Source organism: Glycomyces tarimensis (assembly GCF_054776215.1).
In genome coordinates this window covers 1-333,154 of sequence record NZ_BAAHCB010000020.1, presented here as the reverse complement: position 1 = coordinate 333,154, position 333,154 = coordinate 1, and the positions used below count along the sequence as shown (strand labels likewise).

General features: G+C 68.9%; 344 protein-coding genes, 6 tRNA genes and 5 pseudogenes. 200 read left to right on the top strand and 155 right to left on the bottom strand.

Annotated elements, in window-relative coordinates; genetic code table 11:
• Window positions 1-240: 240 nt before the first annotated feature.
• Complete coding sequence (locus ACYVK3_RS16465; RefSeq protein WP_460498425.1) at window positions 241-3,681, top strand: FG-GAP repeat domain-containing protein; 3,441 nt, start codon at window positions 241-243, stop codon at window positions 3,679-3,681.
• A 72-nt stretch (window positions 3,682-3,753) separates the two neighbouring features.
• On the opposite strand, the gene ACYVK3_RS16460 is transcribed toward ACYVK3_RS16465, so the two are convergent.
• Window positions 3,754-4,890 (bottom strand): winged helix DNA-binding domain-containing protein, encoded by a 1,137-nt coding sequence (locus ACYVK3_RS16460; RefSeq protein ID WP_460498424.1) that lies wholly within the window; start codon window positions 4,888-4,890, stop codon window positions 3,754-3,756.
• Between the two features lie 779 nt (window positions 4,891-5,669).
• Window positions 5,670-6,482: pseudogene (locus ACYVK3_RS16455) on the bottom strand (TrmH family RNA methyltransferase); the annotation flags it as partial.
• A gap of 164 nt (window positions 6,483-6,646) precedes the next feature.
• Between ACYVK3_RS16455 and ACYVK3_RS16450 the strand changes: the two are divergent.
• Window positions 6,647-6,722, top strand: a tRNA-Arg gene (locus ACYVK3_RS16450).
• 87 nt (window positions 6,723-6,809) lie between these two features.
• On the opposite strand, the gene ACYVK3_RS16445 is transcribed toward ACYVK3_RS16450, so the two are convergent.
• The 3 genes from ACYVK3_RS16445 to ACYVK3_RS16435 form a co-directional block, all read right to left on the bottom strand.
• Entirely contained in the window at window positions 6,810-8,297 is a 1,488-nt protein-coding gene (locus ACYVK3_RS16445) for a tyrosine-type recombinase/integrase (RefSeq protein ID WP_460498423.1), read from the bottom strand.
• On the bottom strand, window positions 8,297-8,884 hold the full coding sequence (locus ACYVK3_RS16440; RefSeq protein ID WP_460498422.1) for a hypothetical protein: 588 nt from the start codon (window positions 8,882-8,884) through the stop codon (window positions 8,297-8,299). Before ACYVK3_RS16440 ends, ACYVK3_RS16445 begins: the two co-directional genes overlap by 1 nt.
• A gap of 170 nt (window positions 8,885-9,054) precedes the next feature.
• The gene (locus ACYVK3_RS16435) at window positions 9,055-9,597 is read right to left on the bottom strand and encodes a hypothetical protein (RefSeq protein WP_460498421.1); all 543 of its coding nucleotides are present in this window, start codon (window positions 9,595-9,597) and stop codon (window positions 9,055-9,057) included.
• Between the two features lie 282 nt (window positions 9,598-9,879).
• Here ACYVK3_RS16435 and ACYVK3_RS16430 point away from each other — a divergent pair, with 282 nt between their 5' ends.
• The 43 genes from ACYVK3_RS16430 (at window position 9,880) to ACYVK3_RS16220 (ending at window position 36,246) form a co-directional block, all read left to right on the top strand.
• Window positions 9,880-10,215 carry a helix-turn-helix domain-containing protein gene (locus ACYVK3_RS16430; RefSeq protein WP_460498420.1) on the top strand — a complete coding sequence of 112 codons (336 nt, stop codon included), beginning with the start codon at window positions 9,880-9,882 and terminating at the stop codon, window positions 10,213-10,215.
• A gap of 90 nt (window positions 10,216-10,305) precedes the next feature.
• Window positions 10,306-10,379, top strand: a tRNA-Met gene (locus ACYVK3_RS16425).
• 78 nt (window positions 10,380-10,457) lie between these two features.
• A complete protein-coding gene (locus ACYVK3_RS16420; RefSeq protein ID WP_460498419.1) occupies window positions 10,458-11,747 on the top strand; it encodes a hypothetical protein in 1,290 nt (429 codons plus the stop codon).
• Window positions 11,744-11,974, top strand: a complete 231-nt coding sequence (locus ACYVK3_RS16415; protein ID WP_460498418.1) for a hypothetical protein — start codon at window positions 11,744-11,746, stop codon at window positions 11,972-11,974. The genes ACYVK3_RS16420 and ACYVK3_RS16415 overlap by 4 nt, the downstream gene beginning before the upstream one ends.
• Complete coding sequence (locus tag ACYVK3_RS16410; protein WP_460498417.1) at window positions 11,971-12,324, top strand: hypothetical protein; 354 nt, start codon at window positions 11,971-11,973, stop codon at window positions 12,322-12,324. The genes ACYVK3_RS16415 and ACYVK3_RS16410 overlap by 4 nt, the downstream gene beginning before the upstream one ends.
• Entirely contained in the window at window positions 12,321-12,737 is a 417-nt protein-coding gene (locus ACYVK3_RS16405) for a hypothetical protein (RefSeq protein ID WP_460498416.1), read from the top strand. Before ACYVK3_RS16410 ends, ACYVK3_RS16405 begins: the two co-directional genes overlap by 4 nt.
• Window positions 12,719-12,955: a hypothetical protein gene (locus tag ACYVK3_RS16400; protein WP_460498415.1), complete on the top strand. Its 237-nt coding sequence runs from the start codon at window positions 12,719-12,721 to the stop codon at window positions 12,953-12,955. Before ACYVK3_RS16405 ends, ACYVK3_RS16400 begins: the two co-directional genes overlap by 19 nt.
• The gene (locus ACYVK3_RS16395) at window positions 12,952-13,197 is read left to right on the top strand and encodes a hypothetical protein (RefSeq protein ID WP_460498414.1); all 246 of its coding nucleotides are present in this window, start codon (window positions 12,952-12,954) and stop codon (window positions 13,195-13,197) included. The genes ACYVK3_RS16400 and ACYVK3_RS16395 overlap by 4 nt, the downstream gene beginning before the upstream one ends.
• 57 nt (window positions 13,198-13,254) lie before the next feature.
• Window positions 13,255-13,893: a hypothetical protein gene (locus ACYVK3_RS16390; RefSeq protein ID WP_460498413.1), complete on the top strand. Its 639-nt coding sequence runs from the start codon at window positions 13,255-13,257 to the stop codon at window positions 13,891-13,893.
• A 2-nt stretch (window positions 13,894-13,895) separates the two neighbouring features.
• On the top strand, window positions 13,896-14,324 hold the full coding sequence (locus ACYVK3_RS16385) for a hypothetical protein (RefSeq protein ID WP_460498412.1): 429 nt from the start codon (window positions 13,896-13,898) through the stop codon (window positions 14,322-14,324).
• Between the two features lie 2 nt (window positions 14,325-14,326).
• Window positions 14,327-14,875 carry a hypothetical protein gene (locus ACYVK3_RS16380; RefSeq protein WP_460498411.1) on the top strand — a complete coding sequence of 183 codons (549 nt, stop codon included), beginning with the start codon at window positions 14,327-14,329 and terminating at the stop codon, window positions 14,873-14,875.
• Window positions 14,872-15,336, top strand: coding sequence for a hypothetical protein (locus ACYVK3_RS16375; RefSeq protein WP_460498410.1), 465 nt, complete (start codon window positions 14,872-14,874; stop codon window positions 15,334-15,336). The genes ACYVK3_RS16380 and ACYVK3_RS16375 overlap by 4 nt, the downstream gene beginning before the upstream one ends.
• The gene (locus tag ACYVK3_RS16370; RefSeq protein ID WP_460498409.1) at window positions 15,333-15,764 is read left to right on the top strand and encodes a WhiB family transcriptional regulator; all 432 of its coding nucleotides are present in this window, start codon (window positions 15,333-15,335) and stop codon (window positions 15,762-15,764) included. The genes ACYVK3_RS16375 and ACYVK3_RS16370 overlap by 4 nt, the downstream gene beginning before the upstream one ends.
• Window positions 15,757-16,191: a DUF4326 domain-containing protein gene (locus ACYVK3_RS16365; RefSeq protein ID WP_460498408.1), complete on the top strand. Its 435-nt coding sequence runs from the start codon at window positions 15,757-15,759 to the stop codon at window positions 16,189-16,191. The genes ACYVK3_RS16370 and ACYVK3_RS16365 overlap by 8 nt, the downstream gene beginning before the upstream one ends.
• Entirely contained in the window at window positions 16,188-16,421 is a 234-nt protein-coding gene (locus ACYVK3_RS16360; protein ID WP_460498407.1) for a hypothetical protein, read from the top strand. Before ACYVK3_RS16365 ends, ACYVK3_RS16360 begins: the two co-directional genes overlap by 4 nt.
• Before the next feature lie 186 nt (window positions 16,422-16,607).
• The gene (locus tag ACYVK3_RS16355) at window positions 16,608-16,922 is read left to right on the top strand and encodes a RusA family crossover junction endodeoxyribonuclease (RefSeq protein WP_460498406.1); all 315 of its coding nucleotides are present in this window, start codon (window positions 16,608-16,610) and stop codon (window positions 16,920-16,922) included.
• Window positions 16,922-17,962: a hypothetical protein gene (locus tag ACYVK3_RS16350; RefSeq protein ID WP_460498405.1), complete on the top strand. Its 1,041-nt coding sequence runs from the start codon at window positions 16,922-16,924 to the stop codon at window positions 17,960-17,962. The genes ACYVK3_RS16355 and ACYVK3_RS16350 overlap by 1 nt, the downstream gene beginning before the upstream one ends.
• Complete coding sequence (locus tag ACYVK3_RS16345) at window positions 17,959-18,642, top strand: P-loop NTPase family protein (RefSeq protein ID WP_460498404.1); 684 nt, start codon at window positions 17,959-17,961, stop codon at window positions 18,640-18,642. Before ACYVK3_RS16350 ends, ACYVK3_RS16345 begins: the two co-directional genes overlap by 4 nt.
• Window positions 18,639-18,827 (top strand): hypothetical protein, encoded by a 189-nt coding sequence (locus tag ACYVK3_RS16340; RefSeq protein WP_460498402.1) that lies wholly within the window; start codon window positions 18,639-18,641, stop codon window positions 18,825-18,827. Before ACYVK3_RS16345 ends, ACYVK3_RS16340 begins: the two co-directional genes overlap by 4 nt.
• Window positions 18,827-19,093: a hypothetical protein gene (locus ACYVK3_RS16335; RefSeq protein ID WP_460498401.1), complete on the top strand. Its 267-nt coding sequence runs from the start codon at window positions 18,827-18,829 to the stop codon at window positions 19,091-19,093. The genes ACYVK3_RS16340 and ACYVK3_RS16335 overlap by 1 nt, the downstream gene beginning before the upstream one ends.
• Window positions 19,093-20,250: a WDGH domain-containing protein gene (locus ACYVK3_RS16330; protein WP_460498400.1), complete on the top strand. Its 1,158-nt coding sequence runs from the start codon at window positions 19,093-19,095 to the stop codon at window positions 20,248-20,250. Before ACYVK3_RS16335 ends, ACYVK3_RS16330 begins: the two co-directional genes overlap by 1 nt.
• Window positions 20,240-20,620, top strand: a complete 381-nt coding sequence (locus ACYVK3_RS16325) for a hypothetical protein (protein ID WP_460498399.1) — start codon at window positions 20,240-20,242, stop codon at window positions 20,618-20,620. Before ACYVK3_RS16330 ends, ACYVK3_RS16325 begins: the two co-directional genes overlap by 11 nt.
• Window positions 20,610-20,861 carry a hypothetical protein gene (locus ACYVK3_RS16320; RefSeq protein WP_460498398.1) on the top strand — a complete coding sequence of 84 codons (252 nt, stop codon included), beginning with the start codon at window positions 20,610-20,612 and terminating at the stop codon, window positions 20,859-20,861. Before ACYVK3_RS16325 ends, ACYVK3_RS16320 begins: the two co-directional genes overlap by 11 nt.
• Window positions 20,858-21,682, top strand: a complete 825-nt coding sequence (locus ACYVK3_RS16315; protein ID WP_460498397.1) for a DNA adenine methylase — start codon at window positions 20,858-20,860, stop codon at window positions 21,680-21,682. The genes ACYVK3_RS16320 and ACYVK3_RS16315 overlap by 4 nt, the downstream gene beginning before the upstream one ends.
• 10 nt (window positions 21,683-21,692) lie before the next feature.
• A complete protein-coding gene (locus ACYVK3_RS16310; protein ID WP_460498396.1) occupies window positions 21,693-22,862 on the top strand; it encodes an RtcB family protein in 1,170 nt (389 codons plus the stop codon).
• A 2-nt stretch (window positions 22,863-22,864) separates the two neighbouring features.
• On the top strand, window positions 22,865-23,050 hold the full coding sequence (locus ACYVK3_RS16305) for a hypothetical protein (protein ID WP_460498395.1): 186 nt from the start codon (window positions 22,865-22,867) through the stop codon (window positions 23,048-23,050).
• On the top strand, window positions 23,029-24,216 hold the full coding sequence (locus ACYVK3_RS16300) for a phage tail tube protein (RefSeq protein WP_460498394.1): 1,188 nt from the start codon (window positions 23,029-23,031) through the stop codon (window positions 24,214-24,216). Before ACYVK3_RS16305 ends, ACYVK3_RS16300 begins: the two co-directional genes overlap by 22 nt.
• A gap of 85 nt (window positions 24,217-24,301) precedes the next feature.
• Complete coding sequence (locus ACYVK3_RS16295; RefSeq protein ID WP_460498393.1) at window positions 24,302-24,550, top strand: hypothetical protein; 249 nt, start codon at window positions 24,302-24,304, stop codon at window positions 24,548-24,550.
• The gene (locus tag ACYVK3_RS16290) at window positions 24,537-25,328 is read left to right on the top strand and encodes a hypothetical protein (protein ID WP_460498392.1); all 792 of its coding nucleotides are present in this window, start codon (window positions 24,537-24,539) and stop codon (window positions 25,326-25,328) included. Before ACYVK3_RS16295 ends, ACYVK3_RS16290 begins: the two co-directional genes overlap by 14 nt.
• Before the next feature lie 18 nt (window positions 25,329-25,346).
• Complete coding sequence (locus ACYVK3_RS16285; protein WP_460498391.1) at window positions 25,347-25,910, top strand: hypothetical protein; 564 nt, start codon at window positions 25,347-25,349, stop codon at window positions 25,908-25,910.
• A gap of 153 nt (window positions 25,911-26,063) precedes the next feature.
• On the top strand, window positions 26,064-26,387 hold the full coding sequence (locus ACYVK3_RS16280; RefSeq protein WP_460498390.1) for a hypothetical protein: 324 nt from the start codon (window positions 26,064-26,066) through the stop codon (window positions 26,385-26,387).
• A gap of 625 nt (window positions 26,388-27,012) precedes the next feature.
• Window positions 27,013-27,486 (top strand): hypothetical protein, encoded by a 474-nt coding sequence (locus ACYVK3_RS16275; RefSeq protein WP_460498389.1) that lies wholly within the window; start codon window positions 27,013-27,015, stop codon window positions 27,484-27,486.
• Window positions 27,464-29,092, top strand: coding sequence for a hypothetical protein (locus ACYVK3_RS16270; protein WP_460498388.1), 1,629 nt, complete (start codon window positions 27,464-27,466; stop codon window positions 29,090-29,092). The genes ACYVK3_RS16275 and ACYVK3_RS16270 overlap by 23 nt, the downstream gene beginning before the upstream one ends.
• 11 nt (window positions 29,093-29,103) lie before the next feature.
• Window positions 29,104-30,579 (top strand): phage portal protein, encoded by a 1,476-nt coding sequence (locus ACYVK3_RS16265; protein WP_460498387.1) that lies wholly within the window; start codon window positions 29,104-29,106, stop codon window positions 30,577-30,579.
• A 115-nt stretch (window positions 30,580-30,694) separates the two neighbouring features.
• Window positions 30,695-31,546, top strand: a complete 852-nt coding sequence (locus ACYVK3_RS16260) for a hypothetical protein (protein WP_460498386.1) — start codon at window positions 30,695-30,697, stop codon at window positions 31,544-31,546.
• 50 nt (window positions 31,547-31,596) lie between these two features.
• Window positions 31,597-32,247, top strand: coding sequence for a hypothetical protein (locus ACYVK3_RS16255; RefSeq protein WP_460498385.1), 651 nt, complete (start codon window positions 31,597-31,599; stop codon window positions 32,245-32,247).
• Window positions 32,248-32,288: 41 nt separating this feature from the next.
• Window positions 32,289-33,272, top strand: coding sequence for an SU10 major capsid protein (locus ACYVK3_RS16250; RefSeq protein WP_460498384.1), 984 nt, complete (start codon window positions 32,289-32,291; stop codon window positions 33,270-33,272).
• 12 nt (window positions 33,273-33,284) lie between these two features.
• Entirely contained in the window at window positions 33,285-33,515 is a 231-nt protein-coding gene (locus tag ACYVK3_RS16245; protein WP_460498383.1) for a hypothetical protein, read from the top strand.
• 9 nt (window positions 33,516-33,524) lie between these two features.
• Complete coding sequence (locus tag ACYVK3_RS16240) at window positions 33,525-34,223, top strand: hypothetical protein (protein ID WP_460498382.1); 699 nt, start codon at window positions 33,525-33,527, stop codon at window positions 34,221-34,223.
• Window positions 34,220-35,071: a hypothetical protein gene (locus tag ACYVK3_RS16235; RefSeq protein ID WP_460498381.1), complete on the top strand. Its 852-nt coding sequence runs from the start codon at window positions 34,220-34,222 to the stop codon at window positions 35,069-35,071. Before ACYVK3_RS16240 ends, ACYVK3_RS16235 begins: the two co-directional genes overlap by 4 nt.
• Window positions 35,068-35,466 (top strand): DUF6093 family protein, encoded by a 399-nt coding sequence (locus tag ACYVK3_RS16230; protein WP_460498380.1) that lies wholly within the window; start codon window positions 35,068-35,070, stop codon window positions 35,464-35,466. The genes ACYVK3_RS16235 and ACYVK3_RS16230 overlap by 4 nt, the downstream gene beginning before the upstream one ends.
• Window positions 35,466-35,849: a hypothetical protein gene (locus tag ACYVK3_RS16225; RefSeq protein ID WP_460498379.1), complete on the top strand. Its 384-nt coding sequence runs from the start codon at window positions 35,466-35,468 to the stop codon at window positions 35,847-35,849. Before ACYVK3_RS16230 ends, ACYVK3_RS16225 begins: the two co-directional genes overlap by 1 nt.
• Window positions 35,839-36,246 carry a hypothetical protein gene (locus ACYVK3_RS16220; protein ID WP_460498378.1) on the top strand — a complete coding sequence of 136 codons (408 nt, stop codon included), beginning with the start codon at window positions 35,839-35,841 and terminating at the stop codon, window positions 36,244-36,246. Before ACYVK3_RS16225 ends, ACYVK3_RS16220 begins: the two co-directional genes overlap by 11 nt.
• Here the strand turns inward: ACYVK3_RS16220 and ACYVK3_RS16215 are convergent.
• Window positions 36,243-36,458: a hypothetical protein gene (locus ACYVK3_RS16215; protein ID WP_460498377.1), complete on the bottom strand. Its 216-nt coding sequence runs from the start codon at window positions 36,456-36,458 to the stop codon at window positions 36,243-36,245. The two genes, ACYVK3_RS16220 and ACYVK3_RS16215, sit on opposite strands and share 4 nt — an antisense overlap.
• An 82-nt stretch (window positions 36,459-36,540) precedes the next feature.
• Between ACYVK3_RS16215 and ACYVK3_RS16210 the strand changes: the two genes are divergently transcribed.
• The 15 genes from ACYVK3_RS16210 to ACYVK3_RS16140 all read left to right on the top strand — a co-directional run bounded on the left by ACYVK3_RS16210 (window position 36,541) and on the right by ACYVK3_RS16140 (window position 49,129).
• Window positions 36,541-36,687 carry a hypothetical protein gene (locus tag ACYVK3_RS16210; protein WP_460498376.1) on the top strand — a complete coding sequence of 49 codons (147 nt, stop codon included), beginning with the start codon at window positions 36,541-36,543 and terminating at the stop codon, window positions 36,685-36,687.
• A gap of 3 nt (window positions 36,688-36,690) precedes the next feature.
• The gene (locus ACYVK3_RS16205; RefSeq protein WP_460498375.1) at window positions 36,691-37,182 is read left to right on the top strand and encodes a phage tail tube protein; all 492 of its coding nucleotides are present in this window, start codon (window positions 36,691-36,693) and stop codon (window positions 37,180-37,182) included.
• On the top strand, window positions 37,182-37,637 hold the full coding sequence (locus ACYVK3_RS16200; RefSeq protein WP_460498374.1) for a hypothetical protein: 456 nt from the start codon (window positions 37,182-37,184) through the stop codon (window positions 37,635-37,637). Before ACYVK3_RS16205 ends, ACYVK3_RS16200 begins: the two co-directional genes overlap by 1 nt.
• The gene (locus ACYVK3_RS16195) at window positions 37,574-38,056 is read left to right on the top strand and encodes a hypothetical protein (RefSeq protein WP_460498373.1); all 483 of its coding nucleotides are present in this window, start codon (window positions 37,574-37,576) and stop codon (window positions 38,054-38,056) included. Before ACYVK3_RS16200 ends, ACYVK3_RS16195 begins: the two co-directional genes overlap by 64 nt.
• Before the next feature lie 34 nt (window positions 38,057-38,090).
• Window positions 38,091-40,814 carry a phage tail tape measure protein gene (locus ACYVK3_RS16190; RefSeq protein ID WP_460498372.1) on the top strand — a complete coding sequence of 908 codons (2,724 nt, stop codon included), beginning with the start codon at window positions 38,091-38,093 and terminating at the stop codon, window positions 40,812-40,814.
• Window positions 40,814-44,152 (top strand): hypothetical protein, encoded by a 3,339-nt coding sequence (locus ACYVK3_RS16185; protein WP_460498371.1) that lies wholly within the window; start codon window positions 40,814-40,816, stop codon window positions 44,150-44,152. Before ACYVK3_RS16190 ends, ACYVK3_RS16185 begins: the two co-directional genes overlap by 1 nt.
• Entirely contained in the window at window positions 44,149-44,709 is a 561-nt protein-coding gene (locus tag ACYVK3_RS16180; RefSeq protein WP_460498370.1) for a hypothetical protein, read from the top strand. Before ACYVK3_RS16185 ends, ACYVK3_RS16180 begins: the two co-directional genes overlap by 4 nt.
• Complete coding sequence (locus ACYVK3_RS16175) at window positions 44,706-45,215, top strand: hypothetical protein (protein ID WP_460498369.1); 510 nt, start codon at window positions 44,706-44,708, stop codon at window positions 45,213-45,215. Before ACYVK3_RS16180 ends, ACYVK3_RS16175 begins: the two co-directional genes overlap by 4 nt.
• 1 nt (window position 45,216) lies before the next feature.
• Window positions 45,217-45,741: a hypothetical protein gene (locus ACYVK3_RS16170; RefSeq protein ID WP_460498368.1), complete on the top strand. Its 525-nt coding sequence runs from the start codon at window positions 45,217-45,219 to the stop codon at window positions 45,739-45,741.
• A 9-nt stretch (window positions 45,742-45,750) separates the two neighbouring features.
• Window positions 45,751-46,179, top strand: a complete 429-nt coding sequence (locus ACYVK3_RS16165) for a hypothetical protein (RefSeq protein ID WP_460498367.1) — start codon at window positions 45,751-45,753, stop codon at window positions 46,177-46,179.
• 64 nt (window positions 46,180-46,243) lie between these two features.
• Complete coding sequence (locus ACYVK3_RS16160; RefSeq protein WP_460498366.1) at window positions 46,244-47,101, top strand: N-acetylmuramoyl-L-alanine amidase; 858 nt, start codon at window positions 46,244-46,246, stop codon at window positions 47,099-47,101.
• The gene (locus ACYVK3_RS16155) at window positions 47,101-47,463 is read left to right on the top strand and encodes a hypothetical protein (RefSeq protein ID WP_460498365.1); all 363 of its coding nucleotides are present in this window, start codon (window positions 47,101-47,103) and stop codon (window positions 47,461-47,463) included. The genes ACYVK3_RS16160 and ACYVK3_RS16155 overlap by 1 nt, the downstream gene beginning before the upstream one ends.
• A 281-nt stretch (window positions 47,464-47,744) precedes the next feature.
• Entirely contained in the window at window positions 47,745-47,969 is a 225-nt protein-coding gene (locus tag ACYVK3_RS16150; protein WP_460498364.1) for an Acb2/Tad1 domain-containing protein, read from the top strand.
• A 1-nt stretch (window position 47,970) separates the two neighbouring features.
• Complete coding sequence (locus ACYVK3_RS16145) at window positions 47,971-48,312, top strand: hypothetical protein (RefSeq protein WP_460498363.1); 342 nt, start codon at window positions 47,971-47,973, stop codon at window positions 48,310-48,312.
• A gap of 307 nt (window positions 48,313-48,619) precedes the next feature.
• On the top strand, window positions 48,620-49,129 hold the full coding sequence (locus tag ACYVK3_RS16140; RefSeq protein WP_460498362.1) for a terminase gpP N-terminus-related DNA-binding protein: 510 nt from the start codon (window positions 48,620-48,622) through the stop codon (window positions 49,127-49,129).
• A 6-nt stretch (window positions 49,130-49,135) separates the two neighbouring features.
• Here ACYVK3_RS16140 and ACYVK3_RS16135 read toward each other — a convergent pair whose 3' ends face one another.
• Together ACYVK3_RS16135 and ACYVK3_RS16130 are read right to left on the bottom strand one after the other, a co-directional pair.
• The gene (locus ACYVK3_RS16135) at window positions 49,136-49,621 is read right to left on the bottom strand and encodes a hypothetical protein (protein WP_460498361.1); all 486 of its coding nucleotides are present in this window, start codon (window positions 49,619-49,621) and stop codon (window positions 49,136-49,138) included.
• Between the two features lie 8 nt (window positions 49,622-49,629).
• The gene (locus ACYVK3_RS16130) at window positions 49,630-50,826 is read right to left on the bottom strand and encodes a helix-turn-helix domain-containing protein (protein WP_460498360.1); all 1,197 of its coding nucleotides are present in this window, start codon (window positions 50,824-50,826) and stop codon (window positions 49,630-49,632) included.
• Window positions 50,827-51,026: 200 nt separating this feature from the next.
• On the opposite strand from ACYVK3_RS16130, the gene ACYVK3_RS16125 reads away from it, so the two are divergent.
• The 3 genes from ACYVK3_RS16125 (at window position 51,027) to ACYVK3_RS16115 (ending at window position 51,834) form a co-directional block, all read left to right on the top strand.
• Window positions 51,027-51,311, top strand: coding sequence for a hypothetical protein (locus ACYVK3_RS16125; RefSeq protein WP_460498359.1), 285 nt, complete (start codon window positions 51,027-51,029; stop codon window positions 51,309-51,311).
• Entirely contained in the window at window positions 51,308-51,463 is a 156-nt protein-coding gene (locus ACYVK3_RS16120; protein ID WP_460498358.1) for a hypothetical protein, read from the top strand. Before ACYVK3_RS16125 ends, ACYVK3_RS16120 begins: the two co-directional genes overlap by 4 nt.
• 197 nt (window positions 51,464-51,660) lie before the next feature.
• A complete protein-coding gene (locus ACYVK3_RS16115; RefSeq protein WP_460498357.1) occupies window positions 51,661-51,834 on the top strand; it encodes a hypothetical protein in 174 nt (57 codons plus the stop codon).
• A gap of 837 nt (window positions 51,835-52,671) precedes the next feature.
• Here ACYVK3_RS16115 and ACYVK3_RS16110 read toward each other — a convergent pair.
• Complete coding sequence (locus ACYVK3_RS16110; protein ID WP_460498356.1) at window positions 52,672-53,598, bottom strand: nuclease-related domain-containing protein; 927 nt, start codon at window positions 53,596-53,598, stop codon at window positions 52,672-52,674.
• Between the two features lie 159 nt (window positions 53,599-53,757).
• Between ACYVK3_RS16110 and ACYVK3_RS16105 the strand changes: the two genes are divergently transcribed.
• Genes ACYVK3_RS16105 through ACYVK3_RS16095 form a run of 3 tightly spaced genes read left to right on the top strand, consistent with a single transcriptional unit; the run spans window position 53,758 to window position 55,720 of the window.
• Window positions 53,758-54,096, top strand: a complete 339-nt coding sequence (locus ACYVK3_RS16105) for a hypothetical protein (protein WP_460498355.1) — start codon at window positions 53,758-53,760, stop codon at window positions 54,094-54,096.
• Between the two features lie 57 nt (window positions 54,097-54,153).
• Window positions 54,154-55,056 carry an acyltransferase family protein gene (locus ACYVK3_RS16100; RefSeq protein ID WP_460498354.1) on the top strand — a complete coding sequence of 301 codons (903 nt, stop codon included), beginning with the start codon at window positions 54,154-54,156 and terminating at the stop codon, window positions 55,054-55,056.
• Window positions 55,043-55,720 carry an SGNH hydrolase domain-containing protein gene (locus ACYVK3_RS16095; protein ID WP_460498353.1) on the top strand — a complete coding sequence of 226 codons (678 nt, stop codon included), beginning with the start codon at window positions 55,043-55,045 and terminating at the stop codon, window positions 55,718-55,720. The genes ACYVK3_RS16100 and ACYVK3_RS16095 overlap by 14 nt, the downstream gene beginning before the upstream one ends.
• A 37-nt stretch (window positions 55,721-55,757) precedes the next feature.
• On the opposite strand, the gene ACYVK3_RS16090 is transcribed toward ACYVK3_RS16095, so the two are convergent.
• Entirely contained in the window at window positions 55,758-56,132 is a 375-nt protein-coding gene (locus ACYVK3_RS16090) for an Rv3235 family protein (protein WP_460498352.1), read from the bottom strand.
• A gap of 247 nt (window positions 56,133-56,379) precedes the next feature.
• Window positions 56,380-57,018 carry a hypothetical protein gene (locus tag ACYVK3_RS16085; protein ID WP_460498351.1) on the bottom strand — a complete coding sequence of 213 codons (639 nt, stop codon included), beginning with the start codon at window positions 57,016-57,018 and terminating at the stop codon, window positions 56,380-56,382.
• Between the two features lie 70 nt (window positions 57,019-57,088).
• On the opposite strand from ACYVK3_RS16085, the pseudogene ACYVK3_RS16080 reads away from it, so the two are divergent.
• Both ACYVK3_RS16080 and ACYVK3_RS16075 read left to right on the top strand, forming a co-directional pair.
• A pseudogene (locus ACYVK3_RS16080) lies at window positions 57,089-57,652 on the top strand (NADAR family protein); the annotation flags it as partial.
• 75 nt (window positions 57,653-57,727) lie between these two features.
• Window positions 57,728-58,093, top strand: coding sequence for a GNAT family N-acetyltransferase (locus ACYVK3_RS16075; protein WP_460498510.1), 366 nt, complete (start codon window positions 57,728-57,730; stop codon window positions 58,091-58,093).
• Window positions 58,094-58,360: 267 nt separating this feature from the next.
• Here the strand turns inward: ACYVK3_RS16075 and ACYVK3_RS16070 are convergent, their stop codons facing one another.
• The 4 genes from ACYVK3_RS16070 to ACYVK3_RS16055 all read right to left on the bottom strand — a co-directional run bounded on the left by ACYVK3_RS16070 (window position 58,361) and on the right by ACYVK3_RS16055 (window position 61,918).
• A complete protein-coding gene (locus ACYVK3_RS16070) occupies window positions 58,361-58,834 on the bottom strand; it encodes a GNAT family N-acetyltransferase (protein ID WP_460498350.1) in 474 nt (157 codons plus the stop codon).
• A gap of 211 nt (window positions 58,835-59,045) precedes the next feature.
• Window positions 59,046-60,059, bottom strand: coding sequence for a hypothetical protein (locus ACYVK3_RS16065; RefSeq protein WP_460498349.1), 1,014 nt, complete (start codon window positions 60,057-60,059; stop codon window positions 59,046-59,048).
• Window positions 60,060-60,068: 9 nt separating this feature from the next.
• Complete coding sequence (locus ACYVK3_RS16060; RefSeq protein WP_460498348.1) at window positions 60,069-60,851, bottom strand: hypothetical protein; 783 nt, start codon at window positions 60,849-60,851, stop codon at window positions 60,069-60,071.
• Window positions 60,852-60,859: 8 nt separating this feature from the next.
• Window positions 60,860-61,918, bottom strand: a complete 1,059-nt coding sequence (locus tag ACYVK3_RS16055) for a hypothetical protein (protein WP_460498347.1) — start codon at window positions 61,916-61,918, stop codon at window positions 60,860-60,862.
• A gap of 209 nt (window positions 61,919-62,127) precedes the next feature.
• On the opposite strand from ACYVK3_RS16055, the gene ACYVK3_RS16050 reads away from it, so the two are divergent.
• The 6 genes from ACYVK3_RS16050 (at window position 62,128) to ACYVK3_RS16025 (ending at window position 65,181) form a co-directional block, all read left to right on the top strand.
• On the top strand, window positions 62,128-62,553 hold the full coding sequence (locus ACYVK3_RS16050; protein WP_460498346.1) for a YbaB/EbfC family nucleoid-associated protein: 426 nt from the start codon (window positions 62,128-62,130) through the stop codon (window positions 62,551-62,553).
• Complete coding sequence (locus tag ACYVK3_RS16045) at window positions 62,553-62,873, top strand: type VII secretion target (protein ID WP_460498345.1); 321 nt, start codon at window positions 62,553-62,555, stop codon at window positions 62,871-62,873. The genes ACYVK3_RS16050 and ACYVK3_RS16045 overlap by 1 nt, the downstream gene beginning before the upstream one ends.
• Window positions 62,874-62,882: 9 nt before the next feature.
• Window positions 62,883-63,584 (top strand): WXG100 family type VII secretion target, encoded by a 702-nt coding sequence (locus ACYVK3_RS16040; RefSeq protein ID WP_460498344.1) that lies wholly within the window; start codon window positions 62,883-62,885, stop codon window positions 63,582-63,584.
• Between the two features lie 10 nt (window positions 63,585-63,594).
• Entirely contained in the window at window positions 63,595-64,368 is a 774-nt protein-coding gene (locus ACYVK3_RS16035) for a hypothetical protein (protein ID WP_460498343.1), read from the top strand.
• The gene (locus tag ACYVK3_RS16030) at window positions 64,369-64,602 is read left to right on the top strand and encodes a hypothetical protein (RefSeq protein WP_460498342.1); all 234 of its coding nucleotides are present in this window, start codon (window positions 64,369-64,371) and stop codon (window positions 64,600-64,602) included.
• 168 nt (window positions 64,603-64,770) lie between these two features.
• Window positions 64,771-65,181 carry a hypothetical protein gene (locus ACYVK3_RS16025; protein WP_460498341.1) on the top strand — a complete coding sequence of 137 codons (411 nt, stop codon included), beginning with the start codon at window positions 64,771-64,773 and terminating at the stop codon, window positions 65,179-65,181.
• On the opposite strand, the gene ACYVK3_RS16020 is transcribed toward ACYVK3_RS16025, so the two are convergent.
• Complete coding sequence (locus tag ACYVK3_RS16020; protein WP_460498340.1) at window positions 65,169-66,530, bottom strand: MFS transporter; 1,362 nt, start codon at window positions 66,528-66,530, stop codon at window positions 65,169-65,171. The genes ACYVK3_RS16025 and ACYVK3_RS16020 overlap by 13 nt on opposite strands.
• A gap of 119 nt (window positions 66,531-66,649) precedes the next feature.
• On the opposite strand from ACYVK3_RS16020, the gene ACYVK3_RS16015 reads away from it, so the two are divergent.
• On the top strand, window positions 66,650-67,102 hold the full coding sequence (locus ACYVK3_RS16015) for a winged helix-turn-helix transcriptional regulator (RefSeq protein ID WP_460498339.1): 453 nt from the start codon (window positions 66,650-66,652) through the stop codon (window positions 67,100-67,102).
• Window positions 67,103-67,180: 78 nt separating this feature from the next.
• Here the strand turns inward: ACYVK3_RS16015 and ACYVK3_RS16010 are convergent, their stop codons facing one another.
• Both ACYVK3_RS16010 and ACYVK3_RS16005 read right to left on the bottom strand, forming a co-directional pair.
• Window positions 67,181-67,351 carry a hypothetical protein gene (locus tag ACYVK3_RS16010; protein WP_460498338.1) on the bottom strand — a complete coding sequence of 57 codons (171 nt, stop codon included), beginning with the start codon at window positions 67,349-67,351 and terminating at the stop codon, window positions 67,181-67,183.
• 15 nt (window positions 67,352-67,366) lie between these two features.
• Complete coding sequence (locus ACYVK3_RS16005; protein ID WP_460498337.1) at window positions 67,367-68,407, bottom strand: protein kinase family protein; 1,041 nt, start codon at window positions 68,405-68,407, stop codon at window positions 67,367-67,369.
• A 75-nt stretch (window positions 68,408-68,482) separates the two neighbouring features.
• Between ACYVK3_RS16005 and ACYVK3_RS16000 the strand changes: the two are divergent.
• Window positions 68,483-68,848: pseudogene (locus tag ACYVK3_RS16000) on the top strand (VOC family protein); the annotation flags it as partial.
• A 145-nt stretch (window positions 68,849-68,993) separates the two neighbouring features.
• Here the strand turns inward: ACYVK3_RS16000 and ACYVK3_RS15995 are convergent.
• The 12 genes from ACYVK3_RS15995 to ACYVK3_RS15940 form a co-directional block, all read right to left on the bottom strand.
• On the bottom strand, window positions 68,994-69,200 hold the full coding sequence (locus tag ACYVK3_RS15995; RefSeq protein ID WP_460498519.1) for a hypothetical protein: 207 nt from the start codon (window positions 69,198-69,200) through the stop codon (window positions 68,994-68,996).
• 602 nt (window positions 69,201-69,802) lie between these two features.
• A complete protein-coding gene (locus tag ACYVK3_RS15990; protein ID WP_460498336.1) occupies window positions 69,803-70,336 on the bottom strand; it encodes a hypothetical protein in 534 nt (177 codons plus the stop codon).
• Window positions 70,337-70,529: 193 nt separating this feature from the next.
• Window positions 70,530-73,133 (bottom strand): ATP-dependent Clp protease ATP-binding subunit, encoded by a 2,604-nt coding sequence (gene clpB, locus ACYVK3_RS15985; RefSeq protein ID WP_460498335.1) that lies wholly within the window; start codon window positions 73,131-73,133, stop codon window positions 70,530-70,532.
• A 190-nt stretch (window positions 73,134-73,323) separates the two neighbouring features.
• Window positions 73,324-73,971, bottom strand: coding sequence for a hypothetical protein (locus tag ACYVK3_RS15980; protein WP_460498334.1), 648 nt, complete (start codon window positions 73,969-73,971; stop codon window positions 73,324-73,326).
• A 124-nt stretch (window positions 73,972-74,095) separates the two neighbouring features.
• A complete protein-coding gene (locus ACYVK3_RS15975; protein WP_460498333.1) occupies window positions 74,096-78,994 on the bottom strand; it encodes a DNA repair ATPase in 4,899 nt (1,632 codons plus the stop codon).
• 62 nt (window positions 78,995-79,056) lie between these two features.
• The gene (locus ACYVK3_RS15970; protein ID WP_460498332.1) at window positions 79,057-81,123 is read right to left on the bottom strand and encodes an SPFH domain-containing protein; all 2,067 of its coding nucleotides are present in this window, start codon (window positions 81,121-81,123) and stop codon (window positions 79,057-79,059) included.
• Between the two features lie 116 nt (window positions 81,124-81,239).
• The gene (locus ACYVK3_RS15965; protein WP_460498331.1) at window positions 81,240-81,800 is read right to left on the bottom strand and encodes a hypothetical protein; all 561 of its coding nucleotides are present in this window, start codon (window positions 81,798-81,800) and stop codon (window positions 81,240-81,242) included.
• Window positions 81,800-81,955 (bottom strand): hypothetical protein, encoded by a 156-nt coding sequence (locus ACYVK3_RS15960; RefSeq protein WP_460498330.1) that lies wholly within the window; start codon window positions 81,953-81,955, stop codon window positions 81,800-81,802. Before ACYVK3_RS15960 ends, ACYVK3_RS15965 begins: the two co-directional genes overlap by 1 nt.
• Window positions 81,956-81,978: 23 nt before the next feature.
• Window positions 81,979-83,094, bottom strand: coding sequence for a WXG100 family type VII secretion target (locus ACYVK3_RS15955; protein ID WP_460498329.1), 1,116 nt, complete (start codon window positions 83,092-83,094; stop codon window positions 81,979-81,981).
• Window positions 83,091-83,417 carry a hypothetical protein gene (locus ACYVK3_RS15950; protein ID WP_460498328.1) on the bottom strand — a complete coding sequence of 109 codons (327 nt, stop codon included), beginning with the start codon at window positions 83,415-83,417 and terminating at the stop codon, window positions 83,091-83,093. Before ACYVK3_RS15950 ends, ACYVK3_RS15955 begins: the two co-directional genes overlap by 4 nt.
• 2 nt (window positions 83,418-83,419) lie before the next feature.
• Window positions 83,420-83,821, bottom strand: coding sequence for a YbaB/EbfC family nucleoid-associated protein (locus ACYVK3_RS15945; protein ID WP_460498327.1), 402 nt, complete (start codon window positions 83,819-83,821; stop codon window positions 83,420-83,422).
• A gap of 70 nt (window positions 83,822-83,891) precedes the next feature.
• The gene (locus ACYVK3_RS15940; RefSeq protein WP_460498326.1) at window positions 83,892-84,560 is read right to left on the bottom strand and encodes a hypothetical protein; all 669 of its coding nucleotides are present in this window, start codon (window positions 84,558-84,560) and stop codon (window positions 83,892-83,894) included.
• 205 nt (window positions 84,561-84,765) lie between these two features.
• Here ACYVK3_RS15940 and ACYVK3_RS15935 point away from each other — a divergent pair, with 205 nt between their 5' ends.
• Together ACYVK3_RS15935 and ACYVK3_RS15930 are read left to right on the top strand one after the other, a co-directional pair.
• Complete coding sequence (locus tag ACYVK3_RS15935) at window positions 84,766-87,144, top strand: FtsK/SpoIIIE domain-containing protein (RefSeq protein WP_460498325.1); 2,379 nt, start codon at window positions 84,766-84,768, stop codon at window positions 87,142-87,144.
• Window positions 87,141-87,767, top strand: coding sequence for a hypothetical protein (locus ACYVK3_RS15930; protein WP_460498324.1), 627 nt, complete (start codon window positions 87,141-87,143; stop codon window positions 87,765-87,767). Before ACYVK3_RS15935 ends, ACYVK3_RS15930 begins: the two co-directional genes overlap by 4 nt.
• On the opposite strand, the gene ACYVK3_RS15925 is transcribed toward ACYVK3_RS15930, so the two are convergent.
• Both ACYVK3_RS15925 and ACYVK3_RS15920 read right to left on the bottom strand, forming a co-directional pair.
• Complete coding sequence (locus tag ACYVK3_RS15925) at window positions 87,760-88,167, bottom strand: hypothetical protein (protein WP_460498323.1); 408 nt, start codon at window positions 88,165-88,167, stop codon at window positions 87,760-87,762. The two genes, ACYVK3_RS15930 and ACYVK3_RS15925, sit on opposite strands and share 8 nt — an antisense overlap.
• The gene (locus ACYVK3_RS15920; RefSeq protein ID WP_460498322.1) at window positions 88,154-88,525 is read right to left on the bottom strand and encodes a hypothetical protein; all 372 of its coding nucleotides are present in this window, start codon (window positions 88,523-88,525) and stop codon (window positions 88,154-88,156) included. Before ACYVK3_RS15920 ends, ACYVK3_RS15925 begins: the two co-directional genes overlap by 14 nt.
• Window positions 88,526-88,577: 52 nt before the next feature.
• On the opposite strand from ACYVK3_RS15920, the gene moaC reads away from it, so the two are divergent.
• The 4 genes from moaC to ACYVK3_RS15900 are packed head-to-tail and all read left to right on the top strand — an operon-like array spanning window position 88,578 to window position 91,188.
• Entirely contained in the window at window positions 88,578-89,120 is a 543-nt protein-coding gene (moaC, locus tag ACYVK3_RS15915; RefSeq protein WP_460498321.1) for a cyclic pyranopterin monophosphate synthase, read from the top strand.
• Window positions 89,108-89,599: a MogA/MoaB family molybdenum cofactor biosynthesis protein gene (locus ACYVK3_RS15910; RefSeq protein ID WP_460498320.1), complete on the top strand. Its 492-nt coding sequence runs from the start codon at window positions 89,108-89,110 to the stop codon at window positions 89,597-89,599. Before moaC ends, ACYVK3_RS15910 begins: the two co-directional genes overlap by 13 nt.
• Entirely contained in the window at window positions 89,600-90,778 is a 1,179-nt protein-coding gene (locus ACYVK3_RS15905) for a molybdopterin molybdotransferase MoeA (protein ID WP_460498319.1), read from the top strand.
• Window positions 90,775-91,188, top strand: coding sequence for a molybdenum cofactor biosynthesis protein MoaE (locus tag ACYVK3_RS15900; protein ID WP_460498318.1), 414 nt, complete (start codon window positions 90,775-90,777; stop codon window positions 91,186-91,188). Before ACYVK3_RS15905 ends, ACYVK3_RS15900 begins: the two co-directional genes overlap by 4 nt.
• On the opposite strand, the gene ACYVK3_RS15895 is transcribed toward ACYVK3_RS15900, so the two are convergent.
• Window positions 91,175-91,792 carry a copper resistance CopC family protein gene (locus tag ACYVK3_RS15895; RefSeq protein WP_460498317.1) on the bottom strand — a complete coding sequence of 206 codons (618 nt, stop codon included), beginning with the start codon at window positions 91,790-91,792 and terminating at the stop codon, window positions 91,175-91,177. The two genes, ACYVK3_RS15900 and ACYVK3_RS15895, sit on opposite strands and share 14 nt — an antisense overlap.
• A 181-nt stretch (window positions 91,793-91,973) precedes the next feature.
• On the opposite strand from ACYVK3_RS15895, the gene ACYVK3_RS15890 reads away from it, so the two are divergent.
• On the top strand, window positions 91,974-92,966 hold the full coding sequence (locus ACYVK3_RS15890; RefSeq protein ID WP_460498316.1) for a Gfo/Idh/MocA family protein: 993 nt from the start codon (window positions 91,974-91,976) through the stop codon (window positions 92,964-92,966).
• 270 nt (window positions 92,967-93,236) lie between these two features.
• Here ACYVK3_RS15890 and ACYVK3_RS15885 read toward each other — a convergent pair whose 3' ends face one another.
• Window positions 93,237-94,460, bottom strand: coding sequence for an MFS transporter (locus ACYVK3_RS15885; protein ID WP_460498315.1), 1,224 nt, complete (start codon window positions 94,458-94,460; stop codon window positions 93,237-93,239).
• A 65-nt stretch (window positions 94,461-94,525) separates the two neighbouring features.
• Between ACYVK3_RS15885 and ACYVK3_RS15880 the strand changes: the two genes are divergently transcribed.
• Entirely contained in the window at window positions 94,526-94,930 is a 405-nt protein-coding gene (locus ACYVK3_RS15880) for a MerR family transcriptional regulator (RefSeq protein WP_460498314.1), read from the top strand.
• A gap of 326 nt (window positions 94,931-95,256) precedes the next feature.
• Here the strand turns inward: ACYVK3_RS15880 and ACYVK3_RS15875 are convergent, their stop codons facing one another.
• From ACYVK3_RS15875 to ACYVK3_RS15845, 7 genes are all read right to left on the bottom strand, one after another.
• Window positions 95,257-95,955, bottom strand: coding sequence for a hypothetical protein (locus tag ACYVK3_RS15875; protein WP_460498313.1), 699 nt, complete (start codon window positions 95,953-95,955; stop codon window positions 95,257-95,259).
• A gap of 275 nt (window positions 95,956-96,230) precedes the next feature.
• Window positions 96,231-96,635 (bottom strand): YbaB/EbfC family nucleoid-associated protein, encoded by a 405-nt coding sequence (locus ACYVK3_RS15870; protein WP_460498312.1) that lies wholly within the window; start codon window positions 96,633-96,635, stop codon window positions 96,231-96,233.
• Window positions 96,632-96,943: a YbaB/EbfC family nucleoid-associated protein gene (locus ACYVK3_RS15865; RefSeq protein WP_460498311.1), complete on the bottom strand. Its 312-nt coding sequence runs from the start codon at window positions 96,941-96,943 to the stop codon at window positions 96,632-96,634. Before ACYVK3_RS15865 ends, ACYVK3_RS15870 begins: the two co-directional genes overlap by 4 nt.
• A gap of 33 nt (window positions 96,944-96,976) precedes the next feature.
• The gene (locus ACYVK3_RS15860; RefSeq protein ID WP_460498310.1) at window positions 96,977-97,255 is read right to left on the bottom strand and encodes a hypothetical protein; all 279 of its coding nucleotides are present in this window, start codon (window positions 97,253-97,255) and stop codon (window positions 96,977-96,979) included.
• Between the two features lie 76 nt (window positions 97,256-97,331).
• Window positions 97,332-99,026: a hypothetical protein gene (locus ACYVK3_RS15855; RefSeq protein ID WP_460498309.1), complete on the bottom strand. Its 1,695-nt coding sequence runs from the start codon at window positions 99,024-99,026 to the stop codon at window positions 97,332-97,334.
• Between the two features lie 5 nt (window positions 99,027-99,031).
• On the bottom strand, window positions 99,032-99,772 hold the full coding sequence (locus tag ACYVK3_RS15850) for a hypothetical protein (protein ID WP_460498308.1): 741 nt from the start codon (window positions 99,770-99,772) through the stop codon (window positions 99,032-99,034).
• An 11-nt stretch (window positions 99,773-99,783) separates the two neighbouring features.
• Entirely contained in the window at window positions 99,784-100,143 is a 360-nt protein-coding gene (locus ACYVK3_RS15845; protein WP_460498307.1) for a hypothetical protein, read from the bottom strand.
• 536 nt (window positions 100,144-100,679) lie between these two features.
• On the opposite strand from ACYVK3_RS15845, the gene ACYVK3_RS15840 reads away from it, so the two are divergent.
• Window positions 100,680-101,873, top strand: coding sequence for a hypothetical protein (locus tag ACYVK3_RS15840; RefSeq protein ID WP_460498306.1), 1,194 nt, complete (start codon window positions 100,680-100,682; stop codon window positions 101,871-101,873).
• On the opposite strand, the gene ACYVK3_RS15835 is transcribed toward ACYVK3_RS15840, so the two are convergent.
• Genes ACYVK3_RS15835 through ACYVK3_RS15820 form a run of 4 tightly spaced genes read right to left on the bottom strand, consistent with a single transcriptional unit; the run spans window position 101,864 to window position 104,932 of the window.
• Window positions 101,864-102,208 carry a hypothetical protein gene (locus tag ACYVK3_RS15835; protein ID WP_460498305.1) on the bottom strand — a complete coding sequence of 115 codons (345 nt, stop codon included), beginning with the start codon at window positions 102,206-102,208 and terminating at the stop codon, window positions 101,864-101,866. The genes ACYVK3_RS15840 and ACYVK3_RS15835 overlap by 10 nt on opposite strands.
• A gap of 15 nt (window positions 102,209-102,223) precedes the next feature.
• The gene (locus ACYVK3_RS15830; RefSeq protein WP_460498304.1) at window positions 102,224-103,762 is read right to left on the bottom strand and encodes a hypothetical protein; all 1,539 of its coding nucleotides are present in this window, start codon (window positions 103,760-103,762) and stop codon (window positions 102,224-102,226) included.
• A complete protein-coding gene (locus ACYVK3_RS15825) occupies window positions 103,755-104,069 on the bottom strand; it encodes a hypothetical protein (RefSeq protein ID WP_460498303.1) in 315 nt (104 codons plus the stop codon). The genes ACYVK3_RS15830 and ACYVK3_RS15825 overlap by 8 nt, the downstream gene beginning before the upstream one ends.
• Window positions 104,054-104,932, bottom strand: a complete 879-nt coding sequence (locus ACYVK3_RS15820; RefSeq protein ID WP_460498302.1) for a hypothetical protein — start codon at window positions 104,930-104,932, stop codon at window positions 104,054-104,056. Before ACYVK3_RS15820 ends, ACYVK3_RS15825 begins: the two co-directional genes overlap by 16 nt.
• A gap of 164 nt (window positions 104,933-105,096) precedes the next feature.
• Here ACYVK3_RS15820 and ACYVK3_RS15815 point away from each other — a divergent pair, with 164 nt between their 5' ends.
• Genes ACYVK3_RS15815 through ACYVK3_RS15800 form a run of 4 tightly spaced genes read left to right on the top strand, consistent with a single transcriptional unit; the run spans window position 105,097 to window position 108,321 of the window.
• Window positions 105,097-105,630, top strand: coding sequence for a hypothetical protein (locus tag ACYVK3_RS15815; RefSeq protein WP_460498301.1), 534 nt, complete (start codon window positions 105,097-105,099; stop codon window positions 105,628-105,630).
• Window positions 105,627-105,953, top strand: coding sequence for a hypothetical protein (locus tag ACYVK3_RS15810; protein WP_460498300.1), 327 nt, complete (start codon window positions 105,627-105,629; stop codon window positions 105,951-105,953). Before ACYVK3_RS15815 ends, ACYVK3_RS15810 begins: the two co-directional genes overlap by 4 nt.
• Window positions 105,950-107,089: a hypothetical protein gene (locus ACYVK3_RS15805; RefSeq protein ID WP_460498299.1), complete on the top strand. Its 1,140-nt coding sequence runs from the start codon at window positions 105,950-105,952 to the stop codon at window positions 107,087-107,089. Before ACYVK3_RS15810 ends, ACYVK3_RS15805 begins: the two co-directional genes overlap by 4 nt.
• Window positions 107,086-108,321 carry a hypothetical protein gene (locus ACYVK3_RS15800; protein ID WP_460498298.1) on the top strand — a complete coding sequence of 412 codons (1,236 nt, stop codon included), beginning with the start codon at window positions 107,086-107,088 and terminating at the stop codon, window positions 108,319-108,321. The genes ACYVK3_RS15805 and ACYVK3_RS15800 overlap by 4 nt, the downstream gene beginning before the upstream one ends.
• A 16-nt stretch (window positions 108,322-108,337) precedes the next feature.
• Here ACYVK3_RS15800 and ACYVK3_RS15795 read toward each other — a convergent pair whose 3' ends face one another.
• Window positions 108,338-109,141, bottom strand: a complete 804-nt coding sequence (locus ACYVK3_RS15795) for a hypothetical protein (protein WP_460498297.1) — start codon at window positions 109,139-109,141, stop codon at window positions 108,338-108,340.
• A 400-nt stretch (window positions 109,142-109,541) separates the two neighbouring features.
• Between ACYVK3_RS15795 and ACYVK3_RS15790 the strand changes: the two genes are divergently transcribed.
• From ACYVK3_RS15790 to ACYVK3_RS15765, 6 genes and pseudogenes are all read left to right on the top strand, one after another.
• Window positions 109,542-109,823: a hypothetical protein gene (locus ACYVK3_RS15790; RefSeq protein WP_460498296.1), complete on the top strand. Its 282-nt coding sequence runs from the start codon at window positions 109,542-109,544 to the stop codon at window positions 109,821-109,823.
• 42 nt (window positions 109,824-109,865) lie between these two features.
• The gene (locus ACYVK3_RS15785; protein ID WP_460498295.1) at window positions 109,866-110,255 is read left to right on the top strand and encodes a hypothetical protein; all 390 of its coding nucleotides are present in this window, start codon (window positions 109,866-109,868) and stop codon (window positions 110,253-110,255) included.
• Entirely contained in the window at window positions 110,252-113,353 is a 3,102-nt protein-coding gene (locus tag ACYVK3_RS15780; protein ID WP_460498294.1) for an ATP-binding protein, read from the top strand. The genes ACYVK3_RS15785 and ACYVK3_RS15780 overlap by 4 nt, the downstream gene beginning before the upstream one ends.
• Window positions 113,353-115,272 (top strand): MFS transporter, encoded by a 1,920-nt coding sequence (locus ACYVK3_RS15775; RefSeq protein WP_460498293.1) that lies wholly within the window; start codon window positions 113,353-113,355, stop codon window positions 115,270-115,272. The genes ACYVK3_RS15780 and ACYVK3_RS15775 overlap by 1 nt, the downstream gene beginning before the upstream one ends.
• Window positions 115,273-115,274: 2 nt before the next feature.
• A complete protein-coding gene (locus tag ACYVK3_RS15770; protein ID WP_460498292.1) occupies window positions 115,275-115,844 on the top strand; it encodes a hypothetical protein in 570 nt (189 codons plus the stop codon).
• A gap of 44 nt (window positions 115,845-115,888) precedes the next feature.
• A pseudogene (locus ACYVK3_RS15765) lies at window positions 115,889-116,968 on the top strand (M23 family metallopeptidase); the annotation flags it as partial.
• Window positions 116,969-117,141: 173 nt separating this feature from the next.
• Here ACYVK3_RS15765 and ACYVK3_RS15760 read toward each other — a convergent pair.
• The 3 genes from ACYVK3_RS15760 to ACYVK3_RS15750 all read right to left on the bottom strand — a co-directional run bounded on the left by ACYVK3_RS15760 (window position 117,142) and on the right by ACYVK3_RS15750 (window position 118,848).
• Window positions 117,142-117,348 (bottom strand): NUDIX hydrolase, encoded by a 207-nt coding sequence (locus tag ACYVK3_RS15760; protein WP_460498291.1) that lies wholly within the window; start codon window positions 117,346-117,348, stop codon window positions 117,142-117,144.
• 41 nt (window positions 117,349-117,389) lie between these two features.
• Window positions 117,390-117,566 (bottom strand): NUDIX hydrolase, encoded by a 177-nt coding sequence (locus ACYVK3_RS15755; RefSeq protein WP_460498290.1) that lies wholly within the window; start codon window positions 117,564-117,566, stop codon window positions 117,390-117,392.
• Between the two features lie 265 nt (window positions 117,567-117,831).
• Complete coding sequence (locus tag ACYVK3_RS15750; RefSeq protein WP_460498289.1) at window positions 117,832-118,848, bottom strand: hypothetical protein; 1,017 nt, start codon at window positions 118,846-118,848, stop codon at window positions 117,832-117,834.
• On the opposite strand from ACYVK3_RS15750, the gene ACYVK3_RS15745 reads away from it, so the two are divergent.
• Both ACYVK3_RS15745 and ACYVK3_RS15740 read left to right on the top strand, forming a co-directional pair.
• Window positions 118,847-119,425: a hypothetical protein gene (locus ACYVK3_RS15745; RefSeq protein ID WP_460498288.1), complete on the top strand. Its 579-nt coding sequence runs from the start codon at window positions 118,847-118,849 to the stop codon at window positions 119,423-119,425. The genes ACYVK3_RS15750 and ACYVK3_RS15745 overlap by 2 nt on opposite strands.
• Before the next feature lie 521 nt (window positions 119,426-119,946).
• Entirely contained in the window at window positions 119,947-120,216 is a 270-nt protein-coding gene (locus ACYVK3_RS15740; RefSeq protein WP_460498287.1) for a dihydrofolate reductase family protein, read from the top strand.
• A 35-nt stretch (window positions 120,217-120,251) separates the two neighbouring features.
• Here ACYVK3_RS15740 and ACYVK3_RS15735 read toward each other — a convergent pair whose 3' ends face one another.
• Both ACYVK3_RS15735 and ACYVK3_RS15730 read right to left on the bottom strand, forming a co-directional pair.
• Window positions 120,252-121,016 (bottom strand): NAD(P)-binding domain-containing protein, encoded by a 765-nt coding sequence (locus tag ACYVK3_RS15735; RefSeq protein ID WP_460498286.1) that lies wholly within the window; start codon window positions 121,014-121,016, stop codon window positions 120,252-120,254.
• Between the two features lie 289 nt (window positions 121,017-121,305).
• A complete protein-coding gene (locus ACYVK3_RS15730; protein ID WP_460498285.1) occupies window positions 121,306-121,671 on the bottom strand; it encodes a nuclear transport factor 2 family protein in 366 nt (121 codons plus the stop codon).
• A gap of 127 nt (window positions 121,672-121,798) precedes the next feature.
• Between ACYVK3_RS15730 and ACYVK3_RS15725 the strand changes: the two genes are divergently transcribed.
• Window positions 121,799-122,584, top strand: coding sequence for a helix-turn-helix domain-containing protein (locus ACYVK3_RS15725; RefSeq protein WP_460498284.1), 786 nt, complete (start codon window positions 121,799-121,801; stop codon window positions 122,582-122,584).
• A 707-nt stretch (window positions 122,585-123,291) separates the two neighbouring features.
• Window positions 123,292-123,555, top strand: coding sequence for a hypothetical protein (locus ACYVK3_RS15720; RefSeq protein ID WP_460498283.1), 264 nt, complete (start codon window positions 123,292-123,294; stop codon window positions 123,553-123,555).
• 48 nt (window positions 123,556-123,603) lie between these two features.
• Here ACYVK3_RS15720 and ACYVK3_RS15715 read toward each other — a convergent pair whose 3' ends face one another.
• Window positions 123,604-123,996, bottom strand: a complete 393-nt coding sequence (locus ACYVK3_RS15715; RefSeq protein WP_460498282.1) for a hypothetical protein — start codon at window positions 123,994-123,996, stop codon at window positions 123,604-123,606.
• Between the two features lie 9 nt (window positions 123,997-124,005).
• Window positions 124,006-124,167 carry a hypothetical protein gene (locus ACYVK3_RS15710; RefSeq protein WP_460498281.1) on the bottom strand — a complete coding sequence of 54 codons (162 nt, stop codon included), beginning with the start codon at window positions 124,165-124,167 and terminating at the stop codon, window positions 124,006-124,008.
• A gap of 132 nt (window positions 124,168-124,299) precedes the next feature.
• On the opposite strand from ACYVK3_RS15710, the gene ACYVK3_RS15705 reads away from it, so the two are divergent.
• Entirely contained in the window at window positions 124,300-125,025 is a 726-nt protein-coding gene (locus ACYVK3_RS15705; protein WP_460498280.1) for a sensor domain-containing protein, read from the top strand.
• Window positions 125,026-125,060: 35 nt separating this feature from the next.
• Here the strand turns inward: ACYVK3_RS15705 and ACYVK3_RS15700 are convergent, their stop codons facing one another.
• Entirely contained in the window at window positions 125,061-126,365 is a 1,305-nt protein-coding gene (locus ACYVK3_RS15700; protein ID WP_460498279.1) for a hypothetical protein, read from the bottom strand.
• Between the two features lie 167 nt (window positions 126,366-126,532).
• Here ACYVK3_RS15700 and ACYVK3_RS15695 point away from each other — a divergent pair, with 167 nt between their 5' ends.
• The 8 genes from ACYVK3_RS15695 to ACYVK3_RS15660 all read left to right on the top strand — a co-directional run bounded on the left by ACYVK3_RS15695 (window position 126,533) and on the right by ACYVK3_RS15660 (window position 137,523).
• Window positions 126,533-127,588, top strand: coding sequence for a class I SAM-dependent methyltransferase (locus tag ACYVK3_RS15695; protein ID WP_460498278.1), 1,056 nt, complete (start codon window positions 126,533-126,535; stop codon window positions 127,586-127,588).
• 1,227 nt (window positions 127,589-128,815) lie between these two features.
• Window positions 128,816-129,718 carry a hypothetical protein gene (locus ACYVK3_RS15690; RefSeq protein ID WP_460498277.1) on the top strand — a complete coding sequence of 301 codons (903 nt, stop codon included), beginning with the start codon at window positions 128,816-128,818 and terminating at the stop codon, window positions 129,716-129,718.
• A gap of 116 nt (window positions 129,719-129,834) precedes the next feature.
• Complete coding sequence (locus tag ACYVK3_RS15685; RefSeq protein WP_460498276.1) at window positions 129,835-130,656, top strand: hypothetical protein; 822 nt, start codon at window positions 129,835-129,837, stop codon at window positions 130,654-130,656.
• A gap of 81 nt (window positions 130,657-130,737) precedes the next feature.
• Entirely contained in the window at window positions 130,738-131,175 is a 438-nt protein-coding gene (locus tag ACYVK3_RS15680; protein ID WP_460498275.1) for a hypothetical protein, read from the top strand.
• 5 nt (window positions 131,176-131,180) lie between these two features.
• Window positions 131,181-131,786 (top strand): DUF1707 SHOCT-like domain-containing protein, encoded by a 606-nt coding sequence (locus tag ACYVK3_RS15675; protein ID WP_460498274.1) that lies wholly within the window; start codon window positions 131,181-131,183, stop codon window positions 131,784-131,786.
• A gap of 281 nt (window positions 131,787-132,067) precedes the next feature.
• Entirely contained in the window at window positions 132,068-135,052 is a 2,985-nt protein-coding gene (locus ACYVK3_RS15670) for a S8 family peptidase (protein ID WP_460498273.1), read from the top strand.
• 99 nt (window positions 135,053-135,151) lie between these two features.
• Window positions 135,152-135,901, top strand: a complete 750-nt coding sequence (locus ACYVK3_RS15665) for an SGNH/GDSL hydrolase family protein (protein WP_460498271.1) — start codon at window positions 135,152-135,154, stop codon at window positions 135,899-135,901.
• A 143-nt stretch (window positions 135,902-136,044) separates the two neighbouring features.
• Window positions 136,045-137,523, top strand: a complete 1,479-nt coding sequence (locus ACYVK3_RS15660) for a family 43 glycosylhydrolase (protein ID WP_460498270.1) — start codon at window positions 136,045-136,047, stop codon at window positions 137,521-137,523.
• 60 nt (window positions 137,524-137,583) lie between these two features.
• Here ACYVK3_RS15660 and ACYVK3_RS15655 read toward each other — a convergent pair whose 3' ends face one another.
• Window positions 137,584-138,306, bottom strand: a complete 723-nt coding sequence (locus tag ACYVK3_RS15655; protein ID WP_460498269.1) for a winged helix-turn-helix domain-containing protein — start codon at window positions 138,304-138,306, stop codon at window positions 137,584-137,586.
• A 260-nt stretch (window positions 138,307-138,566) separates the two neighbouring features.
• On the opposite strand from ACYVK3_RS15655, the gene ACYVK3_RS15650 reads away from it, so the two are divergent.
• The 4 genes from ACYVK3_RS15650 (at window position 138,567) to ACYVK3_RS15635 (ending at window position 141,981) form a co-directional block, all read left to right on the top strand.
• Entirely contained in the window at window positions 138,567-139,613 is a 1,047-nt protein-coding gene (locus ACYVK3_RS15650; protein WP_460498268.1) for a hypothetical protein, read from the top strand.
• Window positions 139,614-139,627: 14 nt separating this feature from the next.
• Complete coding sequence (locus tag ACYVK3_RS15645; protein WP_460498267.1) at window positions 139,628-140,368, top strand: LmeA family phospholipid-binding protein; 741 nt, start codon at window positions 139,628-139,630, stop codon at window positions 140,366-140,368.
• Between the two features lie 391 nt (window positions 140,369-140,759).
• The gene (locus tag ACYVK3_RS15640; protein WP_460498266.1) at window positions 140,760-141,611 is read left to right on the top strand and encodes a sulfurtransferase; all 852 of its coding nucleotides are present in this window, start codon (window positions 140,760-140,762) and stop codon (window positions 141,609-141,611) included.
• A gap of 28 nt (window positions 141,612-141,639) precedes the next feature.
• Window positions 141,640-141,981, top strand: coding sequence for a peptidase associated/transthyretin-like domain-containing protein (locus tag ACYVK3_RS15635; RefSeq protein WP_460498265.1), 342 nt, complete (start codon window positions 141,640-141,642; stop codon window positions 141,979-141,981).
• An 83-nt stretch (window positions 141,982-142,064) separates the two neighbouring features.
• Here the strand turns inward: ACYVK3_RS15635 and ACYVK3_RS15630 are convergent, their stop codons facing one another.
• Together ACYVK3_RS15630 and sigJ are read right to left on the bottom strand one after the other, a co-directional pair.
• The gene (locus ACYVK3_RS15630; protein ID WP_460498264.1) at window positions 142,065-142,544 is read right to left on the bottom strand and encodes a carboxymuconolactone decarboxylase family protein; all 480 of its coding nucleotides are present in this window, start codon (window positions 142,542-142,544) and stop codon (window positions 142,065-142,067) included.
• On the bottom strand, window positions 142,541-143,479 hold the full coding sequence (gene sigJ / locus ACYVK3_RS15625; RefSeq protein ID WP_460498263.1) for an RNA polymerase sigma factor SigJ: 939 nt from the start codon (window positions 143,477-143,479) through the stop codon (window positions 142,541-142,543). The genes ACYVK3_RS15630 and sigJ overlap by 4 nt, the downstream gene beginning before the upstream one ends.
• A 90-nt stretch (window positions 143,480-143,569) precedes the next feature.
• Here sigJ and ACYVK3_RS15620 point away from each other — a divergent pair, with 90 nt between their 5' ends.
• Complete coding sequence (locus ACYVK3_RS15620) at window positions 143,570-144,193, top strand: hypothetical protein (RefSeq protein ID WP_460498262.1); 624 nt, start codon at window positions 143,570-143,572, stop codon at window positions 144,191-144,193.
• A gap of 5 nt (window positions 144,194-144,198) precedes the next feature.
• Here the strand turns inward: ACYVK3_RS15620 and ACYVK3_RS15615 are convergent, their stop codons facing one another.
• The gene (locus ACYVK3_RS15615; protein ID WP_460498261.1) at window positions 144,199-145,350 is read right to left on the bottom strand and encodes an NADH-quinone oxidoreductase subunit D; all 1,152 of its coding nucleotides are present in this window, start codon (window positions 145,348-145,350) and stop codon (window positions 144,199-144,201) included.
• A 95-nt stretch (window positions 145,351-145,445) separates the two neighbouring features.
• On the opposite strand from ACYVK3_RS15615, the gene ACYVK3_RS15610 reads away from it, so the two are divergent.
• From ACYVK3_RS15610 to ACYVK3_RS15595, 4 genes are all read left to right on the top strand, one after another.
• Window positions 145,446-145,889, top strand: coding sequence for a DUF1707 SHOCT-like domain-containing protein (locus ACYVK3_RS15610; RefSeq protein ID WP_460498260.1), 444 nt, complete (start codon window positions 145,446-145,448; stop codon window positions 145,887-145,889).
• A 212-nt stretch (window positions 145,890-146,101) separates the two neighbouring features.
• Entirely contained in the window at window positions 146,102-146,845 is a 744-nt protein-coding gene (locus ACYVK3_RS15605) for a LamB/YcsF family protein (protein WP_460498259.1), read from the top strand.
• The gene (locus ACYVK3_RS15600; protein WP_460498258.1) at window positions 146,842-147,501 is read left to right on the top strand and encodes a 5-oxoprolinase subunit B family protein; all 660 of its coding nucleotides are present in this window, start codon (window positions 146,842-146,844) and stop codon (window positions 147,499-147,501) included. Before ACYVK3_RS15605 ends, ACYVK3_RS15600 begins: the two co-directional genes overlap by 4 nt.
• Complete coding sequence (locus ACYVK3_RS15595; protein ID WP_460498257.1) at window positions 147,498-148,388, top strand: 5-oxoprolinase subunit C family protein; 891 nt, start codon at window positions 147,498-147,500, stop codon at window positions 148,386-148,388. The genes ACYVK3_RS15600 and ACYVK3_RS15595 overlap by 4 nt, the downstream gene beginning before the upstream one ends.
• Here the strand turns inward: ACYVK3_RS15595 and ACYVK3_RS15590 are convergent.
• The 3 genes from ACYVK3_RS15590 to ACYVK3_RS15580 all read right to left on the bottom strand — a co-directional run bounded on the left by ACYVK3_RS15590 (window position 148,385) and on the right by ACYVK3_RS15580 (window position 151,826).
• Window positions 148,385-149,167 carry a class I SAM-dependent methyltransferase gene (locus ACYVK3_RS15590; RefSeq protein ID WP_460498256.1) on the bottom strand — a complete coding sequence of 261 codons (783 nt, stop codon included), beginning with the start codon at window positions 149,165-149,167 and terminating at the stop codon, window positions 148,385-148,387. The two genes, ACYVK3_RS15595 and ACYVK3_RS15590, sit on opposite strands and share 4 nt — an antisense overlap.
• Before the next feature lie 188 nt (window positions 149,168-149,355).
• A complete protein-coding gene (locus ACYVK3_RS15585) occupies window positions 149,356-149,772 on the bottom strand; it encodes a YkvA family protein (protein ID WP_460498255.1) in 417 nt (138 codons plus the stop codon).
• Complete coding sequence (locus ACYVK3_RS15580; protein ID WP_460498254.1) at window positions 149,772-151,826, bottom strand: cytochrome c oxidase assembly protein; 2,055 nt, start codon at window positions 151,824-151,826, stop codon at window positions 149,772-149,774. Before ACYVK3_RS15580 ends, ACYVK3_RS15585 begins: the two co-directional genes overlap by 1 nt.
• Window positions 151,827-151,954: 128 nt before the next feature.
• On the opposite strand from ACYVK3_RS15580, the gene ACYVK3_RS15575 reads away from it, so the two are divergent.
• Window positions 151,955-153,100 carry a DUF5925 domain-containing protein gene (locus ACYVK3_RS15575; protein ID WP_460498253.1) on the top strand — a complete coding sequence of 382 codons (1,146 nt, stop codon included), beginning with the start codon at window positions 151,955-151,957 and terminating at the stop codon, window positions 153,098-153,100.
• 123 nt (window positions 153,101-153,223) lie between these two features.
• Here ACYVK3_RS15575 and ACYVK3_RS15570 read toward each other — a convergent pair whose 3' ends face one another.
• Window positions 153,224-154,447 carry an MFS transporter gene (locus ACYVK3_RS15570; protein WP_460498252.1) on the bottom strand — a complete coding sequence of 408 codons (1,224 nt, stop codon included), beginning with the start codon at window positions 154,445-154,447 and terminating at the stop codon, window positions 153,224-153,226.
• Window positions 154,448-154,520: 73 nt separating this feature from the next.
• On the opposite strand from ACYVK3_RS15570, the gene ACYVK3_RS15565 reads away from it, so the two are divergent.
• Complete coding sequence (locus ACYVK3_RS15565; RefSeq protein ID WP_460498251.1) at window positions 154,521-155,342, top strand: TetR/AcrR family transcriptional regulator; 822 nt, start codon at window positions 154,521-154,523, stop codon at window positions 155,340-155,342.
• A gap of 492 nt (window positions 155,343-155,834) precedes the next feature.
• Window positions 155,835-156,497, top strand: coding sequence for a pentapeptide repeat-containing protein (locus ACYVK3_RS15560; RefSeq protein ID WP_460498250.1), 663 nt, complete (start codon window positions 155,835-155,837; stop codon window positions 156,495-156,497).
• Window positions 156,498-156,504: 7 nt separating this feature from the next.
• Here the strand turns inward: ACYVK3_RS15560 and ACYVK3_RS15555 are convergent, their stop codons facing one another.
• From ACYVK3_RS15555 to ACYVK3_RS15540, 4 genes are all read right to left on the bottom strand, one after another.
• The gene (locus ACYVK3_RS15555) at window positions 156,505-158,127 is read right to left on the bottom strand and encodes a hypothetical protein (protein ID WP_460498249.1); all 1,623 of its coding nucleotides are present in this window, start codon (window positions 158,125-158,127) and stop codon (window positions 156,505-156,507) included.
• A gap of 77 nt (window positions 158,128-158,204) precedes the next feature.
• Window positions 158,205-159,452 carry an RNA polymerase sigma factor gene (locus tag ACYVK3_RS15550; RefSeq protein ID WP_460498248.1) on the bottom strand — a complete coding sequence of 416 codons (1,248 nt, stop codon included), beginning with the start codon at window positions 159,450-159,452 and terminating at the stop codon, window positions 158,205-158,207.
• Complete coding sequence (locus ACYVK3_RS15545) at window positions 159,443-159,751, bottom strand: YciI family protein (protein WP_460498247.1); 309 nt, start codon at window positions 159,749-159,751, stop codon at window positions 159,443-159,445. Before ACYVK3_RS15545 ends, ACYVK3_RS15550 begins: the two co-directional genes overlap by 10 nt.
• Window positions 159,752-159,760: 9 nt before the next feature.
• A complete protein-coding gene (locus ACYVK3_RS15540; RefSeq protein WP_460498246.1) occupies window positions 159,761-160,087 on the bottom strand; it encodes a YciI family protein in 327 nt (108 codons plus the stop codon).
• A 190-nt stretch (window positions 160,088-160,277) separates the two neighbouring features.
• On the opposite strand from ACYVK3_RS15540, the gene ACYVK3_RS15535 reads away from it, so the two are divergent.
• Complete coding sequence (locus ACYVK3_RS15535; RefSeq protein ID WP_460498245.1) at window positions 160,278-160,601, top strand: DUF3817 domain-containing protein; 324 nt, start codon at window positions 160,278-160,280, stop codon at window positions 160,599-160,601.
• Between the two features lie 21 nt (window positions 160,602-160,622).
• Here the strand turns inward: ACYVK3_RS15535 and ACYVK3_RS15530 are convergent, their stop codons facing one another.
• Together ACYVK3_RS15530 and ACYVK3_RS15525 are read right to left on the bottom strand one after the other, a co-directional pair.
• Window positions 160,623-161,285, bottom strand: a complete 663-nt coding sequence (locus ACYVK3_RS15530) for a DUF4386 domain-containing protein (protein WP_460498244.1) — start codon at window positions 161,283-161,285, stop codon at window positions 160,623-160,625.
• 115 nt (window positions 161,286-161,400) lie between these two features.
• On the bottom strand, window positions 161,401-161,727 hold the full coding sequence (locus tag ACYVK3_RS15525) for a MoaF-related domain-containing protein (protein WP_460498243.1): 327 nt from the start codon (window positions 161,725-161,727) through the stop codon (window positions 161,401-161,403).
• 479 nt (window positions 161,728-162,206) lie between these two features.
• Between ACYVK3_RS15525 and ACYVK3_RS15520 the strand changes: the two genes are divergently transcribed.
• A complete protein-coding gene (locus tag ACYVK3_RS15520) occupies window positions 162,207-163,124 on the top strand; it encodes a cyclase family protein (protein WP_460498242.1) in 918 nt (305 codons plus the stop codon).
• On the opposite strand, the gene ACYVK3_RS15515 is transcribed toward ACYVK3_RS15520, so the two are convergent.
• From ACYVK3_RS15515 to ACYVK3_RS15505, 3 genes are all read right to left on the bottom strand, one after another.
• The gene (locus ACYVK3_RS15515) at window positions 163,125-163,655 is read right to left on the bottom strand and encodes a hypothetical protein (protein WP_460498241.1); all 531 of its coding nucleotides are present in this window, start codon (window positions 163,653-163,655) and stop codon (window positions 163,125-163,127) included.
• A gap of 68 nt (window positions 163,656-163,723) precedes the next feature.
• A complete protein-coding gene (locus ACYVK3_RS15510) occupies window positions 163,724-164,941 on the bottom strand; it encodes an NADH:flavin oxidoreductase/NADH oxidase family protein (protein ID WP_460498240.1) in 1,218 nt (405 codons plus the stop codon).
• A 51-nt stretch (window positions 164,942-164,992) separates the two neighbouring features.
• Window positions 164,993-165,424 carry a MarR family winged helix-turn-helix transcriptional regulator gene (locus ACYVK3_RS15505; protein ID WP_460498239.1) on the bottom strand — a complete coding sequence of 144 codons (432 nt, stop codon included), beginning with the start codon at window positions 165,422-165,424 and terminating at the stop codon, window positions 164,993-164,995.
• Window positions 165,425-165,600: 176 nt separating this feature from the next.
• Between ACYVK3_RS15505 and ACYVK3_RS15500 the strand changes: the two genes are divergently transcribed.
• Window positions 165,601-166,068, top strand: coding sequence for a very short patch repair endonuclease (locus ACYVK3_RS15500; RefSeq protein WP_460498238.1), 468 nt, complete (start codon window positions 165,601-165,603; stop codon window positions 166,066-166,068).
• 20 nt (window positions 166,069-166,088) lie between these two features.
• On the opposite strand, the gene ACYVK3_RS15495 is transcribed toward ACYVK3_RS15500, so the two are convergent.
• From ACYVK3_RS15495 to ACYVK3_RS15485, 3 genes are read right to left on the bottom strand one after another with little or no spacing between them, the layout of a single operon-like run.
• Window positions 166,089-166,949 carry a protein NO VEIN domain-containing protein gene (locus ACYVK3_RS15495; protein ID WP_460498237.1) on the bottom strand — a complete coding sequence of 287 codons (861 nt, stop codon included), beginning with the start codon at window positions 166,947-166,949 and terminating at the stop codon, window positions 166,089-166,091.
• Window positions 166,933-168,753 carry a DEAD/DEAH box helicase gene (locus ACYVK3_RS15490; RefSeq protein ID WP_460498236.1) on the bottom strand — a complete coding sequence of 607 codons (1,821 nt, stop codon included), beginning with the start codon at window positions 168,751-168,753 and terminating at the stop codon, window positions 166,933-166,935. The genes ACYVK3_RS15495 and ACYVK3_RS15490 overlap by 17 nt, the downstream gene beginning before the upstream one ends.
• Before the next feature lie 10 nt (window positions 168,754-168,763).
• On the bottom strand, window positions 168,764-170,173 hold the full coding sequence (locus ACYVK3_RS15485; protein ID WP_460498235.1) for a ParB N-terminal domain-containing protein: 1,410 nt from the start codon (window positions 170,171-170,173) through the stop codon (window positions 168,764-168,766).
• A gap of 103 nt (window positions 170,174-170,276) precedes the next feature.
• Here ACYVK3_RS15485 and ACYVK3_RS15480 point away from each other — a divergent pair, with 103 nt between their 5' ends.
• On the top strand, window positions 170,277-170,975 hold the full coding sequence (locus ACYVK3_RS15480; protein ID WP_460498234.1) for a hypothetical protein: 699 nt from the start codon (window positions 170,277-170,279) through the stop codon (window positions 170,973-170,975).
• Window positions 170,976-171,190: 215 nt separating this feature from the next.
• On the top strand, window positions 171,191-172,498 hold the full coding sequence (locus ACYVK3_RS15475) for a DNA cytosine methyltransferase (protein WP_460498233.1): 1,308 nt from the start codon (window positions 171,191-171,193) through the stop codon (window positions 172,496-172,498).
• 709 nt (window positions 172,499-173,207) lie between these two features.
• On the opposite strand, the gene ACYVK3_RS15470 is transcribed toward ACYVK3_RS15475, so the two are convergent.
• Both ACYVK3_RS15470 and ACYVK3_RS15465 read right to left on the bottom strand, forming a co-directional pair.
• Window positions 173,208-174,362: a hypothetical protein gene (locus tag ACYVK3_RS15470; protein ID WP_460498232.1), complete on the bottom strand. Its 1,155-nt coding sequence runs from the start codon at window positions 174,360-174,362 to the stop codon at window positions 173,208-173,210.
• The gene (locus tag ACYVK3_RS15465) at window positions 174,359-175,000 is read right to left on the bottom strand and encodes a DUF4365 domain-containing protein (protein WP_460498231.1); all 642 of its coding nucleotides are present in this window, start codon (window positions 174,998-175,000) and stop codon (window positions 174,359-174,361) included. Before ACYVK3_RS15465 ends, ACYVK3_RS15470 begins: the two co-directional genes overlap by 4 nt.
• Window positions 175,001-175,093: 93 nt before the next feature.
• Between ACYVK3_RS15465 and ACYVK3_RS15460 the strand changes: the two genes are divergently transcribed.
• A complete protein-coding gene (locus ACYVK3_RS15460; RefSeq protein WP_460498230.1) occupies window positions 175,094-175,270 on the top strand; it encodes a hypothetical protein in 177 nt (58 codons plus the stop codon).
• 451 nt (window positions 175,271-175,721) lie between these two features.
• Here the strand turns inward: ACYVK3_RS15460 and ACYVK3_RS15455 are convergent, their stop codons facing one another.
• Complete coding sequence (locus tag ACYVK3_RS15455) at window positions 175,722-177,011, bottom strand: PIN domain-containing protein (protein ID WP_460498229.1); 1,290 nt, start codon at window positions 177,009-177,011, stop codon at window positions 175,722-175,724.
• A gap of 165 nt (window positions 177,012-177,176) precedes the next feature.
• Here ACYVK3_RS15455 and ACYVK3_RS15450 point away from each other — a divergent pair, with 165 nt between their 5' ends.
• Together ACYVK3_RS15450 and ACYVK3_RS15445 are read left to right on the top strand one after the other, a co-directional pair.
• Window positions 177,177-177,800 (top strand): hypothetical protein, encoded by a 624-nt coding sequence (locus tag ACYVK3_RS15450; protein ID WP_460498228.1) that lies wholly within the window; start codon window positions 177,177-177,179, stop codon window positions 177,798-177,800.
• A gap of 2 nt (window positions 177,801-177,802) precedes the next feature.
• A pseudogene (locus tag ACYVK3_RS15445) lies at window positions 177,803-178,816 on the top strand (helix-turn-helix domain-containing protein); the annotation flags it as partial.
• A 373-nt stretch (window positions 178,817-179,189) separates the two neighbouring features.
• On the opposite strand, the gene ACYVK3_RS15440 reads toward ACYVK3_RS15445, so the two are convergent.
• On the bottom strand, window positions 179,190-179,660 hold the full coding sequence (locus tag ACYVK3_RS15440) for an NUDIX hydrolase (protein ID WP_460498227.1): 471 nt from the start codon (window positions 179,658-179,660) through the stop codon (window positions 179,190-179,192).
• 18 nt (window positions 179,661-179,678) lie between these two features.
• Entirely contained in the window at window positions 179,679-180,566 is an 888-nt protein-coding gene (locus ACYVK3_RS15435; RefSeq protein ID WP_460498226.1) for a helix-turn-helix domain-containing protein, read from the bottom strand.
• A gap of 217 nt (window positions 180,567-180,783) precedes the next feature.
• Here ACYVK3_RS15435 and ACYVK3_RS15430 point away from each other — a divergent pair, with 217 nt between their 5' ends.
• The 12 genes from ACYVK3_RS15430 (at window position 180,784) to ACYVK3_RS15375 (ending at window position 189,069) form a co-directional block, all read left to right on the top strand.
• Entirely contained in the window at window positions 180,784-181,065 is a 282-nt protein-coding gene (locus tag ACYVK3_RS15430; RefSeq protein WP_460498225.1) for a hypothetical protein, read from the top strand.
• A 44-nt stretch (window positions 181,066-181,109) separates the two neighbouring features.
• Entirely contained in the window at window positions 181,110-181,418 is a 309-nt protein-coding gene (locus tag ACYVK3_RS15425; protein WP_460498224.1) for a hypothetical protein, read from the top strand.
• Between the two features lie 103 nt (window positions 181,419-181,521).
• Window positions 181,522-182,523: a hypothetical protein gene (locus tag ACYVK3_RS15420; protein ID WP_460498223.1), complete on the top strand. Its 1,002-nt coding sequence runs from the start codon at window positions 181,522-181,524 to the stop codon at window positions 182,521-182,523.
• 112 nt (window positions 182,524-182,635) lie between these two features.
• Window positions 182,636-183,439 carry an FtsK/SpoIIIE domain-containing protein gene (locus ACYVK3_RS15415; protein ID WP_460498222.1) on the top strand — a complete coding sequence of 268 codons (804 nt, stop codon included), beginning with the start codon at window positions 182,636-182,638 and terminating at the stop codon, window positions 183,437-183,439.
• 510 nt (window positions 183,440-183,949) lie between these two features.
• A complete protein-coding gene (locus ACYVK3_RS15410; RefSeq protein ID WP_460498221.1) occupies window positions 183,950-184,324 on the top strand; it encodes a hypothetical protein in 375 nt (124 codons plus the stop codon).
• Between the two features lie 96 nt (window positions 184,325-184,420).
• Window positions 184,421-184,804, top strand: coding sequence for an RRQRL motif-containing zinc-binding protein (locus tag ACYVK3_RS15405; RefSeq protein ID WP_460498220.1), 384 nt, complete (start codon window positions 184,421-184,423; stop codon window positions 184,802-184,804).
• Window positions 184,801-185,124: a hypothetical protein gene (locus ACYVK3_RS15400; RefSeq protein WP_460498219.1), complete on the top strand. Its 324-nt coding sequence runs from the start codon at window positions 184,801-184,803 to the stop codon at window positions 185,122-185,124. Before ACYVK3_RS15405 ends, ACYVK3_RS15400 begins: the two co-directional genes overlap by 4 nt.
• Entirely contained in the window at window positions 185,121-185,858 is a 738-nt protein-coding gene (locus ACYVK3_RS15395) for a DUF2637 domain-containing protein (RefSeq protein WP_460498218.1), read from the top strand. The genes ACYVK3_RS15400 and ACYVK3_RS15395 overlap by 4 nt, the downstream gene beginning before the upstream one ends.
• A gap of 5 nt (window positions 185,859-185,863) precedes the next feature.
• Window positions 185,864-186,142 (top strand): hypothetical protein, encoded by a 279-nt coding sequence (locus tag ACYVK3_RS15390; protein WP_460498509.1) that lies wholly within the window; start codon window positions 185,864-185,866, stop codon window positions 186,140-186,142.
• 78 nt (window positions 186,143-186,220) lie between these two features.
• Complete coding sequence (locus ACYVK3_RS15385; RefSeq protein WP_460498217.1) at window positions 186,221-187,633, top strand: replication initiator; 1,413 nt, start codon at window positions 186,221-186,223, stop codon at window positions 187,631-187,633.
• Window positions 187,634-187,645: 12 nt separating this feature from the next.
• Window positions 187,646-187,861: a helix-turn-helix domain-containing protein gene (locus ACYVK3_RS15380; protein WP_460498216.1), complete on the top strand. Its 216-nt coding sequence runs from the start codon at window positions 187,646-187,648 to the stop codon at window positions 187,859-187,861.
• Window positions 187,858-189,069, top strand: coding sequence for a tyrosine-type recombinase/integrase (locus ACYVK3_RS15375; RefSeq protein ID WP_460498215.1), 1,212 nt, complete (start codon window positions 187,858-187,860; stop codon window positions 189,067-189,069). The genes ACYVK3_RS15380 and ACYVK3_RS15375 overlap by 4 nt, the downstream gene beginning before the upstream one ends.
• Window positions 189,070-189,148: 79 nt before the next feature.
• Here ACYVK3_RS15375 and ACYVK3_RS15370 read toward each other — a convergent pair.
• Both ACYVK3_RS15370 and ACYVK3_RS15365 read right to left on the bottom strand, forming a co-directional pair.
• A tRNA-Pro gene (locus tag ACYVK3_RS15370) sits at window positions 189,149-189,225 on the bottom strand.
• 116 nt (window positions 189,226-189,341) lie between these two features.
• Window positions 189,342-190,238, bottom strand: coding sequence for a metallophosphoesterase (locus ACYVK3_RS15365; protein WP_460498214.1), 897 nt, complete (start codon window positions 190,236-190,238; stop codon window positions 189,342-189,344).
• Between the two features lie 24 nt (window positions 190,239-190,262).
• Between ACYVK3_RS15365 and ACYVK3_RS15360 the strand changes: the two genes are divergently transcribed.
• From ACYVK3_RS15360 to ACYVK3_RS15345, 4 genes are all read left to right on the top strand, one after another.
• Window positions 190,263-190,718 (top strand): GatB/YqeY domain-containing protein, encoded by a 456-nt coding sequence (locus tag ACYVK3_RS15360; protein WP_460498213.1) that lies wholly within the window; start codon window positions 190,263-190,265, stop codon window positions 190,716-190,718.
• Between the two features lie 153 nt (window positions 190,719-190,871).
• Window positions 190,872-192,476, top strand: coding sequence for a peptide chain release factor 3 (locus tag ACYVK3_RS15355; protein WP_460498212.1), 1,605 nt, complete (start codon window positions 190,872-190,874; stop codon window positions 192,474-192,476).
• Between the two features lies 1 nt (window position 192,477).
• Complete coding sequence (gene rsmA / locus ACYVK3_RS15350) at window positions 192,478-193,329, top strand: ribosomal RNA small subunit methyltransferase A (RefSeq protein WP_460498211.1); 852 nt, start codon at window positions 192,478-192,480, stop codon at window positions 193,327-193,329.
• Window positions 193,322-194,266: a 4-(cytidine 5'-diphospho)-2-C-methyl-D-erythritol kinase gene (locus ACYVK3_RS15345; RefSeq protein ID WP_460498210.1), complete on the top strand. Its 945-nt coding sequence runs from the start codon at window positions 193,322-193,324 to the stop codon at window positions 194,264-194,266. Before rsmA ends, ACYVK3_RS15345 begins: the two co-directional genes overlap by 8 nt.
• Here ACYVK3_RS15345 and ACYVK3_RS15340 read toward each other — a convergent pair.
• Genes ACYVK3_RS15340 through ACYVK3_RS15310 form a run of 7 tightly spaced genes read right to left on the bottom strand, consistent with a single transcriptional unit; the run spans window position 194,263 to window position 201,234 of the window.
• Window positions 194,263-195,024, bottom strand: a complete 762-nt coding sequence (locus ACYVK3_RS15340; RefSeq protein WP_460498209.1) for a type III pantothenate kinase — start codon at window positions 195,022-195,024, stop codon at window positions 194,263-194,265. The genes ACYVK3_RS15345 and ACYVK3_RS15340 overlap by 4 nt on opposite strands.
• Before the next feature lie 3 nt (window positions 195,025-195,027).
• The gene (nadC, locus tag ACYVK3_RS15335) at window positions 195,028-195,909 is read right to left on the bottom strand and encodes a nicotinate-nucleotide diphosphorylase (RefSeq protein ID WP_460498208.1); all 882 of its coding nucleotides are present in this window, start codon (window positions 195,907-195,909) and stop codon (window positions 195,028-195,030) included.
• The gene (locus ACYVK3_RS15330) at window positions 195,906-197,561 is read right to left on the bottom strand and encodes an L-aspartate oxidase (protein WP_460498207.1); all 1,656 of its coding nucleotides are present in this window, start codon (window positions 197,559-197,561) and stop codon (window positions 195,906-195,908) included. Before ACYVK3_RS15330 ends, nadC begins: the two co-directional genes overlap by 4 nt.
• A 29-nt stretch (window positions 197,562-197,590) precedes the next feature.
• On the bottom strand, window positions 197,591-199,060 hold the full coding sequence (locus tag ACYVK3_RS15325; protein ID WP_460498206.1) for a S10 family peptidase: 1,470 nt from the start codon (window positions 199,058-199,060) through the stop codon (window positions 197,591-197,593).
• Between the two features lie 11 nt (window positions 199,061-199,071).
• Window positions 199,072-199,494, bottom strand: coding sequence for an aspartate 1-decarboxylase (gene panD, locus ACYVK3_RS15320; RefSeq protein ID WP_460498205.1), 423 nt, complete (start codon window positions 199,492-199,494; stop codon window positions 199,072-199,074).
• A complete protein-coding gene (gene panC, locus ACYVK3_RS15315) occupies window positions 199,487-200,317 on the bottom strand; it encodes a 4-phosphopantoate--beta-alanine ligase (RefSeq protein ID WP_460498204.1) in 831 nt (276 codons plus the stop codon). Before panC ends, panD begins: the two co-directional genes overlap by 8 nt.
• Window positions 200,314-201,234 (bottom strand): Rossmann-like and DUF2520 domain-containing protein, encoded by a 921-nt coding sequence (locus ACYVK3_RS15310; protein WP_460498203.1) that lies wholly within the window; start codon window positions 201,232-201,234, stop codon window positions 200,314-200,316. Before ACYVK3_RS15310 ends, panC begins: the two co-directional genes overlap by 4 nt.
• Window positions 201,235-201,358: 124 nt before the next feature.
• Here ACYVK3_RS15310 and ACYVK3_RS15305 point away from each other — a divergent pair, with 124 nt between their 5' ends.
• Window positions 201,359-202,318 carry an SAM-dependent methyltransferase gene (locus tag ACYVK3_RS15305; protein ID WP_460498202.1) on the top strand — a complete coding sequence of 320 codons (960 nt, stop codon included), beginning with the start codon at window positions 201,359-201,361 and terminating at the stop codon, window positions 202,316-202,318.
• 12 nt (window positions 202,319-202,330) lie between these two features.
• On the opposite strand, the gene ACYVK3_RS15300 is transcribed toward ACYVK3_RS15305, so the two are convergent.
• Complete coding sequence (locus ACYVK3_RS15300) at window positions 202,331-203,302, bottom strand: AraC family transcriptional regulator (RefSeq protein ID WP_460498201.1); 972 nt, start codon at window positions 203,300-203,302, stop codon at window positions 202,331-202,333.
• Between the two features lie 81 nt (window positions 203,303-203,383).
• Between ACYVK3_RS15300 and ACYVK3_RS15295 the strand changes: the two genes are divergently transcribed.
• Together ACYVK3_RS15295 and ACYVK3_RS15290 are read left to right on the top strand one after the other, a co-directional pair.
• Window positions 203,384-204,067: an NAD(P)H oxidoreductase gene (locus ACYVK3_RS15295; protein WP_460498200.1), complete on the top strand. Its 684-nt coding sequence runs from the start codon at window positions 203,384-203,386 to the stop codon at window positions 204,065-204,067.
• Between the two features lie 133 nt (window positions 204,068-204,200).
• Window positions 204,201-204,386 carry a transposase gene (locus tag ACYVK3_RS15290; RefSeq protein ID WP_460498199.1) on the top strand — a complete coding sequence of 62 codons (186 nt, stop codon included), beginning with the start codon at window positions 204,201-204,203 and terminating at the stop codon, window positions 204,384-204,386.
• A gap of 211 nt (window positions 204,387-204,597) precedes the next feature.
• Here the strand turns inward: ACYVK3_RS15290 and ACYVK3_RS15285 are convergent, their stop codons facing one another.
• Window positions 204,598-205,068, bottom strand: a complete 471-nt coding sequence (locus tag ACYVK3_RS15285; RefSeq protein ID WP_460498198.1) for a MarR family winged helix-turn-helix transcriptional regulator — start codon at window positions 205,066-205,068, stop codon at window positions 204,598-204,600.
• Window positions 205,069-205,281: 213 nt separating this feature from the next.
• Between ACYVK3_RS15285 and ACYVK3_RS15280 the strand changes: the two genes are divergently transcribed.
• Window positions 205,282-206,466: an MFS transporter gene (locus ACYVK3_RS15280; RefSeq protein ID WP_460498197.1), complete on the top strand. Its 1,185-nt coding sequence runs from the start codon at window positions 205,282-205,284 to the stop codon at window positions 206,464-206,466.
• A 61-nt stretch (window positions 206,467-206,527) separates the two neighbouring features.
• Here ACYVK3_RS15280 and ACYVK3_RS15275 read toward each other — a convergent pair whose 3' ends face one another.
• The 9 genes from ACYVK3_RS15275 to ACYVK3_RS15235 form a co-directional block, all read right to left on the bottom strand.
• Window positions 206,528-206,977 (bottom strand): hypothetical protein, encoded by a 450-nt coding sequence (locus ACYVK3_RS15275; protein ID WP_460498196.1) that lies wholly within the window; start codon window positions 206,975-206,977, stop codon window positions 206,528-206,530.
• Window positions 206,974-207,477: a hypothetical protein gene (locus ACYVK3_RS15270; RefSeq protein WP_460498195.1), complete on the bottom strand. Its 504-nt coding sequence runs from the start codon at window positions 207,475-207,477 to the stop codon at window positions 206,974-206,976. Before ACYVK3_RS15270 ends, ACYVK3_RS15275 begins: the two co-directional genes overlap by 4 nt.
• Complete coding sequence (locus ACYVK3_RS15265) at window positions 207,465-207,833, bottom strand: hypothetical protein (RefSeq protein ID WP_460498194.1); 369 nt, start codon at window positions 207,831-207,833, stop codon at window positions 207,465-207,467. The genes ACYVK3_RS15270 and ACYVK3_RS15265 overlap by 13 nt, the downstream gene beginning before the upstream one ends.
• Entirely contained in the window at window positions 207,830-208,639 is an 810-nt protein-coding gene (locus ACYVK3_RS15260) for a hypothetical protein (RefSeq protein ID WP_460498193.1), read from the bottom strand. Before ACYVK3_RS15260 ends, ACYVK3_RS15265 begins: the two co-directional genes overlap by 4 nt.
• Before the next feature lie 310 nt (window positions 208,640-208,949).
• Window positions 208,950-209,393, bottom strand: coding sequence for a hypothetical protein (locus ACYVK3_RS15255; RefSeq protein ID WP_460498192.1), 444 nt, complete (start codon window positions 209,391-209,393; stop codon window positions 208,950-208,952).
• Window positions 209,390-210,118, bottom strand: coding sequence for a hypothetical protein (locus tag ACYVK3_RS15250; protein WP_460498191.1), 729 nt, complete (start codon window positions 210,116-210,118; stop codon window positions 209,390-209,392). Before ACYVK3_RS15250 ends, ACYVK3_RS15255 begins: the two co-directional genes overlap by 4 nt.
• A complete protein-coding gene (locus ACYVK3_RS15245) occupies window positions 210,115-210,384 on the bottom strand; it encodes a hypothetical protein (protein WP_460498190.1) in 270 nt (89 codons plus the stop codon). The genes ACYVK3_RS15250 and ACYVK3_RS15245 overlap by 4 nt, the downstream gene beginning before the upstream one ends.
• Window positions 210,385-210,471: 87 nt before the next feature.
• Window positions 210,472-211,986 carry a hypothetical protein gene (locus ACYVK3_RS15240; RefSeq protein WP_460498189.1) on the bottom strand — a complete coding sequence of 505 codons (1,515 nt, stop codon included), beginning with the start codon at window positions 211,984-211,986 and terminating at the stop codon, window positions 210,472-210,474.
• 129 nt (window positions 211,987-212,115) lie between these two features.
• A complete protein-coding gene (locus tag ACYVK3_RS15235) occupies window positions 212,116-212,262 on the bottom strand; it encodes a hypothetical protein (RefSeq protein ID WP_460498188.1) in 147 nt (48 codons plus the stop codon).
• An 84-nt stretch (window positions 212,263-212,346) separates the two neighbouring features.
• Here ACYVK3_RS15235 and ACYVK3_RS15230 point away from each other — a divergent pair, with 84 nt between their 5' ends.
• On the top strand, window positions 212,347-213,993 hold the full coding sequence (locus ACYVK3_RS15230) for an ABC-F family ATP-binding cassette domain-containing protein (protein ID WP_460498187.1): 1,647 nt from the start codon (window positions 212,347-212,349) through the stop codon (window positions 213,991-213,993).
• A gap of 10 nt (window positions 213,994-214,003) precedes the next feature.
• On the opposite strand, the gene ACYVK3_RS15225 is transcribed toward ACYVK3_RS15230, so the two are convergent.
• Entirely contained in the window at window positions 214,004-214,504 is a 501-nt protein-coding gene (locus tag ACYVK3_RS15225) for a DUF4395 domain-containing protein (protein ID WP_460498186.1), read from the bottom strand.
• 58 nt (window positions 214,505-214,562) lie between these two features.
• Window positions 214,563-215,834 (bottom strand): outer membrane protein assembly factor BamB family protein, encoded by a 1,272-nt coding sequence (locus ACYVK3_RS15220; RefSeq protein WP_460498185.1) that lies wholly within the window; start codon window positions 215,832-215,834, stop codon window positions 214,563-214,565.
• Window positions 215,835-216,229: 395 nt separating this feature from the next.
• Here ACYVK3_RS15220 and ACYVK3_RS15215 point away from each other — a divergent pair, with 395 nt between their 5' ends.
• Complete coding sequence (locus ACYVK3_RS15215) at window positions 216,230-216,565, top strand: hypothetical protein (RefSeq protein ID WP_460498184.1); 336 nt, start codon at window positions 216,230-216,232, stop codon at window positions 216,563-216,565.
• A 144-nt stretch (window positions 216,566-216,709) separates the two neighbouring features.
• Here ACYVK3_RS15215 and ACYVK3_RS15210 read toward each other — a convergent pair whose 3' ends face one another.
• Both ACYVK3_RS15210 and ACYVK3_RS15205 read right to left on the bottom strand, forming a co-directional pair.
• Window positions 216,710-217,537: an HAD family hydrolase gene (locus tag ACYVK3_RS15210; protein ID WP_460498183.1), complete on the bottom strand. Its 828-nt coding sequence runs from the start codon at window positions 217,535-217,537 to the stop codon at window positions 216,710-216,712.
• A 60-nt stretch (window positions 217,538-217,597) separates the two neighbouring features.
• Window positions 217,598-218,446 carry an HAD family hydrolase gene (locus tag ACYVK3_RS15205; protein ID WP_460498182.1) on the bottom strand — a complete coding sequence of 283 codons (849 nt, stop codon included), beginning with the start codon at window positions 218,444-218,446 and terminating at the stop codon, window positions 217,598-217,600.
• A 115-nt stretch (window positions 218,447-218,561) separates the two neighbouring features.
• On the opposite strand from ACYVK3_RS15205, the gene ACYVK3_RS15200 reads away from it, so the two are divergent.
• Window positions 218,562-218,930, top strand: a complete 369-nt coding sequence (locus tag ACYVK3_RS15200; protein WP_460498181.1) for a DUF488 domain-containing protein — start codon at window positions 218,562-218,564, stop codon at window positions 218,928-218,930.
• Between the two features lie 9 nt (window positions 218,931-218,939).
• Here ACYVK3_RS15200 and serS read toward each other — a convergent pair whose 3' ends face one another.
• Window positions 218,940-220,196 carry a serine--tRNA ligase gene (gene serS / locus ACYVK3_RS15195; RefSeq protein WP_460498180.1) on the bottom strand — a complete coding sequence of 419 codons (1,257 nt, stop codon included), beginning with the start codon at window positions 220,194-220,196 and terminating at the stop codon, window positions 218,940-218,942.
• 111 nt (window positions 220,197-220,307) lie between these two features.
• Between serS and ACYVK3_RS15190 the strand changes: the two genes are divergently transcribed.
• From ACYVK3_RS15190 to ACYVK3_RS15165, 6 genes are all read left to right on the top strand, one after another.
• Window positions 220,308-220,655 carry a toxin-antitoxin system YwqK family antitoxin gene (locus ACYVK3_RS15190; protein ID WP_460498179.1) on the top strand — a complete coding sequence of 116 codons (348 nt, stop codon included), beginning with the start codon at window positions 220,308-220,310 and terminating at the stop codon, window positions 220,653-220,655.
• Between the two features lie 44 nt (window positions 220,656-220,699).
• The gene (locus ACYVK3_RS15185) at window positions 220,700-221,041 is read left to right on the top strand and encodes a metallopeptidase family protein (protein WP_460498178.1); all 342 of its coding nucleotides are present in this window, start codon (window positions 220,700-220,702) and stop codon (window positions 221,039-221,041) included.
• A gap of 63 nt (window positions 221,042-221,104) precedes the next feature.
• Window positions 221,105-221,527: a TOBE domain-containing protein gene (locus tag ACYVK3_RS15180; RefSeq protein ID WP_460498177.1), complete on the top strand. Its 423-nt coding sequence runs from the start codon at window positions 221,105-221,107 to the stop codon at window positions 221,525-221,527.
• Complete coding sequence (gene modA, locus ACYVK3_RS15175) at window positions 221,524-222,282, top strand: type 2 periplasmic-binding domain-containing protein (protein WP_460498176.1); 759 nt, start codon at window positions 221,524-221,526, stop codon at window positions 222,280-222,282. The genes ACYVK3_RS15180 and modA overlap by 4 nt, the downstream gene beginning before the upstream one ends.
• Before the next feature lie 7 nt (window positions 222,283-222,289).
• Window positions 222,290-223,090: a molybdate ABC transporter permease subunit gene (locus ACYVK3_RS15170; protein ID WP_460498175.1), complete on the top strand. Its 801-nt coding sequence runs from the start codon at window positions 222,290-222,292 to the stop codon at window positions 223,088-223,090.
• Complete coding sequence (locus ACYVK3_RS15165; RefSeq protein ID WP_460498508.1) at window positions 223,087-224,145, top strand: ABC transporter ATP-binding protein; 1,059 nt, start codon at window positions 223,087-223,089, stop codon at window positions 224,143-224,145. Before ACYVK3_RS15170 ends, ACYVK3_RS15165 begins: the two co-directional genes overlap by 4 nt.
• An 8-nt stretch (window positions 224,146-224,153) precedes the next feature.
• On the opposite strand, the gene ACYVK3_RS15160 is transcribed toward ACYVK3_RS15165, so the two are convergent.
• The 4 genes from ACYVK3_RS15160 to pheA all read right to left on the bottom strand — a co-directional run bounded on the left by ACYVK3_RS15160 (window position 224,154) and on the right by pheA (window position 227,935).
• Window positions 224,154-225,413 carry an MFS transporter gene (locus tag ACYVK3_RS15160; protein WP_460498173.1) on the bottom strand — a complete coding sequence of 420 codons (1,260 nt, stop codon included), beginning with the start codon at window positions 225,411-225,413 and terminating at the stop codon, window positions 224,154-224,156.
• 67 nt (window positions 225,414-225,480) lie between these two features.
• Window positions 225,481-226,272: an ArsR/SmtB family transcription factor gene (locus tag ACYVK3_RS15155; protein ID WP_460498172.1), complete on the bottom strand. Its 792-nt coding sequence runs from the start codon at window positions 226,270-226,272 to the stop codon at window positions 225,481-225,483.
• A gap of 45 nt (window positions 226,273-226,317) precedes the next feature.
• Entirely contained in the window at window positions 226,318-226,977 is a 660-nt protein-coding gene (locus ACYVK3_RS15150; RefSeq protein WP_460498171.1) for a GOLPH3/VPS74 family protein, read from the bottom strand.
• 37 nt (window positions 226,978-227,014) lie between these two features.
• On the bottom strand, window positions 227,015-227,935 hold the full coding sequence (pheA, locus tag ACYVK3_RS15145; protein ID WP_460498170.1) for a prephenate dehydratase: 921 nt from the start codon (window positions 227,933-227,935) through the stop codon (window positions 227,015-227,017).
• Window positions 227,936-228,123: 188 nt separating this feature from the next.
• Here pheA and ACYVK3_RS15140 point away from each other — a divergent pair.
• Both ACYVK3_RS15140 and ACYVK3_RS15135 read left to right on the top strand, forming a co-directional pair.
• A tRNA-Glu gene (locus ACYVK3_RS15140) sits at window positions 228,124-228,196 on the top strand.
• Between the two features lie 86 nt (window positions 228,197-228,282).
• A tRNA-Asp gene (locus ACYVK3_RS15135) sits at window positions 228,283-228,357 on the top strand.
• A 145-nt stretch (window positions 228,358-228,502) separates the two neighbouring features.
• Here the strand turns inward: ACYVK3_RS15135 and ACYVK3_RS15130 are convergent.
• Complete coding sequence (locus ACYVK3_RS15130; protein ID WP_460498168.1) at window positions 228,503-229,519, bottom strand: MDR/zinc-dependent alcohol dehydrogenase-like family protein; 1,017 nt, start codon at window positions 229,517-229,519, stop codon at window positions 228,503-228,505.
• 171 nt (window positions 229,520-229,690) lie between these two features.
• On the opposite strand from ACYVK3_RS15130, the gene ACYVK3_RS15125 reads away from it, so the two are divergent.
• Window positions 229,691-230,581, top strand: coding sequence for a helix-turn-helix domain-containing protein (locus tag ACYVK3_RS15125; protein WP_460498167.1), 891 nt, complete (start codon window positions 229,691-229,693; stop codon window positions 230,579-230,581).
• A 16-nt stretch (window positions 230,582-230,597) separates the two neighbouring features.
• Here the strand turns inward: ACYVK3_RS15125 and ACYVK3_RS15120 are convergent, their stop codons facing one another.
• The 3 genes from ACYVK3_RS15120 to ACYVK3_RS15110 all read right to left on the bottom strand — a co-directional run bounded on the left by ACYVK3_RS15120 (window position 230,598) and on the right by ACYVK3_RS15110 (window position 232,115).
• Window positions 230,598-231,026 (bottom strand): hypothetical protein, encoded by a 429-nt coding sequence (locus tag ACYVK3_RS15120; RefSeq protein ID WP_460498166.1) that lies wholly within the window; start codon window positions 231,024-231,026, stop codon window positions 230,598-230,600.
• Window positions 231,023-231,577 carry a hypothetical protein gene (locus ACYVK3_RS15115; RefSeq protein ID WP_460498165.1) on the bottom strand — a complete coding sequence of 185 codons (555 nt, stop codon included), beginning with the start codon at window positions 231,575-231,577 and terminating at the stop codon, window positions 231,023-231,025. The genes ACYVK3_RS15120 and ACYVK3_RS15115 overlap by 4 nt, the downstream gene beginning before the upstream one ends.
• 70 nt (window positions 231,578-231,647) lie before the next feature.
• Complete coding sequence (locus ACYVK3_RS15110; RefSeq protein ID WP_460498164.1) at window positions 231,648-232,115, bottom strand: hypothetical protein; 468 nt, start codon at window positions 232,113-232,115, stop codon at window positions 231,648-231,650.
• An 88-nt stretch (window positions 232,116-232,203) separates the two neighbouring features.
• On the opposite strand from ACYVK3_RS15110, the gene ACYVK3_RS15105 reads away from it, so the two are divergent.
• The 4 genes from ACYVK3_RS15105 to ACYVK3_RS15090 all read left to right on the top strand — a co-directional run bounded on the left by ACYVK3_RS15105 (window position 232,204) and on the right by ACYVK3_RS15090 (window position 236,320).
• Window positions 232,204-232,728 (top strand): DinB family protein, encoded by a 525-nt coding sequence (locus tag ACYVK3_RS15105; protein ID WP_460498163.1) that lies wholly within the window; start codon window positions 232,204-232,206, stop codon window positions 232,726-232,728.
• Between the two features lie 27 nt (window positions 232,729-232,755).
• On the top strand, window positions 232,756-233,274 hold the full coding sequence (locus tag ACYVK3_RS15100) for a DinB family protein (protein WP_460498162.1): 519 nt from the start codon (window positions 232,756-232,758) through the stop codon (window positions 233,272-233,274).
• 119 nt (window positions 233,275-233,393) lie between these two features.
• Window positions 233,394-235,442: an RNA degradosome polyphosphate kinase gene (locus ACYVK3_RS15095; protein WP_460498161.1), complete on the top strand. Its 2,049-nt coding sequence runs from the start codon at window positions 233,394-233,396 to the stop codon at window positions 235,440-235,442.
• Window positions 235,439-236,320, top strand: coding sequence for an NUDIX hydrolase (locus tag ACYVK3_RS15090; protein WP_460498160.1), 882 nt, complete (start codon window positions 235,439-235,441; stop codon window positions 236,318-236,320). Before ACYVK3_RS15095 ends, ACYVK3_RS15090 begins: the two co-directional genes overlap by 4 nt.
• Before the next feature lie 6 nt (window positions 236,321-236,326).
• Here the strand turns inward: ACYVK3_RS15090 and ACYVK3_RS15085 are convergent, their stop codons facing one another.
• The 5 genes from ACYVK3_RS15085 to ACYVK3_RS15065 form a co-directional block, all read right to left on the bottom strand.
• Window positions 236,327-236,977, bottom strand: coding sequence for a transcriptional regulator (locus ACYVK3_RS15085; RefSeq protein ID WP_460498159.1), 651 nt, complete (start codon window positions 236,975-236,977; stop codon window positions 236,327-236,329).
• Window positions 236,967-238,235, bottom strand: coding sequence for a sensor histidine kinase (locus ACYVK3_RS15080; protein ID WP_460498158.1), 1,269 nt, complete (start codon window positions 238,233-238,235; stop codon window positions 236,967-236,969). The genes ACYVK3_RS15085 and ACYVK3_RS15080 overlap by 11 nt, the downstream gene beginning before the upstream one ends.
• A gap of 5 nt (window positions 238,236-238,240) precedes the next feature.
• Window positions 238,241-238,975 (bottom strand): ABC transporter permease, encoded by a 735-nt coding sequence (locus ACYVK3_RS15075; RefSeq protein WP_460498157.1) that lies wholly within the window; start codon window positions 238,973-238,975, stop codon window positions 238,241-238,243.
• 24 nt (window positions 238,976-238,999) lie between these two features.
• Window positions 239,000-239,908, bottom strand: coding sequence for an ABC transporter ATP-binding protein (locus tag ACYVK3_RS15070; protein WP_460498156.1), 909 nt, complete (start codon window positions 239,906-239,908; stop codon window positions 239,000-239,002).
• Window positions 239,909-240,082: 174 nt separating this feature from the next.
• On the bottom strand, window positions 240,083-243,169 hold the full coding sequence (locus ACYVK3_RS15065) for a glycoside hydrolase family 3 C-terminal domain-containing protein (protein ID WP_460498155.1): 3,087 nt from the start codon (window positions 243,167-243,169) through the stop codon (window positions 240,083-240,085).
• A gap of 102 nt (window positions 243,170-243,271) precedes the next feature.
• Between ACYVK3_RS15065 and ACYVK3_RS15060 the strand changes: the two genes are divergently transcribed.
• Both ACYVK3_RS15060 and ACYVK3_RS15055 read left to right on the top strand, forming a co-directional pair.
• A complete protein-coding gene (locus ACYVK3_RS15060) occupies window positions 243,272-245,653 on the top strand; it encodes an Hsp70 family protein (RefSeq protein WP_460498154.1) in 2,382 nt (793 codons plus the stop codon).
• 21 nt (window positions 245,654-245,674) lie between these two features.
• On the top strand, window positions 245,675-246,181 hold the full coding sequence (locus tag ACYVK3_RS15055; protein ID WP_460498153.1) for an SRPBCC family protein: 507 nt from the start codon (window positions 245,675-245,677) through the stop codon (window positions 246,179-246,181).
• A 72-nt stretch (window positions 246,182-246,253) separates the two neighbouring features.
• Here the strand turns inward: ACYVK3_RS15055 and ACYVK3_RS15050 are convergent, their stop codons facing one another.
• The 3 genes from ACYVK3_RS15050 to ACYVK3_RS15040 form a co-directional block, all read right to left on the bottom strand.
• Window positions 246,254-247,216 carry a chaplin family protein gene (locus ACYVK3_RS15050; protein WP_460498152.1) on the bottom strand — a complete coding sequence of 321 codons (963 nt, stop codon included), beginning with the start codon at window positions 247,214-247,216 and terminating at the stop codon, window positions 246,254-246,256.
• 340 nt (window positions 247,217-247,556) lie between these two features.
• Window positions 247,557-247,949: a hypothetical protein gene (locus ACYVK3_RS15045; RefSeq protein WP_460498151.1), complete on the bottom strand. Its 393-nt coding sequence runs from the start codon at window positions 247,947-247,949 to the stop codon at window positions 247,557-247,559.
• A 339-nt stretch (window positions 247,950-248,288) separates the two neighbouring features.
• Window positions 248,289-249,266: a DUF368 domain-containing protein gene (locus ACYVK3_RS15040; protein WP_460498150.1), complete on the bottom strand. Its 978-nt coding sequence runs from the start codon at window positions 249,264-249,266 to the stop codon at window positions 248,289-248,291.
• Window positions 249,267-249,489: 223 nt separating this feature from the next.
• On the opposite strand from ACYVK3_RS15040, the gene ACYVK3_RS15035 reads away from it, so the two are divergent.
• Window positions 249,490-250,626: a hypothetical protein gene (locus ACYVK3_RS15035; protein WP_460498149.1), complete on the top strand. Its 1,137-nt coding sequence runs from the start codon at window positions 249,490-249,492 to the stop codon at window positions 250,624-250,626.
• A 951-nt stretch (window positions 250,627-251,577) separates the two neighbouring features.
• Here ACYVK3_RS15035 and ACYVK3_RS15030 read toward each other — a convergent pair.
• From ACYVK3_RS15030 to ACYVK3_RS15020, 3 genes are all read right to left on the bottom strand, one after another.
• A complete protein-coding gene (locus ACYVK3_RS15030) occupies window positions 251,578-251,934 on the bottom strand; it encodes an ArsR/SmtB family transcription factor (protein WP_460498148.1) in 357 nt (118 codons plus the stop codon).
• Window positions 251,935-252,528: 594 nt separating this feature from the next.
• Window positions 252,529-253,551 (bottom strand): LacI family DNA-binding transcriptional regulator, encoded by a 1,023-nt coding sequence (locus tag ACYVK3_RS15025; RefSeq protein ID WP_460498147.1) that lies wholly within the window; start codon window positions 253,549-253,551, stop codon window positions 252,529-252,531.
• A gap of 34 nt (window positions 253,552-253,585) precedes the next feature.
• Window positions 253,586-254,446: an HAD family hydrolase gene (locus ACYVK3_RS15020; RefSeq protein WP_460498146.1), complete on the bottom strand. Its 861-nt coding sequence runs from the start codon at window positions 254,444-254,446 to the stop codon at window positions 253,586-253,588.
• A gap of 72 nt (window positions 254,447-254,518) precedes the next feature.
• On the opposite strand from ACYVK3_RS15020, the gene radA reads away from it, so the two are divergent.
• Window positions 254,519-255,922 (top strand): DNA repair protein RadA, encoded by a 1,404-nt coding sequence (gene radA / locus ACYVK3_RS15015; RefSeq protein WP_460498145.1) that lies wholly within the window; start codon window positions 254,519-254,521, stop codon window positions 255,920-255,922.
• Here the strand turns inward: radA and ACYVK3_RS15010 are convergent.
• The 3 genes from ACYVK3_RS15010 to ACYVK3_RS15000 form a co-directional block, all read right to left on the bottom strand.
• Entirely contained in the window at window positions 255,897-259,001 is a 3,105-nt protein-coding gene (locus ACYVK3_RS15010) for an AfsR/SARP family transcriptional regulator (RefSeq protein WP_460498144.1), read from the bottom strand. The genes radA and ACYVK3_RS15010 overlap by 26 nt on opposite strands.
• 520 nt (window positions 259,002-259,521) lie before the next feature.
• Entirely contained in the window at window positions 259,522-262,245 is a 2,724-nt protein-coding gene (locus ACYVK3_RS15005; RefSeq protein ID WP_460498143.1) for an ATP-binding protein, read from the bottom strand.
• Window positions 262,246-262,297: 52 nt separating this feature from the next.
• Window positions 262,298-262,888 (bottom strand): NADPH-dependent FMN reductase, encoded by a 591-nt coding sequence (locus tag ACYVK3_RS15000; RefSeq protein WP_460498142.1) that lies wholly within the window; start codon window positions 262,886-262,888, stop codon window positions 262,298-262,300.
• Window positions 262,889-263,045: 157 nt separating this feature from the next.
• Between ACYVK3_RS15000 and ACYVK3_RS14995 the strand changes: the two genes are divergently transcribed.
• Window positions 263,046-264,422: an MFS transporter gene (locus ACYVK3_RS14995; protein ID WP_460498141.1), complete on the top strand. Its 1,377-nt coding sequence runs from the start codon at window positions 263,046-263,048 to the stop codon at window positions 264,420-264,422.
• A 374-nt stretch (window positions 264,423-264,796) separates the two neighbouring features.
• Here ACYVK3_RS14995 and ACYVK3_RS14990 read toward each other — a convergent pair whose 3' ends face one another.
• Window positions 264,797-267,631, bottom strand: coding sequence for a helix-turn-helix transcriptional regulator (locus tag ACYVK3_RS14990; RefSeq protein ID WP_460498140.1), 2,835 nt, complete (start codon window positions 267,629-267,631; stop codon window positions 264,797-264,799).
• Window positions 267,632-267,822: 191 nt separating this feature from the next.
• On the opposite strand from ACYVK3_RS14990, the gene ACYVK3_RS14985 reads away from it, so the two are divergent.
• Entirely contained in the window at window positions 267,823-268,404 is a 582-nt protein-coding gene (locus tag ACYVK3_RS14985) for a hypothetical protein (protein ID WP_460498139.1), read from the top strand.
• Window positions 268,405-268,514: 110 nt separating this feature from the next.
• Here the strand turns inward: ACYVK3_RS14985 and ACYVK3_RS14980 are convergent, their stop codons facing one another.
• The 6 genes from ACYVK3_RS14980 to ACYVK3_RS14955 all read right to left on the bottom strand — a co-directional run bounded on the left by ACYVK3_RS14980 (window position 268,515) and on the right by ACYVK3_RS14955 (window position 275,074).
• On the bottom strand, window positions 268,515-269,426 hold the full coding sequence (locus tag ACYVK3_RS14980; RefSeq protein WP_460498138.1) for a hydroxymethylglutaryl-CoA lyase: 912 nt from the start codon (window positions 269,424-269,426) through the stop codon (window positions 268,515-268,517).
• A gap of 23 nt (window positions 269,427-269,449) precedes the next feature.
• Entirely contained in the window at window positions 269,450-270,034 is a 585-nt protein-coding gene (locus tag ACYVK3_RS14975) for a TetR/AcrR family transcriptional regulator (RefSeq protein WP_460498507.1), read from the bottom strand.
• A 68-nt stretch (window positions 270,035-270,102) separates the two neighbouring features.
• Window positions 270,103-271,272, bottom strand: coding sequence for a mechanosensitive ion channel family protein (locus ACYVK3_RS14970; protein WP_460498137.1), 1,170 nt, complete (start codon window positions 271,270-271,272; stop codon window positions 270,103-270,105).
• A gap of 139 nt (window positions 271,273-271,411) precedes the next feature.
• A complete protein-coding gene (locus ACYVK3_RS14965; RefSeq protein ID WP_460498136.1) occupies window positions 271,412-272,245 on the bottom strand; it encodes a mechanosensitive ion channel family protein in 834 nt (277 codons plus the stop codon).
• Between the two features lie 108 nt (window positions 272,246-272,353).
• A complete protein-coding gene (gene dcd / locus ACYVK3_RS14960; protein ID WP_460498135.1) occupies window positions 272,354-272,929 on the bottom strand; it encodes a dCTP deaminase in 576 nt (191 codons plus the stop codon).
• 9 nt (window positions 272,930-272,938) lie between these two features.
• A complete protein-coding gene (locus ACYVK3_RS14955) occupies window positions 272,939-275,074 on the bottom strand; it encodes a hypothetical protein (protein ID WP_460498134.1) in 2,136 nt (711 codons plus the stop codon).
• A 90-nt stretch (window positions 275,075-275,164) separates the two neighbouring features.
• Here ACYVK3_RS14955 and ACYVK3_RS14950 point away from each other — a divergent pair, with 90 nt between their 5' ends.
• Window positions 275,165-275,872 (top strand): glycosyltransferase family 2 protein, encoded by a 708-nt coding sequence (locus ACYVK3_RS14950; protein WP_460498133.1) that lies wholly within the window; start codon window positions 275,165-275,167, stop codon window positions 275,870-275,872.
• 18 nt (window positions 275,873-275,890) lie between these two features.
• Here the strand turns inward: ACYVK3_RS14950 and ACYVK3_RS14945 are convergent, their stop codons facing one another.
• The 4 genes from ACYVK3_RS14945 to ACYVK3_RS14930 are packed head-to-tail and all read right to left on the bottom strand — an operon-like array spanning window position 275,891 to window position 279,349.
• Window positions 275,891-276,502: a LutC/YkgG family protein gene (locus tag ACYVK3_RS14945; RefSeq protein WP_460498131.1), complete on the bottom strand. Its 612-nt coding sequence runs from the start codon at window positions 276,500-276,502 to the stop codon at window positions 275,891-275,893.
• A complete protein-coding gene (locus tag ACYVK3_RS14940) occupies window positions 276,499-277,914 on the bottom strand; it encodes a lactate utilization protein B (protein WP_460498130.1) in 1,416 nt (471 codons plus the stop codon). Before ACYVK3_RS14940 ends, ACYVK3_RS14945 begins: the two co-directional genes overlap by 4 nt.
• A complete protein-coding gene (locus ACYVK3_RS14935; protein ID WP_460498129.1) occupies window positions 277,911-278,642 on the bottom strand; it encodes a (Fe-S)-binding protein in 732 nt (243 codons plus the stop codon). Before ACYVK3_RS14935 ends, ACYVK3_RS14940 begins: the two co-directional genes overlap by 4 nt.
• Window positions 278,639-279,349, bottom strand: a complete 711-nt coding sequence (locus tag ACYVK3_RS14930; protein WP_460498127.1) for a GntR family transcriptional regulator — start codon at window positions 279,347-279,349, stop codon at window positions 278,639-278,641. The genes ACYVK3_RS14935 and ACYVK3_RS14930 overlap by 4 nt, the downstream gene beginning before the upstream one ends.
• 84 nt (window positions 279,350-279,433) lie before the next feature.
• On the opposite strand from ACYVK3_RS14930, the gene ACYVK3_RS14925 reads away from it, so the two are divergent.
• The 5 genes from ACYVK3_RS14925 to ACYVK3_RS14905 are packed head-to-tail and all read left to right on the top strand — an operon-like array spanning window position 279,434 to window position 284,156.
• Complete coding sequence (locus tag ACYVK3_RS14925; protein ID WP_460498126.1) at window positions 279,434-280,420, top strand: aldo/keto reductase; 987 nt, start codon at window positions 279,434-279,436, stop codon at window positions 280,418-280,420.
• Window positions 280,417-281,271, top strand: a complete 855-nt coding sequence (locus tag ACYVK3_RS14920; protein ID WP_460498125.1) for an amidohydrolase family protein — start codon at window positions 280,417-280,419, stop codon at window positions 281,269-281,271. The genes ACYVK3_RS14925 and ACYVK3_RS14920 overlap by 4 nt, the downstream gene beginning before the upstream one ends.
• Entirely contained in the window at window positions 281,268-282,098 is an 831-nt protein-coding gene (locus tag ACYVK3_RS14915) for a fumarylacetoacetate hydrolase family protein (protein WP_460498124.1), read from the top strand. Before ACYVK3_RS14920 ends, ACYVK3_RS14915 begins: the two co-directional genes overlap by 4 nt.
• Before the next feature lie 43 nt (window positions 282,099-282,141).
• Entirely contained in the window at window positions 282,142-283,422 is a 1,281-nt protein-coding gene (locus tag ACYVK3_RS14910) for an enolase-like domain-containing protein (RefSeq protein ID WP_460498123.1), read from the top strand.
• On the top strand, window positions 283,419-284,156 hold the full coding sequence (locus ACYVK3_RS14905) for an SDR family NAD(P)-dependent oxidoreductase (RefSeq protein ID WP_460498121.1): 738 nt from the start codon (window positions 283,419-283,421) through the stop codon (window positions 284,154-284,156). Before ACYVK3_RS14910 ends, ACYVK3_RS14905 begins: the two co-directional genes overlap by 4 nt.
• Here ACYVK3_RS14905 and ACYVK3_RS14900 read toward each other — a convergent pair.
• Entirely contained in the window at window positions 284,153-285,139 is a 987-nt protein-coding gene (locus ACYVK3_RS14900; RefSeq protein ID WP_460498120.1) for a hypothetical protein, read from the bottom strand. The genes ACYVK3_RS14905 and ACYVK3_RS14900 overlap by 4 nt on opposite strands.
• Before the next feature lie 329 nt (window positions 285,140-285,468).
• Here ACYVK3_RS14900 and ACYVK3_RS14895 point away from each other — a divergent pair, with 329 nt between their 5' ends.
• Window positions 285,469-286,467: a phosphatase PAP2 family protein gene (locus ACYVK3_RS14895; protein ID WP_460498119.1), complete on the top strand. Its 999-nt coding sequence runs from the start codon at window positions 285,469-285,471 to the stop codon at window positions 286,465-286,467.
• On the opposite strand, the gene purM is transcribed toward ACYVK3_RS14895, so the two are convergent.
• From purM to ACYVK3_RS14880, 3 genes are all read right to left on the bottom strand, one after another.
• The gene (purM, locus tag ACYVK3_RS14890; protein ID WP_460498506.1) at window positions 286,439-287,560 is read right to left on the bottom strand and encodes a phosphoribosylformylglycinamidine cyclo-ligase; all 1,122 of its coding nucleotides are present in this window, start codon (window positions 287,558-287,560) and stop codon (window positions 286,439-286,441) included. The two genes, ACYVK3_RS14895 and purM, sit on opposite strands and share 29 nt — an antisense overlap.
• Window positions 287,512-289,017, bottom strand: coding sequence for an amidophosphoribosyltransferase (gene purF, locus ACYVK3_RS14885; protein WP_460498118.1), 1,506 nt, complete (start codon window positions 289,015-289,017; stop codon window positions 287,512-287,514). Before purF ends, purM begins: the two co-directional genes overlap by 49 nt.
• A gap of 237 nt (window positions 289,018-289,254) precedes the next feature.
• Complete coding sequence (locus ACYVK3_RS14880; RefSeq protein WP_460498117.1) at window positions 289,255-291,162, bottom strand: carboxypeptidase-like regulatory domain-containing protein; 1,908 nt, start codon at window positions 291,160-291,162, stop codon at window positions 289,255-289,257.
• 212 nt (window positions 291,163-291,374) lie between these two features.
• Here ACYVK3_RS14880 and ACYVK3_RS14875 point away from each other — a divergent pair, with 212 nt between their 5' ends.
• Window positions 291,375-291,716: a sterol carrier family protein gene (locus tag ACYVK3_RS14875; RefSeq protein WP_460498116.1), complete on the top strand. Its 342-nt coding sequence runs from the start codon at window positions 291,375-291,377 to the stop codon at window positions 291,714-291,716.
• 48 nt (window positions 291,717-291,764) lie between these two features.
• On the opposite strand, the gene purL is transcribed toward ACYVK3_RS14875, so the two are convergent.
• The 4 genes from purL to purB form a co-directional block, all read right to left on the bottom strand.
• On the bottom strand, window positions 291,765-294,044 hold the full coding sequence (gene purL / locus ACYVK3_RS14870; protein ID WP_460498115.1) for a phosphoribosylformylglycinamidine synthase subunit PurL: 2,280 nt from the start codon (window positions 294,042-294,044) through the stop codon (window positions 291,765-291,767).
• The gene (purQ, locus tag ACYVK3_RS14865) at window positions 294,041-294,724 is read right to left on the bottom strand and encodes a phosphoribosylformylglycinamidine synthase subunit PurQ (RefSeq protein ID WP_460498114.1); all 684 of its coding nucleotides are present in this window, start codon (window positions 294,722-294,724) and stop codon (window positions 294,041-294,043) included. Before purQ ends, purL begins: the two co-directional genes overlap by 4 nt.
• Window positions 294,721-294,981: a phosphoribosylformylglycinamidine synthase subunit PurS gene (purS, locus tag ACYVK3_RS14860; protein ID WP_460498113.1), complete on the bottom strand. Its 261-nt coding sequence runs from the start codon at window positions 294,979-294,981 to the stop codon at window positions 294,721-294,723. The genes purQ and purS overlap by 4 nt, the downstream gene beginning before the upstream one ends.
• Window positions 294,982-295,087: 106 nt before the next feature.
• Complete coding sequence (purB, locus tag ACYVK3_RS14855; protein WP_460498112.1) at window positions 295,088-296,506, bottom strand: lyase family protein; 1,419 nt, start codon at window positions 296,504-296,506, stop codon at window positions 295,088-295,090.
• A gap of 89 nt (window positions 296,507-296,595) precedes the next feature.
• Between purB and purD the strand changes: the two genes are divergently transcribed.
• Window positions 296,596-297,816, top strand: a complete 1,221-nt coding sequence (gene purD, locus ACYVK3_RS14850; protein ID WP_460498111.1) for a phosphoribosylamine--glycine ligase — start codon at window positions 296,596-296,598, stop codon at window positions 297,814-297,816.
• Window positions 297,817-297,861: 45 nt separating this feature from the next.
• Here purD and ACYVK3_RS14845 read toward each other — a convergent pair whose 3' ends face one another.
• Complete coding sequence (locus tag ACYVK3_RS14845) at window positions 297,862-299,076, bottom strand: arginine deiminase (protein WP_460498110.1); 1,215 nt, start codon at window positions 299,074-299,076, stop codon at window positions 297,862-297,864.
• A gap of 238 nt (window positions 299,077-299,314) precedes the next feature.
• Here ACYVK3_RS14845 and ACYVK3_RS14840 point away from each other — a divergent pair, with 238 nt between their 5' ends.
• Window positions 299,315-299,629 (top strand): hypothetical protein, encoded by a 315-nt coding sequence (locus ACYVK3_RS14840; protein ID WP_460498109.1) that lies wholly within the window; start codon window positions 299,315-299,317, stop codon window positions 299,627-299,629.
• Here the strand turns inward: ACYVK3_RS14840 and ACYVK3_RS14835 are convergent.
• Entirely contained in the window at window positions 299,626-301,602 is a 1,977-nt protein-coding gene (locus tag ACYVK3_RS14835; RefSeq protein ID WP_460498108.1) for a hypothetical protein, read from the bottom strand. The genes ACYVK3_RS14840 and ACYVK3_RS14835 overlap by 4 nt on opposite strands.
• A gap of 176 nt (window positions 301,603-301,778) precedes the next feature.
• Between ACYVK3_RS14835 and ACYVK3_RS14830 the strand changes: the two genes are divergently transcribed.
• The 3 genes from ACYVK3_RS14830 to ACYVK3_RS14820 all read left to right on the top strand — a co-directional run bounded on the left by ACYVK3_RS14830 (window position 301,779) and on the right by ACYVK3_RS14820 (window position 305,527).
• Window positions 301,779-302,774 (top strand): hypothetical protein, encoded by a 996-nt coding sequence (locus ACYVK3_RS14830; protein ID WP_460498107.1) that lies wholly within the window; start codon window positions 301,779-301,781, stop codon window positions 302,772-302,774.
• A gap of 383 nt (window positions 302,775-303,157) precedes the next feature.
• Window positions 303,158-304,129, top strand: a complete 972-nt coding sequence (locus tag ACYVK3_RS14825; protein WP_460498106.1) for a serine hydrolase — start codon at window positions 303,158-303,160, stop codon at window positions 304,127-304,129.
• Between the two features lie 36 nt (window positions 304,130-304,165).
• Window positions 304,166-305,527: an FAD-binding oxidoreductase gene (locus tag ACYVK3_RS14820; protein ID WP_460498105.1), complete on the top strand. Its 1,362-nt coding sequence runs from the start codon at window positions 304,166-304,168 to the stop codon at window positions 305,525-305,527.
• Between the two features lie 316 nt (window positions 305,528-305,843).
• On the opposite strand, the gene ACYVK3_RS14815 is transcribed toward ACYVK3_RS14820, so the two are convergent.
• The gene (locus ACYVK3_RS14815) at window positions 305,844-306,602 is read right to left on the bottom strand and encodes an aminotransferase class IV (protein WP_460498104.1); all 759 of its coding nucleotides are present in this window, start codon (window positions 306,600-306,602) and stop codon (window positions 305,844-305,846) included.
• Between the two features lie 184 nt (window positions 306,603-306,786).
• Here ACYVK3_RS14815 and ACYVK3_RS14810 point away from each other — a divergent pair, with 184 nt between their 5' ends.
• The 6 genes from ACYVK3_RS14810 to ACYVK3_RS14785 all read left to right on the top strand — a co-directional run bounded on the left by ACYVK3_RS14810 (window position 306,787) and on the right by ACYVK3_RS14785 (window position 311,320).
• Window positions 306,787-307,224 (top strand): Fur family transcriptional regulator, encoded by a 438-nt coding sequence (locus ACYVK3_RS14810; protein ID WP_460498103.1) that lies wholly within the window; start codon window positions 306,787-306,789, stop codon window positions 307,222-307,224.
• Window positions 307,225-307,244: 20 nt separating this feature from the next.
• Window positions 307,245-308,276 (top strand): CAF17-like 4Fe-4S cluster assembly/insertion protein YgfZ, encoded by a 1,032-nt coding sequence (gene ygfZ / locus ACYVK3_RS14805; RefSeq protein ID WP_460498505.1) that lies wholly within the window; start codon window positions 307,245-307,247, stop codon window positions 308,274-308,276.
• A gap of 22 nt (window positions 308,277-308,298) precedes the next feature.
• Window positions 308,299-309,276, top strand: a complete 978-nt coding sequence (locus tag ACYVK3_RS14800) for an asparaginase (protein WP_460498102.1) — start codon at window positions 308,299-308,301, stop codon at window positions 309,274-309,276.
• Between the two features lie 87 nt (window positions 309,277-309,363).
• Window positions 309,364-309,446: transfer RNA gene (locus ACYVK3_RS14795), tRNA-Leu, on the top strand.
• Window positions 309,447-309,859: 413 nt separating this feature from the next.
• Window positions 309,860-310,486 carry a bacterial proteasome activator family protein gene (locus ACYVK3_RS14790; RefSeq protein WP_460498101.1) on the top strand — a complete coding sequence of 209 codons (627 nt, stop codon included), beginning with the start codon at window positions 309,860-309,862 and terminating at the stop codon, window positions 310,484-310,486.
• A gap of 117 nt (window positions 310,487-310,603) precedes the next feature.
• Window positions 310,604-311,320 carry a lysophospholipid acyltransferase family protein gene (locus ACYVK3_RS14785; protein ID WP_460498100.1) on the top strand — a complete coding sequence of 239 codons (717 nt, stop codon included), beginning with the start codon at window positions 310,604-310,606 and terminating at the stop codon, window positions 311,318-311,320.
• Here ACYVK3_RS14785 and ACYVK3_RS14780 read toward each other — a convergent pair.
• The 4 genes from ACYVK3_RS14780 to ACYVK3_RS14765 form a co-directional block, all read right to left on the bottom strand.
• A complete protein-coding gene (locus tag ACYVK3_RS14780) occupies window positions 311,317-312,240 on the bottom strand; it encodes a peptidylprolyl isomerase (RefSeq protein ID WP_460498099.1) in 924 nt (307 codons plus the stop codon). The two genes, ACYVK3_RS14785 and ACYVK3_RS14780, sit on opposite strands and share 4 nt — an antisense overlap.
• Window positions 312,195-313,544, bottom strand: coding sequence for an MFS transporter (locus tag ACYVK3_RS14775; RefSeq protein WP_460498098.1), 1,350 nt, complete (start codon window positions 313,542-313,544; stop codon window positions 312,195-312,197). The genes ACYVK3_RS14780 and ACYVK3_RS14775 overlap by 46 nt, the downstream gene beginning before the upstream one ends.
• Window positions 313,545-313,655: 111 nt before the next feature.
• The gene (locus ACYVK3_RS14770; protein ID WP_460498097.1) at window positions 313,656-314,726 is read right to left on the bottom strand and encodes an inositol-3-phosphate synthase; all 1,071 of its coding nucleotides are present in this window, start codon (window positions 314,724-314,726) and stop codon (window positions 313,656-313,658) included.
• Window positions 314,719-315,378, bottom strand: a complete 660-nt coding sequence (locus ACYVK3_RS14765; RefSeq protein WP_460498096.1) for a PadR family transcriptional regulator — start codon at window positions 315,376-315,378, stop codon at window positions 314,719-314,721. Before ACYVK3_RS14765 ends, ACYVK3_RS14770 begins: the two co-directional genes overlap by 8 nt.
• A 458-nt stretch (window positions 315,379-315,836) precedes the next feature.
• Here ACYVK3_RS14765 and ACYVK3_RS14760 point away from each other — a divergent pair, with 458 nt between their 5' ends.
• A complete protein-coding gene (locus ACYVK3_RS14760) occupies window positions 315,837-319,139 on the top strand; it encodes a transglycosylase domain-containing protein (protein WP_460498095.1) in 3,303 nt (1,100 codons plus the stop codon).
• Between the two features lie 57 nt (window positions 319,140-319,196).
• Complete coding sequence (locus ACYVK3_RS14755) at window positions 319,197-320,690, top strand: glycosyltransferase family 87 protein (RefSeq protein ID WP_460498094.1); 1,494 nt, start codon at window positions 319,197-319,199, stop codon at window positions 320,688-320,690.
• Here ACYVK3_RS14755 and ACYVK3_RS14750 read toward each other — a convergent pair.
• Window positions 320,590-322,047, bottom strand: a complete 1,458-nt coding sequence (locus ACYVK3_RS14750) for a CCA tRNA nucleotidyltransferase (protein WP_460498093.1) — start codon at window positions 322,045-322,047, stop codon at window positions 320,590-320,592. The genes ACYVK3_RS14755 and ACYVK3_RS14750 overlap by 101 nt on opposite strands.
• Window positions 322,048-322,209: 162 nt before the next feature.
• Between ACYVK3_RS14750 and murJ the strand changes: the two genes are divergently transcribed.
• The 6 genes from murJ to trxA all read left to right on the top strand — a co-directional run bounded on the left by murJ (window position 322,210) and on the right by trxA (window position 328,355).
• Window positions 322,210-323,865 carry a murein biosynthesis integral membrane protein MurJ gene (gene murJ, locus ACYVK3_RS14745; protein WP_460498092.1) on the top strand — a complete coding sequence of 552 codons (1,656 nt, stop codon included), beginning with the start codon at window positions 322,210-322,212 and terminating at the stop codon, window positions 323,863-323,865.
• Between the two features lie 85 nt (window positions 323,866-323,950).
• Window positions 323,951-325,426, top strand: a complete 1,476-nt coding sequence (locus ACYVK3_RS14740) for a protein kinase family protein (protein ID WP_460498091.1) — start codon at window positions 323,951-323,953, stop codon at window positions 325,424-325,426.
• Window positions 325,427-325,432: 6 nt separating this feature from the next.
• Complete coding sequence (sigM, locus tag ACYVK3_RS14735) at window positions 325,433-326,110, top strand: RNA polymerase sigma factor SigM (protein WP_460498090.1); 678 nt, start codon at window positions 325,433-325,435, stop codon at window positions 326,108-326,110.
• Complete coding sequence (locus tag ACYVK3_RS14730) at window positions 326,107-326,859, top strand: hypothetical protein (protein WP_460498089.1); 753 nt, start codon at window positions 326,107-326,109, stop codon at window positions 326,857-326,859. The genes sigM and ACYVK3_RS14730 overlap by 4 nt, the downstream gene beginning before the upstream one ends.
• Window positions 326,860-327,068: 209 nt before the next feature.
• The gene (trxB, locus tag ACYVK3_RS14725) at window positions 327,069-328,001 is read left to right on the top strand and encodes an NAD(P)/FAD-dependent oxidoreductase (RefSeq protein WP_460498088.1); all 933 of its coding nucleotides are present in this window, start codon (window positions 327,069-327,071) and stop codon (window positions 327,999-328,001) included.
• A gap of 39 nt (window positions 328,002-328,040) precedes the next feature.
• Window positions 328,041-328,355: a thioredoxin family protein gene (gene trxA / locus ACYVK3_RS14720; RefSeq protein ID WP_460498087.1), complete on the top strand. Its 315-nt coding sequence runs from the start codon at window positions 328,041-328,043 to the stop codon at window positions 328,353-328,355.
• A gap of 71 nt (window positions 328,356-328,426) precedes the next feature.
• Here trxA and ACYVK3_RS14715 read toward each other — a convergent pair whose 3' ends face one another.
• A complete protein-coding gene (locus ACYVK3_RS14715) occupies window positions 328,427-329,134 on the bottom strand; it encodes a GNAT family N-acetyltransferase (protein ID WP_460498086.1) in 708 nt (235 codons plus the stop codon).
• 239 nt (window positions 329,135-329,373) lie between these two features.
• Here ACYVK3_RS14715 and ACYVK3_RS14710 point away from each other — a divergent pair, with 239 nt between their 5' ends.
• On the top strand, window positions 329,374-330,621 hold the full coding sequence (locus ACYVK3_RS14710; RefSeq protein WP_460498085.1) for an aminotransferase-like domain-containing protein: 1,248 nt from the start codon (window positions 329,374-329,376) through the stop codon (window positions 330,619-330,621).
• Complete coding sequence (locus tag ACYVK3_RS14705) at window positions 330,618-331,583, top strand: D-alanine--D-alanine ligase family protein (RefSeq protein WP_460498084.1); 966 nt, start codon at window positions 330,618-330,620, stop codon at window positions 331,581-331,583. The genes ACYVK3_RS14710 and ACYVK3_RS14705 overlap by 4 nt, the downstream gene beginning before the upstream one ends.
• Window positions 331,584-331,635: 52 nt before the next feature.
• On the opposite strand, the gene ACYVK3_RS14700 is transcribed toward ACYVK3_RS14705, so the two are convergent.
• Window positions 331,636-332,109 (bottom strand): hypothetical protein, encoded by a 474-nt coding sequence (locus ACYVK3_RS14700; RefSeq protein ID WP_460498083.1) that lies wholly within the window; start codon window positions 332,107-332,109, stop codon window positions 331,636-331,638.
• A gap of 370 nt (window positions 332,110-332,479) precedes the next feature.
• Between ACYVK3_RS14700 and ACYVK3_RS14695 the strand changes: the two genes are divergently transcribed.
• Window positions 332,480-333,055 (top strand): GNAT family N-acetyltransferase, encoded by a 576-nt coding sequence (locus ACYVK3_RS14695; protein WP_460498082.1) that lies wholly within the window; start codon window positions 332,480-332,482, stop codon window positions 333,053-333,055.
• Window positions 333,056-333,154 lie beyond the last annotated feature (99 nt).

The window sequence follows — 333,154 nt, the reverse complement described above, 5'->3', positions numbered from 1 at the left end:
CTCACTTCGGCCACGGGGGTCCCGGTACGGCTGAAGTTCGCCTAGAATGGACAGCGCCTTGTCCCGAATACCCCCGAGGTACCTCAATTGAAGAACGCACCCCGAACAAGACGCGGCCGCTCGATCGCGTCCGGAATCGCCGCGATCACCATCAGCGCGGTCAGTGCCACCCTACTGACGACGCCCGGAACCGCCGCTGCACAGGACGACGTCGACTGCGTCTCTCTAGACGACAATCCGATGGCACCCACCGACCAGGCCTTCGAGATCGCTTCGGCTTGCGAGCGTGAAGTCCGCATCGACATCCGCTCTTGGCCCCACCTGACGGTCACCGCGACTCCCGATGGACTCCTCCACGTCGTCAGTGCAGTGGGCGGCACCGGACAGCATCGGAACGACGGAGCTTTCGACGCGACCATCGCGGAACGGGACGGACGTCTCGTGCAGTCCGCGACGAAATGGGAATTCAGGCTCCGCCACACCGGCGAGGACGTCCCGCTGATCGACGTCGCGGGCGTGACGCTTGACTGGACCGGTGAGGCCCCCGTACCGAGCTATTCCGGCGCCACAGCCGTATACGACGACCTCACCGCCGGCCTCGATCTCAGGGTCGACCTCGACATCTCTTCCGCGGGACTCGCGTTCACCGCAGAGGACCCCGAAGCGTGGGATGCCCTGACCTCAGGTCTGACGGCGCAGGGCGGCAGCGGAACGCTCCGGGCCCTCGACGGAGCCCTCAGGTACAACGGCAAGACCGCGGACCCCCTGTGGATTCCGGTGAGGACGACGCCCTTCACCGTGCGGGACGCCGAGGGCGCGATCAGCCCGGTGGGTCTCGCGCTCGATGAGGCCGGTTCGCTCAGCGTGGACACTCCCGCCGAGGTGCTCGACACCGCCGCCTTCCCACTGACGCTCTCGACGCAGTGGACCTACCTCGACCCGATGATCGGACACTGGGGGTCGGTCACCTCCGCCGCACCCGATCTGGCGCTCTACCGTGGTCAAGCCGGCATGGAGTCGGCCTACTTCGAGGTCGCGGGCGAAGGGGCCGACGCGGTCGTGGGCACCTATTGCGACGCCGTGGTCGCGCCCGACTGCCCTGAGACCGCCGCCGCAACCTACTGGAAGCTCCCAGGTCCGGACCTCCCGCGCTACGTGGTGCCAGACGGGATCGAAACTGAGCTGCGGGTCGTCGAGGCCGAGTTCAAAGTCGACGCCGCAGACGGCGCGACGTGTGCGGCACCCGAACTGCACTTGACAGACGGATACGAACCCGACACCGTCTGGTCCGCGCTGCCCACCGCGACCGGCGCCTCGGTCGCCGGGGCCTGCCTGGACGGCAGCGCGGTGTACGACGTCAGCGACATCGTCGGCGGCGAATGGTCCGGCGGCGGTCTCCAGAACGACCTCACGTTCGGCATGACCGAAAGCGCCGACACCGCCCGCTTCCGCGGCGGCTCGGGCAGACTCGACGTGTACTTCGACCCCTACGGTGTCGACTTCGATGCCCCCGAGCTATGCGGGTGGAGTCCCGATCACCCCGACTACACCAATTCGACGTCGCTCGAATACGGAGGCTTCCGGTTCGAGACATGGCCTCCGGCGACCGCCGAGATCCCATACACCTGGACCGCGACGTTCTCCGACGCCGCGACGGGAGCAACGCTGTTCACCACCGAGGAGCGCGAGGTTCTTCGCGGAGACAACCCGATCTACCGGCTTTCAGGGTCCGATGCGCTCGGCGACGGCCGGTATCTGATCCAGTACGAGTTCGCCTCTGCCGAGTCCGACAGCGGCTATGAGCCGGACGCCTGCTCGATCGTCAAAGACTCCGCCGACCCCGAGATCGTCGACATCTCCGTGAGCCCGAGCCCGATCTTCGAAGGCGACTCCTACAACCTCGAGGTCTCGGTCGCGGACGACGGCTTCCCCAGCGGATCGGGGACCCTGCAGGTGCGGTGCATCGGTAGCGTGTGCCCGGACCGCCAGTACGCTTCGCTGACCGATGGCACCACCGCCTCGTTCGATGCCGTGGCTGGCGGAGGCTCCGACTGGTTCAACGTCCTCGTCACCGACGAGGCGGGCAACCAGACGGACCGATTCGGGACGGTATGGACCTCGCAGGGAGACTATGACAGCGACGGCCACGAAGACCTGTACACGATCCGCAGGTCCGACGGGCGCCTCGTATTCCATGCGGGGCGGGGCGACGGCACCTTCGCGAGCCCGGAGGTGCTCGGGACCGGCTGGGGCAAGATGGACATCACCCTCGCCGGGGACGTGACCGGCGACGACATCCCGGACGTGGTGGCGAAGAACCGGCGCGACGGCTTGCTCTACACCTATCCCGGTGACGGCACCGGAGGATTCCAGAGCCGCCTCCAGATCGACAGCGGAGGGGAGTCCATGCGGACCTTCACCGCCGACGGCGACTTCGACGGAGACGGCCACCTCGACCTCCTCGCGATCGAGGAGGGCTACGGCACTCTCTACCTGTACAGGGGAAACAGCGACGGCACCTTCGAGGAAGGCCGCGTATTCGGTTCAGGATGGGGCGCGGTGGACACGTTGACCACTGTCGGCGACGTGAACTTCGACGGTTTCTTCGACCTGCTGGCGAGAGACGCCCGGACCGGGGAGTACTTCTTCTGCCTCGGTGACGGGGATCGCGACTTCGACGAAAGGGTCACCCTCCCCGCCTCCTTGTCCGACAGCTCCTCCTCGAGGAGATACAGCGAGATCGCTGCGGCCGGAGACCTCGACGGCGACGGCTACCCCGACGTGGCGGCGCTTGACCCGCAGACGGGAGAGCTCAGCCTCCACTCCTTCGACTCAAACGGTGACCTGGTGCTCGGCAGCCGTCTCGTCGGTGATGGGTGGGAGGGCGACCGACTCCCTTCGCCGCGAGACGACCGCACCTACGACTTCGACAACGACGACGCTTCGGACATCCTCGCCCGGAGAGCCTCGGACGGAACCCTCTTCCTGTACCCCGGGAACGGAGACGGAAGCCTCGAGCCGCGTGAGAGCTGGGGTTCGAGCTGGGAGTCGGTGGATCTGATCGAGACGGCCGGGGACTTCAACGGCGACGGCGCCTCCGATGTTCTCGCGCGCGATGCGGATTCGACCCGGATGTACGTCTACCTCGGCGACGGCAACGGAGGCTACTCCGGGACTAGGATCGCTTGGGGTACCTGGAGTTCGATGAGCACCATCGTCAGCGGTCACGACTACAACGGCGACGGCATCAACGACGTCATCGCCGTACACAAGTCCACCGGCTACCTCTGGCTCTACCCGGGCACCGGCGACGGCTACCTCGAATCCAGAATCCAGATCGGCTCGGGCTGGAACGCCATGCGCGAGCTCACCGCCGTCGGCGACCTCAACGCCGACGGCAACGCCGACCTGATCGCCGTCAGAGCCTCCGACGGCTGCATGTTCTACTACGCCGGCCACGGCGACACCACCTTCGACTCACGAGTCCAAATCGGCTGCGGCTGGAACAACTACGACCAAGTCACCGGCATCGGCGACTTCAACAGCGACGGCCACACCGACTGGATCGCCCGACGCCAAACCGACGGCAACCTCTACCTCTACCTCGGCAACGGCGCCGGACGCACCCAAGGCCGCGAACACATCGGCCACGACTGGAACTCCATGGACATCATCGCCTGAACCAAGCAACAACAAAGCGGGCCGCGACCGAAGGAACGATCGCGGCCCGCTACGTCTCGTCGTCGCTCAGAATCAGGCGTGGTCGAGGCCGAGCTCCATCTCGTCGCGGCCGTACCAGGCCCGGAGACGGTCGGCGCCGCGGCGCATCGCGGCGATCTCGGCGGCCGTGAAGCCGCGGTGACGGTAGGACTCGATGACGACCCTGTCCGACTTCACCGTCGCCTTCCAATGGCCGATGAGCTGGCCGTCCAGCAGGATCACCGAGTTGAAGCGCGGCCGCTCACCGGCCTTCGCGAGCGGCAGCGTGTGGTGCAGCACCCAGTCCTTGGTGTCGGTGTAGGAGCACAGCATCTCGTCGAAGCCCTGCACGAAGTCCACCACCGGGCCGCTCTCGCGCGGCTCGGGCGGCTCGGCCTCGAAGTAGCAGGTGCGCCCGCCCAGGTCGATCGACTTGAGGCCGAGGTCGGCGATCGCCGCCTTCGCGTCGGCGACCTTGAGGCTCGACCACCGCGTGAAGTCCTTGAGCGTCGCCGGGCCCCGCGAGGTGTAGAAACGCCGGGCCAATTCGCGGATAGCGGTCTCGCGGTCGATCGCGCCGGCCGGGACGCGCTCGTCGAAATTGGCGTAAGTCTGCTTCTTGCCCTTCGGGGAGCCCGAGCAGATCGCCTCGGTCAACTCGGCGTGCATGAGGAGGTGAATGAGACGCTGCCCGGTCGGGTCGCTGATCCCGGCCTCGGCCAGCGCCTCGGAGGCCTCCTCGCGCGTCAGGTGGCGTCCCCCGCCGGTGGCGTCGGCGAGGATCTCGTCGCAGCGCACCAGTGTGGCCTCGTCGAGGCCCAGCGTGCGCGCCATCGAGGCGTGGACCTGGAGGACCCGGTCGGCGGTGGCGGCGAGCATCATGCGCAGGTCGACGGCGGGCACGGTGTGCCAGGTCGTTCGGAGGACGTGGGTGCGCAGCACCGTGCCGTCCTCGATCAAGGCGTCGACCGCCTTGAGCGGGGCATAGGGCACGGCGGGGTCGGAGGAGACGGTGCGCATCGCCGGGGTGAGCTTGTAGGCGGCGATCTCCTGTGATTGGACGGCCCCGAGGTGCGCGAACGCGTCCAGCGGCGTGGAGTGCCGCTCACCCCACAGCCGTTGGGCGTGGGCACGCCAGGCGGCTACTGCTCCGGGCTTGGGGTCGCGGGTGCGGCTGGTGGATGGCTCCATCCGCACATGCTATACACGCCAGGCGACATGAGGCCTCCGCAGAAACGCTCGGCTCCGGTGGACAAATGTTGCAAAGAACGGCCACACTTATTGGCATGTCGCTTCCCCAATCGGTCCTCAGACTGTCGACCGACGTGCTCGCCGAAATGAACGACGATGACCGGTTGGCCTTCGCGTACGCGCACGGACCAGCGCTATCGGGCTTCGGCGACGACGCCCACCTGGTGTGCGTGTGGGAGGGCGAGGCGGTCCCCGACGAGGTCAACAACGAGGCGGTGCATCTGACCGTCGCCGAATTCGAGGGCTTTATGGACCAGCTCATGCTCGGAGAGGGCTGGCAGCACCCGGGCGATGAAGCACTGCGCGTGATCGGCCTGTTCGCCGACGGCACGCTGCTGGCCGACGACTCGGAGCTGGGGTCGCGGGCTCGGGTGGATGTGACCGAATTCCCACAGGCACTCGCCGACGCCTCCAGGGCCGCCCTGGAGAAAGAGGCCGACGAGATCGCGAAGCGCCTGGGCGACGCCGAAGACCCGTGGGAGCTGGCCGAGGCGCTCACGTGCGGGCTGCACCGGGCGTACGTGGCGTTGTTCGCCGCGAGCGGGCACTTCTTCCCAGGGCGCGAGCACCGCAAGGAATTCGTCGAGCGTTATCTGCTCGGTGACGAGGTGCTGGAGGCGGAGGCGGCCGTGTGGGCGGCGGCGGAGGCGCCCCCGACCGAGCGGGCCGAGGCATTGCCGCTGGCGTGGCGGGCAATGGCCCGCACGGTGCTGGACAACTGCTAACCGGCGCTGCCTGGTGGCCTCGTAGAGGGCGATCGAGCCGGCCGCCGCGGCGTTGAGCGACGAGGCGCCGCCGCCGATGGGGATGCGCACGGTGACGTCCACCGTCTCTTTCCAGGCGCGCGACATGCCGTCGGCCTCGCGGCCGATGACCAGCAGCGTGGGGAGCGTCAAGTCGAAGTCGGCGAGGTCCGACGCGGCGTCTTCGTCGGTGCCGACCATGCGGACCGGACCGCCGGCCTGATGGGCGAGCCAGGCGGTGACGTCCTGGGGCCGGTCGACGTGGGCGACGCGGGTCGAGAACAGCGAGCCGGTGGAGGCCCGCACGGCCCGGGGATCGAACGGGTCGGCGCCGTGGCCGCTCGTGACGAGGACATGCGCCCCGAAGGCATCGGCGGACCGAATCAGCGAGCCCAGATTCCCAGGGCTGCCCGGCCGGTCGAAGACGATCCCCAGGAAATCCGGCCCGGCCTTGACCTGATCCAACGTCGTGTCCGGCAGCGAGACCACGGCCAGCAGCTCCGGTGCGTCGGCGTCCTTCTCGCCGAGCTCGGCCATGAGTTCGCGCGACACGGCGTAGCCGTCACCGCCGCAGGTCTCGAGGACCCGCTCGGCCCAATCGGACAGCCGCCGGTCGGCGTCGTAGAGCACCTCCTGGAACTCCCACCCGTGCTCCAGCGCCAGGTCGATGGGGCGCACGCCCTGCACGAGGAACGCACCGAGCTGGTTGCGCTTCTTCCGGTTGGTGAGCAGCGCCTCCCACTGCTGGTAGCGCGCGTTCTTGGTGGTCACCCGCAACTGCTTGCCCATATGTCCCGTTCCCCTCGTAACGCCGAACGCCCATTCTACGAAGCGGCCCTCCTCGCACCCCTGGAGCGACCGCCCATGACCTAGCGCACAACCCCGTACCCGCTTGCAGGCCGAACCGGGGTCCGGGTAAGCTGGTGCGCGGCCTGGTCATACGGGCCGGGCATGCGCCCCTAGCTCAACGGATAGAGCATCTGACTACGGATCAGAAGGTTGGGGGTTCGAATCCCTCGGGGCGCGCCAAACATAAAGGTCAGGGCCGGGAGCAATCCCGGCCCTGACCTTTTCCCATCCCCGCAGAACGGATCCAGAACGGACGGGAACGGACGCCTACCCGGCCCCGGCGAGTACCGCCTCGCGCCCAATGTCCACATTGGATACAACGTCACGCAGGAACTCGTCGATCGCGCCCCGCCCGGACTCGAGCTGCTCGAGCTCCCGGTGCAGCGCCTCGCTCCCCTCGTATGACTCCAGCCGCTCCAGCCGCGAGCGGACGTCGGCGAGCTGGCCGGCGAGATCGGCCACAACCGCCGCGAGTTCCTCCATCGCCGACATCGTCACCAGCGCGCGCTGGCGCTCCCGGTCGAGGGTCTCGGCGACCGCCCAGATCTCCGAGTCCCACAGGTGGGCGTACGTGTTCAGCGTCTCCGACGCACTGGCATGCCCCAACAGCTTCTGCACCGACAGCGGCGTGGCCTTCGCGCGGATCGCCAGGCTCGCCGCAGTGTGGCGGAGCTTGTGCGGCGTGAGCCCGGCGGGGAGACCGATCGCGTCGCGAGCGGCGTAGAACTCACGCGGCCGCCAGTTCCGCAGCCGGACCGGGCCACCCTTGATCGCGAACAGGTAGTCGTCGTCGCCCTTGCCCGCGCACAGCCGCTCGATGTCGGGCAGCAGCGACAGCGGGAGCGGCACGGTGCGGGCCTCGTGGTCCTTCGGGACGTCCTCGTAGATCTCCGCTGTGGACCCGTCCTCGATGAGCGTCCGCCGCACGGCCAGCGTCGGCCGCCGCGCATCGCGGTCGACCAGGCCGACCCGCATTGCCAGCGCCTCGCCGGGGCGCATCCCGGTGTAGGCGAGTGTACGGATGAGCGTGCCGTTGACGCCCGCTTCGGCGCCGGCCTTGAGGCGGCCGTAGGCGCCGACGAGGCCGTCGGCGGCATCGGCGAGCGCTTCGACCTCGAGGTAATCGAGGTAGCAGTGGTCGTGGATGCGCTTCGGCTTCGGCCGCTTGATCTTCTTGCGGTCCCGCATGGGGTTCGACGGCAGGAACTCCGGTGTCGCCCAGTCCAGGATCGCGTTCATCACCGTGAACACCATGCGCTTCTGGGAGGCGCCGAGCTTCTCGGCCTCTATGGTGGTCTCGCCGCCGCCCTTCTTCAAGCGCGCGAGCCACGGCGCGATGACCATCGCGGACATCAGCCGGACCGGAACAGGGGCCCATCTCGGTCGTATATGCGTCTTGATCACCTGGTCATACTTCTGGAGCGACGACCGCTTGACCTCGTCGCACGATGCCTGCCACGAGTCGATGAGCACACCGAACGGCGTGTCTCCGGCGTTCGGGTCGATGTAGATCGAACCCATGTCGCCGTTGAGTTCGCGCTCCAGTTTGCGCTTGAACCCGTTCGCAGTGTCGACGCGGCCGCCAGCGGCATCGCCCAGAACTTGGAAGGTCTTATTGCGCTCCTTGCCATCCGGGTCGATCCAGTGGACCCGCCAGCGACCCGGCGGTGTCCGCTTCGACACCTTCGCCTTCTTGACCGCGTCCTTGTAGGACTGGTGCTTGCTGCGGTCAGCGATCCAGACTCGCTTGTCCATTAGTCCGCCTCGCCATTGCGGGGCAGGTGACGCGGCACCCGAGTCGGTTTGCGGATTCCGCCGGCGGGCGTCGGCGACGACATCGAGTACAGCTGCACGGGCGGCGGGGTCGGCGAGGGCATCTCATCGAGGTTCTCGGCGATGAGCGCCCGGGCTCGCCGCACCTGCTCGTCGCGCTGGCGGTCTTCGACTTTGGACGCGAAGTCGCTGAGAGCGCTCTCGATGAGCTCGGCGACTTGCCCCAGGATCTGCTGGTGCTGGACGCGCTCGGCGTCGACACTGGCCTGGATGTCGCGGGCGGCCTCGAGCAGTGCGAGGTGCTGGAGTTCGAGGTGGTGATGCTCGTGGCGCGAGCTGCACCGCTGAGTCCAGGCAATGGCGATCCCCGCGCAGATGATGGCGAGGGCGAGGAGAACGCCGCCTGCGTCGGGGCGGTGGGCGACGTACATGCCGAGGGCCGCCAGGGCAAGGGCGGCTACGGCGATGCCTAGTCCAATCCGAGCGGCGATGCGGCGGCGTTCCCGGTCAGAGAGTTCAGAGAGTTCAGAGGACTCGAGGTTGGTTCCGATGGTCGGAAAGTCGATCATGAGGGCTCACCTGTGTCGTTGTGCTGACAATCCGTATGGTCCCACCCATCACAAAACCGTATCCGGCCCGTAGCTCTCGGTTTAGGGACTGATCGGATCTGAATATTCGTCCGATCAACCGACGTGACTTTCGGTGCCGGAAGTGATAATGGTCACTCGTTGGGACAGGTTCAGGCGGATGCTGCGCCCTGGCCGCCGGTGCCTTCTTGTTGCTCCTGCTGCTCGCGTTCACGCTGCTCGATCTTGAGCCGCAACTCGGCGGTGAGCGCGCGAATCAGGCTGAGGTACACGTCGACCTCGTCGGATCGGACGTGCTCGTTCTTGAGGATGCGGTCAGCGTCCCGCAGCTCGGCGCGGATCTCCTGCTCGCTCATCGCGCGGATAGGCGCCGGCGACGGGCGGCCGAACCCGAGCACACTCCACGGGACGGCAGGATCCACGTCGAGGAAGTCGCAGAACTCATTCAGCGTGCCGGGCTTCGGGTACGCCCCTTTCGGACCGGGATCGGCCCATCTGAAGTAGGTGCTCTGGTGGATCGGCGACGCATCGATCAAGTCGGTCACGGTCGAGTACCCGAGCCGTGCTTTCGCGTGGTCGACGGCGCCAAGCAGCCACTTGATCCAGTCGTTCCGGCGTGTGCGTTCCCGATCTTCCGGGCTGGCGTCCGCTCCCCCAGGCTCGATTTCAGGCTCCTCGTCTCGCGACCGCGACATCCTCTCAATGTAGGCCCACGGTTGACGTCGTGCCTGGTAGGTGCTGATTTTGTCGCGCGAGTGCGAGTATCTTGGTGGCCTGGTCGGCGGGGGATGCACGGTGCGGGCCGCAAGGAACTCGAGGTTCCGCAGGTTACGGCGGGAAACTCTGGGAAGCATTTCTTCATAGTATGTCGCATTGACGCGAGTGTACTCATACTTTCGGTCAGCTCGGGACACTGAAAGTACGATCAGGAACTCGCGCTATTGCGAGTCGCGCGAGTGCGAGTTGGGCTGACTCGCATGAACGCGAGTGAACTGGCTTCCTCGACTCGCACGAGAGCGAGTCGGGCCGCCCACGACGGCGACCGGCCGGGCGGGGCTACGCCGCCGCCCAAACCGCGCCCCAACCCGCGGCCGCCGAACCAGTCGGGGAGCGCCAAACCGCTGCTGACGGCTGCCGAGTTCGAGGCCGAATACGGGATCCCGAGGAAGACGCTCGCGAACTGGCGCTCCCTGGGCACCGGGCCGCAGTACACGAAATCGACTCCCGGACGCGGCGGCCGCATCCGCTACCGCCGCATCGACATCGAGGCGTGGCTCGACGAGATCACCGTCGCGCCGGCGAGCGTGACGTAGAGGCCTTACCAGGCGGCGCCATCCCACACGGCGCCGCACCGGGGCCCGCCCGCGAGGGGGGCGGGCGGGCCCCGGCAATAACCCCCTCGGCGCGACGTAGAGCAGCTCGGCAGCTCGCCGGCCTCATTGGCCGGAGGTCACCGGTTCAAATCCGGTCGTCGCCACGGAAAAGAGAAATGCCCCGGCCGCTGAACCCGGCTCGGGGCCGATCTCCAGGACACATAGCGAGAAAGGCAGTCCTGATGACCACGGAACAGACTACCGGCTGGGAAGACCAGCAGCAACGCGTTGAGACGAGCGCCGCCGACCGCGCGAAGCTCGCCGAGCGCTTGAGGGACATGGCCGACGCCATCGCCGACGGCGCACTCCCGATGGACGAGTACACGTACGCGGCTATCCAGTACAACCTCCGCGTCCGCGACTTCGCCGACCGTGAGGACGCGCTGGCCGAGCTCCAGGCGATCGCGACTCGGCTCGGCGTCGACGTGTTGCACTCGGACGACCGCCACCAGGTGACACGCATCTGGGGCAGCTCCCTCGGCGTTCGGGCCGAGTACAAGGCGATCCTCTGGGAGGACTCCGACGAGGCCACCGGCGCGAATGCCGACCACGACGAGCTGCCCATCGAGGAGCCGGCCTCCATCGAAGGTCGCAAGCTCGAGGTCGCCTACCTCGTCCGCCACGACAACGGCCCGCGGCTCCAGCGCATCTACGACGCGCTCACCGCCGAAGACCTGCACGTGTACCTCCACGACGTCGACGACCCCGACGCGACCGTCACCATGAACGGCGACGAGCACGACCCGTCCGCCAAGGTGCGCGTGGACACCGGCGATGCCCGGCACCTCCCGACGCTCAGCGCTTTCGGCGACATCGGAACCTACGCCAAGTGCATCGCGGGCATCGTCCGCGGCAAAGGCCTCGGCTACATCCTCTGCGCCGCGGACGCCTGCATCAACCCCGTCGCGGTCGACCGCGCCTGGTGCTCGACCCGATGCGCCCCCGACGACGCGACCACGGTGACCTACAACGTCGACCACGACGACCCAACCATCGCACACGCGGTGCTGACGCGCCTGACCTACCAAGTCGGGATCGCGCTCGTCGCCTCCGGCGAGCCCGACGTCGACGTCACCGCCGTCGACGGCATGGTCCTGGTCGACGACGGTGACTCGCCCTCGGTCATGCTACTGCCGCTCGAGCAGCACACCACGCTCGACCAGTACGTCGTCGCGCTGGTCCACGCGATCAAGGGCGAGGACTCGACCGACCACGACGAGCCCGTGCGGTGCTCCGAGCCGGCCGAGGTGGCGCTGCGCGGCGTCCACGCCGACGGGCGCGTGCTCACCGCGTTCGCCTCCCGGAGGCACGCCGACTCCGAGCGGGTCGTTCTCGAAGCCGAAGGGTTCGCGGTCGTCCAGCTCGACACCCCGCCCGGCATCGTCCCCTCCACCACCTGCGGACACCGCAGCCAGCTCGCCGGAGGCCAGCTCGCCCTCGACAGCATGCCCTGGACGGCGGTGCAGCTGTGAACGTTCTGAATCTGTCCGGAGCCCCGACCTACACGGTCGATATCGCCGACATGGCCGACTGCGACGAGACCGCCACGGTCTCCCTCGGTGACGCCTGGGCGTGCGAGATCCACCGCTGGGAGCTCCTCGCCGCCGACGAAGGCATGAACCTCATGCTCCCCCTGGCCGGTGCTGGCCGCAAGTGCGGCGAGCACCTCCGCGGCCCCGGAACGGCGGTGACCACATGAGCACGGACCCGTACCGCTACGAAGGCCGCGGCTTCGTCGTCGGACCCGACCTGGTCGAGGAGGACACCACCGAGCTGCGGATCGTCCGCGCCGCGGCGCCGGCGCAACTCGCCGAGACCTCGCACGACGCCGACCGCGCCGCGCTCCTGGACACGCTCGACCAGCACACCACCCGGATCCGCGAACTCGCCGCCACCAACGACACCGACGGCACCCGCGAGCGCATCCACGGCGCGATCGCCGCGCTCCAGCAGCTCGACGCGAACGTCGCCGAAGCCAACCGCGCGAAGCGCGACAAGGAAACCGCGAAGGCGTTCAACGACTGGGCGACGGGCGGTGAGCAGCGATGACCGACCACGACCACCGCCTGTTCGCGGCCATGACCGTCATCCTCGTCGGCTTCTCCACATTCTGCGCGCTGGCCGCCGCCCAGCTGGACACGCTCGGTGCCTCCACCATCGCCTCACTCGTCCTGGCGGGCATCGCCGTCGCCGTCGGCGCTGGCGCGGTCGCGCTGGCCTGCTGGTGGCGCGCCGAGTCCGCCGCCGGGGACGAGTCGGATGCCCGCTGCGAGCGACGCGGGCAGAGCCGCCGCGCCACGACCGTCACGTTCCCTGAGCCGATGGACGCCTGGGCGCCGCCGACGCCGCCGATGCGCCCCGAGCCGCTGTTCCGCGCGGCCTCCGCCGGGGAGCGGATGTGGTCGGTCACCGGCCAGTTCGCACGGGCGGGAGGTGAGCGGTCATGGCCGGCCTCGTACTGACGCACCTGCTCGCCCTCCTCGCCGGAGGCGGGATCGGTGCTGGCGTCGTGCTGGTGATCCTCCAGCCGCGCCTGGCCGACGCCGCCCGCGACCTCAAGTCCGTGCAGCAGCGCCTCGCGCTGGCGACGCGCCGGATCTACCGGCTCACCGGGCACTGGCCCGAGGCCACCAACACCGTCGATGACCCCGAGAACCTGCGAGGAGTGAGGCAACCGTGAAACCGTTCTGGCTGCCCAATTGGGACCGCCGTGACGAGCCCGAGCCGATCGAGCTGACTGCCGAGGAGCAAGCCGCCGTCGACCAGCTCAAGGGCATGCGCGCGATGGACTTCGCCGCCCCCGGCATCGACACCAACTCGGCCCGCCGCGATCGCGAGGTCCACGGCGCGACCGCCTCGGACCTCGGCGACCTCGACCGGCACTTCGACGAGATCACCGCCGCCCTCTGGCCCGACCACTAGCCACCTTCGGCGGGCCCCGTCCCCAGGCCGGGCCCGCCACCACCCGAAAGGCACGACATGACGACCGAAACCAGCGGCACGGCGACCAAGCCGAAGGACCGCGTCCAAGAGATGGCCGAGCGGTTCGCGCGCGAGACCTCCGACCACGAGTTGACCATCGCCCTCGACGACGGCATGTACCGGCACCTCCGGTTCCGCAAGCCGGGCACGGGCCTCTACTGGTTCGACCTGGTCACCTGGCCCGGCATTCTGGTCATCAATGGCGACTGCGGCACCTACGTGTTCTCCCGCATCGACGACATGTTCGAGTTCTTCCGCCGCGCCGACGGCAGCATCAACCCGCAGTACTGGGCTGAGAAGCTCTCCGACGCCGGTCGCAGCGCCAAGGCGTACAGCGAGCAGGTCTTCCGTGCCCGGCTCGAGGAGGCGCTGGCCGACTACGAGTGCGAGTACCCCGTGCAGACCGAGGACGTCGACAAGGCCCGCACCGTCATCGCCGAGCACGAGGAGCTCGCCGACCTCGGCTACGAGGACAACGCCCGCGACCTCCTGAACGAACTGGAGCGGCACACCGTCGTCGTCGGCGACCTCACCTGGGAATGGGACCTGTCCGATTGGGACTGGCAATACCTCTGGTGCTGTCACGCGATCGTGTGGGGCATCGCCCAGTACGACGCCGCCAAGGCGGGGGCGTAGCCATGGCCGAGCCGACGATCCCGGAGCGGCTGCGCCGCCTCCACCACCTGTACTCCGCCCGCGCCGCCGCGTTCGCCGCGATCGACGCCACCGGCTCCGATCGTTTCCGCCGCATCCTGGACCGCCGCATCGACACCGAATGCGAGGCGATCCTTGCCGCCGCCGACGAGCGCGGCTGCACGGCCGAGGAGCGGCAGCGCCTCGGCTCCGCATTCGGCGACCTCTCCGGCGCCGCCTACGAGCAGGCCCGGCAGCGCCTGATGCAGGATGCCTACCGCGCTGGCGAGAAATCGGGCGCGTTCGAGCCGAAATCGCAGCTAGTCGAGGAGCGCCGTCACCACCGCCAACGCGCTCTCGGCGCCGAGCAGACCGCGCACGCAGCCATCCGGGACGCCCTGGCCGCACTCCAGATCGCCGAGACGAACGGATAGCCATGACCGACACGATCCCCGCGTCCGCGCCGCCGCTACCCACGTGCGACGACGACGGCGACCACATCCTCACCTTCGCCTTCGGGCGGACGTACTGCGAGTGCAACCACGCCGCCGTCATCAACTTCCACAACGTGCGGGCGGCGGGCGTCAAGCTCGACGAGGAGCGGGTGCCGCTGTGGTGGCTGGACGCGCTCCGCCCCGTGCCGCTCGCCGTCGACTTCGGCGACCTGACGCTCGGGGCCCTGTGGACGCGGCTGTGCGACCTCGCCGAGGCCATCGCCGCCGGCCAACACACCTGGGAGACCTGGGGCGACTTCTGCGCCTCCTGGGTCGGCATGCCCGGCGCCCAGGCCGAGCGGTTCCTCGACCTTCTCAAAGAGGTCGGGATCGCTGAGGTCGTCATCTCCCCTTGGAACCACTCCGACTACGCCGGCCGCTGGCACAACGGCGCCGAGTGCGGCTGCACCAGCGTCGACCTGATCCTGCGCCCGAACCGAGACAACACCATCGCCGCCGCTGCGGCAACAACTGGAAAGGACGCCACGTGACCAACGGTGTGCAGCACCTCCCCGAGCAGCTCCTGCAGGACATCGTCGAGCGCGACGACTTCTCGTGCGTCCCGTGCGGCAACGCCCTGTGGGGGCCTGTGGACGAGCGGTGGACGCTCCACCGCCGCATCCCCGAGAACCCGGTCGCGGACCCCGCCGACGCCCGCGACCTGTGGGGCCCGGCCAACCTGATCTCGGCCTGCATCCTGTGCGCGGACCTGCTCGACTCCACCGCCCCCGAGATCCGGCGCACCGCCCGCGCCCGCGGCCTGGTGGTGTGGCGCTCCGAGGACCCGACCTTCGTGCCCGTGTACGTGGCCACGGGCATCAACCAGCCGAAGGCCGCGCTGACGGGGACGGTCGCGGCCCGCGCGTGGCTGCTCGACGGGCACGGCCGCCGCCGCCCCGCCCCCGGCCCGGCGCCGGCGGGCCCAGTGTTCTCCGGGAGGAGGCCAGCGTGAGCAACCCGACCGACTTCCTGGAGAGCCTCGACAGCCCGGACTGGTTCGCCGACGCCCGCTGCACGGACCCGCGCATCAACCCCGACGTGTTCTTCCCCGTGCCGGGCCAGACCGTGCGGGCCGCGAAAGCGATCTGCGCCGTCTGCCCCGTCAAGCGGCGATGCCTCGAGTACGCGCTGGGCGACACCAGCCTGCGAGGCGTCTGGGGCGGCATGAGCGAACGCGAACGCCGCGCCGAGCGCCGCTGGCGCGGCGTCCGCGCGCCCCACAAGCGGTTCTGCGCCAACCGGCACCCGCTCGCCGATGACTCCAGCTTCTACGTCCGGCCGGACGGCCGCCGGGAATGCCTCAAATGCCACGTCGCCCGCGGCAAGGAGCGCACCGAGCAGCGCCGCTTCGAACGATCGACGGCGGTGGCCAGTGCCTAAGCGAATCCAGCGCAAGCGCGTCAAAGGCTGGCGGATGCCTGCAGGCGCGATCTACGTCGGCCGCGGGTCGAAGTGGGGCAACCCGTTCCGTGTCTACCGCTGCGACTGCTGCGGCCACTGGGACGTGGTCGACGACAACGGCGTGCAGCACCACATTGACCACGCCGTCGCGCGGGGCGAGGCATCGCCCATGGGCATCGTTCTCGACCCAACCTCCACGCCTTCGAGCGAGGGGCAGCGCCGAGAGGCGGTCTCCCACGCAGTCGAGCTGTTCCAGCAGGACATCGAATGGGGCTCGGCGGCGTTCACCGCCGACCAGGCTCGCGCCGAACTGGCCGGCCGGGACCTCATGTGCTGGTGCCCGCTTGACCAGGCGTGCCACGCCGACGTCCTGCTCGAACTCGCGAACGGCGGTGGACCGCAGTGAACGAGCCGACTCAAGCTCTGGCCGCCGCGGTCGCCGAGCGGGAGAGCGAGGCAGACGACGACCTCATGCACATCGTGTGCGAACACGACGAGGACACCGCCCTGTGCGGCACCGACCTCGCCGGCGCCGAATGGGGTGAGGGACTCAGCTGCGTCGTCTGCGAAGACCTCGACGACTACTACGACGAGCTCGGCATCTGCTGCCCCAAGGGCGGGAGTGACCAGCCGTGACGAAGCCGTACACGGAGTGGCTCGCCGAACGAGCTCACAAGGACAAGAAGCCCTACCCGAACCGGAAGCGCGCCAAGCAGGGCGCTCGACGGCAGGCGCTCCGCTGCGGCGAAAAACTGTCGGCCTGGTGCGCGTACCGGTGCCCGGTCTGCCCGGCCTGGCACATCGGCCACAAGGCGGTAACTCGTGCCTGATGCATTCCACCGGCCGATCGCCGCACAGTTCAAGGTCGACGTCGCCCAACCGAAGCAGCGGCCGCGCGTCACTGCGAACGGCACGTACACGCCCCAGCAGACCCTCGACGCCGAGGAAGCGATCGGTTGGGCATTCAAGACGGCCGCCATGAAGAACCGAGACGAGCGCGGGCGCTACCCGAACGGCGGTCGCTTCGGCGTCGCCTGGACCGATGACAACCAGGTCGACGAGCTCCGCATCCGCCGCCTCCCCGGCGGCGCTGGCCCGCGCACCGAGGTCACCGTCTACCGCATCGAGGAGGCCTGATGGCACGTACCGAAGCCCGGACACCAACGAGCCGCTGGAAAGACCCCGAATGGCTCGCGCTGGCCCCCTTTGAGAAGGCGATCTATCAGATGCTCGAGACGCAGCCAGACGTCGCCCACAACGGCCTCATGGCCTACCGGCCGGGCCGCTGGGCCACGGCGTACGGCGTGAGCGTCGACCAGTTGAAGACTGCGTTGCGCGGCCTGGAGGCTGCCGAGTTCGTGACCGTCGATGAGGACTTCGCCGAGCTGCTGCTGCACCGGCACCTCGTCGACGACAACGTCATCAAGCAGCCGAACATCCTCCGCTCGGCTCGCAGGAGCATCGGCGAGATCGCATCGGAGCGGATCCGTGCCGCGCTCGCCGCGGTCGTGAAATGGGTCCGCGAGGCCTTCGCCGAGGCCATGCCTGAGAAGTCGAGAGGGGTTCTCGACGGCATGGCCGAAGACCTCGCGAAGGGTATGACGAGCCCTTCGCGAGGGGTTCCCGGAAGGGTTCGCGAGGGGTTCCCGGAAGGGTTCGGCGAACCCATCCCGGAGGGCTCGGGGGTGGGGGTAGGGGTAGGGGAAGACCTTCCTGACCGTAGAACTCAAGGTTCAACCTCTTCTCGTCCCGACATCGCCTCCGGCGACGTCGACGACCAGGAGACCGCCGAGACCGAGACGCCGAAGCCGTCGAAGAAGCCCAAGGTCCCCAAAGCCGACCAGGCGCCGCGGCCCGACGTCGACCAGCTGTGCCAGGCGCTCGTCGCCCACCGGGTACGGCTCGGCTGCAAACGCCCGACCATCACCCAGGACTGGCGCACCGAGGCCCGCAGGATGCTCGACCTCGACGAACGCGACCTCGACGACGCCCTCGACCTCCTCGACTGGTGCCAGAACGACTCGTTCTGGTCGCCGAACATCGAGAGCATCCCGAAGTTCCGGCAGCAGTTCGACCAACTGCGGCTCAAACGCGGCAACCAGCGCGCCCCCGCCGGCGGCCACACGCCCTACCGCGACCCAGCCGACCCCAACGCCTACTTCGAGGACATCAAATGACCAGCGACGACACCGCCAAATGCGACATTCACCGCGGCTCACCCGCAGTCGGCTGCGGCTACTGTCTGACCGACGCCAAAGTCGACGGCGACAAGGACGCCATCGCCCGCTGGCACGCCGCCGTCGGCCGTCTCGAATGCGACCAGCGGTTCCCGTCCCACTTCCGGTACGCCACCGCCGACCACCCCGCCGTCCTCGCCTGGGCCCGCCAGTGGACCCCGACAACCGCACCCGAGCGGTCGCTCATCCTCGCCGGCTCGGTCGGCACCGGCAAAACCCACCAGGGCCTCGGCGCGCTCCGCCTCGCCGCCGAGTCCGGCCGCGCACTCCGCTTCGAAGTCGGCACCGCGAGCGACTTCTACGCCTCGCTCCGGCCCCGCGACAAGCACGACACCGAAGCCGTCATGGCGCGTTGGCGCACCGCCGATGTGGTCATGCTGGACGACCTCGGCGCCGCGAAGCTCACCGAATGGGCCGAAGAGCAGACCTACCGGCTCATCAACCACCGATACGAGACCGACGCGCCCTCGATCATCACCACCAACGTCACGCCAGCGCGGTTCTCCGAAGTCCTCGGCGACCGCATCGCCTCCCGCCTCGCCGAGGCCGCCGCTGGCCACCTCGTCGCCCTCGTCGGCGATGACCGACGCCGCACCCCCAAGAAAGGAACCAACCAGTGAGCACCAAGACCGTCTGCGACGACTGCGGCAAGACCATCGCGCCAGCCGCCGTCTCCTACACGATCGAATGCCACGGCCCCATCACCATGGCCACTCACACCTACGCCCGCCTCCACCTCTGCGAGACCTGCGCCGGCGAAGTCCTCGGACCCATCCAAGCCAAGACCACTCCGAGGGAGGGCTGATGAGCCGCCCCATGCCTCCGCCGCATGTCCTCGCCGCGATAGACCGGGAGTACGCGCAAGCCCGTCAAGCTCTCGACACTGCGATCGACCAAGTCCGAGCGAACCTCCAGAGCATCACCGGGCCGGCGCCGCTCCCCAGCGAGATCTACGGGGCCGCGGCGCACCAGCTGGCGGCATCCCACATCAGTCACGCCCAGCTCGTCGCGCTCGCCTCCGTCGCCATGACCCGCATCCTCACCGAGCCCACCACGAAGGAGACCTCCTGATGTCCGCTGACAAGCCGATGACCGACGCCAAGCTGGACGAGGCCCGCGCCTTCGCGAATGGCGAGGTGCCCGCTTCTCCGGAGGCTGTCGCGAAAGGCCGCATGATCGCGAAGCGCCTCCTCGCCGAGGTCGACCGGCTCCGCGCCGAGACCCGCGAGCTAACCGAGGCGTTTGCGGCGATCACGGCCGAGAGTGCCGAGCTGCAACTCGAACGGATCCAGCTCGACCGGTCCTCTCATTGTGGGAGCTGTCGCCAGCATGAGTCGGTAGATCGGTACCGCGCCCGGTGGCAGGCTGTCGCGACCACGTCACGGCGGTACAAGCGCGAGCGTGACGCCCTGACCGCCAAGCTGGCCGAGACCGAGCAGGGCCGGGACCGAGCGGTCCGCCTCGCGAACGACAACGCGCAGGCCTATGAGGAGGTGAAGACGGAGCTGGGACGCGCCAAAGCCGCCCGCGACGGCCTCCGCGCCGAGCTCGACAGCATCAACGGGACCGTCATCCAGACCGGCACGGCACACGGGCTGAACGGCCTCGCCGCCGTCCGCCAGCTTGGTACGCGTTACCAAGAGGAGAAGGACAAAGCCGAGCGGCTCTCCAAGGCGTGCGACGCCGCCCGCGCCGAGCTGGCCGAGACGAAGGCCGAAGGCTCGCGCCTGTACCGATCGCTCCAGGAGACCGCGCGCCTTGTGGAGGCCGACCGGGATGCGCTGGCCGCCGCTGTCGCCGCCGGCGAGGCCTCGGACGGCCACCACACGCACCGCGAGCTCTACGACTACCGGATGCTCTACAACGCGCACGCCGCCCACGGCTGGCTCCGCGCCGGAATCCCGGTCTGCAAGTCCTGGCGGCACGCCGACGGCGAGCCGTGCTTCGGCGGCGGCTGGTTCGTTGTGGTCGCCGAGCTGCCGACCGGCCAGGTCTCCAACCACTACCGGACCGAGCATTGGGACCTCTTCAACGTGCCTGAAGCGCTGCCACCCGACTGGGACGGGCACACGCCCGCCGAAGCCGCCGACCGGCTGCGCGCCGCGCTCGACCGCGTCACGGCATGCACCGGCTGCGGCAAGTGCAGCTCCTGCCGAGGGCGCGCCGAGCAGCGCTGGAATGCCACCACGATGCCGCCGCCCGCCCAGGAGGCCCACGATGAGCGCTGACACCACCACACCCGTCCAGCCCGATCTGTTCGGCGAGTACGACGCACAGCAGGAGCACGACCGGCTCTCAGCGCAGCCGGCCACCTGCCCCCGCTGCGGCACCACCGAGCCCAACGGGCACCTGCTGGAGATGAACCACGGCGCCGTGCCCGGCGAGGACACGATCCACGGGGCAGCGCGAGGAGAGCACCTGATCTTCGGCGACTACTGCACGGCGCAGTACCTCGTGAGCAACCACATCCATTTCGATGTCGTCCACGGCAACGACACCGAGCTGGCGCGAGACGTCGCCCGCGGCCGCCAGCTCGGACTCGACACTGACGCGATCATCGCGCAGGCACGACAGGACGGGGCCCCCGATGAGCACTGAGCTGACCGGGCCCGCGCTCACCGTCGCGCGCATCCTCGAACGCTCCGACTGGCACAACGGCCGCCGCGAGCTCGTGGCCGGGATCGCCACCGAGATCGTCACCGCGCTCGGCCTCGCCGCCTGCGACCGCTGCGACGGCACCGGCACCGCCCACGTCCGCATCTACGGCTACGGCGTCTACGACGTGGACTGCGGCGCTTGCCGCGGCACCGGCATCGCAACCATCGAGGAGGGCCAGTGATCGCCGCGCGCCCCCCGATCGCCTACTACGGCGGCAAGATGACGATCGCCGAGCAGATTGTCGCTGTTCTGCCGCCGCATGAGCACTACGTCGAGCCGTACTGCGGGTCCTGCGCGGTGCTGCTCGCCAAGCCGCGCAGCCGCATGGAGACCGTCAACGACCTCGACCGGCGGCTCATGGCGTTCTGGCGCATCCTGCGAGACCGCCCCGACGAGCTCGCCCACGCGATCGAACTGACCCCGCATGGCCGAGCCGAGCTCACCGCGGCCCGCGAGATCGCCGCCGACGAGCTCGAGGACGCCCGCCGCGTCTGGGTCCTGCTCACCCAGACCCGCACCGGCACCATGCGCCCGTCCGGCTGGCGCCACTACGTCAACCCGGCCGGCTCCACCTTCGGCATGCCCGCATACCTCGAGGCCTACCGCGATCGCCTCCCCGGTGCCGTCCGCCGCATGCAGGGCGTAAGCCTCGAGAACCTGCCCGCGCTCGACGTCATCACCAAGTACGGCGTCCACGCCGGCGTCCTGCTGTACGTCGACCCGCCCTACCTCGGCTCCACCCGGGCCCGCGGCTACAAGCACGAGATGCAGACCGATGCCGACCACGAAGCGCTCGCCGATGCCCTTCACGACTGCGCCGCCTCCGTCGTCCTCTCTGGCTACCCGTCCGAGCTGTATGACCGGCTCTATGCCGACTGGGACCGCATCGAAATCGCCACCGGCACCGGCCAGTCCGGCACTTGGAAGCAGCGCACCGAGGTCCTGTGGTGCAACCGGTCCGTCGCTCAGCAGGACGCCCTCTTCCATATCGCAACCCACTAAGGAGACCACAATGGAACAAATCTCGCAGCGCCTCATGAACTGGGCGTCAATCCTCGAACCCAACACCCGCGCACAGGCCGAGACCACCGCGTCCATGCCGTTCATCCACCCGCACGTCGCGCTCATGCCCGATGCGCACCTCGGCAAAGGCTCCACGGTCGGCTCCGTGATCCCCACCGACCGGGCCATCATCCCCGCCGCGATCGGCGTCGACATCGGCTGCGGCATGGACGCCGTCCGCACCCAGTACACCCTCGACGACATCGCAGGCCTCGACCGCACCAGCCTGCGCGAAGGGATCGAGCAGGACATTCCGCTCTCGGCCGGCCAGTACAACACCGAACTCACCTACCACGCCGAGAAAGCCTGCGATCAGCTCGAGCGCCTGGCCGACGCGGACGACTTCAACCCGGACATCATCGCGCCGAACTGGCGGCTCCAGCTCGGCTCCCTCGGGTCCGGCAACCACTTCATCGAGGTCTGCGCCGACGAGGAGAACCGGATCTGGCTGTTCCTCCACTCCGGCAGCCGCGGCGTCGGCAACCGGATCGCGCAGCACCACATCAAGATCGCCAGGCAGCAGTGCGAACGCCGCTGGATCACGCTCCCCGACCCGGACCTGGCCTACCTCGTCGAAGGCGAGCCCGAGTTCTGGTCGTACATGAACGAGATGCGGTGGGCGCAGCGGTTCGCCCGCGAGAACCGCGCCGAGATGATGCGCCGCGTCCGCGCCCGCTTCGAGCACTGGGTCGGCGGCGAGATCGACGCCTCCGAGGAAATCTCCTGCCACCACAACTACACGACGAAGGAACGGCACTGGGGCCGCGACGTGTGGATCTCCCGCAAGGGCGCCATCGACGCCCACGACGGCGTCCCCGGCCTCATCCCCGGCTCCATGGGCACCGCCTCCTACGTCGTCCGCGGCAAGGGCAACCCGCTGTCCCTGTGCACCGCCCCGCACGGCGCCGGCCGCAACTACTCCCGCTCGAAGGCGAAGAAGACCTTCACCGTCGAGCAGCTGCGCGAGCGCATGGCCGGCATCGAATGGCGCGACTCCGAAGCGTTCCTCGATGAGATCCCCGACGCGTACAAGGACATCGACCAGGTGATGGCCGACGCCGCCGACCTCGTCGACGTCGTCCACACCCTCCGCCAGATCGTCAACGTGAAAGGCGAATAGCCGTGCGCTACTTCGACGTTGAGATCGTCTTCAACGACGGCACCGAGCAGACCGTGGAGTGCGCTGACCGGCTCCACACGCACGACAACGTGCTCCACATCCGCCGAGACGGGAACTACGGCCTCAACGACGACCTCGGCTCGTTCCCGCTCGTGAACATCCGCTCATGGAAGAAGGTCCAGCGGTGAACCCCGAAGAGGCCGCGCGAGTGCTCGCCGCGATCGACGCCGAGACCGCGAAATGCATTTGCGGCAGCCCGATCCGCGCGGACGGCGAGAGCCTCGACTACTGCTCGGCCGCCTGCCAGACCCGCTACACGCACCTCGGCTACGACGGCCCCCACGAGCTCGACCAGACCTCGGACCGCTGGCCTGTCAAGCCCCAGCTCACCTCCTGGTCCGCTGTGGCCCTCGAAAGCCTCGGCATCGAACCAGCGCCACCCGACGCCGACCACATCCTCGAAACCAGCAACCCCACAGGCTCCAGGGCCCCCTACCTGCTCGCTCGCGACCGCCTGATGGCCGTCCCCGAGGAGGGCCCGCGCCTGTACTGGGTGCCGGAAATCGCCGACCCGGCCGCGCCGACCGCGGCCGAACTCGACGCAGGCATCGAAATCGACACCACCAGCGCTGGCGAGACCATCACCATCCGCCCCGACACCTCCGACGACCGGCCCGTGGTCGTCGGCTTCGACGGAAGCGGCCGCGCCGCCACCGTCACCTACGACTCCGCCACCGGCTACATCATCATCGACGAGGCCCGCCACTACACCAGTGGGGATCTCCAGGCGTTCGCCGACCGCATCGACGCCGACGCCCGCGCCTTCGCCAATGCCGACCCCGAAGAACTCCACCGCGACTACTTGATCGAGACGCTCACCGCCAACCAATACCCGACCATCCGCGAAGGACTCGAAGCCTACGAGGCGCCCGTCGCCCGCGAGGCCGCCCGCCGTACCGCCGCCTTCGCCGACGCATTGACCGAGGCGTTCCGGTTGATCGAGGACACGATGAGAGCCAGCGCCGACGGCTTCACCGCTCTCGGTCGCGCCGCCACCGCACCCACAGCGCTCGACTCCAATGAAGCCCATCATGCCCAGCGCGTCTACCAGCTCCTCGAGGAGACCCATCTCCGCTGCGACTGCGGCGCCCCACTCGGCGACTTCGGGCCAGGCGCCACCGACACCGAGCTCGACGAAGCCTTCGCCGAACACATCCTGGAGCAGACCGGGATGGACGTCACCGCCTACTTCCGCCAGCGCGCGTTGGAATCCCGGCAGAACCGCAACACTGGCCCCGCCCCGAAACGACACCGGCGCCCACGCGACCACGGCAACTGGAGGAACCACCGATGAACGACCTGACCACCGACCTCGAAACGGCGCTCCGCGCTGGCCGCCGGCCCGAGACCACGCCCGAGCTCACCGAAGGAACCGCCGAATGACGACCGTCCTCGCCGCCAGCGCCATCGCCTACCTCACCACGGCGCTGGCGGCGTGGCCGCTCACCTGGCGCTACTGCGACCGGCACCCGTGGGCCGACATCCGCACCGCGCCCGCCGGCGCCAAGGCCACCGTGGCCACATTCCTCGCCGCAGCCTGGCCCCTCACCGTGTACCTGACCATCAGCGACCGAACCGGCCAGCGCCAAGCGAGCGGCCAGAAGGGAGACGACCGTGCCGACATGTGAATGCGGGAAGCCGATCCACGACACCGGCGTCATCTGCTGGGACTGCACCCATGCACTCCGCGACAAGACCCTCGCGCAGATCATCGAGCTCGGGCCCGAGCTCGAGGTCACGCTCGCCCGCATCGACCGCATCGGCGAGACCGAAGGCAGCCGCAGCACCGAGACCCCGGTCCCTTTCAACACCGGCGCCTCCACCGCCGCCCACGAGGTCCACGGCACGCTCTCGACGTGGGCGACCTTCATCGCCGCCAAGCGCGGCGGCCACCGGACCGCGCCAGGCCATAGCACCATCGCCGGCCACGCCCGGTTCATCACCAGCCAGCTCGCATGGCTCCGTTGCCACCCAGCCGCCCCCAAAGCGAAGCGAGAGCTCACTGCCGCCAAGAACCAGCTCGCTCGCGCCTGCGACGCCCGGGCCGAACTCATCGCCCTCGGCCCCTGCATCGCCGTCGGCTGTCCCGGCCAGCTCTCCGCCCCACACGGCAAAGCCACCACCCGCTGCCCCGACTGCGGCCGCATCTACAACACCGACGACCGCACCAAGCAGCTGCTCACACTCGGCGCCGACCGACTGTTCACCGCCCGCCAGACCCACCACATCCTCAACGCCATGCTCCGACGACGCTTCCCAGAAAGCACCCTCAACTCCTGGATCACCCGCGGCCGACTCGCCCAACACGGCACCGACCAGAACGGCCACGGGCTCTACCGCCTCGGCGACGCCGTCGAACTACTCCTCGACCAAGACCAACCCGCGCCAGCAACAACGTCCGCCTAAACGGTGGGAGGATGAACCATGGCCACCATGTACGCCGTCAAGGTCGACCAGACCAGCCCGTACTTCGACGACCCCGACGCGGTCCAGTACCTCGCCGACCACACTGACCCCGCGATCCCCTACCGGAAACTCCGAAGCTTCCCCGCGGGTGACAATGTGGCTCTCGTCAAGCGCGAAGGCGCTGGCGACTGGGAGCCGGTCAACGGCCTCGACCTCCAGTGCATCGGGATGCGCGCCAAGCACGACATCATCAAGAAGCGGGCCATGGTCGACGGGTTCGGCTGGGCACGGTGCACGTGCGGCTGGAAGTCCGTGGACAACTACCGAACCGGCCTGGCCCACGACCACTTCCACGCGGACGCCGAGCGGCACATGGCCGACGTCGACGCCCACATCAAACGGTTCCGGGACCTGCTCGGGTGCGTCCCTCACACCCCGGAGCAGGAAACGTGCCCGCACGCAAACGACGAGACCCGCGAGGACTACACCAACCCCGCCCACAAGGAATGGCGCTGCCACGACTGCGGGCTCTACATCAAGTACGACATCGCGCTCACAACGCCGAGGACATGGCAGCTATGACTGCTCCGCCTGAAGAGGCCAAACGCGCTGGCCGCAATTGCCTGGGGCGCTTGACAACGCCGTGACCTGCATGCAAGACTCTCATTGTCAGGCTCGTGAACTGTGTTCGCGGGCCATTCTTATGCCCCGAGTGCGGTCATAAGGGAGGCAGGCATGGACCAGCAGCCCACATCAGCTCGCCGGGCCCGCGCTGACCAGCGCCCCCCGACTTGCCCATCAGACCGGCTCCCCAGGCCGCTCCGCATCCTCGACGACATCGCCGCGATCGCCCTCTCGCACATCGCGCGCACGATCGACGGCATCCGGTACCGGCACGCAGTGCAGCTGATACCGCCCGACGAACTGGACTACCACCAGGACGAGCACTGCCTGTGCGGACCACTGGTCGAACCCCTACCTGGACCGGTAGGCCAGGCACGGTGGCTAGTGCGGCACTACCTCCTCCTACCCCAAGGCTCCGACGACGAGGGCGAGTAGTCAGTGCCCCGTGCCAGACGCCCCTGCTCGGTACCCGGGTGCCCCGAGGTAGCCACTACCGGTACCTCACGGTGCCCGACCCACAAGCGCAAGGCCGAGCAACAGCGAGGCACAGCAGCGCAGCGAGGCTACGGCCACCGACACCGCACCCGCTTCCGCCCTGCGGTACTGCACCGGGACCCGGTATGCACATGCCCACCCGACCACCCAGCACACCAGGGCCGCCCCTGCACCGCGTGGTCCACAGTGGCAGACCACTACCCCAAGGCTCGCCGTGACCTGGTCGCCCTAGGCCTGGACCCCGACGATCCGAGGTACGGACGCGGACTCTGCGCGCCTTGCCACAACCACAGAACGAGCGAGAACCAACCTTCAGGTTGGCTCGCCGACCACGACGAGCGCTGACGTTCACGCAACTCAACGACCAAGCTTCAACTACCCAGAGTGACGAACGGGTGGGGGGAAACCCTTTGCCGGGTAGGCAGCTGGACCGCCGGGGAGGGCTCCGAGGTGTCCGGCGGGTTCAAAAACCGAGATTCGTCACTCAGAGTGACCACCATTCGGGGCGGCGCGATGCCCCCCGACGACGCTGAGCGCCGCGCGACGCGGCCGCGAGGAGACCAATATGGCCAGTGGAGGCGCACGCAACCGTTCGGGCCCGCCAAAAGACCAAAACTCGCTCCGCAGCGCCGACGGGACCCCGCTGCGGGTGCTCCCGGCGACGCCGTTCAACCGCGCGTTCCCCGAGTTCCCGCTGCCGAACGCCACCGTCCGAGAGGACACGCTCTGGCGGCAGGCATGGCAAGCGCCGCAGGCGTGGGCGTGGATTGAGCAGCCATGGCGGTGGCAGACCATCGCGTTGTGGGTCCGACGGACCGCGATGGCCGAGTCGGACGAGGCGAAGGCCAACGACATCAACGCCATGATCCGCCTGGCCGACCAGATCGGCATGACTCCGGCCGGCCTCAAGGAGAACGGCTGGACCATCGGCGCCGAAAAGCAGTCCAGCTCCGACTCCTCCGACAACCAGCCGGGCTCGGAGCGGACTCCGGCGAAGAACCGGTTCAAGGTCGTCCGTGACGACGGCGAAGCGGCCTGAGTATGTCGTCGACTTCCCGACGCTGTGGATCGTCCCGGACTGGATAGAGCACCACTGCACCATCCCGGACGGTTTCCAGCGCGGGAAGCCGTTCGAACTCTACGACTGGCAGCTCTGGGCGACGGTCAACCACTACCGGGTCAAGCCGAAGACCATATGGCGGCCCGAGCGGCCGATCCTCGCGCCGGCGTTCCACAACCGCCGCTCCCAGGTCGTCGCGCCCCAGAAATCGGGCAAAGGCCCGTGGTCAGCGTCGATCGTCGCCGTCGAGGCCGCCGGGCCCGTCGTGTTCGCCGGCTGGGCGACCGGCGGCGAGATCTACGACTGCGAGGACCACGGCTGCGGCTGCGGGTGGGTCTACGAGTACGACCCCGGCGAACCGATGGGCATGCGCTGGCCCAAGCCCATGATCCAGCTGATGGCCACCGCTGAGGACCAGGTCGACAACGTCTTCGGTCCGCTGCAGGAGATGATCCGCTCCGGCCCGCTCGGCGAGCAGATGCGCGTCGGCGAGGAGTTCATCCGGATCTTCAACGGTGGCGAGATCGCCGTGGTCACCTCGTCGGCCTCGGCCCGGCTCGGGAACCCGATCCACTTCGCCATGCAGGACGAGACCGGGCTCTACAACGACACCAACAAGCTCCGCAAGGTCGCCGAGACCATGCGCCGCGGCCTCGCCGGCATGGGCGGCCGCTCGATGGAGACCACGAACCCGTGGGACCCGTCCGAAGACTCAGTCGCCCAGCGGACCTATGAGTCCAAGGTGAAGGACGTCTTCAAGCTCTACGAGCCACCGCCGCGGCAGTGGAGCTTCAAGAAGAAGGCCGAGCGACGGAAGATCCTCGCCTACGTCTACGCCGGCTGCACCCACGTCGACATCAACGGCATCGAGGCCGAAGCCCTCGAGCTGATGGAAGAAGACCCCGGCCAGGCGGAGCGCTTCTACGGCAACAGGATCGTCTACGGTCACGGCGCGTGGCTCGAAGGCACCGAGTGGGAAGCCCGCAAGGCGACCCGCGTCGTCGAGGACGGGACCGCGATCGTCCTCGGCTTCGACGGCTCCGACACCGGGGACTGGACCGCGATCCGCGCCGAGACGCAGGACGGCTACCAGTTCACGCCGACCTACGGCGACGGCATCCCGACGATCTGGAACCCCGTCGACCACGGCGGCCAGATCCCGCGCCTCGAAGTCGCGGCCGCGGTCGACGAGCTCTTCGAGCGGTACACGATCGTGCGGATGTACTGCGACCCCTGGTGGTGGTCCACCGAGATCGACAACTGGTCGGCCACCTACGGCGACGACATCGTCTTCCGCTGGGCCACCGGCCGCATCACGCAGATGCACGCCGCCGCCGAACGCCTCCACGTCGACGTCACCAAGGACCAAGCGACCTGGACGCACGACGGCTGTGAGACCACCGCTACCCACGTCGACAACGCCCGCAAGGCACCGCGCACCAACAAACGCTACGTGCTGGAGAAGGCGTCGCCGACACAGAAGATCGACGCGGCGGTCACCTCGATCATCTGCCACGAAGCCGCATGCGACGCCACCGCCGGCGAGCTGTGGCCCGAAGACGACCAATACGTTCTCGTCATGTGAGGGAGGTGCCCGTGCCCTACCCCACGAAGCCCGAGGACTGGGTGCAATACCTCTCGCAGCGGCACGACGCCGAGATCCCTCAGCTCGAAACGCTCGACGCCTACTACGAGGGCGAGCAGCCGCTCACCTACATGCACCCCGAGATTCTCGCCGAGGTCGAGCAGCGGCTCAAGCCGGTCATCATCGGCTGGCCGCAGCTCGTCGTCGACGCCCTCGAAGAGCGCCTCGACATCACCGGATTCCGGCTCCCCGGCGCCAAAAGCGCCGACAAGGAACTGTGGAAGGTCTGGCAGTACAACAACCTCGACGAGCAGGCCCCGCAGGCGCACACCGACGCCCTCGCACTATCGCGCTCCTACGTCGCCGTCGGCACCAACGAGAAGAACGAGGACATCCCCCTCGTCACCGCCGAGTCGCCGCTTGAGCTGTACGCCGCGATCGACCCCCGAGACCGCACTGTCCTGGCCGCGCTCCGCCGCGTCCAGGAACCCGAAGACCTCGTCAAGTCCAGCGAGCGCACCGCGACGCTGTACCTGCCGGACATGACCATCTGGTACGACTGGTCCGCCGGCGGCTGGAAAGAGAACCACCGCGACGAGCACGGACTCGGCGAAGTTCCCGTCACGCCGATCGTGAACCGGCCGCGGCTGCGCCAGACGCGCCGCACCCGTACCAACGCACAGCTCCTGCGGTACGGCCGGTCAGAGCTCGCCGCTGTACTGCCGCTCTCCGACGCCGCCAACAAGCTCGCCACCGACATGATGGTCGCCGCCGAGTTCGTCGCCATCCCGCAGCGCGGATTCCTCGGCGTCGGACCCGACAAGTTCCGCGACCGCGACGGCAACCAGCTCTCGCCCACGCAGGTCGCCATGGGCCAGATCCTGGCCATCCCACATGCGAAGCCCGGCGACGCCAAGACGTTCGAGTTCTCCTCGGCGGACCTTTCCAAGTTCATCGGGAGCATCAACGCGCTCGCGCACGTCGTCGCCGCGCTCGCCGGCCTGCCGCCGCAGTATCTCGGGTACGCCACCGACCAGCCGGCCTCAGCCGACGCGATCCGGTCCTCCGAATCGCGGCTGATCAAGCGCGCCGAGCGGAAGCAGACCGCGTTCGGCGGCAGCTGGGAACGCGTCATGCGGCTCGTGCGGCGCTTCCAAGACCCTGCATCGGTCAACGACACCGACCTGCACCGCATGGAGACCATGTGGCGCAACGCCGCCACGCCGACCATCGCTCAAGCCGCCGACCGCGCCATCAAGCTCTACGCAGCGCCTGCCGGGCAGGAGCCGATCGTGCCACTCCGCCAGACCCGCGAGGACCTCGGCTACACCGACGTCCAGATCACGCGCATGGAGACGGAAGACGAGAAGCGCCGCCAGCGTGACCCGGTCGCGATGCTCGGCCAGCAGATCGACATGAACACCACGACCGGCGCTGGAGACGACAATGGCCGACCCGGCGCAGGCGTTCCAGGCAGCGAGGAGTAGGCAGCGGCTCCTACGGGCCACAGTCGCTGCGGCCACGTCGGAGGCGACGCGGCTGTGGCGACGCGTTGAGGTCGGAGCGATCCGCCCATCCTGGCGCCACCAGGTGCCGAGACTGATGACGGTGATCATGGGCGGCCAGCTCCTCGCCGGACAGACCGCCGACGAGTACATCGCCACTGCCCTCGACTCGCAGGACCTCGACTACGGCCAAGAAGGGCGCATCAACCCGGCAGGGCTCGTCGGCGTCGCTTCCGACGGGCGCCCACTCGACACCCTGCTCGAACAGCCCGCCTCGACCGCCGTCGCGAACCTCGCCGAAGGCGAGACGCTCCAAACGGCTATGAGCCACGGCCTGTCCTCGCTGCTCATGATCGTGGCCACGCAGCTCGAGGACGCGTTCCGCGTCGCCGGGACGGTCGCGGGCACCACCAGGCGCACGCAGTTGTACGCCCGCGCGCTCAGCCCGCCATCGTGTTCGAGGTGCGTGGTCCTCCTCGGCGAAGTGTCGACGTGGAAGACCGCATTCAAACGGCACCCGCGATGCGACTGCATCCAGGTCCCGGTCGGCAGCCGCGACGACGTCGCCGAGCACACCGACCCTCGCGCGTACTTCGACAGTTTGAGCCGCGCTGAGCAGGAACGGATCTTCACCGTCGCCGGGGCGCAGGCGATCCGTGACGGAGCCGATCTGCGCCGCGTCGTCAACGTCCGACGCCGTGCCGCCGGCCTCTCCGTCGCCAGCAGCACCCCCGGCGGCCGCAGGACCCTGCAGCGCGTCGACATCGGCGGGAACCTCCTGCCGGTCACCTACTCCGGCCGCGGGCGGAACCGGCAAGCCCAGCTCATGCCGGAGGCGATCTACGAGATCGCGCGCGACCGCGAGCACGCGCTACAGCTGCTCGCAGCCAACGGCTACATCGAAGAGGACTGGCGCGCCCGCCTGATGCGGGTGCGCGGCTTCGTATGAGCCACAACCACTGCTCGGCGCGACGCCGGGCCTGATCTGGAGAGACCGCGATGGGCGACCAGACGACGAACACCAACCCGACGCCGACGGCTCCGGCCGGCGGAATCCCGACCACTCCGCCGGCGGGCGACCCGCCGGCCCCGACGCCGCCAGCGGGCGAACCGCAGACGCCGTCCACCACCGACGAACCGCTCGGCGAAGCCGGCCTGCGGGCGCTGCAGTCCGAGCGGCAGCGGGTCAAGGACCTCGAGGACAAGCTCAAGGGCCTGGAGCCGCTCAACAACCTCGTCGAGGCCATCCGAGGGGGCCAGCATGTCCCCGACGACGACAAGACCGAGGTGGAGAAGCTCGCCGCGCAGATCGAGCAGCTCCAGCAGACCGCCGAGTCCGAGCGTCTCGCGCGGCTCCGTATCGAAGTCGCAACCGCCGCCGGGCTGACGCCGCAGCAGGCCGCGCGTCTGCAGGGCAACAACGCCGAGGAGCTCGCGGCCGACGCCGCAGCACTGAAGGAGCTGTTCGGCGTCGCACCGGAGGACCCGGCGGCTCCCGCCGCCCAGGGCGGGCCGCGACGGCCCGCACCGGACCCCACGCAGGGCGCCCGCGGACCGGTCGACCTCTCCGCACAGATCAAGGCGGCCGAGGAGAAGGGCGATCTCACCGAGGTCATCCGGCTCAAGACGCAGCAACTCACTTCCCAGTAAACCGGGCACAACAGTGCCCATAGTCCAGTTAGGAGGCCAGCATGGCTGGCATCACCGGGCAGGGCACTACGTTCAACCTGCCCAACTTCGTCGGCGAACTCTTCGCCGTCTCCCGCGAGGACACGCCGTTCCTCTCCGCGATCGGCGGCCTCACCGGCGGCCGACCGGCCGACGCGACGCTCTTCCAGTGGTCCACCTACGACCTCCGCGCGCCCGCCGACGACCGGCAACGCCTGGAGGGCGCGAACGCGCCGACCGCCGAAGAGCGCGTGCGCGGAAACGTCTTCAACGTGGTGGAGATCCACCAGGAGACCATCGAGGTCTCCTACTCCAAGCTGGCCGCCACCGGCCAGTTCAACTCCACCGGCTCCGCGCACCCCGGCTCTGTCGGCATCGCCGGCACCAACGCCGTGGGCGACGAGATGGCGTGGCAGATCACGCAGGCGCTCAAGCAGATCGCCCGAGACGTCAACCAGGGCTTCCTCACCGGCACGTTCGCGAACCCGGCCACCAACGCCACCGCCCGCGCCACCCGCGGCATCCTCGAGGCCATCACGACCAACGTGCTCGACGGCCTCGGCACCGCCGACATCGCCGACCCCGCTGGCGACCTCATGGGGGACCTCATGCAGGACGTCTGGGACAACGGCGGCATCCGAGAGTCCGAAACCCGCACTCTGATGTGCAACTCCACCCAGAAGCGGAAGCTCACCCAGCGGTACATCACCGAGGCGAACTACCGGGAGACCTCCCGCAACGTCGGCGGTGTCAACGTGACGGTCCTGGAGACCGACTTCGGGTCGCTGAACATCATGCTCGAACCGGGCATGCCGCAGGACGAGATCGCCGTGGTCTCCCTCGGCGAATGCGCGCCGCGGTTCCTGCCCCACCCGGGCAAAGGCTTCCTGTTCGTGGAGCCGCTGGCGAAGACCGGTGCTGCCGAGCGGTCTCAGATCTACGGCGAGGTCGGCCTCGAGTACGGCGTCGAGCAGCACCACGGCAAGTACATCGGCCTGGCCGTCTAAGGAGAATCAGCAATGAAGTTCACGAGCACGCGGTATCCGCAGCTGAAGGTCCGCCGCAAGAACGGCAAGTACCTCCAGGCCGTCGACGGCGTCTTCGACGTCAAGTCCAAGGCCGACCAGGAGATGCTCAACGCGCTCCCGGCCGACCGCGGCGTCCGGCCCATGGCCGAAGCGCCCGCGCCGGCTCCCGTCGACAACGACGGCGGCCCCAGCGGCACCGGCGACGACACGAAGACCGAGTAAGGGGGCGGCATGGTCGCTGTAGGCGTCGTCGGAGGCGATCCGGCCAAGCTGGATCGCCACATGATCGCGACTGAGGCGGGCCCGGTGCTCCACGTGGAGCTCACCCACCCCGACGCGGTCGCGGTCCAGATCGACGCCCCGAACGACCATGCCGCCGACGTCCTCGTCGCCAACTGGGTCAACAACTCCGGCCAGCAGGTCCGGACCGGCTACCTCAACGAGAAGGGCGAGCTTCGGTCCCGGCCAGGCTCGCCCGCGACGGTCCCGTCACGCATCCAGCAGCGCGACGGCGCCCAGACCGGCGATCTGCAGCAGTGGACCGACGCGGGCAACACTCCGCTGTCCCGCATCGACGCCCAGGGCTTCGCGGCGCTCCGCGTCGGCGAATGGACCGATCTGATCCTGGCTGACGGCATCGAGCACGGCACCGTGCGCGCACAGGTCCGGCTCGAATCGGCCTACGGCGTCGTACGCATGCGCGGCATCATCAACGGCCTCGACGGCTTCGCGTTCTCAGCCGGCGCGACGCTCGCTACGGTCCCGGCCGGCTACGAGCCCACGGTCGAGGTCTCCCAGATCGCCCGCCAGGGCACGGCCGGCGTGACCCTCACCGTCACCACCGGCGGTGCCCTCAGCACCAGCAGCTCGATCGGCAGCGGGCCTGGCCCGGAGATCCGCCTCGACGGCTTCTCCTGGGAGGCAGCGTGACCACGACCATCCGGCTCGGCCAGACGATAACCCTGGTCGCCACCTGGACCGAATACGCCGGCGGCCCCGGCCTCGACCTCGACACCGAGCCGTCGATCACGATCACGACTGCCGCCGGTGCCACCATCGTCGCCGAGACCGTCGACGGAGTCGCGCACGCCGGCCTTGGCACCTACACCTACAGCTGGACCGTCGACGGCGCGCTCGCCACCGGCGACTACCTGGCCCAGTGGGCCGGCACCGCATCCGGCCAGCCCGTGCAGGCCTCCGAACTGATCACCGTGCTCTCCGCAGGCGAACCGCTGGTAACGGAAGCGGAACTCGAGGAACTGACTGGGCAGACGATCAGCGAGAGCAAGGCCACGCTACTGCTGAACACGGCCAGCGGCGTCGTCCGCAACGCGGTCCGCCAGCACCTCACCGAGGTGATCGACGACGTCGTCACCATCATGGGCACGACGTCGTTCTGGCTGGACCTCCCCGAGCGCCCCGTCACCGCCGTCACCCGCGTGGCCATCGACGGCGACGAGCTGACCGCCGGCACCGACTACAAGCGCGTCGGGAACAAGTTGTGGCGCCGCGGCGGCTGGCGAGCCTGCCCCTCGGAGCCCAGCGAGATCGAGGTGACCTACACCCACGGGTGGCCGACCGGCGACTGGCGCCTGGAGACGGCACGGTCGATGGTCATGACACTCGCGGCCAACAAACTCGAGAACATCCTCGGCGCCGTGAGCGAGTCGATCGACGACTACCGCGTCCGCTATGCGGTCACCGCCGAAGACCTGCCCGAGCACGCCCGCGCCAACCTCGTCGACGCCTACGCCGGCGAAGCGGGGAACGTACCGTGAGCGCCGCGCTCGTCCTCGCCCGTGGCCGCGCCGCCGCCGAGCGGCTCATGGTCGACCGTTGCACCATTCGGCGCCGTACCGGCGAGACCACCGACCGGACCACCGGCGCCGTCGTGCCCACGTACTCGACGTTGTACGCCGACCAGAAGTGCCGGGTGCAGACCCGCGGGTACTGGGGCGAGGCGCGCGACATCGGCGAGGCCGCCCTGGTGCTGCTCTCGGTCGAAGTGCAGCTGCCAATGGCCGTCACCGGTCTCCAGGTCCGCGACGAGATCGTCCTGGTCTCCTCGGAGCACGACCCCGACCTCGTCGGGATCCTCTTCCGGCTCAAAGACCTGAACCACAAATCGCACGCGACGATGCGGCGAGTGCTGTGCACGGAGGTGACCGGGTAATGGACATCGACGACTCCGAAGTGCGCGCCTACATCACCGACCTCGGCCACACCCCCGCCCGCCTCGCCAAGGAAGTCCAGCAGGTCGGCGAGAAGGCCGCACTCAACATCAAGCGCGACTGGACCCGGGCATGGTCCGGCCACCGGTACATTCAGCCGCTCTCCCGCACCATCAGCTACGACCGGCGCATCAGCGGCGGCGCGATGGAGTGGGAGATCGGCCCCGACAAGGGCCAGGCACAGGGGCCTCTCGGCAACGTCATCGAGTTCGGCACCGTCAACAACCCGCCCATCCCCGGCGGCCTACCAGCACTGGACCGAGAGATCCCGCGCATCGAGCGGTACACCGGCGACGCCGCAGAGCAGGCCCTCGGTGGCAGTTGACCCGTTCGACCAGGCCGCGGCCGAAGCGTTCCTGGCCCGGCTCGGCACGAACCCGGCACTGACCGTCCACGACGGCGACGTCCCCACCGGTGCCAGGCCGCCATACGTCCTCGTGTACTTCGCCGGCGGCAACGATCCCGACTCCAATCTCCGGGCCGGATCGACCGAGGCGACCATGCGCGCCTACTGCCACTGCGTCGCCGAATCCGCCGCCGGCGCCCGCATCATCGCCGGGCAGGTTGCCACGACCGTCGCCGCCGAGCGGCTCACCGTCCCCGGCTGGGGATCCGGGCCGGTCAAGCGCGAGCTGACGATCCCGGCCAAGCGCGACGAAGCCGAAGGCGTCCCGGTCATGGACCAGGTCGTCGTCTACCTGTGGCGGGCCACCGCCGCTTAAGCGGCGTCCTGGTGGAGGCGCTGGCGCTTCCTGCGGACGACCGCGATTCGCATGCGCACCACCACGAGCGCGACCGCGACTCCAACGATCGCGGCGAGGAACAAGCCGAGCGATACCAACAGCATCGGCGGCCAGATCAGGGACAGCGCGCCCGTCGCGACGATCGCGATCACCGCGATCGCGGAGCTGAGCCGCACAGGGGATTGGTCCATAGCTCCAGCGTACGGACTCGCTCCTGCCTCCACATCGACCGAACGTGCCAAAACCGTAACCACTTCACCACCAGGAGCACCAGTGAAAACCCATGTGAAGCTGCGCCACCCCAAGACGGGCGGCGAGTGGCTCTGCCCTGCCGGCGCCGTCGAGGCGTGGCTGGCGAAGGGCTGGAAGAAAGCCGACGCGGCCACCGCCAACGCGAAGACCACCGGGAAGGACAAGTAAACGATGAACGACATCATCGTCGACGGCACCGTCAAGGTCGCCTTCGTGCCGACGGTCGCGGACCTCTCCGCGCCGACCACCACCGAGATCGCCGCTGGCGTGGACGACCTCGACCTCTACATCACCGCCGACGGCCTCGTCGGCTTCGAGCCCGACACCGCCGAGGTCGACACGACCGCGCTCCGAAGCAAGTTCGACAACAAGCGCCCCGGCCGCGCGAGCTTCTCCGGCACGATGCTGCGGATCAAGAAGCAGACCGACACTGACACGCCCTTCACGACCCTGACCCGCAACACCGAAGGCGTCCTGGTCATCCGGCGCTACACGGACGCCGAACCCGACTTCGCCGCAGCCGACGCGGTCGCGTGCTACCCGATCCAGTGCGGCACCCGCCGCGACCTCGGCCCGGAGGCGAACACCACCGCCCGCTACGAGGTCCCGACCATGATCACCGCCGACCCCGTGCTCGACGCGGTCGTGGGAGCTGGCGCCTGATGGCGATTGAAGCGCTCAAGCACGCCAAGCTGCCCGAAGCCGACCTCGCGATATGCCTCGACGCCTCGGCGATCGAGGCGTATCGCGCGGCCGAGCGCGACGCGGCCGCGAAGACCGCCGGCAGCCTCCGCAGCAAGAAGCCCACGGTCGACGACGAGCTGCGGGACGCGGTCGACCGGGCGACGCTGCGGCTCAAGCTCCGCGGCCTGCCCCGCCGGCACTGGACCGACTTGGTCAAGGACCACCCGCCTCGCAAGGACAACCGGGAGGACCGGCAGGTCGGCTACAACGAGTCGACGTTCTACGTCGCGATGGTCCGCGCCTGCATCGTCGACCCCGTCGTCACCGATGAGGACTGGGACGAGATCGACGCCGTCTTGACCGAGGGCGAGTGGATCCGGCTGGTCACCACCGTGCAGGGCCTCAACCTCCGGAACTCCCAACTCCCTTTCTAGTCGAGCGGATCCACGAGTCCGCCGAGCTGCGCGCCAAGGCCGAGACTGCACGGGCCCTCGGCATCAGCATCAAGCGCCTCGACGGCTGGGAGCCGCAAACGGTCTCGTGGCGGGAGAAGCGCGACGGCCGCATGGTGACCATCACCGAACGCGAAACCGAGTGGGACCAAGAGCAGCAGGAATGGATGCTCGCCCTCGCGCTGGCTGAGGCCGACGAGTGCCCTGGCTGCCACGGCCGCCTCTCCGAGACGACCGCGCCCGAGGCCGACGGCGTCTACGTCCCCGCGGAACCGACCCGCTGCCATCGCTGCACCGCTCTCGGCATCGCCGCCGACCAGGCCCGCGACAAGAAGACCACTCAGCCGCAGGCGCTGTTCTTCAACGTCGACCGGATCGAACCGCGCAAGCCGAGGGGGTGACATGGCCGACCGGACAGTAACCGTAGGCATTCGCATGCAGATGTCCGGCGCCATCGCCGCCGTCCGCAACTACCGGCAAGCCTGGGTCGACGCCTCGGCCGAGCTGAAGAAGAACGCGCTCGCTCACCGCGAATCCACCAGAGAGCTCTCCACCACGGCCGCGGTCATGGGCGGCGCGCTCGTGGTGGCCGCCGGCTACGCCATTGCCAAGTTCGCCGAGTTCGACCACCAGATGAGCGCCGTCCAGGCCGCGTTGCGCGAGACCGACGAGAACATGGACCTCCTGCGCGCGGCCGCGATCGAAGCAGGCAAGGCCACCGCGTTCAGCGCGACCGAGGCGGGCCAGGCGATCGAGGAACTCGGCAAAGCCGGTGTGTCCACTAAGGATATTCTGAACGGTGGTCTCCAGGGCGCGCTGTCGCTCGCCTCGGCGGGCGCTCTCGGCGTCGCCGAGGCTGCCGAGATCGCCGCCATGGCCATGCAGCAGTTCAAGCTCTCCGGCGAGCAAGTCCCGCACATCGCCGACCTCCTCGCTGCCGCCGCCGGCAAGAGCCTTGGCTCGGTCGCGGACCTCGGCATGGCCCTCGAGCAGTCCGGCCTCGTGCTCAACCAGTTCGGCGTCGACATCGAAGAGGGCACCGGCGCGCTCGCCGCGTTCGCGTCGGCCGGCCTCATCGGCTCCGACGCCGGCACCTCCCTGAAGACCATGCTGCTGGCGCTCGCCGCGCCGTCCAGCGAGGCCGCTGGCATCATGGACGACCTCGGCATCGCCGCCTACGACGCCTCCGGCCAGTTCGTCGGCCTCAAGGATCTCGCCGGACAGCTCCAAACGTCCATGCAGGGCCTCACGCAGGCCGAGCGCGACCACGCGCTCGCCACCATCTTCGGCACCGACGCGGTCCGAGCCGCGAACGTCCTCTACTCCGAGGGCTCGGCCGGTATCGCGACGTGGACGCGGAAGGTCGATGACGCCGGCTACGCCTCCGAGGTCGCGGCAGAGCGGCTCAACAACCTCAAGGGCGACCTGACGATCCTGCAGTCCTCGCTCGACACCGCGCTCATCCAAACCGGCTCCGGCGCCAACGACGCCATGCGGTTCATGGCGCAGACCGCGACCGAGCTCGTCAACGCGTTCGCCAGCCTCCCCGGGCCAGTCCAGACCGCCGGACTCGCCATCGTCGGCATCGGCGGCGCCGGCCTCCTCGCCGTCGGCGGGCTCGGCAACCTCGTCGTCAAAGCCGCCGAGACCCGCGAAGCCCTCGCGGAACTGCGTGCCTCCAGCAGCCGCACCAACCGAGTGATGGGCCGCATGGCCAAGGGCGTCGGCATCGCCGGCGCCGCCATGGCCACGTTCGCCGCCGTCAACGCCGTCGCCGGCCGCCAGGTCACCTACGATCTCGACCTGCTGGCCAAGCGCCTCGGCGACTTCGCCTCTTCCGGCAACGCGACCGGCGAGATGGCGCGGCTCTGGGGCAACGATCTCGACCTCCTCGCCAACGACGTCAACGTCCTCGAACGGTCCTGGCACGACCTGACCGGCACCACCATCGCCGCCGCCGTCGAGTGGGCGACGTTCGCCGACGTCTGGAGCGACACCACCGTCGAGTCCTCGAAGGAACGCATCGAAGCGCTCGACGCCGCGCTGGCGCAGATGGTCGCCAGCGGCCACGCCGAGAACGCCGCGGACGCATTCCGACGCGTCGCTGATGCCGCCGCGGCCGAGGACGTGACGATCGATGAGCTGCGAGAAGGCCTACCGCAGTACCAGGCTGCCATCGAAGCGTCGGCGGGCGCTACGGACGCCGCCGCTCAGGAGCAGCGTGTTTTCGAGGACTCGCTGTCCATCACCGTCGGGACGATGGAGGCGGCGATCGAGGCCGCCGGCGGCCTGCGTGAGGCGCTCGACATCCTCAACGGCGCGGCGATCAGCACCGACGAGGCGATCATCCGCACTGAGTCGTCCCTGGACTCGCTCAGCGACGCGATCGACGAGAACCGTGAGGCCTTCGTTGAGGACGGCGGCGCTGCGGACGAGTTCACGCTGGCGCTGGACTACAACACGGAGGCCGGCCGCGAGAACATGACCGCGATCCTCGACGTCGCCCAGGCCGCGATGGACGCCGCCGATGCGGTCTACCAGGAGACCGGGTCCGTGGAGTCGGCGACCGAGACCTACAACCGGTATCGCGAGGAGCTCGGCCGCGTCCTCAGTCAGGCGGGGCTCACTGACGACAAGGTCGAGGACCTCATCAACACCTACATGGGCCTGCCCGGGTCGGCCTATACCGACATCGATTCGGATGCGAAAAAGGAGGAGAAAAGCATCGCGGAACTCATCGACGAGATCCACGACATTCCCTCATACAAACACATCAATATCCACACGCAATACTCGACGTCCGGGACCCAGCAGGGCACCAGGCCGTACCAGTACTACTCGCGCGGCGGCGTGGCGACCCGGCCGACGCTCGCGATGGTCGCCGAGGCCGGCCACCCCGAATCGATCATCTCCCACGACCCGAAGCACCGGGCGCGGTCGCTCGGCCTGTGGCGCGACCTCGGCCGCAAGCTCGGCGTCCGCCCGAACGCTCCGGCATCCGCGACTGCGTCCGCAGGCTCGCACACCACGGTCGAGAGCACGGTGCGTCTGATCCTCGACTCGCAGGGCGCCGGCCGCGAGCTCGACCGGTTCATGCAGAAGCTCATCCGCGTCAAGGCCAACGGCAACGTGCAGAAGGCGATCGGGGGGAGGCGCTAGTGGAGATCGACTCCGTCCTCGAGATCGCGCCCGGCGGCGACCCGGCCGACCCGAACACCTGGTCGTGGGTCGACATCTCCGACTACATGCGGGGAACGACCGCGATCAAACGCGGCCGCGCCGACGAGGACTCGCGACCGGCCCCATCAACGATGACGGTCCGCCTGGACAACCTCGACGGCAGGTTCTCCCGACTCAACCCGTCCAGCCCGTACTACCCGGGCCTCGAGCTGAACACGCCGATCAGGTTCTGTCTCCGCCGCGCCGTCGACGACTTCGACCGGACCATCGCGGACGGCTGGGGCACCACCCCAACAGGGCAGGCGTGGGAGTCGCAGGGCGGCGTTCCGGCCGACTACTCCGTCACCGCCGGCGTGGCCGCCGTCGTCGTGGACGCCACGTTGTCCAACCGGATCAGCACCCTCGCCGATCTCGACCTCGGCGAGACCGAAATGACAGCACGCGTGCGTCTCCCGGGCGGGACACCGACCTCCACCGTCGAGACCGACCTCATCGTCCGCCATGCGCCCGGCGCCACCGCAGCCGACGACACGCAATACCAAGCCGCCCTGATCTGGACCTCGACTGGTGACGTGCAGCTGCACATCGGCCGTATCGCCGACACCACATTCACGAACCTGACGGGGAACGTCGCTGTCGGGGTCGCGAGTCCGGGGCAGTGGTGGCATGTCCGTTTCGCCGCGGTCCGCTCGCTCCTGCGCGCGAAGGCCTGGCCCGACGGGACCGACGAGCCTGCGGCGTGGAACATCGAAGCGACCGACGGCGTCCTCAAGCGCGGCCGCGTCGGATGCAAGATCCGCGCTGGCGCGGGCACTACTGTGCCGCTGACCGCCGAGTTCGCTGACATCGAGGTCCGGGCGCCTCGCTACTGCGGGTACGTCTCGGAATGGCCCCCGCATGTCGGGCACGAGAACGAAGCCGAAGTCGATATCACGGCGAACGGCGTACTCCGCAGAACGCAACGCGGCAAGCCCAAATCGGTGGCCCGCCGGACCATCGAATCCCTGAACCCGCACGCGTACTGGCCGATGGAGGACCCGTCTGGTTCCGAGGTGTTCGCATCGGCGATCGCGGGCCAGCCTGACGCGACGATCGCGCGGCAGCCCAATGCCGGCTTCGACTCGGTGGTCCGCTTCGCCTCCGACCCGGGAGCTGCCGGTTCTGCTCCACTGCCGGCCTTCACACCGGTCACAGGCGCGCATTTCCCCGCTGTCGGCGCGTACACAGGACAATGGACACTCGCCTACGCGCTCCACCTCGATTCCAATACCGACGCCGTCCCCTCATGGGAGCTGCAATCACTGCGGATTTTCGCGGGCGACTCCAACTCGAACATCCGGTGGGGGACGTCCCGGATCGGCACGACTGGCACCACCAGCATCGAGTACGTGTGGGACGACTCGTTCACCCCGGACATGAGCCAGTGGCACACGGTCGTCCTGCAAATCGATACCCCTGCTGTCGGGGTCGGAGCGTGGACGATGACGATCTACGTCGACGGGACCAGCCTCGTGTCGGGGTCGGTCAACACGTCCCCGCCCCAGCTGGGGCGCCTGTCGCACTTCGTAATGCCGTGGGGCACCAGCGAAAGCATAGACTCCTCATACGGGCATTTCGCCCTGTGGGAGGGCCACCCCGACATCGCCGAGACGTATCACCGGGCAGTCGTCGAGGGGTACGCAGGCGAGACCGCTGAGGAGCGCCTTGCACGGCTCGGAGCCCCCGGCGACGTCGTCACCGCCATCGCCACACCAACCCACTCCGAAGCCACCGACTCGATGGGGCCGCAGCAGGTCGGCGCCGTCCCCGACATCCTCGACGAGATCGAGCAAACCAACCGGGGATTGGCGTATGAAACCCTCGACGGCGGCCTGTCGATGATCACCCGCGCCGACCTCTACGACACGGCCATCGCTGACCCAATCGTCCTCGACGCCTCCTCCGGCGTCCGCACCGACCTCGAAATCCAGGACGACGACCAGCGCATCGTCAACAACGCGACTGCACAGAACTGGAACGGCGCCGTGGCGCACGTCCGCGACCAGGCATCGATCGACCGGATCGGCCTGTACTCCGACACGGTCGACGTCAACACCGGCGCCGACGAGAACCACCTCCGGTCCTACGCCGGCTGGGAAGTCGCTCGATCCGATGCCGCGCTGGCCCACGAGCGGTACCCGTCGGTGCCGCTCAACGTGATGAATCTCCCCGAGCTCCTCGAAGAGTGGGCCGCTGCCGACCCAATCGGGCGGCCGCTGGCCATCACCGGCCTCGAGGGGGTCTCCCCGGGCACCATCGAGCAGCTCATCGAGGGCTACGACGAAACCTGGACCGCAACCGAGGCCACCGCGGTCGCCTACGGTTCACCACTGGCGGCGTGGCGGATCACCACGCTCGGCGATGACGAGACTGGCCGGCTCGACACCGCCGGGTCCGGCCTCCCTATCGCGGGCATGCACCTGCCCGGCGCGGCAGAATCCTACGCGTCGACACCGAGCCACCCCTCACTCCAGATCACCGGGAATATCCAGGTACGGGCGCGGCTGTCCCCCGTCTCGTGGACGAATGGCGTGCAAGCGATCGCGTCGATATACAGCACCAGCACTGACCAGCGTTCGTGGCAGTGGGTTATCCAAGCCGACGGGCTGCTGCGGATCAACGCATCGACGGACGGACTCTCGGCATTCAGCGACCCCGCCACCGCGACGGTGACCGGCAACGACGTGTACGCCGGATTCACGTTGCTCCTCGACAACGGCCTCGGAGAACACGAAACCAAGTTCGAAATCGCGCCGTCGTGGACTGGCCCGTGGACCCAGCTCGGGGCGACAATTACCGGGCCGAGCCTCGCGTCACTGTTCACCAGCACAGAACCACTGGTCGTTGGCGCAACCGACGGCGGCAACATGAACCCATTCCAAGGTGTGATCCATGAGCTCCGCGTGTGGGACGGCATCGACGGGACGCTCACTACGGACCCCGATTTCACCGGTCATCCACAAGGCACCCCGAGCTTCCAGGACTCGACCGGGAAAACGTGGACGGTCCACGGAACAGCGGTTCTCGGCGGGACCATCACCGACGCCGACACCTCGATCCTGGTGTCGTCCGACACCGGCAACGCACTGTGGACGACCGAGCCCTCGGACTTCCCGTTCAACGTCGTAATCGGAGGCGAGGTCATGACCGTCACCGCTATCACGGGGCACACGAGCCCGCAGACGTTCACCGTCGCGCGCAGTGTCAACGGCGTCACCAAAACCCATCAAGCCGGATCCGATGTGCGCCTGGCCACCCCGCCGAGGGTGGGGCTGTGAGCACGCACGCGCCCTGGTGGGTCGCCGGAGACCGTCTGACTACCGCCGCCCCCGCGGCCCGCCAGGCCCGGTTCGCGTACAAGCCGGCGGCAACGACGCGCACGTCTGCCACCGCCACCGACGACCCGGACCTGCTGCTGAGCCTCCCAGCGGGCATGTGGCAGCTCTCGGCGCGGCTGTTCTACGGCGCCACCACAGGATCAAAGGGCATCAAGGTCGGGTGGGGGTTCACTGTCCCCCCGACCGGCGTCCAGCCGGAGCGGATCGGCTTCGGTCCCACCTCCACCTCCACGAACCGGATCAACACGAACGTGCAGACGCGCGGCACCGCGGTCACGTCCACAGCGATCGCTTCCCCCACACCGGCACGCCTGTACGGCAACGACGACGGTCTGACCTCTTACGCCGTGATCATCGAGGACGGCCTGTTCTCGCTGGCGTTGGAAACCACGTGGTCGATCACGTGGGCCGAGCACACCGTACACGCGGACGGCACGCAGCTGGGCGCCGGCTCGTGGATCAAAGCAAGACCAATCGTGCTGCTGGAGGCGACGTGAGCTGGCGTGCAGGCCAACGGATCGACGACGCCGCGCTGAACCTGCGCGGCACGCAGTACGTCATCAAACCGTCGAGCACCGACCGTTCCTCGACCGTCACGCCCACGAATGACCCGGACCTATCCCTCAGCCTCGACCCTGGCCTGTGGGAGATCGAGATCGGCATCTACTACTCCTCGGCCACTGCAGCAGCCGGCATCCGCACGATCTGGACGACCCCTGCCGACGCGAGCTTGGTGAGCCTCCGCGCCTGCTCTGGCCCCGGGTCGGTATCCACCGATCGCTTGTCGACGCAGGCGCGACTCATCGGCCAGGTCGCCTCCGGTGAGGTGACGTACGGGCACGGGAACGGGCTCGGCAATGCCGCCGGCGCGACCGAGTCCGCGCTGGTCCGCATCGTCACCGCTGGGTCGGTGGCCTTGGCGTGGGCGCAGCGGACCTCCGACGTGGGGGCGACCCGGTTGCACGCGGGCGCGTGGATGCGCGCGGAGTGGATCGAGGAGTGACGTGACTAGCCACTGGGCTCCCGAGCAGTACCTCACCGCCCGGCAGTTGAACGCGTTCTTGCCCCGTGCGGTGATCAAGCAGATCCGCGAACCGCGGGATTCCACTACGACGATGGTCCCGGACGGGGAACTGCGCGTGACCCTCCCCACGGGGCAGTGGGCGATCACGATCTACATCGTCATCGAGCGGCCCACGGGCGCCGGGACGGGGATCCGCACGAGGTGGTTTTTCCCATCCGGAGTCACGACGACGACGCTCCGGTACGCACGCGGCACGGTCTCAGCCCAATCAGACCCTGACGACACGTTGGCGCGCATGGGCGCCCACTTTTTGACGACCGCTGTCCAGTACGGGTCCGAGGTATTCACGAACCAGGTGTGGACCGCGGTCATGGAGCACTCGATCGTGACCCTCCCCGCCGGCGGCGAGATCGGGCTGGCCTGGGCCCAGCAGACGTTCAGCTCAGACGAGAACTACGTCGCGCCCGGGAGCTACCTGATCGCCGAACCAGTCGACCTGTTCTAGGAGGACCACATGCCGCTGCCTGCGACCATCGCGACGAGGACCATCCACTGCGACATCCGTGACGCCACCGGCGACCCCGCGAGCGCCGGGGCTGTCACGTTCACCAACCACTGGGCGCTGTACGACGAGCAATCCCACCTCATCCTCTCGCCTGGCTCATACTCGGCCGACCTCGTGAACGGTAAAGCAACGGTGGTAGTGCCGGCGACGGACGCCGCGGGGATCACGCCATCGGGCCGGACCCTCACAGTCACGGTCGCGACCCCCACATGGTCCGACACCTATGACGTCCACGTCCCCTCGGGCGCGTCCGAGCTGCAGCTGTCGTGGCTGCCTCCAGCGATCAGTCCGCCCCCGCTGGCCACCTACGCAACGCTGGGCGCGCTCGAGGCACTCAAGGCCCGCGTTGCCCAGCTCGAAACGCAGATCGGCGGCTAGACCCGCCCCACCATCCATCACCGGCCCGGCCGGCGTCTCGCCGTGCCCCCGAAAGGAGCTCATCATGCAGATCATCTCGCGCTCACAGTGGCGCGCCCGCTCTCCGAAGTCCACCGTCCACCAGACGAACTGGGGACGACGCACTGGCTTCGTCGCCCACCACTCCGGCGCCGACGACGACCAGACCGTCAAGGAGATCCAGCGATACCACATGGACTCCAACGGCTGGTCCGATGTGGGCTACAACTTCCTCGTCGACAAGCACGGGAAGATCTACGAGGGGCGCGGCTGGCTCGGCATCGGCGCGCACGCCCACGGCCACAACACCGCCACGATCGGCGTCTGCGTCATCGGCGACTACCGCTCCCGCCGTCCGACAAAGGCCGCGCTCAACGCGGTCGCCTGGCTCTACCAGGAAGCGAAGCGCCGCAAGGGCCGGTCACTGTCGATCTTCGGCCACCGCGATCTCGGCTCGACCGCGTGCCCCGGCGGCGACCTGTACGACTGGGTGAAGTCGGACCTGGCCGGCCACAAGCCGTCGAAGCCCTCCACTCCCTCGAAGCCGACGCCGTCGAAGGGGAAGCGGGCCGCTCCCGGCCCGCACTACGACTACCCGCTCCCGACCGGGCACTACTTCGGGCCCCGCAACGGCCCGAACACGAGCGTCTCGGGCTACTACGGCCGCCGCTTCAAGGGAAAGACCGACTCCGAGTGGCTCAAGCTGTTCGGTGAGCAGCTGCGCAAGCGCGGCTGGGACGTCCGCAAGGGCGGTCGGTACCTGACGAAGTACGGCAACGACGGCAAGTTCGGCCCCGAGTACGAGCAGCTCACCCGCGCGTTCCAGGCCGACCAGGGACTGGCCGTGGACGGCCGACCGGGCCCCGTCACGTGGCGCGCCGCATTCGAGAACCCGGTCACGTAGTGGATGCCGCGGAGCTGATTCTCGCGGTCGCGGGCTCCTCGGTGCTGTCGGGCGCGGGCGCGTCCGTCGTGACCGCGATTGTGGGCCGCCGCATGCGGAAAGCGCAAGTAGGGCAGATCACCGCGGAGGCACACAAACAGATTTACGGCGCGTACGGCGAACTGCTGGACGAGCTGCGGGCCGAGCTCACCGCCGCACGTGGTGAGGTGTCGCGGCTCCGCTCCGAGCTGGCCGAGTCGCGCGCTCGCGGTGAACAGGTCGCCGCCGAGATGAGCCAGATGCGCCACCGCCTCGACGCCGCAGAGCAACGCGAAGCGGCACTCACCGCCGAGGTGACCCGCCTTGGCGGCACCCTCCCGTAAGGGGCCGCTGGCCGCCCGGTGCGGGCTCGCCCGGAACTCGCCGAGGCCCTCCAGGAGCCGCTCGACGGCCGCGATCGCGTCCTCTTCCGACTCGCACAGCTCCTCGGCGTCGCTGTACTCGCCTTCGAGACCGACCCGGCGTGCCCGCCATGTCCCGTCCGCGAGCCGCTCGGTCGCGCCGAGCGCCGGCGGATGGTCCGGGCTCACCGCGAGCCAGTGCCGGCGGCGAGGCGACGGCCGACCCTCCGATTCCATCCACCGAACCTACAAGGAGCAACCTCATGGCGTCACCCGCCGACATCGAACACCGCTTCGCCTTCCACCCGGCCACGACCGAGGAGAAGCGCGACGCGCACACCAGCGTCCGGCAGCACTGCCGCGACCTGGCCGACTTCCTCAACGAGAAGCTTCCCGAGGGCCGCGAGAAGTCCCTCGCTCTCACCGCCTGCGAGGAGGCGATGCTCTGGGGCAACGCCTCGCTCGCCCGAGCTGGAGAGGATTCCTGACATGACCGAGCTCGAACCGCGCGGCCTGGGCAACCGGGCCATCGCCTCCATCCGCACCAACGTCCCGCTCGCCATCGGCGCCGTCCTCACTTGGCTCGGCACCCGCTACGGGCTCCACCTCGACGCCGAGATCGAGACCGGGATTGCCTCGCTCGCGACCGCGATCGTCGCGGCCCTCTACTACTGGGGCGTCCGCAAGATCGCGGAGCGCTGGCCGCAGGCGGAGAAGATGCTCGGCTCCGGCAAGGTGCCGCTCTACAGCGAGGCCGAACCGCGCGCGATGATCGACCCGGACACCGGCCAACTGGTCGAGGTCTACGTCGTCACCGACCTACGGAAATGACACCCGCCGACGCCAGCACCGAATAGGTGTTGACCGGTCTGAACTCACGCCCGTACTCTGAATTGGACGGCGTAGCCGGTTCGATTCCGGCGTCACCTAGGCGGTGTGTAGGCCGAGCGGAGTGCCCGTGACGACGGGCTCGACCTCGGCTGTGAAAAGGGCGACGGCCCGCGCCAGACACAGCAAAGGCCTCGTCTCCTCCGGGAGGCGGGGCCTTTCGTCGTGTCCGGTCACCCATTCGGGTGATGGATCTTCGTGTGAAGTGTCGGCGACACTGGGTTCATGCCCGAGCTTCCCGGAGGTTGATGTGCGATCTAAGACCGCGGCCGAGAATGCCCACGCGATCAAGCTCGCTAGCGAGGGCCGTAAACCCGCCGATATCGCTGCGTCCCTCGGCGTCACGGTCGACACGTTGTACCAACGCGGCCGCCGTGACCCTGAACTCGGGGAGGCCCTCGCGCTGGTGAAGCGGAAGCGGCGGACACCGGAACTCGAGAGGCGCCTCCGGGAAATGTGGCCGTTGACGGACCGATACAGAGTGGTCGACATCGCCGAGGCGCTGGGTATCTCGCGCGCCACTGTGCATGAGTGGGCGAATGACTTGGGACTGAAACGTGGGCTCCGGCGCTGCGGCCAGCGTCCGTTGGAGCACGGCCTGCGTGGCGTTCGGAAATCGAATCGGAACCCGAAGAAGTCGCCGACACCGCGCGTAAAGCATGTGCCCCGTACGCCGGCGGCCATCGCCCGGAAGCTCGGCATCAGCGTCGAAGCGGCCGAACGTCTCTTGGAAGCAGTCGGCCCGCAGGATCAGCCGTGAGCGGGCTCAGCTGCGCTCGGCGCCTTCGGGCCAGATGATCGTCACCGTCACCCCGCGGTCGATCGCTTCCGCGACGGCGTCGGCGGTGCCGCCGGTTTTCCATTCCGGCGACGGCTGGCCGTCCCACACCGCGATCATGCGGTCCACCGACTCGAGCATCTCGGCGTTGGCCTGGTCGTATGCCTGCATCGAGGACGCCTCGGCGACATAGCGGGTGGTATGCGCCTGCTCGACGAGCGCATCGAACACCGGCAGATGCGCCTCGGAGACGCGCGTGTCGCGGTAGTCCGGCGCGGGCAGGAGCGCTTCGAGTCGCCCGCCGGCGTCGAGGACGGCCTGGGCAAAGATCGAGTCGGCGCCCTCGGCGAGGCAGGAGACGCCCACAAGCCGCTCCGGGGCGTACGTCTCGAGCTCGCGCTTCAGCGACTCGCGCACGAGTTCCACGGTCGCGGGTGTGAGGTTCATGTGTCCGGTGATCCCGATCCTGGGCACAGCTGCTCCTATCTCGATGCGAGTGCGTCGTGGAGCTCGGCGACCGCTTCGACCGAGCGGTACGGCGCGGCGGCGACCTCCAGGCGCATCATGTACTCCTCGACCCTGGCCGACTGCACCAGGGCCGCCGACTCCAGGGCACGGCCAGCGTATGCGGCGGCCTCCTCGGGGCGCCCGGCAGCGAACATGACCAGCGCGGTATGACCCAAGTTCAAGACGTTGCCCCTGGGGAGCGGGCGGGCGTTCGCGGCGGTCTGCTCGGCGGCGGCAGCAGCGTTCGGGCGGTCGCCGACAAGGTGGAGGCATTGGGCGATCCGGCCGTCGAGCCAGGCGTGGCCGACATGCTGAATCCATTCGGGGCCGTCGGGGCGGTCGGCGCGGTCCAGGTCCTGTTGCGCCTGGGTGATGAGCCGTGCGACGACGGTCGCGTCACCGGTGAGCGCCTGGCCGTGGGCGAGCGCCATGCGGGCCTCGCCGATGAGCGCGTGGTCACCGATCTCCGTGGCGGCGGCGAGCGCGGCCTCACCGGATTCGACCGCGGCCGTGGCATCACCGATGATCGCGGACTGGTTCGAGGTAGCAATGATGGTCTCGCACGCCAGGGGCGCGTTCGCGGCGTCGTTGGCGAGCTCCAGGGCCTGGCCGAAGTACGCGCGCGCGGAGCCTTGGACTCCAGCGTCGAACGCGGACCAGCCGGCCAGGAGCGCGAGCTCGGCGACCGAGGAGAGCAGGCCGGCGCGGACGCGGGTGTGGAGCGGCTGGTTGAGCATCGGGAGCGCAACGTTCTGGAGGTAGGCGACGATCGAGTGGTTGGCGTGCGCGCCGCCGTGGCTACTGTCGAGTCCGCGCAGTGCCGTGGTCATCGACCGGACGACTTCGAGTTGAGGGGACCCGAGCGTGCCGGAGGCGGTCGCGTCGTCGGGTATGGACGCGCCCATGAGCGCGAGGGATTGCAGGATGATTCGTCGGCGCACGCCGTTCTCTCCACATGTCGCGAGGTCACCGAGGAGCCCGTGCGTCCCGAGCTGTTGCTCGAGGTCGCGCAGGAGCACCGTCCCCGGCGACTTGTGGCCGTTCTCGATGTTCCGCAGGTGCGACTCGGCGGTGTTGCAGGCGCGGGCGAATTCGGGGCGGGTCCGCCCGGCGCGCTCGCGTAGCGACCGGACGACGCGGCCAAAGGTACGGCGATCGTCGGCGCTCGTCATCGGTCCACTCCCGACGGGATCAAACGGGATCACTCCAGATGTAGAGATCGTGGCGTGCTCCGTCCCACACTACAGAGGTAAGCGCCGGAAGCACACCGCCGACCTGCTGACCCACTCGGTGGTGTCTCGGGCAGACGAACGACGGGCCGCCAGCTCGGTTCGAGTGGCGGCCCGTTCAGCCAACAGAGATTGGGGCTCTGATGACCACACCAAGCGTAGAGGCCGACGCTCCATCGGGGCAACTCATCGAGTCCTGGGTTCAGGGGTGGATGCGCCTGGAGGATCTCGGCGACGGCCAGGCGATCGTGGTGATCGTGCGTCGCAGTGGACGCCTCCACGTCGCCGATGTCGAGTACGGGGACGGCACCCCGAGCCTGCCCTGCTGGAACAGCGACGGCATGGACGCGATCGAGCAGTACAAGCGCAACTTCTGGGACTCGAAGATCATCAGCGCGATCACACGGTGGCTCAAGGAACAGCCATGACCGACCTCCTCTTTCCCAACGCCGGGACGTGGGACGTCGATCCGCCTCCGGAGTACCCACGTCGGCCGCTCGGCTGGTACGCCTGCCGTGCTCTCGCCCGCCAGACCGAATGCCTCCGCCCGCCTCGTCGGCGGCGGACCCGGGAGGGCTGACCCACGGGCCGCGCTCGCTGGCTGGCGCTGCGGCGGCCCACACGTCCGGCCCCGTGGTGGGGACGGGGCCGGACCCCCAAAATGCCCGCGCGATCCCGCGGGGCTGCCCGCTTCGGTAACGGGCGGCTGGCCCGGCCGGTTGCACCATCACCACCATGACCGGCCTGGCCACACGAATTCCTCAACGGAAAGCGCTCATGATCCAAGTCCACACCAACCCGGCATCGTTCCTCGCCGCCGCCATCGTCGTCATCCTGCTGTTGCTGTTCTACACCATCACCGGCCGATTCCTACTCCGGAAGATCGTGCTCGCGCTGGCCATCGTCGCCGGCGCCGCCATCGTCGCGTTCGACGGTCACTCGCCGCTCTAATGGGTCACTCGATCGTGTCGTTACTGGCAGCGATCCCATGGATACATCGATATCCGTGCAATAAACTCCGGCGCTACGGCGTCGGAGGGCCCCGGCCGCAACGGTCCCACCCGAGCGGCCGGGTGCTTCCAAGCCCGGTGCGATTCTCACCGGGGAGGCCTGCCTCGGAAGTCCCGGCGGGCCTCAGCTCGGGCGGTGCTGACGCGGCACCGCCCGAGCCTCGTTCAGGCCCGCCCCTCCCCCCGCATACGTCCATAGTGGCCGCACTGGCAGAACGGATCCAGAACGGATGAGCCCAAGAAAGCGCGGGAATACGCGGGAAAGTGCGGGAATAAATTCCCAGGTCAGATGGCCATAGCGAGGAGTCTCCACAGGTGCCGGAGACGCCCTTCCAGATCAGAAGGTTGGGGGTTCGAATCCCTCGGGGCGCGCCACCAGTTCGTCATTCGAACACGCAGCGTTGGAAGACGTTGCCGAAGCCAGCGGGTAGACCTCCCGCTGGCTTTTCTCATAATCCCCTGACCAACGGCGCGAACAGGCGGCGTTCCTCAGCACCTCCGAACGCGATCTCGCCGACCACCCGTTCAGCGACTGGAGAGACGCCTTGCGCTTCCTGTGCACCTGGACCATGACCGCCGCCGACATCTTCACCACGCGGACCGGGCAGCCAGAATGAGCGTGAAATCCACATACTGAAGTCTCGGTACTTCAGAGGAGGACATCAAAGGATGTTCGGAGGGTTGCACGGTTCAATGCGCGGCCCCTGCCTTTCGATGGCTGCCGCAGGTGTTGAGCGCGCGAACCGAGACGTGCACTTCCCTGCTCGCGGACTCGCGCTCATGAGGCCTTCCCCGGGCTTCTCCGCCGCCTCGGGCGGCGTTCGGAACGGCGATCCCGGTGATGCCGGTGGTCCCTCTGAACGAGCTTCGCGATCGCGTCTCGGTCGGACTCGGACAGAGCGGGGCCGGCGAAGCGTTTGCTGTGCACCATCGCAAACGGATCGCAAGTGATGAGATCGACCTGCTGATTTCGGATCTGGCCCAGGCTCGCCCGAGGGTTGGTCAGGACGACGGCGGTGCGGATCTGGAGACGGAACCCGTTGCGGTCGAGCCATGACTCGAGCCTGCCGGCCGGCTCGGAGGCCTGCCGGCCCCAGTTGCGCCCCGAACCGTCGACCGCACGCTTCGTCTCCACCACGTTGCCGTACCGGTCGTACTTCTCGAACCACCATTCGTCGCCGTTCACGTGCAGGTGCGCGCGGTGGGACTTCACCTCGACCGCCCAGACGCTCCGCGGGCCGATGAGGATCGCGTCGCTCTCCCCGGCACCGTTCTTGTATCCCGCCAGGTAGGTCCATTCGTCGCTCAACCGCGACAGCCTCGACCGGAGGGCGTCTTCTCCCCTCAGTCCCCCCGCGGTCCGCAAACGGCGCTGTTCAAGGTCCTGGTGGCGTTGACGGGATTGGGCGATCGAGTGGCGAACGTCCTCGACGGCCCTCTGCGCCTCGCGCTCTTCGGCGGTACGGATGCGGAAGATCCGCTTCAGCAGTCCCTTGCGCCGCCGAGTCGCCCGAAGCTCACGTGTGGCTTGCTTGAGCCCCTCGTGGTGCTGCGCGAGCCGCGCGGTGTTGTCGGCGATCTCCCGGGCGAGCCGCGCATGCTGCTCGCCGACATGGTCGGAAAGCACTTCGATTCTCATTTCCAGACTCCAACCTCGGAGAACGCCCCCGGCGTTCAGGGTAAAGCCGAAGGGCCGAATCGGCATCCTCCAAGTCGCGCCGTCGGTGTCCCGCTCGTGCGAGGCGGGTTCATCGCCGGTTCATGCGGCAGTCACGTTCAGGCAAGTGCGCGTTCGGGGCGTGTGCGGAATGCTCACTAACGATGCGCAGATGCCCCTGCCGTCCGTCCCCAAGCGGCTTCGTCCATGTCAATAGGCGACACTTCCAGCGCCGTGCGGCCCACCGCTTCCTCCGCCAGGGTCTCGGACTTCCGTCCCGAGGTCGAAGGCCTGCGCGCGGTGGCGGTGCTCTTGGCGGCCGTGTACCACATCTGGTTCAACCGCGTCTCCGGCGGCGTGGACGTGTTCTTGTTCCTGGCCGGCTTCTTCATCACCATGTCGCTCACTCGGTCGATCGAACGGCACGGGAGCGTGCGCCCCACGCACTTCCTGTCGCGTCTGGCGCGGCGGCTCCTGCCGAGCGCCGCCGTGACGATGGCCGGCATCCTCGCCGCCTCGTACCTGTGGCTGCCCCCGTCGCGGTGACCCGCCGTCTTCAATGAGACGGTCTCCTCGCTGCTCTACTTCGAGAACTGGGCGCTCGTGGCCAAGTCGGTCGACTATCTGACGCGCCATGAGGCACCGAGCGCGCTCCAGCATTTCTGGTCGCTGTCGATCCGGGGCCAGTTCTACCTGGTGTGGCCGGCGTTGGTGGCGTTCGCCGCGCTGCTGGCCCGCAGCAGGGCGATCCGGCTCCGGGAGTCGGTGTTCCTCTGCTGCGCGATGGTCTTCGCAGTCTCGCTGACCTATTCGATCGTCACGACCGAGCACCGCCAGATCTGGGCCTATTTCGACACCGGCGCCCGCCTTTGGGAGCTCGCGCTCGGCGGCATGTTCGCGCTCGCCCTGCCCCACTTGCGGCTGCCGAAGGCCGTGCGGGTGCCGCTGGGCTGGTTCGGTCTCGCCGCACTGTTCGGCTGCGGCGCGCTGCTCGACGTCTCGACGTCTCGACGTCTCGACGATGTTCCCCGGCTACATCGCGCTGTGGCCCTTGGGCGCCGCGATGTGCGTGATCCTGGCCGGCACCACCGGCAGCCGGTTCGCCGTCGACCGCCTGCTGAGGTGGAAACCGGTGATGCGGCTCGGCAAATGGTCGTACGCGCTCTACCTGTGGCACTGGCCGGTGCTGGTCTGCTATCTCCAGGTCTCTGGGCACGACACCGCGACGCTGCGCGGCGGTTGCTACGTCCTGGCCGCCTCGCTCGCGCTCGCCGCGGTCACGACGTGGGCGGTCGAGGACCGGGTCGCGGCGCTGTCGCGCCTGCGGGCCGGTCGACGGTGGCGACGGCGGCGGCCTTCGCGGTGACGTTCGCCACGCAGCACATGAACCTCCAACGGCAGGAGGCGCTGGCCTCGGAGCTCGCCGAGGCCGGCGCCGACCCCGAGTCCTATCCCGGCGCCGGACCTGTACGCCGACGGTTGCGATGCCGGCATGGACGGCAGTGAGGCGACCACGTGCGTCTACGGCGACGAGGACGCCGAGCGCACGGTCGCCTTGGTCGGCGGCTCGCGCATCGCGCATTGGTTCCCTGCCTTCCACGGAGCGGCGGAGTCGGCCGGGTGGCGGCTGGTCTCGATCACCAAATCCGCCTGCCAGTTCAGCACGGACACGCCGCGCACGAGTGAGGGAGAGCTGAACCAGTCGTGCATCGACTGGAACGAGGACGTGGTCGAGATCCTCGACCAGATCCGCCCGGATCTGGTGGTCACGCTCGCCTCGCGCGCCTTCAAAGAGGGCGAGCGGATCTACGAGGGCTTCGCCGACCGTTGGCGGACGCTCGAGGCCTGGGGCGTCCAGGTCATGGCGCTGCGCGACCTGCCAAGGCTGGGCGGGAGTCTTCCCGAATGCGTTGAGCGGCATGGGGTCGAGGCGTGCTCCACGCCGGTGAGCGTGAGCCGGTCGCCCGACGATCCGACCTCGGGGTACGCCGACCTGCCGTCGAACGTACGCTTCGCGGACCTCGTCGAGTACGTCTGTCCCGGCGGTGTGTGCCCGGCCGTCATCGGCAATATTCTGACGTTCCGCGACAACTCCCACATGACCGCCACCTACGCGGCCACCCTCGCGCCGTACGTCGAGCAGGAGGTCAGGGAGCTGGCAGCCTGGTGAGTGAGCCGGGGACGGCCAGCGTCCCCGGCTCGGCCCCTCACGCGCCGGTCCTCGCCCGGCGTGGCCGCGCGGCGTCGAGGACGGCGCAGTCGTCAAGGCGCCAGCCCTCCGACAGCAGTCGGAACGTGAGCGTCATGGCTCGACGTGTCCGCCCGTCGCTGATCATGACGACGAATTCGGCGATGCGCTCGGTCGGGCAGGACATGCGACGGATCCTCGTCTCGTGGAGCCTCGTCGGGACCTGCCGGCGCACCCGGCAGAACGCGGCCCAGCCCTGCGGCGTGGCGTAGCGCTCGACTTGGTAGGCGGGGCTGCGCCCGGCCAGGACGTTCAGGAAGTAACAGGAGAACCCCGCCGCCTGACGCGGGGAGATGCGCGGAGCTGTTGCCTCGTTCTGTTTCGGACACTTCACAGCCGACTCCTCTGACTACTGATTGGACGGGCGGCGCGATCCGCCCTACGATCGAGTAACTTACTGATGACTATCAGTAGCGTCAATCACACCGCTACATGGAGGGCGCCTGTCGACGTCCGACAACTGTAGACATTGGAACGTCGCGGCACAGGCTCCGCCGACCGTATGGAACATGTGCTCGGGCGTTAGTCGGGGCCGCTGACGAATCCCTACAAAAATCAGAAAAACCACAAGGCGCGTCGCTTCAACGCTTGCGGAAGTCGATGCGGGAGCCGTCCGGGAAGACGACGCGGCGGTAGTAGCCGACGTGCTTCCGACGGCCCGTGATGCGACGCTTCCGGGTGCGCTCGATGCGTGGCTCGAATACGAACTGCTCGGCCGGGATCTCGACGAGGACCGCCGCTTCGACCGATGGGTACCGCTCGGCGGAGGCGTTCTTCCCCGGCTCGCTGCTGATCCACTCGCCCCAGACCCGTCCGCGGACCTCCACGAACGCGAGACGCCGGTCGGTGAGCACCCAGACGCCCTTGCGGCGCAATGCCGGAGCGATGGCTCGAGCGACCTGCGAACGTTCGCCCTGGCCCCGGGCCACGATCGACGGACTCCTGCCCACGCCGCTGCCGACATCGCCGCTCTCCGCCATGAAGACGACGATGATGACGACGACGATGCCCACCGTCCGCATCAGAAGGCGGCCGATGGCGCGCGGGAGGGCCGCCGCAGCCTCGCTGACGGTGCGGCGTGGTTTCGGTATGCCCTCGAGTACCGGCAGCCGATGCCATACCGGGACCCACTCGTAGAGCCGCTCGCCGTGCTCCAAGAACTCACGCTCCAGCATCGACCTGGAGTCCTTCTTCAGGTCGAACCTGCTCGTGTCCGCCATGAGCTGCACAGTAGGCCACCCGTACCAATCGGCGTTGTGGTGTGCGATCGGGCTGTGCCAGGCTGAAGCGGTGACCGATCCGATTCGCCTTCCCCGCACGCTGGACGAGGCCCTTGCCGCCGAGAGCGCGGGCCGCCCGCTCCGATTCCTCCACTTCTGGGGTGAGGAGCCGGACAGCGACGGTCTGGGGCCCGGTTGCCTCAGCCAGTGGTGGATATCGGACTTCAGCGACGACGGCCGCCTCTTCGCCTCAGCGGAGCACTACATGATGGCGCACAAGGCATGGCTGTTCGGGGACAGCGCCACTGCCGAGAGGATCTTGCAGGTGAGCCACCCCGGCGAGGCGAAACGCCTCGGACGCCAGGTCCGCGGCTTCGACGAGGCGGCCTGGAAGGAGCACCGCTTCGACATCGTCGTGCGCGGCAATGTGGCCAAATTCGGACAGTGGCCCGATTTGAAGGCGTATCTGCTCGCGACGGGGGACCGCGTGCTGGTCGAGGCCAGCCCGGTCGACCGGATCTGGGGCATCGGTCTGCGCAAGGACGATTACCGCGTCGATTCGCCGGCCTCGTGGCGCGGGCTGAACCTGCTCGGCTTCGCGCTCATGACCGCCCGCGACCTGCTGTCGGGGGGCGCGCCGACGCTCCGGCGCGCCGTTGGCGGCGACGCGGCGAGGATCGGTGAGGTCTTCTTGGCAGCCAGGGCCACGATGGCGTACCTGCCGCGTTTGCACTCCGACGAGCAGACCCGCGCCTGGATCGAGCACGTGGTGCTCGCCGAGCACGAGGTCTGGGTCGCCGAGTTGGACGGCGAGGTCGTCGGCTTCGCGGCACTGCGCGATTCGTGGCTCGACCACCTCTACGTCGATCCGACGCATCAGGGCGCGGGCATCGGTTCCGCGCTGCTGCACCGGTCGATGCAGCAGCGCCCCGAAGAGCTGCATCTGCGGGTGTTCGAGCAGAACGAGGCCGCCAAGCGCTTCTACGAGCGGCACCGGTTCTCGGTGGTCGGGCGGGGCGACGGCGGTGACAACGAAGAGCACCTGCCCGACGTTCACTTCCGCTGGAGCGCCTGAGGAGCCGGCGAACGCGGCCTTCGGGACGGCGGCGCCGTGGCCGGTGGGCCGGCGGCGCCGCCTTGGGCACTCCTCCACATCTTCGGGCATTCGGGCACGATGCTCCTGATCGACACGCTTGCCATCGCCGTGTCTTTCGGTCGCCTCCGCGGTGGTCCGCGTATCGCAATACCTGACCGGTTCTCGGCCATATCGAGCAGCGGCCCTAGGCCCCGGAAGTTGGTCTTGGGTGAACCAGGTCGGCGTGATCGAAGGTCGATCAGTCGTTCAACCGTGTATCGGATCAGGATGAGGAGGCGTGGTGGACATCCTGATCTTGATGTCGTTCTCGCCGTGACGTGCGACTTCGTGCAGGCCCAGTCGACGGTAGAGGGCCTGGGCCCGCTGGTTGACGACGAGGACGTCCAAGACGAGGTCGCGGCCTTGTTCGCGGGCTTGGCGCATGAGGTCGGCGATGAGCCGGCTGCCGATGCCGCGCCCCTGGTAGTCGGGGTGGATTGAGATCCGACCCAGGTAGATCTCCGTGTCCCGGTGCTCGACAGCGAGCATGCCGGCGTTCATGCCGTCGACGGTGATGATCTGCCATCGACCCGGGGTGAACGCGCGGGCATGGTAGTCGCGCTGGAGTTCCTCGTCCCAGCCCCAGATGGCCGTGACGTATGCGCCCATGGCGGCTTTGTGCAGCTCGAAGCAGTAGTCGCCGTCTGCGGAGGTGGCCGGCCGCAGGCCGATGGCCGTCATGCCGCTCGCTCCGCGAGGCGTTCGATCAATCGGCCGCCTTCGAAGCGCGATCCGCCACCGAAGAAGGCGACGAGACACCGTGGGTTCATGGTTGCCTCCGGGGGTTCGTGGCCGACCCTATCGAACAGGCGATGATCAGCGCCAATCACTTTCCGGGACAACCGTCAGGCGGCGAGGACCCGCGAGCCATCGCGGATCGCGGGTCCTCGGCTCACGGCGCCTCGGCGAAGTAGAACAGGTTCGGCGCGTTCGCGAGCTCCGTCGGCAGCTCCGCCGTCCACCGGGATTCGCCGTCGTAATCGAGGAACTCGACCGCCGTGTCGTCTCGCGACAGGTACCCGTCCACCGCCATGGAGTCGCAACCCGCGCCGTCCGCACCGACCGATTCGCCGGTGTCCAGATCGAGCACCTTGGTCCCCGACTGCGGGCGGATCGTGAAGCCGCCCTCGTAGGTCTCGTGCTCCGCGTAGCCGTCGGCCAGGCACACGTACCTCCCGGTCGGGTCGACGTCGACCAGACCGGTGACCTGGGGGTCGATACCGCTGAGGCCGTCGAGTCCGATCGTCTCGATCCGTTCGCCGGTCTCGTCCACCCGGTACAGCTCGCTCACCGCGAGGTCGTGATAGATCCCCTCGGTCTCACCGTCGGCGGCATACCAGCGCAGGCGGCAGCCCTCGCCGAGATCGATCTGGGTCCGCCGCCGCTCGCCGTCGGGCGAGTACCACTCGGTCGGCCCCCACGCCTCGGCGAACGTGGGCATCGCGTCGCCTTGTCTCTCGCCGCCCCAGATGTCGGCGCGGTGCACGGACAGCGAAGCCCCGTCAGGAGCCCAGGCGGGATCGAGGCAGGCGTGATCCACCGGGTACGGGACGGTGCCGCTCACCTCCCCCGATGCGAGCTCGCCGATCTGGAGTTCGGCCTCGGGGCCGCCTCCGGCGATCCAGGCGGCGTGGCTCTGGTCCGGGGCGATGCTCAGCGACGCGGTCAGCACCGTGCCGACGTCACCCTCGTGCTCCCAGACGCCGCTCAGGTCGAACACCGGTTCGGCCTCGTCGGCGCCGGTCTCCCAGCGCCACAACCGGTGGTCGTCGCCGACGCCGTAGAGCACGCCCTGCTGCTCCTCGTCGGTCGCGTTGTTCGCCACCTCCGCGCCGCAGGCGGTCATGCCGGCGGCCAACGCCAGCCCGCCCGCGGCGATGCGGATGCCGCGTCTGCGATCGGCCATGTCGTCTCCTCAATCAACTGTGAACGTGCCGGCGTCCTTGTCGGCCATGCAGTGCCTGCCTATGAGATCCAGCCAGACGCGGCCCTGGACGGCCGAGGCCGTCGGGATGACGTCGCCGGCCTTGAACTTCGCGCGGAGCCGCTCGAAGCCCTCCTTGGTCTGCGGCCCCCAGTCGCCGTCGACGGCCATCTCGGTCATTCCGGCGAGATCCCGGGCGGCCCACTGGATGATGGTGACGTCGGTGCCGTAGTCCCAGTCGAAGGCGACCGCCTGGCGGCCGCGGTCGGCGTGGATGTGGTTCCAGTGGCTGCCGTCGGGATCGTTGTGCACGTGGAGGACGGTGCCGAAGTATTTGCGGCACATCGCGACGGCCGCGAGGTAGCGGCGGCGCATTCGGCGCCGGGAGTCCTTGCCGTGCACGGCAAGGTCCACGAACTGACCGGGGCCCCAGTTGAACTTCGTGAAGTCGATCGCGGCGCCGTAGCGGTGGTAGCCGGCCTTGCAGACCTTCGCTCCGGCCACGCCGGTCCAACGATAGGACCACGGCTCATCGTCGTCGGGCGGATAGGACTGGCCGAGTTCATCCAGCGCCCGTGCGAGCTTCCCGGCCTGGGTGTGAATCTCCTCGTGCATCGTGAAGGACGTGACCGACGGGTGGACGCCGTATCCGTCCTTGTTGAGCTTGACGCGATACCGCATCTTCCAGTCCCTGCTGGACAGATAGTCACGGGTGATGTCGGCCATAGCGCACTTCGATGAGGCGAACGCCTTGCTGGCGCTGGGGAATGCCATCGCTCCTCCTAACTGACTCCTCGTGCCCGGACCGCGTCGCCGTCGGCTTCGAGCCAGGCGCCGGCGCGCCCTTGGACGGCGATGACCTCGCCGGCGCAGCCGCAGGCGGTGCCCGCGGACTCGAGGGCGCGGCCGTCGGCGGTGAATCGGGACTCGCTCACCTGGCCGTCGACGTCGCTGTAGACGCTGACGTCGCCTTCGGTGGTGGGGATCGCGGCCATGGGACGTCCGGCGCCGCTGCGGGCGGCGACGAGTTCGGGCGTGGTGCCGGGCCGGGTGCTGTGGAGGGTCTGGTTGCCGTCGGCGTCGCCGGTCACGGCGAGGAGGCGACCGCCCGCGGCGGTGAGGACGGTCCCGTAGCCCTCGCCGAGGGCCTCGGCGACCGGGTGGTCCCGCCAGGTGCGGCCGTCGTCGGAGCTGAGCAGGAGGTGGCTGCGGTTGACGATCGCGAATTCGGGGTCGGAGGAGCCTTCCACCGCGACGGCGATGCCGCGCTCGCCGTGCAGGGCTATTCCGGAGGCGACACCGGACTGAACGAGCTCGGGAACCGGCAGTTCCGCATAGCTCGACCGGCCGCCCGAGATGCGCAGGAGCGCCGGCCTGGCTCGGTGGATCTCGATGTCCACGAGATCGTCGGGCAGGGCGGGGTCGGCGTCGTCGGGGTCCACCAGGGCCCGGAGGCGATCGGGCAGGGCATCGAGGCGATTGTCGACGGTGACGGTCTTGACGAGTTCGTCGACCGCGCCGGTGACCCAGAGCGTCTCGCCGCGTGCCGCCATCGAATGCGGGTGGAAGCCGACGGGCAGGCCGATACCGGCGCGCTCACCGAGGACGGCCCGCTGGTCGTCTCCGACGTTCAGGTGCCGGATGTCGTAGAAGCCATCCGGCTCCTCGTCGGCGGTGAGCGCCAGGAGTTCGCCTCCTCGGGAGGCGGCGGAGCGGATCGTCGAGGCGCGACCGTGCGCGCGGGGCCGCGGCGGAGCGGCGGTGATCCCGGCGGCGAGCACAGCCGCCGCGCCGGTCAGCACCGTCCGTCGCGTCAGGTGCGAGGACTCTGGTACGGCCATGCATGCACTATGGCCAGACGTCAACCCTCAAGTGTGCAGAATCCCCAACTTTCACTCTTCGGGTGTCATGTAACGGGATATCGCACCGAGAGCAGCTGCCCTGTAACATGACTGCACCTCACACTTTCGGCAGTGTCGCCGATCCACCCCACTGAGGAGATCCGCCAGATCGGAGCACCTGCCTCCCGCTGCGATCGCGGATGGCCACGATGACGAGCAAGACTTTGGAGCGTCTGATGGATTTCCCGGCGATCGATCCCGCTTCCGCGCGAGCGCGGCTCGCGAACTGGAAGGATCGCACCGACAAGATGGCGGCCGACACCCAGTCGCTCGCCGCGCAGGTGCAGACCCTGCGGGCCACCGCCACCGACCCCGAGGAGCTCGCCGAAGCGACCGTGGACCACACGGGAAGCCTCGTGGACCTCGTCTTCAGCACGAGGGTCAGGCGGGTGCCCGAGGAGGAGTCGGCCCGAGCGGTGCTGCTGGCGATCCAGGCCGCGAAGGTGAAACTCGCCGAGCGTTCGCGGGAGGTCGTGGAGGCGACGGTCGGCGAGGAGTCACCGGCCGGCCAGGCATTGATGCGAGGCCTGAAGCGGCAGTTCGGCCCGGACCCGGAGCAGGGGGACGGGCGCTGATGGCGGGCGGGTACATCGTCGATCCCGAGCAGTTGCGGGCCCACGCGAGCAATCTGGAGCAGTTCCGGGCACGGTTCGAGGCGATCAGGAGCGCCAGTTCGCACATCATGCAGGACGACGAGGCGTACGGCCAGCTCTGCGGCTGGATCGCCGGAATCCTGGAGGAGCGGCACGTGCGCCAGGACGGACTGGTCGACTTCGTCGAGGAGAACATCGCCCTCGCCGCCGAGAGCATCCGCGCCGCGGCCGACGCCTACGAAGCGTCCGACAACGACTCGGCGCTGGAATTCGACGACTTCACCTCCCGACTCGACGGATAGGCGGCGGCAATGTCTGACAGTTCTCTGGTCGCCGATGTGGAGTCGACCCGGCGGCCGTGGACCGGCGCCGGGCTCGCGGACGGCATTGAGGGCCTGGTCATGGCCATTGACAGCGGCAGCTGGGTCCAGGGCACGCTGGCCGGTGTCGGGCTCGGGCTCGAGGTCGTCGGCAGCGCCATGGACCCGTTCTCGGCGCTGCTCGCCAACGGGCTCGGTTGGGCCATGGAGTACTTCGAGCCGCTGCGCGAGATGCTCGACTGGCTGACCGGCAAACCGGACGTGGTGATGTCGCACGCCCAGACCTGGTTCAACATGGCCGACGAGCTGTTCGCGATGTCCACCGACCTTGGGACGATGGTCAACGGCGATATCGACGAATGGTCCGGCGCGGCCTCGGACGCGTACTACAACATGATGGGGCACAACGTCGAGGGCATCGGCGGTCTCGGCGCGGTGGCGTCGGCGATCGGGGCGGCCACCGAAGGCGCCGGGGCGCTGGTGCAGATGACCCGCGACCTCGTGCGCGACCTGATCGCCGATCTCGTGGCGCACGTGGTGGTGTGGGCCGTCGAGGCGATCTTCGTGGTGACGATCCCGGCGATCGCCGCGCAGATCGTCGGCGCGGTGGTCAAGTGGTCCGGCATCATCTTGCAGCTCGTCACCTCCCTGCTCACGAGCATCGAAGCGCTCAGCAAGCTTCTCAACGACTAAGGCCGCCAGCATGAGACGAACCTTGAAACTCTTCCTCGTCCTCGGCGTCGCGTTCGCCCTGCGCCGATCCGGCGGCGGCAGTGGCGGCGGCGACGGCCCGAGCAACCGCCCCCGCGACGGAGGCGACGGAGGCGACGGCACCGGCTCGGGCCGGCCGTCGCAAAGCCACGGCAACATCAACGCCGGCCAGGGCACCGGAAGCGCCCAGGAAGCGGTCCAAGCCGAATTCGACCAAGGGCGCGCGACGAGCAGCTCCGAGAACTCGAACCCCGACAATCCCGATACCGCATATACTGGCGGCACTACGAGACCCCGTTCTGAGACGCAAGATTGGGAGTGGGCGGAGGACGCCTACGACCACTGGCGAAACAATGGCGATGAAGACGTGGACCTCATTGCGCTGAACTTGGCCGACACTCCGAGGCAGGACGGTACCACAGGATTCAGTCCTGAGGAAATTGCGCTCATGAAGGACAATGTCATGCGCAATGAGCATCCGATTGACGATAAGTACGATGAAGGACAGGTAGATTTCAAGCGATTCGACGCGGATCCCGAAATTGCGGCTGCATGGATTCGCATGCAAGAAAATAGGCCGACCGAATCTGACATCGCGCTTCTCGAACATGAAATTGCCGAAGCCAAATACTGGCAGAACAATCCCGACGCCGTATACTCAGAAGCCCACGACGCTGCCAACGAAGTGTCAAACTGGGAGGCGACCTTCGACAGGGATAGCGCTCCATACGAACCCCTTGACTACACGAATCCAAGGAGACCCTAGATGGCACGGACGTCATTTCTCATCGTGAAACTGGCCGAGACGGAAAGTACGATCACTTACGGGTACGGCGAAGATCGTGAGCATATTGAGGGAACTGTCGATTTCGATCGCGACTCCGGGGAGGCTGTGAACAAGTCCGACGACTCTGATCGCGCACGAATCGTAGCCGGATTCGTACCGTTCAAGATGCGAAGAACCGGTACTTGGCCTCATCACTACACCTATGCTGCGTGAACCTGGGTTGCGAACGCAGGGCCTCGGCAAGGTAGCCTTTGGTACTTGTTCAGGCCGCCGAGAGTATCCGAGCCGCGGTCGAAGCCTACGAGGAGTCCGACAACGACTCGCCGTGTCCTTTAGAGACTTCACCTCCCAGCTCGACGAATAGACGGCGCTAATATGCAAGTGGCGGATTACAAAGTGCAGGTGCGTCGGCTGGTTGGCGGCACGGACCCATACCGTGGTGACCCGCGAGGTGGGGAGGAAGGCGACCTCGATGGCGCGGACCGCCGAACCGGCGTGTCCGCATTCCGCCGTGGCATTGAGAAGCGACCGGTTCAGCACTCATTCGTTATCCTGCCCGATATGGCGATTCAACTTTTCATCAAGAAGCTCTCCGAAGAGGCGGACACGGTGACCTACGGCTACGGTTCCGGACCGGACGAGCTGGAAGGCCAGATCACGTTGCGGAAGGATACCGGTAAGTCCGCCGATGGAACCGAGCCCTCCGGAATCGAACTGCGCGCATTCCACGTGGTGCACCGAGCAAGACGCCGTTCAGGACGGTGGCCTGAGCATTACAACTATGTAGCCTGATCGCACTCGAATGGCGTGGCCGTGCTTCCTGGTTCAGGCCTTTCGCATGCGGGTCGCTGAGTACGACACGTACGTGTCGAAGCTGGCTGAAAAGTATGGCGATCACATTGGGCTCTCGGCGGCAAGGCCTCTTCAGAACATGGTCTTGACTGACTCGTGTGCCCTAGCGTCCCACGACCTGGCATTGGCATCCACTGCCTTGGAAGCGCCCTGTTTCGAGCGGCAAAGCGGTTCGTCACGATGGCGGTGAGGAGCCCGGTCGCGGCGTAGGCCAGGCCGAGCAGGCTCACGCCCGGCCATCCCGCGGTGCTGTAGGCCCAGGCGGTGGTGATCGCGCCGAGCGCGGAGCCCAGGGAGTAGTAGGCCATGTAGGCGCCGATGACGCTACTGCTCTGGTCGGGGTGGGCGGTGGTGAGCAGGTGCTGGTTGCTGACATGAACGGCTTGCACGGCGAAGTCCAGGGCGATGATGCCGACGACCAGCAGCCACAGCGAGGATTCGACTTGAGCGATGAGCAGCCAAGAAGCCGTGAGCAGCGCCAGCGACCAGACGGTGACCGAGAGCGCCAGGCCCCGATCGGCCCAGCGGCCGGCCCGCCCCGCTCCGAGCGCCCCGGCCAGACCGGCGAGTCCGAACAGGCCGATTTGACCGGTGTCGAGGTGCCACGGCGCCCCGGTGAGCGGGAGAGCCAGGCCGCTCCAGAGCGTGCCGAAGGAGGCGAAGACGAAGAACGCGACCACTCCGCGGCTGAGCAAGAGCCGGTCGCCGGCGACAAGGCGACCCAGGGACACCACCAGCTGTCCGTATCGAACTCGGGTTCGGTCGCGGTCGGCTCCGAAGAGGAACCACACCGCGAGCGCGAGTGCCATGCAGAGGCCGGTGAGCAGGAGGTAGATCGCGCGCCAGTCGCTCAGTTCGGCAAGTGCGCCCGCGACGACCCGGACGCCGAGGATCCCGATGACCACGCCCGAGGTGACCGCTCCGATGTTGCGGCCCCGCTCCTCGGGCGGGGAGGCGGCGGCGACGTAGGCGACCGTGATCTGAACGACCACGGCGAACAGCCCGGCCAGGGCCAGTCCCGTGATCGCGACGCCGCTATTGGGCGCGAGGGCGGTCACCACCGTCCCGAGCGCTACGAGCAGCAGGTGCGCCGTGATGAGCCGGGGCCTGCTGAACATGTCACCGAGCGGGACGAGCAGCACCAGCCCGGCGAGATATCCGATCTGTCCGGCGGCGACCAGCCACCCCAGCGTGCTCGCGCCCATTCCCAGTGCGTCGCCGGCGCCTTCGAGGATCGGCTGGATCGCGTAGATCGCCGACACTGCCACCGCGCAGACGAATGCCAACACCAACCGTTGCCTACCGCTCAATCCCGAGTCCACATCACCCTCCAGCTGGTTTCAAAATGCAACTCATCTGAGCATAAGGCATAATGGTTTCAGATTGAAACTCAACTTGGGGAGGGCCAGTGGACGTCACACTCACCGCCGGAAGCGCCTGGACCGATCCTGCATGCCCGGTCGCACGGACCGTCGACCTCATCGGAGACCGGTGGAGCCTGCTGATCATCCGCGACGCGATGGACGGGGCGACGACCTTCACCGACTTCCGGCAGCGGCTGGGGATCGCCCGCAACATCCTCACCGACCGGCTCCGGAAACTCGTTGAGCACGGCATCCTCGACAAAAGCGCCGCCGCCGACGGTCGGAGCCGCGCCTACCGGCTCACCGAAGCCGGGCAGGACCTCTTCACCGCAGTCGTCGCCCTCCGCCAATGGGGTGAGCGGCATGCCTTCGCCCCCGACGAGGCACACTCCACGCTCGTCGACGGCCAAGGACGGGAACTACCAGAACTCCGCCCCCTCGGCCAGGACGGCCGACCGCTGACAGCCGCGGCATTCCACGTTCGAAAAGTCGACTGAACAAGACCGCGCCCGAAGCCACCCCTTCGCCCCTGCACAACCATCACCGACGGCGGCAGGCAACGTGCTGGGAATGACTCATTGGGCCTGGTCGAGCCGGGCGGCCTGTTTGGGCAGATGGGTCCGTTCGGCCGTGCTGAGTGCGGTCCGGGCCGCGGCCGCGTTCAGGCGTGCCGCCTCGGTGCGGTTCCCGGCGCGCTCGTGCAGGTGGGCGGCCACGGCCTCCCGACGCGAGAGGTCCGGGGCCACCAGCGCCTCGACCGCCTAGCAGGGCGTCGCGAACGTCGCTTCCACGGCTTCCCGATTCGCCGTCCACCAGGTGACCATGCGTTCGTCGCTGAAGAAGAGGTCGTCGCAGGAGCGGTCGCCGCGGTCGTAGTGGAAGTCCAAGTGCCAGCAGTGGGACAGCATCTTCCACCAGCGGCGGCGTGCGGCATCGGCCAGCGCCTCGCGGTCGATCCGGCACACCGAGCGATACCCGGACAGCAACGCCGCGACCCTGGTGAGGTCGATACGGCCGTCTGGCCCATAGAACTGCCAGGTCGCGGCCCGTACCAGCTCTTCGGCGTACGGACGGACACGAACGCGGTCCCAGTCGATCACCGCACCGATGCGGCCATCCGTCCAGATCAGATTCCAGTCTTGGCAGTCGCCGTGCGTCCACCCTTGCGGCCCTGCGACGACGGACGTCTCGGGGCGGAGGTGCGCATGGGCGGTGATGAGGCCGAGACGGCGGCGCAGGACCGGGACGGCGGCGCGGTCGAAGTCATCGGTTTCGGGGCGGCCAGCGGCGAGCTGGAGGAACCGCTCGGTCTCCGCCAGCGCGGCATCAGGGTGGGTGACGTCGGCGGTCCTGGGCTGGGGTACGGGGAGGCCGAGGGCGGGATCGGCGAGGGCCCGGTGGACGTGGCCGATCACGGCGCCCATGTGCGCTGCCTGCGCGAGTGTCATCTCCGGCCCGAGGTGGCTGCCGTCGACCCATTCGCACAGGTAGTAGTGGCGGCCGCCGACCTCGGGAAGCAGCTCGCCAGTGGTGGCGGCGACGGGGCCGGCAATCGGTACACCGGCGGCGGCAATGCGATCGAGCAGTCCGAGGTTGCGGCGTACCAGGACCGTGTCCTGATCGGTGAGATGCTTCAGCGCGAAGTGACCGCGGGTGCAGTCGATGCGCCAGTTCCGGTTCATTCTGCCGTCGGGCAGGTAGCGGATCTCGTGGATGTCGCCGAGCTGGTAGAGGCCGGTCAGCGCATCGAGATCTGCTGGCGCGGCGGAGTGCGGGAGCTCGGCTTCGGGCGTCTGCGTCACCCGCCGAAGCTAACCGGAGACGTGTCCGTGCGCAACCGGGTTGCGGCGGGTCGGGCGCGGCCGTAGGGTCCGCTCATGGCTCGCTTGCGTGACATCGTCGTCGACTGTCGGCACCCCGCTTCACTGGCGCGTTTCTGGGCAGCGGTTTTGGACGGCTATGCCGTTGCGCCGTACGACCAGGAGGAGCTGGATCGGCTCCGCGCTCAGGGGGTGTTCGATCCCGAGGACGATCCGGCGGTGCTGGTCGAAGGGCCCCACGGGGCGCCCTCCATATTCTTCCAACTCGTGCCCGAACCGAAGGTCACGAAGAACCGCATGCACCTGGATGTCGTCGCGGGCGAAGGCGAATTGGAGCGCCTGCTGTCACTGGGCGCTTCAGTGGTGGGGCGAGAGCCCGAGTGGGTCGTGATGGCCGACCCCGAGGGCAACGAGTTCTGCCTGATGGACTCCTTACGCCCGCTCGTACGCGAACAGTCCGGCAGACCTGCCTGCGCGACGGCTCTGGTCGGACATTGCGACGCCCGGCGCTTCGGTGGTCAGGACCCGCACAGGTCGAGTGAGGCTCATCGGCTGCGGTGCCGTCCGGTCACTCGACTTCCTCGGCCTCGACGTCGACGATTCCCTCGTCGTTCGCGCCCCGCGACTGTTCTTCGTCTCGCGCTTCGATGGCGCGCTGTATGGCGTCTTCCCGAGTGGGGAACTGCTCGGCTTCTTGGGGTAGTTCGACGATGTCGCCGGCGGGGCCGACGTACATACGACGGTCGCCCCTGACCAGAACCGGTGTCCAGCTCATACTGCCCTCCATGCTCGTTGTTCCCGTTCTCGCGCCATTGTCACCCGAAGGCCGCCCTCCTGTCAGCCGGAGCGCGGTGTTCACAGCGGGCGCTCTCGGCCGTTACAGGCGAGGGAACGCGGACACCGACATCGTCCAGATGCTCGTGCACTGAGTCCAAGAAGACCAGTTCGGCGAGGCTGTGTTCACGGGGACGGAACCGCGGCCGGTGGATGCGGAGCGCAAATCGGTTTCCGCCGGCGGTCACGGCAAAGACGGCATTATTGAGCAGCCGGATCGGCTGGACCGAGACGGGACCAGGGAGGTCGTAGCGAGCCACGGCTGCATGCGCGGCCTCACGGACGACGTCAGCGTACGGGGGGTCGTCAGGAGGCAAGGCGGCTCCTTCCAGGACGCACCGACGCGTACCGGTGCACTCGCCATCAGAGCAGGCTTCCGCCGGGTCCGCAACCAGGTATCGATCCCTTCCCGGTCACCGACGACACCGGCGCGCTCCTTGCCTTCACCACCGCCGTGTTCAGCGGCCGCGCCGAAGTGAAAGCGAGCCGGCCCGTCGACGGCGGTCTAGGGCTGACGGACCTCCCTGGCACAGAGGGCCTCGGTCACCGTTCCAGATGATCGGCCGTGCACCACACCTCGGCATCGGCGATGAACGCGCTCGACCTGGGTTTCGCCGGGTCGACCCGTGGCGAACCGGCCAGGCGCGTGCCGCCGACCGAAATGGAGCCTTCCCTGCACGGAATCCATACCGTCGAAAGGATGTTCGGTGTGCCGCCGAGGTCGTACGCCTCGTTGCGGGTCAGATGGCGCTCGATCGGGCCGCTGATCTCCACGGCCACGTCGTCGCCCGTGGCGCTGAGCCCCTTGGCGTGATCGAGTTGGAACTCCACCGGCGCTTCCGTGAGCTCCGGATCGGGCCAGCCGATGCCGTCGGTCACGTCGTCGAAATACTGATTGAACTCGGTCCCGAGCCAGGCTCCCAGGTCGGTGTCCGATGCGATGATCCGGATCCGCTCGGGTGTGCCGAGCACGAGCGCACGCCCACTGCCGCGCTGCGACCAGTCCACTCGCCAAACCGAGGCGAACGCGGTCGCTCGGTCGCCGTCGTACAGGGTCACGCAGGGGTTGGCGCCCATGAGTCGAAGTGTCATGCCAGCAGTCTAGGCAACTGCTTCCAAACGGTCGCGGGTGTCGACCGGGCGCCGGGCCCGCCAGGAGACCATGAGCGCCCCGGTGACGACCTCCTCGCCACCGAGAGCGCCACGTCAGCCTACGTCCCCCGAGCGCGGAACCCACCAGGCGATGTTTGCTCACCTGGTGGGTCGGTGCTCAGCCCCGCTCGACGGTGAGCTTGTCGCCGATCTCGCTGGTGCTGATCTGGACGGTGTCGCCGTCGATGATCTTGCCTTCGAGGAGCTGCCGCGAGAGCGGGTCGCCGATCGAGGACTGGATGAGCCGGCGCAGCGGCCTGGCACCGTAGACCGGGTCGAAGCCCCGATCGGCCAGCCACGACTTCGCCGAGTCGTCCACGGCGAGCTTGAGCCGCCGCGTGTCCATGCGCCGCTGGAGACCGCGCAGCTGCACGTCCACGATCGACTTGAGGTCGTCGTGCTCCAGGGCGTGGAAGATGACGATGTCGTCGAGCCGGTTCAGGAACTCGGGCTTGAAGTGGCCGCGGATCGCGCCCATCACCGACTCCTTCTTCGCCTCCCCTTCAAGGGTGGGGTCGATCAGCGCCTGCGAGCCAAGGTTCGAGGTCATGATGAGGATGACGTTGCGGAAGTCGACCGTGCGGCCCTGGCCGTCGGTCAGGCGTCCGTCGTCCAGCACCTGGAGCAGCGTGTCGAAGACCCGCTGGTGCGCCTTCTCCACCTCGTCGAGCAGTACCACGGAGTACGGACGGCGCCGCACCGGCTCGGTGAGCTGGCCGCCCTCCTCGTAACCGACGTATCCGGGCGGGGCGCCGATGAGGCGCGCCACCGAGTGCTGCTCGGTGTACTCGCCCATGTCGATGCGGATCATCGCCCGGTCGTCGTCGAACATGAACTCCGCCAGCGCCTTCGCCAGCTCGGTCTTGCCGACGCCCGTCGGCCCGGCGAAGATGAACGAGCCGGTGGGCCGGTTGGGGTCCGACAGGCCGGCGCGGGCGCGCCGCAGCGCGTCGGCGACGACGGTGACGGCCTCCTCCTGGCCGACGACGCGCCGGCCGAGGGCGTCCTCGGCGTGCAGGAGCTTCTGGCTCTCCGATTCCTGCAGGCGCCCTGCGGGAATGCCGGTCCAGGCGGCAACGACGTCGGCGATCTCGTCGGCGTCGATCTCCTCTTTCAGCATCGGGGCCTTGGCGTCGGGTTCGTCGCTGCGTTCGAGTTCGGCCTCGGCGACGGTGAGCCGCTGTTCGAGCTCGGGGATCTTGCCGTAGCGCAACTGCGCGGCCTTCTCCAGGTCGTATTCGCGCTCGGCGCGCTCGGCCTGTGTGCGCAGGTCGTCGAGCTGCTCCTTGAGGTCGGAGACCTTGGAGATGCGGTCCTTCTCGAACTCCCACTGGCGCGAGAGCACCGAGAGGCGCTCGCGGGCGTCGGCGAGTTCGCGCTGGAGGGCGGAGAGCCGCTCGGCCGAGGCCGGGTCGTCGGTCTCGTTCTGCAGCGCGGTCTCCTCGATCTCGAGGCGCCTGACGGCCCGCTCGACCTCGTCGATCTCCTCGGGGCGCGAGTCGATCTCGATGCGCAGGCGCGAGGCGGCCTCGTCGATCAGGTCGATGGCCTTGTCGGGCAGTTGGCGGTCGGGGATGTAGCGGTCCGACAACTGCGACGCCGCCACCAGGGCGGAGTCGGTGATGCGCACGCCGTGGTGGACCTCGTAGCGTTCCTTGAGGCCGCGCAGGATCGCGACAGTGTCCTCTACGGACGGTTCGCCGACGTACACCTGCTGGAAGCGGCGCTCCAGAGCGGCGTCCTTCTCGATGTGCTCGCGGTACTCGTTCAGCGTGGTCGCGCCGATCATGTGGAGCTCGCCGCGCGCCAGGGCCGGCTTGAGCATGTTCCCGGCGTCCATGGAGCCCTCGGTCTTGCCGGCGCCGACCATGGTGTGGAGCTCGTCCATGAACGGGATGATCTCGCCGTCGGAGGACTTGATCTCGTCGAGCACGGACTTGAACCGCTCCTCGAACTGTCCCCGGTACTGGGCGCCGGCGATCATGCTGGCGAGGTCGAGGAGGATGACGCGCCGGTCGCGCAGCGATTCGGGGACGTCCCCGGCGACGATGCGCTGGGCCAGGCCCTCGACGATGGCGGTCTTGCCGACGCCGGGCTCGCCGATGAGCACCGGGTTGTTCTTGGTGCGGCGGGACAGGACCTGGATGACCCGGCGGATCTCGGTGTCGCGGCCGATGACCGGGTCGACCTTGCCGGAGCGGGCGTTCTCGGTCAGGTCGACGCCGTACTTCTCCAGGGCCTTGTAGCCCTGCTCGGGGTCGGCGCTGGAGATCTTGCGGTCGCCCCCGCGCAGCGTGGGGAAGGCGCCGAGCAGTTTCTTCTCGGTGGCGCCCTGGTCGGCGAGGTAGGTGCCGACGTCGCCGCCGGCCTGCACGAGGCCGGTGAGGAGGTGCTCGGTGGAGACGTATTCGTCGCCGTAGTCGGTGGCGATCTTGTCGGCGGCGTTGATGGCGCGCAGCGACTCCCGGGCCATCGAGGGCTCGGAGACGGACGGACCGGAGGCGGAGGGCATGTCGTCGAGGCGGCGCTCGGTCTCGGCCGAGACCGTGCCCGGTGTGACGCCGACGAGTTGGAGCAGCCCCGGGGCGGTGGAGCCGTCGACGGTGAGCAGCGCGTCCAGCAGGTGCCAGGGGTCGACGGTCGCGTTCCCGTTGGCGGCGGCGGAGCGCGCGGCTTGGGAGATGACTTCGCGGCTCTTGGTGGTCAAGCGATTGACGTCCACAGGTCTGTCTGCCTTCCTCTCGGCGAAGTGAGCGAGCCGTATTCCGGGTACAGCGCGATAGCGAACATGACGGCCGCAATTACCGCAGAGTTGAGTCTAGCGGACTCAGGTTTTTGGATCCACTCGACAGTTATGCCCACAGCGTAAAGCCCCGGGCCGCCGCGGCCCGGGGCTTTTGGACGGAGTGGCGCTACTTGCGGGCGCCGGTCACACCGAAGATGGACTTCAGCTTGGCCACCAGTCCCGGCTTCGGGGACGTCGATGCGGTCTCGTCGGCCTTGACCTGCTCGGCCTCCTCCTCGGCGGGCTCCTCGATCCGGTCGATCTCGGTCTTGCTCTCGACCTTCGGGGCCTCCGCCTGGGCGGGGACGGACTGCTCGGCCTCGGCCTTCGCTGCCTCCGACTCGGTCTCGGGCTCGGGCTCGGTCTCGGTCTCGGCCACGGGCTCCTCGACGACCTCGGGTTCGGGCGCCGGCTCAGGTTCGGGCTCGGCCTCGGCGACCGGCTCGGGCTCCGGCTCGCTTGCAACGGCGGCTTCGGGAGCGGCCTCGGCGACCGGCTCGGGCTCCTCGGCGGCGGCCTCGGGCTCCTCGGCGGCGACGAGCAGTGCCTTGAGCTCAGCGAGCGACAGCACGGGCACGCCGGACTCCTCGGCCTTCTTCACTCGAGCCTCGGACGACTTGACCGTGTCGTCGATGACCAGGTGCGTCACCGTCTTCGTGAACTTGGCGGCGATCGCGACATCTGCGTCGGCCGCGGCGATCTCGCGGGCCTCTTCGGCTTCTGGGCCTGTGCCCAGGACAATGATCCGGATCTTCGCTCCCGTCTTCGTCGGCACGGGGACCTCCCTTATTCGATGGTTTGCGGCTTCAGGGGCACAACGGGTTTTCGTGTCACGCTCCTGAAAGCGTACCGGGTGGTCAGACAGAGATTGTCGAGCGTAGAGGGGTGGATCGCGGCTTCTACCTGTTCCTTTGTTGCAGGGCCGTTTCAATGCCGCCGACGCGATCGGACAGCAAGGTGATCGCCCCGACCGCCCTCGACATTGGATCGTCGTCGCCGCCGCCGAGCGTCTGCTCCCGGCGGAACGCCTCCTTGACGGCCTCCCAGCGGATCCGCTGCTCCTCCGTCAGCCGGCCCCGGAGCTCGGCGAGCTTGAGCAGGTTCGCCTCGGCGCCGGAGGCGAGCGTCTGCGCCTCGCCGGCGTAGTGGTCGTCGATGACCGCCTCCAGCTCCTCGTCGTTCATGACCGGAACCACCCGTTCGGTGAGTCGGTTCATGTTTCGGTAGGAGCCTTGCAGCAGGAACGGCGGCTCGGTCCGTGCGGCGTCGTCGGTCGCCGCGGAGGAGATGTACGCGAGGTTGTTGCGCAGCACGGTCTTCTGGACATGGATCAACTTGCGCAGCACCGACAGGGTCTGGTCGAGCTCCCCGGCCGAGTAGGAGTGGGCGAGGTCGTCCGGATTCGCCGTCGGGTCCTCGGCGGCGAGGCGGATGAGCAGGTGGACGTCCGAGCGCTCGCGCCCGGCCAGCGGGGCGAGCACCGCGTTCGAGGTGAGCGCGTTCTCGATGTAGGACTGGGCGAAGACCTCGTCGCGGCCCGAGAGGACGTCGCCGAGATTCCACACGTCGGCGCGGTTGGCGAGCATGTCGGGAATGCGGAACCGCTGCCCCGCCTCGGTGTACGGGTTGCCGGCCATGCAGACGGCGAACCGCTTCCCGCGCAGGTCGTAGGTGCGGGTGCGGCCGTTCCAGACGCCCTCCATCTTGCGCTGGGCGTCGCACAGCGAGATGAACTTCTGGAGCAGCTCGGGGTTGGTGTGCTGGATGTCGTCGAGATAAAGCAGTACGTTGTTGCCGCATTCGAGCGCGAAGTTGATCTTCTCGACCTCCTGGCGCGCGGTCGCGTTCGGCGCGTCCTCGGGATCGACCGACACGGTGTCGTGGCCGAGCGCCGGCCCGTTCACCTTCACCAGCAGCATCCCGAGCCGGTCGGCGACGTACTCCATGAGCGTGGTCTTGCCGTAGCCGGGCGGGGAGATGAGCATGAGCATGCCGGATTGGTCGGTGCGGCGGGCGTCGCCGGTGCCCGCGCCGATCTGCTTGGCGAGGTTGGAGCCGATGAGCGGCAGGTAGACCTCGTCGATGAGCTGGTTGCGCACGAAGCCGGACATCACCTTCGGCTTGAACTCGTCGACGCGCAGCTTCCGGCGGTGCGCCTCGATGATCTCGCCCCTCCGGGCCTGGTAGGCGCGGTAGCCGGGGAGGGTGACGCGCCGGAACCGGCTGGTGCGGGCCAGGAACTCGTCGAGGCGCAGGCGCAGGACGCGGTGCTCGATGCGGGGGTGGGTGCCGAGCAGGCCGGTCACCTCGGCCGTGAGCTCGGCGGCGACGTCGTAGGTGTCGGCCTCGGCCAGGACCATCGCGAGCGCCTCGGGCAGGTCGGCGGCGTCGAACCGCTCGTCGTCGGACCCGCGCAGGAAGGCGTCGAGCCAGTTCCAGGCGAGGCCCCACTGCGAGTACAGCTCGCCCTCGAGCGACCGCAGGTCGTCGGCGAACGCGCCCTTCGCGGCCGGGCCGATCTGGCGTTCGAACGCGGCCAGCAGCTCGCGGGCGCGGGCGGAGGCGGCGAACGCGCCGGAGTCGGCGAGTTCTTCGGCGAGGTACTCGGCGGCGAGCTCGGTGGGCGGTTCGAGCTTGAAGCCGAAGTGGAGCGAGAGCCGCGACTCGTCCAGGAACGACGACAGCTCGCTCTCGAGCTCGGAGACGAGGCCGGCCATGGCGTCGGGACTGCCGAAGGTCTCCCGGACGCGCGCCAGGGAACGGGCCTGGGCGGCGAATCGCTCCTGCTCGTCCTTGGCGACGCCGTGCACCCAGAACAGGCGGGCGGCGGCCCGGCAGGCGGGCGTGTAGCGCAGATTCCCCGCGGCGGCGTGGAGGCGCAGGACCTCGGTGAGGATCGCGGCGGCGTCGGCGTCGTGGACGCCGCGCTCGTAGCCCTCGTCGTAGCGTTCGGCGGCGGCGGCCGAGACGAAGCGCGGCAGGTCCTCGGTGAAGAGCGTCGCCGAACCGTGCTCGGCCAGCAGCGAGGCGGCCAGGTGCTCGGCCCGGTAGACCTCGGGGTTCTCCGAGGCGAGGAACTGGCTCCAATACGGCTTGGTGTCGGCGAAGCCCGGGTCGTCGACGATCTGCCGGTAGTCGGTGCCGGTGAGCGAGAACGCGAGCGAGCCGCCGGAGGGCACGAGCGTCAGATCCAGCGGCTGCGTGTTCACCGGGATGCGGTGCTCGCCGAAGCGGATCGCGTCGCCGTCGAACAGGTCGAGCTGGTCCCGCAGGGCCCTGCCGGCCTCGCTCCGGGCGGCCTGGATGCGGCCCTCGATCTCCTCGGCGCGGACGGTGTCGTCGAGCTCGCGCAGCTCGGCCACGACGCGGCGGAGCCGCTCCACCATCGGGTCGGTCGCGAAGTAGGTGTTGACCTCGTCCAGTGAGGACAGCGAGGTGCCGCGGCGGGCGACCGCCTCGAGGATGCGGTCGGCGGAGGCGACCAGCCGCTCGGCTCGGCGGGCGGCCTCGTCGAGCAGGTTCTGCTTGCGTGAGGAGAACGCCTCGTAGACGTCGGTGCGCTTGTCGGCGAGCTGGGCGAGGAAGTCGTCGAACTCGGCGAAGCGGGTCTCGAGGTTCTCGACGGTGAGCAGCAGCCGGCCGAGCTGCTCGTCGCAGGCGGCCGGGGTGCTCGCGGCGGCGAGCGCGGCGGTTACGGCCTGCCCGAGCAGGGCGTACTCGGCGGCGAACTCGGCGCGGCCCTCGCCGACGGACAGCTCGCGGCGGCGCGCGGCGAGCGTGGCGCGGGTGCGGTTGACGGCGGCGAGGACCTCGGAGACGCGGCCGAGGATCGCGGTGCGGACCGTCGCGTCGCCGATCTCCAGGGTGGAGACGACCTCGGTGAGGGTCTCGAGGCCGTGCTGGCGGGCGTCGAGGTCCTCGACCAGCGGCTTCGACTCGGCGACGGTCTCGATGCGCTCGGCCTTGTGCTCGAGCCCCTCGATCTCGGCGAAGTACGGGGCGAAGGAGTCCTCGCGTTCGAGGAAGGCGACGGCGCGTCGGCCGGTCTGGTCGAGGCACTCGGTCAATTCGGCCTCGATCGCGGCGATGCGATCGAGGTCGATGTAGCGGACATCGCGGAGGGTGACCAGATGTCCTTGCGCGCCGCGCAGCTCGGTCAGCAGCGTGACCCAGTCCTCGGCGGATTTGGGGGCCTCGCCGCGTGCGCGGCGCAGCAGCTTGAGCGTGTCGGCGTCGGCCCGCTCCAGGGCCTTGCCGGCCTCGGCGGTCAGCTCGGCGACCGTGGCGTACTCGTCGAGGACGGACTCGGCGGTGTCGCGGACGCTGCGCAGCGTGTCGTCGAGGCCGAACAGGCCCTCGTCGCCGAGCCACGGATAGTCGTCGAGGCAGCGCGTGGCCGTGGCGATGAGCGCCTCGAACACGGCGAGGCCGGGCTTCATCTCGCGGACCATGCGGGCCACGGTGAGCGCGTCGGAGACGGCGCGGACGGCCTCGGCGTTGCCGATGCGGTGGATCGGGGTGTCACCGGACTCGTGCGCGGCGGCGTGCGCCTCGGAGACGAACGGGGTGGCCCACACCTGCACCGGGTGGACGCGACTGGCCTCGTCGCCGGTGAAGCGGAAGGCCACCAGGGTGCCGTCGTCGAAGATCGAGTAGCCGTGGACGCTCATCGGCGCCGCGACTTCCTTCTGGATGACGTTGTACGGCAACAGCAGCGAGCGTCCCTCGGCCTCGTGGTAGAAGATGAAGAAGACGTCCTCGCCGTTGGGCGAGCGGATGACGCGCTTGAAGCGCAGCTCCGCGGTGTCGTGGTCGAAGGTCTTGAGCTTGCCCTCGTTGAGGTAGTAGCCGCCTGGGAAGATGATGCCGTGGTCCTCGGGCAGGCGGCGGCAGGCCGCGCCGATCGCGTCGGCGCGCTGGACGTCGCCGGTGCGGGTGTTGTAGATGAGGTGACGGGTGACGGTCTCGTTGTACGGCAGGATCTTGAGCAGGAGCAGCGGCCCGACCCGGGCGTAGGCGATCGAGGCGTCCGCGAGCGACTGGAGCGGCTCGGCCACCGGCTCGGAGAAGACGCCTTCGCCGGAGTCGGTGTTGTCCTCGACCTTGATCGTGAGCGTGCCGCCCAGGCACTCGACGAAGATCTCGTCCTCGATGGACACATGCGGGTGGCGGCCGGTGACGTGGTCGTTCCTGGTCGTCTCGATCCACTCGAAGTCGTGCGGCTCGGGCCAGACGTTGTCGCCGTCGCCGCGGGCGTCCATGTACTCGGCCGAGCCGTCCGGACCCAGCTGCCATCGCAGGACCCGCTGGTCGGCGAGGTTCTCGCCGATCCGGAAGACCGCGAGCAGCCGCGTCTCGACCTGGCGCACCTGGAGCAGCTCGGTCGAGCGGTAGTAGCGGTACATCTCGGTGAAGTCGGCGACGAAGCGCGGATCGTCCAGGACGTGGCCGGCCCGGTCGACCTCGGTGAAGGAGAACTTGCCGTCCTGGCGCACGAAGTCGTGCAGGGCGAAGACGTCGCCCACGTCCGTGTGCGACTTGAGCCCCATGTGGACGTTGTAGCCGAAGAGGAGGTGCCCGCCGACCTGCACCATGTCGCGCGGCACGCAGTTGTTGGCCGTGCGGATGCGGCTGGTGCCCAGCAGGCGCAGCTCACTGCCGCCGAACGCGTCGGTGCGGGCCGCGTTGAGCGACTCGGCCCGGTCGCTCAGCTCGGTGGCGAAGTCCGCGAGGCGCTTGGACAGGACTTCGTACGTGCCGGCGTCGAGCGCGGCGGCGGCATGCTTCTCTTCGGCCATGGGGTTCCCTCACGAGCAGACAAGGACCGTGGGGCGGCGGTCCGCCGCCCCACGGGGAAGGACTATTTGGCGGTCATCTCCACGGCGGGCCGCTCGGCGACGCCGAGCTCCTTGGCCTTGGAGAGCAGGCCGCCCAGCATGTCGCGGTCGCCGCCGCCCTGGATGAGCTTGAGCAGTGCGGCCGAGACGGTGAGGTTCTTGACCTCCTCGGAACCGACCGTGGCCAGGACGCTCTTGAGGTCCTCGGAGAACGAGGTGCTCCCGTTCGACCACGACGCGGCGAGGCCGGCGGCGACGTCCGAGTGCTCCATGAACCCGTCGACGGCCTTGCCGTAGCCGATCGCGCCGACGACCCGGTCGAAGAACTGGGTGTCGCCGCCGACGAGCGAGATGTCGGCCTTCGACAGCCCGGCGGCGATGATCGACGCCTGCTGCTCGGCGATCGAGCGACGTGCCTCGATCTCGGCGCCGCGCAGCTCCTTCTCCATCTCCAGGCGCAGGCGGTACTCCTCGTGCGCCTGCGAAGCGGTGGACAGGGCGTCCATCGCGGCGGCCTTCTCGGTGAGCCCGGCGGACTCGGCGAGGAGCCGCTCGCGCAGGGCGTCGGCTTCGGCCGTGCCCTTCGCGGCGGTGGCGGTCGCGGCGGCCTTGCCGATCGCGGCGGAGGCCTCGGCTTCGGCTCGGCCCTTCGCCTCGGCGGCCTTGGCCTCGGCCAGTCCGCCCTTCTCGATGGCGTCGGCCTCGGCCTCGCGAACCTGCACCTCGGCCAGGCCCGGCGCGGCGGCGAGCGCCTGCTCGCCCTCGGCCAGACGCATCTTGGCGCGCGACTCCATCTCGGCGGCCTGCTGGGCGGCCTCGGCCTCCGTCAGGCGCTGGCGGGCCAGGTGCTTGGAGGCCTGCTCGGCGGCCTCGGCGGCCTTGATGTCCTTGACCAGGCCCTCCTGGGCCTCGGCCTCGGCGAGGATGATGACCTTCTGGCGCTCGCGCTCGGCCTCTTCGGTGGCGCGCAGGCGCTTGATGCCCTCTTCCTGCTCGGCGACGGTCTTCTCGACGGCGATGCGCTCGCGGATGACGTCGGCGATGTCGCGCTTCTGCGCCTCGAGCTCCTTGTTGGCGGCGATGCGCGCCAGTTCCTCTTCGCGCTCGCGTGCGACGACTTCGAGGATGCGGTCCTTCTCGATGCGCTCGGTCTCGACGGCGATGACGCGTTCGCGGTTCTTCTCGGCGACGGCGATCTCGCGCAGGCGGTTCTCGTGCTGGATGCCGGTGGCCTCTTCGGTGCGGATGCGCGCGGTCTCGGACTTGAGACGCTCCTCCGACTGGACCTTCTGGACCTCGGCGTTCTCGCGGGCACGCAGGGTCTCGATCTCGCGCTGCTGGCGGATCTCGGCCTCTTCTTGGCGGCGCTCGAGCTCGAGCACCGTCTCGCGGGCGTCGACGTCCTGGCGCTTGATCTCCTTCTCTTCGTGGCGCCGGTGCTCGTTGGTGGTGATCGCCTCTTTGGCGGTCAGCTCGGTGATCTTGCGGATGCCCTGGGCGTCCAGGATGTTCTGCGGGTCGAGCGACGACATCGGCGTCTGCTCGAGATAGTCGATCGCGGCGTCCTCGAGGCTGTAGCCGTTGAGGTCGGTGCCGATGACGTGGATGATCCGGTCGCGGAACTCGTCGCGGTTGGTGTACAGGTCGGTGAATTCGAGCTGCTTGCCGACAGTCTTGAGCGCCTCGGAGAACTTGGCGTTGAACAGCTCCTGGAGCGTGTCCTGGTCGGAGGCGCGCTTGGTGCCGATCGAGTTGGCGACGTTGCGGACGTCGTCGGCCGTGGCGTTGACGCGCACGAAGAACGTGATGGAGATGTCGGCGCGGATGTTGTCCTGGCAGATCAGGCCGTCCTTGCCGGCGCGGTTGATCTCGATCGTCTTGACCGAGATGTCCATGTACTCGGCCTTGTGGATGATCGGGAGGACCAGCGCCGAGGTGAAGGACACCTTGCGGGCGCGCAGTTTGGTGACGACCAGGGCCTGACCGGGGGCGACCTTCCGGTAGAGCCGGACGATCATGAGCAGCAGGCCCAGGAAGATGGCCGCGACGACCACGATGGTGACCAGTGCCGTCGAGTTGGCAGCGTCCATGACGGTTCCTTATTGAGACTTCGGGGGGACTTGGTACGGGCGTGACCACACCTTACTCAGGCGCGTCAAACAATGGGGTACAGCGAGCGCGGGCGTGCTCGGTGATCACCATGATCTCAGTACCGGTCCGAGCGCCGCCGGGAGGCGGAGCGGCGGAGGCCATCGAGTCGCGACCGGTGACCGCGGTGGCGCTTGGCGCGGCGGCGCTCGGCTTCGAGGTCCTTCTTCCATTGCGGCCAGCGCTCGTAGGCGCGCCGGTAGCCCGCGGCGGCGATGAGTCCGGCGATCAGGGCGGGAATCCACGGGAGCCACAGCGGCCGCAGCAGGACGGACACCGGCACGGGACCGCCGCCCGCGTCGGCGTGGTCGAGCACGGCCGACCACGCCCCGAAGCACATGAACAGCACGAAGACGATGCCGAAGGTGGGGAACACCAGGTGGGTGCTGTCGATGGACTCGCGGCCGCTGCGACGTTCGAGCTGGCGCATCCGCTCCTCGTGGGCCTCGCGCCGCCGATGCTCGTCCTCGGCGCGCTCGATCCGGTCCTCGACGGGGACGTCGGGCTCGGGATTGATCCTGGCCGCGATGGCGGCGGCTGCGAGGACCGCGGCGGTGACGACGAAGACCGATCCGGCCACCAGTGCCAGGCCGGCCAGCAGCGCGGTTGCCGGGGACATCACGGCCGCCCGGTGCCGGACGGCCCCTTGCGCTTGGCCCTGCCGCGCAGCGACATCGCGGTCGCGACCGCGATGACGAGCACGCCGACACCGGCCGACAGCGCCCAGGCGGCGAACACCACGCCCCAGCCCGGGATCGCGAACAGCTCGGACATGCCCGTCCTCCTCTATGCGGCGCCTACGCTTCGGGCGTGGTCGAGTTCTCTTCTTCCTTCACACCGGCCATGTAGCCGCGCAGACCGGTCGCCGGGTAGCCCCCGGCGGTGTCGGCGATGTTCCTCAGGCCGGTCGTCGCTCCGGTGAGGGGGTCCTTGCCCCAGTCGGCCATGTCGTCGTAGCTGCTCTTGAAGTTGTCGAAGGCATCGCGCGCGCTGTGCCTGGACTCGCGGCCGGGCGCCAGATTGTCGATGCCCCAGCCCTTGATGTCCATGCGGGAGCCCTTGCCCCAGGCCGCGAGATCCAGGCGGCCGGACTTGCCCCACATCTTGATGGCGGCCTCGTCGAGCTTGGAGGCGAACGTGCCGAACGCGGAGCCGGCGTCGCCGAACTTGCGGACGAACGTGGCGGCGCTCTGCAGCAGTTCGGACAGCTTCTTGCCGATCCTGGCGGCGACCGCGCCCGCGTCGGCCACTACGGTGCCGATCGCGGCGACGACCGAGCCGCCGAAGGTGAACCAGGAGCTGGCGAGCGCCGAGAGCAGATACATGATGACGCGCGCGGTGAAGTCGCAGAGCAGTTCCAGCACCAGCGCCTTGACGGTGGCCACGAGGACGCCGGCGTAGGCGATGCCCTGCGAGGTCCCCTGAGCGGCGGCGGCCGCGCCGCCGAGGGCCTGGCTGAAGTCACCGGCGACCGAGCGGTAGGCGTCGGCGGCGTCGCCCTCCCAGTCGGCGGTCCCCTCGAGTTCCGACTGGAACTGCCCTGCCGCGTCGTTGATCTCCTGGGCGATGTTCGCCCAGGTCTTGGAGAGGGCGCTGATCTCGGCGGGGTCGCCGGTGAGGTCCTCGAGCGGCTCGCGCAGCCAGTCGACGTGTTCGATGATGAACCCGACGCCGGCCATGAGGAATTCCTTGAACGGGTTGGCGACGAACGCGAGCATGTCGAGCCCGGCGGTGAGGCCGTCCATGCCCAGCGCGGTGGCGCTGAATTCGTCCGAGCCGATGGCGGCGAGGTCGTTGCCGACGGCGGTGAAGCTGTCGAGCGCGCGGGCGCCGGCGGTGGAAGAGGGATCGCCGGCCTGCGCGATCAAGGTCGAGCCCGGAGCGGGCGCGCTGAACTGGGTTCCGTCGCTCATGCCTCCATCGCCTCCGCCATTTTCTCCAACTCGGCGGCCGCTTCCGCGTCGGCCGCGTAGTAGTCCATCGCGGTGCCGGTCAGCGCTCCTTCGATGGCCTCGCCGAATGCCACGGTCTTCTCGATCGCGGTGCCGGCGTCTTCGAGGAACAGCCGGAGCGTCGGAGGGATGACGTGGCTGAGGAACATGCCGTACGCCTCGTCGCCGATGCCGACCTGTTCGGCGGCGGCCATGGCGTTCTCGAGCTTGGCGAACACGCCGGCACGCAGATCGCCGGCGTGCTGGACGACCTGATCGGGGTCGACACCGAATCCGGTTCCCATGATCACTCCTCCCTGGGCAGACGCTGCTCGACGGACTGCCTGACGAATCTGGCGGTCTCCGAGTCGGAGCCGAACAGGTCGGACATCGCCTCCACGGCCTTCTCCGACGCCTCGGCCGCGGCTCGTCGGTAGGTCTCCATGACCATCTCGGCGAGGGTGGGGCCGGATATATGGCGCGCGGAGGGCGCGAACTCGATGCCCGCGAGCGCGCCACCGACGTTCACGGTGACGGCGACTTCGCCCTCGTCGGATTCGGCGCGAGCGGTGGCCTCGGCCATCCGCTCCCGCATCTGGTCGGCCTGGCCGCTCATGGCGGCCATGCGCTGCCGGAAATCGCGCATGTAGCCCTCGGGATCGGTCAGGATCGAGGGCCGGCCGGGCTGGCGCTGTTGCTCGTGGTCCATTTTCGCTCCAGTGTGGGGACGCGCGGACACGGTCAGTGTATCGTCGGCGCGCAAGCGCGGACATGCTCGCCTAGGCCTCGGAGACCATGACGTCCGGCGGCAGCGCCACCGGGACGACGAGGAAGACCCTGGAGTTCTCGTCGTAGTCGAAGATGACCACCTTCGCATGGCGCGCGAACAGTTCGTCGTCGATGCCCTCGGGCTCGTGCTGCGATCGGCGCACATTGATGAGGTGGACCGTGCCGTCGTCTTCGGCCAGTTCGGCCTGGCCCGATTCGGTCGTCACGGTGCCCGTCCTGACCACGCACATCTTCCCGATCAGGTCGCGGTGCGCGGTGGAGGGGGCGTCGGCGAAGACCTTCGACAGGGGTTTGGCCAGGAGCTTGGCGCCGAGCATGCCGACGCCGATCCCGGCGATGAGCGTGGCGAGGCCGGAGACCGCCGCGGGGATCACCATCTCCTGGGTGCTGCGCAACCACGTGGTGCCGAGGACGGTCACGATCCAGCCGAGCGTGATCCACAGCGAGAGCACCACAGTGAGCGGAACGGCGCCGAATCCGAAGGCCGACCAGAAGGATCCGCCGGCCTCGACCTCGACGTCCGCATCGGTGCCGAAATCGACGATGTCGACGTCGAGCGCGCCGACGATGACGGTGATCCAGTACAGCACGACCAGGACGAGACCGAAGGTGAACAAGATCGGGGGGAACGACAGGGCTATGTCCAGGAACTCGGTCATGGGTCTTCGGGTCCTTGTCTACCGCTCGCGCGGGCGCGTTTGCGAGCGGTGTGCGACGGGCGGGCGGCACATCCGGGCCAACAAGTTTCGGGTCTGCACCCAGATTAATGCACGCGGGCGGGCGGCGGTAGGTCGCTCGCCCCGGACTATCCTGTGACCGGTTGAACAGCCTTCGCAAGCCGGAGGCGATCCAAGAGGAGGTCCGGTGCCCGGTTTCCGCTCCACGCTGGCGAAAGCGGCCGCTGGCTGCGACATCGCCGCGGCCCGGCTCGACGCGGCACGGCGGCAGCTCGGCGAGGCCGCCTTCCAGACCCCAGTGGACCCCGCGCTGGTGGAGGCCGAACGTCAGATATCCGACGCGGCCGCCGCCTCCGCCGCGCACTTGCGCACCGATCCCGAGCTCCTGCACGCCGGTCGGGTGATGCTCCACGAAGGACGGCACCTCCCGCTGCTGGTGCCGTTCGGCGAGCGCGGGCACCTGGCGACCAGCGTCGACGCCCGCGTCGACGGCGTCGCGGCCCTGGTCCGGACCGCCGTCCTGCACACGCTCGCGCACCACGACCCCGGCAAGCTCCGGGTGGTCGGCATCGACACCGCCACGCTCGGCGCGACCTTCGCGCCGCTGCGGCCCCTGGCCGACGCCGGGGTCATCGAGACGGTCGCCACGGACGCCCGCGCCGCGGCCGCGGCCGTCGCGATGGCCGAGTCACAAGTCTCCGAGAGCATCGCGGGCCGCCGCACCGACCGGCTCCTGCTCGCGATCGCCTCGCTCGGCGAGGCGCCGAGGACGCTGATCGAGCGTATCTACGCGCTGGCCCGCTCGGGGCTCGCGCACGGCGTCACCGTGCTCGGCTGCGGTCTGTCCGAACTGCCGCAGGCGACGGTGCTGCATCAGGAGGACGGCCATGTCGAGGTCGCCAATCCGCCGGCGGCGCCGATCTCGCGCGGCGAACGCCTGGCCGCGCCCGTGGCCTGGCCCGAGAGCGCCGACCCCACGTTCCTCGCGGGGGAGGCGGCGCGCTTGGCCGAGCGGGCGAGGGCCGCGGCGACACTGACGTTCGACGACCTCATCCCCGACGCGCCGCTCAGCGGCGACCCCGCGACCGGCCTCGAGGTGCTCATCGGGCGCGACGCCGCCGGGGAGGTGCGGATGCGCTTCGACGACGCGACGCCGCACTGGCTCGTCGGCGGGCGCACCGGCGGGGGCAAGACCGTGTTCCTGCTCGACGTGCTCTACGGGCTGGCCTCGCGCTACTCCCCTTCGGACCTGGCGCTGTTCCTGCTCGACTTCAAGGAGGGCGTCTCCTTCACCGAGTTCATCCCGACCGACCGGGACGACACCTTCATCCCCCACGCGCGCGCCGTCGGCGTCGAATCCGACCGCGAGTACGGCCTGGCCGTGCTGCGCGCCTTGAACGAGGAGATGACGAACCGGTCGACGGTGATGAAGCGCCACGGCGTGGCCTCGTTCGCCGCGCTGCGCCGACACGAGTCGTATCCGCGGATCGTGTGCGTCGCCGACGAGTTCCAGGTGTTGCTGGCCGGGAACGACCGGGTCGCCACCGAGGCCGTGGCGCTGCTGGAGAACCTCGCGCGCAAGGGCCGGTCGTACGGCGTCCACCTCGTGCTGGCGTCGCAGACCATCTCGGGCATCGAGGCGCTCTGGGCCAAGAAGGACTCGATCTTCGGGCAGTTCCCGATGCGGGTGGCGCTGCCGGGGGCGCGGTCGATCCTGGAGCCGAACAACGACGCGGCCTCGCGGATCTCCCTGGGGCAGGTCGTGGTCAACACGGAGGGCGGCGCCGCCGGAGCCGACCGGGTGGCGCGCTTCCCCGACACCGACGCCGAGGTGATGCTGCGGCTGCGTGAGCAGCTGCGCGCCGCGCACGCCGAGCACGGGGCGCCGCGCGTGTTCTTCGGCTACCGGCCCGTCCACTTCGCCGAGACGATGCCCGGCGAGCGCAAGCCCGGCCGGGTGCTGCTCGGCCGCGAGGTCTCGCTGCGGCTCGACGCCGTCGGCGTCGACCTCGATCAGCGGCCCGGTCGCCACCTCGCGATCCTCGGCTCCGACCCGGTCGGCGGGGAGGTGCTGGAGGCGGCGGCCGAGAATCTGGCGTACCACGCGCCGCCGAAGCGGCAGCTGTGGGCCGTGGACTACACGGGATCGTACAACGTACAAAGTACGGCGTACCGTATACCGCCTACGGCGTTCGCGGCGAAGCTCGGCGAGGTCCCCGACAACACGGTCATCCTCGCCTGGGGCCTCGAAGCGGCGGCGCTCGACTTGAAGGGCCAGCAGTCCCTGCGCAGCCTGCTGCGCACCGGCCCGGCCCGCGGCGTCCACCTCCTGGCGTGGTGGCGCACCTACCGCAGGTTCCTCGACGACATCGGCGGCAGCGCCGGACGCGAGGACATCGCGTGCTCGCTCATCCTCAACCTCCCCGGCACCGAGATCCTCGGCCACTTCGGGCAGCAGTTCCAGCATTGGAACCCGCGCCCCGGCCGCGCGCTGCTCATCGACCGCCACGCCGACACCGCCTCGGGGCGCCTGCTCGTGCCCTTCAGTAGAAAGGAGCACGCGTGAGCGCCTTCGACGACTACCTCGCGCAGCTGCGCCGCCTCGACGAGGTGCGCCGGGGCGCCGACGAGGCCGCCGCGCGCACCGCCTCCAGAACCGAGTCGCTGGGGCAGAAGACCGCCCGGCTCGCCGAGCAGGCCGCCGCCCAGCGCAGCGCCGTCGACGAGCTCGCGCGAGCCGCCCGCGTCGAGGCGCCGCCGCGCGTCGCGGCCCAGCCGCTCGGGGGCGACGCCGCCGTCGAGATCGGGGCCGCCGAGGCCGATATCCAAACCGCCGCAGTGGAACTCGAAGAGGCGCGATACCTGGCCCACCGGCCACCGTGGCTGCCGCGCTGGCGCACCGACGAACGCAACGGGCTGATCTACGGCCTGTTCGCGCTCGCCTCGCTGCTCGTGCAGCTGCTGGTCCTGCGCCTGGTGGGCGCCGACGACCTGACCGGGGCGATCGTCCTCGCGGCGTTGATCGTCGCCTGCCCGCTCGTGGCATTCTCGCTGGGCTGGTTGACGATCGGCGTCGCCGCGCGCCCGCGCATCACCGACGAGGAGAAGAAGCTCGAACGCAATTTCCGCCTCGGCCTCGTGCTGTGCGGGTCGACCCTCGTGGTGTCGTGCTTCGGCTTCTTCAGCTGACCCGGCGCCGCAGCAGGTAGACCAGCCCGGCGATCGGCAAGACGAGCGGCACGAAACCGTAGCCCGAGCCGAAGTGCGACCACACCGACGCCTCGGGGAACCAGTCCGGCACTACGAAGCTCAAGGCGCCCACGCCCACGACCCCGAGCAGCTCCACGCCGACGGCCGCCAGCGCGAGCCCGGACGCGCCGCGCACGATCGCGATCGCGGCCACCAGGTAGATGATCGCGGCGATCGCGCTGAGCGAGTAGCTGAGCGGCGCCCGGTCGAATTTCGTCGCCACCTGGTAGGCGGCCCTGACCCCCGCCGAGAGCGCGAAGACGACGTAGACGAGGACGACGAGCCGGCCGAAGCCGGCGGACAGGGCCCGGTTCGCGGGCGGGGCCTCAGGCGACGACATCGATCTGGAACTCCCAAATCTGGTGGATCCGCAGCATGAGCGCGGCGACGATGAGGCACGAGACGGCGACCGTGCCCATGCCCCAGCGGCTGCGGTCGATCGCGCCCCACAACAGGGCGGCGACCGGTACGAGCATCGTGGTGACGAGGTAGGAGAAGAACAGCGCCTTCCCCTCGCCCGCCGCGCCCGGGACCAGGACGATCGAGGCGATCAGCTGCGCGAGCAGCAGCACCTCGAGCACGCCGATGCCCACGACGTTCACGAGTCCGAGCCGCTTGGACCGCGCGGTGTCGACGAAGAACCACGCGGCCAGCGCCAGCGCGGCGGCCTGCACCGCGAGGTAGAGCCATTCGATCACGCTCCAAACGCTAACCCAGGCTTCATCGGCCCTCGCGGCTAGACTTCGGGGCATGGCTGACCTCACGCACGTCGACTCCACGGGCGCGGCCCGCATGGTCGACGTCTCGGACAAGGACGTCTCCGCTCGCATCGCATGGGCCACGGGCCGACTGCGCACCACGCCGGCAGTAGTGGCGGCGCTGCGCGAGAACTCCCTGGCGAAGGGCGACGCGCTGGCGACGGCCCGGATCGCGGGGATCATGGCGGCGAAACGCACCTCGGAGCTGGTGCCGCTGTGCCACCCGATCGCCATCACCGGCGTGAAGGTCGAGCTGTCCGTGACCGACGACGGCGTCGACATCGCCGCGCGGGTCAAGACCGCGGACCGCACCGGGGTCGAGATGGAGGCCCTCACGGCGGTGTCGGTGGCCGGTCTTACCTTGGTGGACATGGTCAAGGCACTGGACCCCGCCGCTCAGATCACCGATGTCCGGGTAGCAGAGAAGGTCGGAGGGAAGACAGGCGAATGGCGGCGCGAAGCGCCACCTGATCGGGGAAGCGAGCGCAGCGAGCGGCTGGGCGGGGAGACGGGTGAGGGTCAATGGCATCGATAAGCGCTGTCGTCGTGGTGGCCTCGAACAGGGCCGCCGACGGCGTCTACGAAGACACTTCCGGGCCGGTCCTGGTCGAGGAACTGGCCCAACGCGGCTTCAACGTGGCCGGGCCGGTCGTCGTCCATGACGGCGACGAGGTCGAGCAGGCCCTGCGCGACGCGGTCGACGACGGGTACGACCTGGTCATCACCTCCGGCGGCACGGGACTGACCTCGAACGACCTCACGCCGGAGATGACCGACCGCGTCATCGACTTCGAAGTGCCCGGCATCGCCGAGGCCCTCCGCGCCGCCGGGCGCGCCAAGACCCCGCACGCGGCCCTGTCGCGCGGCATCTGCGGTGTCGCGGGCAAGACGCTCATCGTCAACATCGCCGGTTCGTCCGGCGCCGCCAAGGACGCACTCGAGGTGCTCAGCACGCAGCTGCTCGAACACGCGGTGTCGCAACTGCACGGCGGCGACCACGACAGGAGCGAGTGAATGGACGGCCCTTCGAAGCCCATGGACTGGGCCGAGGCGCGCGAGGCCGCCTGGCGGGCCGGCTATGAGTCCCGCAGGCCCGCGGCGGTGCTGCCGTTCGGCGAATCGATCGGCTCGGCGCTGGCGGCCCCGCTGACGGCCGCCTCCGAGCTGCCGGCGTTCCCCACCTCCGCGGTGGACGCGTGGGCGGTCGCGGGCGATGGCCCCTGGCGCATCACCGGCGCCGAGGTGCTGGCCGGGTCGGTCCCTGGCCCCATTCAGCCGGGCGATGCCGTCAAGATCGCCACGGGCGCGCAGGTTCCCGCGGGCGCCGACGGCCTGATCAGGATCGAGAACGCCGAGGTCACGGGCGACACCGTCGCCGGTTCGCCGTCGCGCGAATGGCGCGAGACCGGTGAGGAGGCCAAGGGCGGGGAGGTGCTGCTGCCGGTCGGCACGCGCATCACGCCGCCGGTCCTCGGGCTCGCGGCCGCCGCCGGGCACATCGGTCTGCCGGCGCATCAGCGCCCCATCGCGCACATGGTGGTCTTCGGCGACGAGCTGCTCACCAGCGGCGCCTCACGCGCGGGCCGCGTGCGCGACTCGCTCGGCCCGATGATCCCCCACATGCTCGACGCCGCGGGCGCGGGTGTCGGCGGGCCCGCGATCGGTCCGGTCGCCGACACGCTCGACGACCACGTGGCGGCCCTCCGCGCCGCCACCGCCGAAGCCGACCTCGTCTGCACCACCGGCGGGACGATGGTCGGCCCGGTCGACCACCTCCACGCCGCGCTGCGGGAGGTGGGCGCGAGCTATGTGATCAACACCGTCGCCGTCCGCCCGGGCTTTCCGATGCTGCTGGCCCGCACCGAAGAGGGCAAATTCATCGCCGGACTGCCCGGGAATCCGCAGTCGGCGGTCATCGCGGTGGTGACGCTCGTGGCCCCGCTCGTGGCGGGCCTGCGCGGGCTGCCGCTGCCCGAGCTGCGCTCGATCACGCTCGCCGAGGACCTCCCCGGCCGCGGGGAGTCGACGCACCTGGCGCTGGTCGACCGGGTGGGGAACCGCCTGGGCCACCACGGCTCGGCGATGCTGCGCGGCCTGGCGAACGCCGCCGGCTTCGCGGTCGTCCCGCCGGCGGGCGAGGCCGAGGCCGGTCAGACCGTGCCCCTCGCCACGGTCCCGGGGGTGTCGGCATGATCCGCGCGCAGATCTCGTCGTCCAAGCTCGATGTGGCCGAGCATGAACGGGCCGTCTCACAGGACGTCACCGGCGCGGTCGTGACCTTCTCGGGGAACGTCAGGGACCACGACCACGGCCGCGGTGTCAAGGCCCTGAGCTACGAGGGCCACCCGTCGGCGGAGCCGATCCTGAGCGAGATCGCCGAGGAGATCGCGGGCCGGCCGGGCGTGCACGGCGTCGCCGTGTCGCACCGGATCGGGGACCTGGCCATCGGGGACGCGGCCCTGGTCGCGGCCGTCTCGGCCGAGCACCGCGGGGAGGCCTTCGCGGCCTGTGCGGACCTGGTCGACGAAGTGAAGGCGCGGCTGCCGATCTGGAAGCACCAGTTCTTCACCGACGGCGGCGACGAATGGGTCAATCTTCCTTAGTGGACTTTCGACCGACGAACTTCACCAGGAGGACGCCGCCGACCACGACTACCAGGGCGCCGAGCAGGATCATCGCCAGCGCCGCGCCGGTGTTCGACTCCTCGGCTTCGCCCGCGGCCTCGTCTTGCGTGGGCGCGTCGGTGTGCTCGGCGGCGGATTCGCTCGGGGCCGCTTCGCCGGTCGCCTCGGGGACGGCGTCCTCGACGAGCAGTTCGTCGGGGATCGTCTCGACGGTGAAGGTCAGCGCGTCGTCGACGCGGTGGCCGTCCTCGGAGATCACGCGGAACGCGACGGTGTAATCGCCGGGGATGGTGTAGCGCATCGGCTGGGTGAAGGTGTCGCCGTCGAAGCTCGGCTCGTCGACATCGAGCATCTCGCCGGTCGGGTCGGTGACGGCGACGACCGTGGAGGGGCCGTCGAGGGGCTCGGAGAACGTGGCGGAGACCGAGTCCGGGGCGGTCTCCAGGGACGCGCCGTCTTCGGGGTCGGCACCGACCAGGGCGGCGTGCGCCGAGGCGGCCGAGGCGTTCGCGACGGCGAGGATCGCGCCGCAGCCGGCGGCGAGGAGGACCTTCACGGCGAGTTTGAGAGAACCTTGCGACATCGGGCCATAGTGCCACAGTCGTCACGGTTCCCGACTGCGCGACGAGTCACATGCCGTCGCAGGTCACAGCCATCCGGTTACCATGCGTGCACGAAACCTGTCTTGAATTGCGCGCTTGGTGCGGATAGTCCGCGTAACCCGCGTGTTGACGATCGCCGGAAGTTGTGGTGTGCTTACGTCCATGGTTGAACCGATCCGATGGGGAATCCTGGCGACCGGCAACATTGCATCGACCTATGTAGAAGATCTTGCCCTGCTCGACGACTGCCAAGTCACCGCCGTGGCCTCGAGGTCGTCGGATCGTGCAGCCGCGTTTGCCAAGAAGTACGACATTCCCCACGCTTGGGATTCCGTCCAAGCGCTTGCCAAAGACCCCGATGTGGACATCGTCTACGTCGCCACTCCTCATTCCCACCACTACATTCCGACCATCCAATTGCTCGAGGCCGGCAAGCACGTGCTGTGCGAGAAAGCGTTCGCCTACAACGCCGGCCAGGCGAAGACCATGTTCAACGTCGCCCGCGAGCACCAGCGGTTCCTCATGGAGGCCATGTGGACCCGCTGCAATCCGGCGATCCGGGAGATGCGCCGCGCCATCAAGGACGGCATGATCGGCGAGGTCATCGCCGTGCACGCCAACTTCGCGATCACCGGCGACATCCCGCCGACACACCGCCTGCGCAACCCGGACCTGGCCGGGGGCGCGCTGCTCGACCTCGGCGTCTACCCGATCACTCTGGCGCACTTGGTGCTCGGCGTTCCCGACACGGTCCGAGCCGAATCCATCATGACGCCCGAGGGCGTGGATTCGTACACGGCGATGACCTTGCGGTACCCGAACGCGATCGCCCAGCTGTCGTGCTCGTTCATCGGCGGGGCGTCGAACGCCGTCACCATCTCCGGTTCCGAGGGGCGCATCGAGCTGTACGACTACGCCTACCGGCCCAGCGGCTACACGCTGATCCGCTACGGCGAGGCGCCACGGGTCTTCGAGGCGCCGTACGTCGGGCACGGATACGTCCACGAGGCGCTCGAGGTGCACAGAGCACTGCGGCAGGGCCGGCTCGAGTCCATGTTGGTCCCCCCGACGAGCACCATCGAGGTCATGGAGATCATGGACGAGGTGCGCAAGCAGATCGGACTGCACTACCCGGGCGAGACCCGCCCGCTCTAGCTTGGTCGTCAAGCCTTTGTACTGGTGAGGGGCTGCTTGCGTTGCTCGCGGTGTGGCCGCGCACATGACCGTCCACGTGGCAGTACAGGCGCGCCCTGGCAAGCCGCTCCGGTGCCGGCTTCAGGAGCCATAAACGAGCGAAGCCCTTGCTGTTCGAGATTCTCTTTGTGTAGCAATGAGAATCTCAAGCAGGGGCTTCGCTCGTGTGCGTTCGGGGTCGCCTCACCAGCACCGAGGCTTGAAAATCAAGCTAGGGCCGATGAGAACCACTCAATCGGCCGGGCGCGAAGCGGGAAACGCGTGTCGGCGAGCGGCGATCACCGCCAACAGCACCGGAACCCCGAGCACGACGACGCTCCACGGCAGCGAGAGCGGCCCGAACCACACCAACAGCAGGCCGCCGACCGCACCGCCGACCGCAGTGGCCGCGTTCCACAGCGTCACGATCAGCGCCTGCACCGTGTCCGCCGCTTTCGCACCGGCCTGACCCGCCGCCGTCTGCAGCAGCGTCGGCACACCTCCGTGGCCCAGGCCCCACAACGCCACGGCGACATAGACCAGCGCGGGGTTCTCGGCCAGGACCGCCAGCCCCGCGGCGGCCAACGCGGTCGCCGCCATGGCCCACACCGTCAGCGCCCGCAGGCGCCGGTCGATGTGCGCGCCCACGATCCAGATGCCCGCGATGGAGGCGATGCCGAACACCAGCAGGACCGTGTCGATCGCCTCGCCCATGCCGAATCGTTCAAGGTAGATCGCGATATAGGTGTAGAGCACGTTGTAGGCCACCACGTACGCCGCGGTGATCGCCAGGATCGCCGGAATGCCGGGAATGACGACCGCCCGCAGGACCGGGACGCGGTGCTCCGCGCGCTGACCCGGGAAGTTCGGAACGATGGCGACGATCCACACGATCGCCGCGACCGCAAGGGCCGACATGACGCCGAACGCTTCGCGCCAGCCGAGCGTGCCGCCGATGAAGGTCCCGACCGGGACGCCGAGTGCGAGTGCGAGCGGGATGCCCGCCATGACGATCGCGATGGCCTTGCCTTGGAGACCGGGCGGGGCCATGCGGCGGGCGTAGCCGACCATGAGCGCCCACGACAGGCCCGCGGCCATGCCGGCCACGAATCGGGCGCCCATCGTCAGCACGTAGTCGGAGGAGACGGCGGTGACGGTGTTCGCGGCGACGAACCCGGCCATCGCGGCCAGCAGCACCGGCTTGCGTCCCCATCCGGAGGTGACGGTCGACAGCGGGATCACCGTGAGGGCGGTGCCGATGGCGTAGACCGTGACCGCCTGGCCCATGGCCGACTCGCTGACGCCGAGGTCGGCGCGCATGCCCGGCAGCAGTCCGGCGGGCAGGGCCTCGGTGATGACGGTGATGAACACGGCGGTGGACAGGGCGAGCAGCCCGAAGACGGGAAGCCGCTCAGCGGTGCGGGCCGATGGACCGTCGGCCGGTTCCGAGGCGGTCGGAATGATCGTTTCGCTCATGGAGTGTAGTGTCGAACGTTGACGCTAATGTCAAGGTCTACTGGATATGGTATGAGGTGGCGCACATGAGAATCGGGGAGCTGGCGCAGCGCACCGGGACATCGACGCGGGTCTTGCGCTACTACGAGCAGCACGGTCTGATCGCCGCCGAGCGCCTGCCCAACGGCTACCGGGACTTCGGCGAACACAACGTCGATCGAGTCGGCCAGATCCGCGGGCTCATCGACGCCGGTATCCCGGTCAAGATCATCGAGCAGATCTTGCCCTGCCTGGGCGGACCGCACGACATCTACTTCCCCGATCCCGAGCCGGAGATGCTCGCCCTGCTCGAAGAGCAGTTGGAGCGCATGACCCGCAAGGCCGAATGCATCTTGGGCAACCGCGACGCGATCGCCGACTACCTCGACCGCGTCCGGAGCGGTCAGGCCGGCGAACCGACGCGGGACGTCGAGCAGCAGCAGGCGAGCTGACGCGCATCGCCCGCCGGCGCCACGGTGCCGGGCCCCATCGGATCCGGGCGGCACACCGACCGCTTACGGTTTCGCGCTGTCATCAGGCTTGCTCCGTGCGCGCGCTCAGCATCGGGTGTGGGACTCGGGCACGAGGCGCGCACACGTCTTGCGGGCACATCGTCTCCCACACCGCATGGTCGCACTCCGCATGGCCGCTGATTCTATTATGGACATGTAGGGCAGGACGGTCGCACGGCCGTGATGCCACCTGCCTTTTGCTCGCGCTGACGCTGTCCGGCTGCGGACACGCCATACGTCCGACGCTATTCCCCTGAACATCGCACCTAACAGTCGATCTGCGTGCGAGCCCGTTCCCGCCGAGCGAGGATCGCGGCCCGCTTCTCACGGAGCCAGACCGCGCGCTTCTCGGCGCTCTCGAACGTGGCCTGCTCGGCCTCCTCCACGGTGACGCCGTGGCGGGCGGCCTCGCTGCGGAACAGCTCGTCCAGGCCCGGCACGAGCGCCATGCACGGCCCGGTGAAGAAGCCGGTCTGCGCTTCCTTGGTGCGGACCCAGCCCTTGTACTCGATCTCGCACACGTACTGGCGCCGGCCGGCCTCCGGGTCGCGCAGCGCCAGTTCGGAGGCCATCGCGTACAGCGTGAAGACGACGGCGGCGGCCTTCTCGCCGACCCAGCCGGAACCCGGGACCGGCGGCAGGAAGTTGCCGATGGTCTCGGAGACGGTGTCGGTGGCGAGCATCTCGATGATGCCGTCGAGGGTGCGGGTGCGGATCGTCCGCACCTTGGGCCACTTCGCGGTGGCGTCGTCGAAACCGACTTCTTCGGGACCGATGTCGATGGCGCCGAGGCGGTCGAGCTGACTGATCAGCAGGCCGGTGCCCTTCGGCGGCTTCTCGCCGGAGGTGATGATCGTGGAGAGGCTGAACCGCCACGGCTCCTGGACCGGCGCGGGCGGGACGGGCAGCCGCGCGATGAATCTCGCGATGTCGTCCTCGTCGAACCCCGACGTCAGGCTTCCCACCAGGTCGACGGCCTTGCCCTTGGTGGCCGAGGCGCGGTCGACGACGGCGCCGGTCTTGACCGCGGCGGCGTCCTTCGCGGCGTTGACCCGTGCCTGCGCGGCGGCGGTCGCCTCGTCTTTGACCCCGACGGCCTCCTACTTGACCTGGGTGCCGACGTCCTTGGCCTGCTGAGCGACTCGCTCGAACCGATCCTTCAAACTCATGCGGGCAATCTACAGAACCCCCGCAACGGGCCGCTCACGTCCCGTCCACTGAGGCCGGCGTGCCGCCGATGTCAGCGCTGGTCGAGGTTGCGCCGGGCACGGTCGCGCATCTGGGGAGGCATGTAGCTGTCGAGCATCGCGGAGAAGTCGAACTTGTCGCCGACGAACTGCTGGGCCATCTCGGCGGACTGGATCGCGTACCCAGCGAGGGCCTCGTCGACGGTCGACCGGATGGTGCCGCTGAGGGTCTGGTGGCGGCGCATGGCCATCTCGTCGATGCCGATCTCGGCGACGCGGCCGTCGGCGTCGAGCTTGACTCGGACGAGGCCGTCCTCGGAGAACGCTTCGACGGCGTTCGCGTCCAGTTCGGCGCGCATCTCCTCGTATTTACGGAGAGTCTGCTCGGCGTCGCGCTGCATCGCCTCGAGTTTGGCGAGCATCGCTTCGGGATCGGGGCGCGGGTCGCGGTCACTCATCGCTGGGGCTCCTCGTCTCCGGTCGGGTTCGTCAGGCCGGCGCCGAGGATGCCGCTGATCGTGGCCGTCAGTTCGGTCTCGAGCTTGTGGTTGGCGGTTCTGATCGTCTCGACGATCATCTCGCCGAGCTCGACGCCGCTCATCTGGAACGCGCTCTGGCGCAGGTCCAGTTCCTTGATGCGGCCTCCGGGGCTGGCGACGACGAGGACCTCGCCGTGCTCGCTGACCGCCTCCGCCTGGGCCTCGGTGGCGATCCGCTGCACCTCCATGGCCCTTCGCCGCATGTCGTCGGTCTCGTCCGCGGGCATGGGCCCCCCTTTCTGTGGACGCGGCCGTTCGGGCTAGCCGCTGCTCCCTGCGATGCTATAGGCGCGGTGCTCGCGCTCCTCACCGTCCGGGCGCCGCAGCGGACGCGCCGATGGGTAGGGACGCGGCTGCGGCGATCGCCAGGTGGCCTCGGCGCTGACGCGGCGGTGGGTCATCGCGGCGGGGAAGACCGGGCTCGCGTGCCCGGCGGCCGCGAGCAGGACGAGGGGCAGCCGTTCGCCGGGGCGCGATTCGACGCTCACACGTCCGCATTCGCTGACGGCGACCTTCGGTTCAGGTTCTCGGTCATCCATGTTTCATGGTTCTCGACGGTGGAGGCAGGGGTCCAGGGCAGGCGAGTGTTCGCACTGCCCCGGAACCCCAGGAGGTCTACGCGTACGGGTCTTCTTCCGCGTTGCCGATGCCCCACACATCGTCTTCCTCGACGAGCCAGGTGTCCTTGCCGTCTTCGTTCTCTCCCGCGCCACCCATGCCGCGGCCGCCGCCGCCCATCATGCCGCCCATGCCGCCGCCGCGACCGCCGCCGGCGCCGGCGCCGGAGCCCTTGCCAGCACCCGCGCCCATGCCGCCGCCTTTCATGCCGCCCCTGCCACCGCCGGCACCGCCACCGGCGCCGCGGCCCATGCCGCCGCCACTGGCCACCATGCCGCCGGGCATGCCGCCGCCCGCACCACCGCCGACACCGCCGCCCAGACCGCCACCGGCACCGCCACCGAGGCCCCCGCCGCCGACGCCACCGCCGATGCCGCCGCCCAGACCGCCACCGCCGCCGGCCAGACCACCGGAGATGTCGTCAGGATCGGTAAGCCCAGAACTCCACGGGTTGTCGTCGCCAAGGCCGCCGCCTCCTTCGTAGTCTCCGAGGCCACCGCCGCCGCCCGTGCCGCCCCCGAGGCCGCCGCCGCCACTGCCACCGCCGAGGCTTGAGAGCTCACTGGGCTTTTGCATGTCGCCGAGACCACCGCCACCGGCACCGCCGCCCATGCCCGGCATGCCACCGCCACCACCACCGGTGTCGAGACCACCGCTTCCCGGCTTGTCGGTTTGACCGTCGTTGAAGGCGGTCTTCTCACCGGGTTCGTGGTCGGGCTCGATCTCGGTCACCTGCATATCGGCAGTGCTGTGCCGGTCGGTGACCTCTTCGTTGACTTCGGCCGCCTCGGCCTGGAGTATTTCCTGGCCGTCGTTGCCCATGGCTTCTAGCCGCTCGTCCGCGAGCTGATCTGCCTTGTATTGGGCGAGGTCGTGGCCCTTGCGTCCGTCTTCTTCATAGTCCGGATTGTTGTTGAGGTATTCCATCCAGCGGTTGTATTCCGCTTCGCGCTCCTCATGGACCTCATCGACAATGCCGGGATCGAATCCCGCGAGTTCAACGGCTTCCTTGGTCTCCTCGTCCGCCTTGATCTCGCAGGTTTGGTAGAACGGGGGACGGATGTGGATGGCCTGAGACCCGCATCCGGTGTTCTCCAGGAAGAACTTCGGGGCCGGATACACGATTGCCGTGCCCCCCTGCTGGTCGAAGATCTCACTCTGCTTGTCGTCAAGGATTTTGACGATGCCACCGTTGCCGTCTTCGCCGGCGATGTCTTTCATGATGGTCTTGCAGTTCCTGACGACGATCTGCGCCTGCTCTTCGAAGCCGTCGTAGTCGTCGCCCTTCCAACCGTCGGCGAGAGTGCTCAGGCTCGTTTCAAGGATCCCGGGGATACTCTCGAACAGACCGTAGAATTCCGTCCACTTGTCCCGGATCGTATCGAGGGCATAATCGGCTTCCGGTTGGGGCCTGAGCGACGCGACCATGCTCTGGATCGTCTCTCCAGGGGGGAGGAGCATCGTCCCCTCACGGGCAGCGCGGATCGACGTGATCTGGTTCGCCTGAGGAACCGCCGACATGAGCCTGATCCATGCCTCTTCGGCAGGGTCTTCCGCATCGTTGGTGCATTCGCCCGTACCGCAGTAGGGGTTGACCCTCAGGTCATTCTCGGCGTTCTGGAACTCCGAGCCGCTCTGGCCCCCTTGAACCTCTTCGTATGGGGTGCGCTCGAATTCGTCTTCTTCAGCCATTCTCGCTACTCGCTCTCGATCTTCTCGAGGATGTCAGCCTGAGTTTGGGGCATGTACTCATTGGCGATCCAGTCGAGGATCTCCTCTTCGGTGAAGGGGTAGACCGGGTCCGCACCATCGCGGACGGCCGGATCATGCAGGAAATCTACGGAGATGTAGAGAATCCATGAACCATATCGGCCGTATGCGTTGATGTAGTAGCGGTTACTCCCGCCATCCGCACCAATGTAGTAGCTCTCATCCCACTCACCACCGAGCTCGCCTTCCTGCTCGTTGCTGTAGCCGATACCCGACAGGTTCTCTTCGCGGTCGGCCAGACGGTCCTGGAAGTTCTGGGACGCATCTTCCTCTGTCGACCAAGGGACTACACCGGCCATGATCGAAGCGTCGCCGGTGATCGCCGAATCGACCGAACCCACGGATTTCGAATACGTCGCCAGGTCGAACAGGCCCGAGCACGTTGCGGCTTCGGCATCCAGCCCTTCTCCGATGGCAGCGTTTATCAGCTCGCTGTCGAGTGCGGTGACTCCCATGTATTCCCGGACGGGGTTGAGGTCGTCGAGCGCGTCGCAGCCTTTCCAGTCCATCATCTTGGCTGTGGAGAGGTCCGCGGAATCTCCACCGTCGCTGTCGCCCGTCGCGCCGTCGGGCGGCAGGTCGGAACCGCTCCCGCCGCAGCCGGCCAGCAGCATACCGGCGATCCCCAGAGTTGAAACGGTCTTGACGACGGTCGCCTTCCGAATCATGATCCGTACCCTCAATTCTCTTGCTGGTCGGCACCGCTGGTGTCGCCGAGCAGATCGTCATAGTTGGCCTGCATATCTTCAGAAGCGGCCACATCAGATTCCTCGGACAGTTCGGCCGACTCGTTGAGCGTCCTGATCATGCCGTACATCGCTTCACGAAGGTCCTGCAGATTGTTCCAGGTCGTCTCATGGAACTGCGTGTAGTTATCCCTGGCGGTGTCCGACCCTTGCATTTGCCCAAAGGCCGGCATCCGCCCGAGGGGCTCTCCGTTCTGGAGTACAGGAATGATGGACTCCAAGTGCTCCAGCTGAGCACGAACGATGTTCCGATAATCTTCGAGGGCTTGAGCGTCGACTACTCTCTCAGCCATGGAGTTCCCTATCTGTGAGCCTGATAAGAACCGTCTGCTCCCACGACGTCCGCGAGCGCCTCCACTGCAGCAGAGTGCCGCAATGCCGCCGAGGGACGCTGCCGAGCGCCGCAAAGGGCTCGCGATCGAACTCACGATCGGGCATGAAGTCCTCCGGGGAATACGGCTGGTCTGGGTGGGTGCATACCGGATTCGAGGCTAGCAGGAGCATGCAACCCGTGTCGGACAGCGACCGCCCCCTGACAGGCGTCCCGACCGCCGGACGGTGCTGTTCCAGACAGATTGTCGAGGTGTTCTCCTCATAGGAGCGCGGGGACGGCCGCAATCACTGTCACCAATCGATATCGTATCGTTATATTCATCAAAGACGCAGCTAGTAGCGGCCCTCAACGTTCGCGGGCTTCCCAGACAGGGCCGCCATTTATGACGGAATCTGCCCGACGCGATCCGGCGGGCATGGCTGGAATGGTTGGGGTTCTGCGACAACGGTTCGTTCTGCGGGTGTCGGTGCCGTCGCGTGCGGGTATGTGGTCTAGATGTCGCCACACGGGATTTCACGATTCGGGTTCGCTTCCGCCGAGGACGTCGACCTGGAGCCGAAGTCGGCCTACCGGGACGAGGACGGGCAGCGGTATCTCGGCACGGGTCCGTTCCCGGTGCACTTCGATGCAGCGGAGGCGTTCCGGCTCGGTGAGTCGGTGCGGGTGAATCCCGGCGAAGGGCTTGGCGTGCTCGATGTCTTCGTGTGCACCAACGTTTCCGCCAGTGCCACCGGCGTGCTGTTGATCGACGGGCAGGTCATCGGCGCCGGCGACGGCCGCTACCAGGTGCAACTGCCGCCCGGGACGCATCAGGTGGAGGTGCAGGGAGCCGAGGGCGCGAGCTGGGAGTTCTCGGTCGCCGCGGGCGAGCGGGTGTGCTTCACCAGCGGGCACGGCGTCGCCCACTACCAGCGGCCCGGCTACCGCACGTGGCTGTACCGAGTGAAGGACGAGTCGCGTTTCTATCCGCTGGTGAACCGGTCCGCGGCCATGAGCGCCAGCTTCGGGTGCCTGTTGACTGTGATCGGGCTCCTCGTCGTCATCGGCGCTGCCACCTGGGCCGCCGTGGGCGGAGGCAGGATCGCTGAGACCGTCGCCGCGATAGCGGTCCTCGTGGCCGCGGGCGGGCTGGTCGCGGGCGTCGTCATGGGCGCCACGACCGCGCAGCGGGTGCGGCGGCAGATCGCCGCCGCACGCATCGACACTCGGCGGCATGCCCGCACGCGGCCCAGCTGCCTCGCCGGGGAGGCCGTCGCCTTCCCCTCGACGCAGGACCTGCACCGGTGGTGGGGCGGGACGACGGGTGTCGCCGTGGCGTTCGACCTGCTCTTGTACCGGGTCACCCGGGAGGAGGACGGGTCGGTCTCGTATTCGGGGACCGGTGAGCGGCTCGCGCTCGCCCATGCGGACCGGGTGCGGCTCTGGATCGACGGCGTCGAAGTACCCGCCGATTGGTCCACCTGGTTCTATCCGCTGGCTCCGGGGCCGCACGAGTTCGGCATCGAGTACGGCCCCGATGCCGAGGGGGATTCGGCCGTTCACGACTTCGAGTTCGCGGTCGCCGACGTCGCCGAGATCCACGTCCCGGTACGGGTCTTCCGCGTATGGGACCCATCGGACGGGCGGTTCTCGCCGCTCCCGCCGCAGGTCTCACATCGCGTTGCCCGAACGCGCCGGTCTCAGGTGTAGATCTCGTCGCCGGGCAGCTTCGGCATGTGCGCGACGACCCAGTCGTCCACGGCCCCACCGTTCTCGATCGCGGTCTGGAGCCCGGAGATCATGCCATGCAGCGTGCCGCGGAGGTATTGGAGGTTGCGCCACGTGGTGGCGTGGAACTCGGCGTACTGCACCGCCGCGTTCTCGTGCGCCCCGGGCGCCGAGCCGAAGGCGGGCGCCTTGTTCAGGGTGCCGTCGCGCAGGGACGGGATGATCTCGTTCTCGAGCTCGTCGAGCAGCTCGCCCAGGAACTGCTGGTAGCGCTCCAGTGCGGCCGGGTCGAACGTGCGCGTCCGCTGCGTCGCCATCTCGCGTTCCTCCTTCTAGGCGTACGGGTCGTCGTCTTCGTTGACGAAGCCCCACATGTTCTCGTGCTCGACGAGGTCGACGTCGGGGTCGCGTTCCTGGTCGTCCATGGGCATGCTGCGGCCGCCCCCGGCGCCGCCCATCATGCCGGTCATGCCGCCCTTGGCCGCTCCGGCCGCAGTCGCGGCGCCGCCGGCGCCCGCGGTGTTTCCGGCGCTGAGCGAGCCCGTCGACGGGTTCGCCCCGGCGGTCGTGACCGCGGCGCCCGCTCCCGAGCCGAGCGGGGAGCCGCCGAACGCGCCGCCGCCACCACCGCCGGCCAGGCCGCCGGTGCTCGCTTCGTCTTCGTCGTCCGCTTCGGGCTCCTGCCACGGCCGGTCCTGGCCGGGCGGCTCCCCCGAGGGCGGCTCGAGCGACGGGTCCTGCGTCGTCTCGGGCGAGGCGGTGCCGCTCGGCTGCTGCATCGACGGGGGTTCGAGGTCCATGTACGCGGTGTCAGCGGCGGTCGGGTACGGCTTGTCGCTGGAGGTGGTCCGCATCGACTGCTGCTCGGCGTCGTTGTCGGCGCTGCGCTGGTTGATGTCATCGTCGACGCCCGCGTGCCGCGAGTCGTAGTCCGACCAGTGCTGCTCGACGACGGCCCCGTATGACTCCACCGCATCGGCCACCGCGAGCTCCTTGGCCTCGTCGACGGTGATCCCCTTGGGGTCGAGGCCGTCGCGCTCGATGTTGACCGGGCTCTCGTAGTACTCGATGTAGTGCTCGACCTTCTCGTCGATGAAGTCGATGATCTCGGTGGCGAGCTCGGGGTCGGCTCCCGCGAGGGCGAGCACCTGCTCGGCGTCCTGGCAGGTGTGCCGGATGCAGTCGCCGTGCCACCAAGCGGGTCGGATGTGGACGGACACCCAGCTGTGCCAGTCGCCCTCGATCCAGAACTGCGGCGCCGGGTAGGGGATCTCGCCCGAGTCACCGCCTTGGAGCGTGTAGATCTGCTCCTCGGTAGCCTGGAGCTGGGCGACGGTGGTGTCGACGTCGTCGAGGATGTCGTCGACGAGCTCGCGCGTCTCGGTGCAGACCCGCTCGAACGCTTCGAAGTCGGTACCGGACCAGCCCTCGGACAGGCCGGTGAGGTTGCCCCTGATGCGCTCGGACCAGTCGGCGAGCTTCCCGGCGACCTCCTCGGTCCAGCCGTTCCGCAGCCGCGCCAGCGAGTGCTCGTCGGCGTGCTCGGGCCGCACCGCCGCCACGGCCGCCCGGAAGTCCTCTTCGGTCGGATAGGACATGCCCTCGACGCGCGGCCGCAGCCGGTAGAGCTGGTCCTCGACGGGCACGGCCGAGACGAGCTGCTGCCAGGGAACCTCGGCCGGGTGTGCGGTGGGGTTGCCGCATTCGGCGGTCGAGCAGGCTCGCATCGCCGGTGGCGCGAAACCGATGTCGTCGGGGAGTTCGGCGGTGTCCGGCTGGGTGGTGACGTCGCCGAACGCCGGGGCGGCGGCCGAGGGCGACGCGGCGACGAGCCCCTCGTACTGATCCGACTGGGTCTGGTCGTCACTCATGGGTGCGCTCACCTCGACGGGGCTGGGGGCTGTCTTCCCGTACACGGTAGCAACCCTGGTCCAGCCCCGCCTCGGATCCGGTGACCGACGCCTCCTCGATGACGCACCGCCAGGCGTGCAGGCACCGATCGGTCGGGTCGGGCGCGGCGTAGACGTCGACCCTGAAGGCCAGCGCGGTCCTGCGCCCATGCTGCACGCTGAAGGCGGTCCGCCTCGTTTCGGCCGGGGCCTCGTCGGCGACGGGCATCGGCGAGTGCGGTGCGGTCACCTCAATGACGTGGTCGCCGGGGCTCAGCTCCGTCCACATGCGCGTCCAAGCCGCGGCGATGTGTCGATCGCGATCCGCGGAGCGGGCACGGCGAAGCGATGCCGGATCGGGGCGATCTCGCCGGTGTCGGCAAGGTTCCGGTCGTGCGGGGCGCCGAGGCTTCGGACGCCGCCTGCCTTTCGTCGCAGTGATGCGGAGATGCGGACGACCTCGTCGATCATCCGGCCGGTGGTCTGGCCGGCCTTCTCGCCCTCCTCCGGCGCGCTGTCCATGGTCGCGACCACATCCTCGGGCAGATCTTGGCGGAGCTGCTCGGTGGACTGCTCCCGCAGTGTATTGCGGGCCTGCGAGACCAGGGCCGTCAAAGCCTCGCCGAGGCCTTCGACGCCGCGGGCGCGGGCGTCCGGCCCGATCCGGACTTCGGCGATGGTCCGCTCCGAACTGGTGACGACCCCGACGTCCCCCTCTTCGGTGACGGCCTCGGCGGTGAACACCTCGGTCGGTTCGGGCTGCTCGGGCGAGGCGGCCCCGCGCATGTGGTCGAGGACGCCGCCGAGATGGGCGGCGAGCGCCTGGTCGCGTTCGGGGCTGCGGCCGAGGGTGGCCGCGGGGCCTTCGATGCCGAGGCGGCGGATCATGTCGGCGAAGGGCTCGTAACCGCCGGCGACCATGGCCTGCTGAAGCTGCCCGATCGCGTCGATGCTCGATTCGAGCGCACGCCTGCCGTCCTCGGTCGGGTGCGGGAGGCGTTCGCCGATCTCGACGACGATGCGGGCGAGCTCGTTCGGCGGCAGTCGGCACCCGGCGCTCGAGACCTCGACGGTCACGGACCCGTCGCCGGCGAGCCGGAGAGTCACGTACTCGTCGATGTCGGTCAGGCTTTGCTCGGAGGTCCGGTCCACCGCTGCTCCTCCGCGTAGTCGGACAGTGCATTCGACCATAGCCGAGCCGCGGAGACGCACGTGGTGAGTGGTGTGTCCGGCGGTTACGCTGATCGCGGCCGGGACGGTCGGCGCCGGGAGGATCATTGCCGCAGGAGAGCAGCACGGCGACACTCCGAGTGAGGGTGGAGCTCGAACACGAGTCGCTCGAACCGGAGGCGCCGGTGTCGAGTCCGGGTCGCGTGCCGGTCGGCGCGCGGCCGCTTCCCGGCTCGGGCGAGCGGAGCTTCGCTGAGGAACTGGAGGGCTTCGCGCGCTGGCTGCGCTGGGAATGGGGCGCCATGCTGCGCGCCTTGGGTCGCGCCCCCAAAGCCGAACCGCGCCGCGAGCGGCGACCGTGGATCGCCCCGCCCCGCGTCACGCTCGAGGACCGTGAGCTGCCCGCGGCATGGGGCCTCAACGAGTTCCGGCTCCCGGCCGGGTCGGGACTGGTCGAGATCGCCGTGCCGGCCCCGGCGGGACTCGTGGACGCGGGCACGGCCGTGGAGTTGCGCGGCGACGCTACGCTCCTATACGAGCTCGATCTGCAACCCGGCACCGCCACCACGATCGAGGCGCGTGCCCGAGTCACGACGCGAATGAACGAGGACGGCACTGCTCTGGCCGAGTACCGCGGCCGGATCGAGGCCGTCCGCGGACCCTGGAGCGATGTTCAATGACCTGGATAGACGTCGACGCCGAGAAGCTGCGCGCAGCGGCTTCGACCCTCCGAGCGACCAAAGGCGAGGTGCAGCAGCTCGCCGACTACGCCCACGAGTCAGATCCGGACTGGTGGATGTGGGGCCTGGGCGGCATCCCGTTCGCCGCCCTGTACTTCGGGGTCACCGAGGGCTTCTTCCACCCGGCGCTCGAGGACGCCCAGGAGGCGGTCGAGGGCCTGTGCGGCAGGCTCGAGGCCTGCGCCGACGACCACGAGGGCAACGACGCGGAGATCGCCAAGTCGCTCGACAAGCTCGCCGGCGAACTCGACGGGGGCGAATGATGTCCGACACGGTCGAAGAGCCGACCTGGAACGACGGCAAGCTCCCCGAGCAGGCCCCGTCGGTCGGCGAGGACGGTGCCTGGTCCTCGAATGCGCAGAACGCCTATGACGCGCTGCGCGGCAAGGGTTCCCGCGGCACCGCCTACGAGGGCGGGCACTCGGGGCTGCACGACTGGGCGCAGTCGCGGCTGAACGACGAGGACCATCAGACCGGCGTGCGCGTCAGCGGGACCGATGCCGACGGCAACCCCGCCTACAACGCCCGCGCGAGCAACTCCAACAGCGGCATGAACATGCTGCACAGCGCCACCGCGCCGGTCACCGCCGGCGTCAACACCTACCAGAACTTCAGCAAGATCGAGGGCCTCAGCGACTGGGACGGCATCGCGCACGCGGTGACCGGCCTGGCCGGGGACGTCGCGGCCGTCCATGGCATGGTCGAGGAGTACTGGAACTTCGTCGAAGGCATCACCGACCCCAAGTTCGACCCGGTGCAGTGGCTCGCGGGCACGCTCATCGACTTCCTCATTCAGCTGTTCCAGCCCTTGGAGGACCTGGTCGGCCTGGTGTCGGGCAACGAGTCGCGCATGCGCAAGTCGGCCGACATGTGGGTGAAGGTCTCCGAGGGCGCGCAGCAGGTCGGCGAGTTCATCACGGCGACCGGCGAGGAGGCGCTCGCGGACTGGGTGGGCCAGGACGGCGACGCCGCGCGGGCCCGCGTCGGCGAGGCCGGCCAGGCGGTGTCCACGATGGGCTTCCTCGCGATCGGCATGAACGCGCTCCTGCTGCGCATGGCCGACCTCGCGAAGCTGCTGCGCCAGGACATCGTCGACCTGATCGCCAAGGGCGTCTCGTGGCTGCTCACGCGCGTGCTCCCGCAGGTGGCGGCGAGCGTCGCGACCTTCGGCGCGACGGCGGCCACGGCGGTCGCCAGCGGCATCGCGAAGGTCGCGTCCCTGGTCATGAAGGCTCTCGACTCGGTCGCGAAGGTCTTGAAGATCTCCGAGCAGGCCGCGAAGGTCGTCTCGACGATCAGCGAGATCATCACGAAGATCAAGCCGGTGCTGGAGTTCCTGCGCGATCACAAGACCGCGATCACCAACACCGCGAGAGTGGCGCAACAGGTCGTCCAGTGAACCTCAGGTGGATCCGAGCGCTCGGAGACGAGAACGCCGCGCCGTATGAGCTGGCGGCGCATCCGCTCGGGCGGCTCCCGGTGTCCGCGCACGAGCTGTACTCGGTGCGCGTCCGCCGCTCGGCCGCCGAGCGGGGCCTGCCGTCCGCCGGCAAGGGCGTCCTGGTGCTCGAATCCGATCTGCGCGGCGGTATCGCCGAGATCGACGACGCCCGCCCGTTCACGCCGGTGGTGCTCATCGACGGCGAGCCGGTGGCGACCGGCTTCGGGCGGGCGGACATCGAGCTCGAACCGGGCCGACACCTCGTGGAGGTCCAGAGCGGCGCCTCGGGTGCCTACGCTCCGGTCGACATCGAGGCCGGGGCGTCCGCGAGGCTCTCGTCGTTCGTGCCGCAGCGGCTCGGCACCGGCGCGGCGCGCCTGCGCCGCTTCGCGCTGGTCCCGACGCGGATCGTGCCGCCGCGGCCGGGCCGGTGGTTCGCGATGGCGATGCCGTGCGTCGGTGCGGCGGTGGGGCTGTTCTCCACCGCGGTGTTCGACGAGGACGGCATCGGCAAGGTGCTCGGCCTGCTGATCGCGGCGGCGATGATGACCGCCGGCGGGGTGCTGTTCTATTGGCTCGCGCGGCTCATCGAGTCCGCGGCCTCGGCGCTGGCCGAACTGCGGCTCTCGGGCAGCCTTCCGGTGGCGCGGCATCGACCTGCGCCGATCCGGGGTGGCACGTGGCGTCCGGTCGATCCGCGCGACGGCGCCGAACCCGAGGCCGAGCGCGGAACCGGAGTGCTGCGGCTGACGCTGACGTACGAGCAGGCGCCCGTTCCCGCCGCCGAGGTCGGCGAGGTGCTCGACGAGCGGGCGGTGCGCGCGGCGTCGAGGCGGCACCGCCGGTTCGGCGAGGACTATCCGCCGCAGGCGCGGCCGTGGGTGGAACCGCCGCTGGTCACGGTGGACGACGAGCCGGCCCCGGCGATCTGGGGCGTCAACGAATACCGGCTCGCCGCCGGCCGCCACCGGCTCCGCGTCGAGGTGCCGCCGCCGCCGGAGGTGCTCGTCGGCGAGGCGACCCGGATAACGATGTCCACCGAGGCCGGTCGACATCACGAGGTGGTGCTCGATACGTCGTCGACGGTAGCGCTCGAGGCGGCGGCGGTGATCGAGATGGCCCCCGGCCACGACGGCTGGGAGCTCGAACGCTATGCGGGGTCCTTCAAGGATCAGAGCGGTTCGGCGTAGCGCTCGGAGCCGCGCTTCAGCCCGATGATTCGGCGCCGGTCTCGGCTTTCCCGTTCTCGCCGCTCTCGAGCGGCCACACGGTGGCCTCCACGGAACCGACGAGTTCGAGGGGGCCCACCAGGGAGGCCGTCCGGGCGACGGTGAAGTCGTCGAGGGCGAGCAGGCTGATGCCTCCTCGGCTCTGGGCCACGGCCGCGTAATACGCGCCGGTGCCGCGGTCCTGGAAGACCCAGCCGGGCCGGGTGTCGGTGGGGATGGTCGGGACGCCGGAGCGCTGGGTGCCGCGCAGGTTCGCGGTGGCGGCGGTGTCGGGTGCGAACGGCGGTATCGGACGCCTCGGTTCGGGCGCGTGGAGGGCGCCGCCCGGATCGGCGGGAACCTCGGTGACGTCCGGGACCTGGTAGCGGGTGGGGTCGCCGGAGACCGGGATCGGCGGGGGCGTCACGGGCTGTTCGGGGACGGCGATGAGCGCGCGCACCTCGACTTCGCCGGCGAGGCGGTTGACGCCGACGACGCCGATGGCCAGGGCGAGCAGGTCGACGCCGACGGCGAGCAGCACCCGGACGTTCGGGCCGAGGTCGGTGCCGATGCGCACCAGCGAGAACAGCCCGGCGGCGAGGGCGAAGACGACGAGGCCGAGCATGGCGCCGGCCAGGGCCACGGGCCGGTTCACTCGGGGCCGGGGTGCCGAGGGCCACTTCTCCGCGGCCCGCACGCCCCCCAGGGCCACCGCCGACAGCGCGGCCAGAGCGAGGCCCGCTACAGCGAAGGCGATCGCCGCGGCGGTGAGCCGTCCGGCGATGTCATCGAGGTTGTCCATGGTGGCTACTCCGTGCCTCGGCGTGACTGAATACGGGTGTTGGTCGGTATGATCGGTCATGACGCAGCGTAGGCGCCGCCTCCTCACCAGCGATGAACTTGCGGCTCTATTCTGCGGTTCCTCGTCGGTATTGAGCGTAGGACACCGAGGAGGCCCAGTTTAGTGTCGGATTACCGACACTGAGTGATCGGACCCGGAGCGTTGAAACAAATGCGCGATCGCGGTTCACTTGGGGTGTCACGTTCAGCGGTTGCGCATCGAGCCGACGACGGTGCGCTCTGTCAGCTGCCCGGCATATGATGAAGGCAGACCCCATGACGGGTTGGGAGACAAGATACATGAGGGAATTTTGCGTAACTTGAGGTCAGTGTGACCTCTGGGACGAGATGGGATTGACGAGATGCTTCGAGAGACACTCTGGACAGTAGCAGCGCAGGTCCAGGCGCAGGATGCCGAGATCAACACTCAGGGCATCATCAGCTTCTTCCTGAGCCGGATCGCCCCCATCCTGCTCGCCATCCTCGGCCTCATCTTCATCGCCCGCGCCAACAAGGGCGAAGTCAGCCGCGTGCTGACCTCGTCCACCATCGCGATCCTCGGGATCGCCTTCATCGCCGGAGCCGTCGTCCTCGTCGCCGTCGGCGGCGGACTCGTCGACGTGCTCTTCAGCGAAGGCGAGTGACCGACTCCCCCGCAATCGAGCCAGCCCGGATGGAGGACGCCCATGCGCTTGCGCACTGACGACGACATCTACCGTGCCCGGCTGCTCTACCTCGGCCCGCCCGGGTACACGCTGCCCATCCACCTGCCGTACGCGCAGTACGGCGCATTCGCCGCGCTCCTCGCGCTGTTCATGTTCATCCACTGGCTCTTCACGCGCGAGGTCGAGCTCTTCCCCTCGATCGAGATCTCCCTCGCCCTCGTCGCCACCTCGCTGATCTTCCGCTACGTCGACGCCGACCGCCCCGCCACGTCCGTGGTCCGCACGCTGCTCACCGACTGGAAGCACACCCGGGACGCCGGCGCCGAGAAGCAGATCCCGGCGTTCACGACCCGATCGATCAGGCTGCGTCCCACACTCGTGGAGACCGTCCGACAAGAGGAGCGCCTATGAGCGGCGAGGATCGCCGACAGCCCGTCGCCAAGTTCTCCGCCCCACGCCCACCCGCCCCGGTGCGCGACCGCGAACGCGCGGGAGACCTCGACGACGACGCGACCGCTCTAGCCGATGCGGTCTTCCGGGCCGAGCCCGCCAAGGAGCACCGGCAGTCGGAGCCGGCCCACCGGCCCGGCCCGCCCACCGAGCCCACGCCTCCCCAAGCGGCCCGACACGCGTCACCACCTGCGCCGACTGCGCCGCCGTCCACAAGTTCTCCACAGGGTTATCCACAGGAACGGCCGAGTTATCCACAGGCTCGTCCACAGCGCTACCCACAGCCTCCGACCAGCGGGAATCCACAGAGTCATCCACAGCAAGCAGCGGGTTATCCACAGAACGCCCAGAGTTATCCACAGGGCACTGACCAGCGGCGCGGAGGCGTTTCCACAGGTCAATCGCGAGCGCCCAAACAGGGCTATCCGGACGGGCGGCGCGCGCCCTCGCAGGACCTCGTCCCCATCCGCCAGGCGAGCGCCGAGGCCGTCGTCAAGACGACCGAGGACAAGCCCACCCGCGTCCCCAGGCCGGCCAAGCAGGAGAAGGAACGCCAGCCGCTCCGCGAGCTCGCGCTGACCGAGATCGCCGGCCACGTCACCTTCACGCCCACCATGGTCACCGCCTGGTACGCGCTCCCGGGCGTGCGCTGGTCCTTCCGCCCCGACCTCGAGCGCGAGGCGCTCATCACCGCCATCGCCGAGCAGTTCGCCGGCCTGGCCGGGATGCGCCTCCACCTGCGGCGCACCACCAAGCCGTTCCCGGCCGACCAGTGGGCGCGCGCGGTCGACCAGAACACCGCGCACCCGCTGCGCACCGTCCCGGGCGGCACCAGCTGGGCCGAGCATCTCGTGGCCGCCCAGCGCCACCTGCACTCGCTCTCCCACGCCGAGGGCGAGACCTACCTCGGCATCACCTTCGCGCGCCGCTCCCTCTTCGACAACCTGGGCGAACGCGTCGGGCGCGTGTTCGGGCGCGGCACGAAACTGTCCGAGCGCGAACGCATCGAGAAGCGCAGCCTCCAATTCGACGAGGTCCTCGGCTCCTTCGGCGTCAGAGCCCGCCGCGCCACGACCCCCGAGCTCGAATGGCTCGTCTACCGTTCCGTGGCGCTCGGCATGGAGCCGCCGCGCCTGCTGTCGGGCTCGAACGGCGAATGGGACTCCGGCGACATCCTGGCGCTCTCCGAATCGATCGAGCGCTACCGGAGCCCGTACGGGTCCACCGTCAAGCTCGTCAACCGGCTCACCGGCGAGGAGAAGCACACGGCGGTGCTCACCGTCGGACGCATGGAGGAACTCGAGATCCCCCAGCGCCACGAGCCGTGGCTGCACTTCCACGAGCGCTGCCCCTGGCCGCTGGAGATCTCCAGCCGCGTCGACATCCTCGGCGCCGGCGAGGCGTTCCGCGACCTCGACCACCGGCTGCGGATGATCCGCAGCCAGCAGCGCGACTACGACGAGCACGCCATGGACGCCCCGCCCGAGCTCCAGCGCCTCGCCGAGCGGGCGCTCAACGTCGGCGACGAGATGACCACCGGCCTGCCGATCGACGCCGCGCGCGCCCACGGCTGGCACCGGATCGCGGTCACCGCCGACACCAAGGAGGAGTGCCTCGAGCGGGCCCGCGTGCTCATGCAGATGTACCAGCGCGAGATGCGCATCAGCCTGCAGCACCCGAAGAACCAGGACTGGCTCGCGCGCGAGTTCGTCCCCGGCGAGCCCGTGGCCTCCACCGGCTACGTGCGCCGGATGCCCGTCAAGCTCTTCGCGGCGGCGCTGCCGCAGGCGGCCTCGACCGTCGGCGACCGGCGCGGCGACCTCATCGGACGCACCGCGGGCACCTGCCGCAGGCCGGTCTTCCTCGACCTGCACTTCGCCACCGAGGTGCGGGAGCGCTCGGGCCTGAGCGTGTTCGTCGCCGAACCCGGCGGCGGCAAGTCCACGCTCATGGGCGCCCTCGGCTACCTGGCGGCCAGGCGCGGCGTCCAGGTGACGCTGCTCGACCCGTCCGGTCCCCTGGCGCGGCTGTGCGAGATGCCGGAGCTCAAGCCGTTCTCGCGCGTGCTCAACCTGACCGGCTCCGAGTACGGCACGCTCGCGCCCTACGCGCTGATCCCCTCGCCGCGGCGCGAGCATTACGACGACACCCCCGAGGGCCAGCGCGAGTACGACATCGCCGTCTCGAACGCGCGCTCGGAGCGGCGCATGCTCGTGCAGGACATCTGCGCGATGCTGCTGCCCCCGCAGGTCCAGCGCGAGGCCTCGTCCGCACGCCTGCTGCGCCACGCGGCACGCCACGTCCCCGCCGAGGAGGACGCGGCCCTGGAGGACATCATCGAGAGCCTCCAGGACGCCGAGGACCACGTCTCCGGCGACGGCGCCGAACTGGCCGCGCTGCTGCTGGACGCGGCGGAGATGCCGCTGGCGAAGCTGTTCTTCGGCAACGCCGACAAGGGCGTGCTCGAAGACGACACCGCGCTGACGGTGATCACCATGTCCGGACTGCGGCTGCCCGATTTGAGCATCGAGCGCGAATACTGGAGCGCCGAGGAGGCCTTGGCGCTGCCGATGCTGCACACCGCGCACCGCCTCGCCGTCCGGCGCGCCTACGGCGGGGACATGAACCGCCGCAAGCTCGTCGGCCTGGACGAGGCCCACTTCATGGAGGGCTGGAAGTCCGGCCGCAGCTTCCTGGTGCGCCTCGCCCGCGACTCCCGCAAGTGGAACCTCGCGGCCCTCGTGGCCAGCCAGAACCCCAAGGACATCCTCGGACTCGATGTCCAGAACCTGGTCAGCACCGTCTTCGTCGGCCGCATCGCCGAGGACACCGACGTGGCCTCCGACGCCCTCAAGCTGCTGGGCGTGCCCACCGACGTCGGCTACGAAGGCGTGCTCGCCTCACTGAGCGCAGTGGACGCGGCGGAGACGACGCGGCTGCCGTACCGCGAGTTCGTGATGCGCGACGTCGACGGACGCGTGCAGCGCATCCGGGCCGACTTCGGCTGGGTGCGCGGCCTGCTCGACTACCTGAACACCACGCCAGGGGAGGACAAATAGTGACCGACCCCTCGAGCACCGCCTCTCCTCGGGCGGGACGCCCTCAGCTGCGGCCGATCGCGGGTCGCTTCGCCCGGTTCCTCCTGGTCTTGGTGGCGGCTTGCGGCGCGTTGGTGCTCTCTCCGGGCGGCGCGAGCGCGCAGGACAGCAGCGGATGCTCGGATTGGGAGTGGCACAACGAGTGGGAGAGGTGCCTCGACGAGGTCGCCGACTCCCCCGAGGTCGAGTGCGCCGAGGCGCCGACCCCGTCGAGCCCGGACTCGGGCATGGCCGGCTGGTTCGCCGAGCCGAGCAGGCCTGACAAAGGGGAGGGCATCGGCCAGTACACCAGATACGGCTACGCCGGATACCAGCTGCCGATGTACGCCTCGAAGGAGTTGAGCGTCGGCGGCCAATGCATCGACTCGTTGAGTCTGCCCGATGGGGCCGACACGGCGAATGCGCTGGCCAACATGGAGTTCAACACGTCCACGGCCATCATCGGCGCCTCGAACTCGATGCGCCAGGCGGCGTGGGATCCGCAGCGGTTGTGGGGCTGGTCGAACGAGTTCATGGAGACCGGCAGCCAGGCCGTCTACAGCCAGGTCTTCACGATCTTCGGCGCGGTGACGGTCGGTGTGGTCGGCCTGTACCTGCTGTGGCGCAGCCGCCAAGCGGACATGAACAACGCCGTCACCACAACGGCGTGGGCGGTGCTGATCCTGGTGCTGGTGACGGCGGTGGCGCGCTGGCCCGTTCAGGCGGCGAGCTGGGCCGACGAGGGCATGTCGGCGGGCCTGAATCTGAGTCAGGGCCTGATCGAAGACGAAGCCGCTAACGGTTGCGAAAGCATGCCGGGCATCAGCAACGCCGAGTATGAGCGCATCAAAGACGCGACCCGAGGACAAGCCTGCATCGATACGCGGAGCGCGGCGGTCAAGGCTTCGGACATGTCCACTGGTGACGTGCTGTACCAGAACTGGCTGCGCGCGATGCTGGGGCAGGGAGAAGAGGCCACCTTCACCGAGGTCGACGGCGAGCCCGTGGAGGACTCGGAGGGGAACCCAGAGGTTCGAGGAGCCAACACCGCTTACAAATACGGCCCAGCGTTGTATGCGGCACAGGCAATGTCTTGGACGGAGAACGACCAATCCGAGGAATCCACCGGCGAGCGGGCCGACATCATCGAAGAAAAGCAGGAGAACTGGCGCAAACTCGCGACCTTGATCCAGCAGGAAGACCCTGAGGCCTACGAGCATTTGACAGGTGGTCGCGCTTGGGAGCGCACCGGCTCCGGCCTCCTTGCTCTGCTGACTGCGCTGTTCTTCTCTCTCTTCGACCTCACCGCATCGGTCCTGATCATCCTGGGGTTCATGATTGTTCGGTTCGCGGTCATCGCCCTTCCGATCATTGGCACGGTGGCGATCCTTCGGCCGGCAGGCGGACCTTTCAAACGCCTGGTCAATATCGTGCTCGCGGCGGTCATCAACGTCATCGTGTTCGCTGTCGCAGCCGTGATCTATCTGTTTGCCGCAGATCGAATACTCGGAGCGGACCTTCCGAGCTGGATGCAGGTCATGCTCATCGGTCTGGTTGGTGTGGCCGCGTGGCTGCTGCTCCGTCCGTTCAGGCGCCTGGCGAGCTTCCAAGGAGCGGGCGGTCCAACCGATGCGCTCTTCGGTCGCACCATCGACAAGGAGCGGCACAAGGAGACCGAAATCGAGCGGCGTCGCGAGACGACGCGACAGGGCGAGGCCCGGCCCGAGTCGCGGTCGGATGCAGGCTTGGGGCGCCAGCCTGAGCGCACGGAGGGTCGTGCGGCTCCGCCCGAACAGCAGCCGGGCCAGCAAACGACCAGCGGCAGCCGCACGACAGCCCCGACACCCTCGAGCAGCGGCACTTCAAACGGAGGCGTCTACACCCCGCCCAGGAAGGACTAACTATGCGCACGGCGTTGCGGATCATCTTCTCCCGTTACGGCTTCGTCGTGATCATCGTGCTGCTCGTCGTCGGCGTGATCGCATTGGCCCAAGGACGCGAGGATTTCCCGTTGAGCTCCGGAGACTCAGCGGATGAAGAGACAGCGACCACCGAATCCTCTCCAGAGATCACCGGTGACGACGGCATCGCAAGTCCGGAATGCGACAGTGAGGGGTGCGACGAAGACGACTCTCCCCTCCACGACCCGTACGAGGAGTCGGATCTTCCTGAGGAAGCCACGGACGAGGCGTTGGAGTTTGCCGAGGCGTGGATCGATGTGACCGGCAAGGACTCCGATTCCTGGTTCCAAGGCATTGAGCCTTACATGACCGAAGAATCAGCAGACCTAATGCGCGGCGTGGATCCGGCGTCGGTTCCGGCTTCTGCGATCACCGGAGAGGCTGAAATCGACGGCGGAGAGGTCCGTATTCCGATGGACACTGGCGTCTTGGTGCTCACGATGCTCGAGGCCGACAACGGCTCGGCTGAGCAAGGATGGCTGGTGTCGGCCATTGATTGGGAGCCGGCATGACAACGCTTGACACGCCCAGGCATCCCAGCTGGTGGCGACGATGGATGTGGGGCATTGCCCTGGTTGCAGTGTGTTGCTTTGGCTCTGTGGCGGTCGTGGTTCAGTTGCTCGTAGACCAATCTGACGATGACGAGGACGGCAATCAGATGTTGCTCGCGGGATGCGGCAACAGCTTGACCGTTGATCCCGACTCGGAGCTGCCGTCTGTCGGGCCATGGAGCGGCGATCAGATCTACAACGCCGCGATCATCATCTCGGTCGGCCAAGAGCTCGAGATGCCGCCGCGAGCTTGGATCGTTGCTGTGGCCACAGCCATGCAAGAGTCGCGACTCACGAACCTCGGTCACCTCGGCGACAGCAATGACCACGATTCACTTGGACTGTTCCAGCAACGACCCTCCTCCGGATGGGGCACACCCGAGCAAATTCAGGATCCCGTATACGCGTCGACGAAGTTCTACGAGAAGCTCAATACCATCGACGGTTGGGAATCGATGTCGCTCACTGAAGCGGCACAGCGAGTTCAGATCTCGGCGTACCCGTTCGCCTATGCGAAGCACGAGCCGGATGCGACCGACATCGTGAACGCACTGACCGGTGGTGGGGGCAGGACGTCCGCAGTGAATGTGAGTATGGGCGAGTGTGCAGCTCCTGGCGAACTTTCGGCTTCCGGCTGGATCGCGCCGTCCGAAGGCCCGGTCTGGTCGGGATTCAGGACCGCAGAGCGCCCCACACACCAGGGCGTTGACATTGGCTCTCCGAGAGGGGCGGCCATCGTCGCGGCCGCCAGTGGAACCGTCATCACCTCGGAATGCAACGCCTTCACGGCTGACGGCAGTCCGTATTCATGCGACATCGACGGGTCTCCATCGACGCCTGGCTGCGGCTGGTATGTCAATATCCTTCACGCCAACGACATTCTGACCCGCTACTGCCATATGGTGTCACAGCCTCTCGTGAGCGTGGGAGACGTGGTGACCGCAGGGCAGACAATCGGGTACGTCGGTTCGTCTGGGCACTCCTCCGGCCCGCACCTCCACTACGAAGTTCATTTGAACGGGGATCGATCGGCGGAGGGGGCCGTGGATCCTGTCGCCTTCATGAACAGTGTCGGAGCGCCGCTTGAGTTACCAGGAGCATCAGCTGCTCGACGACTTGAGTCGACCGGAGGTCCATGCGCTGCTCGACCGATACGCCCAGATGGCCCGCATCGACAAACCCACCCGCCGCAAGCGCCGCCAACCAAGTTCCGAGAGGCCGCCTCGCGTGACTTAACCTGGGAATCAGCGACAGTCTCTCACTCAGGCTGTCGGAACGGCTGATACACGGTCTTCCCCGACTGCCGCGCCTCGTAAGCCAAGCCGATGCGCTCCCGGTTGAACTCCCCCGAGCGCGACACTGCCTCGTCAGGCGGGAAGAACCCAAACTCGGCGATCTCCGCGGGCTGCAATCGACTCAGGTCTGGATCCTCGACCACACCGGCGTCGAAGAGATAGAACGTCAATGGCTCACCCACATACTCCGTCCCCGGAAGCCAGTCGAGCACTAGCAGACCCCCCACCGGAAGTCGAGCCCGATCTCCTCCATGATCCCACGGGCGCAACCCTCATGAGGCGTCTCGCCCCGGTCGACCCAACCACCGACGAACCCCCACTCGTCCCGAGAGATCGCCCTGACAAGCAGAACTCGCCCTTCAACGTCGGTGATGAACGCGCCTGCCACAGTTCCGGAGACCGCGATCCTGTCGATGAAGACCCGGCTCGGGGATCAGCATCTACCACAGGGCAAACCCTATCCAACCTCGCCTGGGCCACGACCGGCTCCTGCCCCTGGGGGCCAGAACTGAACACCAGCGAAATCAACTATCACTGCCGGACATCGGATTACCACCTCGGCAGACAAGGGATATTCCGAGAAAGGGTGATTCCAGACAACCAACTCTAAGCGATTGTCCGAGAGATTCGTTCGTTGTCCGCGCCGTGCAGCTTCAGTCCCCTGCGTAAGCGAGCAGATCCTCGCCACCCGAAACTTCGAGCACGCATTCTCCTGAGATCGTGACCTCGAAGTTGAACGTCTGGTCAGTGCCCTCGCCGTCCATCACTACCTCGTACGGAAAAGTCGTGACCGCATTCGGCGTGGCCCGGGCTTCGGACCCGATTGGAACGGCATAGCTGGTGCCCTCTCCATTGGCGGACTCCCACGCTTCCACGGCATCCAGCAGTTTTTGTGCGGATGGGCCGGTGTAATCAGAACACTGGGTCGCGGTAGCTGCATCCGGGTCCCGATCCCAGACGATGAAGCGCAAAATATCCAAGTCGAGTTCGCCCGGGCCTCCGCTCGGGTCATCCTCAATGTGTCGGACCGCCTCCGCCACGCAATAATCTCCCCCGTTCAACAGGATCGTGACCGTGAAGGACTCCTCGCGAATACCGTCTCCGGAAATGTAAGAGACAGTCGCGTCGACTTCATATCCATCCGGCGAAGCGATCGGAGTCTGCGTGTCCACCTCGACCTCCGGATACGTTCCCAGTTCCCCTTCATAGGATTCTCGAAGATCGACCAAATCAGAAGCGCCAGTTTCAGGCGCTGCACCATCGCAGAGGACCGCTTCGACCCGCTCGGTGTCGCCGTCGCTGCCGAATCGCAGGTAGCGCGAAGCGGCGTTGATTTCGTCAGTGGCGGGTTGATCGCGGGCGTCGGTGTCTCCTTCGTTGCCTCCGGAAGCGAAGCTCGGGGCCATCCAGGCTCCGGCGAGCAGCACTATGGCCCAGACGCCGGCCATTGAGGCCACCCGGCCCCAGTTCCTTGGCGGGTCGCCGAAGGCCGGCTCGTCGCCGTCAACCGGAACGACCTTGTACGCACGCTTCGAACCCTTGCCCACGATGACTACCGTACCGAAGCCCGGCACCACGCGTTCGGCTCGACCGCCTGTACCGCGCCGGGTGCGCTGGTTCCTTATGCTGATGACGCCCGCCTCGAACCGCTTGCAGGAGCAGCCGCTCATGACCGATACCCCGGGTTCAAGCTCGGCCCCGGACCCCGATCCCGATGGTCAGCCCTATCAGCCGTACATACCGCCACCGCCGCAGTACCAGTACCAGCCCGCTTCCGGGTTCTCCGCCATGCCAGGTGGAGGCAAGGGTGCTGTGGTGCTCCTGTGGATCCTGTTCGGATTCGGCATCTGCGCCGGGCTGATCGCCATCGTCGCGCTCGTCGGCATCTTCACCGTGCTCAGCTCCTCCTCGAATGCGCTCGGCGTCGTCCAGTCGGAATATCCGTTGTTGCTGCCCGTATTCGTTGTCATGGTGCTCCAGGTCGTGGCCTGGACGATCCTCCGCGGAGTATTTGCCGTGAGGATTATTCGGCGCAGCAGTTCGGCCAGGTCGGGCGCCGTCGCGTTGGAGGTCATCGGGATCGCGCTGACGATCGTCTCGACGCTGGTGCTCATGAGTATGGAGATCGACGGTGAGCCTCTGAGCGGGACCGGCGACCTCGGTGGGACATGCATCGGCCTGATTCTCTCCGGGATCGTCATTGGCCTGCTCTCCACCACCGACATGCGCGAATGGTGTGACCGGTGAGCCTTCGCCTCAAGGTCCGCGAGGCGTAAGCGGTTCAACCGGGGCTGTGTTCGCGGTCTTGAGGATCGCGACTCTCGATCCGGGAAAGCGCTTCTGGGGCCAGATCGAACGATCTCTTTGGGGGATGCTGTCGAATCCGACGCCGGTCCTTCGACGAAAGGACAGGAGGCGCGGCGACCGAGCCGCGCCGTCGAAGACGAGGAGCTGGCTCACGGCCTCTTCGGTGCTTTACATGTCCGTGTCGCTCGACGGGTATATCGCGGGCCCCAACGACCGGGTGGGCAACCCCGGCGGCGACGGCGGCGCGGTCGAACGGCTACACGCGTGGACCTACACCCAGGTGGGAAAGTGCGATCGTCCGCGCGGGTCCAGGCGCTCGTCGATGAGATGAACGCGACCGGCACTGTCCTGGCGGGCCGACGCACGGCCGAGCAGGTCGATCACTGGGGCGCCACCACGGAGTCCCGGTCTTCGTGCCCAGCCATTGGCCGCCGGGACCTTCGGCGGCGAACTTTCCACACGTGACGTATGTTGCCGACGGGATCGAGCATGCGATGGCGCTGGCGAAGTCCGCCGCCGGCGACCGGGACGTGCTGGTGCACGGCGCCTACACGGCGCAGCGCGCGCTTGAGGCCGGGGTACTGGACGAGTTGCAGATCCATCAGGTCCCTGTGCTGCTCGGCGCTGGTCGGCGGTTGTTCGACCTTTTGCCCCGGCGGATCGAATTGGCGATAGTCCGGGTGGTCGACACCCCCGAGGCCACCCATGTCCGCTATCGCGTCCAGCGCTGAACCGGCCGGACTACCGGCTGTGCGACCATCCGGGACTATTGCAGATCGGCGAGGAGGTCGTCGAGGGCTTGGTTAAGGGCTTCGGCGTTGGCCGGCCCGAACCAGGTGGTGCGGATGCGTTCGTTGTTGCCATTCGGAGTCTCGTGGTCGGCGGCGAACCGGTGCAGGGAGCGGGTCTCCTCGCCCAGGGAACGGCCGACGCCTTGGAAGAGGCTGCGGACATAGCGGTCGGCGTCGTCGGAGGCGATGCCGTGTTCCACAGCCCACGACGCGAGCGTGGCGAGATAGTGGTAGTGGGTGGCGAACGTCCCCGTCAGCGTGGAGAAGATATTGAAGTCGGACTCGTCCGCGGCCGGGAGGGTCCCGCCCAAATGCTCGAAGAACGCCTCCGCCGCCGGGTGGGGCGGAAACGTCACCGTGACGGAGCGGCGTTCACGGACGGTGGGCAAAGGGATGGCCCGTACCAGCGCGGCGTCGGTGTCCAGCATCTGGCGCAGCTCGTCGTTGCCGACGCCGGCCATGACGTTGACCACCGTCTTGTCCTCATCCACGCTCAGGCCGGCGAGCGCTTCATGCCGGTCCTGGCGGCGTACGGCGATGATGACCAACTCGGAGCGGTCCACCACTGCTTGGTTGTCGGCGCAGACCTGCACGCTCGCGTAGCGCTTGGACAACTCGTTGGCCGTGCGGGCTCCCCGGGGAGAGAGGAACACCGACGGCGCGTCGGCGATGCCCTCGCACAGGCCTTCTACGAGGGCTCGGCCGATCTCGCCCGCCCCGATGATGCCAATAGGCTCCACTGCGTCTACCTCCGAAGTGCGCGGCGTTCGTGCCCAGATGTTATTCCGGGTCGGTGACTGGACCCCGTAGCGCCCCTGGGTGCCTCAGTGAACCTTCGACTTGCGTGAGTCCTTTTGCAGGACGAGGCCCTCTGGCAGAACAGCCGCTGTCCATCTCCGTCTTCTCCCATGAGCTGTGCTGTTCTGCCAAGCCGACTGTTCGTCTTGATGGACAAGGGCTACGGCGAGTGCCCCCTGCCTTGGTGGTCACTGCCTCCAAGGTTTTCGGGGTCAAGTCCCGGTCCCCGGTTCAGATGGTCGGCACCTGGTCGAGGAAGCCATGGACGGCAGCGATCTTGCCGCTCTCGTCCAGGTTGATCACGTCGAAGCCGATCACCGGCGACTCCTCGCCCTCGGGGCCGAGACCCCATTTGAATCGGGCCTGATTGTGATGACCGTCGACATCACCGGCGAGAGTGAATCTCCAGCCGGGGAACTGAGCCTGAGCTCCAGCGATGAATGCCGACACTCCCTCGTGGCCGGAGACTTCTGCCATCGGGTCCACATAGGTGACGTCGTCAGTGAAGAGCGAGGCTACGAGTTCGGTACGACGCTGCGGGTCAGTGGCGTTGAAGGCGTTGAGATAGCTGGTGGCGATGACATCGAAGTCGCGCATGTCCATTCCTTCAGTGTGTCGGCCTCGCCGTGTTGCGAGGACGAGACCAGCATGTCGTCCGGGGCGCCGTCCGTCGATTACCTCGGAGGTAATCAGACTCGTTACCTGTGGTTCTAGGATTGGGTGCGTGGCGACGGAACTGTCGGAGTGCACGACCGGCGGCCTGCTCCGGCATTGGCGCAATCAGCGGCACCTGACTCAGCAGGAACTCGCGTTGGCGTGCAATGTCTCGGCACGGCACCTCAGCTTCATTGAGACCGGAAGATCGAGGCCGACCTCGGACATGATCATCAAGCTGTGCGAGCAGCTCGATGTGCCGCTGCGGCACCGCAACGACATGCTCCTCGCCGCCGGGCACGCCCCGGCATACGGCGAGACGTCCCTGGATCAGCCGCCGATGAAGGCCGTCAGTGCCGCACTGATTCAGATCCTGGACGGGCACCTGCCGTTCCCCGCCCTGGTAGTCGATCGGCAATGGAATATGGTGGACGCCAATGCCGCGGTCGATCTGCTGATCTCGGGTTGTGCCGCCGAATTGCTGGATCCGCCTGTGAACGTGCTGCGGTTGAGCCTGCATCCGGAAGGGCTAGCCCCGCGAATCAGGAACCTGCCGCAGTGGCGCGGCCATGTGCTTTCGAGGCTGGATCACCAGATTTGGGTCACCGGTGACACCGAACTCGGCCGATTGCGGGCGGAACTGGCCGGATATCCCGGCGGCACCGATCACGCGCCGAAGCATGAACCGGTCGTCCCGCTGCGAGTGGACGCCGATGCGGGGGCGTTGTCGCTCATCAGCACGACGACGGTGTTCGGCACCCCGATGGATGTCACCGTGGCCGACCTCGCGATCGAGTCTTTCTTCCCCGCGGACGCCCGAACCGCCGAGTTCTTCAAGGCCCGAACAGATCTCTGACTTCGCTCGGAGGCGGCGCGTCGCTGCCTGAGCGCACTCGTACGAATGTGTAACGATTTTCGGCGCGCGCAGTGCGCGTACTTCCCGATCAATCGAATACGGAAGCGGCGGGCCGCCTCTCAAACGCCAATCTGACCGGCGGCCCGCCTTCCCAAACCATCGGAAGGAAACCTCCATGGTCAGTGTCAGCGTACGCCAAAAACCGCTCGTCGCGGCAGAGCGAAACTCGTACGAGTACCCGCATCCCGACAATCCCGGCCTGAGCGAAGTCCCTGGTGACGGCTTCTACGACTGGGCAGGACGCCGCCTGTTCCTGCCGAACGGATCACCCGATCCGGCTACACCCGGCGCCTACCGCTACCAGACCCGGCCCGACTTGTGCGATGTCGGAGCGCCGGACTCCGATCCGGCCAGTCCGCGCTACGAGCCATCGCACCTGCGTCACCGACCGGGCGACACGTTCGAGATCGGCGGCAAGCCCCACGACCCGGAGGACCCCGGCACGTACGGCACTCGGGGCTGGCGGCCCGACAAGCGCACCGGCCGTCATCGTCGCGGCGAGTTGTCCGACCCGATCCCGCCGTGGGAAGAGTCTCCCGACCGTGATCCGGTCGCCGACGGCCGTCCCAGTCCGATCCCGCGCCGCCGAAGGCTCTGTACCGAACCCGACTCCGAGCCCGAGGAGCCGTTCCGGTTCTCGAAGCTCCGTGAGGACGCCGGTCCTCGCCGTCGAGACGGTCGTCGGCCGACGGCTTCGGTTCGCGGTCCTCGTCGGTCAACCTCGTCTGCGCGCGACCTTCCTCTACCGCGATCCGCCGGTCCTCGGATCGGTCATCGGCCTCGACGGAGATCGCCCCCAGCTGCGGGTGTCCACTCCGATCCACATGGAATGGGCCGCGACGCACGCGAAGGCGATCGTCGACTTCGCTACGCGGACTTGGACCGCTATCGAGCGCGATCGCGACCACTGAAAGCCCGTCCTGGGCGTGCCCTCGGGCACGGCCACGGTCACGCGCCGCTCAGCGACTGCACCAGGCTCGCACTTCGGGGCGCCTGAGCAGGATCATCGCGGCGACGCAGACGCCCACCACGAGGAGTTCTCCTGGGGCGAATATCAGCAGTCGTATGCCCGAGGATCCCGACACCGCCAGAAGGGAGACGAGCCAGACGGCGGCTGCGGGGATGATGGTCGCTTCGAGGGCGATCACCCCTTGCCGCGCCCTGTCGCGCCCACGCGCGATCCGGATCGCGAAGACGGCGGACAGGGCGAGGACGAGCAGCATCACCAGGTTCGAGGCGACCAGCCTGGCGGTGAACGCCAAGTCGCCCGTGAAGGCCTTGAGCAGCGGAGTGCCGGTCTCTGCCGCCGCACTCGCCGTGAGCATGAGCGCCCTGGCCCCGAACAGCAGCACAGCGCAGGGCTACATGCCCATTTGGATCCACAGGAGCGCCACCGCGGCGGTCGCGGCACCGGGCATACGACTTCTCGGCGGCGCGGGGTCGCCCAGAGGGACCGGCGGGAGGTGCCCGAGGTCGACGTGGGCCTCGAACGTCGGGCGGCTCGGTCCGGTCGACAGGGTCATGCGGCGCTCCAGTGACTGGTGTCGGATCGCGACCATCTTAGATCAGACGTACGACGGAGTAAGGCCTGCCCTACCTATAAGACGCCTGGTCACAGGCTCGTCCGGGGGCTTCGTGCTCTCTAGATTTGAAGTATGCTCAAGACATTCAAGCAGGTCGGCATCGACACGGCCTACCTTCTCTCGTCGTTCCCCATCGCCCTGCCGGGGTTCGTCATCGCCGTCGCCGGCTTCTCCGCCGGGATCGGCACCGCCGTCGTGTGGGTCGGCGTCCCGATCCTCGCGGCGACCCTGTGGGCCCTGCGCGGCGTCGCCGCCGCCGGGCGCGCGCCGCTCCCGGCCGTGCTCGGCCAAGCGATCGCGACGCCGCGGCACAAGAAGGCGCCCGCGAACGCCTCGGTCCTGCGCCGCTTCCTCACCGCCGTGACGGACGGCCAGTCCTGGCTCAACCTGCTGTGGTCCGTGGTGAACTTCCCGGTCGCCATCGTCGGCTTCGTGGTGGCGCTGTCGTGGTGGGCCGCCACGGTCACCTCGCTCCTCTACCCGCTGTACGGCTGGATCATCCGCCGCGCGGCCGGTGAGGGCGACGGCCTGGAGTACGCCACGCGCTGGCTCGGCTGGGGCGACTCGTACGGCGCGATCTCGATCCTCGCGTTCATCGGCGGCGCCGTGATGGCCCTGCTCCTGCCGCTGGTCCTGCGCGGTTGCGCCCTCATGCAGGCCTCCATCGGCCGCGCCCTGCTCGCCTCGCTCCCGGAGACCGAGGACGTCCCGGCCGACCTCGAGCGCCGCATCGGCACCCTGGACGCCGAGCTCACCCGCGTGCGCTCGCAGCTCACCACCGCTTCCGAAGTGCGCTGAGCCGCTGCATTCCCGGGCGCGTCAGCGTCCGGGAATCACCGGAGCCGGGCGCGGAATTCGGACAAGTGCGGGCCTTCGCGGTCGGGGACGGCCTTCACCTCGGCGGTCAGCGTCATCTCCGTGGTCTCCCCGGGAGGCAGCGTCATGCTCCGGCGCCATTCGGCCTGGGTCAGGTCGAGCCTGGTCGACGGGCCGAGCTGGGTGCGGGGAGCCGGGATGCTCACGGTGAGGTCGTGCGGCCCCGGGGGCAGTTGGAGCCACATCCTCGTCCACGACGCCTTGATCGGCCTGCCGTCGACGGAGACCTCCGGGGCCGGGACCCAGGGACGGCACGCGGGCGCCTCGGGCTCGCCGATGCGGACCGCCCGCCAGCGCTGGAGGAGCGAGGGCTTCCGGCCTCCCGCGAGCGCGGCGAGCGTGGCCTGGTCGTGCTCCTCGAGCATGTAGCGCAGGTGCAGGCTCAGGGCCGCCCATCCGGGCGCGGGCGCGAGACGCTCGGGTTCGTCGTCGTCGAGGATGCGCACCTCGTTGTCGGAGCCGTGGGCGGGAGCGTGGGCCACGGTGGTCGGCTTGCGCCGGAACTGCTTGACCAGGGACACGCCGATGACGCCCAGGCCTACTGCGACGCCGACGCCCATCGCCCCGAAGGCGAGGGCGCTGCCGAGCGCCTCCGAGTCGAGGGCATCGGTCGTCGTCGCCAGGATGGTGAGGAGTGCCGCCAGGGCGAAGATGCCGAAGACGAGGATGACGTACCAGTTCGCCCGCCCCAGACCGCTCCGGTGCCCGCCGAAGGACACGCCTTCCCACAGTTCGTTGTCCGCCTGGTGGTAGCGGTGCGCCTGGGCGCCGATGACGCTGCAGTAGTCGAGGTCCCTGCGCTCGCCTCTGGCGAGGTCGACCACCTCGTACGAGCGGGTGTGGCTGCTGGTGACCGCGATGAGGTGCCGGCCGGGGGGCAGCGTCAGTTTCGTCGTGCCCCAGCCCCACGAGGCGGGCATGCCGTCGACGCTGACCACGGGGACGAGGGGCCTGGCGACACGGAAGTCGGGGCTCCATTGGCGCGAGGGGTATCTGCCGTACGCGGTGCGGACCACGACGGTCGCGTTCGCCGCGTCCGTGTCGTCGCGAGGTCCCATGTGGAGTCTGCGCCCCGCCTGGACGCCGACGGCGGCGTCGGGGTGCGGTCGGGCCGCCCAGTCGCGGAACGGCGGGAACGCCTTGAACGAGCCGAGTCGTTTCAGGCCCGGCAGCACCGGCCAGGCGACCAGCGCCACCAGCATGAGGGCCGCCAAGGTGATGCTGAAGATCTCCTCGGCGTCGAGCCCGTCCGAGCCACCCACTGTTCGCCGCCTCCTGGTCGCTGTAGTTGTGCAGAGCCGCTACAGCATAAACACGCCTCGCATTCGACGGCACCGGGCATGGTCAAGGCGCTCCGGCGTTCGGAGCTGCGGAGACGCCTGACTCGTCATTGCCCGGAACGGGTCTGGCGAATGGTAGGTTCGGCCTCATGGCATACGCTTCGTCCCCTGATCACCAGGCCTCGATCGATTTCGGGGAGGAGGTCGACCGCTTCCGCCGGCACGCCGCCGCCCATGTCGACGAGGACCGGCGCACGGCCGAGCGGATCTCGCGGCCCGAGGACGCGGTCATGGTCGATGTCGGCTGCGGCGCGGCCGGTGTGGCGCTGGCGCTCGCCGAGGCCCACCCAGTGGCGCGGGTGGTCGCCGTCGACGCCGAGGCATCGGTGGTCGACCTGGCGCGTGAGCGTTCCGAGCAGACCGGTATCGCGATCGAGACGGCAGTGGCCGATGTCGGCGAGCCGGAGCGCCTGGCGGCCGTCGTCGGTGCGTCCGCCGATGTCGTCTGGGCGGGGCACGTCCTCCATCACACCGCTGATCAGCAGGGCGCCGTCGACGCCTTGGCCCGTCTGCTCGCGCCTGGCGGGCGCCTGGCCATCGGCGAGGGCGGACTCAGCGCCCAGTTTCTGCCGTGGGACGTCGGCGTGGGCCGTCCCGGCCTCGAGGCGCGCCTGGCCGAGGCCCGTTCGCGGCGCATGGAGGCCGAGCACTTGGAGCACGGCGCCAAGCCGCTGCCGTACGGCTGGAACCTCGCTTTGGAGCACGCCGGCCTGAGCGAGGTACGGACGTTCCACGACGTCACCACCGTGCCGGCGCCGCTCGAAGGAGCCGAGCTGCGCCTGGCGCTTGAGCGCCTGGCGGCCTGGGTCGGCTGGTTCGAGGACTTCATGGACGCCGAGGACCAGGCGGCCTGGGAGGCTCTGCTCGACGCCGACAGTCCGCACTGGCTCGGCGAACGCCGCGATCTCCACCATCTCGAGATCCAGACGACCTATATGGGCGCCAAGCGCTTATCGGCGGCGGCGCGACGCCGGAGCCGGCAGGCGGGTATTCAGTCGTCGGGGTCGAGTGTGCCGGTCTCGACCTCGAGCTGGAAGAGCCGGTCGAGTGCCGCCAGGCCGTGCACGTCGTCGAGGCCCTCGGCGCTCGCGAAGTCGCTGAGGAGATCGAAGCCGTCGCTGACGCCGAGCTTCCCGAGCCGGTAGGCCGCCTCGATGCGCCCGTACCACGGGAAGTTCGCGTCCACGGCGAGCGCCGAGTACGCCTCGATGCCGCTGTCGCGGCGGATCCCGTGGAGCGTCTCGGCCGCGTCGAGGCCGAGATTGTAGTCCATCGTGGACTCGATGCCCTTGATCAGTCGCCACAGCGCCCGCTCCGCCTCGGCGGGGTTGTCGTCGGCGAGCTGTTCGGCGCAGATGATCCGCAGGCGCGAGGTGATGTGCGGTGCGGTCGCCAGGTGCCGGAACGCCGTCGAGGCCGAGGATCGGTCGACCAGGCGCAGCATGTTGGCCGCGCCGTGGCGCACGTACTCGGAGACGCGGTTGTCGGCGACCAGCTGCATGAGCGCGATCTCGGCGGCCCCCGCGGCGCAGTCGACGAGGGCGCTGGCGGCGTCGAGTCGGTACCGGTCGTCCACTGACGCATCGGTCGCGATCAATTCAAGGGCGCGCATGCCTTGATCGGCGCTGAACCGGCCCATGTGCTCGGCCGCCTCCAACCGCACCTCGATGTCCACATCGGATGCGGTGACGACGGTCGTCAGCCGCATCGCCATGTCCTTGCCGCCGAGGTCGACGAGGTCCTGGATCAACTGGATGCGCAGGTCGGCCTCGATGCCCTCGTTCCGGATGCTGCCCATGAGGTTGCGCATCGCACGCTCGCGCCGCTCGGGTGAACGCACCGCCTCGGCGTCGCGGGCGACGTCGATGGTCTCGGAGATCTCGCCCATCGCCTGCTCGCGCCAGAACGGGCTCGGTGTCGGTTCGGCGTACTGCCGGTGCCGCTGCCACCGCCAGGCCGCCGCCCACGTCGCGACCAGCGCCAGGCACAGTAGGCCGTAGCCCCAGAAGCGGTTGACGGCCGACACCTCGACCACGGGAACCAGGGCGAGCAGGCCGGAGAACCGGAGCGTCCACCACCCCACTGACTGGACAGTCGCCATACGTTGAACCTCGGGTAGAAGCTGGTCTCGTCGCTGCCTGTTCGGGGAGGTGAGGGGCCGGGGCCATAGAGCTTAGATCCCGGACGCGAACGGCCATCGCACAGGGCGTGCGACCGACGGTCATCCGTGCGGGTGAATCGGTCCCGAGTGCCTGCGGAGAGCGGCCGATCGGTGCTCGGTCGCCACCGCCCGGAGCGTGACACTGATGCTGAGCGGTGCGCGGACCGCTATCTGCGCGAGACTCGGACCCGGATGAACCGCTGTAGGATCGATGCACCCCGGTGAAGGCGTTCACCACCACGCAGAGCCCACCAGAGCAGACGAGGCCGAGAGAGCGATGACCTACCCGCCGCCCCCCGGAGGCTACGACCCGCAGCAGTACCACGTGTCGAGCCAGCCGCCCCAGCAGCCCAGCGACCCTTACGCTCAGGGCTACAACGCTCCGCCGCCTCCGAACTACGGCCCGGGCCCCGGCCAGTACCAGCAGCCGCCGAACATGACGCCGCCCATCGGCGTCCAGCCCGGTTACCCGCCCGGCGCGCCCTCGCCGCTGCCGCCGCAGGTCCCGCCGCCCCAGCAGGGCGGCAACCTCGGGATCATCCTCGGCGTCATCGTCGGTCTCGTCGTGCTCCTCGGTGTGGCCGCGATCCTCATCGTCCCCGGGATGCTCGAGGACGACGGGCCCACCACCGCGGGCGAGGAGACCACCTCCGATGCCGAGGAGCGGTCTTCCGAGGACGAGGCGACCGCGGAGGAGGAAGAGAGCCCCGCCGCCGAGGAGGAGTCCGGCTCGGGCGACTTCGGCGACTGGGGCACCGCGATCAGCTCCGACGACTTCGAGGAGAACTCCCCGGAGGGCGCCGCGATCCGCTGGGAGATCGCCGTTGACGACGGCGATCTGGAGTCCCTGGCCGCGCTCATGTGTTCGAGTCCGAGCGAGGGTCTCCAGCGGGAATACGACTACGAGGCCGAATACGGCCAGGCGTGGAACTACGACTTCATCATCTGGGCGATCGCCAAAGAGCCGGCGAACGGCCAAGTCGAGCTCTGGGCCGGTTGGACCTGGGACGACACTGCACCGGCGAGCCAGGAGGACCTGGACTCCGGCGGCGGCAATTACTACACCGCCGTGGAAGAGGACGGCACCTGGAAGATCTGCGACATCGCCTACTGACGACGCCCAGCTCCTCTACAGGGGATTATGTCGGGCCGATGCCGTTTCGCCGGAAGTTATCCACAGGGCGAAACACAGTCCTTGACGGAGTGTGCCCGTTCGGTGACGCTTGAGTCATGCTGCAGATACCCGCATACCGCACCCGGGCCCAGGCCGGACCCGCATCGCCGGGCTCCGGCCTGCGCGAGCGTTTCCAGGCCGTGTCCGAATCGGACGCCACTGTCGTCGCGACCGGCCGCACCGCCGCCTGGATCCACGGCTTCGACGTGCTGCCGCCGGGCGTCGGCGAACACGAGTGGCCGCTCGAATGCGCCGCTCGGGTGCCCGGGATCGACACCACCGTCGTCGACGGGCTCCCGGTCACCCGGCGCGCCCGCACGCTCGTGGACTGCGCCGCCGACCTGCCGCGACTCGAGGCGGTCGCGGCGGCCGAGTTCCTGAAGGCCGGGGTCGACACGCGCGGTCTGGCGGCGGTCCTCGAACGGCTGCACGGCGACCGCCTGCGCCGGGCGAACGCGACACTGCTCGCCGCCGATCCGAGGGCCGAGTCGCCCATGGAGTCGTGGACCCGCTGCCTCATCGGTGACGCCGGCCTGCCCGCGCCCACCCCGCAGCTGCGCGTCAGGATCCCCGGCGGGCGGTCGGCGTTCCTCGACCTCGGCTGGGAGCGGTGGCGGCTCGCCGTGGAGTACGACGGTGTGGCCGCCCAGATCGGAACGGCGGGCGAGTCGAGCGACCGCCGGTGCCACCGCGCGCTGCGGAGCCTCGGCTGGGAAGTGCTCGTGCTCACGGCCGCGGACGTGACGGAGGACCCTCGCGGCTGGCTCGTCGGCCTGCGAGAGGCGCTCCTCGAACGCGGATGGGGCCCTGATCTGCCGGTTCTTCACGATGTCGGCGCTCGCATCGAGGCCGTGGGCGACGCTATGGGGCGCGCATGAGCGCGACGATCTCGGCGCCGTCACGCTACGATCGGGGCGAGCAATGTTCGAGTCCCGCGTGGCAGGTCGTCAGGAGTACGTGTGTCGGAAGCGTCCTTCACCGGATTCGCGCACCCCGCGCTCCCCACCGTCGACGAGATCAGGGCGTGGGCGCTCGACCCGCTCTCGGTCGCGCCCGAGGGCCGCCAGTGGGATCTCACGCTCGCCACCGACGAGCTGGTCGACACCTGGCTCGAACTCGCCGCCGACGCCACCTGCCCGAAACGCTCGTTCGCGCTGCACGTCCTCTACATCTACGCCGGCGACGCCGTGCGCACGAGGTTCCGCGTCCACTCGCGCAAGCGCGTCGACAAGCTCCTCGACAAGGCGCATGAGACGCGGGACCAGTATGTTGGACTGTGGGCCGCCAACACCAAGGCGCTCATCCGCCAGCCGGACCTGTTCGACTACGACGAATGGTGCAACGGCGGACTCGTGCGCCGGCCGCGGCGGCTGGCTCCCGGTCCGACCAGAAGGTAACGCACATGTCAACGCCCGATCCGAACATGCGCGTCTCGAATGCCGAGCGCGAAGCGATCATCGCCCGTCTCCACGCCGCCACCGAAGAGGGGCGGCTCGAACTCGACGAGTTCGCCGAGCGCTCCCGCAACGCCTACGCCGCGAAGACGTACGGCGAGCTCCAAGGGCTCCTGGACGACCTGCCCGACCCCGGCGGCACCCTCGCCGTGCCCAAGAACGCCGCTCCGCTGTCGCGGCGCGCCGCGAGCGCCCCGGCCGAACTCCGGCTGAACCCCAAGGCCTCCTCCGTCGAGCGCAAGGGTGAGTGGATCGTCCCCTCGAGCATCACGGTCAACGCCAAGGCCAGCAGCGTGAAGCTCGACTTCCGCCACGCGGTCATCCGCGACGCCGAGGTCGAGATCGACGGTGACCTCATCGCCTCCTCGTTGGAGCTGGTGCTGCCCGCGGGCGGCTACGCGGTGGACGAGCACTTCGACGTGATGGCCAGTAGCGTGGCAAATAGATGCCCCTACAAAGGACAGAACGGCGTGCGGTTCATCGTGCGAGGACGCGCCAAGGCCAGTTCGGTGTCGGTCCGGTATGAGCGCCGCTTCCTTTGGTGGCGTTGGTAGGCGAATCGGTACCGCGCGAAGCCGCTCCGGCCGCCACCTGCGGCGGGATCCGGCGATGCTCCAACGTCACGGAGACGTAACAGTATCGGGCGCCCATCGAAATATCCTCATATGAGGGTTTACAGCGAGTCGCACTCACAATAGGCTCGCTTGCGTGCGCTGCTTTCTACCCTGCGCAGCGCTCGTCCCCTTTGAGAGGAGCTCATCGAATGGGATCTTCGTCCCCCCATCTCTCCGGAAGACGCGCAAAGACGCGCGCCAGGTCCGGAGCCAGGATCACGTTGGCGGCAGCGACCGTCCCGATGGTGATCGCTGGACTCACCACCGTGGCCGGACCGGCCTCGGCCGAGCCCGCCGCGCTCCCCGAGGTCTCCCCCGAATACCACAAGGAGGCCCCGACCCAGGACGTCGAGTACACCGACGGCTTCTACGTGGTCCAGCTCGCCGACGACCCCATCGCCACCTATGAGGGCGGCGAGGCCGGCATCGAGGCCACCGCGCCCGCCGAGGGCGAGACCATCGACTTCGATTCACCCGAGGTCGAGGAATACCGAGAGCACCTCGCCGACGAGCGTGAAGCGGTCATCGACGAGCACGACATCGAACCGGTCGCCGAGTACGACACCGTGTTCGCCGGATTCGCCGCCCAGCTGACGGCCGCCGAAGCCGAGCAGCTCGCCCAGAGCGACAAGGTCGTGTCCGTCGCCCCCGACGAGATCCGCCACCTCACCACCTCCACCACGCCGGAGTTCCTCGACCTCACCGGCAGGAAGGGCGCCTGGAACCGGTACTTCGGCGACCCCGAGAAGGCCGGAGAGGGCGTCATCGTCGGCGTCATCGACTCGGGCATCTGGCCCGAGAACCCGTCCTTCGCCCCGCTGCCCGAACCCCGCCCCGACCAGGACGTCATCGACGCCAAGTGGCAGGGCGAGTGCGAAGAGGGCACCGACGAGGACCCCGACGCCAACATCACCTGCAACAACAAGTTGATCGGCGCCCGCTGGTTCGACTCTCGCGGCGTCTCGGTGAACGGCTACGCCTCCCCCCGCGACCAAGACGGGCACGGCACCCACACCGCCTCCACCGCCGCCGGCAACCACGAGGCCGAAGTCATCATGGACGGCGAGGAGTTCGGCACGGTCTCCGGCATGGCCCCGGCCGCCCGCATCGCCGCCTACAAGGCCTGCTGGGACGGTTGCAACACCGCCGACCTCGTCGCCGCGGTCGAGGCCGCGGTCGCCGACGGCGTCGACGTCATCAACTACTCCATCAGCGGCACGACCACGCCCGAGTTCCTCGACCCGGTCGCCATCGCGTTCTTCAACGCCGCCGCCTCGGGCGTGTTCGTCTCGGCCAGCGCCGGCAACAACGGGCCGGTCACCGTCGCCCACCAGGAGCCGTGGACGACCACCGTCGCGGCCTCCACTCACGACATGACCTCCCGTTCGGAACTCACGTTCGGCGACACCACCACCAAGGTCGGCGCGATCAACGGCGCCGCCGAATGGCCGATCAAGCTCGGCGTCGACGCCGCCCTCGACGGGACCGACCCCGAGGCCGCGGCCGGCTGCGACCCGGGCACGCTCGACCCTGCCAAGACCGAGGGCTTCGCGGTCCTGTGCGAGCGGGGCAACCTGTTCACCGACATGGCGAACGAGGTCGCCAGAGCCGGAGGCCTGGCGCTCCTCGTGCGCGACGTCCAGGACCTCGGACCGGCCACGGTCGTCACCTCTCAGGCGGTGCCGACCCTCCACGTCGACTACTCCTCCGGCCTGGAGCTGGCCGAGTGGGTCGCCGCGACCGAGGACCCGGTCGTCTCGGTCACCACCTCGGAGCGCGAGAAGCAGACCGCTCCTTCGATGGCCGCGTTCTCCTCCTCCGGTCCGGCACAGGCGGCCGGGCAGAACCTGCTCAAGCCCGACATCACCGCTCCCGGCGTCGAGATCCTCGCGGGTCTGACCCCGGAGCACAACCGCGGCAACGACTACGGCGCCTCGCAGGGCACCTCGATGTCGAGCCCGCACATCGCCGGCCTGGCCGCGCTGCTCGTCTCGGAGAACCCCGACTGGACGCCGATGGCGGTCAAGTCGGCCATGATGACCACGGCGTACCAGACCGACAACTCCGGCGATCCGATCCAGCGCGGCGGCGAGGACGCCACGCCGTTCGACTTCGGCGCCGGCCACGTCGACGGCAAGGCCATGTTCGACCCGGGCCTGGTCTACGAGTCGAACGCCACCGACTGGATCCAGTACATCTGCGGCACCTCGGAGGCGGCCAAGATCGCGGCCACCTGCGAGAGCGTCGGCTCGATCGACCCCTCGCAGCTGAACTACCCGTCGATCGCGGTCGGCGAGCTCGCCGGCGCAGAGACGATCACCCGCACCGTCACCAACGTCTCGGACCGCGGCGGCCTCTACAAGGCCAAGATCGACGCGCCCGACGGCGTGAAGGTCTCGGTCGACCAGCGCTGGCTGTACGTCAGGCCGGGCGCATCGGCGACGTTCACCATCACGATCGAGCGCACCGACGGCGCGTTCGGCGAGTGGGCCTTCGGCGACATCACCTGGAAGGAGATCGGCTGGAAGGGCCACGAGGTCCGCTCCCCGATCGTCGTCAAGCCGGCGTATCTGAGCGTCGAGGACGAGATCAGCCTCTCCGGCGCCTCCGGCGAGACGACGCTGGCGGGCACGTCGGGCTTCGACGGCACGCTCGGCACCTCGGTCTCGGGCCTGGTGCCCTCCGATGTCTCGACCGCGACGCTGACCGACCCGGACAGTTCCTCGTTCCCGACCGACGACCCGGTCGAGAGCTCGCACACCGAGTCGTTCGAGTTCACCGCGCCGGCCGACTCGGCGGTGGTGCGCTTCGCGACCTTCGGCTCCGAGCACCCGGACGGCACCGACCTCGACCTGTTCGTCTACGAGAAGGCCGACGACGGTTCGCTGACCCTGGTCGACTACTCGGCCTCCGGCGGGACGGACGAGACGGTGACGCTGCCGGGCGGACACACCTTCGTGGTGTTCGTCGACCTGTGGGACGGCCCCGACAGCCTCGACGCGGCGCTGCACGCCTGGATCGTGCCGAGTTCGGACGAGGGCAACCTGACGGTCTCCCCGAGCGAGCAGACCGTCGCGCTGGCCGAGCCGTTCGAGCTGTCTCTGGCGTGGTCCGGCCTCGCGGCCGAGTCCCGCTACATGGGCACGCTCGACTTCATCGCCGACGGCGAGTCGGTCGACTCCACGATCGTGAACGTCGTGACCTGATCCGTCCGACCGATCGATGAAGGCGCTCGCCGCGGATCTTGCGGCGGGCGCCTTCTGCCTCTACGTTTGGCGGTAGCCCGATGACTCCCTGGAGGAGCTGTGCCACGTCGCCTGGTCTCGCTCTCGCTGCTCGCCCTCGCCGTGGTCGTCGCAGCCGTCCTCGGCCTCTCCACATGGCGCCCGGACGGGGGCCGGACGCAGACGCCGGCCGACGCCGCCGAGGTCGAACAGGACGGTCCGGTGCGCGTCATGCCGCTGGGCGACTCGATCACCGGCAGCCCCGGCTGCTGGCGCGGCAAGCTGTGGGACCTGCTCACCGATGCCGGACACGAGATCGCCTACGTCGGCTCGCAGGCGCGGGAATGCCCGCCGAGCGAAGCCGCCCCGTTCCACGAGGGGCACGGCGGGGTCCGCGTCACCGAGGCGGTCGCCGGCGGCGACGCCAGGCGGTGGCTGGAGATGAACACCCCGGACGTGCTGCTCATGCACTTCGGCACCAACGACCTCTGGCGGTCGGTCCCGCAGGACCGCGTCCTGGAGGCGTACACCGCGGTCGTGGAGGACCTGCGCGAGCTCAATCCGGAGGCGGTCGTCCTCGTCGCCCAGATCATTCCGCTGCACCCGATGTCCGGCTGCGGTGACTGCCCCGAGCGGGCGATCGACCTCAACGCCGCGATCCCGCGGTGGGCGGCGGCCCTGAGCACCGAGGCGTCGCCGATCACGGTGGTGGACCAGCACACCGGGTTCGATCCCGTCGGCGACACCACCGACGGCGTCCACCCGAACGAGCAGGGCTCGGTCAAGATCGCCGAGAACTGGTTCGACGCGCTCGACCCGATCCTGGACTGACGCGGGATGCTTCATTCTTTCGCCGCCCGCGATTGATCGCGATGGATGTTTGCGATAACATCGATGTACCTCGATTCCCTCTCAGGACGCCTCCACCGGCAACCGAGGCGTCCCCTTACCCGGCAAGCCATTGGAGCCCAAGCATGTTCCGACCGACTCTCAGACGCGGGCGCACCCTGGTCGCGCTCGCCCTCACCGCGGCCCTGGCCGCCTTCGGCCTCGTCGCCGCCTCCCAGGCGCCGGCGCAGGCCGCCATCACGCCCGGGACCTGGTACATCATCACCAGCGCCCACTCCGGGCTCGCCCTCGACATTCAAGACGCCTCCACCGAACCCGGGGCCATTCTGACGCAGTGGAACCGCACCGAGGCGACCAACCAGCAGTTCCGCTTCATCGACGCCGGCGACGGCTACTACCGCATCCAGGCCCGCCACTCGGGCCTCGTCCTCGACGTCTACGAATGGAACCCCGACGACGGGGCCACCATCTCCCAATGGACCGATCTGAACGGCACCAACCAGCAGTGGTCGGTCACCGAGCACGACGACGGCAGCTACAGCTTCATCAACCGCTTCTCCGACAAGGCCCTGGACCTGTGGGACTTCTCGACCGAGCCGGGCGCCCGCATCTCCCAGCACACTTACAGCGGCCAGGCCGTCCAGCAGTGGCGGCTCGAGGACGTCGGGGGCGGCTCGCAGGACGAGCTGACCAACCCGATCCGCGACAACGGCGCCGACCCGTGGATCGAGTACTGGGACGGGTATTACTACCTGTCCACCACCACCTGGGACTCCACGGTCATCATGCGCCGCGCCACCACCCTCGCCGGCCTCAAGACCGCGACCGACACCGTCGTCTGGAACGACGCGAACACCCCCAGCCGCTGCTGCTCGCACTGGGCGCCGGAGTTCCACCGCATCGACGGCACCTGGTACCTCATGTACACCTCGGGCAATTCCCAGACCAACCTCGACGGCCAGAAGCTCCACGTGCTGCGCTCGACGAGCTCGACTCCCATGGGACCGTACGAGTTCATGTCCACGCCGCTGCCGAACCAGTGGAACATCGACGGCTCCTACCTCGAACTCAACGGGCAGCTCTACCTGCTCTGGAGCGAATGGGTCGGCTCCGACCAGTCGATCCGCATCGCGCGCATGTCGAACCCGTGGACCGTGACCGGCTCCCACGCGACGATCTCGCGGCCCACCTACAGTTGGGAGACCGTCGGCTCGCGTGTCAACGAGGCCGCGGCCGTATTGCAGCACGACGGGCAGACGTTCATCACCTACTCGGCCTCCTCGTGCAACACGCCGGACTACAAGCTGGGCCTGCTGACCTACACCGGAGGCGATCCGCTCCAGGCCTCGTCCTGGTCGAAGAAGTCCACGCCGGTCTTCCAGCAGGGCAACGGGGTCTACGGCCCCGCCCACAACGGCTTCTTCACCTCGCCGGACGGCACCGAGCACTGGCTGGTCTACCACGGCAACACCTCGCCGGACCAGGGCTGCGGCAGCACCCGCCAGACCAGGGTGCAGCCGTTCACCTTCAACGCCGACGGCACGCCGAACTTCGGCTCGCCGATCGCGAACGGGGTGACGCTCCCGGCGCCCTCGGGAGAGTGACCGCCGGATGAAACGAGCCGGGGCCGCGATCCGTTCGGAGCGCGGCCCCGTTCGGTGTCGCTAGGCGTCCACCCGTCCGGGCTGCGGCTCGTGTTCGCGGAGGTTCTCCGGCGGCGGGGCGACGAACTTGTAGCCGACCTGGCGGACGGTGCCGATCATCGACTCGTACTCGCTGCCGAGCTTCGCGCGCAGGCGTCGCACGTGGACGTCGACGGTGCGGGTGCCACCGAAATAGTCGTAGCCCCACACCTCCCGCAGCAGCTGCTCGCGGGTGAAGACCCGGCCGGGGTGCTGAGCGAGGAAGCGGAGCAGCTCGAACTCCTTGTAAGTGAGGTCGAGCGGTCGGCCCTTGAGCTTCGCGGCGTACGTGTCGGGGTCGACGGTGAGGTCGCCGGCGCGGATGACCGCGGGCCCGGCGGTGGCGGCGGCGCTCGGTTTGCCGGTGGCCAGTCGCAGCCGGGCCTCGACCTCGGCGGGGCCGGAACCGGCGAGCAGGAAGTCGTCGACGCCCCAGTCGGCCTGGAGCGCGGCCAGGCCGGCCTCGGTGACGATGCCGAACAGGGGGACGGTGAGGCCGGTGGCCTGGAGGACCCGGCACGTGGCCCGGGCGTCGGCCAGGTCGGCGCGGGCGTCGACCATCACCGCGTCGGGACTGGGGCCGCTCAGCAGCGCGCGGACGTCGCGCCCGGCGTACCGTGCGCGGTGGGGCAGCAGTTCGAGCGAGGGCAGGATCGACTCTGGAGACTCCGGAACCGGGTTTGAAGTGAGGATCAGTATTTCCACAGCAGTCCTCCGCTGTTCTTGAGCACACGCGACCTACGCATCCCGACTTCTGCGGCGGGCGGCTTGACAGACGGTAGGTGGAGTCTGGCGTAAGTGTAAACGGTCACCAGCCAGAAGACCAGCTTCACCTTCCCGAAACCTCACCATGCGGGAATGCCGTCGGCGAAGTGCCCGACACGCGGACTTCGTCATGCCGACACCGTCCGCTCACCGGCACGAAGGTGAACGGTTCACGGACGCCTTGCCGTAGGCTGTCCATCGTGTCGTACAACCGACCCGACGAGACCTGGGGCTACGAGCCGCGCGAGGCCGCCCAGCCCTCCGAGGGCCCCGCTTGGGGCGGGGACCAGCCGTCCGCCGAGCCGCCCCGGCCCGCGCGCCGTCGCGGCATGCGCTTCCGTCGGTCGGCAGGTGAGGAACCGTCCAGCGCGGCGCCCGAGCCCCTCGCTCAGACCGGCGCGCATGACGCGGCCCGAGACCACACCATGCCCCCGCCGAGCCCGCACCTGCTGCACCGCCTTCCGCCCCTGGCGGCCACCTTCGTCATCAGCGCCGGTCTCATCCTCGGCGCGCAGTTCGAGCGCCCCGCCTACGCCGCGGGGGTCATGGTCCTGCAGCTCGCGATGCTGCTGGCGGTCGTCTGGACGCGGCGCGTCGACGGCGCCTGGGTCGCCCTCGCGGTCGGCGCGGTCCTCGCCCTCGCCGCCGACTGGGCCGCCGTCGCCTGGACGCCGGTCTCGCTCATGCCGATCACCGTCCTGCTGGCCGGGGCCTTCGTGGCCGCCGCGGGCGGGCAGCTCGTGCGCCGCGAGCACACGGGTGTCACCGAGAGCTTCGGCTTCACGATGATCCTGTGCATCGCCGTGTGCGGCTACACCTGTTATATAGCCCTGTCGCGCCTCGGCTCGGCCCCGCCGGCCATGTACTCGGCGATCGTCGCCGCCGGGACCGCCATCCTCGCCGCACGGGCCGTGGACCTGGTCATGCCCGACCCGCGCATCAACCGGCAGGTCACGCGCGGCGCGTTCGGCGTCGTCATCGGCACCATGTGCGGCACCGCCGCGGCCGCGTACGCCGGCCTGGTCATCGAGGGGCCCGAGCCGCGCCAGGCCGCGATCGGCGGCCTCCTCGTCGCGCTCACCGCCGTCCTGGTGGACCTCGCCTGCGGCTACATGTCGGCCGCGCGCCGCATCGACGGCGAGGGCACCGCCCCGGAGCCCGTGATCAACGTTGCGGGACCGCTCCTCGCGTTCGCGGTCACCGGACCGGTCGTGTATCTCTTGAGTGCTTACTACATCATCGACTGAGTGGAGACCACCCCGTGGGCAAGATCCTCCGCCGAACCCTCGTCACCCTGGTCATCGTCGTCGCCGTCGTGGCCCTCGGGGACCGGGTGGCGAATGCCCTCGCCGAGCGGCGGGTGGCGACCGAGGTCGCGGACACCGCCGCCGAGCACGGGGCCTACTCGAACCAGCGTCCCGACGTCACGATCCACGGCTGGCCGTTCCTCACCCAGGCCTGGTCCGGCGAGTTCGAGCAGATCGACATCGAGATGCGCGACGTCGGCGCCACCGTCGAGGACGCGGGGCTGACCTTCCCGACGCTCGACCTGGTCGCCCACGACGTCACCGCCGACTGGCGCGACTTCTCCGACGGCAACTCGCAGATCACCGCCGAGCAGGTGGACGTCTCCGGCTCCATCTCGATCGAGTCACTCGAAGCGCTGCTGCGCGAGAGCACCGGCTACGACATGACCCTCAACGACGACGGCACCGCCTCCGTCTCGGCCGTCGTCGAGGCCGCCGGGTTCGAGGTCGAGGTCGTCGGCACCGGCGCGATCGAGCTGGGCGGCGGCGAGCTGCGCTTCACCCCCGACGTCGTCGAGGCCGTCACCGAACAGCTCCCGCCCGAGGCGGACCAGTACATCGAGCGGGTCCGCGAGGAGATGACCACCATCGTCTCGCTGCCGGAGCTGCCGTGGGGCGTCGAACTGACCGAGATCGCCATCCGGGGCGGCGACGTCGAGATCTCGGGTTCGGCCACCGGAGTGACCCTCACCTGAGGGCACCGAGCGGTTCCCCGCAGTCCGCATGCCGAGAAGGGGTGTGGTCAGTGGGCGGGAAGTCTGCTAGCGTTCTGCCCATGCGCAAGCCGATGCTCACCAAGCGGCGTGCGATCGACTTCTGCACGATCGCGACCACGCTCTGTCGAATGCCCTAGGCGGCTCGTCTCCAAGACGGTCGCCGCTATGCGGCCCAGCGTGCGCAAGTACAGAGCAAGGTTCGAGCAAGGCTTCAGTCGCCTTCGCGACATCACAACGGCTTCATCCAGGGCGGGTTCCGCCTGGAGGAGACCGGCTCCATGATCTCCGCACATGCCCGCCGGGCACGCTCCCGAACTCAGTCAGATCGAAGTGCAACCACATTTACTTAACGTTCAGGAGAGAACACATCATGGCTCGTGAAGACGTGCTGGTAACCGCCGATTGGGCGGAAGAGAACCTCGACACCCCGGGCGTGGTGTTCGTCGAAGTCGACGAGGACACCTCCGCCTACGACACCGGCCACATCAAGGGCGCGGTGAAGATCGACTGGAAGGACGACCTCCAGGACCCGATCCGCCGCGACTTCGTCAACCAGGAGCAGTTCTCAAAGCTGCTGTCCGAGCGCGGCATCTCCAATGACGACACCGTCGTCCTCTACGGCGGCAACAACAACTGGTTCGCGGCCTACGCGTACTGGTACTTCAAGCTGTACGGCCACCAGTCCGTCAAGCTCCTCGACGGCGGCCGCAAGAAGTGGGAGCTCGACGCCCGCCCGGTCACCACCGAGGTCGTCAAGCGCGAGCCCACGGTCTACGTGGCCAAGCCGCAGGACGCCTCCATCCGCGCGCTGCGCGACGAGGTCACCGCCGCGATCGGCACCAAGAACCTCATCGACGTCCGCTCCCCCGACGAGTACGCCGGGCGCCTGCTCGCCCCGGCCCACCTGCCGCAGGAGCAGAGCCAGCGCGGCGGCCACGTCCCGACCGCGCTGAGCGTGCCGTGGAGCAAGGCGGCCAACGAGGACGGCACCTTCAAGTCCAACGACGAGCTGCGCGAGATCTACGTCAGCGAAGCCGGCCTGGACGAGGACCGGCCGACGATCGCCTACTGCCGCATCGGCGAGCGCTCCAGCCACACCTGGTTCGCGCTCCGCGAGCTCCTCGGCTACGAGGACGTCAAGAACTACGACGGTTCGTGGACCGAGTACGGCTCGCTCGTGGGCGTGCCGATCGCGCTCGGCGACGAGCCGGGCACGAAGTAATCCGGCGACGGGGAGGAAAGGAACACCAATGGCTGCAGACGGCACTGCTTCCCTGACCGGCTCCGCCGGTTGCGGCGCGCCCGCTCAGGACACGGCCCTTCCGGCGTCGGTCGACATCGAGAAGGAGACCGTGCTGACCGGCACGGTCGTCAACGGCGAGGGCGACCTCGTGCAGGGCGCTTACGTGCGCCTGCTCGACGGCTCCGGCGAGTTCACCGCCGAGGTGGTGACGGGCGAGGGCGGCCAGTTCCGCTTCTTCGCCGCGCCGGGCAAGTGGACGCTGCGGGCGCTCTCGCGTTACGGCGACGCCACCGGCGAACTCGAGGCCGCCCAGGGCCTCAACGAGACTCGGCTGGCCGTGAGCCGCTGAGAGACCGACAGGGACGGTTCAGCTCCGACCCGGTCACACGCGAAGGGGCCCGACCGCGTTCGCGGTCGGGCCCCTTCGTGGCGCTAAGCCCATTGGCCGGGGGCGTAGTTTCCGGCCGGGTTCTGGAGGATCACGTTGAAGCGGTTCCAGGCGTTGATCATCGCGATCTGCCCGACCAGGACCGCGGCCTGCTCCTCGTCGTAGTGCTTGCGCACCTCGGCCCACACCTCGTCCGAGACGCCGGTGTCGCCGTCGGCGATGCGGGTGGCCTCCTCGGTCAGCAGGAGCGCGGCGCGCTCGGCCTCGGTGTAGTACGGGGCCTCCCGCCAGGCGGCGACGAGCGCGATGCGCTCGGGCTTCTCGCCGGCGTGCGCCATGTCGAGCGTGTGCATGTCGGTGCAGTAGCCGCAGCCGTTGATCTGGCTGGCGCGCAGGTTGACCAGCTCCAGGGTCGATTTCGGCACGATGTCCTGGGAGCGCATCGGCTTGGCGGCGGCCGAGAAGGCCTTCCAGATGTTCGGCAGGGTCTTGACTTCGGAGGGGTCGAGTCGGATGGTGCTCATGGTGTCTCCTTCTTTCCGGTGGTGCGGGTCTCCTCGATCGCGGCCCCGCTCACCGAGCGCAGGCCGTGAAACTTGGCGGGGTTGCGGACGTAGTCGACGGTCGTGACGAGGCCGTCGGCGATGCTGAGGGCGATGACGCCCCGGAAGCGCCCGTCGCCGAAGACGAGCAGCGCGGGGTTGCCGCTGACGACGGTGGCGCGCATCTCCAGCGGCGCGCTCTTGGGGATGACGCTCGCGAGGAAGCGGGCGATCCGTTCGCCGCTGTGGATCGGCTGCAGTGCGGCGCGGACGACGCCGCCGCCGTCGGCGGTGAGCACCGCATCGGGGTCGAGCACCCGCAGCAGTGCCTCGAAGTCTCCCGAGCTCGCCGCCCGGGCGAAGGCGTCGACGACCTCGCGGTGGGCTTCGGCGTCGACGTCGAAGCGCGGCTTGCGTGCCTCGACGTGTTCGCGGGCCCGGCTGGCGAGCTTGCGGCAGGCGGCCGGGTTGCGGCCCAGGACCTCGCCGATCTCGGTGAACGGGAGCCCGAAGACGTCGTGGAGGACGAACGCGGCCCGTTCGGCCGGTCCGAGGGTCTCCAGGACGACCAGCATCGCCCAGGACATCGAGTCGGCGAGGCTGACCGAGTCGGCCGGGTCGGGCGCGGTCTCGACCGGCTCGGGGAGCCAGGGGCCGACGTAGGCCTCGCGGCGGACGCGGGCCGACCGCAGGACGTCGAGCGCGATCCGGGAGGTGGTGGTGACGAGCCAGCCGGTGAGGTCCTCGATCGCGCCGAGGTCGCTCTGCTGGAGCCGGATCCACGCCTCCTGGACCGCGTCCTCGGCCTCGGCGACGGTGCCGAGGAGGCCGTAGGCGACGCCGACGAGGCGGGGCCTGAGCTCCTCGAAGACCGCTGCCGCCGCTTCGGCTCGGGGCTGCGCGTTCGGTTCGTTCATGTCGGGAGGACGAGACATGGGATCGAAGTGTGACAGCATCGGGCCGATTGTGGTCGGCGTCTCAGGAATCGATGGGGCAGACTGTGTGACGTGTTCTCGAACGTGTCCCCGAAATGGCGCACCCGCCTGCGCGTCGCCGTCGTGGCGTGGGCGCTGCTGCTGGTGGCGGCCGCGTTCGCGGGCTCGGGCGTGTCGGTGCGCGAGCAGGTGGGCGCCCATGACGCCCGCGCGGACATGGACGCCGTCCTCGGCGAGGCCGCTGGGTATCTGAGCGGCGAGGTCCACGTCCTCAGCGCCGGGCCGCTGGAGGTCGACCCGTGCGACATCACGCCGGTGCGACCGGGCGTGGCCTTGGCGCGGACGCTCATGGTCGAGCGCAGCCGGGAGGACACGCTCGAAGGGCTCGCCGAGCGGTTCGCGCTCGAACGCGATGCCGATGCCGAGCGGCCGACGTGGTTCGGCGTCACCGACGGGTACGTGGAAGTGCGGCTCGCCGAGGTCGACACCGGTGTCGCGCGGCTGCGGGCGAGCACCGGCTGCCGGCCCGCCGACGAGGCGCTCGGCGTCGTGCGCCCCGTCCCGCCGGCGGAGGCCGAATCATCGTGGAACTTCGGCGTCGTGGACTGCCCCGGGGGCGGGCGATTGGAGAGCTGGACGACCCCGTCGGTGGATCGGCCGCTCACCGTGGAGGAGTCGACCGGCGGCTGCGCCTGAGCGCGCTACTTGTCGACGTCGCCGACCACGAAGAACATCGAGCCGAGGATGGCGATCATGTCGGGGATGAGGCAGCCGTCCATGAGCGTGCTGAGCGCCTGCACGTTCGAGTACGACGCCGAGCGGAGCTTGAGCCGGTACGGGGTCTTGTCCCCGGTGCTCACCAGGTAGTAGCCGTTGGCGCCCAAGGGGTTCTCGGTCCACAGGTAGGTCTCGCCGACCGGCGGCTTGAAGATCTTGGGCAGCTTGACGTTCACGGGCCCGTCGAGGGTCGCCACCCGGTCGAGGCAGGCGCGGGCGAGGTCGATCGAGACCTGTACCTGGTCGAGCAGCACCATGAAGCGGGCGTAGCAGTCGCCTTCCCGGTGCAGCACGACCGGCACGTCGAGTTCCGGATAGGCCAGGTACGGCTCGTCGCGGCGCAGATCGAAGTCGAGGCCGGAGCCTCGCGCGACCGGCCCGGAGACGCCGTAGGCCGCGGCGGTGGCGGGGTCGAGCACGCCGACGCCCTTGGTGCGGGCGGCGAAGATCTCGTTGTGGCGCAAGAGCTTGTCGAGCCGGACCATGCCGTGCTCGACCTCGTCGAGCGCGGTCCGCGCCCGGTCCTCCCAGCCCGAGGGGACGTCGGCCTTGAGGCCGCCGACGCAGTTGTACATGTAGTGGATGCGTCCGCCGCTGGCCTCCTCGAACACCGCCTGGAGGCGCTCGCGTTCGGTGAAGGCGTAGAACATCGGCGTGATCGCGCCGATCTCCAGCGGGTAGGACCCGAGGAACATGAGGTGGTTGAGCACGCGGTTCATCTCGGCGAGCGCGGTGCGCAGCCAGACCGCCCACTCGGGCACCTCGATCTCGGCCAGGCGCTCGGCCGCCAGTGCGACGCCGAGCTCCGATGCGAACGCCGACAGCCAGTCGTGGCGGTTGGCCAGCAGCAGGATCTGCCGGTAGTCGCGCACTTCGTAGAGCTTCTCGGCGCCGCGGTGCATGTAGCCGATGATGGGCTCGCACTCGGTGACGCGTTCGCCGTCGAGGCGCAGCCGCAGGCGGAGCACGCCGTGGGTGGAGGGGTGCTGGGGGCCGATGTTGAGCACCATGTCGGTGGTCTCGGTGCCGGCCCCGACGCCGACGACGACTTCCTCTCGCGCATCCATGGGCATCATCGTCGCAGCTTCGCGCCTTGGAAGGAAGTCCTTGGCCGCATGTTGCTTCTTGCTGGCATCCTTGACGTTGCAGACGACCTTGGAGGTGTGGCCAGATGGACCGCGATCAGATGCGTGCGTCGGAGTCCGACCGGCAGCTGGTGCTGGACCAGCTGCGGCAGGCCGTCGAAGACGGAAGGCTCGACGTGACCGAGTTCCAGCAGCGCGTCGACGCCGCCATGAGCGCGAAGGTCTATTCGGAGCTCGATGTGCTGGTCGCCGACCTCCAGCGCCTGGCCCCTCCCGGTTTCCACGACTCGCAGCTGACGCCGCCCACCATGCCGCTGCGGCCGAGCCTGTCGAAGGCGAACGAGCGACTGCGCGAGGATCTGGAGCGGCGCAGCAGGAAATGGCGGGTGGCCGGCGTGGTGGCGGTCATCGCCACGGCGATCTCCGTGGTCCTCATCGTGGTCTTCCCCGAGCTGCTGCTGTACATCGCCATCACGGTGCTGGTGGTGCTGGTCCTGTTCGTGCTCGCGGGCGTGCTCGGCCTCTTCTAGCGCCCGCGGGAGTGCAGCCCCGCGGGTTCTCCGCGGGGCTTTCGCTCTGCCCGAAACCATTGTGGCACTTGCGGTCTCGGCTCCGCGCACAGCCCTGGGCGAGCGCTCGGGAGCCGCGCGGGCGCCGCCGGCCACGCATCGGGCGCATTCGGGAGATTTCGCCCAGTGTTCCTGAAGGGCCCGAATTTTTTGCGTTCCGGTAACGTGAAGACATGGACCTCAACGCGGACCTCGGGGAGGGTTTCGGACGCTGGGAGCTCACCGACGACGCGGCGCTGCTGCGCGTGATCACGAGCGCCAATGTCGCGTGCGGCTTCCACGCCGGGGACCCGCTGATCATGCGGCGCGTCTGCGAGTCGGCGGCAGCCGCCGGCGTCCGGATCGGAGCCCAGGTGTCGTATCGCGACCTGGCCGGCTTCGGCCGCCGCGAGATGGACGTGCCCGCGGCGGAACTGGCCGCCGAGATCGCCTACCAGATCGGCGCCCTGCAGGTCTTCGCCCGCGCCGCCGGAACCGAGGTCCGGTATGTCAAACCCCATGGAGCCCTTTATCATCGTGCTGGACGCGACCCCGTGCAAGCGGGTGCCGTCGTCGAGGGGATGCGGACCGCCGGAGTGAACGTGGTGCTGTGCCGGCTCGGCTCCGAGCTGGAGCGCGCCGCGAGGGGGGCCGGTATGCGGGTCGTCGGCGAGTGCTTCGCCGACCGGGCCTACCGATCGGACGGACGCCTCGTGGAGAGGGGTCTCCCCGGCGCGCTGCTCGATCGGGCCTCGGCGCTCGCCCAAGCGGTCGACCTGGCCGCGAACGGCGAGGTCACGGCCGTCGACGGCACGCGGATCCGGGTGGAGGCGGACTCGATCTGCGTCCACGGCGACGGCACCGAAGCCGTCGCGACATGCGAAGCGATTCGCTCCGCATTGGACAACAAAGGCATCAAAGTGGAGGCCTTCAGGTGACTGTCCCGAGAACTGTCAAGAGCCGAGGCGGACGGCTCAAGCCGCTGCCGTCGGGGCCGCGTGGCGTCCTCATCGACTGCGGCACCGGCGAGGTCGCCAGGGCCTGCTACCGGGCCCTCCAGGCCCGGCGCGTCAACGGCTCGCTCGACGCCACCGACCTGGTGCCGGGCGCGACCACCGTCCTGGTGGACGGCGTCGAGGAGCCGGAGCTGCTGGCCGCGGAGATCCCCGACTGGGTGCTCACCGACGACACCGAGCACGGAGGCGAGGCCATCGAGATCCCCGTCTGCTACGACGGGCCCGATCTCGAGGCCGTCGCCCGAACGTGGGGCGTGGCCCCCGAGCAGGTGGCCGGCATCCACACCTCGTTCGAGTACGAGGCCGCCTTCTGCGGCTTCACGCCCGGCTTCGCCTACCTCGAAGGGCTGCCCGAGCGCTATCACGCGCCGCGCCTGGAAGAGCCGCGCACAGCCGTGCCGGCCGGCTCGGTGGCCGTGGGCGGGCCCTACACCGGCGTCTACCCGCGCTCCAGCCCCGGCGGGTGGCAGCTGATCGCGACCATGACCAACCCCGGGCGGCTGTGGAACGAGCACCGCGAGCCCGCGGCCCTGCTCGTGCCCGGCACGCGCGTCAAATTCGTGGCGGTGAACGTATGAGCCACATCGAGATCGTTCGCTCAGGCGTCCTCACGACCTGCCAGGACGCGGGCCGTCCCGGCTGGGCGCACCTGGCGGTGCCGCCCTCCGGAGCGGCCGACCGGCCTTCGTGGCGGCTGGCGAACCAACTGGCGGGCAACGCGACCGGCGCCTGCGCGCTCGAGACCACGCTGACCGGCTGCACGGTCCGCGCCCGCCGGAACGTCACCGTCGTGGTCGGCGGCGCGCCGTGCGCGGTGACCGTGGACGGGCGCCCCGAAGCCTGGGGCCAGCCGGTGAAGCTCGAGGCCGGCTCGGTGCTGGACGCCGGTCCGGCCGAGGTCGGCGTCCGCTCGTATCTGGCGTTCTCCGGTGGGCTGCACCCGAAGGCGAGCTTGGGCTCGCACTCGACGGACCTGCTGTCGGGCCTGGGCCCGGCACCGGTCAAGGACGGCGACACGATCCCGCTCGGGCCGAGCCCCGCGCACCCGCCGCTGCCGACGCAGTGGCCCGCGCCGTGGGCCGGGGTGAGCGACGAACTGGTCATGAAGCTGCACCTGGGGCCGAGATCCGACTGGTTCGCGCCCGAAGCGGCGAATGAGCTCGCCAAGGGCGTCTGGACGGTCTCGGAGCACTCGAACCGGATCGGCCTGCGACTGCTCGGACCGTCCCTGCGGCACAAGGATGCCCGCAAGGAGCTGCCGAGCGAGGGCATCGTCGCCGGGAGCCTCCAGGTGCCGCCGAACGGACAGCCGATCCTGTTCGGCGCCGACCACCCCACGACCGGCGGTTACCCGGTGATCGGCGTGGTGGGGCCGGCGGCGCTGGCCGCCGCCGCGCAGGCCAGGCCTGGCACACGGATCCGATTCGCGCTGATCCCGGTGCCGCACTGGGACGCGCGAGGCTAGTTCCCCTGGCCGTCCACGGCCCGCCGCAGCAGGAAGGTCCCCCGCGAGTGACCGAGCCGCTCGCCTTGGAACCGCGGGAACCGCTCGGTCCAGCGGCGGGCGATGGCGCGCTCGTCCGGGCGGTCCGCGTCGTCGAGCACGACCAGAGCGTGCTCGGCGAGCCGGTCGGCGAGCACGGGGAGCGCCGGATAGCGCGCCAGGGGGCCGGTGGCGCCGGGCGGCCCGTCGACCACCAGCAGGTCGAGCTCGCCCGCGTGGATCACCAAGGGGTCGTACCAGCGCCACACCTCGCCGTCGATCTCCACATCGGATAGCGGGGCGTCGACGACCTCGCCCCATTCGGCCAGGCCGCGCTCGGTCAGCTCCAGGCGAGCGAGGTCGGCGTAGTGGGGGTCGTGCTCGAGGGCGGTGACCTTGCCGAAGCCGAGGCTCCGCATCGCGTAGGCCATGATCACGGTCGTGGTGCCGGAGCCGCATTCGAGGACGCGGGCGCGCTTGTGATCGAGGATCTCCTCGTAGAGGAAGCGGAGCAGCTCGGGACCGGCGGCCCAGCCTCGCATGCGCGGCAGCGAGCCGGCGGCGTCGATGTCACGGTAGAGGGCGGTCATGTCCTCGATCTGCGCGTAGGCGCTGCGCGCCTGCCGTTCGGCCCGCTTCTCGACGGCTTCGAGGCGCTCGTGCATGGCGTCCTGAGACGCCCGCAGCTCCCCGATGGTCGCGGCCATCTCCCTCAAGCTGTTCTGGAGCTCGATCAGCAGCGTTCGGTCGGATTTGCGCACACAGCCTCCTTCACGGCGACGACCGCCCGTTGGGGACGGCATATGACGAACCGGTCGTCTCTGAGGGCCACCCTAGTCAGATCGCGCCGTTCCCGTGCCTTCCGGGTCGAAAGGTCCGGGCGGCGCTCAGCCCGGCGGCGTCCGGCTGACGTTCGGGCGCCGCACCGTGCCGAACGGCGATGTGTCCGTCACTGCCGCCGGCTCGCGCGCGGGCTCCCGAGCAGGCGGTCGATGACGCGCCGCTCGCCCGGCCAGGCGTCCAAGAGCAGCTCGCGGGGGACGCTGCGGGCGGCGTAGCGCAGCGCCAGGGCGACCACGAGGACGTCGTCGAGCGGCCCGACGACGGGCAGGAACTCGGGGATGAGGTCGATCGGACTGGCGAGGTAGACGGCGGCGAAGAGGACGGCGGCCTTGGCGCGCCTGGGCACCGCCGGGTGGCGCCTGATGCGCCTGGCGGTGGTGACGCAGTCGGGGATGAACGCGGCCAGGTCCCGCAGCAGGCCCGGCGGGAGCCGGCGTGCCATCAGCGCCAGGAGCGCCCAGCTCGCGACGACGAGGCCGGCGAGCGCCGCCAGGCCGATGAGCCACGTCCGCCAAGCGTCCACTAGCGGCGTTCTTGGTCGAGGCTCGCGAGGTAGGCGTTGTAGACCTCGTGCGGGTCGTCCTCGGGGTGGCCGTTCTCGGTGGCGCGCTCGGCCATCCGGTCGAGGCGCCGCCCCTCGCGCTCGTCGGAGCGGGCCCACTGCGCGATGAGCGTGGCGATGATGATCAGGCTGGGGATCTCGCCGAACGCCCAGGCGATGCCGCCGCCCGCGCGCTGGTCGGCGAGCAGGTCGTCGACCCACGGCAGGGCCAGGCCGGTGTACCAGTCGGCGGCGATCACCTCGGTGCCCATCATGAGCGTGAGCCCGAAGATGGCGTGGAAGACGATCGACACGAAGTACAGCAGCACCTTGGCCGGGTAGGTGAGCTGCCGCGGCTTGGGGTCGGGCCCGATGACCACCCAGAAGAACAGGCATCCGGCCGCGAGGAAGTGCAGGGTCATGAACAGGTGCCCGAAGTGCGAGCCCAGCGCCCATTCGAACATGCCGGTGAAGTACATGATGTACAGGCTGGTCAGGTAGATCAGCAGCGTCATGAGCGGCTGCGAGACGAACTTCGAGAAGCCGCTGTGGACGAACGCGAGGAGCCATTCGCGAGGACCTCCGGCGCGATTCGTCGCCATCGCGCGCAGCGCGAGCGTCATCGGCGCGGCGAGCACCAGCAGGATCGGAGCGAGCATGTTGAGCGCCATGTGCTGCACCATGTGCGCGCTGAACAGCACCATGCCGTACTTGCCCAGGCCGGTGGAGGTGGCGAGGACGACGACGCCCCAGCCGCCGATCCACAGCGCCGTCCGGTACCACGGCCAGGCGTCCCCGCGGCGGCGCAGCCGCACCACCCCGGCGATGTAGAAGCCGACGCCGGCCAGCGCGGCGGTGCAGAACAGCACCGAGGGGTACCAGTCGAGGGCGACCGAGGAGAAGGTGAGCGGGCCCGGCGTCTGGAAGCCGAGCACGGCCGTGTTCGGGTCGGGCAGCTCCTCGGCGGGCGGCGGCGTGACCGACAGCGAGGAGGCGAGCCCGAAGGCGACGCCCATGAGCGCCAGTTCGACGGCGGCGAGGCGCCAGAACGCGCCGCGCTTCCCGGCTTCGACCGCGGGGAGCGTGCGGCGCCGGTGCGCCCAGCCGATCACACCGCCCACGGCGAGGACGCCGAGCTTGGCGAGGGCGATGCGGCCGTAGCCGCTCTCCCACAGGTCGGGGAGGGAGACGTTCGCGACGAAGACGATGAGCCCGGACGCGGCGATGGCCGGATAGGCGAGGCCGGCGGCGTTCGAGTAGCGGCGCGCGGCGGGCACGGGGTGGGCCCGGGCGATGAACAGCGCGAACAGGCCGCCGACCCAGAAGGCGGCGGCGATGACGTGGATGATGAGCGCGTCGACGGCGATCTGGTGGTTGCCGTTGGCCGAGGAGTGCCCGGTGAAGATCGTCGGGAGCGTCGCCGCGAGCGCGAACGCGGCGGCGACGGCGGCGCCGAAGACCCTGAACGAGCGCGCCGCCGCGACCGCCGCGAGGGCTGCCAGCAGCGCGGCCAGGGCGAGGCTGTTGCCCTGCTCGGACTGCGTCGCGTACGACCAGGCGCCGGCCAGGCCGACGTCGGCGAGCGGCAGCGCGAAGGAGTCGGCGTATGCGATCGGGAGGCGCGCGAGCGCGATCAGGGCCCACAGGCCCGAGGCCGCCGCGCCGACGCGCAGCCACCGCCACGACTGGGCGGCGAGCCGCGCCCGGTCGCCCTCGCGCCCGGGCAGGAAGCACGCGGCGGCGACGGTGCAGCCGACCGCGGCGAGCATCGCCAGGTCGTAGGCGTACTTGAGCATGCCCGAGGCCCAGGTGACGGCCGGGTCGGCCGCCGTGAGCCCGGGCAGGTCCGGGACGTCGACCGCGCCGCCGAGCCGGAGGGCCAGGATCGACGCGACCGCGCCGAGAACGGCGGCCGCGGACACGGCGAGCGCCCGCCGTCCGCGGTGCGCCGACGGCCTCGGGCCGCCGCGCTCCCGCGTACCGCCGCCGGGTATGGTGTCGGCGGTGTTTTCGCTGGTCTCGGTCGACGTGGTCACGTAACCCATCCTGACGGAATGTTCCAGCTCACGCCCCACCGGGTAGGCCGGTCGTCTCGGAGAACGCTTCGGCGAGCCGCTGTGACCGGCACCCGCGATGTCGGGGCCATAAGGCATCCTGGATCGCAATGGGAATCATTGAACAACGCGGCGACATTATGAACCTGCTGCATGGAACTGGCGGTGTCCTCGGCAATATGCACTTCACTCTCGACGGGTCGGACGACCCTTCGAACGTGCTCAATCTCATGAGCCTGGACGCCTACGTCTCCGGTACGCAGCCGCACGCGGTGGTGCGCGCGCTCGAGTCGGTCGGCGACGACATGGACCTGATTCCCGAGGGCGGCGAGCTGATCCGCTCGATCTCCGGCACCGCCTACCTCCAGCTCGTGCGCGGCGAGGACTGGACGCTGCGCACCCAGCGCTGGCGCGACGGCTCGGGCCAGGCCGTGGTCACGGCCGAGACGAGGGAGCGGGCCGAGGAGATCGCCTCGTTCGTCGCCGACCAGGCCGGTTCGCCCGAGGAGCTCGGCGACGACAAGGTCGACATGGGCTTTTGGTACCGCTCGGCGCGCGGTCCGTTCCGCTCCACGCGGTCGATCGCGGCGCCGCGGTGGCCCGAGATCGAGCAGAACTACTCCTCGGGCGCGGTCTCGGCGCTGGGGAAGCTGATGTCCACGCAGCCGTCGGATGTGGCCGGCCGGCTGGTGCTGCTGCACGGCCCGCCCGGCACCGGCAAGACCACGGCGCTGCGGGCGCTGGCGCGGGAGTGGGCCGAGTGGTGCCAGGTGGACACGGTGCTCGACCCCGAGGCGTTCTTCGCCGACCCGTCCTATCTCATGGAGGTCATCATCGGCTCGGAGATGGACCTGCACTTGGGCGAGGACGAGCCGAAGGGCGAGGGCTGGCGGCTGATGGTGCTGGAGGACTGCGACGAGCTGATCCGCGGCGAGGCGAAGGAGGCCTCGGGCCAGTCGCTGGCGCGGCTGCTGAACCTGACGGACGGCCTGCTCGGGCAGGGCCGCGAGATCATGGTCGCGATCACCACGAACGAGCGCCTGGACCGCCTGCACCCGGCGGTGGTGCGCCCGGGCAGGTGCCTGGCGCAGATCGAGGTCGGGGAGCTGTCCCCCGCGGAGTCGAGCGATTGGCTGGGCGGCGAGTCGGTGAAGACGCCGATGACGTTGGCCGAGTTGTACGCGAGGCGCGGTGGCACGGACCCGACGATGTCGGAGTCGTCGATCCCGCACCAGCAGGTCGGCCAGTATCTCTAGGCCGTCGTTCCCGCAGACCGACGTCTCCGGAGAGACCGAGGGGTCGTTCGCGGGGCGGTGCCGGACCGAGAGCGGCAGCACCGTCCCCACGCGGCTCCCGGGGGCGGTTCGCGTTCACCGCGTTCAGCGGCTCGCGGCCTGCAGTCGCCTGCCCCACAGCGCGAGGGCCATCGCCGCGAGCAGCATCGCCGCGATCGTCCACGCCAGGGCGACGAAGCCACTCCGCGCGGCGGCCGCGGCCACGATCGGACCGATCGTCGCGCCGACGTAGAAGCTGAACATCGCCACCGACGAGGCGCTGGCGCGGTGCTCGCCGCCCAGCTCGCCGGCGCTCTGGAGGGTCGCCGGTCCGACGATGCCGAGGCCGCCGACGAGGACGGCCAGCAGGACCGCGAGCGCGACGACGTGCTCGCCGGTGAACGCGGCGGCCACCATCGCCGCCGCCGCCACGCCGACGCCCAGCGTTATCTGGCCGGGCCTCGACAGGCGGGCGAGCGGGATCGCCAGCAGCGGCAGGGCGATCATGACCGGCAGGGCGCTCGCGCGCAGCGCCAGCAGCTCGCCCGCTCCGGAGACCAGGCCGGTCAGCTCGATGCCGGTGTAGACGGCGACCATGGCCCCCATCGCGAGGGCGCCCGCGCCGAGCAGCGGCAGGAGCGCGCCGATGCGGAGCACGCCGGGGACGGCGGCGTAGCTCTGGCGCAGCGTCGCGCCGGTGGCGGGTTTGTCGGCGAGCATGACGCGGCGCACGGCCAGCGCCAGGACGGCGAAGACGGCGGCGGAGCCGATGAAGACCCAGCGCCAGTCCGCGAAGCCGGCCACGGTCTGCGAGGCGATCTGGCCGATGACGGTGGCGGCGAGGAATGAGGTGGCCACGGCGGTGATCGCGATGGCCCGGCGCCGGGGCGTGACTCGGGTGGTGATGTAGGCGGTCATCGCGGGCGGCAGCGAACCGACGACCAGGCCTTGGAGGACGCGGAGGACGACGGCGCTCTCTATCGTCGGCGCCAGGCCGGTCAATAATGTGACCACTGCCGCGGCGGTGATGCCGACGGTGAGGACGCGGCGGTGCCCGAAGCGGTCGGCCATGGGTCCGAAGAGGATGAAGCCGCCGGCGTAGCCGAACGCGAAGGCGCTGATGACCCACGTCATCGAGCTCGCGGCGACGCTCCAATCGGCTTCCATGGCCGTGAACAGCGGGATCGGCGTGTACATCTGCCCGGTGGCGAGCAGTGCGGTGAGGACGAAGACGGGAATCATGCGGCCGAGCGGTGCGTAGACCGTTGGGATGGGGATCGGCATCTGCGCCGGGACGTCGCGCCCGACAGCTTGGGTCATGGTTGCCATGCGTTTGACGATACGGTGGCCTCGGCTCCTCGTCAACTAAATAGTTGGTTTATCTTCTGGTAACCTGGTGATCATGCCACCGCAAGCGACCAAGATCGAGGGCAAGCGCAGCGACGCCACCCGCCGGGCCCTCACGCACGCCGCCCGCGACGAGTTCGCCGAGCACGGCCTGGCAGGGGCGCGCGTCGACCGCATCGCCGACGCCGCCGGGGTGAACAAGGAGCGCATCTACGGACTCTTCGGCAGCAAGGACAAGCTCTTCGACGCCGTGCTCATCGACGCCATGCGGGAGTTCATCGAGGTCGTCGACCCCCTGAGCATCTGGCCCGACAGCGGCCGGTTCGTCGCGGGCCTCTACGACTACCACCGCGAACACCCCCAGCTACTGCGCCTGATGGTCTGGGAGGCGCTCGAGCGCGGCACGGACGTCGCCGACATCGACGGATGGCGCCGCCGCCACTACGACGACAAACTCGAGCGAGCCCAGGTCGCCTTCGGCACCGACAAGTTCAGCGCGGGCCTGGTCACGCTCGCGCTGTGCGGCATCGCCAACTGGGTCAACCTCGCGCCGCAGGCCAGACGTCTGCTCCTCGGCGACAGGGCCGACGACGCGGAGGCCATCCGGGACTTCATGGCCGCGTTCGCCAAAGGGGCTTTCGCCGCGTTCGACAGCGGCTTCGTACCGGTCAATGATTTGACCGACGAGGCGGACGATCCGGTCGAGCGGGCGGCGGCGCGGTTGCGTCGAGCCCAGACCGAGGCCGAGTCGGCGCGTGCCGAGCTGGCTGAGGCGCTGCGTCGGGCCAACGCCGAAGGCGTCAGTGCCAACGCCCTGGCCAGGCGCGTATCAGGCACGCTCTCCCGGCCGGTGGTGCTCAAGCTCCTCGCCGATTGATTGAGGCACGCCCCTCACCGTGCGGCAACCCGTGGAGTCCGTGGACTCCTCACCGATCGACTTCGCCTTGGCCTTCGCCGCCATGCGGGCCGACTCGGCCCTCTCGGGCGGCTGCGCCGACTCGGTGACGCCGATCGGCCGGCACGCCGATCGCGAAAGGCGAGGTCCACCAACCGGGCGAGCGAGTCCGCACCGCGCTGCCCGAGGGCGGGACCAACGTCCTCGAACTCACCGGAGAGGACCTGGACAACATGTCCGATCCGACGTTCGCGAACGCTCCCTCCGCGACGACACATCACTGCTGATCAACGTCGACACTTCGGACACCGGCGACGTCTTCCTCCGAGACCGTTCGTCGCGCCCGCGATCGTCCTGATCACCGAAGGCACCGCCGCGGCACTCGCGAGTCGCATACGCCGTGCGCTCCGCCGACCGGAATGTCATGGGGCTCCCGTAGCCTGCCGAAAAGACGCAGACTTCGACGGGAGCCCTATGAAGTTCAGGAAGATCGACGACGACCGTTCGATGCGGCGGCCCGTCGTCGAGACCGAGACGATCGTCGAGCTGACCGACGACCTCGACCTCGACTTCGAGTACCGCGATCGCCTCCTCAAGGGCGCCGACTGGTCGGAGCAGAGCGGCGACGGGGTCTTCGAGTCGAGCGCGATCAGGGACACCGATCTGTCCGGGTCGGTGCTCGCTCCTCTGGAGATCGTCGATGTCACCGTCGACCATTCGGTCCTCTCGAACGGGCGCTGGGAGCGGATGACGGCGCGGCGCGTCGAGATCACCGAATCCCAGCTCGTCGGCTGGCAGGCCCAGTTCTCACTCGCCTCCGACGTCTACATCGCCGACTGCCGCGCCGACTTCGCCGGGATCTCCATCGGCACGGCGAAGGGGCCGATCGTGTTCGAGCGGTGCCGGTTCATGAACGCGAACTTCCTCGGCGACCTCTCGAAGGCGGTGTTCCTCGACTGCACGTTCCCCGGCGCCGACTTCGCGCGCGTCTCGAACGCGCGCGGGTGCGACATGCGCCGGTCCGACCTGAGCGGCGTGAACGGCCTGATGAGCCTGAAGGGCTCGCTCATCACCGCTGATCAGGCCGTCGCGATCGCCGGTGAGCTGGCGGTCGCGGCCGGTTTCAAGCTCGCGTGAGGGCGGCTCAGCGTCCGATGCGGATGCCGACGCGCGGGAGGTAGAACACGCTCGCGGCCACCATCGCAGCCGCGAACAGGGCCAGCAGCAGCGGCGGGTAGGCCACGCCGACGGCGATGTTCTCGGTGTCGAGGGTCATCATCTGCCGGGAGAGGGCGGCGACCGCGGTCGGGCGGTCGGGGTCGGTGAAAACCCACTGCCACACCACGTCCTGCGCGTTCGCGAGCCAGACGAACATGGTGACGAGGCACGCCATCGGCCACGCTGCCGCGGCGAACGCGCCGTTAGCCCTCGCTCGGGGCGCTCCTTCGGCGACCATCGCCCGGCGGCGGTCCTCGAGCCCCCAGAACAGGGCCGTGAACACGAACAGCGCCGGGACGGCGATCCAGGCGTGCGGCGTCGCCGAGAAGAACCCGCCGAGCCGATCGGCCTCGGCCAGTGCCTCGTAGTGGGCGATCGCCAGCGGCCCGGAGCCGACGAACAGCCACGGCGCGAACACCAGCAGCAGCCAACGGGTGCCGTCGCCGAACGGGCGCAGCGCACCGATCGCGAACCCGCCCGCGAGCGCGGCCACCACGGCCACCAGCGTCGTCGTCAGCGCGGGAGCCCAGGAGTTGAGCACCACCTCGGCGGCGTCGATCCCCTCGCCGGTGGGATCGCCCAGGCGCGACAGCCACGGCCAGAGCGTCAGCAGCGTCCCGATGCCGAGGGCCACCAGCAGGAGGATGCCGGCGATGCCGGGGCCCGGGCGGAACGGTCGCGGCTCGCCCGGTCCGGGGGTGACGTCGATCCGGACGCGGGCGAGGGCGAACAGGAGTGCCGCACCGATGCCCAGCGCGGCCAGGATCGCGAGCAGCACCGTGGACACCGCACCGGCGATCCCGAAGTCGGCGATCTGGAGCCCGCTGCGGAGCGCTTGGACGAGGGGGACGGTGCTCGGGCTGGGCGAACCGATGAGGAGCGGGAAGGTGAATGTCTGGAGCGAGGCGGCGAAGAGCGCGAACGCGGTCAGGGCCGCGGCCGTCACCAAGGTCGGCCCGCGCTTGCCCGTGTCGGTGCCGCCGCGGAATGCGGCGAGCGCGACGAAGAGGCCCGCGCCGAGGACGACGCCGGTGAGGAACGCCATCCAGTCGAGCGGACCGGCGTCGATGCCGTCGCCGTCGGCGACGCGCGTCATCAGCCACGCGACGGTCATCGCGATCGGGGCGAAGGCGATGACGGCGAAGCTCCAGACGATCCTGGCCGCCATGCGGACCGCGGCGCCCGCCTGGTGGAGGCACCAGGCGACGAGCGGTGCGATGACCGCTCCGGCGAGGACGGTGCCGAGTCCGGTGACGCCGACGGCCGCGAAGCCGTCGAAGAACGTGGAGTCGCCGAAGAGGCGGTCGTAGTTGGCCATGCCGACCGGCTCGGTGCCGCCGAAGAACTGGCTGCCCTCCTCGGTGCTCATCCGGATGGTGCGGAGGGTGGGCAGGACGTAGGCGATCACGGTCGCGATCACGGGCACGGCCAGGAGCGGCAGCCCGAGGCCGAGGCGGAGCCCGCTGCTCGGGCTCGTCGAGATCGCGGGTTGGCCGGGCGGGTACTCGGATTGAGGGATCGGTCCGTTCGGGTGAGGCGCGTAGGTCATGGGCGAGCTCCTCTGTACGAGTCGGGCGTTCCCCACTGTATTGGGATCGCGCCAGAACCGGCCTTCGGGCGCACGGGCTAGGACCGGCATGCGGCGAGCCGCCGCTCGAGGTGGCGGCGCTCGGCCTCGTTGGTCACCTGCTCCAGCGCCCGCAGGTAGGCCGCTTCGGCTTCCGCACGGCGTCCGAGGCGGTGCAGCAGTTCGGCGCGCGTCGCCGCGAGCCGGTGGTATCCGGCCAGCCGGCCGTCGGCCTCGAGCTCGGCGAGGAGCGCGAGCCCGGTCTGGGGGCCGTCCGCCATGCCGACCGCGACGGCACGGTTGAGCGCGACCACCGGGGAGGGCGCGATCCGGGCCAGCTCGCCGTAGAGCGCGGCGATCTGGGGCCAGTCGGTGGCGTCCCAGTCGGGGGCGGTCGCGTGGCAGGCGGCTATGGTCGCCTGCACCTGGTACGGGCCGGGGATGCCGCGGCGCAGCGCGGTCTCGAGCATCCCCGTCGCCTGCTCGATCGCCGCCATGTCCCATTCGGCTCGGTCCTGGTGCTCCAATGTGATCAGATCACCGGCCTCGTCGACCCTCGTGGACCGCCTCGCCTCGTGCAATCGCAGCAGGGAGAGCAGGCCGACGGCCTCGGGTTCGTCGGGCATGAGCTCGGCGAGCACGCGGGCGAGGCGGACGGCCTCGGCGCAGAGGTTCCGGCGAACCAGCTCGTCGCCCTCGCTGGCGGCGTAGCCCTCGTTGAACAGCAGGTAGATGACGCCGAGGACGCCGGTGGTGCGCTCGGGGAGCAGGTGCGCGGGAGGGATGCGGAAGGGGATGGCGGCGTGGCGGATCTTGCGTTTGGCGCGGACGAGCCGCTGCGCCATCGTCGGCTCGGGGACGAGGAAGGCGCGGGCGATCTCGCCGGTGGTCAGCCCCGCGAGGGTGCGCAGAGTGAGGGCCACTCGCGCCTCCAGGGCGAGCGCGGGGTGGCAGCAGGTGAAGACGAGCCGCAGCAGGTCGTCCTCGACGCCGCTCTCGTCGGCGAAGTCGGGCTCGGGCGGGCCGTCGGTGCGTCGCATGACGACGACCTCCTTGAGTTTCGCGGCACCGACCGCGTCGCGGCGCAGCCGGTCCAGGGCGCGGTTGCGGGCGGTCATGGTGAGCCAGGCGCCGGGGCGGCGCGGGACGCCTTCGCGTCGCCAGTGCTCGAGCGCTTTCGCGAAGGCGTCCTGCGTGCATTCCTCGGCGAGGTCCCAGTCGCCGGTGAGCCGGATCAGGGTGGCGACGACCTGGGACCGCTGGTCTCGGAATGCGGCGGCGACGGCCGCTTCAACGTCTACGTCCACACCGGCCGCACTTCGATCGCACCACCGTCGAGGACGGCGGGGTGGGCAGCGGCGAGGGCGATGGCCTCGTCGAGGTCGTCGGCCTCGACGAGATCGACGCCCGCAATGGCCCCGGTCGATTCGGCCGCGGGGCCGTCGGTGAGCGTCACCTCGTCACCGCGCAGCCGAACGGTGGTGGCGTCGGTGGCGGGCCGGAGCCGGATCGACTCCGCGACGGCCGCGCGGTCTTCTGCGGACACCGCACCGCCGCCCGAGTCGACCGCGCCGCCGGGGCCGCAGATGAACATCGCGTACTGCACGGCCGGGCCTCAGCTGTCGCCGAGGAACTGGCGGATCTCGAGGAGACCGAACTTGGCGACCGGGTGCTTGGAGGCGATGTCGATCGCCTCCTCCATGCTCTGGCATTCGAGGATGTCGAAACCGGCGATGACCTCCTTGGTCTCCGCGAACGGGCCGTCGGTGACCAGCACCTCACCGTCGCGGACCCGGACGGTCGCGGCTTCGGCTAGCGGGCGCAGGGCGTCACCGAGGACGCGGGTGCCTCGCGCGTCGTTCTCCTCCACCCACGGTTCGACGGGCTCGGGCTCGGCGACCTCGACGTTCGGGTCCACGCAGACCAGCATCATGTACTTCATGGTTCCTCCTTGAAATGATCGTTCACCCCACCGACGAACGGGTCCAGCGAAATCGACACCCGATCCCCGAAGAATTTCCGCGCGGCCCGTGACGGCCGACATCACGGACGCCCGCGGCGCGGAGCACGGCGAAACGGGGCGCTTACGATGCGCTTCAGACCCGCCGCGACCACCCGATGCGAGGACCGCCATGATCGCCAATCCCGTCTTCCGCTACCGCATGCTGACCTTGGCCGAAGGCTGGTCCTTCGTGCTGCTGCTGGTCTTCGGCTCCCTGCTCAGCCGCGTCTCGGAGATCGACCTGGTGATGCCGCTGGGCATGCTCCACGGCGCGCTGTTCACGCTGCTGGTGCTGGCGACCTTGCTGATCCACCGCCGCCTCGGGTGGGGCATCGGAACGATCCTGCTCGCGCTGGTGGCGGCGGTGGTGCCGTTGGCGCCGTTCGTCTTCCACCGCTGGAAGCGCGAGCAGCTCCTCGAGGCCGAGAAAGCGGCCGAGCCGGCGAACGCCTGAACTCGGCCGCGTCCCTCGAGGTCAGGCCTCGATGGTGGTGCGCGTGCCCTTGATCAGGAGCCAGAGCATGAGCGCCAGCTCGCCGAAGAAGGTGTACAGCGCCAGGTCGAGTGAGTAGTCGCGGACCGCGATCGTGCCGATGCCGTCGACGAAGTAGCCGACGCCCGCGATGGCGAGCAGGACGCCGAAGATCTTCGCGATGAAGTCGGCCCGGTAGGCGAGCCAGCCGATCAGCAGCAGGTGGACGCCGAAGATGCCGAGGCCGATGTTCCAGACCGCGCCGAACTCGTCGATCGCGGCCATGACGGCCTCGGGCGTCTCCAACCGGTCGGCCGCCAGGGCGAGCTGGGCGATGCCCACCAGGAAGACCGCCGCGTAGGCGACCCTGAACCAGGCGGCCGTCATCGAGACGGTCCGGTCCACCGTCGCGAACAGCGAGTACAGCGCCGCCGCGACGATGACGTCCAGGATGACCACCAGGACCAGACAGGCGACGCCCCATCGGAACAGGCGCTCCGATGCGGCGATGTCGGCGGCGGTCCGCGCCGCGTCGCCCGGTGTGACCACGGATTCGACGGCCACGAAGTTGCCGAAGAACGCCAGGACGATCATCAGGAGCAGGGAAAGGCCCGCCGTGAGGCTGGCCGGGCGTAGGGAGCGGGCGGGGGAGTCGATGGCGGTCATCGGCGAACTCATTTCACACGAGAGGAAGGGTGACCTCTCGAATGTAAAACAACATTGACGTCATGTCAAATATCGTTGACTTACCGCGTAAGACCTCGCCCACCGCTTCGGTGCCTCAGTCGACCTCGGCGATGGTGCCCGTTCGGATCTCGGTGCGGCGCTCACCGCCCGCCTCATGCGTCGAGAAGACGTGCACGGTATTCGCCTTGAGGTTGACCGCCTGCGTGACGGACACGCCGCTGATCTCGTTCCAGGCCACCAGCCAGACGTCCGACGCCACTTCGGCCGTGTGCAGCCGGACGTCCTCCGAGCCCTGCTCCATCGGTCCGGCGATGGTCTCGTAATGCAGCGTCTTGCCGTCGGGCGAGTACGTGTGATGGAAGACCACCCCGTTGTCCATCTTGAGCTCATAGGTCTTGCCTGCAAGGGCGAGGCCGCTCATGTCGGACTCCTTTCCTCTACGCGCCACGCGTCCGTCACGCGCTGGCCGATACACCTCCAAGCTATGAGTTCCGTGCGTCGAGGACCTGGAAGTCCGAATACTCGCGATGGTCGAAATACGACTCGGGGGCTCCCGTCGTATTCGGCCACCACCTCCGTCCTCTCGGACGCGGCCGATCTGCGCGTGATCCGGGCTCGCAGATAGGGAGGCGTCCCCGTCGAAACGGAGCAGCCACTTCATCGCCTCGAAGGCCAGATCCCTCGCGAGGTGTTCGGCGGCCGAAGGCACTCCGCGGCGTCCTTGGTCTCGTGAGCTGTCGGTCGGTCTAGGCGCGTCCATCGCACCGTCCGTTCGCTCGGTCGCGCATCGACTACGCAGAGTCGTTCACTGACCTCATCGAAGCTACGGACGGGACCGACAATTCCTTCGCCGCAAGCCATGCTGGACCGCGACGGTGCTCAAAGCTAGAGTTGCGAGCGATGACTGAGTACCGAGTTTCCTTCGACGCCGCGATCGGCTTCCGCAACGGCGGCGGCATGACCACCGAGGGCTTCCGTCTGGACGTGCCCGGACCGAATCCGAGCGAGTCCGAGGTCGCCGACCTGCTCGTCCGCCATCTCGGACTGCTCATGGTCGAGCGCGTGGAGGTTCGGAACCTCGAGGTCTTCACCGAGGCGCACAAGGGTTCGCGCGGCGGCCCGTCCGACCCAGAACGGGCGCCCGTGTCCACCGAGCGCCGCCTCGTGGAGCTGAGCCACGTCATCACTCCCGGAATGACGACCTATCCCGGTCTGCCCGGACCCGAGATCACGCCGCACCTGACCCGCGAGGACTCCAGGGGCCACTACGCGCCCGGCACCGAGTTCGCCATCGACCGCATCAGCATGGTGGGCAATACCGGCACCTACCTGGACAGCCCGTTCCACCGCTACGCCGACGGCACCGACCTCGCCGGCCTCGATCTGTCCAAAGTCGCTGATCTCGCGGTCACGCTGATCGATCTGACCGGCAGCCGCTCGCGGGCGATCACCGCCGAGGCCGTGGCCGCCTACGACATCGAGGGCAGGGCGGTCCTCCTGTACACCGGCTGGGACCGGCACTGGGGTACGGAGCGGTATCTGAGCAACGAGGCCCCGTACCTCGACGAGCCAGGGGCCCGGCGGCTCGTCGAGGCCGGCGCGGCACTGGTCGGCATCGACAGCGTCAACATCGACGACACCTCCGGCACCGCCCGGCCGGCGCACTCGCTCCTGCTCGAGGCCGAGATCCCGGTGCTGGAGCACCTGACCGGGCTCGACCAGCTCCCCCTCACGGGCGCCCGGCTCCATGCCGCGCCGCCGCTGGTGCGCGACTTCGGCACCTTCCCGGTCCGCGCCTACGCCGTCATCGGCGAGTGATCACGAGGGAGTGTCCGCCCCGCCGGGCGGCTCGATCCAGTCGTCCTCGTCGGGGTCCTCGAAGCAGTCGGTGCTGACGGTGATGACGATCGTGGACCAGTCGGGCTGCCGCGCGGCACTGAACTGCGCCTCGTCGCTCTCGGCGCGGCTCACGGCGTAACCGCTCTGACCCCAGAAGATCCCGTCGTCGATATCGACGTAGCCCAGATCCTCGGTCCACAGCTCGTGGATGCGCATCAGCGCCGCGGTGGTCTCGTTCGTATCGAGCACGATCTGGTATCGCGCCACCGCGCGGTACTGGACCAGCTCCTCGTCATGGCAGGGGTGGTCGACCGTCTCGATGAACTCCGGCTCGGGAAGACCGGCGTTCGAGAACGCCGCTGAGGCCTCGGCCCCGAGCATCAGCACCTGGTCGAAGGCCTCCGCCTTCGGCTTCGTCGCCGCCACGCAACCAGCCAGCGTCACCGCGGCCAGGACGGCGACCGCCGAGATCCGCAGGGAAGACAAGCGAGAGACGTCGGAGTGGTCCATAGGCCGCAGCTTACGGAGCCCGCCCCGATCGATGATGAACCCTCAGGACCGACTGTGACCGGCGGCGTTCACAATGCCGAGTGCTCGCGTCGATACCTGGCCAGGTGGCGTGAGCGCCGGTAGCGGTCGACCAGGAGCGCGATGGCGGGTGGGCGGGGACGGGTGTCCTTCCCGCATCCGATGGCTTGCAGGCGTCCGGTGATCGCGGCCTGGATCGCTGCCGCGCGCAGGGCTTTCGACCGGATCATGGACCGTGGCGGCAGGACCGGCGCGTCCTCGCCGGCGAGCCAGCGCCTCGCGGCCTCGGGCTCCTGCGCCAGGGCGGTCGCGGCGCCGACGAGGGCGAATCCGCGTTCGACGACATGCTCCGCGACTCCGCCGCGACGGACGCCGCCGGTGAGCATCAGCGGCACCGAGACCTGGTCGACCAGGCGGCCGGCGAGGTCGAGGAAGTACGCCTCGCGGGCGAGCGTGCGGTGATCGGCGGGGTGGCCCGCCGTCGCCAGGGACTCGATGCTGCCGCCGGAGAGCTCCACGAAGTCGACCGAGCCGCCGAGCCATGCGATGACCTGCCGGGCGTCGTCGATGTCGAAGCCTCCGCGTTGGAAGTCGGCGGAGTTGAGTTTGACGGCGATGCCGAAGCTCGGGGAGACGCGCTCGCGCACGGCCTCGACGATCCGCAGCAGCAGGCGGGCCCGGTTCGGCAGCGGCCCGCCCCATTCGTCGTCGCGGCGGTTGACGAGGGGCGACAGGAACTGGGAGATGAGATAGCCGTGGGCCGCGTGGATCTCGACTCCGCCGAACCCGGCCTCCTCGGCGAGGAGGGCCGTCGTCGCGAACCGGTCGATCACGGTGTGGATGTCCGTGCTCGTCATCGGCGTCGGTGTGGGGTAAAGGGTGGAGAACGATCCGATTTGGATGTTCACCTCGGAGGGGGCGAGCGCGACGGAGCCCGTGTCGCGTTGGACGACGCGACCGGGATGGTTGATCTGCATCCAGACCGGGGTGTCGCCCGAGGCCGACGCCCATCGCCTGAACGAATCCAGGTCGCTCGCGGTGTCGAGCACGATATCGCCCGGTTGCGCCATCGCGCGGCGGTCGACCATCACGTGGCCGGTGATGATGAGGCCGGTCCCTCCCTCGCCCCATCGGCGATAGAGCTCGACGATGCGCCCGTCGGGCCGCTGGCCCGCGCCCGCGAGCTGCTCTTCCATGGCGGCCTTGACGGTACGGTTCCGCAGTGTGGTTCCGCTGCGCAAGGTGAGCGGACTGTCGAGCGTCGACATGCAGACTCCTTCAAGTGTTGAACTACTTGAGAGAGTACTGCAATACTTGAACTATTTCGCTCGGTCCCCGTCACCGACCTCCACGAGCCGCGAGAGAGTGTCGGCGAGCGCGCGCAGGTCCGCGGGCGACAGCGCGGCGAACGGCGTCTGGGCCAGGGCGGCATCGACCACCTGGGCGCGCGCCCGTTCGCCGTCCGCCGTCAAGGCGAGCACGTGCGATCGGCCGTCCCGCGGGTCCCGCCGCCGCTTCGCGTAGCCGCGGTCCTCAAGCTGCTTCGCGATGAACGTCAGGTTGGAGGCGTTGCAGTGCAGGCGCTGCGCCACCGCGCCCATCGGCGGAGCCGGCTGGTCCGGGTCGATCGCCCAGAGCGCTTGCGCGGTCTGATGGGTGAGCCTGAGCCGGCTCAGCACCGGCTCCACCCTCGTGTTCGTGATCATCGAGATCTCGTGAACAGCGCGCACCACGCTCAACAGATCGTCCATGCGTCCCATTGTCGATCACGGCCGAGCCCGGCGGCGGCCACCGGCACCCCGACCTCGCGGATCGTTCCGCATCGGCCTCAACCGGTGATGGGCGCCCCGAGGTGGCGGGTTGACGGGCCGCACTCCTGAGAACGGCTCGATCCGCCAGGTCCGAGGGAAGCTCGTACACTGCACTCGTGGGGAGTGATTCGACGGAGCAGAGGCCCTGGACTGCACCGCACGGCTCGTGGGCGTCGTCTCCCGGGAACCGGAAGAGCATGTTGGGCAACCGCAACCGGGATACACGCCCTGAGCTCGCGATCAGGCGCCTCGTGCACGCCTCAGGCCTGCGGTACCGAGTTGCGGCGAAGCCGCTTCCGGGAATGAGGCGAACTGCCGATCTGGTGTTTCGACCGACCAAGGTGGCTGTCTTCATCGACGGCTGCTTCTGGCACGGCTGCCCCGAGCACTTCCGCCCTCCGAAGACGAACCCGGAGTACTGGCGGGAGAAGATATCGCGGAACAAGCGCCGCGATCTCGAAACTGACGAGCGTCTTTCTGCGGAGGGCTGGCTCGTGATGCGTTTCTGGGAGCATGAACATGCGGAGCATTGCGCCGGAGCCATCAGCGAGGCTGTGGCGGCCAGGCGATCCGCTCCTGGCTAGACCAATGGCAGGAAGGCGCGCTAGCCGCTCCATGGGACTTCGCCAGTGACTATTGGGTCGCCGGGGTCGGACACTAGCTCGCCGGCAAGGGACGGCATTCCGGGATCGAGTTCGCTCGGCGGCACTTCCAAGCGGAAGGACTCCCACCGCCCGTGTGCGCCTACATCTGCGGGCGCGTTGCGTGACAACCAGGTCCTCGGAACAGTACCGACCGCAAGGACCTGCAGCTGCTCGCCCAGTCGGACTGCCACTAGCTGCCAGTCCCGGTCCCGCTTCATCGTCTCGAATTCATGGCGGGAGAGGTAGACAGTGACCCTGTTACTTCTCGTTGTCGACTTGACCTCGATATGGGACTGCGAAGACCTGCACTTGACGAGCAGGTCGAATCCGAGTCCATCACTGTATGCCGCGACGTGGTCGACGTCCGCCGTCGTCGCCGTCTCGATGAGTTTCGCCAGTCCGAGTTCCCCGGCGTCACCGATCCGTTTTCGTTCGGCAGTATCGACTTTCGCCCAAGTCGCCGCCACACAGGCGTAGGCCTCGCTGAAACCCAGGCCCAGTGCGTCCGCAGCTCTGATCGCGTCCGCAGGCAGCTCATCGGGTCCCCGAACAAGAAGGTCCGCATCCCTGAACCAAGTAGGGGCGTCATATAGAAGCGAGCGTTCGAGCACGGAGTATCGCGCATCGGCTCCATTCAACTGGCCTCTTAGCATCCCTGATTTTTCGAGCCAGTCGAAGGCGGTCTCATACTGTGTGGGCGTTATGTCGCTGAAGTCACTATGCGAAGTCAGGATCGCCCTGGACCTCGCCGCACCACTCGATGGCAGTAGTTCCAGCCAGCGAGTGGCAGCTCGAAGGATCGGCTCAGGCGGAATTGCCACGGAGGTGTCCCATCAGCGCCTGTATGTCCTTCGAATCGAGCCCTCCGCTCACTGGTTCGTCCTCTCCGAGGTCGCCGAGTTCACGTAGCGAGGGGTCGTCAAGGATTCCGCCCATGAATCGCAGCTTGTCGTCCAGGCGCTGCGCGACGACCTCGTCTATCGTTCCTTCTGAAGCGAGGACGGTGACATTCAACTGCGTTTCTGGAGGCAGCCCCAATCGGTGGATCCTGTCGAGGCTCTGCAGGAAGCGGCCGGCGGCGAAATCCCTGTCGATATAGACGGCGTCATGGCAGTCATGGTGGAGGCTTATGCCCTCCCCGAGCGTGGCGGGGTTCGAAAGGAGGACCTTGCAGTCGTCGTCGTGCCGGAACCTCTTGATCTGCTCCTCCCTGTCTTCGGTCCCCCCGTGCACGACCGCAGGAGAGAACCTTGCCATCATCCGCTCGAGGGTGTTCAAGCTCCTGATAAAGGTGGACCAGACTAGAGTCTTCCGGCCCTTCTCGGCATTGCTCGCGACGATATGGAGCGCTTCCGTGTATTTCGGTGACATCTCGTAGCTGGGGAGATCGCCCATCAATTGGAACAACGACGATTCGTCCGGCACCTCGAGCGGCGGCACCCGGTACTCGAGCGGCTCATACCTGGTGCTCCCGACCGACAGGAGCGCTGGGCTCGTCGCCGCCATCAGCAGGTAGACGATCGTCCGCCCCAGGCTCTGGAAATCAGATTCGTATCCTGCTGCGCGCGCGGAGAACTGCCCTGTCAGCGCGTCGTAGACCTCGCGATGCCTCGGAGGCATCGAAACCCATCGCACCTTGGGCTCCATCTGCGGGAGCTGAAGCTCCTTCTTCGTTGTCCGGGTGAACAGGGGCCTGAGCACCCTGCTCGCTTTCGCCAGGTCGCCGCCAGCGACAGCCTGGACGACAGTCCTGCGTCCGTAGCCAGGCCAGACGAACCCGAAGAGACTCTCAAGGTCGCGTGCGCCGTTCGGTGCAGGGGTGCCGGTGAGGATCAGTCTGCGGCGGGCGAGGGGACCCAACGCGAGGCAAGCGGCACCGTAGATCCCGTCCGCGCCGCGCTTCATCCGATGGGCCTCGTCCAGCAGCAGCATCGACGGAGTCTCGGCCAGCCACTGCCCGAGTTCGTTCACCGACCTGCTGAGCCGCTCGTAGTTGACGATGAGTGCCTCTGCGGCCGCGCCCGGGCGCCCGTCGAGCACCTCCATCCGAAGCGGCTCGGCAAGGCATTCCTCGTTCTCCTCGAACCAAGCCTCATACGAGGACTTGGGCCCTACCACGAGCAGGCGCTCAACGGCCCCCTGCCGACGGAGCGCCTGGAACACCGCGAGGCCCACCCGGGTCTTACCTGCTCCGGGGACCGAGAAGTTTGCGCCGTGGCGGAGCGACAGGAGCTTGGCGATGTCCCTTCGCTGGAACGGCGTCAGCGCACCTGTCCACTCTGGCCCCAGCAAGTGGGAGACTTCCGCTGGGTCGATCGAGTCGACCTCGTCGGAAGCGGAGTCAAGCCGTTTGGACACGCGCTGCGCATCAGACGTGGAGTCCGTGACGAGCGCCTTGAGCGCTGGAGCCCATTCGACCTCGGACTTGTCAGGCCAACTCGCGAGCGCCGCCAGATTTGCGAGCAGATCATCGAGCTCCACCTCGAGGGTGGTGGCCGACCGCTGAACGGAGCTGCTGAAGCGCAGCGCCAGGCGACGCAGGTCGTCCTCGCGGCCAGGGCGGGCCCGCAGCACCACGTGGGCCGTGTCATCACCGAACCCGAGTCGAAGGCTGTGCTCTGCCATCCCCGCCGCCCTAAACGTTGCGGGCCGAGTCCAGCAGCCACTCGACGCCGTCACCAGGCGTGTCGAAGGCTCTCGCTGCGTGCTTGGCAAGACGCGAGAGTTGGTCCCTAAGCACAATCAGCGCGTCGTCGAATGCGTCCTCGTCAAGGACGCCTTTCGCCTTCGCCTCTGCGAATTCTGCTTCGCATTGGCGGATGTAGTCGGCAGCGTCCGCGATTCGGTCGGGCACTGCAACCTGGCGTTTCCTGAGCTGTTCATTCTGCCCCGCCAGCTTGGCGGCCGTGGCGAAGACTTCGTTGGCCTTGGCCATCCGCTCGCGCGCACCGTTCACGGCCCCCGGCTCAGCGCCGGGGGACTTGGTGGCGGCAAGGTCTCGCAAGACCTGATCGGTCAGGCTTCGCACCTTCTTGACTTGCGAAGAGTCTCCCAGCACCTGGACCCCGTCAAGTCCCGGAATTGCGACGCCCTCGGCAGGCTCGTCGGCTGGCCTGAGATCTTCGGGAAGGCTGTGGGCGAGGTAGCGGTCGTAGAAGTCCGGCTCGACCAGCCGCATGGAGGTCTTGGGGAAACTCAGGAAGAGCGCTGCGAGCCGGGACTCCTTCAACTGCTCTGCCTCGTCGGGATTGCTCTTGGCGAGTTTGCTGTAATCGCGCTGGAGTTCTCTGAGTTTCTCCTGGTGGTCCTCGAAGTCGATCAGGCGGAGGCTCCCGCCGTCCGGGGTCTCGCTCCGCTCGATCACGTCGACGATCATCTTGTACACCTGGCGGTCGAGTTGGAGGGTCTTCACCTTGATGTTGAAGTCCTTCGCGACGTCGTCCTCCTTCCGCCCTTTCTTGAGCTCGTCCTCGATGGCCATGAGCTGGTTGATGTACGAGTACTCCCGGCGCTTGTCGCGGCGGAGCTGGATCCTCAGCTCGACGTTGTTGACGTCGTCGTGAGAGGTGTCCTCTGGGAGGACTCCGACGCGGATGTATTCCTTCCCCAGGTCCTTCAGCGCTGCGCAGCGGGTGTTCCCGTCGACGAGGACGCCATCGGGCGTGATGATGCCCGGCTCTCGCTGGTCGAAGGCTTCAAGCTCCTCCTTGAGCGCCAGGTAGTCGGGGTCGACCTTGTCCGGGTCGGAGGGCTTGCACCGGAGCAGGTGGTGGAGGTAGTCCTGCGCCTCCTCGCCCCACGGGTCCGCGTCCAGGACGGCGTCCCTCTTCGGATCGAGCGTGCGCTGCGCACGTACTCGGTGTGTGTCGGGATTGAAGTACAGAAGGTTGACCGGCACTGCGATCACATAGAGGTGCTTCTCCTCGCCACCGCGCCACGGGACCGTAATCTTGGCGCCGTCCTCTTGTTTGGCCTGCTTCTGGCGTTCTTCGGCGATCGCACGGATCTTGTCGCCCTGCGCCGGCCGCCCCAGCTCTGCTCGCATGACCCCTCCATGGGACACGGAATTCCTTCTGCTTCATGACATCATGTCAGGTGATGGCGACAGCCCGCCGAACACCTCGCCCCCGGATGAAACGGAGCAGCGTATGTCAGAACCGGCCTGGAACGACCCAGAGCTCAAATCCAATGCCGGCACTATGGTGCGCTGCGCACTGTGGCTCAAGCAGGTCATCGGCGAAGGCAATACCTTCACCAAGCAGCAGGTCCAGAGCGCATTCCCAGGCGTCACCCAAGCGGACCGGCGAGTCCGAGACCTCAGGAGCTACGGGTGGGTGATACACACCAACACTCAGGACGCGACACTCTCGATGGAGGAGCAGCGCCTCGTGCGCATCGGCGTCCCCGTCTGGGATAAGAAAGCCAGGACCGCCGCCTCGAAAACGAAGGCGCTCAGCGAAAAGGTTCGTCAGGAGACACTCGCCAACGACGGGTACATGTGCAGGGCCTGCGGGATCACAGGCGGAGAGTCCTACCCTGACGATCCTGTGCGCAGTGCCGTACTCTCGGTTGCGAACCGGGAAGTCGCACAGAGCGACGGGACTGTCGCCACCATGCCCGTCACGCTCTGCAAACGCTGCCTGACCGGGGCTAGGGGAAGCCGTGTGCGCATGGACAAGGCCTTGGAGATTGTCGACCGCCTTGACTCGGCCCAAAGGTCCGAGCTCGCCGAGTGGATCCGCATGGACCGTCGCCGCTGGACAGACCTCGAGCGGGTATGGAGCGCTTACTGCGCGCTCCCCTCAGAGGCCAGGGCGGTCGTCGAATCGAAGATCGAGCAGCCGTAGAATCCGGCAGTAGCAGACCGCCTTCAATCGCGGATGGTGATGTCACAGGGGTAGCCGCTCCGCAAAGGTTGTCGGCTGTTCCGACTACACTGCAGCAGACCCGTCCACGCCAGGAAGACGGGCATAAACACGCAAACTAGGCACTGATTACGTGCCGGACATGCTCCGACGGACGCGGGAAGGCGTTAGCGCCCGTGGGTCTAGAGAGGTTGCCCATGCCAGCATCAGGATCGAGACGGCGACTCGAGGTCGTCGAGATCTGCGCTGGAGCCGGCGGGCAGTCGCTCGGGCTCGAAAAGGCCGGGTTCAACCACCGGCTGGCCATCGAGCTCGACTCCAACGCGGCCACGACGCTCCGGCAGAATCTTCCGAACGGCGACGAAGTAGTCCGCGTCGGCGATGTCGCTGCTGCTGAGACCTGGAGACCCGAGGACTACGAGGGGATCGATTTGCTCGCTGGCGGGGTCCCTTGTCCGCCGTTCAGCATCGCAGGCAAGCAGCTGGGCGCGCACGACGAGCGCGACCTCTTCGCATGGGCGGTCGAGCTTTCGGACCGTGTCAAGCCCAGAGCCCTTATGCTCGAGAACGTCAGAGGGCTGAGCGGGAACCGGTTCTCGGCCTATCGGCAGCACGTCCTCGACAGGCTCCACGACTACGGATACATAGCCGAGTGGCGACTGCTCCACGCCAGCGACTACGGGGTCTCCCAGTTGAGGCCGCGGTTTGTGCTGGTCGCGCTCCAAGAGGAGTACGCACCGTACTTCACCTGGCCCAAACCGCTCTCGAAGGAGCCGCCGACTGTAGGCGAACTCCTCAAAGAGCTCATGGCCGCGAACGGCTGGGAGCTTGAACGCGTGGAGAAATGGGCAACCGCCGCGAACAGCATCGCGCCGACGATCGTCGGCGGTTCGAAACGGCACGGCGGAGCAGACCTTGGCCCGACAAGAGCTAAGCAGGCGTGGTCGCTTCTGGGAGTTGACGCCATGGGCGTCGCGGACGCGGCTCCGGGCCCCGGATGGGAGGCGCCCGAGGGCGCGCCGGGGCCACGCTTGACCAATGCGATGGTCGCGCGGATCCAGGGGTGGATCGGGGAGTTCTCCAGATGGGAGTTCCACGGCAAAAAAACCTCTGTGTACCGCCAGATAGGCAACGCCTTCCCGCCACCGGTCGCGAAGGCCCTCGGAACGGCGATCCGAAAGGCACTGGCGAAGACCGGTCAGCCGAAGGAGCTAATCGAGTCGACCGACACCGTCCACGACCCTGTGTACCGAATTCTCCGAACTGCGAACAGGGCGCTGACACCTCTCCAGATCGAGGAGCGTCTGCGACGGATAGGCGCGCACCTGGACCTCGCCGAGATCGAGAGGCATATCAACCATCTGGGCCGCGACTTCAAGGTGGAGATGGAGCAGCGATCGAGCGGGGCGTGGGCCTACAAGCTCGAAGGGTTCGAAGCGTTCATCGGGCAGCTGGACCACCAGCGCCACGGCAGGTTCGCAGAGCACCAGTCCCGGATCAGCTGAACCGAGAGGCTGACCCGGCTATATGGCCCTTGTGCTCCGCATGGAGGGCTGAATCGGGTTGACCATGGCCGTCGCCGATCCCCAGCCGGGTCTGTCATCCAGGAACCGGAGATCAGTCCGGGCCACCTCCTCCGGACCTCCTTCCAGGGCACGTCTGGGGCTCGAATCTGCGCGGCATCCTCACCCGAACCGACCGGGACCGGATTGGAATCCCCGTATGCGAACGCACGGCATACGTCTTCGAAGTCTGCGGCTCGCCCGGCTTCAATCCGAAGACTGGCCGCCGCCGTTGTCCCAACTGCCATTAGTTGTGGTCATTCGAGATTCACGGCAACCGCTTCGTCCAACGACTGGCACGACTGATCGCGCTCGATCCCGACTTCCACCGCATCCAGCACATCGGCCTCGCCGACTCAACGACAAGATGCACCTGTCCGCAGCAAACTCAGAGAAGTGAACGGTTGGAACCACGAACAGGTGCAGTCAGCTTTGAAACAACGCCGGTGAGATCTACCACCGACGAGCGGCTTTCAGTGGGACCTCGATCTGTTACTGCTCCAAGCCAAGTTCCAAATCGACGACTTCCGAAGGCTACTCATTCCCGCTGCGGCGCGGGACAGGCTGGAGAACTCCTTCCACCATCGCTGGCCTCATCTGCAGACGAAGGGCGGGCTGCTATCACGGCTCGTCCTTCCGGTTCGCCAGGACGTCAGGATTGAGAACTGTTCCGCAGAATTTCGAGATCGTTAATCCCGAGCCTCAATTCCATGCGGCGTTTCATCCATGTCAGCTCGCCGCTTGCGCGAACTTGCAAACCCTGTCGCTGAGCTTCGTAGGCACGGTGATAGTCCGCATCATCCACAATCACCCAGAGAGCACCGCGCCTTCGCGATCCTTTAAGGAGACGGTCACCAACAATCTTAACCCGTGGGTATTCACCAGGCCGTCGTTCAAGGGATTCAACCTTACCTTCAATTGTGGCGCTGCCCGTGCGAGCCAATTCCTCAAGCTCACCCCTGAACTTGTAGACCTCCCCGACTATCGCCGCAGTAAAGGAAACCTCGGTATCAGGTTTCGAAATTCGACTTGCAAACCCTGACACAAACTCAATTTCGAACGGGCGATCATGATCGGGTCCACCAAGGTCCGCCAGGGCCTTGCAAGCATTCACTGAGACGCGCAGCTCAGTAGGGTCAGCTATGTCGCCACCCTCCAATCGCTCCCGAGCTATCTTATTTACCGCCACGATCTCTCTACGAAGTTCCTGAGCGGCAAGGAGGTTCGAAATATCTGCAATCTCTTCACTTGATTCACGATCAGATGGTTGAGGAGATTGACTCGAAATTTCATGGAGCAGATTCATACGGGTCATGAAAACATAGCTTCCGGGTTTCGTCGGCAAGAGCTCAACATCCTCCAAGAAGCGACTCACCACTTTAGGACGGGCCCCCTGATACTGTAGCTGATCTCCCTCAGCAACTCTCCTACCCGCATTCTTGATGAGATCGTGAATTGCTTGCAGCGATTTGAAACCGCCGTCGAGAGAGATGATCCCCGGTTCAGAAGGTGGGTGAGTCCTGAAAATCTGCATATCTGTGCTGGGATTAGCGAGTTCATCCAGCACTTCCGATACATCCCGCTCCTCCCACTTGGCGAGCTTGTGTATCGCTTCTACGACAAGTTCATCGTCGTCACTGAATACCCTCGCCGGAGGGACCAGCAATCGCATCGCAGTGTCAGATTTCCCAGAACCTGCGGCCTGCCAAATGATAGCGCCGCGCCGTGTTCCTTGCCGTGACCAGTTCCGACGCTCAAGATACGAGTTAAGGGTCTCAGGTTCGATGGAGGCAAGCTCATCGCTCATACGATCTCCTCCTGAGCCAAACCACGTGCGCATAGCCCCCGCATAGCAGCCGGGGTCAACAGGTTACACTTTGGGACCGACACAGTCCGCTTGGTTTTGGGATCAACACCAGTCACTGGCGCCAGATCCTCGAATGAGGCCCAGTACGCTTCAATTTCTGCAACTTGGATGCCGGCAGCCTCCCTGACGTACGCCCCCGGGTTCTCAGGTGCTATCACCAGTGCCAGATACCTTGGGACGCGGTGCGGCCCCACGAGATGATTTATGTCCCTCACCTCTAGGCGGTATCGCAAATCCCCGTTCTTCTCAGCTACCACACGGGTGGCCTTGGTCTTGAACCTGGCTTCAGGGATGTCTCCTTCAAGGTCGTTAACACCGGCCACCTGAAGATCCCACCCGACATCCATCTCGGGCTTGGTCCCGGTCAAGCCTGCCGAGGCTACGATGAACTTCACCACTGCCTCGCCGTAATTCCCCTGCCAGTTGTTGTGGGGCAAGGTCCAAGAGAGGTCAAGCGGTGAACCGCTTGCCGGAGGGAAGCTCAGAGCAACATCCTTCCCATCGTTGTAGTCTCCACGGAGCCAACGAAGTCTGAAAATTCCTATCAGAACAATATCCTGCATGCCCAGAGTGAGCACACAGGCATACTGTCACTCGTCTGGATGTATTCCCGTGGCCGGACGAGCGGGTAGGCCTGATGGTCGCCGCCGAACTGGGCGACGACGAGGGGCGTGCTGATTGCCGATGAGAAGGATCTTCCAGCACGGTTCGGCGTCGGTGGGGCCTCTCGGCCCAACCCCTGGGGGGCCGGGCATCTGGAGAACTGTCAGACGATCGCGAACGCCGTCTTCGGCAACGGGAGCCTGGAGACCTGGATGGACTTCAGGCACTACCTGCCCAAAGTGTAGGCAGCCGATGCCGCCCGACGCGCCACGGCCGCAGTGCCAGAGTCAGTCTCAGGCCTCGACATCCGCGGCGTCCACGCCGCCACCGGCGAACTGATCCGCCACCTCACCCTCGACCCAGACCGCGACTACCAGCCCACCGGCCGACCCAAAGGACCCACACGTTGAAAACGACAAACGGCCCGAACCTTCGCAGGTTCGGACCGTTTCCTATGTCCTGATACATCACATTGGTCGGGTTGACAGGATTTGAACCTGCGACCCCCTCGTCCCGAACTATCGGCATGGGGGTTGTTGGGAGCCAACGAAGGGGCATCGAGGCCGGTCAGAGCCAATCCGAGATATTCTCGTTCGCTGCGGTTGCTGTACTTTGCTGCTGTACACCCCAAGTCTGGGACCGCTGAGGGCCTTGAACCAGTGTCTGCGAAGGGTCCCGAAGCTGTGACAGCCGGCGCTATCTACCTTCGTCCTCCAAGAGGTCGAGCTCCTCAACTAGTGGCATCAGGTCCTCATGCAGACGAAACCCAGATGCCCACCCAGGGTTTGGTGATTTGTCATCATATTCAGCAAAGAGAACCTCAACCGCGTCCTCAGGAATTCGACCGCTTTCTCGCAAGTCGGTACTGATGCGCGAAATTGGTCGTGTGAATCCTTTAAGAGTTCTCGTTGAAGGAAATCCCGAAATCTCGTAAACCCGATCCCGACTCACGACGCCCTCAGTATATGCAGCTTCATGAATGACAGCCTCCTGATCGTTCCATCCTTCTTCAATGAGCTGTTGAAGGAGGTACTCCAAGGCAGCTAGATTCCATCCGCCAAATTGCATTTCTGCTTGAATTCTACTGACTCGCGCAATTTCTTTGACCGTCTTCTCACTTACGTCAAGTTTGAACGCTTCCTTTGCAAGATTCACTAGATTCTCAGGCCGCGTCATGAAGAGTCGCGCATTTGCATGCCTATTCAACTCCGAAATGAGTTCCTGGCGCGGTCCTCGAGTCTTCCCTTCATGCTTCCTCCACCAATCGTCCTTCGCGTCATCAGTTACGATAAGCAAGTTCTTGCGTCGCCGCTTAACCTCGTCGATTGCCTGCGTCCACACTAGAAAATCTCCCGCAGCACGTTCTCCGCCCTTAGCCTGGTCAAGATACCCTGGAGGCTGTCTGCGTTTAGCCCTAGCTTCGGATTCCTTCAACTTACCTTCGTATACGGACAGCTCGTATGGCATTCCAACTTTGCCCTCAAGCAGGTCAAGTAGTTGATTTAGTACTGGATCTTTAGCCGAATCGGCAGCATCCTGAAGACCAACTCCCTCGGCCACTTCTCGAATGACCTTGACAAAGGCCTCCGTCGAATCTGTCAAGCCGCTGAGGATTTCAGTGCTGCGCTCCTTCGGAAACCCGACTCTATTGACCCAGCTTCGAAAAGTTTGCTCGAGCTCATTAGCTTGCTTTTTAATATCCTTAATTGTCGATTCCGAGCTCTGTGGATCGCCCAAAACACTTTCACGATTTCGCCAGAACTCTTCGGCGACCTGGTGAGGCACCCAGAGACTCCCCTTAAGGGCTCGAAGAACTGAAAAGAGGCTATCTCTCGCTTCTTTGTCATACCGGTACAGATTGAGCAGAACATTAGTGTCGGGCACTACTATCCCGTCCTTCATGACGGAAATATAGTCTGCCCTGGTGGGGGTAAGAAACGCCTCGAAACCATCCCGAAGCCCCATAGTTTCACTTCGCTCAGCCATACCTTCATCATCTCAAACCTTGGCGCTGAGGGAGCAGCGGTCCCGCGATGCCCTCAGGCACAGGACCGAATTTGCGCGGGCAGCAGCCGAGGTGTCACACCCTTAGGTCATCCTCATGCCGGGGCACCTTGCGCCCCCGGCATGAGAGGCGGTATATTTCCTGGCATGATTTCGCATCTTTCATACGAGCAAGTGATCGAAGGCCTTGGAGACAAGGCAATCCTGGGCTTGCTGAAGGCCGTTGAAGACACCCGGCATGACTACCATGAGTACCGAACTGGTCACTCCCTCTGGGTCGTCGGACACGGGGAGGTCGGACTTGCCCTGTGGCTCCATGACCGCCTGTGGGATAACTGCCGGAAGGCATTCGACGACGTGGAAGGTGTCTCGCTCGACGATCGTGAGAACGGCCGACAAATCTGGGTCGGGAGCAAGTACGTCCTCCGCGCGAAGCGCCATCACAGAGACGGCTCGATCAGCGCCACAGAGAGGACCGGCACCGAGAGCTTCTGGACACAAAACTCCTCGGCCCTTCCCGAGCTGCGTGAGGTGAGGCTTGCTTTTGGTTACGTGTGGCGGCCGAAGACTCGCGAAGTCGGGGACACTGTTATCTCCATGCGAGATGGAATCGATAATCCGCTTTGGTATTCTCGATTGGAAGCAGAAGGCGAGAACCAGTTCTCAGGCGAGGTCATGCAATTCCCGACAGGAACAACTACCGAGCCCATCGCGCCAGTTATCGAATTTGAAGCTGGTGGGGAGCAGGTGTCCGGGCAGGAGGAAGTTTAAAAATGTCATATCTCGGTGAGGCCATTACCACAGCACGCCGAGCTCTTGGAATTACTCAAGCCGAATTGGCATCCAGAGCGGGAGTTACTCAGGCCGCACTTTCTCGATACGAGACTGATCAGAGGATCCCCGATCCTGAAGTTCTGACGCAACTCGCGGAAGCCCTTCAGGTTACTGAGCAATTTCTCAAGAGCTCAAGCCAGCTCCGCGGCGCAATGGCGATCGATGCACATATGCGACGTCACGCTACCGCAAAGCCTGGGATCTGGAGAAAGCTTGAAGCGAAACTAAATATGTACCGAATGCACACCCGTCTCCTCGCCGAAGAAGTCACGGTTCGGTCTAACCTGCACATCGCTCGATTCGACCCCGTTGAGGTAGATCCTAGTGAAGCTGCACGTCTTACTAGAATGCATTGGAAGATGCCAATCGGTTCTGTGCGCTCCCTGATTCGATGGCTGGAATCTGCCGGATGTATAGTTATTGAGGAAGATTTTGAAACCTCACGAGTATCGGGACTTTCGCAGTGGATCGAAGATATTCCTATCGTTCTAATTAACTCGCGCATTCCTACATGTCGCAAAAGATTGACCCTGGCGCATGAACTCGGCCATCTTTGCCTGCACTCGGATTTCGTCTCGCAAGAACTTGAATCCGAAGCCAATACATTTGCGGCCGAATTTCTTATGCCTAAAGAATTGATTCGGTTTCAGCTGAAGAATCTAACAATTGGAAAGCTTGTGGATCTCAAGAGAGAATGGGGTGTTTCCATGGCCGCTCTCATCGAGCGGGCCTACGAGCTAGAGCAAGTCAACGTTCGACAACGCACCAACTTGTATAAGAGCTTGAGCGCACGTGGTTGGCGTATCCAGGAGCCCGGAAGCGATGAAATCCCTCCTGAGCATCCGCAATTGCCAAATGCAATCGGAAATGCCATGAAACAACGTGGTCTCACCATGGACGAGATATCTGCGATAGCGGGATTCGCACCGAGTATTCTGCATCCGTTTAGGCCAACTCATACCTCTGAGAGCCGAGGCCTTCGAGTCGTTAGGTTAATTGCTGGAGGACGGGTTCATTGGCCGGGGGCGGGCGCGCGATACGCTGGACCGGCGACTGGTCGGCCCGCAGGGACCGACCGCAACCGACCAGGCCCGCGCGCCCGCCGGGGCCCCCGGCCAAGGGTTCCGGCCGGAACTTTCGCACTCCTCTCTCAAGGCGTCCTTCGTGTGGCGCCGGCGAGGACCGCCCGCAGCTCCGCGAGGACGGACCGCAGCCGGCGCACGCGGCCGCAAGGCCGCCTTGAAGATGTATAGAAAGTTCTCACAGACCCTTAGTCGGGCTCGGCGACATGGTGTGTTGCGATCCGAGGAATGGAAGCGCCAGCGATCATTCCAGGTAGGGCTTTGCGAGGTGCTCAAAACCGTGGGTGATTCTGCGCCTCATCCCGTCGTTTACCGGTAGCTGGGGCAGCTCATCCTGTCCAAACCACTGAACTGCCGTTGATTCGCTGCTCGTGGCGATCTCGCCGTCGATGACCGAGGCGCGGAAACTCAAAGCGAACTGCTGGCGCACCTCGCCGTCGCTGTACTCGATGAGGTGGTTGGGGTTCGTGTAGATGCCGATAAGGCCGGTGATCTCGATGTCGAGCCCGGTTTCTTCCTTGGCCTCGCGTACCGCGGTTTCCTCGATCGTTTCGCCGAGGTCGTGGCCTCCTCCAGGTAGTGCCCAGTCGCCGTTGTCAGAGCGACGGATCAGCAGGACTTGCCCGTCATCGTTCTCGATGAAGGCCACTGCTGAGGGCACGACACTGTTTGGAGGAGGCGCAAGCGGATCGTTGATGTGGTCGATGCGGGTCACTTGGCCCCTCCTTCGGTCTTAGCTGTTCGTAGTCCAGGGTCGGGCACCGTCCCAGAGGAATTCCAGGTGCTCCATGTAGCGCTGGAACGGCCCGTCATCTCCAAGCTTCTTGAGGTGCAGGGTCAACCAGTTGTGCCCCAGCTCGTTGCCGATGCTCTCGCAGGTGAGCGCTTCGCGGTCGAATTGAAACACCGACCGCAGGGCGTGTGCCTCGGCGTTCCGCTCGGAAAAGCGAACCTCCAGGTTCTTCTCCGACTTCAGGTCTTCCAAGGCGTTCAGCGTCATGTTGATGCGGCTGCTCAAGGACATCGGTGCGTTCTCGACCTGTTCACGGTGGCGCGTGACCTCGCTGTCCGGGTCACCGAGGAGTACTCGGACACGGACGCCGGCTGCGAGCTTGGCCCTGATGGTCTGGTCGAATGTCGGGTGCTGGGTCCAGAAGAAGTAGTTGGTGTACCCAGCCAACGTGATTTCAGTGCGCGCCGAACCGATGAGACGCTGCCAGACGCTATCGGAGACCTCCGAGCGCCGGCCGTAGACGTCGACGATCTCGCGCGTGGACTTGCGCCGGACCCGCTGGGCAAGCTCGGTGATCAGGGCTTCGTCAGTCAGCAATGCCGGATCAGTGTAGTGACGAAGTTCCTCCAGGTCGGCATCTCCAGGCACCCAGAAGCCCAGCCTTCGCCGAACTTCCAGCAGCGGGATGTCGAGAACTTCAGCGATCTTCTTGGTCAGCTCCTCGGGGACCTCGTACTGTCCGCGCTCGTACGAGGACACGCGGACCTGTCCGATGCCGAGCATCTGCGCGAACGCCGTGCCGCTCCATCCTCGTGCCTCGCGTTCGGTTCTGAGCCAGTCTCCGGCGCTGACCAGCCGTTCCTTTCGGTCGTGTTCTTCAGTAGCCATGCTTCTAGTCTCTCACTTCTGACGCTTACCCGACAGACCTCGGTCTATCAGCTCATATTTCCCACAATATGAGAAGCCTGTAGACAGCTATGCGCTATGCGTCTAACGTTAGACGCATCAACTCAGACGGTCTGAGTTAAAGCCCTTCGGGGCGACGGAACAACGAACGAGAGGAAAGCTGATGAGGCTTTTGGTTGACACCTCTGAGGTGGCCTTCATGGTCACCAAGGCTTCGGTGCCGAAGGAATACAAGGGTGAGCAGCAGACCGACAAGGACGGCGCTCCGAAGTGGGTGACCGCCGTGCTGGCGCTGGAGCAGGGCAACGAAGACGACGACGGCCAGATCATCCGGGTGGTGACCGCTGGGGAGAAGCCGAAATTCACCAAAACCCAGCAGGTCATCCCGGTCGGCCTTGAAGCCGTCCCCTGGGAGAAGAACGGCAACCACGGCATCTCTTACCGCGCGATCGAACTCAAGGACGCGAAGGCTGCGAAGTAACCACCGGTTCCGGTCTCGGAACCTCTCTCGAAAGGATCTCTGCCATGCAGGAATTCCCGATGTACGCGACGACCAGTGTCCATCTGCGGACGGATACGGCAACCGACGCGAGGGTGTATCCCTCGGGTGACGGTTCGCTCAAGGTCGGCTCGTGGGATCACGACAACTTCGAGGTCGTATTCCACGGCAGCGCCACAATGCTCCGCCGGCTGGCGGAGGAATTCCACAAGGCCGCCGATGCGATCGAGCGGGATGGCGAGCGTCAACGGGCGCTTGACAACGCTCCGCGTCGTCGGACGAAGTTCGTCGCCGAACCGGTGACGGATGGGGAAGAGATGCACATCGCCGCTTAGAGCGGCACTCGGGGAACCGGTTCGTACTTGGCGGTTCAGACCGGTTCCCCGGCATTCAGTTCACAGAAACCTTTGCCCCTTGGGGCGGAAAGGTGGTTCTGCCATGCGTTCTCATGGTAGCAAATCTGCTGGTCGCGGGCGCTCGGGTGCTCGTGCGGCTCAGACGCTTATCGACCAGTTCGAGAAGGATTCGGCGCTGCGTCGCGCCAAGATCGTTGCGGTCCTGGCCGCTGTCGTGACCGGCGTGATGGCGCTGATGGTCACTATCGCGTTCCTGCCGGCCGGTGAAGCCCTCGTGGCTTCGCTGATCGTGGCCGCTGTCGCGGGTGTGGTTGCTGCTGGCGTTTCGCTGGTGTGGCCGGTGCTGCGCGTTGCCTGGCACTGGGCCGGCGAGCTCGTGCTCGCTTCGGTGATCGTGGGCGTCTATGCCGCTCTTGCGGTGTGGCTCGCTCCGATCTGGGGCCTGGTCGCCGTTGGCGTCCTGGTCGGCCTGCCGTGGGTCTTCGGGCCTGTGCGGCGGTTTTTGATCCGGTGGGGCTGGTGCATGGTCACCCGTCACCGCCTCCGGGTCGCCTGCGATGCCTTCATGGAAGGCAAGGGCGTTCGCGGTGCGGTCATGCCGCTGATCCTCATCGCTCGTCCGACCGAGTCGGGAGAACGGGTGTGGCTGTGGCTGCGCGGTGACTTGACCTTGAAGGACATCGAAGATCGGCTCCCTGAGCTGGCTTCGGTGTGCTGGGCCAACGCCGCCGATGCTCGCAAGGCCGGCCAGAAGGCCAGCTTCGTGGTCATCGATCTGCACCGTCGCGACATCCTCGCTGAGGACGTGCCGATGCCGGTTAAGGCGATGCTCGACGGGGTCGACCCCGACTCCTACAAGGGTATCGACGCTCAGGACATCGACGCCGAAGGCGAAGACGTGACAGCCGACCCTGAGCTGGTCGCCAAGGTTGAGGCAATGCTCAACCCGCGCCGTTCAGGCGAGCGGAAGCCGCGTCAGTCCAAGGCCGACAAGGCCGGCAAGTCCGACACCACTGCCGCTGTGCGGCGTGACAACGAGGGACCCGACGAAGGGGATGGCGACTACATCCCCGAGTTCGTCTAATCCCGATCACGAGACTCCCCTTTCGCTGGGGCTGCTCAAGGCCGGAAGGGCGGGGTGTTCCTGCCTCGTCCTTCCCGCCGAAACTCATTGATTCCCTTTGGAGGTAAGCACTATGAACATCGCTATCGGACCCAACATGTCCATCATGGACGAATACTTCTTGGGCAAGTACGCCACCGGCGAGCCGGTGAAACTGTCCCTGGCATACAAGAACCTGCTCGGCGGGGGCGAGCCGGGCTCGGGCAAGTCCGGTCTTGAGAACACGATCATCGCCCAAGTGGCGCTCAGCATCGACACGGCCTTGATCGGCTTCGACGGCAAGCTCGTTGAACTGATGGCCTGGCGCGACGCCATGGATGTCTTCGTTGGCCCTGAAATGCGCAAGGCCCTGCACACGCTCGTCTGGCTTCAGCAGGAAATGGACGCCCGCTACGGGCTGATGTCCCAGCGGCGAGTCCGCAAGCACGTGCCGACACCCTCTGACCCGGTCTACGTGGTGGCACTCGATGAACTGGCCTACTTCACGTCCGTGGCTGGCACTGAGGCTGAACAGAAGCTGTTCTCCACGCTGCTGCGCGACATCGTCGCTCGCGGCCGTGCCGCCGGCATCGTCGTCCTGGCCTTCACACAGCGGGCCTCCTGGGACATCGTCCCCACGGCGCTGCGGGACCTGTTCGCCTACCGGTGGACCGGTCGCGCGACCACGCCCGGTTCTTCGGATGTGGCGCTCGGCGCCGGCTGGGCCGAACGCGGCTACAACGCGATGGACCTCGACCCGACCAAACCGGGTGACTCGTTCCTCCTGGCCGAAGGCGCACTCCCCAGGCGGATGCGCGTGGCCTGGATGTCCGATGCCGAGGTCGCTCAGGTCGCCAACTTCGCCGCGCAACTGCGAGGCCGGGCACTGGTGGCCTAGACCGAGTGCCGTCAAGCCGGGCTTGACACCTCTTGACGGCACTCCGGGCGAACGGTTCAACCGGGGTTCGATTCCCCGGCGTCCACGACGCAAGGAACGCCAAGCGAAAGGCATTAAGGCCAGTACTGCGTCCAGCCGATGAGGCTATTTCAAGAGAGGAATGAAGATGAAGGTCTTGATCCGCACGATGAGTGGAAATGAAATCACGGCAACTGTCCCTGCCACACAGTGGGACTTCGTGTGCAAGGAGCTCCGGGAATACCCGACGATCGAGTTCACCTCAGACAACGGTCTGATCGTCCTGCGAACCGAACACATTGAGTCGGTTCAGATTCAGGAATCGTAATCAAGCCTTGGCCCATGGGGTCAAGTGGTAGAGCGATCGGCAACCTTCGGGGTTCGAGGCCCCGACGCTCACGACACAGGAAAGCCACACCGATAGGCAATAGGGCCAGTACTGCGTCAAAAGCCGATAAGGCCATGAACACGAAATGACGAATTGAGGCACTGATGAAACACGTCACGCTGACCTACCTCGATGGCACGGAAGAGGCATTCCCGACCACCAATGCCAATGCCGCATCGATGGTCGATCGATTCTGCAATGGCGGTCAGCTCTTGGTTGAGCAATTCGAATGCCACTTCGAGGTCGAAACCGTGTGGTTCGAACGGGCCGAATGCAAATCCGTGTCCGCCGATGACATCGACCAAATCGAAGTTGTCCGAGTCGACGCGTTCGATGACGACGGCACCACCAGCATCCGCGTTTCGGAACCGGCCGCCGAAGAGGTGGGAAAGTCCGAGGAGAACAAGGCCGACACTGCAAGCCCTAAAGAGTATGACCTGCGTGCAGCTTCGCTGTACTTCGGCAGGCTCCTCACCTGATCAGTAGTGGTAGAGCGATTGGCAACCTTCGGGGTTCGAGGCCCCGACGCTCACGCGGTAATTGACAACGAATGTGAATGAAAGGAGGAGTGTGCAATGTTCCGTGCCGAATACGACGATCCGGACGGCAGCCGTTATGGCTTGCCGACCTATAACTACCGCCACGCACCGGGCGGACTGTACACCCGCCGACAACTCGCCGCTGTTGGGCTCACGCCTGGGCGGCAACCGAAAGCAGCACAGATCATCTGGCGACGCGGCAAGCGAATCGCCTACCTGTACCGCCGAGACCTGGCACAGCCCAAGCGGCCGGCCACCCCCGCACAGTTGCGGGCATTGATGAAAGCGTGGGTCGCACTGTCGACCTGCCCGACCTGCAACACCGAATACGACTACTACATCTCGAAACGCTACGGCGAATGCCTTGCATGCTACGAGGCAAATGTGGGCCATGCCGTTGAATCGAGCGTGGCCCAATGATCGATACAGGATTCTTCGATGCCTTCCAAAAGTCATTGCCGCTCCACGCGGTCACGCGGATTGATGCACAACCGCCCTGGGTGACTGATCTTGAGAAGCATCGCTTCTTCTGCCGTATGTGCCGTGAGCACTTCACCGGAAATGAACTCGCCGAAGACGACCGCCACGTTTACGTGTCGGTGCCATGCCCCGGATGGGAACTGGTCGAATGCGTCGCCTGCGGCGAGACAACCGTGCCAACGGTCGAACACTCAAAGAAATGCGACTACTGCAACGGATTGCAGTGGTGGCAAGTCCGTGAACTCAAGGAGGTCCTGTGACCGTACAAGAACAGCACGCACCGCGTGCGACCGAACCGGAAACGGCACCTGCCGTATCCCAGAACACGACCACTGAACCGCCGAAATGGCGGCGCCTGTGGAGCAAAGGGCAGCAGCCCAAGCGCACACCGAAAGCCCGGAAAACACCGAAGGGCAAGCAGCCGTCGCAGCGGCGGCAATCGCGGCAAAAACCGCAACCGCAACTGTTGACCTCGCAGCGTCGGGGCGCATCGGCGGTCTCGTGGCTCGCCTTCGGGCTGGGCATCATCGTCTCCGTCGCGGCCAACATCGGCCACATCTGGTTCGTCACCCGGCCTGAGGCCGAAGCGATGATCTCGGCAATGGTGTTCGCCGGATTCTGGCCGATCGCCCTGGCGGTCGCCGTCGAGGTGCTCTCGCGCGTGAGCTGGCCGGGATACCTCAAGTGGCCCGGCATCGCCGGAACCGCTGCGGTCGGCACGGTCGCCCTGGTGGTGTCCTACCGGCACATGAACGGGCTGCTGCTGCACTTCGGGGAATCCGATCTGTCGGCAGCACTCGGCCCGATCGGGGTCGACGGCCTGTTGATCGTCGGCGGCTTCGCCATCCTCGCGATCGGCGAAACCAATCGTTCGAGCCGAACACGGCAGCACGATCATCAAGCAACCGACGACCTGGCCGCCGCTACTACCACTGATGAACCCGAGGCGTCGAACACCTTCGTCGGCTTCGGCGACTTCGGTGAAGGTCGGTGACCGTGATGGTCGAGAACCGCGAGTTCAACGCCTTCGCCCGGCGCGTCATCCGCGCCTACGGCAAACGGGTCGCCTCCGGCGACGTCGACGCACTCCCCGAGCTCATCGAGCTCTCCGCCTCACTCGATGAGGCCATCGGCGAGGCAGTCCAGGGCCTTCGCGCCTTCGGCTACTCGTGGACCGAAATCGCCGACCGAGTCGGCATGAGCCGCCAAGCCGCGCAACAGCGCTGGGGCAAGACGGCACCACCGCGTCAGCGGGACACCGAAACCGACAACACCTAACCGCGCCCCGCCCCGACCGCTCCGCACCTAGCAACGAGCCGTCCGGGCGGGGCCTGACCCACCAGGAAGGAGGAACCCGTGACCGCCACCGCCATTCCCGCCGGCCTCGCACGCGACATCATCGCGCGCGAAGCGACCACCGGGTGGGAACCCTGGCTCGCCCACATCGCCGGCGCCGCCGGCTGTAGCGCCCCGATCCGGCTCCGCGGGGACCTCCACACCGTCGCCGAGCACACCGGCCAGATCATCGCCACCCGCTCAACCTCCTCGATGCCCGATGGCGTCATCTACAAAGCCTGCGGCACCCGCCGCGCCGCCCTCTGCACCGGTTGCGCCAAGACCTACCAGCACGACGCCTTCCACCTCATCCGCGCCGGGCTCACTGGCGGCAAGTCCGTCCCCGAGACCGTCGCCGCTCACCCTGCCGTCTTCGCCACCTTCACCGCGCCGGCCTTCGGCCCGGTCCACACACGCCACCGCTCGAAAAACGGGGCGGTCCTGCCCTGCCGTGCCCGCCGCGACGCCGAAACCTGCCCGCACGGTATCCGCCTGGCCTGCCACAACCGCCACGACGAGGACGCACCCGAGCTGGGACAGCCCTTGTGCCTGGACTGCTACGACCACGCCGCACAAGTGGTGTGGAACCTCGCTGCCGGTGAACTGTGGCGGCGCACCCGCATCGCCGCCGACCGGGCACTGTCCCGCCTCGCCAAAACCGCCGGCATCGACCCCGCCCGCGTCCGGCTCCGCTACGTCAAGGTCGCCGAGTTCCAGCGCAGAGGCGCGATCCACTTCCACGCGCTCATCCGCCTCGACGGCCGCATCCCCGGCGACGACGCCATCATCCCGCCTCCGGCCGAAATCGGTGCCGACGACATCGCCGCCGTCATCACCGAGGCTGCCGCCTCGACCGTCTTCGACACCGAACCGCACCCCGACCGGCCACAGGGTTGGGCGATCCGGTGGGGCTCGCAGATCGACGTGCGCACCATCGAACTCGGCTCGGGCGAACTGACCGAAGGGCACGCGGCCGGATACCTCGCCAAGTACGCCACCAAAGCCACCGAAGACACCGGCCACCTCTCCGGGCGACTCACCGAAACCACCGTCGCCGCCTACGCCGACCCTGACGGCGACCACATCGCCCGACTCATTCACGCCTGCTGGTCCCTCGGCGAGGCGAACGGATGGGACCGGCTACGCCGCTGGGCGCACATGCTCGGATTCGGCGGCCACTTCATGACCAAAGCACGCGCCTGGTCCACCACCCTCGGCGCACTCAGAGACGCACGCGCGCAATGGACCCGCTGTCAACACGAGCTTGACACCGAACCGACTGATACGACCGTGCTCGTCAACTACCTCCGATACGACGGCACCGGGTGGCACACCGAAACCGACGCCCTCATGGCCTCGTCCGCCGCTGCTCGCGCACGCGAACAGAGACAGCTTGCCCGCGAAGCTTTGAACGAACTGAACACTATCGATTGATTGGAGAACATTATGGACGGAAAGGTCATTCTCAAGCCGCGTTGGTACACGATGGCGCAGGTTGCCGAGCTTCTCGGCTACAGCCTGGCGAAGGTCAAGACGCTGGTCTACTCCGGTGAGCTGCGCTCGCTCAAGGATGGCGGCAACCGTCGCATCCTGCCCGAATGGGTTGACGAGTATGTGCAGCGCAGGGCCGCTGAGGCTGAGCACTTGGAGCTGGTGGCATGAGCAAGCGGGGCAACGGTGAAGGTTCGATCTACCCACACGGCAACGGCTGGGCCGCCTATGTGTGGGTCACGACGCCAATCGGAAAGCGGAGGCGCAAATACGTCTATGGGAAGACACGCGACGAGGTCCACGGCAAGTGGATTAAACTGCATCAGGCGGCGGCAAGCGGGCCGGTCGAAACACGCTCGGTCACGGTCGAGCAGTTCATGCACGCATGGCTTGAAGAGGTCATCAAGCCCAATCGGGAGCCCAAGACTTATGACAGCTATGAGCGTTTTAACCGACTGCACATCGTGCCGTGGATCGGAAAGAAACGCCTCGACCGCCTGACGGTACGGGACATTCAGCAGTGGCTCAACCGCCTCGGGACCGTCTGTCAGTGCTGCCACCAGGGCGTGGACGCCCGCCGGCCGGAGCGTGAGCGCAAGTGCTGCGCCAAGGGTGCGTGCTGCAATAGGCGGCTGTCCGCTCGGGCAGTGAGTGATGCTCGGACGGTATTGCGGTCGGCGCTCTCGCAGGCGGTGTCCGATGAGCTGATCACGGTTAATCGAGCGATGCAGGTTCGGTTGCCGAGTGGTCGGAAGCGGCGTCGAAAGGCATGGACGAGCGATGAAGCTCGCCTCTTCCTTGAGCACGTCCGTCGCGACTCACTTTATGCGGCATACCTCCTGGTGCTCGCCATGGGCTTGCGGAAGGGCGAAGTGCTCGGACTGACGTGGGCGAGCCTCGACATGGCTGCCGGTGAGCTTTCGCCGATGTGGCAGTTGCAGCGCGTTCGCGGCGAGCTGTTGCACAAGAAGGTCAAGACCGAAGAGTCGGAGCATTCATTGCCGATGCCGGATATCTGTATCAAGGCGCTACAGGAGCGGCGAGAGCGGCAATTGAGGGAGAAGGCGAAAGCCGAATACTGGTATGAATCTGACTTGGTGTTCACAACCAAGCTCGGGACACCGATCGATCCGCGCAATTTCCATCGGTACTTCGTCAATCATTTGACTGACGCCGAGCTGCCGCGCATCTCGGTGCACGATGCGAGGCGCACTTGTAGTTCGCTGCTGGTCGATCTCGACGTCCATCCTCGGGTGATGATGGCGATCATGCGCCACACGGACTACAAGACCACCATGGAGATCTACGCGCAGGCCTCAAACAAGGCCACCAAGGAGGCGCTGCGGAAACTGGGCGAGAGCTTCGAGGACAAACCTTAGTTGCTGTAAGAAGCTGCTGTACGGACGATTCAGGGCCGGTCTCTCGCTATGGAGAACCGGCCCTGAACTGCATTTTCTTTGGTCGGGTTGACAGGATTTGAACCTGCGACCCCCTCGTCCCGAACGAGGTGCGCTACCAAGCTGCGCCACAACCCGATATTTGATTAGATGCGAACGCACCGAGGCGTCCACACCGAGATGAAATGTTACCCGAGCTTGGAGCGCCGCGTCGAACGGGGTCCGGCGTGGCCGGGCCCCGTCACAGTCGGCCTCTAGAGCTCGGCCGGCACGAACGTCAGGAGGCTGGCCTCCGGCGCGCAGGCGAAGCGCACCGGCGCGTACGGCGACGTGCCCAGGCCCGCCGAGACGTGGAGCCACATGTCGTTCCACGGGTGCAGACCCTTGACGCGCTCGCGGTCGATGCCGCAGTTCGTCACCAGCGCCCCGTATCCGGGAACGCACACCTGACCGCCGTGGGTGTGCCCGGCCGCCACGAAGTCGTAGCCGTCGCGCGCGAAGGAGTCCAGCACACGCGGCTCCGGCGAGTGCGTCAGGCCGATCGACAGGTCGGCCTCCTTCGGCACCCGCCCGGACACCAGCTCGTAGTCGTCCAGGTCGAAGTGCGGATCGTCGACGCCCGCGAAGTGGATGTTCAGTCCCGACACGACGGCGTCGGCGGAGTTGTTGTTGAGGTCGGTCCACCCGCCGTCGACGAGGACCTTGTGCAGCTCCTCGGTCGGCAGCGGCTCGCCGTACTTGTGCTCGTGGTTGGGGTTGAAGTACTGGAGCGGGTTCTTGAACACCGGCGCGTAGTAGTCGTTCGAGCCGAAGACGAATGCGCCGGGGGCCTTGAACAGCGGGCGCAGCGTGCGCGAGACGAGGTCGAGCGCCTCCGGGTGGGCGATGTTGTCGCCGGTGAGGAGCACCAGATCGGGGTCCAGCGCGGCGAGCGACGCCACCCAGTGGGCCTTCCTCACCTGCCCCGGCGTCATGTGGAGGTCGGAGATGTGCAGGACTCGGATCGGTTCGGCCTCCGGCGGCAGCACCGGCACCGCGAAGTGGCGGAGCGTGTACTGGACCCGCTCGTAAAGGGACGCGTACGCGAGAGCCAGCGCACCGGCGCCGACTCCGATACCGGCTGCTGCGGCAAGGCCACGGCTGATCTTCATACCCCAACGGTAGATTGTCGAGATATGAGCGAGCTAAAGACCCAGTTGGAAACCGATATGCGGGCGGCACTCAAGTCTCGGGACAAGGTGACGTTGGGCACGCTGCGAATGGTGCTGACGGCGATCCACAACGAGGAGGTCGCCGGGAAGTCGGCCCGCGAGCTGGACGACGCCGAGGTCATCAAGGTGCTCATCAAGCAGGCCAAGCAGCGCCGCGAGGCCGCCGAGGCCTTCCGCGAGGGCGGTCGCGAGGAGTCCGCGGAGGCCGAGCTGGCGGAGGAGGCGGTCATCAAGCGCTACCTTCCCGAGGAACTCAGTGAGGCTGAAATCACGCAAATCGTGCGGGACGCCATCACGGAGGGCGGTTTCTCCGGCCCGAAGGACATGGGCAAGGTCATGAAGATCGTCCAGCCGAAGGTGGCGGGCCGCGCCGACGGGAAGGCCGTGGCGGGGATCGTGAAGGCGGAACTGGGCGCGTAGAGCACCGCAGAGCGGCGTCGGGTTCGACGCGGATCGTGCCTCGCGCGAGATCGCGCGGGGTGACCGGTGCCGTCTAGCAGTGCCCTCGGTGACGTTGACGGCTATCGTTGAAGGTCGGGCCCGATCCGTTCTCGTCACATCCTTGAGGAATGCATGTCCAGCCAAATCACGGCCGAATCCGCGCGCCGCCGCACCTTCGCGGTCATCTCGCACCCCGACGCCGGCAAGTCGACCATCACCGAGGCCCTCGCCCTCCACGGCCAGGCCATCGCTTCGGCCGGCGCCGTCCACGGCAAGGGCGACCGCAAGGGCGTCGTCTCCGACTGGATGTCCATGGAGCAGGACCGCGGCATCTCCATCACGTCGGCGGCCCTCCAGTTCGAGTACCGCGACTGCGTGGTCAACCTCTTGGACACCCCCGGCCACGCCGACTTCTCCGAGGACACCTACCGCGTTCTCACCGCCGTCGACGCCGCCGTCATGCTCCTCGACGCCGCCAAGGGCCTGGAGCCGCAGACGTTGAAGCTGTTCGAGGTCTGCCGGGCCAGGAGGATCCCGGTCATCACGTTCATCAACAAGTGGGACCGGCCGGCGAAGGACGCGCTCGAGCTCCTGGAAGAGATCGAGGACCGCATCGGCATCAAGCCCACCCCGGTCACCTGGCCGGTCGGCATCGGCGGCGAGTTCCGCGGCGTCATCGAGCGGATCGCCATCGACGGCACGAAGGCCGAGGGCATGGTCCGCTATGAGCGCTCCCCCGGTGGCCAGCAACTCGCCGTCACCGAGGTGCTCGACGCCGAGGAGGCCGCCGCCCGGTTCGGCGAGGACTTCGCGCGGGCGCTCGAGGAGTCGGAGCTGCTCGGCGAGGTCGAGGCGAACTTCGACCAGAAGACCTTCGAGGCCGGGCAGACGACGCCGACGCTCTTCGGCGCGGCTCTGGTCCACTTCGGTGTCGGGCAGCTGCTCGATCTGCTGGTGGACATCGCTCCTTCTCCGTTCGCGCGAGAGGACGTCAAAGGCGAACCTCGGGAGCTCGAGTCGGGCTTCTCCGGCTTCGTGTTCAAGTCCCAGGCGAACATGAACGCCTCGCACCGCGACCAGCTCGCCTTCATCCGCGTCTGCTCGGGCCGCTTCGAGCGCGGCATGCAGGTGACGCAGGCGCAGGGCAAGCGCACCATGTCCACCAAGTACGCCCAGACCATGTTCGGCGCCTCCCGTGACACGGTCGAGGAGGCCTGGCCGGGCGACATCGTCGGCCTCGTCAACGCCTCGGGGCTGGCGGTCGGCGACACGATCTACGCGGGCAAGTCCGTCGAGTTCCCGCCGCTGCCGGCCTTCGCGCCCGAGCACTTCGGCGCGCTCCAGATGCACGACACCTCCAAGGCCAAGCGCTTCCGGCGCGGCATCTCCCAGCTCGACGCCGAGGGCGTCGTGCAGGTCCTCTACTCGCAGCGACGCGGCGAGGCCACACCTGTGCTCGCGGCGGTCGGCCCGCTCCAGTTCGAGGTCACGCTGGCGCGCCTCGCCGCCGAGTTCGACGTGCCCGCCGCCATCGACCATCTGCCGTACCAGTTGGCGCGCCTCACCGACGCCGACGGCGCCAAGCGGCTGCTGAGCGCCCCCGGCGTGGAGGTGTTCACCCGTCCTCGCGACGGCGCCCACCTGGTGGCGCTGCCGAACAAGTACCGCATCCAGACCCTCGTGAACGACTACCCGGGGCTGAAGCTCGAACCGCTCCTGGCCGGGGGACAGGGCTGACATGGCCCGGCTGCTGACGTCCGGCGACATCCGGTCCCTGTCGAGGGGTCTGGCGATCCAGCCGACCAAGAAGTGGGGCCAGAACTTCGTCGTCGACGCCAACACCGTGCGCCGCATCGCGGCGACGGCGGGTCTGGACGGCGACGATGTGGTCATGGAGGTCGGCCCAGGTCTGGGTTCGCTGACGTTGGCGCTCATCGAGGTCGCCCGCCGCGTCATCGCGGTGGAGATCGACCCCAAGCTGGCTCTGGCTCTGCCCACGACCGTCGCCCACCGCGCCCCCGAGGAGCACGAGCGCCTCACCGTCGTCGAGACCGACGCCGCCCGCCTCCGCGCCGACGACCTGCCCGAGCCGCCCACCGCGCTGGTCGCGAACCTGCCCTACAACGTCGCCGTCCCGGTGGTGCTCAACTCCCTGGAGACGTTCCCGACGCTCCGCAAGGGCCTGGTGATGGTCCAGAGCGAGGTCGCCGACCGGCTCACGGCCTCCCCCGGCTCGAAGATCTACGGCGCCCCCAGCGTCAAGATGGCCTGGTACACCAAGGCCAGGCGCGCCGGCTCGGTCTCGCCCAACGTATTCTGGCCCGTGCCCAACGTCGCCAGCGGACTCGTCGCCTTCGAGCGCATCGAGTCCCCCGAGGCGAACCGCGCCGAGGTCTTCGCCGCCGTGGACGCCGCGTTCGGCCAGCGCCGGAAGATGCTCCGCCAGGCCCTCAAGGTCTGGGCGGGTTCGGTCGCCGAGGCCGAGGCGATCATGGCCCGCGCCGGGATCGAACCCACCAGGCGGGGTGAATCGTTGGACATCGAGGAGTTCATCGCTCTCGCTGACGCCAAGGAGGCCGTGCATGAATGAGTCCGGCAGTGGTCAGGCCGCGCCCGCCCCGCGCGGCGCGGCCGTCTCGGTCGACGTGCCCGCCAAGATCAACCCGCACCTCGGCGTGGGGAACGCCCGCGCCGACGGGTACCACGCGCTGTCCACCGTCTACCAGGCGATCTCGCTGTACGACACGGTCACCGTGGAGCGGAGCGAGGAGCCCGGCATCACCTTGACGATGTCGGGCGAAGGCGCGGACGTGCTGCCCGACGGCGATGACAATCTGGCGGTCAGGGCCGCCAAGCTCGTCGCGATCTACGGCGGCGGGGATCCGGACGTCCGGATCCACCTCAACAAGCGCATCCCGGTCGCGGGGGGCCTGGCGGGCGGTTCGGCCGACGCCGCCGCGACGCTCGTGGCCTGCTCGCGCCTGTGGGGGATCGATATCGGGGACGCCGAGCTGCACCGGCTGGCCGCGGGTCTCGGCTCCGACGTGCCCTTCTGTCTCAAGGGCGGCACGGCCGTCGGCGCGGGACGCGGCGAGGAGCTGACGCGCGTGGAGGCCAAGGGCACTTGGCACTGGGTCGTCGCCACCACGGACACGCAGATCTCGACGCCGGAGTGCTTCAAGGAGGTCGACCGGCTGCGTGAGGACGGGATCGGGCGGTTTTCGGCCGACGTCGATGCGATCGTGCGGGCCTTCGAGTCGGGCGTGGGAGCCGATGAGCTGTCTCGGCTGCTGGTCAACGACATGGAGGCCGCCGCGGTGAGTCTGCGCCCGCAGTTGGCCTCGCTCATGCACGGCGGTCTGGAGGAGGGCGCGCTCGCCGCCCATGTCTCCGGTTCGGGTCCGACGGTGCTGTTCTTGGCGTCGGACGTCAAGCACGCGGTGGCGCTGGCGCGGCGGCTGCGGATGCGCGGCGGCGCCCGGAGCGTGCACCTGGCCGAAGGGCCGGTCGCGGGCCCCGCGGCTTAGCGGTTGCGCTCGAAGATCATTCGCAGCCCGTGGAGGGTCAGGTTGGGCTCGTAGTGCGTCACCGTCTCGCACTGCTCGATGACCACGGACGCGAGTCCGCCGGTGGCGACGACGGCGGTCGGGTCGGTCCCGAGCTCGGCGGTGATGCGGCGGACGAGGCCGTCGACCTGGGCGGCCGTGCCGTACACCATGCCCGACTGGAGGCATTCCACCGTGTTCTTGCCGATGACGCTGCGGGGCTTGACGAGGGGGATCTTGAGCAGGTTGGCCGCGCGTGAGGCGAGGGCGTCGATGGAGATCTCGATGCCCGGCGCGAAGGCCCCGCCGAGGAAGTCGCCTTGCTCGGAGATGACGTCGATGTTCGTCGAGGTCCCGAAGTCGACGGTGATGCATGGGCCGCCGTAGAGGTGGTAGGCGGCGTGCGTGTTCGCGATGCGGTCGGGGCCGGCCTCCTTGGGGTTGTCGATGCTCAGGCGCACTCCGGTGCGCACTCCGGGTGCGATCGCGACGAGGTGCGCGTGCGGGTAGTAGCGCTGCGTCATCTTCGCGACTTCGGCGGACTGCTGCGGCACCGTGGAGGACAGCGCGATGCCCGTCAGGTCGACGCCGTCGCCTTCCAGCAGGGCCCGGAAGGTCAGGCCGAGCTCGTCGGCGGTGGCGTGGGGGTCGGTCCTGATCCTCCAGGAGTGTTTGAGGTGTTCGCCCTCGAACACGGCCAGGACGGTGTTGGTGTTGCCGATGTCGACGCACAGAAGCACGCGCTACTCCTCGAAGTCCAGACCGATGTCCAAAATGGGCGACGAGTGCGTCAGGGCGCCCACGGAGACGAAGTCGACGCCCGTCGCGGCGTACTCGACGACGTTCGCCAAGGTGATGTTGCCGGTGGCCTCCAACTGGGCGCGGTCGCCGACGGATTCGACCACTTCGGCCAGCTCCTTGGGGCTCATGTTGTCGCACAGCAGGAACGTGGCGCCCGCGGCGATGGCCTCCATGGCCTCGTCGAGCGTCTCGACCTCCACTTGGATGTCGATGTCCGGTTCGGCCGAGCGGACGGCGTGGAACGCGGCGGAGACGGACCCGGCCGCCTCCTTGTGGTTGTCCTTGATCATGGCCACGTCGTAGAGCCCGAAGCGCTTGTTCTCGCCGCCGCCGACGCGCACCGCGTACTTCTCCAGGGCGCGCAGGCCCGGGGTGGTCTTGCGGGTGTCGAGGACGGCCGTGTGCCAGTCGGCGAGGACGTCGGCGAAGCGCCGGGTGTGCGTGGCGATGCCGCTCAGGCGCGACAGCAGGTTGAGGGCGGTGCGCTCGGCGGCGAGGAGGTCGCGGGTCCTGCCGGTGACGCGGGCGAGCAGGTGGCCCTCGCGGACGCGTGCGCCCTCGCCGGCGAGATAGGTGAACTCGACCTCGCCCGGCATGGCGGCGAAGACGGCGTGCGCCATCGGCAGGCCGGCGAGGACGCCGTCGGCGCGCGCGGCGATGACGACGACCGACTCGTGCTCGGGCCCGAAGATCGCCTCGGAGGTGACGTCGCGCCGTTCGGGCGAGAGGTCCTCGTCGAGGTAGTCCTCGACGGCGACGAACACGTCCTGCGGGTCGAGGCCGCCCGCCACGAGTCTCGCCTCGGCGTTCCAGTCTTCGCTCATGCGGACTCCCAGGTGGTGTCGAGTTCTCCGTCGGGGCTGACGGACAGGTGGAGGTGGCCGAGCCATTCGTCGGACGCCTCGGGGTGGTCCTCGCGCCAGTGGCTGCCTCTGGTCTCGCGGCGGCGGTGCGCGGCGGCGGTCAGGGCGGTGGCGACGGTGAGGAGGTTCGTGGCCTCCCACGTGGCCGGGCGCGGGCGTCCGGACACATGGTCCCCCAAGGCGGTGAGCGCCGCGGCGGTGGCTTCGAGGCTCGATTGGGAGCGCAGCACGCCGGCGCCGGCGGTCATCGCCTCCTGGAGCGGCGTGCGCGAGGTCGTCGAGCACACCCAGCCCTCGGCCTCGACCAGCTCGGGCACTCCGGGGCTGGGCTTGTGCTCGGCCAGGTCGGCGGCGATCCGGTGGGTGAACACGAGCGCTTCGAGCAGGGAGTTCGACGCGAGCCGGTTGGCGCCGTGCAGACCGGTGCAGGCGGCCTCTCCGGCGGCGTAGAGGCCGGGGACGGTCGTGCGGCCGCGCAGGTCGGTGCGCACGCCGCCCGAGGCGTAGTGGGCGGCGGGCGCGACGGGGATGAGGTCGGTGACCGGGTCGATGCCGAGGGCCCGGCACGAGCCGGTGACGGTGGGGAAGCGCTCCTCGAGCATGGTGCGGCCCAGGTGGCGCGCGTCGAGCCACACGTGCGGCCTGCCTTCGGCGCGCATGCGGGTCGTGGCGGCTTTGGCGACGACGTCGCGGGGCGCGAGCTCGGCGAGCTCGTGGAAGCCGACCATGAACCGCTCGCCCGAGTGGTCGCGCAGGTGCGCTCCCTCGCCGCGGATCGCTTCGGTGACCAGGGGTTGTCGGCCTCCCTCGTTGCCGTCGAGGTACAGCGCCGTGGGGTGGAACTGGACGAATTCGAGGTCGGTGACGACGGCGCCGGCCCGCAGCGCCAGGGCCACGCCGTCGCCGATGGAGACCGAGGGGTTGGTGGTCGACTGGAAGATCTGTCCCATGCCGCCGGTGGCGAGCACCACCGCGCGGGCCTCGACGCCGCCGACGCCGTGCTCCACGCCCTCGCCCAGGACGTGGAGGCTCACGCCGGCCGCATGGCCGGCGTGGTCGACGAGCAGGTCGAGCACCATGGCGTTCTCGATGATGCGGATCCACGGGTCGCGCAGCACGGCCTCGTGGAGGGCTCGCTGGATCTCCGCGCCGGTGGCGTCGCCGCCGGCGTGGACGATGCGCCTGGCCCGGTGTCCGCCCTCTCGGGTGAGCTGGAGGGTGCCGTCGGGGTGGCGGTCGAACATGGCGCCGGTGTGGACGAGGTCGGCGATGCGGTCGGGGCCTTCGGTGACGGTCACTTCGACCGCTGCCGGGTCGCACAGGCCCACGCCCGCGATCTGGGTGTCGCGGGCATGGGCTTCGGGCGAATCGAGCGGGTCGAGCACGGCGGCCACGCCGCCCTGCGCCCACCGTGTCGAGCCGTCGTCGATGTGGACCTTTGTGACCACCGTGACGTGGAATCCGGCTCGGCGCAGTTCGAGGGCGCAGGTCAGGCCTGCGACGCCGGAGCCGATGACGCACACGTCGGTGGTCTCGGTCCAGGAAGGGGCGTCGGCCCGGAGCCGCCGGGGAAGCCTCGGCAGCCGCGGGAGCGGCGTGGTCTGCGGTGTCACCGTTTCGATGCTCTCCTGATGCTGTGCTGCTAGTTTCGCCCGGAGGCTCTCCGGATGAAATCGGCCAGGTCCGCGGACTGCCGGACCCTGGACGGTTCGTGAACGTACATCATGTGACCGGTCGGGTATTCCTTCGTCTCGATCCGCTCACGCGCTTCGAAGGGGATCTCGAGGTGGTCGAGCGTGTACTCGATCGCCTCGATCGGGACCCCGCCGTCGTAGCGGCCCATCGCGACGTGGACCCGCAGCGCGGGGTTGAGGCGCATCGCGTTGGCGAGTTTGTCGATGACGTCGACCGACTCGCCCTCGAACTCCTTGTACGACCAGGGGTGCACCGCCCGCGACAGCGTCTCGTAGACCGCGTCGTTCTCGTACTCCAGCTCCGAGCGCAGGTAGTACAGGAGCGCGGCCGTGTACGGCCCGTCGATGGCGTGCAGGAAGGGGTCGTACGGCATCTGCTCGTGGATGTAGTGGTCCGCCGGGCCGGTGAAGCGGGTGTCCAGGCGGCCGGTGACGAGCTTCCTGCTGCGCAGCAGCTCGGCGTAGTAGCGCGTGTGCTCCAGGCGCAGGTTCGCGTTGTCGACGTACTGCTCGCTCACCCCGGCCAGGGAGGCGATCGTGGCGACGGCCGCCCGGCGCTCCTCGGGGGTCAGGTTCTGGCCCTTGGCGAGGATCGCGCGGTATTCGTCGGCGAAGTCGCGCGCCTCGGCGACGAGCTCGTCGAGCTCGCGGCCCTCCTGGAGCCCGTGGTAGTGCGAGGTGGCCGCGTAGGTCGGCAGGAACAGCGGGTTGGGCAGGTCCGATCGCCTCGCGTGGTACAGGGTCTCCATGTTGAACGCCGGGGCCAGGAACATGACGCCGTTGAGGAACAGGCCGTAGCGCGTCTGGAGGTGCTCGGCCAGGCCGGCGCCCCTCGTGCCGCCGTAGGACTCGCCGATGAGGAACTTCGGCGACAGCCAGCGGTTGTTGCGCGTGGTCCACAGCCGGATGAGCTCGCCGACGGACTCGATGTCGGCGGTGAAGCCGTGGTATTCCTTCGGCTTCTCGCCCTCGACCGCCCGCGAGTATCCCGTGGAGACCGGGTCGATGAAGACCAGGTCGGTGTGCCGCAGCAGGGTCTCCTCGTTGTCGAGCAGCCCGTACGGCGGCGGGGTGAGGTTTCCGGCGTCGCCGGAGTCGACGCGTTTGGGTCCGAGCAGGCCCATGTGCAGCCAGATCGAGGACGAGCCCGGCCCGCCGTTGAACGCGAACGTCACCGGCCTGGTGGTGACGTCGGCGTCGTCGAGGACGTAGAAGGTGACGGACAGTTCGGCCTTGGGCTTGCGGCCGTTGTACTTGTCGTCCTCCGTGACCTCCTGGTGCAGGACGATCCGCCCGGTGGTGGCGGTGTAGGAGAGGTCACCGAGGGTGTGGTGCGTGGTCTTGAGATCGTCCGAGGGCGCGGGTTTGTCGCCCGGCTTCTCCTCGTCGGTGGCCGCGTGCTTCTTTTCTTCGGTCATGCTCAAGAAACTTACCGCTCGGCTAGTGGCGATGCCACCGGGTTGCCCGCCGTTCCGGGCGCCGGCTGGGCCTTGTCGCCGTTCACCTCGATGATGTCATTCCGCTCGTTCACGTGTACGACGCGGGGGGTGAAGGCCCTGGCCTCGGCGTCCTCCATCTGGGCATACGAGATGAGGATCACCAGGTCCCCGGGGTTCACCAGATGCGCGGCGGCCCCGTTGATGCCGATGACGCCGCTGCCGCGCTCGCCGGCGATCGTGTAGGTCTCAAGGCGGGCGCCGTTGGTGATGTCGACGATGGCCACCTGCTCGCCGTCGAGGATGTCGGCGGCGTCGAGGAGGTCGGCGTCGACGGTCACCGAGCCGACGTAGTGCAGGTCGGCCTGCGTGACGGTGGCGCGGTGGATCTTGGACTTGAACATGTTCCTAAGCATCGGGGTCTCCGATCTGCACGGGGGCGTTGTCGATCAGGCGGGTGGTGCCCGCCTTGGCGGCGATGAGGAGCCGGGCGGGCCCCGAGGCGGGGGCCTCGCCGAGGTCGTTCGCGCGGACCACCGCGTAGTCCACGGCCAGTCCGGGCTCGGCGGCCAAGACCTTCTCGGCGGCCTCCAGCGGTTCGGGCGAGTCCTGGGCGGCGCGGATGGCGTGCGGGATCGCCAGGGCGGCGGCCCGCTCGATCTCCGAAAGGTAGACGTTGCGGCTGGACAGGGCGAGTCCGTCGGCCTCGCGGACGGTCTCGACCGCGGCGATCTCGATGCCGAAGTCGAGGTCGCGCACCATGCGGCGGACCATCGCGAGCTGCTGGAAGTCCTTCTCCCCGAAACAGGCGACGTCGGGCCGGGTGAGGTGGAATAGCTTGGCGACGACGGTGAGCACGCCGGTGAAGAAGCCCGGCCGCGAGGCCCCTTCGAGGAGGTCGCCGTCGGGTCCGGCGTGGACGGTGGTGAGCCCGTGGCGGCCGCCGGGGTACAGCTCCGATTCGACGGGCGCGAAGACGGCGTCGACGCCCTCCTCCTCGCAGATCGCGACGTCGGCGTCGAGCGTGCGCGGGTAGCGGTCGAGGTCCTCGCCCGGCCCGAACTGGAGCGGGTTGACGAAGATCGTCGCGATCACCGAGTCGGCTACCGCTTTCGCGCGCTTGAAGTTCGCGCGGTGGCCGTCGTGGAGGGCGCCCATGGTGGGCACGACGGCGACCCGGCCCGGCAGCGCGGTGCGGACCCTGTCCAGATCGATGCGGGTGTGCACGAGCGAGGTCATTCGGGGGTCTCCTCCTTGGGATGGGCGAGAACGTCGAGCAGTCCTTCGGCGTCGCCGGGCCTGAGCCGGCCGGAGTCGAGGGCGCGCTCGGCGGTGCGCCGCGCCATCGCGCGGTAGGCGTCCGCGATGCCGGTGCCGGCCAGCGCGTCGAGATGGCGGGCGACGGTGCCGGCGTCACCGCGCGAGACGGGGCCGGTAAGCCCGGCGTCGCCGTGTCGCAGCGCGTTGTCCAGCGAGGCGGACACGAGCGGGGAGAGCAGCCGCTCGGGGGCCGCGACGCCGATGTCGCGAAGCTGGTCGACCGCGTCGTTGACGAGCGTGGTCAGGTGGTTCGCCGCGTAGACGAGCGAGGCGTGGTAGCGCGCCCGGTCGGCCTCCGCGATGTGTTCGGGCTCGCCGCCCATCTCCAACACGAGCGCCTCGCCGACGTAGCCAGCGTCGGCCTCGCCGGTGACGGCCCAGCTGATGCCGTCGAGCCGGTCGAGGTCCTCGGGCCGGCCGGTGAAGGTCATGGCCGGCGCGAGCGCGACGGTGAGCGCCCCGGCCTCGCGGGCGGGCGCGAGCACGTCGGCGCCGTTGGCGCCGGAGGTGTGGGCGACGATCTGGCCGGGCCGGACGGGCAGGGAGGCGATCAGCGGCGCGATCGCGTCGTCGGGGACGGCGATGAGCAGGAGTTCGGCCGCGGCGGCCACGTCGGGCGGCGGGAGGATCTCGGCGTCGGGGAAGTGGCGGGCGGCGCGGGCCCGGGAGTCCTCGGAGACGGCCGTGGCGGCGACGATGCGGTGCCCGGCGCGCTGGAGCGCGGCGCCGACGATGGAGCCGACCCGTCCTGCGGATACGACGCCGACGGCGAGGCGGCTCGCCGCGTTGGCGGCTCCACCGGTCCGCTGCGTCGACCCGACGTTGGGGAGATCCATGATGCTGATCCAGTCCTGTTGGAGGTACCGGTCATTGCTTACGGATTAATTGTGCTTCGCCGGAACGCGGGCGGCACCCTGGGCGGCCCGGAGTGGCAAGATTCACGCCAGCTAGGGTCAGACGATGACGCAGTTCACGCGTTGGATCACCGCGATGGAGCGGGCGCTGTACGGTCCGGGCGGTTTCTACCGCCGGGAGGTGCCGTACTACCACTTTTCGACCAGCGCGCAGGCCCCGGTGTTCGCCGAGGCGATCGCGCAGCTGGCCGAGGAGGTCGACGTGGTGCTGGGCCGCCCGTCGACGTTCGACGTGGTCGACGTGGGCGCCGGGAACGGCGAGCTGCTGGGCCATCTGGAGCCGCTGCTGGACGACCGCGCGCGCCTGACCGCGGTGGAGCGGCGCCCGAGGCCGTCCGACCTGCCCGAACGCGTGCACTGGGAGACGGCGATCCCGCACGGCGTCACGGGTCTGGTGATCGCCTGCGAGCTGCTGGACAACGTCCCCTGCGATGTGGCGGTGGTCGACGAGGCGGGGGACCTGCGCTACGAAGAGGTGGACGAGCACGGCTCGACCCGGCCGGGCGAGCCGGTGAGCGACGTGGACGCGAAGTGGCTCGCGGAGTGGTGGCCGATCGCCGATCCGGGCGAGCGGGCCGAGGTCGGCCTGCCGCGCGAGGCGATGTGGCGGAACCTGAACGAGCATCTCGATGCGGGGACGGTGCTGGCGATCGACTACGGCCACGAGAAGTCGAGCCGTCCTCCGGCCGGTTCGGTCTCGGCGTTCCGCAACGGCCGCGAGGTGCGGCCGGTGCCGGACGGCTCGTGCGACATCACGGCGCACGTGGCGGTGGACGCCATCCCGTGCGATCGGACGCAGCGGCAGCGAGAGGCGCTGAGGACGCTCGGGTTGCCGGTCGAGCGCCCCCAACTGTCGAAGGCGTATCGGGATCCGACGGGCTACGCGGTCGACCTCGCGAGGGCCTCGGCGGCGGCCCGGCTGACCGACCCGGGCGGCCTGGGCGCCCACTGGTGGATGCTGAGTTTCCGGACTCAGGGCGAAGGGTCTGACCACGCGATCAGTTGATCCGCGTCGTGGTCACCCAGCCGCCGGTTCCGGCGTCCGCGCGGGAGCAGATGACGTGACGGTCCCGGCGCGGTATTCGCTGGGACTCACGCCCCTGCGGCGCTTGAACGCGGAGCTGAACCCGAACGCGTCCGCGTAGCCGACCGCGCGGGCCACCTGCGCGACGGTGGTCTCGGGGTCGGCCAGCATCTCCTCGGCGACCTCCATGCGCCATTCGGTCAGGTACCGCAGCGGGGGTTCGCCCATGATCTCGGTGAACCGCTTCGCGAACAGCGCCCGCGACACGCCGGCCTCGGCGGCGAGCGAGGCGACCGTCCACTGCTTGAACGGGCGGGAGTGAATCGCCTCCAGCGCCGGTCCGGCCACGGGGTCGGCGAAGCCGCGGTACCAGCTCGGCGCGGCGTTGCCCTCCTGGTCGAACCAGGTGCGGAGCGTGCAGACCAGGCCCCAGTCGAAGAGCCGGTCGATGAGTGCCTGCGTGCCCGGGCGGCGGGCCGCGACGTCCATCGCGGCCGCCTCCAGCCAGGCGCACACCTCCGAGCCGTCGTCGATGACCACTACGGGCGGCAACGCCCGCAGCAGCCATTCGTGGCGCCGGCCGCTGGCGCGGTAGGCGCCGACGAACAGGCTGGTAGCTCCTTGGGGATCGTTGCCCCACTTGCCGTTGCCGAGGTCTTCGGCGGTGCAGGTGGCGTCGGGCTCGAAGCAGGAGAGCTCGTACTCGGTGAGCGTGCGGCCCGGAGCGCCGCCGTTGTCGACCAGCCGGAACGGTTCCTCGCCGCGCACGACCGCGGTCTGTCCGCCTCGGATCGGGACCTCGCTGCCATCGGCGAGGACGAGCGTGCCGCCGCCGCGCGCGAGGGTCACCATCGTCAGCGGCGCGCGGTCCTCGAACAGCAGCGCCCACGGCGCTTCGAGCACCGCCTCGCTGATCACCGCACCCGCGGCTCGGATGCCGCTGAGGAGTTCACTCAAAGGGTCCATGACGGCAATCGTAGACGAATGCACATGCACCAGAGCGCTTCGGCCATAGCTCGTCCACGGGATCGGCGGTGTACTGGCTTCATGCAACGACACACCCAGGAGGACACCGTGAACGCCCAGCCGACCGCACTCGTCGTCGTCACCCACCACCGCGCCGACTCCTTCACGGCACACATCGCCGACCTGGTCACGGCCAGGCTCAAGGCCGCCGGATACGCCATCGACCTGCTCGATCTGCAAGCCGAGGGCTTCGACCCGCGTATGACCGTCGCCGATCAACCCGACTGGGGCGACCGCGACAAGGCCTACTCGGAGGAGGTCCAGCGCCACGAGCGACGCCTGCTCGCCGCGGACGTGATCATCCCGGTCTTCCCGATCTACTGGTTCCATCTCCCGGCACTGCTCAAGGGATGGATCGACCGGGTCTGGAACTACGGCTTCGCCTATGGGCGCAGCAAGCCGCGGCTGGCCGGGCGGAAGATGCTCTGGATCGGGCTCGCGGGCGCGACCGCCGACGACCCGACCGCGCCGATGATGCAGGAGGGCCTGGACGCCGCGTTGCGCGACTCGATCTCCTACTACTGCGGCATCACCGAGGCGGCGGTCGAGATCCTGTTCGACGCCGAGAGCCAACCTCAGTCGATCGACGAGAACGGCCTGCTCCACATCGGAAAGGCCATCGAAGGCGAGGCGTTCAAGGCCCACTTCGCCAAGCTGGAGAACCAGGCGGTGGAGAGCGTCGAGAAGTTCCTGGCCCTGTCCTGAGCCACACCCGTTCGGGGCCGGCCGAGCCCCGCCATGATCGGCCGGCCCCCGGCCCTAGGCAGCGTTCGAGAACTGAGGGAACCTCCAGTAGCTCTTGTTGTGTCGCAACGGAACTCAATACCGGAGGCTCTTTGTGTCAAGCGTACCGGTCCCCGCCGTGCTCACCGATGGCCAGTGGCGTCACCTGCGCCGCTGGCTCCCGGCTCCGACCGGCCGACCGATCACCCGATCGCGCAGGACACTGCTGGATGCGATCGCCTGGTGGGTGCGCACCGGCGCCCCTTCGAGATTCCTCCCGGCCGCCTTCGGTCCCTGCTGAGCTTCAAAATCACCGCCGGACAGCGAGAGAACCGGAAGGCGAAGGGCCGCCTCGGCGGGCGGCCCCCTGTGGATATGCGGCGGAGTAGCACGGGTCGCCGGGATCATCGGTCCGGGACCGAGAGCGGCGGTGGACGCGGTCGACGTGACGACCGCCGACACTAACGCTCTGCCCGGACTCATAGGGACGGACGCGGCGAAGGCCGAGCGGACTACGGCTCCTCGGCGGCCTCGCGAAGCAGGTGCGTGACCACCGGTGCGTCATCGCTCGCCGCGACCGCGTCGAGGCTTTCGTGAAGGACGCGAAGATATGTCGGTCGAGATTCCTCTACCTTGTCTCGTCCCGCCTGGGTGATCTGGGTGTAAACACCGCGGCGGTCGTTGGGGCAGACGTATCGCTCAGTAAGCCCGAGCTTCTCCAGGCGTCCGACCAGGCGGCTGAGCGAGCTCTGCTTGAGCGGGATCGCGTCGGCGAGGATCTGCTGGCGCAGATGGCCGTCGTCATCGGAATAGGCGAGCGCGGCGAGCGCGGCGTACTCGGACAGCGAGATGCCGTGCCCGGTGTGCAGTGCTCGGTCGACGGCCGCATCCACCTGGCCCTGCAGAGTGCGGAGCTCTTGCCAGTGCCGCTCGAGGGCGGAAGGAAGCTCGATGCGAGGGCTCCCCGCATTGATCAGTGGCATGGCCCGTCCACCTTCCCTGTCTCGATCGCGTCAACGCGACCACGCCAACTTTAACATGCACCCTCATATCTTGCATTTGCAATTAATGTACAGACGTATTATGCTCATGCATTGAAAACGGCCGCGTGACGAGCACGACGCGACCGGGCGTCGGTCGGTCACGAGGCACATCGGCGCTCATCTGCCCGAACCAAGGAAAAAGGAGCCCATGCAATGCCTCTTGCTCTCTTCGCGCTGATGGTCAGCTCATTCGGCATCGGCACCACCGAATTCGTCGTCTCCGGCCTGCTGCCGGAGATCGGCGACGAGATGAACGTGAGCCTGTCCACGGCCGGGCTCCTCATCTCCGGCTACGCGCTCGGCGTGGTGATCGGCGGCCCGATCGCCACGGCCGCAGGCACTCGACTGCCTCGCAAGAACATGCTGGTCATCCTGATGCTGCTGTTCATCGCCGGGAACGTGATCGCCGCCGTCGCACCGACGTACGGGCTGCTCATGCTCGGCCGCATCGTCTCGGCCGTCTGCCACGGAGCTTTCTTCGGCGTCGCGGCCGTCGTCGCCGCCGACCTGGTGGACGACTCCAAGCGATCCCGCGCCATCTCGATGGTCTTCACCGGTCTCACCGTGGCCAACGTGGTCGGCTCTCCCCTGGGCACCTGGATCGGGCAGGGCTTCGGCTGGCGCGCTACGTTCCTCATGATCACCGGCATCGGCCTCGTGAGCCTCCTCGGCATCATCGTGCTGGTGCCGAAGCAGCCGCGCCCAGCCGAGACCAGCCTGCACCGCGAACTCGCCGAGTTCCGCCGACTCCAGGTATGGCTGGCCGTAGCGATCGCCGGCCTGAGCATCGGCGCGCTCTTCGCCGCATACAGCTACGTCGCGCCACTGATGACCGAGGTCGCCGGGTTCTCCTCAAGTGCGCTCACGCCACTGCTCGTGCTGTTCGGCGTCGGACTGGTGATCGGCAACCTTCTCGGCGGACGTTTCGCCGACCGCGCTCAGGTGCCAACTCTGCTCGTCACCACCGCACTGCTCGCCATCGTCCTCGTCGTCTTCACCTTCACCGCACACGCCAAGATTCCCGCTGCGATCACGTTGATGCTGGTGGGCGGTGCGGGATTCGCCACCGTGCCCGCCTTCATGACGCGCGCCATCGACAACGCCTCAGGCGCACCGACACTGGCCTCCGCCGTCGCCTCGTCGGGCGCGAATCTCGGCATCTCCATCGGCGCCTTCGCCGGCGGCGTCACCATCGACGCGGGCCTGGGTTACACCTCGCCGATCTGGGTCGGGGTGATCATGGCGGTACTTGCCCTCGCCGTCACGGCCTGGTCCGGAGCACTCGGTAAATCTGCCGGGGACCGCCCGGCGCCACCCGTTCCAGCTGCTACCCGCTGACGGTTCGACTTTGCGGTCGATCCGGGCCACAGACCCCTACGGTGCAGGGATGACCAGCGCACTAGTCCCCCACCAGCCAGCGCTTCTGGAGTTGCTGGGCCCGGTCGACGACCGTGTCGAAGTCCTCTTTGATCTCCGGCTCCGAGTCGGTCAGGTAGCGCAGGACGAACCTCATGGCCGCGCGCTGGCGGACGCGTCCGACCTCGCCGAGCATCCCGGGTTCGCCCAGGAGGCCCCGGATGACGGCTTCGGCTTCGAGGAAGTTCGTCGGCGGGTACAACCCCGGTCCCGCCGCGCGCAGCTCCGCCATGAAGCGGCCGAGCTCAGCGCGGTCGGGCCGCTCGGACGCACCGAAGCGGTACGACAGGCACACGATCACGGTGGCGCACAGGAACTCGAATGCGCTCGTGTGGTCCCGTTCGGTGAACCGCGTACGAAGGCGATTCTCCCGCTCCAGGTCGCCAAAGGCCACGGCCGTGATCACGGCGCGGTGCAGTTCGTTCGGGGTCACGGCTCCCCCGCTTCGGGGCGGAGCGAACCGAACATCGAGTTCGACTCGAAGACGTCGACCACCGTCGCCCGCCCCGCCTCCTCCGCGATGTCGTACAGCCCCGCCAGCTCATCGTTCGTGCGGTAGGCCCCGACCAGTATTTGCGCCGTCGCCCACATCGAGGGCCAGTGATCGACCTGCGGGACTTCGAGGAACAGCCGCGACTCCCCGTAGAGCGAGCGGATCAGGGCCTCGGTCTTCAATGGCGAGATGCCGGGCCGCTCATCGCGGAAGCGGGCCATGAACTCTTCCAGAGCATCCCAATCCAACTCGTCTCCGAAGTGCTCCTGCGCGGCGGCCGCGAACAGGGAATGGATGAACAGCTGATGCGCCCCGAAATGCTCCGGATAGATCAACCGTTGCAGGCTGTGGGCCTCGGCCCGGTCGCCACGGAACATCGCGGTCGCGTGGCGGCGGAACACATCGCCGCGTTCGGTGTAGTCCACGGTCAGCCCTCGCATTCGCTGATGCAGGAAAGCCAGACGCGGGCGCCGGCGAGCTTCAGCGACCGGGCGTTCGCGGGGTCGAAGGCCCATGCGCGGTGGGCGTCTTCGCAGATCCACAGGTCCGGTTCACCGGCGACGAGGCCGGTCATGAAGCCGAGCAGCGGCGGCTCGACTTCGGCGAACGCGATCCACAGGCGCGGTGCGGAGGAGACGGTGCCGAAGCGGACCTCGCGGTCGGCGATCGTGTCGGCGCCGAGCACCGTGAGCCGGTCCGCCTCGGGTCGATCAGGGAGGTTCACCGGGATCGGCATGGCCTGGAGCGCGGTGAGGTAGCGGGCGTGGACGCGGCGCATTGTGGCATTGGTGATCACAGGGTGCCCCCTCCGGCGATCGGCTGTTGGGCGTCGAAGCGGCGTTCCCAAGTGGCGATGTAGGGCATCGGAGACGGGCGCGGACGCTCTTGACGCTGCATCTCATCGAGGCCGGGCACCGTGACCGGCCCGGGTTTCGTCGGTGTGGGCGCGAGCGAACGCGACGTCGGGGCGAGGCCGCAGACCACGACCCACAGGAACCAGCGGAGCAGCCGGACGAGGCGGGCGGCGAGGCTCGGCGCTTCGGGTTCGAAGTGGGCATCCCGGAACGGCTGTGAGAGTTCGAGGAAGCGACGCATGGCGTCCTCGCGCATCGGCGAGAAGCGATAGGGGTCGGAGTGGTCGGCCCAGTCGCGGTAACGGCGGTACGGGTTCGAGTTCGGGCGCTGCCGGGCGTCGGCGGCGGGCGGTGGCGGCTCGGGTTCCCGGTGTCGGTGTTGGCCCGCGCCGGGTTCCCGATTGGCGTCCGGCTCGGGCTCGGGGTCGGGGAGCTCGCCGCGACGGTGGCGTCCGGTGCGATTGTCGGGCCGCCAGCCGGGCGTGCCGAACGGGCCGGGGTCGAGCGGATCGAACGGCTTGCCGCCGATCTCAAAGGTGTCGCCCGGCCGGTGACGCAGATGCGGAGGTTCGTAGCGGGGTGAGCGCGGGTCGGACTCGGGGACGGAGGGGTCGTGGTGCGACGGGTTGTAGCGGTAGGCCCCGGGCGTGTGCGACGCCGGGCCGTCACCCGATCGGTCTGCGCTGACGAGTCTAATCGAGTGGCTGTTTTCAGGCAGCGTCGAATAGCGTATGGTCGTAGACGGCACAGAAGGTTTCCTTCCTGTGTTGGGGCCGCCCGGTGGAATCATGATTGGTAGTCGGAGACCACCGGGCGGCGTTTGCATTCTGCACTATTCGATTTTCGGAGCGGTAGCCGCATCCGTCGTAAACGAATCTGTTTGACTCGTAACCATCATGGGCCACTTATGGACTCATAGATAGGTTGTCAACATAGTGACGCAAGATCAAAGTGTCGTCAACACCGGGTCCAAAACCGTCTAGAAAATAGACGAAGATGCCTGTGGGGCAAGGCCCTTAGCCTTGCCCCACAGGCATCTTCGCTGATTCAGTTCGAGCCTAACCTTCGCTCTGCCATTGAGCCGCAAGCGTCTCGGCATCGGTAAGGTAGTCTTCGATACGAGCCTGCATCTCAGGCGATTGCCCGACTATCTTCCGGATCGCCAGGAGCTGAGTCCGGTACTGTTCTTCCGGACTGATCTCATCGAACATCTGCTCCTCGCCGAGCATCCCTCGAATCAGACCCTCGATCACAAGCTGTTTGACCGGTGGCTGCACATCGCGATAGTCATAACGCATTTCATCTGCGAATCGTTTGATCTCCGATAGGCTTTGGCCATCCCGAAATCGAACGCCCAGCGCTGCGGCGAAGAAGGCCACAACGAACATGTGGTAGTTGTTGAGCTCAGACTTCGGGATACGGTCATAAAGCACACTTGCCTCTTCCGCCTTTCCCAAGGCGGCAGCGCGCATGGTCTCACGAAACAGTGAATCTCCGGTCATGAATTGCCTTTCCACTTTCTGATCCCCCTAGCCGCCCAATCAGCTACGAGCACCGCCACAACAAAGAGGTTACCCACTGGGTTCTGAAGATCGGCCTGGGCGTGCTGAGGCGCCGTATAGGTGCTGATCGGCTCAGCAACACCCACTGTCGGGTAGTAGTTATCGGCCGGTGGATCCCACTTCACCTGCATGCTCTGGAAGGCCGGCTTACTCAGGGCGTCCAAACCGTCCTTGAAATCGCCGCTATTCCGCACGGCGCTCCGGGCGCCGCGCGCGAACGGGTTCAAGTTTTTGTCCGAGTTCGCATTCTCGTGCTCCTTCTGGAAGGGGCCGACGCTCGGGTCTTTGCCCATCAGCTGCTCACCGGTCGGATTGCGGCCGAGCCGCTCGTGCGGTGGCATTACATCCAAGCCGTCCGGGTGATGCTCCGCGAGCCTCTCGTGAGCCGAGCTTGGCGCACCCAGGCCCGTCCCGCTGATCGCCGCCTCCACTTGGAACCGAGCCTTCTCCAGGCTCCCTTCCAGCACAGTACGGCCGCTCTCGACCTGCTCCAGTTCGGCTTCCACCCGGGCCAGGCCCGCCGCTACGTCCTCGGCGCCGATCTCACTCGCCTTGGCCTTCGCGTCCTCCACGGCCTGCTTGGTCGCGGCAGCTCTCGCCGCCAAGTCCGCCACCAGCTCCTTGTCGGCGGCGACCTTCGCGAGCAACTCGCCGAGCGCGCTCACGCCTTCGACCCGCCGCCCTTGACCGCCTCGGCCGCGACCTTGGCCTCCTCGAACTGCCGCCCGAGTGCGGCACACTGAGCCACGCACTCCTCCAAGGTCTGCCTCGCAAAGCTCAGCGCGTGCCCCTCGACCTTCACTCCCAAAGCCTGAAACTGCCCCAGCAGCCCTTCGGCATGCTCCTTGCTCCCCGCGATCTGCGCAGCGATCTCCTCGACAGCCTGCTTGTCGGCCTCGATCGAGGTCAGCACGTCATCTATCAAGCTCATTGGGGGCTCGAACCTTCCGAATCGCCGAGCAGCGGTCAGTGTTCGACACGTTACTAGACTGTCCCCGGCGCTGCCGCACAGCCGGATTCAGCCCACCAGGCGCTCGAACATCGCTCGGACATCCGCATTCGAGTAGTCGGAGTCGTACTCGCTCGGCACGGAATCGATGAGGTAATACTCGTACTCGAGCTCATCGGGACACGGATCGCCGATCTCCTCGGAGTACTCCTCCACCACCTCACCCGTCCTGAGCTCGTACGCCTTCACCGTGAACCTGGAGGCGTAGAAGTCGACCTCGGCCTGGTTCGGCCCGAACGGCGACAGCAGTTGGTCCGCGCCCGGCTCGTAGTAGCACGTCTCCTGGTAGCTGCCCCGTTCCGGACCCTCGACGCATACGACCAGGGTGGTCTCGCTGAGCGTCTCGGTGTACCAGGAGTCCGGGAAACCATATTCCTCCGGATCCAGGCCGAACATCCACATGGGACTGGAACCGTCGTATGCCTCAGCCCCGCCGTATGCGGCCGGGTAGTCGCAGTACATCTCCTTGGTGAGCATGGCCGTCGCGGCGTCGTCCGCGAGCGCGTGATCGGGGTAGCGCTCCAGGAATTCCTGATACGCCGCTGCCGACTCATCCCACATCAGCGTGGCTTCCACGCAGGCGAACATCCGCTCAGGCAGCCGCTCGGCCTCCGGCGCCACTGATTCGGCCAGCGCCGCCGCCTCCCATTCCTGCGCGAGCAGCCACTCGTCGATCGTCTGGGCCTTGCACGACTCGACCGCTTCGAGATCGGCCAGGAACGACCCCACGACCTCCCTCACGCGTCCGGCTTCACCTGGCGCGGACTCGAGCGTCGCCGACAGCTGCGCGAACGCGTCCTCCACATGGTGCAAGGAGGTGCCTTCGTCCGCTATTGCCCGGTCGAACAGCAGCTCGGCGCGCATCGGGCCGGCGCCGTCCCACAGTGCGCCGGGGTGGTCGATGTACTCGGCCAGTGTTTCGGCCGCCCGCATCGAAGGTTCGCCCTGGGCCTCGAACAGCAGCTCGCAGGCCTGCCGCTGATCCTCACCGCGGGCGCTCGCGGAGCTGTAGGCGAGCTGATTGCCCAGGCTCAGCCAGCGCAGCGATCCGACTGCGCGTTCGCAATCGCCGCCGGTGTGCGCGGCCTCGGCGTCGCGCACGATCGCCCAGGTGTCGAGGCGGAACCAGCCGAAGCCGACGAGCAGCAGGCACGCTCCGGCGATCGCACGATCGCGCCATACCGTTCTCCGTCCCGCGCGGTCGGCCGGAAGCTCACGGCCGTGGTCGTGCGCGAGCCGCCAGGCGTGGACGACGGTGCCCAACCACCAGGCGATCAGCAGGAGCCGCCACACCGGCACGTGCGGGTAGAGGACGGCGAGCGCCGCCAGGGTGATCGACGCGACCAGCGTCACCATCGCCAGGCGTCGGCGGCGCATCAGCATGTAGCCGATGCCGAGCAGGCTGGCGTTGCCGAGCACGACGGAGACTCGGTCGGTCCGGTGTGCCGCGGAGCGGAGCGGTGCGGGATCGAGTTCGTCGGGGTGCTCGAGGTCTTCAGGGTTCTCGAGTTCTTCGGGGTCCACGGCGGCGCTCCTCGGTCTGGCGGGGCCGTGTCAGTTCAGCACGGACCCCGCGGGACCGGTCCCGATTTCGGGTGCGTTCAGCCGTGCGCCGGGCTGGGAGGAGCCCGGCGTGGCAGGTTCGATTGCGGCTCAGGCGACCTCGGAGAGCCAGTTGATGCCGGCCGTCAGGGCGATGACGCCCACGGCCACGAAGATGGTCAGTTCGATCCAGTCGTTCGGGGTCATGTCGCGAAGGAACCCTCTCCGCTGCTCCCCTTGGTTGGTTACTTTGCTCATGTTCCCAGGATAAATCGTCACAACGAGGTCACGGACGGCGCAAATGCCTTTGACGTCCGGGCCACACTCGCCGAGAATCGCGGCATGGGTTTCGTGGATCTCTCCGGCGTCGACTACCGCCTCTCCGACGGCACGACGCTGTTCTCGGACGTCTCGTTCCGGGTGGGAGAAGGCGCGAAGGTCGCCCTCATCGGCGCCAACGGCACCGGCAAGACCACGCTGCTCAACATCGTCACGGGCGTTCTTTCACCCGATTCGGGGACGGTCACGCACGGCGGCGGGCTCGGCGTCATGCGCCAGCTCGTCGGCATGCGGGAGAGCCACAGCCCGCTGCGAAGCCTCGCCGTGTCGCTCGCCCCGCCCCAGATTCGCATCGCGGCCGAGCGCTTCAGCGCCGCCGAGCGGCTCATGGGCGAGGACGACTCCACCGGCACCCAGCTCGACTACGCCCAGGCAATGGCCGACTGGGGCGAGATCGGCGGCTACGAGTTCGACGTCCTGTGCGACACCGTCTCGGTCTCGGTCCTCGGCTTGCCGTGGGAGCAGACCAAGGACCGGCCGCTGCGCACGCTCTCCGGCGGCGAGCAGAAGCGGTTCGCCCTCGAACTGCTGCTCAAGGGCCGCGATGAGGTCCTCGTGCTCGACGAGCCGGACAACTTCCTCGACGTGCCCGCCAAGCGCGAGCTGGAGCGCATGATCCGCGAGTCGGACAAGTCCATCCTGTTCGTCTCCCACGATCGGGAGGTGCTCGCCAACAGCGCCGAATCGATCGTCACCCTGGAGGCCGGCACCACCTGGACGCACGGCGGCGGCTTCGCGAGCTGGCACGACGCCCGCGCCGCCCGCCACGAGCGGTTCGAGGAGCTGCGGCGGCGCTGGGACGAGGAGCACCACAAGCTGCGCGAGCTCATGCTCATGTACAAGAACAAGGCCGCGTTCAACTCGGACATGGCCTCGCGCTACCGCGCCGCGCAGACGCGCCTGCGGAAGTTCGAGGAGGCCGGTCCGCCGCCCTCGCCGCCGCGGGAGCAGCACATCAAGGTCAAGCTCGAAGGCGGGCGCACCGGCAAGCGCGCGGTCATCTGCGAGCGACTGGAACTCGAAGACCTCACCTTCCCGTTCGACCTGGAGCTCTGGTACGGCGATCGCCTCGCCGTACTGGGGGCCAACGGCACCGGCAAGAGCCACTTCCTGCGACTGCTCGCGCGGGGAGGCTCCGAGCCGGAGGCCGGCCTGGCGTCGAAGCGCTCACTCGACCCGGTGGCGCACACCGGCATCGCGCGCCTGGGCGCCCGCGTCTATCCCGGCCACTTCTCGCAGACGCACGAGCATCCCGAGTTCGACGGGCACACGCTGCGCGAGATCCTCTGGGAGGGGGACGAGGACCGGCCCTCGCTCGACCGCCAGCGGGCGATGAGCGCGCTCAACCGCTACGAGCTCACCGGCCAGTCCGAGCAGGACTTCAAGACCCTGTCGGGCGGCCAGCAAGCGCGGTTCATGGTGCTGCTGCTGGAGCTGTCGGGCGCGACGTGCCTGCTGCTCGACGAGCCGACCGACAACCTCGACCTCGCCAGCGCCGAGGCCCTGGAGCAGGGCTTGAAGTCGTTCGAGGGCACCGTCATCGCCGTCACGCACGACCGCTGGTTCGCGCGCGGCTTCGACCGCTATCTGATCTTCCAGAACGACGGCGAGGTCGTGGAGTCCGACGAGCCGGTCTGGGACGTGCGCTGAGGACGGGGCGTCAGACGGACTCGGAGGCGGGCCTGCGCGCGCGGATGTCGTTGCAGGCTTCGCAGACCGCCTCGGGGATGAGGCCGACCCTGGTGAGCACGGCGAACATCTTGCAGCCGAGGCAGCAACCGAAGGCGGCTTCGAGGGTGGCGGCGACCGCGAGGGCGCCGAGGACGATCCAGCCCGCCGGATCGGCGTCGAAGCCGAACAGCAGGATCGCCGAGCTCAGCGAGAAGGCCGCGCCGATGCCTTGGGCGAATCGCTTGGGCGGTCCGGGCACCGGTCTCGGGGCCGCGGGGAGCCTGGGAGTGACGACTTTAGTGACAAGCTGACCGAGGACGCTGAAGGTCGGGCCGGCCGCGACGCGGGCGAGGAAGCCGAGGGCGATGACCGCCACCAGCCATTCCAACCGGAGGGCGATCGCGATGACGCTCATGACCACGACCCCGGCGGCGACCAGGCGCGCGGAGACCTCGTTGACCGGGTTGGGGAAGTGGAACGGGTGGCTCACGGACGGGTCCTCTGCATATCGGTCGCGGCGCGGTGGGAGGGCGTTCCCTCCTAGCGTTTCAGCCGGTCGCCAGATGGATCAGCAGGCCCCGCCTGCCGTCGGCGTCGCGGCCGTCGGCGAGCCCGTAGCCCGGGCCGACCTCGGTCAAGTCCGCCGGCAGCTCCGGGACCAGGTCGTCGCCGGTGCGGGCGTCGAGTGCCAGCGGCGGGCGCGTGTCGTTGTCGTACCGCATGTAGAGCACGCCTCGGTGGGCCGCGCTGATGTTCGTGGGCAGTTCGCGGTCGGCCCCGACCGAGTCCAGGTCCCACAACCGCTCACCGCTGGTCGAGTCGAGGGCGAGCAGCACGCTTCGCAGGCTGCCGCAGGCGATGACCGATTCCTGATCGAAGTGGCAGGTCGCTTCGGCAGTGGTGGTGAACTCGGTCACGAGCTCGCCGGTGGCCGCGTTGACGATCGCGTGCCGGTACGGGACGTCGTACTCGAAGGACTCGAAGGCCGTGAAGTGGACGAGTCCTTGTCCGAGCGATCGGCCGTCGAGGCGTTTGTCGAATCCCGTGCTCCACGAGGCTTCGCCGGTGCCGAGGTCGATCAGGGCCGCGGTCGGCTCGTCGGCGTTCGCGTTGAAGGCGGCGATGGTCTCGCCTGCGACGGTGACCGCCGTGAACTCGTCGGAAGTCCACACCGATTCCCCGGTCGAGGCGTCCAGCAGGTGCGAGCGGGTCGGATCGTTGTGGGCTCCCCATGCCAGGGCGATGCGGTCCTCGGTGGTGTCGAAGATCGTCAGGAACGCCTCGGCTCCGCCGCGCTCCCCCGCTTCGAGGTCCTGGGTCCAGGCGGCGGTGCCGTCGTCGACGTTGAAGGCCCGCACCCGGATGTTGAGGGTCTCGGCCTCGGTGCCGGTGACCGACGGGGTGTGCGTGTACGCGTGGAGGAGCGTCACCGTGTCGCCGAAGGAGGCGAAGGCGACGGTCTCACTCCCTTGCCCGGGCTGCTCGCCGATGGCGACGTCGTGTTCGAGCGGCACTTCGGCCACGGTCTCGCCGGTCGCCATGGCGACCGCGGTGACGGTGTCGCTCGCGTAGTCGTCCCCGCCGGAGTGCAGGCGGTAGAGGATGCCGTCGTCCACGTGGTGGACGTCGGCGGGTTCGACCGTGTGGACCTCGCCGAATTCGAGGGGCGGGTCGATGTCGGGCAACTGCTCGACCACGGTATCGACCTGCTCCGCCGACGGGGACTCCTCGGAGACGACGGCAGCGTCCTCATCGGACGCCGAACATCCGGCCGCGAACAGCAGGCCGCACAGGGCGAGCACCGAACTTGATCTCTTCACGGGACGATCGTGCCCGCTCCCGCTTGCCAGATGGTTGCCACGCGAGCAAGTATCGGGACGATCGCGCTCGCAGCGGTCAGGCTCCTCGCGGCCCCGGCGCATTGGCCGGTCTCGCGATCCGTCGACAACCGAGCGACAAGCGCGATCGCATACGGTTTCCACCGCGCCTTGACGACGCGCGCGAGGAAGCTGCCGCCACGCTGCATGAGTCGATGGATCGGTCGATGGAGTGGCATGGAGCCGCTCCGTTCCCGGAGGGGAACTGCTCGATCGAGCGGCGCTCCCCCGTCGACACGGCCACCGTGCCGCCGACGGGAAATGCCGCACGCGTCCTCAATGAACGCCAAGACTCAACCCGTCCGTCCCATTCATAAGAACAGAGAGCAGCACGACACATGTTGATTTGGCAAGGCAAAGGGATTCTCGCCCTCCTTCCGGCCCTCCTCTTCGGTATCTTCGCCACGTTGGCCGAGGCGGTCACGCCGCTGGAGACGACGCCCGCATGGGGCGTCGGACTGCTGCTCGGCGGCATCGCGGCAGCGGCGCTCATCTGGTGGCTGGACCGCTGGCTGGAGCGCCGCAATCCGCCGCGCACCCTGGTCGACCAGCAGAGCGGCCAGCAGGTGGTCTTCCGGCGCAGGGACACCTTCTTCTTCATCCCCATGCGGTTCTTCCCGTATGTGTACGCCGCGGCCGCGGTCGGCGGCATCGCGCTGTTCTTCACCGCGTAACCACCGCCGACTCGAAGGCCGGCAGGGGGCCGCTCCTCAATGAGCGGCCCCCTGCCGTGTCCGCGAGTCGGGGCGGGAGGCCGCCCTCCGCCCTTGAGAAAGAGAAAACCGCCTCGAAAGAGGCGGTGAGCCGTGGCTTCGCGATTAGAGCAGTTCGAGCAGCTCCTCGACGTACTGGGCCACGCCGTCCTCGTCGTTGCCCGCCGGTGCGAGCTCGTCGGCGACCTCCCTGACCCACGGGTGGGCGTGGGGCATGGCCACGGAGTGCCCCGCGCTGCGCAGCATCGGCAGGTCGTTGGTGGCGTCGCCGAAGGCCACGACGTCCGACCAGTCGATGTCGAACTTGTCGAGGACGATCTGGATGCCCGCGGCCTTGTTCACGCCGACCGGGCACACCTCCAGGATGCCCACGCCCGACTCGGTGACGGTGACCTTGTCGGTGTCCACCAGCTCCTGGGCCGCCAGCAGCAGGTCGGGGCCGTTGATGGTGTCGGAGACGAAGTAGCCCTTGACCATCGGGCCGCTGAAGGCCTCCTCGCGCGGGGCCACCTTGAGGGTGACGGCCGGCCAGGGCCAGTTGGGCATGGCGTCGCCGGTGATCTCACGGTCGGGGTCGGCCGGCTCGGCCAGGGCGCGCAGCGGCCCTACCTCGCTCTCGATGAGCCGCAGGGCCTCGTGCAGCACTTCGCCCTCGATCGAGCGGTTCGCCAGTTCGGTGATCGAGTCGTCGTAGCGGCACTCGTAGACGAACGCCCCCTGTCCGAGGACGAGGAAGTCCGCCGAAGGGACGTCGTTGCGGCACAGGTCCAGCAGGCGCGGTCCGCGGCCCGTCGCACCGACGACGATGACGCCGGAGGCGGCCAGGCGCTTGAGCGCGGCCATGCTCCGGGGCGAGACGCTCTCGTCCGAGCGGACGAGCGTGCCGTCGAGGTCCGTTGCGACGAGCCGTGGAGCTTTCGACAAGTTGATCATGCATCCTCCTTGATTGCCGAGCTTCGATCCGCCACAACAGACCGCCGGTCGCGATCGGGGTCAGAACCACCGCCGCAGCACTCGTGCGACGCCGTCCTCCCAGATGGACGGCGCCACTTCATCTGCGGCGGCACGCACCTCGGGAGCGGCCTGGCCCATCGCCACCGCGTACCCGGCCCACTCGAACATCGTCAGATCGTTGTGGGCGTCACCGAACACGACGGTGTCGGCCGATGATACGCCGTAGTACTCGGCGATGCGTGCGACTCCAGAAGCCTTGCTTACCCCGGGCGGGCCCACATCAATCCACCCGTTGAAACCGACCTCGACGTGGTACTCGGCGGGGTCGAGCGCGGCCGCGTCGGCGAGGCGCAGCGCGTTCGGGCAGCGGGAGCCGGCGCCATAGGGGTTGTCGGACGCCACGCGCGCCACGATGCGGCCGGTGGGCGCCGCGAACAGCTCGTCGACGGTGATCTCTCCGGCCCATTCGGCGTGGAAGTCCCGTTTGAAACCCTTGGTGTGGTACCAGCCTTCGAGTCCCCATTCGACGGCGAACTCGACCGAGTCGTCACTCGCGAGGAACCGCTCGACGGCGGTGCGCGTATCGACGGTCGCGCGGTGGGAGATCTCGCACAGCTCCAGGTCGTACTCGCCGGCGCCGTGGGAGGCGGAGGCGAAGCCGGCGTCGAGGCCGAGGTCGATGGCGGTGCGCACCGCGCCCCAGATCGGCCGGCCGGTGACCACCGCGACGGGCACGCCGGCGTCGCGCACGGCGCGGATCGCGTCGATCACCGCCTGGGACGGCCGCGTGGGCTCGTGGTGGTGGTAGTCGACGACGGTGCCGTCGAGGTCGACGGCAATGAGCTTCGGCGGGGTCTCCCTGAGCGGTGACGGGGCGTTATCTGACACACCACAACCGTAGCCCCACCAAGATGAACGGGAGTGGACCGAGCGGCTGAACTCACGTCGACGCAGATCAGACCAAAACTACCCACGGGGAGCGGCGGCGGCCTACGGTTCGTTTATGGCCGACATCACGATAGAACGCGTCTACGACTACCGCGACGACCCCGCGCGCAGCAGCGGTGCGGTGTTCCTGGTCGACCGGCTGTGGCCCCGGGGCGTCAGCAAGGAGGAGCTCGACGGCGTCGCATGGACGCCCGACGCCGCGCCCTCCCCCAATCTGCGGATCTGGTTCGGGCACAGCGCCGACCGGTACGACGAGTTCGCCGGCCGCTACCGCGCCGAACTCGACTCCCGGCCCGAGCACGCCGAACCGATCGTCGAGGCCGCCCGATCCGGACCGGTGACACTGCTGTACGCGGCCAAGGACCCGCAGGTCAACCACGCCTTGGTACTCAAGTCCTGGTGCGAGGACGAGCTCGGCGAATAGACCGGGCCGCTATTTCGGCTCGATGACGTCCTTGCCGACGAACGGCTGGAGCGCCTTCGGCACCGCCACCGAGCCGTCCGGGCGCTGGTGGTTCTCGAGGATCGCCACCAGCCAGCGCGTCGTCGCCAAGGTCCCGTTCAGGGTCGCGGCCACCGCGTTGCGCCCGTCCCCGTCGCGGTACTTGATGTTCAGGCGCCGCCCCTGGAACGTCGTGCAGTTCGACGTGGAGGTCAGCTCGCGGTAGCGGCCCTGGCTGGGGACCCAGGCTTCGCAGTCGAACTTGCGGGCCGCGGAGGTGCCCAGGTCGCCCGCGGCGACATCGATGACCCGGTAGGGCAGCTCCATCTTCTGCAACATCTGCTCCTCGTAGGCGAGGAAGCGCTCGTGCTCGGCCTCGGCGTCCTCGGGACGGCAGAACGCGAACATCTCCACCTTGTCGAACTGGTGGACGCGGATGATCCCGCGCGTGTCCTTGCCGTACGAGCCGGCCTCGCGACGGAAGCACGAGGACCAGGCCGCGTACCGCCTCGGCTCCGACAGCTCCCCGAGGTTCTCACCCGAGTGATAGGCCGCCAGCGGCACCTCCGAGGTGCCGACCAGGTACATCTCGTCGCGTTCGAGGTAGTAGATCTCCTCGGCGTGCTCGCCGAGGAAACCGGTGCCCTCCATGGCCTCGGGGCGAACCAGCACCGGCGGGATCATCGGCATGAAGCCGGTCTCGACGGCCTGCTGCATGGCCAGGTTCAGCATGCCGAGCTGGAGCATCGCCCCGTCGCCGGTCAGGTAGTAGAAGCGCGCGCCGGAGGTCTTCGCGCCGCGCTCGGTGTCGAGCAGGCCGAGGGCGGTACCGATCTCGAGGTGGTCGCGGACGTCCTCGGAGACGGTCCGCTCACCGACCTCGCGCAGCACGACGTAGTCGTCCTCGCCGCCGGCGGGGGCGGCGTCGGCGACCAGGTTCGGCAGGGATTTGGCGGCCGCGTCGAAGGCGGTGGCGGTGGCCGTCACGCGCGCCTCGGCCGTCTTGACCTCCTCGGCGAGGGTCTTGGTGCGGTCCAGGAGCGCCCGCTTATCCTCGGGCGCCGCCTTCGCGATCTGCTTGCCCAGGCCCTTCTGCTCGGCGCGGAGGGTCTCGAAGGACTGCAGGGCGCTGCGGTGCTCGGAGTCGGCGGACAGCAGCGCGTCGACGGCCTCCGGGGAGGCGCCGCGCTTGCGCTGGCTGTCGCGGTAGGCGTCCGGGTCGTCTCGCAGTGCACGCAGATCAATCACGCACACCAGATTACCGGCCTGTACATCGGCGCCGTCAAAGCCATATACCGGACGCGGGACGGACTGCTCCGAGCGCGGGCGTCGCGAAGGGGCCGCCCGTAGGCTGAGCGCATGGCACAGGAGCGGTTCAAGGACGGCAAGCTCTCCGGCGAAGGCGACTACGCCGACGGCGAGCGCAACGGCCCGTGGACGTTCTACTTCCGCAACGGCCGCGTCAAGGCCAAGGGAGCCTACAAGATGGGCGCGCTCGACGGCGAGTGGGTCTGGTACCGCGAGGGCGGCGGCCCGCTCCAGCGGGGCGCCTTCGTCAACGGCCTCCAGCACGGGCCTTGGCGCCGCTGGCACGCCAATGGCGAGCTGCTCGACGAGGGCGTCTACGACCACGGCGAGAAGGTCGGCGAGTGGGTGAGCTACAGCGAGGACGGCGCGGAGACGAAGCGTCGCCGCCACCGGGGCTGACCGGCCCGCCGCCGAGGCCATATCGTGGGCGTGTGGCGGTTGAGATGAGCAAGAAGGATTTCGAGGCGGCGGTGTCCGAGGCCCTGGACGAGGTGCCGCAGGAGCTGATGGCGATGCTCGACAACGTCGTCATCCTGGTCGAGGAGGAGCCGGACGGGCCCGACAAGGGCCTGCTCGGGCTCTACCAGGGGACGGCGCTGACCGACCGGGGCTGGGAGTACGGCGGAGTCCTGCCCGACACCATCACCATCTACCGGGGACCGACCCTGCGCATGTGCTCCTCGGTGGAAGAGGTGATCGAGGAGGTCGCGGTGACCGTGGTCCACGAGATCGCCCACCACTTCGGGATCGAGGAGCACCGGCTCCACGAGCTCGGCTGGGGCTGACTGCCGCAGATGCGGTGAATTCGGCGCTTTCCCTTCGCAGATGCGAGCGGTAGACTGCGTTTCGTGACGCATTTCCGAATCGGCGAGGCCGCCGGCCTGCTCGGCGTCAGCGCCGACACCCTCCGGCGCTGGATCGACGGCGGCCGGATCGCCGCCGCGCGCGACGAGCACGGCCACCGCGTGGTCGACGGCGTCGACCTGGCCGCCTTCGCCCGCTCGCGCGCCGCCGCGCCCGAGCCGGGCTCCGGCGAGTCCTCGGCGCGCAACCGCCTGCGCGGCATCGTCACCGCCATCGCCAAGGACGCCGTCATGGCCCAGGTCGACCTCCAGGCGGGCCCGTTCCGGATCGTCTCGCTCATGAGCCGCGAGGCCGTCGACGAGCTCGATCTCCAGGTCGGGTCCGTGGCCGTCGCCGTGGTCAAGTCGACGACCGTCGTCATCGAACGATCCGCCCCCGGCCCCGCCAGAGAACGGCCCCCCTCGTGAAGCCCGCCGCCGCCGTCCTGGCCGCCGCACTGCTCGCCCTGACCGCCTGCACGACCGGCGGCCGTGACGAGCCCTCCGGCGCCCTCCACGTCTTCGCCGCCGCGTCGCTGACCGAGGCGTTCGGCCGGATCGCCACCGACTTCGAGGACGCCGACCCGGGCATCGACGTCGTCCTGAACTTCGCCGGCAGCGCCTCCCTGGCCGCACAGATCGACGAGGGCGCCCCGGCCGACGTGTTCGCCTCCGCCGCGCCGACGAACATGGACGAGGTCATCCAGGAAGGACACGCGGAGGACCCGGAGGTCTTCGCCCGCAATGAGCTGACCATCGCCGTCGCCGAGGGCAATCCGCTCGGCATCGATTCGCCCGACGACCTCGCCGACCCCGAGGTCAAGGTCGCCGTGTGCGCCGAGGCCGTCCCGTGCGGAGCGGCGGCGCGGACGGCGATCGAGGCCGCGGGCGTCGACCTCACGCCCGTCACCTACGAATCCGACGTCAAGGCCGCGCTCGCGAAGCTCGCCCTCGGCGAGGTCGACGCCGCGCTGGTCTACCGCACCGACGTCAAGGCCGCCAGCGGCGGCGTCGACGGCGTCGACGGCGTGGACTTCCCCGAGTCGGCCACGGCGGTCAACGACTACTCGATCGCGGTGCTGGACGACGCACCGAACCCGTCCGCGGCGGCGGCCTTCGCCGAGTACGTACGGTCCGACGAGGCGCTCGCGGTACTCACCGCGGCGGGCTTCCAGGCGCCGTAGGCCCGCGATGCGCACCGCCGACGGCTCCCGCAGACAGCGAATCCCGCTCGCGCTGCTCGTCCCGGCACTGCTCGGCATCGCCTTCCTGGCTCTGCCGCTCGCCGGACTCCTCCTCCGCGCCCCCTGGTCGACCATGCCGCGGCGCCTGGCCGAGCCCGCGGTCCTGGAGGCCCTTCGCCTCTCCGTGGTCACCGCGACGGCCTCGACCGTGCTGTGTCTGCTGCTGGGCATCCCGCTGGCGTGGCTGCTCGCCCGCGCCGACTTCCGCGGCCGGCGCCTCGTGCGGGCCCTGGTCACCGTGCCGCTGGTGCTGCCGCCCGTGGTCGGCGGCGTGGCGCTGCTGCTCGTCTTCGGCCGCAACGGCCTCGTCGGCTCCTGGCTCGACGAGACGTTCGGAATCACGCTGCCGTTCTCCACCGCGGGCGTGGTGCTCGCGATGACGTTCGTGGCGATGCCGTTCCTGGTCGTCTCCGTCGAAGGGGCGCTCCGGGGCGCGAACACCCGATACGAGGAGGCCGCCGCGACGCTCGGCGCCGGGCGCTGGACCGTCTTCACGCGCGTGACGCTGCCCCTGGTCGCTCCCGGCGTCGCGGCCGGGGCCGTCCTGTGCTGGGCACGCGCGCTCGGCGAGTTCGGCGCGACGATCACCTTCGCCGGGAACTTCCCCGGCCGCACCCAGACGATGCCGCTGGCCGTCTACCTGGCGCTCGAGACCGATCTGGAGGCCGCGATCGTGCTCAGCCTCATCCTGCTCGCCGTGTCGGTCGCCGTCCTGGTGTGCCTGCGCGAACGCTGGACGACGCCATGAGCCCGAGCCTCGACGCCCGCATCGTGGCCGAGCGCGGCGGATTCGCGCTCGACCTGCCGCTGCGCGTCGACGCGGGCGAGACGGTGGCACTGCTGGGACCCAACGGGGCCGGCAAGACCACGGCGCTGCGGGCGCTCGCCGGGCTCCACGCGCTGAGCGGCGGCCATGTGGCCCTTGCCGGACGGGAGCTCGACCGGCCCGCGACGCAGGCGTGGGTGGCTCCCGAGCGGCGCGGCATCGGCGTCGTCTTCCAGGACTACCTGCTGTTCCCGCATCTGAGCGCGCTCGACAATGTGGCCTTCGGACCGAGGCGGCAAGGCGTGGGCCGGGCCCGGGCCCGCGAGCTGGCGGCCGACTGGCTCGCTCGCGTCGGCCTGGCGGAGCTCGCCGGGCGCAAGCCGCGGGAGCTGTCCGGCGGCCAGGCGCAGCGGGTGGCCCTGGCACGGGCGCTCGCGGTCGAGCCGACCCTGCTGCTGCTCGACGAGCCGCTCGCGGCGCTCGACGCTCGGACCCGGCTCGACACCCGGGCCGAACTGCACGGCCACCTGTCCTCGCACGCCGGGGCGGCCGTGCTGGTCACGCACGACCCGGTCGACGCCTTGGTCCTGGCCGACCGGCTCGTCGTGATCGAGGACGGCGCGGTCGTGCAGGAGGGCGACGCCGAGAGCGTCACGGCGCGGCCCCGCAGCGACTACGTCGCCAGGCTCGTCGGCCTCAACCTCTACCGCGGCCGCTCCGAGGGGCGGAGCGTCCACATCGGGGACGGCCAGGTGCTGACCGTCGCCGAGTCGCTCGACGGCGACGCGTTCGCGGCCTTCGCGCCGAGCGCGGTCGCCCTGCACGCTCATCGGCCCGACGGCAGCCCGCGCAACGTCTGGGAGGCCACGGTGACGGGCGTCCACCGGCACGGCGACAACCTGCGCGTCCAGCTCGACGGCCCCCTGCGCGCCGCCGCCGACGTCACGCCGGCCGCCGCCGCGCAGCTGGGACTGCGTTCCGGTCTGCGGGTGTGGGCCGCGGTGAAGGCCACCGAGATCCGGACCTACCCCGACTAGCGCGGCGCTCATGCCGCGGCCATGACGCGCTCGGATTCGGGCGTCGCGTCCTCGTCGGCCTCCGCCCGGGTGGCGCGGCGGATGCCCGGGACGCACAGCGCCACGATCGCGACCGAGACCAGGCCGACGATGAGGAACGAGGTGCGCACCTCCAGGAAGGTCGACAGGACGCCGCCGAGGAAGTACCCGCTGAGCGTCGCCCCGTTGACCTTCGCGCCGATGCTCGCGTTCGCGCGGCCTCGGAAGCGCTCGGGGACGCGGCGCGCCACGGCGATGCCGAGCGCCGAGTTCTCCCCGGCGTTGAACACACCCCCGATGAGGTTGATCGGCACCAGCAGCAGCACCGTGAACAGCGGCACGCCCTGGACGAGGCTGACCAGGCCGATGCCGGCGAGGCACGCCATCTGGAGCCAGGCGAGGGACGAGTCGCGCCGCATCCGCCGGATGAGGGCGGCGGCGATCCAGGCTCCGGCGACCATGCCGATGGTCCAGGAGGCCCGGACCAGGCCGTAGGTGCTCTCGGAGGCGCCGTAGACCTCACGGACGAGGAAGACGCTGAGGACGTTGACCGCGCACAGCGCGCCGATGACGGCGCTGAGTCCGACGACCATGGTGAGCAGCAGGCGGTCCCCGCGCAGGTTCCACGTCAGGCGTCCGCTCTCGCGTCGCTCGGTGAGGTCGCGGCGGATGCCGCCGCGGCGGGTGCGGATGTCGCAGGACAGCACCGACCGCAGGAGCGCGCAGCACGCGGCGGCGATGAGTGCGGCGTCGACGCTGTGGGCGGCGATGACGAATCCGGCCGCGGCGGGCCCGGCGCTCAGCCCGAGGAGGGTGCCGGTCTGCACCAGCGCGATCGCGCGCGGCAGGTCCTCCTCGGCGGTGATGGCGGGCACGAGGGCGCTGACGGTCGGCTGGAGGAGCGCTGTGCCGCAGGCGTTCAGGACGACCAGGCCGAGCAGCAGGTACAGCTCGTCGGTGCGGGTCATGGCGACGATGGCGGCGGCCTGGAGGACGCCGCTGAACGCCATGAGGGCGCGGCTGTCGAAGCGGTCGGCCATGCGCCCGGTGACCGGGGCGAGGACGACCAGGGGGAGGGTCGCGCAGATGATGAGCGCCGCCACGGCCGCGCCGCCGTGGCCGGTGGACTGGAGGTGGATCGCCAGCGCGAAGTCGGCGGTGAACATGGCCGTGCCGGCGAGGAAGGCGCACATGGCGGCGGCGTGGACGTCGGACCAGCGGGTGCCCTCGTTGAAGGATGTGAAAGACATACTTCGAAAGTACTCTTTCATATCTAAATATGAAAGAGCTATTTCAGATTTTCTCGAAGGTTCTCGCCTAGACGTGCGGGAAGAGCCGTGTCACGAAATCCCACAGCATGGTGTTGTCGCACTCGTCGATCGACTCGCTCGACTCCACCAGCTCGACCGTGCGCAGCTGGTACGGCTCCAAGATCTCTTGGATGCCATTCCGGATGGCTTCGGCCTCCTCGACCGTCAGACGGAGCCTGCTCTGCGTGAACATGGACGCGTCCCGAGTCTCCGGATCAACGTCGAACTTTGCGGACTCCCACCGCAGGTAGTGCTCATTGAACTTGTCCGCCAACGCCTGGGAGGCGGCGCTCTGAGCGAGTTTGGTGCTCTCAGAATCGTCGGCCTCGGCCCCGAAGCTGAAACTGTGCATGCCGATACGCCAGACCCGCTCCCTCGCGTCGCCGCGGCCGGGTGCCTCCTCGATGAAACCGGCCTTGGCAAGGGTCCGCAAGTGGTAACTCATGGCACTCGGGGACATGCCGGCGACTTCGGCACATTCGGTTGCGGTGGCACCGACACGGCCTTCGAGCCGGCAGGTACCGAGAAAGTCCCAGACCGCGAGGCGGGCAGGGTGCGCCAGTGCCCGGAGCTGCTCGGGATCGGACAGCTTCGGCTGATTCCACGGCGGCGAGTCGGCGTCCTCCGATGGCTCTGGCGGCTGCCCCTTCGGCGCCTTGGGCGCCTTCGGGGGTTTTGGAGGCTTGGGCGGCTTGGGCGGTTTCGGAGGCTTGGGCGCCTTCGGGGGCTTCGATGCCTTGGGAGGCTCCGGGCCCTCTGGTGGGGCGGGGTCGGAATTCGAAGCGGATGTTTCAGGCATGCCTCTACCTAACCACGGCAAGTCCCGCCCGCGGCAGGGTCCGCGTCAGCCGTTCGCAGCGGAGGTCGTGCTCACCGTCGCCGCGACCATGACCGCCGTCATCACCGCGGCCTGCGCGGCCTCGACCGCATTGCGGGTGGCGTCGCCGGCCCACGAGCCCTCGGCGATGGCCTTGAGCGCCCTGCGGACCTCGCCCGAGCGGCGACCGGGGAAGACGATCGAGTGCATCTTCATCGCGTACACCAGGGAGGCGAGCGCGGCGGTGCGGGCCTCCGCGGCGGAGCCCATGTCGACGGCCCTGGTGAGCCGGGCGCGGGCGTCGGCTTCGGCCGTAGGGTCGCGCGGCAGGTAGCGGTGGAACGGGAAGACACCGAGGAGCTTGTCGCGCTTGAACTCGAGCACGCCGCGCGAGACGAGGTCGTCGAGCACGGTCTGGGTGAGGCCCTTGCCGGCGCGCTGGACGACGGCCGCCGGCTTGCGGGGCTTGTCGTCGGCGATGCGGCGCAGCACCTCGTCCAGGAGCCGGTCGCCGGTGGGCGTCGCGTCGACGACCTGGACCTTCTTGTCGACCACGTCGATCCGTTCGGCGAGCGTCAACTCCAACACGATCGCCCCGCCGAGGCCGAGCTCGAGGTGCTGGGCCCGGTTGCGGCCGGAGGCGTCGTCATAGGAGAGCAGGATGAGTTCGTCGACCAGAGAGACCATGCCCCCACCCTAGAGCGGTGAAGCGAGCGGTGGCGACTCAGCGCGGTTTCCCGCCCTCGCGGAGGCGCTTGAGCCAGGACGCGGCGTCGGCGAAGTCGGCGTCGGTCAGGCCCGGCGGCGGCGAGACGGGCGCGTCGGAGTGATCGCGGCGGTAGGAGCCGAGATAGCGGACGTCGGCGCAGATGCGGCGCAGGCCCATGAGCGCCTCGCCCATGCGCGGCTCGGACAGGTGGCCGGTGCAGTCGAGGAAGAACGCGTAGCGGCCGAGTCCCTCACCGGTGGGGCGCGACTCGATGCGGGTGAGGTTGATGCCGCGGATGGCGAACTCGGTGAGGACGGCGAGGAGCGCGCCGACCCGGTCGTGGTCGATGTAGACGGCGAGGGAGGTGATGTCGTTCCCGCTCGGCTCCGGCGGCGGGCAGGGGCGCACGACGTGGACGAAGCGGGTCTCGGCGTCGGCGGAGTCGCCGATGTCGAAAGCCTGCACGGGCAGCCCGGCGGCCTCGGCGGTGAACGGCGCGCAGACGCAGGCGTCGGCCTCGCCGGCCAGGACGCGTTCGGCGGCCTCGGCGGTCGACAGGGCGTTGACCGCGCGGGCGTTCGGGAGCTCGCGGCGCAGGTAGCCGCGGACCTGGGCGAGGGCGTGGGGGTGGGAGGCGACGGTGGCGATCTGGTCCGCGGCCTTGTTCGCGGCGAGCACGAAGGTGACCGGGAGGACGGCTTCCCCTGCGATGACGAGCGGCTCGCCGCCCACGAGCTCGTCGATGGTGACGGTGACCGTGCCCTCCTGGGAGTTCTCGAGGGGGACGAAGCCGGCGTCGACCTCGCCGCGCCGGACCGCGTCGAGGACCTCGGCGATCGAGGGCATCGGGGTGGTCGTCGCCCCCTTGGCGGCGGGCAAGCGGCGGAGCGCGGCCTCGGTGAAGGTGCCGCGCGGTCCCAGGTAGGCGAACTCCATGGGCCCACGCTAGCAAGACGGCCCGAGCGGCGATCGAGCTCGGCTGAGACGGCGGTCTCACTGGAGCCCCGCCGTGGACGGGCCCGGTGGTGTCACGTATGCTTGTCGAGCCCAAGCGGAGTTCCGCGGTGGTAAGCCCGGCGAAATCGAGATGCGGCGCAATGCGTCACGTGTCAGGATCGCAGTGCGCCCCCATCGTCTAGAGGCCTAGGACGCCGCCCTTTCAAGGCGGTAACACGGGTTCGAATCCCGTTGGGGGTACGGCCAGGCGCGACGTCGATCACTCGGAGCCGCCTGGTATAACTGAAGAGGTCGAGTGACCTTGAAGGATTTCGATCCGAACTCAAGGTCCCGTGGAGCAGTCAGGAGTGCTCGCCGCCCTGTCAAGGCGGAGGTCGCGGGTTCAAATCCCGTCGGGACCGCAGACAGAACCCGCTGGTTTTCCAGCGGGTTCTTTGCTTTCCAGCATCTGCTACGGGTCCACTATGCTCACTCCCGTCACGCGGGGTGGTCAGACGGGTGGTTTGCGGGGTCGCGCCGGGTGGCGCGGCCCTTTCGACTTGTCGGTTACCTGCCGGTGGTGAGCACCACGCGGAAGCGGGCCTCGCCCGAGACCATGCGCTCGTAACCGGCGTTGATCTCGTCGAGCGAGTAGACCTCGGTCATCGGGCGGATACCGGTCAGCGAGGCGAACCGCATGGTGTCCTCCACGTCCTTCGCGGTACCGGACGGGTGCCCGTGAATGGTCTTGCTCGTCGGCAGGATCTGGAAGGGGCTGACCTCGATCGGCTCCGGTGCGGCGCCCACGACGAGCAGTTCGCCGTTGGGCTGCAGCCCGTCGATGCTGGCCGACATCGCCGCCGAGTTCATCGCCGTGGCGAGCACGACCTTGGCGCCGCCGAGCGCCTGCAACCGGGTGGCCATGTCACCGGCGTTGGAGTCGATGTAGTGGTGCGCCCCAAGCTGCTTGGCCAGATCGGCCTTCGCCTCGCCGCGGGCGATGGCGATGGTCTCGAAGCCCATCTTGCTGGCGAACTGGACGCCGAGGTGGCCCAGACCGCCGATGCCCAGGACCGCGACCTTGTCGCCGGCCCGGGCGACACTGCGACGCAGCGAGTTGAAGGTGGCCACCCCCGCGCAGCCCAGCGGGGCGGCGTCCACGGCGGTCAGGTTCTCGGGGATGCGGGCCAGCGCCGTGACCGGCACGACGGTCGCGTCGGCGTAGCCGCCTGCGTACTGCCACCCGGGAACCTTCACCTCGGCGCAGTGGATGAAATCGCCTTCGCGGCAGGCGCCGCAGTGGCCGCAGTTGCCGCCGAACCAGCCGACGGCCACTCGCTCGCCGACGTTCCAGCCTTCGACGCCGTCGCCGAGCGCGTCGATGCGGCCGGCGATCTCGTGGCCGAACACCGCGGGCCACTCGACGGGGTATCCGCCGTTGATGAAGTAGTGGTCGGTGTGGCAGACCCCGGCCGCTTCCACGGTCATGCGGACTTCGCCGCGGCCGGGCTCGGCGGGTGCGCCGGTGACGATGTCGAAGGAACCGCCGACCTCGGCGACCTGAGCAGAACGGATGGTGGACATGGGAACTCCTCTTCAAACCTGATCCCGTCGCCGACTCGGCGGGGATGACTCAAACCTAGGCTTGGAAAGGCTCCGATCGGGCCTCTTCATAGGCCCTCTGCGCCCTGGGATGCGGTCGCCTAGGACTCGCAGTCCCAGGCAGTGGGCCTGCGCTGCTGGCATCATGGAGTGATGGCCTCTGTCAATCGCGAGCTCGCCGACTTCCTCAAGCGCACCCGCAGCAAAGTGGACCCGCAGCAGGCGGGGCTGCCGCAGGACGGGCGGATCCGCCGTGTCCCCGGGTTGCGCCGAGAGGAAGTGGCGCTGCTGGCCGGCGTCTCGACCGACTACTACACGCGACTGGAGCAGGGGCGGCGCATCACGCCGTCGGACAGCGTCCTGGACGCCATCGCGCGGGCGCTCCGACTCGACGAGGCCGGCCGGGCCCACCTTGGACACCTGGTCGGCTCAGTGGCGGGCACCTCGCGCCGCCGCAAACCGACGGTCCAGCGCGTGCGACCGGGCCTGCACCAGCTCCTCGACAGCTTGGAGGCGCACCCGGCGCTGATCCTCGGTCGGCGGACCGATGTGCTCGCGAGCAACCGACTGGCTCGGGCGCTCTTCACCGACTTCAACGCGATGCGACCGCAAGAGCGCAATTACGCCCGTTGGATGTTCCTCAACGACGAGGCCCGGGCCCTGTTCCTGGACTGGGACGAGCACGCGCGGGCGTGCGTGGAGAATTTGCGGCTCGACCTCGGCACCGACCCTCATGACGAGCTCGCCAAAGACCTCGTCGCCGAGCTGGCCGAGGGCAGCCCGGAGTTCCGCGCTTGGTGGGAGGAGCACGGCGTCTTCCAGCGGACGTTCGGCACCAAACGTCTGCGGCACTCGGTCGTCGGGGAGCTGAGCGTGCAGTACGAGACGCTCACGATGCCGGGCGACCGCGATCAGGCGCTCTTCGTCTACACGACCGAGGCGGGCACGTCGTCGCGCGAGGCGATGGACCTGCTCGTGAGCTGGGTGCTCTCGGATCCTCGCCCCGGCGCTCCGGACGCGCCGACGGAGCCCCCCGGCTCCTGACGTCTCATCGTCTCGTTCAACGGCCTCGTCGTGGTGTGCCCGGCGGTGTCCGTCCCACCCATCTCGCGAGGACGCGGACCGGCCAGGGGCGGTCTTCGGGCGCGTAGCAGCCGACGAGGTACCGGCACACGGCCTTGGCCTTGGCGAGCAGGGCGATGAGCACCACGAGGACGACGACCCAGTTCGCCGACAGCAGGAGGAACACCGGCTCCGTGCGGTCCCGGTCCGTCCAGTAGGCGTAGAGCGCGGGCGCGGCCGCCGCGAGGAACAGCGCGAACCACGCGGCGAGCCCGATGCCGCCTGCCAGCAGCGTCCATCCCTTCCACCGCACCCGTTCCGGCGCGGTCAGCGTCTGCGCGCCGAAGATCACCGCCGCCAGCACCCCGAAGACCGACGGCCCGGCCGCGAAGGCGATGAGATCCCTCGCCGACTCCGCGCTCGTCATGGCCGCTCGGGGAGCTGCTCGATGGGAAAGGCGTCGCCGACGATGACCTGCCACGGCGCGTCCGGCTCGCCCCGGACCACCTCGACGGGGTAGCCCGTGCGCTCGGCGTAGGCCACGAAGGCGTCCCTGCGGTCCTCCGCCGCGAAGATCACCACCTCGCCGGTGACCGTCCGGCCCGACTTGCGGTGCTTGCCCCTGACGGCGCCCACCTCGGACCACGCCAGATCGAGCTCGTTGACCTCGTCGCTGTGCGTCGCCTGGAGCATCCGCCGCATGGAGCGCGCCTGCGTCGGTGTGACGCGGAACAGCGCCTGGATCTCGAAGTCCTCGATGACGCGGCCGAGTTGGCGGCTGATCTGGACCAGGATCTCCGAGCGCTCCGACGTCAGGCTCGTGGGCACCGGCCCCGGCTCGACGGTCCGCGCGTAGGCGCTGCGCGCCATCGCGTCCAGATACGCGGTCGTCAACGCCCCGGCGTCGGACCGCGCCCCCACGCGCAGCGCGATGACGTTCCGAAGCCGCTCACGCTCCTCATCGGTCAGGCCGCCCATGCCAGGACAGTACCGGCTCACCCCGACAACGTCCCGCGAAGCGCCGCCGGGGCGGCGCTGACCGGCCCGATCAGCGCCAGTCGTCGGCCTTGGGCTCGGCGTCGCGGTCCTCGTCCAGGGCCCTGTCGTCGGTCGGGTCCGGAGGCGGGCCCTCCTCCCAGGACTCGCGGATCGTCTCGGTGTGCTCCCGGTCGTCCTCGGTCACATGGATCTCGCCGAGGTCGGCGGCCGCGGACGGCGACTCCTCGGCCCAGACGTCCTCCTTGTCGTGGAGCTGCCCGGCCTGCGGGTCAGGGCCCGAGGCCCACTCGTCGGTCACCGCTTCACTCGGCTCGTCCGGCCGCTCCTCGGCCAGGGCCTCGTCGAGGGGCACGCCCCGCCGTTCCTCGGCCGGCGTCGTGCCGTGCCGGTCAGCGCCCTTGTAGTCCTCCATCGAGAGGATCTCCTCCTCGACGGGCTCCTCGGTCTGCTTCTCGTCATCGATCCACTCGAAGCTGTCCTTCTCGTGTGCGGAGTACGGCTCTCGGTCGTCGGACATGGCTCCTCCTTTGCTCACGCGGGGTTACCCGTGGCGAGGCGGCGGTAATCCGATGGCGTTCTCCCAGGTGGACGGCTAGTCTCACGCCATGACGTGGACTGCACCGGAGATCGAACGCGCCAAGACCGCCAGGGTCGGCACCGAGCGGGAGCTGCTGGAGGGCGTGCTCGACCGCCATCGCGAGACGCTCCTGATGAAATGCGCCGGGCTCGAGGAGGCACAACTCAAGCGCGCCGCCGTCGAATCCTCCGAGCTGTCGCTGCTCGCCCTCGTCCGCCACGTCACCGAGAACGAGTACTGGTGGTTCTGCGAGGTCGTCGACGGCCAGGGCGCCCATGACCTGCCGTACTACGGGCGCGACGACGACCTCGACGCCGACTTCCACGACGCCGCGAAGGACGATCCGGCCGGAGCCTTCGAGCGCCACCGGGCCGCGATCGCGCAGGCCAAGGCCGCCGCCGCCAAGCACGAGCTCGACCACGTCGCCGAGCATCCGCACACCGGCGAGTGCAGCCTGCGCTGGGTCTACCTGCACATGATCGAGGAGTACGCCCGCCACAACGGCCACGCCGACCTCATCCGCGAGCGCATCGACGGCAGGACCGGGGAGTGATCAACGCTCCCCTATACGGTGAGGGGCATGGACTGGATCGCACCCGACACTGAGCGCCGGCGCCCCACGCTGCTGGCCGACGAGCGCGCCATGCTCGAAAGCTTCCTCGACTTCCACCGCGACACCCTCCTGGTGAAGTGCTCCGGCCTGACCGAGGCCCAGCTCAAGCACCCCTCGGCCGAGCCGTCGGCGCTCACCCTGCTCGGGCTCGTCCGGCACATGACCGACGTCGAGTACTGGTGGTTCTGCGACAACTTCGACGGGCAGACCGACTACCCGCACTACCGCTCCGAGAAGAACTACGACGCCTGCTTCGACGAGGCCGCCTCGGCCGATCCCGACGAGGCGTTCGAGCGATACCGGGCCGCGGTGGCCGCCGCCCGCGACACCGCGGCCCCGCGCCACCTCGACGACACCTTCACGCACCCGTCCGGAAAGACCGCCTCCCTGCGCTGGATCTACCTGCACATGATCGAGGAGTACGCCCGCCACAACGGCCACGCCGACCTCATCCGCGAGCGTATCGACGGCGCCACCGGGCAGTGAACCGCCGCCCGCGACCAAACCGGAGTTCCATTGTGGACATATGCTGTGATCTCGTGAACGCGTGGGGATTTCAAGGTCGATTCACCAGAAGTTCACCTTACTCGAGAATATTGTGATGTATGACGAATAGCGAGCCCGTTCCTCTCGTTGGCGACGATTTGCCGCCCGACCGGTTCCTCGACCGTGAGGAGAGCTGGCTGCGGTTCAACGGCCGGGTCCTGCGCCTGGCCCAATCCACCGAACTGCCCCTGCTCGAACGGGTTCGCTTCCTGTCCATCTTCTCGAACAACCTCGACGAGTTCTTCATGGTGCGCGTCGCCGGCCTCATGCGCCGCCTCGCCACCGGCCTGCCCGTGCGCACCTCCTCGGGCCGCCAGCCCCAGAACGTCCTCGAACGGATCACCGGGCTCGCCCACCAGCTCAGCCTCGAGCACGCCGAGACCTTCCGCGACGAGATCGCCCCGCTGCTCACCAAGGAGGACATCGACATCCTTCGCTGGGACGAACTGGAGGAATCCGAGCGGCAGCTCATGCACGAGCTGTTCCGCACGCGCATCTACCCCGTGCTCACCCCGCTCGTCGTCGACCCGGTCCACCCCTTCCCCTACATCTCGGGACAGTCCCTCAACCTCGCCGTCCAGGTCCGCGACCCGAACCAGGGCGCCATGCGCTTCGCCCGCGTCAAGGTCCCGGCGCTCCTGTCGCGCTTCATGGCCGTCGCCCCGGGGCGCTTCGTGCCACTCGAAGACGTCATCGCCGCGCACATCAACCAGCTGTTCCCCGGCATGGAGGTCGTCGACCACCACACCTTCCGCGTCACCCGCAACCAGGACCTGGAGATCGACGAGGACATCACCGAGAACCTCCTCCAGACCCTGGAGCGCGAGCTGCTGCGCCGCCGCTTCGGGCCGGTGGTGCGCCTGGAGGTGGAGGACACCATCCACCCGGTCGTGCTCGACCGGCTCATCTCCGAACTCGGCATCGACGAGGACATCGTCTACAAGCTCCCCGGCCCGCTCGACCTGTCCGGCCTGAGCGCCATCGCCGACCTCGAGCGCCCCGAACTGAAGTACCCGCGGTTCCGTCCCTCCGAGGCGGTGCTGCCGCCCGACGCCGACCTGTTCGGCGTCATGCGCGAGCAGGACGTCCTGGTCCACCACCCCTACGACTCGTTCACCGCGTCGGTGGAGCGGCTCATCGAGGAGGCCGCCGCCGACCCGAACGTCCTGGCGATCAAGCAGACGCTGTACCGCACCAGCGGCAAGTCCCCGATCGTGGACGCGCTCATCCGCGCCGCCGACGCCGGCAAGCAGGTCGTCGTCGTCGTGGAGATCAAGGCCAGGTTCGACGAGCAGGCCAACATCGACTGGGCGCAGAAGCTCGAGCAGGCCGGCTGCCACGTCATGTACGGCATCGTCGGCCTCAAGACCCACTGCAAGCTCGCGCTCGTCGTCCGCCAGGAGAGCGACGGAAGCCTGTTGCGCTACAGCCACATCGGCACCGGCAACTACCACCCCAAGACCGCCAGGCTGTACGAGGACTTCGGCCTGCTCACCACGGACCAGGTCGTGGGCGAGGACGTGAACGCGGTTTTCAACCACCTCACGGGGTACTCGCGATCGGTGGAATACCAACGCCTCCTGGTGGCCCCGCATTCGCTGCGCCCGGGCTTGATCGAGCGCATCGAGCGCGAGATCGAGAACTGCCGGGCGGGCCTGCCCGCGCGCATCCGCTTCAAGTGCAACTCCCTGACCGACGAGGACATGATCGACATCCTCTACCGGGCCAGCCGGGCCGGAGTGGAGGTCGACCTGCTCATCCGCGGCATCTGCGCGCTGCGACCGGGTGTGCCCGGCCTGTCCGAGACGATCCGGGTCCGCAGCGTGCTGGGCCGCTTCCTCGAACACTCGCGGGTGTACGTCTTCGAGAACGCGGGCGACCCGGAAGTATGGTTGGGATCGGCGGACCTGATGCACCGCAACCTGGACCGCCGCGTGGAAGTGCTGCTGCAGGTGACCGGCGACGCGCACCGCGCGCAGCTCATCTCGATGCTCGACCGCGGCATGGACGACGACACGAGGACATGGAGGCTCGGCCCGCTCGGCCTGTGGTCCCGCCGGCGAGGCGGCATCGACCTTCAGGAAGTACTGATGCAGGAGCACCGTTGAACGAACCCGAGATCTTCGCCGCCGGCGCCGTCCTATGGCGTCCGGGCCCGGACGAACCCGAGCTCGCGCTCATCCACCGTCCGAAGTACGGGGACTGGTCGTTCCCCAAGGGCAAGCTCAAGAAGGGCGAGCATCTGCTGGCCGCGGCGCAGCGGGAGGTGTTCGAGGAGACCGGCATGCGGCCCGTCCTCGGCCGGCCCCTGGCACCGTCGTTCTACGACAAGGAAGGCAAGCTCAAGCGCGTCGACTACTGGTGCGCCACCGGATCGGCCGACGCGGTCGGCGGCGCGGTGGACCCCAGGGAGGTCGACGGCCTGGAATGGGTGCCGCTGAGCGAAGCCGCCGAGCGCCTCACCCACGAGCGCGACCAGCCGGTCCTGTCCGACTTCGCGTCCAACGAGGCGTGGGAGACCGTCCCGTTCACCTTCGTGCGCCACGCCACCGCCATGTCCAAAACGGACTGGTTCGACCAGGACGAGCTGCGCCCGCTCAACCAGCGCGGCCGCGAGCGCGCCTCGGAGCTGGAGGTGCTGCTGGCGAGCTATCCGACGCCCCATGCCTACAGCGCCACGAGCGCCCGGTGCCTGGAGACGCTGCTGCCGTACTGCGCGGCCGAGGGCGTGCCGTTGACGGGCCTGCCCGAGTTCACCGCCGGCACGGCCAAGCCCGGCGAGGCGATGACCAGAATGGACCGGCTCATCGCGGAGAACCGCCCGACCCTCATCTGCGGCCACGGCGAGACGATCAACGAACTCGTCGAGTACTTCTGCCACCAGCTCGGCTCGACCCCGCCGACCGAGATCGCCCTGTCGAAGGGCGCGTTCTGGGTCCTCCACACCCACCAGGGCCGGATCGTCGCCGCCGAGCAGCACGACTGAGCGCCCTCAGCGGCCCCTCGGTTGCAGCAGACCGCGCTCGTAGGCCGCCGCGACGGCCGAGGCGCGGTCGTTGACGCCGAGCTTCGCGTAGACGTGCAGCAGGTGGGTCTTGACCGTGGCCTCGCTGATGAACAGCTCCGCGGCGGCCTCCCTGTTGCTGCGGCCCTTGGCGACGATGGTGAGCACTTCGAGCTCCCGCTCGCTGAGCGGACCGGCCGCCGCGGCCGGTCGGCGCACCTGCTCCATGAGCAGCGAGGCGACCGACGGCGCCAGGACCGTCCCGCCCTCGTGGGCCGTGCGGATGGCGCGGCGCAGCTCGTCGGGGGAGGCGTCCTTGAGCAGGTAGCCCGACGCGCCCGCCTCGATCGCGGGCACCACGTCCGAGTCGGTGTCGTAGGTCGTCAGCACCAAGACCTTCGAGGGCACAGCCCGCGCGGCGAGTTCCCGGATGGCCGCGACGCCGTCGGTCCCGGGCATGCGCAGATCCATGAGGATGACGTCGGGTCGCAGCGCCGACGCGCGGTCCACGGCCTCGCGGCCGTCGGCGGCCTCCCCGACGACGTCGATGTCGTCGTCGCGGGTGAACATGCCGCGCAGCCCGTCACGCACCACCGGGTGGTCGTCGGCGATGAGCAGCCGGATCGGTTCAGCGGGCATCGGCCACCACGCGCGGGATCACCGGGACGGCGGCGGAGACGACCGTGCCGGACCCTGGCTCGGACTCGATCGAGAGGCTTCCGGCGAGCCGGTTCACGCGCTGCCGCATCGCCGACAGCCCGTAGCCGGTCCCGCCGGCGGTCTTGGTGCGGGCCGGCTCGAAGCCGCGGCCGTCGTCGCGGACGTCGAGCGCCAACTGGTCCTCCATATAGGATAGTGTAAGTCCGACGCGGCCGGCCTCGGCGTGCTTGCCCACGTTCGTCAGCGCCTCCTGTGCGATGCGCAGCAGCGTCACCTCGACCTCAGGGTGCATCGGCCTGGCCTCGCCGGTCGTGACCAGCTCGGCCGGCACGCCCTGGGACCGCGACCACTTGGCCGCCACCTCCGCCAGCGCCTCGGGCAGCTGGGCGGTCTCCAGCGTCGAGGGCCCGATCGCCCGCACCGTCCGCCTGGCCTCGGTGAGGCTGTCGCGGGCGAGGTCGGCCGCGCTGTCGAGGTGGCGGCGGCGCTGGAGCTCGTCGTCGCTGCCGTCGGCGGCGTGGAGCTGCGCGATGATGCCCGCGAGGCCCTGCGCGACGGTGTCATGGATCTCGCGGGCCAGGCGCTGGCGTTCGTCGAGGACGCCGGCCTCCCGGGCCTGGGTGAGCAACTGCATGTGGAGCCCGGCGTTCTCCTCCAGGGCCGCCTCCCTGGCCTCCACGGCCTCGTGGCGCTGCTTGACGAGCCGGTCGACCTTCGCGCTGAGAACGTAGCCGCCGCTGACCGCCAGGGTCTGGACCACGACGATGACCACGAAGATCACGACCTTCTCCACCGTGACCTCGGGGCCGAGGATGGTCGAGTCGATCACGATCGAGCTCGCGGCGACGCCGACGACCATGAGCGGGAGGGGGCGGAGCAGCCCCGAGTGGAAGAAGCCGGTGATGACGAAGACGAAGAACAGCATGTCCCGGCTCATCAGGACCGCGCCGAAGGCCAGCATGACGAAGACGTAGACGGCGAATCGCGCCGGTGCCGCCTCCCGCTGGGACCGGAGGCGGGTGTAGGCGGCGTAGACCCACACGGCTGCGGCGACGGCGATGCCGACGGTGACGAGGTCGTAGCCCGCGGACCGGTCCGACAGCGCCAAGCTCAGCACCACGGAGGTGCACAGCGTCACGTACGGAATCCAGTCGAGGACACGGTTGAAGGCGCTGTCAAGCTTCGACTGATCCGCGTGGATCTCGTCCACCGTCTGCGCCACCATCGTCGTCGCCATGATCGTTACTCCCACTTGAACAGTCGGGCCGAGGCCGCCCCCACGACCAGGGTCGTCCCGCCCATGACGAGCAGGTGCAGCGCGGACGGCGCGTAGCCGTTCCAGCTGTCGACCAGCGCCTGCACACCCGGCGGCACGTAGTCGCCGATGGTTTGGAGCACGTCCGGCATCATGGTGCGCGGGAGGTACACGCCGCCGAAGAACATGATCAGCAGGAACAGGACCGTCGCGATGCCGGTGGCCGTTCGACCGTTCGGAGCCAGGGCCGCCACCAGCATACCCAGGGAGAAGACCGCCGCCATGCCGAGGATGAAGGCGAGGGCGAAGCCGAGCGCGTGCTGCGGAACCGGGACGTCGTAGACGAGCTTGCCCACGACGACGACCAGGAGGGCCGAGATGATGCCGGCGCTGAGGCTCACGACCAGTTGCGCGCCGAGCAGCGCGCCGGGGTGAACGGGCGTGGTGCGCATGCGCCGCAGGACGCCGCGTTCGCGGTAGGTCGCCACGAGCGTCGGGAGACTGGTCAGGCCGATCACGGCCACGGCCATGACGACGATGGACGGCGCGAAGTAGTCGATGAATCGGACGCCGCCGAACTCGTCGAGGGGCTCACGCAGGACGGGGATGGCGCCGAGTCCGAGCAGCAGGCCTGCGGGCAGCACCAGGCCGAGCAGCAGCGCGGCGCGGTCGCGAACGAAGAGGCGCGCTTCGCTCGCGGTGAGTTTCATGAAGGTGAACATCGGGATCTCCTGTCCGGGGCGGGGTCAGTTCTGGAGGGATTTGCCGGTGAGCGCGACGAAGGCGTCGTCGAGGCTGACCTGGTCGACGCGCAGATCCGCGGCGACGATGTGGTTGCGGGCGAGCACCGAGGTGACGGCCTGGAGCAGGTTGCCACTGCCGGTCACGATGACCTGCGAGCCGTTGCGGGTGAGCCCCGCGACCTCGGGCAGGTCGAGCAGCAGCGAATCGTCGAACGGCGCCGAGGGGCGGAAGCGGACGCGCTCCTCTTCGCTGACGCGGGCGGTGAGTCCGGCCGGACTGTCGATCGCGACGACTTTGCCGCCGTCGATCACGGCGAGGCGGTCGCAGAGCCGTTCGGCCTCGTCCATGAAGTGGGTGACGAGGATGATGGTGACCCCGGAGTCGCGCACCTCTTCGATGAGGTCCCAGGTGTCGCGGCGCGCCTGCGGGTCGAGCCCGGTGGTGATCTCGTCGAGCACGGCCACTCGCGGGTTGCCGACCAGCGCGAGGGCGATGGAGAGGCGCTGCTGCTGGCCGCCGGAGAGCTTCGCGAACGGCGTCTTGCGCTTGTCGCTCAGGCCCAGGGCGTCGATGAGGTGGTCGGGGTCGGCCGGTTGACGGTAGAACGAGCGGTAAAGGTCCAGCGCCTCCCCGACGCGGATCTTGTCGGGCAGGCGGCTCTCCTGGAGCTGGATGCCGAGGATCTGCTTGAGCTCGTGGCCGTCGGCCTGCGGGTCCAGTCCCATGACCGAGACGGAGCCCGAGTCGGGCCTGCGCAGTCCTTCGACGCATTCGACGGTGGTGGTCTTTCCCGCGCCGTTGGGTCCGAGGATCCCGAAGATCTCGCCTTCCTCCACTGTGAACGAGACTCCGTCGACGGCGCGTTGGGCGCCGTAGTGTTTGACCAGGTCGTTGACCTCGATGACTGCCATACCGGCCCTCCTTGTTCGATGTGCTGCAACACTCGCAGGATGGGCGCGGGGCGGCATCGGCCGCGCGTCTGAGGGGGCGGTGGATTCCGCGGGTCAACCGATCGGTTGATGCCCCCGCCGCGACACGACGAAGGGCGTGCGAGGGGCCGCCCCTCGCACGCCCTGACGTGACCGTTAGCGGCGCAGCCGGATGGACTCGACGTAGACGCCGCCGGCCCTGAAGCGCAGGTAGAGGTCCTTCACGCCTTCGGCGCCGTCCAGGCTCGCTTCGACGTCCACGAACTTCTGGAGGTTCCCGGTGATCGGGACCCGCACGGTGCCCAGGACTTCACCCCCCGCGGTCCGGACCTCGATCACCGGGTCGGACAGGTCCGCCCAGTCGGCCGAGGTGGTCGCGGTGCGCAGCTCGATCGCGGTCGCCCCGTCGAGCACCACCTTGGTGAAGCCCACCTGGTCGCCCGGGCGCCTGGAGCCCACCGAGTGGTAGCCGCCCCGGCGCGCGAGGGTGTTGCGCTTCGAGACCTCCCAGTACGTCAGGCCCTCGCTGATCGTGGCGACCTCCCAGACATTGCGGGTCTCGGAGAGGTCGAGCGGCGCGATCGTCTCGCCTTCGATGCGAATGATCGTCTCCATTTCTTCGGAGTCGGCGCCGACGAAGAAGCCGTAGGGGCCGGTCTCGACGATCCGCTCGCCGCTCACCACGTCCCATACGAACAGGTCGGCCGGATCCACTTCGATCTCGACGCGGCGCCGCTCGCCGGGCGCGATGTCCTTGACTCGCTTGAAGCCGGCGAGTTGGCGCAGCGGGACGCGGTCGACGTACGACGGTTCGAGCGACCGGGCGAAGAGGAGCGCCACCTCGTCGGAGGGCCGCTCGCCGGTGTTGGTCACGGTGAAGGCCACGGTGAACGGCCGCTCGGCCGAGGCCTCCTTCGGCATTTCGAGAGGACTGTACTCGAAGGTCGTGTACGTCAGGCCGTGCCCGAATCCGTAGACGGCGGCGGCGCCGGAGTAGCGGTAGGTCAGGCCCGCCGAGATGACGTCGTACTCGAGCATGTCGACGTCGCTGACCCGGAACTCCTCGGTCTTGGGGCCCGGGTGCGGCAGCGAGCGTGCGTCGGGAAGCCAGGTGGAGGAGAGCCGCCCGGCCGGGGAGTAGTCGCCGAAGAGGGCCTCGGCCAGGGCGGTTCCCGCCGCCTGCCCCGCGTGGGAGGTGTAGACGATCGCGGCCACGTTCGGGTCGGCGGCGATGTCGCCGATCGCGAGCGGGTAGGACGAGACGACCACGACCACCGTGCGGCCGGGCTTGGCCTCGGCGACCTCGCGCACCGTGTCGACCTGGCGCGGGGCCAGGTCGAGTCCGGGGCGGTCGAAGCACTCGCGGGCGTTCATGAGCGGGTGGTTCCCGACCACGACGACCGCGTAATCGGCGTCGGCCGCCGCCGCGGCGGCGGCCGCGGGGCCGTCCGAGACGACGGTCTCGGTGAGCGGAATCGCCGGCTGGCCCTTGGCGAGCGGGAGCGAGCGGTCTTCGGCGAGGCCGACGTGGAACGCGTCGGCGGCGCTGATGTCGGCGTCGACGTGGTTGAGCCCGAAGATCGAGACCTGGTCGCCGACGTGGCGGTAGTGGAAGTTCTGGAAGGTGAACCAGGCGTTGGCGTCCTCCATCCGCTCGTCGATCGCGCGCAGGTGCGGCCCGGTGCCGCCGGCGCTCGCGCCGACCTGGTTGGTGAAGCTCGCCGGTCCGTCGTCGTGCCGCAGGATGTCCGCGCTGACGAACCTGCCCGAGGCGACGTGGCGGAACATGTACTGGTCGTGCGCCCAGTCGTAGACCTCGAAGGCCTCGTCCTCGCCGATCGACTCGCCGCCGGCGACGAGCGCGCCGTTCTCGGCGACGTTCACGTAGCCGCCGTCGGCGGCCCAGGCGACGACGTCGTTGCCGGTGTGGTGGACGACGTTGTCCGCTCCCAGGCGTTCGGTGATCGCCTGGAGCACGGTGAGGCGGCGATCGTCGGGGACCAGCGGGCTGTAGTAGTCGCGCAGGTTCAGGTCCGCGAGCGGGCCGAGCACCGCGACGCGCGGCGAGGCCGGCAACGGCAGCACCGGCCCCTCGTTCTTGAGCAGCACGAGCTGCTCGCGCGCGGCCTGAAGCGCGAGCGCCTTCGACTCGGGCCGGTCCTGCGGATTGTCGCTCCGCTCGATCAGGTTGTACGGGCAGGCGTCGCCGTCGAGCTTCCCGGCGCGGACGAGGAACGTCAGCCAGTCGCGGACGACCTGCTCCGCGTCGGCGATCGTCAGCCCGAACAGTCCGCGGCGGACGGCCTCGGCGGCGGCCTCGCCGAGCGGCAGATCGGAGCCGTCGCGGAAGTTCGTCTGTCCGGCCTTGAGCATGAGGGCCGAGGCGTAGACGAGGGTCTCCTCGCGGTCGATCTCGCGGCCCTCCTCGGCCGCGAGCGCCTTCGGATACGGCACGTCCCGGCCCTCGGGCGTCTCCCACGTGTCGAAGGGCGCGCCCTTGGTGGTGTTCAGGTTGACCGCGTCCCAGCCGTCGGGCAGGAACATGAACCCACCGGGGGCCCACTCCTCGCGCAGGGTGTCCATGATCGGGTTGATGATCGAGGGGACGCCGTTGACGAGGTTGTAGGCCGTCATCGCGCCGAGGACCGCGCCCGCCTCGACGGGCTTGCGGTAGGGGACGGCCTGGTACTCGTGGAGGGCTCGGACGCTCATCGACGCCGAGGTGCGGTGCCGGTGCCACTCGTGGTCGTAGCCCAGGAAGTGCTTCATCTGCGGCAGCACCCGGACGTACTCGGGGTGGCGTCCGCGCAGGCCGTGGGCGTAGGCGGTGACCATCTCGGCGACGTGCAGCGGGTCCTCGCCGAAGCCCTCCTCGTAGCGGCCGGCGAGGGGGTTGGAGCGGATGTCGGCGACGGGCCCGAAGGCGGCCAGGACCTCGGGGTCGCGGGCGCGCATCTCGTAGGAGACGGTCTCGCCGATGCGTTCGAGCAGCTCGGTGTCCCACGTCGCGCCGAGGCCGATGGCCTGCGGGAACAGGGTCGCGTTCGCGTGGTGTCCGGAGCCGTGGAGGACCTCGGCGAAACGGTTCTCCAGCTTCGGGAGCGTGAAGCCGTCGGTGAGCGTCAGCCCCTCCGGAATGCCGCCGAAGCAGCTCAGCTTGTGCTCATCGGTCATGAGCGCCAGGATGGCCTCGACGCGTTCGGGCACGGGTCGAGATGCGTCCAGGTATGCGGGTGCTGCCATGGGCTTCCCATCGTCGGGTGCGGGTCCGTCGACATTACGACGTATGTCCATACTAATTCAACGCCATATTCCCCGCTCGCGGCCGTTGGCTACGATCGCTCCATGAGCTCCCTACCACCCGGAACCGCACTCGGCATCGACTTCGGCACCTCCCACACCATCGCCGTCGTCCGCCGGGTGGACGGGAGCGTTCGCCCACTCCTCTTCGACGGTGCGCCGCTCATGCCGTCGGCGGTGTGCGCCGACGCCGACGGCGGTGTGATGGTCGGGCGGGACGCGCTCTACAGCGGGCGTCGACACCCCGAGCGGTTCGAGCCCAACCCGAAACGACACATCGACCGCGCCTCGGTGCTCTTGGGCGAGCAGGAGTTCGCCGTCGTCGACCTCATCGCGGCGGTGCTGCGTGCGGTGGCCGACGAATGCCGGCGCGTGGTGGGCCCGCCTCGGCAGGTCACCATCACCGTTCCGGCCGAATGGGGACCGGCACGGCGGCAGATCATCGAGAACGCCGCGGCGCGCAGCGGGCTCGGCAGGGTGCGGCTGGTGCCCGAACCGGTGGCGGCGGCGACGTACTTCGCCCAGACCCTCAACCGCCACATCGCCATTGGATCGTCCATCGTGGTATACGACCTCGGTGCGGGCACCTTCGACGCGAGCGTGGTGCGGCGCACGGCCTTGGGCTTCGAGACGGTGGCGCTGGACGGCCGCAACGACCTGGGCGGCCTCGACATCGACGCCGCGATCGTGAACCACCTGGCCCAGACCTACGGCGGGCACGACGGCTGGCAGCGCCTCACCAAGCCGACCACAGTGGAGGAACGTCGCTCGTTCCGCGAGTTCCACGACGAGATCCGCGGCGCCAAGGAGCGCCTGTCGCGTCACCAGAGCGCCGACTTCTCGATCCCGCTGCTCGAGATCGACGCCCACCTGACCCGCACCGAACTGGAGCAGATCGCCGCCCCGCTGCTGGAGGAGACGATCCGCGTCACCCAGGCGGTCATGCGAACCGCCGGACTCGACCCGTCACTGAGTGCGGGCGTCTTCCTCGTCGGCGGCGCCAGCCGGATGCCGCTGGTCGCCACGATGCTGCACCGCGCGTTCGGCGTCGCCCCGACCGTGCTCGACCAGCCGGAGGTCGTGGTCGCCGAAGGCAGCGTGCTGTGGACCGAGCCGGTGCGGTCGCCCGTCACGCCCCAGGCGCCCCTCATGCCGACCACGCCGCAGTATCCGCCGCAGCGGTACGCGCAGGTGACACCGCAGGCCACCCTGCCGCCGCAGGCGGACCTCACCATCGTGCCGGGGCAGCCGAGCCCGCAGCAAACGCCGCCCGTACCGCCCGACCCGCAGGTACAGGCCAAACGAAAGCGGTTCAGCCGCAAGATGATCGTCGCCGTGATCGTCGTCGACATCCTCATCGTGGCCACGCTCATGTTCGTCTTCCGGCCCGACGGCGCCGCCGACGAGCAAGACTCGACGAGCGATCTCATGGAGGGCGCGGAGACGTTCGCCCTGCTCGAACCGGTGATCGACGGCCACGACGGCGCGATCATCTCCTTGGAGGCCGTCGAGACCGAGGACGGCCCGCTGCTCTACACGACCGGCGCCGACAGGATCCTCAACATGTGGAGCCTCGAGTCCGGCGACAACCTGGACGGCATCACCTTCTCCGACTCCACCGAGATCCTCGGTGAGACGACGTTCTCCGACGGGCGGACGAAGCTCGTCGCGATGGGCTCCGACGGCAGCTTCTTCGCGTGGGAGCCCGACGACTTGACGACGAACGAGCGCCTCTACGAGGGCGCGAGCTACTCCTCCGACGACCCCGTGGTGCGCGACACCATCGGCCCCAACAACGGAAGCGCGACCTACGCCATGATGAACTCGGCCAAGTCGTATCTGTGGGACCTCGAGAACGGCACCGACGTGACCGGCGACATCACGTTCAACCAGGACCAGCTCAACAGCATCAGAAACTTCGCCGTCTTCGAAGACCGCATCGGCCTGGTGACCGTGGACGCCGAAGGCCGACTGCGCCTCTACGAGACCGAAGTCAATGTGGACACCGGCATGACCTTCGACGCGGCCGACGACTGGACCGACGACGACGCCCCCGAGTCGCTGGGCGTCGTCTACATCGAGGACGTGCCGCACGCGATGGTCCTCAGCCGGCAGCGGTACTTCCTCTGGGACCTGGAGACGGGCGACTTCGCGGCGTCCACCGCCACATGGGAGGGCGATCTCGACGCCAACTTCGTCCAGGAGGCCGTGACGGTCGACGGCGGCGACGCGCTCCTCGCCTACGACGACGACTCGGACGCCGCCGTCTACGACCTGCACAGCGGCACCGAACTCGCCGTCTTCACCGACGAGGACGACCCCTCCAACATGGTCACCGATATGACGTCCACCGTCGTCGACGGGTATACGATCGCGATCACCGGGCACTTGGACGGCACCGTGCGCCTGTGGAACCTGGGAAACTGACCCGAGACGAAAGTTGCGACTTTGATCCTCCTCATCATCCTGCTGGCGGTCGTCGCCCTGATCGCCGGTTACTGCGTCTGGGCGCTGCGCCAGGACCGGCGGATCGAGACCAGCGCCCGCATCGACGCGCCGCCCCACAAGGTCTGGTCGGTCCTCACCGACTTCCCGGCCTACGGCCAGTGGAACCCGTTCATCACCGCGATCAGCGGCACGCTCGCCGAGGGCGAGCGTCTCGACGTGACGCTCACGCGGTCCGACGGCAAAGTCCAGCGTTTCAAGCCCGCCGTCCTCCGCGTCTCCCCTGCGAGGCAGATCCGCTGGCTCGGCCGGCTCGGCCCCGGCGGGCTCTTCGACGGCGAGCACTACTTCGTGCTCGAACCCCAACAGGACGGCTCGACGCTCCTCACCCACGGCGAACGCTTCACCGGTGTCCTCGTACCGGCCATGAGCGGCATGCTCGCCGACACCGCCAAGGCATTCGAGTCCATGAACTCCGCGCTCGTCGAACGCGTCGCCTCCGCCGACTAGCGTGGGCACGAGACTGCGCCGCGACACCGAAGTGTCGCGGCGCAATCAAGATGCCGTCAGAGCGGTCCGGACCTAGAGCAGGCCGGCCCCGGCCAGCTCGGTGGCGCCGGCGACCGTGTCGGTGGCCGTGGAGACAACGTCTTCGGGAGTCACGTTGTCGCCGAGGCCGCCGGTGAGGCCGCCGACCACCGGGAGACCGCCGGCCAGGTCGCCGGTCGTGTCGGTCACGGTGTCGAGCCCGGGAACGCCGCCGGCGGGCAGCTGCTCCTCGTTGACGTTCACATCGGCCGCCTCGGTGGTCGAGGACTCGGTGTAGCCGGCCTTCTTGTGGCTGTGGTGTTCGGGCTCGTCGATGTCGGCGTCCGAGCCGCCCTCGCACGAGGCGCTGGCGTAACCGAGGACCGCGACGGCGTTGCCGCACACGTTGATCGGCGCCTGAATCGGGGCGTACAGCTGGTTGCCGTTGCCCAGACCGACGTTGTCCTGCGTGGTCAGGTCGCCGCCGGGGCCGTCGTAGTCGGCTTCGGCGCCGCCCTCGCAGCCCGCGTCGCCGACGCCGCCGACCGCGACCGCGTTGCCGCAGGCGTTGATCGGGGCCTGGATCGGCGCGAGCAGCTGATTGCCCGACAGCGCGCCGTAGTTGCTCTGGGTCGTCACGTCGCCGGACTCGGCGTGGCGGCCGGACTCGGCGACCGAGGCGTTCGAGCCCCCGGTGGACCAGGCGTCGGACGCCCCGCCGACGGCCGCGGCGATGCCGCTGACCTCGGTGGGGACCTGGACCGGCGCGTACGCCTGGTTGCCGTTGCCCAGGCCGGTGTTGCCGTGGGTCCACAGCTCGCCGCCCGGACCGTCGAAGGTGGCCTCGGCGCCGCCCTCGCAGCCCGCTGTGGCGGTGCCCAGGACCGCGGCGGCGATGCCGCAGATGTTGATGGGCGCCTGGATCGGCGCGATCACCTGGTTGCCCGACACCGCTCCGACCTGCTCCGACGTCTCGACGTCGGGGCCGGCGGCGTGAGCCGACCCGGCGCCGGCCACGAGGACAGCCCCCGCAGCGAGAACACCGGTCTGTGCAGTCTTACGTGCCCATGAATTGTTCACGAACCGTCACCTTTCAGGGAAATCGTTCTCTTTGTTCCATCACGTATCCCCCGTGAAGCTCCGTCGGCTCCGGTGACTTGTGTGCGTTCGGGTGGCGAGCAGGACTCGTCGGAACGGGGTGTCATCGAAACCGGGAGAGTTGTGTTTGGTCGGCGGGCAACCCGGGACCGGGCCCTTGGCGCCGGGTGCGCCCGCCGACCGATCACGCTCGTCGCGAACGGCGCGACGGTAGATGCCGTCCGCGTCCGAGCGGTGTCCTATCGCTGTGGCGAGATGCTTAGAACGGCAGCGGAACCGGAAGGCCGCCGCCCAGGTCGCCGAGCAGGTCGCCGACGGGCGAGCCGCCCGCGTCCGCGGGAGCGTCCTTGTCCGTCTTGTCATCGGTCTTCTTGACCGTGTCGTCGACTTTGCTGTCGAGAACCGGCACCGCCGTCTGAGGCGGGACGACCGCGTTCAGGCCGGGCACGGAATCGGTCGGGACCGGCAGTCCGCCGAGCAGCTCAGGAGCCGCCTTGATGGTGTCGAGTCCGGCCTCTTCAACCTCCGTGTCGGCGGCCTGAGCAGCCGAACCCGAGAACAGCAGAGCCCCCGTGGCGATGCCTCCGACGAGGGCCGCCTTACGCACAGTGCGCGTTTTCATCTGCTTGTGTTGCCTTTCTTCCGGCCGCACGGCATGTGTCGTGCGACTGAGAAAGCAGCGCAGCACGAACCACCGTGTGGACCAGGTTGTCGGTGTTGTCAGTCGTTGTCCAGCGAGCCGGCGGGGACGCTCGGCGTCCGGCCGGTCAGGCCCTCAGCCGCGACCTCGCGGGCCGGATGCCCGCGGGTCGAGAACCCTCGCACTGTCTCTGTCTGGCCGGTGACACTTCCGGCCGCCGGCCGCCGACCTCTCGGTCGTACAGCCACCCTGACTAACTGAAGAGACGGGGGAGCGGTTACGCCCAGACGCGAAGAAATTCGAAAACATTGGATCCCCGCCGCTCGCGCGACCGTCGTCGGCGCCGTCGACCTATACCGGTGCTTTCCTGTGCAGCTTGGACTCCCAGATCATCGCCGCCAACACGATCGCCGCGCCGACGAGTACGAGCAGGATCGCGCCGACGACCTGACCGGAGGGCGCCTGGAGGGCGTTCTCCTCGGTCTGCCAAGGCCACAGGGATCGCAGCGAGCCGACCATGAGCCCGGCGAGGACGGCCATCGTGGCCTGCCGGCGCCGGTGCAGGAGCCACTGCAGCAGCTTGACGAACGATCCCAGGCCGACCATCGCGCCGAGCGCGAAGACGCCGACGAAGGCGAGATCGCGGTCCTCGACGGCGTGCTGGACCGGCACGTACAGGCCCATCGCCAGCAGCACGAAGGAACCGGACACGCCAGGCAGGACCAGCGCGTTGATCGCGATGGCCGCGCCGAAGAAGACCAGCCACAGCGACGGGCGGTCCAGCTCGGCCGGGGGCAGCCCGGTGAGGAAGAAGGCCGCGACCGCGGCCACCGCCAGCAGGACGGCGTCCAAGACTCGGAAGCGGTCCGGCATCATGCGCAGCGGCACGGCGATCGAAACGAGGATCATGCCGAAGAACAGCGCCCGCATGGGCACCGGATGCGACTCGTACAGGGGCGCGATCGTCGCGAGCGACAGCAGCAGCACCGTGGCCATGCCGATCAGCACCGGCACCAGCAGCGCCCAGTTGACCTCCTTGAGCGAGCGCAGCCCCTCGCCGACGCCCTGGCGGCGCGCGATGCCGGAGACCGTGGTGCGCAATGCGTGCAGCAGCTGTCCGGCCGAGTCGATGAGGTCGTCGTACAGGCCGACCACCAGTGCGATGGTCCCGCCGGAGATGCCCGGCACGGACTCGGCGGCGCCCACCATGCCGCCGCGGATCGCTGAGAACGGGGCGGACTTCCAGGAGGTCGCCGCTCGGGGCGCACCGTGGGGCGAAGCGGGGTCGAGGGGGACCGGGCCGTCGTCGGTGCTGCGGTAGATCGTCACGCAGTCAGCGTAGTCGGCCCGTCCGTACGCGCGCCTCGGTCGTCCGGCCGAATCCCTGCGGCCCACGCCCGGGGCCGCGCTCTCGGACCGGTCCCACCTTGGTGTCGCCCCATGTGCGGGGCCGGGCCATACTTAGTGGTAATTCGCGGAACTGATGGCTCGCACGCTCACGGCGGGGGCCGGTTCTACTGGTCGGTAGCCAGCTGTGGGAGGGAGGGTCTCGATGAGCCGCATGGTCGGACCGTACAAAGATGTCGCGACCGCTCGGGTCGAAGGAGCCTACGAGTTGTGCGAAGGCGTCGACGAGACCGGGCGCCCCGTCCAGATCCTCACCCTCGGTTCGACCTCTTCCAAGGACCCCGCCCGGCGAGGGCTGCTGTACGACACCGTCGCGTGGGCGTACGCCACCGCCGGGCCCGAGGACGCGCCCATCCTGGTCGCCGACCTCGAAGCCGAGCAGCCGTACGTGGTGGTGCTGCGCGACCCGCGCCTGCGCGGTGCCGACCGGATCATGGACCGGCTGCTGTCGCTCGGCCCGGCCACCGGGCCGCTGCCGGTGGGAGCCGCCGCGGCCGCGCACCGGCCGCAGGCGCCGGCGTCCCCGGCGGGGCCGCCTTCGGTGCCGCCGATGTCGCCGCCCCAGGTCGTCATCGCCCCGCCCAAGCGGCGTTCGCAGGCGCTGCCGATCCTCATCGGCGTGCTCAGCGTTCTGCTGATCGTGGCGCTGCTCGTGCTCGGCGGCTGGCTGATCCGTTCGACGATGGCCCCCGGCGAGGAGTCGGAGGGCTCGGTTCCGGCCGCGGAAGAGGCCGACTCGGCCCTCGACGAGGACGCCGAGCGGGCATCCGACGGCGCGGCCGAGGAAGGTCAGGAGGAGCCGGCGGTCCCGCGCTGGAAGGCGGACGCTCCCGAGCTGTCGGTGGCGGGCACGTTGTTCGGCGCCGAGGAGGACCTGCACGTCGTCGCGCTGGAGGGCTGGCCCTTCGCCTTCCGCGTCCCGGGCGATTACGAGTGCGATCCCGGCGAGCGGTTCGCGGTGTGCACCGCGCCCGACGGTGAGTCGACGGTGACGGTGACCTGGGCGGTGTGCGAGGAGCCGTGCCACGACCAGGCGCGCGAGTCGCTCCAGGAGGAGCTGCCGAACCAGCCCCTGCAGGCCTACGAGAACGGCGACATCGGCTTCGCGGTGCGCGAGCCGTACGGGCGGTGGAAGGCGTCGATGAGCGTGTTCGTGGAGAACGACGAGACGGTCCTCCACGTGTCGGCGGTGGCAGACGTGGCCTCGGATCGGTCGGCCGAGGCGCAGCCGATCCTCAACGACGTGCTGAACCAGGCTAAGTCGCTCGAGGTCGACGAATAGGAGTCCCATGCCTCCAGCACCGACTGGACGGCCGTGTCGCTGCGAGCCGGCGCCTCGGGAATGGCCGGGCCGAAGCCGTTGCTCGCGAGCAGCTCCGAGTAGTCGGGGCTGCCGTAGGAGCGCAGCAGGTTCGAGGCGGCCTCGCGGCGGTCGTCGTCGAGGTCGGTGGTGACGAGCATCGGGTACTCGAACTGCCCCACCTGGACGGTGCCCGCGGGCGGTTGGAGGCCAGAGCTCTGGGCGCTGTCGAGCATCGCGACCGCCGGGGCGGACATGACCGGGTGGGCGTCGGGGCTCTCGGCGCCGGCGACGGTCTCCTCGTCCACGCCGAACATCACGATCCACATGAGGCTCGCCGCGTCGTTCCGGGGGTCCTCGAGGGCGACCTCGGCGGTCTCGGGGTTGACGGTGGTGGGGTCGACGCCCTCGGGCAGCGCGAGACCGACTGCGCCGGTGGCGGTGGAGGCGTCGTAGACCTCCCACCGCTCGCCGAGGCCGGTCTCGGGGATGTCCAGGACGAGATCCGTCTCGGGGATCCACACGTCGGCCTCGGTGTCGGCGATCTCGCTGGTGGGCACGGCGCGGACCGTGATGTCGGCGCACACGTCCGAACCGCGCGAGGGCGCGCCGCCCCCTTGGTCCACGAAGGTCTCCAGGACCGGGGCGATCTCCGGGGTCGCGGCCACGGTGAGCGTGGTCTCGGTGCCGCAGGACTGCACGTGGGCGATGGCCGCGTTCAATGTGTACACGGTCACCGGCGCGAAGACCGCCAGGAGCGCGGCACCGCCGAGAAGGCGACGTCCCTCTTTCGAGAGACGTCGCGGTCTGCGGTGTCGGCCGGTCATGTAACAAGTGTATGACCCGACACGGATCCAGTCGAGCTCCCGTTTTCAGTTATCCGATGGCGACCGAGCGCCAGAGCCGGTGAGGGCGGCCCTGCGGCGGCTCGGTCTAGCGACGGCGACGGCGCTTCGGGGGCGTCAGCAGGTCTGCGACGATCCGCATCGTCTCGGGGACGAGTCGGAAGTAGGCCCACACCCCGCGCTTGTCGCGCTGGACGACCCCGGCCTCGGCCAGGATGCGGAGGTGGTGGCTTACGGTCGGCTGGGACAGGCCCAGCGGTTCGGTCAGCTCGGCCACGCAGGCTTCCTGTTCAGGAGAGGCCTGGATGAGGCTGATGAGCTGGAGTCGATTCGGATCGGCAAGTGCTTTGAGGACACCTGCGATGCGTTCTGCGTCGGCCTTGGAGATCGTCTCGCCGCTCACTGGTGACACAGGCGTCTCGGCCTCGGCGGTGACTCGCACCATGATCGTGTTCCTTCCGGATTGGTTCAGCGTCGGCTCTGGATCAGGCCGCGCTGCCATCAATCCAGTTCCAACCCTGAATATGCCCTCGCGGTGTAGCCGGGCGGTAACGACGACGCTTCCGGCACGCAAAGGATTCGGTTCCTTGTCACTGAGCGAGGAGCTGCACCACGGCTCCCGCCAGATCTAACGCCGAGAGTACGCCGCCCGTACCAACTGGGCCACCACCATTTGCGGATCGATTTCCGCCGCCAGGCCGATTTCGACGGGGCGGACGCGGACTACCAGGCAATATATCCATGTACGCCAATATTTAATCGTTTGCAAATCCTCGCGTGAGATAGACGTCACTCTGTGTTGGTGACGAACATCTCAGTATCTAGAACGGGACGGACCCGCAGCGTACGCCCAGCGGATGACACCCTATAGGATGTTGCCTATATAGGTCTGCGATACCGCTTTCCGACAAGTCGACCCTGGCGAGCCCCGACCCGAACCCCACTCACGAAGGCGTCCGAACGTTGTCGGCGCCGCAATGCACACGAGTCGCGCGACGCCCCGGCGGACGCCGCCACCGCTCCCCCGAATCCGAAACGACTATTCCCCGCGGGGCCTCGCCGTCGAATCGCGCTCGATGAGCTCGGCGCTGATCGACAGCTCCTCGGGGAATTCCCCGTCCTCCTCCAACGCCGCCTCGAGCGCCTTGACGCCCATGTCGTGCAAGGGCAGCGCCACCGTGGTGAGCGACGGGGTCAGGTCCCGAACGACCGGGATGTCGTCGAAGCCGGCCACCGAGACCTCCTCGGGAATCCGCACGCCGCCCTCGCGCAGCGCCGAGCACAGGCCCGTGGCCTGGACGTCGCCGGTCACGAACACCGCGGTCGGCAGCGAAGCGCGCTCCAGCAGCTCGCGCCCGGCGTGATAGCCGCCGTCGCGGCTGAACTCGGAGGCGACGTGCACCACCTTCGCGTCGGCCGGGAGCGCTCCGACGAAGCCGTCGCGGCGCTCGCGCACCACTTGGAGCTGCTCGGGCCCGGACACCACCGCGAACTCGCGGTGGCCGAGGTCGACCAGGTACCGCGCCAGCGCGCCCGCACCCTCGCGGTTGGCCGGGCGCACCACCCGGCCGGGCAGTCCAGGCTGCCCGACGCTGACCACGGTCGCGCCGAGTTCGAGCAGATCGGACAGGTGGTCGGCGAGCCTGGACTCGGCCTCCTCGTCGGTGGTCCGCGAGCCGGCGACGATGACCGCGCGCGGCCGGTAGCCGCGCAGGGAGTCCAGGTGCTGCACCTCGGAGTCGGGGTCGATGCCGGTGTCGGCGATGAGCACGCGGACGTTGCGACGGGCCGCCTCCTCCAGGACGCCGCCCGCGATCTGCCCGAAGTAGGGGTCGGTCACGTCGTGCAGCAGCAGTGCCACGGTCTGCGAAGTGGACCGGGCCAGGACCTGCGCTCCCACGTTGGGGGCGTACCGCAACCGGCGTGCCGCCTCGCGCACCCGCTCGCTCAGTTGGTCGCTCACCCGGTGCGGGGAGCCGTTGAGGACGCGCGAGGCGGTGGCCACCGAGACGCCGGCGGCTCGAGCGACATCGGCCAGTCGGGCCGGTTGTTTGCGTTCCATTTCGCAGAGGCTACCCACCTTGGGAAAGCGCTGCTCAAGCGGTCCTGAGACGCCGGTCCCTCCACACGCGCCAGACCACATACGCACCAGCGGCCACCGCCAGACCCGCAGCGGCGTACTTCAGTCGCGCCGGGCCGGACAGGGCCGGGCGCAGCGCGACCGGGCGACGGAAGGCCAGCTGCGGCCAGCCCTCCTCGATCGCGACGCGGCGCAGGCCCCGGTCGGGGTTGACCGCGCGGGGAAAGCCGACGCTGCGCAGCATCGGCTCGTCGGTGATGGAGTCGGAGTAGGCGAAGGACGCCTCGAGGTCGATGCCGCGCTCGGAGGCGAAGTCCTTGATCGCGTCGGCCTTGGCCTGACCGGCGGCGTAGAAGTCGATCTCGCCGGTGAAGCGGCCCTCGGCGTCGACGACCATGCGGGTGGCGATGACGTCGGTGACGCCGAGCATCCGGCCGATCGGCGCGACCATCTCCTCGCCGGAGGCGCTGACCAGGACGACCGACCGGCCCGCGGCGCGGTGGGCCTCGATGAGCGCGGCGGCCTCGGCGTAGACGAACGGGTCGATGAGTTCGTGGAGGGTCTCGTCGACGATGGAACGCACCTGGTCGGCGGGCCAGCCGCGCGAGAGCCGAGCGACGTAGTCGCGGGTGCGGGCCATCTGCTCCTCGTCCGAGGAGCCGCCGAGGCGGAACACCATATGCGAGTAAGCGACCTTGAGCACGTCGCGGCGGCCGAGCAGGCCGCCCTTGTACAGGGGCCGGCTGAACGCCAGCGTGCTCGCCTTGGCGATGACCGTCTTGTCGAGATCGAAGAAGACGGCGCCGCGGCCCTGCGATGCTCGCGTCCGCTCAGGAGACCGTGCCGGTGAGCCGTTGGTCGGCTCCTCTGAATCCATGCCGCCAGTTTATGCACAACGAGCGACATCGGCTTGCGCTTATGTGTCGGCCACGACCCGTACGCTTGCGCCATGCCGAAAGCCACGCGGATCTCGTACGCCTGCGCCGCCTGCGGCCACCGCGTCCCCAAATGGGTCGGGCAGTGCCCCGACTGCGGGGAGTGGGGGTCGATGGAGGAGACGGCCTCGCCGCCGCGGCAGGCGGCCGGGCCGGGACCCGCCGCCACCGGCGCGCGCCGTCCGGCCTCGCCGGCCCAGCGGATCGGCGCGGTCTCGGCCGCGCAGGCCGCGAGCCTGCCCACGGGCATCGGCGAATTCGACCGCGTCATGGGCGGCGGCCTGGTGCCCGGTGGCGTCTCGCTCATCTCCGGGGAGCCCGGCGTCGGCAAGTCGACGCTGCTGCTGGAGGTGGCGCACCGCTTCGGGGAGTCAGGCTACGGGCGCGCGCTCGTGGCCACCGGCGAGGAGTCGGCCTCGCAGGTGCGCCGTCGCGCCGACCGCACCGGCTGCCTGTCCGAGGAGCTCTACCTGGCCGCGGAGACGGATTTGGGCGCCGTCCTCGGCCACGTCGAGGACGTCAAGCCCGGCCTGCTGATCCTCGACAGCGTCCAGACGGTCGTCGCGGGCGACGCCGACGGCGTCCCCGGCGGGGTCACGCAGGTCAAGTCGGTGGCCAGCGCGGTCATCGCCGAGGCCAAGGCCCGCAATATGGCCGTGATCCTCGTCGGCCATGTCACCAAGGACGGCGGCATCGCCGGGCCGCGGGCCCTGGAGCACCTCGTGGACACGGTCATGCACTTCGAGGGCGACCGGCACTCGATGCTGCGGCTGCTGCGCGGGGTGAAGAACCGGTTCGGGCCGGCCGACGAGGTGGGCTGCTTCGAGATGACCGAGGACGGGATCGTGTCGCTGGCCGATCCTTCGGGGCTGTTCCTCGACGACGCGCCCAGCGAGCCGACGCCGGGCACGTGCGTGACGGTGACGATGGAGGGCCGCCGGGCGGTGCCGGTCGAGATCCAAGCGCTGCTGGGCAAGTCCATCAAAGATGGAGCGGTGCCGCGCCACACCGTCTCGGGCCTCGATCAGGCCCGTTTGAACATGGTGCTGGCGGTGCTGACGCGGCGCGGCGGAATGCGGCTGCTCGACCGCGAGGTGTACGCCACGACGATCGGCGGCATCCGGATCCGCGAGACCGCCTCAGACCTGGCCCTCGCGTTGGCGCTGGTGAGCGCCGAGCAGGAGATCGCGGTGAGCGCGGACCTCGTGGCGATCGGGGAGGTGTCGCTGACCGGCCAGGTGCGCCGGACGGTGAATGCCGACCGGCGATTGACCGAGGCCGGGCGCCTGGGTTTCAAGACGGCGATCGTGCCGAAGGGCTCGGTGTCGGAGCGGCACAGCGCGCTCGAGGTGATCGAGGTGGAGACCATCAACGACGCGAAAATGGCGGCGGCTAGGACGTGGGCGAAGCGCGGGTGACGCTTCCCCGGCCCGGTCGGAGATGCTCCGCGGCGTCGATCGCGGCGAGCAGGCCGCGCGCACGGTCCTGGAGGAGCCGGTATTCGCACGCCTCCGCCGTCTCCAGGGCGGCGGTCGCGTCGCGGCGGGCCCGTTCGGTCTCGCCGAGCTTCAGGAGCGCGGCGGCGCGCCCGCAGGTCGCCTCGACCCGGTAGTAGGCGCCGTCGTCGCCGATCAGTTCGAGCGCGCGGTCGTAGTGGCCGACGGCCTCGCGGTGTTCGCCGAGGGCGTCGCGGACCGCGGCGAGCGCCGACAGCGCGTTCGATTCGACGCGGTGGTCGGAGAACGCGCCGTGGCTCTCGACGGCGCGGGTGGCGAACTTGAGTGCTTCGCCGTCACGCCCGGAGGCGAGATGGATGCGTGCGGCCAGGGTGAGGTGGGCGCTGTTGTGGCCGATGCCGCCGCCGTCGCTTCGCGCGGCGAGCACTTCATCGATGTAGGACCGCGCCTCGTCGAGGTCGCCGCGAAGGAGGTGCGCGAGGGCGAGATTGGCGCGCAAGGACGCCTCGAAGGTGAACTTGCCGTGCTCGACCGCCAGTTCGAGGGCCTCTTCAAGGTGGCCGATGGCGGTGTCGACCTCGCCGAGGTGGTTGTGGGCGACGGCGAGCATCGTCAAGGCGGCGCATCGGCCTTCGGCCTTGCCCAGTTCTCGGTAGGCAAGCTCAGCCGCCTCTGCGTGTGCGATCGCCTCGCGGAGGCGGCCCAGGCTGGCGCAGGCGTGTGCGATGTTCTGCTGGGCGGCGGCCCGGCAGGGGAGGAGGTCGGCCTCGGAGGCGAGCTCGACGGCGCGCAGACCGTGGTCGATCGCGTCCTGGGGTCGGTTGGAGCGCAGCAGCGCGGTGACCAGGCTGAGCTCGGCGACGGTCTGGCCGGCCAGGTCGCCTTCGGCTCGCGCGGCGGCGAGAGCGGCCCGTCCCGCCCGCAGGCCGTCGGCACCGTGGACCCCGAGCCACATGTATCCGCGCAGGACATCGTTGAGCAGCCATGAGATGCGGCGCGGACCGTGGTCGGCGGCGTGGAGGACGACCGCGAGAAGGTTCTTGTGCTCGGCCTTCAGCCACGCGCCGGCGGTCGCGGCGTCCATTTCGATCGGCGTCTCGCGGCGTTCGGGCAGCGGGAGGTGGAAGAAACTCGGGTACAGGCGGCCACGGCAGGCGTCCGCCCGGTGCAGATACCACTTGAGCAGGCGCTCGACCGCCGTGTCGATGTCGGCCCGAGAGTCCTCGGTCTCGGCGCGTTCGGCGGCGTAGAGCCCGAGCAGGTCGTGGAGGCGGTAGCGGCCGGGACGGTGGCGCTCGACCAGGTGGGCCCCGACGAGTCGGTCCAGGGCGCGCTCGGCCGCGTCGGCGCCGGTGCCGGCGAGGCTCGCGGCCGCCTCGGCGGTGATGTCCGGTCCCGGGATCGTGCCGAGCAGGCGGAACAGTCGCCGTGCGTCATGTGGCATGGCGCGATACGAGGACTCGAACACCGCTCGCACGGCCGCGTCGTCGGCGCTGCCGACGATTTGGAGCGAGCCCAGGCGGTCGTCCCCGGCGAGCCGGGCGATATAGGAGGCCACGTCGGGCCGGGGGCCCTCGGACAGGTTGGCGGCGGCGATCCGCAGCGCCAGCGGCAGGCGTCCGCACAGGTCGGCCAGTTCCTCCGCCGCGGCGGCCGGCACCGCGACCAGTCGCGCGACGAGGTCGCGCGCGTCGAGGTCCGCGAGCGGTCCGAGCGTGAGCGAGGTGCCCCCGTGCCAAGCGATCAGTCCGCCGATGCGGCGGCGGCTGGTGACGACCACCATGGAGCCCGCTCCGCCCGGCAGCAAGGGCCGGACCTGGTCGGCGTCGGCGGCGTTGTCGAGCACGATGAGCATGCGCCGGCCGCCGGTGCGGGTGCGGAGGCGAGCGGCGGCCTGATCGGCGTCGAGCGGGATGTGCGCGGGCGGCACGCCGAGGGAGGAGAGCATCGTCCCCAGTGCCTCGATCGGCCGCAATGGCGGTGCGTCGCCGTGTCCGCGCAGGTCGATGTACAGCTGTCCGTCGGGAAAGCGGTCGGCGGCGCGGTGCGCCCAGTGGACGGCCAGGGCGGTCTTGCCGATGCCTCCCATGCCGGTGATCACGGCCAGCGGCGCCGGACCGGAGCCGTCGGCCAGTCGGTCGAGGGCCCGCAGTTCGGCGTCCCTGCCGGTGAAGGGATAGGGCGGCCTGGGCAGTTCGCGCGGGACTTCGGAGGGCCGTTCTCCGCTCTCGGCCGCGATCGGCCCCACCGAGACCCAAGTCGCGCCCAGGCTCCCGGTCGCGACGTCCGCCAGCCGCTCGTCCGAGCGCAGGACGGCCTCGTGCATGCGCCGCAGCGTCGCTCCGGGCTCGACGCCGAGCTGGTCGACCATCTGCGCCCGCGTGCCACGGAACACCGCGAGCGCATCGGTCTGCCGTCCGGCGCGGTAGAGCGCGAGCATCAGCAGGGCGCCGAGGTGTTCGTCGTAGGGATGTTCACCGGCCAGTTCGGACAGTGAGGAGAGCACTTCGGCGTGTCGGCCCAGGTCGAGGCTGAGCTCGTGCATTTCCCGCAGGGCGCTGAAGCGACGCGCGGCGAGGCGGTCGGCCGCGGCGGCGATGAGGCTGGACCGGGCGATGCCGTCGTAGGGTTCGCCGCGCCACAGGGAGAGGGCGCGACGCACGGTGCCGAGCGCGGTCTCCGCGTGGCCGCTCTCGCGTTCGCGCCGGGCGCGTGCGGTCAGCTCGGTGAAGCGCATGGCGTCGAACTCGTCCGGGGTCACGGTGATCTGGTATCCGGCCGCGCCGCGCACGATGTGCCCGGCGTCGCCGATGTTGCGGCGCAGCCGGTGGAGGTGCACCTGGATGCTGGCGGCGGCGCTCGGAGGCGGGGATCCGGCCCAGGCGACCTCGATCAGCTGGTCGACGGTGAGCTGGCGACCGGCCCGGGCCAGCAGGGCCGCGAGCAGGCGGCGGCGCAGCGGCGACGGCTGCGGTCCCGGCACGTCGCCGATGCTGACTTCCAACGGCCCCAGCACCCTGAAGTCGACGGGCTCAGGCACTCGGTGTCACTCCGTTCGTCTGGTGAGCGGGCGATGGGCGGCTGGTCGGTGTACTGGCTCTCGTATTGCTCGACCGCGCCCCCGAACCGCTCGTAGTGGTCGGTCTCCGACTGTCCGCGGTCGGCGGCGCTCAGGGCCGGTCGGCGGCGCGGATCTCGGCGACACGGTCCATTGTCCCCGACTCGTCCATACGGATCTGATACTGGTCGACCGCTCCGCCGACGCCTTGCCGGAGGTGCCGGAGAAGCTCCTCGGCCCCGCGGCGCGCGGGATCGTCGCGAGGTCGCGCAGGTGCCGTGCGTCCTCACTGAACGCCTGGTCACCGCTCGGCATGATCGCAGACACTGGTCAGTCCCTATCGGAGGTCGGCGGGGGCGCTGCCGGATCCGTGGCCTCGGTCGGCTCGCGAAGACGGCCGGCGCTCGCCTGCCGCGCTGGACTTCGGCTCCGTGCAATCGCTGGTGAAATCTACGGGGCGCCCCTTGCCGGTCGCTTGCCATCGCATGGCCGGGACCGAGGTTCAGATGCCGAGCTTGGCCAGCTCGGTGCGCGAGGCGACGCCGAGCTTGGGGTACGCCTTGTACAGGTGGTATCCGGCGGTGCGCGGGCTCAGGTACAGCTGCTCCCCGATCTCGCGGTTACTCAGGCCGGCCGCGGCCAGTCGCACGACCTGAAGCTCCTGCGGTGTCAGGCGCTCGGCCAGCCCCGGCCCGGCCTGCACCGGTCCGGCGTCGCCCGCGGCCCGCAGCTCCCGCCGCACCCGTTGGGTCCACGGCGCCGCACCGAGGCGCTCGAAGGCCGCACCGGCCGAGCGCAGCCGCGCCTTGGCCTCGTTGACGCGCCTGGCCCGACGCAGCCACTCGCCCAACAACAGGTTCGTGCGCGCGGTCTCGAACGGGAAGCCGTCGGCCTCGCGGTGGAGCTCGGCGGCGCGCTCGTAGTGCTTGCCGGCCTGCCCCTCGCTCGCCAGCAGGGCGCGGCAGCGCTCGGCGAGCGCCTGCCAGTGCGGCTGGCCGGTGGCGTCGGCCCATTGGTCGAACCAGTCGAAGGCGCCGGCGGTCCGGCCGGGGTCGCCGGCGCGGACGGCCGCCTCGACGGCGGTCGGGACGTGCGTCAGGGCGTCACCGGGCATGTCGGAGTCGAGGAGCGCCATGAACCGGTCGAGCGCCTCATCGAAGCGGCCGAGGCTGAAGTCGAGCAGCGCCAAGGGCGTGTCGATCGCGACGGCGGTGTCGGCGGGGCACTCCTGGCGGGCCAGGTCGATGAGCTCGTGGGTGCGCGCCTCGTCGCCGCGCAACGCCGCGATCGTCGCCAGCAGATGCGTGCGGGCCCTGACGCGCCAGTTGCGCTCCCCCAGCTCCTTGGAGACGTCGATGGCGTTCGCGGCCAGCGCTTCGGCGTCGGCCCAGCGCCCGCGGTGGAACTCGGTGAGGCCGTGGATCAGCAGCGCCCTCGGCAGCGGGCCGGCCGCGCCGGCCTCGCGGCATTCGCGCACGAGGGCCGAGGCGGCGCGCTCGGCGGTGTCGATGTCGCCGATGAGGATCTGCCACCAGACGAACATGGCCCGGTCGTCCAGCGCCGCGTTCTCGCCCAAGGCGTCGTGGACCGCGAGCAGGCGGCGCAGCGCGGCGACGGACTCGGCGACGCCGACCGAGCATCCGCGGTTGAATCCGGCTGAGGCGATGTCGAGGTCGCGGACCCACGGGGTGTGGTCGATGCCGAGCCGCTCGGCGCGGGCGGCGGCCTCGCTCGCGCGCGCGAAGTCCCCGCCCTGCCAAGCGAGCTCGACGGCGCGGAACAGCGGGTAGCCGGCGGCCTCGGGTTTGGCGGCGGTGTAGTGGTCGGCGGCCTCCATCCACAGCCGGAAGGCCTCGCGGATCTCCCCGCCCCAGGACGCGACGGAGGCGCCGACGGTGGTGGCCTCGGCCAGGAGGGCACGGTCGCGGGTGTAGCGGCCGACCTCGAAGGACAGTTCCCTGGCCTTGACCGCGTCGCCCGCCAGCAGCGCGGCCTCGGCGGCGAGCAGGAGGCGGCGGCCCTTCTCCGGGCCGTCGGGAGTGAGGCGGGCGGCCCTCTCGAAGGTCGAGTACTCGACGGCGTGCCCGCCGCAGTCGCCCGCGCATTCGCCGGCGGCCTCGAGCGCGGCGGCGACCGACTCGTCCGGCCCGGTGGTGGCGGCGGCGAGGTGGAAGGCGCGCCTGAAGTCCTCGGGGTCGAGCACCTCGGCGATGGTCCGGTGGATCTCGACGCGCCGGTAGGTCGGGGCGCCCTGGTAGGCGGCGGTGCGGATGAGCGGATGCCCGAACTCGAAGCGGTCGCCGCGGACGCGGATGAGGTCGTCGGCCTCGGCTGGGGCCAAGTCCTCCAGACTCGCGCCGAGCTTGCCAGCGGCGGTGAGGACGGTGCTCGAGTCGCCGGTGTCCTCGGCGGCGATGACGAGCAGGAGCGTGCGCGTGGCCTCGGGCAGGCGGTCGATGCGGTCGGTGAAGGCCTGCGTGAGCCTGGAAGTGGTGGAGTGGCGGTGCCCGGTCCAGTCGGAGGCCAGGCGGGCGTCGGTCTCGTCCGGAGGCAGTTCGAGCAGCGCCAGCGGGTTCCCTTCGGCGGCTTTGAGCATGCGCCGTCGCGTCAGATGCGGCACCGCCGTCAGACGCTCGCCGAGCAGGCTCGCGGCCGATTCGTCGTCGAGCGGACCGACGACGAGCTCGTCGAGGCCGGGCGTGGGGAAGTCGGGCGCGTAGCCGTCGCGGACGGCGAACAGCATCGCGATCGGCTCGGCCGCGAGGCGGCGGGCCACGAACAGCAGCACGTCGGCCGAGTCGCGATCGAGCCAGTGGGCGTCGTCGATCACGCACAGGACCGGCCGCGACGCCGCGGCCTCGGACAGCAGGCTCAGGACGGCGACGCCGACGACGAAACGGTCGGTGCCGGATTTCTCCTTGTCGGCGGGCGCGAGCCCGAGGACCGTGCTGAGCACGCACTGGTGGGCCGCGGACAGCGCCCCGAGGTGCCCGGCGAGGGGCTGCAGGAGCGCTTGCAAGCCCGCGAAGGACCATGCGTGCTCGCTTTCGACGCCGACGCAGCGCAGCACCGTGAAGTCGCCGGCGGACTCGGCGGCGGCGTTCACGAGCGTCGATTTGCCGATGCCGGCCTCGCCCCGCACCACCAGGGCGGTGCCCCGCGAGTCGCGCGCGGCGTCGAGGGCGGAGTCGAGGGCGGCGGTCTCTGCGTCGCGTCCGTGGAGCATGCGTTCAACACTAGCGCCGCGCACGCCCCGGCCTCCCGCTCGCGGGCGAGTCCTAAGCGGGCAACGGAGCCACCTTGCGGGCGTTGACGAGGGCGTGGCCCCACCACTCGAGCTCGGCGAGGAAGTCCTTGGCGAAACGCTCGGCGTCGCTGAAGTCGAAATCGCCGTTCTCGTCGAGCTTCTCCCAGTAGTTCGGGAAGACCAGCGAGTGGCGGATGGTCATGGCGCGGACCTCGGGGAAGACCTGACGCAGGTGCTCGGCCGCGCGCACGCCGCCGGCGCCGCCGCCGTAGGAGATCAGGCCGACGGGCTTGGCGTGCCATTCGCGCATGTAGTAGTCGACGGCGTGCTTGAGCCCGGCCGGGTAGGAGTGGTTGTACTCGGGCGTGACCACGATGAACGCGTCCGCCGCGTGGAGGCGCTCGCCGAGGCTCGTGACCGACTCGGTCGGCTGGCCCGGACGCGACCACAGGTCCTGGTCGGTCATGTACTGCGGCAGCGCGGCGTCGCGCAGGTCGACCAGGTCGACCTCGAATCCGCCGTGCTCGGCGGCCCGCTCGGCGATCCACTTCGCCGGGACCGGGCCGAAGCGGCCCTCGCGGGTCGAACCGATGATGACGGCGAGCTTCAGCTTCTCGGACATGGTGTCCTCATTTCGTTCGTCGTTGCGGGTACGAGAACGACGCTACGAACGGACCGACTGAAGCGGCATCTGTCGACCGACTGGAGGCCGACTGGTCCGGTCGGACCAGTCGTGCTGCAGATGCCGGGCCGGTCGCCTCGACCGTAGCGTCGAGTCCATGACCTCCCCGCTCCAATCGCCCCCCGTCACCGAACGCACCCGCTGGGGTGCGATCGTCGCCGTCGGCTTCGCCCAGCTCGTCGTCGCCGGCGGCATGTCCTCCCTGGCGGTGGGCTTGCCGCCCATCCGCACCGACTTCACCGTCACCGAGGCCGCCACCGCCTGGGTCCTGCTCGCCTACGCCCTCCCGATGGGCGCGGTCGCCATCGCCGCCGGGCGGCTGGCCGACCGCGCCGACCTGCGGGCGGTCGCCGTGTTCTCCATGGGCGGGCTCGGGCTGTTCTCCGTGGTCGCCGCGCTCGCACCGACGTTTCCCGTCCTGTTGGCCGCCCGGGCGGCCCAGGGCCTCATCGGCGGGCTGCTGTTCGGCATGACCGGGCGCATCATCGTCACCTCCGCGACCGAGGCGCAGCGCGGCAGGGCGATGTCGGCGATCACGCTGCTGATGACCGTCGGCGGCATGGGCATGGTCGCGATCGGCGGATTCATCATCGCCGCCTTCGACTGGCGGGGCCTGTTCTGGGTGTTCTTCACGCTGTCGGCGCTGGCGCTGGCCGCGCTGTGGGCGACGGTGCCGAGCAACGGCACCGGCCTGCCGCGCCTGGACCGGGTCGTCCTCGTCGACGTCGCCACCTCCGGCGGCGCGATCGTGACGTTCCTGCTCGCCTTCGAATACCTGGACTCGGCGCCGTGGATCTCCTTGGCCGCCTTGGCGGTGAGTGTCGCGCTCGGCGCGGTGTGGGCGAGCCGGCCCGCGTCGGCGCCGACGGTGGCGCTGCTGCGCAGTCCGATCATGGCCGGAGCACTCGTGAGCCTCACGCTCATGTCGGCGGTGACGGGCCTGTTGAACTTCAGCCTGCCGTTCCTGCTCACCGACGTCCACCACGTGCGCCCGGAGCTGGTGAGCACCGTCCTGCTGACGTTCATCGGCGGCGTCGCGGTGATGACGCCGCTCTCGGGCTTCCTCGCCGACCGCTTCGGCGCGGGCCGCGTCTCGCTGGCCGGCGCCGCCCTCGTGCTGGTCGCGATCGCGCCGCTGCCGTTCGTCGACGAGTCGACGAGCCTGCTCGGCATCGGCGTCCGCGTCGCCGGGCTCGGATCGGCGTTCGGCATCTTCAACACGCCGATGAACACCTACCTGCTGGCGTCGGCACCGCGGGAGCAGTCGGGCACGGCCGGGGCGTTCATGGCGACGACCCGCACGATCGGCACCTCGCTGGGGCCCGTGATCGCCGCGCTGGCGTGGGGCCTGGGCGCGACGGCCGTGGACGGCTACCGCATGTCCGCGTGGGCCGTGGCGGTGATCCTGGTACTGGGGGCGGCGGCGATGGCCGCCGCCAGGCCGTGGCGCGCTCCGGTCCCCGTCGCGGCGTGAACCGCGAGGTGTGCCGCCGCGCGAGCGGCCTGTCAAGAAACCGCGCAAGCGTGAATGTCGGTACGGTCTGGGGCTGCCATCGGGACACGCCCCAATTGGATATCCCGCATTTCTAGGCGGGAGACTCACTCCGGCCCGCGCTGAAGGCGCCCTGATCGTCAAGGACTCCCTGCCGTTCATCCGGTACTCCGAATGCGTCACCGGCCCTCGGGCATGGGTCCTGCGGCACAACCTCAACTCGTATGACGCGAGCTATGTCGCACCGGCCGAACAACTGCAATGTCCACTCGTCACGACCGACGCCAAGATCGAGCGCCACGTCCGGACCGTCGAGATCAAGCTGTACTGACGTCGACGCGGCGCACGGGACCGGCTCACAGGTCCAGTTTGGCCAGTTCCGTCCGGGAGGAGACGCCGAGCTTCGGGTAGGCGTTGTACAAGTGGTAACCCACGGTCCGCGGGCTCACGAACAACTGCTCGCCGATCTGGCGGTTCGTCAGGCCGTCGGCGGCCAGGCGCACCACCTGGAGCTCCTGCGGCGTGAGCTTCTCAGCCAGGTCCGGCTTCGCCTCGATCGTGGTGGAGTCGCCGGCGGCCCGCAGTTCCCCTTGGGCGCGTTCGGTCCACGGGACGGCGCCGAGCCGCTCGAACACCTCGGTGGCCTCGCGCAGGTGCGCCCTCGCCTCGTTGATGCGGCGCTCGCGGCGCAGCCACTCGCCGTAGACGAGTTCGGTGCGTGCCCGCTCGAACGGGTCGATGTCGTCGGCGCGGTGCAGTTCCACGGCCCGCGCGTAGTGCGCGCCGGCCTCCGAGCCCGGCTCCATCATCGCCCGGCACCGCTCCACCAGCGCCTCCCAGTAGGAGCGTCCGGTGGCGTCGGCCCAGTCGGCGAACCAGCCGAAGACCTCCTTGACCTCGCCGAGCCGTCCGCACCGGTAGGCGGCCTCGACCAGGGTCGGGACCTGCGTGAGGATCTCCATCGGCGTGGTGCCCTCGGCGATGCGCTGCATCCGGTCGAACGCGGCCTCATGGCGACCGAGACCCAGATCGAGCAGCCCGAGCGAGGTGTCGGCCGGGATGACCGAGTCTTCCGGGGCGTCCTCGATGGCGGCGGCCACCAGCTCGCGGCAGCGCCGCTCCTCGCCGCGAATGGCGGCGATCGGCAGCAGCACCCACACGCGGCCCTGCATGAGCGCCCGGCGGTCGTTCGTCTCGGCCGCCAGCTCGATCGCGCTCGTCGCCGACGCCTGGGCGTCCGCGTACCGGCCGTAGTGGAGCTGGGTCTGCGCCTGGACGAGCAGGGCCTGGATGAGCGGGCTCGTCGCGCCCGTCTCGCGGCAGTCGCGGACCTTGTCGAGCGCGGCCAGGTGCGCGGCCGGGACGTCCCCCGCCAGGAGCTTCCAGCGCGCCGCCAGCACCTGGTCGAACCGCCGGAAGTCGGCGTGGAGCGGCTGGTAGTAGTCGTACAGGCTCCGCAGCGCGTCGACGGCCTCGCCCGCGTTCACCCATGCCCGGCGGTTCAGCCCGGCGGCGGCGCGCGCCAGGCGCTTCGCCCAGGTGTTGTTCGAGCCGCCGAACCGGGTCGCCAGCTCGTTCGCGTACTCGACCTTGCCGAAATCGCCGGTCTCCCAGGCGTTCCACACACCGCGCAGCAGCGGGTAGCCGGTGTTCTCGTGGCCGTTCACCGCGTAGTGCTCGGCCGATTCCATCCACACGTCGAACGCGCCGGCGTCCCCGGCCCACGAGAGGATCGTGGCCCGGATGAGCGCGGTGCGCGCCAGCAGCACGTGGTTGTCGGTGAGCCGCTCCGCCTTCTCGGCCAGTTCGATCGCCTTGTCCACCAGGCCGGCGGCGTAGGCGGTCTGCGAGGCCTCGACGAGTCGGCGGGCCCGCTCGCACGGGTCGGGGGTGAACGACGCGGCGCGCTCGAGGGCGACCATCTCCGCCACGCATCCGCCGCGCTCGGCCTCATAGGACGCGATGGACTCGAGTGCCGCGGCGGCCTTCTCGTCCAGGCCCGTGGTCGCCGCCGCGAGGTGGCGCGCGTGGCGGATGTCGCCCTCGCCGAACGCCTCGGACAGGGCCCGGTGGGCGTCGATGCGCCTCGCCCGCGTCGCCGAGTGGTACGCGGCCGAGCGGATCAGCGGGTGCACGAACTCGATGCGGCCCAGGTGGTACCGCGCCAGGTCGTCGATCTCGGCGGGCTCCAGGTCGCACAGGTTCGCGCCGAGCTTCTCGGCGGCCTCGGCGATCACGGCCGTCTCGCCGGTCTCTTCGGCGGCGGCCACCAGCAGCAGCGTCCGCGTCGCCTCCGGGAGCGCGATGATCCGCTCGGTGAACGCCTGGCGGATGCGCGACGTGGTCGAATAGCGGCTGTTGGAGGCCTCGTTGACCCGAAGCGGGTCCTCGTGGTCGGCGACCGGAAGTTCGAGGAGCGCGAGCGGGTTGCCCTCGGCCAGGCGCAGGATCCAGTCACGGCTGGTGAACGGCACCGAATCGGAACGGATGTCCAAAATAGCCTGCGAGGCCTCGGTGTCCAAGGGTCCCAATGTCAGCTCGGGGATGCCGGGGGCGGGGAAGTCCGGCGCGAAGCCGTCGCGCACGACCAGGACCATCCCGATCGACTCCGTCGTCAGCCGCCGCGCGGCGAACAGGAGGGCGTCGGTGGAGTCGCGGTCGAGCCAGTGCGCGTCGTCGATCACCACGTAGACCGGCCGCTGCGCCGAAGCGTCCACCAGCAGGTTCAGCACCGCCAGGCCGACCTGGAGCCGCTGCGCACGGCTCGTGCCGTCGCCCATGCCCAGAGCGGTGCGCAGCGCCTCGGCCTGCGCGGCGGGGAGATTGCCGATCCGGTCGAGCAGCGGGTGCAGCAGCATCTGGAGACCGGCGTACGACCAGGTGTGCTCGGCCTCCACGCCGAGCGTTCGCAGGACGGTGAAGCCCTCGGCCCTGGGGATCACGGCATCGACGATGGCGGACTTGCCGATCCCGGGCTCGCCGCGGACGACGAGCGAGCCGCCGTGCCCGAGCCGCGCGCCGTCGAGCAGCGCCTGGATCGCGTCCAGCTCGTCGTCGCGGCCGTACAGGACCGTGCGCGCGGAGTGGGACGGCGCTTCGCAGTAGGCGGGGGCCGCGACGCTGCCGACCTGGCAGTCCGCCGCCTTCGCAGTCGTCTGGACCCCGGTGGCGGGGCGGGCGGTGGGCTTCACGGCGACTCCAGTCCTCGGCACAGCAGGGGGACCTTCCCAGCGTAGCCAGCGCCGCCCCCAGGCGCATCAGTCAAACGACTGGGGTGAACCGGCCCGGGTCCGACCTGGTCGGACGACCGGGTCGAGCCCAGTCATCGAAACCAGTCGTTCGACCTACTTCGCGGCGCCCTTTCGCCCATAACTTCGTCGGCATGGCTACTGACACACACACGCAGCGGCCCACCGCCACGCTGCGATGGGCACCCGTCGTAGCGGCGGCTTACGCGCAGACCACCGCCTTCGCCTCCGCCGCCGCACTCGCCTTCCTCGTCACCGACGCCGCCGCCGAATTCGGCACCGCCGCCGCGGCCCGGCTCTGGCCGCTCGCCGCGCTCGCGCTCGGCCTGGTGGCCGCGGCGAACGCCGCGCGGCGCGTCGGAACGATCGGTCCGGCCCGCTACACCGGCTCGGCCGCGCTGGCGGGGCTGACGCTCGCGGCGTTCGCGACCGCGCTCGCCCCGAACTTCCCGTTCATGCTCGCGACGGCGTTCGTTCTGGGAGTATCGGGCGGGTTGACGGTCGCGATCGCCGGCCGCGTCGTCGCGGCCGCCGAGGTCGGCGACGGCTCGGGCTCGATCGCCCTGTCGGCGCTGGCGGTCCTCGTCGGGATCGTGGCGGCGGTGGGGTCCCTGTTCGTCCTCCCGGAGTTCGGATGGCGTGGCGCGATGGGGCTGATCGTGGTGGCGGCGGTGCTGGCGACGTGGAAGTTCGCTCAGCACGCGCCGAACGAATAGACGTCCGGGTATTCGGAGGTTTACCCGGCGGCCGGGCACGGACGGATCGCGTCCGGAGGTGCCCGGAATCGGGGCCCGGGGGAGGTTCGAGACCCCCGGGCCCCTTCAGTTCATTCGGCGGGCTTGTCGGTCAGGCGCGTGCGCGGGCCGGCGCGCAGCACCCCGGAGTCGAGCTTGCGGCCGACGATCTGCTGGGCGAGTCCGGCAGTGTGGACGAGCGCGTCGAGGTCGATCCCGGTCTCGACGCCCATGTCGTGCAGCATGTGCACGACCTCCTCGGTGGCGACGTTCCCCGAGGCGCCGGGCGCGAACGGGCAGCCGCCGAGGCCGCCGACGCTCGCGTCGAACTCGACGATGCCGCGGTCCATCGCCGTCAGCAGGTTCGCCAGGGCGGTGCCGCGCGTGTCGTGGAAGTGCATGAGCATCGGCAGCTCCGTCTCGACGGCGTCGAGCAGGTCGTTCACGCGCCGCGGCGTGCCCATGCCGGTGGTGTCGCCGAAGGCGATCCGGTCGACTCCGGCCTCGGCGGCCGCGTCGACGAGCCGCGCGACCCGGGCGGGGTCGACGTCCCCCTCGTAGGGACAGCCGAAGCTCGTGGCGATGATGACCTCGACGCTGGCGAGATTCCCGTGCGCGAGCGCGACGATGTCCTCGAACTCGGCGATGGACTCGGCCGTGGGGCGGCCGATGTTGGCGCGGTTGTGCGTGTCCGAGGCGGAGACGACGACCTCGATCGCGGTGAATCCGGCGTCGAGGGCGCGCTCGACGCCCTTGAGGTTCGGGGCGAGCGCGCTGTAGTGGATCCCCGGGTGCTTCTCGACAGCCGCCCACACCTCGGCGGCGTCGGCCATCTGCGGGACGGCCTTGGGGTGGACGAAACTGACGGCCTCGATGCGGGCCAGGCCGGTGCGCGAGAGCGCGTCGACCAGGCGGATTTTGTCCTCAGTGGCCACCGGAGGCTCGTTCTGGAGCCCGTCGCGAGGTGCCACTTCCCGTATCGAGACCCGTTCAGGCTGGTGCATGTTCACGCCTCCTCAAGCCCATGCTAGCCCGGATCGAGCGCCGCCAGGGCGGCCGAGCGGAGCAGGCTCGCGGTCTCCTCGGCGCTGATCTCCTCGCCGAGCGCCAGGAACGGCGTGGAGTTCATCAGGCCGAAGGCGCCGTGCGCGACCACGCGGGCCTGCTCGGGCTTGAGGCCGGGCCGCAGTTCGCACAGCACGCGTACCCATTCCTCGACGTAGACACGCTGGAGCTTGCGGACCTCGCGGCGGGGCTCGGCGGGGAGCCGATCGAGCTCGTGGAGGTGGAGGATGACGATCTCGGGGGAGTCGACGGTGACGGCCAGGTGGAAGTCGACGAGGGCCTCCAGGGCCGCGCGCGGGTCGTCCGAATGCAGTGAGGCGTAGTGCTTGCCCCCGGAACGGAGGCGCTCGGAGACGGGGATGAGCGCGTCGGCGAGCATCTGCTCCTTGCCGCCCTTGAAGTGGTGGTACAGCGCCGGGCCCGTGATGTTCGCGGCCGCGCCGATATCGTCCATCGACACGCCGTGGTAGCCGTACTTGGCCAGCAGCTTCACCGCGACGTCGAGGATCTCGCGGCGGCGCTTGGAGCCGCCGCGCTTGTCGGTCATCTCAAGGCTCACCAGCGCAAGGCTACTCTGGCACGCTCGGCCGCGCAGGGAGTGAAAACCCACCTTTTCTAGGACTCGGGCCCAGGTCGGCGCTGTTCGATGGGCGTCTCGCTGAGCAGCGCCTGGATCTCGGTGGCGTCGATCGACTCGGCGTGGCCGTCCTCGCCGAAGGCGCCGGTGCGCACGTCCATGACCGACTGGTAGCTGTTGACGCGCATTCGCGGGATGCAGTGCGGGTAGGTTTCGACGACCCAGCGGATCATGTGCTCGCGGGCCTCGCATCGCAGGTCCCACTGGTCGGACGGGTTCGACGCCGAGATGAGCAGGCGCAGGCGCATGTAGGGCCCGGTCGAGTCGAGCACGATGACGCCGGACTTGCGCCCGTCCCACAGCGGGTTGGTCACCAGGAAGCGGCGCAGTTCGGCGCGCGCCTCGTCGACCGGCAGGCGCCAGTCGACGTCCATCCTCACCGTGCCGAGCACCTTGGGGTTGTCACGGGTCCAGTTGACGTAAGGGTGGTCCTTGAAATAGGAGGTGGGCAGGACGAGCCGGCGCTCGTCCCAGATCCGTACCACCACATAGGACAGCGTGATCTCCTCGATGCGCCCCCACTCGCCCTCGATGACGACGACGTCCTCGAGGCGCAGCGCGTCGCCGAACGCGAGCTGCATGCCCGCGAAGAGGTTCTGGAGCATGGTCTGCGCCGCCAGGGCCGCGACCACGCCCGCCACGCCGGCCGCGCCGAGCAGCGAGGTCCCCAGGACACGGAGCGCGGGGATGTTGAACAGGATGATCCCGATCGCGACCATCCACACCCCCGCCGAGACGAGGCGATACGTCACTATGGCCTGCGTGCGGCGGCGGCGCCCTCCCACATCGTCCTGGTTGAGCGAACCCCACTGCTCCTGGATGGGGTCCTTGGCGATGCTGAGCAGATTCGAGATCAGCCACGCGCCGGAGATGACGGTGCCGAACAGCAGCGTCTGGCTCAGGTTGCTGTTCCAGCCGTCGTCCCAGCCGTCGGCCGCGACGTCGCTCTGGACGAGCAGCAGGATCTGGACGCCGCCGGTGGCGGCCATGAGCTGCGCGGGACGCAGCGCCTTGTGCATCAGACGCGAGGTCCGCTCAGAGGCATGGCGGAGCAGCAGCCACTTGATCAGCAGGCGCGCTCCGCTGACCGCCAGGGCCGAGAGGACGGCAACCGCCACGACGATCACCCAGGGGTCGAGATTGCGCATGCACCATAGGCTAACGGCAAACGCGAGCGAACCGGACGTCACGTGTCGGTGACATGACATCGGCCGTATTCCCGGTGCGGGAACACGACCGATGGTCAAGCAGCGCTGTTCAATTGTGAGTCATAGTCGTCCAATATGGTCACGGACGCTCGGTCGGGGGCGTCGGCGGCGTTTGGCTGCCGGGGTCGACCGGCGCCTGTGCGCGGGCCTCGGTCGAGGTCTGCGACCGCGCCCCGGGCTGTTCGTCGGTGTCCGCGCCGTAACGCTCCGATGTGTACGTCTGCCCCAGCGGATCGCTCGTCGACTGCGTCGTCGACCTCATCTTCGAGGTCTCGTTCTCGGCGGTGTTGAGCATCCGCTCCCAGCGCTGGCGCATGGGCTGGATGAGGCCGCCCCCGACGCCGACGATGACGACGCCGGCGACCGCGGCGAGCACCGTCCACAGGAGCGGCTGGGTGACGCTGTCGGCGATACCGACCTGGCTGGTCGCGGCCACGGCGCCGATGAAGACGATCGCGACCTGCGCGATCCTGGCGAGGGTCTTGCCGTAGCCGGTGTTCGACAGCATGCCGTTGATCAATCCGTAGACGGCGTTGGCGATCGCCATGGCGACCACCACGATCAGGATGGCGACGAACAGCTGCGGCAGCCACGCGACGAGGTCGTTCAGCAGGTCCGAGACCGGGTTGGGGCCGAACGCTCCGAATGCCAGTTGCAGCGTGAAGAGCAGCAGGGTGTAGTAGACGAGCTTGCCGAACAGCCCGCTCAGTTCGAATCTGCCCGTGAACCGGTGGACGCCGGATCGCTCGCCGAGGCGGTCCAGTCCCACCTTGGCGAGCAGCTTTCCGATCATCTTGCCGATGAATTTGGCAACGATCCAGCCGATGACCAGGATCGCGAGGAAAGCGAGAGCTCGCGGCACGAACTGCACAATGTCGTCGAACGCGTTCTGAAGGCTCTGCGTGATGTCCATGTTCGCAGATTAAGCCAAATATCCGCGCTTATCCGGCCGTTAGCGCAATAAGGGGATGCCCGCCTTGAGCCGCGCGGCGAAAACAATGACATCGGTGTCATTCTCGCGCTAGGTCGGCCAGATGCGCCATTTCTGCCATGACTTCGACGGGGTCGGGCCGCGCTGGTCCTGATACCGGGAGCCGGTCTGGGACGAACCGTACGGGTGCTGGGCCGGGCTGGAGAGTTTGAAGACGCACAGCTGGCCGATCTTCATCCCCGGCCACAGGGTGATCGGCAGGTTCGCGACGTTCGACAGCTCGAGGGTGACGTGCCCGGAGAAACCCGGGTCGATGAATCCGGCCGTGGAGTGGGTGAGCAGTCCGAGGCGGCCGAGGCTCGACTTGCCTTCGAGGCGGGCGGCCAGGTCGTTCGGGAGGCTGACGACCTCGAGGGTCGAGGCGAGCACGAACTCGCCGGGGTGGAGCACGAACGGCTCGTCCTCGGCGACGTCGACCGGCTCGGTGAGGTCGTCCTGCCGCACGGACGGGTCGATGTGGGTGTACTTCTGGTTGTTGAAGACCCGGAACCGCCGGTCGAGGCGCACGTCGACGCTGGAGGGCTGGACGAGTTCGGGCTCGTACGGGTCCAGGCCCAGGCGTTGGTTCTTGACGGCATCGACGATGTCGCGGTCGCTCAGCAGCATGGCCACAGGCTAACGCGTCGACGGCACCGCATAGCCCACGGTGCCCAGGTCGTGGAACTCCCAGCCCTCGGGCACGAACGATTCGCACTCCTCGAGGTCCTCGGCGCAGACGATGGCGTCGACGTCGGCCACGTCGGCCGGCTCCCGGCCGGGCACGACCGACTGGAGCGCGAGCAGCTCGGTGCCCTCGGGCAGCATGACCCACCACGGGTACTCCCAGGAATCGTTCCCCTGGACGAGGCCGACGGTCTCGGCGCCCGAGTCGCCCACGGCGGCGGCGGCCTCCTCGTATTGCGGCAGCCATTCGAGGCGGCGGACGAAGCGCTCCTCGTCGTCGGTCATCGTGAAGACCGACCAGGCGCCGGTCAGGCGGCGCGGGTAGCCGTACGCGACGGTCAGGAGGCCCGCGAGCGAGGCGGTGACGCCGAAGGTGCCGAGAACGGCCCAGGCGACGGCCTTGCGGCGCCGCTCGACCAGCCTCCGCCCGAGCGCGGCGGCGAGGAGGCCGGCGACGGGCGCGCCGAGGACGACCAGGAAGAGCAGCAGTCGGTTGATCCACGGCTGCCACGCGACCGTGGCGCACACGAGGAGCGCCGCGATGCCGAGGGCGGCGACGTAGGCGCGGCGCAGTCCCGGGCCCTTGGCGAAGCACCATGCCGCGCCGACGAGCACGGCCAGGCCGGTGAGCGGGAACGCGGCGCGGTCCTCGTCGGGGTACCAGGCCGGTACGGGAAAGGCCGAGTCGCCGAAGGTGGCGTCGGGATCGTTGACGTCGACGCCGAGGAGGTCGGCGAAGGCCTCGATTCCAGCGGCGGCCGCGTCCGAGATCGGGCGCAGCGGCGTATCGAGGGCGGTGTGGGCGATGCGCAGGCCGTTGACGGCGATCAGGCGCGGGTCGGCCGACTGGACGCCGATGGACTCGCGCAGCATCGGCGGTCCGAGCGGGGAGCCGAACTCGGACTGCATGCGAGCCAGGAACGGGCCGACGACGACCAGCGCCAGCGCGAGCACGGCGACGGAGGCGCCGACGGTGCGCACTCGGGTTACGAGGGCGCGCGAGACGTCGGTGCGCGAGCATTGCCCGGGCCCGTGCCCGCACAGGCACGGGCGGCGGCGCCGGCCGTCGCGGACCAGGCGGCCGACGCCCCACAGGAGCAGGAGCGGGGCGGCGGCGAGCAGACCGCTGGTCTTGGTGACGGCGATGAGGCCGAGGGCCAGTCCGAGGTAGAGCGCGTCCGAGCCGGGCGGATTCATGGCTCGCGCACTTCGTCGAGCAGGGGCGGCGGGGTCGGACGCTCGCAGATCGGCATGCTCGCCGGGGCGAGTGAACTCGTCGAGCACCATGGTGGCGAGCGAGGCGACCCAGGCGGCGGTGACGAGATCGACCTGGGTGCTCGAGGCCTGGAGGAGGACTTCGGGGGTGGTGGCGAGGACGAAGACGGTGGCGAGCTGGGCCATGGGTCCGCCGCCGAGCTGGGCGGCGATGCGTGAGGCGGCCAGGGCGGCGCCGACGCCGGCGAGGAGCTGGACGAGGTTGTAGGCGCCGTCGCCGCCACTGAGCAGCCGCAGGTGCGTGAGGAGGTACTCGGCGCCGGGAGTGATGTCGACCTGGCGGTGGATCTCGGTGGCGTAGACGTCGACCGTGGCGTTCTGGACCCAGTGCTCGATGCGGGGCAGGTGGTAGGTCTGAGAGTCGAAGTTGTTCGGGGACGAGGCGATCGCGAGGACCCCGGCGCTGATGAACAGGATCGCGATGACGCAGGCGAGGGCCCACTGCCAGCCGGGGGCGGCGGCAGCGGCGGACTTGGTGCGGCGCCAGGTCCGCCGGGTGGCGCCGCGGCGGGACCTGAGCTGCTCGGCCAGGGACGCCCCGGCGGGGGCGACGTCCCGCAGGCAGCGGACGATGACGGCCGCGAGGACGGCGAGGGTGGCGGCGATCCAGGCGGCCAGGACGACACCGGCGTTGAGGGCGTGCGCCGCGGACGCGGCCTCGACGACCACGACGGCCCAGGCGCCGAGGAGGACGGCGGCTCGGACGACCGCCAGGCGCATGGGCGCGACGACGGCGCCTTCGAGTGGCCGGAGCGCGTAGGCGAGGGCGGGCAGGAGGACGAGGAGCCACAGGACGAGCAGCACGGCCTCCATTGAACACGACCGTCCCTCCCGATGACGCCGCGGCAAGGCCGCGCGTTATGGTTTTGAAATAGTGTTCGGAAGCGCGGGGGTGGAGCAGCGATGCTGTTGTCGATTCTCGTCCCGGTATTCAATGAGGAGCGCCTCGCCGCCGGGACGCTGAAAGAGCTGCTCGCAGTGGACTTCCCCTGCGAGACCGAGATCGTGGCCGTCGATGACGGGTCGCGCGACCGGTCATGGGAAGTGCTGCAGACCTTCGAGGATGAAGTTCGCGTCAAGCTGATCCGCCATACGCGCAACCGCGGCAAGGGCGCGGCCATTCGCACCGCCGCGAAAAAGGCCTCGGGCGATTATGTAGTGGTATTCGACGCCGATGGCGAATACGAGGCGGGCGATCTGGCGAGACTGCTGGCGCCGGTCCTCGACGGCAAGGCCGAGGTGGTGTACGGCTCGCGCACGTTCGGCTCGCACTCGGCGTATTCGTTCTGGTACGTGATGGGCAACAAGGGCATCACGCTCGCCGCGAACGTCCTCTTCAACTCCTACATCTCGGACCTCGAGACCTGCTACAAGCTCATGCCGCGCGAACTCTACCTGGATTTGCAGGTGCGCTCGGCGGGCTTCGGCATGGAGGCCGAGCTGACGGCGAAGCTGCTCAAGCGGGGCATCCGGCCGTTCGAGGTGCCGATCTCCTACACGGCGCGCAGCCGCGAGGAGGGCAAGAAGATCACCTGGACCGACGGCGTCCACGCCCTGTGGCTCCTCGGCAGGGAGCGGGTTCGCCGCCGGTCCGTGGTCAGACGGCGATGACCCGGACCAGTGATTGGGCTACGCATGTGAGTCCGGCCCGGTCGGAAGGATGACGACGTCGAGGCGGCGGGGGCCGTGGACGCCTTCGACCCGTTGCAGTTCGATGTCGCTGGTCGCCGACGGGCCGGAGATCCAGGTCTGCGGGCGGGTCGGATGCAGTCTCGGCAGCGCCTCGGCCAGGTGGCCCACGATCTGGTCTCGCCGCACGACCACCACATGATGGTCCGGGACCAGCGTGATCGCCCTTCTGCCTTGGGCCGCACCCGCGTCGAGCATGATCGTGCCCGACACCGCCACGGCCGCGGCGCAGCCGGTGAGCACCGCGTCCACGCCGTCGAGGTCCTCGGTGGAAAGCTGTTCGTCCTCGGTGAACACCGCGCTGCCGAGGCGCCACTCGGTCGGCAGATCGCTCGGGACCACCACCTGCTTCGCCTCGCCCAGGGCCGCCTCGATCGCGTCGACGCCGTGGTGCACCTCGGCCTTGTAGTCGACCAGGCGGTCGATCAACAGCTCGACGATGTCGGTGCCGGCGTCGAGCGAGCGGCGGTAGTCGCGCGGCACCTCGGGCGGGGCGTCCACTCCGTCCAGTGCACGACGCATCCGCTCCAGGATCTCCTCTTTCGCGCTCAACGCTCCCGCTCCTTCCACCAGTCCCGGAAGGTCTCCTTCGGCGGCACCGGCAGGTCCCGGCTCACCGTCCACTTCGATCCCGGCCACGGGAGCCTTCGGACGTGGCCCCGTCTGCGCCAGGGCCGCGAGAAGAACCGCGCCGCCCCCAATGCGGCCCGCCACAGCCTCGGCCGGTTCATGACCACCTCGGCCGCCCCCATCGCGGCATGCTCGCCCGCGTTGTGGGGACCCTGCTGGCGCAGGTGGACGAGCACCTCGGGGATGTTGATCTTGACCGGGCACACCTCGTAGCACGCGCCGCACAGGCTCGATGCGTACGGCAGGTCATCGTGCCGGCCGGGCTCGAGCTGCGGCGCCAGGATCGCGCCGATCGGGCCGGGGTAGACGTGCCCGTAGGCGTGGCCGCCGGTCCGCTCGTAGACCGGGCAGACGTTCAGGCACGCCGAGCACCGGATGCACGAGAGCGCCTGCCGCCCCACCTCGTCGGCCAGGACGTCGGTCCTGCCGTTGTCGAGCAGGATGATGTGGACGTGCTTCGGCCCGTCTGCCTCGGCGCCGCCGGTCCACACCGAGGTGTACGGGTTCATGCGCTCGCCGGTCGAGGACCGGGGCAGCAGTTGCATGAAGACCTCGAGGTCGGCGAAGCTCGGCAGCAGCTTCTCGACGCCGACGATGCTGATGAGCGTCTCGGGCATCGTCAGGCACATCCGGCCGTTGCCCTCGGACTCGACCACGACGAGCGAGCCGGTCTCGGCGACGGCGAAGTTGGCGCCCGAGACCGCGACCTTCGCCGACAGGAAGCGGCGGCGCAGGTGCAGCCGGGCCGCCTCGGCCAGCGCGGCCGGGTCGTCGGTCAGCCCCTCGGGAGCGCCGGCCATGCGGTCCTTGAAGATGTCCCGGATCTCGGTGCGGTTGTAGTGGATCGCGGGCACCAGGATGTGGCTGGGCTTGTCCTCGGCGAGCTGGACGATGAGCTCGGCCAGGTCGGTCTCCCAGGCCTTGAGGCCTTCGGCCTCGAAATGCTCGTTGAGCTCGATCTCCTGGGTGGCCATGGACTTGACCTTGACGACCTCCTCGGCGCCGGCCTCGCGGGTCAGCTTCGCGGCGATCCGGTTGGCCTCGGCGCCGTCCCTCGCCCAGTGGACCGTCGCGCCGGCGGCGATCGCGTTGCGCTCGAACTCGACGGCCAGTTCGGGCATCCGGCGCTGCACGTCGTCCTTGATCGCCGCGGCTGCGCCGCGCAGCTCCTCCCAGTCGTCGAGTTCATCGACGACGTCGGCGCGTTTGCCGCGGATCGTGCCGGTGGCGTGCGCGAGGTTGGACCGCAGCTGCGGCATGCCGAGCGCGACCTTGGCGGACTGGGCGAACTTCGGGCTTCGCGGGCTTCGCCCAGGGGGGAAGGCGGCAGTCATACGGTGCTCGCCAGGATCTCGGCGTAGTGGATCGGCCGCGGTCCGCCACTCTCGGCGACGCTTGCGGAGCCGTCGATGTGCGCCGCTCGGGAGATGCCGCCGCCGATGTGGGTCAGGCACGAGTTGTCGGCCGCGGCGAGGTACTCGGCGCCGGTCTCGGTCGCGTGTCGGCACTTGTCCTCGAGCATCGCCGAGGAGACCTCGGCGTTCTTGAGCGCGAACGTGCCGCCGAAGCCGCAGCACTGGTCGGCCTCGGGCAGGTCGACCAGCTCGATGCCGTCGACGGCGCGCAGGAGTCGCAGCGGCTTGTCGCCCAGGCCGAGCGCGCGGGTGCCGTGGCAGGTGGGGTGGTAGGTGACGGTGTGCGGGAACCGCGCGCCGACGTCCTCGACCTCGGCGTGGTCGATGAGGAACTCCGAGAGCTCGTAGACGCGTTCGCCGATGTCGGTGCCGGTGAGCTCCGGGTACTGGTCGCGGGTCATGGCGGCGCACGAGCCGGAGGGGGTGACGACGGCGTCGTAGTCGCCGAAGGTCCGCTCGAAGGACTTCGCGAGCTTCGCGGCGTCCCGGCGGTAACCGGAGTTGGCGTGCATCTGGCCGCAGCAGGTCTGGGCCTGCGGGAAGTCGACCTCGTAGCCGAGACGTTCCAGCACGGTCACGACCGCCTTCGGCGTCTGGGGGTACAGGGCGTCGTTGATACAGGTGATGAATAGACCTATGCGGCTCAAGGGGTTCGGTTCACCTCATTCTTCGGATCCGCGGTGCCGGCAGACTGGAACGCCGCGGCGTGGCGGACGCGGGCCGCCTCGAGGTGGCGGCGCATCGCCCGCTCCGCTGCAAGCGGTTTCTTCGCAATGATAGCGTCCGTGACCGCGAGGTGCTCGGCCTGCGTCTCGGCGATGTCGGCCGGCGGGATGTACGAGCGGTGGAGGTGCAGATGCGCGTCGAGCCGCAGGATCGACTTGGCGAGGATGGCGCTCCCGCTGAGCTGGGCGACCAGAGTGTGGAAGCGCTCGTCCGCCTCGGTGAAGGCCAGCTGGCCCGCCTGCCGGTCGAGCCCTTCGGCCGGGATGTCGGCGATGCCGCGAAGCTCGGCGAGCAGGTCCGCGTCGCCCGCCCCGCGCGCGGCGGCGCGGCGCGCGGCCTCGGGCTCGAGCAGCAGGCGCATGTCGAACAGGTCCTCGAACTCGTCGCGGCTGAGCAGCGGGGTGACGGTGTAGCCACTGAGGGGCCGCCGTTCCAGCAGCCCTTCGGACTCCAGTCTCGCGAGCGCCTCGCGCACCGGCGTCTGCGACACCTCCAGGACCCTGGCGAGCCCGTCGATGCTGACCTTCTGCCCCGGCGCGAGCTCGCTCTCCATGATCCGCGCCTTGACCCGCACGTAGACCTCGTCGGCGAGCGTCTGCCGCTCCGACCCCACCAGTGTTTCTGCCATCGCGATATCCTATAGGATATTGTCGACCTTGGCTTGAACCGCGCCGACGCGAACCGCCTCATAAGTCCGCATTGGAGACACTCCGTGGCCACGACCCGCCCCGAACCAGCGCGGCGCCGCCTCGGTGACACCGACGTGTCCATCACCGCGCTCGGCCTCGGCTGCGCCCCGCTCGGCGGCCTGTTCACCCCCGTGGGCCCCGCCGTCGCCGCCGCGACGGTCAAGGCCGCCTGGGACGGCGGCATCCGCTATTTCGACACCGCGCCCCACTACGGCGCCGGGCTCTCCGAGCGGCGCCTCGGGAGCGCTCTCGCGGAGCTTCCCCGCGAGGAGTTCGCCCTCTCCACCAAGATGGGCCGCGTCCTGGTCGACCACGAAGGCCAATGGGACCTGTGGGCCGAACCCAACGGCAAGGCGTCCCGGTTCGACTTCTCCAGCGAGGCCGCATACGAGTCCTTCCGGGAAAGCCAATTCCGCTTGTGGAGCCCGCAGATCGACATCGCGCTGATCCACGATGCCGACGACCATGTCGACGAGGCCGTGTCGGGCACGTACGCGACCCTCGCCGACCTGCGCGACGCCGGGCTCGTCGGCGCGATCGGCATCGGCATGAACTCCACCGACGCCGCAGCCGACATGCTCACCCGCGGCGAGTTCGACGTCGCCCTCATCGCGGGCCGGTACACGCTGCTCGACCAGTCGGCCCTCGATGTCCTCTACCCGATGTGCGTCTCGCGCGGCGTCAGCGTCATCGCCGCCGGCGTCTTCAACTCCGGCATCCTCGCCGATCCACGCCCGGGAGCGACTTTCAATTATTCGGCGGCCGACCCCGGACTCGTCGAGAAGGCGATCGCCATATCCGAGGTCTGCGCCAGGCACGACGTGCCCCTGCGCGCCGCCGCCCTCCAGTTCCCCGCGGCCCACCCCGCGGTGGCGTCGACCCTCGTCGGCGCCCGCACACCGGCAGAGGTCGACGACGCCCTCGCGATGTCCGCCCACCCTATTCCCGCCGCGCTGTGGCACGACCTCAAACGCGCGGGGCTGCTGGCCGAGGAGGCACCCACACCATGACGACGTCCCATCTCGTCATCGATGCGCACCACCATGTCTGGACCGCCGACTACCCCTGGCTCGCGAGCCGCCCGGAATTCGCCGAGATCAAGCGCGACTACGGCATCGCGGACCTGCGGGCCAATCTCGCCGCCGCCGGCGTCGACCGCACCGTGCTCGTCGAGGCCGCCTGGGGGCACCCCTCCGAGACCATCGAGTTCCTGCACCTGGCCGGAGCCGTGAACGAGATCGCCGGGGTGGTCGGCCACATCGACCTGCTCGCGCCCGATCTTCGCGCCGTGCTCGCCCGCTACCAGGCCCACCCGCGCGCCCGCTTCCTCGTGGGCCTGCGCGACCAGATCCAGGCCCGCGAGGAATCCGAATTCCTGTCGCGCCCTGACGTCATCGAGGCCCTCCACGTCACCGCCCAAACCGTGGCGACGTTCGACCTGGTCGTCCGCGTCGACCAGCTCCCCGCCGCGGTGAAGGCCGCCCAGGCCGTGCCCGAGCTGACGTTCGTCCTCGACCACCTCGGCAAGCCGAGCATCAGGGACGGCGCCGAGGGCCTGTGGGCATGGCGGGACGCCGTCGCGCCGCTCGCGAAGCAGCCCAATGTGACCGCGAAGCTGTCCGGCCTCGTCACCGAGGCCGACTGGGATCAATGGACGACAGAGGACCTGCGCCCCTTCGTCCAGACCGCCCTCGAACTGTTCGGACCCGACCGGCTCATGTTCGGATCCGACTGGCCGGTCTGCGAACTGGCCGCCACCTACACGCGCGTGAAAGACGCCGTCACCGAGATCCTCGGCCGCGAGGACCCCGACGTGTTCGCGGGGACGGCGGCGAAGACCTACAAGCTAGGAGTGCTATGAAGTACCTGCGCATCGGCGAACCCGGACTGGAGACCCCCGTCGTGGCCCACGAGGGCAAGCACTACGACGTCTCCGGCCGCTACAGCGACATCGACGCGGACTTCCTCGCCCGCGGCGGCCTCTCCAGCGTCGCCGGCTTCCCCGAGATCGACATCGCGGGCCGGCGCCTGGCCGCGCCGATCGCGAAGCCCGGCGCCGTGGTGTGCATCGGCATGAACTACGCCGCCCACTGCGCCGAGTCCGGGGCCGAGCCGCCGACCGAACCGGTCGTGTTCTTCAAGCACCCCAACACTGTCGTCGGACCGAACGACGAGATCCAGATCCCTCGTGGATCGTCCAAGACCGACTGGGAGGTCGAGCTCGGCATCGTCTTCGGCAAGCGGGCCTCCTATCTGGAGTCCGAGGCCGAGGCACTGGAGTGCATCGCGGGCTTCGTCGTCGCCAACGACGTCAGCGAGCGCGCATTCCAGATCGAGCGCTCCGGCGGCCAGTTCTCCAAGGGCAAGGCCTGCCCCACGTTCTCCCCGCTCGGGCCGCACCTGGTCACGCCCGACGAGATCGACGACGTGCAGAAGCTGCGGCTGTGGTCGAAGGTCAACGGCGAGATCCGGCAGGACTCGAACTCCGCGGACATGATCTTCTCGGTGGCCCACATCGTCTTCCACATGTCGCAGTTCATGGCCTTCGACCCCGGCGACCTGCTCCTGACCGGAACGCCCGAGGGCGTCGCCCTGTCGGGGCGGTTCCCGTACCTCAAGGCCGGCGACGTGGTCGAGGTCGGCATCGACGGACTGGGGGCGACCGAGAACCCCGTGGTGCGGGCGTGACCGCCCGCCGCCGCGCCCGCACCGGGAACCGGAGCACCCGCCGATGATCAGTGCCGTCGACGTCATCGACGTCCGCTTCCCGACCTCGGCGAGCCTCGACGGTTCGGACGCGATGAACCCGGACCCCGACTATTCGGCCGCGTACGTCGTCCTTCGCTCGGACGACGGCCTGGAGGGCCACGGGTTCACCTTCACGATCGGGCGCGGCAACGACATCTGCTGCGCCGCGATCGAGACGCTGTCCGAGCTCGTCGTCGGCCGTGACGCCGACGACCTCGGCGAGTTCTACCGACGGTTGACGCACGACTCGCAGATCCGCTGGCTCGGACCGGAGAAGGGCGTCATGCACCTGGCCGCGGCGGCGCTGGTCAACGCCGCCTGGGACCTCGCCGCCCGGCGCGCGGGGATGCCCGTCTGGAAGTACCTCTCGAGCCTGAGCCCGGAGCAGATCGTGGACTGCGTCGACTGGCGCTACCTGACCGACGCGCTCACTCCCGATGAGTCCCTGGCGATGCTGCGCGAGGCCGAGCCGGGCAAGGACGAGCGGATCGCCGAGATCGAACGCGACGGCTATCCCGCCTACACCACCTCGCCCGGCTGGCTCGGCTACTCGGACGAGAAGGTCGTGCGCCTGGCCCGGCAGGCCGTCGCCGACGGCTTCGGCCAGATCAAGCTCAAGGTCGGCGCCGATCTGGAGGACGACCGCCGACGATTCGCCGCCGCGCGCAAGGCGGTCGGTCCCGACGTGCGGATCGCGGTGGACGCCAACCAGCGCTGGGACGTCGACCGGGCCGTCGAGTGGATGGCCGCGCTCGCCGAGTTCGACCCGTGGTGGATCGAGGAGCCGACCAGCCCCGACGACGTCCTCGGCCACGCCGCGATCAGGCGCCGCATCGCGCCGATCAAGGTAGCCACCGGCGAGCACTGCCACAACCGCGTCATGTTCAAGCAACTGCTGCAGGCCGAGGCCATCGACTTCCTCCAACTGGACTCCGCCCGCGTCGCCGGAGTCAACGAGAACATCGCCATCCTCCTGCTGGCCAAGAAGTTCGGTGTCCCGGTGTGCCCCCACGCCGGCGGCGTCGGCCTGTGCGAGCTGGTCGGGCACCTGTCGATGTTCGACTACACTGCGGTGAGCGCCTCCCTGGAGGATCGCGTGATCGAGTACGTGGACCACCTGCACGAGCACTTCACCGAACCCACCGTCATCAAGAACGGCCGCTACCAGGCCCCGACCGCGCCCGGTTTCTCGGCCGAGATGCGGCGCGAGAGCCTCCAGCGCTACGCCTTCCCCAACGGACCTGAATGGAGAGCAAGCCGATGAGCGATTTCGAGGGACTCACCGTCGTCGTCACGGGCGGCTCGTCCGGCATCGGCGCGGCCTGCGCCGACGCCTTCGCCGAGCGCGGCGCGAACGTGGCCGTGCTCGACCTCAACGCCAGCGAGAAGCACTGGTCGACGACGTGCGACGTCGCGGACGACCACCAAGTCCGCCAAGCGGTCCAGGCCGCCGTCGACCACTTCGGCGGCATCGACGTGCTCGTCAACAACGCCGGGATCGGCGCGGTCGGCACCGTCGAGGAGAACTCCGACAAGCAGTGGATCCGCGTGCTGGACGTGAACCTGCTCGGCATGGTCCGACTGGCCCGCGCGTGCCTGCCGCACCTGCGCGAGTCGTCCTCGCCCGCGATCGTGAACACCTCCTCGATCGTCGCGAGCACCGGGCTCGTCAAGCGCGCCTTGTACTCCGCGTCGAAGGGGGCGGTGCATTCGCTGACGCTCGCGATGGCGGCCGACCACGTGGGCGAGGGCATCCGCGTCAACTGCGTGGCCCCCGGAACGGCCGACACGCCCTGGGTGCAAAGGCTGCTCGACCAGGCCGACGACCCCGAGGCCGAGCGCGCCAGGCTCGAGGCCCGCCAGCCGACCGGGCGGCTCGTGAGCGCCGAGGAGGTCGCGAACGCCGTGGTCTACCTGGCCGACCCCGCCAACAAGGCGGTCACGGGCACGAGTCTCGCGGTGGACGGCGGCACGGCGGGACTGCGCATCGTCCGTTAACCTTCGAGCAGCATTCTGAGGTTGTGGAGGCTGCGGGCCAGGGCCATGACGTAGCCCATGACCATCAGGGCCCACTTGGTGACCGCGGCGGCGAGCTGGAGCGGCGTGGCCGACGGCTCGGCCGGGTTCGCCTCGGCGGCCCACCTGACCACGTGGGCGGCCAGTTCGACGCTGCGTCCTCGCACCAGGTCGAGCGCCGATGCCACGACCACTCCGGCCCCTTCGACCGCGGCGCCGAGCGCCGCCGCCGTCGCGCCCACCCCGCCGATGGCCTCCACGTTGTGCTCCATGAGCGCCTGGTAGGCGGCGTGGTCCTCGCCCTTCCATTCGAGCAGGTCGCGGTCGAGGTGGAACTCCAGGTCGCGACCGATGCGGTACAGCTCGGCGGACATGTCGTTCCAAGCGCTCGCCTGCGCCGCGACGATCTCGGGCCGACCGACCAGCTGCGACAGCAGTTCGCGCATCGCATCGAAGTGCGCGATCGCCACGTCGAGCCGCGCGATCGGCATGGACCCGAAGCCATCGCCTCCGGCGAACTGCTCGTCGGCCCAGGACCTGCCGCTGATCTCGTCGACGAGCGGCTGGATCTGGTCGGCCAGCCGCGGAGCCGGCTCCGCGAGCGGTTCGCTCGATCTCCCCGGATACCAGTAGGACGCGCGGAAGACCGCATCGTTCACCGTGCCGAGCGCATCGGGCTCCCCGGTCGGTCCGGCGGCGCGGCCCTCGTAGGCGGCGGCCGCGGTGCGCAGGTTCCCGGCGGCGATCCGGAGGTTCTCGGCCACGTACTCGACCAAGCCGTCCTGCCGCTGCGTTCGGTCCTCGAGGCAGTCGGCGATCCAGCCGCACATGGTCCCGTACGCCGCCGCGTCGCGGGGCATGAGCGTGCTGGCGAACCGGATGGCCTCGGTGCGGTACCGCAGGCCGTCAAGGGTGTCCGCATGCCGGCGCATGGCCGAGGCGACAGCGATTCCGTCTGTTTCCATCGACATCAATGTAGGAGATTCGCGAACGCGCGGCACGGCAGACCGCCGCAAGTCCGTGCGGGCTTGGGAGAGACGGGGATCCGGATATCCCCTGTGGCCGGTGTGACGAATGGGTGACATGTGTCAGCACCTGATGCCCCTGCGTATCAACGCAGGTTATTCCAGGTGCGCCGCAAACCACACCATACATACCGACCTGATAACAAATTCGGTCCATTTCGGGTGTGGCGGCATCAGAATTCACTTTCACAAGCGAATATCCAGGTATGCCATCCGAATCGAACCGGTCTACGACCGCGCGCCGAAGCGCGAACATACGGGACCGAGGTGTGACCGTCCGTGATGACGCTGTTGTCAAGCAGATCATCACGCCGCTGCGCCGCTACATCCCGGTCGACTGGTTCGATTGGGAACCGTACGGCAAGCGGCCCAAGAGCTGGTGGCCCGACCTCTGGATGTTCCTCGCCTTCCTGGCCATCGCCGCGCTTCTGACCTTCCCTTCGCCGCTGGTCACGATGGATTGGGAGATCCGCGAGTGGGTCTGGCGTCACAAGGTCGATTGGATCCGGGACATCGCGCGCGTCGCCACCGAGCTCGGCCAGGCGCGCACGGTCGCCACGATCACCCTCTTGCTCGCGGTCTGGTGCGCGCTGCGATCGCGCTCCATCCGGCCATTGCTCATGTACGTGCTGTCGTTCATCACCCTGGTGATCATCCTCGGCATGAAGCATCTGCTCGGCCGCCCGCTGTCACAGCACCTGTGGCAGCTCCACGAGGTTTCGCCCGAAGGCGCGATGCTGTTCACTTACTACGCCGAGGGCGGCGGCGGCAATATCCCCGACGCCACGGCCTTCCCATCAGGGCACGCGGTGAACACGATCCTGCTGTTCGGGCTCATCGTCATGCTTGTCGGCGGGCTGCTCCCCGCGTGGGCGCGCTGGAGCCTGCTGCTGGTGCCGCCGATCGCGGTGTTCGCCTCGCAGGTGTACATAGGGCACCACTGGTTCTGGGACGAGCCGGCCGGCCTGCTGCTGGGCCTCATCATCATCCGCAGCGCCAAGCGCGTCGCCTGGCACAAGGTGCCGCTCGGCCCGCTGGAGGTCTTCGAACCGGCGACGCGCAAGACCATCCTGCTGACGACGCTGCTCGGGCTCGGCGTCATGATCACGCCGACGCTGCCGCTGGTGCCGGCGCTCATCTCGGCGGCGCTGCTGCCGACGCTCGGACTGCTCTGGCTGTGGGTCCGCCTGCGCGCGTTGAAGCGCGAACAGCAGGCCGAGGCCGAGGCCCCGGAGGTGCCTACCCAGCCTTCTGATAGCTCCCAGTGAGTTTGACGCCGTCGTCGCCCTCGGTGACCTCGCCGATCGTCCACGCTTCGACGTGGCGGGCGGTGAGCACGGCGAGGGAGCGGTCGACCTGGTCGGGGGCGACGACGGCGACCATGCCGATCCCCATGTTGAAGGTCCGCTCCATCTCCTCGTCGCTGATGCCGCCGGTGCGCTGCACGACGTCGAACACCGGGTTCGGGGTCCACGTCGAGCGGTCGACGGCGACGCTCAGCCCGTCGGGGATCGAGCGCACCAGGTTCCCGGCGATGCCGCCGCCGGTGATGTGCGCGAAGGCGTGCACGTCGCACTCCTTGGCCAGCTCCAGGCAGTCCTTCGCGTAGATGTGAGTCGGGGTCATGAGCTCCTCGCCCAGGGTCCGCTGCCGGCCGAACTCGGGCACCTCGGTGCCCAGGTCCATCTTGCCGACGCCGAACAGGGCCTCCCGCACCAGCGAGAAGCCGTTCGAGTGGAGCCCGGAGGCGCGCATCGCGATCGCGACATCGCCGGGCTTGACCCGCTCGGGGCCGAGCAGCTGGTCGGCCTCGACGACGCCGACGCCCGTGGCGGAGATGTCGTAGTCGTCGGGCTTCATCACACCGGGGTGCTCGGCGATCTCACCGCCGATGAGCGAGCAGCCCGCGTAGCGGCAGCCGTCGGCGATGCCCGCCCCGATGTCGGCGATGCGCTCGGGCACGACCTGCCCGGTGGCGATGTAGTCGAGCAGGAACAGCGGCTCGGCGCCGCACACCACCAGGTCGTCCACGACCATCGCGACCAGGTCGATCCCGACGGTGTCGTGGATGTCGAGCTTCTGGGCGATGACGAGCTTCGTGCCGACGCCGTCGGTGGACGAGGCCAGCAGCGGCTTTCGATACTTCTCGACGTCGAGCGCGAACAGGCCGGCGAAGCCGCCGATCCCGCCGACGACCTCGGGCCGCGTGGTCTTGCGGATCGAGGGTTTGAGGGCCTCGACGGCCTGGTCGCCGGCGCCGATGTCGACGCCAGAGGAAGCGTAGGAGATGGTCCTGTCGGTGGTGCCGCTGCTCACGCTGTGGTCCCTTCCCGCACTGTCGTGCTCGCTGAATCGGCGGATGGCGGTGTCTGGGGTGTTTCGAGGAGATGCTTGCCGATCAGATCGGCGGCGGGCAGTTCGATCGGATACTCGCCGGTGAAGCAGGCGCCGCACAGTCGGGTGGCGGGTTGCTCGGTGGCCCGGATGAGCCCGTCCAGAGAGACGTAGCCGAGGCTGTCGGCGCCGATCTGGGAGCGGATGCCGTCGACGTCGAGCGAGCCGGCGATGAGCTCGGCCCGGGTGGCGAAGTCGATGCCGTAGAAGCACGGCCACTTGACCGGCGGCGCGGAGATCCGGATGTGGACCTCGACGGCCCCGGCCTCGCGCAGCATCCGCACCAGCGCCCGCTGGGTGTTGCCGCGCACGATCGTGTCGTCGACGACGATCAGACGCTTGCCCTTGATCTGGTCGACGAGCGGGTTGAGCTTGAGCCGGATGCCGAGCTGGCGCAGCGATTGCGACGGCTGGATGAAGGTGCGCCCGACGTAGGAGTTCTTGGTGAAGCCCTGCCCGTAGGGGATGCCCGACTCTTCGGCGTAGCCGATCGCGGCCGGGATGCCCGACTCGGGGACGCCGATGACCAGGTCGGCCTCGACGGGGGCCTCGCGGGCGAGGGTGCGTCCGACCTCGACGCGGGTGGCGTAGACGTTGCGCCCGGCGAGCTTCGTGTCGGGGCGGGCGAGGTAGACGTACTCGAACAGGCAGTTCTTCGGCTCAGGGTTCGCGAAGCGCGTCGAGCGCAGCCCGTACTCGTCGACGGTGATCATCTCGCCGGGCTCGACCTCGCGCACGAAGGTGGCGCCGATGGTGTCGAGCGCGGCGGTCTCGGAGGCCACGGCCCAGCCGCGGGCGAGCCGACCGAGGACCAGCGGGTGGACGCCCTGCGGATCGCGGGCGGCGTAGAGGCTGTTCTCGTCCATGAAGACCAGGCAGAACGCGCCACGAAGCTGCGGCAGGACCCGCTCGGCCGCTGCGGCCACCGACTCGTCGGGATGGGCCGACAGGAGCGCGGTGATCAGGTGCGTGTCCGAAGTGGTGTCACCCATGTCGATGCCGAGCCGGTCGACCTCCTTGAGGAGGTCGGCGGTGTTGACGAGATTCCCGTTGTGCGCGAGCGCGATCGCGGTGCCGGTGGTGGTGGACCTGATGGTGGGCTGCGAGTTCTCCCAGGTGGGAGCGCCCGTGGTGGAGTACCGCGCGTGGCCGATGGCCAGGTGCCCCTGGAGCGGGGCGAGCGTGGACTCGTCGAAGACCTGCGCCACCAGACCGAGGTCCTTGTAGACGACGGTGCGGGAGCCGTCGGAGACGGCGATCCCCGCGGCCTCCTGGCCGCGGTGCTGCAGCGCGTACAGCCCGAAGTAGGTGAGTTTCGAGACCTCTTCCCCGGGGGCCCAGATGCCGACGACGCCGCAGGCGTCGCGAGGACCGGGATGGTCGGGATCGAGTTCCGTGGTGAGTCGACCATCACCTCGGGTCACTGCAACTCCTCGATTAGCTGGGCTAAGTTACGGCTCGCAAGCTTCGCCGTGGCGCAAAGCCACGCCTCGCGAGCTTTGCCGTGGCGCAACGTTATGCCTCGCCATGTTGCCGAGTCCTGGCTCGCAAACCTCACTACGGCGGGGTTCGGCAGGAGGCGCCTTGTCCCAGTCTATCCGACCAGGCGTCCGGGTCCACCCTCTCGATCGGGCGACGCTGTCCCGAATCGGAGTCGCTCGTCACCACGAACGGGGACGGTCGTCCCACTCGCCCCACCCGCGGCGGTCCTCGTCTCCGCGACGATGCGAGTTCGTGGAGCCCTCGTCTTCCGGCTGCTCGGGAGCGTACGGCGACGGCGGCACGCCTGGGGGGCCGCCCTGCGGCATGGCCTGGGTCGGCTGGGGCGCGTACGGGTCGGTCGGCGGCCCACCGGCATACGGCGACGGCGGCGTACCGGGGGGGCCGCCCTGCGGCATCGCCTGCGTCGGCTGCGGTGCATACGGGTCGGCCGGCGGTCCGCTGGCCGGCTGCGACGGCGGCGCGTACGGGTCACGGCTCATGCCCTGGCCGGTGTAGGGCCGCGTGGCGCCGGGGTCCGAGAAATGGGGCTGCGGCGGCTGGGACGGCTGCTGCTGCGGCTGAGACGGCTGCGGAGCGTACGGGTCGCGCGAGCCCGGCGCCGGAGGCGGCGTCGGCGACTGGTACGGCTGCGTGGCACCGGGGTCGGAGAACGTCGGCTGCTGTGGCCGCTCGGACATGTTCGCCCTCGGCATCACGTGCGTGGCGTCGCTCATCGGCGGCGGCGGGATGCTGCCGGGCTTGTCGAGGCCCTTGACCGTCGACAGGATCTGTGTGTCGTTGGGCCCCACCGGCGGCGGGGGCGGGGGCGTGCCGGGCGGGTTGGCCTGCGGCATCACCTGGGTCGAGTCGTTGGAGCCGGGACCGTACGCGGGGCCGAACGCGGAGGTCGGAGCGCCGTAGGCGCCGACCTCGTTGTCCTGCACGAGTGGTCCGTTGTGGACCATCGTGGGCGCGTCCTGGCCGGGCGCCGGACCGGCCTGGTAGACCCCGGGGCTGCCGACCTGCGCGGCGGTGGGGGTGTGCTCCGGCGTGGGGTTGGAGGAGAAGCTCTCGCCCTCGTCGTCCTTATCGTCGTCCTTGCCGCCGCGCAGCAGGAACACGATCCCGACGATCCCGCCGATCACGAGCAGGCCGCCGACGATGATGAGGAAGACCAGCGTGCCCGAGACACCGCCGTCGTCGTTCGTCTCGGCGACCGCGCTCGGCGAGGCCTCCTCGGTGGCGGCCTGCGTGGTGGGCGCCGCGCTCGTCTCCTCCTCGGCTTGCACGGGAATCAGGGTCATGTTCCGGGTGAAGGTCCCGCCCTGGGCGACGCTGAACTCCTCCACGAGCTCCTCGAAGCCTTCGGCCGTGACCGTCAGCGTCATGTCGCCGGGCGCGATGGTCGCGCCACCGCTGCCGTCGAAGAGGAAGTTGCCGCTGGAGTCGGTGCTCTTCTCGTGGTCGACGCCGTCGCCGTCGCTGAGGACGACCTTCGCGCCGTCCACGGGCGTGGCGTTCGAGGTGACCGTGCCGGAGATGCTCCCGATCCCGGCGATGGCGTGGCCGACCACCGTGACGCTGGTCTTCTGGTCGCCGCCGTCAAAGTTGATCTTGACTTCGCCGGACTTCGTCTCACCCTCGGGCAGGTCCGATTCGGCCATCGGCGCGACGAGGAACTGGACCTCGCGGACCTCTCCGGAGGTCATGGTCTGACAAGTGGCGGTGGCGACGTTGGAGCGGAAGCAGGGACCGTCGGCCACATCGATGCTGGCGTAGCCGTCGAGGCCCGAGAGGCTCGCCGAGACCGTCGTGTCCTTGGGACCCTGCCCGGGCGCGAAGGTGGCCTGGACCTGGACGGTGATGGCGGCGGCGGCGCCGCCGATGTCGATGCGCGGGTCGTGGCCGCCGGAGATCGCGGCGTTGAAGTCGGCGGCCTGGGCGGCGGCCGGGAAGGTGAGGGCGCCGAGGACGACGCCGAAGACCGCGGCGAGTCCCGCGAGCCGCGCACGCAGGCGACCCCGTGGCCCCCGCCGGGACCGCGAGACGCTAGTCTCGGTCCTGCTCGGTTCGGCCGCTACGGTCATCTACATCCCCTCCTGGGCATGCCTTCTCATCGTGCAGACTTGTGGCTCGAAAAGCTTCGCCGTGAAGGCACAACTCACCCACAGTCGCGGGCCGTCGACGCCACTATGCCTGGTCTCAATTCGGTCACGGGATCCAGGGTGTATGGACTGCGGCGCACGCCGAGTCGGGCGACGCCACCTGGCGAAGTCTAACCTGCTTTGAAGGAAACGCTATGGACGCTGTGGTCGACGCCATCGCCGCGATCGACAACGACGAGGCCCCGGACCGCGAGACGCTCAAGGCCGCGGTGCGCGATCTGCTCAAGATGCTGGCGGACACGGCCCCAGGTCACTCCGTCGAGGTACGGGTGCCGCCCTACGGCGCGGTGCAGTGCGTCGAGGGGCCCAGGCACCGGCGCGGGACTCCGCCGAACGTCATCGAGTGCGAGCCGATCGTCTTCGTCGAACTGGCCACCGGCCGCCTCGGATTCGCCGAGGCCCTCGCCGCGGGAAAGGTCGCCGCCTCCGGTCAGCGGGCCGACCTCTCGGAGTATCTGCCGCTCGTGCATGCATGAACGGCGAACGGCCCGCCCCTTCGGGGACGGGCCGTCGTCATGTTCGGACTACTCGCCGAGCTTCGCGCCGATGCGGCCCTTCCAGGCCGCGTCGATCTCCTCGCGCCCGATGTCGAAGTGGTCTCGCAGGTGCAGCCCGTCGGTGTTCGAGTCGGCCACGCCCAGCGGCGTGATCGGCAGCCCGCGCTGCTCGCACGCCGACCGCACCGCCAGCTCCTGGCCGCGCGGGATGACGATGAGCACCCGGCCCGACGATTCGCTGAACAGATAGGTGAACGGGTCGGCGCCCTCCGGCAGCAGGATCTGCGCGCCCATGCCGGACTGGCTGATCGCCTCCACCAGCGCCTGCGCGAGCCCGCCCTCGGACAGGTCGTGCGCGGCGGCCACCTGCTCGTTGGCGGCCAGGCGCGAGAGCAGCTCGGCGAGCTTCATCTCGTGGTCGAGGTCGACCTTCGGCGGGACGCCGCCGAGGTGGCGGTGCTTCGCCCAGGCCCACTCCGAGCCGGACAGCTCCTCCTCGGTGGTGCCGATGATCGCGATCGTGTCGCCCGCCCGGCCCAGGCCCAGCGGGATGCGCCGGGCGACGTCGTCGATGACGCCCAGGACGCCGATGACCGGCGTCGGGTGGATAGCCTCGCGGCCGGTCTGGTTGTAGAAGGACACGTTCCCGCCGGTGACGGGGATGCCCAGGTGCCGGCAGGCGTCGGCGATCCCGGTGACGGCCCGCTCGAACTGCCACATCACGTGCGGGTCCTCGGGCGAGCCGAAGTTGAGGCAGTCGCTGACGGCGATCGGCGTGGCGCCGGTGACGGCGACGTTCCGGTAGGCCTCGGCGAGCGCCAGCTGCGCCCCCACGTACGGGTCGAGCCGCGCGAAGCGGCCGTTGCCGTCGAGTGAGATCGCGATGCCCACGCCGGTGCGCTCGTCCAGGCGCACGAGGCCGGCGTCGTGCGGGGCGCCGAGCACCGTGTTGCCGAGCACCGAGGAGTCGTACTGCTCGGTGATCCACGTCTTGTCGCACAGGTTCGGGCTGGCGGCCATGTCCAGGACGGTCTGGCGGATCTCCTCGTCCGTGGCCGGACGCGGCAGCGTCTCGGCCCGGTCGACGGCGATGAGCGCCAGGTCGTTGGGCTCGGCGATCGGCCGGTTGTAGACCGGGCCCTCGTCGGCGAGGCTCGCCGGCGGGACGTCGACGACGGTCTGGCCGTGGTAGTCGATGACCAGGCGACCGGTGTCGGTGACGGTGCCGATCGCGGTGGCCAGCAGACCCCATCGGTGCGCGCGGGCCAGGACGTTCTCGACGTTCGCCGGGTCGACGATGAGGAGCATCCGCTCCTGCGACTCCGAGGCGAGGATGTCGTGCGGCTCCATGCCCGCCGCACGCAGCGGCACGAGTTCGAGGTCGACGTGCATGCCGCCGTCGCCGGCGGCCGCGGTCTCCGAGAGCGCGCAGGTGAGCCCGGCGCCGCCCAGGTCTTGGACGCCGACGACGAGGCCGGTGTCGAACAGCTCCAGGCACGCCTCGATGAGCAGCTTCTCGGTGAACGGGTCGCCGACCTGCACGCTGGGGCGCGAGTCGGAGTCGTCGTCCTCGGAGAAGGTGGCGCTGGCGAGCACGGAGACGCCGCCGATGCCGTCGCGGCCGGTCTTGGCGCCCAGCAGGATCACGACGTTGCCGACGCCGCTGGCCTGCATGGACTGGAGGCGCGAGCGCGGCATGACGCCGACGCTGAGCGCGTTCACCAGCGGGTTGCCCTGGTAACAGGGGTCGAAGTAGGTCTCGCCGCCGATGTTGGGCAGGCCGACGCAGTTGCCGTAGTGGCCGACGCCGTCGACGACACCGGGCAGGACCCGGGCCGTGTCGGGATGGTCGATGTCACCGAAGCGCAGCGAGTCCATGACGGCGATCGGGCGGGCGCCCATCGCGATGATGTCGCGGATGATGCCGCCGACGCCGGTGGCGGCGCCCTGCTTCGGTTCCACATACGAGGGATGGTTGTGGGACTCGACCTTGAACGTCACCGCGAGGTTCTCGTCGATGGCGACCACGCCGGCGTTCTCGCCGATCCCGGCGAGCAGGCGCGGCGTTCGCGGGTTCTTCTCCCCGAACTGGCGCAGGTGGACCTTGCTGGACTTGTACGAGCAGTGCTCGGACCACATGATCGAGTACATGGCGAGCTCGGCCTGCGTGGGCCGGCGTTCGAGGATCTCGCGGATGCGCTCGTACTCGTCCTCTTTGAGGCCCAACTCGGCGTACGGCTGCTTCTCGTCGGGCGTGGCGTCGGCGACGCCCACGGTGTCTATGACGACGTTGAGCTGTGCGCTCATCTCGCGGCTCCCTCACTCAGGTGGGCCAGGACCGAGGCGATGACGCCGAGCCCGTCGGTGGACGGGCCGGTGAGCGCCTCGACGGCGTGCTCGGGGTGCGGCATGAGGCCGACGACGTTCCCGGCCTCGTTCGCGATCCCGGCGATGTCGCGCATCGCGCCGTTGGGGTTGTCGAGGTAGCGGAAGACGACCTGGCCGCCCGCCTCGAGACGGTCGAGGGTCTCCTCGTCCGCCACGTAGCGTCCCTCGCCGTGCTTGGCGGGGAAGAGGACCTCGGCGCCGGACTCGTAGGCGGCCGTCCACGCCGTGCGGTTCGTCTCGACCCGCAGGCGGGCGGGGCGGTTGCGGTAGCGCAGGTGCGCGTTGCTCACGAGCGCGCCGGGCAGCAGGTGCGATTCGCACAGCACCTGGAAGCCGTTGCAGACGCCGATCACCGGAAGGCCGCGGTCGGCCGCCTCGCGGACGAGCCCCATGACCTCGGAGAAGCGGGCGATCGCGCCGCAGCGCAGATAGTCGCCATAGGAGAAGCCGCCGGGCAGGATGACGGCGTCGACGCTGCGGAGCATCGCGTCGTCGTGCCACAGCGCCACCGGCTCGCCGCCGCCGAGGTACACGGCGCGCGCCGCGTCGCGGTCGTCGAGCGAACCGGGGAAGGTGACGATGCCGATGCGGGCGCTCATGCGGGTTCTCCGGCCCCTTCGACGATCGAGACGTCGAAGCTCTCGATGACGGGGTTCGCCAGGAGCTTGTCGGCGATGGTCTGCGCCTGCTCCTCGACGTTCCGGGCGGCGTCGTCGAACTCGATCTCGACGCGCTTGCCGATACGCACCGATGTCACATCGTTGACACCGAGGCGTGGCAGCGCCCCGAGCACGGCCTCGCCCTGCGGGTCGAGGATCTCGGACTTCAGCATCACGTCGACCACTACACGGGCCACGGTCGCACTCCTGTCGGTCACATGGACGGAACAGGACCAAGCTTATTCACGCGTTCTGACCAGGGCCACTAGCGCGCTCAGGGTGTCGGTGCCACGTCACAGCGAATCAGAGGATGCCGCCGGGTCGATAAGCGGCGGCCTCAGGGTGCGTTTTCGCGGCGGCGGCCACTCTGTCGGCAACCCTGTCCACCTGGTCTCCCGCCGCCCCAACGAATTCGCTCGTATCGGCTACCAGCGCGGTCAGCGCTGGGCCGTCGAGCGGCAGGCGGTCGTCGGCGGCGAGGCGGTCGAACAGGTCGTTCTCCCGCTGCCCCGATTCGCGCATGGCGCGGGCCACTGCGACGGCGTGCTCCTTGATCGCCTCGTGCGCGTCCTCGCGCCCGGCGCCGCGCCGCACGGCCTCCATGAGGACCTTTGTCGAGGTCAGGAAGGGCAGGTACCGGTCGAGCTCGGCGCCGACGACGGCCGGGTAGGCCCCGAAGTTGTCGAGCACCGTGAGAAACGTCTCATAAAGTCCGTCGACGGCGAAGAACAGGTCGGGAAGGGCCACACGGCGCACCACCGAGCAGGAGACATCGCCTTCGTTCCACTGGTCGCCGGCGAGCTCGCCGAGCATCGTCGCGTAGCCGCGGGCGACGACGGCGAGGCCGCCCACGCGCTCGGAAGAGCGCGTGTTCATCTTGTGCGGCATCGCCGAGGAGCCGACCTGTCCGGGCATGAAGCCCTCGGTCGCCAGCTCGGCGCCGGCCATGAGCCGGATCGTCAGCGCCGCGCTCGAAGGAGCGGCGACGGCCTGGACGAGGGCCGAGCCGACCTCGTAGTCGAGCGAGCGCGGATAGACCTGGCCGACCGAATCCATGACGCGCTCGAAGCCGAGGTGGGAGGCGACGCGCCGTTCGAGCTCGGCGAGCTTGGCCGCGTCGCCGCCGAACAGGTCGAGCATGTCCTGAGCGGTGCCGACAGGCCCCTTGACGCCCCGCAGCGGGTAGCGGCGCAGCAGCTCCTCGATCCGGTCGAAGGCGACGAGCAGCTCCTCGGCCCAGGACGCGAACCGCTTCCCCAGGGTGGTGGCCTGAGCGGGCACGTTGTGGCTGCGCCCGGCCATGACCAGGTCCCGGTACTGCTCGGCGCGCGCGCCGAGCCGCACGAGGGCGGCGACGATGCGGTCGCGGACGAGCTCGAGCGAGTGGCGCACCTGCATCTGCTCGACGTTCTCGGTCAGGTCGCGGCTGGTCATGCCCTTGTGGATGTGCTGGTGGCCGGCCAGGTCGGAGAACTCCTCGATGCGGGCCTTGACGTCGTGCTTGGTGACGCGTTCGCGCTCGGTGATCGAGCCGAGGTCGACCGTCTCGAGGACGCGCTCGTAGTCGGCGATCACACCGTCGGGAACGGTCACGCCCAGATCGCTCTGGGCCTTGAGCACCGCCAGCCACAGCCGCCGCTCGGCCTTGATCTTGCCGACGGGGTCCCAGATGTCGCGCATCTGGCCGGACGCGTACCGCTCGGCGAGCACATTCGGAGTCACGGGGCCATCATGACATCGCGCGGCCGTACGGGGGCACGGCGTCGGCGCGGTCTGTTAACCAGGCCGTATCCACACAGTAAGCTGACCGGGTGCGAGTACTCCTGATCGGCAACGGCGGCCGCGAGCACGCCCTGGCCGCGGCCCTGGCCGGCGACGAATCCGTAGACGCGCTCATCTGCGCCCCCGGGAACCCGGGCATGGCGCGGCTCGGCGAGTGCGTCCCCGTGAACGCCGGCGACCCGGCCTCGGTCGCGGCCCTCGCGGTCACCTCGGCCGCCGACCTCGTCATCGTCGGCCCCGAGGCCCCGCTGGTGGCCGGCGTCGCCGACGCGGTGCGCGCCAAGGGCATCCCGGTGTACGGGCCGGGGCGCGAGGCCGCCCGCATCGAGGGTTCGAAGGCCTTCGCGAAGGACGTCATGGCCGCCGCGGGCGTGCCGACCGCCGAGGCGCTCGCATGCCGGACCGGCGAGGAGATCGAGGCCGCGCTCGACCGCTTCGGCGCGCCCTACGTCGTCAAGGACGACGGGCTGGCGGCCGGCAAGGGCGTGATCGTCACCGACGACCGCGAGGCGGCCCTGGCGCACGCGCTCGAATGCGGCAGCGTGGTCATCGAGGAGTACCTCGACGGCCCCGAGGTCTCGCTGTTCGTCGTCACCGACGGCGAGGCGGCCCGGCCGATGCTGCCCGCGCAGGACTTCAAGCGGATCGGCGAGGGCGGGACCGGCCCGAACACCGGCGGGATGGGCGCCTACACGCCGCTGCCGTGGGCGCCGGACGACCTGGTGGACGAGATCATGGAACGCGTCGCCGAGCCCACGCTCGCCGAGCTCGCCCGCCGCGGCACCCCGTTCGTCGGGACCCTGTACTGCGGCCTGGCGCTGACCGCCAAGGGCCTCAAGGTCGTCGAGTTCAACGCCCGTTTCGGCGACCCCGAGATCCAGGCGGTCCTCGCGCTGCTGGAGACCCCGCTGGGCGAGCTGCTGTACGCCGCCGCCACCGGCAAGCTCGCCGACATCGGCTCGCTGCGGTGGAGGGACGGCGCCGCCGTCTGCGTCGTCGTCGCCAACGACGGCTACCCGGAGCAACCCGTGACCGGGCGGCCGCTGTACGGCGCCGACGGGCCGGGGGTGTTCCACGCGGGGACCGCGATGGACGCCGCCGGGCAGCTCATCGCCTCCGGAGGGCGGGTGCTCGACTGCGTCGGGACGGGCGGCTCGGTGGCGCAGGCCCGCCAGGCGGCCTACCTCCTCGCCGAGGCCGTCAAGCTCGAAGGCGGCTACTTCCGCAGGGACATCGCCGCCAACATCTAGGCGCTCGGTCGCCGGTGGTCCAAGGCCGTACGGGGACGACAGGCCCTACTCGGGCAGTCGGTCCCTGGCGATCGGGCACGACATGCACCGCGGTCCGCCTCGTCCGCTGCCGAGCTCCGAACCGGGGATCGTCATGGTCTTGATGCCGGCCCGTTCGAGGCGGGCGTTGGTGACCGTGTTGCGCTCGTAGGCGACCGCGATGCCCGGGGCCAGAGCGAGCGTGTTGTTCCCGTCGTCCCACTGCTCGCGCTCGGCGGTGACGACGTCGCGCTCTCCGGTGTGGATGATCTCGATCCGGTCGACGCCGATGGCGTCGGCCGCGGCGGCGAGGAAGGGCCGCGGCCCCGAGATGTCCATGTCCTCGCCGTCGGCGTGCAGCGTGTAGGCCTCCAGTCGTCCCTCGGCCGGGGCGTACATGACCATGCGGTGGGCGTCGACCATCGTGCAGACCGTGTCGAGGTGCATCGTGGCGCGGCGCTGCGCGATCGGCACCGCCAGGACGGTGTGGACGGTGCCGCGCTCGAAGACGCGGCGGGCCAGCCGTTCGACTCCCGCCGGGGTGGTGCGCTCGCCGACGCCGACGGCGAGCACGCCGGGTGCCAGGGCGAGGACGTCGCCGCCTTCGAGGTGCTCCAGCGACGGGTCGTAGATCTTGGGGACGTCGGCGAAGCGCTGATGGTGGCGGTAGATGACGCCGGTCAGGGTGGTCTCGCGCCGCCGCGCGGGCATCGCGAGGCTGGTGACGGCGACGGCGTCGCCGATCCACACCGAGGAGTCGCGGGTGAACATCATGTTCGGCAGCGGATCGATGACGAAGTCGGTGCCGCGCATCAGGCGGTGGCGCAGGCTCCCCGAGGAGCCGAACTCCTCCTTGGTGAGCCCTTCGACGAGGACCGAGGCGAGCCGGTCGGGGTCGAGGTCGGCCAGGTAGGCGCGCAGTTCGTGGCCGAGGATCTGGCCGAGGTGCGGGTCGGAGGAGACCGAGGCGATGACCTCCTCGCGGGCCGCCGGCAGGTACAGGCACTCGGTGAGCAGCGCGCCGACGTAGAGCACCTCGACGCCGTGTTCGAGGAGGGTCCGCGCGAACCGGTCGTGCTCGGCCTGGGCGCGCTCGACCCACGGGATGCCGTCGAACAGCAGCGCGCCGTTGTTGCGCGGGGTCAGGCGGCGCAGCTCGCCGCCGGGGCGGTGCAGCATGACGCTGCGCAGCGCACCCACTTCCGAGTCGACGCCGTACGACGAATGCTCACTCGAACTCATGATCCAGACAATAGAGGCATGGGCACCGAAGATCAACTTTTCTCTGTTAACGTGAATCCACTGAGCGTGACGACTACCCCCGGGATATCCATTGACACAACTGGAATTGGTCATCCCGCTTCGCTCCACGGCACCCGGCACTGATGGCAGACACCTCCACCCAGGGCTGGTCCCGTGGCGCGCCGCGGTTTGCGCCAGCACCGACGCATGCATCCTGCTGTCAGCGGACACCAGGATCGTGGCGATCGCCGAGGCGGCCCGGCAGTTGCTGGGCCTCGAGTCCGACGTCGCGGTCGCCAAACCGCGCTTCCTCGACTGCGGCCTGAGCTTCCTCGACTTCACCGCCGGCGCGCAGCCGCTCCGGGACGTCGACCTCGCCCGTCTCGCACCGGTGCAGGCGCTGCAGACGGACGCGTCGGAGCGCAGCCTCATCCGCATCGACCGGCGCGGCGTCCACCGGACGTTCGACGTGGTGGCCTCACCGCTCCACTCGCCACCGCAGCTCGACGCCATCGGAACGCTCGCGTTCTTCACGCCGGTGGGGCCGGTCTAGAGCGTGTCGCCGCTGCCGAGGTGGTAGATCACGGCGCGGTCGGTGCGCTCGACCTCGATGCCGAAGGGATCGGTCTCGTGGTCCAGCCCGTCCCAGCCGCTGCCCGGCAGCCACTCGGGGATGACCACGACCGTCTCGATCCCGGCCTCCTGCAGCGACATGATCGCATCCGCGCTCGGGAACTCCTCAGACATCTGCCGGATCCCGGCCTGCTCGTCCGGCGTGAACGCCGCGATCCCGTTGGCCATCTCCGGGAAGCCGTCGATGCTCCAGTACTGCACGCGCGTGTCCCTCCCGTCCGAGGGCAGGAACAGCACCGGTCCTTCCAGAGCGGACATGGAGACCGGGGACTGTTCCGGCACGCGGTTCTCGGCGACGGTCAGACCCTCCATGAGCACCAGCGCGATCGGCAGGAACAGCAGGGCGTGCACGCGCCGGGGCGCGCGCACCGTCAGCCGCCGGTCCACCCGCGCCTCGTGCGCGACCGCGTCGGCGGCGTCCGCGATGCGCGTCAACGTCCCGGCCGCCAGGACGGCCAGCAGCAATGTCATGTAGATGACCAGCCGCCCCGGGGTGCGGATCGCGTCGAATCCGGGCACGTAGTCGTACAGCAGCCCCCACGCCCAGGCGCCGTCGTCCAGGAAGTTCGGTCCCATCGCCAGCGCCGTGGTGGCGAAGAGTCCCACCGCCAGCCAGAACCGCTGCCACCGGCTCCAGGACGACCACACCAGGCCCGCCAGCGCCAATGACAGCAGCGTGAATCCGACCAGCAGCGCCTGCTCGGGCGCCCACGTCAGGTCGGCGCGGGCCGCCTCGTGCGCAGCGCCCCACAGCCGGGACTCCTCGGGCGCGATGACGAAGCTCTGCCACGTCGGGCTGAACCAGCCGATGTACTCGTAGTCGCGCACCGCCTCGGGGTAGGCGCGCGCCACGACCGCGTGCTTGTCGGCGATCCACAGCACGCCGAGGCTGAAGACGGTGCCGCCCAGCCCGTTGGCCGCGAGGGTCTGCCAGCGCAGTCGCGGGCGCTTGGCCAGCCAGAAGCAGCCGACGACGGCGCCGATCACGAGCAGCAGGTACACGAACGGGACGCCCAATCCGGCGCCGATGCTGAACTGCCACAGCGCGCACAGCCATCCGGCGAGGATCCACCCGGGGCGCTGGCGTTCGGGCTTGAATCCCTCGCGCAGCGACCAGCCGTGGCCGCGGGCGAGCATCGCCAGCGCGAGGGCGATGCCGCCGCACGAGAGCACCTGGAGGTGCCCGGCCTGGCCGAGCTTCCAGGGGGCGTAGGCGAACGCGGCCGCGGCGACGGCCGAACCGGCGACGCGCGCGCCGAGTTGGCGCAGCAGCGCGTAGGCGCCGAGGAACGCCAGCGCGAACGATCCCATGTAGAGCACGTTGTAGACGACGAGCGCGCTGGTGGTGTCGGTGGCGAACAGCGCCGCCGGCGCATAGCCGAGCAGCGTGTCGGTGAACAGGTATGAGTCGCGGGCCGGCCAGAAGCTGTTGGTGTCCCAGATCCCGGCGGGGTCCTCGCGCAGCGAGTGCCCGACCCAGCCGAGGATGTAGGTGAGCAGCAGCGGGTCGCCGGTGTCGTGCGGGATGACCTTGTCGACGTCCTTGGCGAGCGGCCAGGTCATGGCGACGGCCATCAGGGCGCTCGCGAGCGCGGTGAGCGTCCATTCGCTGGCGGCGGCGCGGCGGGCGAGGCGGGCGACGCGCGTCATGCGGCCGAGGCGGTGCCGGCCGGTGTCGGCGGTGCCGTCGTCCGCTTCCCCGGCTCCGGCGGCGAAGCGGCGCCAGCGCTCCGCGTCGGGAACGGCGTCGGCGTCAGTCGGCGCGCCGGCTTTCCCGTCGCGTTGGGGCGCCTCGGGTTCGGCCGGGTCCTTCGGCGGCTCGTCGGCTTCACCGAGGCCGGTACCGGACTCGGGTCCTTCCTCTGCTTCAGATGCGTTGTCGGTGATCGACATGGGGAGGTCTCGCCGTCTCGAGTAGTCGTTTCTCGGCACATCCTACGGACTCCGGCATTTCTCGGCTCGGGAGCCGTCACCTATCCGCCACTCGCTCGTTGAACGAGGTTGAGACCTGATTCCCGTTGATCAACAGTTCAGTTCGCACCCGGATACGCAGTTGGAGATTCATAGGCATGGGAAGACACACCACGAAGCTCGGGGAGTCACCCACGGCGAAGCGCGCGAGCCGTAAATCGACTCGGCGAGCCGAGACGCGTCCACCCCTGCCGTATCCGGTGCGCGACGGACGCGTGCCGCCCACGGTCCAGGCGGCCGCGGATCGCCGCTCCCATCGGCGCAGGTCGCGCCTGGCGGCGCTCTCGGCGGCATCGATGCTCGCACTCGGCGGCGCGGCCGGCGTGACGATGGCGATGGCCGACGAGCCGGAGGCCTCGGGCGGCGACGAGATCGTCTTCAGCGGCGACTGCGGCACGCTCGGCGTCGTCGCGGCCACCTCGCGGCCGGACGCCTCGGAGATCACGGTGGCCGAGGGCTCGCAGGTGCGGTACACGAACGCGCTCGGCACCGCTGCCGAGTTGCACGTCGGCACCGAGACCTACGACATCGGCGCGGGCTCGACCCAGGTGTTCGTCATGAACCGCTCGGCCGAGATCGCCATGGTCCCCGACTGCCGGGGCCTGTTCGCGCAGTACGACTCCGCGCAGGTCAACGTCGTGGACCCGCCCAAGTCCGAGGAGCAGGACAACGCGGGCGACGAGGGCCCGGCCACCGGCGAGCTGCCGAGCCAGGACTCGGGCGCCGAGCCGGACGACTCCGATGCGCCGTCCGGGCAGAGCGGCGAGGACGGTGACGCGCCGGGTGGCGAGGACACCGTCGACCAAGGCGAGGACCCGGCCGCCGAGGGCGACGACGGCGCGGCCGACGCCGAAGCGCCCGAAGTCGAAGACGAGCGGGCCGAGGAAGAGGACGTGAACTCGTTCGGCCTCGGCGGCACCGACGATGCGGACGGCGCGGACTTCACCACGGCCGGCGACGAGGTCGTCGCCGTCGACCCGAAGGCCGTCTCCAACGGCGCGAGCGGGCTGCTCGCGCTGGTCGCGATCGTCTGCCTGGTCGGCGTGAGCGCCGCGGTGATGCGCACGATTCTGAAGCAGCGGGCGATGGCTTGATCGCCCCCGAGACGGCCCGGGAAGCGGCGGGCGTCAGGTCCGCCGCGCGCCCGGGCGACAGCCGCGGTTCCGGCTCGCCGGTTCCGGGGCGCCACACGGTGGAGTCTCCGTGAGGCACTGAGTCCGGGCGCTCGTCGGTGGCCATTCCTCCCCAGGTCCCACACCGATCACCCAGGTCAGTGCCTCACGGCCCAGCCTCCGAGGGCCGTGGGCGCCCACCGCGGGCGGCGCCGTCCGGGCGTTCCCGCCCTCGCGGCGCGAGCGGAGCCTGTGAGCGGTGCACCGGTAGGCCACCCGGCTCGTCGTCTGATGGAGGTTTGCTTTAGCGTGGGCCGGAGTCCTTTGTCAGCGCTCCCCCAGCCCTAGAGTCAGGTACCCCCAAAGTGACGTCCAAGCCGAAAACTTCGCGGCGGCTCTGGCCCTACCTCGCCGTCCCGGCTCTCGCGGTCCTCGTCGCGGCCACTATCTACATCGGTGACTTCACCGCCGAGGACGTCGGTCTCGGTGGCGCCACCACCAGTGACGACAGCCTGCCCGGATCGCAGATCGACGCGTCCTCGCTGGCCGGCTCCGACCTCCAGCCCGACCCGGCCGAGCAGCATGAGGCCGCGCAGGGGAAGCTCCAGGGGATGCTTCAGGAGGCCGTCGACGCCCACCTGGCCGAGCTCGACGACGAGAACCTCTACGCCTCCATCGCCGTCAGCGACGGCGAGTTCGAGCTCGACTACAACGGCGGCGAGCAGCGCGACACCGCCTCGATCGTCAAGGTCGAGATCCTCGGGATGCTTCTGCTCGAATACGAATCGGTGGACGACATCCCCGACTGGGTCATCGCCGACGCCGAGAAGATGATCCAGGAGTCGGACAACGACGCCACCAACAACATCCTCTTCGGCATCCTCGACGGCCACGCGACCATGCGCGAGGCCCACGCGGTCTTCGGCCTCGACGGCACCGAGCCCGGCGAGGGCGAGCGGTGGGGCCTGACCCGGACCACCGCGTCCGATCAGCTCACGATGCTCGAGGGCGCGCTCTTCGAAGGCGTGCTGAACGCCGAGCAGATCGAGCTGGCCCGCTCGCTCATGAGCGAACTGGCCGAGTTCCAGCAGTGGGGCGTCGTCGCCGGTGCCGAGGACGGCGAGACCGTGTGGATGAAGAACGGCTGGGACACCCGCGACGAGGTCGGCGGCGAATGGGTCGTCAACTCGATCGGCGTCATCGCCGGCGACACCGAGGAACCGATCATGCTCTCGATCCTCACCGGCGGCTCACCGTCGGAGGCGGACGGCATCGCCCTGGTCGAGGACCTCGCCGAGATCGCGCGCGGTGTGGTCGACACCGATCCCTACGCCTAGGACAGGGCCCCGAACGCGAGCTGTGACAATCACGGCATGAGCGATCTGCAAACTGCACTGGCCGACGCGGGCGTCGCCGCGGTGTTCGACGCCGACATCCTCGCCGCCCACTCGTTCGATCACGCCCGACTCGTCGCGCCCGGCCGCGCCGCGGCGCTGGTCAGGGCCGGTTCGACCGAGGAGGTCGCCGCCGTCATGCGGGTCGCGAGCGACCTGCGCGTGCCGGTGGTGCCGCAGGGGGCGCGCACCGGCCTGGCCGGCTCGGCCACCGCCGTCGACGGGGCGATCCTGCTCGACGTCTCGCCGATGGATTCGATCCTGGAGCTCGACCCGGTCAACCGGATCGCGGTGTGCCAGCCGGGGGTCCGCAACGCCGCGATCTCCGAGGCCGCCGCCTCGCACCGCCTGCGCTACGCACCGGATCCCGGTTCGTGGCAGATCTCGACGATCGGCGGCAACATCGCCACCGCCGCCGGGGGCATGTGCTGCGTCAAATACGGCGTCACCGCCGAGTACGTGCTCGGGCTGGAGGTCGTCATGGCCTCCGGCGAGGTCATGCGCTGCGGCCGCCAGACCGCCAAGGGCGTGGCCGGCTACGACCTGGTGCGTCTGTTCTGCGGTTCGGAGGGCACGCTCGGCGTGATCACCGAGGCGACGGTGAAGCTCAGCCCGATCCCGACCGAGCGGCTGACGCTCGCGGCGGTGTTCAGCACCACCGCCGCGGCGGGAACGGCGGTCACCTCGATCATGGCCTCCGGGTCGCAGCCGAGCCTGCTCGAACTCATCGACAACGTGCATCTGCGCGCCCTCGAAGACATGCGGCCCATGGGGTTGCCGGTCGAGGCGGCCGCGCTGCTGCTCGTCGCGGCCGACACCGATCCGTCCGCCGAGCTCGCCGAGATCGAGCGGCTGTGCGAGGCCGCCGGCGCCACCGAGGTCTACCGGGCGACCGACGCGACGGAGGCGGACGCACTGCTGGAGTCGCGTCGCTCGGCCTATCACGCGATGGAGCGGCTGGGCACGGTCCTGGTCGACGACGTCGCGGTGCCGCGTTCGCGGCTGGCCGAGGCTCTCGACGGGGTCGCGGCGGCGGCCGAGCGCCACGGCGTGGTGATCGGCGTCATCGCCCACGCCGGCGACGGCAATCTGCATCCGAACATCGTCGTCCACCCCGAGGACGAGGCCTCCGTGGCGGCCGGCGAGGCGGCGTTCGACGAGATCCTCGAGATGGCGCTGGCGATGGGCGGCACGATCACCGGCGAACACGGCGTCGGGATGCTCAAACGCGATTGGCTGGCGAAGGAAGTGGACCCGGTGAACCTGGCGGTGCAGCGCCGGATCAAGGAAGCGCTCGATCCGCTGGGGATTCTCAATCCCGGGAAGGTGCTGGCCGGCTGAAACGCGGCGAGAGCCGTCAATGGTCTCGATACGGGGTCGTGTCGGACCTGTGACACATTAATGGGGCCGCAGCGCTTGCCCATTCGCTGCGGCCCCGATAAAGTGGAGGAGCTCCACTTTTCATTGGCACCGGTCGAGCTGTGCCCGATTGCCCTGACCGGTATGTGCCCCCGGATTGTTCCGTGCCTCCCAGAAGACTGCCCATGTCCATCTGTTCGGCTTGTCGGCGTGACCGGAACACTCATTACTATGGGGACCGTCTCTGAGCGCGGCCTGTGGCGAGGCTGGGAGAATCCTGTGAATCGATGCCAAACCGTTACGAAGGCACCTCAAATCCGGTGAGTTTGTGCAGCTCAGCGGTGATGTCGGCTCGCTGAGCAAGGGCCCGGTCATCAATCGATGTGATAAAGGCCACACCCCTCACGGAGGAGGTCAGCCAGGCCGCCTCGACGTCGACCAGCTCCTCCACCGAGATCAATCGCTCGGCGGTCTCCAAGCCGATCTTCGCGGCGTTCTCCAGCACATACGCGCTCGTCGTCCCCGGCAGGATCCCCGTCCACACCGGCGTGGTGCACAGCGTGCCGCCGTCGAGCCACAGCAGCGACGACGTCGGTCCCTCCAGCGCGTAGCCGTCGGCCGAGACCCACAGCGCGTCGTCCGCGCCCTGCGCCTTCGCCCACCGCGTCACCGCCATCATCGAGGCGTACGAGAGCGCCTTCACCCCGCCTAGAAGCCACGGGGCTTTCCCCCGCGCATCGGCATCCACCCCCAAGGACGCCGAGACGATCCGCAGACCGTCGCGCCTGGGCAGGAGGCGCTCGGTCGGCACCGGATCGACCGTCGCGAAGACCGTCAGCGGCCCGCCGTGCTCACGCCCGCGCGTCGCGACCAGGCGCAGCGCGCCCTCGCCGGTCTCGCGCTCGCGCCACGCCGCCAACGCCTGCTCGGCCAGCCCCGCCATCTCCTCCTTCGCGGGGAGATCGAACTCCATGCGCGCGGCCGAGACCGCCATGCGCCGCAGATGCTCGTCGAGCAGGAAGCCCCGCCCGTCGCGCACATTGATCGTCTCGAACACGCCGTCGCCCCGGAGCACCCCGAGGTCGTCAGCGCACAGGATGGGCTCGTCGGAGTCGACGACGCCTCGGTGCAGTACTGCAGTCACTGTTGCCATGACGTCATTCTGCCCCCGCGCCCGCCACCGGGCCCGCGCCCCTAACGGGAGCGGGCACGAACCGCGCGCCGCGAAGTACGATGCAGACATGCCCACCGAAGCCGAGTCTGAGACGCAACTGGCGGCGGTGCTGCGGTCCAAAGGCATGCGCATGACCGCGCAGCGCCAGCTCGTGCTCGAAGCGGTCCGCGAGCTCGGGCACGCCACGCCGGAGCAGATCCACGAACGCATACGAGACCGCGTCGAAGGGGTGAACATCACCACCGTCTACCGCACACTGGACCTCCTCGAAGAGCTCCAGCTGGTCTCCCACACCCACCTCTCCCACGGCGCCCCCACGTACCATCTCGCCGGCGACCGAGGGCATGCCCACCTGGTGTGCCACCGCTGCGGGCGGATCACCGAAGTCGAACCAGCGGTGTTCGCGAACGCGCGCAAGGAGGTGGCCGACAAGACCGGATTCGTCCTCGACGTCGGCCACGTGGCCGTGTTCGGAACCTGCGCCGAATGCTTGGAGAAGCGATGACCGACACAGCCCCGTCCCCGCTGCTGGACCTGCCAGGCGCGGTCGCCGACGAGCGAGGGCGCGTCGCGTGGCACTACGGCCAGCCCCTCGCCGAACAGCGGCGCGCCGCCGAGGCCGGCGCGGTCTTCGACCGCTCCGACCGCGACATCATCGCCGTCACCGGAGCGCCCCGCCTCGAATGGCTCCACTCCCTGTCCACCCAGCATCTGACGAGCCTGCACCCGCACCACGGCACCGAGACGCTGTTCCTGTCACCGACCGGGCGCGTCGAGCACCACGCGAACGTCTTCGACGACGGCGAGACCGTGTGGCTCGACACCGAGCCCGGCGACGGCGAGGCGCTGCTCAGGTTCCTGGAGCTCATGAAGTTCCGCACCGAGGTCGACGTCCGCGACGCCGGAGACGAGTGGGCGCTCATCACCTACACCGCGGGCCGGCCCGACGGCGAGGGCCCGGTCAAGCAGCCCGTCCCCGTCGCCAAGTTCGCCGCCAAGGACCTCCAGGCCGTCCCGACGACCGCCTACCCCGGACAGGCCGTCGACGGCGGCGGGTGGCTGCGCCGCACCGACGCCCTCCAGAAGGGCACCTTCGACCGGCTCGTCAAGCGCGAGGACATCCCCGCCATGCGCGAGGAGGACCCCGAGGCCGCCATCGCCGGCTCGTGGGCGTTCGACGCGCTGCGCGTCGCCGCCGGCTGGCCGCGCTTCGGCGTCGACACCGACGAGCGCACCGTCCCGCACGAGGTCCCGTACTGGCTCGGCAGCGCGGTGCACCTCGACAAGGGCTGCTACCGCGGCCAGGAGACCGTCGCGAAGGTCCACCACATGGGACAGCCGCCACGCCGGCTCGTCCGGCTCCACCTGGACGGCTCCGAGGAGCCCCCGCCCGCGAACGGCACGCCGGTCCTCTTCGACGGCAAGGAGGTCGGCTTCGTCGGCACCGCCGTCCAGCACTACGACGAGGGCCAGATCGCGCTGGCGATGCTCAAGCGCGGCGTCGCCGCACAGACCGACGCGCGTCTCATCGTGGGAGATCAGGCGGCGCACCAGTGAACCCGGCGTTAGTCTCCGCGGTATGACTTCTGCCTACCGCGGCGGTGAACCCGTCGCCGAACTCGTCCGTTCCGGCTTCGCCGAGAGCTTCCACCGGGGCAGCGTGGCCGTCACCGATCCCGACGGCCGGCTGCTCGCCTCCATCGGCGACGTCGCCGGCCCGGTGTTCGCGCGATCCTCGGCCAAGCCGCTCCAGGCGCTCGCGATGCTGCGCGCCGGATGGAAACCCGACTCGGAGGCCGACCTCGCGATCGCCTCGGCCAGCCACAAGGGCGAGCCGATGCACATCGAGCGGGTCGACTCGGTGCTCATGCACGCCGGCATCGGGGAGGACCGGCTCCAGTGCCCGCCGGACCTGCCGGGGGACCCGTCCGCGCGGCGATCGGTCATCGCCGCCGGCGGGGGACCGCGGCGGGTGTACATGAACTGCTCGGGCAAGCACTCGGGGATGCTGGCGACCTGCGTCGCGGGCGGCTGGGACCTGACGACCTACCGGGAGCCGCCGCACCCGCTCCAGGAGCGGATCAGCGCGACCGTCGAGGAGTTGTGCGGCGAGCGCGTCGCCGCCACCGGCGTCGACGGGTGCGGCGCGCCGGTGCTGGCGGTGAGCCTCACCGGGCTGGCTCGCGCCTACGCGCGCCTGGTCGATGCCGAGGACGGCACGCTGGAGCGGGCGGTCGCCGACGCGATGCGCGCCCATCCCCAGCTGATCGACGGCTCGGAGGGCTCGGACTCGCGCTCGATGCGCGCGGTGCCGGGGCTGGTGGCGAAGGCCGGCGCCGAGGGGCTGCACGCGGTGGCGGTGCCCGGGATCGGCGCGGTCGCGGTGAAGATCGACGACGGAGCCGGCCGGGCCTCGATGCCGGTGGCGCTGCGGGCGCTCCAGACCATGGCGGGGTACGCGTTCCCGGACGAGGCCAAGAGCGTGGTCGAGGACCTGCTGCGGCCCGAGGTCTACGGCGGCGGCCGGCCCGTCGGCAGGCTCCGCACGCTGCTGTGAGTGGCGCAGCGCTCAAAGAGGGGCAATACCCGATGGCCGCCGCGGAGCGGACAGGGTAGTATCGGCGCGTTGCCAAACACAGCACTCGCGCGAGTGGCGGAATGGCAGACGCGCTGGCTTCAGGTGCCAGTGTCCGAAAGGACGTGTGGGTTCAACTCCCACCTCGCGCACGACCAGAACCCGGCGGCCTAGCCGCCGGGTTCTTTCGTCCGCCGTCGCCAGGCGCCCGCCGGAGCATTTGGCGCTGGAGCGCGCTTGGTCGCCCTTGCAGGTCGGCGTGCCGCCGCCGGGCCCGGGCCTCGATGGTGTCGCCTGACAGATCTTCGGCAGTATGACCATCGATCACCCTGGGGGACAGTCGTTCACCTCGAAGGACGACCGGCAGTCCGAGCTACCGAGCGCCTGCCTCCGCCCTGTCCGATCGGAGGAGCCCGATGGCAGACTTGTGGGGCCTTTCTGTATGTTCATGCTCTCCTCTGCGGCTTTGAGCACCTCAGCGGGAACAACGTCTCCCGGGGCCGCGTTAGGCTCGGAGGAGAGGGATCAGTCCGACACCGAGACCACCGTTGGGAACCGTCAGACGATGAGCGAACAGAACGACACGCCGGAACGCGACGAGCACGCTGAGCACGACGAGCAACAGTCCGACGACCAGCTGCTCATCGTGGACGCCGAAGGCAATCCGATCTCCGCCGGGGAGGCGCAGCAGCGGCTCGCCGAGGCGGCCGAGTCCGATCCGTCCAAGCTGATCGCCGAGCCGGCCAAGGTCATGCGCGTCGGCTCCATGATCAAGCAGCTGCTCGAGGAGGTCCGCGCCGCCGAACTCGACGACAAGGGCCGCCAACGCCTGGCCGACATCCACGCGCGCTCGATCACCGAGCTCGAATCGGGCCTGGCTCCCGAGCTGCGCGACGAGCTCGCGCGCCTGTCGCTGCCGTTCAGCGCCGACGAGATCCCCTCCGAGGCGGAGCTGCGTATCGCGCAGGCCCAGCTCGTCGGCTGGCTCGAAGGGCTCTTCCACGGCATCCAGGCCGCGCTCGTGGCCCAGCAGATGGCCGCCCGGCTCCAGCTCGACCAGATGCGCTCGGGCGACATGCGGGCGCTGCCCGCCGGCGCCGGCGGCGAGCTTCCGCCGCAGTTGAGGGCGGTCATGGCCGAACGCGCCGCCCGGGGTGACGATCGCGATCACCATCCCGGCCAGTACCTGTAGGCACCGCAGATGCCATAGACTCTCCCTGCCACGGGCCGGACGCCACGCCGCGCGAGTTCAGGCGGGCGGGTCCGCGGCCCACAGATCGGACCCGCCGGACCCTTCCCGCCTGCCGGGGTGAGAACCACTGGAGAGCTGAACACGGTGCTGTACAAGACGCTGCAATGGACGGCCGCCCCGACGATCAAACTTGTCTGGCGTCCGTGGATCGACGGCAAGGAGAACATTCCCGAGACCGGTCCGGTCATCCTCGCGTCCAACCACCTGTCGGTCGCCGACCACTACTTCCTGGGGCTCACCACCAAGCGGCACATCGCGACGATGGCGAAGATCGAGTACTTCACCGGCGCCGGCGTCAAGGGCAAGCTCATCTCCAAGACGGTCAAGGCACTCGGCCAGGTCGCCGTGGACCGCTCCGGGGGCCGCAAGAGCGCGGCCTCGCTGGAGCCGTCGATGAAGGTCCTCGAGGACGGCCGCGTGTTCGCGATCTTCCCCGAGGGCACGCGCTCGCCCGACGGCCGGCTCTACCGCGGCAAGCCCGGAGTAGCCCGCCTGGCGCTGGCGACGGGCGCGCCGGTGGTCCCGATCGGCATGATCGGCACGGAGAAGGTGCTGCCGATCGGCGAGTCGCGCCCGCGCGTGGCGCCGGTGGGCGTGCGCATCGGCAAACCGCTCGACTTCAGTCGCTATGAGGGCATGGAGAACGACCGGGTCATCATCCGAGCCGTGACCGACGAGATCGTGGACGCGATCCGCCAGCTCACCGGCCAGGAGTACGTCGACAAGTACGCCAAGCGCCAGGCCTCGAGCAAAGACGACGGCGACTCCGACTAGCGTCCTTCGCCCGCCGCTGGTGAGGTCGAGTCCTCGAGTGCGGGCGTCTCGGTCGCCGTGGCGCTCTCGGTTCCCGGTTCGGTCGGCGTCTGGTCGCCGGTCGGCGGTCCGCCGTTGTCGCCGGTCGGCAGGTCCGATTCCTCGACGATGGTGACGGCGTAGACGGTGACCTCCTGTGGCGGCTCACCGTCGTATTCGACCGTGTCCGCCAGGGCCGCGATCGCATCGAGGACCTCGTAGCCGTCGATGATCCCGCCGATGACGCTCACCCCGGCCGTGGGGACGGCCTGCCCGCGGATGAGCGTGAACGCGCTGCCGGACTTCCCGCTCTCGTCGGTGACGAGCGCGAGGACGTCCTCGACGTCGACCCCGGCCATCCCGACCTCGGTCTCATAGCGCCAGCCCGGCCCGAACGACTCGGTCGATTCGGCGCCGGCCGCCCCTGGCTGACCGCAGTGCAGGATCGCGGTCGGCATGATCTCTTGGGTGGTGAGCCGGTCGCAGTCGTGGTCGTCGTAGAAGCCGGTCTGCGCCAGGTGCAGGAACGCCTCGACGCCGCAGGGCGCCAGGTCGCCCCACAGCATGACGTCGACGCTGCCGTAGTTGGTCTCGATGGTCGCGATCGTCCGGTCGGCGGGCGTGCCGAGCCGGGGCGCGTCGACGGTCGGCTCGGCGTCGTCGGCCTCGGTGACGCTGCACCGCTCGTGGATGACGTCGCCGACCTGGATGCCTTCACCGCCGGTGTCGCGGAAGGCCAGCCAGGAGACGCCGGCGACCGATCCGACGGTGAGCAGGAGTGCGCCGAGTCCCGCCAAGCCCCGTTTCCAACCGCCGCCGCGCTGCCACGGAGGCGTGCCGCCGAAGGGGTTGGCGGCTACGGGCTCGTGCTCGGTCTCGGCTCGGGTGCCGCTGGGCTCCATGCTTGTGCATCGTACGGGGCCTCGTCTCGCGCCAGATAGGCGTATCCGACGCATATCAACCCGTAAGCGATGGCGACACCGGCGAGCGTCTTCGGCGCGTAGCCGTCGGCCGGGACGACGAAGGCGGCCGCGAACAGGCCCGCGAGGTAGCCCACGTTGTAGATGGTGTCGTTGAGGCTGAACACGCGGCCGCGGAACTCGTCCTCGACGCCGCGTTGGAGGCTCGTGTCGACGGTGATCTTGACACCCTGCGAGGCGATGTTCACCAACAGGACGGCCACGGCGAACATGACCGGTCTCATGGTCCCCGCGAGGGCCGCGACGATGACGGCGCACAGGGCCATGAGGACGACGACCCAGTTCTTCGGTCCCCACACGCGCGTCGCGCGCGGCGTCACGATGGCCGCGGTGAGCACGCCGATATTGCCGAGGACGGCGAGGACGAGCAGCCAGCTGATCGTGGTGGTCCGGGCCGGGTCGGACTCGACGTCCCAGAAGAAGCCCATGAACAGGGCGATCGCGATGATGAACACGATGCCGTACAGGAAGCGGTGGAGCCCTTGGACGGCCATGACCAGGGCCGGGCCGCGGCGGCGCCCCAGATGTCTGCAGCCCTCGACCATGCCGGCGGTGGTGGCGGCGATCGCCGTCCACAGGCCGGCGGACCGCACGCTCTCGCTGTCGGGCCCCAGCCCCTCGGGTTTGAACGCGGCCGAGGCGATGGCAGCGGAGACGAGGTAGCCGCATCCGGCGGCGAAGGCGAGCATCGAGTAGGAGACGCCGATGTCGAGGAGCTTGAAGACGCCGGTGGTGGCGAGGCCGAGGCCGTAGGCGAGCGCGCCGAGCGTCGAGGCGAGGGAGTTCGCGGTGACCAGTTCGCGCGGCTCGACCACGTGCGGGTGGGCGGCGCCGAGGCCGGCCAGGACGAAGCGGTTGGCGGCCAGGACGACCATCGCGCACAGCACCCAGGTCCAGTCAAGGCCGGTCTCGATGGTGACGGCGATGATGACGACCAGCGCGGCGCGCAGGACATTGGCCGCGCCGATGAGATTGCGGCGGCTGAAGCGGTCGAGGACGACGCCGACGTAGGGCCCGAGCAGCGAGTACGGGCCGAGGAGGAGCGCGACGGCGGCGGCGTAGCCGAACGGGTCGGTCTGCTCGCCGAGCGCGGGGTTGAAGAAGACGCTCAGCGCGAGGGACGCCTGGAACATGCCGTCCGCCGCCTGTGATGTCAGCCGTACGGCCAGGAGTCTGCGGAATCGCCTGCTCGAGGCGAGGATCCGAACGTGCCCGTCGGTGCGCATCGTCCGAGGATAACTCTGCGGAAAGTGAAGGGAGGCCCTCTTTTCCGTGCGTCACCGCAGGCATAGAAGACCTCCCTTCCCTGATGGCTCCGGCCTGGCGGCCCGTTTCGCCTACTTCCCTTCGATGAAGCTCTCGACGGAGACGCGCGCCTCTTCGTCGGAGAACTGCTTCGGCGGGGACTTCATGAAGTAGCTCGACGCGCTGAACACCGGGCCGCCCTCGCCGCGGTCCTTGGCGATCTTGGCGGCGCGGACGGCGTCGATGATGACGCCGGCCGAGTTCGGCGAGTCCCATACCTCGAGCTTGAGCTCGGCGTTGAGCGGGACGTCGCCGAAGGTGGTGCCCTCGAGGCGGATGTACGCCCACTTGCGGTCGGTCAGCCACGGCACGTGGTCCGACGGGCCGATGTGCACGTCGGCGCCGCGCATCTCGTGCGGGATCTGCGAGGTGACCGACTGGGTCTTCGAGATCTTCTTGGAGACCAGGCGCGTGCGCTCCAGCATGTTCATGAAGTCCATGTTGCCGCCGAAGTTGAGCTGGTAGGTCCGGTCGAGCCGAACCCCGCGGTCTTCGAACAGCTTCGAGAGGACGCGGTGGACGATCGTGGCGCCGACCTGCGACTTGATGTCGTCGCCGACGATCGGCAGGCCCGCGTCGACGAACTTCTGGGCCCATTCGGGGTCGGAGGCGATGAACACCGGAAGGGCGTTGACGAAGGCGCAACCCGCGTCGATGGCGGCCTGGGCGTAGAACTTCGCCGCCTCCTCGGAGCCGACCGGCAGGTAGCAGACGACGACATCGGCCTGCGCCTCGCGCAGCGCTCCCGCCACGTCGACCGGCTCGTCCGACGACTCGGTCACCAGCTCCTCGTAGTACTGGCCCATGCCGTCGAGCGTCGGGCCGCGCTGGACCGTCACTCCGGTCGGGGGCACCTCGGCGAACTGGATCGTGTTGTTCTCCGAGGCGTTGATCGCGCTGGAGAGATCCTGTCCCACCTTCTTGGCGTCGACGTCGAACGCCGCTACGAATTCGATGTCACGGATGTGATAGTCACCGAACTGCACATGCATGAGACCAGGGACCCGGTCGTCGACAGCGGCGTCGCGGTAGTACTCGACGCCCTGCACGAGCGACGAGGCACAGTTCCCAACGCCGACAATGGCCACGCGGAGTTTACCCATCGCGCATGCCTCCTTCATCTTGTTTACTTTGATCTTCATCCTCCGTGGCGGCCGGGCTCGGCCGTCCCGGGTCGGCGAGCCGGTCGCCGAGGTCACTTCGCCGGGGGGCGTGGCTCTGCTGCTCGGTGGCGATGAGCTCGTTGAGCCATCGCACCTCCCTTTCGGCGGTCTCGAGGCCGTGCCGCTGGAGCTCGAGCCCGTAGGAGTCGAGCCGCTCGGCGGTGCGGGCGAGAGCCTCTCGGATGCGCTCACGGCGCTCTTCCACCCTGCGGCGGCGGGCTTCGAGGATGCGGAGCCTCGTCGCCGGGTCGGTCCGGGAGAAGAACGCGAAGTGCACGCCGAACAGGGCCTCGTCGGCGGTTTCGGGACCGGCGTCGGCCATGAGCTGCGCGAAGTGCTCCTTGCCTTCGGGCGTGAGCCGGTAGACCTTGCGGGCCCGGCGCCCGGTGAGCAGGGGCTTCTCGGCCGTGCCCTCGCCCGGCACCTCCTCGACGATGAGTCCGCGTTGACGCATGCGCTTGAGAGTGGGGTAGAGGGAGCCGTAACTGAAGGCCGCTCGGATCGCCCCCAGGAGAGAGAGCAGGCGTTTGCGCAGCTCGTAGCCGTGCATAGGGGATTCGTGCAAGAGCCCCAGGATGGCCAACTCGAGCATCGGTCCCCCTCTCCCTCGACGGTGGGCGATGCCGTGGAGGCGGCATCGCGGTTCGATCTGACGATGCGATGTATCGACTCGATACATCTGTCACCACCATAGCCGCGTGCGCAAATCACGTCAAGCCCGGCCTCGAGGCACTGTTCATGCTGGACCGCATCCGATAGGCTCGCTGGGATCAAGCGATCTAGCAGAGATCTCTCAGGTTCGGTGTGCGAAACTGCGGGACGACCGAGGTCGCCGCACCGGTAGCCGCATGGCCAGCGCATTGAACGGCCGTTCGGCGTCGGTGAGGACGGCCGCCGATCGAGAGACGCCGCTGCGACCGGGCATCCCCAATCCGGGAGCGGACCCAGGCGAAGCCGACTCGAGGCTCGCGGAAGCCCGGGGCCATGTCATGGCCCCGCGGCGAAGTCCGCGGACCGCAGGCCGGTACAGCATCACGTGGATGGTTGAGCATGAGCGACTACGGTTATCGTCCGGATCCGCCCCCGGAGGACGGACGGTCCTTCGGTGGTGCCGGGCAGTCGGGCCGAGCCCGCGGGAGCGCCTCCCCCGGCAACGGCTCCTACGGCAGTGCTTCCAACAACCCGCCGAACAACGCCGACTACGGCTGGGGCGGCTCCCAGCAGTCGGGCACCGGGTCCTACGGCGGCGGCGGGGCTCCGGCCCCCGGCCCGTACCGCACCCCGGCATCGGGCTCCGCGTCGGTCGGCCGCGCCTCCGGTTCCGCGTCGGTCGGCCGCGCCTCCGGCAGCGCCTCGGTCGGCGGCCCCGGTCGCGCTTCAGTCGGCGGCGCGGGTCGCGCCTCGGTCGGCTCTGCATCCGTCGGATCCGCCGCAGTGGGCGGCGCCAGGCCGATCGACCTCGGCGAGCCCGAAGTCCACCCCGTCAGCCCGGCCGGACGAGCCACGGTCGGCGGCAAGCGCCGCGCCGGCTCCGAGCCGCTCAGCGAGGACGACCTCGCCGCGCAGAAGAAGCTCAAGAAGAAGAAGCGGCGCAAGAAGATCTACGCCGGCCTGATGGCCGTCGGCGTCATGTTCGTGGGCGCGATCACCGTCGTGGGCGCGTGGTTCTTCCAGGACATCCCGCTGCCCGACACGCTCCGACGCGCCGGCGAGTCCAGCACCTTCTACTACGCCGACGGCTCGACGGAGGCCGGCGGCTACGGCGAGTCGCTGCGCCAGCTCGTCGACTCCCCCGACGAGATCCCCGCCACGGTCAGGGAAGCGCTGGTCGCGCTCGAAGACCGGAAGTTCTACGACCACGGCGGCGTCAACTACACGCGCACCATGGCCGCGCTGGTCAACAACGTCACCGGCGGAGAACAGCAGGGCGCCTCCACCATCACCCAGCAGTACGCCGGCATGGTGGCCGAGATCCGCAATGACATCTCCTACGGCCGCAAGGCCAAGGAAGCGGTCATGGCGATGAAGCTGGAGCAGGAGTACTCCAAGGACGAGATCCTGATGCACTACCTGAACCTCGCCTACTTCGGCCGCGGCGCCACCGGCATCGAGGCCGCGGCGAAGGTGTACTTCGACACGCCGCTGGCGGAGCTCGACTACGACCAGGCGGCCTTCATCGTCATGCAGGTGAAGTCCCCCAACGGCTACTACGACCCCTTCTACACCGACCAGTACGACGAGGAAGCCACCGTCGCCCGCTGGAACCACACCATGGACTCCATGGTCGAGGTCGGCTACCTGAGCCAGGAAGAGCGCGACGGCTTCGAGATGCCCACGCCGCTGATGGAGGGCTTCGAGGTCAGCGGATCCTGGGGCGGTGACACCTCGCTCGGCTTCATCATCAACGAGCAGGACGGCTACATCTTCGAGGAGCTCGAGCAGCGTTTCGGCATCTCCAAGGAGGAGCTGTACGGCGGTGACGACCAGCCCGGCGGTTTCCAGGTCACGTTGACGATCGACCAAGAGATCCAGCGGGCGCTCGAGCAGACGAACTCGCGCGGCGAGATCAAGGCCGAGACGAACGATCAAGGCCAGTACGTCGACGAAGAGGACAACGTCGTCGAGTCCTCCAGCCAGGCCGAGAAGGTCCTGACCGAAGAGGGCTACTGGCAGTTCGAGAACACCAACGAGGAGGCCGCGCTCGCGGAGTACGAGCCGTACATGACCAGCGCCCAGGTCGCCATCGACGCGGACACCGGCGCGGTCGTCGGCTACTACGGCGGCGACGACGGCTTCGGCATCGACAAGGCCGGCCCCGAATCGCCGCATCCGCCGTCCTCGACGTTCAAGATGGTCACCGCAGCCACCGCGATCGAGCACGACGCCTCCATCGAATCGTGGTGGGACGCCAGTTCGCCCCGGCGGTTCGACTCCCTCACCAATGAAGAGCAGGAGAGCTGCATCGGCGGCGGCGACTACCCCGACTGCTCCCTGCGCAACGGCGGCACGGTCGACTCCAACAACGACATGACGCTCACCGATGCGGTCCGCAAGTCGCAGAACACCCCGATGTACGCCATCTCGGAGGAGTACGGCGCCGCCGAGATCCTCAAGTACGCCGACGACATGGGCCTGAGCACGATGAGCCAGACCCGGCAGCTGACCGACGATTGCGGCGACAAGCGAGACGTCAGCATCATGTACCAGCTCCACGACGACGGCACCTACACCCAGCACGGCGAGGCCGTCGACGCCAACGGCGAATGGATCGTCGACCCGTACGGCAACATCGCTCGGCACACGCCGCTCAAGCTCGACGGCAACAACCCGATGCTCGACTGCGAGGGCCGGTTCTACGCCGACGAGGACGGCGAGCTCGACAAGCGCGACGTCGGCGGCAACGGCGACACCGACCCGTTCTACAACCACCTCTCGTTCGGCCAGTACCCGACCAGCGTCCGCGACATGGCCGCGATGTACGCCACGATCGCCAACGACGGCCTTTACAACGAGACCCACTTCATCGCCTCGGTCACCGACCGCAACGGCAACCCGGTTCCCGAGGTCGACCCGCTCGAGCAGAAGCAGGCGATCGCGGTCGAGACCGCCCGCGACCTCCAGTGGGTCGGCTCGGAGATCTCCGGTGAGGCCTCCACCGGCCTGGAGTTCGCCCGCGAGTACTTCGGCAAGACCGGTACGTGGGAGGCCAGCGGCAAGGACAAGGACGGCCAGGACTACCCCGAGAGCTACAACGCCCACGCCTGGTACGTCGGCGCGATCCCGCAGCTGAGCATCGCCACCTGGGTCGGGAACCTCACCGCCGAATCGGATCCGATCGCCGACCCGAACGGCGACAAGACCAACGTCTACGGCTCCAACACGGCCTACCCGGTCTGGCACGCCGCCATGGAGAAGATCCTCGAGTCCAAGGACGGCGAGGAGGGCTGGGACGAAGTGCAATGGGAAGGCAAGGCCGTCAAGGGCTCGCCGATCACGACCGACATCGAGAACGAAGACGGCACGATCGACCCCGACAGCGCCTACTGCGGGGCCAAGCCCGAGGACCCGAAGTGCGGCTCCCAGGAGGAAGAGGACGAGGAAGAGTCCAACGAGGAGAACTGCGAAGGCAACGGAAACGGCAACGGGAACAACCAGGATTGCGAGACCGAGCCCGGTGACGGCGACGGCGACGGCAACGGCGGGGAGACCTCGCCCGGTCCGGGGGACGTCACCGACGAGCCCACCGGCGACGAGGACTGCGGTTTGTGGCCAGGGCAAGGGTGCGACGAAGAAACCACTCCCACCGAGGAGCAGTCTCCGACCGAGGAGAGCGGCAACAGGCAGGGTGGCTGACCATCAGCGGCTTCGGCCGTTGACACGCTGACGACGGCATGGGACAGAATGTGTCCCATGCCGTCGTCACGTTCCGGGGACACTGAGCGCCGCCGCGCGCCAGTGGCGCCCTCGCTCACCGACCGTTTCGTGCGGTCCGCCTCGGGGTTCATCGGCGGGCCGTTCGGTCACCACGCCGTCAACCCGCCGCGCCGTCGCTTCTGGACGCCGATGCGCGTCATCCTCTTCACCGGCCTGGTGTTCTTCGCGGTCTCCTGGATCCAGAAATACCCCTGCGCCGGGGGCAACTGGATCGACTGGCAGCAGTACACCAACGCCTGCTACACCGACATCCGCGCGCTGTGGGGCGTCGAACGCCTCAACGAAGGCGCCATCCCCTACCGCGACCACCCCGTCGAGTACCCGGTCCTGACCGGCTGGTTCATGGGCGTCCTCGGCCAGATCGCCTACCGGATCGGCAATATCGCCGGCACCGACGGCGGCACGATCTTCTACCACCTCAACGCGGTCACCCTGTTCGCCTGCGGCATCGCCGCGATCGCGATCCTGTACAAGATCCGCGAGGACAACCGCCGCACCGACCTGCTCGACCCGGACGCCGACGGACCGGCGCCTCGCGAACGGCCGAGCCGGCCGTGGGACGCCATGATGATGGCCGCCGCGCCGATCGTCCTCGTCACCGCCACCGTCAACTGGGACCTGTTCGCCATCGCCCTGTCGATGCCGTTCTTCCTGTACTGGCAACGCGACCGGCCCGTCCTCGCGGGCCTGTTCCTCGGCCTGGCCGTGGCCGCCAAGTTCTACGCCCTGCTGTTCGCCGGCCCGCTGCTCGTCCTCGCCCTGCGCCAAAGGCGCCTCGGCCCGGCGCTGGCGGCCGTCGCCACCGCCGCCCTCACGTGGGGCGCGATCAACGCGCCGGTCGCGGCCCTGTGGCCGGAGTCGTGGCTGCGATTCTTCGAACTCAACTCCGAGCGGCCCGTCGACTGGGGCACCGGCTGGTACGTCCTGCGGGGCGTCACCGGCTGGGAGTCGCTGTGGAACCACGAGTTCGTCAACGACGCCTACCTGGTGCTGTTCGCGCTGTCGTGCCTCGGGATCGCCGCGCTCGGCTACTTCTCACACCGCCGTGCGCCGCGGGTCGATGACGTGGTGCCGCGCTTGGCGCAGTTGTGCTTCCTGGTGGTGGCCGCGTTCCTGCTGTTCGGCAAGGTCTGGTCGCAGCAGTACGTGCTGTGGCTGCTGCCGCTGGTGGTCCTCGCCCGGCCGAAGTGGGGCATGTTCCTGGTGTGGCAGGTCGCCGAGCTCGGCTACTTCTTCGCGTTCTACGGCAAGATGCTGCAGGTCTCGGCCGAGGAAGGCCGCGGCATCCCCGAGTGGGTGTTCCTCACCGCCGCCACGGCGCGCTGGCTCGCCGTCGCGGTCATGTGCGCTCTGGTGATCCGGGAGATCCTCAATCCGCGTCTCGACGTGGTGCGAGGCCTTCCCGGTCGGCCCAGGCGCGCAGTTCCGCCTCAGCCTCCTCGCGAGTCAGCGGACCCCGCTCCAGTCTGAGTTCTTTGAGGTGCTTCCAGGCCTTCCCGACCTCGGGGCCCGGCGGCAGGCCCAGCAGCTCCATGATCGCGTTGCCGTCCAGGTCGGGCCGGACGGCACGCAGGTCCTCCTCGGCGCGGATGCGCGCGATCCGGTCCTCGAAGGCGTCGTAGTCGCGGCGAAGCCGCTCGGCCTTGCGACGGTTGCGGGTCGTGCAGTCGGAGCGGACCAGCTTGTGGAGCCGCTCCAGTTCGGGGCCGGCGTCGGTGACGTAGCGGCGCACCGCCGAATCGGTCCAGCCAGTCTCGGCGCCGCTTGCAAGCCGTCCATTGGCGCTGTCCCCGTAGCCGTAGAAGCGCAGGTGCAGCGAGATGAGCAGCGACACGGACTGGACGTCGGACTTGGGGAACTTCAACTCGCGCATGCGCTTTCGCGCCATCCGCGCGCCGACCACGTCGTGGTGGTGGAAGGTCACGTTGCCGCCGTCGGTCACGCCCTTCGTCTCGGGCTTGCCGATGTCGTGCAGCAGCGCCGCGAGCCGCAAGATCACGTCCGGGCCGTCCTCTTCGAGGTCGATGGCGTTGCGCAGCACCTGGAGCGAATGCTCGTAGACGTCCTTGTGCTGGGCGTGCTCGTCGATCTCCATGCGCAGCGCGCCCAGCTCCGGCAGGAACTGCTCGGCCAGGCCCGTGTCCACCAGCGCCCTGAGCCCGATCACCGGGTCGGGCGAGGACAGGAGCTTCACGAACTCCTCGCGGATGCGCTCGGCGGTGATGCGCGCCAGCTCGGGTGCCATGCGGTCCATGGCCTCGCGCGTGCCCGGCTCGATCGCGAAGTCCAGTTGCGCGGCGAAGCGCGCCGCGCGCAGCATGCGCAGCGGGTCGTCGGCGAACGACGACTCCGGGGCGGCCGGGGTGCGGATGGTGCGCCTCGCGAGGTCGCCGATCCCGTCGAACGGATCGGAGAAGACGTGCCCGGGGAGCGACACGGCCATCGCGTTGATGGTGAAGTCGCGCCGCTCGAGATCGTCGACGAGGCTCTCGCCGTAGCGGACGATCGGATTGCGGCTGACCCGGTCGTAGGCGTCGGCGCGGAACGTCGTCACCTCTACCTGGTGCCCGCGGAACAGCCCGCCGATGGTCCCGAAATCCGCGCCCGTCGTCCACACCGTCGAACAGGCGGCGCGAAGCAGCCGCTCGGTGTCCTCGGGGCGGGCGTCCGTCGTGAAATCCAGGTCATTGGTGTCCCTGCGCAGGACCGCATCACGCACCGAGCCACCGACCAGATGCAGCTCGAAACCGGCGTCGGAGAAGACCCGACCCAGCTCGTCGGCTACGGACGGGACTGTGATTTCGTTACCGCTACTGTTGTCAGACATCGCCGGGCAAGCTTAGCGGAGAGAGCACGAATGGCCGAAAGTAGAGCGAGACCGAGTAACGGCCCGCAGGCCTCGCCCCCAGGCTCGAAATTCGGCTCTCAGGCGCCCCGGACCGGTTCAGGCTACGCCGCGCACGGTCCGACGCCGATCGGCACGCCGCCGGTGGGCGAGGAGCCCACGGCGAACAAGGGCGTCGCCCGCTCGAGTCTGCTCATGGGCGTCGGCTCGCTCGTCAGCCGCGTCACCGGCTTCGGCCGCACCGTCGTCATCAGCGCCGCCATCGGCGCCGGGCTGCTCGGCAACTCCTACACCACCGCACAGTACTTCCCCCAGATGATCTACGAGCTCGTCCTCGGCGGCGTGTTCGCCTCGATCATCCTGCCGCTGTTCGTGCGCACCCACAAGAACGACCCCGACGGCGGCGACGCCTTCGCGCACCGCCTGCTCACCCTCGCGCTCCTCGTCCTCGGCGGGGCCGCGCTCATCGTCACCCTCGCCGCTCCGCTCATCGCCGCCGGCATGGCCGAACCGGTCCAGCAGGACACGGTCACGCGCCTGTCGTACCTGATGCTGCCGGCGCTCATGTTCTACGGCCTGTTCGCCGTCCTCTCGGGCGTCCTCAACTCCCGCGAGCGCTTCGGCGCGCCCATGTGGGTGCCCATCATCAACAACTTCGTCGTCATCGCCGTCGGCGCGGCCTTCTTCCTGATCTACACGCGCGAGGCCACCCCCGGCGACGAGGGCCGCCTGTTCATGGAGGCCGACCAGGTCACCGCCGGGATGCTGCTGCTCCTCGGCGGCGGCACCACCGCCGGCGTCGTCATCCAGGTGCTCTGCCTGTTCCCGGCGCTGCGCAAGGCCGGGTTCCACTGGCGGTTCCGCTTCGACTTCAAGGCGCTGCCGCTGCGCGACATCCGCCGCATGGCCGCGTGGACGCTGCTGTTCGTGGCCGCCAACCAGGTCGCGGTCATGGCCGTGGTGAAGATCGCCAACACCGCCTCCGGCAACTCCGACGACACGGGCCCGTTCGTGCCCGGCACGACCGTCTACAACAACGCCTACCTCATGATGATGATGGCCCACGGCATCGTCGCCGTCTCGGTCATCACCGCGCTCATGCCGCGCATGACCCGCGCCGCCGACGACAAGCGCTGGACCGACCTCACCGACCACCTCTCCGGCGGCATCCGCCTGGCCTCGTTCCTGCTCGTGCCGATCGCGGCGGCGTTCATCGCCCTGCACGAGCCGATCGGCCTGGCCATCTTCAATTGGGGCGCCTACGACGCCGACCAGGCCCTGGCGACCGGCACCGCGCTCGCGGTCGTCGGCGCGATCCTGCTGCCGTTCTCGATCAGCCAGCTCCAGATCTTCGCGTTCTACGCCCAGACCGACACCAAGACGCCGGCGATGTTCAACCTGCCGGTCATCGCGATCCGCATCGGCGGCTACCTGCTGGCGTTCGCGCTGCTTCCCTTGGAGTGGGTGGTGGTCGGGCTGCTCGCGGCCAACGGCGCCTCCTACCTGGTCAGTCTGCTGCTGTCGATGTCACTGCTGCGCAAACGCGTCGGTCTGCTCGGTATGAGAAAGGTCGCGCTCGGGCTGCTGCGCACCACGACGGCCGCGGCCGTCGCCGGCGTGGCCGCGTGGCTCGGCTGGCTCGCCTGGCCCGACGTCGTCGACTCCAAGATCGGGCAGGTGGGCGCCGCTGCGGTGCTGGGTACGGGGCTGGTGGCCGTCTACATCGCCGCCTGCCTCCTACTGCGAGTCTCCGAGATGGCGTCGTTGAAGGCAACAGTGCGCGCAAAGCTGCGACGATGAGCCAAGTACCATCCATACGTGTGCCGGCCCCCGGCTGGACACGACCCCTTCGCCGGGTCGCATTTAGAGGGGAGGACCCCGCATCATGAGTTCTGTCGAAGTGCCGTCCGTGGGTGACCTGCTCGCGGAGCGATACCGCCTCGAAGAGCACGTCGGAGGCGCGAACGGCCACCGCCAGCTGTGGCGGGGCGTCGACGTGCTCCTGCACCGCAGTGTCGCCGTGGTGCTGCGCTCCCCCGGCGGCGAGGCCGCCGCCCCCACCATGACCGCCGCCGTGGCCGCCTCGCGCACGCACGTCGACTCGATGGTCGACGTCTACGACGCGGTCGACGAGGGTCGGTTCGCCTACGTCGTCAGGGAATGGGTCAACGGCTCGTCTCTGCGCCACGTCCTCCAGCAGCGGCCGCTCCAGCCGACGCACGCGCTCGAACTGGTCGCGTCCGTCGCCGACGCGGTCGCCGCCCTCCACGAAGGCGGCGTCACCCACGGCGACCTCCATCCCGGTGCGGTGCTCCTGTCCGAGGACGACAGGGTCATGGTCACCGAGCCGCGCAACGAGCCCGGGCACACGCCCGTCGGCGACGTGCGCGCGCTCGGCGCGACCCTCTACGCCTGCCTGACCGGCTGCTGGCCGCGCGTCGTCCCCACCGAGGACACGGGTCTGCCGGACGCGCCCACCGACGAATGGGGCCGTCCGCTCGACGCCGGCGAGGTCGTCTCCAGCGTCCCCGACTCGCTCGGCCGCCTGACGAGCGACCTGCTCGACGCCGCCGAGGCCCCGCCGTCGGCCGCCGAGCTCGCCCTCGAACTGCGCAAACTCGCCGAGAGCGGCGGTGCCGGACCGCTCGAGGTCATGGGCACCGGCTCCTCCTCCAAGCCCGAGGCGCCCCCGGCCGGCATGAAGCGACTGGCGGTCGTCGCCGCGATCGTCGCCGTCGTCGTCTTCGCGGGCGTCGTCACCAGCGCCCTCCTGTGGGGCGGCGGTGACGACGAAGCGGGTTCGAACGAGAACGCGCTCGGCCTCACCGGCGACGACAGCAGCGCCTCCGAGGAGCCCTCGGAGGACGAGACCTCGGTCGCCGCGCCCACCGAGGCCGAGATCAGCGCCGACGACCTGCGCATCATCGACCCCGGCGGCGACCGCACCGAGCTCGAAGGCGTCGCGAACGTCGTCGACGGCAACGCCTCCACCGGCTGGTCCACCCAGACCTACAACAGCCCCGAGTTCGGCAACATCACCGGCAAGGACGGCATGGGCATCCTCGTCGACCTCGGCGAACCGATGGAGGTCGCGTCGGTCCGGGTCCAGATGACCAGCGCCGGCTCCTCGGTCGGCCTGCTCGGCGGCGACGAGGACTTCGGCGACGACTCCGCGGGCGACCGTGAGATCGTCGACTCGTACATCACGCTCACCGAACAGGTCGAGGACGCGGACACGAACATCGAACTCCAGGCCAGCGGCGATGCCACCCGCTACGTCGTGGTGTGGGTGACGAAGCTGCCGCCGTCGTCGGGTGGATATAAGATCACGATCAGCGATATCAACGTCTTCGTCCGGTAGGAACCCATGCCCGCCGCCCCGCGCCCGCCCGAACGCGGTTCGCCCAATGAGGCCGACCCCTCCGACGCCGAACTGCTGTCCCGTCACGTCTCCGGCGACCGGGACGCCTTCGGCGAGCTCTTCCGCCGCCACCGCGGGCGGCTGTGGGCGGTGGCGGTGCGCACCCTCGCCAATCCCGAGGACGCGGCCGAAGCGCTCCAGGACGCCATGATCAAGGCCTACCAGGCCGCCGGTTCGTTCCGAGGCAACTCGGCGGTCACCACCTGGCTGCACCGGATCGTCGTCAACGCCTGCCTCGACCGGATCCGCGCCGCCGGACGGCGCCCGACCGTGCCGCTGCCCGAGCAGGACGTGCGCACCTCGGACGACGGCGACCCGGCCGCGTCGGCGCTCAAGCTCACCGTCCACCGGGCCCTCGCGGACCTGCCGTTCGAACAGCGGGCCGTGCTCGTCTACATCGACATGCTCGGCTACCCCGTCGAGGAGGTCGCCGCGATCTTGAAGATCCGTCCCGGCACCGTCAAGTCCCGCGCCTCCCGTGCCCGCAGACGCCTGGCCGCGAGCCTGCCCGAGTTCGATCCCGCCGGCCCTCCCCTGCTCGGGAACCCGCCGGGCGGGCCCGGCGTCGAACCAGGAGCACCGAACGAGCACAGTCCGGTTCGAAAGGAGGGGGGACGATCATGAACGCGTGGCGCGACGATGAGGCCAAGACCGCGGGCCTGCTGCAGGCCGCCTCGGCCGAATACGACGACCTCCCGACCGACGTGGCCGGTCGGCTCGACAGGGTGCTCGAACAGCTGCCCTCGGCCGACACCCTCCACTCCGGCGAGGAGCCGGCCGCCGTGTCCTTGACCGAGCGGCTGCGCCCCAAGCGCCGCCGCTACGCCCTCGTGAGCGCCGCGGCGGCGCTGATCGTGACCGTCGGCGGCGTGGCCCTCGCCGTCCAGGTCGTCTCCGAAGCCGGCGGCGGCGATTCGGCGACCATGGCCGACCAGGAGGCCGCCGGGAGCCCGCAGGACGAGGACCTCGGCGCCGCGTCCGAAGCCGAGGAATTCAACGCCGAAGAGGAGCCGCAGGAGGTCGGCCCCGGGGACGGCGAATCGACCATGGACGTCGAGACCTTCGCGACCGGCACCGACTACGACGAGACCGCCGACCTGCTGAGCGCCCTGCGCCAGCTCGGCGGCGAGAGCACCGGCAGCGCCGTGCCCGAAGAGCTCGCCGCGCTCGCCGACGGCGGCGAACTGTGGCAGAACTGCCAGAACGCCCTCGCCCGGCGCTACGACGGCCTGGTCGTCGCGGCCGACTTCGCGCGATTCGAGACCGAGCCGGCGGTCATGGCGCTCCTCGTCTCCGACTCGGGCGAGATCGCCGTCGCCGTGGCGCCCGACTGCGCCCACGGCATCATCGACGAGCTGTTCTCCCAGCGGTAAGCCCGCCTCGCGACGTGAGACTGCGCACTTCAGGCTTCAATGCCTGTCACACGCCCGCCACAGGGACGCCCGCCGGAATTTCTGGTCAATAGGATGGCGTTGAAGCTGTCAGCCGCGGCGCCCAGCCGCGGCCCACGAGCTTCGCCACGAGTACGTCCCGACGCCGCGCTGGGACACAACGCCAATACACCGCTGAGGAGCACATTCCGGTGAGCGAAATACGCAACGTCATCATCATCGGCTCGGGACCGGCCGGCTACACGGCCGCGCTCTACACCGCCCGAGCCAACATGCGTCCGCTGGTCTTCGAGGGCTCCCAGTTCGGCGGCGCGCTCATGCAGACCACCGAGGTCGAGAACTACCCCGGCTTCCCCGAGGGCATCATGGGCCCCGACCTCATGGACCAATGGCGCAAGCAGGCCGAGCGCTTCGGCGCCGAACTCGTCTCCGACGACGTCACCAAGGTCGAGCTCACCGGCGACATCAAGAAAGTGTGGGTCGGCGACACCGAATACCAGGCCCGCTCGGTCATCCTCGCCACCGGTTCGGCCTACCGGTCCCTGAACGTGCCCGGCGAGTCCGAACTCATGGGACGCGGCGTCTCCGCCTGCGCCACCTGCGACGGCTTCTTCTTCCGCGAGCAGCACATCGCCGTCGTCGGCGGCGGCGACTCGGCGATGGAAGAGGCGACCTTCCTGACCAAGTTCGCCTCCAAGGTGACGATCCTCCACCGCCGCAAGGAGTTCCGCGCCTCCAAGATCATGGCCGACCGGGCGCTGTCCAACCCGAAGATCGAAGTCGAGTGGAACACCGTCGTCGAGCAGATCCTCGCCGAAGGCGGCAAGGTCGCGGGCGTCGAGGTGGCCGACACCGAAACCGGCGCGGGGCGCACCCTGCCCGTGACCGGCCTGTTCATCGCGATCGGCCACGACCCCCGCTCCGAACTGTTCGCCGGCCAGGTCGAGCTCGACGAGGACGGCTACGTCAAGGTCAACTCGCCGAGCACCAGGACCAACCTCAAGGGCGTCTTCGCCGCCGGCGACCTGGTCGACCACACCTACCAGCAGGCCGTGACCGCCGCCGGAACCGGCTGCGCCGCCGCGCTCGACGCCGAACGCTTCGTCACCAGCCTTGCCGACTAGAACCCACCTGCCCTAAACCAGAACAACAGGAGGATGCCCATGGGCGCCATCAAAGCAGTCAGCGACACCGACTTCCAGACCGAGGTGCTCGAGTCCGACAAGCCGGTCCTGGTCGACTTCTGGGCCGAATGGTGCGGCCCGTGCAAGAAGGTCGCTCCGGTGCTCGAAGAGCTCGCCGCCGAGTCCGACGCGATCGAGATCCGCAAGCTCGACACCGACGCGAACCCGGAGACCACTCGGAAGTTCCAGGTGATGAGCGTGCCGACCATGATCCTGTTCAAGGACGGGCAGCCCGCCGACCAGCTCATCGGCGCCCAGCCCAAGGCCGCCATCAAGCGCTTCCTCGAGAAGTAGCACCAGCACACCGAAGGGGGCCGAGCGCGCGCTCGGCCCCCTTCGCCATGCCGTCAAAAGAAGAGCGGTCCTCACCGGGGGCCGGGACGCGGCACGCCGGGCCGGTCCGACCGCGGCCGCACGATGCTCGGCTCGTCGGAGCCTTGGCCCTCGAAGAACTGCTCCAACTCGAAATCGTCGAGCTCGAACCACTCCACCGGCTCCGGCAGCTCCGCCTCGTCCGCGGACCGCTCGGTGCGGTCGACCGACGGGCGCACCTCCAGGCGCAGCCGCGGATACCGCGGGTCCGCGCGCACCGTCTTGAACCCGACCGAGCGGTAGAAATCCGCCGGCACCAGACACGCGTTGGACTCGCCGCGGGCATCCCCGAACGTCTCGACCGCGTAGATGCCCCGCCGCGCGACGTCCGCCGCCACCGTCTGCACCAACTGGCGCCCCAGCCCCGTCCCCGAATACGCCGGCTTGACATACGCCGTCATCAGCAGCACCGCGTCCGGCGACACCGGCCCCGACGGGAACTCCATCGACCTCGGCACGAACTTCGGCGACGCGTACGTGATGAACCCGGCGACCCGCTCGCCCTCGTAGGCGATCCTGCCGCACCCGCCCCACTCCAGCAGGGTCTGCGACAGCCACGCCTCCTTCTCCAGGCCAGGATCGCCCTCCTCGCCGGCCGACTCCGCGCACAGCGGCGACAGCTCCCAGAACACACAGGAGCGGCAACGCCGCGGAAGCGCGTCCAGCGAGTCGAGCGTGAGGTTCACCATGCGCCGATGCACCCCATCAGATTACGTCGAGCCGGTGTTCACATGATGGAAAACACGCACGTGCATCACTCCCTGTGCTAGTAGAGTGGGCCGATCGGCGTGTCAGCCCCGTAGGCTGATCATCAGCGCTTCTTACGCCATCGCGCGTTCGCATCGCACCGATCTCACAGACGCAGTTCCGTGCGCACAACAGACAGAAGGCCCGCGGGCGACGTCCGCGGACGATGAAGGCCCTTGAAGGAGGTCTCCGCGTGTCCGGTACAACGCTCGACGATTACACCGGTCGGTACGCATCCCGGGTTCACGGGATGGCACAGTCGGAGATCCGCGCACTCTTCTCGGTCGCGAACCGCCCCGAAGTCGTGTCGCTCGCCGGAGGCAACCCCTACACCGCCGCGCTTCCCATGGACGAGCTCGGCGAGATGTTCACGCGCCTGTTCGAGCAGAAGGGCGCCGAAGCGCTCGGCTACTGCCCCGGCCAGGGCAGCACCGCGCTGCGCGAGGCCCTGTGCGGCGTCATGGACCTGTCCGGCGTCCGCGCCTCGGCCGACGACCTCGTCCTCACCAACGGGGCGCAGCAAGGCCTCGACCTGCTCGCCCGCACCTTCCTCGACCCCGGAGACATCGTCCTCGCCGAAGGACCCACGTACGTTGGGGCGCTCGGCGTCTTCCAGGCCTCGCAGGCCGACGTCAGACACCTGCCGATGGACGACGACGGCCTCATCCCCGAAGGACTCGAACGGAAACTCGGCGAACTCGAACGCGAAGGACGCCGGGCGAAGTTCCTGTACACCGTCCCCAGCTACCAGAACCCGACCGGCGTCACCCTCTCTGAGGAACGCCGCGAGCGGATCCTCGAGATCGCCGAGGGGCACGGCCTGCTCATCATCGAAGACGACCCGTACAGCATGATCTCGTTCGACGGATCCCCGCCGGCGCCGCTGCGGGCACGCGCCGACCGCGGCGTGATCTACCTCGGCACCGTCTCCAAGATCTTCGCAGCGGGCCTGCGCCTCGGCTGGGTGCTCGCGCCACCGGCCGTGCGCGACAAGCTGCTGCTCGCCGTCGAGGCCTCCATCCTGTGCCCCTCGGCCCTCATCCAGGAGGCCACGCTGCGGTTCTTCACCGAGATGGAATGGCGCCAGCAGGTCAAGGTCTTCAGCACGCTCTACCGCGACCGGCGCGACGCGCTGCTGACCGCGCTCAGCGACTACATGCCCGAGGGCATGAGCTGGACGCACCCGGGCGGCGGCCTGTTCGTATGGGCCACGCTTCCCGAAGGGCTCGACTCCAAGGCGATGCTCCCACGCGCGTTGCAGGAACGCGTCGCCTACGTACCGGGCACCGGCTTCTACGCCGACGGCAACGGACGCAGGCAGATGCGGCTGAACTTCTCGACCCAGTCCGCCGAGTCGATCCGCGAAGGCGTCCGACGCCTGGCCGGCGTCGTCGCCGGCGACATCGAACTGCGCGACACGTTCGCCGGAGGAACCGCATGAAAGCAGGCGCAGCAGCAACAGACGTCCGCGTGCTCATCCTCGCCGGAGGCATGTCGTACGAGCACGAGATCTCGCTCAAGTCCGGCCGGCGCGCCGCCGCGGCGCTCCAGCGGCAGGGCATGGTCTGCGAGATCCGCGACCTCGACGGCGAACTGCTGCCGGCGCTCCAGGAATACCCGCCCGACGTCGTGCTGCCGATGGTGCACGGCGCCCCGGGCGAGGACGGCTCGCTTCGCGGTGTCCTCCAGTTGTCGAACATTCCGTTCGTGGGGACCGACGCCGTCGGGGCCAGGCGGGCCTGGAACAAGTCGACGGCCAAGGACCTGCTCCGCTCGGTCGGCGTGCCGACCCCGGACTGGACCACCATGCCGCGCCAGGCGTTCTCGGACTTCGGCGCCCGCAAGCTCCTCGATCGGATCTCGACCAAGATGGGCCTGCCGCTCGTCGTCAAGCCCAACTCCGGAGGCTCGGGGCTCGGCGTACACGCCGTCCACAAGGAAGACGACTTCCCTTCGGCGATGATGGGCTGCTTCTCATACTGCGACGAAGCGCTCGTCGAATCGTTCGCCGACGGGCGCGACATCGCGGTCGGAGTGGTCGACTTCGGCGACGGACCCGTGGCACTCCCGCCGGTGGAGATCTCGCCGCTGCACGGCGACTACGACTACGCCGCCCGGTACAACCCGGGAGCGACCCGCTGGACGGTCCCGGCCGACCTCGATCAGTCCGTGTCGACGCGCGTGGCCGAGATCGCGGTGTCGGTGCACGAGACTCTCGGGCTGCGGGACATGTCGCGAGTCGACCTGATGGTGGACGACGCCGGAGGAGTCCAGGTGCTCGAAGCCAATGTGGCACCGGGCTTGACCGAGACCTCGCTCTTGCCGATGGCGATCGAGGCGGCGGAAATGGACTTCGGTGAGACCTTGGCGAAGATGGTGCGGCTGGCGCTGGCACGCGCCTGATGTGACTCGAAGGCCGGGATGTTTCACGTGAAACATCTCGGCCTTGTTCGTGTCAGTCGTCCGTGAGCCATGCGGCGATGTACTCGAGGTTCATCCGCCACTCGTGGTCGTCGACCGGCGGCATGATCTCGTCCCACATGGTCATGAAGGGCCCCCGCAGTTGAAGATAGCCATGCGGCCGAGCGAGGAACCACTGTTGGAGATGAGCGGTGCCGTCGCCCCAGCGGTTGACGTGGACCTGGGCGACCGACTCGAGCGAGCGGATCGCCCGCTCCAGGCGCACGGTGAGGACGCCGAGTTCGGCGGCGTGCATGGTGGAGAGATCGCCGAGGTCCAGGTGTGCACGCGGTTCGAGGATCACGACGACAGGGAGGCCGCTCGGCGCGGGCGGGCTTTTGAGGCGCCAGCGTTCGTCGGTCCAGAGGTAGGCATCGTCGGGTGTATGGCATGCCGAGCACTGCTCTTGGCGGTCGCCGCGTCGCGGCGGCTCCGCGTCGACGGGAGCTTGGAGTGGTTTGAGGCGCATCTCTCCCTCGAAGGGAAAGGCGGGCCAGTTCACGAACGGAGGCAGGCCGGATCTGGCGCCGCTGGAGCGCGGGGTTCGCTGCTGCGAGTTCGGGGTCGGATGGGCTGGCTGGGGGCTCTGGCCGGAGGTACTCGCTGATGCCACCCCCGAAAGGTACCGCATTGCTGCGAGCCTGGAAAGCACCGGAATACACCTCTTGGTGAAGCTTATGCATCATTGGGTCGCAGGCTTCACCGGACGAGACCCGCACAAGGGGTTTGCATGGTGTAGATCATGGTCAAAGGCGCCTATTGACGACTGATAGTGACGTGCGCCCATATGGCGGGAAGGGACTGTCATCGGGGCCTTCGCGTAGGGCAAGCTGGTAGGCGTGCAAGCAACAGTGACTGATAGCTCCACGCCAGGGTTGTCGCCGGCAGACGGCGATGACATCTCGGTTCTGGTGGATCCGCCGGTCACCGCCGCGCTCGTCGATGAACTCAGCCACCTCTGGGTACGGGTCACGAACGCCGGCGGTTCCGTCGGGTTCATCCCGCCGGTGAACATCGACGAGGTTCGCCCTCACACCGTTTCCATTCTCGCGCGAGTGATCGACCAGACTGACACGCTGGTCGCTCTAAAGGAAGGAGCCGCCATTGTCGCTTGGTGTGTTCTCACATCAAACGACAGCCCGCCGAGGCAGGGATGGCGCACCATCCGCCACGTTCAGGTCGACCCGGATCGCCAAGGCAGCGGCCTTGGCGGGAAGCTCCTCGGAGCGGTTGATCGAGTGGCACGCGAAGCATTGAAGCTCGAGGCGCTCAGCCTCAAGGTCCGCTCGGGCACCGGTGCCGACGCCTTCTACAGGCGGCACGGGTTCACCGAGGTCGGTCGTCTCCCGCGCGCGGTGCGGGTGGCGGACGATGACTATCGCGACGACATCATCATGTGGCGCGAACTGAGCTAGTTTGGGACTGAGCCGCCCGGGCGATGAATCGGGCCGGTGCAAAGCCCGCAACATCATGGAGAAGGCGACTTCCCCGAATACGACTGACGCAAGAGTCGG

Bases quoted from the DNA above. Each gene is read 5' to 3' on its own strand.
- ACYVK3_RS16465 (WP_460498425.1), top strand. From the start codon at position 241: ATGGCACCCACCGACCAGGCCTTCGAGATCGCTTCGGCTTGCGAGCGT.
- ACYVK3_RS16460 (WP_460498424.1), bottom strand. From the start codon at position 4,890: ATGGAGCCATCCACCAGCCGCACCCGCGACCCCAAGCCCGGAGCAGTA.
- ACYVK3_RS16445 (WP_460498423.1), bottom strand. From the start codon at position 8,297: ATGGACAAGCGAGTCTGGATCGCTGACCGCAGCAAGCACCAGTCCTAC.
- ACYVK3_RS16440 (WP_460498422.1), bottom strand. From the start codon at position 8,884: ATGATCGACTTTCCGACCATCGGAACCAACCTCGAGTCCTCTGAACTC.
- ACYVK3_RS16435 (WP_460498421.1), bottom strand. From the start codon at position 9,597: ATGTCGCGGTCGCGAGACGAGGAGCCTGAAATCGAGCCTGGGGGAGCG.
- ACYVK3_RS16430 (WP_460498420.1), top strand. From the start codon at position 9,880: ATGAACGCGAGTGAACTGGCTTCCTCGACTCGCACGAGAGCGAGTCGG.
- ACYVK3_RS16420 (WP_460498419.1), top strand. From the start codon at position 10,458: ATGACCACGGAACAGACTACCGGCTGGGAAGACCAGCAGCAACGCGTT.
- ACYVK3_RS16410 (WP_460498417.1), top strand. From the start codon at position 11,971: ATGAGCACGGACCCGTACCGCTACGAAGGCCGCGGCTTCGTCGTCGGA.
- ACYVK3_RS16405 (WP_460498416.1), top strand. From the start codon at position 12,321: ATGACCGACCACGACCACCGCCTGTTCGCGGCCATGACCGTCATCCTC.
- ACYVK3_RS16400 (WP_460498415.1), top strand. From the start codon at position 12,719: ATGGCCGGCCTCGTACTGACGCACCTGCTCGCCCTCCTCGCCGGAGGC.
- ACYVK3_RS16390 (WP_460498413.1), top strand. From the start codon at position 13,255: ATGACGACCGAAACCAGCGGCACGGCGACCAAGCCGAAGGACCGCGTC.
- ACYVK3_RS16385 (WP_460498412.1), top strand. From the start codon at position 13,896: ATGGCCGAGCCGACGATCCCGGAGCGGCTGCGCCGCCTCCACCACCTG.
- ACYVK3_RS16380 (WP_460498411.1), top strand. From the start codon at position 14,327: ATGACCGACACGATCCCCGCGTCCGCGCCGCCGCTACCCACGTGCGAC.
- ACYVK3_RS16350 (WP_460498405.1), top strand. From the start codon at position 16,922: ATGGCACGTACCGAAGCCCGGACACCAACGAGCCGCTGGAAAGACCCC.
- ACYVK3_RS16345 (WP_460498404.1), top strand. From the start codon at position 17,959: ATGACCAGCGACGACACCGCCAAATGCGACATTCACCGCGGCTCACCC.
- ACYVK3_RS16335 (WP_460498401.1), top strand. From the start codon at position 18,827: ATGAGCCGCCCCATGCCTCCGCCGCATGTCCTCGCCGCGATAGACCGG.
- ACYVK3_RS16330 (WP_460498400.1), top strand. From the start codon at position 19,093: ATGTCCGCTGACAAGCCGATGACCGACGCCAAGCTGGACGAGGCCCGC.
- ACYVK3_RS16325 (WP_460498399.1), top strand. From the start codon at position 20,240: ATGAGCGCTGACACCACCACACCCGTCCAGCCCGATCTGTTCGGCGAG.
- ACYVK3_RS16320 (WP_460498398.1), top strand. From the start codon at position 20,610: ATGAGCACTGAGCTGACCGGGCCCGCGCTCACCGTCGCGCGCATCCTC.
- ACYVK3_RS16310 (WP_460498396.1), top strand. From the start codon at position 21,693: ATGGAACAAATCTCGCAGCGCCTCATGAACTGGGCGTCAATCCTCGAA.
- ACYVK3_RS16300 (WP_460498394.1), top strand. From the start codon at position 23,029: ATGGAAGAAGGTCCAGCGGTGAACCCCGAAGAGGCCGCGCGAGTGCTC.
- ACYVK3_RS16295 (WP_460498393.1), top strand. From the start codon at position 24,302: ATGACGACCGTCCTCGCCGCCAGCGCCATCGCCTACCTCACCACGGCG.
- ACYVK3_RS16285 (WP_460498391.1), top strand. From the start codon at position 25,347: ATGGCCACCATGTACGCCGTCAAGGTCGACCAGACCAGCCCGTACTTC.
- ACYVK3_RS16280 (WP_460498390.1), top strand. From the start codon at position 26,064: ATGGACCAGCAGCCCACATCAGCTCGCCGGGCCCGCGCTGACCAGCGC.
- ACYVK3_RS16275 (WP_460498389.1), top strand. From the start codon at position 27,013: ATGGCCAGTGGAGGCGCACGCAACCGTTCGGGCCCGCCAAAAGACCAA.
- ACYVK3_RS16260 (WP_460498386.1), top strand. From the start codon at position 30,695: ATGACGGTGATCATGGGCGGCCAGCTCCTCGCCGGACAGACCGCCGAC.
- ACYVK3_RS16255 (WP_460498385.1), top strand. From the start codon at position 31,597: ATGGGCGACCAGACGACGAACACCAACCCGACGCCGACGGCTCCGGCC.
- ACYVK3_RS16250 (WP_460498384.1), top strand. From the start codon at position 32,289: ATGGCTGGCATCACCGGGCAGGGCACTACGTTCAACCTGCCCAACTTC.
- ACYVK3_RS16245 (WP_460498383.1), top strand. From the start codon at position 33,285: ATGAAGTTCACGAGCACGCGGTATCCGCAGCTGAAGGTCCGCCGCAAG.
- ACYVK3_RS16240 (WP_460498382.1), top strand. From the start codon at position 33,525: ATGGTCGCTGTAGGCGTCGTCGGAGGCGATCCGGCCAAGCTGGATCGC.
- ACYVK3_RS16225 (WP_460498379.1), top strand. From the start codon at position 35,466: ATGGACATCGACGACTCCGAAGTGCGCGCCTACATCACCGACCTCGGC.
- ACYVK3_RS16215 (WP_460498377.1), bottom strand. From the start codon at position 36,458: ATGGACCAATCCCCTGTGCGGCTCAGCTCCGCGATCGCGGTGATCGCG.
- ACYVK3_RS16205 (WP_460498375.1), top strand. From the start codon at position 36,691: ATGAACGACATCATCGTCGACGGCACCGTCAAGGTCGCCTTCGTGCCG.
- ACYVK3_RS16200 (WP_460498374.1), top strand. From the start codon at position 37,182: ATGGCGATTGAAGCGCTCAAGCACGCCAAGCTGCCCGAAGCCGACCTC.
- ACYVK3_RS16190 (WP_460498372.1), top strand. From the start codon at position 38,091: ATGCAGATGTCCGGCGCCATCGCCGCCGTCCGCAACTACCGGCAAGCC.
- ACYVK3_RS16165 (WP_460498367.1), top strand. From the start codon at position 45,751: ATGCCGCTGCCTGCGACCATCGCGACGAGGACCATCCACTGCGACATC.
- ACYVK3_RS16160 (WP_460498366.1), top strand. From the start codon at position 46,244: ATGCAGATCATCTCGCGCTCACAGTGGCGCGCCCGCTCTCCGAAGTCC.
- ACYVK3_RS16150 (WP_460498364.1), top strand. From the start codon at position 47,745: ATGGCGTCACCCGCCGACATCGAACACCGCTTCGCCTTCCACCCGGCC.
- ACYVK3_RS16145 (WP_460498363.1), top strand. From the start codon at position 47,971: ATGACCGAGCTCGAACCGCGCGGCCTGGGCAACCGGGCCATCGCCTCC.
- ACYVK3_RS16130 (WP_460498360.1), bottom strand. From the start codon at position 50,826: ATGACGAGCGCCGACGATCGCCGTACCTTTGGCCGCGTCGTCCGGTCG.
- ACYVK3_RS16125 (WP_460498359.1), top strand. From the start codon at position 51,027: ATGACCACACCAAGCGTAGAGGCCGACGCTCCATCGGGGCAACTCATC.
- ACYVK3_RS16120 (WP_460498358.1), top strand. From the start codon at position 51,308: ATGACCGACCTCCTCTTTCCCAACGCCGGGACGTGGGACGTCGATCCG.
- ACYVK3_RS16115 (WP_460498357.1), top strand. From the start codon at position 51,661: ATGATCCAAGTCCACACCAACCCGGCATCGTTCCTCGCCGCCGCCATC.
- ACYVK3_RS16110 (WP_460498356.1), bottom strand. From the start codon at position 53,598: ATGCCGATTCGGCCCTTCGGCTTTACCCTGAACGCCGGGGGCGTTCTC.
- ACYVK3_RS16105 (WP_460498355.1), top strand. From the start codon at position 53,758: ATGTCAATAGGCGACACTTCCAGCGCCGTGCGGCCCACCGCTTCCTCC.
- ACYVK3_RS16095 (WP_460498353.1), top strand. From the start codon at position 55,043: ATGGACGGCAGTGAGGCGACCACGTGCGTCTACGGCGACGAGGACGCC.
- ACYVK3_RS16085 (WP_460498351.1), bottom strand. From the start codon at position 57,018: ATGGCGGACACGAGCAGGTTCGACCTGAAGAAGGACTCCAGGTCGATG.
- ACYVK3_RS16075 (WP_460498510.1), top strand. From the start codon at position 57,728: ATGGCGTACCTGCCGCGTTTGCACTCCGACGAGCAGACCCGCGCCTGG.
- ACYVK3_RS16070 (WP_460498350.1), bottom strand. From the start codon at position 58,834: ATGACGGCCATCGGCCTGCGGCCGGCCACCTCCGCAGACGGCGACTAC.
- ACYVK3_RS16065 (WP_460498349.1), bottom strand. From the start codon at position 60,059: ATGGCCGATCGCAGACGCGGCATCCGCATCGCCGCGGGCGGGCTGGCG.
- ACYVK3_RS16060 (WP_460498348.1), bottom strand. From the start codon at position 60,851: ATGGCATTCCCCAGCGCCAGCAAGGCGTTCGCCTCATCGAAGTGCGCT.
- ACYVK3_RS16055 (WP_460498347.1), bottom strand. From the start codon at position 61,918: ATGGCCGTACCAGAGTCCTCGCACCTGACGCGACGGACGGTGCTGACC.
- ACYVK3_RS16050 (WP_460498346.1), top strand. From the start codon at position 62,128: ATGACGAGCAAGACTTTGGAGCGTCTGATGGATTTCCCGGCGATCGAT.
- ACYVK3_RS16045 (WP_460498345.1), top strand. From the start codon at position 62,553: ATGGCGGGCGGGTACATCGTCGATCCCGAGCAGTTGCGGGCCCACGCG.
- ACYVK3_RS16040 (WP_460498344.1), top strand. From the start codon at position 62,883: ATGTCTGACAGTTCTCTGGTCGCCGATGTGGAGTCGACCCGGCGGCCG.
- ACYVK3_RS16035 (WP_460498343.1), top strand. From the start codon at position 63,595: ATGAGACGAACCTTGAAACTCTTCCTCGTCCTCGGCGTCGCGTTCGCC.
- ACYVK3_RS16030 (WP_460498342.1), top strand. From the start codon at position 64,369: ATGGCACGGACGTCATTTCTCATCGTGAAACTGGCCGAGACGGAAAGT.
- ACYVK3_RS15995 (WP_460498519.1), bottom strand. From the start codon at position 69,200: ATGAGCTGGACACCGGTTCTGGTCAGGGGCGACCGTCGTATGTACGTC.
- ACYVK3_RS15990 (WP_460498336.1), bottom strand. From the start codon at position 70,336: ATGGGCGCCAACCCCTGCGTGACCCTGTACGACGGCGACCGAGCGACC.
- ACYVK3_RS15975 (WP_460498333.1), bottom strand. From the start codon at position 78,994: ATGGCCGAAGAGAAGCATGCCGCCGCCGCGCTCGACGCCGGCACGTAC.
- ACYVK3_RS15970 (WP_460498332.1), bottom strand. From the start codon at position 81,123: ATGGACGCTGCCAACTCGACGGCACTGGTCACCATCGTGGTCGTCGCG.
- ACYVK3_RS15965 (WP_460498331.1), bottom strand. From the start codon at position 81,800: ATGTCCCCGGCAACCGCGCTGCTGGCCGGCCTGGCACTGGTGGCCGGA.
- ACYVK3_RS15960 (WP_460498330.1), bottom strand. From the start codon at position 81,955: ATGTCCGAGCTGTTCGCGATCCCGGGCTGGGGCGTGGTGTTCGCCGCC.
- ACYVK3_RS15955 (WP_460498329.1), bottom strand. From the start codon at position 83,094: ATGAGCGACGGAACCCAGTTCAGCGCGCCCGCTCCGGGCTCGACCTTG.
- ACYVK3_RS15950 (WP_460498328.1), bottom strand. From the start codon at position 83,417: ATGGGAACCGGATTCGGTGTCGACCCCGATCAGGTCGTCCAGCACGCC.
- ACYVK3_RS15945 (WP_460498327.1), bottom strand. From the start codon at position 83,821: ATGGACCACGAGCAACAGCGCCAGCCCGGCCGGCCCTCGATCCTGACC.
- ACYVK3_RS15940 (WP_460498326.1), bottom strand. From the start codon at position 84,560: ATGACCGAGTTCCTGGACATAGCCCTGTCGTTCCCCCCGATCTTGTTC.
- ACYVK3_RS15925 (WP_460498323.1), bottom strand. From the start codon at position 88,167: ATGTCGTCGCCTGAGGCCCCGCCCGCGAACCGGGCCCTGTCCGCCGGC.
- moaC (WP_460498321.1), top strand. From the start codon at position 88,578: ATGGCTGACCTCACGCACGTCGACTCCACGGGCGCGGCCCGCATGGTC.
- ACYVK3_RS15910 (WP_460498320.1), top strand. From the start codon at position 89,108: ATGGCATCGATAAGCGCTGTCGTCGTGGTGGCCTCGAACAGGGCCGCC.
- ACYVK3_RS15905 (WP_460498319.1), top strand. From the start codon at position 89,600: ATGGACGGCCCTTCGAAGCCCATGGACTGGGCCGAGGCGCGCGAGGCC.
- ACYVK3_RS15900 (WP_460498318.1), top strand. From the start codon at position 90,775: ATGATCCGCGCGCAGATCTCGTCGTCCAAGCTCGATGTGGCCGAGCAT.
- ACYVK3_RS15895 (WP_460498317.1), bottom strand. From the start codon at position 91,792: ATGTCGCAAGGTTCTCTCAAACTCGCCGTGAAGGTCCTCCTCGCCGCC.
- ACYVK3_RS15890 (WP_460498316.1), top strand. From the start codon at position 91,974: ATGGTTGAACCGATCCGATGGGGAATCCTGGCGACCGGCAACATTGCA.
- ACYVK3_RS15885 (WP_460498315.1), bottom strand. From the start codon at position 94,460: ATGAGCGAAACGATCATTCCGACCGCCTCGGAACCGGCCGACGGTCCA.
- ACYVK3_RS15880 (WP_460498314.1), top strand. From the start codon at position 94,526: ATGAGAATCGGGGAGCTGGCGCAGCGCACCGGGACATCGACGCGGGTC.
- ACYVK3_RS15870 (WP_460498312.1), bottom strand. From the start codon at position 96,635: ATGAGTGACCGCGACCCGCGCCCCGATCCCGAAGCGATGCTCGCCAAA.
- ACYVK3_RS15865 (WP_460498311.1), bottom strand. From the start codon at position 96,943: ATGCCCGCGGACGAGACCGACGACATGCGGCGAAGGGCCATGGAGGTG.
- ACYVK3_RS15860 (WP_460498310.1), bottom strand. From the start codon at position 97,255: ATGGATGACCGAGAACCTGAACCGAAGGTCGCCGTCAGCGAATGCGGA.
- ACYVK3_RS15855 (WP_460498309.1), bottom strand. From the start codon at position 99,026: ATGGCTGAAGAAGACGAATTCGAGCGCACCCCATACGAAGAGGTTCAA.
- ACYVK3_RS15850 (WP_460498308.1), bottom strand. From the start codon at position 99,772: ATGATTCGGAAGGCGACCGTCGTCAAGACCGTTTCAACTCTGGGGATC.
- ACYVK3_RS15845 (WP_460498307.1), bottom strand. From the start codon at position 100,143: ATGGCTGAGAGAGTAGTCGACGCTCAAGCCCTCGAAGATTATCGGAAC.
- ACYVK3_RS15840 (WP_460498306.1), top strand. From the start codon at position 100,680: ATGTCGCCACACGGGATTTCACGATTCGGGTTCGCTTCCGCCGAGGAC.
- ACYVK3_RS15835 (WP_460498305.1), bottom strand. From the start codon at position 102,208: ATGGCGACGCAGCGGACGCGCACGTTCGACCCGGCCGCACTGGAGCGC.
- ACYVK3_RS15830 (WP_460498304.1), bottom strand. From the start codon at position 103,762: ATGAGTGACGACCAGACCCAGTCGGATCAGTACGAGGGGCTCGTCGCC.
- ACYVK3_RS15825 (WP_460498303.1), bottom strand. From the start codon at position 104,069: ATGTGGACGGAGCTGAGCCCCGGCGACCACGTCATTGAGGTGACCGCA.
- ACYVK3_RS15810 (WP_460498300.1), top strand. From the start codon at position 105,627: ATGACCTGGATAGACGTCGACGCCGAGAAGCTGCGCGCAGCGGCTTCG.
- ACYVK3_RS15805 (WP_460498299.1), top strand. From the start codon at position 105,950: ATGATGTCCGACACGGTCGAAGAGCCGACCTGGAACGACGGCAAGCTC.
- ACYVK3_RS15795 (WP_460498297.1), bottom strand. From the start codon at position 109,141: ATGGACAACCTCGATGACATCGCCGGACGGCTCACCGCCGCGGCGATC.
- ACYVK3_RS15790 (WP_460498296.1), top strand. From the start codon at position 109,542: ATGCTTCGAGAGACACTCTGGACAGTAGCAGCGCAGGTCCAGGCGCAG.
- ACYVK3_RS15785 (WP_460498295.1), top strand. From the start codon at position 109,866: ATGCGCTTGCGCACTGACGACGACATCTACCGTGCCCGGCTGCTCTAC.
- ACYVK3_RS15780 (WP_460498294.1), top strand. From the start codon at position 110,252: ATGAGCGGCGAGGATCGCCGACAGCCCGTCGCCAAGTTCTCCGCCCCA.
- ACYVK3_RS15770 (WP_460498292.1), top strand. From the start codon at position 115,275: ATGCGCACGGCGTTGCGGATCATCTTCTCCCGTTACGGCTTCGTCGTG.
- ACYVK3_RS15745 (WP_460498288.1), top strand. From the start codon at position 118,847: ATGACCGATACCCCGGGTTCAAGCTCGGCCCCGGACCCCGATCCCGAT.
- ACYVK3_RS15750 (WP_460498289.1), bottom strand. From the start codon at position 118,848: ATGAGCGGCTGCTCCTGCAAGCGGTTCGAGGCGGGCGTCATCAGCATA.
- ACYVK3_RS15730 (WP_460498285.1), bottom strand. From the start codon at position 121,671: ATGCGCGACTTCGATGTCATCGCCACCAGCTATCTCAACGCCTTCAAC.
- ACYVK3_RS15710 (WP_460498281.1), bottom strand. From the start codon at position 124,167: ATGACCCTGTCGACCGGACCGAGCCGCCCGACGTTCGAGGCCCACGTC.
- ACYVK3_RS15705 (WP_460498280.1), top strand. From the start codon at position 124,300: ATGCTCAAGACATTCAAGCAGGTCGGCATCGACACGGCCTACCTTCTC.
- ACYVK3_RS15695 (WP_460498278.1), top strand. From the start codon at position 126,533: ATGGCATACGCTTCGTCCCCTGATCACCAGGCCTCGATCGATTTCGGG.
- ACYVK3_RS15690 (WP_460498277.1), top strand. From the start codon at position 128,816: ATGCACCCCGGTGAAGGCGTTCACCACCACGCAGAGCCCACCAGAGCA.
- ACYVK3_RS15685 (WP_460498276.1), top strand. From the start codon at position 129,835: ATGCTGCAGATACCCGCATACCGCACCCGGGCCCAGGCCGGACCCGCA.
- ACYVK3_RS15675 (WP_460498274.1), top strand. From the start codon at position 131,181: ATGTCAACGCCCGATCCGAACATGCGCGTCTCGAATGCCGAGCGCGAA.
- ACYVK3_RS15660 (WP_460498270.1), top strand. From the start codon at position 136,045: ATGTTCCGACCGACTCTCAGACGCGGGCGCACCCTGGTCGCGCTCGCC.
- ACYVK3_RS15640 (WP_460498266.1), top strand. From the start codon at position 140,760: ATGGCTCGTGAAGACGTGCTGGTAACCGCCGATTGGGCGGAAGAGAAC.
- ACYVK3_RS15635 (WP_460498265.1), top strand. From the start codon at position 141,640: ATGGCTGCAGACGGCACTGCTTCCCTGACCGGCTCCGCCGGTTGCGGC.
- ACYVK3_RS15630 (WP_460498264.1), bottom strand. From the start codon at position 142,544: ATGAGCACCATCCGACTCGACCCCTCCGAAGTCAAGACCCTGCCGAAC.
- sigJ (WP_460498263.1), bottom strand. From the start codon at position 143,479: ATGAACGAACCGAACGCGCAGCCCCGAGCCGAAGCGGCGGCAGCGGTC.
- ACYVK3_RS15615 (WP_460498261.1), bottom strand. From the start codon at position 145,350: ATGATGCCCATGGATGCGCGAGAGGAAGTCGTCGTCGGCGTCGGGGCC.
- ACYVK3_RS15610 (WP_460498260.1), top strand. From the start codon at position 145,446: ATGGACCGCGATCAGATGCGTGCGTCGGAGTCCGACCGGCAGCTGGTG.
- ACYVK3_RS15605 (WP_460498259.1), top strand. From the start codon at position 146,102: ATGGACCTCAACGCGGACCTCGGGGAGGGTTTCGGACGCTGGGAGCTC.
- ACYVK3_RS15595 (WP_460498257.1), top strand. From the start codon at position 147,498: ATGAGCCACATCGAGATCGTTCGCTCAGGCGTCCTCACGACCTGCCAG.
- ACYVK3_RS15575 (WP_460498253.1), top strand. From the start codon at position 151,955: ATGGGAATCATTGAACAACGCGGCGACATTATGAACCTGCTGCATGGA.
- ACYVK3_RS15570 (WP_460498252.1), bottom strand. From the start codon at position 154,447: ATGGCAACCATGACCCAAGCTGTCGGGCGCGACGTCCCGGCGCAGATG.
- ACYVK3_RS15565 (WP_460498251.1), top strand. From the start codon at position 154,521: ATGCCACCGCAAGCGACCAAGATCGAGGGCAAGCGCAGCGACGCCACC.
- ACYVK3_RS15560 (WP_460498250.1), top strand. From the start codon at position 155,835: ATGAAGTTCAGGAAGATCGACGACGACCGTTCGATGCGGCGGCCCGTC.
- ACYVK3_RS15555 (WP_460498249.1), bottom strand. From the start codon at position 158,127: ATGACCTACGCGCCTCACCCGAACGGACCGATCCCTCAATCCGAGTAC.
- ACYVK3_RS15540 (WP_460498246.1), bottom strand. From the start codon at position 160,087: ATGAAGTACATGATGCTGGTCTGCGTGGACCCGAACGTCGAGGTCGCC.
- ACYVK3_RS15535 (WP_460498245.1), top strand. From the start codon at position 160,278: ATGATCGCCAATCCCGTCTTCCGCTACCGCATGCTGACCTTGGCCGAA.
- ACYVK3_RS15530 (WP_460498244.1), bottom strand. From the start codon at position 161,285: ATGACCGCCATCGACTCCCCCGCCCGCTCCCTACGCCCGGCCAGCCTC.
- ACYVK3_RS15525 (WP_460498243.1), bottom strand. From the start codon at position 161,727: ATGAGCGGCCTCGCCCTTGCAGGCAAGACCTATGAGCTCAAGATGGAC.
- ACYVK3_RS15520 (WP_460498242.1), top strand. From the start codon at position 162,207: ATGACTGAGTACCGAGTTTCCTTCGACGCCGCGATCGGCTTCCGCAAC.
- ACYVK3_RS15515 (WP_460498241.1), bottom strand. From the start codon at position 163,655: ATGGACCACTCCGACGTCTCTCGCTTGTCTTCCCTGCGGATCTCGGCG.
- ACYVK3_RS15510 (WP_460498240.1), bottom strand. From the start codon at position 164,941: ATGTCGACGCTCGACAGTCCGCTCACCTTGCGCAGCGGAACCACACTG.
- ACYVK3_RS15505 (WP_460498239.1), bottom strand. From the start codon at position 165,424: ATGGACGATCTGTTGAGCGTGGTGCGCGCTGTTCACGAGATCTCGATG.
- ACYVK3_RS15490 (WP_460498236.1), bottom strand. From the start codon at position 168,753: ATGGCAGAGCACAGCCTTCGACTCGGGTTCGGTGATGACACGGCCCAC.
- ACYVK3_RS15485 (WP_460498235.1), bottom strand. From the start codon at position 170,173: ATGCGAGCAGAGCTGGGGCGGCCGGCGCAGGGCGACAAGATCCGTGCG.
- ACYVK3_RS15480 (WP_460498234.1), top strand. From the start codon at position 170,277: ATGTCAGAACCGGCCTGGAACGACCCAGAGCTCAAATCCAATGCCGGC.
- ACYVK3_RS15475 (WP_460498233.1), top strand. From the start codon at position 171,191: ATGCCAGCATCAGGATCGAGACGGCGACTCGAGGTCGTCGAGATCTGC.
- ACYVK3_RS15470 (WP_460498232.1), bottom strand. From the start codon at position 174,362: ATGAGCGATGAGCTTGCCTCCATCGAACCTGAGACCCTTAACTCGTAT.
- ACYVK3_RS15455 (WP_460498229.1), bottom strand. From the start codon at position 177,011: ATGGCTGAGCGAAGTGAAACTATGGGGCTTCGGGATGGTTTCGAGGCG.
- ACYVK3_RS15450 (WP_460498228.1), top strand. From the start codon at position 177,177: ATGATTTCGCATCTTTCATACGAGCAAGTGATCGAAGGCCTTGGAGAC.
- ACYVK3_RS15435 (WP_460498226.1), bottom strand. From the start codon at position 180,566: ATGGCTACTGAAGAACACGACCGAAAGGAACGGCTGGTCAGCGCCGGA.
- ACYVK3_RS15430 (WP_460498225.1), top strand. From the start codon at position 180,784: ATGGTCACCAAGGCTTCGGTGCCGAAGGAATACAAGGGTGAGCAGCAG.
- ACYVK3_RS15425 (WP_460498224.1), top strand. From the start codon at position 181,110: ATGCAGGAATTCCCGATGTACGCGACGACCAGTGTCCATCTGCGGACG.
- ACYVK3_RS15420 (WP_460498223.1), top strand. From the start codon at position 181,522: ATGCGTTCTCATGGTAGCAAATCTGCTGGTCGCGGGCGCTCGGGTGCT.
- ACYVK3_RS15415 (WP_460498222.1), top strand. From the start codon at position 182,636: ATGAACATCGCTATCGGACCCAACATGTCCATCATGGACGAATACTTC.
- ACYVK3_RS15410 (WP_460498221.1), top strand. From the start codon at position 183,950: ATGAAACACGTCACGCTGACCTACCTCGATGGCACGGAAGAGGCATTC.
- ACYVK3_RS15405 (WP_460498220.1), top strand. From the start codon at position 184,421: ATGTTCCGTGCCGAATACGACGATCCGGACGGCAGCCGTTATGGCTTG.
- ACYVK3_RS15400 (WP_460498219.1), top strand. From the start codon at position 184,801: ATGATCGATACAGGATTCTTCGATGCCTTCCAAAAGTCATTGCCGCTC.
- ACYVK3_RS15390 (WP_460498509.1), top strand. From the start codon at position 185,864: ATGGTCGAGAACCGCGAGTTCAACGCCTTCGCCCGGCGCGTCATCCGC.
- ACYVK3_RS15380 (WP_460498216.1), top strand. From the start codon at position 187,646: ATGGACGGAAAGGTCATTCTCAAGCCGCGTTGGTACACGATGGCGCAG.
- ACYVK3_RS15375 (WP_460498215.1), top strand. From the start codon at position 187,858: ATGAGCAAGCGGGGCAACGGTGAAGGTTCGATCTACCCACACGGCAAC.
- ACYVK3_RS15365 (WP_460498214.1), bottom strand. From the start codon at position 190,238: ATGAAGATCAGCCGTGGCCTTGCCGCAGCAGCCGGTATCGGAGTCGGC.
- ACYVK3_RS15360 (WP_460498213.1), top strand. From the start codon at position 190,263: ATGAGCGAGCTAAAGACCCAGTTGGAAACCGATATGCGGGCGGCACTC.
- ACYVK3_RS15355 (WP_460498212.1), top strand. From the start codon at position 190,872: ATGTCCAGCCAAATCACGGCCGAATCCGCGCGCCGCCGCACCTTCGCG.
- rsmA (WP_460498211.1), top strand. From the start codon at position 192,478: ATGGCCCGGCTGCTGACGTCCGGCGACATCCGGTCCCTGTCGAGGGGT.
- ACYVK3_RS15345 (WP_460498210.1), top strand. From the start codon at position 193,322: ATGAATGAGTCCGGCAGTGGTCAGGCCGCGCCCGCCCCGCGCGGCGCG.
- nadC (WP_460498208.1), bottom strand. From the start codon at position 195,909: ATGAGCGAAGACTGGAACGCCGAGGCGAGACTCGTGGCGGGCGGCCTC.
- ACYVK3_RS15325 (WP_460498206.1), bottom strand. From the start codon at position 199,060: ATGACCGAAGAAAAGAAGCACGCGGCCACCGACGAGGAGAAGCCGGGC.
- panD (WP_460498205.1), bottom strand. From the start codon at position 199,494: ATGCTTAGGAACATGTTCAAGTCCAAGATCCACCGCGCCACCGTCACG.
- panC (WP_460498204.1), bottom strand. From the start codon at position 200,317: ATGACCTCGCTCGTGCACACCCGCATCGATCTGGACAGGGTCCGCACC.
- ACYVK3_RS15310 (WP_460498203.1), bottom strand. From the start codon at position 201,234: ATGGATCTCCCCAACGTCGGGTCGACGCAGCGGACCGGTGGAGCCGCC.
- ACYVK3_RS15305 (WP_460498202.1), top strand. From the start codon at position 201,359: ATGACGCAGTTCACGCGTTGGATCACCGCGATGGAGCGGGCGCTGTAC.
- ACYVK3_RS15300 (WP_460498201.1), bottom strand. From the start codon at position 203,302: ATGGACCCTTTGAGTGAACTCCTCAGCGGCATCCGAGCCGCGGGTGCG.
- ACYVK3_RS15295 (WP_460498200.1), top strand. From the start codon at position 203,384: ATGCAACGACACACCCAGGAGGACACCGTGAACGCCCAGCCGACCGCA.
- ACYVK3_RS15285 (WP_460498198.1), bottom strand. From the start codon at position 205,068: ATGCCACTGATCAATGCGGGGAGCCCTCGCATCGAGCTTCCTTCCGCC.
- ACYVK3_RS15280 (WP_460498197.1), top strand. From the start codon at position 205,282: ATGCCTCTTGCTCTCTTCGCGCTGATGGTCAGCTCATTCGGCATCGGC.
- ACYVK3_RS15270 (WP_460498195.1), bottom strand. From the start codon at position 207,477: ATGCGAGGGCTGACCGTGGACTACACCGAACGCGGCGATGTGTTCCGC.
- ACYVK3_RS15255 (WP_460498192.1), bottom strand. From the start codon at position 209,393: ATGACCGGAGATTCACTGTTTCGTGAGACCATGCGCGCTGCCGCCTTG.
- ACYVK3_RS15245 (WP_460498190.1), bottom strand. From the start codon at position 210,384: ATGAGCTTGATAGATGACGTGCTGACCTCGATCGAGGCCGACAAGCAG.
- ACYVK3_RS15235 (WP_460498188.1), bottom strand. From the start codon at position 212,262: ATGAGCAAAGTAACCAACCAAGGGGAGCAGCGGAGAGGGTTCCTTCGC.
- ACYVK3_RS15230 (WP_460498187.1), top strand. From the start codon at position 212,347: ATGGGTTTCGTGGATCTCTCCGGCGTCGACTACCGCCTCTCCGACGGC.
- ACYVK3_RS15215 (WP_460498184.1), top strand. From the start codon at position 216,230: ATGTTGATTTGGCAAGGCAAAGGGATTCTCGCCCTCCTTCCGGCCCTC.
- ACYVK3_RS15210 (WP_460498183.1), bottom strand. From the start codon at position 217,537: ATGATCAACTTGTCGAAAGCTCCACGGCTCGTCGCAACGGACCTCGAC.
- ACYVK3_RS15200 (WP_460498181.1), top strand. From the start codon at position 218,562: ATGGCCGACATCACGATAGAACGCGTCTACGACTACCGCGACGACCCC.
- ACYVK3_RS15190 (WP_460498179.1), top strand. From the start codon at position 220,308: ATGGCACAGGAGCGGTTCAAGGACGGCAAGCTCTCCGGCGAAGGCGAC.
- ACYVK3_RS15185 (WP_460498178.1), top strand. From the start codon at position 220,700: ATGAGCAAGAAGGATTTCGAGGCGGCGGTGTCCGAGGCCCTGGACGAG.
- ACYVK3_RS15170 (WP_460498175.1), top strand. From the start codon at position 222,290: ATGCGCACCGCCGACGGCTCCCGCAGACAGCGAATCCCGCTCGCGCTG.
- ACYVK3_RS15165 (WP_460498508.1), top strand. From the start codon at position 223,087: ATGAGCCCGAGCCTCGACGCCCGCATCGTGGCCGAGCGCGGCGGATTC.
- ACYVK3_RS15160 (WP_460498173.1), bottom strand. From the start codon at position 225,413: ATGTCTTTCACATCCTTCAACGAGGGCACCCGCTGGTCCGACGTCCAC.
- ACYVK3_RS15155 (WP_460498172.1), bottom strand. From the start codon at position 226,272: ATGCCTGAAACATCCGCTTCGAATTCCGACCCCGCCCCACCAGAGGGC.
- ACYVK3_RS15150 (WP_460498171.1), bottom strand. From the start codon at position 226,977: ATGGTCTCTCTGGTCGACGAACTCATCCTGCTCTCCTATGACGACGCC.
- pheA (WP_460498170.1), bottom strand. From the start codon at position 227,935: ATGGAGTTCGCCTACCTGGGACCGCGCGGCACCTTCACCGAGGCCGCG.
- ACYVK3_RS15130 (WP_460498168.1), bottom strand. From the start codon at position 229,519: ATGTCCACCATCCGTTCTGCTCAGGTCGCCGAGGTCGGCGGTTCCTTC.
- ACYVK3_RS15125 (WP_460498167.1), top strand. From the start codon at position 229,691: ATGGCCTCTGTCAATCGCGAGCTCGCCGACTTCCTCAAGCGCACCCGC.
- ACYVK3_RS15120 (WP_460498166.1), bottom strand. From the start codon at position 231,026: ATGACGAGCGCGGAGTCGGCGAGGGATCTCATCGCCTTCGCGGCCGGG.
- ACYVK3_RS15115 (WP_460498165.1), bottom strand. From the start codon at position 231,577: ATGGGCGGCCTGACCGATGAGGAGCGTGAGCGGCTTCGGAACGTCATC.
- ACYVK3_RS15110 (WP_460498164.1), bottom strand. From the start codon at position 232,115: ATGTCCGACGACCGAGAGCCGTACTCCGCACACGAGAAGGACAGCTTC.
- ACYVK3_RS15105 (WP_460498163.1), top strand. From the start codon at position 232,204: ATGACGTGGACTGCACCGGAGATCGAACGCGCCAAGACCGCCAGGGTC.
- ACYVK3_RS15100 (WP_460498162.1), top strand. From the start codon at position 232,756: ATGGACTGGATCGCACCCGACACTGAGCGCCGGCGCCCCACGCTGCTG.
- ACYVK3_RS15095 (WP_460498161.1), top strand. From the start codon at position 233,394: ATGACGAATAGCGAGCCCGTTCCTCTCGTTGGCGACGATTTGCCGCCC.
- ACYVK3_RS15085 (WP_460498159.1), bottom strand. From the start codon at position 236,977: ATGCCCGCTGAACCGATCCGGCTGCTCATCGCCGACGACCACCCGGTG.
- ACYVK3_RS15080 (WP_460498158.1), bottom strand. From the start codon at position 238,235: ATGGCGACGACGATGGTGGCGCAGACGGTGGACGAGATCCACGCGGAT.
- ACYVK3_RS15075 (WP_460498157.1), bottom strand. From the start codon at position 238,975: ATGTTCACCTTCATGAAACTCACCGCGAGCGAAGCGCGCCTCTTCGTT.
- ACYVK3_RS15070 (WP_460498156.1), bottom strand. From the start codon at position 239,908: ATGGCAGTCATCGAGGTCAACGACCTGGTCAAACACTACGGCGCCCAA.
- ACYVK3_RS15065 (WP_460498155.1), bottom strand. From the start codon at position 243,169: ATGGCAGCACCCGCATACCTGGACGCATCTCGACCCGTGCCCGAACGC.
- ACYVK3_RS15060 (WP_460498154.1), top strand. From the start codon at position 243,272: ATGAGCTCCCTACCACCCGGAACCGCACTCGGCATCGACTTCGGCACC.
- ACYVK3_RS15035 (WP_460498149.1), top strand. From the start codon at position 249,490: ATGAGCCGCATGGTCGGACCGTACAAAGATGTCGCGACCGCTCGGGTC.
- ACYVK3_RS15030 (WP_460498148.1), bottom strand. From the start codon at position 251,934: ATGGTGCGAGTCACCGCCGAGGCCGAGACGCCTGTGTCACCAGTGAGC.
- ACYVK3_RS15025 (WP_460498147.1), bottom strand. From the start codon at position 253,551: ATGGAACGCAAACAACCGGCCCGACTGGCCGATGTCGCTCGAGCCGCC.
- ACYVK3_RS15020 (WP_460498146.1), bottom strand. From the start codon at position 254,446: ATGGATTCAGAGGAGCCGACCAACGGCTCACCGGCACGGTCTCCTGAG.
- radA (WP_460498145.1), top strand. From the start codon at position 254,519: ATGCCGAAAGCCACGCGGATCTCGTACGCCTGCGCCGCCTGCGGCCAC.
- ACYVK3_RS15005 (WP_460498143.1), bottom strand. From the start codon at position 262,245: ATGCTCCACGGACGCGACGCAGAGACCGCCGCCCTCGACTCCGCCCTC.
- ACYVK3_RS15000 (WP_460498142.1), bottom strand. From the start codon at position 262,888: ATGTCCGAGAAGCTGAAGCTCGCCGTCATCATCGGTTCGACCCGCGAG.
- ACYVK3_RS14995 (WP_460498141.1), top strand. From the start codon at position 263,046: ATGACCTCCCCGCTCCAATCGCCCCCCGTCACCGAACGCACCCGCTGG.
- ACYVK3_RS14985 (WP_460498139.1), top strand. From the start codon at position 267,823: ATGGCTACTGACACACACACGCAGCGGCCCACCGCCACGCTGCGATGG.
- ACYVK3_RS14980 (WP_460498138.1), bottom strand. From the start codon at position 269,426: ATGCACCAGCCTGAACGGGTCTCGATACGGGAAGTGGCACCTCGCGAC.
- ACYVK3_RS14975 (WP_460498507.1), bottom strand. From the start codon at position 270,034: ATGACCGACAAGCGCGGCGGCTCCAAGCGCCGCCGCGAGATCCTCGAC.
- ACYVK3_RS14970 (WP_460498137.1), bottom strand. From the start codon at position 271,272: ATGCGCAATCTCGACCCCTGGGTGATCGTCGTGGCGGTTGCCGTCCTC.
- ACYVK3_RS14965 (WP_460498136.1), bottom strand. From the start codon at position 272,245: ATGGACATCACGCAGAGCCTTCAGAACGCGTTCGACGACATTGTGCAG.
- dcd (WP_460498135.1), bottom strand. From the start codon at position 272,929: ATGCTGCTGAGCGACCGCGACATCGTCGATGCCGTCAAGAACCAACGC.
- ACYVK3_RS14955 (WP_460498134.1), bottom strand. From the start codon at position 275,074: ATGGAGGCCGTGCTGCTCGTCCTGTGGCTCCTCGTCCTCCTGCCCGCC.
- ACYVK3_RS14950 (WP_460498133.1), top strand. From the start codon at position 275,165: ATGCTGTTGTCGATTCTCGTCCCGGTATTCAATGAGGAGCGCCTCGCC.
- ACYVK3_RS14940 (WP_460498130.1), bottom strand. From the start codon at position 277,914: ATGACTGCCGCCTTCCCCCCTGGGCGAAGCCCGCGAAGCCCGAAGTTC.
- ACYVK3_RS14930 (WP_460498127.1), bottom strand. From the start codon at position 279,349: ATGGCAGAAACACTGGTGGGGTCGGAGCGGCAGACGCTCGCCGACGAG.
- ACYVK3_RS14920 (WP_460498125.1), top strand. From the start codon at position 280,417: ATGACGACGTCCCATCTCGTCATCGATGCGCACCACCATGTCTGGACC.
- ACYVK3_RS14915 (WP_460498124.1), top strand. From the start codon at position 281,268: ATGAAGTACCTGCGCATCGGCGAACCCGGACTGGAGACCCCCGTCGTG.
- ACYVK3_RS14910 (WP_460498123.1), top strand. From the start codon at position 282,142: ATGATCAGTGCCGTCGACGTCATCGACGTCCGCTTCCCGACCTCGGCG.
- ACYVK3_RS14905 (WP_460498121.1), top strand. From the start codon at position 283,419: ATGAGCGATTTCGAGGGACTCACCGTCGTCGTCACGGGCGGCTCGTCC.
- ACYVK3_RS14900 (WP_460498120.1), bottom strand. From the start codon at position 285,139: ATGGAAACAGACGGAATCGCTGTCGCCTCGGCCATGCGCCGGCATGCG.
- ACYVK3_RS14880 (WP_460498117.1), bottom strand. From the start codon at position 291,162: ATGACCGTAGCGGCCGAACCGAGCAGGACCGAGACTAGCGTCTCGCGG.
- ACYVK3_RS14875 (WP_460498116.1), top strand. From the start codon at position 291,375: ATGGACGCTGTGGTCGACGCCATCGCCGCGATCGACAACGACGAGGCC.
- purL (WP_460498115.1), bottom strand. From the start codon at position 294,044: ATGAGCGCACAGCTCAACGTCGTCATAGACACCGTGGGCGTCGCCGAC.
- purQ (WP_460498114.1), bottom strand. From the start codon at position 294,724: ATGAGCGCCCGCATCGGCATCGTCACCTTCCCCGGTTCGCTCGACGAC.
- ACYVK3_RS14845 (WP_460498110.1), bottom strand. From the start codon at position 299,076: ATGAGTTCGAGTGAGCATTCGTCGTACGGCGTCGACTCGGAAGTGGGT.
- ACYVK3_RS14835 (WP_460498108.1), bottom strand. From the start codon at position 301,602: ATGTCGATCACCGACAACGCATCTGAAGCAGAGGAAGGACCCGAGTCC.
- ACYVK3_RS14830 (WP_460498107.1), top strand. From the start codon at position 301,779: ATGGGAAGACACACCACGAAGCTCGGGGAGTCACCCACGGCGAAGCGC.
- ACYVK3_RS14820 (WP_460498105.1), top strand. From the start codon at position 304,166: ATGAGCGATCTGCAAACTGCACTGGCCGACGCGGGCGTCGCCGCGGTG.
- ACYVK3_RS14810 (WP_460498103.1), top strand. From the start codon at position 306,787: ATGCCCACCGAAGCCGAGTCTGAGACGCAACTGGCGGCGGTGCTGCGG.
- ACYVK3_RS14800 (WP_460498102.1), top strand. From the start codon at position 308,299: ATGACTTCTGCCTACCGCGGCGGTGAACCCGTCGCCGAACTCGTCCGT.
- ACYVK3_RS14790 (WP_460498101.1), top strand. From the start codon at position 309,860: ATGAGCGAACAGAACGACACGCCGGAACGCGACGAGCACGCTGAGCAC.
- ACYVK3_RS14780 (WP_460498099.1), bottom strand. From the start codon at position 312,240: ATGGAGCCCAGCGGCACCCGAGCCGAGACCGAGCACGAGCCCGTAGCC.
- ACYVK3_RS14775 (WP_460498098.1), bottom strand. From the start codon at position 313,544: ATGCGCACCGACGGGCACGTTCGGATCCTCGCCTCGAGCAGGCGATTC.
- ACYVK3_RS14770 (WP_460498097.1), bottom strand. From the start codon at position 314,726: ATGGGTAAACTCCGCGTGGCCATTGTCGGCGTTGGGAACTGTGCCTCG.
- ACYVK3_RS14765 (WP_460498096.1), bottom strand. From the start codon at position 315,378: ATGCTCGAGTTGGCCATCCTGGGGCTCTTGCACGAATCCCCTATGCAC.
- ACYVK3_RS14760 (WP_460498095.1), top strand. From the start codon at position 315,837: ATGAGCGACTACGGTTATCGTCCGGATCCGCCCCCGGAGGACGGACGG.
- ACYVK3_RS14755 (WP_460498094.1), top strand. From the start codon at position 319,197: ATGCCGTCGTCACGTTCCGGGGACACTGAGCGCCGCCGCGCGCCAGTG.
- ACYVK3_RS14750 (WP_460498093.1), bottom strand. From the start codon at position 322,047: ATGTCTGACAACAGTAGCGGTAACGAAATCACAGTCCCGTCCGTAGCC.
- ACYVK3_RS14740 (WP_460498091.1), top strand. From the start codon at position 323,951: ATGAGTTCTGTCGAAGTGCCGTCCGTGGGTGACCTGCTCGCGGAGCGA.
- sigM (WP_460498090.1), top strand. From the start codon at position 325,433: ATGCCCGCCGCCCCGCGCCCGCCCGAACGCGGTTCGCCCAATGAGGCC.
- ACYVK3_RS14730 (WP_460498089.1), top strand. From the start codon at position 326,107: ATGAACGCGTGGCGCGACGATGAGGCCAAGACCGCGGGCCTGCTGCAG.
- trxA (WP_460498087.1), top strand. From the start codon at position 328,041: ATGGGCGCCATCAAAGCAGTCAGCGACACCGACTTCCAGACCGAGGTG.
- ACYVK3_RS14705 (WP_460498084.1), top strand. From the start codon at position 330,618: ATGAAAGCAGGCGCAGCAGCAACAGACGTCCGCGTGCTCATCCTCGCC.
- ACYVK3_RS14700 (WP_460498083.1), bottom strand. From the start codon at position 332,109: ATGCGCCTCAAACCACTCCAAGCTCCCGTCGACGCGGAGCCGCCGCGA.